Origin of the sequence: Streptomyces bacillaris (genome assembly GCF_003268675.1) — a bacterium.
GTDB classification, from domain to species: domain Bacteria; phylum Actinomycetota; class Actinomycetes; order Streptomycetales; family Streptomycetaceae; genus Streptomyces; species Streptomyces bacillaris.
The window spans coordinates 3278655-3731812 of sequence record NZ_CP029378.1 but is presented as its reverse complement, the minus strand read 5'-3'; the positions used below and the strand labels follow the sequence as shown (position 1 = coordinate 3731812).

The following is a 453158-nucleotide window of genomic DNA, read 5'->3' as shown; positions in this document are numbered from 1 at the left end:
GGAGGACCGCCCGGAGGACGAGGGCTTCGACGACTTCATCATGCATCTGGACGGCTGGCTCTGCGAGATCAAGGACGTCCAGATCCGCGACGGCCTGCACGTCCTCGGCAACCCGCCCGCCGGGAACGACCGGGTCAACCTGGTGCTCGCCGTCCTCCGCGCCCGCCAGATCTGGGGCGGTACGGCATCCCTCCCCGGCCTCCGCGAGGCCCTGGGCCTCGACGAGTCGGCCGCCACCCGCACGGACGCGGACGCGATCGAGGAGCAGGCGCGCGCCCTGGTCCAGGCGATGGACGACGCGGACTGGGACCCGGAGGCAGTGGCTGGGGTCGCCGCAGGCCTGCCGGACGCCGTGGCCGACATCCTGACCTTCGCGGCCACCGAGGTGGTCCCGCGCATGGCGGCGACGACCGACGAACTCACCCACGCCGTGCACGCGTTGAACGGCGGATTCGTCCCGGCGGGCCCGTCCGGCTCCCCGCTCCGCGGCCTGGTCAACGTCCTCCCCACGGGCCGCAACTTCTACTCGGTCGACCCGAAGGCGGTCCCCTCCAAGCTGGCCTGGGAGACGGGCCAGGCCCTGGCCGACTCCCTCCTGACCCGCTACCGCACCGACAACGGCGACTGGCCCACCTCCGTCGGCCTCTCCCTCTGGGGTACGAGCGCGATGCGCACGGCGGGTGACGACATCGCGGAGGCGTTCGCGCTGCTCGGCATCCGCCCCGTCTGGGACGACGCCTCGCGCCGAGTGACGGGCCTGGAGCCCATCCCGTACGCCGAGTTGGGCCGACCGCGCATCGACGTCACGCTCCGCATCTCGGGCTTCTTCCGGGACGCGTTCCCGCACACGATCGGGCTGCTCGACGACGCCGTACGCCTGGCCGCCTCGCTCGACGAACCGGCCGAGCAGAACTACGTACGGGCCCACGCCCAGGCCGACTTGGCCGAGCACGGTGACGAACGCCGGGCCACCACCCGCATCTTCGGCTCGCGCCCCGGCACGTACGGCGCCGGCCTCCTCCAGCTCATCGACTCCCGCGACTGGCGCACCGACGCCGACCTCGCGGAGGTCTACACGGTCTGGGGCGGCTACGCCTACGGCCGCGAGCTCGACGGCCGCCCGGCCCGCGAGGAGATGGAGAGCGCCTACAAGCGCATCGAGGTCGCCGCGAAGAACACCGACACCCGCGAACACGACATCGCGGACTCCGACGACTACTTCCAGTACCACGGCGGCATGGTGGCCACCGTGCGCGCGCTCAAGGGCAAGGCCCCGGAGGCGTACATCGGGGACTCCACCCGCCCCGAGACCGTCCGCACCCGCACGCTCGTCGAGGAGACCTCCCGCGTCTTCCGCGCCCGGGTCGTCAACCCCAAGTGGATCGAGGCGATGCGCCGCCACGGCTACAAGGGCGCGTTCGAGCTGGCCGCCACGGTCGACTACCTCTTCGGCTACGACGCCACGACGGGCGTGGTCGCGGACTGGATGTACGACAAGCTCACCGAGACGTACGTCCTCGACCCGGAGAACCGCCAGTTCCTCCAGGAGGCCAACCCCTGGGCCCTGCACGGCATCGCGGAACGCCTGTTGGAGGCCGAGTCCCGCGGCATGTGGGCCAAGCCGGACCCGGCGGTCCTCGAAGCGCTGCGCCAGGTCTACCTGGAGACGGAGGGCAACCTGGAGGGCGAGGGCTGACACCCTCTCCCCCCCGCTCTTCTTACGTTCCCGCCCCTGCCCCGATCTGCCTCCGACCGTCACAATCACGGATATGGGGACAGCGGGGCAGGGGCAGGAACGGGGCCCGGCGAGCAACGACGAGCCCAACAAGACACCGAACAAAGGCGATTCACCCGGACACGCGCCTGACCATTCGCCCGGGCACACGGCTGGCCATTCGCCAGGACACGCGCCCGGGCACACGGCCGAACGCCCGCCCGGGGGCCTGCCCGGGCACGCGACCGTACACCCTCCTGCCCGCCCACCCTCCCGCCGCCTGGCGGTCCTCCGTCTGACCGCCACGTCCGGCGTGACCGGTGCGGCGCTGGCGGCCGTCGCGGTCGGGGTCATCCTGGAGGACGTGCCGGTCTTCGCCGCCGGGGGCGGGGTCCTGGCCCTCCTGATCCTGTTCGCCGTCCTCGGCGGCAAGCGACGCCCGGCGGGCGGGGAACCACCGGTCGGCCGGCTCGCCCTGGCCCGGATCGAGGACCTGCGGGCGACGGGCGGCGAATCGGCCGACGTACCGGTCAAGTTCAGGCTCACCGTGGCCCCGGACCCGGAGGACGCCCGGCCGGCCTACCGCGTGAAGATCACCCAGCACATCAACCTGGTCGACCTCCCCGCCTACCGCCCGCGCGGCATCGCGGTCGTCGAGTACCGTCCGGACAAGCCCTGGGACGTACGGATCGTCACCCGCCCCACCCCGGAGTGGTCCCGCCGGGCCGAGGAGGCGGAGATCGACTCCGCGCCCGACTCCACGCTGGTGAGCAACCCGGACGTGGGCGAGGGCTCGTGGTGCCTGCTGGTCCTGCTCGCGTTCCTGGCGGGCGCGGTGCTGGTGGTGCTTCTCTTCCGGGGCCCGCTGTTCACGGCGGTGAACGACGAGGACACACCCCCCAACTCCCCCTCCACCTCCTCCTCTTCCTCCACATCCCGAACCTTCACGACCTCCACCACCGTCTCCGGCCCCTCCTCCTCCCTGCTCACCTTCGGGCGGATGCGGGCGACCGCGATGGAGCTGGAGAGCCGGGTGGAGACCGCGTACGTCACCGAGGTCCCCATCGAGGACCGGCGCATGGCGGTGAGCGGCGACTCCACCCGCCCGCCCACCGAGACGTTCCACCTCCAGTCCCTCCCGTACGAACTCCTCCCCGCCCTCGTCCGCGAGGCCCGCACCACCCTCGGCGTGCGCACCCCCGAGATCTGGCGCATCGACATCACCCCGCCCTCCGGCGACGGGGTGGGACCACGCGTCCGCATCACGGTGAGCGGCCCGGAGGGCACCGCCCACCTGGACGCGGACGCGACGGGGCGCGTGGTGGAGCGGCGGGGTGTGGGGGAGAGCGCCGACGTCAGCTGAGGGCGATCGTCACGAGAGAGACCGCGGCGGCCAGAGAGATGATGCCCGTGGCGGTGGCGAGGAACCAGCTCTCTGACAGATCAGTCCGTAGCGGTCGGAGGGGCCGGAAGGATGAGCAACTCTTCTTCTACCAGCGCCTGCGAGGGGAAGACCGGCGCCCGGCCGCCCAGGTGTGAGGCCAGGAGAGGTGCAGCCACTCCCGGCCGGTCGTATGGCCCTCCAGGAGCACGGGTCGTAGGGCCCGATCTCGTTGGCGTAGACGCCCCAGGGCCCCCACCGGATGGACCCCGATCCTTCGGCACCACCCGGCTCCCCCGCCATGTTCACGATCGAAAGCATCCGGACATACCCCGTCCTGACCGTCTCGACCGGGGGAGATCGCAGGGGAAGGTACACCTCGAAGGCCGGGGCCGCGGCAGGGCGGTCGTGGAGTGGTCGACCGACGGCCTTGTGGATGCTTCGAGCCGACGGCTGACCAGCGGCTCGCAAGAATCGGCGCGGCCGGGGTTAGCGACGGAGGGGTGCCAGATGGCTCGTGTGTTTATCAACTACCGCAGGGGAGAGGGAGCCTATGCGGCGGCTCTTCTGGACGAACTGCTGTCGGCGCACTTCGGTGAAGAGAGGGTATTTCGCGCAGCGAAATCCATAAAGGCGGGAGCCGATTTCGCGACATCCATACTGGAGGCTGTGGGGGAGTGTCACGTCATGCTCGTCATAGTGGATCCGGGCTGGTCGAGCAGGTTCACCCCCTCCGATCGTCGCCCCTCGCCCTCACAGGACTGGGTGAGGAGGGAGATCGAAGAGGCAATCAGGCTTGATCGAACCGTCGTTCCTGTGCTGCTGTCCGGAGCGGAGCGTTTACGCCAGGACGATCTGCCGGAGGAGCTCACACGACTGGCTTGCGCGCAGTACCTTCGTTTCGATTACCGCCGGGCCCGCCAGGATGCGATGTACATAGCCGAGCAGTTGGCCCGGGTGTCCCCACGTATTGCGGGGCGGCGAGTGCCTTGGCTTCGGTGCCCCGAATGGGCTCGACTTCTGCGTGTGCCAGGCGCTGACCGATCGGGGCCGGGAACGACAGCGAGGCCGGACTGGCCACCTGCCGCTGACGCTCACGAGGGAGGTCGGTGATCGCCTGTCTCGCGACGGCCTCTTGGAGGTGAGGGCCCGCAGATGCGACCGCCGGTTCGCATCTCCCCGATCTTACGAGCACTCGGGCCCGCTCAGCACAGGGAGCTGTTCCTCAGTCACGGCCAAAGGTCTACGGTCTGCCTGTTGTCCGTTGAGTGTGTAGCGCGCGCTGGGCACACGACGACCCCGATGCTGGAATGGCGACCATGGCCGACACCCCGCCCCGCCGCCCCGGGCCCCACGAAGCGCACGACACCGACCTGATCGTCATCGGTGGCGGTCCGGCCGGTTGTGCCGCCGTCCGGATGGCTGCCGGTGTCGGCATGCGCTCGGTTCTGGTCGAGCCGGACACCCTCTGCCGCAACCTTTACCGCATCCCGGCCCTGAACAACGTCCTCGGCGGCCACACCAGCGGTCCCGCCCTGGCCGACGCCATCGCGGCGGAGGTGCGGGGCACGGAGCTGTGCCGCCCGCTGCTCGGCCGCCGTGTCGTCGAACTGCGCGGCCACGACGACCACATCGCCGTCACCCTGGACACCGGTACGCGCCTGACGGCCCCGTACGCGGTCGTCGCCACCGGCGTCGGCCCCCTCCAGCCCGGCGACGTCCCCTGGGTCACCGCCCCCGACGGCCTCACCCTCCCGCCGCTCCCGCAGGCCGACCCGGACCACGCCGAAGGCCGTACGCTCCTCGTCCTCGGCGGCGACCGCCCGATCGGCACCTTCCTCCGCGCCCACCCGGCCACCGCCACCCGCCTGCTCGTGGCGTACCCGGAGGCGGACACGTACAAGGTCGAGGAGATCCGCGACGATCCGCGCGTCACGCTCCTGCCCGTCGAGCATCTGACGCTGTACGCCTCCGAAGGAGGTGGGGTGGCCGCGGACGTACGGAGCCGGGGAGGCGGACACCGTACGATCACGGTCGACGCCGCCCACGTCAGCATCGGGAGCGCGCCCACCGCCCCCGCGGGCGACCTCGTCCGGGACGCCGACGGCTACTGCCCGCCGGGCGGCCAGCACCCGCGCATCATCGTCGCCGGTGACCTGCGCTCGGCGCGCTTCCAGCGGATCATGACGGCCATGGGCTCCGGCAGCGAGGCCGCCCTGCGTGCCTACTACGCGGCACGGGGACTGCCCCTCGGGGGCTGACCGGCGCGCAGCCTGCGTCGCCGTCCGGTGTCAGGCGGATCCCGGCTCCTGGCCCTTCCCTTGCTCCTGCCCTTTCTCCTGCCCCCGCCCCTTCCCCTGCCCCTTCTCCTGCGCGGAGTCGTCCCCCTCCGGGTCCTCCGTCGCGAACCGCGTGGTGAGGCTCAGCACCGCGCAGAAGGCGGTGGCGGCGCCCAGCACCAGGCGCCCGAGACCGTCGACCCGGTCGGTGAGGAGCAGGCCGCTGCCGGCGAGGGCCAGAGCCGCCGTCACGAAGCAGGCGTACGGGATCGTCAGCGGCCACGACGGGGGAGCGTCCGGGCCGTTCAGCCGCGTGGCGTGGGCCACGGACACGCAGATGACGGTGGCCAGCGCCCACGGGATGCCGAAGAGCACGAGTTGCCGCCCGGAGAGCGCGCGGTCGTCGAGGAGGCGCTGGAGATCGTCCTGGTAGCCCTGGGCACTGCCCAGCCAGGAGCCGGCGCCGGAACGGGAGTCGCCGCCGATGTAGGCGCCCAGGGCGGTGTTCCCGGGGGCGTAGATGACCTTGATGCGGTCGCCCGCGACCCGCACCTGGGCGCTCAGGGTGCGGACGGTGGCGAAGTCGAAGGAGCCGCTGTCGGTGGGCAGCCTGACGGCCAGTTTCTGGGTCACCGCGTACTGGGGACCGCGCCCGCCGCCTTTCTTGGTCGAGTAGTGCCTCTCCACGAGGTGGGCGTTCTCGATGGTCACCTCGGCGACCACGGCCCCCTCCGCGCGGAGCCGGTCGATGAGCGGGCTGGACGTCACATCACCTGCGGGTATCAGGAAGACCAGCCCGGCCAGCCAGCCCCCGACGCCGATCGCCCCGATGAGGTAGCGGCCCTTCCGCAGGCGGCTGCCCGGCACCGACTCCCGTGCGGTGCCCTGCGTGGACTCCTGTGCGGCACCCAGCGTGGCCCGCACCGCCCTGATCTCGTACGGGTGGATCCGGCCGGTGGCGATCCGGTGGACCAGCAGGACGACCAGCACCCCGGCGGAGACGGCCAGTCCGCCCGCCGTCACCGCGAGCCGCTCCTCCCGGTCCGGCCAGACCAGCCAGGCCCCGAGCGAGACGACCGCGGACAGCGGGACGAGCGTGGCCAGGGCGATGAGGACGGGGAGCCGACGGAGTGCGCGGCGCACCCGGTCGGCGCCGGGGGCGGGGCGTTCCGCGGGGAGGGGGGAGCCCCGGTCCGTACGGTCCGGAGGGGAGGCCCGGTCCGTACGGTCCGTGGAGGTGGATGCCTGGTCCGTGCGGTCCGTGGGGGCGGATGCCTGGTCCGTACGGTCCGGGCCGGTGGGGGAGCGGTCGCGGTACCAGGCGGGGGCGAGGGCCCGTTCGTACATCGGGGGGAAGTGCTGCGCCCGTGCCAGCACCAGTGCGATGACGCCGCCGACCGCGAGCAGCCCGCGCGACGCGCCCTCGGTGAACAGGCCCCCGGCGCAGACCCCCGCCAGGGCGTAGAGGCCGTACGCCGGTGCGGCCAGCGTCAGTGGCCAGGTGGACCGGGGGTTCCACACGGCGACCCTGCGGTCCGGGTCCACGGGGGCCTCGGGAGAGCCGGTCGGGGCGCCTTCGGCCCAGGGGGAGCGGCCGGGCGGGAAGAGGGCGCGGGCGCGCACGGCCTGTCCGCCGTCGAAGACGAGGAGGGCGGCGCAGTCCAGGCGGGGCGGGCCGTCCTGGGCGAAGTCCCGCTTGGCCCGACGGCTGTCCCAGCAGAGCCAGAGGTCCAGCCCTTCCAGCCCGTCGGCCGCCTCGTCGGGATCCAGGCCCGGTATACGCAGGTCGACGGAGAGGGGGCCGCGCGGATCGCCCCCGGCCGCCGCGACCACCACATGCCCGCGGCGTACGGTCCCGCGCACGGCACGGGTGCGGCCGGGGAGGACACGGGAGACGGCTCCCTCCACGTTGAGCGCGCAGTACAGGGCGATCACGGCCAAGGCGCCGCCCCAGAGCCACAGTTCACCGGTGGAGTGGAGCCGCCCGTCCTCCCCGGGCTCGCCCACGCCGAGGAACCAGAACGCGACGAGCCCGCCGGCGAACGCCGTACCCCAGGCCCAGGTCAGCAGCGGCCACCCGCCCCGGCCCGGTACGGAACGGGGCAGCGCGGGAGGCAGCCCGGCGCCCGCGGACTCGTCGTACAGGGCCCCCGCCACCACATCGGCCGGCCGCAGCATCCCGCGCAGCAGCACGTACAGGCCCAGCACCAACACCCCGAGAGCGGCAGGTCCCAGACAGACCATCAGCAGCAGGAAGCGCCGCTCGCGGTCCCCGTCGAAGGCCCACACCGCCGTCGCGGCGAACACCGACAACGGCAGGATCCCGAGAAACACCGCCAGCGCGGGTGCCTCGTACACCGCGATACGCCGCCGACGCCTCCACGCCGCCGGGGTGCCCTTGCCCGCGCCTGTCCCCATGATCCCGTCCCCCGTGACGACTGCGTTCCCCGTACTCAGAAGGCTAGGGGAGAGGTACGGCGGGTGGCGGACGTACTCCGGGCCCGCGCCGCGTCACGCGGAGCGGCCGGAGCGCGCCTCCACCGCGTCCAGCAGCAGACCCATCACGAACTCGAACTGGTCGTCCTCGTCGGCCTGCGCCAAATGCGGTGCTACGGAGGCGAGTTGAGGGAAGCGCTGCGGAGAGGCCATGAGGTACTCGCGCTGCCAGGCCATCCGGTCGCCCTCCCGCTCGGGCCCGTCCAGCACGGCCGAAGCGGCCTCGAAGGAGCTCATCGCCAGCGTGACGTCGACCAGCGCCCGGTAGTAGCGGGCGGACTCCCGCGCACCGAAGCCCGCCCCCAGCAGCGCGCCGATGACCAGGTCCGCGCCCCGGAACTCCGCGTCGCGCCGGGACACCCGGGAGGCGACCAGCACGGCGAGCGCGGGGTGTGCCAGGCAGGCCCGGCGGACCCGGCGGGCCAGCTCGGTGAGGGTCGCCCGCCAGGTCGGGCCGGGCTCGAAGCCGTCGACGGCCTCGGCGATCAGCCGCTCGGCGAGGCCGAGGAGGATGTCGTCCTTGCCGGAGAAGTAGCGCAGCACTGCCGTGTGGTTGGACCCCAGGTCCGCGCCGAGCCTGCGCAGCGTCAGTGCCTCCGGGCCTTCCCGCTCCAGCAGCGTCAGCGCCGCGTCCAGGATGCGTTCCCGGCTGAGCGCGTTCGAGGGCGGCCGCCCCCGTCTGGCGCCGACGGATCGGGGGGCCGGGCTGTCGGGATCCGTCATGCTCCCATCCTAGGCGCGCGACTACCGAGCCCCAGGGGGCGACCAGGCCGCGCGGGGCAACCAGGCCGCACGGGGCGACCACCTCCGGGCCCCGGGCGGCGACTGCCTCCGAGCCTCAGGGACTGACTGCATCCCAGCCCCACGGGGCGACTACCCGGCCGCCGACAGATGGGCCACCAGCGCGGTGAGCGCCGTCGCGGTCTCGCCGTCCAGCGCGGGGTCGTCGGCCACCGGCCAGGCGCTGGTCTTCACCACCACCGCGTCGGCCTCCGGGTCGACCCAGAGGAACTGCCCGTGTATCCCGAGGCCGGTGAAGGCGCGGTGCGGTCCGCCGAGGGTCCACCACTGGTTGGAGTACCCGTAATGGGCCGGGTACGCCTCACCGAGCGCGCCGCCCTCCAGATGCGGCAGGCCCGCCCCGCGGCTGCGCTCGACCCACCGCTGCGGGACGACCTGCTCCCCGCCCCACCGGCCGCCGCGGGCCATCAGCAGGCCGAACCGGGCCATGTCCCGGACCGTGGCGTTGAACGAACCGCCGCCGACGGCCGTACGCGGCACCCCCCGCGACAGCGCGTAGTACGCGTCGTACTCCGCCCCGATCGGCCCCCACAGCCGCTCGGCGGCGTACCGCGCCAGCGTCCGTCCGGTCGCCGCCTCCAGGACCCAGCCCAGCACCTGGGTGTCGAGCGTGGAGTAGTTGAACCGGGTGCCCGGCGTGCTGTGCGGCCGGACCGACCGTACGGCTTCCAGTACGGTGCCTCCCTGCCCGGTCACCGCCCGCATCAGCCGGTTGACGGGGGCGTCCGGGTCCTCGTAGTCCTCCTCGCCGCCCGCCCCGCTGCTCATGTGCAGCAGGTCCTCGACCGTCGGGCCGTCGAACGCGGAACCGGCCAGCTCCGGGCAGTACGTGACGGCCTTGTCGTCCGTCGACCCGATCGCGCCCTCCTCCAGCGCGATCCCCACGAGCGCCGAGGTCACCGACTTCGTCAGCGAGAACAACTGGAACCGCCGGTCCGGCCCCGCGAACCGCCCCGGGTACGCCTCGTGCACCAGCCGCCCCCGGTGCACGACCGCGAACCCCGTCGTACGCGTCCGGGTGTGCAGGTCGGACAGCGTCCTCGTCGCCCCCTCCCACTCGTACGTGAACTCCAGCGGCCGGGGAGCCCGCGGCAGGACGCTCGGGCGGCCGGCCCGCGGCACGGTCTCCGTCGGCAGCAGCAGCGACATGTGCGCGAACGTCCACTCGTTCAACGGCGGCCGCATCATCAGCTCGTCCTGATGCCGCCAAGCCCACCGCACCCCCGCGGCCGCCCCCGCAACCACCGCAGCCGTCGCGACCACCCCGGCCCCGGCCGCCCATTTCCTGTCGCCCGCCATGTCGCCGCACCTCGCAGAAGCTCGCACATCAATTTTGAACCAATGGTGACACCGTTGGTTCGGCGTGGCAAGGAGGAGTGCCGTCCTCATTCGATTCGGAGGCTTGTGCCGGAGAACGACGAAGGCCCGGACCGTCGAAACGGTCCGGGCCTTCAATCGAGGCGGAGGATACGAGATTCGAACTCGTGAGGGGTTGCCCCCAACACGCTTTCCAAGCGTGCGCCCTAGGCCACTAGGCGAATCCTCCGCCGCAAACAATACAAGACGTTGGAGGGTGCTCGCGAACACGTTCCCCGAAGATCGTCCGGAGCGGCCGCGCAGGTCGTCCGGTGGGGCGGGCGGGTGGACCGGAGGGGGCGGGGATCGGCTAAGGTGGGCGTCAGCCCCTCACGTGGCGCTATCTGACTGAACTCCCCCAGGGCCGGAAGGCAGCAAGGGTAGGTCGGCTCTGGCGGGTGCGTGGGGGGTCCTTGCGTTCCCGGGGCCTCGCTCGCCGGGGTGCCTGTGCGGGCCGTCCTGGGGATGGTCGGGCGGGCCGACTCGGGGGTGGTCGTACAGCCCGTCCCGGGGGTGGTCGTACAGCCCGTCCCGGGGGTGGTCGTGCAGCCTGTCCGAGGGTGGTCGTACGGGCCGTGTGGAGCCGGGTGTCAGTGCGCCCCGATAACCTCGTGGATGTGTCGTCCCTTGCGCTGTACCGCCGCTACCGCCCCGAGTCGTTCGCCGAGGTCATCGGTCAGGAGCATGTCACTGACCCGCTCCAGCAGGCCCTGCGGAACAACCGGGTCAATCACGCGTACCTGTTCAGCGGGCCGCGCGGCTGTGGAAAGACGACCAGTGCGCGCATCCTCGCCCGCTGTCTGAACTGCGAGCAGGGGCCCACGCCGACCCCGTGCGGGGAGTGCCAGTCGTGCCGGGACCTCGCGCGGAACGGGCCGGGGTCCATCGATGTCATCGAGATCGACGCCGCATCGCACGGTGGTGTGGACGACGCCCGTGATCTGCGCGAGAAGGCGTTCTTCGGGCCCGCCTCCAGTCGTTACAAGATCTACATCATCGACGAGGCCCACATGGTCACCCCGGCGGGGTTCAACGCCCTGCTGAAGGTGGTCGAGGAGCCGCCGGAGCATCTGAAGTTCATCTTCGCCACCACCGAGCCCGAGAAGGTCATCGGGACGATCCGGTCGCGTACGCACCACTATCCGTTCCGGCTCGTCCCTCCCGGGACCCTGCGCAGCTATCTCGCCGATGTCTGCGGGCGGGAGAACAGCCCCGTCGAGGACGGCGTCCTGCCGCTGGTCGTGCGGGCCGGGGCCGGGTCCGTGCGTGACTCCATGTCCGTCATGGACCAGTTGCTCGCCGGTGCGGGCGACGACGGTGTGACGTACGCCATGGCGACCGCCCTCCTCGGGTACACGGACGGCTCGCTGCTCGACTCGATCATCGACGCCTTCGCCGCCGGTGACGGGGCCGCCGCCTTCGAGGTCGTCGACCGGGTCATCGAGGGCGGCAACGATCCCCGTCGCTTCGTCGCGGATCTGCTGGAGCGGCTGCGTGACCTGGTGATCCTCGCCGCTGTGCCCGACGCGGGGGAGAAGGGGCTCATCGACGCCCCCGCCGATGTCGTGGAGCGGATGCAGGCCCAGGCCTCCGTCTTCGGCGCCGCCGAGCTGAGCCGCGCCGCCGACCTGGTCAACGAGGGGCTCACCGAGATGCGCGGCGCCACCTCGCCGCGCCTCCAGGTGGAGCTGATCTGCGCCCGGGTCCTGCTTCCGGCCGCCTTCGACGACGAGCGGTCGATGCAGGCCCGGCTCGACCGGCTGGAGCGCGGTGCGTCCGCCGCTGCTGCCGCCGCGTTCTCCGCGCCGCCCGCCGCCGTGGCGCCGATGGGGTACGTCCCCGGGCCCGAGGCCCACGTCCCGCAGGCCGCACCCGTGGCCCCCGCGGGTCCCGACGCCGCCCGTGCCGCCGTACGGGGCGAGGCCCCGGCCCCCGCGCCCGCCGCCTACGCACCGCCCGCAGCCCCGCAGCCCCAGGCCGCCCCGCAGCCCGGCGAGCCCCAGGCCCCCGCGCAGCGGCCCGGCTCCTGGCCCACCGCGGCCGGCGGCGAGCAGGCGGCCCGGCGCCCCGGCGGCTGGCCCACCGCCTCCGCCCCCGGCAGCGGCCCCGCCACCCCGCCGCCCGCCGCCCCCGCACCGGCCACCCCCGCCCCCTCGGCCCCCTCCGCACCGGCCACCCCCGCATCGGGCCAGGACATGAGCCAAGGGGCCGGCCAGGTCCGCAGCATGTGGCCCGACATCCTGGAGGCCGTGAAGAACAAGCGCCGCTTCACCTGGATCCTGCTCAGCCAGAACGCCCAGGTGACCGGGTTCGACGGCACCACCCTCCGGCTCGGCTTCATCAACGCCGGAGCCCGGGACAACTTCGCGAGCAGCGGCAGCGAGGAGGTCCTCAAGCAGGCGCTCGCCGAGCGGTTCAACGCCCAGTGGCGCGTCGAGGCCGTCGTCGACACCTCCGGTGGCGGGGCGGCTCCCCCGCCCCTCGGCGGTGCACGCCCCCCGGCCCCGCAGTACCAGCCCGCCCCCGCGCCCTCACCCGCCGCCCCGGCCCCGATGGCGTACGAGGGCAATCCGGCGCACGCCCCCCAGCAGCCGTCCTCCCTGCAGCCCCCGGCCTCCTCGCCGCCGCCCCGGCCCCAGGCCCACGACCCGGCGCCGCCCACCGCCCCCGAGCCCTCCCACGGGTACGCCTCCGAGCCGCCGCGCTCCGTGGCCCCCGAGGACGACACCGCCGAGGCCGACGACCCGGATCTCGTCGACTCCGCCCTCTCCGGCCATGAGCTGATCGTCCGCGAGCTGGGCGCCACGGTGGTGGAGGAGTTCACCAACGAGCAGTAGCGGTAGTGGGAGCAGGAGCAGGAGCAGGAGCAGGAGCAGGAGCAGGAGCAGTGGCCGGGGTTGGGGCCGGGGCCGCCTCCCGGTAGTGCCCTGGGGGCACTCCCGGGACAGCCCCCAGAGCGCCCCGGCCGCCCCCTCCTCACCGTCCACGGATCGGCGGCCGTCCGGGCCCCTGGGCCCCGGCCGCTAGGCTGCACCCCGTGAAGGTCCTCGTCATCGGCGGCGGCGCCCGCGAACACGCCCTGTGCCGCTCTCTGTCCCTCGACCCCGAGGTCACCGCTCTGTACTGCGCCCCCGGCAACGCCGGCATCGCAGAGGTGGCCGAACTGCACCCGGTCGACGCCCTCGACGGTGACGCCGTCGCGCGCCTCGCGACCGAGCTGGGCGCCGGGCTGGTGGTCGTCGGCCCGGAGGCGCCGCTCGTCGCCGGGGTCGCCGACGCCGTGCGCGCGGCCGGCATCCCGTGCTTCGGCCCCTCCGGCGAAGCCGCGCGGCTGGAAGGCTCCAAGGCGTTCGCCAAGGACGTCATGGCCGGTGCCGGTGTCCCCACCGCCCGCAGCTACGTCTGCACCACCCCCGCCGAGATCGACGAGGCCCTCGACGCCTTCGGCGCCCCATACGTCGTCAAGGACGACGGCCTCGCGGCGGGCAAGGGCGTCGTCGTCACCGAGGACGTCGAGGCGGCCCGCGCCCACGCGCTCTCCTGCGACCGCGTGGTCATCGAGGAGTTCCTCGACGGCCCCGAGGTCAGCCTCTTCGCCATCACCGACGGCACCACCGTGCTGCCGCTCCAGCCCGCCCAGGACTTCAAGCGCGCCCTGGACGGCAACGAGGGCCCGAACACCGGCGGCATGGGCGCCTACTCCCCGCTCCCGTGGGCCGACCCCAAGCTGGTCGACGAGGTCCTCGACACCGTCCTCCAGCCGACCGTCGACGAGCTGCGCCGCCGGGGCACGCCCTTCTCCGGGCTGCTCTACGCGGGCCTCGCGATCACCTCGCGCGGGGTCCGGGTCATCGAGTTCAACGCCCGCTTCGGCGACCCGGAGACCCAGGTCGTGCTGGCCCGGCTGAAGACCCCGCTGGCCGGTGTCCTGCTCGCCTCCGCCGAGGGCACCCTGGACGAGCTGCCGCCGCTGAAGTGGCGCGACGACGCCGCGGTCACCGTCGTGATCGCCTCGCACAACTACCCGGGCACCCCCCGCACCGGCGACCCGATCGACGGGCTCGCGGAAGTCGCGGCACAGGATGCGCCCGACGCGTACGTCCTGCACGCCGGGACCCGCGCCGAGGGCGACGCGGTCCTCAGCGCGGGCGGCCGGGTCCTCTCGGTGACCGCGACCGGCAAGGACCTCGCCGCGGCCCGTGAGCGCGCCTACACCGCTCTCGGCCGCATCCGCCTCGACGGCTCCCAGCACCGGACGGACATCGCCCTGAAGGCCGCCGGAGGCTGAGCCCTCTCCCGGCGCCCCGCTGCTCCGCAGCCCCCCGCGCCGTCCCGCACGCCACCGGCGTACGCGGACGGCGCGGGGGGCTGTCCGCGTGTGCGCCATCGGTTACGGCCCCGGGCTCGACGCGCCGTCCCGCCCTGTACCGGGCCGCCCCAGTCCCGCTCCACCACCGCCCTGCCCTACGGGCGCGGACACGTCAGCAGCTTTGCCCAAAGCCATTCCATCGGGTGACGACTGGGCCAGACGGATGACGCCCGCCGAGGCCCCAACTAGGGTGCGGCGCAGGCGTTCCGGCACTTGGCCCACCGGCATTGCGATGTCGGTGACGGGTGCCACAGTGGTGGAGTGAGCAACCGTCGCGGGGCAGAGGGGGTGACATCCGGCCGTGTCCGGTATCGACGTGGGTGAGGAGCTGGGTGCGCGGGCTGCACAGGCCCGAGCGCTCGCCCTGCTGCGGATCCGCAGCAGGGCGCTGGCCGTGGTGATCACGCCCGCGGCCGTGGCCGTCGTGCTGTTCGCCGCGGGCGCCCAGGGGCATCTCGGCGGGCCCGCCTGGGACGGTGTGCGCTGGGCGGTGGCCGGTGTCGCCGTCGTGGTGCTGCTGGTGGCCGCCGCCGTCGCGGTCTCCGTCGCGCGGGCCCGGCCCGCCGTGAGCCCGACCGTCCCCGTGGCGGAGGAGGGCGCCCCCGATCTCTACCGGCTGGTCCGGGACCTGGCCGACCGGCTCGGCGTCCCCGCCCCCTCGGCCATAGCGCTGACCCCGGACTGCGACAGCTGGCTGGAGGACCGCACCCACCGCGCCCCCCGAACCCCTCGCGCGCACCGGAAGCGGCCGAAAGCCTCACCCGGAGCCCCATCGGGAGCCGCAGCCCCGTCCGGAACGTCGGGAGCCGGAACCCCATCCGGAACGTCGGTAGCCGCAGCCCCGCCGGAAGCCCACGGCCGTGCGGCCGGGGAGGGGGCACCCGCCCCCGTCCTCGTCATCGGCTCCCCCTTCCTCTGGTGGATGCGCGTCGCCGAGCTGCGCGCCGTCCTCGCCCCCGTCGTGGCGGGCACCGGCTCCTCCGCGCACCCCGACATAGCCGCCGCCCGCCGCTTCGTCCGCGGCCTGGACGCCGCCGTGGCCGATGCCTCCGCGCCCGGCAAGGGGCCCCTCCGCGCCGCCCCGGCCGCCTTCACCGGCTGGGTCGCCCGGCTGCTGCTGCGGGCCTGCCGGGAGCATGCCGCCGAGATGGAGCGGTGCGTGGCGGTCACCGCGTCGATGCGTGCCCAGGACGTCGACTACGCGCTCCGCATCGCCGCCCAGGAGCAGGTCGGCCTGGCCTACGCCGGCTGGGACCGGCTGCTGACCCGGGTCGCGCTGCCCGCCTGGCGGATGGGCCGCTGGCCCTCCCGGCTGGACGCCGGGGTGGTCTCCGCCCTCACCGAGCTGTCCCGCCGGGACCGGCTGGCCGACGGCTTCACCTCGCGCCTCGGTGAGCGCCCCGCCTGCGACCTGCTCGAAGAGCCCGGCGTGGCCGACGAGGCCACCTCCCTGCTCGCCGCCCGGCTCTTCCACGGCGGTCCGGCGGAGAGCGGTCCGGACTGGGCCCCGGTGGACTGGCAGCAGTATCCGGAAGAGGTCGTCGACCGGAAGTGGCGTACGGAGGCGGCCCGGCTCCACCGGGTGCTCGACGCGATGGGCGTGCCCCTGGCCTCCGCCGCCGACCCGGCCGTCCCCACCCTCGCCCGGGTCATGGAGCACCTGGCCGGACCCGGCGAGCCGGGGGAGGAGCTGGCCGCCGGCATCGGGGCGGCGGTCGCCCGCGACGACGCCCGGGCCCCCGCGCCCGGCCCGGCCCCGCAGCCGGCGGCCGGCGCGGGACCGGACGCCCTCGACGTCTGGGGCCCCGACCCGCTGCCCCTCTTCCCGCTCCAGCCCCCGCGTACGGGCACCGAGCTGCTCGCCGACCACGTCGCGGCCATGGTCTGCTGCGCGGCCGTGGACACGGCGGGCGCGGCCCCCGGGCTCGACTGGCTGGACGGCCCCGCGCTGCTCGTCGACGGCGAACGCCGGGCGGACCTCGCGACGCCGGTCCTCAGCCTGGTCGAGGACGGCGACCCGGACCCGCTGCGGTCCTGGCTGGCGGAGGTGGGCGTGCGCTCCGACAAGCCGGTGCGGTTGGTATGAGCTGTCGTACGGGCCGGACGCAGCCCTCGACCGGTATGAGCTGTCGTCGTACGGGGCCGGACGCGGCCCTCAACACCCGGACGCGGCCCTCGACACCGGATGGCAGCACGACCGGTCGTGCGTATCGGCCGGAAGAAAGGGTTCCGTTCACGTCAATTAGCGACGAAGGGTGACGGAGTGCGTGCGTTATGTGATGTGCTGGGGATCGGCGCTGACATCGTGCGCACAGGAGTTGTCCGGGGGACCCGAGGGAGGGGCGCGGCATGGGGGCGGAGCAGATTCGCCGGTGGGAGTCGGGCGCCCTCGCGCATGCGGTGAGCGACCCCTTCGGACAGGGCCCGCTGCCCTGGCTGCGCGGCAGTGAGAACTATTTCGACGACACCGGCCAGGTCGTCCCCTGGTACGCGGACCTCGCCCGCTCCACCGGCGGCGGCACCCGCACCGCCGACGACGTCCACCGCCAGATCAAGGGGTTCGTCTCGCCCGGAGCGGCCGCCCCCGGCGAGGCCATCGACTTCCACATCACCGTGGACCCGCCCCAGCAGTTCTCCGTCGACGTCTACCGGATCGGTCACTACGGCGGCGACGGCGCGGCCAAGATCACCACCAGCCCGCGCCTCTCCGGCATCGTCCAGCCGCCGCCGCTGGCCGCCGACCGGACCGTCTCCTGCCACCACTGGTGGATGTCCTGGCGGCTCCAGATCCCGAGCTACTGGTCGGTCGGCGCGTACGTGGCCGTGCTGACCACCGCCGACGGGTACCGCTCGCACATCCCCTTCACCGTCCGCCACGACCACCCCGCCGATCTGCTGCTCCTGCTCCCCGACATCACCTGGCAGGCGTACAACCTCTACCCGGAGGACGGCCGCACCGGCGCCAGCCTCTACCACGCGTGGGACGAGCGGGGGCGGCTGCTGGGCGAGGAGGACGCGGCCGTCACGATCTCCTTCGACCGCCCGTACGCCGGGGCCGGACTGCCGCTGCACGTGGGGCACGCGTACGACTTCATCCGCTGGGCCGAGAGATACGGCTACGACCTCGCCTACGCCGACGCCCGCGATCTGCACGCCGGCCGGATCGACCCCAGCCGCTACCGGGGCCTGGTCTTCCCCGGCCACGACGAGTACTGGACCACCCCCATGCGCCGGGCCGCCGAGCGCGCCCGCGACGGCGGCACCTCGCTCGTCTTCCTCTCCGCCAACACCATGTACTGGCAGGTGGGCCTCGCCCCCTCCGCCTCCGGCATCCCCGACCGCCTGCTGACCTGCCGCAAGCGCCGGGGCCCCGGGAAGTCGGCCCTCTGGCGCGAGGTGGACCGGCCCGAACAGCAGCTCCTGGGCATCCAGTACGCGGGCCGGGTGCCCGAGCCCAGCCCGCTGGTCGTGCGCAACGCCGAGCACTGGCTCTGGGACGCCACGGGCGCGGCCGACGGCGACGAGATCGACGGCCTGGTCGCCGGTGAGGCCGACCGCTACTTCCCCCGGACGAGCCTGCCGGAGCACGACAACCGCATCCTGCTCGCCCACTCCCCGTACCAGGACTCCGAGGGTGCCACCCGCCACCAGGAGACCTCGCTCTACCAGGCCCCCTCCGGCGCGCTCGTCTTCGCCTCCGGCACCTTCGCCTGGTCCCCGGCGCTGGACCGCCCCGGCCATGTCGACGCCCGTATCCAGCAGGCCACGGCCAACCTCCTCGACCGCATCTGCAAGCGCGACTGACTGAACGGGCCTCGGCGCATCTGCAGGCAGGGCTGAACCGGATCCCGGGCGTATCCGCAGGCGGGACCGAGCATGGCCCCGGGCGCACCCGTAGGCGGAACTGAAGCGGGACCGAAGCGCGGCCGGGCGTGTTCACGGCCCCGCTCCCGCACCCGCCGCCTCCGTACGGGACAATCGGAACCGCTCCTGGATCAATCTACGCGGAGGCACCGTGTCCGGTTTTGTAGAAAAGCCCGAGCCCGTACAGGTTCCGGGCCTCACCCACCTGCACACCGGCAAGGTGCGTGACCTGTACCGGAACGAGGCGGGCGACCTCGTCATGGTCGCCAGCGACCGTATCTCCGCCTACGACTGGGTCCTGCCGACCGAGATCCCCGACAAGGGCCGCGTCCTCACGAAGCTCTCGCTCTGGTGGTTCGACCAGCTGGCCGACCTGGTCCCCAACCACGTCATCTCCACCGAGCTGCCGGCCGGCGCCCCGGCCGACTGGGCGGGCCGCACCCTCGTCTGCAAGAACCTGCGGATGGTTCCGGTCGAGTGCGTGGCGCGCGGTTATCTCACCGGCTCCGGGCTGGTCGAGTACAACGGCTCCCGTACGGTCTGCGGCATCGGCCTCCCCGAGGGCCTGGTCGACGGCTCCGAGCTGCCCGGCCCGATCTTCACCCCGGCCACCAAGGCGGCCGTCGGGGACCACGACGAGAACGTGAGTTACGAGGAGGTCGCCCACCAGGTCGGTGTGGAGACCGCCGCCGAGCTGCGCCGGACCACGCTCGACGTCTACCGCCGTGCCCGGGACATCGCCCACCACCGCGGAATCGTCCTGGCCGACACCAAGTTCGAGTTCGGCTACGAGACCACCGGGGACGGCGGCGAGCGGCTGATCATCGCGGACGAGGTGCTGACGCCCGACTCCTCGCGCTTCTGGCCCGCCGCCACCTGGCAGCCCGGCCGCGCGCAGCCCTCGTACGACAAGCAGTTCGTCCGCGACTGGCTGACCTCCCCGGCCTCCGGCTGGGACCGCGCCAGCGAGACGCCGCCGCCCGCGCTGCCGCAGGAGATCGTGGACGCCACCCGCGCCAAGTACATCGAGGCGTACGAGGTCCTGACCGGCTCCAACTGGTCGTAGGGGCAAGCGGATACGGCGAAGGCCCCGGTCCAGATGGACCGGGGCCTTCGCTTTCCGGAGCGGACGACCAGGTTCGAACTGGCGACCTCAACCTTGGCAAGGTTGCGCTCTACCAACTGAGCTACGTCCGCAGTGCGCCTCAGCGCGATGCCTACTATACCCAACCTCGCTCGCGGGCGAGACGCACCGCCGTGTGCCGGTTCTCCGCACCGATCTTGGAGGCGGCCGAGGAGAGGTAGTTGCGGACCGTCCCCTGCGAGAGCGAGGCCCGCTCCGCGATCTCCGCGACCGGCGCCCCGTCCGCCGCCAGTTCGAGCACCTCGGCCTCCCGGGCGGTCAGCGGGGAGTCCCCGGCGGCGATCGCGTCGGCCGCCAACTCCGGGTCCACATAGCGGTTTCCGGCGTGGACGGTACGGATGATCTCGGCGAGCCGACGGGCGCTGACGGTCTTCGGGACGAAGCCGCGCACACCGGCGGCCAGCGCCCGCTTGAGGTGCCCGGGGCGGCCGTGGCTGGTCACGATCATGGTGCGGCAGCCGGGGAGTTCGGCGCGGAGCGATGTGGCGACCTTCACACCGTCCGCGCCCGGCATCTGGAGATCGAGGACGGCGACATCGGGCCGGTGCGCGAGGGCCATCGCGAGCGCCTCCGGGCCGCTCGCCGCCTCCGCGACGACCACGAGGTCGTCCTCCAGGGCGAGCAGCGCGGCGAGGGCGCCCCGGATCAGATGCTCGTCGTCGGCGAGCAGCACCCGCAGGGGCCGGCCGGAGTCCTCGGTGGTCATGTCCCCTTCTGCGGTCATCCTCTTCCCTCCGGGAGGGCGGTACGGGTGTGGGTCAGCGGTCCCCCGGCGCGGCGGGCCGGGAGGAGAGCGGCAGGGGCGGCGGCCATCGGCTCGCCAAAGACGGCAGCGGTACGGGTCGTGGGCATCGGTCTGCCCGGGGCGGAGGCGGTACGGGCGGTGGGCATCGGCCTGCCCCGGAACGAGGCGGTACGCGTCGTGGTCATCGGTCCTCCGTCGACAGGGTTCCGGGAGAGGGGCGCCCGCCCGGGGCCGTGAGCGGGATCGTCGCCGTGACCCGGAACAGGCCGTCCCCGGCCGGACCGGCCTCCAGCGAACCGCCCAGGGCCGCCAGCCGCTCCCGCAGCCCGGCCAGACCGGAGCCGCCACTTCCGGCCGCCCCGGAACCGCCACCGGCCACCCCGGAACCGTCCCCTTCGCCCGCCCCGGGACCGGCCCCGTCGTTCTCGACCTCCAGCACCACCGCGCCCGCCGTCGTCGTCAGCCGGATCACGCAGACCCGGGGGTCCCCGTGGCGCAGGACGTTGGTGGCCGCCTCACGGACCACCCAGCCCAGGGCCGCCTGGACGGCCGGGGGCGCGCCGATCCCCGCCGGGCCGTCGGCGCCCGCCACGGTGCAGGTGATCCCGGCGGCCTCCAACACCCCTTTGGCGCCCAGAAGTTCGGTGGGCAGGTCGGCCTCGCGGTAGCCCCGTACGACATCGCGTACCTCCTGCTGCGAGGCGCGGGCGATCCGCTGCACCTCGACCATCTGGTCCACGGCCGCCGCGTTCCCCCGCTGGGCCAGCTCCACGGCCAGCTCGCTCTTGAGGGCGATCACCGCCAGGTTCCGGCCCAGCACGTCGTGCATGTCCCGGCCGAACCGCAGCCGCTCCTCCGCCACCGCCAGCCGCGCCTGCATGTCCCGCGCCTCCTCCGCCTGCCACATCACCGTCAGGCTCCAGGCGCTCGGCCGGGTCGAGACGAGCACCAGCAGGACGACGACGAGCAGCGAGACGGCCGCCCCGAACAGCAGTCCGCCGGGCGCCCCGACGGCCGCCAGGAGCCCCAGCACGACCACCCCGAAGGCCGCGCAGTGCAGCAGATACGTGCGGACGGGGACGAGCAGCACGTACGGCACCGTGAACGCCAGCGGCAGGTCCAGCACCAGCAGGGAGAGTCCCGGATCGTCGATGCCGCCCACCGCCGCGAGGGCCACCAGCAGCCCGGTCAGCACCACCAGCAGCGCCGCCGGGAGCCGCAGCCGGCGCGGCGGGAAGGGCTCGGCGCCCCGGTAGTGGGCGAAGGCGGGCGCCACATTGCGGTTGCTCAGCACACACTGGACGGCGTTCACGGCGAAGAAGGCCGCGCCGATGGCCATCGCCACCGGGCCGTGGTCCAGGGTCGCGCCGAGCGGCAGCAGGCCCCAGGAGAGCAGGAAGACCCAGGGGAGCGAGCAGAGCGTGACCCGTGTGTAGAGGTCGATGCGCTGGAGCTTGGTCCGCTCCTGCCACCCGCGCCGCCAGCCCCGTACCCGACCGATCACCTCGTCCAGCCCCTTCGTCCGGCCCCTGTGGGGAGACCCTGTGCCGCTCAGCCGCTCCCCGCGGGGAGTCTCCGTGCCGCTCAGCCGCGCGGGTCCCAGCGGAACCACCGCTGCACAGCAAACACCGCGAACCCGGTCCAGGCCAGCGCCGCCACCCCGGCCGTGAGCAGGTCACCGGTCTCCGCGTTGCCGAGCCAGCCGTGCCGTACGAGGGTCATCACCCCGGTCAGCGGCAGGAGTTCGAGCACCGAGGCCAGCCGGTCCGGGAAGACGTCCAGCGGGACGAAGATCCCGGAGCCGAAGAGCGAGACGAAGAACAGCGGCAACGTGGTGAGCTGCGAGGTCTGGACCGTACGGGTCATCGCGGAGGTCGCGGCGGCCAGCGCGGCCATCATCACGAAGCCCACCAGCAGCCCCAGCAGGAACAGCTCCGGCCGCTTCGGGGCGGTCAGGTCGAAGGCGATCGCCCCGGCCACGACCAGCAGCACGCACTGGAGGAGCGCGAGGGCCACGGAGGGCAGGGCGGTGGCGGTGAGGATCTCGCGGTCGGTGACCTCGCCGGTGCGCAGCCGCTTGAGGACCAGTTCCTCGCGCCGGGTGACGTAACCGGTGACGAGGTTCATGTAGACCACCTGGACCAGCACGATGCCGATCCCGCCGGTGAGCGCGGCGCCCGCGATGGAGAGCCCGGTGCCGGCGAGGTCGATCTGCTGGAGTGAGGCCCGGATCGAGAAGATCATCACGACCGGCAGCACCAGGGCCAGGAAGATCGCGGACCGGTTGCGGACCAGCAGGATCAGCTCGGCGCGGGCGAGGGCGGCCAGCCGCCGCCCGGAGGCGGATCCCTTCGAGGGGGAGCGGCGCGGGGCCGTGCGGTCGTCCGCGAGGACGGTGGGCGTGGTCATGCCGTCACCTTCTTCTTCGTCGTGTCCGTGGTCCCGGCCCCCGCCCCGCGCGGGTCCTCGGACCGGGAGCGGAGCTGGGTGTTCGCGATCTGGAGGAACGCCTCCTCCAGCGATGCGGAGCGGGCGTCGAGCCCGATCAGCCGGACGCCCGACTCCTGTGCCCAGCCGAGCAGTTCGTGCAGCGACTCCTGGAGCGCGGCGGTGCGGATCTCGACCCGCGGCCCGTCCGCGCCCGCCCGCAGCGAGAGCGGAAGGCGCCCTGCCGGTACGTCGTCGGGCAGCGTGAACCGGATCCTGGCGGGCTGCGACGCCGTGACCTCGGCGGTGGTCCCGGCCGTCACGATCTGCCCCTGGTGCATGATCGCCAGCCGGTCCGCGAGGGCTTCGGCCTCCTCCAGGTAGTGCGTGGTCAGCAGGACGGTCGTGCCGTCGGCCCGGAGCGCCCGGATCAGGTCCCAGGTGTCGCGCCGCCCCTCCGCGTCCAGCCCCGTCGTCGGCTCGTCCAGGAAGAGCACCTCGGGCCGCGAGGTCAGGGCCAGCGCCAGGTCGAGGCGCCGCTTCTCCCCGCCGGAGAGCTGCTTGACCCGCACCCGGGCCCGGCTGCTCAGGCCGACCATCTCCAGGGCCTCGGCGGCGGCCCGGGCGCCGGTGGTGCACGCCGACCACATCCGCGCGGTCTCCAGGACGGTGAGGTCGGAGGGGAAGCCGCCCTCCTGGAGCATCACCCCGGTCCGGGGCCGGACGGCGGCGCGCTCGCGGTACGGGTCGTGGCCCAGGACCCTGATCGACCCGGCGGTCGGGCGGGCCAGGCCCTCCAGGAGTTCGACGGTGGAGGTCTTGCCCGCGCCGTTCGTCCCGAGGAGGGCGAAGAGTTCGCCGCGGGCCACGGAGAAGGAGACCCCGGAGACGGCCTCGAAGCCGTCCTGGTAGCTGCGGCGGACCCCGTCCGCCTCGATCACGGGACCGTCCACCACGGGACGGGCCGCCCGGTCGCTGAGAAAGTCGTCGCTGGTCATGCTTCAAGCGTTCCGCCGGAGCGGGCCCGCGAGCAGTGCGCGCTGTCACCAGTGCCCATGACAAACGTCATGGCGGGGGGAAGGAGGAGCGGATACGACAGAGGCCCTGATCGAAATCGATCAGGGCCTCTGTCTTTCTGGAGCGGACGACCAGGTTCGAACTGGCGACCTCAACCTTGGCAAGGTTGCGCTCTACCAACTGAGCTACGTCCGCAGTGCAGCCACTCGGCTTTCACCGGTGGAGCGATCACTACTCTACCTGATCCACCGGAGTGGTCCGAAGAGTCGTGCGGAGCGGGTGACAGGAATTGCACACTGCGCCTTCCCCCTGGAAGGGGGATGTTCTGCTACTGAACTACACCCGCACGCTGCTGGGGGTTCGGCCTTTCGGCCTTGCCCCTCGGCGTGCTCCAGACTCTAGCCGACCTGCGGGGGTGTAGCGCAAGTCGGCTCCCCGCGACCGGCCTGACGGGGTGTGAGGCCGGACGCGGGGAGCCCTGGGCCCGGCCCCGGACCGCCGCGAAGCCGCGCCTCACACCGACGCGTTGAACGCCTCGTAGACCTTCTTCGGGATGCGGCCGCGGGCCGGCACCTCCATGCGGTGCGAGCGGGCCCAGGCGCGGACGGCCGCGGGGTCCGGGGCCAGGGAGGTGTGGCGGTACGAGGCGGGGGTCCTGCCGTGCTTACCGGCATTTGTCTGCTTTCGACCGGCCGCCATGTAAGGCGCCAGCGTCTTCCGCAGTTTCTTGGCGTTGGCGGGATTGAGGTCGATCTCGTACGTCTTCCCGTCCAGGGCGAAGGTGACCGTTTCCGCCGCTGTTCCCCCGTCGATGTCGTCGGAGAGCGTAACCACTACGCGCTGAGCCACGGATATCGGTCCTTTCCTACGGCTTCGGCGCGTCGGGCGTGTGCCGATGGGCCGGCCTTCCGGCTGTTAGGCGGATACGGATCGACGGATGTCGACTGTTCCGGTGTTCCCCGGGGGGCAATGCTGTTTTCCCCGGTAATCATTTGTACAGCGGCGGGCACCGCACTGTGAAGCCCAGCCAATTGCCTCCGCGTGTCCGGGCGCAATCCCCGGCGCGATTCTTTCCCAGGACTTTTCCTGCCTGTTGTCGTGGCTGATATCCCGATGTGATCTACGCCGGACCTGTGTGATCTGCGCCGGACCTGCGGGGGTCCGGCCGCCGTATCCGTTCTGTATCCGTTCCGTCTCATATCTACCCGCGTAGAAATTTCGGGCAGGTACGCTGAGTGGACCCGCGGGGGTCTGGGGAACCCCCCGGAGAGACAGCCGCACCACACCACCACACCGGGAGTGCCAGTGGCACGCGTCGTAGTCGACGTCATGCTCAAGCCGGAGATCCTCGACCCGCAGGGACAGGCGGTGCAGCGTGCGCTGCCCCGTCTCGGCTTCGAGGGAATCGCGGACGTTCGTCAGGGAAAGCGTTTCGAGCTGGAGGTCGAGGGGCCGGTCGACGACGCCGCCCTCGCCCGTATTAACGAGATGGCCGAGACCTTCCTCGCCAACACCGTCATCGAGGACTTCGTCGTGAAGGTGGAGGAGGAGAAGTGACCACCCGTATCGGCGTCGTCACTTTTCCCGGCACCCTCGACGATCAGGACGCCCTGCGCGCCGTCCGCATCGCGGGCGCGGAGCCCGTATCGCTCTGGCACCGCGACAAGGATCTGCACCAGGTCGACGCGGTCGTCCTGGCCGGTGGCTTCTCCTACGGGGACTACCTCCGGGCCGGAGCCATCTCGCGCTTCTCGCCGGTGATGGAGACGATCATCGAGCAGGCGAAGGCCGGTCTGCCGGTCCTCGGCATCTGCAACGGCTTCCAGATCCTGACCGAGGCGCACCTGCTGCCCGGCGCGATGCTGCGCAACAACCACCTGCACTTCATCTGCCGCGACCAGAAGCTGCGGGTGGAGAACGCTGAGACCGCCTGGACCGCCGACTACAGCGCGGGCCAGGAGATCCGGGTCCCGCTCAAGAACATGGACGGCCGGTACACCGCCGACGAGCGCACGCTCGACGAGCTGGAGGCCGAGGGCCGGGTCGCCTTCCGCTACCTGGACGGCAACCCCAACGGCTCGCTCCGCGACATCGCGGGCATCACCAACGCGGCGGGCAACATCGTCGGCCTGATGCCGCACCCGGAGCACGCCGTGGAGCCGCTCATCGGCACCGGCCGCACCGACGGCCTCGGTTTCTTCACCTCGATCATCAAGAAGCTGGTCAACGCATGAGCCTGGATACGGTCAAGCACGCGGCCGAGACCCCGGACGCCGAGCAGCCCTGGAAGGAGCTGGGCCTCAAGGAGGACGAGTACGCCCGGATCCGCGAGATCCTGGGCCGCCGTCCCACCGGCGCCGAGCTCGCCATGTACTCGGTGATGTGGTCGGAGCACTGCTCGTACAAGAGCAGCAAGGTCCACCTCAAGCAGTTCGGCGAGAAGGTCCCCGCCAACGACGCGATGCTCGTCGGCATCGGGGAGAACGCGGGCGTCGTCGACGTCGGCCAGGGGTACGCGGTCACCTTCAAGGTCGAGTCGCACAACCACCCCTCGTACATCGAGCCCTACCAGGGCGCGGCCACCGGCATCGGCGGCATCGTCCGCGACATCCTCGCGATGGGTGCCCGCCCGGTCGCCGTCGTCGACCCGCTGCGCTTCGGCGCGGCCGACCACCCCGACACCAAGCGCGTCCTGCCGGGCGTCGTCGCGGGCATCGGCGGCTACGGCAACTGCCTGGGCCTGCCCAACATCGGCGGCGAGGTCGTCTTCGACTCCTGCTACCAGGGCAACCCGCTGGTCAACGCCGGCTGCATCGGCGTGATGAAGCACGAGGACATCCACCTCGCGCAGGCGTCCGGACCCGGCAACAAGGTCATCCTGTACGGCGCCCGCACCGGCGGCGACGGCATCGGCGGCGTCTCCGTGCTGGCGAGCGAGACCTTCGAGTCGACCGGCCCCGCCAAGCGCCCGGCGGTCCAGGTCGGCGACCCGTTCCAGGAGAAGCTCCTCATCGAGTGCACCCTGGAGATCTTCAAGGAGAAGCTCGTCGCGGGCATCCAGGACCTCGGCGGCGCCGGGCTCTCCTGCGCCACCAGCGAGCTGGCCTCGGCCGGTTCCGGCGGTATGCGCGTCGAGCTGGACACCGTGCCGCTGCGCGACTCCTCCCTCTCGCCCGAGGAGATCCTCATGAGCGAGTCGCAGGAGCGCATGTGCGCGATCGTCGAGCCGCAGCACGTGGACCGCTTCCTGGAGATCTGCGAGAAGTGGGACGTCATCGCCACCGTCATCGGTGAGGTGACCGACGGCTCCCAGCTGGAGATCTTCTGGCACGGCGAGCAGATCGTGGACGTACCGCCGCGCTCGGTCGCCCACGACGGCCCGGTCTACCAGCGCCCGTTCGCCCGCCCGTCCTGGCAGGACGCGCTCCAGGCGGACGACGCCGGAAAGCTGGCCCGCCCGGCGAACGCGGCCGAGCTGCGCGAGCAGGTCCTCAAGCTGGTCGCCTCCCCGAACCAGGCCTCCAAGGCGTGGATCACCGACCAGTACGACCGCTTCGTGCAGGGCAACACCGTGCTGGCGATGCCCGAGGACGCGGGCATGGTCCGCATCGACGCCGAGACGAACCTGGGCGTGGCGCTGGCGACCGACGGCAACGGCCGGTACGCCAAGCTCGACCCGTACACCGGCGCGCAGCTCGCGCTGGCGGAGTCGTACCGCAACGTCGCCGCCTCCGGCGCCAAGCCGCTCGCCATCTCGGACTGCCTGAACTTCGGTTCGCCCGAGGACCCGGACGTCATGTGGCAGTTCGCCGAGGCCACGCGCGGTCTCGCGGACGGCTGCCTGGAGCTGGGCACCCCGGTCACCGGCGGCAACGTCTCGCTCTACAACCAGACCGGCGAGACGGCGATCCACCCGACGCCCGTCGTGGCCGTGCTCGGTGTGATCGACGACGTCACCCGGCGTACGCCGGTCGCCTTCGCGGAAGAGGGCCAGCTCCTCTACCTGCTGGGCGACACGGCTGAGGAGTTCGGCGGCTCGGCCTGGTCCGAGGTCGTCCACAACCACCTGGGCGGTCTGCCGCCGAAGGTGGACCTCGGCCGCGAGAAGCTGCTCGCGGAGATCCTCATCTCGGCCTCGCGCGACGGCATGATCGACGCCGCGCACGACCTGTCCGACGGCGGTCTGATCCAGGCGGTCACCGAGTCCTGCCTGCGCGGCGGGAACGGCGCCCGGCTGGTCGTGCCGGACGGCCTGGACGCGTTCACGTTCCTCTTCTCCGAGTCGGCGGGGCGCGCGGTCGTCGCGGTCCCGCGCAGCGAGGAGCTCCGCTTCACCGACATGTGCGGCGCGCGCGGTCTGCCCGTCACCCGCATCGGTGTCGTGGACGGAGAGGAGATCGAGGTCCAGGGCGAGTTCTCCATCCCGCTGAGCGAGCTGCGGACGGCGCACGAGGCGACGATCCCGGCGCTGCTCGCCTGAGCCGGAGTCACCGCCCGTACCCCGCGCACATCCCAAGCCCCCGCCCGGTCCGTCCGGGCGGGGGCTTCGGCCTTTCCTCCCGTCCGCTTGTCGGAGATTACGTAATTACGTAAGGTTGGTGTCATGGAGCTGGAGCAGCGGGTCGCCGAGCTGGAGCGGCGGCTCACGGCGCTGGAACGGCAGGACCGCGAGAACGGCGGGTCCCCCCGGCTGGGTGACGGTGACTTCTGGGCGCTCAACGGGCTGAAGCAGCAGCTCGCGGCGGCCGGGGAGGCCGGGGCCGACGGGGGAGTGCTCTTCACGGGAGCGGTCCGGCTGCCGACCGGCGAGCAGTACGAGTGGCAGTACGGCGCCTTCACCGGGGCCCTGCTCGACGGGGAGGGCGAGGACGGCGAGGACCCGTCCGACGGCGGATCGGCGGCCGCGGACGCGCTCGCCGCGCTCGGCCATCCCGTACGGCTGCGCCTGCTCCGCGAGATCCTCGGCGGCCGCCGCACGGCCGCCGAGCTGGCCGCGCTCGACGCGGTCGGGACCACCGGCCAGATCTACCACCATCTGCGCCAGCTGACCGGCGCGGGCTGGCTCCACACGACCGGCCGCGGCCGGTACGAGGTGCCCGCCGTCCGGGTGGTGCCGCTGCTGGTGGTGCTGACGGCGGCGGTGCCGTAGAACCGACCGGAAACAGGGGGAAGCGATCATGTTCGTCCGCAAAGCCATGATGGTGCTCTACCGCGTGTGCTGGCTCGTCTTCGTGGCGCTGGTGCTCGTCGGGGTCCTCGCCGAGCCGCTGCTGCCCTTCGGCCTGACCTTCGTGCCCGCGGCGCTGGCCGTGGTCATCGGGTTCACGCTGAGCCGCAGCGGCCCGAAGGAGGCGCTGGGGGACCGTCCCGCCGTGGAGGTCGACCCTCCGGTGACCGGCCGCTGGTCCGCTCTGAACAGCCCGGCGGACAAGGTGCCGAGCCATGGGACGCATGTCTACGGGCAGACGTATGCGATCGACATCGTGGCCGAGCCCGAGACCGGTGACGGCGAGCCTCCCGCCCGCCCCCCGTTCCGCCTCTTCTGGCCGGTCGCCCGCCGCAACCGCGACTTCCCGGCCTTCGGCGCCCCGCTGCTCGCGGTGGCCGACGCCACGGTGGTTCGGGCGAGCGACGGACAGCGGGACCACTTGAGCCGCAACTCGCTGCCCGCGCTCGCCTACCTGATGCTGATCGAGGGCGCCGTACGGGACATGCTCGGCGCGCGGCGGATCATCGGCAATCACGTGATCCTGGACCTCGGGGAGGGGACGTACGCCGTCTACGCCCACATCCGGCGCGGCTCGCTGACGGTGAAGGCCGGGGACACGGTCCGGGCCGGGCAGGAGATCGGGCGCGTGGGGAACTCCGGCAACACCACCGAACCCCACCTCCACTTCCACCTCATGGACGGCCCCGACCCGGACGCGGCCCGGGGCGTCCCGTTCACCTGGCGGGGCGTCGGAGTCCCGGCGAACGGCGAGACGTTCACGGTGGATGCGGTGGATGCGGTGGATGCGGTGGATGCGGTGGAGGCCGGGGACGCCGTGAAGGCCGAGGACGCCGTGAAGGCCCCGGACCGTGCCGGGGACCGGGGCGTACGGGACGGGCGGCCCGGCGTTGTCGGTGGGGCCGGTTAGTCTCGGCCCCATGCCCCCGGCCAAGAAGCGCCCGCGCGCCTACGACCACCTCAGGACCCGGACGGCGGTCCTCGCCCAGTTCGGCCATGTCCGCGACGCCGTACGTGCGTTGACGCCCGATCAGCTCGCCCGGCCGACCCGGCTCGACGGCTGGACGGTGCGTGATCTGGTCGCGCACATCGCGCTGGGGCTCGGCGCGGTCAGCCGGGACCTGGCCCTGCCGGAGCCGCCCGGACCCAAGCCCGCGACCACCCTCCTGGAGTGGGCACCGGCCGTCGCGGCAGCCGTCAGGGACGCCACGGCCCCGCCCCCGTCCGCCGGACACCCCGATCTCCTCGCGCTGTACGGGGAGGTGGAGGCCGGGTTCCTCGCGGACGTCCCGGCCTCCGGCACGGGGGACCGGCTGCTGACCACCCGGGTCGGCTCGATGCGGCTGGCCGACGTCCTGGTGACCCGGACCGTCGAGCTGACCGTCCACACGGACGACCTGAACGAGGCGCTCGGGCTGGAGATCCCGTACGACCGGCAGGCGCTGGCCGCCTGCACCCGGCTGCTGGCGGACACCCTCGCGGACCGGGCCCCGGGGGGCTCGGTCGAGGTGCGCGTCCCGCCGTTCGCGGTGGTCCAGTGCATCGGCGGCCCCAAGCACACCCGGGGCACCCCGCCCAACGTGGTGGAGACGGGCCCGCTGACCTGGGCCCGCCTCGCCACCGGACGTACGGAGTGGGCGCGGGCCCTGGCGGACGCCGAGGTCAGTGCCAGCGGCGAGCGGGCCGACCTGGCCGGGCTGCTCCCCCTGCTGGCCTGAGGGGGCGGACACCCCGGTCGGAGCAGGGGGCGGAACCGGATCGGGCCCCCGTCCCGTCACATCGCCATGCGCACACAACGTACGGAAGTCAGCGCCGGCAGCGGCACCGGCGTCAGCGCCGGTATCGGCACCGGCATCAGCGTCCTGGCCCTCCTCACCCTCGCCGCCTGCGGTACGGAGTCGGGCCCCGGCTCCGGCGGCGGCAGCGACACCGCGCGGAGCGATGTGCCCGTCACCGGGGTCGCGTGGCAGGTCGACTCCCTGACCGTCGGGGGCAAGAAGACCGAGGCCCCTGAGGGCTCCCGCCTGGAGATCGATCCGAAGGGCCGCGCCACGGCCTACTTCGGCTGCAACCACATCGGGGCCAGGGCCGAGGTGGAGGGCGACCGGATCACCCTGAGCGAGCCGAGCCGGACGGAGATGGCGTGCGGGGAGGGCGTCGACGCGTTCGAGGAGGCCGCGGTCTCCGCGCTCGACGGCGAACTCACCGCGAAGCTCTCCGGCGAGGAGCTCACCCTCACCGCCGAGGGCGGCGACACCATGGCGCTCACCGAGGAGCGGCCCGCCGACCTGGCCGGCACCCGGTGGGCGGTGAACACCCTGATCGACGGCGAGACGGCGACCTCCGTCCCCGCCGACCTCCCGAAGGAGCGGGTGCCCCACCTGACCTTCGGCGAGGACGGCACGGTCCAGGGCAACTACGGCTGCAACTCCTACCGGGGCAAGGCCACGGTCAAGGACGCCACCATCACCTTCGGCCCCCCGGCCGGCACCAAGAAGCTCTGCCCGGATGCGGAGATGGAGACGGAGCGCGCGGTCCTCGCGGCCCTGGACGGCCCGGCGACGTACACGATCAAGGGCTCCACGCTCACCATCACGGCGGACGACGGCCGGGGCATCACCGCCAAGGCCGTCCCGGAGGAGACCGAGGGCGCCCAGGAGCAGGGCTGAATCCGGACCGTCGGTGTGAGGCTCACCACGAAACGAGCGTTCGGCCAGTGGCCGCGACGGGTTCCGGACAGGTTCACCGAGCGCCACGGCCGGACGGTCACCACCGTGGGCCGTCCAACGGTGGCTACCGGTCGGTAACCGGCCTCCTTGCCCGGCAGTGAGCCCCGCACCCGCTCCCCGCCCGCCGTCGGCCCGGTTCCGTGATCACGCAACGTAACCGCTCGAAGTCCCGCGAATCACCCGCCCGGTGCGGCGCGGGGAGCCGTTCCCCGTGCTCCGCCATGGCTTTGCCGACCGGTCCCCAATTCGGACCAGTGGTCGATCTCGCCTACACTCGGTGCCGTGCCCCGTGGTGATGGACGACTCAACCACGACCTGCTCCCCGGAGAGAAAGGCCCCCAGGACGCTTGTGGCGTCTTCGGTGTCTGGGCTCCGGGTGAAGAGGTCGCCAAGCTCACCTATTTCGGACTGTATGCCCTGCAGCACCGCGGACAGGAATCCGCGGGCATCGCAGTGAGCAACGGGTCCCAGATCCTGGTCTTCAAGGACATGGGACTGGTCTCGCAGGTCTTCGACGAAACGTCTCTGGGTTCCCTCCAGGGCCATATCGCGGTCGGTCATGCCCGCTACTCCACCACCGGTGCCTCGGTGTGGGAGAACGCGCAGCCGACGTTCCGTGCCACCGCGCACGGCTCGATCGCCCTCGGCCACAACGGGAACCTGGTCAACACGGCCCAGCTCGCGGAGATGGTCGCCGACCTCCCCCGCAAGGACGGCCGCGCCACCCAGGTCGCCGCGACCAACGACACCGACCTGGTGACCGCGCTGCTCGCCGGGCAGCGCGACGAGAACGACAAGCCGCTCACCATCGAGGAAGCCGCCGCCAAGGTGCTCCCCGATGTGAAGGGCGCCTTCTCGCTCGTCTTCATGGACGAGCACACCCTCTACGCCGCCCGTGACCCGCAGGGCATCCGCCCGCTGGTGCTCGGCCGGCTGGAGCGCGGCTGGGTGGTCGCGTCGGAGTCCGCCGCACTCGACATCTGCGGCGCCAGCTACGTACGCGAGATCGAGCCGGGCGAGCTGATCGCCATCGACGAGAACGGGCTCCGCACCTCTCGCTTCGCAGAAGCGAAGCCCAAGGGCTGTGTCTTCGAGTACGTCTACCTGGCCCGCCCGGACACCGACATCGCCGGCCGGAACGTGTACCTCTCCCGGGTGGAGATGGGCCGCAAACTGGCCCAGGAATCGCCCGTCGAGGCGGATCTGGTCATAGCGACCCCGGAATCCGGCACCCCCGCCGCGATCGGATACGCGGAGGCCAGCGGCATTCCGTTCGGCGCCGGACTGGTGAAGAACGCCTACGTCGGCCGGACCTTCATCCAGCCCTCGCAGACCATCCGCCAGCTCGGTATCCGGCTCAAGCTGAACCCGCTGAAGGAAGTCATCAAGGGCAAGCGCCTGGTGGTCGTCGACGACTCGATCGTCCGCGGCAACACCCAGCGCGCGCTGGTCAGGATGCTCCGCGAGGCCGGGGCCGCCGAGATCCACATCCGGATCTCCTCGCCGCCGGTGAAGTGGCCCTGCTTCTTCGGGATCGACTTCGCCACCCGCGCCGAGCTGATCGCCAACGGCATGACCGTGGACGAGATCCGCACCTCGATGGGGGCGGACTCCCTCGCGTACATCTCGATCGACTCCATGATCGAGGCGACCACGATCGACAAGCCCAACCTGTGCCGCGCCTGCTTCGACGGTGAGTACCCGATGGAGCTCCCGGACCCGGAGCTGCTCGGCAAGCAGCTGCTGGAGACCGAGCTGGCGGCAGGGCCCGCGGCCACCGCCGCGGCCGACGCGCTGCGCCGTCCGTGACCCGGACGGGCCGCCGCCCCTCCCACCAGCCCCGTATCTCCACACGAAAGATCCCAGGCCATGTCTGAGACAACAGGTGCTTCCTACGCGGCGGCCGGCGTCGACATCGAAGCCGGTGACCGCGCCGTCGAGCTGATGAAGGAGTGGGTGAAGAAGACCCAGCGCCCCGAGGTCGCCGGCCTCGGCGGGCTCGGCGGCTTCGCCGGTCTCTTCGACGCCTCGGCGCTGAAGCGGTACGAGCGTCCGCTCCTCGCCTCGGCCACCGACGGCGTCGGGACCAAGGTGGACCTGGCGCGTCAGATGGGCGTGTACGACACGATCGGCCACGACCTCGTCGGCATGGTCGTGGACGACCTCGTCGTCTGCGGCGCCGAGCCGCTCTTCATGACCGACTACATCTGCGTCGGCAAGGTGCACCCCGAGCGTGTCGCGGCGATCGTGAAGGGCATCGCGGAGGGCTGCGTCCTCGCGGGCTGCGCCCTGGTCGGCGGCGAGACGGCCGAGCACCCCGGTCTGCTGGGCCCGGACGACTTCGACGTCGCCGGAGCCGGTACGGGTGTGGTCGAGGCCGACCGGCTGCTGGGCCCGGACCGTATCCGCAAGGGTGACGCCGTCATCGCGATGGCGTCCTCCGGTCTTCACTCGAACGGGTACTCGCTCGTCCGCCACGTGGTCTTCGACCGGGCCGGCTGGACGCTGGACCGGCAGGTCGAGGAGTTCGGCCGGACGCTCGGCGAGGAGCTGCTGGAGCCGACCCGGATCTACTCGCTGGACTGCCTGGCGCTCACCCGGACGACCGAGGTGCACGGCTTCAGCCACGTCACCGGCGGCGGCCTGGCGAACAACCTGGCCCGGGTCATCCCGGACGGGCTGCACGCCACGGTGGACCGCTCTACCTGGACGCCGGGCGCGGTCTTCGACCTGGTCGGCAAGGCCGGGAACGTGGAGCAGCTGGAGCTGGAGAAGACGCTGAACATGGGCGTCGGCATGATCGCGATCGTCCCGGCCGACTCGGTGGACGTGGCGCTGACCACCCTGGCCGACCGCGGGGTCGACTCCTGGGTCGCCGGTGAGATCACCGACCGCGGCGACCACGCCACGGGCGCCGAGCTGACCGGCGGCTACGCCCGCTGATCCGTACGACGGGGACCGCGGTGCGCCGGGTGGTGATCGCCCCGGCGCGCGCGGCACCGTTCGGGAGCACACGAAAGCCGCCGGTCTCCGGGAGGCCGGCGGATGCGACGGGCTCGACGGTCCTGGTGGTTTCGGGACGCACAGAACCCGGCCCGGGGCAGGCCCGGACCGGGTTGATGTGTCAGCGCGAGGTCAAGCGCCGCGGCGCTGTGACGACGGACCGGACTGATCGTCCTGATCGTCGTCATCGTCCTTGTTGTAGCGATCCGCGTACTGTGCGTACGGGTCATCTTCCTCGTCGTCGTCCTCGAACGGCTCCGCGTTCGGTGGCTGACTCGAAGGCGATGCGCCCAGCTCATTGGCCAGACGCGACAGGTCCGTCCCGCCAGTGCTGTACTTCAGCTGGCGGGCGACCTTGGTCTGCTTGGCCTTTGCCCGGCCGCGCCCCATGGCTCGACCCCCTCGGTGACGGGGCTCGACGGCCCCAGAGTCTTGACACGCGTTCATGTTTCAGGACGGACTCTCGACGGAGAGACCGCGCCCGTAGGGCTTTAACGGTACCTGCTTCCGTGGCCATACGGTACGCCGCCCGCGTCTTGCGCCCCGGTGCAGGACCAGTGGAGAGCCCCGTCCCCGCTGGTCAACTGCGATTTTAACCTCTTCTGGGCGGACGACCCGCCGACCGGCGTGAGTCTTGTCTCCCGCAGGTCCCCCGCGGGCCGGCGTGCCGTCCGCCCGCACGTCAGCGGTTGCGCGCCTCCGCCATCCGCTGCTCGGCGATCCGGTCGGCCGCCGCGGCCGGCGGAATCCCGTCCGACTTCGCACGTGCGAATATTTCCAGCGTGGTGTCGAAGATCTTCGTGGCCTTCGCCTTGCACCGGTCGAAGTCGAAGCCGTGCAGCTCGTCCGCGACCTGGATCACGCCACCGGCGTTGACCACGTAGTCGGGGGCGTAGAGAACCGACCGGTCGGCCAGGTCCTTCTCGACGCCCGGGTGGGCCAGCTGGTTGTTGGCCGCTCCGCAGACCACCTTGGCGGTGAGCACCGGCACGGTCTCGTCGTTCAGGGCGCCGCCCAGCGCGCAGGGGGCGTAGATGTCGAGGCCCTCGGTGCGGATGAGCGCCTCGGTGTCCGGGGCCACGGTGACCTCGGGGTGCAGCTCGGTGATGCGGCGCACCGACTCCTCGCGGACGTCGGTGATCACGACCTCGGCCCCGTCGGAGAGCAGGTGCTCGACCAGGTGGTGACCCACCTTGCCGACCCCGGCGACGCCGACCTTGCGGCCGTGCAGCGTCGGGTCGCCCCACAGGTGCTGGGCCGAGGCCCGCATGCCCTGGAAGACGCCGAACGCGGTGAGGACGGAGGAGTCGCCGGCGCCGCCGTTCTCGGGGGAGCGGCCGGTGGTCCAGCGGCACTCGCGCGCCACGACGTCCATGTCCGCGACGTAGGTGCCGACATCGCAGGCCGTGACGTACCGGCCGCCCAGCGAGGCGACGAACCGGCCGTAGGCCAGGAGGAGTTCCTCGGTCTTGATCTTCTCCGGGTCGCCGATGATGACGGCCTTGCCGCCACCGTGGTCGAGCCCGGCCAGGGCGTTCTTGTACGACATCCCGCGCGACAGGTTCAGCGCGTCGGCGACGGCCTCGGCCTCGGTCGCGTACGGGTAGAAGCGGGTACCGCCGAGGCCGGGGCCGAGGGCGGTGTTGTGGAGGGCGATGACGGCCTTGAGGCCGGTGGCACGGTCCTGGCAGATCACGACTTGCTCGTGGCCCCCCTGATCCGAGTGGAACAGGGTGTGCAGGACGCCGTTAGTCACATCGGTCACTGTGGTGACTCCCAAGTACGAAGCGGCGGAGAGGCCCTCCTAGGGGTGGGGAGGGCCTTCGGACCGACCGGCACGGCCGGTCCGATGGGCAAGAGCGTAAGTCCTCCGGCGGCGCGGATCTCCCCCCGTGCGGAGGATCACCCCCTGGGGGTGAACCGGCGTGGCACGATGCGCTGCATGTCGGTGGTGTCTTCAGTGTTCGTCCCTTACACGTCCTACCTCCGGGTGTACGAGCCGCTCGCCGCCTTCGCGGAGCCCGAGCGCAGCCACTGGGCCCGCTACGCGCAGCGCCCGGTGCTGCCCGGCGCCCAGGACGAACTGCGCCGCGCGCTGGCCGACTTGGTGCCGACGCCACCGGTCGGGGTGCCGGTGCACGAGAGCGGGGACGCGTTCGTGGCGGAGGTGGACGGGGTGGTCTGCGTCTGTCCGTGGCGGACCCGGCTGCGGGGGTGGCTGGCGCTGGAGGAGCTGGAGGGGTCGGGCGCGCAGGGGGGAATGTTTCCGGCCAACGTGCTGGACGCCTTGCTGCCGGAGGTGGTGCGGGGCCAGGCGCGGGCCGACCACGAGCGCTGGCGGCGGCGGAACCCGGACGCGCGGCCGTGGATCCGGACGACGGTGTGGCAGGTGCCGGTGCGGTGGTTCGTCCTCTTCCGGGACGAGGAGCGGGAGTACGCGGCGGCCGACGGCGAGGGCGGGGAGCCGGTGCTGCGCTACCGGACGCCGATGGTGGAGGCCCGGCGGCGGCTGGCCCGGGGGCTGCGGACGCTGCGGGAGAACGTGGCGGAGGGGCCGCTCACCGAGGGGCTGGTGGAGGTGGGGCGGTGGCTGGAGGAGTTCCATCCGCGCTCGCTGGTGGAGCTGGACTACGGGGGCCTGGTGCACGCGCTCTCCGCCGAGCAGCTCGCCGGGGACCGGTCGGCGGCGGATGTGGCGGAGGGGCTCGCCGCGCTCGGCAACGGTGACGGCGAGGGGGCCGGGGCGGCGTACGCGCGGCTCGCGGAGCGGTGGCGGGCGGTCCGCGACCGTCAGTTCACCAACTGACCGCCCGGTTCTGCCGGCCGGGTCACCCGCTCACCGCCGCGTCCCGCCGCCTCGATCACCAATTGACGTGAAAAGACCCACAGCGGCATCAACGGGACGGAACCGGGGCATCCTTCATCCAGGACGGACCGGAAGATCGAACGGGCGGGAAGGAGGGAAGCGCGAGCCCGGCGGGGGAGCCGGCCGGATCGCCTGGGCGGAGGCCACGAAGGAGAGTTGACGGGCCGTGAACCTGCGTCCCGTGGGACACGTGTGGTGGGTGGGGCAGAAGCGTACGTCTTCTGTCCCAGGACCTACGCCCCGAACCGGGCCTTTGCCTCAAGCGTGATGGATAGCACTAACAGGTCCCTTGCGCCCATCCCTGCTCCTCGTGCCAAAATAGGACAAGGAGTCCGGGGAGGGCTCCTTCCGTCCAAGTAAGGGCGGAATGCTCAGCATTGCACTCTATGGGGGGTCTGACGACTCCTGATCGCTCTGTGACTGATCGTCACGGTGGTGTGACTGTCCGCTATGGCATGGTCCATCGGCTTCCGTCGCTGATGAACACCTGGGAGGGCAATTCCATCGGTTTGGCCGACGCGGCTGGACGGATGGTGTAGTTGTAGTGCCGAGGACAAGCCGTTCGTCCTATAACCGACTCGGCCCGCGTCCGCCATTTCGGGCAACGCGGGTCAAGGTGCAGAATTTAGAGGAAAGAACCGAGAAGGTTCGGTTCTCCCGAGGAGGCCGCTCATGACCGCTCGCACCCCTGATGCCGAGCCGCTGCTGACCCCGGCTGAGGTTGCCACGATGTTCCGCGTGGACCCGAAGACGGTCACCCGTTGGGCCAAGGCTGGCAAGCTCACGTCCATCCGCACGCTCGGTGGACACCGCCGGTACCGCGAGGCAGAGGTCCGCGCACTGCTTGCGGGTATTCCGCAGCAGCGCAGCGAGGCCTGACACACCCCTGTCACGCAGCTCAACAGCAGCACAGCATCACCATCGGGCAGCCGCCGGGTCCCCCAACCTCAGGCCGCCCATACACAGCTCCACTCGACGGACGCCTGCCCCAACGGGCGTCATACCTGTGTAACGGGTGCGTCGTTTCGATCGCGCTGGACTCCGCCGGGTCCAGCGCGATCTTTTTTGTGCCCCGCCGGGGCCGGCCGGGAGCGCCTTGGATTCGCGGGGGCGCCTGGGAATCCAAGGCCCCGCAGAAGGGGGCACCGGGCCCTCCCGAGCCCTCTCATGCCCCCGTGAACGGCCCGTACACCCGCCTCCCGGGTCCGGGGCCGGTGGCCGATAACCGGGTGGTCGGTCGGCTTCCGGGCCGGCCGCGGTGTTCCCGCCGGGCCGTCCGGATGCCCGGTCCCGCCGCCGTTCGTGGCTCTGTGGGCGGGTCTGTGCGGGAGTGTGGGTGAGCGTCCCGGACGCCGTGGGACACCCCCGGACGGAACGGTCCGGCCGAACGGGCACCCCGGTGCAATTGCACATATTAAATTCGCCACTTGTAGGGGAGGCGTAAACTCCCCCGGTCTGAAAACTCGTTCGGTGACACCCGTCACACCGCATGATGCTTGCCAACTCCGAGAGTGCCACTGTCGGGAAGCGGAATCACCCGGCCGATGGTCACCGTCCGGAGGGCCTTTCGGCCCTGTCCCGGCCCTCGTCGCCCTCCGTCGGTACGGCGGTGCCCTCGGCGGCCACGGGGACGGCGGGCCGCCCGGCGCGCTCCCGGGGCCCGTACGAGCCCTCCGGAGGCTCCGGGGGTGCCTGGGCGTCCGGAGGGGACTCCGGAGCCGCCCCGCTCTCCCCCTGCTCCATGGCGAGGCGCAGCAGCCGGTGGCAGATCGGGCAGTGGCGGGTGAGGTGGCCGTAGCCGGACGCGGCGGCCAGATGGGCGCGGAGCAGTGCGCGGGTCTCGTGTCGTGCTGTGGACGCGGACATGCGAGCCACCTCCCGGTGAGCCCGGCCGTCCCCCGCCGTGAAGAGCGCCGAGGGAACAGGGACAGCCTCGTCCCTACGGGGTACCGGCGCCGGCGGAGGGCGTCAAGACGCGAGAAAGCCCGGATCGAAGAGATCCGGGCTTTCTTCTGCTGCGGTCCTGACGGGATTTGAACCCGCGGCCTCCACCTTGACAGGGTGGCGAGCACTCCAAACTGCTCCACAGGACCAGGTTTTCGCCGCTTGCCTTGCGGCTTGCTGCGAAACCAGACTGTACAGGAGGTGGGAGGGTCAGGTCGACTTCACTCCTGGTGGTGACTCCGTCACCGCCTCCCGGGCCCCGCGGGGCCCTCCTCCTCAGGGCGCCAGGGCGTCGATCGCCTTCACGATCCGCTTGTCCGAGACGGGGAACGCGGTGCCCAGCGCATGCGCGAAGTAGCTGACGCGCAGCTCCTCGATCATCCAGCGGACGTCCAGCACCTCCTGCGCCACCGGCCGTCCCTGCGGGAGCTGTTCGAGCAGCCAGGCGTACTCGTCCTGCATCTCGTGGACCTTCTCCATCCGCGTGGTGTCCCGCTGCACGGCCGTCGGCATCTGCTGGAGCCGCCGGTCGGCCGCCACCAGGTAGCGCATCAGGTCGGGCAGCCGGCGCAGACCGGTGGCCGTGACGAAGCCGGGCGGCACGAGCCGGGCCAGCTGGTCGCGGACGTCGGTGACGTTGGCGAGCAGCGTCGGGCTGGTGGTCGCCTTCAGCCGCCGCTCACAGGCCTGCCAGGCGGCCAGCACCTGCTGCACCTGGTCGACCGTGCGGACGGTCAGGTCCACGAGATCGGCGCGGACCTTGTCGTACAGCGTCCGGAACGCCTTCTCGTCCCACGCCGGGCCGCCGTGCGCGGCGATCAGCCGGTCGGCGGCGGCGGTGGCGCAGTCCTCGAAGAGGGCCTGGACCGAGCCGTGCGGATTGCGGGAGAGGGCCAGCTTCTGCTGGTTGGTGAGCCGGTCGGAGGCGAACTTCGCCGGGTTCACCGGGATGTTCAGCAGGATCAGCCGCCGGGTGCCGCGCCACATCGCCTGCTGCTGCTCGGCCACGGTGTCGAAGAGCCGTACGGCGACTGTCTCGCCCTGGTCCACCAGGGCCGGGTACGCCTTCACCGGCTGCCCGGCCCGCCGCGTCTCGAAGACCTTGTCCAGCGTGCCGATCGTCCAGTCCGTGAGGCCCGAGCGCTCGACGGACTCGCCCGAGGGCCCCGCGGTCGCCGCGGCGGCCTTGGAGAGGGCCTGACGGGCCTTGGGGCGCAGCTTCAGCCGGAGCGCCTCCAGGTCCTTGTCCTCGGCCACCTTGCGGCGCCGCTCGTCGACGATCCGGAACGTGATCTTCAGGTGGTCCGGGACCCGGGAGAGGTCGAAGTCGTCCGCCGTGACCGGCACCCCGACCATCCGGTGCAGCTCACGGGCGAGGGTGACCGGCAGCGGCTCCTGGAGCGGGACGGCCCGGTCCAGGAACTTCTCCGCGTAGTTCGGCGCGGGGACGTAGTGGCGGCGGATCGGCTTCGGCAGCGAGCGGATCAGCTCGGTGACGACCTCCTCGCGCAGCCCCGGGATCTGCCAGTCGAAGCCCTCGGCGGTGACCTGGTTGAGCACCTGGAGCGGGATGTGGACGGTCACACCGTCCGCGTCCGCGCCCGGCTCGAACTGGTAGGTCACCTTGAACTTGAGCTTCCCCTGCCGCCAGGAGTCCGGGTAGTCGTCCTTGGTGACGGCCCCGGCCTTCTCGTTGATCAGCATGGAGCGCTCGAAGTCGAGGGCGTCCGGCTCCTCGCGCTTCTTGTGCTTCCACCACGAGTCGAAGTGCGCCCCGGAGACGATGTGCTCCGGAATGCGCTGGTCGTAGAAGTCGAAGAGCGTCTCGTCGTCCACGAGGATGTCGCGGCGTCGGGCGCGGTGCTCCAACTCCTCGACCTCGCCCAGCAGTTTGCGGTTGTCGTGGAAGAACTGGTGGTGGGTGCGCCAGTCGCCCTCGACCAGGGCGTTGCGGATGAACAGATCCCGCGAGGCCTCCTGGTCGATCCGGCCGAAATTGACCTTGCGCTGGGCGATGATCGGCACCCCGTAGAGGGTGACCCGCTCGTACGCCATCACCGCCGCCTGGTCCTTCTCCCAGTGCGGCTCGCTGTAGGTGCGCTTCACCAGGTGCTGGGCCAGCGGCTCGATCCACTCGGGCTCGACCTTGGCGTTGACCCGCGCCCAGAGCCGGGAGGTCTCCACCAGCTCGGCCGACATCACGAACCGGGGCTGCTTCTTGAAGAGCGCCGACCCGGGGAAGATCGCGAACTTGGCGCTGCGCGCGCCCAGGTACTCGTTCTTCTCGGTGTCCTTCAGCCCGATGTGCGACAGCAGCCCGGAGAGCAGCGAGGTGTGGATCGCCTGCTCGGGGATCGACTCGTCGCCCTTGGGCTCCTCGACGGTGATCCCCATCTGCTTGGCGACCGTCCGCAGCTGCGCGTAGATGTCCTGCCATTCGCGGATGCGCAGGAAGTTCAGATACTCCTGCTTGCACATCCGGCGGAACGAGGACGAGCCGCGCTCCTTCTGCTGCTCCCGGACATAGCGCCAGAGATTGAGGAAGGCGAGGAAGTCGGAGGTCTCGTCCTTGAACCGGGCGTGCTGCTGGTCGGCCTGCGTCTGCTTCTCGGCGGGCCGCTCGCGCGGGTCCTGGATGGAGAGCGCGGCGGCGATGACCATGACCTCGCGGGCGCAGCCGTTGCGGTCGGCCTCGATGACCATCCGGGCCAGCCGAGGGTCGACGGGCAGCTGGGAGAGCTTGCGGCCGAGCGGGGTGAGCCGCTTCTTCGGATCCTTCTCCGCCGGGTCGAGGGCCCCCAGCTCCTGGAGGAGCTGGACGCCGTCGCGGATGTTGCGGTGGTCCGGCGGGTCGATGAAGGGGAACTTCTCGATGTCCCCGAGCCCGGCGGCGGTCATCTGGAGGATGACGGAGGCCAGGTTGGTCCGCAGGATCTCCGGATCGGTGAACTCCGGCCGGGTGACGAAGTCGTCCTCCGAGTAGAGCCGGATGCAGATCCCGTCCGACGTACGGCCGCAGCGGCCCTTGCGCTGGTTGGCGCTGGCCTGGGAGATCCGCTCGATCGGCAGCCGCTGGACCTTGGTGCGGTGGCTGTAGCGGGAGATACGGGCGTTGCCCGGGTCGATCACGTACTTGATGCCGGGGACGGTCAGCGAGGTCTCGGCCACGTTCGTCGCGAGGACGATGCGGCGTCCCGTATGGCGCTGGAAGACGCGGTGCTGCTCGGCGTGCGAGAGGCGCGCGTAGAGGGGGAGCACCTCGGTGTGTCTGAGGTTGCGCTTGTTCAGCGCGTCCGCCGTGTCCCGGATCTCCCGCTCCCCGGAGAGGAAGACCAGGATGTCGCCGGGGGCCTCGTGGCTCAGCTCGTCGACGGCGTCGCAGATCGCGGTGATCTGGTCGCGGTCGGAGTCCTCGCTGTCCTCTTCGAGGAGAGGGCGGTAGCGAACTTCGACGGGATACGTCCGCCCGCTGACCTCCACGATCGGTGCGTCCCCGAAGTGGCGCGCGAACCGCTCCGGATCGATGGTCGCGGAGGTGATGACGACCTTCAGGTCCGGGCGGCGCGGCAGCAGCCGGGCCAGATAGCCGAGCAGGAAGTCGATGTTCAGCGACCGCTCGTGGGCCTCGTCGATGATGATCGTGTCGTACGCCAGCAGCTCGCGGTCCGTCTGGATCTCGGCGAGCAGGATGCCGTCCGTCATCAGCTTCAGATACGTCGACTCCGGGTTCACCTGGTCGGTGAAGCGGACCTTCCAGCCGACGGTCTCGCCCAGCGGCGTCTTCAGCTCGTCCGCGACCCGCTCCGCGACCGTGCGCGCCGCGATCCGGCGGGGCTGGGTGTGCCCGATCATGCCCCGGACGCCGCGCCCCAGCTCCATACAGATCTTGGGCAGCTGCGTGGTCTTCCCGGACCCGGTCTCACCGGCGACGATCACGACCTGGTGGTCGCGTATCGCCTCCAGGATCTCGTCCTTCTTCTGGCTGACCGGCAGCTCTTCGGGATACGACAGGGCCGGCAGCCGGGCCGCGCGCGACGCGAGCCGGTCGGCCGCCTTGCCCGCCTCGGCCGCGATCTCGTCCAGCACGGACTGGCGGGCCTCGGGCTTGCGGATGCGGCGCGCTCCTTCGAGGCGCCGGCCGAGCCGGTTCGCGTCACGGAGCGAGAGCTGTCCGAGCTGGGACTGGAGATCGGCGAAGGAAGTAGACATACGGATCCCAGGATCTCACCCGGGCGCGAGGAGTGGCGACCGCATTTCGGGCGGAGTGCGTCACGCGCCACGTACCCTTTCAGGCAGCCGAACGCTCGGCCCCGTCCCGTCAGCCCCTCCCCGTACGAAAGGTGCCGGTCCCGTGTCCCGTACGCAGTGGTGCTGTCTGACGGCGCTGCTCGCGGTCGTGATGGGGCTGCTGTGCGGGCCGGTGGTGGCCTCCTCCGCCGCCGGTTCGCCTTCCCCGGTGGCGGTCTCCGCCCGGGAGACGCCCGAGGCGACTGCCGGGGCGAGCACTGGCGTACGGGTGGCCACGACCGTCGCCCCGGCCCCCGTGGTGGAGGCCGCCGACGCGGACACCCGGGTCCCCGGCTGCGGGAAGCTCCACGACCACGAGGGCGAACCGGCCGTCCCGACCCGGGCCCGTGCCGCGTACGACCAGGCACCCGGCCTCGCCCCGTGGGGGCTGCCGCCCGCCACGACGGGCGCCCTGTCGGCCGAGGAGCCCTCAGGGATACGGGCCCGCGCCCCGGCCCCCGCCACCCCGACCCCCGTCGAACTCTCCGTGCTACGGGTGTAGGCCGCGGCTCCCGCCCCGACCCGCACCACCTTTCTCGTTCTTCCGCACCACAGCACGGAGTGCCGCATGCCCACGCCCAAGAAGCCCACGTCCGCGTCGAAGAAGCCCGCGCCCAGGAGCAGCCGGCCCTCGTCCCGTAAGCCCCTCGTCTACGGCGCGGTGATCGTCGTGGCCGCCGGTCTCCTCGGCTTCGCCTCCTACAAGGCGACCTCCCCCGGCTCCTCCTCGAAGGAGACCTCCGCCACCGGCCCCGCCGCCGAGGTCTCCGCCGACGCCCAGGCGGGCGTCTACCCCGAGCTGGCGAAGCTGGCCCGCCGGGACGCGGGCGACAAGCTGGCGGTGGGCCGCGCGGACGCCCCCGTCGTCCTGATCGAGTACGCCGACTTCAAGTGCGGCTACTGCGGCAAGTTCGCCCGGGACACCGAGCCCGAGCTGATCAAGGAGTACGTGGAGAACGGCACCCTGCGCATCGAGTGGCGCAACTTCCCGATCTTCGGCGAGGAGTCCGAGAACGCGGCGCGCGGGGCCTGGGCCGCCGGGCAGCAGGACCGCTTCTGGGAGTTCCACGCGGCCGCCTACGCCGAGGGGGCGAAGGAGAAGGGGTTCTCCAAGGACCGGGTCAAGGCCCTCGCGCAGGAGGCCGGGGTCAAGGACCTGGCCCGGTTCATGAAGGACCTGGACGGCGAGGCCGCCCGCGCGGCCGTCGCGAAGGACCAGGAGCAGGCGTACGGGATCGGCGCCACGTCCACCCCGTCGTTCCTGATCAACGGCCGCCCGATCGCGGGGGCGCAGCCGAAGGAGACGTTCACGCGCGCGATCGAGGCGGCGGCGGAGCAGGCGAGGACCACCGGCACGGCGGGCAGCGCAGAGGACTCCACGGGCTCAGAGGACTCCGGGAACTCCGAGGACTCCGCCAAGTGACGGCGGACATCGGCTACTTCGCGGCCTTCCTCGGCGGACTGCTCGCCCTGGTCAGCCCGTGCAGCGCGCTGCTGCTCCCGGCCTTCTTCGCGTACTCCATCGACTCCACCTCGCGCCTGCTGGCCCGTACCGGCATCTTCTACGCCGGTCTCGCCACCACGCTCGTCCCGCTCGGCGCCGCCGGTTCGTACGCGGGCCGGCTCTTCTACGGCCACCGGGACGCCCTGGTCACCGGCGCGGGCTGGCTGATCATCGCGCTCGGGGCCGCCCAGATCGTCGGCCTGGGCTTCGCGTCGAAGCGCATGGCGGAGATCAGCGGCCGCATCCGCCCCACCACCGCCTTCTCCGTCTACGCCCTGGGCGCGGTCTACGGCCTGGCGGGCTTCTGCGCGGGCCCGATCCTCGGCAGCGTCCTCACGGTGGCGGCGGTGAGCGGCAGCCCGGTCTACGGCGGCCTGCTGCTGGCGGTCTACGCCCTCGGGATGGCGGTCCCGCTCTTCGTCCTTGCCCTGCTCTGGGAACGCTTCGACCTGGGCCGCCGCACCTGGCTGCGCGGCCGGACCGTCCGGCTCGGCCGGTTCGAGCTGCACACCACGTCGCTGCTCTCGGGCCTCTTCTTCATCGGCCTGGGCGCGCTCTTCCTCGCGTACGACGGAACCACCGCGCTCCCCGGCCTGCTCGGGGTCGACAGCTCGTTCGCCGTCGAGCAGTGGGCGCAGAAGCTGGGCGAGCGGGTGTCGGACGCGGTGCTGCTGGGGGCCGTGGTGCTGGTGGTGCTGGGGGCTCTCGGCGTACGGGCCTGGCGGCGGCGCGAACCGGCGGTGGAGGAAGCCGAGAAGGGGTGAGAACGGCGAAGGCCCCGTCCACCGGACGGGGCCTTCGAGAAGTGGCTGGGGCCGGGATCGAACCGGCGACCTATCGCTTTTCAGGCGATCGCTCGTACCAACTGAGCTACCCAGCCACGCAGCCACAGAGACTGCAGCGGTCCTGACGGGATTTGAACCCGCGGCCTCCACCTTGACAGGGTGGCGAGCACTCCAAACTGCTCCACAGGACCAAGCAATGCGCGAAACAAGTCTCGCACACGGTGAAACGTGCCCCCAACGGGATTCGAACCCGTGCTACCGCCTTGAAAGGGCGGCGTCCTGGGCCACTAGACGATGAGGGCTATTGGCCCGCCGGTTCGCTTTGCAGCGCGTCGGGGACGTGAGAAGCATATGGGATGGGTGGAGCTATCGCCAAAACGGTTTACGGCGAGGGGGTGGGCCGCGCCGGAGAGCCCGTCGGGGACGGGCTGGGCGAGGGCGAGGCGGGGGTCTCCTTCTCCAGGTTCTCCTCCGGCAGATGGCGGCTGACCTCGGCCGTCGTCAGCCCGAGACCGCCGAGCGTGATCTCGTCCCAGGCCTGGAGGCGGCGGGTCGAGCGGTCCAGGTAGAGCACCGAGGCGCGCACCTTCTCCGGCTTCTCGTTCTGCACCGCGCGCAGTCCGCCGCCGCCCGTGGAGCCCTCCACCTTCAGCCGCGTACCGCCCTTGAGCTGTTCGTTGACCCGGTTGTGGAGGTGGCCCGCGAGGACCAGCGGGACCGTGCCGTCGGTCTGGCGGGCGGTGGCCGGGTCGTGGGCGACGGCGATGTCGACCGGGGTGCCCGCCTGTTCCTGGTCGCGGAGGGCGGAGGCCAGGCGCATCCCCTCCAGCTCGGCGGCCGCCTTGCCGCCGACCGGGCGGGTGCGGTCCGGGGTGAACGAGGCGTCGCCGGTGCCGGCGATCCGCAGCCCGGCCACGTTCACGGCTCGCCCGTTGTCCAGGACGCGCACGTTCCGGAACTTCTCCAGATACGCCTGCGTGACCTTGGAGTCGTGGTTGCCGCGCACCCAGACGTACGGGGCGCCGAGGTCGCGGATCGGGTCCAGGAAGCCGTTCTCGGCGGCCGAGCCGTGGTCCATCGTGTCGCCGGAGTCGATGATCACGTCGATCTCGTACTGCTTCACGAGCGAGGCGATGATGTGCCAGGCCGCCGGGTTGAGGTGGATGTCGGAGACGTGCAGGGCGCGGATGGTGCCGGGGTCCGGCTGGTAGACGGGGAGCGTGGAGGTGGCGTCGTACAGCCGGGTGACGTTGGTGACCAGGCGGGCCAGCTCCCGCTGGTAGATGTCGAACTCGGTGACGATCGAGCGGGCGTCGCCGACGAGGGACGGGGCGCTGGAGAGCAGCCCGGAGAACTTGGGCTCCAGGACGGACTTCGGGTTCCAGGTGGCGTACGCGCTGACGCCCGACGCGGCCAGCAGGGTGAGCGCCAGCCCGCCCGCGGCCAGGGCGCGGCGCGGGCGGCGGTAGACGACGAGGCCGAGGGCGGTCGCCCCGGAGATCACGGCGACGCAGGAGCGTACGGCCAGCTCGCGGGTGCCGGCGGCGACGTCCCGGGTGACCTCGTCCTGGAGCCCGGAGAACCGTTCCGGCTGGTCCACCAGGGCCTGGGAGCGCACCGGGTCGAGGCGGTCGACGTCCACGTCGAGGCGGAGCGGGGCGATGTGCGAGTCCAGCTCCAGGGCGCCCAGCGGGGACACGTTGATCTTGCTGCCGCCGGTGAGGGACGGGCGCAGGGTCATGTTGGTGTCCATCGGCCCGACCGGCGTACGGATGGAACCGACGGCGAGCAGCCCGAGCCAGGCCCCGATCACGACGACGCCGAGCAGGCCGAGGGCGCGGACGTACGGGTTGGGGGTCCCGTTCCCCGCGCTCAGGTCGCCGGGAGCACCGGTGGGATTGCGCGCACGGGACTTCGGGCGGACGAGCTGGCTGAGGCGGTGCCGGACGCGGTGGGCTGCGGCACGGAACGGGACGCGGACCATTGGGCGCGTATGCCCCGGTACGGGCCCGCCCATGCGGGGAGCCGGCGGCGAAGTGGATCAGGAATGCCCGTGCGGTGGATCAGGAACGCGCCGCGAAGTGGATCAGGAACGTCCGCGAAGTGGATCAGAGGCCGCGGCCACCTGCCCGTACCGGCCTCCCGTACGTGACAATGGCGGAGTGCTGGAGATGACGCGGGAACAGTTCGAGGAACTGGTCAGCCAGGCTCTTGACCGGATTCCGCCGGAGCTGATGCGGCTGATGGACAACGTGGCGGTCTTCGTCGAGGACGAACCGGAGCCCGGCGACCCCGACCTGCTCGGGCTCTACGAGGGCACCCCGCTCACCGACCGGGGCGAGTGGTACGCCGGGGTGCTGCCGGACCGGATCACCATCTACCGGGGCCCGACGCTGCGCATGTGCGAGACCCACGAGGACGTCGTGGCCGAGACCGAGATCACCGTCGTCCACGAGATCGCCCACCACTTCGGCATCGACGACGAGCGGCTGCACGCCCTCGGCTACGGGTGAGCGAGCAGGCGCCGGAGGAGCTTCCGGAACCGGGACCGCCCGCCGCCCCGCAGGCCCGGGTGCTGGGCGCGGTCGCGGCGGGCGGTGCGCTGGGCGCCCTCGCGCGCTACGGGGCCCTGGTGCTCTGGCCGACCCCCCGTGGCGGCTTCCCGTGGACGGTGTTCGTCGTCAACGTGAGCGGCTGCGCCCTGATCGGCGTCCTGATGGTGCTGACCGTGGAGCGGGGCCGGGTGACCCACCCGCTGGTCCGGCCGTTCCTGGGGGTCGGGGTGCTCGGCGGGTTCACGACCTTCTCGACGTACGCGGCCGATGTCTCGGGCCTGCTGGTCCGTCAGGAACTGGTGGCGGCGGTGGCGTACATGGTGGCGACGGTCCTCGCGGCCCTGGCGGCGGTCTGGGCGGGCGCGGCGGCGACGAGACGGCTGCTGGACGGGGGCGTACGCGGCGTACGGGACGAGGGGCGTGCGGGGTGAACTGGCTGCTGGTGGTGGTCGGCGGGGCGGTCGGCGCGCCCCTGCGCTATCTGACGGACCGGGCGGTCCAGGCGCACCAGGGCCACGGCGTCGCCTACGTCTTCCCCTGGGGCACCTTCACGGCCAATGCGGCGGGCAGCCTGCTGCTCGGGGTGCTGACCGGGGCCGCGGTCTCCTCCCCGGCGCACGCCCTGCTGGCGACGGGGCTGTGCGGGGCGCTGACGACGTACTCCACGTTCTCGTACGAGACCCTCCGCCTGGCCGAGACGGGCCGGGCCTTCCTGGCCGCGGCCAACGTGGTGGCGTCGCTGCTGGTGGGGCTGGGCGCGGTGTTCCTGGGGGCGGAGCTGGCGGGCGGGTTCGGGTAGCGGCGGGGGAGCGGGCGGGGTTTCGGGCGTGTCTCCGGCGGGGTCCGGGGAGTTGGGCACGGCACCACAGCCACCGCGTACGGCGTGCTGCTCGTAGCCGTACGACAACAGGCTCCGTCCCTCCCGTTCTCCGCTCTCCCCAGGAACACCGCTCCCTCGCCCCGGAGGTGCCACCCGTGCGCAAATTGTCCGTCCCCGTCCGTTGGGCAGCCGTCACCGCGCTGACGATCGCCGCGTCCACCGGCTGTATGAGCGTCGGCGACGACGGTGCCAGGCCGGGGCCCTCGGGCTCCGCCGACTCGACGGGCGGGCCCATCGAGCTGAACGGTGAGACGGTGGCCGGTTCCGGCGGCACCGGCCACCGCGGCGGTGACGCCCACCCCCACTCCGACTCCTCCGCCGACGCCGAGGCGGGCGCGGACCGGAAGAACCCGGGGAAGGAGCCGAGCCCGGAGGCGTCGGCCACCGTGCCGCCGTCGGACGCGACGAAGGGCCCGCGCCCCGAGCCCGGCGCCCCGCAGCCCTCGCGCCCGGGCCATCCGCCGGCCCCGACGCCCTCCACGCCGGGCCCGGGGGAGCCGCCGCCGGTCGTCCCGGAGCCGCCCGCTCCGCCGCCCTCTCCCGACCCGGACCCGGACCCCGACCCGGAGCCCACCGAGCCCTCCGAGCCGCCCCCCTCCGCCTCACCCGCCGCACAGCTGCGGACGCAGTCGATGGGCGGGGCGGACGAGGGCAGGCCGCTGCGGACGCCGGAGGCATCACCGCAGGTGGGGCCGGTGTAGCAGGAGACTCGGAGGGCGCGGGTTGCGCAATGTGGGTGAGAGTGCGTATGGTGGTAGATCGTTTGATCCCATTGCCCGGCGCCGACACAGAAGAGCGCCGTGTGGCGCGTACTCTCCCTTGCCGTGGCTGGACCGCATTGAGGCGGTCGAAATTGCGAATCACGGAGTTATGGGCGCGTGCCGAGACTCCGGAAGGTTTCGCATTTCGCATGTCAATTTCCAGTTCTGACCGCACCGTCATGCCCGAGAACATCGACACCGACGCGCTCACCGAGCTCGTCGAGTCCGCGGTGACCGAGGCCCCGGCGGGCACGTCCGCCGCCGCGGAGTCCGAGACGGACACCGGCTCCGACGCCCACGTCGACGCCGACGACACCACCGCCTCCGACTCCGCTCCGGCCGCCGAGGCCGACGCCGAGCCGACCATCACCTTCGGTGACCTGGGCCTGCCCGAGGGCATCGTCCGCAAGCTCGCGCAGAACGGTGTGACCACCCCCTTCCCGATCCAGGCGGCGACCATCCCGGACGCCCTGGCCGGCAAGGACATCCTCGGCCGTGGCCGTACGGGCTCCGGCAAGACCCTCTCCTTCGGTCTGCCGACCCTGGCCGCGCTGGCCGGTGGCCGCACCGAGAAGAAGAAGCCCCGCGCCGTCATCCTCACGCCGACCCGTGAGCTCGCGATGCAGGTCGCGGACGCGCTGCAGCCGTACGGCGACGTGCTCGGCCTCAAGATGAAGGTCGTCTGCGGCGGTACGTCGATGGGCAACCAGATCTACGCCCTGGAGCGCGGCGTCGACGTTCTCGTCGCCACCCCGGGCCGGCTGCGCGACATCATCAACCGCGGTGCCTGCTCCCTGGAGGACGTCCAGGTCGCCGTCCTCGACGAGGCCGACCAGATGTCGGACCTGGGCTTCCTGCCCGAGGTCACCGAGCTGCTGGACCAGGTTCCGGCCGGCGGTCAGCGGATGCTCTTCTCCGCCACCATGGAGAACGAGATCGGCACGCTGGTCAAGCGTTACCTCTCCAACCCGGTCACCCACGAGGTCGACAGCGCCCAGGGCAACGTCACGACCATGTCGCACCACGTCCTCGTCGTGAAGCCGAAGGACAAGGCGCCGGTCACGGCCGCCATCGCCGCCCGCAAGGGCCGCACCATCATCTTCGTCCGCACCCAGCTGGGCGCCGACCGCATCGCCGAGCAGCTCATCGAGTCCGGCGTGAAGGCCGACGCGCTGCACGGCGGCATGACCCAGGGCGCCCGTACGCGCGTCCTGGAGGACTTCAAGAAGGGTTACGTCAACGCGCTCGTCGCGACCGACGTGGCCGCCCGCGGTATCCACGTGGACGGCATCGACCTGGTCCTGAACGTGGACCCGGCCGGTGACCACAAGGACTACCTGCACCGCTCGGGCCGTACCGCCCGCGCCGGCAAGTCCGGTGTCGTCGTCTCGCTGGCGCTCCCGCACCAGCGCCGCCAGATCTTCCGCCTGATGGAGGACGCGGGCGTCGACGCCTCGCGCCACATCGTCCAGGGCGCGGGCGTCTTCGAGCCGGAGGTCGCCGAGATCACCGGCGCCCGTTCGCTCACCGAGGTCCAGGCCGACTCCGCGAACAACGCCGCCAAGCAGGCCGAGCGCGAGGCCGCCGACCTGACGAAGCAGCTGGAGCGCGTCCAGCGCCGCGCCGTCGAGCTGCGCGAGGAGGCCGACCGCCTGGTCGCCCGTGCCGCCCGCGAGCGGGGCGAGGACCCCGAGGCCGCGGTGGCCGAGGTCACCGCCGAGGCGGAGGCCGCCCTGGTGGCCGCCATCTCCGTCCCCGAGCAGCCGGCCGCCCGTGAGGAGCAGCGCCGCGACGAGCGGGGCAACTACGAGCGCCGTGACAACCGCGGTGGCGACCGTGGCGGCTACCGAGGCAACGACCGCCGTGACGACCGCCCGTCGTTCAACCGCGACCGTGACCGCCGCGATGACCGTGGTGGCCGTTCGTTCGAGCGCCGTGACGACCGCCCCTCCTTCAACCGCGACCGCCGTGACGACCGTCCGTCGGGCGGCTTCCGCTCCGGTGGCGGCGACCGCCGTGACGACCGTGGTGGCCGTTCGTTCGAGCGCCGTGACGACCGCCCCTCCTTCAACCGCGACCGTCGCGACGACCGCCCCTCGGGTGGCTTCCGCTCCGGTGGCGGCGACCGCCGCGATGACCGTGGTGGCCGTTCCTTCGAGCGCCGCGACGACCGTCCGTCGTTCCGCGACCGCCGTGACGACCGTCCCTCCGGCGGCTTCCGCTCCGGTGGCGGCGACCGCCCGTTCAACCGCGACCGTCGCGACGACCGCCCCTCCGGCGGCTTCCGCTCCGGCGGCCACGACCGCCCGACCGGCCGTCGTGACGACCACCGAGGCGCCAACACCGGCACCAACACCGGCTCCTTCGGCCGCCGCGACGACAAGCCGCGCTGGAAGCGCAACGGCTGACCACTGAACAGGTCCGCCTGACAGACCGGCAGGGCCCGTACGCCACCGAACCGACTCGGTGACGTACGGGCCCTGTTGCCGTCCCCGTCCCCAACAGCACACCCCACCCCATCAACAGCACAACCCATCCCGAAAGGGACACGACGGCGCCCCGACAGGGCCCGACACCGATACCGGATCGGCTGCCGGGACCGGGCGGGCTATGCTCGTGGGTGATGCGACCGGGGCCGTTAGCTCAATTGGTCAGAGCAGCGGACTTTTAATCCGTTGGTTGTGGGTTCGAGTCCCACACGGCCTACCCCTGGACCCCAGGTCAGAGTGTTTCTCTGGTCTGGGGTCGTTTCATATTCTGGGGCATTCAGGGCGCGCGCTCCATCGAAGCTCCATCGAAGTGCAAACGATCACGAGGCGAGACGCTCATCGCCCCGCCTCGCCAGCGGGTCGACGAGCTCCAGCGCGTCCAGCCACTCCATGACGGCGGCATGGGGGTAGAGCGTGGCTCTGCCGACCTTGCGCCCTCGCTTCGGGCCGGTGCCGCGATGCCGTATCTGGCGCACGGCGCCCGGCGTCTTGCGGATGAGCGCCGCGACTTCCCGCGTCGTCGTGAAGTGGGGCGGCGGCGTCGCTGGCGTCTCCATGGGCAGAAGCCTTCCTCGCCGAGGGCTCCCCTGCTCCACCCGAAGGTGGGGATTCCAGAGGCGATGGCCCTTCGGGGCAGGCATCGTGAGAGCACGAAGCAGCCCCCGCCTCGTGTGAGAGGCAGGGGCTGCGGTCGTCCTGGGCGGGCTACGCCTCCGGGTTGGTGGGGATCAGGAACCCCCGTACCGGGCGGGGCTCCTCCGGGTCACGGGAGTCCGGCTGCTGCCCGGCCTTCCACGCGGCCACCATGTCCGCGTACCGCGGGTCGATCCATTCCTTCGCCATGAGGCACCTCCTGCCCAGAAGGCTACGGCCACTCCGGCTTCGGCATCGGCCGGATCGTGCACTCCGGGGCGTGCTGGCACCGAGCCGCCACCGCGGCGAGGGTCTCGTCGGACGGGTCGCCCCACAGCTCCGCATCCGGCACGTACCCCAGGCCGGCGATGGCCTGCCGGGTCCGGTCCAGGATGGCCGGGTCGTAGTTCGTCGGGTCGTACCCGGGGAAGTGACGGACGAAGTTCCCGCCCAGCTCCTCGCACAGCTCGGCGTACATCGCGGTGTGCAGCAGCAGTGCGTGCCACCCCTCGTCGACGATCCGCGAGGGGGCCAGGCCGACGCCGGGGTTGCGGGAGCAGGCAGCCACGAACTTCAGCGCCTCCTCGACGATCCGGCCGGCCATGTCCTGGGGCATGTCGGGGTTGGCGTCCATGACGGTGGTGCGGCAGCTGGTGAACCGCTCGTCGGCGATGAGCCCTCGGGCGATGACGGGTAACTGGCCTACGCTCATGGTGATCTCCTTCTTCCGGTTGGGGGTCGCCCGCCCGGTCGCGGTCCTGCCAGGGAGTGCGCGGCCGGGCGGGAGTCAGTGGTGCCGGGCCTGGCGGACGGCTGCGCGGAGACGGGCAGCGGTCGGGCACGGGTTGTCGGCGCGGCAGGTCGGGCAGCTGATCGTGTGGCCGAGGAGCGCCCGGTACTCGGTGTCCTCCGCGGCCGTCTTCACGACGCACCGCCGCGGCACTCGGGGCACTCGCAGGCGGGGAACCGGTCGGTGGTCTCCGGTCGTTCGAGCGGCACGACCTCGGCTTCCGGCCGGATCACACGGGTGACCCGTCGCGGTTCACCTCGTACACCTTGATCGTCATCACGGGTAAGCCCCCCGTTGCAGTCGGTGAGGAATACGCCGACCGTAGGGCTGCCCGGCCGCCCTGGGGCGAGAGTTTCTATCGGTTTCTACGCGAGCCCCGAGACCGCCCGAGCAATCAGCCGCAATGCCGCAGGCCCGTGCGCCGCACCGGCGCTGAGCTCGTCGTGCGCCGCGAGATACTGCGCGACCTCCGAGGGCGTCGTGATGGTGATCGCCGCCGTCAGCAGCTCCACCCCGACCTGCTCCTCGTCGAAGATCGTGAACGTCTCCAACGGCCACATAGTCGAGGCCCTGGAAGGCACTATCCCGAGAGTCACCGTCGGCAGCGCAGCCACCTGGAGCAGATACCCGAGCTGCTCGGCCATCGTCTCCGTGCTGCCGACCTGACGCCGGAGGACAGACTCCTCGATCAGGATCGGGAAGCGCCGGCCCGCGCGCCGGATCACCCGGGACCGCTCCACCCGGGCGTCCGCTGCCGCGCCTGAGTCATCCGGCGTTCGGTTGAAGCGGGCGATCTCAGACAGCAGCGCAGCCGCATACGCGCGCGTCTGGAGCATCCCCGGGACCACGCTGGAGCTGTACACCCGCATGACCTTGGTCCGCTCGTACAGCGGCGTCCGGGCCTGCTGCACACCCTTGAGACCGCGCCCCTGGACGCGCCTCCACTCCGTGTACATCTGCTGCGCCTGGCGAGCAGACGCGATGAGGTCTGCGGCCTCGTCTTCCGCGCCGCACGCCCGGCACCAGGCCCGGATGTCCTCGTCGCTGGGCTGGGACCGGCCGCTCTGCAACCGGCTGACCTTCGAGCCCTGCCAGCCGGTGCGCTCTGCCAGCTGCTGCCCCGTCAGGCCCGCGTCGGCGCGGAGGCCGCGCAGCCGGAACGCGATCCGGTCGCGCGCCTCCTGGACGCGGGCTGACGAGGAGGCTGCCATCAGTCGAGCACGAACTCCGCGTGCGGCACGGCCCGTTCCCAGACCGCCGCGAAGGCCTGCCCGGCGCGGTCCGCCGACACCGGGCTCTCGTCCAGCTCGTCACGGAGGTGCGTACCGTCCCCGGCGAAGTGATGCCAGCGGATCAGTTGTCCGTCGAAGAGCCAGTAGTCGTGGGCCGGGAGGAGCAGCCCGAGCGCCTGGTCGCGCGGGAGCCAGCGGACGTCCTCTCCCGCTGCGAGGTTCCGTGGCGTGCACGAGTGCTCGAACCGGATGTACTCCGTGGCCGGCGTTGAGATGACCCGCGCACGCTGGACAGCGACACCGCGACTCACGGCGTCAGCGACCGAGTCGTGGAACGCGCCCCACCACGCTGCCCGGTCGGCGGTGCCCGCCTGTTCGCCCGCTCGCCAGGCCTTCAGGTCCTGGTCCTCCTCGTCGACCGCGTAGACGTCGCGCGTCTCCAGGTGCACGGCCGAGGTAGTGCACTGCGCCAGGAGCTCAGCGAACGGCGGCAGCGCGCGCTGCGGCATCGAGTACCTCCTTCAGGGCCTCGGCCATGCGGACGGGCAGGCGTACAACCGACTCGTTCTCGGGGATCGGCCCGGCGTCCAGGCACTTCGCTTGAAGCGCTGCGTCCGCCTTCCATCCTTGGATCACGAACTCCCCTGCCTCGTCGTCGAACCAGATGGTCGGGCAGTGATCGCCGTTCGTCTCCGGGTCCTTTGCGATGAAATGTAAGGTCGTGGCCGCCTCTGCCGGTTGGGAATTGCGCGAGTTTCTACGGCTGTACCGCACCATCGTGCAACTGCTGAGGGCGCCAGCGGGCCGGAACGCCGGAAGATGAAACCGAGCCAGCCGCCCCCGGGGCATGACGAAAGCCCCCACCGCCGCGAGGCAGTGGGGGCCGGGGTTCGGTCAGCGGAGGAGGGCGAGGAGCCCGGTCGCAGCACCGCCGACGCCCGCGAGGACGCCGATCGTGGGCAGCGGCCACCGGGCCCGCTCCAGAGTGCGGAGGCGTACCTCGTGGTCGGCCACATCGCTGCGGATGTCCTTCGTCTCGTCGAGCACCCCGTCGAGCTTGGCCTCGACGCGGGACGTCGCCTGGGCCAACCCGCGCACCTCCTGGTACATCTGCCCCAGGGGGATGTTCACCCCCGGGTCCTGCGGCGTCACCACCTACACCCCCGTGGCAGGGATGCCGGGTCGGCTGTCGCTGGCAGCGTCGACCCGTGCCCTTCCGCCCCAGCCGCCCCGCCACCCACGACTTCGCGGAGGCGAGGACCAGGGCGACCGGGGCCGCCCACCACACCGGGACGTCGGCCAGCTCGACGACGGCCAAGCCGAGCGCGGCCTGCGCACCCGTCCACGCGGAGCGCTCCGCCAGGTCCAGCAGAAGCTTCTGCATGATCGTTTCTCCTCAGGTGTTGATGTCGACGTCGACCTTGACGACCGCGTCCCGGATCGCCTGCTGCACCACGGCCACCACGGTGGCCGTGTCCGCGCCCTTCCCGACCTGACCGGCCAGCGCCGTGATCGCCGCGGTCTGCGCCGTCACCGTCCGCTGGAGGGTGGCGACCTGCCCGTAGATCGCCCGCAGGTAGCTCGCCGCCCACCGCGTGGGCCGCGTCTTCCGGTCGGGCGCGGTGTCCGGCGCCTCCCACACCGCCTCCTGAACCGCCTTCTTCGTCAACTCCGCCACGGGGGCCTCTGTCGCCGTCGCGGTGGAGACGTCCACATCCCTGCGGCGACTGGTGGGAGTACATGGCCGTGGTGCTGGCAGGACTGGTGGCCCCGCCTCCGGCGGCGATTCGCGGTGGGGCCGTCAGGGTGTGGGGGCCCCGACGGAGAAGTGGTCGGAGCACCCTCTCCGATGGCGTAGAGTTGTGTTCATCGACGCGGGGTGGAGCAGCTCGGTAGCTCGCTGGGCTCATAACCCAGAGGTCGCAGGTTCAAATCCTGTCCCCGCTACTGAAGGCTCAGGCCCGGTACGCAGATCACCGATCGCGTACCGGGCCTGAGTCGTTTCCGAGGGTCCGGCCTCTCCGGGTTGACCTTGACGTTACGTAAAGATCTAGCGTTTCCGGCATGGAGTGGTCCATCCAGGAAATCGCCAGAAGAGCCGGCACCACGAGCCGCACGCTCCGGCACTACGGGGACCTCGGTCTCCTCGCGCCGAGCCGGGTCGGGAGCAACGGTTACCGCTACTACGACCAGGACGCCCTCGTCCGGCTGCAGCGCATCCTGCTGCTGCGGGAGCTGGGGCTGTCACTGCCCGCCATCAAGGACGTACTCGAAGGGCAGCGGGACACGGGGGCGGCGCTGCGGGCGCATCTGCGGTTGCTCGAGCAGGAGCAGGCGCGCATCGGGCGGCAGATCGCCTCGGTGCGGACCACTCTCCACAAGACGGAGGAGGGGCAGGAACTCATGGCCGAGGAAGTGTTCGACGGCTTCGACCACACCGCGCACGAGCGGGAGGTGACCGAGCGCTGGGGGCGTGCGGCGTACGAGGAGGGCGACCGGTGGTGGCGCTCGCTGGGGGAGGAGGGGAAGCGGGCCTTCCTGGACGAGCACGAGGCCATCGCCCGTGACTGGGGGCGGGTCCGGGAGACCGGTGCCGGGCCCGGCAGCGAGCAGGCCCAGGAGGTCGCCCGGCGGCACTGTGCGTGGCTGGCCTCCTCCGGGGGGACGGGCTCCGGGCTCACTCGTTCGTACGTCATCGGGCTCGGTGAGATGTACGTCGCCGATCCCCGCTTCGGGAAGAACTACGATCGCTACGGGGACGGCACCGCCGCCTTCGTACGGGATGCGCTGACGATCCACGCGGAACACCGGCTCTCCGACTGACCGACGGGGGCCGTCCGCACAAGGGCCCGCTTCCCCCTATTTGGCCGATGACGAGTCGCCGCACGGCGCGGCTCCGGGAAGCCTGGACGGGGCGCGGTACCGTCCGCAGCCGTGGCCGGACCGGGCAGGAGTGCACAGGTGGTGGGGATGGCGGAGAAGGGGCGCGGACGCTTGATGGGGAGCCTCGGTATCCCCGGGCGTGCCACGCCCGGCTCCACGGGGCGGGGGAAGCCGGTGGTGGCCCAGAGCCCCGGGACCCGGCGGTTCGTCCGGCTGCTGCCGGTGCTGCTGATCGGCGGCGGGCTCCTCTTCGACTCGCTGGCCCCGCCCAACTTCACCGCCGTGCCCCTGTTCGTGGCCGCGCCGCTGATCGCCGCGCCCTTCTTCTCGCTCGCCAGCACCATCCGTACGGGAGTGGCCTCGATCCTCTCCGTCATCGCGATGCGGCTCTCCGACGGGACCTCCACCCAGGTCGTCCCGGTCATCGAGATGATCACGGTGCTCACCGCCGCCGTCCTGGCCCTCGTCATCAACGGGGTCGTCCGCCGCAGCAACGAGCAGCTGGCCTCGGCACGGGTCATCGCGGAGACCGCCATGCGGGCCGTGCTGCCGACCCCGGCGGAGCGGATCGGCGGGCTCCAGGTGGCGGCGCGGTACGAGGCGGCGCAGGCGGACGAGTTCGTCGGCGGGGACCTGTTCGCGGTGGCGGACACCCCGTACGGCTTGCGCCTGGTCGTCGGGGACGTACGCGGCAAGGGGCTGGACGCGGTGGAGGCGGTGGCGGTGATCATCGGCGCGTTCCGGGAGGCCGCCGAGCAGGAGCGGTCCCTGGAGGGCGTGGCGCAGCGGCTGGAGCGGGCGCTCGCGCGGGAGGGGACGCGGCGGTACGGGCTGGACGCCATGGAGGGGTTCATCACCGCCGTCCTGGCCGAGATCCCGCCCGGTTCGGCCTCGCTGCGGCTCGTCAACCGCGGCCACCCCGAGCCGATCCTGCTGCACGCCGACGGGTCCCTGGAGGTCCTCGCGCCGAGCGTGCCCGCGATGCCGCTGGGGATGGACCTCGGGGTGTGGCCCGACCGGTCCGACGAGTGGGAGATGCCTCCCGGTTCGACGCTGCTCGCCTTCACGGACGGCCTCTCCGAGGCGCGGGACGCGAACGGCGTCTTCTACGACCCGGCGGCCCGGCTCCGCGGCCGGATCTTCCCCGGCCCCGAGGAGCTGCTCTCGGCGCTCACCGACGACGTACGGCTGCACACCGGCGGCCGCTCGACGGACGACATGGCGTTGCTCGCGGTGAGCCGGCCTGCGGAGGGGCAGCCGCCGCGGCGGACGACGGTGAAGATCGTGGGCCGGGGCGATGACACGGTGCGTAACTGAAGGGCGCCGCTCCGCATAACGTTTGACACACCGTCAGAAAAAGAGGTGTGGGTGAGGCGATGTCATGTTGTCCGGTTGAGGATGGTTGTTGCGGGTAAATCCCTGCCGCTGCCGTTAATGATCAACAGGAACAGCTTGGAATCGGGCCCACCTGTCTATTAACGTTCGATAACGCAGCGCGGTCGTCCCAGCCGTCGTCAGGACGGCGCCGTGCGCGAGCGCCGAATCCCGCAAGGGAACCGGGGAACCACCTACATGGGGTGAATCGGACGCCTGTGTCTCCACCGTGAGGCAGAGGGGCCCGTAGGAGACCTTCCTGCTCCGAACCCGTCAGCTAACCCGGTAGGCGAGAAGGAAGGAAAGGAGTGCGCCCACGTGGCGTCCAACCAGCCTGCCCCTGAGGCCCCGTCATCCCTGAGCGCCGACGCCTTCGGCGGCCCGGAGCGGACGTGGGAGGAGTGGAACCCCACCGCGGAGTCCATCCGTCCCGTGCGCGGCAAGCACCGCGTGGCCAAGCAGCGAGGGCTCGCCCGTAGCTCCACCGTCCTCGGGGTCGGCGTCATAGCGGCAGTCGGTGCGGGTGGCATGGCCACCGCCCAGTCCAAGCCGCCCGTCTCCATCTCCCTTCCCGATTCCATCGCGGACAACCTCCCCGACGCCAAGTCCCTTCCCGGCGTCGGGGCCTTCATGTCCGACGAGGCCGAGGCCGCCCCGGTCACCGCCGCCGCCCCTCTCACCTCCGCGGGCATCACGACCGCCGAGGCCGAGCAGGGCACCACCGACGCGGGCGAGGCCCTGCGCGCCCGGATCCTCCAGCAGGCCGAGCAGCAGCAGGCCGCCGCCGACGCCGAGGCCAAGGCCGCCGAGGAGAAGGCCGCGGCCGAGAAGGCCGCCGCGGAGGCGAAGAAGCAGCAGGACGAGGCGGAAGCCAAGGCGAAGGCCAAGGCCGCCGCCGAGAAGAAGGCGGCGGAGGAAGCGGCGGCGAAGAAGGCCGAGGAGGAGCGCCTCGCCAAGCTCCGCGCCAGCTACACCCTGCCCGCCTCCGGGTACACGATCACCTCGACCTACGGCCAGTCCGGCGCCATGTGGTCCTCCGGCCAGCACACCGGCACCGACTTCGCCGGAGCGGCCGGTTCGCCGCTCAAGGCCGTGCACAGCGGCACGATCACATCGGCCGGCTGGTCCGGTTCGTACGGCTACCGCACCGTCCTCCAGCTGGAGGACGGCACCGAGATCTGGTACGCCCACCAGTCCTCGATCGACGTCTCGGTCGGCCAGAAGGTCAGCACCGGCGACACCATCGGCCGCATGGGCGCCACCGGCAACGTGACCGGCGTCCACCTCCACCTGGAGGTCCGCACCGCCGGCGGCTCGGCCATGGACCCGATCGCCTGGCTGAACAGCAAGGGCCTCAACGTCTGAGACCCCGGTACGCCGTTCGCGTACCACCGCCCCTCGAAACCCCGGCAGCCCTGACGCTCACCCCCCGACGTCAGGGCTGCCGGTCTGTCCGGGGGCTTGGCCGTAGCCGTAGCCGTAGGTGTGGGGTCCGGGGCTGGGGGCGTGGCCGTGGCGGGTTCCGTGGCCGTGGCCCTGGTGCTGCGCGTAGCCGTACCCGTACCCGTACCCGTGGCCCTGTCCGTTCCCGTACGGCTGCGGCTGTCCGGTGCCGTAGCCCTGCCCTTGTCCGTACGGCATCGGCTGCCGGTACGGGCGCGGGGCGCTGCCGGTCATGCGGGCCGCGTGAGTGAGGGCCGGGGCCGCGATGTCCCGGCGCTGCCAGAGGTGGTGCAGCAACTCCCGCTCCCGGGCGGCGAAGTCCGGGCCCACCGCGTCATGGCGGGCGCGGCGGCGCAGCCCGGCGAGGGTCGTCGCGAAGGACTCGTACTCCGCGACCGCGCGGGCCGCCGCCCGGCCCCGGGACCGGTCCTGCCTGCCGTGCCAGTGGCGGGCCAGATCGCGGGCCATGCCCCGGGTCCGCATCGAGGAGAGCGCCAGCGGCTCGGCCGGGGTGAGCCAGCCGGCCGTGGCGTACGCGGGCAGTTCGGCGGCGAGCGTCCGCAGTTCGCGGCGGCGCCACCAGATCGCCAGCCAGGTCAGCAGCCCGAAGACCGGGACCATCACGACCGCGTACACCGCGTAGAAGCCGAGCCCGCCGAAGACCGCCGAACCGTTCCACAGGGCGTGCAGGCCCATCGCGGCCAGCAGGCCGAGCAGCGGCAGGGCGATCCGGCGGACCCGGTGGTGGCGGGCGCTGATGACCGCGAAGCCGAAGCCGAGGCCGGTGAGGACCGTGAACAGCGGGTGCGCGAACGGCGACAGCACGATCCGTACGAAGAACGTCCCCGCCGTCATCGACGCCAGGCCCGAACTGCCCACCTGCTGGTCCTCACCGAAGGCGTTGCCCAGATAGAGGATGTTCTCGGTGAAGGCGAAGCCCGTACCGGTGAAGCCCGCGATCACGATCCCGTCGACCACGCCCCGGAACTCCCGCCTCCGGAAGATGAAGATCAGCAGTACGGAGACGGCCTTCGCGCTCTCCTCCACCACCGGGGCGATCACCGTCGCCCCCCACGCGTCGGCGCTCGACGGGTCGGCGGTGGCGGTGGCTATCCAGCGCACCGCGAACGAGTTGGCGATGAGCGAGATGAGCGCGGCCGCGCACGCGCCCCAGGCGAAGGAGAAGAGCAGGTTGTGCCAGGGGGCCGGCTCGACCCGGTCCAGCCAGCGGAAGGCGGCCATCAGCAGCGGCACCGGGAGCACCGCCAGGCCGAGGCCGACGAGGAACCCCTCCGGGCCGGTCTCCTCGCGGACGAGGGCCAGGATCACCAGCCAGCAGAGCGCCAGCGCCACGATCACGGCCCCGGCCCGGAACACCTTGCTGCGCCACACCATGCCGACGCGGCGCGGCCGGTACTTCCACCGGCCGCGCTCCGGCACGGCGCCCAGCACCTCGTCGAGCCGCTGCTCGTCGTGGAGGACCGGGACCGCCGGCTGCCGCTGCTGGTACTGCACGGAACCGTCGGACACCCCTTGACCCTAACGAGGACCACTGACACCCGGCGACCGTGCATCCGGCCAGGACGGTTCGCTGTTCGGCCACCGTCGTCCGCCGTCCGGCCAGGAGGCGGTCCGCCTGGTGACGGCCTGTCCGGTGGCGGTCTGTCCGGCGGTGCGCCGGAGCGTGCGCGGTGGGCGGGGGGTCAGACGCGGGCGAAGAGCAGGTCGTGGACGACGTGGCCCTTGTCCAGGCCCTGGCCCTCGAAGCGGGTGAGCGGGCGGAACGCCGGGCGGGGCGCGTACCCGCCGTCGGCCGCCGTGTTCTCGAAGCGGGGGTGCGCGGTCAGCACCTCCAGCATCTGCTCCGCGTACGGCTCCCAGTCGGTCGCGCAGTGCACGATCGCGCCGGGCTTGAGCACCGGGGCCACCAGGTCCAGGAACTCGGGCTGGATCAGCCGCCGCTTGTGGTGGCGGGCCTTGGGCCACGGGTCGGGGAAGTAGACCCGCAGGCCGTCGAGCGACTCGGGGGCCAGCATCTCGCGGAGCAGGATCACCGCGTCGCCGTTGGCCACCCGGACGTTGGTCGAGCCCGCCTTGTCCGCGAGGCCCAGCAGGTTGCCCTGGCCGGGGGTGTGGACGTCGACGGCGAGGATGCCGGTGCCCGGGTCGTCGGCGGCCATCTGCGCGGTGGCCTCACCCATCCCGAACCCGATCTCCAGGACGACCGGCAGGCCGCCGAAGAGCTGGTCCAGATCGAGGACACGCTTGCCGTCGATGTCCAGGCCCCACGTGGGCCAGAGCCGCTCCAGAGCCTCCTGCTGGCCGGTGGTGACCCGGCTGCGGCGCGGCTGGAAGCTGCGGATCCGGCGCTCGTGGTGCGAGCCTGCCGGGTCGGCGGCGGGGCCGCCGGGGAAGCGGGGCTCCTGGCGCAGCCGACGGGCGCGCTCGAAGGAGGCGGCCCGCAGCGCGGCGGCCTCGTCGGCCGGGAGGTCGGCGGCGGTCGAGCCGGTCGCGGAGGCGTGGACCGTGGTGGCGTCGGCCGCGGGTGCGTCAGCCGCGTGCGTGTCGGTCACGGGCGTATAGCCCGCCGGCGCTTCGGCCACGGGGTCGGGCGCGTGCGTGTCGGTCACGGGCGTATCGTCGGCGGGCGCGTCGGTCACGGAGCCGGTCGCGGGTGGATCGGCCGTCGTGGCCTCGTCGGCCGTCCCGGAGACGGGGGCCGGTGCGGTGGTGGGGTTCAGGGGCTGCTCAGACACAATGCCCCGATTCTACGGCGGGCGGCTTCCACCCCGTCTCCTGAGCCCGGCGCAGCGCCCGCCGCGCCACCTCGCGCCCGATCGGCAGGGAGGCCGTCGCGGCGGGCGACGGCGCGTTGAGCACATGCACGGTGTGCGGGGCCTCGCGGATCAGGAAGTCGTCGACCAGCGTGCCGTCCTTCAGCACCGCCTGGGCCCGGACCCCCGAGGGCGACGGGCGCAGGTCCTCCTCCCGCACCTCCGGCAGCAGCTGCTGGACGGCCCGGGTGAAGGCGGACTTCGAGAGCGAGCGGTGCACCTCGCCCGCCCCGTACCGCCAGTGCCTGCGGGCGATCTGCCAGGTGCCCGGCCAGCTCAGCGTGGAGAGCAGGTCGCCGGGGCGCACCACCGGCCAGCCGTACCCCTCGCGGGCCAGGGCGGGGACCGCGTTCGGCCCGACGTGGACGGAGCCGTCGAAGCCCCGGGTCAGGTGGACGCCGAGGAAGGGGAAGGCCGGGTCCGGCACCGGGTAGACCAGGCCGCGCACCAGCTCCGGGCGGGCCAGCTCGTAGTACTCGCCCCGGAACGGCACGATCCGCACCCCCGGGTCGTCGCCCGCGAGCCGGGCCACCCGGTCGCAGTGCAGCCCCGCGCAGTTGACCAGGGTCCGGGCGCGGACCACCAGGCCCTCCGCCGTCCGCACCGCCACGCCCCAGGGGCGCCGGTCCACCGCGACGACCTCCGCCCCGAACCGCACGACGCCGCCCGCCGCCGTCACCTCGGCCGCGAGCCGGGCGGCGACGGCCGTGAAGTCGCAGACGCCCGTCGTGGCGACCCGGATCGCCGCGATGCCCCGGACCTCGGGCTCGTACTCCGCGATCTGCGCCGGGCCCAGCTCCCGCACGGGCAGTCCGTGCTCCCGGCCGCGCTGGACCAGGCCGTGCAGCCGGGGCAGCTCGGAGCGCTCGGTGGCGACGATCAGCTTGCCGGTGGTGGCGTGGGCGATGGAGTGCGCGGCGCAGAAGTCGGCCAGCTCGGCGGAGCCGCGCAGCGCGTACCGTGCCTTGAGGGAACCGGGGCGGTAGTAGATCCCGCTGTGGATCACTCCGCTGTTGCGCCCGGTCTGATGGCGGGCGGGGCCGTGCTCCTTCTCCAGGACCGTGACCCGGGTGCCCGGAGCGGCCCTCTGGAGGGCGTACGCGGTCGACAGACCGACGATCCCGCCGCCGATCACCAGCACATCGCAGTCGTACGCCGCGTGCGTCATCATCACGCCACCTCCCACCCCGATAGTGCACTGACCCACTGACAACGGGCTCAAACCCGATCCGGGCAGGGCGTGGCGCACACGGCGACCGGAGGCCGTGGCCGACGGCGTATCCGGCGGGGGCGACCGAAGGCGTGACCGGCGGGCGCCGCGAAGCCACCCGTCGGTCACCTCACCCCGGCCCCGGAATCCCCTCCGCTCCGGGCCCGGGCGTCCCCGCCCCCTCAGACCTGCGTCACCAGCAGCGGCCGTGCCCGTTCGCGCAGCTCGGCCACCCGGGGCTCGTCCCCGTACGGTTCCAGGCGGTGCAGCAGGTCGCGTACGTACTCGGTCGTGCGCGCCGAGGAGATCCGGCCGGCCACCTCCACCGCCCGGGTGCCCGCCGCGCACGCCGCGTCCAGGTTCCCCGACTCCAGCTCGGCGACGGCGGAGACCACGAGCCGGAGCCCGTGGCTGCGGACGAACTCCTCGGTGGGCCGGGAGAGGGCCTGTTCGGTGAAGCGGCGGACCTGGCGCGGGGCCTTCAGGTCGCGGTAGCACTCGGCGGCGTCGGCGGCGAACCGGTCGTAGCTGTAGAAGCCGAGCCAGGGCGGATCCGCGTCGCCCGCCCGGGACCGCTCCAGCCAGCTCTCGGCGCCCTTGAGCGCGGCCCCCGCCGCCGGCGCGTCGCCCGCCTTGGCGTGGGCGCGCGCCTCCACCAGCCGGAAGAAGCTCATGGTGCGGGCGGTCGCCAGCCCCCGGTTGCGCTCCACGGCGGCCTGGGCGAGGTCGACGCCCTCGTCGGCGAAGCCCCGGTAGGTCGCCTGGAGGGACATGGAGGCCAGCACATAGCCGCCGAGGGGGACGTCGGCGGCGGCGCGGGCCAGCCGCAGGGCCTGGATGTAGTAGCGCTGGGCGGCCTCCTGCTGGCCGGTGTCGAACGCCATCCACCCCGCCAGCCGGGTCAGCTCCGCCGCCGCGCCGAACAGCGCCCGGCCCACCTCGTCGGTGTAGGACCCCAGCAGCAGGGGTGCCGCGTCGACCCGTAAACACTCCGGGACCATGGAGGAACGCCAGTCGCCGCCCCCGTACTTGGAGTCCCAGCGGCGGGCGTCCTGGGCCGCCTCGCGCAGCTTCATCACATCGCTGTGGCCCACCCGCAGCGGCGAGGCGTCCGCGACGGACTCCGGGCCGGGCTGCACGGGCACCGAGCCGGAGCTGCTCTGCGCGCCCCCGGGTGTGTGCGGGATGTGTGCGCCACGGCCGTCCGGCGCGGACTGCGGCCCGCGCGGGCCGGGTGCGCCGCCGCTCTCCCGGCCACCGCCCCGGCCGCCGAGGATCGCCGCCTGTGCCGCCGTCGGGTCGCGGGCGACCGACGGATCGGCGGGGGTTATCAGCCAGCGGGACGCGGGGGTCGCATAGGCGCTCACCGCGAACGAACCGGCCAGCGACTGCCAGATCCCGCCGCCGCCCCTGCGCCCGGCCAGATCCAGCCGGTAGAGCTCGGTCGCCGACCTGACCGCCTCGCCCACGTCCCGGGGGAAGGCGAGGCCGACCTCCGGCGCGGGGTCCGCGTCGGCGAGCCCGATCTCGTGCAGCGGGACGGGCCGGCCGAGCTTGGCCCCGATCGCCGCCGCGATCAGATGGGGTGCCGCGCCCTGCGGCACCATCCCCTTGGCGACCCACCGGGCCACCGAGGTCTTGTCGTAGCGAAGTGTCAGACCGCGCTGTGCTCCGAGGTCGTTGACCCGCCGGGCGAGCCCGGCGTTACTGATTCCCGCGAGGGCGAGAACCGTGCCGAGCTTCTCGTTCGGCCCGCGTTGCTCCCTGGACATGCGCCACCCCTCGACACACAGACAGCCGCCGCGTCACCGAGGACGGCGCGCGGCATTCGTACCGATGCCTCCCCAGGTTCGAACCCTCGTACTCCGCCTGCACACGCATATGGCCGAGCCCCGAGGAATATGCCCCCCTGTCGAGAACACCAGTAAACACAGCGTAGTTCTCCCCATCCCGACCGTTAAGGGGCAGACGTCCGTATGGCGGGATTGTTGTCCGTGCGGTCCGCCGGGACCGCGCTCCGGGGGTGCGCGGGCCGGGCGGCGGCGTGCTCCTGGTGTGTGGCCGTGCGCCCGGCCGTGCGCTCTGGCCCGGCCCGTGGGGGAGGGGCTTGGCTGGGTACCGCGTGGGTCGGCCCACTGCACTGGACTCAGTGGGCTGGGGGATACCGCCGCTCCATTCCCCGCGGGCGGCGGACCGGTCCGGGAGGTGAGGCCCACCTCCCGGACTGTGCGTGGAGGCCCGCCGCGGGGGCGCGGACGGGTGTGCGCGGGCGGCGGAGCCTCATGAGAATGGCTGAATTACGACTGTCCGGTGACGGTCTGGCCAGCGGTCCGACTATGGCCGGATTTCGACCGCTCTCCTCGGGGTGATGACACGCGCTCCGGTCTCCCGGACGGTACGGTGTCGCGCGCGGCCGCCGGGTGTCCGGACGTCCCGAACTCCCGGAATCGGTACTTCCGTTGCCGGTGATGCGGTGAAGGCGGCGCGGCGCGCGGTCCCCGGCCTTTGCCAGGGGCGCATGCTCATCCGGCGTGCGCTGTCCGTACCCCCTCTCCTGTGGCCCTGTCGTGGCAGCATGTCCCGCAGCGGCGATGCGACCAGCACAGCGCGCCGCTTGTCCACAGCCTGTGGAGGCGGCGATGCGTTGGTTGGTGGGATGGAGCAGTATCGCCGCGAGCTTCGGCACCGTCGGGGCGGTCGGCAACAGCGGCGAGGGGCGCACGGTCCACCCGGTGGGCTCCCAACTCCTGTGGGGCGACCCCGATCCGCTCTGGGCGGTCGGTGACTGGCGCCCCGACGAGATCCGGATCATCGGCGTCGCCACCCCCGAGGGCGCCCCCACCACCCGCCTCGCCGTCCTCGGCTGCTGCGGCGCCACCGACGAGCAGTTGCGCGTCGGACTGCTCGCCGCGCGCGGCGGGGCGATGCGCCACCTCACCGCCTGGCCCGGCAGCTACACCGCCGTCGTCCAGATCGGCCGCCGCCTCACCATCGTGGGCGACCTGGCCGGCGCCCGGCCCGTCTTCCACACCCCGTGGGCGGGTGGCACCGCCTACGCCACCGCCGCGCTCCCGCTGGCCGACCTCATCGAGGCCCAGCTCGACATCGGCCACCTCGCCGCCCTGCTCGCCTGCCCGGAGACGCCGGAGGCGCTCGGCGACGGCACCCCGTACGCCGGGGTGAAGCGGGTCCCGCCGGGCCACGCGCTGATCCTGCGGGAGGGCTCGCGGGAGATCACCGGGTACGAGGCCGTCGCCTCCCTCGCCGTCGCCGCGCCCCAGGTCGACCCGGTGCACGCCGTGGAGGGCGTACGGGACGCGCTCGTCGAAGCCGTACGCGCCCGGCTCACCGCACCCCGCCACGCCCCCGAAACCCTGCCGCAGGACCCGGGACCGGTCCCCGGCATGGGCCCCGCCGACCGGCGCGCGGCCCGGGGCGCCCCGGTGGCGGGCATCGGCGCCGACCTCTCCGGAGGCAGCGCCTCCGCCACCCTCGCCCTGCTCGCCGCCGGGCTCCCCGGACTGCCCGGCACCCTCCTCGGCCACGGCACCGGGGCGGGGGAGCGGCTCCTCGCGGTCACCTTCAACGACCTCACCACCCGCGGCCACGAGGACGAGCTGGAGCGCGCTCGCGCCATCGCCGCCAACCCGCGCCTCCACCACGTCGTCGTCGCGGCGGGTGAAGAGGCCCTGCCGTACGCCTCGTTGGGCACCGGCCCGCTCACCGACGAACCGGGCCCCTCGCTCGTCGTCGCCGAGCGCCACCGCCGCCGCCTCGCCGCGGGCAGCGCCGACCATCTGGTGGGGCACGGCGCCCGGCAGGTGCTGGACGCCCACCCGGCCCGCCTCGCGGACCTCCTGATGGACCGGCGCCGACGCCACCTCCTGCGCCCGGTCGCCGCCCTCACCAAGGCCGAAGGCCCCTCGGCGCACTCGCTGTTCGTCCCGCTGACGGTCTACCGGGCCGCGCGCCGACTGGCCCGTACGTCGTACCGCACCGGCCTGGAGACCGCCGCCGGACTCCTCCCCGACGCCAACCGGTACGCCCCCGACCTCGCCACCCCCGCCGACGCCTCGCTCGCCGCCCTCGCCTGGTCGCGACCGGGTCCTGCGGCCCGCTGGCTGACGGGCGAGGCGCTGGCGGAAGTATCGGTTCGCCTCCAGGAGGCGGCGATCCGGCCCACCTCCGTCCAGCGCCCCGGCGAGGCCCGCGCCCGCGCCACCCTCGCCCGCGCCGCCGCCGACCACCGCATCCTGGAGCAGGCGGCCGAGATCCGCAGCCAGCGCCTGCACGCCCCGTTCCTGGACAACCAGGTCGTACGGGCCGCCCGCGCGCTCCCCGAATCGCTCCGGGTCCAGCCGGGCGCCCGGGCCGCGATCCTGCGCCGGGTGCTGGGCGGGGCGGGCATCCACGACCTGCCGCCCGGCTGGGGCGCCCCCTCCCAGGCCACCTCCACCGCCGTCACCCGCACCGGCCTGCGCACCGCGCTGCCCGACCTGATGGCCCTCTTCGACGCCCCGCTCCTGGCCGACGCGGGCCTGGTCGAGGCCCGTGTCGTACGCAAGGCCCTGCGGGCAGCCTCGGAGGGCGAGCCGCTCCCGCTGGACGGGCTGGCGGAGCTGGCCTCCACCGAGCTGTGGCTGCGGCGGCTGCTGGCCCGCCGGGGTACCTGCTGGACGGGCACGGCGGCACCGCGCCAGCGCGCGGTGGCGGGCGGAGTGGTCCCGTCCCGGCGCACGCTCCAGCCGTGACGTGAAACAGCCCCACCAGCTCCACCGGCCCGACCGGTCCTACCGCCCCCATCAGTCCCACGAGTCCTACGCAGCCGGGCGCAGGCCCTGCAGGTCCGGGCGCGGGTTCTGAAGGTCCGGGCGCAGGCCCTCCAGGTCCGGGCTCAGGCGCAGCTGATCCGGGACTCCGCCCAGTCGGCCAGGGCCACCGCTCCGAGCGGTCCCTCGGGCTCCACCACGAGCCGGATCGACGACTGGCCGCCGATCCCGACACTGACCGGCACGGCGGGGTCCCCGCCCTCCATCACGGGGGAGCGCCACAGCCGCGCCCCGTCCCCGTTGTGGACGGAGAAGCGGACCGCGCCGAGCCCCATCGACAGGTCGTCCACGCCGACCATCGCCTCGTAGCGGGTGCAGGGGCGGTTGAGCTGGATGGTGACGGAGGACCGGCCGTGCACGGTCACCCCGTGCGCGTACCGCCTGCCGTCGATCGCCACGTTCGAACGCTGCCAGATCCAGCTGCTCTGCCCCATCACCACTTCCGGCTCGGTGTGGTCGCCGAACAGGGAGTACGGCAGCTCGCTGACCTGGTAGACGGTCGGGGCGGGCGGCGGCGGGGGCGGCGGCTTCGGGCTCGGAGTGGGCTGCGGGGACGGCGGCGGGCTCGGCGCGGGGGGCGCGGGCTCCGGCGGTTCGGGGGAGGGGGTGGGCGTGGGCTCGGCGCGCGGCGGCGGGGTCGGGGCCGGCTCCTCGGGGGCCGGTGGCTCCGGTTCCGCGGGGTCCGGCTGCGGTTCCGCGGGGTCCGGCTGCGGTTCCGGGTCGGATGACGCGGGCGGTACGGGATCGGGGGCGGCCGGTGGCTCGGGTTCGGGTGCGGGCGGCTCCGGCGACGGGTCGGCGGGCGCCACCGCCGGGGGCTTGGCGACCGGCTCGGGCTCCGGCTTCGGCGCGTCGTCACCGACGAGCGCCCACACCAGACCGGCAGCGGCGGCCACGGCGACGGCGGCCGCGATCCCGGCCTTCGCGGGCGCGCCGAGCCCCTCGGAGGCGGCGGCGCCCCCGGCCGAACCTGCGGACGACCCTCCTGCGGCGCCCCCGGCAGCGCTTCCCGCGGTGCTTCCGGCTGCCGCTGATCCGGCGGCCGCACCCGAGGACGCGCCCCCGCCGGTCGCGGCGGCGGCGGCTCCGGCCCCGGCGGCGCCCATGGCCCCGCCCGCCACGACACCGGCCGCCTTGAGCGAGTACCCGGCGGCGAACCAGCCGATGACCGCGATCGGCAGCAGCGCCGGGATCCCGGCGTTCACATGCTGCAGCTCGCCCGCGGCCACCCGGCACTTCGCGCACTTGTCGAGATGCTTGCGCAGCCCGCGCTCGGCCCGCATCCGCAGCCCGCCCCGGGCGTAGGCGCCGAGCCGGTCCGCGTACTGCGCGCAGTCGCCCCCGGTGGTGAGCGCCTGGCTCACATGGGCCTGGAGATACGCCTGCTTGAGCCCTTCGCGGGCCCGGCTGGCCAGGACGGCGGTGGCGTTGGCGGTCAGGCCGAACAGCGGGGCGATCTCGCTGGGCGACTCCTCCTCCACCGTGGTGTGCCAGAGCACCGCCTGCCACCGCTCCGGCAGGCTCCGGAACGCCGCCATGGCCATCGACTGCTCGGCCTCGTGCATCGCCAGCACATCGGCGCCGAGGTCGAGGGTGTCGTCGTCGGACAGCTCCGAGGTGCGCGAGGCCTGCGCGGCGAACACCGCGAAGTCGTCGACCAGTTGCTCCCGCTTGGCGCTCCTGGTCCAGGCGGCGGCGACATGGCGGACGGCGGTCATCAGATAGGCCCGCACGGCCTCCTGCGGCCCCTTGCCGCCCCGTACGGCCTGGAGGGTGCGCGCGAACACCTCGGCGGTCAGGTCGTCGGCGGTGTGCCCGTCCCGGCAGCACGTACGGGCGTACCGGCGGACCGCGCCCGAGTGGCGCCGGAACAGCTCCTCGTAGGCGAGGTTGTCCCCGTCCCGCATGCCCTCGATCAACTGGGCGTCGGAGAGTCCGACATCGGGGGCCCCGCTGCGGCCCTCGCGCTGCGACGGCACCGCGTACGCGCCGATGTCCTCGCCGCCGCCACCGGCACCCGCGCCGGAGGGCTCGTCCCCGGCGACGGCCGGCCACGGCCCGGGCAGCACGGTCCCGCCCTCGGACTCACCGTCCGACGGACCGCGTCCCGCCTGGGCCGGCACCTGCCCGGAGGGCATCCCGTCGGCCTTCGTGCCCCTGCGCGCCGCTGCGATCTCGTCGAGCGGCTCTTCCTGCTGCTCGTTACCGCTCATCGCGCAAGCCCCCGTATACACCCTCGGACCCGAATATCGGCCAAGACTGCCACATGGCTCAATCGCGTTGGCTCCTCACTCCCGCCAACCACTCATCCGGGGCGTTTTCTCGAATGCGAGTGCAAAACGACCCTCTTTCGGGGAATGAATCCCCGCTGCTTCGCGCCGCCCACCCCTGCCGGGGGCCCCGACGGGGTGGGTACATGCGAACGTGCGGCCGAACGGGTGCCGGACGGTACGACGGTTGATTCCGCGCCCTCGCCGCCCGCTGAACGTTGTCTGCCGCCCCCGTGCACCGACCGCCCGCCCCCGAGAACCCATCGCCCGCCGCCGGAAGGCGACAGGGCGGGCGACAGGCGACGGCAGGGCGGCAGACGGCAAGCGGCGCTGACGTACGGACGCCGTCAGACCGCGGGCCGGGACCGCAGCCCCTCCAGCAGGATGTCCAGCAGCCGGGCCGAGGCCGCCGCCTGCTGGGCGGCGTCCGGCAGAGAGGGGGCGGCGGTGGCGATGACCAGCAGCACATCCGCCACCGTCACGTCACGGCGCAACTCGCCCGACTCCCTCGCCCGCTCCACCAGCCGGCCCACGACCTCCAGCAGCTCGGCCGCGCCCGAATCCTCACCGAGCCCGTCGAGCCCGTCGAGCCCGTCGAGCCCGTCCTCGGCACCCGTGCGCTGGCCGATGACCCGGAACTCCGCCTGGGCCACGCCCTGCCGCTGCTGCGGAACACGGGCCTCGTCGCCCGCGTCCCCCACCACCGACGGGGCCGCACCCGGCGAGACCTCCGCACCCGGCTCCTCCGCGTCGACCCCGACGCGCAGCACCTGCGGCGGCAGCAGCCTGCCGGCGCCCGACGCCACCGAGGTCCGCAGGAAGCGGGAGAGCGCCGACCAGGGCTCCTCCTCCTGCCCCAGAGCCGTACGCGCCTGCTCGGTCAGCCGGGAGGTTTCCTCCTCGGCTATCCGCCGCACCAGCACGTCCTTGCTGGGGAACCGCCGGTAGACGGTGCCCACCCCGACCCGGGCGCGGCGTGCCACGTCTTCCATCGGAGCGCCGTACCCCAGCTCGCCGAAGACCTCACGCGCGGCCCGCAGCACATGCTCCAGATTGCGCTGCGCGTCCACGCGCAGCGGAGCCGAACGCGGAAGACCTGCGGCTGAGGACGACGCCGCCCCGCCCGCCGGGGCACCACCGGCCCCGGAACCGTTCGTCGTCGGCCCGTTCACCGCCGTACCGGCCGCCGGAGCGCTACCGGTGGCGGCCGGGGCCGTCCCTGTCGCGGCGGCTCCGATCGCCGCCGCGCTCACCGCCGCCGCGGAACGCACCGCGTCGGCCGAACTCATGACACCGAGCGCACCCACGGAACCCAGACGTCCGTGGTCCGTGGACGTGTGCGTGCGCGCGGACTGCCCATGCGAATCCTGAATCTGCATAACTTCCCCCGGTTATGACGTCTCCCCCCGGAGACTTCCCCGCCGTGTCAGCCGGTGAGTGAGCACAACGAAATCCGCACCCGACTCCCGACGGGTTACGAACATAGTTGAGCCCGCGTCAATTCAGAAGGGGGTAGTTCCGTATGGTGCGCCCCCCGATCGGCGCAGAAGCGTACCGATCGCCCGCCCGCGCCCGTCCGTTCCTCCCCCGCAGCGCACCTGACCTGCACAGCTTCCCCACCGCCCGTCCGACAGGACCGGACCGTCCCGCGGGACCCTGCGGTCACACAATTTGCCGGGCCTGTGGACAAACCTCTGACTCCGTTGCGTCATGGGGTGGTGATGGCTCCAGATTCCCGGGGGACGACCCCCGGCACCAGGCCAGGTGTGCGCATTCTCGTCGTCGGCGGCGGCTACGTCGGGATGTACACGGCGCTGCGTCTCCAACGGAAGCTGAAGCAGAGACTCAGGAGCGGGGACGCCGAGATCGTGGTCGTCACGCCGGAGCCGTACATGACGTACCAGCCGTTCCTCCCCGAGGCGGCCGCCGGCTCGATCTCGCCGCGCCACGTCGTCGTACCGCTGCGCCGCGTCCTGGACCACTGCACGATCGTCATCGGTGAGGCCGAGCGCATCGACCACGCCAAGCGCACCGCGACCGTCACCACCCTGGCCACCGCGGAGGACGGCACCGGCGCCCTGGAGATCGGGTACGACGAGATCGTCATCGCCCCCGGATCCGTCTCGCGCACCCTGCCGATCCCCGGCCTCGCGGACTTCGGCATCGGTTTCAAGACGGTCGAGGAGGCCATCGGGCTGCGGAACCACGTCATCGAACAGATGGACATCGCGTCCGCCACCCGCGACCCCGCGATCCGCGACGCCGCGCTCACCTTCGTCTTCGTCGGCGGCGGTTACGCGGGCGTGGAGGCCCTGGCGGAGCTGGAGGACATGGCCCGCTACACCGCGCGGTACTACCACAACATCAAGCCCACGGACCTGCGTTGGATCCTGGTCGAGGCCTCCGACCGCATCCTCCCCGAGGTCGGTGAGGCCATGGGCCGGTACGCCGTCGGGGAACTGCGCGGCCGCAGCGTCGACGTACGCCTCGAAACGCGCCTGGAGACCTGCGAGGACCGGGTGGCCGTCCTGAGCGACGGCTCCCGCTTCCCCACCCGCACGCTCGTGTGGACCGCCGGCGTGAAACCGTCGCCGCTCCTGGCCGCCACCGACCTGCCCCTCACCGAACGCGGCCGGCTCCGCTGCACCGCCACCCTCGCCGTCGAGGGCATGCCGCACGCCTGGGCCGCGGGCGACGCCGCCGCCGTCCCCGACCTCACCGCCGCCGAGCCGGGCAGGGAGACCGCCCCCAACGCCCAGCACGCCGTCCGCCAGGCCAAGGTCCTCGCCGACAACGTCCTCGCGACGCTCGACGGCCGCCCGCTCACCGAGTACCGCCACACGTACGCGGGATCCGTCGCCTCCCTGGGCCTCCACAAGGGCGTCGCCCACGTCTACGGTCGCAAGCTCAAGGGCTACCCCGCCTGGCTGATGCACCGCACGTACCACCTCAGCCGGGTGCCCACGTTCAACCGGAAGGCGCGCGTCCTTGCCGAATGGACCCTGGCCGGACTCTTCAAACGGGAGATCGTCTCCCTCGGCTCGCTCGAACACCCCCGGGCCGAGTTCGAACTGGCGGCCGGAGGCGGCCCGGTGGCCCCCCAGCGCCCCGGCACCCTGCCCCGCCCCGCCACTTCCCCGGACCCTTCGACTCCATCGAGCCCTTCCACTCCACGGGGCGCCGGAACTCCACCAGCCGCCGGAACCTCACCGGGCGACGGAATCCGGCCGGGCGACAGCACCCCACCGGGCGACGGCATTTCACCGCCCCCCGGTACCGACGGACGGCCGGAGGACCCGCCGGGCGGACGGCCGCCCCGGACCCCCCGCTGACCAGCGGCCCGACCACGGCCTCACCGTCGGCGCGGGCCGTACGGTAGCCGGCAGGCCACCGTACGGACGCCACCAGGACGCCGTTCGGACCCCGCCCGGACGGCGATCGGACGGCAACTGTCAGTACGGTCGGTCACACTGGACGTGTGACCATAGGTGGGCTCACACCTGCACAGAGTGACCCGGCCGGCAGTGACCAACAGTGACCAGCAGCGACGCACCGAACCGACACACGAGGCCAGAAATTCCGTGAACTTCACGCGTTGGAGCGCCCGCCTTCCCGGAACGCAGCGTCGAGCCGCCGCGCGGGACGACCGCAGCCCCGTCCCCGCCGCCCGGGCCGAGTACGCCCAGGCGCAGGCCGCGGCCACCCTGCCGGACGGCACGCTTCCGGCAACCCCCGACACCGCCTCCGCGCCGACCGCCACGGGCCCCGCCCTGGACGACCTCTCGGCCCGCGAGATCCTCGGCCGACTCCCCGTGGCCGTGGCTCTGCTGCACGGCCCGGACCACCGCGTCGCCTACGTCAACGAGGCGTACGAGACGGCTTTCGGCCCCCGCCCCTGCGGCGCCCCCGCCGCCGAGACCCTGCCCGAGCTGGCCGAGCTGAGCGTGCTGCCCCTGCTCGACCAGGTCCTGCGCAGCGGCACCGCCCGTACGGTCAAGTCCCGCCGGACCGCCGGGGGCAGCTCGTACACGGTGACCTGCACCCCGGTGGCCCCCTGGGACAGCGGGGAAGCCACCGGCACCGAAAACCCCAAGACGGACGGCAGGACGGGCAGCAGGGGAGACGGAAGGAGCGAGGGCAAGGGCGAGGGCGGTGTCCTCGTCTACGCGGCCGACGTCACCGACCACGCCGAGGCGGCCGAGCGGCTGCGCACCAGCGAGCGCCGCCACCGCGAGACGGCCGTCACCCTCCAGCGCTCCCTGCTCCCGCAGGAGCTGGAGCAGCCCGACGACCTCCGTATCGCCGCCACCTACCAGCCCGGCGGCACCGACGCGGCCGTCGGCGGCGACTGGTACGACGTGATCACCCTCGGCGCCGGCCGCACCGCCCTGGTGATCGGCGACGTCATGGGCCGGGGTGTGCGGGCCGCCGCCGTGATGGGCCAGCTCCGCACCGCCGTCCGCGCCTACGCCCGGCTCGACCTCCCGCCGCAAGAGGTGATCCAACTGCTGGACGTCCTCGCCTCCGAGATCGACGCGACCCAGATCGCCACCTGCGTCTACGCCGTCCACGACCCGAACGAGGGACAGCTCGTCTACGCCTCCGCCGGCCACCTCCCGATCCTCGTCCGCGACGAGGACGGCACGGTCGAGCGGGCCGCCGACCCCACGGGACCCCCACTGGGCACCGGTGGCTGGATCCACACCTCGGGCACGATCGCGCTGCCGCCCGGCTCCACCGCGGTCCTCTACACCGACGGGCTGGTCGAGCGCCGCAGCGAGGACATCGACGAGGGCGTCGCGTCCCTCGCCCGCGCCCTCTCCGGCGCCAAGGGGTCGCCCCAGGTGGTCTGCGACCGGCTGATCCGCTCCCTCGGGGTGACCGCCGAGCACGACGACGACGTGGCGGTCCTGGTAGTCCAGCACCCCGCCCGTACGGGGGCCGACGCGGAGCTGTTCCACAACGCCGCGCTCGACCTCCTCGGCGGCATCGAGGCCGCCCCGCGCGCCCGCGCCTTCGCCACCGGGGTCCTGACCTCCTGGCGGTTCCCGGCCGAGCTGCGCGACCTCGGCGTCCTCGCCACCAGCGAGCTGGTGGCCAACTCGCTCCAGCACGGCACCCCGCCGATGTGCCTGGGACTGCGCCGCACGGACCGGCGGCTGATCATCGAGGTGACCGACGGCGACGACCACCTCCCGCGCCGCCGCCAGGCCGAACCGGCGGACGAGGCGGGACGCGGCATCGAGATCATCGCGTCGATCGCCACCTCATGGGGAAGCCGCCGCACCCCGGGCGGCGGCAAGGCGGTCTGGTGCGAGTTCGCCCTGCCCCGCTGAAGCGGGACAGGGCTTTTCGTGACTTCTCCTCCGGGAGCCGGGCTCAGCGCCCGGCAGCGGCGGACGTGGCGGCCGGCGCGGTGACCGACACGGCCCGGTCGGCCGCCCCCGCACCATCCGCCCCACCACCGTCGGGCAGCGACACGGCCACCACCCGCGAGGGCATGTCGGCGAGCGAAGGCTGATCCTGTACGGGGGTGAGCCGGCGCCCCAGCCGCAGCGCGAGCACCGTGATACCCAGCGAGAACAGCACGAACGTCACGATGTACGGGCCGTGCAGCGAGGCCCCCATCGGCCCGCCGACCGCCGGGCCGACCGCCAGCGCGAGCTGCTTGCAGAGGGCGAACGCCGAGTTGTACTGCCCGACCATCGACTCCGGCGCCAGATCCGCGACCAGCGGCGCCACGGTCGGCGAGAGCATCGCCTCGCCCAGCCCGAACAGCGCGTACGTCGAGATGAACGCGGCCGTCGCCATGGCCTGGCTGCCGTGCCCGAGCCCCGCGTACCCCGCCACGATCCAGGCGAAGGCCCAGATGAGACCGACCGCTGCGATGACCCGGCTGCGCCGCCGCCGCTCCACGAGCCGCAGGACGACGAACTGGGCGACGACGATGACCGCGGTGTTGGCGGCCAGCGCGAAGCCGAGCGTCGAGGGCTGGATCCCGGCGGCCTCGGTGCCGTACGCGGCGAGGCCCGACTCGAACTGCCCGTAGCAGGCGAAGAAGAGCACGAACCCGAGCACGCACAGCTGGACCATGGCCCGGTGCGAGAGCAGCGCCCGCATCCCGCCCTTGGCGGAGCCGTCACCCGGACGGGCCACGCCCAGAGAAGCCGTACGGGGCATCCGCACGGTCAGCGCCACGGCACCGAGGACCACGAACATCCCGGCCTCGATCAGGAACAGCATGGTGAAGCTGGCCGGACGGCTCACGTCCACCAGTTGACCGCCCACCAGCCCACCGAGCCCGAGGCCCAGGTTCTGCAGGAAGAACTGCATGGCGAAGGCGCGCGTACGGGTGGCGGTGCTGGAGCACCACACGAGCATCGTGGCCAGCGCCGGCTGCATCACGGCGGTACCCGCACCGAGGACCGCGGCCGACAGCACGGCGGCCGGCACGCTGCTCGCGTACCCCAGGGCCGCCGCGCCCACGGCGGCGAGACCGGAGGCCGCCACCAGCACGGGCAGGGGCCCCCGCCGGTCGATGGCCCGCCCGGTGAACGGCAGGACGGCCAGCGCTGCCATGGCGAAGACCGCCAGCACGACTCCCGCCGTACCGGCACCCAGATCCCGCACCTGCGCCACGTAGACGTACAGATACGGAACGGTGAACCCGAGCCCGAACGCGCTCAGCGCGCTGCCCAGCTGGATCCGCCGCAGCGCTGCGCCCATCTCCCTGGTCACACTCACCTACCTCAATGACTCGAACGAAACTCAGACTCGAAGACTTTAGCATTAAACTTAGAAGGTGAAAACTACAGTCTGAAGGACTTCAAGGGTGGTGGGGGCGTGCCATACTGCCCGCCATGTCCGAGAGCACCGAGGAGCCCGGTCCCGCCGAGCCGAGCCTCGACGAACAGATCGCCGCCTATCAGCGCGAGTTCCGCGATCTCGACCCCCAGGTCGAGCAGGTCGTCTCCGCACTGGGCCGCCTGAACCGCCGGATGAACGTCGCGTACGGGAGGCAGCTCGCCGCCCTCGGCATCAGCAACGCCGAGTGGGAGGTCCTCAAGACCCTCGTCCTGTCGGGCGCCCCCTACCGCCTCGGTCCGGGCGAACTGGCGAAGCGCCTCGGCCTCACCCCGGCCGCCATGACCCACCGCATCGACCGGATGGCCGGCGAGGGCCTGGTCACCCGGGACCGCGACGAGAACAACCGGGTCCGTGTCATCGTCGAGCTGACGGACGAGGGCCGCGCGAAGTGGCTCGAGGCGATGCGCATGGCGACCGACTTCGAGGAGGACCTCCTCCAGGACCTCTCCGGCGAGGAGCGCGGTCTCCTCGGCGAACTCCTGGTCCGCCTCCTGCGCCGGGTGGAACACGCCCAGCCGGACGCGGGCGGCCGCCTCACCGACCTGGACTGAGGCCGCCCCGGAGCGCAGGCCGGAAAACAGGCCCGCAGGCGGTTCCCGGGCAGGGTTGACACGGCCCCGCCCGATCCGTAAGGTTCTTCGGGTTGCCACGGAGCCGGAACGGTTCTGTGATGACACATCCCGCCGCACACGCGGCAACCAAACTTCAGCACGACCTCCCACTCGGGATGATTTCGGCATGCCGGAATTCATTTCGAAGGCCCGATTATGAGCCGCCGGGAGAATCCGCTAGAGTTTGAACGTCGGAACGGCCCAACAGCCGGGAGGACAAGCCCCACTGACTGGGAGTCAGGCCCGAAAGGATCTGATAGAGTCGGACTCGCCGGAAAGGGAAAAGCGCGAAAGCGAAGAACCCCGGAAAGCAAGTAGCAGGACCCGCTTCGACCGGGATCGGAAACTGGAAAGTCTCTGATAGAGTCGGAAACGCAAGACAGCAAGACACAAAAGAAGTAAACGAAGGGAAGCGCCCGGAGGGGCCCGGTGATACGGGACCGAAGGAAGCGTCCGTTCCTTGAGAACTCAACAGCGTGCCAAAAGTCAACGCCAGATATGTTGATACCCCGGCCTGCTTCGGCAGGTTGGTGGTTCCTTTGAAAAGTCCTACGGTCGCCATGTGCGGCGGTAGGCAATACACAGCGAGGACGCTGTGAACGACGGGTCTTATTCCGACCTTGTTGTTCCGCTCTCGTGATGTGTGCACCCGATTACGGGTAAACATTCACGGAGAGTTTGATCCTGGCTCAGGACGAACGCTGGCGGCGTGCTTAACACATGCAAGTCGAACGATGAAGCCGCTTCGGTGGTGGATTAGTGGCGAACGGGTGAGTAACACGTGGGCAATCTGCCCTTCACTCTGGGACAAGCCCTGGAAACGGGGTCTAATACCGGATAATACTCTGTTCCGCATGGAACGGGGTTGAAAGCTCCGGCGGTGAAGGATGAGCCCGCGGCCTATCAGCTTGTTGGTGGGGTAATGGCCTACCAAGGCGACGACGGGTAGCCGGCCTGAGAGGGCGACCGGCCACACTGGGACTGAGACACGGCCCAGACTCCTACGGGAGGCAGCAGTGGGGAATATTGCACAATGGGCGAAAGCCTGATGCAGCGACGCCGCGTGAGGGATGACGGCCTTCGGGTTGTAAACCTCTTTCAGCAGGGAAGAAGCGCAAGTGACGGTACCTGCAGAAGAAGCGCCGGCTAACTACGTGCCAGCAGCCGCGGTAATACGTAGGGCGCAAGCGTTGTCCGGAATTATTGGGCGTAAAGAGCTCGTAGGCGGCTTGTCACGTCGGATGTGAAAGCCCGGGGCTTAACCCCGGGTCTGCATTCGATACGGGCTAGCTAGAGTGTGGTAGGGGAGATCGGAATTCCTGGTGTAGCGGTGAAATGCGCAGATATCAGGAGGAACACCGGTGGCGAAGGCGGATCTCTGGGCCATTACTGACGCTGAGGAGCGAAAGCGTGGGGAGCGAACAGGATTAGATACCCTGGTAGTCCACGCCGTAAACGTTGGGAACTAGGTGTTGGCGACATTCCACGTCGTCGGTGCCGCAGCTAACGCATTAAGTTCCCCGCCTGGGGAGTACGGCCGCAAGGCTAAAACTCAAAGGAATTGACGGGGGCCCGCACAAGCAGCGGAGCATGTGGCTTAATTCGACGCAACGCGAAGAACCTTACCAAGGCTTGACATATACCGGAAAGCATCAGAGATGGTGCCCCCCTTGTGGTCGGTATACAGGTGGTGCATGGCTGTCGTCAGCTCGTGTCGTGAGATGTTGGGTTAAGTCCCGCAACGAGCGCAACCCTTGTTCTGTGTTGCCAGCATGCCTTTCGGGGTGATGGGGACTCACAGGAGACTGCCGGGGTCAACTCGGAGGAAGGTGGGGACGACGTCAAGTCATCATGCCCCTTATGTCTTGGGCTGCACACGTGCTACAATGGCCGGTACAATGAGCTGCGATGCCGTGAGGCGGAGCGAATCTCAAAAAGCCGGTCTCAGTTCGGATTGGGGTCTGCAACTCGACCCCATGAAGTCGGAGTTGCTAGTAATCGCAGATCAGCATTGCTGCGGTGAATACGTTCCCGGGCCTTGTACACACCGCCCGTCACGTCACGAAAGTCGGTAACACCCGAAGCCGGTGGCCCAACCCCTTGTGGGAGGGAGCTGTCGAAGGTGGGACTGGCGATTGGGACGAAGTCGTAACAAGGTAGCCGTACCGGAAGGTGCGGCTGGATCACCTCCTTTCTAAGGAGCACTTCTTACCAGGCTTCGGTTTGGTCAGAGGCCAGTACACCGGCGAGTGTTCGGTGCTGGTTGCTCATGGGTGGAACGTTGACTATTCGGCACGGTGGGCACGGTTTCGTTAGTACTGCTTCGGCGTGGAAAACGGGATCGGGTTGATCGTGTCGGGCACGTTGTTGGGTGTCTGAGGGTGCGGCCGTAAGGTTGTTCCTTCTGATCCGGCCCCAGTGAACTCGTCCTCAGGGACGGGGTGGTGGGTGGCTGGTCGTTGTTTGAGAACTGCACAGTGGACGCGAGCATCTGTGGCCAAGTTTTTAAGGGCGCACGGTGGATGCCTTGGCACCAGGAACCGATGAAGGACGTGGGAGGCCACGATAGTCCCCGGGGAGCTGTCAACCAAGCTTTGATCCGGGGGTTTCCGAATGGGGAAACCCGGCAGTCGTCATGGGCTGTCACCCGCTGCTGAACACATAGGCAGTGTGGAGGGAACGAGGGGAAGTGAAACATCTCAGTACCCTCAGGAAGAGAAAACAACCGTGATTCCGGGAGTAGTGGCGAGCGAAACTGGATGAGGCCAAACCGTATGCGTGTGATACCCGGCAGGGGTTGCGTATGCGGGGTTGTGGGAGTTCTCTTTTGCGGTCTGCCGGCCGTGAGACGAGTCAGAAACCGTTGATGTAGGCGAAGGACATGCGAAAGGTCCGGCGTAGAGGGTAAGACCCCCGTAGCTGAAACATTGACGGCTCGTTTGAGAATCACCCAAGTAGCACGGGGCCCGAGAAATCCCGTGTGAATCTGGCGGGACCACCCGCTAAGCCTAAATATTCCCTGGTGACCGATAGCGGATAGTACCGTGAGGGAATGGTGAAAAGTACCGCGGGAGCGGAGTGAAATAGTACCTGAAACCGTGTGCCTACAAGCCGTGGGAGCGTCGCTGGCAGCACTTGTGCTGTCAGTCGTGACTGCGTGCCTTTTGAAGAATGAGCCTGCGAGTTAGCGGTGTGTAGCGAGGTTAACCCGTGTGGGGAAGCCGTAGCGAAAGCGAGTCCGAACAGGGCGTTTGAGTTGCACGCTCTAGACCCGAAGCGGAGTGATCTAGCCATGGGCAGGTTGAAGCGGAGGTAAGACTTCGTGGAGGACCGAACCCACCAGGGTTGAAAACCTGGGGGATGACCTGTGGTTAGGGGTGAAAGGCCAATCAAACTCCGTGATAGCTGGTTCTCCCCGAAATGCATTTAGGTGCAGCGTCGTGTGTTTCTTGCCGGAGGTAGAGCACTGGATAGGCGATGGGCCCTACCGGGTTACTGACCTTAGCCAAACTCCGAATGCCGGTAAGTGAGAGCGCGGCAGTGAGACTGTGGGGGATAAGCTCCATGGTCGAGAGGGAAACAGCCCAGAGCATCGACTAAGGCCCCTAAGCGTACGCTAAGTGGGAAAGGATGTGGAGTCGCAGAGACAACCAGGAGGTTGGCTTAGAAGCAGCCACCCTTGAAAGAGTGCGTAATAGCTCACTGGTCAAGTGATTCCGCGCCGACAATGTAGCGGGGCTCAAGCGTACCGCCGAAGTCGTGTCATTCATACACATATCCTCAACGGGAGTATGGATGGGTAGGGGAGCGTCGTGTGCCGGGTGAAGCAGCCGCGGAAGCGAGTTGTGGACGGTTCACGAGTGAGAATGCAGGCATGAGTAGCGATACACACGTGAGAAACGTGTGCGCCGATTGACTAAGGGTTCCTGGGTCAAGCTGATCTGCCCAGGGTAAGTCGGGACCTAAGGCGAGGCCGACAGGCGTAGTCGATGGACAACCGGTTGATATTCCGGTACCCGCTTTGAAACGCCCAGTACTGAATCAGGCGATGCTAAGTCCGTGAAGCCGGCCCGATCTCTTCGGAGTTGAGGGTAGTGGTGGAGCCGATGAACCAGACTTGTAGTAGGTAAGCGATGGGGTGACGCAGGAAGGTAGTCCAGCCCGGGCGGTGGTTGTCCCGGGGTAAGGGTGTAGGACGCACGGTAGGTAAATCCGTCGTGCATATAAGTCTGAGACCTGATGCCGAGCCGATTGTGGTGAAGTGGATGATCCTATGCTGTCGAGAAAAGCCTCTAGCGAGTTTCATGGCGGCCCGTACCCTAAACCGACTCAGGTGGTCAGGTAGAGAATACCGAGGCGTTCGGGTGAACTATGGTTAAGGAACTCGGCAAAATGCCCCCGTAACTTCGGGAGAAGGGGGGCCACGCCTGGTGATCGGACTTGCTCCGTGAGCTGGGGGTGGCCGCAGAGACCAGCGAGAAGCGACTGTTTACTAAAAACACAGGTCCGTGCGAAGCCGTAAGGCGATGTATACGGACTGACGCCTGCCCGGTGCTGGAACGTTAAGGGGACCGGTTAGCTGCTCTTCGGGGTGGCGAAGCTGAGAACTTAAGCGCCAGTAAACGGCGGTGGTAACTATAACCATCCTAAGGTAGCGAAATTCCTTGTCGGGTAAGTTCCGACCTGCACGAATGGCGTAACGACTTCTCGACTGTCTCAACCATAGGCCCGGTGAAATTGCACTACGAGTAAAGATGCTCGTTTCGCGCAGCAGGACGGAAAGACCCCGGGACCTTTACTATAGTTTGATATTGGTGTTCGGTTCGGCTTGTGTAGGATAGGTGGGAGACTGTGAAGCGGCCACGCCAGTGGTTGTGGAGTCGTCGTTGAAATACCACTCTGGTCGTGCTGGATGTCTAACCTGGGTCCGTGATCCGGATCAGGGACAGTGTCTGATGGGTAGTTTAACTGGGGCGGTTGCCTCCTAAAGAGTAACGGAGGCGCCCAAAGGTTCCCTCAGCCTGGTTGGTAATCAGGTGTTGAGTGTAAGTGCACAAGGGAGCTTGACTGTGAGACCGACGGGTCGAGCAGGGACGAAAGTCGGGACTAGTGATCCGGCAGTGGCTTGTGGAAGCGCTGTCGCTCAACGGATAAAAGGTACCCCGGGGATAACAGGCTGATCTTCCCCAAGAGTCCATATCGACGGGATGGTTTGGCACCTCGATGTCGGCTCGTCGCATCCTGGGGCTGGAGTCGGTCCCAAGGGTTGGGCTGTTCGCCCATTAAAGCGGTACGCGAGCTGGGTTTAGAACGTCGTGAGACAGTTCGGTCCCTATCCGCTGTGCGCGTAGGAATATTGAGAAGGGCTGTCCCTAGTACGAGAGGACCGGGACGGACGAACCTCTGGTGTGCCAGTTGTTCTGCCAAGGGCATGGCTGGTTGGCTACGTTCGGAAAGGATAACCGCTGAAAGCATCTAAGCGGGAAGCCTGCTTCGAGATGAGTATTCCCACCTCCTTTGAGGGGTTAAGGCTCCCAGTAGACGACTGGGTTGATAGGCCAGATGTGGAAGCCCTGTGAGGGGTGGAGCTGACTGGTACTAATAGGCCGAGGGCTTGTCCTCAGTTGCTCGCGTCCACTGTGTTAGTTCTGAAATAACGAACAGCCGTGATTACACCCGGTGTTCAAATTTTCATAGTGTTTCGGTGGTCATTGCGTTAGGGAAACGCCCGGTTACATTCCGAACCCGGAAGCTAAGCCTTTCAGCGCCGATGGTACTGCAGGGGGGACCCTGTGGGAGAGTAGGACGCCGCCGAACAATTTTTGTGGGAAAGCCCCGCACCGTATGGTGCGGGGCTTTCCTGCGTTTCAGGGGAGAAATGCTATGACCGGTCACCTGCCCGCAGCCATGGTGATGCTCGGACCGGCCAGAGGCATGGAGCGGGCCGGAGCGCGGCCTGTGAGGCTCACTTACTCGGTTGAGGCGGGTGCGGGTCGGGGCGAGGATCGGGCCATGAGATACGTGATGCGTTCCGTGCGGGCCGATGAGTGGCCGCTCGCCAGGCAGCTGCGGCTGGAGGCCCTTCAGGACCCGGTGGCTCCCGTGGCGTTCCTGGATTCGTACGAGGCGGCGGTCGCGCGGCCGGATGCCTTCTGGCAGGACCGTACGGCGGCGGCTGCCGAGGGCGGGGACGTACGGCAGTTCGTCGCGGAGTCGCCCGAAGGGGAGTGGGTGGGCACGGTCACCGCGCTGGTCGAGCGCCCGGAGGACGATGTCCGTTTCGGGGAGGCTCCCGAGGTGGCCCAGGGGCATCTGGTGGGCGTCTTCGTCCGGCCCAGGGTGCGGGGGAGCGGGGTGGCCGACGCGTTGTTCCGGGTGGCCGTGGACTGGTGCTGGTCGCTGTCCGCGCCCCGGCTGGAGCGGGTGCGGCTGTATGTGCACGGGGACAACCCGCGGGCGGCGGCGTTCTACCGGCGGTTCGGATTCGTACCGTCCGGGCAGCGGATGGCGGTCCCGGGCGACGTGGGCGCCTGGGAACTGGAGTATGTGATGGAGCGTGGGCGGGGGTAGGGCTTCTCTCCTACGGGCCGCGGGCTGATCAGGCCGGGTGGCCTGATCCGGGGCGGGGGTGGGGGCGTGCAGGTGTTGTTGCCAGCGGGCCCGGCCTTGTTCGCGGGAGCGGAGGAGCGCGATCGTGGGCAGGCCCAAGTCCTGCCCCTTCGCCAGTAGTTCGGGGAGCTGGGGGAGCGGGGCCACGGCGGCGACGTCGTCCAGGACCAGCGTCATTGGTGGGTCGAGCCGACCGTCGGATGACCGTGCGGCCATGCGGCGGCCGTGCTCGACCACGTGCGAGGCCAGCGCGGTGAGGAGGGGCATCGCGCCGGGGCGGGTGCGGGGATCCTCGATGGGTTCACCGACCACATAGAGCGTTCCCCCCTCGCGGGCAAAAGATGCCAGCGCGGCCGAATCCGATCGATTTGCCGTGCAGGCCTCCCGGATGTGGACCGAGGAGAGGGCTGAGAAGGCCCGTACGTTCAACTCCTGGGCGATCTCACGCCGTTCCGGGTAGGCCGTGAGCGCGGACTCCAGCAGGCCGGCGAGTCCGGAGGCGGCCTTGGGGTGCGTACGGAGGAGGCGTACGGGTTCGTGGGCGGAGGCCCCCGAGGCCCAGCGGGCGACCTGGCGGAACGGGCGGCCGTCCACCGCTGCGGCGTGCAGCCAGCACTGGAGGAGCGTCTGGGCGGTGTCGGCCACCGCCGCGTCGATCCTGGCCTGCGGGCGGACCGGGGCGAGGAGGGCGGCGGCGCGTACGGCGGCGGTGTCGGGGTGCTCGCAGTCGGCGGTGGGCGGCCAGTGGAGGCGGGCCGGGGTGTCGCAGAGGTGGCCGGGGTCGTAGACGAGCACCGGGCCGAGCTTGGCGCGGGCGTCCTTCGTCTCGGCCCAGACCGTGGGGTCCGAGGTGACCACGAGGGCGGGGCCCTCGGCTTCCCGGACGGCCTGGACGACGGTGGGGCGCCGGTCGGGGGCGGGGGCGTAGACGAGGAGAGGCGTGCGGGGAGAGGGGAGTAGGAGGGCAGTTGGTGGGGGTGGCTGGGGTGGAGCCTCGGGGGTTGTCCGGCGTGTGTCCTGCTCGGCCGGGTGCGATGGTGGTTGTGGTCGGGGTGGCGTTTCGGGGGACTTGGTGAGTGGGGGCGGTGGGGTGAGCGGGTGCGGGGCCGGGGCCTCGTGCACGTTGTGGGGCACGTCGTTGGGCTGGTGGGACGCGTGGGGACTCTCGGGCGTGTGAGGGTTCTCGGGCTGGTGGGGTGTCCCGTACGAGCCGTACAGGCGCTCCTCGCGGCGTCGTTCCCGTACCACCCGCCAACGGGCCACGGACCCCAGCACGAACACCGTCAGCACGACCAGCACCATCAGCTCGCCGATGAAGAGGCCCCAGAACAGGCCGTAGCCGGAGAGCTGGGACGGGGGTGTGTGGGGCCAGGCGGCCGCGAGGTCCTGTGGGGCCGTGGCCAGTTCGCGCAGAGCCAGGGGGGTTCGGGTGAAGGTGACGTTGTCCGGCCAGGAGCCGTGGGTGAAGAGGCCGGCCAGGCCGGTGGCCGTCCAGGCGAGCAGGGTCGCCGCGAAGAGGAAGCCGATCAGCCCGAGCAGCAGACCGTCGGGGATGCCCCCGCCGCCGGATTCCTCCTGGCGGGGGCTGTGCCGGCGGGCCTGGTGGTGGCGGCCCCGCTCCGGGGTCGGGCCCTGTGCTGCTGGTCTGCGTGCCATGTCAGGCCACCGTGGACCGGGACGACTCGTTCAGCCGCTGCTGGTTCTCGATCCGGGCCGCCCGCTGCTCCGTCTCCAGCTCCGCGGCGCGGAGGTCGTCGGGGAGCAGGTCGTCCGGGTCCGCGGCCGAGCCCTCGGTCATGGCGCGGTCGGTGAAGACGAGGGGGCGTTCAGCTTCGGTGATCAGATGTTTGACGACCTGTACGTTGCCGTTGACGTCCCAGACCGCGATGCCGGGGGTGAGCGTCGGGATGATCTCGACGGCCCAGCGGGGCAGGCCGATAACCCGCCCGGTGGCTCTGGCCTCGTCCGTCTTCTGGGCGTAGATCGTGCGGGTGGAGGCCATCTTGAGGATGGCCGCCGCCTCCTTCGCCGCTGCTCCGTCCACGACGTCGCTGAGGTGGTGGACGACGGCGACGAACGAGAGGCCGAGCCGGCGTCCGAACTTCAGCAGGCGCTGGAAGAGCTGGGCGACGAAGGGCGAGTTGATGATGTGCCACGCCTCCTCGACCAGGAAGATGCGCTTCTTGCGGTCGGGCCGGATCCAGGTGTGCTCCAGCCAGACGCCGACGATTGCCATGAGGATCGGCATCGCGATCGAGTTGCGGTCGATGTGCGAGAGGTCGAAGACGATGAGGGGCGCGTCCAGGTCGATGCCGGCGGTGGTGGGGCCGTCGAACATGCCGCGCAGGTCACCGTCGACGAGCCGGTCCAGGACGAGGGCGACGTCCAGGCCCCAGGCCCGTACATCGTCTATGTCGACGTTCATCGCCTCGGCCGACTCGGGCTTGGGGTGGCGCAGTTGCTCCACGATGTCCATCAGGACCGGCTGGCGTTCGGTGATGGTCGCGGTGACGTAGGCGTGGGCGACCTTCAGCGCGAAGCCGGACCGCTCATCGAGCCCGTGGCCCATCGCGACTTCGATGATCGTACGGAGCAGGGCGAGCTGGCCGGTGGTGGTGATGGAGGGGTCGAGGGGGTTGAGGCGGATGCCGCCGTTGAGGGCGGCGGTCGGGTCCAGGCGGATGGGGGTTATCCCCAGCTCCTGGGCGATGAGATTCCATTCGCCGACGCCGTCCTCGCCCTGGGCGTCCAGGACGACGACCTGGCGGTCGCGGAAGCGGAGCTGGCGCAGGACGTAGGTCTTCTCCAGCGCCGACTTGCCGTTGCCGGACTCGCCGAGGACGAGCCAGTGGGGGGCGGGGAGCTGCTGCCCGTACAGCTGGAAGGGGTCGTAGATGTAGCCCTTGCCGCTGTAGACCTCGCGGCCGATGATCACGCCGGAGTCGCCGAGGCCGGGGGCGGCGGTGGGGAGGTAGACGGCCTGGGCCTGGCCCGTCGACGTACGGACGGGGAGCCGGGTCGTCTCCACCTTGCCGAAGAGGAAGGAGGTGAAGGCATCCGACAATGCGGACAGGGGGTCTCGCATGGCGTGGGCGCCCTCTCTTGTTGGGGTTCTTCCTGCGGGTGGGTGGCGGGGGTGACGGGACGGGACGTGGTGCCCGGGTCAGCGACGGATGCCGGTGGCGAACGGGAGGGTGTTCACGAAGGCGCGGTGGTGCTCGCGGTCGCACCACTCCAGCTTGAGATACGACTTGCCGGCCGAGGCGCGGATCGTCCGCTTGTCGCGGGCGAGGGCCTCGGGGGAACGGGACGACACCGTGATGTACCCCACCAGGTTGACCCCGGCCGCACCGCTGGCGAGATCTTCACCCCGCTGGTCGAGCCGGCCGTGGGCGGCGATGTCGCGGGGGTCGACGGTGCGGTTCATCTTGGCCTGGCGGCTGGCCTCGGCGTCGTCGTTGGTCTTCTCGGTGAGCATGCGCTCGATGGCGACCTCGGTGGGTTCGAGGTCCATGCAGACGGCGACGGTACGGATGACGTCGGGGGTGTGGACGAGGAGCGGGGCGAGGAAGTTGACGCCGACGGGGGTCATCGGCCACTCCTTCACCCAGGCCGTGGCGTGGCACCAGGGGGCGCGGGTGGTGGACTCGCGGGTCTTGGCCTGGAGGAACGTGGGCTCGACCGCGTCCAGTTCGGCGGGCCAGGCGTTGCGCTTGGTCATCGCCTGGATGTGGTCGATGGGGTGGTCGGGGTCGTACATGGAGTGCACGAGGGAGGCCAGGCGGCTCTGGCCGAGCGGCTGGCGGACCCGGATGTCGGCCTCGGCGAGGCGGGCGCAGATGTCGGTCAGCTCGCGGGCCATGACGATGGCGAGTCCGGCGTCGCGGTCGAGCCGGCGGCCGCTGTGGGGGCGGGCGGCGCGGGCGATGGCGTTGGCCTCGGCGGCGAGTTCGCGGCTGTAGTGCATGCAGGCGACGAGGTAGGCGCGGTGCTGCTCGCTGGAGGTGGAGACCATGGACTGGAGCTGGTCGTAGGAGTCCTGGAGCCAGCCGGGGGCGTGCTTGTCGCCGCGCTGGGCGACGTCCTTGGCGTGGGCGTCGGGGTCGGCGGGGAGGGTGCGGGCGAGCATCTGGAGGCGGGTGACGAAGCCGTCGCCGTTGGCCACGTGCTTGAGGAGGGTGCCGAACCGGTCGACCAGGGCCTCCTGGTCCTCGCTGTCGCGGAGGCCGACGCCGGGGCCCTCGATCTCGATGGCGGCGGTGACGGTGCGCCGGTCGGCGTGGAGGAGTACGGCGATCTCGTCGGGGCCGAAGGGGGCGGCGAGCCAGCTGATGCGGCCGATGCCGGGGGGCGGGCCGATCTCGACCTCGCGGCCGTCGGCGCGGACGCCCGCCTCCATGGCGCCGGAGCGGTAGGCGGTGCCGCGGCGCAGGGAGCGCTTGAAGCTGCGGTTGATCTCGAACCACTTGTAGAAGGTGCGGCCCTTGTACGGGACGTACACGACGGCGAGGGCCAGCATCGGGAAGCCGACGAGGCAGACGATGCGGAGGGAGAGGACGGGGACGAGGAGTCCGCTCATCATGCCGAGGAACGCGCCGGCGATGATCAGGGCGATCTCGCCGGACTCGCGGTTCTTGCCGACGATCGCGTTCGGCCGGGCGCGGCCGATGAGATACGTACGGCGGGGCGTCATCGTGTGGGACTGAGTCGTCAACGCCCTCCACCTCCTGTGCTCGAGTTACCTGTGCTGCCGGAGCCGCCTCCCCGGAAGGGGCGGCTGCTGTGGGGGGTCCCGGACGTGGGTGCGGACCCGCTGCGGGGCGAGGGTGCGGCGGAGGGGACAGATCCGCCGCCGACCCCGCCCCCGCCTCTTCCGGAGGTACGGGAGCTGTGTGCGGCGACGCCGCCGCTGGCCGGGTTGGCGGGGCGGGCGCCGCCTCCGCCGCCCTGCTCGGTGCGGCCGCTGTGGGTCTTGATGCCCTGGGAGACGAGGGCGGCGGGGGAGCTGATGAGGGCGGCGGCCTGGGCGCCGTCGGTGGCCTGCTTGCGGTTGGTGCGGGCGCCCTGGATCTCGTCGCCGAAGCCGGGGACGAAGCGGTAGATCATGGCGGAGGCGAAGATGGCGAGCAGGATGATGGCGAGGCCGGAGACGACGGCGGAGAAGGCGTCGGGGCCGTCGCCGGCGGAGAGCGCTCCGGCGAGACCGAGGACGATGACGATGACCGGCTTGACCATGATCACCGCGATCATGATGCCGGCCCAGCGGCGGACGTGGCCCCACATGTTCTTGTCGACGAGACCGGCGTAGACGACGATGCCGAGCAGGGCGCCGACGTAGAGCAGGGCGGCGCGGATGACCAGCTCCAGCCAGAGGATGCCGGCGGCGACGATCGAGACGAGCGAGACGACGATCAGCATGATCGGTCCGCCGCCGATGTCGGTGCCCTTCTTGAGGGCCTCGGCGAACGAGCCGAAGAACACGTCGGTCTGGCCTCCGGTGGAGGAGGCGATGACGTCGGTGACCCCGTCGGTGGCGGAGACGATCGTGTAGAGGATCAGCGGGGTGAAGGCGGAGGCGAGGACGGTGAGCCAGAGGAAGCCGACGGCCTCGGAGATCGCGGTGGTGAGGGGGACGCCGCGGATGGCCCGCTTGGCCACGGCGAGGAGCCAGAGGACGAGGGTGAGGACGGTGGAGGCCGCGAAGATGACGGCGTACTGCTGGAGGAACTTGGGGTTCGTGAAGTCGACGTTGGCCGTGGACTCGACGGCCTCGCTCAGCTTCCCCACGATCCAGGCGGCGGCGTCGGCGCAGCCTTGGGCGAGGGAGGTGAGGGGGTCGGCGGGGTTGTCGATGTCGGTGGGGGCGCGGGTGCTGGCGCCTTCGCCGTTCTCGCAGTAGTCGCGGGCGGGGCCGTGGATCAGGTCGCAGGGGTCGTTGCTGGCGCTCGGGCTCGGAGTGGGGGTCGGCGTCGGGGTCGGATCAGCCGCTGCCGGAGTGGCGAGAGCGGCTACGGACACGGGCACCGCTGCCGCCAGCGTGGCGGCGAAGGAAGCGACGCGCAGGCGTGGGCTACCGGGCATAGGTGAATCCTCCGAACCCATTGACCGCGTCAGCGATCTCGTCGGCGCTGGAGGCCCGGGTGTCGCCGCCCACCGGTGCGGGGCCGTCCTTCTGGGAGTGGGTGACGGCCTTCCAGTCGCCGTCGATCCATGCCAGCTCCATGGTGATGGTGAACCAGCCGTCGGTCACCGGCTTGGTCGAACCCTCACCGGCGAGTCCGATGAGCCCGGTGCACCAGACCTCGACGGTGGCCTCGTCCGCGGTGGCCTTGGTCACTTTGGTGCCGAGCGGCGCGGTGCGGGAGATGAAGGTGAAGCCCTCGGGGGTGGAGCCGTCTTCGTTGAGGCCGACGTTCTTGTAGAAGCGGGCGGAGTACGCCTTGTCGAGGGTGTCGCGGAACCGGCTGACCGAGGTGGGCGCGATGACGGCGTCGAGGATCTCGTCGCGCTTGGCCTTGTCGAACATCTCCGCGGAGCCCAGTGCCACCGCGTAGTTCGCCGCCGCGCTCTGGGCGCCCTGTTCGTCGTGGGCGAAGCCGGAGGCGATGGTGCCGTTCTTGCCCTGGACCGGCTTGGTGCCGGTGGGGGCGGTCGGGGCTGAACCCGCGGAGCCGGAGCTCTTCGACCCCGGGGAGGCGTTGTCGTCGTTGCTCGTGCCGCCCCGGTTGGCGAAGGCGATCGCGGCGATGAGGAGGACCACCACGCCGGTGATCGTGACGAGGGAGCGCGAGTTGCGGACGGGCCGGCGGGTGTGCGGGTGGCCCGCGTCGCCGTCCGGGAGGCGCGTACGGGTCTGGCGGGTGCCGCCGAGGGTGCTGTACGGATCGTCCGCGCGCCCGCCCTGGTCCATGCCGCGATAGTCGTGCTCGTCGCCGGGACTCATGCCGCGTTCGCTCCCTCGGTCGTGTGCGGTTCCGCGCATGACGACGGTAGCTGTGCTGGTTGCCGCGTGAGCGCGGTGGAGTGACTCGACATCAGGGAGACGCAACCTCAGCCGGTGGGCACGACGGACGGATGGTGGGGAGCGGGCGGGGACGGCCCGGTGCGGTCTGGCCGGCGGTGGGTCAGACAGCCATTCCGTACACGATGGTGAAGAGTGTGCCGAGCGAACCGATGATGAAGACGCCGGTCAGCCCTGCCACGATCAGGCCCTTGCCCTGCTCCGCGCTGAACGTGTCGCGCAGCGCGGTCGCCCCGATGCGCTGCTTCGCCGCGCCCCAGATCGCGATGCCGAGGCAGAGCAGGATGGCGATCGCCATCACCACCTCGATCATGATGCGCGCTTCGTTGCCCAGCGAGCCGAACGGACCCCAGTTGGGGGCGATTCCGCCGATGATGGTGGTGATGTCGCCCTTCTCTGCTGCCAGGATCATGTAAGTCACCGCCCCTGTTGGGTAGTTAGCTTCTCCGCGCCCGTGTGGCACGGGTCGCCTTCTATCTTCGCTGATGAAACCGCGCTCGCACGACGCCTTCCCGGTCTCTTTACCCGGATCTCGCACGTTCGACCGACATGGCCGCCCTGACCTGCGGCGCGTCCCGGTATTCACATGCATATGCCTGGTCACTCTGTGTATCACGCGGTGTGACCGCGAGCAACGACGGTGGCCATGGGTTCCCGGTGCGGTTGCAGCGTTCGTGGGGCACGGGGTGTTCGGATGCGCCGTTCGAGGGCGGCCGGTGCGCCGGTGAGCCGGGGCGATGCGCCGTCAGGGAGGGCGGGTGCAGGGGGTGCTGGGGCTGTCGCGTCCATCGTCCGGGTGAATCCCGTGTCCAAGCGGGGCGGCGAGAAGCCCCGTGATCGCGGCCTGTCCGTGCCAGTGTCCGTCTCTTCGCCCTGTGGGTGGGCGGCATGTCGACGATGCCGTGTTTGGGACAGTGCCGCTCCGTGATCGAGGAAGGGGCGAGTGGCGTGGGCGGGCTGGGGCCGGTGGGGCGGGCGGGGCAGTTGGGCGGTGAGCGGCCGTGGTGGTGGGGCGAGCCGCGTGGTGGGGAGGAGGGGGCTGGGGGAGGTCGCGGTGGTGGCGACCTTGAGCACAGTGATGGGCCGTGGTTGCGGGCTGCCGGGAGTACGGAGGGGCTGGTGGCGCACCTCGGTCCGGTGCGGGCCGAGTTGGGGCGGGCGCACGCCGGCCTGATGGCCGGGGCCGGAGAGTTGTCGGCGCTCGCCGAGCTGGGTGCCGTACGGGCGTCGTGGGAGCGGCGGATCGAGACCGCCCGCGATGAGTGCCGGAGCCTGGCCGGGAAGCTGCGGGCGGTGGCCGCCACTCAGTCCGCGGTGAACGAGACGGTCAAGGGGGCGTTCGACGGGGTGAGGGTCGCGGGTGGAGGCGCAGGGGCGGGGCCCGGTGCCGAGGCCGGGGCGGGTGCCGGCTCTGGTTCTGGTCGGGGTGAGGAACGGTGAGCGGGGTGGGTGGGGTGAGTGGAGCCGGTGGTGCGGGCGGGCTGGGGGTGGCGTTGACGTGGGCGCAGTTACGTGAGGTGAAGTGCGGAGAGTTGGAGGAGGCGGCCGAGGGGTGGGGCCGGGTCAGTAACCGTGCCGATGCCGCCCGGGACCGTATCGACACCCGGATCGTCAACGGCCTGGGTCGGACGCAGAAGGGTGAAGCGGCACGGGCGGCGGTCGGGCGGCTGCGGCGGCTGTCGGAGAACTTTCAGTACGTCTATACGGAGTGCGGGCTGCTCCGGACCACGCTGAACAGCCTGGCCCATGAGCTGAAGGCCCAGCAGCGGGTGCTCCAGGGGGCGCTCGACGACGCGGCGGCCCTGAAGTTCACAGTGCACCCGGACGGTTCGGTGACGTACCCGTCGGCGGGCGAGGGTCTGGTCGACGGGAAGCCGTTGGCGGGCGGCCGGGCGTCCGGGGTGCCCAACCCGGGCCTGGCCGGCCCCTCCGGGCTCGTCGCGCCCAACCCGAACGCCGCCCCGGCCCAGGACATCGCGGACCGGGTGGCCCGGGCCGTGCGGACGGCGGCCGACGTGGACTGGCGGTACGCGAGGATCCTCCGTGCGCTGAAGGCGGAGGGCGGCCTGGGCGTGGGGACGGCGACCTGGACGGATGCGGCGGGCGACGCGGCCGCGGTGCGGGAGGCGGCGAACGGGTACCTGGAACGGGGCATCCCGACGGACGCGTCCCCGGCCGAGCGCAAGGCGTGGTGGGCGGGGCTGACGGACGGACAGCGCGAGGAGTACCTCGCGGTGTACCCGGACCTCATCGGCAACCTGGACGGGATTCCGGCTCTGGTCCGGGACGCGGCGAACCGGGACAACCTCCAGCTGCTGATGGGGGAGCTGGCGGGGCGGGACGACGCGGACGCGGTGACGAAGCTGGCCGCGCTGCGGGAGATCGACCGGCAACTGCGGGCGGTGCCGAAGCCGGGGGAGCCGCCGATGTATCTGCTCGGCATCGGGGACGAGGGGAATGGGCGGGCGATCGTTTCGTACGGGAATCCGGATACGTCGAGGAATGTGGCTGCTTATGTTCCTGGGCTGAATACGTCGTTGGACGAGGAGTTCGCCAAGGGGGACCTCGGCCGGGCGCGTGACCTCGCCATTGCGTCGAATCGCTACGGCGATACCACTGCCGCCATCACCTGGCTCGGATACGACGCGCCGCAGTCACCGGACGGCCTGGGAAGTCTTGCTGTTGCGGGCGGCGGCAGGGCAGAGGAAGGCGGCCGTTCTTTCAGCGGTTTCATGGGCGGCCTCGCAGCGACCAACGAGCACGCGGACCCTCACATGACAGCCATCGGACACTCCTACGGTTCGCGGACTGTCGGCGCGGCAACGCAGAGGGAGGGCGGTATCCCTGGTGTGGACGACATCGTGTTCGTCGGGAGCCCTGGGGTCGGCGTCGACAGCGCTGATGACCTTGGAGTGGGCAGGGACCACGTCTTTGTGGGGGCGGCCTCCAATGACATCGTGACCAAGCTTCCTGCCAAGGAGCAGTTCGCTGTGGGAGCCGCTGAAATGCTGGTGGGTGGCCCCGCGGCCGCGTACTTCTTCGGCGACCTGGCCGACCCTGGGGACGATGACGTCTGGTTCGGTCGGGATCCCGCCAGCGAGTCGTTCGGGGCGAGGAGATTTGAGGTGGGGGATGGGCCACCTCTGGTCGGGAGGGGTGGGGTTTCGGTAGACGCACACTCTCAATATTTCGATCCTGTGGCCGATAAGGCTTCGGTGGACAACATGGCGCTGATCGCCGCAGGGCGGTCTCATATGGTCAGGACGGAAGAGCCGCGTTGAAAATCCGAGTGGGCCGGGCATTTGTGGCACTTTTCGTGGGGTCCTTACTTACGGGGTGCACTGGGATTCGGAGTGAAGGCATGGACATGCAGGTTGCTGCAGAACGAGCAGATCAGATTCTGGATGACGTTCTGCAGGAAATTAAACCGAGCGTTCGTTGGGTTCACGGGCCGACAACTACGGGAAGTTGCACCGTAACCAGGAGAAGGACGGTCATGACCGTCGTCTCTCCGGGGCGTAGAGGGAGCCTTTTGGGTGTTGTTGACCGGCATTGGAAGAGGGAAGGCTTCCGTTTGCGGCTGATCAATAGTCATGCAGACGCTCCCGCGATGTATGCGGAGACCAAGGACGGATTCGCGGTGAGCCTGATCGTTGCCGACAAGGGGCAGGTCCACTTCGACGTGCTCAGCCCCTGCGTCCGCCCTTCCGCTGTGGCCGATTCCGCCAGTCGGGCCACCGCGCCCCTCGACCCCGAGGCGGAGTTCATCCCCCGGCCCAACATCCACTCCGACTTCTGGTCGGCAGACAGGGGCTGATCGTTCGTCACGGGATGGGCCTCGGCGGGGCGGGAGGGGCTGGTGAGCCGGTGACGCCCCTGTGTGCTCCGGGTGCGCCGGTGGTGTGCCGCGGATGACTCGTACACACCGTCGAAAACACCCCTGAACGGTTCCCCGATGGGGGATGGTTGAGGGGTGCGGAAATTCTGGGTCTTCGGTGGCATCGGCGTGGGCGCGGTGGCGTGCTTCATGGCGCTGCTCCTCGTCGGTACGTACTCGGCCGCCGCCGGACTCGCCGGGGCGGGGGGCGGTGGGGCCGTCGCGCTCGCCAAGGGGGCCGTGCCGGCGCGGTACCAGTCGCTCGTGCAGAAGTGGGGCAACCTCTGCCCCGCCATCAACCCCGCCCTGCTGGCCGCGCAGCTGTACCAGGAGAGCGGCTGGAACCCGAGGGCGCAGAGTCATGCCGCCGCGCAGGGGATCGCCCAGTTCATCCCCGGCACCTGGGCCACGCACGGGATCGACGGCAACGGGGACGGCAAGCGGGACGTGTGGGACCCGGCCGACGCGATCCCCTCGGCCGCTTCGTACGACTGTGAGCTGGCCGGGTACGTCAAGAAGGTGCCGGGCGATCCGACCAACAACATGCTGGCCGCCTACAACGCCGGCGCCTACGCGGTCATCAAGTACGGTGGCGTGCCGCCCTACAAGGAGACGCAGAACTACGTCAAGATCATCCGGTCGCTGGAGAAGAGCTTCGCCCGGCCCGTCGGCCGCGTCGCCCCCTCCCGGCAGGCGGCCGGGGCCATCTACTTCGCGCAGAAGAAGCTCGGCACCCCGTATCTCTGGGGCGGCAACGGGACGCCCGAGCAGCAGGGGCGGTTCGACTGCTCGGGGCTGACCCAGGCCGCGTACCGGACCGTGGGCATCGAGCTGCCGCGCGTCGCCAACGACCAGTACAACGCCGGGCCCCACCCCTCGCGGGACGAGCTGCTCCCGGGGGATCTGGTGTTCTTCTCGGACGACCTCACCAACTCGCGCGCCATCCGGCATGTCGGGATCTACGTCGGGGGCGGCTATATGATCAATGCCCCCTTCACGGGAGCGGTCATCCGGTTCGACAAGATCGATACGCCTGACTACTTCGGTGCGACGCGGGTCACCAAGGACGGTGCCGCCGCTCTGCCGACCGATCTTCCCGGGGATGCTCCGTAAATTCCCCGCAGGGAAAGCTGACGGGTAGTCGGCCCTGGCCGGAACTCTCCGTGAAGCCTGGGCCCTGAGCTGCGACGACCAGTCACTCTTCGATAACGTCATGGTGATCATTCGGTGGAGAGTGGAACGCGGGCGGGGGCCGGGCCGTTCCCTGGACAGGGACAGCGGACAGCATGCGCACCGGCCATGCGTGCGCGAGAACGGGACCACACCGAATCACGGGGGTTCGACCACGGTGGCGCGCACGGACGCGCGTCGCCACAGAAGAAGCAGACAAGGCAAGGGGCCGCAGCAGATGGCTGGACTCGAACTCGAAGGGTCGAACCCGGACGTCAGTCTGCTCTACGACATCAACGGGCTGGCGAAGGCCGCTCCCCCCTGGTTCGACCGGGTCATGGAGTTCGTCGGTGAGTACGGGACCATGTTCGGCCTCGTCCTGGTGGGCCTCTGGTGCTGGTGGAGCATGCGCAAGCGCGGGAGCGTCGACGACTCGGTGACGACCGTCGCCGCGCTCGTCTGGGCGCCGCTCGCCGCCGCGCTGTCCGTCGTGATCAACATCCCGATCCGCGGCTTCGTCGAACGACCACGTCCGTTCAACGACCACGAGGGACTGGAAGTCCTGATCCACGGCAAGACGGACTACTCCTTCGTCAGCGACCACTCCACCCTCGCCATGGGCCTCGCCGTCGGCATCTTCGTCGCCAACCGGAAGTTCGGCTTCGTCGCTCTCGGCCTCGCGCTCTTCGCGGGCGTCAGCCGCATCTACATGGGTGTCCACTACCCGACCGACGTCATCGGCGGCTTCGCCCTCGGCACGGCAGTCGCCCTGCTGCTGGCCCCCCTCGCCATGGCCCTGCTCACCCCGCTCATGGCGGCCATCTCCCGCTCCGACCGGGTCGGCTGGATCGTCCGGTCGAAGAAGGCGGACGCCGCGTACGCCGAGGAGTGCGGCGACGCCCTGGGCATCCCCGAGCCGCGGCCCGGCACCGGGCGGGGCAATCCGGGGGAGAAGGATCTCGCCGCCTGATCCCGCCGCCTGAACCCCGGGCTTCCGTTCGTCCGATTCCTCGTGTCTCTCCGGGGGCCTTGCCCGGTCCCGGAATTCCGGAGCCCGGTCCCGGAATTCCGGAATTCCGCATCCCTGAACGTGATCCCCCAGGTGCTCAGCGCCTGGGGGATCACGTTGTTTCGGCCATGTCCTGGGTGTCGGAGAGCGAAGGCCGGGCTCAGGGCTGCCGCGGTGCCGTGACGTGTTCGGTGGCGTCCGTGCGGGCCCGGTCCCGGGATCTGCGTGCCGGGCCCGACCAGCCGCAGGTGCAGCGCGCCAGGCAGAACGAGCCGCGTTCGATCGTCGTGGTGACGTGCTCCGCCGCGGGCGGCGGCGAGGGGCACGAAGGGAGGTGCGGGGCCGTGGTGCGGGCTGGGGCGGGGGGTTCCTCGTGCACGCGTCCACGGTACTGGGGGCCGCCTCCGAACGGGGGCCGGAGGCCCGGGCGTACGGCGTACGCGCCGGGGCGGCGTGACGGGGGGCGCCGGTGGTCGTTATGCGGAGCGGGCGAGGGCTCGGCCGAGCGGCAGTCGTTGGGGGTTGGCAGGCGATGGTGGTGCAGCAGTACAGGGACGGAGGCGGGGCCCGTGCTGCCCGCGCCCTCGCCGTGGCCGGAGTGATCGCGGTCACCGCCGGTTGCGTCGGCGCGGGCGGTGGGAGCGGCGGGGGTGACGGGGGCGGTGGAAGCCACGGGTCCGGGCAGCGTGCCGTGGCCGCCGAGCGCCCGCTCGACACGCTCGACCGGGCCGCCGACGTCCTCGCGGAGGCGGGCGGCGCGGAAGCCCGTACGTCGATGGAGACGGCGGCCGGCGGGACCCGGGTGACGATCCGGGGGCAGGGCACCTACGACTTCCGTACGCAGACGGGGCGGCTCAAGGTCGTGCTGCCCACCGACGCGGCGGGCGCCGACGACCACCGGCCGATCACCGAGCTGCTGGCGCCGGGCGCGCTCTACATGAAGAACCGTGGCGCCGGGGTCCCCGACGACAAGTGGGTCCGGATCGACACGACCACCCTCAAGGACGGCAACCTCCTCACCGGCGGCGTCACCGATCCCATGGCCGCCGCCGAGCTGCTGAGGGACGCCGGTGACGTGACGTACGTGGGGAAGTCCGACCTGGCGGGCGTGACGGTGCATCACTACCGGGGCGTCGCCGACCTCAACCGCGCCGCGCGGGCCGCGTCACCGCAGTCGCGCGGTGCCCTGAGTGCGGCGGCGAAAGGGTTCAGCAGGGACGCCGTCCCGTTCGACGCGTACCTCGACGACGAGGGGCGGCTGCGGAAGGTCCGCCACCGCTTCACCTTCGCCACCGAGGGCCGTGAGGCGTCGGAGGTCACGGTCGTCTCGACGCTGCTGCTGTACGGGTTCGGGGCGCCGGTCGCCGTGACGCTGCCGGACGAGGACGACATCTACACGGGGGAGATCCGGCAGGGGTGAACGGCCGTCCGCCCCTGCCGTCCCGGAGGGGAGGGCGGGACGGGAGGGGCCGGTTGGGAGGGGGCTAAATGGTCCGTCCGTGCCATGCGCGGCACGTACCGGGCTCCCTAGGCTAGGAAGCCGGTGCGCCAGAAAGGGTCGGCGATCGGCGAAGGGTCGGCGACGGCAGAGAGAGGTGACGCAGGTGGTGACGCTCAGCGCTCCGAACGCTCAGGACTACGTGGCCCTCGCCGAGATCGAGCTGTGCGGCGAGCTGATGATCGCGGCCTCGACGGCGCGCGAGGAGCGCCTCAGTCCTGACCGGATCGATGAGGTGCTCAACGTCAGGGATGAGCTGCACGGCGGAGATGAGCTGCACGCCGGGGACAAGTTGCCCGTGCGGGGCGAGCTGGTCGACGGCAGGGCCGGTGGTGGCGCGGAGGCGCGTACGACCGTCCCCCGGCAGGCCGCCCGTCGGCGCTGACGCCACCCGGACACCTTCGCGACCGGCCGGGCGCCGCGATCCTCCCGAATCGAATGTTCCGATTGCGCCCGGCGTCCCGGCGTCGACACGACCGGCCCGGCGGCGGACCGGCGCCCGCGCCCATGCCCGTGCCGACGCCCGTACCGGCCCCGCCCTTCCCTCCCCGTAACCAAGCGTCACGTACGCAGCAGGCGGGCGATGGCCTTCGTGGCTTCCTCGACCTTCGCGTCGATCTCCGCGCCGCCCTTGACCGCCGCGTCCGCGACGCAGTGGCGCAGGTGCTCCTCCAGCAGCTGGAGGGCGAAGGACTGCAGGGCCTTGGTGGAGGCCGAGACCTGGGTGAGTATGTCGATGCAGTAGACGTCCTCGTCGACCATGCGCTGGAGGCCGCGGATCTGGCCCTCGATCCGGCGCAGCCGTTTGAGGTGCTCGTCCTTCTGGTGGTGGTAGCCGTGGATGCCGAGGTCGTGGTCGGTCACGATCTCCCCGGTCCCCGCCGGTCCCGGCCCCGGTCGCGCTTCCGGTCCCGTTTCCTGCCCCGGTACCGCGTCCGGTGCCGGTCCCGCGCCCGTGGTCTCGGTGGTGGTCATCTGCGTCCTCCTGATGTGGCCTGATGTGGCCGGTGGTGCTGGTCCGCCGGCCGTTCACGCTGCGGTTCTGCGCACCTGACTCCCGATATACCCCTGCCGGGTATATCGTAACGAATCCGACAGAAACGTGACCGGGGGCCCGTGCTGATCCCCGTTCCCGATGGGCGACACTGAAGAACGCCGGTTAGCCGTGGCCGGATGATGCGCCTAGCATCAGCCTGACCGAATCCAAAGCATCCCGAGGACCCCACGTGCGCTTTCGTCTGACCCCCAGGGAGACGAGCTTCTACGACATGTTCTCCGCGTCCGCGGACAACATTGTCACGGGCTCGAAACTCCTGATGGAACTGCTCGGGGCGGATTCTGCCTCCCGAGTCGAGATCGCGGAGCGCATGCGGGCAGCGGAGCACGCGGGGGACGATGCCACCCACGCGATCTTCCACCAGCTGAACTCCTCCTTCATCACGCCGTTCGACCGTGAGGACATCTACAAGCTGGCGTCCTCCCTCGACGACATCATGGACTTCATGGAGGAGGCCGTCGACCTGGTCGTCCTCTACCAGGTCCAGGAACTCCCCAAGGGTGTCGAGCAGCAGATCGAGGTGCTGGCCCGGGCGGCGGAGCTGACCGCCGAGGCCATGCCGGGGCTGCGGACCATGGACAACCTCACCGAGTACTGGATCGAGGTCAACCGCTTGGAGAACCAGGCCGACCAGATCCACCGCAAGCTGCTGGCCCACCTCTTCAACGGTAAGTACGACGCCATCGAGGTGCTGAAGCTCAAGCAGATCGTGGATGTGCTGGAAGAGGCGGCCGACGCGTTCGAGCACGTCGCCAACACCGTGGAGACCATCGCGGTCAAGGAGTCCTGAACCTCGTGGACACCTTTGCGCTGGTCGTGACCATCGGGGTCGCGCTCGGCTTCACGTATACGAACGGCTTCCACGACTCCGCGAACGCCATCGCCACCTCGGTCTCCACCCGGGCGCTGACCCCGCGTGCGGCTCTGGCGATGGCCGCGGTGATGAACCTCGCCGGTGCCTTCCTGGGCCAGGGGGTCGCCAAGACCGTCAGCGAAGGCCTGATCGCGACGCCCGTGGGGCAGAAGGGGATGGGCATCCTCTTCGCGGCGCTGGTCGGCGCGATCATCTGGAACCTCATCACCTGGTACTACGGCCTCCCCTCCTCGTCCTCGCACGCGCTCTTCGGCGGCATGGTCGGGGCGGCGCTGGCCGGCGGTACGGACGTCATCTGGTCCGGGGTGCTGGAGAAGATCGTCATCCCGATGTTCCTCTCCCCGATCATCGGTCTGGTCGTCGGCTATCTGGTGATGGTCGGCATCATGTGGATGTTCCGGAAGGCCAACCCGCACAAGGCCAAGCGCGGCTTCCGGATCGCGCAGACGGTCTCGGCGGCGGGCATGGCGCTCGGCCACGGCCTCCAGGACGCGCAGAAGACCATGGGCATCGTGGTGATGGCCCTGGTCATCGCCGACATCGAGGGCCCCAACGACGAGATCCCGATCTGGGTCAAGATCGCCTGTGCGGTGATGCTCTCGCTGGGTACGTACGCGGGTGGCTGGCGCATCATGCGTACGCTCGGCCGGAAGATCATCGAGCTGGACCCGCCGCAGGGCTTCGCGGCCGAGACGACCGGCGCGTCGATCATGTTCGGTTCGGCGTTCCTCTTCCACGCCCCGATCTCCACGACGCACGTCATCACCTCCGCGATCATGGGCGTCGGCGCCACCAAGCGCGTGAACGCCGTGCGCTGGGGCGTCGCGAAGAACATCATCCTCGGCTGGTTCATCACCATGCCGGCCGCCGCCCTCGTCGCGGCGCTGAGCTACGGCGCGGTGCTGCTGCTCTTCGGCTGAGGTCCCGGCGGAGGACAAGGACATGGGTCCGCCCCCGCTCTCCGTACCAGGGAGAGCGGGGGCGGACCCTTTCGCCTTGTGGTGGCACCGCCATGCAGCACCGCAAGGCCGTATGGGGAGGCCGTGCTTCAGGCCTCAGGGCTTCAGGCCCCAGGTGTACGGATCAGCCGAAGCGGCCCGAGATGTAGTCCTCCGTGGCCTGCACCGACGGGTTGGAGAAGATCCGCTCCGTCTCGTCGATCTCGATGAGCCGGCCGGGCTTGCCGACCGCCGCGAGGTTGAAGAACGCGGTGCGGTCCGAGACCCGGGCCGCCTGCTGCATGTTGTGCGTCACGATGACGATCGTGAAGCGCTCCTTCAGCTCACCGATCAGGTCCTCGATGGCGAGGGTCGAGATCGGGTCGAGCGCCGAGCACGGCTCGTCCATCAGCAGGACCTGCGGCTCGACCGCGATGGCGCGGGCGATGCACAGGCGCTGCTGCTGGCCGCCGGAGAGGCCGGAGCCGGGCTTGTTCAGCCGGTCCTTGACCTCGTTCCAGAGGTTCGCGCCGCGCAGGGACTTCTCGACGACGTCGTTCAGCTCGCTCTTGCGGTAGCTGCCGTTGAGCCGCAGGCCCGCCGCCACGTTGTCGAAGATCGACATGGTGGGGAAGGGGTTGGGGCGCTGGAAGACCATGCCGACCGTACGGCGTACGGAGACCGGGTCGACGTTGGAGGCGTACAGGTTCTCGTCGTCCAGCAGCACCTTGCCCTCGACGCGGCCACCGGGGGTGACCTCGTGCATCCGGTTCAGGGTGCGCAGGAAGGTGGACTTGCCGCAGCCGGAGGGGCCGATGAAGGCGGTCACGGAGCGGGGCTCCACGGTCATCGAGATGTCCTCGATGGCCTTGTGGCTGCCGTAGTAGGCGGTGAGGCCGCTGATGTCGATGCGCTTGGCCATGGAAATCACTGCTTCTTTCGGGAGGTCGCTGATGGCCGCGTCAGCGACCGGTCTTCGGGGCCTTCCAGCGGGCGATTCCGCGGGCCACGAGGTTGAGGATCATGACGAAGGCGATCAGTACCAGGGCTGCCGCCCAGGCGCGGTCGTACGAGGCGGCCTCGCCGATCTTGTACTGCTCGTAGATGTAGAACGGCAGCGAGGACTGGGCTCCGTCGAAGGGGTTCGCGTTGATCAGCTGGCTGCCGAAGACCAGCAGGATGATCGGGGCGGTCTCACCGGCGATACGGGCGATGGCCAGCATGACACCGGTGGTGATGCCGCCGATCGCGGTCGGCAGGACCACCTTCAGGATAGTGCGCCACTTCGGGATGCCGAGGGCGAGCGAGGCCTCGCGCAGCTCGTTGGGGACGAGCTTGAGCATCTCCTCGGTGGAGCGCACCACGACCGGGATCATCAGGATCGTCAGGGCGAGCGCGCCCATCAGGCCGGACGGCTCCAGGTCGGCGATCAGCATGATCGACAGGATGAAGAGACCGGCGACGATGGACGGGATGCCCGTCATCACGTCGACGAAGAAGGTGACGGCCTTGGCGAGCGTTCCCTTGCCGTACTCCACCAGGTAGACGGCGGTCAGCAGGCCGAGCGGGGCGGAGAGCACGGTGGCGATGCCGACCTGCTCCAGGGTGCCGATCAGCGCGTGGTAGACACCGCCGCTGGCCTCCGAGCCGAGCACACCGGCCATGGAGTGGGTCAGGAAGTAGCCGTCCAGGCGCTCGGCGCCCCGCACGATCGTCGTCCACAGCAGGGAGGCGAGCGGGATGACGGCCAGCAGGAAGCAGACCCAGACGATGCTGGTGGCCAGGCGGTCCTTGGCCTGGCGCTTGTTCTCGACGACGGTGGTGGCGACGTACGAGATGGCCAGGAAGAACAGCGCGGCGAGCATGCCCCACTGCACCTTGCTGTGCCAGCCGGCGGCGAGGCCGAGGCCGACGGCGAGCGCGATCGACACGGCGGCGAAGCCGACGGGTGCCAGGCGCGGCAGCGAGCGGCTGCTGAGACCGGACTTCGGCGCGGGCCCGGTGGGCGGCGTCGGACGGTCCTGTACGGCGGTTGCGTGGCTCATGCGTTGGCCCCCGAGTACTCCTTGCGGCGGGCGATGATGAGCCGGGCCGCGCCGTTGACCAGCAGGGTGAGGACGAAGAGGACGAGGCCCGAGGCGATCAGGGCGTCCCGCCCGAACTCGTCGGCCTCACCGAACTTGGCCGCGATGTTCTGCGCGAAGGTTCCGCCGCCCGGGTTGAGCACGTGCAGCGAGATGATGAAGCTCGGGGAGAGGACCGTGGCGACGGCCATCGTCTCACCGAGCGCGCGGCCGAGGCCGAGCATCGAGGCGGAGATGATGCCGGAGCGGCCGAACGGCAGCACCGAGAGGCGGATGACCTCCCAGCGGGTGGCGCCCAGCGCGAGGGCGGCCTCCTCGTTCATCTTCGGGACCTGGAGGAAGACCTCGCGGCTGACGCTGGTCACGATCGGCAGGATCATGATCGCCAGCAGCACGCCGACGGTGAAGAGCGAGCGGGCGACGCCGACCTCGGTCTTGTCGAAGATGTACGTCCAGCCGAAGAACTGGTCGAGCCAGAGGTTCAGGCCCTCCAGGTACGGCACCAGGACCAGGGCGCCCCAGATGCCGTAGACGATGCTGGGGACGGCGGCGAGCAGGTCGATGACGTACGCGATGGGGGCGGCCAGCTTGCGCGGCGCGTAGTGCGAGATGAACAGGGCGATGCCGACAGCGATCGGAACCGCGATGACCATCGCGATGATCGAGCTGACGACCGTGCCGAAGAGCAGGACGGCGATGCCGAAGACCGGCGGGTCACCGGCCGGGTTCCAGTCGAAGGTGGTGAGGAAGTTGCCCTCGTTCTTCGAGATGGCGATGACGGCGCGGTAGCTGAGGAACACGGCGATCGACGCCATGATCACGAGCAGCAGGATGCCCGAGCCGCGCGAGAGGCCCACGAAGATCTTGTCGCCCATGCGGCCCGCGGACGTGGGGCGCTCGGCCCGTTCCGGTGGGGCCGGCGGGGCCGGTGGTGTGTCTATCGGTGTGGTGGAAGCCATGGTCTTTCCGGTCTGTGTGGGGGAGCCGGTGGGGCTCCCCTGGCGGCGGTGCACCGGATGGTTGGGGCTGGTACCGGGGTGGAGCCGGTACCCGGGTGGAGTCGGCGGGCCGGTCCGGAGGGGTGCGCCGGGCCGGCCTGCCGGGTGCCGCGCGGAGTCGCCTCCGCGCGGCGGGCGGTCACTTGTGGTGACCGGTGGTGGCCGGTGGTTACGAGAGGCCGTTGATGGTCTCGCGGACCTTGGTGTTGATCTCGGCCGGGATCGGTGCGTAGCCCGCGTCCGTCAGGATCTTCTGGCCGTCGTCGGAGGCGGCGTAGGAGAGGAAGGACTTGACGGTGTCGAGCGTCTCGGGCTTGTTGCCGGTGTCGCAGACCACCTCGTACGTGACCAGGACCAGCGGGTAGGCACCGTCGGCCTTGGTGGTGTAGTCCAGCTCCAGGGCCAGGTCCTTGCCGGTGCCCTTGACCTTGGCGGCGGCGATGGCCTTGGAGGCGTTCTCCGAGGTGGCCTCGGCCGGGGCCGAGCCACCGTTGTCGATGGCGACCGTGGAGATGTTCTGGGACTTGGCGAACGAGAGCTCGAAGTAGCCGATCGCGCCGTCGACCTGCTTCACCTGGGCGGCGACGCCGGAGGAGCCGGACGCGGCCTGGCCACCGGGGGCCGGCCACTTCTTCTCGGCCTCGTACTTCCACTCGTTCGGAGCGGCGGCGCCGAGGTACTTGCCGAGGTTCTGCGTGGTGCCGGAGTCCTCGGAGCGGTGGAAGGCCTGGATGGCCTTGTCCGGCAGGTCGACGCCCTCGTTGAGCTTGGCGATCGCCGGGTCGTTCCACTTCTTGATCTTCGTGTCGAAGATCTTGGCGAGGGTCGGGGCGTCCAGCGTGAGCTTGTCGACACCCTCCAGGTTGTAGCCGATCGCGACCGGGCCGCCGACCATCGGGAGGTTGATGCCCTGGCCGGTCTTGCAGGCCTTCTTCGATTCGGTGACCTCTTCCGGCTTCAGCGCGGAGTCGGAGCCGGCGAAGCCGACAGTGCCCTGGTTGAAGGCGACGATGCCCTCACCGGAGGAGGAGGAGTTGTAGTTGATCTCCACACCGGAGCAGGCGGCCATGTAGTTCTTGACCCAGAGGTCCATGGCGTTCTTCTGAGCGCTGGAGCCGGAGGCGCGGAGCTGGCCCTTGGCCTTGCCGCAGTCGATGTTCGACGCGGCGGTGGTCTTGTCGCCGCTGCCGGGCGTGGAGGACCCGCCGGTGTTGTCGTCCGAACCGCACGCCGTGAGGACCAGGGCGCCGGAGACGGCGAGGGCACCGAGCGCGGTGGCACGAAGCCGGTTCTTGCGCTGAAGCTTCACTTTCGGGTGTTCCTTCCAGGAGCCGCCGTGGTCGTCTCGTTCTACGACGGCGTGCGATGAGGAGGGTTGCTACGGCCTAGCGCCGCGCACCGTGTACGTCCGAAATTAGGCAGAACAGGTGAAGCGGCCTACGGGGGAGAGTGAACGGCAGGTGAACCGTGTCGGGCAGGCGGGTGCGGACGGTTCCCGGTTCAGCTGTCGGGGGTTCCCGGCTCAGCTCTCGGGGAGGGCGTCGGGAAGCGTGCCGGGGAGCGTGTCGAGCAGGGCCGTGAGCTGCTCGCGGTCGCGCGGCTGGGTGAGGCGTACGAGGGCGGCCTCGGGGGCCAGCCACAGCACGCGGTCCACCTCGTCGTTGGGCTCGAAAGCGCCGCCCGTCGCCTCGGCGGCCCAGTAGGAGACCTCCTTGGGGCGGCCCTCCACGAGATACCGGGCGGTGGGGAGGCGGCGGCCCGGGGCGCAGTGGTGGCCGGTTTCCTCCAGGACCTCCCGTACGGCGGCGGCGAGCGGGTCCTCGCCGCGCTTCAGCTTCCCTTTGGGGAAGGAGAGATCGTCGTACTTCGGCCGGTGTACCAGGCACACCTCCACGCCGCCTCCCGGAGAGCGCCGCCACAGGACACAGCCCGCCGCCAGGACGGTGTCGTCCTGGGTGCGGTGGCGCTGTCCGGGGGCGCTCATGGGGCCGTCATGGCCGTCGCGTACGGCCAGGTCTCCCGGAACACCGCCCGCGCGGCCTCCACCTCGTGCCGCTGGTCCGCGTGGAGCACCCCGAGGGCGTACGCGGTGGCCGGGGCGATCCGTGGGGTGCGGGCCGCCGCTGCCGCCGCCGCGGCCGCCTCCGCCGCGTCCCGGTGCAGGTCCAGGGCGTGCCCGGCGCCGGTGAGGACCGGGTCGGCGGCACCGAGGACGACCTCGTGGGCGTACCGGTGCAGCCGCAGCAGCAGCCGGGCCTGGTGCCAGGCCGCGTCCTGCGCCTCGTTGTACGGCTCCGCCGACTCGTCGGCCGGGAGGGCGACCACCGCCGCGAGCAGCCGCTGCTCGGCGCGTTCGGCGGGCTCCAGCAGCGCTTCGGTGCCCCGGCCGGTGGTGCCGGGGGCCAGCGGGACCTCGGAGGCGAGGAGCGCCACCGCGTCGGCGACCGCGTGGAAGCGGGAGGAGCCGAGGGCCTGGAGCGCGGCGGAGTGGGCCCGGGTCCGGGCCAGGGTGAGCTGGCGTTCCAGCAGGGCCCCGGCGCGGGCCGCCCCGACGCCGAGGACGGCCCGGCCCTGGGCCTCCGGGGCTCCGGCGGTCCGGGCGGCGGCCGTCGTGGCCGGTTGTGTGCCTGGCTTGGTGGCGGGCTTCGCGGCGGGCTTCGTCCCGCGTGCCGCCGGGAGGGTGGCCCCCGAGAGCTGGTGCAGGGCGTCGAGGAGGCGGGTGAGCCGGCCGGCGTACGCGTGTTCGCGGGCGAGGGTGCCGGAGAGCCAGGCCAGTTCGGTACGGAGGTGGTCGGCCCAGGCCGGGTCGAGGACGGTGCGGAAGGTGTGGAGCGAGCCGCTGATGCGCCGGGCCGAGCGCCGCAGGGCCCGGGCCGCCGCCTCGGCCCCCTGGCCGCCCGCGTCCGAGGGGGCGCTGTGCTCGCGGTGGAGCCGCAGGCTGCGCAGGAAGTCCGCCGCCTGCCCCTGGAGGTAGGGCGCGAGCACGGCCTCGGCGGTCACGCCGTCGGCGGGGAGGGGAGGGGCGGCGGTGGGGCCTGGAACCACATGGTCCGGGCCGCCTGCCTCCGGAGCCCCGGCCTCCGGAACCGTACGCTTCGAAGCCCCGGCCTCCGGGACCGTACGGTCCGGGAACGCGCGCTTCGAGGCCGTACGGTCCGGGACCGCGCGCTCCGGCACCCCGGCCTCCGGGGCTCCGGCTCCCGGAACCGTACGCTCCGGAACTCCGGCGCCCGGGCCGCCGCCCCCCGGACCGTCAGCCTCCAGGGCCTCACGGGCCTCGGGGGATTCCGGGGACTCCGGGCCCGGCAGGGCCCCGTTCACGGCGGTGGGGCGGGTCGTCGTCGGGTGGTCAGGGCGTCGCACGCCTGCGCCTCCGGGCATCGATGAGCATCTCCTGGACGTGCCGCAGCGGCTGCCCCTCCGCGTCCGTGGCGTGCCGGGTCCAGTTGCCGTCGGGGCCCAGGTGCCAGGAAGAGGTGGTGTCGGCCATACCGGTCTCCAGGAGTCGGCTGAGTGCGGCGCGGTGGGCGGGGTCGGTGACCCGGACGAGGGCTTCGATCCGGCGGTCGAGGTTGCGGTGCATCATGTCGGCGCTGCCGAACCACACCTCGGGCTCGCCGCCGTTGCCGAACGAGAAGACCCGGGAGTGTTCGAGGAAGCGCCCGAGTATGGAGCGGACCCGGATGTTCTCCGAGAGCCCGGCGACCCCGGGGCGGATGGCGCAGATCCCGCGCACCCAGATGTCGACGGGCACGCCCGCCTGGGCCGCCCGGTAGCAGGCGTCGATGATCGCTTCGTCGACCATCGAGTTGACCTTGATGCGTACGTAGGCGGGGCGCCCGGCGCGGTGGTGGGCGATCTCCTTGTTGATCCGGGCGATCAGCCCGTCGCGCAGGGACTTCGGGGCGACCAGGAGGCGCCGGTAGGTCTCGCGGCGGGAGTAGCCGGAGAGCCGGTTGAACAGGTCGGAGAGGTCCGCCCCGACCTGCGGGTCCGCCGTGAGCAGGCCGAGGTCCTCGTACAACCGGGCGGTCTTGGGGTGGTAGTTGCCCGTGCCGACGTGCGAGTAGCGGCGCAGCGTGTCGCCTTCCTGGCGGACGACGAGCGAGAGCTTGCAGTGGGTCTTCAGCCCGACGAGGCCGTAGACGACATGGCAGCCCGCCTCCTCCAGCTTGCGGGCCCACTTGATGTTGGCCTGCTCGTCGAAGCGGGCCTTGATCTCGACGAGGACGAGGACCTGCTTGCCGGACTCGGCCGCGTCGATGAGGGCGTCCACTATCGGGGAGTCGCCGGAGGTGCGGTACAGCGTCTGCTTGATGGCCAGCACGTCCGGGTCGCCCGCCGCCTGCTCCAGGAAGGCCTGGACGGAGGTGGAGAACGAGTCGTACGGGTGGTGGAGCAGCACGTCCCGCTCGCGCAGGGCGGCGAAGATGTCGGGCGCGGAGGCGGACTCCACCTCGGCCAGGTCCCGGTGGGTGCCCGCGATGAACTTCGGGTACTTCAGCTCCGGCCGGTCCAGCGAGGCGATGGCGAAGAGGCCGGTCAGGTCCAGGGGGCCGGGCAGCGGGTAGACCTCCGCGTCGGACACCTTCAGCTCGCGGACCAGCAGATCCAGGACGTACGGGTCGATGGACTCCTCGACCTCCAGCCGCACCGGGGGACCGAACCGGCGCCGCATGAGCTCCTTCTCCAGCGCCTGGAGCAGGTTCTCCGCGTCGTCCTCCTCGACCTCCAGGTCCTCGTTCCTGGTGACCCGGAACATGTGGTGCGCCAGCACCTCCATCCCCGGGAACAGCTCCTCCAGGTGGGCGGCGATGACGTCCTCGATGGGGACGTACCGCTGCGGGGACGCCTCCAGGAAGCGGGTCAGCAGCGGCGGCACCTTGACCCGGGCGAAGTGGCGGTGGCCGCTGACCGGGTTGCGGACGACGACGGCGAGATTGAGCGAGAGCCCGGAGATGTACGGGAAGGGGTGCGCGGGGTCGACGGCCAGCGGGGTCAGCACGGGGAAGACGCGCTGCCGGAAGAAGGTGAAGAGGCGGGCCTGCTCCTTCTCGGTCAGATCCGGCCACCGGATGAGCTGGATCGACTCGTCGGAGAGGGCCGGGGCGATGTCCTGCTGGAAGCAGGCGGCGTGCCGGGCCATGAGTTCGCGCGAGCGGGTCCAGATGAGGTCGAGGACCTCGCGGGGCTGGAGGCCGGAGGCGGAGCGGGTGGCGACGCCGGTGGCGATGCGGCGCTTGAGCCCGGCCACCCGGACCATGAAGAACTCGTCCAGGTTCGAGGCGAAGATCGCCAGGAAGTTGGCCCGCTCCAGGATCGGCGTCGCCGGGTCCTCGGCCAGCTCCAGCACGCGTTCGTTGAAGGCGAGCCAGGAGCGCTCGCGGTCCAGGAAACGGCCCTGGGGCAGCTCGTCGCCGTCCCGGTCGGGCTCGTACGCGTCCGCGTCGGCGTCGAGATCGGGGTCCAGATCGGCGGCGGTGGAGAAGCCGCCGTTGCCGGAGGAGGGATGCGCGACGGCGCGCGGCCGGTGCGTGGCGAGAGCGCCGACGGACGGCTGGGCCGGAGCGGCGGACGGCCGGCCGGGGCCGCCGGACGGCTGAGTGGGCTGGACCGGGACCTCGGAGCTGGGCTGCTGGCTCATGAACCCATTGTTCCGCGTGGAGGGCGAAGCAGGCGCGTCGGAGCCGGGAAAGATCGCGGAAGGCCCGGGAAACCCGGGGACGCGGTCCGGGGCGTCCCCGGATGCGCCGCCCCGGGCTCTCCCGTTGCGGCGGGGGGCGGGCACAGCTGGCTGCATTCCGTGAGGGTCGCAAGGGCGTCTGAATAGCCGGTAACGGAGACATGACGTCCAGGAAGCGGTGCGCCTGCGGGTAGGTCGCTCGGTGACTTTACGTGACGACTGCCGGATACGTATTCGCCGCCCGGGCCCACCCCTGTAGGGCCCGGACGGCGAAGTGCGCGGGGGAGCGGCCGGCCGTGGGGGGCGCCCCCCAGGAGGCGCCCCCCAGGACTGGAGTCGGCGCCCTCAGCCGTGGAGGCGGCGCAGGACCCGGAAGGCGGCGAACAGGGCGAGCGCGGCGAGGGCGAGCAGGATGCCGGTCTCGACGAGCTGGAGGGGCCAGTAGTGGGAGGCCGGGTGCACCTCGGCGAAGGGGGTGACCCCGCCCCGGGCGCGCATGCAGGCCTGGGTGTCGTCCCAGGTACTGAAGAGGCAGTCCTGCCAGTACAGCCGATCTCCCGAGGTGGTGAGCATGCCGTTCTCCAGCGGCCAGTCGCCGTTGGCGTACGTCTGGGCGGCGGCGCCCTCGCGGAGTTCGCCGGGCCAGAGCCGGTACCGCCGCTTGCCGAGCCCGACAGCGATCGCCCCGAGGACGAGGGCGGTGAGGGACATGGCGAGCAGGGCACGGCGGACGAGGACCGCGAACAGGGCGCCGACCGCCACGGCGAGCAGGGCGTAGCCGAGCAGGGCGGGGCCGGTTCCGGGGAAGGCCCCGGAGTCGTACCAGTGAGGGGCGGAGGAGTACGGGAACCCGCGCAGCGCCCACAGCCCCCAGCGGTAGACGGCGATCAGGACGGCCAGCCCGCTGACCACGAGGACGGCGGGCACGGCCAGCCGGGCGGCGAGCCAGTGGGCCGGGGAGACCGACTGGGTCCAGGCGTGCCGGAAGGTGCCGTTCTCCAGTTCGCGGGCGATCAGCGGGCCCGCTACGAAGAGGCCGACCAGTGCGGCCAGTACCAGCAGCACCGTGCCGCCCTCGGAGAGGAAGACCTCGGTGGCCGTACGGGCGTAGCTGGGCTGGTACACGGGGCCGCCGCACGGCGTGATGTCACCGTCGGGGCAGAGTTCCTTCGCGGACGCCATCCAGACGCGGAGCGCCACGACGATGCCGATGCCGAGGACCAGGAGCCCGCCCGCCACCCACAGGGCTTTGCGGTGCAGGCGCAGCAGTACGCGGACGGGGCCGCGCCGGGCGGCCGGTGACGCGGTGCCGGGGGCGCCGGACTTCCGGCGGGTCAGGGTGCTCGTGCTCATGCGGGCACCGCCGTCTCAAGGGACCCCGTGGTCGTACCCGGCGCCGCGCTCGGCGTGAGCAGCGGCGGGGCCTCCGGGGAGCGGAGGTGGGCGAGGAGCAACTCCTCCAGGGAGGGTTCCGTGACGGCCCAGAGGGTCTCGTCGACGGGGCCCTCCTTCCGTACGAGAGCGGTGAGCTGACGTCCCGTCGTACGGGACTCGACGACGGCGTGCGGGGCCAGTTCGCGGTCGGTCCGGCCGGTGACCAGGGCGTGGGCGGAGACGATGTCCTCGGCCTCGCCGCCGAGCCGGACGCGCCCGCCGTCCACGAAGAGCAGGAAGTCGCAGGCGCCCTCCAGCTCGGTGAGGATGTGCGAGGACATCACGATGGTGGTGCCGTGCTCGGCGGTATCCGCCATCAGCACGCCCATCAGCTCATGGCGGGCGAGCGGGTCGAGGTCGGCCATCGGCTCGTCCAGCAGCATCAGTTCGGGCCGCTTGCCCAGCGCGAGGGCCAGCGCGAGCCGGGTCCGCTGCCCGCCGGAGAGCGTCCGGACCCGCGCCTTCGGCGGGAGCGGGGCGGCGATCCGCCGGGCGATGCCGGCGTCCCACCGCGCCGGGTTCAGCTCGCCGCCCGCCCACAGCGTGTCGGCCACGGTGAGCTGCGGGTACAGGGGCTTGTCCTGGGGTACGTACGCTATTCGCCCGCGTACGGCGGCGGGTTCGGCGGAGCCGAGGACGGTGAGGGACCCGGCGCTCGGCCGGGCGAGTCCGGCGGCCAGCCTCAACAGGGTCGACTTACCCGCCCCGTTGGGACCGACGAGCGCGCAGACCCGCCCGGCGGGGAGCCGGAAGGAGCACCCGTCCAGCGCGGTGCGCGCGCCCCCTCCCCGCCCGTAGGCCATGGTGAGGCCGCATGCCTCGATCGCAGCGTCTGTCATCGGTCCTGGTCCCCCTGGTGTGTGGTGCTGGTCGGCGTGGTGGTGTCGTGCGTGCCCTCGGACGTTCCTTCGCCGTGAGCGCCCCCGCACGGGCCTCCGTGAGTGCCCTCGTGGATGCCCTCGTACGTGCTCTCCAGTACGGCCGTGAAGAGCGCGCCGACGTCGTCCTTCTCCAGCCCGGCCGACCGTGCCCGGCGGGCCCAGTCGGCGAGTTCGGTGCGCAGCGGCGAGTCGGCGGCGGAGGCCCCGGCCGCGCCGCCGAGCGTCCGGCGGACGAAGGTGCCGAGCCCGCGCCGCGCCTCGACGAGCCCCTCGCGCTCCAGCTCCCGGTAGGCCTTGAGGACGGTGTTCGGGTTGATGGCGGTGGCCTCGACGACCTCGCGGGCGGTGGGGAGTCGGTCCCCCGGCTCCAGAACGCCCAGGCGCAGGGCCTGTTTCGTCTGCTGGACGATCTGGAGGTAGGTGGCGACGCCGCTGCGCCGGTCGATGCGGAACTCGACCGCTGCGGACTCTGCCATGCTCACCACCCTTTCACTAATTGATTAGTGAAAGGGTGACCTAAAGGTGGGGCGGCGTCAAATGACGCCGCCCCTGCACGGGTTCGTGGGGACCTACCGGTCGGGGGTCACCGCGCCCGTGCGGCGCGCAGTTCCTCGTTGATGCGCTGGGCCTCTTCGAGCTGGTCCTCGAGGATGACGATGCGGCAGGCGTCCTCGATCTTGGTGCCCTGGTCGACGAGTTCCCGGGCGCGGGCGGCGATGCGCAACTGGTAGCGGGAGTAGCGGCGGTGGCCGCCTTCGGAGCGCAGCGGGGTGATCAGGCGGTTCTCGCCGAGCGCGCGGAGGAAGGCGGGCGAGGTGGAGAGCATCTCGGCGGCCCGGCCCATGGTGTAGGCGGGGTAGTCGTCGTCGTCCAGGTTGTCGGTGGGGCGGGTACTGCGAGGGGGCATAGACCTCTTCTTTCGGGGACACGTCCGGTCTCGGGGGCGTGCACACGTCGGGGGGCCCGAGCGCCGTGCGGCGCTCGGGCCCCGAGCTTTCAACACCATCTGCCGGCCGTTGCGGCCGGCCCTCTTTTTCCGCCGGTCCGCCGATGAGGGCGGGGGAGCGGGGATCGCGGATGCGTGACCGGGGACCACCTTCCGTTCTGGGGCCTGCGGTACCCGGGCGGTGTGCGCCTCGCCCGGGCGATCCTGATGGTGTCTGCTCCTTACCTCGGTCGGTTCGGTTCATCGGCCGGACAGGGCGAGTACGGTGTGCGCCCTTCGGGGTGCGTGACCCCTGAGGCGCCAGGCTCCTGGGTCGCGTGGCCCCGGGAACCTCCCGGCCCGGCGGTCAGCGGAGGGACCCACCGTTTCCGGCCCCACCACTCCACTGCCGTGCCCTCTTCGCTGTCCGGCTGCAGAAGAAACACTAGACCCGTCAAAAGGGGGATGTCTACTCCCGCCACGACAGATTTTCTTTCGAGCAGAGGTGCGGGGTTCAGGACTCCGTGCGGTACATCAGGTCCACCTCATGGGTGGTGAAGCCGATCCGCTCGTAGACCGTCACGGCCGCCGTGTTGTCCGCGTCGACGTAGAGCATCGCGGTGGGCAGCCCCTGGGCGGCCAGGTGGCGCAGACCGATCGCGGTGAGCGCCTTGCCGAGGCCGCCGCCCTGGGCGTCGGGGAGCACGCCGACGACGTACACCTCGCCCAGCTGCTCCTCCGCGTGCACCTTCGTCCAGTGGAAGCCCACGATCTCCCCGTCCCGCTCGGCCAGGAAGAACCCCTTCGGGTCGAACCACGGCTCGGCCTTGCGGTCGTCCAGGTCCTGCTGGGTCAGGGAGCCCTGCTCGGGGTGGTGGGCGAAGGCGGCGCGGTTCACGGCGAGCCAGGCGGCGTCGTCCCGGCCCGGCTCGAAGGTCCGTACGGTGACGCCTTCGGGCAGTACGGGCTCCGCCAGGTCGAGGGGGACCAGGCCGCGGCGGAGCTGGCGCAGCTCGCGGAAGAGGGAGAGGCCGAGCACCTGGGCCAGGTGCCGGGCCGCCGAACTGCCGCCGTGTGCCCAGACCCGCAGCCGCTTGCCGGTCGCGGCGAGGAGCGCGGCGCCCAGGGCCCGCCCGTGGCCGGTGCCGCGGCGCTCGGGGTGGACGACCAGCTCGGCGGCCGGGGCCTCGACCGGGTCGGTGTCCTCCAACTGCGCGTAACCGGCGAGGCTCCCCTCGCTGATGAGCAGGAAGTGGCGGACACCGACGCGGTGTCCGCCGCGGATCCGGAGCCTTCCCTGCTCGGAGACCGCCTGCCTGCCGTCGAACCGGGCCGCCTCACCGAGGAGTTCGAGGACGGCGTCGGCCTGTGCGGGGTCGAGTGCGTCGAGCGCCTGGATCTCGCGCCCGGGGGAGGGGAGGGGTGCGTCAGTCGTCATGGGACGAGCGTACGGGGAGTGGGTGCGCGGTTGGGGTGCGTACGGGAACGGGCGGGGCGGCGGTCGCACGGCCGCCGGGACCACCGACCCACGCCCGGACACCTGCCCGCGCCCACTCACGTACTCGCTCACGTACTCACCGCATCACCGCGAACAGATGGGGGATCGCGATCACGACGAGCGGCCCGGGCAGCCAGACGGCGTAGGGCGGACCCCAGGCGCGGGCCCGGCCGTCCCGGTGGGGCGGAGTCCGGGGTGACGCGCCATCACCATGAGGTGGTCGGCCGCCGCCTCCACGGTCACCGGCCGGCGCAGCAGCCGGGCCAGGAACGGCGGGAGGAAGGGCCCGGGCATCCGGTCCCCCACGCGGAGGCACCCGTCCCGCCGGGGCACGACGGTGCCGAGCCCGGCCCAGGGGATGTGGTCGACCGTGAAGAGGCCGGGGATCGCCACCCCGTCGCGGTCCGCGGTGATCTTCCACGCGGAGAGGCGGCAGTGGATCCAGATCCCCGCGGCCAGCCCCCACCCCCGGAAGAGCCAGTCCGCCCAGTCGAACGCGGCGAGATCCCGGTCGTACGCGAAGGGCCCGAACACCACCAGCAGCGCGAGCCACACGACCGCGAGCAGCCGGCTGCCCACCCCGGCGCCCCACGCCAGGGGCGCGGACCCCGGGGCGAGTTCGCCCGCGAGCACGTCCTGACGCTCCCGCCGCTCCCGGGCCCGAGCCCGGCGCCGGTCGCGTCCTGTGTCGCGTTGTTGTTCCTCGTAGTCCACTCCGTGCCACCCCGTTCGACGTCCGGCCATCAGTCAGGAGAGAAGGATGCGGCTGAACAGGACTTCGTTCACCGGATCTCCCGCAGGAGACGCAGGTCACCCGGGTACCGACTGACCGGCAGGGAAGTGGACGGTTCCCGTCCGGAAAACTGACAGCATGGACATCGCCTGGTACATCGCCCGCTGGGCGCTCCCTCTCAACGTCCTGACCGGCCACCGGCCCCCGCCCGACGAGCGGGCGGACGAGCGGGAGATGTGTCTTCTGATCGCGCGGGGCGAGGAGGTCGACGCCGACGATCTCGACGTGGCGTACTCGGCGGCGGGCGGGGCGTGGATCGGCGGCGTCATGGTGGGCATCCTGCTCACCTCGGTCTCCATGGCCCTCGGCGATCATGTCCACCCGGGCTTCGAGATCCTCAGCTTCGTCTCTCTGCTCGTCATGGGCCTCTGCCTCGGCCTCTTCCTCATCTGTCACTGCCGGACCTGGATGCTCGACCGCGCCTACTACGCGGAGCCCGGCACCTGGACGGAACGCATCGCCACCCGCCTCTCCCGCCCCCGTGCCTACGACATCGTGCTCGCGGCGGCGGCTTCGGTCTGGCCCGCGATGTGGGCGGCGGGGTACGTCTGAGGGATGCGCGAAGGCAGGTCCGGGGGAGGGCCCGAGGGCAGGTCCGGGGCAGGTCCGGGGGAGGGCCCGAAGGTAGGTCCGTGAGCCAATTGGCCGGATGGCAACCAGGTCGTAACCCCGAACACCTGTTGCGCTACGCGCGTTGACTCTAGGCTGCGGCACGCAGGATCCAGAAGTGACACCACAGACGTATCTGACACACAAGGGGACCGATGCCAGCGACTCCGCAGAAGAAACGTGCCTCCCGGCGGGTGCTCGCCGCCGCGGCCGGGCTGGCCACCGTGGGCGCTCTCGTCGCCGCGATGCCGGCCGGCGCCCACGACCGGGGCCAGGGGCAGGGGCACGGTCATGGCCACGGACACGGCCACAAGCCCCGTACCGTCGATGTGCAGTTGCTGTCCTTCAACGACCTGCACGGCAACCTGGAGCCCCCGGCCGGTTCGGCGGGCAACGTCACCAAGACGCACCCGGACGGCACGGTGGAGGCGATCCCCGCCGGCGGTGTCGAGTACCTGGCCACCTCGCTGCGCACCGCGCGCAAGGGCAACCCGTACTCCGTCACGGCCGCCGCCGGTGACATGGTCGGCGCGAGCCCGCTGCTGTCGGGCCTCTTCCACGACGAGCCGACGATCGAGGCGCTGAACAAGCTGAAGCTCGACGTCTCGGCGGTCGGCAACCACGAGTTCGACGAGGGTGCGAAGGAGCTGGCCCGCCTCCAGAACGGCGGCTGCCACCCGGTCGAGGGCTGTTACGAGAAGGGCAAGAAGTTCAAGGGCGCGGACTTCCCCTACCTGGCGGCTAACGTCACCAAGGAGAAGACCGGCAAGCCGCTGCTGAAGCCGTACACGATCTGGAAGAAGAACGGCGTCAAGATCGGCTTCATCGGGGTGACCCTGGAGGGCACGCCGGACATCGTCACCGCCGAGGGCGTCAAGGGCCTCAAGTTCCACGACGAGATCAAGACGATCAACAAGTACGCCAAGGAGCTGGACCGCAAGGGCGTCAAGTCCATCGTGGCCCTGATCCACGAGGGCGGGGCCCCGGCCTCCACCTCGTACAACTACGACTGCGACAGCCCCGGCGCGGGCGACGGCATCTCCGGCCCGATCGTCGACATCGCCAAGGGCATCACGCCCAAGGTGGACGCCCTGGTCACGGGCCACACACACCAGGCGTACGTCTGCACGGTCCCGGACCCGGCGGGCAAGCCGCGCATGGTCACCTCGGCCTCGTCGTTCGGCAAGCTCTACACGGACACCACGCTCACCTACGACCTCCGTACGAAGGACATCGTCCGTACGTCGGTGAAGTCCGCGAACCACGTCGTGAGCCGGGACCAGCCCAAGGCCACCGACATGACCCGCCTCATCGAGCGCTGGAACCGCCTCGCGGCCCCGATCGCCAACGCGCCGCAGGGCTACATCAGCGCCGACATCAACGGCCGCGGCTCCACGGCCCCCGAGAAGCCGCTCGGCAACGTCATCGCCGACGCCCAGCTCGAAGGGCTCGCCCCGGCCGACAAGGGCGGTGCGCAGGTCGCGTTCATGAACCCGGGCGGCATCCGCGCGGACCTGGTGTACAAGGCGTCCGGCAGTGAGGGCGACGGGGTCGTCACGTACGGCGAGGCGTTCACCGTGCAGCCGTTCACCAACATGATGAACGTCGTCGACCTGACCGGCGCCCAGCTGGTCACCGCGCTCCAGCAGCAGGTCAGCGGGCCCAACGAGGCCGCCCCGAAGATCCTCCAGGTCTCCAAGGGCCTCACCTACACCCTGGACCTGACGAAGAGCGGCGCGGCCCGCGTGGTCACCGACACCATCAAGCTGAACGGTGAGGCGATCGACCCGGCGCGCACCTACCGCGTCGCGATGAACGAGTTCCTCGCGGGCGGCGGCGACGGCTTCCCGGCCTTCGCCCAGGGCACGAACAAGCTGGTCGGCGCCTCCGACCTGGACCTGTTCAACGCCTACCTGGCGGCCCACTCCTCGGCCACGTCCCCGCTGGCCCCGCCGGCGACGGACCGGATCACGGTCATCCAGTAGTAAGCAGCGGTACGGGGAAGGGGCGGCGGGCCGACGAGGGCCGCCGCCCCTTCCCCGTACGGCACTGCGCCCCCTCGGGGCGTCGGCCGTCCTGACATGCTGGCCGCATGGCGACACTCGACGGAGGGCCCGCAACGGCCGACGACCTGCTGCCCCTGGCCCTCACCAACCTGGGCCACTTCACCACCTTCCGCGTCGACGCCGACGGCACGGTCCGCGGCCTCTCCCGCCACCTGGACCGCCTCGTCAGGGACTGCGCGGCCGTCTTCGGCGTACCCCTGGACACCAACCGCGTACGGGACTTCGTCCGCCGGGCCCTGGCGGAACGGGAGCTGCCCTGCGTCGTCCGCGTCACGGTCCACGACCCGGCGGTGGACCTGACCCGACCGGCGGACGCCGACACGCCCCGCGTCCTGGTCTCCGTACGCCGGGCCGGTCCCCTGCTCGCCGTACCAGCTCCGCCGCTGCGGGCCAGGAGCGTCACGTACGAGCGCGACCTCCCCCAGGTCAAGCACACCGGGCTGTTCGGCGCCCTGCACGCCCGGCGCGCGGCGCAGCTCGCCGGGTACGACGACGCCCTGTTCGTCGGCCGCGACGGGCACGTGACCGAGGGCGCCACCTGGAACGTCGGCTTCATCGACCGGGACGGCACCGTGCTGTGGCCTCGATCCGGCGTACTGCCCGGCGTGACGACGGCCCTGCTGCGCGAGCACCCGACACCGCCCGCTGAACACCGCGACGCGGACCTGACGTTGGAGGACGCCCGCGTGATGGCGGCCGCCTTCGCGACGAACGCGGGCATCGGCGTCCGCCCCCTGGCGGCCATCGACGGCACCGGGTTCGCCGCCGAACACCCGCTGCTGGACCGCCTCCGCGAGGCCTATCTGTCGATTCCCGGCGAGGCGCCGTAGCCCGGACTCAGCGGACCTCGCGGACTGCCCGGACAAGCAGGGTTCCTGTGCGCCGACTGCCCGGTGGGGGATCGACCACGGAGGCGGATACGTCCCCGCGTGCGCGGGGACCACGGCCTCACCGTGTGGGAGAGGGATGCGGCCATGGGAACATCCCCGCGTGCGCGGGGACCACGCGTACGAGGTCTTCAGCACAAGAACCGGACGGGGAACACCCCCGCGTGCGCGGGGACCACACCGCCCTCGGATTCGCCGCCATCACAGGCACGGGAACACCCCCGCGTGCGCGGGGACCACCTCCCGTCGATCGCGGCCAGGGCCCGGATCGCGGGAACACCCCCGCGTGCGCGGGGACCACAGTTCGTGACCTGCGGTTTTATGCGGCGTGAGGCTCGTTTTTGCTTACTTCTTGAGAAACGGACATATCTCCCTCGCTGTGCAGGCGGCCGTTTCCGGACTCGGGGCCTGCCCGGGGAGATTCTGCCCCTGTTGGCCGAGGTTGGCGGCTCGTTTCCCGGATAAGAGGCTGCCCAATCGATGCTGACCCGCCGTCGCCTGCCTCAGACGCTTCTGAGGAGGTTCCGGAGGTTGGCCATGCGGGCCTTGATGTCCGGTGCCTCGGTGGGTGCGGGTGACGGGTCCACGGCCCCGTTGCTGTGGGTTTCGCGGCAGGGGCGGCAGAGGCCGTCGGGGAGGGCTTCGGGGGGTCCCGGGGTGCCGCACTCCGTGCATTCGACGAGGAGGCTGCGGGCGGCGGGGGCGGTGGTGCCCGATCCGGTTTTCTCTGTGGGGAGTTGGGGTGGGGCCTTGGTCGTCAGGCGGTGGCGGAGGAAGCCCACCGGGGAGTCGATGGCCGCCGGGAGGCCTGCGGTGAGGGCGCTGGTCAGGTAATCCACGCTCACGCCTCGGGCCAGCCATTCCGTTGCCTGGGGTTCCAGGGCCGTGCAGTCGTCTGCGGAGAGGGCCAGGCGGTGGTCCGCGCGGCCCAGGTGGGCCAGGGCCAGGTAGGCGGGGGACGGACCCGTTTCGGCGGTGGAGGGGGCGAGCGGGGCCTCGGGCCTTGGGGGCGGGGTCCGTTGCTGCGGTACGGCTGTGGGTGCTGGTGCCGCCGGTGCGGGGGTGGTCGGTGTGGGGCTGGGGGCCTCGGTGGTGGCCGTTTCGGTGGCCGTGTCTGCTGCCAGGAAGGTGGTCCACCATTCGTTATCCCTCGCCGTGCGGGACCAGAAGGTGCGAAAGACCCAGCGGGTTTCCTCGCCCGCGCCGACCGGGCACCGGACGCGTCGTAAGTGGCCTGCCACGGACAGGGCCGTGAGCGCTGACGAGATGGCCTGCTGGCCGTAGAGGGGGAGTTGCTTGGCCAGTTGCTTCACGCTCATCGATGCGCCCTCGGGCAGGTGGTCGATGAACCCGGCCACGTACCGCTCGCGGATGGGAAGCAGGGCGAAGTCTGATGCTGTGCGCGGGATTTGGGCGGGTGCCACGCGCTTGCCGTAGCCCGGGTTCGCCATCGGGTACGTGGGGGAAAGCGCGGGAGGTTGCAGGGCAGAGCTAGTGTGCTGGGTAGCCACGGGATCGGCTTTCTGTTGGGTGACGATCTTGTGGTTAGACCCCGGCGTGGTGCTCTAACACCGGTCGGGGTCGTTCAGTTCTCGAACCGTAAGCAGTCGTGACCTCGCGCCGCAAGCTGCCGCGATTAGTCATACTTCCCCAGCTGTGACCTGGGTGGGGAGGTAGGGAGGTTTTCCCAAACCCCTGCTCCTACCTCCCGGTTAAGGAAGGCGCTCGGGTCTCGGGGCTCGCATCCCGACGCCCGCGGCCCGAGGCCCGAGCCTCGGGCCGGAACCCCGTACCGACGGACATGCGCTCGGTGGCTGCGGTAGCCAGCGGGACTCCGTGCGTCATCGTCGATCTGAATCGGGTGATCGTCGGGTACTTGTGCGGGTTCGCCGAGGGCACCGTGCGTCCGGGTGCCGTCCTGCCGTTGGCACTGCGGAACACCGGGTCGTGTGAGGGTTCGGGTCGCGAGCGCGGCGCCTGTTGGAGGTCCTGCGTGGCGGGAAAGCGCGGCGGGGCCGACCGTGCCCGGGGCAGGGGCGGCCCTTGCGCCGTGACGATGTGGGCGGGTGGTCAGTTGCCGGAGGCCTGGCGGCGCATCCGGGCGGCGAGCAGCAAGCCCGCGCCACCCATGAGCGCGGCGCCCGCCCCTACCGCGATCACGGGGGTGTCGCCCGCGCCGGTGGAGGCCAGCTGAGTGCCGCTGACGCTCTGCGGGGCCACGGCCGTGTTGCCAGCGCCTGTTCCCGTGTTCTCCTTGCCGTCGCTCCCGGGCCCGGAGCCGTCCTGGTCCTTCTGGCCGTCGTTCTTGTTGTCGTTCTTGTCCTGGTCCTTCTCCTGCTGGGTCTTCTCGTCCTTCTTCCTGGCCTCGTGCTGACCGGTGAGCAAGAACGCGGCACGGTCGGCGGGGGTGCCCGCCAGAGCGGCACGGCCGGCCTTGACGAGCTCGGGGCCGCCCTCGTCGATGATTTGGGCGATCTCTACGCGGTTGTCCTGGTCCCGCAGCTCGTGCTGCGTCACCTCCAGGAAATGGCGCAGTTCGGCCGGTGTCGGGGAGCCGTTCAGAAGCTTGCTGATCGCTTCGCTGAGAATGGGACCGTCCCAGCCCTCGTCGATCCGCGCGAGCTCGACCCGGTCGTCCTCGGCCTGCGCGATGTGGCGACCCTGTTCCAGGAAGGCGATGCGGTCCGCAGGGGTGCCCAAGAGCGCCTTCTTGGCGGCTTCCTTCAGCGCGGCACCGGCGGTGTTGGCCAGGCGGGCGATCTCGACCCTGTTGTCGATGTCGCGGAGCTCGTGCTGGGTGACTTCGTAGAAGTGGCGGAGGTCTGCCAAGGTCCGCCCGTCGGTCTTGAGGAAGTCCTTTACTCCCTCCTTCAGGCTGGGGCCCGCGGAGTGCAGGAGCCTCATGATGGCGATCCGGTAGTCGTCGAGACGGATGCTGTGCTGATCGGTCTCGATGAACGTGCGCATGGCCGCGGGGCCGTCGGCGATGGCCTTGTGGCCGGCTTCCTTCATGTACTCGCTGGCCATCGGGTCGGCGATGATCGCGAGGATGGTCTTGCGGTCCTGTTCCGCCTGGTCCTCGGCGGAGTCTTCCGCGGCCTCGCGGTCGGGCGCGGTCGGAGCCGGCGGGTTGGCGGTGGACGCGGCGACCTGGTTCGTGTCGGCGAACGCCGGCGACGCGAGGAGGACGGCCGGAGCCAGGGCGGTAGTCACAGCTATGGCAATTCGGGACAACTTCACAGAAAATACCCTCTGAAGGAATGGTCTTTGCATCGCAAAGACCATTCGCTGCCGCAAAAGGTTGTAAAGGGCAGACGCTTTTCTTGCATTCTGCTGCCGCAGGTGCTCACGTCGTCGGCCTGAATGTTCGGAGGTCCTCACCGATCGACGATCGGTGAGGACCTTTGGCCTTGCAGTGGAGTGCCTTCCTCGGTGCCGGCACCCGGCGGCCCCTCTGTGTCTCACCTGAGCTCCAAAGCGTGAGCCGACCGGTCCGAGGCTCGGAACCCGAGGTCCGGAGCCCGAAGCTCGTGTCCCGGGTTTCGGTGGGCGTGGTGCCGTTGCTTGCGGTGGCGTTCTATGGCTCCGGGCGGTGTTCTCTACGGTCGCGTGCATGGACCTGACCTATGCGCCCGCCGAGAGTCTGCTCAGCGCCCTGCGCGCCGGTGACGTGACCTCGGTGGAACTGACCGATGCCGCCATCTCCCGTATCGAGCGGGACGACCGGGCGATCAACGCGATATGCGTGCCGGACTTCGACCGCGCCCGCGACGCCGCCCGCGCCGCCGACCGGGCGCGCGCCCGGGGCGAGGAGCGGCCGCTGCTGGGCATCCCCGTGACGGTCAAGGAGTCGTACGACATCGCCGGGCTCGCCACGACCTGGGGGATGCCCGAGCACCGCGACCACGTACCCCCCGAGGACGCGGTGCAGGTGGCGCGGCTCAGGGCGGCGGGTGCGGTGGTGCTGGGCAAGACCAACGTGCCGCTGGGGCTGCAGGACGTGCAGAGCTTCAACGAGGTGTACGGCACCACCAACAACCCCTGGGACCACGGCCGTACGCCCGGCGGTTCCTCCGGAGGGTCGGCGGCGGCGCTGGCGTGCGGGTTCGGGGCGCTGTCCATCGGGTCCGACATCGCCGGTTCGCTGCGCACCCCCGCCCACTTCTGCGGGGTCTACGCGCACAAGCCGACGCTCGGGCTGGCGGCGAGCCGGGGCATGGTGCCGCCGACCGTGCCCGCGCTGCCGGTCGACGGGGACCTGGCGGTTGTCGGCCCGATGGCGCGCTCGGCCCGCGACCTCGGGCTGCTGCTCGACGCCATGGCCGGGCCGGACCCGCTCACGCTCGGCGTGGCGTACGGGGTGACGCTGCCGCCCGCCCGCCACGAGCGGCTCCGCGACTTCCGGGTCCTGGTCCTCGACGAGCATCCGCTCCTGCCGACCGGGGCCGCCGTGCGGGCGGGCGTCGAGCGGGTGGCGGAGGCGCTGGCCGACGGCGGCGCCCGTGTCGAGCGGCAGAGCGCGCTCCTGCCCGACCTGGCCGAAGCCGCCCTGCTGTACATGCAGTTGCTCGCCTCGGGCTCCACCGTCCACTTCCCCGTCGCGGCGTACGAGGAGGTGCGCGCCCACGCCGCCGGGCTCGGCGCGGACGACCTCAGCCTGGACGCGGCGCGGCTGCGGGGCATGGTGCTCAGCCACCGCGACTGGCTCGCGGCGAACCATCTCCGCGAGGTTCACCGCCAGGGCTGGCGACGCCTCTTCGCGGAGTTCGACGCCGTCGTCTGCCCCGTCTCGCCCACGCCCGCGTTCCCGCACGACCACTACCCCGATCCGCTGCGGCGTCGGCTGGACATCGACGGCGTCGCGTACCCGTACTTCGACCAGCTCGTCTGGGCCGGGCTGGCCACCATGCCGGGGCTGCCCGCCACCGCCGTACCGGCGGGCCGCTCCCCCGAAGGGCTACCGGTCGGGGTGCAGCTCATCGGCCCCATGTACGAGGACCGCACCCCGCTGAAGCTGGCCGAACTGCTGGAGCAGCGCATCGGCGGCTTCCGGGCACCGGTGCGGTAGGGCAGTGGGCGCTGGACGGTTGGCCTAAGGTCGCGTGCATGTCGAGGACCACTCCGCCGCGCCCGCTCGATGTCGAGGCGCTCTTCCCCGAACTGGCGGCCCACCGGGGCACCACCACCCGGCTCCACCCTCGCCCGGGCCGACCGGATGCGACGGACAGTTCCGTGGGCGGCCCGCTGCTGTGGCCGGCCGACGAACCCTGGCCCGTCTGCACCGAGCCCCACAGCCATGGGCGCGGCAGCCATACGCGCGGCCTGCGCCCGGCGGACATCCATCAGCGGCGGCAGATCCTGGCCTCCGCCTGGGCCCGTGAACCGAACCCCGGCCCTACGGACGAGGAGCGGCGGCTCCTGGAACAGCTGGGCCGGGAACACCGCCTCGACGCGGCTGCCGAGAGCGGTCCGCTACCGCTGATCGGTTTGGCCCAGCTGTACCGCAGGGACATCCCCGACCTGCCGGCCGGGCCGGGCGACTGCGATCTGCTCCAGGTGTTCTGGTGCCCCTTCGACGCGCACGGTCCGACCGGGTACGGCATGCTGCTCGACCTGTGCTGGCGCCGGTCGTGGGAGGTGGCCGACGTGATGACCGTGCCGCCTCAGCCGCAGGTCGTCGGCTACGAGGGGTACGTGCCCGAGCCGTGCGTGCTGCATCCGGAGCAGGTGGCCACCTACTCGTTCGCCGGCCTCCTCCCGGAGGACCTGCGCGCCCGGATCGACGCCTGGGAAGAGGCGCTGGAAGAGGTGCTGGAGGAGCGGGCCGGGCAGTCGTCGGACGGGGGCGACGCGACGGGGGTGGCCTATCAGTACGACCTGTCCATCCCGCCGGACTGGCGCGTGGGCGGCTTCGCCTCCTGGCACGCCACCGACCCGTACCCCATGAACTGCCGGACCTGCTCTGCCCCCATGCGCCTGCTGCTGACCGTCGACAGCTCGGAATGGGACGGCGGCAGCGGCAGTTGGAAGCCGCAGGAGGAAGGGGACGTGCCGCCGTTCCCGGCCGCCAGGCCGACCGAGGTCACCGTGGGCCGCTCGGGCGAACTCAACGTTTTCGCCTGCCCCGAGGAGCCCGGTCACCCGCACCGCTGGTGCGTTCAGTAGGCGGCTCGGCGTTGCGGTGGGTGCCCGTGCGGCGTCCATCAAAAGCCGCGCGGTCGGGCCGCCTTGCGGTCTTGCGGGTTCGCGACCTCGTGGCTTCACGGCTGAGCCGCCCGAGTGCCGCAGCCGATTCCGGGCCGCTCGTCGGGGCCCGGCGCGGAGTGACGCACATCACCATGCGCCGCGTCGTCGATGTGGCGAAACTGTGTGCACGGCCCGTGTCGTGGCCTGTGCTGTGGCCTGTGTGGAGGGTGGCGAACGCCGGATGGGACGAGGGGGCGTACCGCCCATGCCTGCGCTGCGGGCCACCGAGCTGCGTGAACACGCGGTGAGGCAGCGTGAACGCACCATCGTGGTCACAGCGTTGACCGTCTCGTCGGTCGTTGTCGTGCTGTTGGCCTTCGGGTTCTGGGCGCTCTTCCTTCACGTCTTCTCCCATCCCGTCAGCCCCGGCATCGTGGGGATGCGAATCGACGGGGATAGGGTCACTGTCAAGGCAGGCCAGTGTCCGCAGGACCGGGTGAGGCGGGTCGAGGTCTGGGACAGCGACACGGAGCGGCTCATCTGGCGCGGCGACAGGCCGTTGACCGAGGAGGGGCGGCGCGGTCTGCTCCCCCTCTGGGACGGGAAGGCCTACGGCACGACCAGCGCGGCGGCCCGGCCGTCCGAGCTGCCCAAGACGCTTGATGTGAGCATCGACCACGGCCCCGAGTACGGCGTGTCGGAGGTGTTCGACATCGCGAAGGTACGGGCCGCTGCCCTGCCCCCGGGGTCGTACTGGACCCGTGACGGCGTCAGGACGGCCGAGCAACTGGACGGGATCCCCGACTGCGGCGGCAGCAGCGGACCGTAGACAAAAAGCGTCCACCCATGGGTTGTCGGGCGGCTAGGGGTGTGGGTCAGTAGCGAAGACCGGCTGTGTTGCCATGAAGCGTGGGTACCCGTAGCGTCCGGCCCTGGGGTTGGGGCTGGGGCTGGTGTTCACCTGGTCGGAGTCTGCCCCTCGTCGGCCAGGCCGAGGTGGTCCTTGAGCGCGCGCTTGCCGGCGTCGGTGAGAGCGACGGCGCGGCTTGTGCCGATCCGAGTGATCCAGCCGGCGTCGAAGGTGTGACGACATAGGGCGGCACCGACGGCGCCGGCCAGGTGGGGGCGGCGCTCGGTCCAGTCCAGGCACGAGCGAACCGGCGGGCGCCGTGTGGCGGGCGGTAGCGCTATGCCGAGTTCAGCGAGCCAGGCGGTCCCGTCACCGGTGAGAGTCGGTCCCTGCTCCCAGTCCAGCAGCCCCCGATCGGTCATCGCCTCGGTGATCGCGACCCCGAGAGCGCCGGCGAGATGGTCGTAGCACGTGCGGGCGCGGGCCAGCGCCCGGCTGCGGTTGGCGGCGGGCAGTGAGCGGGGCGGATCGGCGCGCCGAGGTGCCATCGAGGCAAGCTTTTCGATCAGCTCGGCCGTGTCGGGGTCCGCCAGGCGGACGTAGCGATGGCGGCCCTGACGCTCCTGTGTGAGCAGTCCTCCGCCGACCAGGAGGTTCAGGTGCCCGGTCGCCGTCGAGGCGGCCACTCCGGCATGGCGCGCCAACTCGATCGCGGTCCATGCCCGGCCGTCCAGAAGGGCCAGGCAGAAGCCGGCCCGGGTGCCGTCGGCCAGCAGGGTGGCCAGGGCGGCCAGGTCAGGGCCCTCGATGCGAGCGTCTTGGCTGTTCATCGCTGTCCATTGTCCACCTGCAATCCTTCGGTGTCCGCCGAAGCGTCCGCGCTCTACGGTCGGCCCCATGAACACCGCGACGCCCAGCAGCGTGCCCACCGATCTGTCCTGCGAACACGTGACCGTCACGCCGAGCATCCTGTACTTCGGAACGCCGGTCGTGCTGCTCTCCACGGAGAACGAGGACGGCTCCTTCAACCTTGCGCCGATGTCCTCGGCCTGGGCGCTGGGCCACGTGATCGTCCTCGGCCTGGGCGTCGGGGGACAGACCGCGCACAATCTCCGCAGCCGCCGTGATCTGGTGATCAACCTCCCCGCGCCCGCGCAGTGGCCGGCGGTGGAACGATTGGCCCCGCTGACCGGGCGCACCCCGGTACCCGTGGACAAGCGTGCCTCCTTCCGTTTCGAGCCGGACAAGTTCGCCGCCGCCGGTTTGCGCCCTCAGCCCTCCGAACTGGTTCGGCCGCCCCGCGTCGCCGAATGCCCGATGCAGTTGGAAGCCCGCGTTGCCCAGGTTCGGCCCGATGCCTCCGGAGAGTTCCTCATCGTCGAAGCCCAGGTGCTCAAGGTGCACGCCGATCCGCGGATCGTCGTCACCGGTTCCCAGCACATCGACCCGGCCGCATGGAGTCCGCTGATCTACAACTTTCGCCACTACTACGGACTCGGCCCCGAACTCGGCCACAGTTTCCGCTCCCGGACAGCCTGACGAATCCAGTGGTCCACCGCGAAGAGCCATGGGATAGACGAGGAGATTGAGCACCGGCCATCATCGGTGTCCCACTCTCGGGTCGCGGCCATTCATGCGGAATAGTGCCGGTATGCGTGGTGGGGATGGGCTGTTCGAGGTCGAGCCAGTCGAGGTGGAGCCGACCGAGAAGAAGCGACCGCAGGGTCGTCCGGCGGCGGACAAGCGATTCCGGGCGTTCGACCCGAGCAACCCACCGAAGAAGAAGTGACCGGGCCGTGAGTTCGCCATCGGGCCTGCTGGAGACCCTCCGGGTGGCAGTGGCAGTGGCAGTGGTCCGTAGGCTGGGGCCGTTGGACAGTCGTCGGCTTCGGCGGCGCGTACGGAAAGCGATCTCATGGCTCTGAGAGCAGAGGCGGCGGACGAGGCCGAGCCCGTGCTTCCCCCTTCGCTGGTCATCGACCTGAACGGGGTCCGGACTCCGGAGGAGCTGCAGAGGCTCCTGCAGCGCGAGTTGTGGTTCCCCGATTTCTACGGCCGCAACTGGGACGCCTTCTGGGACGCGATCACCGGGCTGGTCGAGCTTCCGGAGGAGCTGGTTCTCACCGGATGGCCGACGTTCTCGGCCGTCCTCCCGGGCGAGGCCCGGATGCTCCGCGAGCAGCTGGACGCGTATCTCGCGGAGTACGGCAGCCGCCGCCCGGTTCCCCGCCGCATCCACTACAGGTAGCGGTAGCGGCCGACGGCCGTTCGTACGGGCCTCGATGCCGCCGCCCCCGCGTCCACTACCGCTTGCCCGTGCGCCGGGGCGACGACGCCTCGGCGCACTTCGGCGTTCCGGCCGTCGGAGGCGTGGCGGCCGAACCGTTCGGCCCCGGCGTGAGCGTGACGTACACGGCGAGCACCCCGAGGGCCACGGCGGCGACCGGGAACGCCCACGGGAGGCAGGTCACGCCGCCGCCTCCGGCCGCCCGAGCGTGAACCAGACCACCGTGCGGTCGGGGTACTGCCCGCCGCCCCTTCCCGTGCCCCACGCCAGGGCCAGGCTCTCCACGAGGGCGAGCCCGCGCCCGTTCTCCTGCTCCGGCCCCGCCCCCAGGGCCGTACCGGGCGTGCCGAACGCCTTGTCAACGTCGAGCGGTCCGCCGTCATCCGTTACGGCGACGGTGACGCGCTTCCTGTTGACGGCCACGTGGACCCGGATCTGGGGCGTACGCGTGTGGCAGTGCGCGTTGGTGACCAGCTCGGTGACGCAGAGACGGGCGTCGTGGATCAGCTTGGAGTGCCGGCTGACGCCCAGCAGCGAGGTCAGGAAGTCCCGCGCGATTCTGGGTGCGGTGGCCGTGTTGGGGAGAGTGAGGCGGTAGGCCTCGCCCCCAAGGGGGTTGGTGGGGGCGGGTGTTGGGGCTGCTGCGGTCATGTCGTCTCCCCATGCGGTCCGGTGCTGCGGACGGGTGTGTGCTTCAACGCACGGCGATGCAGCCGCACTTCGGAGATGCCGGGTGCGGTGCGGCGTCGAGCATGACCATAGCGCCAGGTCATACATGTAGTACTCAAATGGAAGACTAAGTAGCCGAATGGATTACCGTGGTGGCACCGGTCACACTGTGAGGCGACACGAGGAGGGGCCCGATGCCACCAAGGAAGGCGCCCACTGCGCGGCAGCGCCGTGTGGGTGCTGAGCTACGAAAGATGCGGCAGAGTGTGGGACTTGCTCTTGCTGAGGCCGCAGCCTTGCTCGGCGCGGAGCGCACCACCATCAGCAACACGGAGTCGGGGCGCTTCGGTGTGAGCGGCGAGCGGGTCCGTAACTGGGCGGCCGGCTATGCGTGCCCCGATGAGGCGTACGTGGAAGCGCTCGCCGCGATGGCGGAGGAGCGGGGCCGGGGCTGGTGGGAGGACTACCGCAACGACCTCACCAGCGAGACGCTGGATCTGGCCGAGCTGGAGCATCATGCGGCAGGCATCAGGGCGGTGCTGATTATGTACATGCCGGGGCTGCTCCAGACCGAGGATTACGCGCGGGCGGTGTTCGCGGAGGCGGTGCCGCGTCTGCCCGAGGCTAGGCAGCGGCGCCTGCTGTCCCATCGGCTCAAGCGCCGGGATGTTCTCGACCGGGAGAACCCACCGGAGTGCACGTTCCTCGTTCATGAAGCGGCGCTGCGGATGGTCTACGGTGACTCCAAAATTGCGCGCCGTCAGCTGGAGTATCTGCTGCGTGAGTCGGAGCGCGACAACGTCACGGTTCGGGTGGTCCCCTTCGCCGCGGGCGGATTCCCAGAGACGGGAAGCTCGACGCAGTATGTCTACGGGCCTGTTCCGCAGCTGGATACTCTGCTGACGGACACGGCCACCGGGCCTGCGTTCCTGGACGCCGAGACGCGTCTGGTGAACTATCGAGCGACGATGGATCGGGTCGAGGGGCTCTCTCTTGACCCGCGAAAGTCAAGAGACTTCATTCGTGAGGTCGCACAACAAGTGTGAGGCGTGAAGTACGTGGATATCCAGTGGCGCAAGTCGTCGAAGTCGTCGGGTGCCGAGGGCAACGCCTGCCTGGAACTTGCTGAGCACGGCGGCGAGATCCTGCTGCGCGAGAGCGACAACCCCGACGTGATCGTCCGCACGACGCGGGCCAAGCTCCGGGCGTTCCTGGGCGGCGCGAAGGAAGGCGAGTTCGACGACTTCGCCTGAGCCCTTGCGGCCTGGCAATGAGCGGTCCCCATCGGCGCAGGTGGGGGCCGCTTCTTCGTGCTGGGGTGGTGGGAGGCGGGGTTGTCGCCCGACGTCGAGTGCCTGACTCTGTCAGCGCATGTACGTGAACCTGGAGGTGTGGGCGTGGATGTTCAGTGGCGCAAGTCGTCCAAGTCGCCGGGGGTTGAAGGCAACAACTGCCTGGAACTGGCCGAGCACAACGGCGAGATCCTGCTGCGTGAGAGCGACGACCGGGCGTCGTCATCCGTACGACTCCGGCCAGGCTCCGGGCGCTTCTGGACGGCGTCAAGGCGGGCGAGTTCGACGATCTGACCTGATTCGCTGCACTTTGGTGGCGCGGCCCTCTCGCCATTCGTATCACTTGTTAAGCGGCCAAGAATCACTCGTTAGGGGTCAAACACTTGATACGTGCGCGCACGACACGCTAGCTTCCCTCATGTGCCGCCCCGTCACGTGGTGGCCAACTCCCCTGCCGACTGCGCCCGTTGGGGGAGCCGCGAACCAGGGCGCCCCCTCCCCGCAGCTCGTCACGCCGGCTGCAGGGAGGGGGCGTTCCTGGTGTCCCGTCAGGAGGCTGCGTCATGCTCGATCACGTCCCCGACCCCGCGAACTCCTCCCCGTACGCGTTCTGGTGCGAGCGGGCCACCTACGCCTCGGTAGACCTCGACGAGCCCGACTGCTTCGTGCGGTACTCCGTGGGCACACCCGAGTTGGCGATCCAGCGCATCCGGGACGAGGCGCGGGCCCTGCTCGACGGGCTGCCGGAGGGGACGCCGCGGCCGTCGCTCGGGTGGGCCGAGGGGGTGGGGCGGGTTCGGGCGCTCGGGGCGCTGTACGGGGGGCGTACCTGCGGGTTCTCCCTGCGGCACGGGGAGGGGTGGAGCGAGTGGGTCGTTCAGCCGCACCTCGCGGCGGCCGCCGACGCGGAGGCCTCGGCGGCCGTGCCGGCGGCGGAGGACGCGCCGTGCGGGGTGTGCGTGCTCTGCCGTCGCGAGGGCCGTTGAGCGCGGGGCGCCCCGGGGACTCGCCGCGTGTTCGGCTCGCCCGCGCGGACGTTCCGCGACAGGGTGGGGCCATGAGCAACGAGACACCGACCGGCACGGACAACACCCTCAAGACCGTCATCCACGTCGAGGACGTGGAACCGCACGAGGTGGCCCCCGGCATTCTGCGCCGCAAGCTGCCCGCCACCAGCTACGCCCGGGGCTGGCTGATCGACTTCGCCGCCGGTACGGAGTGGCCGGAGATCGACGAACACGACACCGAGGAGCGGTACTTCGTCCTCAGCGGCGAGGTGATCGACGGCGGTGAGCGCCATGGGCCCGGTACGTACGTGATCTTCGCGCCCGGGAGCAAGCACCGGCCGCGCACGGAGACCGGGGCCCGGATGCTCGGCATCTCGCTGATGGACGCCTGAAAAGCGCCTGGCCCCGAGGTTGCGGCTGCCGTTGCGGCAGCTTCTACCGCCCTGAACAGGGCCGGAGAGACCGGACCCGTCGAGCGCGTTCGTGAGGGAGCGGGGAGAGCGGCCATGGCCGACTGGCCGATCGCGGAGGTCGCCCGGATGTCCGGGGTGACCGCCCGGACCCTGCGGCACTACGACGAGATCGGCCTGCAGCCGCCCGCCCGGATCGGGAGCAACGGCCACCGCCGCTACGGGGAGCACCAGCTCCTGCAGCTGCAACAGATCCTCGTCCTGCGCGAGTTGGGCGTCGGGCTGCCCGAGATCGGCCGCACCCTGGCCGACCAGGTCGACCAGGTGGAGGCCCTGCGCGGGCACCACCGCAGGCTGACCGCCGAGCGGGACCGGCTCGATGTCCTGGCCGCGACCGTCTTCCGCACGATCGCCGAACTGGAGCAGTCCGGGAAGGACGGCAGAGGTATGACCACCATCAACCGACCGGAGAACCTGTTCGAGGGCATCCAGCCCTCCCAGTACGAGGACGGCCTGCGGGCCTTCCCGACGATCGCCGAGGAGGGGGCCCGGCAGGCTGCCGGGATGAGCCCGCCGAGGCGGAGGCCGGGCGGCGGGAGCGTACGGCTCAGCTCATCCGGCTGGCCGAGCTGATGGGCGCCGGGCCGGACGCGGGCTCCGACGCCGTACTCGACGAGATCGACGGCCAGTACCGGTCGCTCACCGCGCTGAGCCCCGTCTCGGCCGACGAGTTCCGCGCGATCGGGCGCTCGTGTGTGGACGACGAACAGTGGCGGGGTGCGTTCGAGGCCATCGCGCCGGGGCTGGCCGCGTACCAGTGCGCGGCCATCGAGGCGTACGTCGCGGGCAGGCTGCCGGTGGCGTAGGCGCCCGGGCCCGAGCCGATCGGCCCCCTGTCAGGCCGGTCGGCCTGGGCCGACCGCAACGGGATCATCGGCCCGGGCCGACCGCAACGGGATCATCGGCCCGGGCCGACCGCAACGGGATCGTCGGCTCAGGCGGACCGGGGCCGGGCGGGCTGACGGAGGGTCCTGCGGTGCGCCCGGTTCGTGGCCATCAGGCCGTCCAGGGCGTCCCGGGTGCGGGTCAGGTCGTCGATGTGGGCGGTGAGGCGTTCCCGTTCGCGCTCCATGCGTTCCATGGCGGCGTCGGAGGTCGCCTCGCTGGGGGCGTCCACGCAGGGCAGCAGGTCCTTGATGGTCCGGCTGGAGAGGCCCGCCGCGTAGAGCCGCTGGATGAAGACGACCCGGTCGACGTCGGTGTCCTTGAAGTGCCGCTGCCCGCTGGGGCTGCGCACGCTGGTGAGCAGGCCCTGCTCCTCGTAGTAGCGCAGGGACCGGACGCTGACGCCGCCCGCCGCCGCGAGTTCTCCGATGCGCATGCCGTCCGTCCTCTTCGCCCCGGCCCTCTTTGGGCTTGCCCCTGACATTGATGTCAGGTTTTAGCGTAACCGCAGTGCCCGGTTCGCGGGCGCCGTGGAACGAGGAGGACGGCCGGCATGACCCTGATCGAGACCCATCCCCAGGACACTTCCCGCACTCGCCCGGGCGGGCTTTTCACCGGCTACCGGCTCGGCGGGCTCACGCTCCCCAACCGGGTGGTGATGGCCCCCATGACCCGCGCCCGGGCCGCTGCCGGGGGGCTGGCGACGCCGTCGATGGCGACGTACTACGCCCAGCGGGCGACCGCCGGGCTCATCGTGAGCGAAGGGGTGCAGCCGAGCCTGGTCGGGCAGTCGAACCCGGGCACACCGGGGCTGTACACCGACGAGCAGGTCGCCTCCTGGCGGCCGGTGACCGACGCCGTGCACGCCAACGGCGGGCGGATCTTCGCGCAGATCATGCACGGCGGGCGGGTCTCGCACCCCGACACGACCGGGTTGGTGCCGGTCGGGCCGTCCGCCGTACCGGCCGCGGGGGAGGTGTTCACCCCGACCGGGCCGCAGGCCGCTCCCGTGCCCCGAGCCCTGGAGGCCGGCGAGGTGCCCGAGCATGCCCAGTCGTACGCGTCCGCCGCCCGCCGGGCCGTCGACGCCGGGTTCGACGGGGTCGAACTGCACGGCGCCAACGGCTACTTGATCTCCCAGTTCCTCTCGTCCAACGCCAACCTGCGGACGGACCGCTACGGGGGTTCCGTCGCCCACCGGGTGCGGTTCGCGGTCGAGGCGGTGGAGGCGACCATCGACGCGGTCGGTGCGGCGCGGACCGGGATCCGGCTCTCGCCGGGCGGGACGTTCTGGGGCGTCGAGGAGAAGGACGTACCGGAGCTGTACACCGTACTGCTGGGGGAGCTGGCACGGCTGGAACCGGCGTACGTGCACCTGGAGGCGACCACCGACGACGAGGTGCTGCTCGCCCTGCGCCGCGCGTGGCCCGGAACCCTGATCATGAACCCGGTACTGCCGCTGGGCCCGGCGCGGACCGGGCGGGCGGACGCGGACCGCTGGCTCGGGCTGGGGGCGGAGCTGATCAGCTTCGGGCGGTCCTTCATCGCCAACCCGGACCTGGTGGAGCGGCTGCGCGGCGGGCTGCCGCTGGAGACGGAGGACGCGGCGACGTACTACCAGGGCGGCGACGCGGGGTACGTCACCTACTCCTCGTACCGGCACGCGGGGTGAGCGACCCCGGCCCCGGCGTGTGGGGTGAGGGCGGGGGCGGGGGTGATGACGGGGTGAGGAGGGCTCTTGCGTGAGGGGGCCTTCGGGTGCGTGGGGCCTTCGCGTGAGGGGACCCTCGGTTGAGTGGGACCTTCGGTTGAGGGAGCCCTCGGGTGAGTCCGGGGGCTCCTCCCTCTTCCTGATCTGACGCGTGCGCGTCAGAATTCGAGGGCCTGCCCCCCACGGCCCCTGGAGGCGCCCCCATGTCCTCGATCTCCCCCAACTCCCCTGCTGAAACGCGGCTCTTGAGCACACGCAGGGGGTTCCTGGCCGGAGCCCTCGCCGTCTCCGCCACCGCGATCGTCGGGGCCGCGCCCGCCGTCGCCTCGACACGGAAGGCCGTCCGCGGCACTCAGGACTGGATGGGCGGCCTGCCCGACTCCATCGAACTGCGGCGGCTCACGATCCCGGGCACGCACGACTCGGGCGCCCGGTTCGGCGGGCCGTGGACGGAGTGCCAGAACACCACGATCGCCCAGCAGTTGCAGAGCGGCATCCGGTTCCTGGACGTACGGTGCCGGATCACCAGCGGGTCGTTCGCGATCCACCACGGGGCCGCGTTCCAGAACATGATGTTCGGCGATGTCCTCATCGCCTGCCGGGACTTCCTGGCCGCGCGGCCGAGCGAGACCGTCCTGATGCGGGTCAAGCAGGAGTACTCCTCCGAGAGCGACGCGGCGTTCCGGGCGGTCTTCGACGACTACCTGGACGTACGGGGATGGCGCTCCCTGTTCCGGCTGGACTCCACGCTCCCCTCGCTCGGCGGCGTTCGGGGCAAGGTCGTGCTGCTGGCCGACAACGGGGGTCTGCCCGGAGTGCGTTACGGCGATCAGGCCCTCTTCGACATCCAGGACGACTACATGGCGGAGCCGTTCGCCAAGTACCCGAAGATCGAGGCCCAGTTCCGCAAGGCGGCCCAGCAGCCAGGCAAGTTCTTCATGAACTACGTCTCCACCGCCGCCCTGATGCCGCCCCGCTGGAACGCCGACCGGCTCAACCCCCAGGTGCACGCGTTCCTCGAACGCTCCGAGACGGCCGGCTGGACGGGGCTCGGCATCGTTCCGATGGACTACCCGAACCAGCGGGGCGGGCTGGTGGAGTCCTTGATACGGCACAACCCGGCGGGGTGAGGGGGGCCGGAACGTAGGCTCATCCCTCACGTGATCGACTCGTCAGGGGTGGGGATGCCATGAAGCTGTTCGGAACCTTGAGAAGACCGGCCGGGGCGCTGGGCGTTCTGGCGCTGCTGCTCGGCGCCGTGATCGCCGCGCCGCCGGCCGGGGCGGTTGCGGCACCGGGGCCGGTGTCGGCAGTACCGGCGGCACAGGAGTCAGCGGCCGTCGCGGCGGAGCCGAAGAACCTCCAGGTCATGTCGTGGAACATGTGCGACATCCCGCGCTGGAACTGTGCCGACACCGGCACGAGCGCCCAGAAGGCGGGCGTCGTCAAACACCACATCGACAACACCTGGGTGCACGCCGTCCTCCTCCAGGAGGTCTGCGAGAACACCCTCGCCACGCTGATGACCGAGCTGGGCCCGGGGTGGGGCAAGGCGTTCCACCCGTACCGCTGGTCGCAGAACGGCGTGAAGCACGACAGCCCCTGCGTGGAGGGGAAGCCCGAGCGGGCGGGCACGGCGATCATCGTCAAGGGCGGGATCCAGGACGCCCGGACCTACCCGACCACCCAGCCGTGGACGGGGCTCCAGGCGCCCTTCCACTGCGCGACGGCCCCCTACTGGGACAACATCCGGCTCTGCAACGTCCACGCCTCCTGGCTGGGCATCAACCCGGACCACCCCACCTGGGACTACCGCGACGACCAGTTCGCGGAGATCAAGGCGGTCGTGGACCAGTTCCCCCGTACGGTCTTCGGCGGTGACTTCAACGCCAAGTCGCCGGACGCGCCGAACAACCCCCACGCCTGGGTCTGGCCGCAGGGCCTCTACTCCCAGGGGCCGGGCACCGAGGGCTACCAGGAGTGCGACCAGACGGGGACGTCCCGCACGGGGCGCCCGACGCACGACTCCGGGGTGAAGATCGACTACATCTTCAGCAGCGAGACCCGGCGCTGGTGCGCGGTGGCCGACACGGCGTACTCGGACCACCACGTGATGATCGAGAGCGTGGCCGTCGGCTGACGGCCACGAGGACCGGGGCGCTCACATCCCCGGCGGCGGTGTGGGCGCCCCCGGCAGCCTGATCGTGGCGGTCGTGCCCGGGCCGCCGTCCGGGGCCGGGCGGAGGGTGATCTCGCCGCCCGCCTGCTGGACCGTGCGGGCCACGATGGAGAGGCCGAGGCCCGAGCCGGGGAGCTGGCGGGCGGAGGGGGAGCGCCAGAAGCGTTCGAAGACGTGGGGGAGTTCCTCGGCGGGGATGCCGGGGCCCCGGTCGCGTACCGTCAGCTCGCCCCGGTGCAGGCGCACGTCGATCGTGGCGCGGGGCGGGCTGAACTTCACCGCGTTGTCCAGGACGTTGACGATCGCCCGCTCCAGGGCCGCCGGTTCGGCCCGTACGTACCAGGGGGCCAGGTCGTCGGTGATCGTCAGCTCCGGGCCGCGGAGGCGGGCGCGTTGCAGGGCGGTACGGGTGATGTCGTGCAGGGCCACCACCTGGAGCGGGCCCGGCTGGGCGGCGTCGGGGCGGGCCAGCTCCTGGAGGTCGCCGATCAACGCGGCCAGCTCCGTCATCTGGGCCTTCACCGAGGCCATCAGCGCCTTCCGGTCCTCCGGCGGGATCACCCGGCCCGTCTCGTCGCTCCGCGCCAGCAGCTCCACATTGGTCCGCAGCGAGGTGAGCGGGGTGCGCAGCTCATGGCCCGCGTCCGCGATCAGCTGCGCCTGCCGGTCGCGCGAGGACGCCAGCTGGGCCGTCATGGAGTTGAAGGAGTTCGACAGGCGGGCGATCTCGTCCTCCCCGTCGACCGGGATCCGTACGGTCAGGTCTTCCGTACGTGCCACATGTTCGACCGCTTCCGTCAGCTCGTCGACCGGACGCAGCCCCGCCCGCGCCACCCACAGCCCGGCCGCCCCCGCGCCGATCACCCCGATCCCGGAGACGGCCAGCAGCACCCAGGCGAGCTGGCCGAGCGGGTCGGTGACCTGGGCCATCGGGACGGCGACGGAGACCGCCAGGTTCGGGCGGTCCGGCACGGGCGCGGTGTGCACGCGCATCGCGGTGCCGTTCTCGGCCTTCGTCGTGTGCGTCACGTCCTCGCGCAGCCCGGCCGCGACGGCCCGGTCCTCGTCCTGGACCGGGATGGCGGGCTTGCCGGGCAGCGTGCAGGGCCGGTTGCCGGTCGGGGAGACCAACTGGATCGTGTACGGGCCCGTCACGATCTGGAGGTCGCCGGGCAGCCCGCTCGTGCAGGACGCCGTCAGCACCACGATCGCCTTCTCGGCCGGCTTGACCTGGGAGAGTGTGGTGTCGAGCTGCTCGGTCAGCCGGTCGCGCGTCGTCACCCAGCACGCCACCGCCACCGCCGCGACCGCCACCGCCACCGCCGTGGCGACCAGCAGCGCGAGCCGCGAGCGCAGCGGGAGGGTACGGAAGCGGCGGACCAGGCCGGTTCTCCTGGGGGAGGTGGGAGAGCCGTCTGCTCTGGTGGACCCGGTTGCCATGGTTGCCCCGGTGGATCCGGCAGGACCGGCAGGCCCGGCGGACCCCGTCGCCTTGCTTCCGCGGCCTGCGGGAGGAGGTTCCGCCGTGCTCACGCCTCGCCGCTCCCGTCCGCACGGAGCGCGTACCCCACCCCGCGTACGGTGTGGACCAGGCGCGGTTCGCCGCCCGCCTCGGTCTTGCGGCGCAGGTACATCACGTACACGTCCAGGGAGTTGGAGCTCGGCTCGAAGTCGAAGCCCCAGACCGCCTTGAGGATCTGCTCCCGGGTCAGCACCTGGCGCGGGTGGGACAGGAACATCTCCAGCAGCGTGAACTCCGTACGCGTCAGCTCCACCCGCCGCCCGCCCCGGGTGACCTCGCGGGTGGCCAGGTCCATCCGCAGGTCCGCGAAGGAGAGCACGTCGTCATCGGGGGCCTGGGCGCCCGCCGCCGCTGCCGACGCGTACGAGCTGCGGCGCAGCAGGGCCCGGATGCGGGCGAACAGCTCGTCCAGCTCGAACGGCTTGACCAGGTAGTCGTCCGCGCCCGCGTCCAGGCCGGTGACCCGGTCCCCGACGGTGTCGCGGGCGGTGAGCATGAGGATGGGCGTGGTGGAGCCGGTGGCGCGGATGCGGCGGGCGGCGGTGAGGCCGTCCATCCGGGGCATCTGGATGTCCAGGACGATCAGGTCGGGGCCGTACGCCTCGGCCATCGCCAGGGCGTCGTACCCGTCGACCGCCACCTGGGTGCCGTACCCCTCGAAGGCCAGGCTGCGCTGCAGCGCCTCGCGTACGGCAGGTTCGTCGTCGACGATCAGGATGCGCTGGGGATCGTCTTCGGCGGGGCTCATCGCTGTCTCGTCCTCTTCTCGTTCCGGCCTGGTCCGTCCGCTCCGCGTCTGCGGGGGCGCTCTCAGCCTCGCACGGTCAGGAGTTGTTCCCCGCGCGCAGGGTGTCCAGGTCGGCCTTGAGCGTGTTCACCGGGATCGCGAAGCCGAGGCCCACGCTCCCCGCCGCCGAACCGCTGCCCGCAGCCGACGAACTGGGCGAGTACATCGCGGAGTTGATCCCGATGATCTCCCCGTCCATGTTGATCAGCGCCCCGCCGGAGTTGCCGGGGTTCAGGGAGGCGTCGGTCTGGAGCGCCTTGTACGTGGTCGTCTTCTCGCCCGTGTCACCGTTGAACTGCTGCCCGCCGAACTCGAACGGCCACTCCCGGCCGCCGCCCTGCCCGCCCCGGCCCTGGCCCGAGCTGCCGGAGTCGTCCTTGGCGATGGTCACGTCCCGGTCCAGCGCCGAGATGATCCCGCTGGTGACCGTGCCCGTCAGCCCCTCCGGCGAGCCGATCGCCACGACCTGGTCGCCCACCTTGACCTGCGAGGAGTCCCCGAGCGTCGCCGTCTTCAGCCCACTCGCGCCGCGCAGCTTGATCAGCGCCAGGTCCTTGTCGGGGTCGGTGCCCATGACGTCGGCCGTGTAGGTCCTGCCGGTGGAGAGCGTGACCTCGATCTGCTGGGCGCCCGAGATCACGTGGTTGTTGGTGACGATCTCGCCGTCCTCGGTGATCACGACTCCGGAGCCGGTGGACTTGCCAGCCGAGGAGGTCGCCCCGATCTCGACGATGGCGGGCGAGACCGCCTCCGCGACGCCCGCGACCGTCCCCTTGCTGCTCTGCGAGACCGTGGTGCCCTGGACCGTGCCCGTGGAGCCGGTCGCCTGGGCGGAGCCGCTGTTCAGCTGGCCGATCAGGGTCGCCGTACCGCCGCCGATCGCCCCGGCGGCGATCGCGACCGCCGCCAGCAGCGCCACCGGCCGCTTGGCCCTGCGCCGCCCGGCGGGGGAGGGACCGGTGGCGGAGCCGGGGGCGTACGGGGGCGGCGGCGGGAAGCCACCTGCGCCCGCGCCACCGTCGTACGCCGCGCTGCCGTGAACCGCGCCGTCGTACGCCGCGCTGCCGTGCGCCGCCGTGCTGTACGCCGGGGTGTTCGCGGTCCCGCCGTGCGCACCGCTGCCGTGTGCCGTGTCGCCATGTGCCGTGTCGCCGTACGTCGTGCTGCCGTACGTCGTCCCGTCGTACGTCGTGCTGTCGTACGGGTACGAGGTCATGTCCTGGTCCGTCGTCTGCGCGCCGCTCGGGCGGGGGCTCTCCGTCATGTGCATCAGCCTCGCGAGCGAAGATGAGAGCACCCTGAGTACGTCCTGAGAAGCCCGGAAGAAGCGCGTATGCCCGCTGTAAAGACGCGTAGGTCCGCTGGAAGGACCAGGGCCGCCACCTCGTCGGCGGGGTCCTACGGCGTCGGCTCCCCGCAGCCGCACGAGCGCCGGATCACCAGCGCCGAGGGGAACTGCTTCAGCCGCTCCCGGCGCGAGCCCACGACCCGGAGCGAGTCGTCCAGCACCAGGTCCACCGCCGCCCGCGCCATCGCCGGGCGGTCCGAGAAGACCGTGGTCAGCGGCGGATCGGTGAGCCCGGCCTCCTTCACGTCGTCGAAGCCCGCCACCGCCAGCTCGCCGGGCACGTCGATGCGCAGCTCGCGCGCCGCCCGCAGCACCCCGATGGCCTGGTCGTCCGTGGCGCAGAAGATCGCCGGGGGGCGGTCGGGGCCGGAGAGCAGCCCGAGAGCCACCTGATAGGCGTCGTACCGGTTGTACGGGGCCTGGAAGAGCCGGCCCTCCGTCGAGCGGCCGGACTCCCGCATCGCCCGGCGCCACCCCTCGACGTGGTCCGCGACCGGGTCGCCGACCGCCGGGGTCTCCTCCGTGCCGCCGAGGCACGCCACGTACGCGTGGCCGTGCTCCAGCAGATGGCGGGTGGCCAGCTGGGCGCCGCCGACGTCGTCCGTCACGACCGCCACGTCGTCGATCGCCTCGGGGCGCTCGTGAAGCAGCACGACCCGGGCGTCCCAGGCCTCTATCTCCGCCGCCGCGCGCTCGCTGGGGCCCTGGCTGACGAGGATCAGGCCGGAGACGCGCATCCCGAGGAAGGCCCGCAGATAGTGGACCTCGCGCTCGTCGCGGTAGTCGGAGTTGCCGACGAGGACCATCTTCCCGCGCTCGGCGGCGGCCTGTTCGACCGCGTGGGCCATCTCCGCGAAGAAGGGCTGCCGGGCGTCCGGGACGATCATTCCTATGAGATCGGTCCGCCGCGAGGCCATGGCCTGGGCGACCCGGTCGGGCCGGTACCCCAGCTGCTTGATCGCGGCGAGCACCCGCTCGCGCGTGGCCGGGGCGACCGGCCGGGGTCCGTTGTTGATGACGTAGCTGACGACCGCGGTCGACGTCCCCGCCAGTCTCGCCACATCGTCCCGCGTCACCTTGGCCACGCGCGGCAGTCTACGCGGATGGACCTATCCCTTGGCAGCCCGGACCGGGGCTTCTTCCTCCGCCGTGGCCGACGAGGACTGCTCCGAACGGGCGACGGGGTCGTCGGCCTTCTGCCGTCCGGCGGCCCGCTCCTTCGCCTCCTCGGCGGCGCGCTCGACCTTCTCCGGCACGACGAAGCGGTAGCCGACGTTGCGGACGGTCCCGATCAGCGACTCGTGCTCGGGGCCCAGCTTCGCGCGCAGCCGCCGGACGTGGACGTCGACCGTCCGCGTACCGCCGAAGTAGTCGTAGCCCCAGACCTCCTGGAGGAGCTGGGCGCGGGTGAATACCCGGCCCGGGTGCTGGGCCAGATATTTCAGCAGTTCGAATTCCTTGAAGGTCAGGTCCAGGACCCGGCCCTTGAGTTTCGCGCTGTAGGTGGCCTCGTCGACGGAGAGATCACCGTTGCGGATCTCCATCGGGGAGTCGTCGGAGGTGATCTGCTGGCGGCCGGTGGCCAGCCGCAGCCGGGCCTCGACCTCGGCGGGCCCCGCGGTGTCCAGCAGGACGTCGTCGATGCCCCAGTCGGCGGTGACGGCCGCGAGACCGCCCTCGGTGACGACGAGGATCAGCGGACAGCCGGGCCCGGTGGAGCGCAGCAACTGGCAGAGCGAGCGGACCTGGGGGAGGTCGCGGCGCCCGTCGATGAGGATCACGTCGGCGCCCGGGGTGTCCACCAGGGCCGGGCCCTCGGCCGGGGCCACCCGCACGCTGTGGAGCAGGAGCCCGAGGGCGGGGAGCACCTCCGTCGACGGCTGGAGTGCGTTCGTCAGAAGCAGCAGTGAACTCATCGCCGCCCACCTGCCTGGCTCGGTCGATCGTGTTGCACGGTTCGCTCGCCCATTACGTCGGTCCTCCTCGTTCCCTGCGAGAGGGGCACTCCCGGGTCGGACCCGGGGGAGTATGCGGCACTGCTTCGTACGTCAGCCGGTATTACGTGCGATCCCGCGCCCCGGGGACCGCTGAGCTTCTCGAAACGTCTGCGTAACAACGCCCGGTAAAGCACAAAAGGACCCGGGGGCTGCATTGCCCAGGTCCTCTTCGCAGCAGAATAGCCCACATGTGTTCCGCGTCCGAGGGTCCGATCCGGGGTTCTTCTGTTCCCTTGCTCACGCAGGTACCGCGTTTCGCCACATTGCTGACGGATGACGGCGTACCGGTCGAGGCGGTGTACGAGCCGTGTACGGCGGGTTCCGGGACGGGCCCCGGGGCGGCTCCCGGAGCCCGTACGGAGACGGTGGCCGGCACCCCCGCGATCGTCGTCGCGCACGGCTTCACCGGCTCGGTCGACCGCCCTGCCTTACGCCGTGCCGCGCGGGTGTTCTCCCAGCGTGCGGCCGTGATCACGTTCTCGTTCCGGGGGCACGGACGGTCCGGCGGGCGCTCCACGGTGGGCGACCGCGAGGTGCTGGATCTGGCCGCCGCGGTGGCCTGGGCGCGGGCCCTCGGACACTCCCGGGTCGTGACCGTCGGCTTCTCCATGGGCGGATCCGTGGCGCTCCGGCACGGCGCTCTGTATACGGATCCCTCCTCGAAACGGAGTCCAGGGTGCGGCCCGGATGGTTTCGGGGCATCGGATGCATCCGTTCGTGTACCGGAGCGCGAGAGGCGCACGGCGGAGCACTCGGGGGCGCACTTCGGCGCGCATGCGGCGGACACCTCCGCGGCCGCGTATGACGCGTATGCGGACGCCGTGGTTTCGGTCAGCGCACCGGCCCGCTGGTACTACCGGGGTACGGCCCCGATGCGCCGGCTGCACTGGGTGGTCACCCGGCCCTCGGGGCGGCTGGTCGGGCGGTACGGGCTCCGTACCCGGATCGCCACGGAGGAGTGGGACCCCGTCCCGCTCTCCCCGGCCGCCGCGGTCCCGCTCATCGCCCCGGCCCCGCTGCTCCTCGTCCACGGCGACCGGGACCCCTACTTCCCGCTCGACCACCCGCGGATGCTGGCCGACGCGGCGGGGGAGGGCGCGGAGCTGTGGCTGGAGCGGGGGATGGGGCACGCGGAGAACGCGGCGGACGACGCCCTGCTGGCCCGGATCGCCGCCTGGGCGACGGGCGCGCCGCGCGCGTGACCCATCATGGAGAGCCGACGCACGACGCGTCCGACGAACCGACCGAAGGAGTTGCGCCATGGCAGCGGGGACGATCCGCTACTGGGCCGCGGCCAAGGCCGCCGCGGGCACCGCGGAGGAGCCGTACGCGGCGGCGACCCTCGCCGAGGCGCTCGACGCCGTACGCGAACGGCATCCGGGCGAGCTGAGCCGGGTGCTCCAGCGGTGCTCGTTCCTCATCGACGGCAATCCCGTCGGTACCCGTGGGCATGAGACCGTACGCCTTGCCGAGGGCGGCACGGTCGAGGTGCTCCCGCCGTTCGCAGGAGGATGAACCGCAGGCCATGAGCAGCAGCGATCAGCAGTACCCGTATCCGTACGAGCCCCAGCAGCAGCCGCCCGTGCCGCCGCAGTCGTCCGTGCCGGCGTCGCCCGTGACGCCGCAGCCGCCCACGCAGCAGCACTGGCCCGACGGAACGGCCGGGCAGTCGGCCCTGCCCCAGGAGCCGGGCGCCTTCGACCAGGGCGCGACCCAGACCTGGCAGGCGCCGACCTGGGACACGCAGTACCAGCCGACGATCCGGCGGGACGCGGCGCCGCAGGGATACGGACAGCCGGAGCCGGACGCGTACGGTGCGCCTCGGCCGGCGGCGTACGGGACGGGGGCGGACGCGTACGGAGGCGGGCAGGGTTCCGATCCGTACGGGAACGGGCAGGATCCCGGTTCGTACGGGGGCGGGCAGGGTTCCGGTTCGTATGGGACGTCTCAGCCGTCGCAGCCGTACCAGGAGCCGCAGCCGTACCAGGAGCCTCAGCAGCGGGCGCAGTACCGGGAGCCGCAGTACCAGGAAGGGCAGTACCACCAGCCTCAGCAGCCCCAGCCGTACCAGCAGCCTCAGCACCAGGCCCAGCACCAGCACCAGGCCGCCCAGCCTGAGCACCAGGCCCACCAGCCTCAGCAGCCCCACCAGCCGGTGCCCTCCGCCGCCGACACCGCGTATCTGCTCCCGCAGGGCGCCTCCGGCTCCCTCCCGCTGCCGCCCGAGGTCCCGGTCCCGGCCCCGGCCGCTCCCGAACCCGCGTCCCAGGCCCCGCAGCCGTCGTCGGCACAGCCGCAGGCCGCCCGGCTCGACGACTCCGGCTACAGCGCGCCCACCACCCTCGGCAACGCCCGGATCACCGACGCCCAGCGGGCGAGGGCCGAGGGGCGGTCCCCGATCATCGCGCCCGGTATGCAGCCCGCCGCGCTCACCGCCGGGCTCGGCCTGCTCCTCGCGGGCGGCGCGGCCATCGGCCCGTACGCCCTGCTCGTCCCGCTCGTCCTGCTCCAGGCGCTGACGGCCGCCGGCTGGTTCCGGCTCAACGGCATGTGGCCCGCCCGCCAGGGCATCGCGCTCGCCTTCGCCGGCGGTCTCGTCGCCGATCTCGCGCTCCTCACGGCGGGCCGGGAGCACGGACCCGCCGCGCTCCTGGGCACCCTGGGCGTCTGGGTGCTGCTCACCGTGGTCCTCCAGCTCCGCAGCCACGCGGCCGCCGACGAGCGGCTGTACGGCCTGATGGCCACGGTCGTCTCGGCGGCCCTCGCGGTCCTGGCCGCCGGGCACCTCGCGGCGGCCGAGGACGCGGTGGTGGTCGGCGGGGTGGCGGTCGCGGCGGCCGTACTCGCCCGGGCCCTGCCGCTCCCGGGCATCGCGTCGGTCGTGGTGGCGCTGCTCGCGGGCGCGGGAGCCGGCATCGCGACGGGCGGTCTCACGGAGTACGGCGGCCAGGGCGCGCTGCTCGGCCTCGCGGCGGGCGTCTGTGCGCTGATCGGGCTGCGGGTGGCGAGCTACGACTACCCGTCGCGCTTCGTCCATATGACGGCCGGGGTGGCGCTGCCGCTCACCGCGGCGGCCCCGGCGGTCTACCTGATCGGCCGCGCGCTGGTCTGACGTGTACTCAACGGGGGTAACCGCCCCGGGAACCGATCGGGGGGTGCCGCTCGTCGATCACCCGGGGGATCGACCGTACGGCTGAGGTGGGGGAACGACACACATGCGCGCACTGCGAATACTGCTGGTCCTGCTGGTGGTGGTCGGCGGGATCTTCGTCGCCGTCGACCGGGTGGCCGTCCATCTCGCGGAGTCGGAGGCCGAGGACCGGGTCAGCCTCAGCGGGGGCAGCGCCGGGAGGACCGAGGTGTCGATCAAGGGCTTCCCCTTCCTGACCCAGGTCGCCGCCTCCCGGCTCGACCGGGTGGACGTCTCCCTCAGCGGGATGCGGACCGAGGCCGGCGGCCGCGCGGTCCGGGTCGACGAGGTCCGGGCCGAGCTGTACGACGTGAAGCTCGGCGCCGGCTACTCCACCGCCACGGCGGCCCGCGCCACCGGCACCGCCCTCGTCTCGTACGAGGACCTGACGGCGGCGGCGGACGACGGCGTCACCGTCGCGTACGGCGGCGACGGCAAGGTGAAGGTCACCGGCACGGTCGAGGTCCTCGGCCGCCCGATCTCCCGCAGCGTGCTCTCCACGGTGACCCAGGTCGACGGCCACACGGTCAGGGTGCGCGCGGACGAGGTGCCGGGTGAGGGCATCCCGGGCGTGGAGCAACTGGTGCGCCAGAAGACGGACTTCGAGCGCGACATCGACGGTCTGCCGAAGGGGCTGGAGCTGCGGAAGACCCAGGTCACGGAGAAGGGCCTGGAGATCGGGCTGGAGGGCTCGAACGTCTCGCTGACCGGCTGAACCCTCCGGACGACCGGCCGGACGACCGGCCGGACGGGCCGGGCTGACGGGCCGGGGTGACGGGCCGGGGTGACGGCAGCGACGGGCCGGTGCCATGCGCTCCCGCCCGGTGATCCGGATAGTGAGACGGCAACGTCCGGTCCGTAGATGCGCGGCCGACGGGGAGCAGCGGGGAACCGGCTCCGGGGTGCGCCCACCCGCCCCGCGTCTCGCATCACGGATGATCGCGTCTCACCATGCGACACGGCGGTGACATCTCCGCCCGTACCTCCCTACGATCGGACGCATGAAGCGACAGGCGGATCTCACGAAGCGGCGGGCAGTAGACCTGTGCCGCGTCGCCGCCATGCTCTGTCGCACCTCCTGAGCGGGACGTTCGTCCGTCCCGCTGCTCCCCGGCCCTTCGACCGCACTGTCAGGGCCGGCCCCCGTGCCCCGTACGCGCCACGCTCCGTCCGTCCGCGTGTATACCCGCACACCCGCACCGCACACACTCCGCATCTCGCACCACCCCGCCGCAGACTGCCCCGGAGGAGAAGAACATGAGCCGCAGCGACGTCCTGGTAGACGCCGACTGGGTCGAGGCCCACCTCGACGACCCGCAGGTTGCCATCGTCGAGGTCGACGAGGACACCTCGGCGTACGAGAAGAACCACATCAAGAACGCGATCCGGATCGACTGGACGAAGGACCTCCAGGACCCGGTCCGCCGTGACTTCGTGGACCAGGCCGGCTTCGAGAAGCTGCTCAGCGAGAAGGGCATCGCCAACGACACGCTGGTCGTCCTCTACGGCGGCAACAACAACTGGTTCGCGTCCTACGCCTACTGGTACTTCAAGCTGTACGGCCACGAGAACGTCAAGCTCCTCGACGGCGGCCGCAAGAAGTGGGAGCTGGACTCCCGCGACCTGACCGACGCCGTCCCGACGCGCCCGGCCACCCAGTACAAGGCCAAGCCGCAGGACGAGTCGATCCGCGCCTACCGCGACGACGTCGTGAAGGCCATCGGCAGCCAGAACCTGGTCGACGTGCGCTCGCCCGACGAGTTCAGCGGCAAGCTGCTCGCCCCGGCCCACCTCCCGCAGGAGCAGTCGCAGCGCCCCGGCCACGTGCCGAGCGCCCGCAACATCCCGTGGTCGAAGAACGCCAACGACGACGGCACCTTCAAGTCGGACGACGAGCTGAAGGCCCTCTACGAGGCCGAGCAGGTCGACCTGTCGAAGGACACCATCGCCTACTGCCGCATCGGTGAGCGTTCCGCGCTCACCTGGTTCGTCCTGCACGAGCTGCTCGGCCAGGAGAACGTCAAGAACTACGACGGTTCCTGGACCGAGTACGGCTCCCTCGTCGGCGTGCCGATCGAGCTGGGCCCCGCGAAGTAACCGACCGACCCGACCGACCCGCACGACCCGACCAGAAGGACAGAACCATGTGTGGAGCAAAGGCCGGCGGCCCCGACGCTTCGACGATCAAGCCCGGTGAGACCACCATCCAGGGCAGCGTGACCCGCGACGGCGAGCCCGTCACCGGTTACGTCCGCCTGCTGGACTCGACCGGCGAGTTCACCGCCGAGGTCCCGACCTCGGCGACCGGACAGTTCCGCTTCTACGCGGCCGAGGGCACCTGGACGCTCCGCGCCCTGGTCCCGGGCGGCAGCGCCGACCGCACGGTCGTCGCGCAGACCGGCGGGCTCTCCGAGGTCGCGATCGCCGTCTGATCCACGGCATGGCCGCCTGACCGACGGCACCGATACGGCCGAAGGGCCGCACCCCAGGGGGTTGGACGCCACCTGACGCGGGGTGCGGCCCTTCGCGCCGTTCCGGGCCGTCCTGTTACGGAGGCCCGGCGACCGCCCTACGCTGGAGGTATGTACGCCCGGCGCCGGCGGAACTACTTCCTCCTGATGGGCGGATGCGTCGTCCTCTTCGTCTCCGCCTGGGCCGTCGTCCGCCTCTGGTCGATGCCCGCTGCCATCGCGATGTGCCTGGTCGCGATGGTGATCCCGCCCGTCGCCGCGATGCTCGCCAACCGGCGGGGGCCGGAGGACCGGTGGTGGGACGACCCCTCCGGCGACCCGAAGTCCGACGAGTGGTGGGACGAGCTGGACGGCAAGAAGCGGTACTGACCTGCGGGGAAGGCCGGTACTCGAGGGAGGCTCGAAGTACCGGTACCCGGGCGGGAGAGTCAGTATCGGGGCCAAGGCCAGTACCTGGGCGAGGTCAGTAGACGAGCGCCTGCGTGCCGTCCGCCATGGCCTCCTGCACGAAGACCTGCGCCCCCGCGATCCGTACGCCCTTCAGCACGTCCTGCTCCGTGATCTCCCGGCGCGCCGCACACTGCGTGCAGAGGGTGACCCGGCCGCCCGCCAGGATCGAGTCGAGCAGATCGGGCAGCGGGGCGGCGTGCGGCAGCTCGAACTCGGCGGCCCGGCCCGGCAGTGCGAACCACGACGACTCACCGGTCAGCCAGAGCGAGACCTCCACACCACTGGCCACGGCCACCGCCGCCACGGTGAACGCCTGCGAGCAGCGCTCGGCGGCCTCGGGCCCGGCGGTCACCTTGATCACAAGCTTCTTCGACATACACCGAACTGTAATCCTCCAGCGGACAACCTCCCCCCTGACCTGCGGGTCATCTGTGTGCGCGGATGCGCCGCCCGCGCTTCGAACTCGCTACGGGGGGACCCCTTTTGGAACCGAACGACACCGTTTCGCCCACCAGCAGACCCCGGGGCCGCACGGCACTGATCATCGCCGCCGCGGCCCTGCTCGGGATCTCCGGCGGCACCGCCGTCGGCTACGGCATCCAGTCCCAGCGGCCACCGACGCCCCTGCCCGCCCTCTCCCAGCCCGGCCTGGCCTACCCGGCGAAGCCGCTCGCGGCCGACAAGGCCCCGGCCCCGCTGCCCGCCTCCGAGGACCGGCGGGTCCGGACGGACGGGGACCTGCGCAAGCTGCTCCTGGAGCGGCCCAAGGGGGCGGAGGCTTCTCCGGACTACCCCCGCGAGGGCGGCGAGTGGATGCCGTATGCGGAGTACGCCCGGTACTTCAAGGACGGGGAGGGCATGTTCCGGTACTTCACCGAGAGCGGTCTGCGCCGGGTCGCGGCGACCGAGTGGGTACAGAAGGACCGGTACACCCATCTCGCCCTGGTCCAGTTCAGGCCGGGCCTGGACAGCTACGCCCCCGATCACCTCGCCAACCAGCTCTCCTACATGCCGGAAGCGAAGGAGGGGGCCGGTAACGCTGGGGATCCGATCGAAGGCACCGGCCAGGGGCGCTACTTCCTCTACCCCGTCGAGCGGGAGGCCGGCTATCTGCCCCTCTATCGCGCCAGGGCGCTGGCCGTACGCGGAGACATCATGATCGACATCGGCATCAGCGATGTGAAGCCCATCAGCAAGAAGGACATCCGCGTCCTCGCCGAACGACAGCTGGAGCGCCTGTGAGCGACGACGCCGAGATCACTTCCGCCGCGCCGGAGGCCTCCACCACTCCGGAAGCCCCCGCCGCACCGGAGCCCTCCGCCCCGAAGCGCCGACGGGCCGTGGCCACCGTGCTGCCGCTCGTGCTGGTCCTCGCCGCGGTGGGCGGCGGCGCCGCCTACACGGCCCAGGCCGTGAGCGGCGCCGACCGGACCGTCGAGACGGCCGTCTGGGACGACAGCGCCCCCGAGCCGGGCCCCGACCCCGCGGCGAGGGCCGACCGCGGCAGGGCGGACACCGAGCTGAGCAGGCTGCTGCTGCCCGTGCCCGAGGGCTACCGGCTCGGCCCGGACCTCGCCGGCCTCAGCAACGACGGGGAGGCCGGCGGGGAGGCCGCCGTCGCCGCGCTGAAGGAGGAGGGCGGGCGCGGGCTGAGCGCCAAGCAGTACCGCCAGCTCGACGCGCTTATCGGCAAGCTCAAGGTCCGGGGCGTCGCCCACCGCTCGTACGCCGCCGACTCCGGCGACCTGGTGCTCTCCGTGCGGGTCACCCAGGCCGAGAACGCGCGGACGGTCCGCACCCTCCACGAGCAGAAGACCGCCCTCGTGGAGGCATTCGGCGTGCTGGACAAGGGGCCGAAGATCGACGGCCACAAGAACGCCACCTGCTACCGCCTGCCCGACGACCGCGAGAACCCGGTCGACAGCATCGCCTGCTACGCGTACGAGGGCGGGACATCGGTGACCTTCCAGGTGGACGGCCCCAAGCCGCTCCGCGCGGCCACGGTCGCCGGCCTGGTGAAGCAGCAACTGGACCACATCACGTCCCCGGGGATGTCCGTATGAGCGATCAGATGAGCGACCAGCAGACCGTGGCGGCCGCCTCCGTCCCGCCGACGGAGACCGCCGCGCCCACCACGTCCCCGGCCGCGCCGGAGGCCCCCGCACCCGCCGCTCCCCGCCCGCCGCGCCGCGCCCTGCGGGCCGTCGCCCGGTGGACGGCGGCGGTGCTGGTGTTCGGCGGGCTCGGTACGGGGACGGCGCTGGTGATCACCTCGGCCGAGCGGGGCGACGTCCCCGGGCTCGCCACCGAGGACGACGGGCGCTGGGCGTACCCGAAGCTCTCCCTCCCCGCGCTCCCGGCCGGCTCGCCCCGCCCGTTCACCGAGGCCAACGCGGCGCAGATCCACCACGCGGACCTGCGCGAGCTGCTGCTGCCCGCACCCGCCGGGTCCACCCCGGACAAGGCGCTGAACGGCGGCTGGGTCAAGCAGGAACGGTTCCTCAGCGAGTACCGCGCCGAGGACCGCGACGAGCTGGACCAGCTCCTGACCGACACCCCGCCCCGCCACATCGCCGCCCGGGGCTGGACCATGCCCGACGGCACCCGGGCCCGGATCTATCTGCTCCGGTTCGACTCGGCCGGTGCCGTCACCGACGTACAGCGGGAACTGAACATCGGGGTGACGATGCGCTGGCCGCTGGCCGGGGCGGAGGAGGTCGCGTTCGACACGACCTGGAAGTCCCCGCGGGCGGTGGAGGGGGTGGCGTCGTACGTGTTCACCGTGAAGGCCCCCCACGGCGACGCGCACACGCGCCAGGCGTACTCCGTCGCCGGTGACACGCTCGCCCTGATCGTCCACGAGCGCCCCGGCGAGGCGGAGGCTGCCCGCATTCCGTTCCAGCAGACGGTGATCCTCCAGAACCAGCTGCTGGGCTGAGGCGCACAGCCGGGGGAGGAGGGGGGCCGGGCGGTGGTGACGCCGTTCGGCCCATCCCTGGACGAGAGGGCCTCGGCCCCACCCATTAGGCTGGGGCCCGGCCCTGTACTGCCGCCATACCGCTCATTCCGAGGAGCCCCCGTGCTTGAGGCATTCTTCTCCGCCCTGCTGATCCTGGTCTGCGTCGGCGTGCTCGCCTTCACGGTCGTCGCCGTGAAGAAGCTGTACCAGGGCCAGCGCTGACCCACCGCCGTACCCGATCGTTCCGCCCCCTCACAGATCGTCTGAGCCGCTCATGATCGAGATCCCGTCCGACCTCCACCCGGACCTCGTCCCGCTGGCCTTCCTCATCGGCAAGTGGGCGGGTGCGGGCGTCTCCGACTTCCCCGGCGCCGAGAAGTGCAACTTCGGCCAGGAGGTCACGTTCAGCCACGACGGCCGTGACTTCCTGGAGTACGTCTCCCACACCTGGGTCCTGGACGGCGAGGGCAACCAGGTCCGCCCGCTGGAGTCCGAGTCCGGCTACTGGCGCATCGACAAGGACCGCAAGGTCGAGGTCGTCATGGTCCGGGACCAGGGCGTCGTCGAGATCTGGTACGGCGAGCTGGCGCACCAGAAGCCGCAGATCGACCTGGTCACCGACGCGGTCGCCCGCACCGCGGCCTCCGGCCCGTACAGCGGGGGCAAGCGGCTCTACGGGTACGTGAACAGCGACCTCATGTGGGTCGGGGAGAAGTCGACCCCCGACGTCGAGCTGCGGCCGTACATGTCGGCGCACCTGAAGAAGGTCGTCACCCCGGAAGAGGTCGCGGAGATGGCGCGGAACCTCCCGGACATGCCGGACGACGGCATCGCGTTCTTCAAGTAGGCCCCGTACGGCCCCGTACGGCACGACCCTCCTGGCCGGTGCTCGCCCGTCCTACACTGGGCCTGTGGTGAGCACCGACTGGAAGACCGATCTTCGGCAGCGTGGCTACCGGCTGACGCCGCAGCGTCAGCTCGTCCTGGAGGCGGTCGACGCCCTGGAGCACGCGACTCCGGACGACATCCTGTGCGAAGTGCGCAAGACCGCGTCCGGGGTGAACATCTCCACGGTCTACCGGACCCTGGAGCTCCTGGAGGAGCTGGGGCTCGTCAGCCACGCCCACCTCGGCCACGGCGCCCCGACGTACCACCTGGCCGACCGCCACCACCACATCCACCTGGTCTGCCGGGACTGCAAGGACGTCATCGAGGCGGACCTGTCCGTCGTCACCGAGTTCACCGAGAAGCTCCGCGCCGACTTCGGCTTCGACACCGACATGAAGCACTTCGCGATCTTCGGCCGGTGCCAGGCCTGTACGGCCGCGAGGGACGAGAAGTCCGAGTCGTAGGCTGGGCGGTATGAAGAGCCCCCTGCTGTCCCTGCCCGGTGCCGTCGCGGCCGAGGGCCGCGACGAAGGTGTCGCCGCACACTACGGCGATCTGTTCCGCGAGCAACGCGCCCTCGCGGACGGCACCGGCCTGGTCGACCTCTCCCACCGCGGTGTCGTCACCGTCAGCGGCGACGACCGGCTGAGCTGGCTGCACCTGCTGCTCACCCAGCACGTCAGCGACCTCGCCCCGCACCGGGCGACCGAGGCCCTGATCCTCTCCGCCAACGGGCACATCGAGCACGCCATGTATCTCGTCGACGACGGGACGACGGTGTGGATGCACGTCGAACCCGGCACCCAGGGCGAGTTGATCGCCTACCTGGAGTCGATGAAGTTCTTCTACCGGGTCGAGGTCGCCGACCGCACCGAGGACATCGCCGTCGTGCACCTCCCGGCCGGCTCCATCGCGGAGGTCCCGGACGGGGTGACCGTACGGGAGACCCCGCAGGGCCGGGACGTCTTCCTGCCGCGCGCCGACCTGGAGGCGTACGCCGCCGCCAACGGCCCGGTCGCCGGGATCCTGGCGTACGAGGCGCTGCGCGTCGAGGCGCACCGGCCGCGCGTCGGCTTCGAGACCGACCACCGCACCATCCCGCACGAGCTGGGGTGGATCGGCACCGCCGTCCACCTCCAGAAGGGGTGCTACCGGGGCCAGGAGACCGTCGCCCGCGTCCACAACCTGGGGAAGCCGCCGCGCCGGCTGGTCTTCCTGCACCTGGACGGCAGCGAGGTGCACCTGCCCGGCCACGGGACGCCGGTCCGGCTGGCCGCCGACGGCGAGGAGGGCCGCCAGCTCGGCTTCATCACCACCTCGGCCCGCCACCACGAGCTGGGCCCGATCGCCCTGGCGCTGGTCAAGCGGAACGTGGCCGTGGACGCGGAGCTGCTCGCGGGGGACACGGCGGCGGCGCAGGAGACGGTGGTCGAGCCGTAGGGCGTACGCCTTCGCGCTCCGGGCCGTAGGCCGTACGACACGTCGTCGAGCGCCAGGGCGTACGGCGTCGAGCGGCGGGCCGTAAGGCGTACGGCGCTGGGCCGTACGCCGCCGGGCCGGGGGCCGTCCGCCGCCCGGTGCCGCCGTCGTACCGTCACACCTCGATGATCACCGTGAACGGGCCGTGGTTCGTGAGCGAGACGCGCATGTCCGCTCCGAACCGGCCCGTCGCCACCTGCGCGCCCAGCGCCCGCAGCTGGGCCACCACCTCGTCGACCAGCGGCTCGGCCACCTCGCCGGGAGCGGCGGCGTTCCAGGTGGGGCGGCGGCCCTTGCGGGCGTCCCCGTAGAGGGTGAACTGCGAAATCACCAGGAGGGGGGCATTCACATCCGAACAGGACTTCTCGCCCTCCAGGATGCGGACGGACCAGAGCTTGCGGGCCAGCTGGGCCGCCTTCTCCGGGGTGTCGTCATGGGTGACTCCGACCAGCACACACAGGCCCTCGCCGATGATCTCGCCGACGACGCCGTCCGCCCCGGGGTTCTCGCCCGTCCCGGCCACCGAGACGCTGGCGCCGTCCACTCGCTGTACCACTGCACGCATACAGACCAACCTATCTTGGGCTGAACGGGTACAGAGTGTCTGCGGGGCACCTTGCAGGGTGGCACCATGCACGATGTCGGTGTGCCGACGCACCGGTCGAGGGGACGGAACAGCATGAGTACCTATGGAGCCGGACAATCTCCCGGGCCCGCACCGGGCGCACCGACCGGCGGCGTTCCCGCCGGTACCGGTACGAGTACCAGTACGGGCACCGCCACCGGCACCCTGCGCTCACCCGTACGGCCCATTCTGCCCGGCGGTCTCGCGTCCGTGCCGGAACAGGGCGGCGGGGAGGCCGGGTTCGGCGGGCTGCGGCTGCCGGAGCTGCGGACCCTGCGCCGGGAAGCGCAGCGGGACGAGGCCGATCTCAGCTACGTACGCCGACTGGTCCAGGGCCGGATCGACATCCTCCGCGCCGAGCTGACCCGCAGGCGGGACCCGCAGGCGCCGGTGCCCGAGGCCCCGGTGGTGGACCGGCTCTCGGAGATCCTGGCCGACGCCCCGTCCCGGCACCGCACCTCCGCCCGGCACGTCACGCTGACGACCCCGCGCGGCGACGAGTTCCGGCAGCTGGCCGCCGAGAACCTCGCGGAGGTGGAGCTGTCGGACCTGGCCGCCCGGACGGACGAGGAGCTGCACGACGCGATGGGCCGGCTGGTCCGCTACGAGCAGCAGGTCTCCCGGCGCCGCCATGAGCTGCAGCGCACGACGGACGATTGCAGCGCGGAGATCGCCCGCAGGTACCGTGACGGGGAAGCCCAAGTGGACGACCTGCTCGCCTGAAGCGACCTTCCGGAACTCCGAAGCGACCCTTCGGAACCCTGGAACGGCCCTGCGGAACGCGGCGGGTCCCGCACACCCGCCCGTCCGGCCGAACCTCCGGGCGGCGGGTCCCGTAACGACCCGGCCGCCGCCCCGACCTCCGGTGGCGCCGGGCTTCGTACCGCCCGTACCGACCGTCTCCCGGAAGGCCACCATGACGTCCACCGACGCCGCCCCTGCCGCGATAGCCCCCGCCCCGCCCGTGCTGGCGGAGGTCGTACGGTCCGGGTTCACCGAGGGGCACCACCGCGGTTCGCTGGTCCTGCTCGCCGCCGACGGGAGCGTGGAGCGGACGCTCGGTGACCCCGGCGCCCCGGTCTTCCCCCGCTCCTCCAACAAGCCGATGCAGGCCGCCGCGATCCTGCGGGCGGGCCTGGAGCTGTCCGGGGAGCGGCTGGCGCTGGCCGCCGCGAGCCACTCCGGTGAACCGTTCCACCTCGACCTCGTACGGAAGATGCTCGCCGAGCACGGGCTGACCCCGGACGACCTGCAGACCCCGCCCGATCTGCCGCTGGACCCGGTCGCCGCCGAGACCTACCTCGCCGCCGGGAACGTACGCGAGCGGATCACCATGAACTGCTCCGGCAAGCACGCCGCCATGCTCGCCGTCTGTGTCCGCAACGGCTGGGACACCGCGAGCTACCTCGACCCCGCCCACCCCCTCCAGCAGCTGGTCGGCCAGGTCGTGGCCGATGCGGCGGGCGAGCCGGTCGCGGCGGTCGGCACCGACGGCTGCGGGGCCCCGCTGATGGCGATCGGACTGACCGGCCTCGCCCGCGCCTTCCGGTCCTTCGTGTTGGCCGAGCCGGGCAGCGCGGAGCGCCGGGTCGCGGACGCGATGCGCGCCCACCCGGAGTACGTGGCGGGCACCCGGCGCTCCGACACCTGGCTGATGAGCGAGGTCCCGGGGACGCTCTCCAAGATGGGCGCCGAGGCCGTGCAGGCGGTGGCGCTGGCCGACGGGCGGGCCCTCGCCTTCAAGATCGACGACGGGGCGACCCGGGCGCTCGGCCCGGTGCTGGCCCGCGCGCTGGAGCTGCTCGGCGTGGACGCCCCGGTGGTGGCCCGGATCGGGCGGTCGCCGCTGCTCGGCGGGGCGGCGGAGGTCGGGGAGATCCGGGCGGTGTTCTGAACGGGGAGCGGTGCTCCGGGTTCCGGGCGGTGTTCCGGGCCCGGAGCGGTGTCCACCGGGCGTTCCGTGCGGCGTTCTCGCGAGGGGCGCGTCCGGCGCTCCGGGGGGAAATTCGCGCGACATTCCGGGACGGGTCTGCCTAGCGTGACGGCATGAGCCTCGACGTCCGTACGGTCACCGCGTCCGACTACCCCGACTGGCTGCGGGCGGTGCAGAACGGATTCCTGACGGCCGGTTCACCGACCGAGGAGGACGTCGCCGACCGGCTGGTCGCTACCGACCTCACCCGGCTTCAGGGCGCGTTCGACGCCGGCCGGTGCGTGGCCACGTTCCGCTCCTTCGCCCAGCGGCTCACCGTGGTGGGCGGTGCCACCGTCCCGGCCGACGCGGTCAGCGGGGTGACGGTGAGCCCCACCCACCGCCGGCGCGGGCTGCTCAGCCGGATGATGGCGGGCGACCTCGCGGCGGCCCGGGAGCGGGGCGAGGTGGTCGCCACGCTGATCGCCGCCGAGTACCCGATCTACGGCCGGTTCGGCTTCGGACCCGCCACCTGGACCACCGAGTGGGAGGTGGCCGTCCACCGCGCCGGGCTCGACCCGCGCCGCTCGGGGCAGCCGGAGGACGGCGGCCGGATCGAGCTGGTGGACGGCGCCGACGTCCGTAAGTACGGCCCCGAGCTGCACACCCGGCTGGCGGCCCTGCGCCCCGGTGTCGTCAGCCGCAGCGAGCGCTGGTGGAAGCGGCACACGGGCGCCTCCGTCATCCCGGCCCACGAGAAGTGGACCGAGCCGTTCTACGCCATCCACCGCACTGCGGACGGCGAGGTCGACGGCCTGATGGTCTACGGCACCGACGACAAGTGGGGCGACGGCAAGCAGCCCCTGAACACCGCGACCGTACGGGACCTGATCGCGCTCACCCCGGCCGCCGAGCGGGCGCTGTGGCACTTCCTCTGCTCCGTCGACTGGGTCACCACCGTCCGCTCCGGCTACCGCGCCCCCGACGACCTGCTTCCTGACGTCCTGCCCGACCCCCGTGCCGCCCGGACCGTCACCCACGCGGACTGGCTCTGGCTGCGGCTGCTGGACGTGGAGCGCGCGCTGGAGGCCCGGAGTTACGAGAACGAGGCGTCGCTCGTGCTCGACGTCCGGGACGACGGGGGCATGGCGCAGGGGCGCTTCCTCCTGGACGCCTCGCCCGAGGGCGCACGCTGCACCCCGACCTCCCGGAGCGCCGATCTGGCCCTGGGATCTGGGGAGTTGGCGTCCCTGTATCTGGGCGACGGGTCGGTGCGGCGGCTGGTGGACCTGGGGCGCGCCGATGAGCTGAAGGCCGGTGCGGTGGAGAGGGCGGACGCCGTCTTCCGTACGGGGCGGCGCCCTTGGTGCCCGGACATCTTCTGAGCCGACGGCCCCCGGCGGCCCCTCTTGGCGGGCCCGTGCCCTTCAGCGGGCCCGTACGGCCCGGCGCGTCCGTACGCCCGCCCTACCGCGTCCGTACCCTTCAGCGCGTCCGTACCCGGAACAGCACCCCCGAGGCGCCGAGCGCCACCGCCAGCATCCCTCCGGCCCAAGCCAGCGCGATCCACGGGGTGTTGCCCACCTCCTGGCCCAGCAGGAGCCCGCGCAGGGACTCGATGGCCGGGGTGATCGGCTGGTGCTCGGCGAAGCCGTGGAGCCAGCTCGGCATCGACTCGACCTGGACGAACGCGCTGCTGGGGTAGGGCAGGAACGACATGAAGAAGGTGAACCCGCTCGCCGCCTCCGGGGAGCGGGCCAGCAGCCCGATCGCCGCCGAGATCCAGGACAGCGCCACGATGTAGGCGACCAGGACGGTGGCGGCGAGCAGCCAGCCGTCCCAGGAGGCCGCCGGGCGGAAGCCGATCAGCAGGGCGACGCCGAAGACGACGGCGGTGGCGCAGAGGTTGCGGACGGTGCTCGCCGCCACGTGCCCGGCGAGGATCGGCGTACCGCCCACGTCCACGGAGCGGAAGCGGTCGATGATGCCGCCCTTCATGTCCTCGCTGACGGCGGTGGCGGTGGTCGCGGCCCCGAACCCGGCGCAGAGGAGGATGACGCCCGGGACGACGTACATGACGTACGAGTCGTAGAGCGCCGAGGTCTCGATCGCCCCGCCGAAGAAGTAGACGAAGATCAGCATCAGCATGATCGGCAGGGCCAGCGACATGATCAGCGCGTCGGTGTTGCGGCGGCTGATGCGTACGCTGCGGGCGGCCAGGACGGCCGCGTGGGTGAGGGGCCCGGGCGCCCGGCCCGGGGGGACGGGGGTCCCGGGGGCGCGCGGCGGGCGGATGACGGCCGTGTCAGACATGGGCGGGTACCTCCGAGGTGAGGGCCAGGAAGACGTCGTCGAGGGTCGCGCTGTGCACGGTGAAGCGGGCGACCTCGGTGCCCGCCGGGTCGATCTCGTCGAGCAGGGCGCGGACGTGGCCGGCGCTGCCGTCCGTGGGGAGCCCGAGGGTGAGCGTCTCGGGGGAGTGGTGGACCGCGCGCCCGGCGAGGCGGAGGTAGGCCTCGCGGCTGGTCAGGACCAGGTCGAGGCGGTGTCCCGCGATGGTGCCCTTGAGGTCGGCCGCGGTGCCCTCGGCGGCGATGCGGCCCTTGTGGAGCAGGGCGATCCGGTCCGCGAGGCGGTCGGCCTCCTCCAGATACTGCGTGGTGAGCAGGACGCTCGCCCCGCGCCCCGCCAGCTCCCGGACCACTTCCCACAGATCCTGGCGGCTGCGCGGGTCGAGCCCGGTCGTCGGCTCGTCCAGGAAGAAGACCCCGGGCTCCGGTGAACCGGTGAGCCCGGCGGCCAGGTCCAGGCGGCGGCGCATGCCTCCGGAGTACGTGGCGACGGGGCGCCGGGCCGCACCGGTGAGGTGGAAGCGCTCCAGGAGGTCGGCGGCCCGGCGGCGGGCGGCGGTGCGGGAGAGGCCGGTGAGCCGGGCCATCATCCGCAGGTTCTCCTCGCCGGTCTGGGTCTCGTCGACGGCGGCGAACTGGCCGGTGAGGCTGATCGCCCGGCGCACCGCGCTCCGCTCGGCGGCGACGTCGTACCCGGCGACGCGGGCGGTGCCGGAGTCGGCGGTGGTGAGCGTGGCGAGGATCCGTACGGCGGTGGTCTTGCCCGCCCCGTTCGGGCCGAGCAGGGCGAAGACGCTGCCGTGCCCGACGCGGAGGTCGAGGCCGTCGAGGACGCGTACGGCGGGCTTTCCGTAGGACTTGGTGAGGCCGTGCGCCTCGATGGCGTACCCGCTCTCCGCGGCCGGATTCTGTGCGGCCGTCTTCCGGGCGGTCGGGTTCTCCGTGGCCGGCTTCTCCATGCCCGGCTTCTTCGTGGCCGGGTTTTCCGTGGATGCGTTCTCTGCGGGCGAGTTCGCCGCGGTCGGGCTGGTCATGGCCTGGCCCCCTTCTGCGTATGACATACGCGTTATTGCGTAAGCATTACGCATCTCTAGGATGGGGTCAAGGAGCACGGGGGCGCGCGGAACGTGGCAAGGGGATGCGGTGGCGGAGAAGAGCAGCACCGGCGGCGGTGACCTCCCGGCCTCCATCGAGGCCGCCTGGGGGCTGCGGGAGCGCCCGGCGAAGGGGCCGAAGCCCGGTCTGAGCCTGGAGCGGATCGTGGCTGCGGCGGTGGCCGTGGCGGCGGCCGAGGGGCTCGCCGCCGTGTCGATGGGGCGGGTCGCGCAGGAGGTCGGGGCCTCCACGATGTCGCTCTACCGGTACGTCTCCGCCAAGGACGAGCTGTACGTCCTGATGCAGGAGGCCGCCGTCGGCCCGCCGGCCCCGCTGCCCGCCCTGGAGTCCGGGGCGGGGTGGCGCGCGGCGCTCACGGAGTGGGCGGCCGGACAGCGCGAACGGTTTCTGGCCAACCTCTGGGCCCTCCGCATCCCGATCGGCGGCCCGCCCGCCACCCCGAACTCGCTCGCCTGGTGGGAGCAGGGGCTCCAGGCGCTGGAGGGCAGCGGGCTGGGCGAGGGCGACAAGATCTCCGTGATCCTGCTGGTCTCCAACTTCGTACGCAGCGAGGCGTTGCTGATGAGCGACCTCTCCGCCGCCGTCACCGCGCGGGGCGTCTCCCCGGAGGAGGTGGTCGCGGGCCACGAGCGCACCCTGCGCCGCCTGGTCGACCCGGCCCGCCACCCCGCGATCCACCGGCTGCTGGCCTCCGGTGTGATGAGCGAACCGGACGACCCCGACTACGAGTTCGCCTTCGGCCTGACGACCCTGCTGGACGGGGTCGAGGCGCTGATCCGGAGGACGGCCGGGGAGCGCTGACCGGACTGCGCTGTCGTGCTCGCGACATCAAGTCCGGCCGAGGTCAAGGGCGTACGCTTCATGGTCATGAGCGGAGAGACGGCCGGCGGCGGAAACGGAAACGGAAGCGCCGCCGGGGCGGTGGGAGAAGGGGCGCGGGCCCAGGGCCGGGAGCAGGATCGGGCGCAGGGCCGGGAGCGTGGGGAGCCGGTTGCCCCGCCCCGGATCAGTCTGCGGGAGCGGAAGAAGCAGCTCACCTACCGGGCGATCTCCGATGCCGCGATCGCGATGTTCCTGGAGCGCGGCTTCGACAAGGTCTCCGTGGCGGAGGTGGCGGCCGCGGCGGACATCTCCAAGCCGACGCTGTTCCGGTACTTCCCCGCCAAGGAGGACCTGGCGCTGCACCGGTTCGCCGACCACGAGGACGAGGCGGCCCGGGTGGTCGACGGCCGGGGCCCCGACGAGAGCCCGCTGGCCGCGCTGCACCGCCACTTCCTGGCGGGCCTGGACCGCCGCGACCCGGTGACCGGACTCTGTGACGTCCCCCAAGTGCTGGCGTTCCACCGCCTGTTGTACGGGACCCCGGCCCTGGTGGCCCGCCTCTACGCCTACCAGGGCCGCTCCGAGGCCGCCCTCGCCCGCGCCCTCGGTGACGGGGTGGCCGCGCGGCTGGCGGCCGGGCAGATCGTCGCGGTCCTCCGCATCCTGGCCGAGGAGAACTGGCGCCGGATCGACGCGGGGGAGAGCGCGGACGCGGTGTACGCGGGCGCGGTGCGGGCGGCCGAGGGGGCGTTCGTCCAGCTCCGGAGGGGGCTGGAACCGGAGGGATGACCCGCCCGGACGGCGACTGCCCTTGCGCCGATGTGGCGTGAAGTCCCTGTTCAGCTCCCGGCGTTGGGGCGGCGGACTCCCGTCCCGTACGTGTACGCGCCCAGCGCCCGCCGCAGGTCGGCCGGTTCGCGGTACAGCACGCCGGTCATGCCGAGGGCGGTGGCCGCGTCGATGTTCTCCTGCCGGTCGTCCACGAAGAGGCACCGCCCCTCCGGTACGCCGGCCCGCTGGGCGGCGATGCGGTAGATGGCCGGGTCCGGCTTGGCCACCCCCTCCACCGCGCTGCTCACCACGGCGTCGGCCAGCTCCGCCAGCCCCAACAGGGCCAGGTCGTCGTCGAGTTGGAGAGTGGCGTTGGTGACGAGCGCCAGCGGGACATGGGTGCGCGCCCGCCGGAGCAGCGCGACCACCTCCGCGTCGGCCCGGAAGGGCGCGGAGGCGAGCGCCCGCCCCAGGGTGCGGGCCAGCCCGGTGTCCCCGCCCACCTGCCCGGCGAGCCCCTCGGCGATGGCCTCCACCCAGGCGTCCGGGGTGATCCGGCCGAGGAGGAGCGGCAGATCGATCGCGGGGGCGTAGGCGACCTCCATGGTCGCGCCGACCGGCAGCCCGGCCTCCCGCTCCAGCGCGGCGAGGGGGCCGGTGTCGTAGAAGCGGATCACGTTGTCGAGGTCGCAGAGAACGGCACCCGGCTCCGCCGCCTGCCCGGGTTCCGGGCGGCGGGTCTCGTGGTGGTCGATCATGCGGACGACGACTTCCTCTGGGTTCCCTGGGGCGGGCGTACGGATGGGGGCCGAGGGCCGGACCACGGAGCGTACAGGGGGCCAGGGGTCCGCGCCCTTGCCCCGGGCCCCCGGCTCGTGCCCTCCTGGCCCCCGCTCACGGCGAAGCCGTGACCCGTACCTGCGCGCTCTCACCGTCCGAGAGGAAGGCGGCCAACTCCTCTCCCTCCTGCGCGACTTCGGCACGCTCGCTCCGGGAGAACGCCCGCAACGGCGTGACGACCACGGTGTCCTCGGCGCCCTTCCCGCTCTCCGTCCCCGGCTCCACGTCCCAGGTCGCGGCGACCCGGCCGTCGACCAGGACGACCCGGGACCCGGCGACGGACAGACCCCGGTCGGCGTCGTCGATGATCCGGGTGCGGTCGTCGTAGCCGAGGATCGCGTTGTCGAAGGCGGGCAGGAACCGTACGGGCGCGGGGGTTTCGGGGTCCGGGCGCGGCGCGTCGGGCAGGTCGAGCAGCTCTCGGCCGCGCTCGTCGCGGAAGGTGACCAGCTCCCCGCGCAGGGCGGCGACGGCCCCCGGCAGCCCGGCGAGACCGGACCAGGCGCGGACGTCGGCGGTGGCGGCGGGCCCGTACGCGGCGAGATAGCGCCGTACCAGCTCCTGCCCCACCGGATCCGAACCGTCCTCCGTGGGCAGCGGGTCGATCTCGCGCCCCAGCCAGGAGGAGACCAGCGCGTTGCGCACCCCCGCCTTCTGCCGCCACACCCCGCGCGGCGGCAGCTGCACCATCGGCAGGACGCCCGCGACCAGCATCTCCCCGAGCGGCCGGGTGCCCGGCTCGGGCCACCGGTCGGCGACCGCGCGGGCGAGCTGGGCCATCGAGCGGGGTTCGCCGTCGGCCAGCACGTCCCGCCCGGCGGCCGCGAGTTCGTCGAGATCGACCCCGGCGAGTTCGCGGCGGTAGGCCCCGAGCACGCGCTGCCGCAGCATGGCGTTGTGACGGGCCCGCCAGGCGAGGACGTCGGCAGCGGTGACGAGGTGGACGGTCCGGCGCATGAGGTGGGTGCGGACGACCTGCCGCCCGGTCAACAGGTCCGAGAGCACGCCGGGTTGGAAGCCGCGCAGCCGGGACCAGAGCCCGGTGAACGGCTCCTGCGGCTCCTGCGCCTGCAATCCGCAGAGGTGCGATACGGCTTCGAGGGGCGGGAGTTCGGACCGCTCCAGCAACAACTGGCGGGCGAGGGTGGCACGGTTGAGCGCCCGCGCGCCGAGTACGGGGGCCTGTGCGCGGCCACGGCCCCCTCCTCCGCTTCCGTCACCCCTGCGGCTCCCGCTCCCGCTACGGCTCCCGCTCCCGCTACGGCTGCGGCTCCCGCTCTCGCTCCGGCTCACGTCGAGGTCTGCCCGTCGATGGCCTCACGGAGGATGTCCGCGTGCCCGGCGTGCTGGGTCGTCTCGGCGATGACGTGGATGAGGACGCGACGGGCGCTGCGTACGGCTCCGGGCTCGTTCCAGGGCACGTCGGGCAGGGGGTGCGTCACGGAGAGGTCGGGGAGGGCGGCGACGATCTTCTCGGTGCGGGCGGCGACCTCCTCGTACCGCGCGAGAATCCCGGCCAGGGTCTCGCCGGGCAGCACCTGGAAGTCGTTCTGGCGGTCGATGGCCCACTGCGGGTAGGTGTGGGCGGTCCCGGCAGCGAAGTCCTCCCAGGTCACGCCCTCGGGTAGATCGAAGGTCATGGCGGAGGGGCCCTCGGTCACGAAGCGGAGCCAGCTCTCCTCGGTGGAGGCGACGTGCTTGACCAGCCCGCCGAGGCAGAGCGAGCTGACGGTCGGCCGCTCGGCGATCTGCTGGTCGCCGAGTCCGTTCACGGTACGGATCAGGGCGCCCCGGGCCTCGGCCAGCTCGGCGAGGAGGTCGGCGCGCTCGCCGTCGTGGGCGGGGGAGGGGTTGGGGTTGGACTCGGGGGAGGAGGTCATGGTCATCGGCCTTTCGCTGGGTCCACGGTGTGTACGCGCGCCTCGGCCGCGTCTTCCGACGCGTTCTTCGGCACGGATCCACCATCCCAAGAGAAGAGGACAGGTTATGTCCGCTACTCCGGGCACCATGGATGCCATGCCGAAAACTTCCGCACGGCTGCTGTCGCTGCTCTCCCTCCTCCAAGCGCGCCGGGACTGGCCGGGGGCGCTGCTGGCCGAACGTCTGGACGTCAGCCCGCGCACCGTGCGCCGCGATGTGGACCGGCTGCGGGAACTGGGCTATCCGGTCGTGGCGACGAAGGGCCCGGACGGTGGATACCGCCTGGACGCGGGTACGGAGCTGCCCCCGCTCCTCTTCGACGACGAGCAGGCCGTGGCCCTGGCGGTGGCCCTCCAGATCGCGACCACGTCGGGCGCGGGCATCGAGGAGGCGGCGGCCCGCGCCCTGAACACGGTCCGCCAGGTCCTGCCCGCCCGGCTGCGCCACCGCGTCGACACCCTCCGGTTCACGGCGGTCGACCGCCCGGCGACCCGCCCGGACCCGCAGGTGGACAGCGGGGTCCTGATGGCGATCGGCGCCGCCGTCCACGCCCGCGAGGTGCTGCGCTTCGACTACAGCCCGGTGTCGGGGACCGTTCTCGACCCGACCTCAGCGGACCCGACCCTCACGCCCCTGACCCTCACACCCTCGACCTCTACGCCCCCGATCCCCACTGACTCGCCCCCCGCCCCCGCGAGCACGACCCCCGCGAACCTGCGCCCTACGACCCCGGCCCTGCCTCTCGCCCCCGCGAACACGGCCTCTGCGGGCCAGGCCCCCGCGCTCGCGAGCACGGCCCCTGCGAGCACAACCCCCGAGCCCCCGCCTCCACCCCGCCGGGTGGAGCCCCACCACCTCGTCACCTGGGGCCGACGCTGGTACCTGGTCGCCTGGGACCTGGACCGTGCCGACTGGCGTACCTTCCGGGCCGACCGGATCACTCCGCGCACCCCCACCGGCCCCCGCTTCACCCCGCGTGAGGTGCCCGGCGGGAGCGTGGCGGCCTTCATCACCGCCCGGTTCCGGGGCATCGACGCCACCGGTGCCGCCGGGGGAGCCCCCGGTGGCTGGCCCTGCCGGGGGGAGGTGATCCTCGGCCTCCCCGCCGCCGAGGTGCTCCGCCACACCCGCGAGGGCGTCGTCGAGGAGTTGGGCCCGGACCGCTGCCGTCTGGTGCTGGGCTCCTGGTCGTGGCTCGGACTGGCCGCCGCCATCGGGAGGTTCGACACCGACATCGAGGTGGTCGGCCCTACCGAACTTGCCTCAGCCTTCCGGCAGTTGGCGACCCGCTACGCGGCAGCGACGGAATCGGCCACCCCCGGGAGCCCGGCCCCCGGTGATCAGACGCCCCCCGGTGATCAGCCGCCTCCCGGGTGATCAGCCGCCTCCCGGGTGATCAGCCGCCTCCCGGGTGATCAGCCGCCCTCTCCGGGGTGATCAGCCGGCCAACTCCCCGAGCAGCGCCCATGTACGGCGGCGGGCAGCCTCTCCGGCCACCTCCGTCCCGGCGAAGACCACCTCGGTGGCGCCCGCGTCCCGGTAGCGCCGGACCTCGGCGGCGACCGCCTTCTCGTCGCCGATGACCGCCACGTCGATAGCCTGGCGGCCGCCGGAGAGCTGGATGGCACGGACGTACGACGGGATCTTCTCGTAGAACGCCAGCTGCGCGGCGACCCGTTGGCGTACGGCGTCGACGTCGTCGGTGACCACGCCGTTCACCAGCGCGACGATCCGGGGCGCGGGCCGCCCGGCCTCCTCGGCCGCCCGGGTGGCGGCCGGGACGATCTGCTCGGACAGGGCGCGGGGCCCGGCGAGATAGGGCAGGATCCCGTCCGCCAGCTCACCGCTGACCCGGAGCGCCTGGGCCCCATCGCGGCGACGAGCAGCGGAACCCCGCCCTCGGCGCCCGGGACGCGCGCGGGGATCGGGGTGGTCGCGGTGAGCAGCTCACCGTGGAAGTCGGCGCTGCCGGTCTCCGTCAACTGCCGCAGGGCGGTGAGAAATTCACGGAGCCGGGCGATGGTCCGCTCGAAGGGGATCCCGAAGCCGCCCTCGACGAGGTGCCTGGCGCCGAGGGGCAGCCCGAGGCGGTAGCGGCCGTGGGTGGCGGCCTGGGCGGTCTGGGCCTGGCTGGACACCCAGGAGGGGGTGGCGGCCGAAGACGGGAACGGCGGAGGTCCCCACCTGGAGGCCGGGCACCTCCCGTCCGACGATCCCGGCGAGCGCGGGCGAGTCCGCGCCGAACCGCTGCCCGAACCACGCCGACCGCAGCCCGGCACCGGCCGCCTCCCGGGCGAGCGCCACGGTGGCGTCGATCTCGTTGTCGGCGTCGCGCGCGTTGAGTGCTACTCCCATGGTCATACGGGTGCCAACGGCCGCCGCCGGGACCCGAATTCCGTACAGGTGTGAACGCTGCTGGTCAGTCGCATGAACGGCTGATCCGCAACCCCACCCGCCAACTCACTCACTTAACAGGGAATTTGAAGGTCAGACCCGCTGCCGCCCCAACAGCTCGACGACCCGGTGGAACCCCTCCGCGCCATGACCGAGCCCGATGGCCTGGCGGGCGAGGCCCTCGGCGGCGCGCATGACGCCCGCGTCGATGCCGTGGGCCTCGGAGGTCTCGATGACATGGGCCATGGTCGACGCCGTGGAGGTGACCGGGCTGCCCTCGTCCGAGAACGTCCCCGCGTCCACCTCCGCCGCGACCTCCGTGAAGATCGCCGGAAGGATGGCCCCGATCCCCGCGGCGAAGGGGGCCAGCTCCCCGGCGGAGATCCCTTCGGCCCGCGCCACGGCCAGGGCGTGGTTGAACCCGGCCATGGCGGTCCAGAAGATGTCGAGCAGCGCGATGTCGTAGGCCGCCGCGCGGCAGATGCGCTCACCGAGATGGGTGTGGGTGCCGCCCAGCGCGTCGAGCACGGACCGGTGTTCGCGGTACAGCTCCTCAGGCCCGCTGAAGAGGAGGACGGCGTCCGGGGTCCCGATGGTCCCCGTCGGCGTCATGATCGCCCCGTCCAGATACCGCACACCGTGCTCGGCCGCCCACGCGGCGGTCTCCCGGGCCCGGTCCGGGGTGTCGGCGGTCAGATTGACCACCGTACGGCCCTTGAGCGCACCGGCAACGGCGTCGGGCCGCAGGATCGCCTCCACCGCGCCGTAGTTCACCACGCAGACGACGGTCAGCCCGCTCGCGGCCACGGCCTCCTCGGCCGACGACGCACGGATCGCGCCCCGCTCGACCAGCTCCCGATCCCGCCCCGGAGTCCGGTTCCAGACGGTGGTCCGCACCCCGGCATCGAGAAACGCACCCGCGAGGGCCCGCCCCATCGGCCCCAGCCCGATGACGGTGACTGCGGCGGCGGACTGTTCGTCGTGGTCGCGGTGTTCGTGGTGTTCCGTCGACGGAGACATGGCTCAACTCCCGAATGAGATATCGGCGTTTTCTTGATAAATGGAGTGATGGCGACGCGTGGCCGTACCCAGCATCGGTCCGCCGTCGGCCGTTGCCCAGTACGCACAAAAAAGTGGGTGGGGCCAGCGGCTCATGGTGCGGCGCGACACTATTGCAAGCATGCGCTTGCAATAGTTAGCACTTGTGTTGCAGTATCGAGTCATGGCATCACTCAACGTCGGCAATCTCGGTGAGTACCTCCGGGAGCAGCGCAGGGCCGCGCAGCTCTCGCTGCGGCAGCTCGCCGATGCCGCCGGGGTGTCGAACCCGTATCTCAGCCAGATCGAGCGCGGCCTGCGGAAGCCCAGTGCGGACGTGCTGCAGCAGGTCGCCAAGGCGCTGCGGATCTCGGCCGAGACCCTCTACGTACGGGCGGGAATCCTCGACGAGCGGGAGCGGGAGGAGCTGGAGACGCGGGCGGTCATCCTGGCCGATCCGTCGATCAACGAGCGGCAGAAGAACGTCCTGCTGCAGATCTACGACTCCTTCCGCCGCGAGAACGGATTCGTGCCCGAGACGGACGGGACGCGCGGGACGGACGAGGCGGACGGGAGACCCCCGGCGGACGGGAGATCCGGCGCCGACGGGAGACCCGGCACGGACGGGAGACCCGGCACGGACGACGCGGTCGGTGCCGATCCGACGCTCAAGGCAGACGCCAGAAGAGACGACAACCCTCACAGCTAGCCGCTGGTTCTGATGATCCGGGAGGACCACAGTCATGGCCATCACCGATGACCTGCGCAAGACCCTCACCGACCGCACGCCCCTCTACTTCGCCGCCGGTACGGCCGACCTCGCCGTGCAGCAGGCGCTCAAGGTGCCCGCGCTGATCGAGCAGCTGCGGGCCGAGGCGCCCGCGCGGATCGAGGCCGTACGGAACACCGACCCCAAGGCCGTGCAGGAGAAGGTGACCACGCAGGCCAAGGAGGCGCAGGCCACCGTGCAGGCGAAGGTCTCCGAGGTGTTCGGGGCGCTGGACGCCGCCGACCTGAAGAAGCTGGGCGAGAGCGCTCAGGACCTGGCGCTGCGCAGTGTGGGCATCGCCGCCGAGTACGCGGTCCGGGCCCGGGAGACGTACGAGAAGGTCGCCGTCCACGGCGAGCAGGCCGTACGGACCTGGCGCGGCGAGACGGCCGACGAGATCGTCGAGATCGCCGCCGTCGTGGAGGCCGAGCCGAAGCCCGCGTCCAAGAGCGAGCCGAAGGCAGCGCCGAAGACCGAAGCGAAGGCCACGCCCGTCGCTCCTGAGCCCGAGGCCAAGACCGCCGCGGTTTCGAGCGAGCCCAAGGCGGCGCCCGCCAAGCCCGTGGCCGCGAAGCCTGTGGCTGCCAAGCCCGCCACCGCGAAGCCTGTCGCCAAGAAGGCTCCCGCCCCGCGCAAGCCCGCCGCCAAGAAGGCCACCCCGCCCGCCGGGGAGTGACCCCGGCGGTCCGGACCCGTGCCCCGTACGTACGGAGCGTGATGTCCCGTACCGATGTCCCGCACCCACGAAGCGTGACCCGGGTGCGGGACGGGCACCTTTACCGGTGGCCGGTTCGTTGTCCCGGTACCTTGGCCCTCTCGGCCGCAGGGCGCTCATCCACTCACTAGGCGGTACACACCATGTTGCTCTCAGGATTCGGCACACTCCTCCAGCTGCTCTATCTGGCGATGCTCGTGCTGGCCGTGGTCGCCTTCGTCTTCGCGGCGACCGCCCGGGAGGACGCCTACCGTGCCGCCGACAAGAAGAAGAAGTCCTTCTGGCTGATCATTCTCGGCGTCGCCGTCGCCGTGAACCTGTTCGTCCCCTTCCTCTTCCTCCAGCTCGCGGGTGTCGTCGCGTCGATCGTGTTCATGGTCGACGTGCGGCCCGCGCTCAAGGAGGTCTCGGGCGGTGGCGGCCGGCGGGGCGGCTCCAGCAGTGACGGGCCCTACGGTCCCTACAACGGCGGGCGCTGAGCGCTCGCGGAGGCGGGAGCGGCGGAAGCGGTCGAGGCGGGGCCGGGGCGCGGGGCGCTCCGGCCCCGTCGGCGTATCCGCTCCGGGTCGCGCCCCAGCAGCAGCACCGCCACGTCGTCCGTCAGCTCGCCGCCGTTCAGCTCCCGCACCTCGGTGACCGCTGCCTCCAGCAGCTCCTCGCCCGCGAGCCCCTGCTCCAGCCGGCTGTTGACCATCGCGACCATGCCGTCCTGGCCGAGCCGCTGACTGCTGCCCGCCCCGACGCGGCCCTCGATCAGCCCGTCCGTGTACATCATCAGGCTCCACTCCCCGCCCAGCTCCACCTGGCGGCGCGGCCACCGTGCGTGCGGCAGCAGACCGAGCGCCGGGCCGCCGTCCTCGTACGGGAGCAGCCTCGCCGGTCGGCCGTGGCGGGCCAGCAGGGGTGCGGGGTGACCGGCCAGGCAGAGTCCGGCGCGGCGGCCGTCGGGGGCGATGTCGACCGTGCAGAGCGTCGCGAAGACCTCCTCGCTCTGCCGCTCGTGCTCCAGCACCTGCTGGAGCGTGGAGAGCAGCCGGTCCCCGCAGAGCCCGGCCAGCGTCAGCGCCCGCCAGGCGATCCGCAGCTCGACGCCGAGCGCCGCCTCGTCCGGGCCGTGCCCGCAGACGTCACCGATCATCGCGTGGACCGTGCCGTCCGGGGTGCGCACGGTGTCGTAGAAGTCGCCGCCGAGCAGGGCGCGGCTGCGGCCGGGCCGGTAGCGGGCGGCGAAGCTCAGGTCGGAGCCCTCCAGGAGCGGGGTCGGCAGGAGGCCGCGCTCCAGCCGGGCGTTCTCCTGGGCGCGCAGCCCGGACTCCGTCAGCTGGTGCTGGGCGATGTCGGCCCGCTTCCGCTCGACGGCGTACCGGATCGCCCGGCTCAGCACGCGCGCGTCCAGCTCCCCCCGGAAGAGGTAGTCCTGCGCCCCGACCCGTACCGCCTCGGCCGCCAGCTCCGTGTCGTCCTGCGCGGTGAGCACGAGGACGGCGTGGAGCGGGGCGATCCGCAGGACGTGGGTCAGCACCGCCAGCTCCTCGGCCCGGTGCGGGGCGGGCTCCGGGCGGTGGTCCCCGCCGCGGCCGGACGGGGAGGGGGCGCCGGTGCCGGTGGCCGTGCCTGCGGTCGGTACGGGGAGGGCGAGGTCCAGCAGGATGCAGTCGACGTCGTCCGTGAGCAGCCGTCCGGCCTCGGTGAGGTTGCGGGCGGTACGGATACGGACCCGGGTGCCGGCCGCCGCCGAGAGCTCGGGGCCCGTGATGCCGCTCGCCGGGTCGTCCTCGATCACCAGCACGGTGAGGTCGGCCGTGTGACCGGCGGCAGGGCCGGTCTCCGCGGCGGGAACGTCACGTTGCGGCGGTACGGGTGCGGGCACGGGCATCGGTTCGGGTCCTCCCCTCCCCCGAGGGCACGGCGGTACGCCGATCGGCGAACGCCAGTCGGGGACGATAGCGGTCTGCGGCGGGGGAACGGAATGGCGCACGGGGATCGGCCCCTGTCATATGCGCCGTCATAAGCCGCTTCACGGCACGGATCCGGAGAGATGGGGCGCGCCGGGGGCGGGGTGGAGGCCATGACAAACATCACCCGCGCCCGCCCGCGTCGGGACGGTGAGGGTGGCGCCGCTCACGTACGCCGGGAGCGTGCGCGTACGCCGGGCGCCTACGTACACCCGGGGCGCTCACGGAAGCCCGGGCCGGGACACCCGCGCCCGCCCGGGAGGGGCGGAAGCCCCACTTGGGGGAGAGCGGACCTATTTGTCCGGCCGGACCACGCCGAGGATCTTCATCGAGCCCGCGCCCGCCAGCGTGACGTGACGGCCGGGGCGCGGGGAGTGGACGATCGCGCCGTCGCCGACGTACATCCCGACATGGCTGGCGTCGGCGTGGTAGATGATCAGGTCGCCGGGGCGCATGTCCCTGATGTCGATGCGGGGGAGCAGCCGCCACTGCTCCTGCGAGGTGCGCGGGATCGGCCGGCCCGCCGCCGCCCAGGCCTGCGAGGTCAGCCCCGAGCAGTCGTACGAGCCCGGGCCCGTGGCCCCCCAGACGTACGGCTTGCCTATCTGGGCGCTCGCGAAGGCGACCGCCGCCCGCCCGGCCGCGGTCGCCTCGCCGCTGACACCGACGCTCGGCGCCGGGCGGGTGGCGAGCCAGGCGGACTGGGCCCGGTTCGCGGCTTCCCGCTCCAGCTGGCGGAGCCGGTCGCGCTCCTTCTTCTCCAGCTGCGATTCGAGCTTCTCGGCCGCGGCTATCTGGGCGTTGATCTTCTTCTTGGCCTCGGCCTGCCTGACCCGGTTCGACTCCAGCTTCTGCCAGTTGCTGCTGGCGTCCTGGGTGTACGTCTCCAGGTCCTCCTGGGTGCGGGTCAGCTGGGCCAGGACCGTCTTGTTCGCCTGCTGGCTGGTGCGGACCTTGTTGATCCCGTCCAGGAAGAGCTGCGGGTCGTCGCTGAGGACCAGCTGGGCGCCGGGCGGCAGGCCGCCGTTGCGGTACTGCTCGCGCGCCTGGGCGCCGGCGCGGTCCTTCAGCTCGGCTATCTTGGCCTGCCCGTCGACGATCGCCTTGGCCAGCTTCACGATCTCGCCAGACTGCTTCTTCGCCTGCTCCTCCGCGAGGTTGTACGCGTCCGTCGCGGCCCCGGCCTTCCGGTAGAGCGTCTCGATCTCCTGGCGGATCTTCTCCAGGTCCCTCTCGGAGGACGCCGGGCCGGAAGGAGCGGCGGGGGCCGAAGCGGCCGGGGACGGCGACGAGTCCGGTGTCGGCGCGGCCACCGCCTGGGCCGGAAGGGTCAGCAGACCCAGCGCACAGACCAGCGTGATGGCTGCGGCGGCGCAGTGGCGTCGATTCACGAACTCCCCCTCCGTGCTGAATCCATGAGCTGGTCCGGATCGGTGGATTCAGGCAAGGCAAAACCAGACAAAAGCAACAGAAGTCGGATAACGAGCATCTGACTTACCGTCAGTAACGTTCAGGTGACATCGCGATGGTGCCATGCGGCCCCGTAAAGCAACAGAGGCAGTACCTCCGCCCCCTCACCCCTGACCCCCACTCCCAGGACGAACGACACGCCGACGCCGTTCCCCGAAAGAGCATACTTTCACCCACTCGGGTGATCGTCCGGCCGCAGCGCGTCCCAGCCGACGGTCACCTCTCCCTGGCGCCACCGCCGTACGCCGTCCACCACCGGCCAGTCGGCCGCCAGCGTCCGCACCGCCGCGATCCAGCGCTGCCGGGCGCCGAGCGAGGCGTACGGGGAGGCCGCCGCCCAGGCCCGGTCGAAGTCGCGCAGGAACGCGTGGACCGGCTCGCCCGACACATTGCGGTGGATCAGCGCCTTCGGCAGCCGCTCCGCGAGGTCGGAGGGGCGCTCCAGCGAACCGAGCCGGGTCGCGAAGGTGACCGTGCGCGGCCCCTCCGGCCCCAGCGCCACCCACACATGCCGCCGCCCGATCTCGTCGCAGGTCCCCTCCACCAGGAGCCCGCCGGGGGCCAGCCGGGAGCACAGCCGCGCCCAGACCTCCGCCACCTGGTCCTCGTCGTACTGGCGCAGCACGTTCGCCGCCCGGATGAGCGTGGGCCGCACCGGCAGCGGGATCTCGAAGCCGCCGTGGACGAAGGTGAGCCCCTCGCGCTCGTACGGCTGCGCCGCGGCGACCCGCTCCGGGTCGATCTCGATGCCCGCCACGGCGGTGCGGGGCTCGGCGGTACGGAGCCGGGCCAGCAGCTCGACGGCGGTCCAGGGCGCGGCCCCGTACCCGAGGTCGACGGCCACGGGGGCGTCGGCGCGGCGCAGGGCGGGGCCGTGCACGGCGGCGATCCAGCGGTCCATGCGGCGCAGCCGGTTCGGGTTGGTGGTCCCGCGGGTGGCGGTGCCGATGGGGCGCTGGCGCATGCGGTGAGCGTATGCGACGGGGAGGGGCGGGTACCCGGACGGCCGTCGGGCGGACGCTTCCCGGGAGCTGCCCGGCTGTGGCCCGGGCGGCTGCGCCAAGGTGGTGCCGGGCTGCGCGCGGCCGGGTGCAGCCGGGGGTGCCGCCGTCTCCCGCCTCCGTAATGATTTGGCAAAGCGGAAATGAAAGGGCGGATTCCACTGTTCTCGCCCTTCGGAAGGGCCCCGCGCCCCTTCGTGGCATGCCCTGAGTGAGGAGGACCGACGACGTGAGCCAGTACGTCTCCCGGCTCGGTTCCACCCGGACCGGCCCCCGTCTGCGGTTCCCCGGCGGCTTCCCCGGGTCCTCCCGCAAGCCGCGCCGGATCGCCATGCTCTCCGTCCACACCTCCCCGCTCCACCAGCCCGGCACGGGCGACGCGGGCGGGATGAACGTCTACATCGTCGAGCTGGCCAAGCGCCTGGCCGCGATCAACATCGAGGTCGAGGTCTTCACCCGGGCCACCACCGGCTCGCTGCCCCCCGCCGTCGAGCTGGCCCCCGGGGTCCTGGTCCGGCACGTCGACGCCGGGCCGTACGAGGGGCTCGCCAAGGAGGACCTGCCCGCTCAGCTCTGCGCCTTCACGCACGGCGTGATGCAGGCGTGGGCCGGCCAGCGCCCCGGCTACTACGACCTCGTCCACTCCCATTACTGGCTCTCCGGCCAGGTCGGCTGGCTCGCCGCCCAGCGCTGGGGCGTCCCGCTCGTGCACGCCATGCACACCATGGCCAAGGTCAAGAACGCCGCGCTCGCCGCGGGCGACACCCCCGAGCCGGCCGCCCGCGTCATCGGTGAGACCCAGATCGTGAACGCCTCCGACCGGCTGATCGCCAACACCGCCGAGGAGGCCGACGAACTCGTCCGCTTCTACGACGCCGACCCCTCCTCCGTCGCCGTCGTGCACCCGGGCGTCAACCTGGACCGCTTCCGCCCCGCCGACGGCCGCGCCGCCGCGCGGGCCCGCCTGGGCCTGCCGCAGGACGCGCTAATCCCGCTCTTCGCGGGCCGCATCCAGCCGCTGAAGGCCCCGGACGTGCTGCTGCGCGCGGTGGCGGTGCTGCTGGAGCGGGACCCGTCCCTGCGCTCCCGGATCGTGGTGCCGGTGGTCGGCGGCCCGAGCGGCAGCGGGCTGGCCAAGCCCGAGGGGCTCCAGAAGCTGGCGGCCCGGCTCGGTATCGCGGATGTCGTACGGTTCCACCCGCCGGTGGGCCAGGACCGGCTGGCGGACTGGTTCCGCGCCGCGTCGGTGCTGGTCATGCCGTCGTACAGCGAGTCCTTCGGCCTGGTGGCCATCGAGGCGCAGGCGGCCGGTACGCCGGTGGTCGCGGCGGCGGTGGGCGGGCTGCCGGTGGCGGTACGGGACGGGGTCAGCGGCTTCCTCATACCCGGGCACGAGCCGGAGGCGTACGCCCGCGCGCTGGAGCGGTTCGCGGACGCGCCGGAGCTGGTCGAGCGGATGGGGGCCGCCGCCGCGGCGCACGCCCAGTCCTTCGGCTGGGACACGGCGGCCTCCGCGACGGCGGACGTCTACACGGCGGCCCTGGCCGACCACCGCCGCCGGGCGCGTACCCATCACGGCTGAGGCCTTCCCGCACGCCCCGGCCCTCCCGTACGCCCGTCGGCCCCGGCCCTGACGTACGCTCGCCGCATGGCTGACGTACCCGAGGAAACCGCAGCGGCCCAGGTCATCGAGGCGACGCTGAACGACGCCGGGCTCACCTGGGAGAGCCCCGCACCCGGCAACTACGTGGTGACGCTGCCCGGTACCCGCAAGCTGTCGACGACCTGCTCGCTCGTCGTCGGCAAGCACTCCCTCTCCCTCAACGCCTTCGTGGTCCGCCACCCGGACGAGAACGACGCCGAGGTGCACCGCTGGCTCCTGGAGCGCAACCTCCGCCTCTTCGGGGTGAGTTACGCGATCGACTCGCTCGGTGACATCTATCTGGCGGGCAAGCTGCCGCTCTCCGTGGTCACACCCGAGGAGCTGGACCGGCTGCTCGGTACGGTGCTGGAGGCGGCCGACGACTCGTTCAACACGCTCCTGGAGCTGGGCTTCGCGAGTTCGATCCGCAAGGAGTACGCCTGGCGGGTCTCGCGCGGGGAGTCGACACGGAACCTCGACGCGTTCAGCCACCTGATCGAGCGCTCGTCCGGCTGAGCCGGGGCGCGGGCGGCGGGGGTTGTACGGCGGCTCCGCACAGTGCGTTCACAGGATGATCACAGCCGAATCACGATCGGCGGAGGGGGTCGCTCGGCGGATCCTCGCTCAGAGGTTCGACCGTAAGGTGTGGATCACTGCGACGGCCCGTCCCAGACGGCCTCGAAGTGCCGCGCGGGGGAGGGGCGGTCGCTCCCCGAACCGGAGAGAAGATCCATGCGCGCCACTGCCGTACGCCGTACCGCCCTCGCCGCCTGCGCGGTGTCCCTGACCCTGCTCGTCACGGCCTGCGGCGGCTCGTCCGACGCCGACGCGGGGAACGGGAAGAGCGACAAGGCCGGTGCCGCCGACACGAGCAGCCAGGCCCCGAAGGCCGGGGCCGACGCCAAGGCGCTCAGCGCCGCAGAGCTGGAGACCGCGTCGCTCGAGCAGGGTGACGTCGAGGGCCACAAGGTCACCAAGGCGGGCCCGGACGACGAGGTTCCGGCGGACGGCCTGAAGACCGACAAGGAAGCCTGCCTGCCGGTCGTCCACGCCATGTTCGGTGTGGCGGCGGACGGTTCGAAGGCCTCCGCCAAGCGCAAGGTGGTCGCCGAGCCGACGAAGGGCGCCAAGAAGTCGGTCGAGGACATGTCGGAGGGCGAGGTCGAGGAAGCCATGAAGGCGGCCTTCGACCTGACGTCCACCCTCGTCGCGCTGAACACGTACGACGGGGCGGCGGGCCCGGACGCGTTCGCCGCCGTGAAGAAGGCCGCGGCGGAGTGCGCGGGCGGCTTCAACGTCACGATCGCGGGCGACCAGCAGAAGATCGTCTCGGTCACCGAGGAGAAGATCACCGGCGGCGACGAGGCGGCGGCCTGGACGGTCGTCCAGGAGCAGGACGGGGCGAAGTCCGCGTACAAGCTGGTGGCGCTCCGCAAGGCGGGCACCGTGGCGACGTTCTTCTCCTTCAACCTCACGGCGGGTGCGGACGGCGGCGCGAAGTTCACCCTGCCGACGGAGGTCGTGGCGGCGCAGGCGAAGAAGCTCGGCTGACCCGCCCGACGCTCCGGCGTACGCCCCCTGCCCCGGCACTTCGGTGTCAGGGCAGGGGGACGAGCCGTACGACGGTGACGGTCAGCACGGACCGCGAGACGTAGTAGAGGACGATGGCCCCGGAGACGGTGGCCTCGCGCCGGTCCCGCTCGCTCTTGACGGCGGACGAGGCGTGCCCGTACGGCTCCCTGCCCAGGGTGCGGGCCATCTCGTCACGGAAGGAGTGGCCGTCGCGCATCTTGGCCAGGGTGTCGTCGGCGGGCGGTGCGTAGGAGATGCGGAAGCTCAAGCGACGCTCCGCCTCTCGGCCTCGTCCTGCGCCAGCCGGTCCAGGATCCGCTCGGCCTCGGGGTCGGGCACGGCCTCCAGCATCCAGTGCCGCATGACCGCCTGGATCTCGTGGACCCCGGCCTCGTTGATGGCGAGGTCGAACTCCTCGCGTCTCTCCTCGGGCAGCGCGGCCCGGATGTCCGGGATGCTGTTGGGCACCTCGACCTCGGTGCCGCCCACGAAGGTCTTCAGAGACTCGCCCATGACCGCTCTCCCCGATCCCCTCGCCCTTGCCCCGGCCCGCAGCCCTTCGGGGTCACCGTAGTGCGTACGGGCGGGAGTTCGGCATCCGGGAGGCCGACCGATGTACGAACGAGACGTCGGCGGTACGGGCGTTCAGACGCCGCGCCCGACGGCCGCGTCGGTACGGGCACGCGCACGCTCACGCCGCTGCCGGAAGCAGTGGACGACCCTGTTCACCGTGAAGTGGGCGGCGGTCAAGCCCGCCAGCACCCGGACCCAGAGCGGAGATGCGGAACTGGCGGCCGTCCAGAAGCCGGCGGCGATGAGGAGCACGTCGTAGTTCCGGGGCTTCTCGTCGAAAATCCGCCACCTGGCCACGGCCCATCCCCCAAGTCCTCTGATCTGCGCCCCATCGTTTCACGGAGAGCCGGAGAAGCGGCCCGGAGCGGACAGCCCTGGCGACCACCCGTACCGAGGCACGATGCTCACGGCCCGGTGGTCGAAGACCGAGTCAGGAGAAGACCGAGAAATGTCCCGATCAGCAGGCCCGCACACCGCCGACCCGTGTCCACGCTGCTTCGTCGAAGCCGTACGCCTCGGTACGCCGCTGCCCGCGACGGGACCGTCAACCGTCGGCGCGGTCACCGCCGTTGCCTACGCCTGCGACCGGTGTACGCACACGTGGACCCGGCCGGTCGAGGGCGACCTGGTGGTCCACGACATCGTGCGGGTCGACCTCCCCGAGGCCACGCTCTACGGGGAGGCCTGGCAGGTGGAGGAGGACCGCGTCCTGGTCCGTGGCCCGGGCGGCGCGCTGCGGTGGGTCGAGCGCTGGAGGGTCATCATCTACTGACCCGCCACGGGCCCTTGCCCCGGCACCCCGCCCACCGGGCACGAACGGCTCTCCCGCGCCCCTACGGACAGGCCCCCCGCGCCGCGCGCGGACACGTCCCACCGCGCACGGACAAGCCCCCGGCCCGCTGCCGTCGCCGTACAGGCTGTCCATGTACCAGTCCTCGTCATCGACGGGCTTCACCAGGCACAGACCGTGCAACCCAAGAACGATCTCTGGGCGCAGGACCTCGTGGGCCCCGGGGCCAGCCACCCATTTCACCGTCCTTTCGGTGTCCAGGACGACAGCCCTATGATGTCCGGACACGTCACGGATCCGCCGAAGGGGCCACTGCGCGAGCAGTTGAGCGTCTGTCACTCCCCGAGGGTCTCGTCAGCCATCGTGCACCACCGCTTTAGGAGAGCGACTGGGTGATCTGCGGGCTGAGCTGCGACTTCGCTGGCCGAGACAGTGGACAGTGAGCCTCTTTCATCCTGTGCTGGCAGGTGAAACTGGCTGGTCAGGGTGCGTGGTGACGAGACAGGGCCTCTCGTCGTTGGCGTGGTGATCTCACTCAACACACCGGCGACCGAAGAGGCCCTGTTGGTTCCGTATCCTGCCATGGTCGACGTCCCTCATGAGCTCGTCGAGCATGTTTCCTGGTTGCTGTACGAGCACCGCCTGACGCGCAACACCCGCTGGCGCAAGCTCGGTTGCTCCAAGCAGGCACTGCTTACTCTCGTTCATCTGCGGAAGAACGAGACGTTCTCTCAGCTCGGAGCCGGTTTCGGGATATCCCAGGCCACCGCCTGACGGTACGTCGATGAGACCTTGGACGTCCTGGCCTCCTGGGAACCCGGACTCCACGAAGCCCTCACCGGCCTCGGCGAGGGCGACCACGTCATCGTCGACCGCACCCTGATCCCCACCGACCGAATCCGCGCGGACGAGCCGTACTACTCGCAAAAACACCGCAAGCACGGCATGAACGTGCAGGTCATCGCCCGACACCACGGCACACCGCTCTGGTTCTCCCGAGCCACGCCCGGACGCACCCACGACCTGACCGCGGCCCGCGCCCACGGCATCGTCCAAGCCCGCCTCACCCGCCAGATCCTCGTCCTCGCCGACCGCGCCTACCAGGGCGCCGGCGCCACCTTCCGCACCCCGTACTACCACCACCGCGAACAGCCGCAGCACTACCAGCAGTTCAACCGCGACCACGCCCGGCTGAGAGCCCCGGGAGAACGCGCCTTCGCGCAACTGAAGTCCTGGCGACTGCTCCGGCGAGCAAGATGCTCCACCCGCCGCATCGGCACCATCGTCCAGGCCATCCACACCCTACTGACCTGCGACTACAGAGGATGAAAGAGGCTCAGTCACGAGGTGCGCCTTTTCTGGTGACAAGCGGCTGATCTCTGTGCGCGGCCTGGCTGGGGCCGAGCCTGCGCGCGGGGAGCGGAGCGAGCCGCCTTGATGAGGTAGAGAAACCTGCAACTGGTTCTAGCTCACAGGCTGTTGTCAGCCACCGACTCGGTCGACCGCTGGAACAGGGCGCCTGATCTGCGGTGTGGGAGATCCGCGATGCGGAGGAGTGTGAAGCCCACGCCCTTGTAGAACCGGTGCAACCCGTTGTTGTCCTTCCAGGAGCCCAACCGCAACCATCGCTTGCCCTGAGCTGAGGCACGCTCCGACACCCAATCGAGCAGCAGGCTGCCGATGCCCGCGCCGGACGCTGCGCGCATTACGGCCATGCGGTGAACCTAGAGGGCCGCATCTGGCTGATCCTCCGGGGTCCAAAACTCAGGGTCCGCAAAGTTGTCAACCTGGATGGTCGCGATCGGCTTACCGTCCTCGAACGCGAGGAAGCATACTTCCCGCTCAAGGGCTTCCGTGATGCGGTCACGATGCGGCGGGTACTGCCATTGGTCGATGCTCCGCGAGGCAGGCCACGCGGATGCCTCGCGGAGCAAAGCTTCCACCACGTCCAATTTCATCAGGGCAGTCGGCGCGGACAAGTAGGTCTTTCATACGTCCTCGTTCGGCTCTTCGCGCTGCCGCTCGTACGAGAACACATGCCGGCCGCCGGAGGATCCGCCCGGCTGAGGTCCCACAGTGGGCCCAGGTCGTGAAAACGCCCCCGATCCGCTCCGTATGCGCAGGTCGGGGGCATGATCAGTGAACCTACTTCTTCTTGCCCTGGTTCTTCACGGCCTCGATGGCAGCCTTCGCCGCCTCCGGGTCGAGGTACGTGCCGCCCGGGTTCAGCGGCTTGAAGTCGGCGTCCAGTTCGTAGGAGAGCGGGATGCCGGTCGGGATGTTGAGGCCCGCGATGTCCGCGTCCGAGATGCCGTCCAGGTGCTTCACCAGGGCGCGGAGGCTGTTGCCGTGGGCGGCGACCAGGACCGTGCGGCCGGTGAGGAGGTCGGGGACGATGCTGTCGAACCAGTACGGGAGCATCCGGACGACGACGTCCTTCAGGCACTCCGTGTCCGGGCGCACCTCCGGCGGGAGGGCCGCGTAGCGCGGGTCGTCGAACTGGGAGTACTCGTCGTCGCGGGCCAGCGGCGGCGGCGGGGTGTCGTACGAGCGGCGCCAGAGCATGAACTGCTCCTCGCCGAACTCGGCCAGCGTCTGGGCCTTGTCCTTGCCCTGGAGGGCGCCGTAGTGGCGCTCGTTCAGGCGCCAGGAGCGGCGGACCGGGATCCAGAGGCGGTCGGCGGACTCCAGGGCCAGCTGCGCGGTGCGGATCGCGCGGCGCTGGAGGGAGGTGTGCAGGACGTCGGGGAGCAGACCGGCGTCCTTGAGCAGTTCACCGCCGCGGACTGCTTCCTTCTCACCCTTCTCGGTGAGGTTGACGTCCACCCAACCGGTGAACAGGTTCTTCGCGTTCCATTCGCTCTCGCCGTGGCGGAGGAGGATCAGCTTGTACGGTGCGTCGGCCATGGGCCCGAGCGTAATCGAACCCGTGCGCCCTCCGCGCGCCCGCCCGCGTGGCGGACAGGGGGCACCCGGGGCGGGTGACCGGCGCGCTGACGATTGACGGCAGGCGTCAATCCGGTGGCGGGTGAGCCGTCGGGGTTCGTAATGTTCGGACGGTCGTCGGGAGTCTTACCCGCGGCGATCTTCTCGTACGTCCCGTGGGGGGAAGCGCATGTCCGTCGCCGGTCTCAGAACAGCCGCCCGGGAGACCGTGTCCGGGCTGCCCCGCGCGTTCTGGTGGCTCTGGCTCAGCACTCTCGTCAACCGGCTCGGCGGCTTCGTCGCCACCTTCATGGCCCTGTACCTGACCCTGGACCGGGGCTACTCGGCCTCGTACGCGGGTCTCGTCGCCGCCCTCCACGGGCTCGGCGGGGTCATCTCCTCGCTCGGCGCCGGGGTGATGACCGACCGGCTCGGGCGGCGGCCCACCATGCTGATCGCGCAGCTGTCGATGGCGGTCTCCGTGGCCGTGCTCGGGTTCATGGAGCACCCCGTCGCCATCGCCGCCGTCGCGTTCCTCGTCGGCATGGCGAGCAACGCCTCGCGCCCCGCCGTCCAGGCGATGATGGCCGACATCGTGCCCCCCAAGGACCGCATCCGGGCCTTCTCGCTCAACTACTGGGCCATCAACCTCGGGTTCGCCGTCTCCGCCGCCGCGGCCGGGTTCATCGCCGAGTACAGCTATCTCGCCGGCTTCCTCGGCGAGGCCCTGATGGTGCTGGCGTGCGCCGTCGTCGTCTTCCTGAAGGTGCCGGAGTCGCGGCCCGCGCAGGCCGCCCCGGAGAAGACCGCCGACGGCAAGCGGGCCAAGGACGAGGTCCGGATCACCACCGTCCTGCGCGACGGGCGCTTCATGGGGGTCGTGGGGCTGTCGTTCCTCGTGGCGCTGATCTTCCAGCAGGGGTACGTGGGGCTGCCGGTGGCGATGGGGGCCGACGGGCTCTCCAGCTCCGACTTCGGGACCGCCATCGCCGTCAACGGCGTGCTGATCGTGGCCCTCCAGATCCCCGTCACCCGCTTCATCCAGCACCGCGACCCGCGCCGGCTGCTGATCATCTCCTCGCTGCTCGCCGGGTACGGCTTCGGGCTGACCGCCTTCGCCGGGTCCGTCGCCGTCTACGCCCTGACGGTCTGCGTCTGGACCCTCGCCGAGATCGTCAACGCGCCCACCCAGACCGGGCTCGTCGTCCAGCTCTCCCCGGCCCGGGGCCGGGGGCGGTACCAGGGCATGTACACGATGTCCTGGTCGGTCGCGGCCCTCGTCGCGCCCCTGATGTCCGGGTTCGTGATCGACCACTACGGCGCCGTCTGGCTCTGGGGCGCCTGCGCGGTGATCGGTACGGTCGCGGGCTTCGGCTACTGGCTGCTGATGCGCAACCTGCCCCGCGAGGAGGTCCCCGACGGCGAGAAGCCCGTCATCGAGCCCGCCCCCGTGCCCGTCCAGGCCCGGCCGGACCAGGCCGAGCCCGACCCCGACCCCGCCACGGCCGTGGAGCGCGCGGGCTGACCCCTTCCGTACGGAAGCCCCGTGCAGGATGCACGTACGGGAGCCCTGTACGAGTCCCGTCCGTGCATGACCTCCCCGTACAAGAACGATCCCCGTACGGACCGAACCGTCTGTACGGGGATCGGTCTGTACGGGGATCGCTCCACGGGCAGAAGACCGGCTACGGCGTCAGCCGCAGCAGCCGCCGCACTGGCACGGAGCACCGGACTGGCAGCCGCACCCGCAGCCCGAGCCGCAGCCGCAGGCGCCGAGCACGGTCAGGTGCACCACTTCGGTCGGGGTCTCCAGCTGGGGCTCGGTCGTGGGGGAATCGGCCATGGTCCCTCCTCAGGGCGTACGGCTGGGCGGCCGGCGCCGCTGCGCCGCCGCCGGGGACGTCACGACCCGGCGCACACCGCGTACGGCCGAGGCGCGTGCCGTCCCCGACCCATTGCATGCCCATCCCGCCCGGCGCATCAACGGCGCACACGTGCAGGAACACATGTGCGACTCGCGTGCGCCGGGAGCGCGTGAGGGGCGCGTGGGCCCGTGCGAGCCCCGAACAGCGCGCATCGGTCCCGGAGGAGGTGTGCAGGAGGGTGCCGGAGCGGTGTTACGCGCCCTCCACCGGGGTCGTCGCCTGGATCTCGTCCGCGTGCTCACCCGTCACCAGGTAGACCACGCGCTTGGCCACCGATACCGCGTGGTCCGCGAACCGCTCGTAGTAGCGGCCCAGCAGCGTCACGTCGACGGCCGTCTCGATGCCGTGCTTCCAGCGGTCGTCCATCAGGTGCTTGAAGAGCGTGCGGTGCAGCAGGTCCATCTCGTCGTCGTCCTGCTCCAGCTGGAGCGCCAGGTCGACGTCCTTGGTGATGATGACCTCGGCCGCCTTGGCCATCAGCCGCTGGGCGAGCTGGCCCATCTCCAGGATCGTGGCGTGCAGGTCGTGCGGGACCGCCGACTGCGGGAAGCGCAGCCGGGCCAGCTTCGCCACGTGCTGGGCGAGGTCACCGGAGCGCTCCAGGTCGGCGCTCATCCGCAGCGAGGTCACCACGATCCGCAGATCGGTCGCCACGGGCTGCTGGCGGGCGAGGAGGGCGATCGCGCGCGCCTCCAGGTCGTGCTGGAGGTCGTCGACCTTCTGGTCGCCGGCGATCACGCTCTCCGCGAGCTTCAGGTCGGCGTCGAGCATGGACGTGGTCGCCCGGCCGATCGCCGAACCGACCAGCCGTGCCATCTCGACCAGGCCTTCTCCGATCGAGTCGAGTTCCTCGTGGTAAGCGTCGCGCATGGAAGTCCCTCTCCAGTTCCAACTGAGGCCGGGGTCTCGGACCGACCCCCACGGTGACACGGTGGGGGTCGAACGCGTCCGTATCCGGCCCCCTAAGTGAACCGGCTCCTACCCCTCGGTGAACTCTGGGCGACGAGTGTTCGAGATGGCACTCGGACGGCTGGGAGAGTGTCGGCGCACCCGCATAACCTTGAAGCATGGACGTGAACGCGGCGGTCGCCGCAGCTGCAGCGATCGCCGGTCTCTGTACCGGTGTGATCGCCATGCTGGCGTTCCGCTGGAGCGAGCGCGACCTGAAGCGGCCCACCCGTACGTCACTGCGGCCCGACAGCAACGCCGCTCTGCCGCCCGGTGTGGACACCGTCCTCTCCGTGCTCAGCTCCTCCGCCGTCGTGCTCGACGAGAGCGACAGCGTGGTCAAGGCCAGCTCCGCCGCCTATGCGCTGGGCCTGGTCAGAGGCGGTCGCCTCGCCGTCGAGCCGATGCTCAACATGGCCCGCGACACCCGGCGGGACGGCGAGATACGGCAGGTGGAGCTGGACCTCCCCCGGCGCGGCACCGGCCGTGGGGACACCCTCGCCGTCTCCGCCCGGGTCGCCCCGCTGGGCTCCCGGCTGGTGCTGCTCCTGGTCGAGGACCTCACGGAGGCCCGTCGCATAGAGGCGGTCCGGCGTGATTTCGTCGCCAACGTGAGCCATGAGCTGAAGACCCCCACGGGAGCGCTCTCGCTGCTCTCCGAGGCGGTCATGGACGCCTCCGACGACCCGGAGGCGGTCGAGCGGTTCGCCGGGCGGATGCAGATCGAGGCGACCCGGCTCACCAACCTCGTCCAGGAACTCATCGACCTCTCCCGGGTGCAGAACGACGACCCCCTGGAGGACGCCGAGCCGGTCAAGGTGGAGACGCTGGTCGCCGAGGCGATCGACCGCTGCCGCCAGCAGGCCGGCTCCAAGCAGATCACCATGGCCTCCGCGGGAGCCGAGGGCCTCACGGTCTGGGGCAACCGCGGCCAGCTCGTCGGCGCCCTCGGCAACCTCGTCGAGAACGCCGTCAACTACAGCCCCGCCCACACCCGCGTCGGCATCGCCGCACGCCGGATGGCCTCCCCGGGCGGGGACCTGATCGAGATCGCCGTGACCGACCAGGGCATCGGCATCTCCGAGAAGGACCGCGAGCGGGTCTTCGAGCGGTTCTACCGCGTCGACCCCGCCCGCTCACGCGCCACCGGTGGCACCGGTCTCGGCCTCGCCATCGTCAAACACGTGGCCGCCTCGCACGGCGGGGAGGTCACCGTCTGGAGCTCCGAGGGACAGGGCTCCACCTTCACCCTCCGGCTGCCCGAATCGGGCGCCGTGAGGGAGCGCACCACCGGCGGACTCCTTATCGTCAACGATGTCGACGGCGTCAGCGACAAGGACAGGCCCCCGTTCGAGACCGACTCCTATGACCCCTTCCCCGCCCCGGAGGCTCTTCCGTGACCCGAGTGCTTGTCGTCGAGGATGAGGAATCCTTCAGCGACGCCCTGTCCTACATGCTCCGCAAGGAAGGGTTCGAGGTCGCCATCGCCGCGACCGGCCCCGACGGCCTGGACGAGTTCGAGCGCAACGGCGCCGACCTGGTCCTGCTCGACCTGATGCTGCCCGGCCTGCCCGGCACCGAGGTGTGCCGCCAGCTCCGCAGCCGCTCCAACGTCCCGGTGATTATGGTCACCGCCAAGGACAGCGAGATCGACAAGGTCGTCGGTCTCGAAATAGGAGCCGACGACTACGTCACCAAGCCCTTCTCCTCGCGCGAGCTGGTCGCCCGTATCCGCGCGGTCCTGCGCCGCCGCGGGGAGCCGGAGGAGGTAACGCCGGCGGCCCTGGAGGCGGGCCCCGTCCGCATGGACGTGGACCGGCACGTGGTCACTGTCTCCGGCGGCAAGGTCGACCTCCCGCTCAAGGAGTTCGACCTCCTGGAGATGCTCCTGCGCAACGCGGGCCGCGTGCTGACCCGTATGCAGCTCATCGACCGGGTCTGGGGCGCGGACTACGTGGGCGACACCAAGACCCTCGACGTCCACGTCAAGCGCCTGCGCGCCAAGATCGAGCCCGACCCGGGCGCCCCGCGCTACCTCGTCACCGTGCGGGGCCTGGGGTACAAGTTCGAGCCGTAAATCGCGGGCCGGCGTCGGATCGCAGGACGGCGTTGACACGAGAAGGCGATACGAGAGGGGCGCTTCCCGGCCGGGAAGCGCCCCTCTCGTGTGCGTGCCTGTTCGCGTACGTACGCGGGTGGCGTCAGCCGGTCGTCCCGGCCGTCGCGGCCTCCGGGGCGCCCTGCTCCGTACCGGCCGCCGGGGACTCGCCGGTGGCCGGGGTCTCCCCGGCGGGGGTCTCCGGGGTCGCGGAGCCGGTCGCGTCCGGGGTGGCGCTCGGGGCCGGCGACGCGGGCAGCGCGCTCGGGCCGAAGTCCTTGTAGTAGCCCTCCGCGGGGACGACGGTCGCGCCGAGGCCGACGTCGCCGGTGCGGCTCAGCTTGAAGACGACCTGCTGGACGTTGCCGTCCTGGGTGGCCTCGCGGCCCTCCGCGATCACGGCGGAGGCGTTGCCCTTGCCGCCGAGGACGAGCTGCCCGCCGGCCGGGACCTCGACGGGGCCGCTGCCCTTCGCGGCCTGCAGCTTCACCTGGACGTCGGTGCCGGGCAGCGTGATGCTCTCCAGGACCTCGTTCTCGGTGCCGTCGTTGAACAGCGTCGCGGCGACCACGGCGGGGCCCTCGGCCTCGGGGTCGGCCTGCGTGATCACGTTGACGTTCTGGACCTTGACGGTGCCCACCGAGGTGGCGGCGTTGTCCGGCCTGACCTTGAGCGTCTCGGCGTGGTTGCCCGCCGCGCAGGCGGACAGGGAGACGATCGAGAACGCGATGGCAGTGGCGGCGAGGGCGCCGTGTCGAAGGCTGCGGCTCACGGCGGCGGCAACTCCTTGAACGATCGGACTGCGGACTTCGGACGTCGGGCGTCGTACGGGTGCTGAGCGCCCCGAGGACGGTCGGGAAGGGGTGACGTAAAGCCGCCCTAAGGGTGTGTCAGCGGCCTTAGGCTACCGAGCCGCCGCTCCCGCCCCGCACCCGACCCGCCTCTATGGGGGTGTCGCACGCCTCCCGGGGGTTCGCGGGGCGGTCGCGGCAGGTGGGCGGGCGTATCGGTGGCGTACGTGTCACGCGCTGTTCACATAATCCCGGTGATCAATTCCTCCGCCCGCGGCGCATTCCCCGGTTCCCCCGGGAAAGAGGCCGCGAAGACGTCGCGAAGGAGCCGCGAAGGGACGAGGCTTGATCAATTCCATTGACCGCGCGCACTTACCTCCGTACGGGTGATCGATGGTCGAACGGAGTGCGTAAAGTTCGCCATGCCGAACCCGACAAAACGGGACTTTCGCCCTCTTCTGCGGGGCTTCCGGGCCGTGTGACGGGAGTGTTTCCTTCCGGTCGCGCAGCCGCTCCGACCTGCGAATACCGTCTTCCGGAAGCCTTCCGCAGCACGTCCGTGTTGCTGTTGTCAAGCCCTGAGATATGCCCTGACCTGCGAAAACGCCATTCAGGGGAGGCGATTCTCGTGTTACTCTGGATAGCCACGGAAGGGGTACCTGTCACATGACGTTCAAGGTTGGCGACACCGTGGTCTATCCCCATCACGGGGCCGCGCTGATCGAGGCTATCGAAACTCGCCAGATCAAAGGCGTGGACAAGACCTACTTGGTGCTCAAGGTCGCCCAGGGCGACTTGACGGTTCGTGTGCCGGCGGACAATGCGGAGTTCGTAGGCGTGCGCGACGTGGTCGGGCAGGAGGGGCTGGACCGGGTCTTCGAGGTGCTGCGCGCACCGTATGCCGAAGAGCCGACGAACTGGTCCCGGCGTTACAAGGCAAATCTGGAGAAGCTCGCCTCGGGCGATGTCATCAAGGTCGCTGAAGTGGTGCGTGACCTGTGGCGTCGTGAGCGCGAGCGCGGTCTCTCCGCCGGAGAGAAGCGCATGCTCGCCAAGGCCCGCCAGATCCTGGTGAGCGAGCTGGCTCTCGCGGAGAACACGAACGAGGACAAGGCCGAGGCCCTGCTCGACGAGGTTCTCGCGTCCTGAACCGGATCGCGGACCGGATCACGCAGATGGTGAACAACCGGTCGTAAGAATGTGCCGCGGTGCCCGCTGACCAGCCGTTTTCACGGTGTGTCGTCGGGCGCTGCGGCATGTCCGGACCCGTTCGCGCGGCTGAACCTGTTCGCACGTCTGGACCTGTTCGCACGTCCGGATGCCCGACTTCCGGCTCACGCTCAGATGTTCCGGCGATGGCTTCGGCCGACGGCCGTGCCGGGAAACGGGAACGGCCGAACCCGCCCCACCGCCGGTGTGTCCGCACCGGCCACCCCCGTACGCTGATCGCCGCCGCGACTCCGCTCCACGCTCGACCGGGTGTCACGGAAGGGGCCCGGGTCAAGCCGGAGGGCGTAGCGCCCGGCTTGCTGGGCCCCTACCCACGTCGCCCGTGGAAACAAACCTGCCGAACCTTCGGACCTTCGGAGTGCAATCGATGACCTCGACGCCACCCCCGCCCGATCGGCCGCGCCCCCTCCGTACCGCCGCGGTGATCCCCGCGGCCGGGCGGGGCATACGGCTCGGACCCGGCGCCCCCAAGGCCCTCCGGGCGCTCGGCGGCACGCCCATGCTCATCCACGCCGTACGCGCCATGGCCGCCTCCAGGGCCGTCTCCCTCGTCGTGGTCGTCGCCCCGCCGGACGGCGCGCCCGAGGTCAAGCACCTCCTCGACGAGCACTCCCTGCCCGACCACACCGACTACCTGGTCGTGCCCGGCGGCGACACCCGCCAGGAGTCCGTGCGTCTCGGCCTCGACGCGCTGCCCGAGGACGTCTCCGTGGTCTTGGTCCACGACGCCGCCCGCCCGCTGGTGCCCGTGGAGACGGTGGACTCGGTCGTCGGGGCCGTACGGAACGGGGCGCACGCCGTCGTTCCCGCGCTGCCCCTCTCCGACACGGTCAAGGAGGTCGAGCCCGCCGTGGTGCCCGGGGAGCCGGAGCCGGTGCTCGCCACCCCCGTACGGGCCAGGCTGCGCGCGGTGCAGACCCCGCAGGGCTTCGACCGGGACACCCTCGTCCGCGCCCACGCCGCGGTGGCGCTCGACGGCGAGGGCGCCACGGACGACGCCGGCCTGGTCGAACGCCTCGGTGAGCCGGTCGTCGTCGTCCCCGGCCACGAAGAGGCGTTCAAGGTCACCCGCCCGCTCGACCTGGTGCTGGCCGAAGCGGTGCTCGCCCGCAGGAGGGCCCACGATGGCTTCTGAGAACCCGGCCGCACCCCCCGTGGCCCCCGCCGCCCCGATCGTCCCGCTCGTCGGGATCGGCACCGACATCCACGCCTTCGAGGAGGGCCGCGAACTCTGGTGCGCGGGGCTGAAGTGGGAGGGCGAGGGCCCCGGCCTGGCCGGTCACTCCGACGCCGACGTCGTCGCCCACGCCGCCTGCAACGCCCTCTTCTCCGCCGCCGGCCTCGGCGACCTCGGGCAGCACTTCGGCACCGGCCGCCCCGAGTGGTCCGGCGCCGCGGGCGTCACCCTGCTCACCGAGGCCGCCCGGATCGTCCGCGCCGAGGGGTACGAGATCGGGAACGTCGCCGTCCAGGTCGTCGGCGTACGCCCCAAGATCGGCAAGCGGCGGGACGAGGCGCAGAAGGTGCTCTCCGCCGCCGTGGGCGCCCCGGTCTCGCTCTCCGCCGCCACCTCGGACGGGCTCGGCTTCACCGGGCGCGGCGAGGGGCTCGCGGGGATCGCGACGGCGCTGGTCTACCGGGCCCGCTGACCCGTCGCCGTACGACTCCGTCCGGCGCAAGGAGGCGCAAGCCCCGTACGGCTCACGCGGCGCAACCCCGTACCGCCTCCGTACGCACCCGCTCATTCACCCGTTCGGCGGGAAGCGGCGGAAAGTAACGGAGGTCGTACGGGGTTGGGGGTAGGAGCACCGCACCACCCCGGCCATCAGGAGGACGTACGCCATGACCGCCGCACTCTCCACCGAGCTCAAGGACCTGCTCGACTCCCCGGTCTTCGTCAACATCGCCACCATCCAGCCGGACGGCAGCCCGCAGGTCTCCCCGGTCTGGGTGAAGCGCGACGGCGACGACGTCCTGATCTCCACCACGGTCGGCCGCCGCAAGGAGACCAACCTCCGCCGCGACCCGCGCGTCACCGTCGTCGTCCAGCCGGCCGACAACCCGTACGTGTACGCCGAGATCCGCGGCCGCGCCGAGCTGACCACGGAGGGCGGCCAGGAGCTGATCGACGACCTGTCGCTGAAGTACACCGGCAAGCGGTACGCGGAGTTCAACCCGAACGCCGCCGAGGACGCGCCCCGGGTCGTGGTCCGGATCACCCCGCGCAAGGTCGTCGGCCGCATCTGAGCACGACGCCGGCCGCGCCCGGGGGCGTCGTCGGGCGCGGCCCGGAACCGGGAGTGCCGCGCCCGAGAGCCGGGAGCACGCCGGGAGCGCCCCCGGAACACGCCCGGAACGCTCCCTGAATACGCCCGGAACAGCACCCGATCCAACAGAACCGCCCCCCGACCGCCCCTCTGGAGAGGCCCCGGACCAGCCGGTATCAGAAAGTTGTCCCCGCGATCGCCCAAGGGTCGCGGGGCACTGGTGTCGGCCTACTACCCTTGAGGCGTGACTATTCGCCTGCACGACACCAGCGCCCGGCAGATCCGTGACTTCGTCCCGCTCACGCCGGGCTGTGTCTCGATCTACCTCTGTGGCGCTACCGTCCAGGCGGCACCGCACATCGGGCACATCCGTTCCGGGCTGAACTTCGACATCATGCGCCGCTGGTTCACGTACCGCGGCTACGACGTGACGTTCATCCGGAACGTCACGGACATCGACGACAAGATCATCAAGAAGTCCGCCGAGCAGGGCCGCCCCTGGTGGTCGATCGGTTACGAGAACGAGCGCGCGTTCAACGACGGCTACGACGCGCTGGGCTGCCTGCCGCCCACCTACGAGCCCCGCGCCACCGGCCACATCACCGAGATGATCGAGATGATGCGCGGCCTGATCGAGCGCGGCCACGCCTACGAGGCCGACGGCAACGTCTACTTCGACGTCCGGTCCCTCCCCGGCTACCTGGAGCTGTCCAACCAGGAGCTGGACGATCTGCGCCAGCCTTCCGGCGAGGGCGAGACCGGCAAGCGGGACCCGCGCGACTTCGCCATGTGGAAGGCGGCCAGGGAGGGCGAGCCCAGCTGGGAGACCCCCTGGGGCCGCGGCCGTCCCGGCTGGCACCTGGAGTGCTCGGCGATGGCCCACAAGTACCTGGGCTCGGCCTTCGACATCCACGGCGGCGGTATCGACCTGATCTTCCCGCACCACGAGAACGAGATCGCCCAGGCCAAGGCGTACGGCGACGAGTTCGCCAACTACTGGGTGCACAACGGCTGGGTCACCATGGCCGGCGAGAAGATGTCCAAGTCGCTCGGCAACTCGGTCCTCGTCAGCGAGATGGTCAAGCACTGGCGCCCCATCGTCCTGCGCTACTACCTGGGCACCCCGCACTACCGCTCGATGATCGAGTACAGCGAGGAGTCCCTGCGCGACGCCGAGTCCGCGTTCGCGCGGATCGAGGGCTTCGTCCAGCGCGTCACCGAGAAGGCCGGCGAGACCGTCCCGCCCGCCGCCGAGGTGCCGCCCGCCTTCGCGGAGGCGATGGACGAGGACCTGGGCGTGCCGCAGGCCCTCGCGATCGTCCACACCACGGTCCGCCAGGGCAACAGCGCGCTCGCCGCCGACGACAAGGAAGCCGCCGTCGCCCGCCTCGCCGAGGTCCGGGCCATGCTCGGGGTCCTCGGGCTCGACCCGCTCGACGAGCACTGGGCGGGCGAGGGGGACCGGGGCGAGGATCTGCACGGCGTCGTCGACACCCTCGTACGCCTGGTTCTCGACCAGCGGCAGTCGGCCCGCGCCCGCAAGGACTGGGCCGCCGCCGACGCCATCCGCGACCAGCTCAACCAGTCCGGACTGGTCATCGAGGACAGCGCGAGCGGTCCGCGGTGGACGCTCGGCCCGCGCTGAGCGCGCCGGCGGGACCACGCGGGTGTGCCGCCCGGCGCTCCGGGCGGCACACTTTCCCTATACGTACGTACGTCTGAAAGCAACGAAACAGGTAGGTCATGGCCGGGAACAGCCAGCGCAGGAACCGCCGCACGTCCAACAAGAAGGGCGCGCAGGTCGGCAGCGGTGGGCAGCGACGCCGTGGCCTGGAGGGCAAGGGCCCGACCCCGCCCGCCTCCGCCCGCAAGGGGCACAAGAAGAACCGGGTCGCCAACGCCCAGGCCAAACAGGCCGCCGCCCGCCGCCCCGCGCCCCGGCGCGGCGGGGTGAAGGGCACCTCCGAGATGGTCGTCGGCCGCAACCCGGTCTACGAGGCCCTGCGCGACGGCGTGCCCGCCGTGACGCTGTACGTCCAGCAGTTCATCGACAACGACGAGCGCGTCCGGGACGTCCTCAAGCTCGCGGGCGAGCGCGGCAACATCAACCTGATGGAGGCCCCGCGCCCCGAGCTGGACCGGATGACCAACGGCCTGAACCACCAGGGCCTCGTCCTCCAGGTCCCGCCGTACGAGTACGCGCACCCGGACGACCTCATCGTCGCCGCGCAGGACAACCACGAGGACCCGCTGATCGTGGCCCTGGACGGGGTGACCGACCCCCGTAACCTCGGCGCGATCGTCCGCTCGGTCTCCGCCTTCGGTGGTCACGGCGTCGTCGTCCCCGAGCGCCGTGCGGCCGGGATGACCGCCGGTGCGTGGAAGTCCTCGGCCGGTACGGCGGCCCGCACCCCGGTCTCCCGGGTCACCAACCTCACCCGCGCCCTGGAGGGGTACCAGAAGGCGGGCCTCACCGTGGTCGGCCTGGCCGCCGACGGCGAGCACACGGTGGAGGACCTGGAGGCGCTGGACGGCCCGGTCGTCATCGTCATCGGCAGCGAGGGCAAGGGGCTCGGCCGGCTCGTCGGCGAGACCTGCGACTACCGCGTCCGGATCTCCATGCCGGGCGGCGCCGAGTCGCTCAACGCCGGTGTCGCGGCGGGCATCGTGCTCTACGAGGTGGCGCGCCGCCGCGCCTAGGGCGTCGCACGGCAGGCGGCAGTTTGACGACAGGCCCTGGGCTCCGGTGGAGAGCGCATCTCCGTACGGCGTTCGCGTGGTCATCGCCCCGGTAACGGGCCTTCCCGTTCACCGAGTTGACGCGCGAACGCCGAACAAGGTTCCAGGATGCCCGGGTTTGGCCGGATCTTGACGGGTCTCGGACACATCAGGGCTGTCAAGGCAGTGTCCTAACCACCCATCACTCGGTTAGATGAGTGTGGACACCAGAACGCCTCGGTTCGACGAGCAACCCGCCCTGAGCATGACCAAGGTGGACAGCGACCCCGCGCAGGTCATCGTCAACCACGCCAGCTTCCGGGTGCAGCTCGCCCCGGGCCAGCGCGCCCGGCTGCGGGGCCTCGCGGACACGGCCCGCATCCCCGCCATGAGCGGGGCCGGAGCCGCCGCAGGAGTCGGAGCCGGTGCACGCGCCGGAGCCGGCCGCAGGCGGGCGCCGGTCGTCTGGAGCGGCAGGTCGGCCCCGGGGGACCCGGGCGCCACCGGCCTCCTCCAGGCCGTGCGCAACTCCACCGCCGGCCACCTCGACCCCGCCCTCACCGCCGGTGCGGCCGACGGCCACGCGGCGGGCGCCACCCAGGTCATCCCGCTCCTGGAGGAGACCCAGCCCAACCCCGTACTCACGGCACCGCACCAGCCCGGACGGACCGGCCCCCTCCTGCCGCCGATGCGCCAGGCCGTCGGCGCGTACGACTCCGTCGACGAGGCACCGGCCACCACCGGCCCGGACGGTGACGTCGACTACGAGGACACCGCCGAGTCCCGCGCCCGCCGCCACGGCAACGACCCGGTCCGGCACGCGTACTACCCCGGCCACCGGATGAACCTCGGGGTCGTCCTGCTCCCCATGCGGGTGCTGCTCGGCTTCATCTCCATCTACGCGGGCATGGGCAAGCTCTGCGACCCCGTCTACTTCGACGGCGGCGAGCGCGGCTCCATGGTCAAGTGGCTGACCGCCCTGAACCCCTGGGCCGCGGCCGAACCGCTGCGGGACTTCGCCCTCGCCCACCCTGTCGGCGCCGGGCTCACCGTCGCCTTCCTCCAGGTCGTCGTCGGTGTCCTCACCGTCCTCGGCCTCTGGCAGCGCGTGGCCGCCTCGGTCGGCGCCCTGCTCTCCGCCGCCCTGCTGGTGACGGTCAGCTGGCGTACGGTCCCCGTCTACGACGCCCCCGACATCATCCTGCTGGCCGCCTGGAGCCCGCTGATCATCGCGGGCGCCCCGGTCTACTCGGTGGACGGGCGGCTCGCCGGGGAGGCCTGGCGCACCCTCGGCCCGCGCTCTCTGATCTGGGACCTGCGCCGCCGCGTCCTGCGCCGCGGTGCGGTCGTGGCCTCCGTCGTCATCGGCCTCACCCTGCTCATCGGCTCCATCCTCGGCGGCGCCGTACGCTCGGCCGAGGTCGTCACCGTCCCCGGCCGCAACGACTACCCCACCAACCGCCTCCCCGGCATGCCGCTCCCCCAGGAGTCCACCGGCGAGCGCCAGGCCTCCCGCACCCCGCAGGAGCAGGAGCGCAGCCCCGAGCCCACCCCCTCGGGCGCGGCCAGCACGGCCCCCGCCACCGGCCAGGTCACCCCCGGCGCCACCCGCGACTCCGGCGGCGGCCAGACCGCGGGCGCCGAGGCCCAGCCCAGCCAGACCCAGGGCACCGGCCAGGAGCCCCCGCAGCAGACCACCCCCCAGCAGCCCCCGGCCGCCACCAGCGCGGGCCCGACCTCCTCCGGCTCCACCGGCGGCGACGGCTCCACGGGCGGCGGCTCGGAGCCCGAGGCCCCGCCCACCTCCGGAGGCGGCGGCGACACCCCGCCGGGCGGCTCCACCGGCGGCGGCCGCAACCCCATCGGCGGCCTCCTCGGCTGACCGGCGGCGCAGAGCGAGAGGGGCGGCCCCTCCCACCCGGACTCCGGGTGGGAGGGGCCGCCCCTTTTCCGCCTTTTCTGCTGCTTCTTCTGCGCGACGGTCAGGCGCCGCCCTGGGCGCCCAGTTCACGGGCCGCCTCGGTCAGGTCCTTCGCGGTGTCGATCGCCCGCCAGTACGCCCCGTGGGGCAGCGGGTACCCGGCGAGCCGGCGCTCCCGGGCCAGCCGCGGGAACGTCGTCCGCTCATGGTCGCCCTGATCCGGCAGCATCCCCGTGAACGCGGGGGAGAACACGTACACCCCCGCATTGATCAGATACGGCGAGGGCGGCGACTCGATGAAGTCCGTGATGTGCCCGAACGCGTCCGTCTCCACCGCGCCCCACGGGATCCGGGGCCGCGCGAGGGCCAGGGTGGCGGTGGCGTCGCGCTCGGCGTGGAACGCGGCCATCTCCCGCAGCGAGAACCGCGTCCAGATGTCCCCGTTCGTGGCGTACCAGGGCTGCTCCGGATCGGGCAGCCGCTGCGCCGCGTACTTCAGCCCGCCGCCACGGCCCAGCGGCTCCTTCTCCACCACGGTGGTGACCCGCAGCGGCAGCACGGCGGACTCCAGCCACTCCTGGAGCACCTCGGCGAGATGGCCGCAGGAGACCACGGCGTCGGTCACGCCCTCGGCGGCCAGCCAGGACAGCTGATGGCCGATGATCGGGGTCCCGGTACCCGGGATCTCGACCATCGGCTTCGGGCGGTCGTCGGTGTACGGCCGCAGCCGGGACCCCTGACCACCGGCGAGGATGACGGCCTGCGTCGGATACGTATGCATGGCAGGCACGATATGCGGTGCGGGCACGGAGAAGCCGCCGTTGCCCGATGACGGCCGGGCGACGGCGGCTCCGCACGGAGGAAGGCGTACGGACGTGGGGTGCGGGGGCCGTACGTACGCGGCTCGGCTCCGCTCAGCTGAACTGAGCGACCCCCGAGGCGAACGACGTGTCGCAGACCGGGCGGGAGAAGCGCTGGGCGCGCGACGGGCCGTACTGCTCGACCGCGGCCTTGCCGAGCGCCTTGGCGATCGACATGCAGTGCTGTGCGAGCGAGGGCCGTTGCTCGACGGCGCGCTGGAGGCTCGTGAGCGCGGTGCCCGGGTCCTTCTCCTGCAGCTCGACGAGGAGCTTGTCCCGCAGGACGTCCTGCGCGGCGCGGGGCTTGGCGGGCTTGGACACGGTCTCCGAGGAGGCGGCCAGCAGCGTGGAGTCGTTGTCCGTGGCCGCCCACTGGACGCTGGTGACCGCGAGGGTCCCGGAGAGCACCATGACGACGGGCAGGACGAGGGCGAAGGATCGGCCGAGGCGCCGAGCGGTGTGGGTCACGCAGCGAGCGTAGCGGTCGGTGATGGCATGACGACATTTCGTCACCCGCCCGGGGGATGGTTCGACGCGTCCTTTCGAATGCCAGGTTGACGGGGCGGGGGGAAATGCCCTGTGTGCCGGGGTATTTGACGCCGCCCCGCCACGAAACCCGAACCGGCCCCGCGCCACGCAAACGGCCCCGCGTCCCCGGGAGGGGGAGGCGGGGCCGTTTGCGTCAACTTTCGCGGGCGTCAGTTGGTGAGGCGCTCACCGGTCGAGGTCGCGAAGACGTGCAGCTCGTCCGGGCGCGGGACGACGTGCAGCTCGGTGCCCTTGTCCGGCACGGCACGGCCGCCGACGCGGACGACCAGGTCCTTGTGCTCGCCGCCGACCTGGGTGGAGCCGTAGACGAACCCGTCAGCGCCCAGCTCCTCCACCACGTTGACGGAGACCGCGAGACCGGCCGGCTCGTCCGAGGCGTCCTTGGTGAGGGCCTTCGCGGCGGCGCCGCCGTGCTCGACGATGTCGAAGTGCTCGGGGCGGATGCCGACCGTGACGGTGGTGTCACCGCGGTTCGCGGCGGCGGTCAGCGCCTCGCGGGAGACCGGGACGACGCTGTTGCCGAACTTCACGCCGCCGTCGGTGATCGGGACCTCGACGAGGTTCATCGCGGGGGAGCCGATGAAGCCGGCGACGAAGAGGTTGGCCGGGCGGTCGTACATGTTGCGCGGCGAGTCGACCTGCTGGAGCAGCCCGTCCTTGAGCACCGCGACCCGGTCGCCCATGGTGAGGGCCTCGACCTGGTCGTGGGTGACGTAGACGGTGGTGATGCCGAGGCGGCGCTGGAGCGAGGCGATCTGCGTACGGGTGGAGACACGCAGCTTGGCGTCGAGGTTCGACAGCGGCTCGTCCATGAGGAAGACCTGCGGCTCCCGCACGATGGCCCGGCCCATCGCCACACGCTGGCGCTGACCACCGGAGAGCGCCTTCGGCTTGCGGTCCAGGTAGTCGGTGAGGTCCAGCATCTTGGCGGCCTCTTCGACCTTCGCCCGGATGTCGGTCTTGTTCACCCCGGCGATCTTCAGCGCGAAGCCCATGTTGTCCGCGACGGACATGTGCGGGTAGAGCGCGTAGTTCTGGAACACCATGGCGATGTCCCGGTCCTTCGGCGGCAGGTGCGTGACATCGCGGTCACCGATGCGGATCGCGCCGCCGTTGACGTCCTCCAGACCCGCGAGCATGCGCAGGGAGGTCGACTTGCCACAACCGGAAGGACCGACGAGGACGAGGAACTCACCGTCCGCGATGTCGATCTCGAGCTGGTCCACAGCCGGCTTCGTGGAGCCGGGGTAGACGCGGGACGCCTTGTCGAACGTGACACTGGCCATGCTGAATCTTCTCCTCCACCGGCAGGAACGTGCCGGACGATCCGAGTAGGGAGTGGTCTGGTCCAATGAGATGAACCTGCCGTGACGCTACCTGGCGTTTTCCGATCTGTCAGTAGTCCGGGGCACAGAGAAACCGTGGACGGCGCGGGTGCCCGGTTGGTTACACTGCTCCGGCACGCCTCCTTAGCTCAGCTGGCCAGAGCAACGCACTTGTAATGCGTAGGTCGTCGGTTCGAATCCGACAGGGGGCCCGGTGGAAAGCCCAGGTCGGACGGTGTCTGACCTGGGCTTTCGTGCTTCTCCGGATCGCTCTTCGGTGAGAGGCATGTCGGGGGGCCTCCTCTCCGTCCGGGATGCGTGGTGCGTGCGCCTGCCAATGGCCCGCCCACCTTCAAGGCAACGGTGCTGCCATCCGCTCGGCAGAAGGCACGGTCACGCCGTGTCTGGATGCCAGCCCTGTCGCAGGCCCGCGGGAAGCGCAGGGGATGGGCTTCCTGGCCTGATCGTCGGATCTCCCGGGAGTTGCTGGAACCCGGTCCTGCAGCCGGCCGCGTCTCTTTGGCTGAACTCCCCTTTGGGCGCCCCATGGTTCACCGGAAGGGAAGTGTCCGCAGTTGATGGGGTAGAGCCCGTTGTCGCGCAGGCCGGCGTGGGCCGGAAGCGAACGACTTGGACCGGACGTCCGTTCGTGAGCTAGGTTCCTGTCGCTCATAAGGGATACATAAAATATTCATGATGCGGGGGGATTGGGAATGATGGCGCATGCGCGTATGCGCGGCGTTGGGGGAATCACGGCGATCGCTCTGAGCTCTCTTCTCGCGGTCGGGCTGCTGCCCGCAACCGCGGCTGCGGTCTCGTCGAGCACTCCGGGGAAGCAGCCTCGTGAGGCTGCCGAGAAGGCACCGTATTCCGAGGAGGAAGCGCGGGCGGAGGCCGAACGGACCGGCCGGAGTGTGGAGATCGTCTCGATGCGTGGTGCGAGCACCGAGGTGTTCGTGACCCCCGAGGGGGATCTGGAGCAAAGGGAGTACGTGCGTCCCGTCCGTACCAGGGTCGGCGGCGAGTGGAAGCCGGTGGACACGGCCTTGGTGCCGACCGGCAAGGGGGTGGTCGTGCCCAAGGCCGTCACCGTCGGACTGGAGTTCTCCGGTGGCGGGTCCGGCGCACCGTTGGTGCGGATGAACAAGGCAGGCCGGGAGCTGGCACTGTCCTGGCCCGGCAGGTTGCCCGCACCCGAACTGGACGGCGCCACGGCGACGTACCGAAACGTTCTGCCTGACGTCGATCTGCGGATGGGCGCGCAGGAGGACGGATTCACCCAGTTGCTCGTCGTCAACAGCGCCGCAGCCGCGGCCAGTCCTGCCCTCACCGAGCTGCGGATGAAGCTCGCCGCGGGCGGGATGGACGTCAAGGAGACCGAAAGCGGCGGTCTGGTCGCGGTCGACAAGGGGGCCGGCACTTCGGTCTTCGAAGCGCCGATGCCGCAGATGTGGGACTCCAGTGACGGTGCGGACGGGGGAGACGTCCGCACCGAAGGCAGGAGTGGGCTCCGGGCCCGTACGGCTGCCGTCCCGCCGACGACAGGCGTCACCGAAGCCCATCCCGCCGAGAGCGGCAAGCTCGCCCCGGTCGGCGTGGAACTCCCTCCGGGCAATGGCGAACTGGTACTCAAGCCCGATCTCGGCGTGCTGAGGAGCAAGGACACCGAATACCCGGTCTTTATCGACCCCCAGTGGTATTCGCCCCGGGCGTCGGCGTGGACCATGGCGTCGAAACACTGGGCCTCGTCGCCGCAGTGGAAGTTCAACGGCAAGTCCGATGCGGGCATGGGGTACTGCGGCTGGGACTACTGCGCACCGCAGGACACCAAGCGCCTGTTCTACCGTCTGCCCACCTCGACCTACGCCGGGAAGACCGTTCTCTCCGCCGAGTTCGTGGTGCGCAACGTCCACTCGGCGTCGTGTTCGGCGCGCGAGGTGCAGCTGTGGCGTACGAAGGACATCTCCTCGTCGACGACGTGGAACACCCAGAGCCCGGCGTCGTTCTGGCTCAAGAAGCTCGCGGCGAAGTCGTTCGCCCACGGGTACACCGGCTGTGCCGCGAAGGACGCCGAGTTCGACGTGAAGGCGGCGGTGCAGGAGGCCGCCAACGGCAAGTGGTCCACGATGACCTTCGGTCTGCGCGCCTCCAATGAGTCCGACCGCTACGGCTGGAAGCGTTTCTCCGACAAGGCGTTCCTGCGGGTGAAGTACAACCGCCCCCCGACGCAGGTGAAGATGTCCCAGCTGACCGCCGAGTACGGAGGCACCTGCAAGGCGCCGGCCCAGGCGCCCCGGGTGCGGTCCCTGGGCAAGATCTACGCGAACGGTGTCACCGACCCGGACGGTGACGACATCGCGGTGGAGTTCCAGGCGTACTGGGACTCCGGTGACGGCAAGGGCCTGATCGCCCGGTGGAAGCCCGCCCGTACGTCGTACAAGAAGTCCGGTTCCAGCTTCTCCATAGGCTTGCCGACCTCGATCCCGGCCAACAGGACGGTTCACTGGCATGTGCGCTCGTACGACGGGGCGCAGTACTCGCCCTGGTCGTCGGCGGGTGATCCGACAGCCTGCTACTTCGTGTACGACACCAGCGTGCCCGCGGCACCGGCGATCTCCTCGGGCCACTATCCGGCCTCGGACCCGGAGAACCCGGACGATCCGTGGTACGACGGAGTGGGCCAGTACGGTACGTTCTCCATCGACTCGCCCTCGACGGACGTGATCCGTTACCGCTACGGCTTCAACACCGACCCGTCCGCCGCGAACCAGATCACCACCACCGGAGGCGCGGCCAAGTCCGCGCGGCTGCTCCCCGCACGGCCAGGGCTCAACTTCGTGACCGCCCAGGCGTTCGACCAGGCGGGCAACGGCTCGGAGATCCGGACCTATCAGTTCCGCGTGAAGGCCGGGCAGCCCGAGCGGGCCGTCTGGCAACTGGACGAACCGGCGGGTGCCACCAAGGCCGCCGGTACCACCACGTCGCGGACCGTGCGACTGCACGGCGGAGCGGAACTCGGTGCCGAGGGCAGGACAGGCACGGGCCTGCGTTTCGATGGCACGACCGGGTACGCCGCGTCCGACCTGACCGTGGTGGACACCTCCGACAGCTTCTCCGTGGCGGCCTGGGCACGGCTCGACCGGATGCCCAGTGAGGCGGCCATCATTGCGGCGCAGCCGGGCAACCACTCGCCGGGCTTCGAGCTGTACTACTCCCAGTACTACGACCGCTGGGTGTTCAACCAGTACACCTCGGACACCGCCGGTGCCTCCATCGCGCGGGCCATGGCCCCCGCAGCGGGCGGTGCCGAGGCCGGGCGATGGACCCATCTGGTGGGCGTGTACGACGGCAAGGCCAAGCAACTGCGGCTGTACGTCGACGGCAAGCTCGCCGGCTCCACCGCGTACACCACCGCGTGGGAGGCGCGCCGGGGGCTGCAGCTGGGAGCCGGAATCTACAGCGGCACCCACAAGTCGTTCTTCCCCGGCACGATCGACGACGTCCAGATCTTCGACCGAGCCGTCTCGGCGGCCGAGGCCACGCGACTGCACCAGGGGCAGGAGACCACCACGGGCCGGCCGCCGAGCGCCGTCTTCCCGCTGGACGAGCCGACGGGCGCCACGGAGGCCACCGGATCCGCGCCCGAGCAGCCGCTGACCCCGCACGGACCGGTGGCCGGCGGTGTGGACGGGGTCGCGGGCAGGGCCCTGAAGTTCGACGGGGCCACCTCCTACGCGGCCACCGACCGCCCGGTGCTCAACACGGCCCGCTCGTACACGGTCTCGGCGTGGGCGAAGCTGCCCGAGACCACGGTCACCGGCAACCGGACCGTGGTCAGCCAGAGCGGCACCTTCTACAGCCCCTTCTATCTGTCCTACGAGGGCGGGGCGAACACCTGGAGCCTGCGGACCTCGCTGGAGGACGTGCAGGCGGGCAACATCCGCGACCAGCGGGTGGCCGCCACCCAGCCGGCCAGGCCCGGTGAATGGGCCCACCTGGTGGCGGTTCACGACGCCACGGCCCAGCAGATCCGCCTCTACGTCAACGGGCAGCTGCAGGGTGTCGACGCGGCTCCCAGGACATGGGAGGCGCAGGGTGCCGTGCAGATCGGCCGTGCCATCTGGCAGGGCACGTACGTCGACCACTTCCCCGGCACGATCGACGACGTCCGGCTCTTCGACCGGCCGGTGGCCGACGACGAGGTCCGCCAGATCTTCCAGCGGCGGCCCCTGGTGAAGAGCCGCTGGACGTTCGAGCAGACCTCCGGCACCAGCCCGGTCACGACGCCGAACGCCGTGTCCGGCGGCAGCGCGCTCACCCTCAACGGCGGTGCGAAGAAGTCGGACCTGGCCTACATCGACGCGGGCGGCCTGGAGTTGGACGGCGTCGGCGGCTACGCGGCCACTGCGTCCGTCCCGGTAGACACCGGGGCCAGTTACACGGTGACTGCCTGGGCCCAGGCCGCGGCACTTCCCCAGCGAGCGGCGTCAGTGGTCAGCGCTGAAGGCACCGTCCAGAGCGCCTTCAACGTCCGCTTCGTGCCGGACGCCTCCGATCCGGACGGCCTCGGCCACTGGGAGCTGGCCCTGCCGGACAAGGACAGCACGGAGGCCTCGACGGTGCGTGTCGTCAACAGCGAGTTCTACGACGCGCGGGAATGGAACCACCTGGCGGTCGTCTACGACGGGTTCACCAAGGAGGCACGTCTCTACGTCAACGGTGTCCTCCAGGAGATTGCCTGCGGGGACGGGGACGGGGAGGCCGACGAGGCCGCGTGCGGGAACCGGGTCTCCTGGTCGGTGAACACCCTGGCCTTCAAGGCCACCAAGTCCCTCCAGGTGGGCCGGGCCAAGACTGGCGGCACCTGGGGCGACTACTTCCCCGGCCTGATCGATGACGTCTGGGCGTTCCAGGGCACGCTGACCGATGCTCAGGTCGAGAAGCTCGCCGGGACATGGTTCGACATCCCGACCGAGGTTCCCGGGAACGGCTGAGCACCGCTCCGCCGAACGGTACCGGCTGGATGCCGTGCTCTGGGCCAGTGCCCACAGCACGGCATCCCGTGCCGCTCCACTGTCCCGTTTCTTCTCTTCCTTTTTTCTTCCTTGTCCTCATGGCCGTGCGCAGCCGCGCGGCCTCGGATCACAACCAAGGATTCGCTCCTCTATGTCCATAACATCCAAATTGCTCCCGCCTTTGGCGGCCCGACGAAGAGTGGCCTTGTTCCTGTCCACCGTCATGGTGGCCACGGTGATGCAGGGAGCAGTCGCGTCAGCGGCTCCCTCACCGCGGTGGGACCTACCCGGTCTGCCCTCCGCCGAGAAGCCGGTCAAGGGGCGGGACATCTTCGGCGCCGAGCCGCGCTCCGCAGCTGACGCACCCAGGACGCCGGAGGGCGCCCCCCGGGCCGCCTGGCCCGAGCCGGGCGAGCGGGTTGTCAGCGTCTCCGCCGCGCCGGCCCCGGGCGAGCCCGCCGCGAACAGACTCGCCACACAGCTCCGCTCGCTCCCGATCGCGGTCAGCGCCCCACGCGCGGCGGCCGACGGCGCGGGCACCGCCCGGAGTGCCCCGACCGAGGCGCCGTCACAGGGGGCCTCCGTCGGCGCCAAGGGACGCGTCGAAGCCAAGGTGCTCGGGCACCGAGCGGCCGAACGCGTCGGGATCGACGGGGTGCTCTTCACCCTGGAGGCGGGCGACGGCCGGGACGACCGCCCTGGGAAAGTGGACGCCACCGTCGACTACTCCTCCTTCTCCGAGGCGTACGGCGGTGGTTACGGCTCCCGTCTGACGCTCGTCCAGCTGCCCGCCTGTGCCGCGGACGATCCCTCCCGGGAAGAATGCCGCACGATCACCCCGGTACCGACGGTCAACGACACCGAACGGAGGACCCTCACCGCCTCCTCGGTCGCCCTGCGGTCCTCCGGCCTCACGGTCCTCGCCGCCATGGCCGCGGAGACCGCCGGGACGGGGGACTTCACCGCCACCAAGCTCTCTCCGTCCGCGTCCTGGGACACCAACCTCAACACCGGTGACTTCAGCTGGTCCTATGACATCCCGGTGCCCGACGTGCCCGGCGGGCTCACGCCGGACCTCGGCCTGTCGTACAACTCGGGTCAGATCGACGGGCGCACCGGTACCACCAACAACCAGTCGTCCTGGGTGGGCGACGGCTTCGACCTGTGGTCCGGCTATATTGAGCGGCGTTACAAGCCGTGCTACGACGACGGTGTCAAGAACGCGGACGGCAACAAGCCGGCGGACCTGTGCTGGGGTTACGACAACGCGTTCATCACCTTCAACGGAAAGGGTGGTGAGCTGGTCCCGACGGGCGACGACGAGTTCCGCCTCAAGCAGGACGACGGCACCCGGATCACCCGGCTGCGCTCCGCCGACCGCGGCAACGGTGACAACGACGGCGAGTACTGGCGGCTCACCGACCCCGACGGCGTGCACTACTACTTCGGCTACAACCGGCTGCCCGGCTGGAGCAGCGGCAAGGAGACCACCGATTCCACGTGGACGGTTCCGGTCTTCGGCAACAACAGCGGGGAGCCCTGCCACAAGGCGGCCTTCGCGGACTCCTGGTGCCAGCAGGGCTGGCGCTGGAACCTCGACTATGTCGTGGACCCGCATGGCAACGCGGTCGCCTACTACTACGACCAGGAGAAGAACGCCTACGGCCGTAACCTCAAGGCCAAGGACAACACGCCGTACGTGCGCGGCGGTTCGCTGGACCGGATCGAGTACGGCCTGAAGGACGGCTCCGCCTACAGCGCCAAGGCGCTGGGCAAGGTGAACTTCGCGACCTCCGAGCGCTGCCTGCCCGACGCCAACACTGACTGCAAGTCGATCGACAAGGACGCCTTCTACTGGTACGACACGCCCTGGGACCTGCACTGCGCGGAGGGCAAGGACTGCGACAGGGGCCGGCTGTCCCCCGTCTTCTTCACCCGTGACCGCCTGACCGGGATCACCACCCAGGTCCTGAAGGGCAGCGCGTACACGGACGTCGACTCCTGGAAGCTCGGCCACCGCTGGGGCCAGGCCGACATCGACTACCAGCTGCTCCTGGACTCCGTCCAGCGCACCGGTCACACCGCCACCCCGGCGGTCACCCTGCCGAAGACCAGCTTCGCCTACACCCAGCGGGCCAACCGGCTCGACCGGATCGGTGACGGCTACGCGCCCTTCGTCAAGTCCCGGCTGTCCACCGTCACCGACGAGTACGGCGGCCAGGTCGACATCAACTACTCGGACCCCGTCTGCTCCTGGGACAGGCTGCCCACGCCCGAGAAGAACGGCACCCGCTGCTACCCGCAGTTCATCGGCGGCGACGCCGACGCCGCGCCCGAACGGCAGTGGTTCAACAAGTACGTCGTCACCTCCACCACCAAGACCGACCGCACCGGCGGCGCGCCCGACGGCGTGACCCAGTACGAGTACCTCGGTGACGCGGCCTGGCACTACGACGATGACGACGGCCTGACGAAGGAGAAGCACAAGACCTGGTCCCAGTGGCGCGGCTACGGCCAGGTCCGGGTCAAGACCGGCGGTCAGGGCGGCCAGGCAGCCCTGAGGACGCAGCAGGACAGCTACTTCCTGCGCGGCATGGACGGCGACAGGGAATCCACCTCGGGCGGCACCAAGAAGGTCTCCGTCACTCTGGGCAGTGGTGAGGGAGACCCCATCACCGACCACGAGTCGGTGGCGGGCTTCGCCTACAAGACGGTCGTCCACTCAGGCGTCGACGGCAAAATCCTGTCGAAGTCGGTGGACCGGCCCTGGTACCACGAGACCGCGAGGAAGACCCGCACCTGGGGCACCGTCACCTCCAACCTGACCGGCACCGCCCGGTCCACCTCCTGGACCTCCCTGGACAACGGTGCGGGGAAGTCCTGGAGCGTCAGCGAGACCAGGAACACCTACGACACGGTGGCCGGGCGGGTCACCATGACCGAGGACCTGGGGGACCCGACCACCCCGTCCGACGACCGCTGCACCCGGACCACCTACGCCGGCGGCAGCACCGGCATCATCACCCTCCCCTCCAGGGAGGAGACGGTCACCAGGTCCTGTTCCGCCACGCCGGACCGCTCCAAGGACGTGGTCTCCGACGTCCGGACCGCCTACGACGGCGGGGAGTACGGCGCGGCTCCGACCAAGGGTGACGCAACCGCGTCGGCCACGCTCAAGAGCCACGACGGCACCAAGGCCGTCTACCTGGAGTCCAAGGCGACGTTCGACTCCTACGGCCGACGCCTGAGCACCACCGACCTGACGTCGGACGTCACCGTGACCGGCACGGGCCAGCCCGCCCGCACCGCACGCACCGACGGACGTACGACGACCACCGCCTACAGTCCCGCGACCGGCTTCCCGGCCAAGGTCACGGAGACGACACCGCCCGCCACCGCGGGCACCCCGGCGACGGCGCAGAACGTGGTGACCGAGTTCGACCCGGTGCGCGGTCGCCCCGCCGCACAGGTGGACACGAACGGCAAACGATCCGAGTTCTCTTTCGACGCGCTCGGCCGGATCAGCCGGATCTGGCTTGCCGACCGACGGACCGACCAGACTCCGAGCTACGAGTTCACCTACTTCATCGACGCGGACAAGCCCGTCGCGATCCGCACCCGGACCCTCGACAACAAGGGCGGCCAGCGTTCTTCCTACACGCTGTACGACGGGTTCTTGCGGGAGCGCCAGGTACAGGAGCCAGGACCGGATGGGGGCCGGATCCTCACGGATGTCTTCTACGACGAGCGGGGCCTGACAGCCAAGACCTTCGCTCCGTACTACAACGACCAGGAGCCGCCCGGCCGCGGTCTGTTCAAACCCGCCGATGCCCTCACCGTCGAAACCCAGACGAGATACGTCTACGACGGCCTCGGCCGCGAGACCGAGATCAAGGACATCGCCGGAAACGGTGACGGGGGCGCCGTACTCGCGGTCACCCGGAAGACCTACGGCGGCGACCGCACCACGGTGATTCCGCCGGAGGGCGGCACCGCCACGACCGCGATCGCGGACGCCCGTGGTCTGGTGACCGAGCTGCGCCAGCACCACTCGCGCAGCGCCGACGCGCCTTACGACACCACCACCTACGCGTACACGACCCGGGGCGAACTCGCCAAGGTCACCGACCCGGCGGGCAACTCCTGGAAGTACGCCTACAACCAGCGCGGCCATGAGGTCCGGACGGAGGACCCCGACCGGGGTGTCACCACCCGTACGTACGACGACCGGGGCCAGCTCACCACCACCAAGGACGCCCGGGGCACCGTCCTGGCGCACGTGTACGACGGGCTGGGCCGCCAGACCGAGCTGCGCGACGGCTCCGCCACCGGCACCCTGCGTGCCAAGTGGACCTACGACACCATCAGCGGTGCCAAGGGCCAACTCGCCCAGTCCACGCGCTATGTGAACGGCGCCGAGTACACCTCGAAGGTCACCCAGTACGACCGGCTCTACCGCCCGGTCAGGACCGCCGTGGTGATCCCCTCCCAGGAGGGCGCCCTCGCGGGCACGTATCAGACCGGCACCGCCTATCTCCCCTCCGGCCTGCCCAGCACCGTGAGCTACTCGGCAGCCGGTTCGCTGCCGGGCGGCAGCCACACCGTCAGCTATGCCCCCGACACGCTGCGGCCGACCGGGCTCCTCGGTGACGGGTTCACGGCGGAGACCGTGTACTCCTCGACGGGCAAGCCGCTCCAGCAGCGGATGTCCGGCACCGCCCCCGGCGCCAAGCCGGTGCAGGTGACCAACACCTACGAGTGGGGCACCCAGCGGGTCGCGACCTCGCGGGTGGACCGCCAGGACGTGGCAGGCGTCGACCGGTTCAACACCTATCGGTATGACGACCTGGGCAACATCCTGTCGATCTCGGACACCTCCAGGTCCGGCACCGACACCCAGTGCTTCGACTACGACCATCTGCAGCGGCTGACCAAGGCGTGGACGCAGGGTGACAAGACCTGCGCCACGGCGCCCGGTGCCGGGACGGTCGGCGGCCCGGCACCGTACTGGCAGTCCTTCACGTACGACAAGACGGGTAACCGCCTCTCCGAGACCCTGCACGACGTCTCCGGCGACAGCGCCAAGGACACCCTGCGGACCTACAGCTACCCGGCTCCGGGCAGCGCCCGTCCGCACGGCCTGACCTCGGTCTCGACCCGGCTGCCCGACGGCACCACCACCCAGGACGACTACTCCTACGACGAGATCGGCAACACGACGGCCCGCCCCCGGGGCGACGCCTCCCAGCAGCTCACCTGGGACGCCGAGGGCCACCTGGCCAAGGTCACGGAGCCTACGTCGGGCGGCGGCAGCAAGGTGACCGAGTACCTGTACGACACCGGGGGCAACCGCCTCATCGGGCGTACAGGCTCGAAGAGCACGCTGTACCTCGGCCACACCGAGGTGACCCTCGACAAGGGCGCGGCCAAGGCCAAGGCGACCCGCTACACCCCGCTCGGCGGAGGCAACCAGGCGGTCAAGGAGGACGACGGCTCCGTCACCTTCACTCTCGCCGACCACCAGGGCACCGGCCTCCTCTCCGTGAACGCCGCCACCCAGGCGTTGTCGCAGCGGCGCACCCTGCCGTTCGGCGGCGCCCGGGGCGTGGCTCCGGTCCCGTGGGTGGGCAGCAAGGGGTTCGTCGACGGCACCGACGACACGAGCGACACAGGGCTGACCCATCTGGGTGCCCGGGAGTACGACCCGTCGACGGGCCGTTTCCTGAGCGTCGACCCGATCATGGACCTGACGGATCCGCAGCAGCTCAACGGCTACGCGTACGCGGAGAACTCCCCGGTCACCTTCAGCGACAGCACCGGCCAGTGGAAGTGGCTGGACAAGCTCGCTTCCAAGGGCAAGCAGGTTGCCAAGGGCCTCAAGAACGGTGTCGTCGACGGCTACTACGACCTGGCCGAGAGCGTCTACACGTGGACCGACCGGTTGGGCTGGACCGAGGGCAACGCCCAGAAGATCAAGAACGACCGCGCGGGCAAGGGCCCGATCAGTCTCTACAAGACCGTCCGCGGCCCGGACCAGAGCGGAGCCTGGTACAAGGTCTCCTACTGGGTCGGCAAGTTCCTCACGCCGTTCTTCCCCGGTGCTGCCGGAGCGGGCGGCGGCGGCAAGGTGCTGTCCAAGCCCGGCAGCGTCAGCAAGGTCGTCAAGGGAGCCCTCGGCAGGCTGTTCTCCGGCACGACGCAGAAGGCGGCGCCACCGAAGGTCGCGCCGAGGGTCGTTCCGCCACCGCGGGTCAGCGCACGCGGAGTGGGCGGCAAGAGCGCGCCCGTGGTGGAGGTCCAGAAGGCTCCGGCCGGCTGGACACACGCCGGGCAGATGGAGAAGGCATCGTCCCAGGTGGCCGATTTCGCCCTCAAGCACGCCTCCAAGAGGAAGGCGTCCAAGACATACGCGGGCGGCTACAACATCGAGACGGGAGACGTCGCCCTCGCGCAGTCGGGCGGCTGCAAACCCGGGCTCAGCTACTGTGCCGAGGGCAACGTCGTGCACGCGCTCGGCGGCGACCCGACGAAGGTACGGTTCACCATCGCGTACACCGTGAAATTCGACGACGGTGTACGCACGGTCGAGGTGAAGCCCGTGTGCAAGCAGTGCCAGGTGGACTACCAGTCACCGTTCCAGTTCGAGTCAGGTGTCGTTGCTGAGGAAGGCGGCATCTGGGGGCACCAGTTCTTCTAGGGATGAGAACAATGAACACCATGGAGTTGGAGATCGGACTGTACGACTGGTCCGCGCTCCCCTGCCGCAGCTGTCCGTCAGCCGCGCACGTCCCCGCGGAACTGCTGCGGATGGCCCGTGCGCAGAACCGGGAGGAGGCCAGGCCGAAAGCCATTGAGTACCACGTGCTCCAGGAGAGCTGGGCGACACCGACGGTTGTCCCGGTTGCCCGGGTGCTGATGGCCGGCCTGGCCGACCGGAGTGTCTCGGCGGTGGCCCGGAACCAGTTCCTGGACCTCCTCTGGTCGTTCGTCATCGTGGATGACGAGGACCTTGCCGCTGAGTGCCTGGACGCGGTCAAAGGCGGTATCTGGGCCCTGTACGAGGAGATCCTGTCCGGTGACTCCAAGGGAAGCGCCCTTCTCGCCTACTGGCTCCTGAAGGACGCGGAGACCAACCCGGCCCGCGTGGACCGTCTCCTCGCGACAGCGCGACACCTGCTGCCGGATGACCTCTACGAGGAGGACTGACCGGCGGCGGGCGGAGTGACGGGCAGGACCTCATGCCGACGAAGCGAGGTCCTGCCCGTTCTCTGTGTGAGCGGATTGATACGGGAGACGTTGCCCTCGCCCAGTCGGGCGGCTGTAAAACCGGGCTCAGCTACTGTGCCGAGGGCAACGTCGTGCACGCGCTCGGCGGCGACCCCACGAAGGTACGGTTCACCATCGCGTACAACGCGAGCCGTCAGCCGGATGACACTGTTGTCGCGGGGCCGGAGAAAGGCGGCCTGAAGTGTCAGCTTGACTACCCGTCCCCCGGCCAGTTTGAACCCGGCGTAGAAGAGGAGTCGGTTGGCTTGTGGGACGAGTTGGGATACTGGGCAGGTGAAGGCAATCACGACGATGGAGTTGGAGATCGGGCTGTACGACTGGTCCGCGCTCCCCTGCCGCAAGTGCCCATCAGCCGCGCATGTGCCAGGAGATCTGTTGCGGATGGCCCGTGCCAGGACACTGGAGGAGGCTGAACCGCGCGGTATTGACTTCCACGTGATCCAGGACAGCTGGACGACGAAGACTGCGGTTCCCGTTGCACGGGTGCTCATGGCCGGGCTGGCCGACCGTGGTATTTCTCCTTCGGCCCGCCATCGGTTTCTTGAACTTCTCAGTTCTCTCACCGTCGTTGATGACGAAGGAATCGCAGAGGAGTGCAGAAAGGAGGTGCGAGCTGGCACCTGGGCTCTGTACGAGGAGGTGCTATCCGGCTGGGCCAAAGGCACTGCAGCCTACGCGTACTGGCTTCTGCAGGATGTGGAGACGGTTCCGGCGCGGCTGGAGCGGCTGCTGGCGACAGCGCGGCACCTGTTGCCGGAGGACATCTGTGAAGAGGACTGACCGGTGCGAGCGGATTGATACGTGCATCCGCAAGGCTGTCACGTAGGCCCTTCGACACTGGCGACTTCGTTGCCCCTGTCTCCGTGCAGAAGCGTGTGGTCGACAGGACGGCGCGACAGGCCCGTGGGGTCTCGAAGGAATGAGGGCCTAGACCAACCGTGGTGTGGGCCTGATCGGTAGGCGGCTTTACCGTCACACCTCATTGGTCAGGACGATTGAGCACGAGCGCTTGTGCGTCATGCAGCTTCAGGCATTTGGCAAGCCGAAGTCACTTGAAAAGGAAGCCGCTTGGTAGCGAGCGGCGTACGCCTCCGAAGACCAGTTCTTGAGCCACTTCAACGGAAGGGTGGGCTGATGGCCGACCGTTCGAATTGGCTGCGAGTGCTGGCTCAGGCGTCCGGGCAGCAAGGCCGACCGCATCTGGGTGAGTGTCCGGATTGCGGCCTGCCCAGGCTCCAGGTCCGCTTCATCGTCAACCCCGATACCCGAGTCGGGTACGCGCTCCTATGGTGCGCCGCCTGCCTCCGCGGTGTCCTCGTGTCGCGGGTCCGGGCGCCGGAAGGCATGCCTGTGCGGTTGCTGGATGACCCGCTGTCGACCGAAGGCGTTCCCGAATTCCTTCGCCATGAGTGATTCACCGCGACGGAAGACGCCGCATTGCCATCGGCGCCCCCGCTCCCAGCACCCGCCGCCCGGTGCCCCCGATCCGGCCGCCGAGACGCCCGCCGCGTTTGCCGGGATGCCGGCCGACCTGGACCTGGCCGTCGCGGCGGGCGCGGAGGACCGGACCACCGACGCCGTCGAGCGGATCACCGGGCGCCCGCCCCGCGGCTTCCGTACGGTGGTGGCGCGTGAGGCGGGCGCGCTGAGGGTGCTCAAGCCCTGGCGGCGGACGCGTGCGGCACCTCCGGAGCGGGTGCGGCCGGCTGGGGCGGTGCCTTCGCCGTCCGTACGGGGATGAGCGCAGCGACCACCGCGGCCGCCAGGCCCACCCCGCAGCCGATCAGCATGGCGGTGCGGAAGCCGTTCTCCGAGGGCAGCGGGAAGCCGCCGAAGTCGGTCGTCATCCGGGCCAGGACCACGCCGATGACGGCCGCCGCGAACGAGGTGCCGATGGAGCGCATCAGGGCGTTGAAGCTGTTGGCGGAGGCGGTCTCGGAGGCGGGGACCGCGCTCATGATGAGGGCGGGCATGGCCCCGTAGGCGAAGCCGACGCCGGAGTTGCAGACGAGGGTGACCAGCAGCAGGCTCCACGGGGAGCCGGAGCCGATCAGCGGGACGGAGAGGCCGTAGCCCGCCGCGATGAGGAGGCTGCCGACGGCGAGGGTGACCTTGGGGCCCTTGGCGGCGGAGAGCTTGGCGCCGAGAGGGGACATCACCATCATCATCAGCCCGGCCGGGGCCATCCACAGGCCCATCGCCAGCATGGACCGGCCCAGGCCGTAGCCCGTCGTCTCGGGGAGCTGGAGCAGCTGGGGGACGACGAGGGACTGCGCGTACATCGCGAAGCCGACCAGGACCGAGGCCGTGTTCGTCATCAGGACCTGGGGGCGGACGGTCACGCGGAGGTCGACCAGCGGGTCGCGCAGCCGCAGCTCCCACCGGGCCCACGCGGGCAGGAGGACGAGCGCGGCGGCGAAGAGGGTGAGCGTCGTGGCGCTGGACCAGCCCCAGTCGGCGCCCTTGGAGACGGCGAGCAGGAGTGCGATCAGCGCGGCGCCCAGGCCGATGGCGCCGGGCAGGTCGAAGCGGCCCGCCGCGGCGGTGGCCGGGCGGTCGGCGGGGACCAGGGCGGTGATCAGGGTGCCGACCGCGAGGGCGAGTACGGCGACGACCCAGAAGAGCACGCGCCAGCTGGTGTTCTCCGCGACGGCGGCGGCGAAGGGCAGACCGAGCGCGCCGCCCACGCCCATCGACGCGCTCATGATCGCGATGGACGGGCCGAGCTTCTCCGCCGGGACGACGTCCCGCAGCAGGCTGATGCCGAGCGGCACCACGCCCATGCCGAGCCCCTGGAGGCCGCGCCCGGTGATCATCGGGATCACGGACGAGGAGAGGGCGCAGACCGCCGAGCCGAGGACGAGCGGTACGAGGGAGACGAGCAGCATCCGCCGCTTGCCGTACATGTCACCGAGCCGTCCGGCGACCGGCGTGGAGACGGCGGCGGCCAGCAGGGTGGCGGTGATGACCCAGGAGGCGTTGGACGCGGAGGTGTCGAACAGGACCGGCAACTGCGCGATCAGCGGCACCACCAGGGTCTGCGTGAGCGCGGCCACGATGCCGGCGAAGGCCAGGATAGCCACGATGGCGCCGGAGCGGGCCGCGGGTGCCCCCGGGGAGGATGGTGCGGGCGGTGGGGTCTCCACGGGGTGTCTCCGTTTCTCAGCCCTCGGACCTCGGCGGGCTGTTCGGTCAGGCAGGATACAGGGAATGTGCATCATGCACATCGTATGCATCATGCATATCCATTGTGATATACCTGGATGCGTGGACTTGCCCCTCGACCGGATCGAACGCGAGACGATGCTGCTCGGCCGGTACATGCACCTGCTCGCCCCGCGTGCGGAGTGGCGGCTCGACCGCAGCGCCTACATCCTGCTCAGCCGGATCGAGGTGGAGGGCCCCATGTCCATCAGCCAGCTCAGCGAGGCCTTCGGCCTGGACGCCTCCACCCTCAACCGGCAGACCGCCGCGATGCTGCGAGCCGGGGTCGTCGAGCGCATCCCGGACCCCGACGGGGGCATCGCCCGTAAGTTCGCCATCACCGACGAGGGCGCCCGCCGGCTCGACAGCGACCGCAACCGGAACGTGGCGGGGCTGGCCAAGGTCGTGGCCGACTGGACGCCGGAGGAGGCGGAGCAGCTCGCGGACTCGCTCAGCCGGCTGAACCTCTCCATCGAGCGGCTCGACGGGCGGCCCTGGCCCCGCGACTGACGCGCGGCCCGTTCCCCGGCGCGGTCCCGGCCGTGTCCTGGTGTACTGGAGGTACTGCCCCGGACCGGGATGGGGATGGACGCTCATGAACCGCCGCCGCCGTTCTCGTACGCTTCCCACGGCTCTCGCCTGTGCCGGTGCCGCCGTCCTGCTGACGGCCGCCTTCGCACCGGCCGCCCCCGCCGACCGCACCGAACCCCGCACCGAGACCGCCGTCCTGGAGATCCCCGCCATCGGCGTCGAGGACCTGGACGTGGTGCCGTACGAGGGCACCACCGACGACCGTCCCGGCAGCCGCATCCAGGACCGGGGTGTCGCCTCCAGTCCGTACGGGGAGGAGGGCGGGGTCGGGCCGGGCGATGTCGGCAACTACCTCGTCACCGCGCACCGGCTCAGCGCCGGGGGCGTGCTGCGCGAGCTGCCGGATCTCGGCAAGGGCGATCCCGTGTACGTGACGGAGGACGGCACCACGTACACGTACGAGATCACCGAGACCCGGAAGACCTCCTTCCGCAGTGAGCGGTCGCTCGACGAGCAGCGGGCGGAGGTGCCGGGGAAGCCGGGCGAGGAGCCGACCAGGGCCATGATCACGATCTCCACCTGCGCGACCCCCGAGGACGACGCGGCCGGGAACTTCTGGCGCGACGACCTCGGCAACCCCGAGCACCGGATCGACAAGGTGGGGGTGCTGGTGGCCGAGGAGCCCGACTAGATCGTCAGCGGCGGCTCAGGCGGTCAGTGGCGGCCCGAGATGCGGTCCGCCGCCTTCGCGATGGGGTCGGTGCCGGGGCGCGGCGAGACCGTCTCGCGGCGGTCGGCGGCGCGGTAGGCCGCGTACAGGCCGTGGACGCCGAGCCAGCGGAAGGGTTCCGGCTCCCAGCGGCGGACGCGGTGGTTCACCCAGGGCAGCGCCGTCAGGTCGGTAGGGCCCGCCTGGCCGGAGTCCTGCTGGATGAGGTCGCGCAGGGTGCGGGCGCCGAGGTTGGCGGTGGCGACGCCCGAGCCGACGTACCCGCCCGCCCAGCCGAGCCCCGTGGAGCGGTCCAGGGTGACGGTGGCGCACCAGTCGCGGGGGACGCCGAGGACGCCGGACCAGGCGTGGTCGATGCGGGCGCCCGCCGTGGTGGGGAAGAGGTGGACCAGCAGGTCGCGCAGGGCGGCGATGGTGGCGGGCTGGGTGCGGCCGTCGTGGTCGGTGGCGGAGCCGTAGCGGTAGGGGTAGCCGCGGCCGCCGATGGCGATGCGGTCGTCGGCGGTGCGCTGGGCGTAGAGATAGGCGTGGGCCATGTCGCCGAGGGTCTCGCGCCCCTCCCAGCCGATGGTGTCCCAGATGCGGGCGGGGAGCGGTTCGGTGGCGATCATGGAGGAGTTCATCGGGAGCCAGGTCCGCTTGAGCCCCTTGAGGCCCGCCGTGAAGCCCTCGGTGCAGCGCAGGATGTAGGGCGCGCGGACCGTGCCGTACGGGGTGACGGCGTGCTTGGGCTTGATCTCGGTGACCGGTGTCGACTCGTGGATGGTGACCCCGAGCGCCTCCACGGCGTCCGCGAGCCCCTTGACCAGCTTGGCGGGGTGGAGCCGGGCGCCGTGCGGGGTCCAGGTGGAGCCGACGGCCCCGGTGACCCTGATCCGCTCGGCGGTCTCGCGGGCGCCGCGCAGGACCCGGTCGGTCTCCCCGAACGCGATCTCGACGCTGTGGAAGTCCTTGAGCCGGGCGAGCTGCGCCGGGGTATGGGCGACCTCCAGGACGCCGCCCCGGTGGATGTCGGCGTCGATCTTCTCCTCGGCGGCGGCCCGGACGACCTCGCCCACCGTCTCGTTCATCGCCTTCTGGAGCCGTACGGCGGCGTCGTGGCCGTGCAGCTTCGCGTACCGCTCGCGCCCCGCGATGCCGTTGTAGAGCCAGCCGCCGTTACGGCCGGAGGCCCCGTAACCGCAGAACTTGGCCTCCAGCACGGTGATGTTGAGGAAGGGGACGGCCTTCTTCAGGTAGTACGCCGTCCAGAGCCCCGTGTAGCCGCCGCCGACGATGCAGACGTCGGCGCTCGCGTCGCCGGGCAGGGGTTCGCGGGGGGTGGGGGTGCCCTCCTGCGCGTACCAGAACGATATGCCGCCGTTGACGGTACTGGCGTTGCTGACGGTGCTCATGATGCCCCTGGGTCCCTGTCCGGTGCCGCTGGTGCCCGGTCTTCGGTGTGATGCCGAGCGTATGTGTGGCGGGACGTTACTGCGCGGCGGGGCGTTCCGTCTTCTCCGGGGAGGGGGCTCCAGGCTTCCCCTGGGAGGGGGCTCCGCGCTTCCCGGCGGAGGGGGCTTTGCGGGTGAGGCGGTAGCAGGCGAGTCCGGTCAGTACGGCGGTGACGTGGCCCAGGTCCGTGACCGTACGGCCGTCGGCGGCCAGGGGCACCCCGTAGAAGACGAGGACCGCGAAGGCGTAGACGTACCGCCAGGGGTGCGGCACCCGGTAGGTGAGGACGGCGACCACCCCGGCGAGGGCGTAACTCACCCCGACCTCCAGGGTGTTGCCGGCCGACGGCGAGGCGTCCCCGTACCGGACCGCCCAGCCGAGGACGCCCTCGCCGAGCAGCACGGCCAGGACGTGCGCCAGGACCGCGACGGCGAGCCAGCGCAGGGTGCCGAGCCAGTGTTCGGCGGTGGCGTGGAAGACGGTGAACAGGACGGCGTACGGGAGCCAGTGGCCGCCGTCGATCCACAGGACGCCGGAGATCAGGGGGCGGACGGGGTCCCACGAGGGCCCGCCGGAGGACCCGTCGGAGGCCCCGTGCTCGAAGGCGGGGGTGGTCCGGTGGAGCAGGACGGTGGTGACGAAGAGGACCGCCAGCCAGCTGTACGTGCCCGGGGCGGTGACGATCCAGCGGCGTACGGCGGAGAGGGCGCGACGGCTTCTTCTCCGGCCGTTGTCGCTGCTGTTGTCGGTGTCGCTGTCCGCGGTGGGGCCCGGGGATTTACGGGACATGGTCCGATTGACGCACGGCCCTAGGATCGCCGGTGTGATCGACATCCCGGACGAACTGATCGCTACTCAGTACGCATACAACGGGGCCGCCGGACGGGCCTTCATCGCCGCGCTGCCGGAGCTGGCCGGGCGGTTCCTGGAGGGGTGGGGGCTGCGGCCGGACGGGCCGTCCATGTACGGCGTGTGCGCGCTGGTCCTGCCCGTGGTGCGCGAGGCGGACGGGGTGCCGGCGGCGCTGAAGCTCCAGTTGGTGGACGAGGAGACGGCGGGCGAGCCGGTCGCGCTGCGGGCGTGGGGCGCCGCGGGGGCCGGGGCGGTGGAGCTGCTCGACCACGACCCGGGGACCGGCGCGCTGCTGCTGGAACGGCTGGACGAGGGGCGGCCGTTGTCGGCGGTGGCTGACGTGAGGGGTGCCGTAGGGGTGCTCGGTGGGGTGCTGGCCCGGTTGGCGGCGGTGCCCGCGCCGGAGGGGCTGCGCACGCTGGGCGGTGCGGTGGAGCGGATGCTGGCGGCGGCTCCGGGGACGGTGGGGCGGCTGGCCGACGCGGCGGACCGGCGGCTGCTCGCGGACTGCGCGGCGGCGGTGCGGGAGGTGGCGGGGGAGCCGGGGGACCGGTTGCTCCACTGGGACCTGCACTACGACAACGTCCTGGCGGGGCGCGCGGACGCGGGGCGGGCGGGGGAGTGGGTGGCGCTCGACCCCAAGCCGCTGGCGGGCGACCCGGGGTTCGAGCTGTTCCCGGCGCTGGTCAACCTCTTCGACGCGGACGAGGTGGTGTGGCGGTTCGACGCGTTGACGGAGGCGCTGGGCCTGGAGCGGGACCGGGGGCGGGCGCGGGCCTGGACGCTGGGGCGGGTGCTCCAGAACACGGTGTGGGCGGTGGGGGAGGGGGAGGGGGAGAGGGAAGGCCGGATCGCCCCTGACCATGCGGAGATCGCGCGGCGGTTGCTGGGGCGGTGAGGCGGGACGGTGGGACGGAGTGGTGGGGCGGGGCGGTAAGGCGGGGCGGTGAGATGGGGCGCGGGGGCCTCACTCAGGGCTCCAGCACCACCTTTCCCACCGTCCCGCGCGTCTCCAGTTCGCGGTGCGCGGCGGCCGCCTCGGCGAGCGGGTAGCGCTGGACGGCGGGGCGCAGCCGGCCCGCCGCCGCCTCCGCGAGGGCGCGGGTCTCCAGGGCGCGCAGGCCACCGCCGCGCTCGATCATCCGGGGCCCGAGGACGGAGCCGGAGGTGATGCCGCGTTGGGCCAGCTCCTCCGGGGTGAAGGTGAGGGGCCGCCCCTCGTGGAGCCCCTCGCCGGACCAGCCGTAGACGATGTGCTGCCCGCCCCGGCCGAGGAGGCCGACCGCGCTGCGGGCGGTGGCCCCGCCGACGGAGTCGAAGACGACCGTCGCCCACAGGCCGTGCGCGTCGAGGAAGGCCCGGGCCCGGTCGGGCCAGTCGGGGAGCGTGTAGTCGAGGGCCAGGTCGGCGCCGTTCGCCTCCGCGCGGGCGGCCTTGGCGGGGCCGCCGGCCAGGGCGATGACGGTGGCCCCGGCGTTCTTGGCGTACTGGACGAGGAGGGTCCCGATCCCGCCCGCCGCCGCCGTGACGACGGCCACGGAGTCCGGGCCGAGGTCGGTGAAGCCGAGGATGCCGAGGGTGGTGCGGCCGGTGCCGATCATGGCGACGGCTTCGGCGGCGCCGAGGGTTCCGGGAATCTCGTGGATCTTGTCGGCCTCGGTGACGGTGAGTTCGGCGTAGCCGCCGGGGGCCATGCCGATATGGGCGACCACGCGCTTGCCGAGCCAGCCGGGGTCGGTGCCCTCGCCCACGGACTCGACGGTTCCGGCGACCTCGCGGCCGGGGACGGTGGGGAGTTCGGCGGGGGCGGGGTAGGGCCCGGTCTGCCCTTCGCGCAGGGCGGTGTCCAGGAGGTGTACGCCGGCGGCCTCGACCGCGATGCGGACCTGGCCGGGGCCGGGGACGGGGTCCTCGATCCGCTCGTACGTGAGGTTCTCGGCGGGACCGAAGGCGTGGAGGCGGACGGCGTGCATGAGGGCTCCCTCGGGGGCGGGCGGTTGACGACGGGGACGACGGGTGGGGGCGGGCCGTGCTCGGGCTCGGCGAGTGGTGCGGGTGGTGCGGGTGGTGCGACCCGCCCGGGTGGACCAGGTGGTGCGACCCGCCCGGGTGGACCAGGTGGTGCGACCCGCGTGGGCCCGGTGTCGGCTCGTCCCGCCCCCACCCTCGTACCTCAAGTCCGGTTGAGGTCAACCCCCGCCCCGGAGTGCCGCCCGGCGCCCCGTACGGCGAGCAGCCCGGCTTCGAGGCCGCTGGTGAAGGAGACCTCGCTGAGGAGGCCGGGGGCGGCGACCTGGTCACCGGCGAGGAAGACGCCGTCGCCGCGGATGACGGAGGGCCGGTCCCGCCAGGTGGTGCCGGGGCGGTCGACGGCCCCGGTGCGGCCGTCGGCCAGCGCCTCGGTGCGCCAGGTGGTGCGCTCCCGCCAGCCGGGGAAGCCGAGGTCGAGGAGTTCCTCGGCGCGGGCGGTCCCCTCGGCCTTCCGCCCGTCGGGCCCGACCGGGAACTGGCCCTGGAGGAGCTGCTCCCCGGCCGGGGCGAGCCCGGGGTCCTGGCCGGTGAACCGTTCCAGCCAGCCGGGCGCGTCCAGGTCCGAGACCGCGAACGCGTCGCCGCGCCGGGTGCGCAGGGCCAGGTCCACCAGGACGGTCCGGCCGCTCTCCCAGGTGAGGGACGCGTCGTCGAGCAGGACGCGGGCGGCGGGGAGCGAGGTGGCGACGACGACCGGTCCCGTACGGGCCAGTTCACCGAGCGTACGGGGGGCGACGCGGGCACCCGTCTCGACGGCGACCCCCAGACCGCGGGCGCGGCCGGCGAGGCGTTCGACGAGCCGCGCCCAGCCGCCGACGGGGTAGCGGGCCTCGGGCGGGAGCGAGCCGAGCCGGTGCAGCCGCTCCTGGACGAACCGGGCGGAGAGCGCGCCGGGGTCGTGGTGGAAGAGGGCGGTGGCGGCGGAGTTCGCGGCGGCCCGGGCGCCCGCCGCGCCGACCTGCCCGGTGGCCCAGCTCCGGAAGTCGGCGTCCACGGGCGCCGTACGGGCGCTGCGCCGGGCGAGCCGCAGCAGGGCGAGGGGCGGGGTCCTGCGGGCGGCCCCGTCGCGGCGGAACCGGAACCGGAGGCCTTCGCGGGGCGGTACGGGGACGACGGGCCCGAGCAGCCCGCGCCGGGCGAGCCAGGACCAATGGGGGCCGCGCCGGTAGAGGGCGTGCGGACCCTCGTTGGCGCGGTAGGGGCCGTCGGCGGTCCTGGCCCGCCCGCCGAGCGTGCGGTGGCCTTCGTACAGGGTGACGCGGGCGCCGGATTCGGCCGCGGTGATCGCGGCGGTGAGCCCGGCGAGGCCACCCCCGACGACGTGGACGTGAGCGTGCTCCATGGGGAACTCCTTCGGTTCTTCGATGGTGCGACGGACCGGGGGCGGCGGGGCGTGACACGGGGCGCGGGGGCGTTGTCAGTGGTGTGCGTCACGATGGGGTCATGGCAGCGAGTACGGGCAGGACGGCGAGGCCGGGCAGGGCACCCGGGCCGGGCAGGGCCAAGAAGGACACCGTTGCGGCGGCGCGGCGCCCGGAGGTGCGGCTTCCGCCGCTCGTTCCGTACGGGGGCGAGGGCCTGGAGCCGGACGGCGACTACGACGGGGTGCGGTTCGAGGGGGTGGACCTGGCGGACGCGTCGGGCCCGGGCGCGCGGTTCATGGACTGCGCGCTGGAGGAGTGCTCCCTGGACCGTACGGAGCTGGTGCGGACCCGCTTCATCGACTCGGTGCTGACCGGCGTACGGGGCGTGGGCACCGACCTGGCGGAGGCGTCGCTGCGGGATGTGGAGGTGGTGGACGCCCGGCTGGGCGGGGTGCAGCTGCACGGGGCGGTGCTGGAGCGGGTGGTCGTGCGCGGCGGGAAGATCGACTACCTGAATCTGCGCGAGGCCCGGCTGAAGGACGTGGTCTTCGAGGGCTGTGTGCTCTCCGAGCCGGACTTCGGCGGTGCGCACCTGGTGCGGGTGGAGTTCCGGGACTGCGCGCTGAAGCGGGCGGACTTCGGCGCGGCGCGGATGGAGTCGGTGGACCTGCGGGCGGTGGCCGAGCTGGACATCGCCCGGGGCGTGGACCGGCTGGCGGGCGCGGTGATCAGCCCGGCCCAGCTGATGGAGCTGGCCCCGGCGTTCGCGGCGCAGATCGGGGTGCGGGTGGAGGGGTGAGGGGACGCTTCCGGGGTGGCCGGAGGCGGTTTCGGGGCGGCCGGACGGCCGGGGACGGAGGCGGTTGGATCGGAGGCGGCCGAAGGGGCAGATTCGGGGGAGGGGTCAGAGCCGGGGGAAGCGGGCCTGGAGGTCCCAGATCACGGGGTTGTCGGCGAGGCCGTCGTGCATGTCGGCCAGGTCCGCGATCAGGTCGTGCAGGAAGTCGCGGGCCTCGCGGCGCAGGAGGGAGTGGCTGAAGGTGAGCGGGGGCTCGTCGCCGGGCATCCAGTCCGCCTCGACGTCGACCCAGCCGAACCGCCGCTCGAAGATCATGACGTCCGAGGACTCGGTGAAGTCCAGCTCCGCGTACTGCCTGCGGTGTGAGCGGTTGCCCCGGGGGTCCTGGTCGATCTGCTCGACGATGTCGCACAGCGCCCACGCGAAGTCGAGCACCGGCACCCATCCCCAGGCTGTGGACACCTCGCGGTCGGCCTTGGTGTCCGCGAGGTAGACGTCACCGGAGAACAGGTCGTGCCGCAGCGCGCGGACGTCCGCACGGCGGTAGTCGGTCTGCGGGGGGTCGGGGAAGCGGCGGGAGAGGGAGTAGCCGATGTCGAGCACGGGTCGATGGTGTCATGCCGGGAAGCCGAGACCCACACGATCGGGTGAACGAATAGGCATATGCCTCACGCATGTGCTGTAACGGCCTCTAGCCTCCGGCATATGGTCAGTTCGCCTCATGAGGCTCATCATCGGATCTTTCAGGAAAGTCCTGGCTTATTCGCCAGTGCCTTCCGCACCCTGGGCATCCCCTTTCCGGAGCCCGTCGCGGTGTCGCTCATGGACACGGATCTCACGGAGATCAGACCGGTCGAACGGCATGTGGACACGCTCCTGCGCATCGACCTGGCCGGCGGGGACAGCCTCCTGCTGGCGATCGAGGCCCAGGGCAGGAAGGACCCGGACAAGCGGAGCAGTTGGGCCTACTACCTCGCCCACCTCTACGCGAAGTTCCGGTACCCGCCGGTGCTGCTGGTCGTCTGCCGGGACAAAGGGACGGCGGAATGGGCGGCCGAGCCCATCCGCATCGGCCTGGAGAAGCACCCGAGCCTTGCCGTGTACCCGCTGGTGCTCGGCCCGCACAACGTCCCGATGGTCACGGACGCGGCGCGAGCCGCCGAAGACCTCCCGATGGCCGTCTTCTCCGCGATCACCCATAGTAACGATCACGACATCGCTGCCATACTGGACGCACTCGCCGAGGCCCTCCGGGCCACGGATGCCGACGCCGCAGTGGTCTTCGCCGAATTCACCGAAGCGGGCCTGGGCGCCACCCCGGCCCGTGAGCTCTGGAGGAACCTGATGGGCACTGGTCTCAGCCACTTCCGTGGCTTCGTCGCCGAATCCTTCCGCGATGAGGGGCGGTTGGAGGGGCGGCTGGAGAGCCGTGGCGAGGACATTCTGCGGATTCTCGCCGTGCGCGGTGTCGCCCTGCCGGACGAGGCGCGGCAGCGGATCACCGACTGCAAGGATCTCGCCGTGCTCGACGTGTGGTTCGAGCGGGCCGTCACCGCGCCCACCGCCGACGCGGTGTTCGACGAGAGCTGAGCGCCGGGGGGTTGGGTCGGCCTGGCCTGGTCCGGCCCGGTCAGGACAGCAGCCGCTGCTCCTTGGCCACCGAGACCGCGCCCGCGCGGGTGTCGACGCCGAGCTTGTCGTAGATGCGGCCCAGGTGGGTCTTGACCGTGGCCTCGCTGATGAACAGGGCGCGGGCGATGTCCCGGTTGCCCAGGCCCTGGGAGAGCTGGGCCAGGATGTCGCGTTCGCGGTCGGTGAGGGTCGGGCGGGGGCTGCGCATCCGGGCCATGACCCGGCTGGCGACGGGTGCCGAGAGCGTGGTGCGGCCCTGGGCGGCCGAGCGGATGGCGGCGAACAGCTCCTCCGGGCGCTCCGCCTTCAGCAGATAGCCGGTGGCCCCGGCCTCGATGGCGCGGGTGATGTCGGCGTCCGTGTCGTACGTGGTCAGCACCAGGACGTGGACCCTGCCCCCGGCGGCGATGCGGCGGGTGGCCTCCACGCCGTCGATGCCCTCACCGAGCTGGAGGTCCATGAGGACGACGTCGGGGGTGAGGCGGGCGGCGAGCACCACGGCCTCCTCGCCGCTGCCCGCCTCCCCGACGACCTCGATGTCCGGTTCGCTGCCGAGGAGGGCCAGCAGCCCGGCGCGGACGACCACGTGGTCGTCGCAGAGCAGGATGCGTACGGGGGCGGGGGCGGGGGACGCGGTTGTCTCGCCGGTCATGTGGGGTCCTCCGTGGTCATGGGGCCTTCTGCGGGGTCCTGTGGCGTGGTGAGCGGGATTCCGGCCGAGAGCACCGTGCCCTCGCCCGGGGCCGACTCGATCGTCAGCGTCCCGCCGAGCTGGTGCACACGGGCCCGCATCGCCGGGAGACCGTGGCCCCGTACGGCGCCCGTCGTGCGCGGGGCGCCGGGCTCCGGCGTGAACCCGCGGCCGTTGTCCCCGATGTCCAGGACCACCCGGTCGCCCAGGTGGGTCAGGGTCAGCCCGGCGGCGGTGGCGTCGGCGTGCTCCCGTACGTTCGCGAGAGCCCCCTGCGCGATCCGCAGCAGCGCGGACTGCACCCGGTCCGGCAGGGGCGCGTACGGCGTGCCCTCCACATGGCAGCGGACGGTCAGGGCCCCTCCGCCTGGGCCGTCTCACGGGCCGCCAGTGCGTGCAGGGCCGCCTCCAGGCCGCCGCCCTCCGCCAGATCGGCCGGGGCCAGGTCGTGGACGAAGCGGCGGGCCTCCGCGAGGTTGCGTTCCGCGATGCCCGTGGCCGTACGGACATGGCGACGGGCCGCCTCCGGGTCGGCGTCCCACGTGCGATCGGCCGCCTGGAGCAGCATCTGCTGGCTGGACAGGCCCTGCGCCAGCGTGTCGTGGATCTCCATGGAGAGCCGCTGACGCTCCGCGAGGGTGCCCTCGCGCCGCTCGGTGGCGGCCAGTTCGCGCCGCGTGCGCAGCAGGTCGTCGATCAGCTCGCGCTGACGGGCCGCCAGTTCCCGTTGCCGTACGGCCTGCCGTTGCATATGGACGAAGACGGCGGTGGCGACGGCCGCCACGGCGGGCGGGGCGAGCACCAGGTTCGGGTCGAACCCCGTGGCCAGGCGCAGTTGGGCGGCCACCACGAACGCGGTGAGCAGGGCGACCAGCGCGAGCGCCGCGCGCGGCGGCAGAATGCGCAGCCCGGTGTAGAACAGCGGCACCGCGCACCACGCGAAGCTCGGCGCCAGCACGACCAGCACCATCCAGACGGCGACCAGGACCCCGAGCCAGGCCACCCGGCGCGGGGTGGGGCGCGAGCCGAGGACGGGCCCCAGCAGATACAGCACGGCCAGGGTGATCGACAGCGCGATGATCCACGGCGTACGGGCCTCGCCGGGGTGCCGCATCAGGAACCTGGTCAGCGAGGCACCGAGCAGCAGGAAGAACGCGGCGTGCATGAGGAGCGCGAGCCAGCGCGCGTCGGGGTCGGGGCCGACGGCCGTACCGTCCCCCTCCGCCGAACCGCTGCGCTGCTCCATCACGTACTCCACGACCTCACTTTTCCTCGCTGACCTGCGCAGATCCCTCCATGGTGACCCCGTCGGACCACCCGCGCATCAACCGATCGGCCGACAGGGACATCGACCGTCCCGCGCGCCGCTTCCAGCCGGTACGTCGACCGTACGGGGCCGGATCCGCCCGGAGGATCGATGGCAGAGAACGAAACGCCGGGGCCGTCGTCGGGACGGGCCCGGAAACCTCCAGGGAGCCACCATGAAGAAGCTGTCGCTGCGTGCCCGTGTCCTCACCGGTACCGTCGCCGTCGCCGCCCTCGGGGCCGGAACCTTCGGCGCCGTCTCCGCGAACGCCTCCGCCCCGGCCGCCGCCCCCGCCGCCGCGGTCAAGGCCGACACCCACAACCGCAACCTCCAGCAGAGCACCCACCTCACCGTGGCCGCCGCCACCAAGGCCGCGCAGGCCACGCTGGACGCCGCGAAGAAGGAGAACCAGCGCGTCTCGGTCGCCGTCGTCGACCGCAACGGCAACACCATCGTGACGCTGCGCGGCGACGGCGCGGGCCCGCAGTCGCCCGAGTCCGCCGTGAAGAAGGCGTTCACCGCCGTCTCCTGGAACGCCCCCACCTCCGAGCTGGTCAAGCGCCTGGAGCAGACCCCCAACCTGAAGGACATCCCCGGCACCCTGTTCCTCGGGGGCGGCGCTCCGGTCCAGGTCAAGGGCGCCCCGGTCGCGGGCATCGGCGTGGCGGGCGCGCCCAGCGGCGACCTGGACGAGAAGTTCGCCAAGGCGGGCGTCGCCGCCCTCGCCCGATAATCACCACCGCACCGCCGAGAGCCGAGAGCCGAGAACGGAGAGGCCCATGAACGCCCTCGATCACGCCCTGCTCACCGCCGCACGCACCGGCGACACCGACGGTGTGCGCACCGCGATCGAGGGCGGCGCCCGTGTCGACGCCCGCGACGAGGAGCTGCGCACCCCGCTCCTCCTCGCCGCCCTCGGCGACCACGTGGAGGCGGCCCGGCTGCTCGTGGCCGCCGGGGCCGACCCGGACGCCCAGGACCGGCGCGAGGACAGCCCCTGGCTGGTCACCGGGGTCACCGGCAGCGTCGCGATGCTGGAGGTGCTGCTGCCCGCCGGGCCCGATCTCACCCTGCGCAACCGGTTCGGCGGCATCTCGCTGATCCCGGCCGCCGAGCGTGGCCATGTCGCGTACGTACGGGAGGTGCTGCGCCGCACCGACATCGACGTGGACCACGTCAACCGGCTCGGCTGGACCGCCCTGCTGGAGGCGGTGATCCTGGGCGACGGCGGCCGGGCGCACCAGGAGGTCGTGGAGGCGCTGCTGGCCGCCGGCGCCTCTCCCGGGCTGCCGGACGGGGACGGGGTGACGGCCCTGGCCCACGCCGAGCGGCGCGGGTTCGCGGAGATCGCCGCGCTGCTGCGGGCCGCCGCATGACCGGCGTACGCGGGGTCGATGCAGGCGGGGTCGGCGTACGTGCGGTCGATGTACGCGGGTCGGACGTACGTGGGTCCGGTGGACGTACCACCGGAGTACGAGGGTCCCGCGTACGCGCTGCCCCCCTCCGCCGCCTCACCCTCGGCCTCCTCGTGGCCGCCGTGCTCGCCGGGTGCACGACCGGCCCGACGGAGGTCGCCCCGGGCACGACGGGCACGACGGGCACCCCCCACACCCCCAACACCCCCGCCGCGTCCGGGAGTACGACGACCGCCGCCCCGGCCCCCTCCCGTAGCGCGCCCACCCCCACCCCCGAAGGCACCCTCCTCGTGGCCGACTTCGGCAGCGACACCGTCACCTTCGTCGACCCCGGCCGGGACGGCTCCGGCAGGAACGGCGGCCCCATCGCCTCCGTCGAGGTCGGCACCGCCCCCTACGGGCTCGTCGTCGGGGAGGACGGGCGCGCCTGGGTCGCCACCGCCGAGGGCGTCGCCGTCGTGGACACGCAGCGGCGGACCCGGCTCGCGCTGATTCCGTACGAGACGGAGACGGGGCCCGTCACCACCGGCGAGTACCGGGGCGGCGGCATGGGCATCGCCCTCGCCCCCGACGGCCGGCACGTCTACGTCGGGGTCAACGTGCCCGGCGGCAACGGCACGCTGGAGGTCGTCGACACCGCGACCCGCGAGGTCACCGGCGTCGTCGGCGTCGGCCGCCGCCCCTTCGACGTGGACGTGTCGCCGGACGGCCGCGAGGTGTACGCCACCAACCACGACTCCTTCGACGTGACGGCGGTGGACCCGGACACCCTGCGGACCCGGCGCATGGAAGTCGCCCCGTACGGCACCGAGGGCGGGCTCGGCTCCTGGCTGAAGCCGCACTACGCCGTCGTACGCCCCCAGGACGGCAGGCTGCTGCTGCCCTTCGAGGGGGAGCGGCTGGCCGTGCTCGACCCGCGCAGCGGCAAGGTCACCATCGAGCGGATGACGGCCGGCACCCACCAGCACGGCGCGGCCCTCGCCCCCGACGGCACCCTTCTCGTCGTCGGCACCGGCCCGATCGGTTCGGCCGACGGGGGTCCCTCCCTCACGGTCCGCGCCCCGGACGGCGAGGAGCGGATCGTTCCCCTGGAGGGGCCGCACGAGGACGTGGCGGTGTCGGCGGACGGAAGTACCGCGTACGTCACCGGAGGGTTCACCCGCGACGGCTACTGGAACGGCATCACCGTCGTCGAACTCGACAAGCCCGACAAGCTCGACGCCCCCGCCACCCCCAACAACGAGAGAAACAAGCCGATTCGCCTTTCCGCAGGCAACCGTCCGCTCGGAATCGCCATCCTCTGAGCCGGGAGCCGTCCGCCCATCCCCCGGGGCGGGCGGCTCCTTCCCTCCCCCGGGCCGCTTCTCCTGAGGCTCGTGCCCCGACGCCTAGGATCGACCGGTGAACCGCCGCACCCCCGCCGCCACCCCGCTCGCCCTGCTCCTCGCCCTCGCCCTCCTCGGCGCGGGCTGCACCGGAGGCGTCGAGGGCACCCCGGGCGCGGCCGGGCTCCGCGACCCGTACTTCCCGGGGCTCGGCAACGGCGGCTACGACGTCACCCACTACAGCCTCAAGCTCGACATCGGCCCCTCCGCCGACGACAAGCGCCGCCCCGCCGACGAAAAGCGCCCCGCCGACGACAAGCGCGGCCCCGCCGACGGCACGAGCAGCCCGTCCGCCCAGCCGTCCGACCGCCCCGCCGACCGGCTGCGCGGTACCGCCACCATCACCGCCCGCGCCACCCAGGACCTGAGCGCCTTCCACCTCGACCTGGCCGGGCTGGACGTCGAGAGCGCCACCGTGGAGGGGCGGCCGGCGGCCGTGAACCGGGCGGGCAAGGAGCTGATCATCCGTCCGGGCTCCGCCGTGGAGGACCGGTTGCGCAAGGGGCGCACGTTCACCACCGTCGTGCGCTACTCCGGCTCCCCGCAGACCATCACCGACCCGGACGGGTCGAAGGAGGGCTGGCTGCGGACGGCGGACGGGGCGGTCGCCCTCGGGGAGCCGACCGGCTCCATGGCCTGGTTCCCCGGCAACCACCACCCGAGCGACAAGGCCACGTACGACATCGAGGTCACCGTTCCCGACCCGCTGACGGCGGTCTCCAACGGCGAGCTGATCTCCCGGCGCACGGAGGACGGCCGTACCACCTACCACTGGCGGACCGCCGAGCCCATGGCGAGCTATCTGGCGACGCTCGCCGTCGGCCGTTTCTCCACCCACCAGTCCGCCACCCCCGACGGCATCCGGCTCTTCACCGCCGTGGACCCGGAGTCGGAGGCCGCGAGCGAAGAGGTGCTGGACGGGATCCCGGCGGTGCTCGCGTGGTCGGCGGAGAAGTTCGGGCCGTACCCCTTCACCTCCGCCGGGGCGATCGTGGAGCGTACGGGCGACGCGGAGTACGCCCTGGAGACCCAGAACCGGCCCGTCTTCCCCGGCCCGCCCGACACCGCGCTCCTCGTCCATGAGCTGGCCCACCAGTGGTTCGGGAACTCCGTCACCCCGAAGAGCTGGCGGGACATGTGGCTCAACGAGGGCTTCGCCACGTACGCGGAGTGGCTCTGGGCCGCCGACCACGACGACGTACCGGTCGAAGAGAGTTTCGACGAGGCGTACGAGGACGGCGCCAACTGGGCCTTCCCGCCCGCCGGACCACCGTCCGCCGCCGATATCTCCGAGGCGCCGGTGTACGGGCGCGGGGCCATGGTCGTCCACCGGCTCAGGCTCGCGATCGACGACGACGAGGCGTTCTTCGACCTGGTCAGGGGGTGGACGGAGACGCACCGGCACGGAAACGCCTCCACCGACGACTTCACCGCGTACGTGGAGGAGGAGACGGGCGAGGACCTGACCGAGCTGTGGGACGACTGGCTGTACGGCGAAAGCCGGCCGCCCGTGGAGGACTGACCGGCTTCCGCACGCACCGAGCCTGGCGTTACTTGACGTTGACCGCCGCCCAGGTGGCCGAGACCGCCTTCAGCTCCTCGCTGTCCGCGCCGAACAGGTCGGTCGCCGCCTTCTCGGTCGCGACGCGCGCGCCCGCGTAGTCGGTGGTGGAGGTCATGTAGACGGAGAGCGCCTTGTACCAGATCTGGTACGCCTTCTCCCGGCCGATGCCCGTCAGCGTCGAGCCGTCGGCGGTGGGGGAGTCGTAGTCGACGCCGTTGATCGTCTTCTTCCCGCTGCCCTCGGCGAGCAGGTAGAAGAAGTGGTTGGCGACACCGGAGGAGTGGTGGACGTCCAGGTTGCCGAGGTTCTCGTCCCAGTAGTCCGCCGAGCTGCCGTCCTTGCTGGGCTGGTCCATGTAGCGCAGCGGGGTGCCGTCGCCGTTGATGTCGATCTTCTCGCCGATGAGGTAGTCACCGGCGTCCGAGGCGTTGTCGGCGAAGAACTCCACCGAGGTGCCGAGGATGTCGCTGGTCGCCTCGTTGAGGCCGCCGGACTCACCGGAGTAGTTGAGGTCGGCGGTGGCGGAGGTCAGGCCGTGGGTCATCTCGTGGCCCGCGACGTCGAGCGAGGTGAGCGGCTTCTTGTCGCCCTCGCCGTCGCCGTACGTCATGCAGAAGCAGCTGTCGTCCCAGAAGGCGTTGACGTACGCCTTGCCGTAGTGGACACGGGAGTACGCGGCCTGGCCGTCGCCCCGGATACCGTCCCGGCCGAGCGCCGACTTGTAGAAGTCCCAGGTCTTCGCGGCGCCGTAGTGGGCGTCGACGGCGGCGGTCTGCCGGTCCCCGGCCGTGCCGTCGCCCCAGGTGTCGTCGTCGTCCGTGACGAGGGCGCCGGTGCCGGACGAGCCCTGGTCGAGGTCGTACGTCTTGTGGCCGCCGCGCTCGCCGTCGGTCAGCTCGAAGCCGGCGTCGGTCTTGGTCGTGGTGATCTCCACCTCGCCGCTGTACTGGCCGTGGCCCGCGCCGGTCTTGACCGCCTCGTAGCTGTACAGCTTCTCGCCGGTCGTGGCGTCGGTGAGGGTGTGGACCCGGCTGGGCGTGCCGTCCTTCTGCACCCCGGTCCTCACGGTCTCGAAGGCGAGGACGGGCTTTCCGCCGTGGCCCGCCCAGATGACCTTGCGGGCGTCGGCCGCCGCGCTCTTCAGCTTCGGCGTGGTCGACGCCACGGCTATCTTCGCGTCCGTCGCCTTGTCGACGCCCTTGAGCGTGCCGTCGGCGGCGGTGTGGGTGACGAGGTCGCCGCCGAGGACGGGCAGGCCGTCGTAGGTGCGCTCGTAGCGGGTGTGGACCGTGCCCCGGGCGTCCGTGATCACATCACGGACGATCAGCTTCTCCTGGCCGCCCAGCTTCAGGGCCTTCGCGGCCGAAGCGGTCTCCGTCTGCGCCGACTTGATGGCGGTGGCGCGGTCGGCCGAGGAGTTGATGCCGAGTGCGGCGGCCGTGGTGGGCGCCGCCGATGCGCCGCCGATGCGCCGCCGTTGTCGCCGTTGCCGTCGGCCGAGATGGCGACCGCCGAGCCGGTCTGGACACCGGCGACGACCATCGCGGCGACCGCCGCGAGTGCCGCGAGCCGCCGAGTGGTCCGGGTTCCCCGAGTGGTGCGTGCGGCACGGGAGTTGTGGGGGGTGGAATGGAGGTTCATGTGTGTTCTCCGTCGGTCGTCCTGTGGGGGGACTACGAGCGGAGAGCGTGCCACCGAATCGGCGGGGTTGACCGTGCGCCGACAATTGCCTCACAAGTTTTTGACCAGTTCTTGTCCGACTGGGGTGCTGTGCTGTCCGGTATTCGGTGGAGTGGCGTGATTCTGCTGCGCCGCGTACGGGAGTTGGCTACGGTGCACATACGCGGGAGCCCCCGGCCGCGCGCAGGCGGCTGGGGGCTCTCGTGCTGTCCGGGTGGCGCTCGGTGTTGCGCCGGTGCTGAACGGGTCAGCTCGGGGTCAGCTCGTGATCAGCTGGATCAGAGGTTGACGCCGAAGTCGCGGGCGATGCCGCTGAGGCCGGAGGCGTAACCCTGGCCGACCGCGCGGAACTTCCACTCGGCACCGTTGCGGTACAGCTCGCCGAAGACCATGGCGGTCTCGGTGGCGGCGTCCTCGCTCAGGTCGTAGCGGGCGATCTCGGCGCCGCCGGCCTGGTTGAGGATGCGGATGAAGGCGTTGCGCACCTGGCCGAAGTTCTGGCTGCGGCTCTCGGCGTCGTAGATCGAGACCGGGAAGACGATCTTGTCCACGTCGGCAGGCAGGCCCGCCAGGTTGACGTTGATCTGCTCGTCGTCACCCTCGCCCTCACCCGTGACGTTGTCACCGGTGTGCACGATGGTCTGGTCCGGCGTCGACTTGTTGTTGAAGAAGACGAAGTGGGCGTCGGAGACGACCTTGCCGGCCGCGTTGACCGCGATCGCCGAGGCGTCGAGGTCGAAGTCGGTGCCGGTGGTGGTGCGGACGTCCCAGCCGAGGCCGACCGTGACGGCGGTCAGGCCCGGGGCCTCCTTGGTGAGCGAGACGTTGCCGCCCTTGGACAGGCTTACAGCCATGGGAAGTCCCTTTCCTCGTCGTGTGCGGGCATTCGTGCCATCACGAAAGCTACCGTCACCCGTCATAACGCAGTCAGCAGACCATGAGGTTCCTGTTCTCTTTACTTTCTTTGCCGAACTTCCTCCGGAAGAGACCTCCTGAAGGGACCTCAGGGGTATCCGGGACCTCAGGGGCCTGCGGGAGTCCCCGAGGCCAAAAGAAGGTGACGGACCGGGCGGGGAGCGGGGAACATGGGTGTCATGTCCGGGCCCTATGTCATCCGCGGCTCGGTCTCCCTCCCGGAGGCCGAGCTGATGTGGCGTTTCTCGCGCTCCTCCGGTCCCGGTGGCCAGCACGTCAACACCAGTGACTCCCAGGTGGAGCTGCGCTTCGACCTCGCCGCGACCGACGCGCTCCCCGAGGTGTGGAAGGCGCGGGCGCTGGAGCGGCTGGCGGGGAGGCTGGTGGGCGGAGTCGTCTCCGTACGGGCGTCGGAGCACCGCTCCCAGTGGCGCAACCGCGAGACGGCCGCCGTCCGGCTCGCCGCGCTCCTGGCCGAGGCCACCGCGCCGCCGCCCAAGCCGCGCATCAAGCGGAAGATCCCGCGCGGGATCAACGAGCGCAGGCTGCGCGAGAAGAAGCAGCGCGGCGAGACCAAGCGGGGCCGCTCGGGCCGGGACTGGTAGTTCGGGCCGCGACTGGTAGCTCCGGCGCGCCACCGGCGGGGTGCCTCACCCCGAACCGGAGACGTGCCTCACCCCAACTGCCGGTAACGCCCCTTGAAGTACGTCAGCGGCTCGCCCTCCGGGCTAGGCAGCTCCGCCGTCAGCACGCGCCCGATCACCAGGGTGTGGTCACCGGCCACCACGCGCTGCTCCGTACGGCACTCCAGCGTCGCCAGCGCCCCGCCGATCAGGGGCGCGTGGCTCACCCCGCCCCGTACGTACGCCAGGTCCTGGAAGAGCAGCCGGTCGCTGATCCGGCCCTTCATGGCGAACCGCCCCGCGATGTGGCGCTGGCTCGCGGCCAGCACGGAGACGGCCCACAGGGGCTGTTCGTCGAGCAGGTCGTCCATCCGGGAGCCGTTGCGCAGGCTCACCATCACCAGGGGCGGGTCCAGGGAGACGGACATGAAGGCGGTGGCCGTCATGCCGACGTCCTCGCCGCGGCCCTCCTCGTCGAGCGGCGGCTCCTGGGCGGTGACCAGCACCACTCCGGCGGCCAGCCGCGCGAGTGCTGCGCGGAACTCGTCGTTGCTCACCCCCTCAGCATGCGGGACGGCGCCCGCCCCCTCGGCATGCGGGGCGGCACCGGCTCCCTCGGCATGCGGGGCATCACCGGCTCCCCCGGCAGGGGGCACGGTCTCGGGGCGCGGGGTGGCGGGAGTCTTCTGGAGCACACCGGCACGCTAACCGCGCCCGCCCGGCCGCCGCATCGGGCCAGGGGACCAGTCCGGCTCCGGCCGGTCCTAGGACCGGCGCCGTACGGCAGCACGCGCTCAGCAACCGTGTCCGGACCCCGGAGAGTGGCCGAAAGGCCCGGGAGGGGCATGGCCGAATTTGCGCCAGGGAAACGAGAGAAGGGCGGAAGAGTCACTCCCAACCCCTGAACCATCTGTTGTGACTTGAGTCACAGAGTCCATTTTCTGCTGACCCTGTGTACCGGGTGCACAGCTCACTGTGATTCAGTGGCCGTGACACTGCAACAAGTACGTCGATATGAAACCTGGAGTTGCTGTCGAGGTCTCGGGGAGTGCGAGCAATGGAGGCCGAGTCGGAACCCTATGTCCGCCTTGCGACCATGCGGCAGCTGCACCAGGCCGTCGCTGATCTCAACACGGCGCGGAGTCTGGCGGACACGCTGCAGACCGTGGCGGACGGCATCGTCACCGGTCTCGGCTACGAGCTGGGCTGCGTCAACCTGGTCCGGCCCGACGGCGACCTCGTCATCGCCGCCTTCGCGGGCAACGCCGCCGCCGAGGCCCTGATCACCGGCCGCGTCGGCTCCCGCGCCTCCTGGGAGCGCCGCCTCTCCATGGGCGAGGCATGGGACCAGTTGAGGTTCATCCCGCACACCGAGGGCTGGGTCCTGCTCGACGACGACGTACCGCAGTGGCACACCGAGGGGCCCGAGCCCCGGTTCGAGGACGAGTGGCACCCGCTGGACCGCCTCTACGCCCCGATGTACGCCTCCGGGGGCGGCCGGGACCTCCTGGGGGTCATATCCGTCGACCGGCCGCGCAACGGGCGCCGCCCCGGCGCGTGGGGGCGCGAGGCGCTCCAGATGTACGCCTCCCAGGCCGCCATTGCGATCAGCAACGCTCGCCTGCGAGCAAACATGCAGCGCGCGCTGGTCCGGCTGGAGCGGGAGCAGCAGGCGCTGCGGGCGAGCGAGGAGTCCTTCCGACAGGCCTTCGAGTACGCGCCCAGCGGCATGGCCATCGCGGAGATGGGCGGCGACCAGCACGGCCGGCTGCTGCGCACCAACGACGCCCTGTGCCGGCTGTTCGGCCGCCCCGCCTCCGTACTGCGCCGCTACTCCTTCGCCGACCTCGTCCACCCCGAGGACATCGGCACCCTGCTGCGCACCTCCGCCGAGGGCGGCCGGGCGGAGCTGCGGCTGAGCCGCCGGGACGGCACGTACCTCTGGGTCTCGCTGCGGAACTCCGTCGTCGCGGACACCGCCGACGGCCCGCGCTTCCTCCTCACCCACGTCGAGGACATCGAGGAGCGCAAGCGCCACGAGCTGAACCTCGCCCACCGCGCCTCGCACGACGCGCTCACCGGCCTGCCCAACAGCGCCGAGCTGAAGTCCCGCATCGGCGCCCGGCTCTGCGAACGCCCGAACTCCCCGGCGGCGACCGCGATCGAGGCGCTGGACGCGGCGTACGGGGACGTCGAGTCGTCGCTCACCCACAGCTACCAGCCCGACGGGTACGAGGGGGAGGCGGTGCCCGGCGGCGGGCTCTACGACCACCATGTGCACGCCCTCGCCCCCGACGCGGAGCACGACGACGGGACGAAGGGGCTCGCGGTCCTCTTCTGCGACCTCGACGGCTTCAAGTCCATCAACGACCGCTTCGGGCACCACACGGGGGACGCGGTGCTCATCGAGGTCGCGCGGCGGCTCTCCACCTGCGTCCGGGACGGCGATACGGTCGCCCGGCTCGGAGGTGACGAATTCGTCGTTCTCGCGGACGGCCTCGGGGCGGCGGACGCCGCTGACCTGGCCGTACGTCTCAGAAATGCCATCATTCCGCCCATAAGGGTCGATGGGCGCGCCGTCCGGGTCGGGGCGAGCTTCGGCATCGGCTGGGCCGAGTGCGGGATGAGCGTGGAAGAGGTCCTGCGCTCCGCCGACCAGCGGATGTACGTCGAGAAGCGGTCGCGGTCCAAGGTTCACCGCAGGGCCGGCTGACGTTCATCCGTCCGGCCCTGCCCCTACCCCGTACCCGTTCCGCCGGATCTGTCCGGTGGATGATCGTCATTCGGACTGTGCTCCGTTCGAGGTAGGCTCGCCCGGTCGGCGACGGCTGGCGAGATGGTGAGGAGTGACCCAGGGATGACGGCCGGGAACAACGGCGCGAGCAAGCCCGAGGACGACGATCCGTTCGGCTACCTGTACGCGGACGGACAGGCGGCAGGCGCCCAGCCGCCTGGACAGGGCGGCTACGGCTACCCGGGTCCGGCCGCGCAGCCCGGCGTGCCGAGAACGTCGTACAACCAGGTGCGGGCCGTCGGCGAGCGCCAGTACGGGCAGCAGCAGGCGCCCCCGCAGCCCGGGTACGGCTACCCGCCCCAGCAGGCCTACGGCCAGCAGCCCGCCCCCCAGTACCACCAGCCGAACCCGCAGTACGCCGCCCCCGAGACCTACCCGGGCGGCGCGCCCACCGCGCACCGCGGCCCGGCGCAGGACGGCGGCGGTTCCGGCGGCCGGGGCGGCCCCAACACCAAGGCGCTGCTGATCGCGGCGGTCGCCGTGGTCGCGGTCGTCCTCATCGGCATCGGCGCCGCGCTGCTCTCGGGCAACGACGGCGACAAGGACAAGAAGAACGAGGCCGCGTCGTCGGAGGGCCCCGCCGGTGAGGCGAAGGAGTCCGACAAGGCGAAGGAGCCGGAGAAGAAGCCCGAGGAGAGCCCGGCCCTCGAACTGCCGAAGCAGGACGCGGCGACGCTGACGCTGGGCGGCTCGACCACGGTGGAAAGCTCGGTCGAAGGGGCCCAGGGGGTCAACGGCACGTACGTCACCGGGTTCAACAACGTCGGTTCCTCGGTGACCTGGAAGGCGAACATGCCGACCGAGGGCTCGTACCGCCTCACCGTGCGCTACGCCATCCCGGCCGTCGACGCCAACGCCACCCTGACGGTCAACGGGAAGCCGAACTCCCAGCCGATCGGGCTGAAGAACTTCATCAACTCCTCGGACACGAACCTGGAGAAGAACTGGCAGACCACCTGGGCGCCGGTCGACCTCAAGAAGGGCGAGAACGAGATCAAGATCTCGTGCGAGGACGGCAACCAGTGCGACGTGGTCCTCGACTGGCTGGAAGTCACGCAGAAGTAGCGGACCTCCTCATCCCCCGGTGAAGACGCCGAGGCCCCGGCCGGGGCCTCGGCGTACGTGTTCCCGGCGGGATCAGGATGCGGCGGCGTACGGCTCCACCGTCACGCGCGGCAGCAGCTCCGCGTAGGCCGCCGCGTCGAACTCGCCGGCCGCCGGGGCCAGGACCGTCGCCGTCGACAGGGCCACCGCGCGGGCGAGCCGGCCGGGCCAGTCGAGCCCCTCGGCCAGGGCGGAGAGCAGCCCGGCCACCGCGGAGTCGCCCGCTCCGGTCGGGTTGCCGCGGACGGGCGTGGGCGGGGCGGCCCGCCAGCCGCCCTCCGGGGTCTCGGCGAGGAGCCCCTCGGGCCCCAGGGAGGCGATCACCGCGTGGGCCCCGCGGCGGCGGGCGTCCCGGGCGGCGCGGAGCGGTTCGCGGAAGCCGGTCAGCCGGGCCAGCTCGTCCGCGTTCGGCTTGACCAGGTCGGGGCGGGCGGCGATGCCCCGGCGCAGGGGTTCGCCGCTGGTGTCCAGGAGGACGGGTACGCCGGCGGCGCGGGCGGTCCGGATCAGCTCCGCGTACGCCCCGACATGGATGCCGGGCGGCAGCGAACCGCAGAGGGCGACCGCGTCGGCGTCCGCGACGAGTTCCCCGTACGTCCGCAGGAAGGCGGCCCACTCGGCGGCGCCGACCTGCGGTCCGGGCTCGTTGAGCTGGGTGGTGTCGCCGGTCGACCGGTCGGTGATCGCGAGCGTGCGGCGGGTGTTCCCGGCGACCCGGACGAGCGCGTCGCGGGGCGGGAGCGGGGCGAGGAGGTCGCGCAGGACGGCTCCGGTGGCCCCGCCGACGAAGCCGGTGACCACGGTGTCGTGGCCGAGCGCGCCGAGGACCCGGGCGACGTTGAGGCCCTTGCCGCCGGGGCGTTCGACGACCTCGCCGACCCGGTGGCTGCGGTGCGGGACGAGCGCGTCGACGGTGTAGGTCACGTCGAGCGCGGTGTTCAGCGTGACGGTCAGTATCACGTGGTCCGGCCCTCTCCCTCGATCCGTCGCACCGTCGGTCGGCCCGGCCCTCGGCGCGCCGGGCCGTCGGGTCTCCGCCCGCCGGCCCCTCGCCCGGTGGTACGAGCCTGTTGATCATGCCAAAGGGAGGGCGGCCGGGCCCAGACCTCGGCTCCGACCGCCATCTCTTCGTTACGTGCCCTGCAAAGGGACTTCGTCACGTGTCCCGCGAGGACGTGCCCCGCGAGGACGTGCCCCGCAAGGACGTGCCCATCGAGGGCGGGTGCTCACGCCGTCTTCGGCTCGATGATCCACTCGCCCTTGCGCATGACGCCCGCCAGGACGAAGTCCTCGTCGAGCACCACCAGGTCCGCGTCCTTGCCCGGCTCCAGCGAACCGACCCGGTCGTCGACGCCGAGGAGGCGGGCGGGGTTGGCCGAGATGGACCGTACGACGTCCTCCACCGGGATCCGGTCGATGGTGACGGCCCGGCGGAACGCGGTGTCCAGCGTGAGGGTCGAGCCCGCGATGGAGCCGCCCTCCACCAGCCGGGCGACGCCGTCGCGGACCTCGACGGCGAGCGGGCCGAGCTGGTACTCGCCGTCGCCGAACCCGGCCGCGTCCATCGCGTCGGTGATCAGCGCGACCCGGCCGGCGCCCTTGTGGCGGTAGGCCAGCTCCAGGACCGCCGGGTGCAGATGCGTACCGTCGTTGATCAGCTCGACGGTGATCCGGTCGTCCTCCAGGAGCGCGGTGATCGGGCCGGGCTCGCGGTGGGCGATGGGGGGCATCGCGTTGAACAGGTGCGTGGCGACGGTGGCGCCCGCCTCGATCGCCTCGACGGTCTGCGCGTACGTGGCGTCGGTGTGGCCGATCGCGGCGATCACCCCGAGGTCGGCGAGGAGCCGGACGGAGTCGATGCCGCCGGGCAGCTCGGTGGCGAGGGTCACCATCCGGGCGGTGCCGCGTCCGGCGTCGACCAGCTTGCGGACCTCGGCCGGGTCCGGGTAGCGCAGCAGCTGCTCGCTGTGGGCGCCCTTGCGGCAGGGCGAGATGAACGGGCCCTCGAAGTGGAGGCCGGCCAGGTCGCCCTGTTCGACCAGCTCGGAGAGGATCCCGGCCTGCCGGACGAGGAAGTCCATCTCGCCGGTGACCATGGAGCCGACCAGGGTGGTGGTGCCGTGCTCGCGGTGCGTACGGATGCCGTCGAGGACCTGGGCCGCGGTGCCGGAGGTGAAGGAGGCCCCGCCGCCGCCGTGGTTGTGCATGTCGACGAAGCCGGGGACCACCCAGTGGCCGGTGAGGTCGACGACCCGGGCGTCCTCGGGAGCGGTGCCGGAGATCCGGGTGGACTCGACGGTCACCCGGCCGTCCTCCACGGTCCCGGTGGGAAGGACCACCCGGGCGCCCGCGAGGACCGTGCTGTCTGCTGCGCGTCCGGCCATCAGGCGGAAACCTCCGTGGAGAGTAGATCCCAGGCGAGCAGCCCCGCGCCCAGGCATCCGGCGGTGTCCCCGAGGGCCGCCGGGACGATGTGGGGCAGCTTCTGGAACGTGACGCGTTCCTCGACGGCCGCACGCAGTGGTGTGAACAAGGTTTCCCCGGCCTCCGCCAGCCCGCCACCGATGATGAGCGTGCGCGGGTCCAGCAGGGTGAGCGCGGTGACGAGCCCGGCGGCGAGCGCGTCGACCGCGTCCCGCCAGACGGCGATCGCCGCCGGATCGCCGGACTCGACGGCCTTGGCGCAGTCCGCGGCGTCCGCCTCGGGGTCGCCGGAGGCGGCGGCCCAGGCCCGGGTCACCGCGGAGGCGGAGGCCAGGGTCTCCAGACAGCCGCGCTGCCCGCAGTGGCACTCGGGGCCGTCGGGGCGGACCACGATGTGGCCGATCTCGCCCGCGTACCCGTGGGCACCCGCCTCGATGGTGCTCCCGATGCCGATGGCCCCGGCTATCCCGGTGCCCAGCGGCATGAACAGGAAGCGGTCGGCACCCCGTCCGGCGCCGATGCGGCCCTCGGCGAGCCCGCCGGTGCGGACGTCGTGGCCGAGGGCGACCGGGATCCCGCCGAGCCGCTCACCGAGCAGGGCGCGCATCGGTACGTCACGCCAGCCGAGGTTGGCGGAGTAGACCGCGATCCCCTTCTCGGCGTCGACGATGCCGGGCACGGCGACCCCGGCGGCGACGGCGGTCTCGCCGAGGTGCTCCTCGCCGTAGGCGCGCAGCTCCGCGGCGAACGCGAGGATGGTCTCGACGACCGCGTCGGCGCCGCGCTTCCGGCCGGTGGCCCGCCGCGCCTCGTGGAGCAGCGTGCCGTCGGTCCCGACCAGCGCGGCCTTCATTCCGGTGCCGCCCACATCGAGGGCGATGACATGTCTCACGGGAGACAGTTTCGCCCGCCGACCCCTAAAAGGTCTAGTCCACTAGCGTGGTTTGTTGTGCATCCATACAAAATGATGAACGAAGGAAGGCGGGGCGTTTTCCGAGGGAAAGCGACGAAATGGGCACCCGCGTTGCGGCCATGGCAGGGCTCCGCCCGTCCAATGGTCTGGACCAAGATACGGGTTCGGGGCTCCGACTGCCAGACCACGTAAGCCAGTTGTGGCCTCCGGGGCCCGTATACGTTGCCGAAGCGATACTCCGGTGGTGTAGACCTCCCCCTCCGGCGTGGGGGAAAATCGCTGTTCACCCGGACGGTGGCAGGACGGGTGGCGGCACCGCGGCCGGCCCATGGAAGGCCCCGCACGGTGACGGCGCGCCACCGTCCGTGACCAGGTGGAGTATCAACGAGGATGGGCGAGGCTGTGCAGCGGCGCTTTACGGTTCTGACCGCGGTGGTTGCCGCGCTGGGTATGACGGCAACGTTGTCGGGCTGCGGGGAGGACAGCGGCACGGGCGACGTCACCCTGAAGCTGGTCGCCGCCGACTACGGCACGAGCGCGGCCAACAGCTCCGAGAAGTACTGGAGCGGCCTCGTGGCCGGCTTCGAGAAGGCGAACCCCGGCATCAAGGTCGAGGTCAACGTCCTCTCCTGGAAGGACGTCGACCGCAAGGTCGCCGAGATGGTCAAGGAGGGCAAGGCCCCCGACATCGCGCAGATCGGCGCCTACGCCGACTTCGCCAAGGCCGACAAGCTCTACAGCGTCGACCAGATGGTCTCCATCCGCACCCAGGCCAACTTCCTGCCCTCCCTCACGGACGCGGGCAAGGTCGACGGCACGCTGTACGGGCTCCCGTTCGTCGCCAGCACCCGGCTGCTCTTCTACAACGAGAAGCTCTTCGACCAGGCGGGCCTCAAGGCCCCCAAGACCTGGGACGACATCCAGAGCGGGGCCGCCGCGCTCAAGGCCCAGGGGGTGAAGTACCCCTTCGCCCTCCCGCTCGGCCAGGAGGAGGCCCAGGCCGAGACCATGATGTGGCTGCTCAGCAACAGCGGCGGTTACGTCGACGACGTCGGCCTGTACGACATCGACTCGGCCCAGAACATCGCCACGTTCACCTGGCTCCGCGACAACCTCGTCGGCAAGGGCCTCACCGGCCCGGTCGCCCCGGGCAAGCTGGACCGGGCGAAGGCCTTCGAGGCGTTCACCAAGGGCGAGGTCGGCATGCTCAACGGCCACCCCACGCTGATGGAGGAGGCCGAGGCCAAGGGCGTCAAGGTCGGCATGGTGCCGCTGCCCGGCGCCGAGGGCCCGACCAAGGGGTCGATGGGCGTCGCCGACTGGATGATGGGCTTCAAGCAGAACGGCAACCGCCAGGCGATCGGCAAGTTCTTCGACTACGCCTACTCCGACGAGAACGTGCTCGCCTTCGCCGACGAGTACGACCTGCTCCCGGTGACCGGCAGCGCCTCCGCCGAGATGGAGACCGACAACAAGCACGTGAAGCTGCGCGAGTTCCTGGCCGCGCTGCCCAACTCCCAGCTGCCCCCCTTCGGCAAGACGTCCTGGGCGACGGTGAGCGAGTCGGTCAAGAAGAACATCGGCGAGGCGGTCGCCCCCGGCGGCAGCCCGGAGCGGGTGCTCGGCTCGATAGCGGCCGAGGCGACGCGGGCGGAGAGCGCGGAGTAGCGGGGCGCGGGTGCCGGGGGCAGAGCCGGGGGCGGGGCGCGGTGTGGGTGGTCGCGGCTAGGTTGGCCGTATGACCACCTCCGACTCCGAGCCCGGCGCCGACTCCGTCTCCGGTGCCGAGCCCGGCTCCGGCTCCGAGCCCCTGCCGTCCGCTTCCGCCGAGCTGTCCGCCCGGGCGCGGGCGGTGCTCGCGCTGGAGCGGAGGTCGTGGGCGGGGCCCGGGGCGAAGGAGCGGGCGATCCGGGAGGAGCTGGGGATGTCCCCGGTGCGGTACTTCCAGCTCCTCAACGCGCTGATCGAGGACGAGCGGGCGCTACGGGAGGACCCGGTCACGGTGAACCGCCTCCGCCGCCTGAAGGAGGAGCGCCGGGGGAGACGGTGACGGCCCTCGGGGGCGCTGCCCCCGCGCCCCCGCTCCTCAAACGCCGGAGGGGCTGGATTTTGCCCCGTCGGCTTTCGGCTGCGGGGCGCAATTCAAGCCTCTCCGGCGATTGAGGAGCGGGGTGCGGGGCGGAGCCCCGGTAGGTCCAGGGCGCTGCCCCCGAACCTCCGCTCCTCAATCGCCGGAGGGGGCGGATTGCTACGCTCACCCCATGGGCAGCCACTCCGTACATCTGCCGACCCCGACCACCCCGGCCGGCCGGGAGGGCCTGGAGGCCATCCTCCAGCGGCCCGACCGCGCGGTCGTCGCTCTCGACTTCGACGGCACGCTCGCCGACATCGTCCCCGACCCCGAGCAGGCCCGCGCCCACCCCGGCGCCGCCGAGGCGCTCGCCGCGCTCGCCCCGAAGGTCGCCTCGATCGCCGTGATCACCGGCCGCCCCGCGGGCGTGGCCGTACGGTACGGCGGCTTCGCGGGCGTCACCGGTCTGGACCACCTCGTCGTCCTCGGCCACTACGGCGCCGAGCGCTGGGACGCCGCCACCGGCACCGTGAACGCCCCCGCCCCGCACGCCGGCGTGGCCGAGGCGCGGGCCGAACTCCCCGGCGTACTGCACGAGTTCGGCGCCTGGCACGGCACCTGGATCGAGGAGAAGGGCCAGGCCGTCGCCGTCCACACCCGCCGCGCCGACGACCCGCAGGCGGCCTTCGAGACCCTGCGCGGCCCTCTCGGCGAGCTGGCCGCCCGCCACGGGCTGATCCTCGAACCGGGCCGCCAGGTGCTGGAGTTGCGCCCGCCGGGCATGGACAAGGGCGTCGCGCTCGCGGAGTACGTACGGGAGGTGGGCGCCACCTCCGTGCTGTACGCGGGCGACGACCTCGGGGACCTCGCCGCCTTCGCCACCGTGGAGAAGCTGCGCGGCGCGGGCACGGAAGGAATCCCGGGGCTGCTGGTGTGCAGCGGCAGCGCCGAGGTGCCCGAACTGGCCGAGCGCGCCGACCTGTTGGTGCCGGGGCCGGCCGCCGTGGTGGAGTTCCTGGCAGCGCTGGCCGACCGCCTCTGAGTCGTACTTGCACAGACCTGGCCGGCCGCCTCTGAGCCGTAGTCGTACCGGAAGTGCCGGGAGCGCCGTAAGCGGCTCCCCTCACTCCTGCCGCAGCGCCTCCAGCTGATCCAGGAACCACCGCTGCGGCGGGAGCGCCGTCGCCGCCTCCGCCAGCCGCTTCGTGCGGCCCGTCCGCTCCTCGGCGCCCATCGACAGGGCCTCGTGGAGCGCCTCCGCCGTGCCCGTCACGTCGTACGGGTTCACCACGATCGCGTCCTCGCCCAGTTCCTCGTACGCCCCCGCCTCCCGTGACAGCACCAGCGCGCAGCCGTGGTCGGAGACGACGGGGACCTCCTTGGCGACCAGGTTCATGCCGTCGCGGATCGGGTTGACCAGGGCCACGTCCGCCAGCCGGTACGCGGCGAGCGAGCGGGCGAAGTCGTCCTTCACGTGGAGGACGACAGGCGTCCAACTCTCGGTCCCGTAAGCCCCGTTGATCTCCGTGGCCAGCGACTGCACCGCCGCCGTGTAGTCCCGGTAGACCGCGAGGTCCTGGCGGGAGGGGTAGGCGAAGGCCACATGGACCACGTGTTCGCGCCACTCCGGGTGGGCCTCCAGCAGGGCCCGGTAGGCGTGCAGGCCGCGCACGATGTTCTTGGACAGCTCCGTGCGGTCCACCCGCACGATCGTCTTCCGGTTCTCGCCCACCTGCTCCCGCAGCGCCGCCATCCGCTCGTCCACGTCCGCCTCGCGCGAGCGTCGGCGCAGGAAGTCCGCGTCCGCCCCCAGCCCGTGCACCCCGATCCGGGTCCGGCCCGTCCCGCCGAGGATCTCCGTACAGCAGCCGATGAACGCGTCCGCCCACCGCCGGGTCAGGAACGCGGCCCGGTCCGCGCCGAGGATGCCCCGCAGCAACTGCTCACCGATGTCGTCGGGCAGCAGCCGGAAGTAGTCCACCGGCGCCCACGGGGTGTGCGAGAAGTGGCCGATCCGCAGATCCGGGCGCAGCTCGCGGAGCATCCCGGGGACCAGGGCCAGGTGGTAGTCCTGGACGAGGACCGAGGCGCCTTCCCCCGCCTCCTCCGCGAGGGCCTGGGCGAAGGCCCGGTTGTACGTCTCGTAGGAGGCCCACTGCCGCCGGAACTCCGCGTCGAAGACCGGCTCCACGGGGGTCTGGTACAGCAGGTGGTGGACGAACCACAGCACGGAGTTGGCGATGCCGTTGTACGCGTCGGCGTGGACCTCGGCGTCGATGTCCAGCATCCGTACGCCCGGCTCACCGACCCCGCGTCGCACCGCCTCGCGGTCGCCGTCCCCGAGGGCCGCACAGACCCACAGCTTGTCGTCGACGGCGCTCAGCCCGGAGACGAGACCCCCGCCGCCGCGCTTGGCGTCGAGCGTTCCGTCCTCGCCGAGCGTGTACGTGATGGGGCCGCGGTTGGACGCGACGAGGACCTGGGCGGTGGCTTCGGCATGCTCGGTGACCATGTAGCGGAACCTAGCCCGTGAGGGAAGCCGCCAAACGCGCGTCCGGAGGATCGGTCACCGGCACCGCGCCGCCCACCGCGCCCGCGCACGCCTCACGCCGGCCGCCTCGCCCGCGCACGCCTCAGGGCTGCCGAAGCCCCGCGCGCGCCTCACGCCGCCCACCGCTCCGCGTACTCCGCGATCTCCCGCATCGGCGGCCGCTCCTCCGTGTCCACCGCATGGGTGCGCGGTACGAACCCCTCCGCGCCCCGCTCGAACTGCGTCAGCGCGGGCCGCACCAGATGGCCCCGGGAGAGCCGGAGCTGGGCCGTGCGGTAGATCGCCGCAGCCATCCGGCCCAGCGCCTGCCCGTCCTGGTGGCGGTGGCGCCGCACCCCCACGTCGACCTGGCCCAGCGCGTCGAGGCCCACGGTGTGCAGCGCGTCGACCAGGAGCCCCAGCTCCACTCCGTAACCGACCGGGAAGGGCAGCCGCTCCAGCAGCGAGCGCCGCACCGCGTACTCGCCGCCCAGCGGCTGCACGAACCCGGCCAGCTGCGGCCAGTGCAGATTGAGCAGTGGGCGGGCCACCAGCTCGGTGACGCGACCGCCCTGACCTGCGGTGTCGCCGAGCGGACGGTCGTACATCGCCTTGACGAAGTGCACCGCCGGATCGGTCAGCAGCGGCCCGACCGTCCCCGAGACGAAGTCCGCCGAGAAGTCCTTGAGGTCCGCGTCGACGAAGCAGACGATCTCCCCGCTGGTCACCAGGAGCGACCGCCAGAGGACCTCGCCCTTGCCCGGCACGGCCGGTATCCGGGGCAGGATCGCGTCCCGGTGGACCACCCGGGCGCCCGCCTCCCGGGCGACGGCGGCGGTGGCGTCGGTCGAACCGGAGTCGATCACCACCAGCTCGTCCACCAGCCGGACCTTCTCCATCAGCTCCCGCCGGATCGTCGCCACGATCGCACCGACCGTGGCCTCCTCGTTCAGCGCGGGCAGCACCACACTCACCGAGGTGCGGTGCGGTTCGGCGGTCCGGGCGTCGAGGAGCCGGTCCAGCGGGCGGTCGGCGGACGACCAGGACCGCCTGGTCAGCCAGCGTTCCACCTCTTCGAGCACGGTCTGAACTCCCTGTGTGTGATCCATCTCGCCGTTCGGACGACTATCTCAACCGTCCCGTCCTTCGGTTACAGTCTTGAACAACGCGGACGACCGTCGCATGTCGGGGTCCGTCGTCACACAAACGCCTGGATCGAAGATCCGGTGCCACAGAGCTCATCCAGAGGGACTGAGGGAACGGCCCGTTGAAGTCCCGGCAACCCTCCTGCCGACCGCGAGGTCACGGTGGGGAAGGTGCCAATTCCGTCTTGCGGCGAAATGCGCTGCGAGGAAGATGAGGAGAAAGGGCCTCCGCCATCATGGCTGTTCAGACCATCGCAGGTAATGCCACCACCGCTTCCGTGGACCTCGGTCCCGCCGTGGCGCTTTCCTGCCGCGAGTGCGGCGAGCGTTTCGACCTCGGCCCCCTGTTCGCCTGTGCGTCCTGTTTCGGGCCGCTGGAAGTGGCGTACGACCTGCCGGCCGGTGACCCGGAGGCGCTGCGCAAGCGCATCGAGGCCGGTCCCGACAACATCTGGCGCTACGCCCCACTGCTGCCGGTCCCCGCCGACGTGGCCGACAAGCCCAACCTGAACCCCGGCTTCACCAAGCTGGTCAAGGCCGACAACCTCGCCCGCGAGCTGGGCGTCACCGGCGGTCTGTACGTCAAGGACGACTCCGGCAACCCGACGCACTCCTTCAAGGACCGCGTCGTCGCGATCGCCGTCGAGGCCGCCCGAGCCTTCGGTTTCACCACCCTCTCCTGCTCCTCCACGGGCAACCTGGCCGGTGCCGTCGGCGCCGCCGCCGCCCGCGCCGGACTGCGCTCCTGCGTCTTCATCCCGCACGACCTGGAGCAGGGCAAGGTCGTCATGGCCGCGGTGTACGGCGGTGAGCTGGTCGGCATCGAGGGCAACTACGACGACGTGAACCGCTTCTGCTCCGAGCTGATCGGGGACCCGCTCGGCGAGGGCTGGGGCTTCGTCAACGTCAACCTGCGGCCGTACTACGGCGAGGGCTCCAAGACCCTGGCGTTCGAGATCTGCGAGCAGCTCGGCTGGCGGCTGCCCGACCAGATCGTCATCCCGATCGCGTCCGGCTCCCAGCTGACGAAGATCGACAAGGGGTTCCAGGAGCTGATCAGGCTCGGCCTGGTCGAGGACCGGCCGTACAAGATCTTCGGCGCCCAGGCCGAGGGCTGCTCCCCGGTCTCCGCCGCCTTCAAGGCCGGGCACGACGTCGTACGGCCCCAGAAGCCGAACACCATCGCCAAGTCCCTGGCCATCGGCAACCCGGCGGACGGCCCGTACGTCCTGGACATCGCCCGCCGCACGGGCGGCGCGGTGGAGGACGTCAACGACGAGCAGGTCGTCGACGCGATCAAGCTGCTGGCGCGCACCGAGGGCATCTTCGGTGAGACGGCGGGCGGTGTGACGGTCGGCGTGACGAAGAAGCTGATCGAGGCCGGGGTGATCGACCCGGCGCTCACCACCGTCGTCCTGAACACCGGTGACGGGCTCAAGACGCTCGACGCGGTCTCCGCGACCTCGCAGGCGACGGCCACCATCAAGCCGAGCCTGGACGCGTTCCGCGCCGCGGGCCTCGCCGCCGCCTGATCATCCCGATCGCCCCGATCGCCCCGACCGCAGCAGTCAGAAAGGCCTCCGTCATGAGCGTCAAGGTCCGCATCCCCACCATCCTCCGCACCTACACCGGCGGCCAGGCCGAGGTCCCGGCCGAGGGCGCCACGCTCGCCGAGGTCATCGAGTCCCTGGAGAAGGACCACCCGGGCATCGCCGCCCGCGTCCTGGACGACCGGGGCAAGCTGCGCCGCTTCGTGAACGTGTACGTCAACGACGACGACGTGCGCTTCGAGGGCGGCCTGGACGCGGCCACGCCGGACGGCGCCGGTATCTCGATCATCCCCGCCGTGGCCGGCGGCTGCTGAACACCCGTACGAACACCATTGCCCCCTCCACCCCTCGGGGAGGAGGGGGCAATTCTGCATGGTTGAGCACGGTACAGTTGGGGAAACCCCCTCCGCTGCACGCGCCGCCCGCATATGAGAATGCGCCCGGACCCGATAAGAAGCAGCCAAAGTGCGTGAACCCCTTGAGGCATAAGTGGCCTTTGCCTGGCCCGACTTGCCCGTAAATTTCAGCAATCCCGCATATTCGGGCGTTCGGCCGTGCCCAGAATTCTCGTCCGATTGACCTGTTGCAGAGGGCAGTTGGGCGGATACATTCGGCCGCGGTCGACGCGCTGCGGCGCTGCGCACCCTCTCCTGTCGGAGGGTGAGTTCCGACCCGGGGCCGCGAAGTGCGGTCCCGTGCAAGGGCCAGTTATAGGGGAGTTAGGCATGGCTCAGGGCACCGTCAAGTGGTTCAACGCGGAGAAGGGGTACGGCTTCATCGCGGTCGACGGTGGTGCGGATGTTTTCGTCCACTACAGCGCGATCCAGATGGACGGGTACCGCACCCTCGAAGAGGGTCAGCGAGTTGAATTCGAGATCTCGCAGGGCCAGAAGGGGCCCCAGGCAGACATGGTCAAGCTCGCCGTCGGCTGAGCCCGACACGGCCGTCCGCCGTCACTACTCACGCACGTAGGGCCCGACCCCGGCATCCGGGGATCGGGCCCTACGCGCGTGCCGGGGCCGACCTGCGGGCACGCCCGGACCGGCCCGTGGGGACGCCCGAACCGGCCTGCGAGGACGCCCGGATCGGCCCCGGATCGGGCGGGGGCCGGTCCGGGACCGCATGGCGGGCTCTCGTCGAAGGCGCTTGCACTCTCGGGGGTCGAGTGCTAATCATTGGCATTAGCACTCTCCAGGTGAGAGTGACAGAACTTGGACCGGGCCGGTGAGGCCCGCACGCGTGATGGGGCAAGGAACCACCACGCACGCAGGCCGTCCGTCGCGGGCGCCTCTCGGTCCGGAGCAATCCACCCCTGTCCGGGAGGACCACTTCACATGGCCAAGATCATCGCGTTCGACGAGGAGGCACGGCGCGGTCTCGAGCGCGGGATGAACCAGCTCGCCGACGCCGTCAAGGTCACCCTCGGCCCCAAGGGCCGTAACGTCGTCCTCGAGAAGAAGTGGGGCGCGCCCACGATCACCAACGATGGTGTATCCATCGCCAAGGAGATCGAGCTCGAGGACCCGTACGAGAAGATCGGTGCGGAGCTGGTCAAGGAGGTCGCCAAGAAGACGGACGACGTCGCCGGCGACGGTACGACCACCGCCACCGTCCTCGCCCAGGCTCTCGTCCGCGAGGGTCTGCGCAACGTCGCCGCGGGCGCCAACCCGATGGCCCTCAAGCGCGGCATCGAGAAGGCCGTCGAGGCCGTCTCCGCCGCTCTGCTGGAGCAGGCCAAGGACGTGGAGACCAAGGAGCAGATCGCTTCGACCGCCTCCATCTCCGCCGCCGACACTGAGATCGGCGCGAAGATCGCCGAGGCGATGGACAAGGTCGGCAAGGAAGGCGTCATCACCGTCGAGGAGTCCCAGACTTTCGGTCTGGAACTGGAGCTCACCGAGGGTATGCGCTTCGACAAGGGCTACATCTCGGCCTACTTCGCGACCGACATGGAGCGTATGGAGGCGTCGCTCGACGACCCGTACATCCTGATCGTCAACTCGAAGATCGGCAGCGTCAAGGACCTCATCCCGCTGCTGGAGAAGGTCATGCAGTCGGGCAAGCCGCTGCTGATCATCGCCGAGGACGTCGAGGGCGAGGCGCTCTCCACCCTGGTCGTCAACAAGATCAAGGGCACGTTCAAGTCCGTCGCCGTCAAGGCCCCGGGCTTCGGCGACCGCCGCAAGGCCATGCTCGCGGACATCGCCATCCTCACCGGCGGCACCGTGATCTCCGAGGAGGTCGGCCTCAAGCTGGAGAACGCCGGTCTCGACCTGCTCGGCCGCGCCCGCAAGGTCGTCATCACCAAGGACGAGACGACCATCGTCGACGGTGCCGGTGACAGCGACCAGGTCCAGGGCCGCGTCAACCAGATCCGCGCCGAGATCGAGAACTCCGACTCGGACTACGACCGCGAGAAGCTCCAGGAGCGCCTCGCGAAGCTGGCCGGCGGCGTGGCCGTCATCAAGGCCGGCGCCGCCACCGAGGTGGAGCTCAAGGAGCGCAAGCACCGCATCGAGGACGCGGTGCGCAACGCCAAGGCCGCCGTCGAGGAGGGCATTGTCGCCGGTGGTGGCGTGGCCCTGCTCCAGGCCTCGGCCGTCTTCGAGAAGCTCGACCTCACGGGCGACGAGGCGACCGGCGCCAACGCCGTGAAGCTCGCGCTGGAGGCCCCGCTCAAGCAGATCGCCGTCAACGGTGGTCTCGAGGGTGGCGTCGTCGTGGAGAAGGTCCGCAACCTGCCGATCGGTCACGGCCTCAACGCCGCGACGGGTGAGTACGTCGACATGATCGCCGAGGGCATTCTCGACCCGGCGAAGGTCACGCGCTCCGCCCTGCAGAACGCCGCCTCCATCGCCGCGCTCTTCCTCACCACCGAGGCCGTCATCGCCGACAAGCCCGAGAAGGCCGGCGCGGCCGCCCCGGGTGGCATGCCGGGCGGTGACATGGACTTCTGATCGGTTCCGGTCCGCCGGTCGATCGAGGTTCCGCGTACGGCGAGTACGTCGCGTACGCAGGTACGTCCCACAGGGGCGGTATCTCCCACACGGGAGGTGCCGCCCCTGTGGCGTGCCCGGGGCTGCCTCGGAGAATGCGGGAATCGGACCGTACGGGACCGGAACCGGAGCCGGAGCCCGACGATGCGGGAACCGTCGGCACGTGGGGACGGTCCAACGGTTCATACGGGCAACGGTTCGTACGGGGAACGGTTGATGCGCGGGAACGGTTGGTACGCGCGCGGGGGACGCGGGCGGCACGCGAACGGGGGCGGGGCGGCCGTGGCGGCTATGGGGAACACGGGGCCGGGGAGCGCGGGCAACGGCGGGCCGGGGCGCGGGGAGCGCGCGCGGTGGAGCGGGCAGCAGCTCAAGGGCGCCGCGCTGGTCCTCGCGGGGGCGCTCCTGTTCGCGGTGGGCGGGTTCATCGTGGTGACCGGTACGGGCCTCTCGAAGCTGGTCGGCATGCGGGTGGAGACCTTCGGCCGGATCTCGTGCCACGACACGCGCGCCGAGAAGGGGCAGACCGTCTGGCACTGCTTCGGGGAGACCCCGGCCCAGCAGCGCGCCAACGACGCGGAGCGCGAGAGGGCGGCCCGGGATGCCCTGCGCGTCCACGTGGACGGGATGCCCAAGTCGGCGCAGATCGAACGGACCCGGATCACCTTCGCGGACCACGACGGCCGCAACGACCCCGAGACGACCACCGCGACCCAGGTCTTCGAGGGCGGCCGGTGGTTCGCGCACTCGGGCCAGCTCTTCGGCTACGGCATGATCCCTCTCCTGGGGGGTGTCGGGATGGCGGCGTGGGGCGTCTACCGGGTACGCGAGGCGGGTGGCGTGCGGGGCTGCTGAGGGCCGCTGCGGGCGCCCCGGCGAACGCTCCTCCGGCGGACGCCTCGACGGGCGCCCCTGCGGGCTCGCGGCCAGCTCGTGGCGTGCTCGCGGTGGGCCGGGCAGGCCTTCTGGCGGGCTCCGATGGGGCGTCCAGCGTGCCCGGACGGGCTCGGGCGGGCACGGACGGGCTCCGATGGGGCCTCGGCGTGCCCGGGCGGCGCCGGATGGAACCGAACGAGCGGTCGGGTGTGGCCGAATGGCTACTTGCCGTGCCCGACACCGTACGGCAACACACGTTCGAGCGGTTCCGTCGATGTCGGTGGCGCGCCGACCGTACGTGAGGTAGGGCCGGTACGGGCGCTGCCGGGCCCCCGCCCTGCTGGTTCCTCCGTCCCGCCGCGCCCCGCACGATCTCTTGGCTGCTCACTGCCAGGGTCGGGCCCCCGCCCGTAGATATTGGTCCAGTCCATTGCGTCGGACCGGCCCGCCGGTGTGCGACTGCACATGCCGACCGGTCGGTGCCTCGGCGGCGGTGCGGACCGTCGCGACCGCGCTTTCTCCGCTCGCGCTATCCGGCCAACTTCGCGCGGTAAGTCGGAATCACGCGTACCGGTCCGGCAGCGGGACATGATGGCTCTGGTGATCACCTGGTGAACACCAGCCGCACCAATAACTCCAGTTATGCGAACAGCTGTTGGGCATAACGGTCGTCAACCGCACAGAAGGGAAGGTGTCATGAAGCAGCAGGAGAAGGCCAAGAAGGCCTACATGAAGCCGTCGCTGTTCAAGCAGGGCGACTTTTCGAAGAAGACCGCCGGTTACTTCTACGGCTCGTACAAGGAGTACTGGGTCCGGCGCATCATCTGAACCGCCGACCGGTTCCCCGCGCACGGTGTGAGAACTTCCGAAAGGTGAAGATGCCCGGCCTGCTGCGTGACTACTTCGTCGTCCTGCCGGACAGCGTGGCGGGCCACACGGTGGCCGGGCAGCTTCCCGCACCGGAGGCGACCGGGGCCGGGACCGCCCCGACGATGACCGGGGCCGCGTCCGCCCCTACGGTGACCGGGGCCGGTGACGTCGTGACCGTCCCGCACCCCTCCGGCCGCCCCTGGGTCCTCGCGCGCCCCCTGTTCCGCAAGGTCAGCCACCTCCGCCGGGGCGACGACGCCCTCGTGCTCATCGGCCCCGACCGCGTCCCCGAGGCCGTGCTCGCCGGTCTCCTGGAGGGCGCCCGCGACCGGGCCGCGCTGGAACGGCGCCTCGCCCGGCTCCCCGGCCTCCACCACGTCATCGCGCACCTCTCCGGCGAGACCTGGATCCGGGGCACCGCCTCCGGGCTGCGCCGGATCTACCACGCCCGGCACCCGCAGGCCGGGACCATCGCCTCGGACCGCCCGGCCGTCCTGGCCCACCTGACCGGCGCCCCCCTGGACGACGGCGCGCTGGCCCTGCGCATGCTCGACTTCCTGCCGCACCCCCTGAGCCGACGCGCCCTGTGGCGGGGCGTGCACGAGACCGGGGCCGGGTACGGACTGGCCCTGCCCGTCGCAGCACCGGGCACGGCCGCCGCCCCCGGCCCTCGCGAGTACCGCTGGTGGGAGCCCCCGCCGCCGGAACTCTCCCTGGCGGAGGGCGCCCGCAGGGTCGGGGAGGCCGTCGCCGCTTCCGTACGGGCCCATGTCGGCGGCCTGGACCGGATCAGCTGCGAACTCTCCGGCGGCCTGGACTCCACGGCCCTCACGTTCGCCGCCCGCGCGACCGGCCGCGCGGAGCTGTCGCTGCTCACCGTGGCCGCCCGGGACCGCTACAGCGAGGACGAGATGTGGGCGAGAAGGGCGGTGGAGGCGGCACACGGCCCCACGGACGCCCTGGCCCACCACATCATCCCGGCCGACCAAGCCCCGTACTTCTACGCGGACTTGGCCGCCACCTCGGCCGAACTGAACGACGAACCGCTCCCCGTCGCCCCCGGCCGCGCCCGCGCGCACCTGCTCCTGAGCCGCGCCCACGCCACCGGATCGCGCTACCACCTCACCGGCTACGGCGGCGACGAACTCTTCCTCGGCCTGCCCCACGCCTACCAGGACCTCTTCCACGGCAACCCCCTCACCGCCTGGAACCACCTCAGCGGCCTGCGCCACCAGCTCGGCTGGCCCCTGCTCCCCACCCTCAAGGCCCTGCTGAACCGCTCCGCCTTCCCGCAGTGGCTGGCGGGCGCGGTCACCACCGAACCCCAGCCGGTCACCCGCACCCCGCTGCTCTCCTGGGGCGTCCGCCAGTCCCTGCGCCCCTGGTTCACGGACCACGCTCGCACCCTGATCACCGAGGAGTTCCGGACCGCCGCCGAGCGGGCCGAGCCGATCGACCGGTGGCGGGGGCGGCATGTGGACATCGACGCGGTACGGATGGGGGCGCGGCACTTCCAGGCGATGGAGGACATCGGCATGACGATCGGGCTGCCGGTCGCGGCCCCCTTCTACGACGACCGGGTCCTGGAGGCCACCCTCGCCGTACGCCTCCCGGAGCGGATCAGCCCCTGGCGCTACAAGCCGCTGCTGGTCGAGGCGATGCGCGGGGTGGTGCCGGACGCGCTGCTGGCCCGTACGACGAAGGACCACATGTCCTCCGACGAACACCAGGGACTCCGCGAACACGCCCACGAACTGGCCGACTTGTGGACCGGCTCCCGCCTGGCCGAACACGGGCTGGTGGACGCCCGCCACCTGCTCCGCCTGGCGGCCGAACCCTTCTCGCCGGTCCTGGTCGAGCACTCCATCAGCTCCACCGTGGCCGGGGAGACCTGGCTCCGCACAGTGGAAAACGCCTGGCCCACACCCCAGTTGACCCCCACGACCACCACCAGCGAGGCACTCCAGTGAAGCTCAGAAAAGGCATCGCCGTCACGACGACCGAGTACGGCGGAGTCCTGCTCGACGAAAAGGACGGCAGCTACTGGCAGTTGAACGACACCAGCGTGATCGTGGTCGAGGCCCTCGCCGCCGGGCAGACCTCCGAGGCGGCCGTCGACCGGATCGTCGCGGAGTTCGACGTCGAGCGGGCCGAGGCGGAGTCGGACGTGGCCGAGCTGACCCGTCAGCTCGTCGAGGCGAAGATCCTGCGCCCATGACCACCGAGATGACCATGCCCCGCCGGGGTGCGGGCCCGGGAGGCGTACGGCTGCGGGCCGCGATCGCCGCCGCGTTCGTGTTCGCCCGCTTCAAACCGGGCCGCCTGCGCCGGGTGTTGACCCGCTGCAGCAGGGGCGCCCGCCCGGCGACGTACGACGAGACGCTGGAGATGTACGAGGCCGTCACCGCCACCAGCCGCCGCTGCGCGGGCCGTTACGGCTGCCTGCCCCGCTCGGTGGCCATCGCGCTGGCGTGCCGGATGTCGGGAGCGTGGCCCGACTGGTGCGCCGGGGTCCGGACGGCGCCGCCGTTCTCGCCGCATGCTTGGGTGGAGGCGGGGGGCCGCACGGTCGGCGAACAGGCGGAAGCGGCCGATCTGCGTCCTCTGATGGTGGTGACGGTACGCGAGGGGGTTCCGGGTGAGCGCGGTGGCGGGGACGACGACGGGGGCGGGGCGGGGGCGGACAGGAGCCCTGAGGAGCGGACGGGAGGGCCTGGGGCGCCTGGGGGGCCGGAAGGGCCTGGGGCAGCTGAGCGGCCGGGAGGGTCTGGGGCGCCTGAGGCCAGCGCACCACTCTCCGAAGCGAGCGACCCCGGCGCGACCCGTATGGCCGACGCGACCGGCGCCACCGGCACGGATGGCACGTCCGGCCCCTCCCCCCTCCGCCTGCTCCTCGCCCGGGTCCGCCCGCACCGGGGCGTCCTGATCCGGGCGGGCCTGCTCTCGCTCGCCGGGTCGGCGGCCGGGCTGGCGATGCCGCTGATGGCGAAGTACGCGGTCGACGCGTTCGCCGCCGACCGATCGCCCGTGGCCCCGCTCATCGCGCTCACCGCGCTCGTCCTCGCGGGTGCGTGCCTCTCCGCGTACGGGCGTTACCTCATGGCCCGTACGGGAGAGGGCGTCGTCCTCCGTGCGCGCGACCAACTGGTGGGCCGGATCATGCGGTTGAAGGTCCCGGCGGTGGACCGCCTGACCCCTGGCGACCTCCAGTCCCGCGTGACCAGTGACACGACCCTCCTCCGGACGGTCCTCTCCAGCGGCCTGGTCGAGTCGTTCAACAGCGTGCTGATGCTGCTGGGGACGGTCGCGTTCATGGCGTACATGGACCTCACGCTGCTGGGCGTGACGCTGGTGGTGATCGTCGGCATCGGAGCCGTAACCGCCTTGCTCATGCCGCGTATTCAGCGAGCGCAGCTCCGTGCGCAGGAGTCCGTGGGAGCGATGGGCGCGGCCCTGGACCGGGTGCTCCAGGCGTTCCGTACGGTGAAGGCGAGCGGCGCGGAGGAGCGGGAGACGGCGGCGGTCGCGCGGGCGGCCCGGCACGCGCACGACCGGGGTGTGTCGGTGGCGAAGTGGTCGTCGGTCTCCGACGTCACGATGATGATGTCGATCCAGCTCGCCTTCCTGGCCGTGCTGGGTGTGGGCGGGGCGAGGGTGGCGTCGGGCTCCCTGGAGATCTCCTCGCTGATCGCGTTCCTGCTCTACCTCTTCTACCTGATGGGCCCGATCGGCGGCCTGGTGGAGGGGTGGACGGGGTTGCAGAGCGGCCTCGCCGCCGTACGGAGGATCGACGAGGTGGAGTCGCTGCCGGGCGAACCGGCGGGGGCCACGGGCCGCGCGAAGACAGGCGGCACCACCACCCCCCTCCAGGTCACCTTCCAGGAGGTCACCTTCGGGTACGGGGACGAGCGCGCCCCGGCCCACAAGGGCGTCACGTTCGAGGTCCCGGCCGGCGGGATGGTGGCGCTGGTGGGCCCGTCGGGGGCGGGCAAGTCGACGGTGTTCAGCCTGCTGGAACGGTTCTACGACCACGACACCGGGACCATCGCGCTGGACGGCCGGGACATCAGGGACTGGCCCCTCGCGGAGCTGCGCGCCTCGCTCGCGTACGTGGAGCAGGACGCCCCGGTCCTGGCGGGCACCCTCCGCGAGAACCTGCTCTTCGCGGCCCCCGACGCCCCCGAGGAGCGGCTGACGGAGGCGGTCACCCGCACCCGTCTGGACGCCCTGGTCGCCCGCCTGCCCGAGGGCCTGGACACGGCGGTCGGCCACCGGGGCGTCACCCTCTCAGGCGGCGAACGCCAGCGCATCGCCATCGCCCGCGCCCTGCTGCGCCGCCCGCGCCTGCTCCTCCTCGACGAGGTGACCTCGCAGCTCGACGCGGTCAACGAACAGGCACTGCGCGATGTCATCCTCGAACTGGCCGCACGGTCCACGGTGTTGGTCATCGCCCACCGCCTCTCCACCGTCCGCCACGCCGACCGCATCGTGGTCCTGGAGGACGGCCGCGTCCGCACGGCGGGCACGCACGAGGAGCTGATGGCCGGGGACGACCTCTACCGCGAACTGGCGACGACGCAGCTCGCGGCGGTGTCGGAAGGAGTGGAGGCGGGGGCGCGGTGAGGGGTCAGCGGGCGTAGTCCTTGAGCTCCTCGGTGTCCAGGGTGATGGAGACGGGGTGGGGAAGCGTCACCCGGTCCCCGTAGTCGTACGAGTGCTGCTGCCGGTAGCGACCTCGGTCGGGTTCGCTGTGGACGACGAGGGTGCCGGAGTCGCGGTCGATCAGGAGGTAGACCGGGATGCCCGCCGAGGCGTATCCGTGGGGCTTCTCCGTGCGGTCGCGGTGATCGGTGTCGTAGTCGTAGGAGGTCACTTCCACGGTCATCAGAACGCCGTCGGCGGGTGCCCACTCGCCCTGTCCGGCGAAGTGCCGGCGAGGGGCCAGGGCGCCGTCGGGACGGGCCCGCCCCTGCCGGTACGCCTCGACCATCAGCCCTTGCTCCGGATGCAGGTCCAGGTCGGGCCGATGCTGCATGCACTGGCGGAGCAGCCACATGAAGATGGTTCCGTGGTCGCCGTCGGGCACGGGCTTGACCTCTAGCTTTCCGTTGATGAGCTCAAGCGTCACGGTCTCCGGGGCCGAGCGGGCGAGCTGCTCGAACTCCTCGACGGACAGCTGGGCCCGTGGTGCGTGATCGGCGGGGCTGGGGGTCATGGCGTCGCCTCCTCCCCTCCATCGTGCCCTGCCGAATCTGCGGATGAGCTGCACGGTCACCGGTGGGTCCTCTCGAATCGGTAGGTCCGCTCCGACCGGGGGACCAGCCCCGCCCGGACCGCGTTCATCCGCTCCCGTACGCCGGGCGGCTGCACGGCCCCCGGCGGACCCACCGGCGGTTCGGGGGACGGCCCCCGGCAGGCGCGGCACAGCCCGCCGAGGAGGGCCTCCGGGCTGCCGGGGACCCCGCACTCGCCGCACTCCAGGGTGCGCAGGACGGTCCGTGGCTCCGGCCCCGGCGGGACGCGTTCGGGCGGCAGCTTGTCGGTCAGGCGGCGTTCGACGAGGCGGGCGGCGCAGTGGACGGGGGACGGCAGGCCCGCGGTGAGGGCGTGCAGCAGCTCGGCCTCGGTCGCACCCCGGGCGAACCACTCGCTGACCCGCGGTTCCAGCCGTACGCAGTCGGCGGAGGAGAGGGAGAGCGTCGGGGCCGTACGCCCCAGGGCGGCGAGCAGGATGAACGCCCGGGAGCGGGTCGGCCGTTGGGGCTGGTCGCGCGGGGCGTCGCCCCGGGTGAAGGCGTTCCACCAGGAGTCCTCGCGGGCGGTGCGCGAGAAGAACGTACGGGTCACCCAGAGCATCACGTCGTCGGCCACCACGCACTCGCTGCCGCGCCGTAAATGACCGGCGGCCTGGAGCCGGTTGAGGGTGGTGCTGAGGGCGCACTGCCCGTACGGGAGGTGCTTGGCGAGCGTCTTCACGGAGATGTCGGAGCCGTCGGGCAGCCGGTCGATGTAGGCGGCGACGGCGGCGTCGCGGGGGAGGAGGTGGGCGAAGTCGCGGTCGGTGCGCGGTCGTTCGCCGGGGGCGGAGCGCTTGCCGTAGCCGGGTTTGGCCATGGGGTGCGGGGATGTCGGCGGGGCCTCGTGCGGGGTGCCGGAGGCAGCATTAAGGTAGCTGTCAGCCATGGGGATCGTTCAGTCCGATCTTCACTGGTCAGACCCCTGTTCGGTGTTCCATCACCAGCAGGGGTCGTCTCTGTTCTGCTCTCGTTCTCCGCACGCTAGAGCCAGGCGACGGCGCGTCGCAAGTCGGTCACAAACGGTCAACTCCGGTCGCAGGGTGGGTGGGTGGGAACACTGGCCCATCCACCCCATCACTGTTAAGAGCGCTCGGATCTCGCCGCTTGAGCCCCGGGAGGCGCGCGGGGTAGGGCGGGGTGGGGTGACGGCCCTGACGTGGGGCGCCAACAAGTCGTCTATCGCTCCAGCGCTATCGCAAGCGGCTGATGAACGCGGGGGCGAGGGCGCGGACGCGCTGCTCCGGTACGTCGCCGCTCAGAGCCCGGACGGCCATGTCCACACCAGGAGTGGCGGCGGCGCCGAAGAGGGCGTGGAGCTTTTCGAGCCCCTCTGCCGCTGTGCTTCCGACCCGGGCGTCTTTCCGAAGCTCGGCGAACCGGGCGGCAACGCGACGAGGAGAGGCAGTCATCATGATGCGCAGCACGTCACCGGCGTCCTTGTCGGTGAGGCGGTCGGGGCGCTTGTCCGCGTCATCGAGACGATCGGTGATCTTGAAGGCCTTGGCGACCAGGAGTGCTGTGGGGCCTGCGACGTTCACGATGATGCTGCGGGGGTCCTCCGCGTCGAGGCTGGAGACCTGGAGAGGGGAGCGGTCCACGGCGGCGACCTCAAGGCCATCGATCCACCGTGCGGACATGGCGCCGTGCGGAGGGACCTTGGCGCTGCGCCTGCCGTTCTTCGGGGAGAGCTGCCGAGGGACGAGCAGGTCCAGTTCGACTGGGACCACTCGGTCGCCGATGGTTTCGGGGCGCTCCCAGAGTCCGGGCTCGTGGTCGTACTTCAGATCGAAACCGGCCGCTCGGAGGGACGCGTCCAGGTGCGGCTGGTCGCCCAGCAGCATCGGGTCGATGCTGAGGTCCCCGTCCGAGGTGAAGGGGGCGTTGCTGATCGCCGCGTCGGGGGAGCGAAGGTGGACGGCCTGGGCGCCGACGACGGTCAGCGCGGGAAGGTGGTCCTGCAGGGCACTGAGCCCATCGATGAGGACACGCCGGGCCACGACCGTGAGCTGACGGGGGTCGACATCGTCAGGGAATTTGGCCACAGTGCCTCAAGCTCTCCGTGAAAGTGCCAGGGGTGTAATCCTAGAGCTGATCAGGTGTCAGCAGGTTGTCCATGCCGGATACCTGCCAGCGCCTCTGGTGGGCCTTCATGTACTCGATGACAGCCTCCCCCTCGGCGGGCAGGCGGCCCGGACCGGCCAGACAGTCCAGGGCTACCTGGCTCAACGCCACGTGCGGAATGCCGTCCACGATCTTGGTGCGTTCGAAGACGGACCGGTCGCGTGCTTGGAGCAGCAGGACGTCCGCATTCTCATCGACAGGCAGGAGGCCCAGTTCCTCACCGAGGTCGTCTTCGTCCAGGAGCGGGGAGGTGTACACCATGAGCTGCCCGCCCACAGCGAGAGGGGCCACTGTATGGGCGGCATAAGTGCCGGTGACCGCGATGTTGTCGAGCCCCGACTGTGGCAGGTGCCGGATGCGTTCGATCACGGCTGGGACGCCGTTCGGCGCTAGTAGGCCCACATACGAGCCTTTGCGGAGCAAGGTCTCCCGAGCGGCGCGTGCCCGCAGCAGGTTCGGCCAGTCGACCGACGTGATGACTCGCCCGTCCCGGCGGATGAGGAGTTGGTCCTCCAACGTGTCCAGAAGCCGTGAGACATAGCCGAGGCTCAGCCCTGAGGCCTGAGCGAGTTCGCCCGCGCGGTACGGGGGGTGCACGTCGGTGAGGAGTCGTACCAACCTGCCTGCCTTTGGCCCTGCCAGGGTCGTCCTGCCCGGCTCCTTGGCTAGGGCCTGTGGGGCACGGGTGGCCCCTTCGGTGTGGATGACGATGGCGGGTCGCGGGACCCGCAGGGACACGTTGCCCATGAGGTCCAGGTAGCTGATGTCGTGTCTGCGCAGAAGCTTCTGAGTCTGCCGCGACAGCCAGGGCGTCAGGACCAGCAGGGTCGTGTGGTGGTTCAGCTGTCGCAGCAGATCCAGTTTGGCCAGCAGGACCTCTTCCACCGTACGAGGTGACACACCGGTGAGTTTCACGTCGACCAGAAGCTGAGCGTAGGAACCCTCACCCTCGGCTTGCACGGTCACGACGATGTCGCCGCCACTACGGCGCGTTTCCTTGTTGTCCGGGCGACGGTCGATCTGCCAAGGGGGCCCGAGAAGCTCGGCTAGTCGGGCCATGCCCTGTTCGAAGAGGGCGTCTGAGGTCAGCTCTACGGCTGTCATGCCCTTATGGTCGCATGGCGGCATGTGGCAAGGCGGGATAACTTGCCTGTAAAGCCAACTTTCCTGAACTAGGCAAGCTGGTCCATTAGGAAAGTCTTCCCTCTCCTCCGACTTCTTTGGCCTGGGCAAGCTGGCTCTGCAGGCAACCGACCCACCCCAGAGGTGACCTCGTGGGTGTGGCTCCGGGCCGGGATGGGCCATGAGTGTCCTGTGGCGACCGTCACCCGTGAAACCCCGCAGTCCCTGTAGACCGGATGCCCGGCGGCAGGCGTATACCCGGTGAAGCGAAAGATCCGGGAGCAACTTTTGACCGTCGAGGAGTTCGAAGAGTTCTACGCCCGGGCGGTCACGCGTCTCACAGGCCAGTTGTACGTGATGACGGGGGACCTCCAGGAGGCGCAGGACGTCGTGCAGGAGGCCTTCGTCAAGGCGTGGGTCCGGCGCGGCCGACTGGAGCGGGACGGGCAGCCCGAGGCGTGGATCCGTACGGTCGCGTGGCGCCTGGCGGTGAGCCGGTGGCGCTTCCGGCGGCGTTCGGCGGACGCCTGGGGCCGGGGGAGCGGCGCGCCGGAGCACGTGGCGCCGCCGGACCCGGACCACGTGGTGCTCGTCGAGGCGCTCCGCGAGCTGCCCGCCCAGCAGCGGCGGACGCTGACCCTGCACTACCTGTGCGACCTCACGGTCGAGCAGATCGCCGGGGAGACCGGGCTTTCCACCAGCACGATCAAGACGCATCTGGTCCGCGGCCGTGCGGCGCTCGCCCACCGGCTGCGGGACCCCCGCATGGAGGAGGCTCCTGATGTCTGAACCACGGGACCCGTCGGGCCCGGAGGAGCCCCGGGGCGCGCAGGATCCGTTGAGGACCCTGTTCCAGCAGGCCGGGGAGTTCGGCCAGGGCCACGCGGCCGCCGACCCGGCGGCCCGCATCACCGAACGCGGCATGCGCGCGCAGCGGCGCCGGATGGCGGCGCTCGCGGTGGGGGTCTGCCTGGTCGTCGGCGGTGGCGGTGCGGCGGCGATCGGCCTCCACCCGGTCACCCCGACCCCGGCCCCTCCGGCGACGAGCCCGTCCCCCAGCTACCCGTCCCCCTCGCCCCCGCCGCCCGCCGGAACCCTGACGGAGCCGCCGACGCCGAGCACGACGATGCCGGGAACGCCGGGCTCGGACCCGGCGTCGTACCCCCCTGGCTCGTACACGCCTGGTTCGTCCGTGCCGGGGGGCGTGCCGACGACGGAGGCACCGACGGCTTCGTCCTCGGCGACGTCGACGCCTACGGGGACGCCCAGCTCGACGCTCGGGGCGACGTCGATGCCGTGATCGCGGAGGGCGGCGCCGGGACGGCAGGCGACCCGCCCACGTACGCACTCTCCCTACCTCCCTCCCTACCCCTCCCCGTGCCCCGGCGGCTCCACCGGGCGATCCGGGCGATCCCGCGCGCCCTGGGCGCGTCCGAAAGGTGCCCGAGTGTCCATGTCGTCCCCCGGGCTGCGCCCGGCCGAGCCCCGGTCGGGCGCCACCTCCGCGCCCCGGGAGAACCGGCCGGTCGGGCCCGTACCGTACGCATCCGACGCGCCCCGCCGACACCGGTGGGCGTCCTGGCTCACCCCGGCCGACCGCAGGGTGCTCCAGCTCTACCTGCTGACGCGTCTGTCCCTGTGGATCATGGCCCACGGTGCCCGGTGGCTGTTTCCCCGGGGCTCGGACGTACGGGAGGCGGCGCCGCTGCTCGCCCCGTTCCAGCAGTGGGACGCGAACCACTACCTCCACATAGCGCGCGACGGCTACTTCCCGGCGGGCGCGGGCCCGTGGCTGGGCGACTGGGACAACCGGGAGGCATTCTTCCCGGGCTACCCACTACTCCTTCGGGTGGTCCATGTCGTCGTCCCGGACTGGACGGCGGCGGGCCTGCTGATCTCGCTGGTCGCGGGGGCGGTGGCCGTGCTGGCGCTCTCCCGGACGGCCCGCTCGTACGTCCCCGAGGACGCCGCCGGTCACCGTACGGTCCTGTTCTTCCTGCTCTCCCCGTGCGCGGTCTTCCTCGCGGTCGGCTACACGGAGGCGCTGTTCCTGGCCTTCGCGCTCCCGGCCTGGCTGGCGGCCCGGCGCCACCAGTGGTCGTGGGCCTGCGCGTTGACGGCTCTGGCGACGACGGTGCGGGTCAGCGGTCTGTTCCTGGCGGCGGCGATAGCGGTGCTGTTCGTGCTCACAGCGCTCCAGGCGGGTTCGGGGAAGGGGAAGGGGAAGGGGGATGGGAAGGGGGATGGGAAGGGGCGGCGGACGGCCTGGCGTGGGGTGGCCTGGCTGGCGCTGCCCGGGCTGCCGCCACTGGCGTACAGCTGGTACCTGCATGCGCACACGGGCGACTGGATGGCGTGGAAGCACGCGCAGGAGCGCGGCTGGTACCGGGAGTTCCACACCCCGTGGGAGGCGTGGGCGAACACCTGGAACGCAGCCTTCGACGGGGTGCACGCGACGGGCTACGCGGCCATGTTCCAGGCCGAGTTGGCGGCGATGCTGGTGGGAGTGGCCCTGGTCGCCGTGCTCCTGCGTCATCGCCGCCGGCCGGAGGCGGTGTACGTGGCGCTGAGCCTGTGGGCGCTGGGAACGTCGTACTGGTACACGTCCGTACCCCGTGCCACGCTGCTGTGGTGGCCGCTCTGGATCGGCCTGGCGGCGGCGAGCCTGCGCCGCTACTGGTTCCGTACGGCGTACCTGTGCGTCTCGGCCCCGCTGTCCGCGCTGGTGGCCCTGGCGTTCTTCACGGGGCGGTGGGCGGGGTGAGGGGCCCTGACCGAACCAACTCCAGGCCAGGAACAGTACCAACCGGGTCCGTCCGGTGCGTCTGGCGTCTCCTGCAGGCGGTAGGAGGCGCGGGAGCGCGAGGGTGACCGGTCAGCTCCCCGTACGCCTCGGCGATATGGCCCTCTGCAGGCCATGGACGACGCCTCCGGCGACGAGGACGGCGGCTCCTGTGACGACGGTGCCCAGGGGCAGGGCGAAGGCCAGGGCCGCACAACCGGCCAGGCCGGTGAGGGGGACGAGACGGTTCGGCCGGCCCTCCTCGGCGGAGAGGGTCCACGCCGAGGCGTTGGCGATGGCGTAGTAGGCCAGGACACCGAAGGACGAGAAGCCGATCACCTCGCGTACGTCGGCGGTCGCGGCGAGCAGGACGACGACCGCGCCCACGGCCAGTTCGGCGCGGTGGGGGACGCCGAAGCGGGGGTGGACGGCGGCGAGGGCGTGCGGCAGGTGCCGGTCCCGGGCCATGGCCAGGGTGGTACGGGAGACCCCGAGGATCAGCCCGAGCAGCGCCCCGAGCGCCGCGACGGCACCGCCGGCGCGGACGACCGGCACCAGCCAGTCGGCGCCCGCGGCTCGCGCGGCGTCCGACAGCGGCGCGGTGGCGGCGGCCAGCCCGTGCGGGCCCAGGACCGCCAGGACGGCGACGGCGACCAGGGCGTAGACGGCGAGGGTGATGGCGAGTGCGACGGGGATGGCGCGCGGAATCGTCCGCGCCGGATCGCGGACCTCCTCCCCGAGAGTGGCGATACGGGCATACCCGGCGAAGGCGAAGAACAGCAGCCCCGCTGCCTGGAGCACCCCGCCCACGGTGACGTCCGGGCCGATGCCGAGTCGCGCGGCGTCGGCGTCGGCGGAGCCGAGCGCGGCGACCACGACGGCCGCGAGCACGGCCAGGACCGTACAGACCACGATGCGGGTGAGGAGGACGGACTTCTGTACCCCGGCGTAGTTCACGGCGGTCAGCGCCACGACCGCGGCCACGGCCACGGCGTGGGCCTGGCCGGGCCAGAGGTAGGCGCCGACGGTGAGGGCCATGGCCGCGCAGGAGGCGGTCTTGCCGACCACGAACGCCCAGCCGGCCAGGTAGCCCCAGAACTCCCCCAGGCGCTCGCGGCCGTAGACATAGGTGCCGCCGGACTCGGGATACAGGGCGGCCAGTCTGGCCGAGGAGGTCGCATTGCAGTAGGCCACGACCGAGGCCAGCCCCAGCGCGAGCAACAGCCCGGAACCGGCGGCGTCGGCCGCGGGTCCGAGCGCCGCGAAGATCCCGGCCCCCACCATGGACCCGAGACCGATGACGACGGCGTCGGAGAGCCCCAGACGGCGCTCCATCCCCCGTGCGCCGGCCGGGGCGCCACCCACGTCCATCATCGGCTTCCTCTCGTACGACCGCGCGAACTGTGGCGCACAGTAGCGGAGGAGGATGCCGGCGGGGGCCTGCGGGGGGCCACACCGTGCGCCCGCGCCCGCCCCCGCTTCCTTCGCTGCCGCCGGATTCGGGGGCGCCACCCCACCTCTGCTTCGGCCCTCTGCCGGCGGCCTGCCACCTTGCTCCCAGCGGCGCGCCGACTTCGCGAGCCGCGACGGCAAGCTGATGACGCTCTTCGTGTGCTCGAAGATCCTCGGCCCGCACGCCCACCCGCAGGACCCACGGCTGGAGCTGGCTCTGCGGGTGGCCGACCGGATCGTCCGGGAACTGCGGGCGGACTGAGTACGTGTGCCGTCGCCGCGCCCCTGCACACCACACCCCACACTGCCCCTCCGGCCACCCCTCTCTGCCCTCAGGTTCCTGGTGCCGTGGTCGATCGCCGCGTATGCAGGAAGGATTCCCACTTCTACGCAGGGAAGGCCCGCCGTGCACGCCCAGGAGAATGACCGAACCGTACGGGCCGACTCCCCCCGTACGGCCGCCTCCCGCGCCCCCGCGGTGGAGGGCGGGGTGTCGGCGCCGTACGGGCTCATGGGGTTGCAGGCCAGCGTCGGGAACGCGGCCGTCGTGCAGATGTTGCGGCAGGCGGGGCAGGCGGAGTACGCCGACGGGGCGGAAGGGGCGCATCGGCATGGTGCGGGGTGCGGGCACGGGGTTGTGCAGCGGTCCGCCGTGCATGACGTGCTGCGTACCCCGGGGCGGCCCCTCGACGACACCACCAGGGCCGACATGGAGGCCCGGCTCGGTGCCGACTTCTCCGATGTGCGGATCCACAACGACAGCGCGGCCAGGGCCTCCGCGGCCGAGGTCGGCGCCCGGGCGTACACCAGCGGCAGCCATGTCGTCATCGGTGACGGCGGGGCGGACCAGCACACTCTGGCCCATGAGCTGACCCACGTCATCCAGCAGCGTTCGGGGCCCGTCGCCGGGACCGTCAACGGGGCCGGGCTCAAGGTCTCCGACCCCTCCGACCGGTTCGAGCGCGAGGCCGAGGCCAACGCGACCCGGGTGATGCGGGCGGCGGTGCCCGACACTGCGGCGGCCGTTCAGCGGGCCAAGGGGCCGCGCCCCGTGGCGGCCGTCGGGGCTCCCGCCGTGCAGCGGGCCGCAGAACTCGCCCCGCTCGACGGGGGCGGGGTCGTCGGCACCTTCGGGCAGGCCGTCGCCGGTGCCGAGCCCGAGGGCGTGGGGACCGTCGCCATCGTCCCCGCCGTGCTCAGCCCGGACCTGAACCTCATGGAGATCGCCGAGAAGTACGAGACCGGCTTCGAGGGAGGGACGGCGCCGCCCGATCGCTTCGCCCTGGTCATCGGCGTCAACATCCGGGTCCGGAACCAGCAGGACGCGGCCGCCGCGCAGACCCTGCTGAACCAGAAGGTCGGCGCCTTACTCGGTGCCTGGGGCGCCAACCGGTTCCGGGTCGCGGTGATCGGTTTCACCTGGGCCAACCACGCCGTCGACGCCCAGGAGGCCAGCCAGCGGACCATTCCCTACGGTGAGATCAGGGACCGGATCATGCGCGCCCCCGAGACGGCCGACATGATCAACAGCCTGCGGGAAGCCGGCCGGATGCACGTCTATCTGCACACCAGTGACTCCGACACCGCATCGTTCGACACTGCCGCGGGCCCCCTGTTCTCGGCCGCGAGCGGGCGCCTGGAGTCGGGCGAGCTGGACGTGTTCAGCGGCGGCTACACCTCCCCCGCAGGCAGCCGGACCGCCGACAACGACATCCTGATCTGGCACGCCAGTCAGGTGGACCTCGCCGTGCGCAAGGCCATGGCCGAGGTGGAACCCGGCCTGGTCTACTACCCCGAACCCAGCACCTTCGTGAAGGTGCCCGAGGGGTACGAGGGACTGGAACCCGGCGTCTCCTTCGGCAGCGGGGCCGAGGAGGGCCAGCAGCTGATGGACTCGCTCTCCAGGGAGCGCGGCGGGTTCACCGGAGGATTCGACCCGAGCTTCGCGATCTCCACCGACATGAGCCGCATCGGCCAGAACGTCGGGGGACACGCCACAGGTGCCGCCGTCACCGACGACACCATCCGGCAGTTGTTCGCCCTCGCCCAGACCCACGCCCGGCCCCAGGAGTGGACGAAGCGGGTCGAGAAGGCGTACGGCATCACGGACGCCGCCTTCTCCCGGGATCTGGAGCGGCTCGTCTTCGCCGGGCTCACCATGGAGAAGCTCTCCGGCCTGCCCGACCCGCTCCCGACGCCCCCCATCGGGGCCAAGCTCATCGAGAACGAGGCCAAGAAGGGAACGCTCAAGGGAGCGGACCCCGGCGTCGTCGCGACCGCGAAGGCCAGCAGGGACGTCCTGGTCCGCTCTCTCGTCGCGGCCATTCGCGCTCTGCAGGCACGTAACGGGTAGCCGGCGAGGCGAAGGGGCCCGACCCGAGGGCCCCTTCGCCCAGTTCCCGCCCCCAGGCCCCTCAGCCCCCCACCGCCACCCCGCCCCGCGCGATGACCTCCGCGTACCACCGTGCGCTGTCCTTCGGCGTCCGGCGCTGTGACGCGAAGTCCACGTGCACGATGCCGAACCGCTTGCTGTAGCCGTACGCCCACTCGAAGTTGTCCAGCAGCGACCAGAGGAAGTACCCGCGTACGTCGGCCCCGTCCTCGATCGCCCGGTGCACGGCCCCCAGGTGCGCGTCCAGGTACGCCACCCGCTCCGGGTCGTGGACCTGGCCCTCCGGGTCCGCGTAGTCGTCGTACGCCGCCCCGTTCTCGGTCACCAGCAGCGGCAGGCCCGGGAGTTCGTCGCGGAGGCGGGTCAGCAGTTCGTACAGGCCGTCCGCGTCCACCGGCCAGTCCATCGCCGTGCGCGGGCCCTCCGCCGGGGTGAACGCCACGTGCTCCTCGGCCCCCGCCCAGGGGGAGGGCGACTCGGAGCTGCCCGCCGAAACCACGCTCGGGGAGTAGTAGTTGATGCCCAGCGAGTCGATCGGGGTCGACGTGACCTCCAGGTCGCCCGCCTTCACGAACGACCAGTCCGTCACCCCCGCCGTGTCCGCCACCAGGTCCTCCGGCAGCCGCCCGTGGAAGACCGGGTCCAGGAAGATCCGGTTCGCCACGGCGTCGATCCTCCGCACCGCGTCCCGGTCGGCGTCGGTGTCCGTCAGGGGGCGCAGGGCGTGGAGGTTCAGGGTGAGGGAGATCTCCGCCGTGGACGGGAGGAGGTCGCGCAGGACCCGGGTCGCCCCGCCGTGCGCCAGGTTGAAGTGGTGCGCCGCGCGCAGAGCGGCCAGGTCGCTGGTCCGGCCGGGGGCGTGGACCCCGTTCCCGTACCCGAGAAACGCCCCGCACCAGGGCTCGTTGAGCGTCGTCCACGTCGAGACCCGGTCGCCCAGCGCCCCCGCCACCAGGCCCGCGTACTCCGCGAACCGGTGCGCCGTGTCCCGCTCCGGCCAGCCGCCCGCGTCCTCCAGCTCCTGCGGCAGGTCCCAGTGGTAGAGCGTCGCGACCGGTCTGATGCCCGCGCCCAGCAGCTCGTCCACCAGGCGGCGGTAGAAGTCGAGGCCGCGCTCGACCGCCGGGCCCCGGCCGGTCGGCTGGACCCGGGGCCAGGAGACGGAGAACCGGTAGTCCGTGACGCCCAGTTCCTTCATCAGCCGGACGTCCTCCGGCATCCGGTGCAGATGGTCGGCGGCGATGTCCCCGGTGTCGCCGTTGCGGACCTTGCCGGGGGTACGGCTGAACGTGTCCCAGATGGACGGCGTACGGCCGCCCTCCGTGGCCCCGCCCTCGATCTGGTACGCGGCCGTGGCCGTGCCCCACCGGAATCCGGCCGGGAAGCGGAGCACCGTACCGGCCTCCGGGCGCGGGGCCGCGGAGGCGTCCGTGGCGGATTCCGCGCGGGCACCCGCCGTGGATTCCGGGCGTGCGTCGACAGCTGTCATGAGATGGACTCTCCAGATGTGAGGGGAGGAAGTAAGGGGAGGGAGAGGGGGAGAGAAGGAGAGAGAGCCGGTACGGGGCGCCTCAGCCCTTCACCGCGCCCTGCATGATCCCGCCGACGATCTGCCGGCCCAGCAGGCCGAACACCAGCAGCACCGGCAGCGTGCCCAGCAGCGTGCCCGCCATGATCACCGACTGGTCGTTGACATAGCCGCCGCCCAGCTGCCGCAGCGCCACCTGCACGGTCGGCTCCTGCGAGGAGAGCGCGATGATCGGCCAGAAGAAGTCGTTCCAGGCCGTCATGAACGTGAGCATCCCCAGCACCGCCATCCCCGGCCGCGCGATCGGGATCACGATCGACCAGAAGATGCGGGCCGTCGAGGCCCCGTCCACCCGGGCCGCCTCGATCAGTTCGTCCGGCAGCGACTGCACCAGGTACTGGCGCATGAAGAAGACCCCGAAGGCCGAGACCAGACCTGGCAGGATCACCGCCTGGAGCTGGTTCACCCACTGGAGTTCGGCGATCAGCATGAAGAGCGGGATCACCCCGAGCTGCGGCGGGATCATCATCGTCCCGATCGTCAGCGTCAGCAGCGCGTTCCGGCCCTTGAACTTCAGCTTGGCGAAGGCGAAGCCGGCCAGCGTGCAGCAGAGCACCGTGCCGATCGTGATCGACGACGACACGATCAGCGAGTTCAGCAGCGCCTTGCCGATGTCCGCCTCTTCGAGGACCTGCTCGAAGTTCTTGATCAGGTTCGGGCCCGGCAGCAGGCTCGGCGGCACCTTCGCCATGTCCGCGTTGGACCGGCTGGCCGTCACGATCGTCCAGTAGAAGGGGAACGCCGAGAGGAGGAGGGCGAAGCCGAGGATGAGGTACGAGAGCCAGCCGCCCTTCATCGTCCGGCCCGCGCCCCCCTTGCGGAGGCGCTTGCCGGGCGGGGGCTGCGGCGGGCCGTCCTTCTCGGGGGCCGTCGGCGGTGCGGCGAGCGCGGTCATCGTCCGGCCTCCTTGCGAGCGCGGCGGCGCACGAGTAGGGCGTTGACCCCGACGAGCACCACGATCACGACGAACATCACCCAGGCGATGGCCGCGGCCCGGCCCAAGTGGAAGAAACCCCAGCCCTGTTCGTACATGTACAGGCCGAGCGTCTGGTACTGGTGCGAGATCCCGCCCGAGATCGACCCCTCGAAGAGCAGCGGCTCACCGAAGAGCTGGGTCGCCCCGATCGTCGAGATGATGACCGTGAAGATGATCGTGGGGCGCAGGCCGGGCAGGGTGACGTGGATGAACTGGCGCCAGCGCGACGCCCCGTCCATCTCCGCGGCCTCGTACAGCTCGTGCGGGATCGACTGCATCCCCGCCAGGTAGATCAGCGCGTTGTACCCCGTCCACCGCCAGACCACGATCGTCGACACCGCGATCTGCGAGGCGACCGTGCCCGTCTGCCAGTCCACCGGGTCGAAACCGACCAGCCCCAGCACGTAGTTGATCAGCCCGAAGTCCCGGCCGAAGAGCTGCGCGAAGACGAGCGTGGCGGCGGCGACGGAGGTCGCGTACGGGAGCAGGATCGCCGTGCGGATGAACGTACGCCCGCGCAGTTTGTAGTTGAGCAGGTGGGCCAGGCCCAGCGCCATCGCGAGCTGCGGGACCGTGGACAGCACGCCGATCGTGAACGTGTTCCGCAGCGAGGTCCAGAAGTACTCGTCGGTGAAGAGCGCCGTGTAGTTGGCGATGCCCCGCCACTCCATCTCGCCGCTCGTCTGGAGTTCGACCCGGTAGAGGGAGACGAACGCCGTGTAGAGGAGCGGGAAGAGGCCGAAGGCGAGGAAGAGGGTGAAGAAGGGGGCGATGTAGGCGTACGGCGATGCCTTGCGCCAGGTACGCCGGAGCGTTGCAGCCCGGCCGTCGTCGGGCCCGGGTCCGGGTCCGGCGGGGCGGTTGGGCCCCGCCTTCGCGGTGGCGGTGAGGGACACGGTGCGGCCCTTCGGGGTCGGGGGCGATCAGTTGCGGAGAGGAGGAGACGGAGAGGGGAGTGGGGTGTACGGGAGCGGGGCCGGGCCACCGTCGTGCGCACCGGTGGACCGGCCCCAGGAGAGACGGGGAGAGGGGGGGAGGGGAGGAGAGGCAGCGGTTCGGACCGGGGTCAGCCGATCACGTTCGCCACGCCCTTCTTCGCCGTCTCCCACGCCTTCTCCGACGAGACGCCCTTCCGCTCGACCTCGCTCAGCGCGTTCGTCAGCTGCTGCATCACGTTCTGGTCGTGGACGCCCAGCACCTGCACCGGGGACTCCTTGGCCGCGTCACCGAAGATCTGGCCGATCGGGGCGTTGGAGAAGTACTCGTCCTTGGCGTCCGCGATCTGCTCGATGGTGCCCGTGGCGGAGGGGAAGTTGCCCTGCTTCTGGAAGACCTTCGCCTGCTGCTCGGGGCGGTCAGCCACTCGATCAGCTGGTACGCCTCCTTCTTGTGCTTGGCCGCACGCGGGATGGAGAGGTACGAGCCGCCCCAGTTTCCGGCGCCGCCGGGCAGCTTGGCGATGTCCCACTTGCCCTTGCCCGCGTCACCGGCCTGGCCCTTGACGTAGCCGAGCATCCAGGCCGGGCAGGGGATCGTGGCGAACGAACCGGCGGCGAACGCCTGGTTCCACTGCGGGGACCACTGGTCGAGCTTGGCGCTCAGGTCCGCCTCGGCCGCCGCCACGGAGGTGTCCCAGGCCTTCTTGACCGCGGGGTTCTTGTCGTAGATCAGCTCGCCGGAGGCGTCGTAGTAACGCTCCTTCTCCTGGCCGATCATGATCGCGTAGAGCGAGCCGACGCTGTCCAGCCAGGCGCTCTTGGCGGGGGCCTTCTTCTTGTACTCCTTGCCCAGCTCCAGGTAGCCCTCCCACGTGGACCACTTCTTCGCGAGTTCCTCGCGGTCGGTGGGGAGGCCGGCCTGCTGGAAGAGGTCGGTGCGGTAGCACATCGCCTCGGGGCCGACGTCGGTGCCGAGGCCGAGGATCTTGCCGTCCTCGGTGGTCGCCGCCTGCCACTTGGCCTCGGCGAACTCGCCCTTGAGCTTGTCGGCGCCGAACTCCTTCAGGTCCTGGAACTTGTCGGCCTGCTGCTGGGTGACCGAGGCGATCCGGCCGACCTCCACCCCCTGGACGTCCGCGAGCCCGCCGCCGCCCGCCAGGCGGGTCTGGAGCGACTTCCAGTAGTCCACCTCGTCCTGGGTGTCGCTCTGCTTGATCGTCACGTTCGGGTTGAGCTTCTGGTACTCCTCGTAGAGCCCGGCCTCCTTGAAGCCGAAGGACCCGAAGAGGTCGACCGTGAGCGTGATCTTCCCGCCCGCGTTGTCGGAGCTGTCCGACGAGTCGCCGGACCCGGATCCACAGGCGGCGAGGAGGGCCCCGGTGAGGACGACCGCGCCGAGGCGGACGCTGGCTCTCTTGGCGGCTCGGGCGATGGGCATGGGAAGCCTCCCTTGGCTCCGGGATGAACCGAGCGCGTTGAGAGCGCTCTCAAAACCTGCGTCTGGAGCGTCCCCCACCGCCCCCGCCCCGTCAAGACTCGAACACATAACAGCTTGGCGTTACATCCGGTCGCCGCCCAACTGCCGCTCGTGCGCCATCTCTTGACACTCACGTTTCAGGAGTTTTACGTTCCTTGGCACTTGAGAGCGCTCTCGAACGCGCTCTTCGCCCCCCATGATCGAGGTGCTGCTCGTGCGAACCTCCCTCCCCAGACCCGCTCCCCGGGCCGGAGCCAGACCCGGAGCCGGGCCCGCGTTCCGCTCCGGCGTCAGGCCCGCCGCGGCGACCCTGCTCGCCGTCGCCCTGGCCGCCGTCACCCTGGGCCCCGCCGCCTCCCCCGCGGCCGCCGCCACCATCCCCGCGGGTGCCGGCAGCTACACCGACTCCCGCCCCGCCGGCACCCAGGGCCCGACGACCAACACCGGCGCCCCGGTCACCCCCAAGGTCACCGCCGCCGCCCGGAACAACCCGGTCCCCACCAACGACTGGTGGTCCTCGCTCGCCTTCCAGCGCTACGGCGACAACCCGTACTCCACCCCCATGTACGGGCACCCGCTCACCTACCAGGCCAAGGCCTCCGGCCTGGAGGTCGGCTACCCGACCACGCCCGCGATCGTCGGGGACGGCCGGCAGTACGAGTACGCCCACAAGGCCGACCTCACCGTCGGCCTCACCGGCCTGAACTCCCCGGACACCAAGGCCGACGCCTGGTCCGACTGGACGGTCACCCCCTACTGGGCGGACGGCTCCCGCACCTTCCGGGCCACCATCGGCCACGGCATGCCGTTCGTGTACGCCAAGGGGTCCGGCGGCGACGCCCGGATCACCACCGCCTCCACGCCCACCGTCTTCTCCGACCAGGGCAACGTCCTCGGCATCACCGTCGCGGGCCACCACTACGCCCTCTTCGCCCCGACCGGCGCCGACTGGAACATCTCCGGCACCACGATCACCGCCGGGCTCGCGGGCAAGGACTACTTCTCGCTCGCCGTGCTGCCCTCCACGGACGCGCTGGCGACCTACCGGAAGTACGCCTTCAGCTTCGTCACCGGCTCCCAGGTGTCCTGGCAGACCACCGGCGGCAACGTCCGGGCGACCTACACCCTCACCACCGAGGCCCGGGAGGGCACCGAGCGCGGCACGCTCCAGGCGCTCTACCGCCACCAGTGGCTGCACACGACCGACGCGCTGACCCCGTACACGTACGTCTCGCCGCGCGGCACGATGAAGGTGCGCGAGTCCGCCTCCTTCACCACCAGCCAGCGCAACAACGGCGTGGTGCCCGCGCTGCCCGTCTCCGACGGCGTCGACCGGGCCCGGCTGACCGGCTACCTCAACGAGGTCGCCAACGCCTCCGACCCGTTCTCGGGGGCCACGGACACCTACTGGACCGGCAAGGCGCTCGGCCGGCTCGCCCAGCTGGTGCCCGTCGCCGACCAGATCGGCCAGACCGCCACCCGCGACAAGCTCCTCGGCCTGATGAAGGGCCGGCTCCAGGAGTGGTTCACGGCGGGCGGGGCCAGTGAGTTCAGCTACGACAAGGACTGGAAGACCCTCACCGGCTACCCGGCCTCGTACGGCAGCGACACCGAACTCAACGACCACCACTTCCACTACAGCTACTACGTCTACGCGGCGGCGATCATCGCCCAGTACGACCAGGCCTGGGCGGCCGACTCGGCCTGGGGCACGATGGTCAAGCACCTCATCCGCGACACCGCCAACCCCAGCCGTACCGACTCCGCCTACCCGTTCCTGCGCGGCTTCGACGTCTACGCGGGCCACAGCTGGGCCTCCGGCCACCAGGGCTTCGCCGCGGGCAACAACCAGGAGTCCTCGTCGGAGTCCATCAACCTCAGTGCCGGACTGGTGCTCTGGGGTTCGGCCACCGGTGACAACAACCTCCGGGACCTGGGCAGTTACCTGCTGACGACCGAGTCCGAGGCGATCACCCAGTACTGGTTCGACGCGAGCCAGCAGGTCTTCCCCGCCTCCTTCGGCCACGACACCGTCGGCATGGTCTGGGGCAGCGGCGGCGCCTACGCCACCTGGTGGACCGCCAACCCGGAGGAGATCCACGGCATCAACGTCCTTCCCGTGACCGGTGGTTCGCTCCACCTGGCCCGTGAGAAGGCGGCCATCAAGCGCAACATCGCCGAGATGGAGCGCGAGAACGGCGGCCCGGCCCAGGAGTGGCGCGACCTCCTCTGGGAGTTCGAGGCGCTGGCCGACCCGGCCTCCGCGAAGGCCAAGTGGGACGGCGTGAACGGGAATTACGAGCCGGAGCAGGGTGAGTCCAAGGCGCACACCTACCACTGGATCAACACCCTCAACGCGGTCGGCGCACCCGAGATGACGGTCAGCGGGGACATCCCGACCTCGGCCGTCTTCTCCAAGAACGGCACCCGCACCTACACCGCCCACAACCACGGTTCGTCGACCCGTACGGTGACCTTCTCCGACGGCAAGACCCTGTCCGTGCCCGCCCGTTCGACGGCCGTCAGCACGGGCCCCGGCGGCAGCGACCCCGGCAACCCCGACCCGGGCAACCCGTCCACGGGCAACACCTTCCGCCTCAAGACCGGTGGCGTCCTCACCACCGCGACCACCGACCCGGCCGGCGCCGACACCATCGCCTCGGCCGACGGGGTCAACCGGGACGGCACCCCGTACCGCCCGAACGTCTACGAGATCAAGCGGGTCAACGGCAAGGTCTCCGCCGGAGCCGCCACCGCGTTCCGCCTCCGGGTCGACGCGGGCACCAGGGTCGGGCTCGCCCCGCAGGTCCGGGTCAGCTACGACCTGACCGGCGACGGCACCTTCGACCGCACCGAGACCTTCCGCTACTTCGCCACCGACCCGGTCAACGGGTGGGAGGAGTACACCCAGGCGGCGGGCATCCAGGCCACCACCGGCAGCCTGGGCGAGCTGAAGAACGGCACCGTCCGCCTGGAGATCTGGAACGCGCTCGGCAACGGCACGTCCCAGGTCCAGACGGGCACGGACGCGGCGGTGCTCAGGATCCCGTACGTGTAGACGTGACGGCGAGGAACATTCCGTACGTCTGGACGTGACGGCGAGGAACATTCCGTGCGTGCGGACGTGACGGAGAAGAACATCCCGCAGGTGTGAACTGCTCGACTGCGGGCACGATCGGTGCGGCGGGTCTCCGGCTCCTCAGGGCGGCGGCCCGCCGTACTCATGCGCCTGCGGGGCCGCCGTACCCGCCCTTGCGCCCCGGGTGTCACGCCGAGGCGCGGCGTACCAGCGTCGTCGGGGTGACCACCGACTCCGGCGCCGGGCCGTTCCCCGTACGGTCCCGGTCCAGGCCGCGCAGGAGCAGCCGGGCCATCAGCCGGCCCTGGCCCTCGATGTCCTGGCTGACGGTGGTCAGCGGCGGGTCCGTCGTCCCCGCCACCGAGTCCATGTCGTCGAACCCGACCAGCGCCACCTGCTCCGGCACGGCCACCCCGCGCTCCCGCAGGACCCGCAGCGCGCCCGAGGCCATCAGGTCGTTGGCGACGAAGACCGCGTCCAGGTCGGGCCGCCGGTCCAGCAGCTCCGCCATCGCCCGCTCCCCGCTCTCCACGGTGAACGCCCCCTCGGCCACGAGCGTCGGGTCCACGTCGACGAGCACGTCCCGGTAGCCGTCGAGGCGGTCCATCGCGGAGGTCTGGTCGGGCGGCCCGCCGATGTGCGCGATCCGCTGCCGCCCGAGGTCCCGCAGATACTGCACGGCGAGCCGCGCCCCGCCCCGGTTGTCGGCGTCGACATACGGAACGGCCTGGTCACCCGGGTCGGCGGTCCAGCTGGGCCGCCCCCGTACACCGTCGGAATCCCCGCCCGCCGGGTGATCGCGGGCAGCGGGTCGTCGGTGTGGAGGGAGAAGGCGAGCGCACCGTCCACATGGCCGCCGGAGAGATAGCGCGCGATCCGGTCGAAGTCCCCGGGCCCCTCCACCAGCAGCAGGACGAGCTGGGTGTCGTGGGCGGTCAGCTCCTTGCTGATGCCCCGGATCTGCTGCGAGAAGAAGGGGTCCGAGAAGATCCGTATCTCCGGCTCGGCGATCACGACGGCCACCGCGCCCGTCCGCCGGGTCACCAGGGTCCGGGCCGCGTGGTTGGGGATGTAGCCCAGCTCGTCGACCGCCTGGAGCACCTTGTCCACCAGCGGCTTGCGGACGCCGTCGCCCCCGTTGACGACCCGCGAGGCGGTGGCCCGGGAGACCCCCGCGCGCGCCGCGACGGCTTCCAGGGTGGGCCGGGATCCGGGGGACTGCTCGGGCAAGGCGGTCGCTCCTCGTCGACGGGGGCGGCGACACGCGGGCCGTCGCCGGATCGTCCTACAGCCTAGCGCCGGGGCGGGCGGGGGCTGGGAGCGCTTCCTGTCCGTGCGGGGGCGGGACTTCGGTGACGACCGTCCATACTTCACATGATCATCACATCTGGTGCCCGGATGGTTGGGCGTCGGAGTGTCTGGACCTGAGTCGTAAGGGTGGGGCCTTGAGAGCACTGCACAGAGTCCGCGGCGGCGCGGCCGTCCGGCTGGCCGTCGGCATGGCCCTGCTCGTGGGAGCGGTGGGGGTCGCGGGGAGCGGGCAGAAGGTGGCGGCCGACCCGGCGCCACCGCCCCCGGTGCGTACCGTCTCGTACAACGCCTGCGGGGCGCACACCTGCCAGAACACCGTGGACGACGCCGACACCTGGGCCGCGAAGTTCCGGTCGCGGATGGAGGCCGAGGGCGGGCCCGCCGACGTGATCGCGCTCCAGGAGATGTGCACGGGCCAGTACGAGGCCCTGCGGAAGCTGCTGGTCGGCTACACCGCGCACTGGGCCGGTGAGCAGGAGCCCCCGGGGTGCGCGCGGTGGGGCGGCAGCTCGACGAAGTTCGGGCAGGTGCTCTTCGTGAAGGGGGAGACCGCGGACTTCACCGCTTACCGAGCCCTGGCCGACCCCGCGGAGACGTCGGTCCCGCAGCAGCGGTGGATGCTCTGCCTCAAGGGTCCGATCGGCGGCCGGACCACCCTCGCCTGCGGCACCCATCTCTCCCCCTCGCTGCCCCTGAACGGGACGCCGGTCCTGCTCGCCAACATGGAGCGGTGGGCGGCGGGCGCTCCCGCGCTGGTCACCGGCGACTTCAACGCCATCCCCAGCCACGCCGGGCTCGTACCGATGCGCACGGGGCTGTGCGGTACGGGCCCGTTCATCGAGGCGGACGCCGGGCGGAACGCCCCGACGGCCTACGCGACCGCCGCGCCGTTCACGTACCGGCTCAAGTACGACCACGCCTTCTTCGGCAGCCGGGACTTCACCCAGCTGCGGGCCCGGACCGCCGACATCGACCTGACGCCGGGTGAGGACCACAAGCTGGTGTGGGCGGAGGCCCGGCCGCTGGCCCGGACCGCCGTCCGGGTCCCGGGCGATCTGACCGGAGACCTCTGCCCGGACATGCTCGCCGTCCGCAAGGACGACACCCTCCGCCTCTACCCCGGGACGGGCCGGGGCACCTTCGGCTCCCCGCGCGTGATCGGCAGCGGGCCCGAGTGGAACGGCGCGGTGGTCAGTCACCGCGGCGACTGGGACGGCGACGGCCACGAGGACGTGGTGGCCCGCAAGGGCGATCAGCTGCTGCTCCACCGCAACACCGGCACCGGCGACCTCGCGCCGGGCGTCGTGATGAAGGTGTCCGAGACCGGCTGGGCCCACGCCTCCCCGGTCGCGGCGGGCGACATCGACGGCGACGGCGGCCCCGACGTCCTGGCCACCAGCGCCACCGGCCTCTGGCTCCACCGGGGCCGGGTCGCCGCGGACGGCGGCTGGCTCTCCTTCAGCGCCGCGCGCATCGGCGGACCGGAGTGGAAGGAGTACGAGGTCCTCCTCCCGGGCGACACGGACGGCGACGGGAAGGCCGAGGTCTGGGCCCGGGACCCGGAGGGGGACATCAGGCAGTACACGTACGACAGCGGGACGAAGAGCCTGGGCGCCCCCACCGCGCTCGGCTCCCTGCCCAGGGGATCGCGCCCGCTCGCTCTCTCCCTCGGTGACTCGGACGGGGACGGGAAGGCCGACCTCTGGACCACGACCTCGTCCGCCGATCTCCTCTTCCACCCGGGCGGCACGCCGTTCGCGGGGACGGGCGGGGTGACCGTGGGGACCGGCGGCTGGGGGTACTTCTCCCGGCTCGGATGATTCCGGCCCGGATGATTCCCGGGGCGCCTCCTCCGGGCCCGCCGCGCGTTGGACACCGTGGGCAGGCATTTGTCCCTGCCTGGAGTGGAAGGTGTGCAGCATGGAAGCGACAGAGCAGCGGCGCAAGGTGGCGGCCGACCGGGTACGGACGGCGGAGGACGCGGTGGTACGGCTGAAGGAGGGGCTCGCCGGGCTGGGCGTGACCCTTCCCTCGCTGCGGGTCGACCCCGTCTCCTGCGCGGGCAACGAGCCGACGCCCCTCGTCGACCTGGGCCGCTGCAACATCGACACCGCGTTGCGGCTGTGCGAGGTGCTGGCGGAGAGGGCGAGCGGCCGTGGGGAGAGCGGTCGTGGAGAGCGGTCATGACGGCCGCCGGTGAGGGCGCCGGACCGGGACCGTGTCCGCCGGGGCGGGGGCGGGGGGTGCGGGCGCCGGAGGCGGATGTGGGGCCGGGCGCGGAGGTGAGGTCGGGGGCCGACGTGGGGGCCGGGGTGCCCGTAACTGTGCCGGTGTCCGAGGTGGAGGCGGCTGTGCCCGCGGCGGGGGCGTTCGCGGTGGACGGGCGGGACGGGCGCGTCGGCCGGGTGGTGGAGCGGTCCGGGGACCAGGTGCGGTTGCGGCCGCCGGGCGGGGGGCCGGAGTGGGCCTGCCCGGCGGAGGACGTACAGCCCGCGTCCCCGGGCGCGGTGCTGCGGGCCCGGGTGACCGAGATCAACCGGGAGGGGCAGCTGCCGCGCTGAGCGGTGGGCTGCCGTGCGTACGGGACGGCGGGGCTGACCCCTTCTCGGGGCCGGGCCCGCCGCCGTTCGGGGGGCGTACGCGTGCCGCCCGGGTTCCGGGGCGTACGCGGCCGCGGGGGCCGGTCGTTGACGCGCCGGCTCCCATGACGCGCCGGGTCACGTGAGACGCGGGTCCCATGACGCGTCGGTCACATGATGCGGAAGGCCATGTAGTACGCGGAGACCTGGGCGTGGTAGCCCGGGTCCTCGGTCTGCCGGTGGCGGTCGAACTCCGGCGCGTCCTTGACCTGTTCCTTGGTGAGGTCCACGTACACCGTGCGGTTCTCCCCGTCGATCCGGCTGACCGTGCCCGCCGGGAGCAGGACGTCCTTGCCGAAGATCCAGGTCCCGGTGTTGACGAGCAGATAGGCGGAGCCGGTCTCGTCGGAGTGCTTGTCCACCTTGCCGACGCTGCCGTCGGTCGCCTCCACGGAGTACCCGGAGAGATCGGCGCCCACGGTGTGACCGCTGGACGGCTGATAGCCCCACAGGGAGTCGTTCATGGTGGCCCCTTTCTCGAAGGTCGTTCTCAGCTCGGCTTCGGTTCGACTCAGCGCCGGTGAATCGATCGGGTTCCCGGCATCGCTCCCTTTACACGCCGCGGGCGTCGGCTGGGGCACGATGGGTGTCCGGTGTGGCGGTGGACGGAGTGGCGACAGTGACGGACGAGGTACGGGGATGGCTCACCCCGAAGGCGGTGGCGGCCGAGGCCGGCGTGAGCCAGGAGTTCGACCTCTCCCAGTGCGTACGGGAGCCGATCCACCTGCTCGGCGGTGTCCAGTCGTACGGGGCCCTGATCGCCGCCAGGCTGCACGGGGCCGTGGTGGACACGGTGAGCCGGAACACGGGCGAGGTGCTGGGCGTGGCCGCCGAGGAACTGGTGGGGCGGCCGGTCACGGAGCTGATCGGGGACGAGCAGTGGGTGCTGGCGCGGGAGATCACGGAGGCGGCGGGACCGCCGGAGGGAGCTGCCGAGCCAGGGGCACCGGAAGGGGCCCCGTCCGGGCCACCGGAAGGGGGCTCTTCCGGGCCCGTCGCGTCCGGGGTGCTCTCCCTCTCGCTGGAGCGGGACGGGCAGGCGCGGCTCTTCGACGTGACCGTCCACCGGGTGGCCGAGCTGCTGGTGCTGGAGTTCGAACCACGGGCCGCCGAGGGGCCGTTCGTGTTCCAGAACTTCTACCCCCGGGTGCGGAGCGCCCTGCACCGGCTCCAGGGCGCCGCCGACGTCACCGAGTGCTGTGCGGCGGCCGTCCGCGAGGTCCGGGCGCTCACCGGCTACGACCGGGTGGTGGCGTACCGGTTCGACGGCGCCGACGGACCCGGCCAGGTCATCGCCGAGGCGCGGGGGGAGGGGCGGGAGCCGTGGCTCGGGCTCTGGTTCCCGGCCAGCGACATCCCGCCGCAGGCCCGCCGCCTCTACGCCCGCAACTGGATCCGGGTCATCGGGGACGTGGACGACGCGACCGTGGGGCTGCTGCCGGAGGTGCGGGAGGGGACCGGCGAGCCGCTGGACCTGTCGGGCTCGACGCTCCGTACCGTCTCCGGCTACCACCTGGAGTACCTGCGCAACATCGGGGTGGCCTCGTCCATGTCCGTATCGCTGCTGCACGAAGGGGAGGTGTGGGGGCTGATCGCCTGCCACGGCGACGCGCCCCGGCGGCTGACGCCCGAAGTCCGGGCGGCCTGCGAGTTCTTCGGGATCGCGCTGTCCCTGCAACTGGCGGCGGTCGCCGAGCGCGAGCAGGCCGACGAGCTGTCCGGCTACCGGCGGGCGCTCGCCACGCTGCTGGCCCGGCTCTCCTCCCAGGCTCCGGACGCTCTGCTGCGCCCCGGCTCCGGGCTGGCCGAACTCCTGCACGCCGACGGTGCGTTGCTCCTGCGCGGTACGGAGATGGTGGCGACGGGCGGCCCGCTCCCCGCCGCGCTGCCGGGACTGCTGGAGCGGCTGGCGGGCCCGACCCCGGTGGGCGAGGTGTGGAGCAGCGACCGGGTGCCGGAGGTGCTGGGGCTCGACCCGGCGGAGGCGGAGGCGCAGGGGGTGCCGGCCGGTCTGCTCTTCCTGCCCCTCAACCGGGACGGCGACCTGCTGGCATGGTGGCGCCGGGAGCGGCCCGCGCCCCGGGAGTGGGCGGCCGATCCGGCGCGCCCGGTACGGACGGGGTCGGGCGGTGAGCGGCTGACCCCGCGCGGTTCGGCGGCCGTCTACCGGGCGACCGTACGGGGGCGGAGCACGCCGTGGACCCCCGCGCAGCGGGCCGTCGCCGGGGAGCTGTGGCGGGAGATGTCGGGGCTGCTCAGCCGGCACATGGCGGAGCTGGAGGCGCGGAACACCGAACTCGCCCGGACGAACGAGGACTTGGACTCCTTCGCGCATGCGGCGGCCCATGACCTGAAGGAGCCGTTGCGGGGCATCTCGAACGCCGCAGCCTTCATGGTCGAGGACGCCGGCGACGTACTGGACGCCACCTCGCTGCGCCGGCTCACCACCGTACGCCGTCTCGCGGAGCGGATGGACGGGCTGCTCGACTCGCTGCTGCACTTCTCACGGCTGGGCCAAGTTGGCTTGGATCGGGAGCAGTTGGAGCTGGACGAGGTGGTGGACGACGCGCTGCTGGTCGCCGGTGACCGGCTGGCGGAGCAGGGCGTCACGGTGGTGCGCCCGGCGCCCCTGCCCCGGCTGCACGCGGACCGGGAGCGGCTGCGCGAGGTGCTGGAGAACCTGTTCGTCAACGCGGCCAAGTACGCGGTGGACGAGGCGGCGGCGGGGGAGCGGCGGGTCTGGGTGGAGGCGGTGCCGGTGACCGGGCCGGACGGGGACCCGGTGACCGCCGTCGTCGTACGGGACAACGGCATCGGCATCCCCGCCGAGCAGCAGGAGGACGTGCTCCAGCTCTTCCGGCGGCTGCACCGGCGCGACGAGCGGGGCGGCGGCTCGGGCGTGGGCCTCGCGGTGGTGAAGCGGATCGTGGAGCGCCACGGCGGACGGCTCTGGCTGGAGAGCCCGGCGCCCGCGCCCGGCGGCGGGCCGGGAACGGCGGTGTGGTTCACGCTGGGCGGCTGAGACCGGGGGCCGCCCGGAACCCTTGGACCCTCTTCCTGCTAGACCTTCTTCTGGGCCATCCAGAAGTCCACCGCGCCCCGCAGAACGGTCTGGAACAGCTCGAAGTTGACGGGCTTGTAGATGTAGCTGTCGGCCCCCGCCGCGTAGCACGCGTCCTCCTCGGCCGAGGAGGTGGACGAGGTGAAGACGACCACGGTCAGCGTGGCGAGGGCGGCGTGCGCGCGCAGGTTCGACAGGAGCGTCAGGCCGTTGGTGCCCGGCATGTTGAGGTCGAGCAGGACCAGGTCCGGCGCACGCGCGGCGGGGTCGAGGAGGCGCGGCACGACGGTGTCGCTGCGCGGGGTGAACTCCACGTCCAGGGAGGGGTGGGAGCGGGAGAGGGCGCGCTGGATGGCCTCGGTGTCCTCCTCCGAGTCCTCCACGACGAGGATCAGGCCGTCGCTCTTCATCGGGGTTCCGCCTGTCCGCCGCCGACCCGGGTGTCGCCGGTCGGGGCTCCGTCGGCCCGGGAGCCGGTCCGGATGCTGCTGGTCCGGGTGGTCATCGCAGGGCCGCCTGTTCGAGCCGGTGGTCAGGGGGGAGCAGCCCGGAGTCCGGTGGCAGACCGGTCCAGCGGGCCACGAGCAGGGCGATGTCGTCCTGCCCGGAGTCGCGGAACGCCCGGGCCTGCCGGGCCAGGCTCTCCGCGATGTGCGCGGCGTCCGAGCCGCGCAGGGCGGCGAGCCGGGCGGGCAGGACGCTCTCGAAGAACGTGCCGCCCGCCTCCCGCGACTCGGTGAGTCCGTCGGTGAAGAGCACCAGGGTGTCGTCCGCGGTGAGGTGTTCCTCGCGGCTCTCGTACGAGACGTCGTCCAGGACTCCGAGGAGGAGTCCGCCGGAGAGCACCTCGGAGACGGTGCCGTCGCCCCGGAGCACCAGGGGCGGGGGGTGCCCCGCGCTGCACGTGCTGAGCCGCACCGTGCCGTCGGCCCGCGGGGTCAGTGTCGCGACGACGGCGGTGAGGAAGCGGCTGGCTCTCTCCTGGCGCAGGGCCCGGTTGAGGCGGCTGAGGGCGGTGCCCGCGTCGGTGCCCTCCTCCAGGAGGGTGCGCAGGGTGTGGCGGGCCAGGCCGGTGAGGGCCGCCGCCTCCGCGCCGCGGCCGCAGACGTCACCGATGAGCAGGGCGATGGAGCCGTCGGGCCGGAGCACGGCGTCGTAGAAGTCGCCGCCCACGTCGAGCATGGGGTCGCCCACCGCGTAGCTCGCGGACAGGTCCCAGCGGTCGGTGACCGGGAGCTGCGAGGGGAGCAGGTGCTCCTGGAGCGAGAGGACGGCGGTGCGCCGCAGCTCGTACAGCAGGGCGTTGTCGATGGCGAGGGCGGCCCGGGTGGCGAGGCTGCGGAGGAAGGCGCTGTCCGGCAGCCGCGCCTCGGGCCGCTGGTAGACGAAGGTGATGGTGCCGAGGACGCGGCCCCGGGCGCGGAGGGGGCTGACGCTGACGACGGTGGGGTGGTGGCCCTCCCCGGCATCGGCGGCGTCGGCATCGGCGGCGGTGGCGGCGGTCGGGTCGGCGAAGGGGGAGCCGTCGAGTGCGGCGCCGCTCAGGAACACCGTGTCCTCGTCCTCGCCCCGGCGGGCGAGCAGCGCCGCCAGCCACGGGTCGTCGCGGCCGGCCGCCTCCAGCGCGCGCTGCTGCTGGACGGCGACATGGGTGGCGGCGACGAACTCGGGCCCCTCGGTCCGTGCCAGGTGGACGAGCGCCCCGTCCGCGACGGCCGGGACGGCGATCCGGGCCACCCGCCGCAGGGTGTCCTCCACGTCCAGGGACGAGTCCATCTGGAGCGAGGCCTCGGCCAGCAGCGCGTCGTCCGCGCCCCGCCGGGCCTCGCGGCCGCGCTGGAGGATGCCGGTGTGGCAGGCGACGATGACGTCGACGGCCTGCGTGAGCCGGCTCTCGACCGCCGCCAGGTCCGCCGAGGCGTCCACGGCGAGGGCCAGCGCCGCCCAGCCCCGCTGGTCCAGCCGGAAGGTGCAGCTCACCACGGAGCCGCCCGGCGCCTCCCGCAGGAACTCCGCCTCCGGCCACACCGCGTCGTCGAGCCCAGCGACCTCCAGCCGGTCCACCACGGGTTCGCCGCCCGGCTCCCGTACGGCCGCCCCCGGCATCGACCGGGTCGTCGCGACGATCACCGGGGTGTCGCTCCCGGCGCTCAGGGCCCGCATGTACCGCAGGACGTGCCGGCCGTCCCAGCGCGTGCCCACCACACGGTGGACGCCCCGGGTGGCGAGGAGCGGTGCGTAGACGTCGTCCGCCAGCGCCGCGACCTCCTCGGCCCGCGAAGCGGCCTGCCAGAGCCGGTGCAGCGCACTGGACCAAGGGCCATCGACCATGTGCCCCGCCCTCCGGTTCCGTCTCGTCCCCCGTACCACCTGGTTTTCCGTCCTCGGCCAGTATGACCGGCGGGCCCGGATTCATGCCGTGGGAGTGATCACGGAGGGTAGGGGTGGCGGGGGTGCGGGCGGTGTGCGTGCTGTCCTGTGCGGGGCCACTCGTTCGTGGGACGCTGGGAGAAGCGGCGTACAGCCGCGAAGCCTCCGATCCAGCCTCTCGGCAAGGCCACGGAAGAAGGGACCCGCGATGACTGCAGCGTTCGTCGAGAACGGCCACGCACCGGGTGCACGCGCGTGGGACTACCTGCTGCGGACATGGCGTGAACTGGACGTGGCCGAGGGATGGCGCGCCGAGATCGACGAGGGCCGGATCACCCTGGCACCACCGCCGCACGCGCACCACAACGGCATCGCCGCGAACGTGCAGCGCAGGCTCTATGCGACATTGCCCGACGATCTGGAGATCTACCAGACCCTCGGTATCCACGTGGCGCCGCTCGACAAGCTCTATGTCCCCGACCTGGTGGTCATGCCGACCGAGCTGATCGCTGCGGCCGACCCCGGGGTCAGCGATCCGCTGGACGCGTCCGAGGCACTGCTCGTCGTCGAGATCACGTCGAAGGGCAACGCGCGGGAGGACCGGACCAAGAAGTACCGCGCCTATGCGCGGGCGGGCGTGCCGATGTACCTCCTGATCGACCGGTTCGACACCCGGGGCCCGATGTCCACGCTCTTCACGGAGCCGAACGAGGACGGTACGTACAAGCGGACGGAGGCGGTGCCGTTCGGCAAGCCGCTGGCCGTTCCCGCGCCCTTCGACGTGTCGATCCCGACGGACGAGTTTCCGGGGCAGGCAGGCTAGCCCGCCTGGGGGCGGGTCACCACCTTGATGTTGAAGGTGTGCGACCCCACCCCGCCCGCGATCCCCATGAAGAGGAACGCGAAGTGCTCCTGGCCGCGGGCGGTGGTGATGCCGCCGATGTCGAGCTGGGTGGAGGGCGGCCAGCCCAGGTCCGTGAGCAGGCGGCCCACGGTCCGCTTGGCCTCGGCGTCGTCGCCGGAGAGGAAGACGGTGCCCGGCTCGGTCAGGTCGCCCGGGGCGGTCATCGCGGTGGAGTCCATCGTGCAGAGCGTCTTGACGACCGGGGTGAGGGGGAAGGCCTCCTGGATCAGCTCGCCCAGGCTGCTGTTGGGGTGGGTGAGTTGCTGGAAGTCGTCGGAGAGACCGACCCCGACGTCGATCAGTACGGTCCCGGCCAGCGCCGATTCCCCGATCGAGCGCAGCAGTTCCAGCGAGACGCCTCCGGGAGTGGCGTTGACCAGTACCTCCGCGCGCGCCGCCGTCTCATCGAGCCCCGCCACGGGGAGGCCGAGGTCGGTCCGCTCCTTCGGGTGGCGCGAACCGAGAAGGACGTCATGCCCTGCGGCGCGCCAGCCGTGGGCCAGCGCGCGGGCGACATTTCCGGTGCCGAGCAGTCCTATACGCATGCCACGACGCTAGCCAGCGGGGCCGCCCTCACGGATCGGGCGGGAGGCGGGGGCGGGGCGGGACCTGAGGCTTAGTCCCGGCGGGGTCGGGGGGCGCCGGGAGGCCGCCTGGAGAACCGGGGCCGGGCCCGGGCCCGCCCCCTCACACCCCCGCCGGGGCCTTCGCCGGGGAGTCGGGGTCGTTGGGGTTGTGTGGGGTGGTGGCCGGGGTGGTCGGGGTTCGGTGGCCGCCTGTGGCCGCGACCGTGGACGACGGCGGTTCCTGGGAGACGTTGAACTCCGTCAGCAGGTCCTTGCTGAAGCCGAAGAAGTACGTGGCCAGGAAGCCCGCCACGTACCCGGCCAGCAGACCGGCGCCGTAGATCGCGATCGTCGAGCCCAGGCCGTGGTTGCCGTCCAGGAGGGGGAACAGGGCCCAGCCGGACGGGCCGATGGCGGTCGAGCCGACCGTGTCGCCGAGCTGGTGGAAGAGGCCGACGAAGCCGCCGCCGAACGCGCCGCCCACGCACGCCGTGATGAACGGGCGGCCGAGCGGGAGCGAGACGCCGTAGATCAGGGGCTCGCCGACGCCCAGCAGGCCGGCCGGGAGCGCGGACCGGATGGTGCGGCGGATCGACTCGTTGCGGGGGAGGCGGACGTACACCGCCATCGCCGCGCCCACCTGGCCCGCGCCCGCCATCGCCAGGATCGGCAGCAGGACCGTGTAGCCCTGCTGCTCGATCAGGGTCGTGTGGATCGGGATCAGCGCCTGGTGCAGGCCCAGCATGACCAGGGGGAGGAACAGGCCGCCGAGGACGAAGCCCGCGCCCGCGCCCCCGTTGGAGAGCAGCCAGTCCGCGAACGTGCCGATGGCGGAGGACACCTCGCCCGCCACGTACATCAGGCCGAAGATCGTCACCAGGCCGGAGATCAGCACCGTCAGCGTCGGGGTGACCAGGACGTCCAGCGCCTCCGGCACCCACCGGCGGCACCACTTCTCCACGTACACCGCGAGCACCGCCGCCCCCAGCGCGCCGAGCACACCGCCCTGGCCGGGGGAGAGGGTCTGGCCGAACGCGTCGATCTTCGCCACCCCCGGGAACACGATGATCGCCGCCACCGCACCGCCCAGGATCGGCGTACCGCCGAACTCCTTCGCCGTGTTGTAACCCACGAACACCGCGATCAGCGCCATGAACCCGGACGCCATCGCCGCCAGCGCGGGCGTCACGGCGGGCAGCCACCCCAGGTTCACCAGCAGGCCGTTGAGGCCCGCGATGATCCCGCAGCCGATCAGCGCCGGGATCAGCGGGACGAAGATGTTGGCGATCCGGCGCAGGAACAGCTTGAAGGGGGTGGCGTTCCGCGCCTTCTGCTCCGCCTTGATCGCCGCACCCTGGGCCGCCAGGTCGTCGGAGGCCGGGGCGCCCGGTGCCGGTTCCGGCGCTGTCGGTGCCTCCGCCGGTTCCGTTTCGCGGGCCTCCGCCACCAGGCGCTCGAACTCCGGCGTCACCCGCGCCACCGTGCCCGGTCCCAGCACGATCTGGTACGTCTCGTCCTCCACCACGCCCATCACGGCGGGCAGGGCCTTCAGCGCCTCGTCGTCCACCAGGGACCGGTCGTGCAGGCCCAGGCGGAGCCGGGTCATGCAATGGGCGATGGAGCCGACGTTCGCGGCGCCGCCGACGAGCGGGAGGATCGCGGCGGCGGTGGCGCTGTTCTTGTCTTCTGTGGCCATGGTGCTCGGTGCCTTGCTGTGCGGGGGGTGTGGTGCAGGGGGAGAGAGGGGGTGGGTCAGGTGGCGGTGGTGGGCCCGGCGTTCAGCGCCCTGCGCAGGTGGCCGTCCGACTCCGCCAGCCGCTCGGCCGCCGTCGCCGCGTCGACCCGGCCGAGGATCACCAGGATCGCGTGCTTCACCTCGCCGTCGGTGGCGGCGAGCGCGGCCTCGATCTCGGCGTCGGACGCGCCCGTGGCGAGGGAGACGATGTGCCGGGAGCGGGCCCGCAGCTTCTCGTTGGAGGCGCGTACGTCGACCATGAGGTTCCCGTACGTCTTGCCCAGCCGGATCATCGTGATCGTCGAGATCATGTTGAGGACCAGCTTCTGGGCCGTGCCCGCCTTCAGCCGGGTGGAGCCGGTGAGCAGCTCGGGGCCGGTGACGATCTCCAGGCCGTGTTCCGCCGCGGCGGCCAGCGCCGAGCCCGCGTTGCAGGAGAGGCCGACGGTCAGGGCGCCCTGCGCGCGGGCGTGCTCGACCGCGCCGATCGCGTACGGCGTACGGCCCGAGGCGGAGATCCCGACCACCGTGTCGTCCGCCGTCAGCTTCAGCGCGTCCAGGTCGGCGGCGGCCAGCTCCTTGCTGTCCTCGGCCCCCTCGACGGCCTTCACCATGGCGGACGGGCCGCCCGCGATCAGGCCGACGACCTCCGACGGGTCGGTGTTGAAGGTGGGCGGGCACTCGCTGGCGTCCAGCACCCCGAGCCTCCCCGCCGTGCCCGCGCCCGCGTAGATCAGCCTCCCGCCCCGGGCCATCCGCTCGGCCGCGGCGTCGATGGCCGCGGCGATCTCCGGAAGGCGCTCGGCGACGGCGGCCGGGACGGTGGCGTCCTCGCCGTTCATCAGCCGCGCGATCTCCGCCGTGGACAGCCGGTCGATCTCGGCCAGCTCGGGGCGGAACGCCTCCGTGGCGAGCGTGGCCAGCTGGGCGCGGAGTTCGCCGTAGCCCTCGGGGGAGGCAGGAGTACCAGGAGTGTCGGTGGTGGAGGTCATGGTGTGGGCCGCTCTGCTTTCTCGGTGTCGTACGCGTACGGGTGGTGCGTGGCCCGTCCCGGGGGCCAGGAGGTACGGGGACAGGAGGAGGGGGGGCAGGGGTCAGCGGGTGCGCGGGGCGTGGCGGTGGGCCAGCGCCTCGTAGGAGGCGGCCAGGGCGGGCGCGGCCGTCTCGTACGTCCGCTGGGCCACGCCGATGAACAGGCAGTCCACGACCAGCAGCTGGCTCGTCCGGCTGGACATGGCGGCGGGCCGCAGCTCGCTCTCGCGGGCCGTGGAGGTGGTCAGCACATGGTCCGCGTACTGCGATACGGGCCCGTCGGGCCGCCCGGTGATCGCCACCGTCGTCGCTCCCCGGTCGAACGCCACCCGCAGCGGCTCGATGACGTCCCCGGTCGAGCCCGAGTGCGTGATGGCTATCGCCACATCGCCCGCGCGCAGCTGCACGGCGTTGGTCACCGCCAGGTGCGGGTCGGTATGGGCGTGGGCTATCAGGCCGATCCGGAGCAGCTTCTGCGCCAGGTCCTGGCCGACGAGGGAGGAGGCGCCCACCCCGTAGATGTCGATGCGGCGGGCGGTCGACGCGGCGGCCACGGCCGCGCCCAGTTGCACGGTGTCCAGCCCGGCGGCGGTGTCCGCGAGCGTCTGCTGCTCGTCGAAGGCCAGTTTGGCGACGACCTCCGCGATCGGGTCGTCCACCGCGATGTCCGCCGTGACGGCGGGCGACCGGCCCGACTCCTGGTGCGCGGCGAGCCCGGCCAGCGCGAGGCGCAGGTCCCGGTAGCCGGGGTAGCCGAGGAGGCGGGCCGTGCGGACGACGGTCGCCTCGCTGGTGCCGGTGCGCTCGGCGAGACCGGTGACGGTGAGGGCGGCGCAGCCGGCCGGGTCCCCCGCGACGGCTTCGGCGACCAGCTGCATGGAGCGGGTCATGGAGGGCGCGAGCGTCCGCACCTTCGCGGCGAGGGCCGCGGGGGCGGGTGGGGAGTCGCCGCTGAAAATTTCCTTCACGTCTTGGGTCACATCTGAAAGGTATTTTCAACCCGGGGGTGCGTCAACCCCTCGTGAACCCCCTGTGGTCCGTACCTCTGGCGGTACCTCTGGCGGTGTTCCTTCCGCCCCCGGCGCACAATGGGGAGCATGGAGCTGAACCCCCTGGAGCAGGCACTGCACTCCGCCCGCGCGCTGGTCATGGCCGATCTCGTCGCGGGCGATGTCGCCGAGGCCGATGTCGTCTCGTTCGTCGAGGACGCCGTGACGCACCGCCGGTGGTGGGTCGAGCAGTGGCCCGAGGGCGCGGAGTTCGTCGCCGGGCTGATCGCCCAGGACGTGCAGGACGCCCTGCTGGAGAAGTACGGGCGGTGGCCGCTCTGCCCCGCCTGCCCGGAGGACGAGCCGCACGCGCTCGACGTCGAGCCGGAGCTGGGGCCCGACCCGCACTGGGTGTGCACCAAGGCGGCCGTGGCCGTGGCGCCGGTGGGGGAGCTGGGCGGGGTACTGCGGCGGTGACCCTCTACATCGACCCGCCCACCTGGCCCGGCCACGGCCGCCTCTGGTCGCACCTCGTCAGCGATGTGTCCTTCGAGGAACTGCACACCTTCGCCGCCGCGATCGGCTGCCCGCCGCGCGCCTTCGAGCGCGACCACTACGACGTACCGGAGACGTACTACGCCGATGCCGTACGGGCCGGGGCCCGGGAGATCGGCTCGAAGGAACTGGTTCGCCGCCTCACCGCCGCCGGGCTCCGGCGGCCCAAGGGGCGGGCAGCACCCTAGGGCCTGGGTTGCTCGGGGTGCCCAGGGGGCGTGGGGAGCGTGCCGGAGGGGGCTGCCCGGTCTGTCAGGAGGTGCCGCCCGTCGCGCAACCGGCCGCCTCGACCCCCGCCGCCGGGCGGCCCGGACGTGCCGATTCCGTACGGTCCGACCGTTCCTCCCCAGCCCCAGCCCCAGCTCCCGCCCCGCTCTTCGCGATCAGGCGCGAGCGCGACGGGCCGTCCCCGCCCCGCTGGAGCCGCAGCGAGACCGCCACCGCCGCCAGGGCCACGACCAGCATCGCCGCGCCCGCCCACGCCGTCGCCGCGAAGCCGAAGTCCGCGTCGATCACCGTGCCGCCCAGCCACGGGCCGGCCGTGTTGCCCAGGTTGAACGCGGCCGTCGTCGTGGCCCCGGCCAGTGTCGGCGCGGCCCCGGCCACGTTGAACATGCGGGCGTTGAGCGCGGGGGCCGTGTAGAACGCCGACAGGCCCAGCAGGAACGCCAGCGCCACCACCGCGACCTGGCTGGAGGCGAAGAGGGCCAGCGCCGTCAGGAAGACCGTGGAGGCCGTGATGCCGCTCAGCAGCACCCCGAAGAGGTGCGCGTCCGCGACCCGGCCGCCGATCGTCGTACCGATCAGCGCGCCGACCCCGAAGAGGCCCAGGATCCACGGCACCCACCCCGAGTCCAGGCCCGCCACGTCCGTCAGCACCGGCGCGAGATAGCTGAACGCGCAGAAGACCCCGCCCGCCGCGAGCGCGGTGATCACGACCGCCAGCCAGACCTGCCGGTCCCGGTAGATCGCCAGCTCCCGCCGCAGCTCCGGCTTCCGCTCCGGCAGCGGGATGTGCGGGATGCGGGTGACGACCCCGACCAGCGCCACCGCCGACGCCACGCCCACCGCCCAGAACGCCGACCGCCAGCCGAGGTGCTCACCGAGGAAGGCCCCCATCGGCACGCCCAGCACATTGGCGATCGAGAGGCCGCCGATCATCACGGCCATCGCCCGGGCCCGCTGGTTCACCGGGACCATTGCGATGGCGACCGCCGCCCCGACCGCCCAGAAACCCGCGCAGGCGAGCGCGCTCACCACACGGGAGGCGAAGAGCACCTCGTACGTCGGAGCCAGCGCGCCCGCCACCTGCCCCAGGCCGAAGACCGAGATCAGCGCGATCAGAGTCGTCCGGCGCGGCAGCCGCAGCGTGGCCACGGCGAGCAGCGGGGCGCCGACCACCATGCCGATCGCGAAGGCGGATATGAGGAGTCCGGCCTGTGGGATCGAGACGTTCATGTCGTCCGCGATCGGTGGCAGCAGGCCCGACAGCATGAACTCACTGGTGCCGAGGGCGAAGACCGAGAGGCCGAGGATGTATACGGCGAGCGGCATGGATGTGCGCTGGCGTGAGGTGGAGTCGGGCATGACTCGTCCCAACGCCGGAGAACGCCCACGCATTCCCGACCTCCGGACCCTGGACCCCTGGCCCCCGGGCCCTTCCGGCTGCGGGACCGGCTGCCGGGCCGAACGACGGGACCGGCTGCCGGGCCGACCGTTACGCGGCGGGCAGCGCGTGCAGCTTCTTGCCGTGCAGGGCGAAGACGTGCCGGCCGTCGGTGGCCACCAGCCAGGCGTGGTAGTCGCCGGACTTGTCGTTGAACGTCCAGCGCAGCTCGCCGCTCTTCGCGTCGAAGGCGTGGACGCCGCCCTTCTCGTCCAGGTCGGTGGCCCCGTAGAGGGTCGAGCCGACGCGGACGAACTGCCGGGGCACCTGCCCGCCCGACTTCTTGAGGCTCGTCGACTGCCAGACGCTCTTTCCGGTCGCCGGCTCGATCGCCCGGAGCGTCCGGCCGCTGTCCGCGATGTAGAGGACGCCGTCCAGGACGGCCGGCTCGCTGAAGGTGGTGAACTGCCCGGCCTCCACGGACCACTTCTCCGTACCGTCGGCGAGGGCGAAGGCCTGGAGCCGCTGCCCCTGCGGGACGATCACCAGGTCCTCGTGGACGGCGAAGGGGCCGTAACTCGTCTTCGTCGTCTTCTGCGTCCACACCTGCCGGCCGGTGGCGGTGTCGCGGACGGTGAGATTCTGCTTGAAGTCCGTGTAGACCAGGTAGCGGCCCCGGACGGCGGCGTGCACACCGTTCTGCTGGGTGCCGAGGTCGCGCTGCTCCTTCCAGACGACCTTGCCCGTACGGCTGTTGAGCGCGGCGATCACATTCGTACGGGAGGAGTTGTCGGCCTCCAGGATCTCCGCGATGACGTACACCTGCTGCTCGTCCACCGCGACCGGCCTCGGCTGGCGGTACTCCTTGCCCAGGTGGCTGCGCCAGGTCTCCTTGCCGGTGGCCGGGGCGTACCCGACGACGTTGCCGTCGTACTTCCCGCTGGCCAGATACAGGGTGCCGGCGCCCAGCAGCAGCGGTGCGCCGGGGACCGCGCCGCCCGCCAGCGACCAGCGCGTCCCGCCGGTCGTCCCCTCCAGGGCGGCCAGCGGGTCACCGCTCGCGATCACCACGCCGTCGACGGCGACGAGTTCGTCGTTGTCCCCGTAGGTCTGGGCGGAGGTGGACTTCGTCCACAGAGGGGCGGGGGCCTGGCCGTCCTCGGTGCCCGTGCCGGCGCTGGGAGAAGCGGTGCGCGGCGGCGGAATGCTGCCTTCGCCGCCGGTCGAGAGATCGTCCTCGCAGCCGGTCAGCCCGGCCCCGAGCGCCGTCATCGTGAGCCCGGCCCCGGCCAGTCGTAGTATTCGCCGCCGTGAATATCTGCCGGCCGTCGTGCCGTGTGCCGCATTCCCCTTGAACATGGAGTCGTACCCCCGTGGAGTCGTCAGAGTGTGTGCAACTGCGATGCCAGACGTTAGCGTTCGTGACGCGTCACAGGCCGGGGCAGGTCATGACCGGAACAACTCCGTGAAGGAACCGGAACATTTGCCGACCCGGGACCCGGATATCCACCCCCGGGATCACCGCGCACCGGACCGACCGCCGGTCACCGTGCACCGGACGGCTCCAGCAGCTCCAGCTCCGTCGCCAGGTTGTGCCGGGCCCGCTCCTCCCACTCGGCCGCCCCGTACGGGGTACGGAACAGCCTCGGCAGCGCCAGGAGTTGCCGCAGCACCGCCGCCCGCCCCGCCCGGAACGCCTCGTCGGGGACGAACCCGTACTCCTCCCGCACCTGTGCCGCGTAGGCCGCGTACTCCTGCGGGCCGCTCGCCAGCACCGCCAGGTCCGCATCGCACAGCACCTCGCCGTCGCGGTCCCCCTCGGCCGGGTCGTGCGTCACGGTGAGCCGCACCAGCCGCGCCGCCTCCGCCGTCACCGCCTCGGCCACCCCCGCCTCGGGCAGCGCCCGTTCGGCGAGGGCGGCGCTGCGCTCCTCGTTCTCCGTACGGTCGGGCCGGTACACCGCGTCGTGGAACCAGGCGGCCAGCCGTACCGCGTGCACATCGTCGGCGTACGGGGCGAGGGTGTCGATCCGGTCCAGCACCGCCGTCAGATGGGCGGTGGTGTGGTAGCGCCGGTGCGGTTCGGCCCACCGGGCGAGGAGGTTCTCGGCGTACGGGAGGGGGTCGGGGCCCGCCGCCCCCGCGCGGGCGGCGAGCAGCGTCTCCCGCCAGCGGTCGGCCAGGTCGGCCAGGCCCGGCAGGTCGGCCGGTCCGGGCAGGTCGGCGGGGGTGTCATGGGGGCGCGGGCTGTCCGTCATGGGACGACCTTAGAGGCTGAGTCCCGTACGGATTCCGGCATCCCGCAGCGACCGGCGGCCTCCCTGCGGTTGGCTGAGGGCCATGACTTCTGCTCCCGTACGCGATCCCGAACTCCCCGGCCTCCTCCTGCGCACCGAGCGCGACGCCCTCCTTCCCCTCCTCCGCGCCACCCCGGAGTCGGCGTACGACCTCCGCACCGCGTGCCCCGGCTGGACCGTCCGCCATGTCCTCGCGCACTGTGCCGCCGCCCTGACCCGGGTGGTCCAGGACCGCCTGGAGGAGGGGGTGTTCTCGCCCGAGTCCAACGAGCGGGACATCGAGGAGCGGGCCGGGCTGCCCCTGTCGGCCCTCCTCGACGAGCTGGAGCGCGGGATGACCGAGGCCGGTCCGGTGATCGCCGCCGCGGGCGGGAAGCTGGACGGGGTCGCGCTGGGCGAGTGGGTGCACGCCGGTGATGTGCGCGAGGCGTGGGGGCTCGACGGGGCGTACGCCGGGCGCGGACTGCCGTACGCCTTGGGGCTGCTGGAGGGGGTGGCGTACCGGAAGGAGATGCCGCTGACCGTTGCCGAGGTGGTGGGGGTGGAGCTGGAGGGCTGGGACGCGCCCCGCCCGATCGGCGTCCCGTCGTCCGGGGGCCGTCCGCCCGGCCGGTTCCGGGGTGACGCGCCCACCCTGATCCGGCTGTACGCGAACCGGCCGCTGGTCGGCACGCGGTACGAGCTGCACGGCGTACGGGAGGGGGACCTGCGCCTCTTCGACCGGCCGCCGAAGCTGGACGACTGAGGGCAGGGACCGGGGGAGGGTGAGGGGGGACAAAGGGGGGCGGGGCTTCCGCCCCTCGGACCGGGCCTTGTCGGCCACCGGCGCGGTCAATAGCGTGCGCCTGGTGAAGATGGACCTGAACGCGGATCTGGGCGAGGGCTTCGGCCGCTGGACCCTGACCGACGACGAAGCGCTCCTCGCCTGTGTCACCAGCGCCAACGTGGCGTGCGGCTTCCACGCGGGCGACGCCTCCGTCATGCGGCGGGTCTGCGATGCGGCGGCAGCGGGTGGCGTACGGATCGGGGCCCAGGTCTCCTACCGGGACCTGGCCGGGTTCGGGCGCCGGTCGATGGACGTGCCGCCCGACGAGCTGGCCGCTGAGATCGCGTACCAGATAGGCGCCCTGCGGGTGTTCGCGGAGGCGGCCGGTTCCACCGTCTCGTACGTCAAGCCGCACGGCGCCCTCTACAACCGGACCGTCCACGACGAGCAGCAGGCCGCCGCCGTCGTCGCGGGCGTCCGGCTCGCGGGCGGCGGCCTCGCCGTCCTCGGGCTGCCCGGCTCCCACCTCCTCGCCCACGCCTCCGCCGCCGGACTGCCCGCCGTGGAGGAGGCCTTCGCGGACCGGGCGTACACCGCGCGCGGCACCCTGGTCCCGCGCGGCGAACCGGGTGCGGTGGTGCACGACGCCGACGAGGTCGTACGCCGGAGCGTCGGCCTGGCGCTCGACCGGGCGGTCACCGGGGCGGACGGCGGCCGGGTCCCCGTCGAGGCCCGCTCGCTCTGCGTCCACGGCGACACCCCGGGCGCCGCCGCCATCGCCCGCCGGGTCCGGGCCGCGCTGGAGAAGGCGGGCGTACGGGTGGAGGCGTTCACGTGACCGGGGGAGACGCCCCGGAGGCCGACGGGATACGGGTGCTGCCCGCCGGGCCGTACGCGCTCCTCGTCGAACTCACCGACGGGGAACGGACCGAGGCCTTCCACGCCGAGCTGCTCCGCCGCCGCGAGCGGGGCGCACTTCCCGGCGTACGCGAGATCGTGCCGGGCGCGCGGACCGTGCTGCTGGACGGTATCGAGGACAGCGAACGGGGCACCGGTTGCGTTCCCACCGCGCGTGACCGGCTCCCCGGCGACCGGGCCGCCGCCGCCCGCGACCGCCTCGCCCGTGACCTCCTCTCCTGGTCCGTCCCGCCCCTGCGCCGGGAGGAGCGGGACGCCGTCGAGATCCCCGTCGTGTACGACGGGCCCGATCTGGCGGAGGTCGCCGCGCTCTGGGGCGTCGGGGTCGACGAGGTGCCCGGGCTCCACTCCCGTACCGCGTTCCGGGTGGCGTTCTGCGGGTTCGCGCCCGGGTTCGGGTACCTCACCGGGCTGCCCGAGCGCCTGCATGTGCCCCGGCGTGCGACCCCGCGTACGAGGGTTCCGGCCGGGGCGCTGGCCCTCGCCGGGCCGTACACCGGGGTGTACCCGCGCCCTTCGCCCGGCGGCTGGCAGCTGATCGGGCGGCTGGCGGACCCGGCACCCGCCCTGTGGGACCCGGCCAGGGAACCGGCGGCGCTGCTGGGGCCGGGGACCCGGGTGCGGTTCGTGCCCGCGCACGCGCCGGTGGCACCTCAGGCGGCCGTTCCCGCGCACGCCCCGGTAGCCGCACACGCCCCCGTACCCGTTCAGGCGGCGCCACAGCCGACGGGGCCCGTACCCAAGTCCCGTACGGAGACGGGCCGATGACCTCCGTACGGCCGGACGGCCTCCTCCACGTCGTCCGCCCCGGCGCCCTCACCACCGTCCAGGACGCCGGCCGGACCGGCTGGGCGCATCTCGGCGTCGGGCGGGCCGGAGCGCTGGACGCGCCCGCCGCCCGGCTGGCCAACCGGCTCGTCGGCAATGCGCCGGGCGCCGCCCTTCTGGAGACCACGGTCACCGGGTGCGCGGTCCGCCCCGACCGGCCCGTGGTGGCCGTCGTCGGCGGTGCGGGGTGCCGGGTGAGTGTCGACGGGCGGCCGGTGGCGTGGGGCGCCCCCGTCCGGGTCCCGGCGGGCGCGGTGCTGGATGTGGGCCCCGCGGTCGACGGCGTACGCGGCTATCTGGCGTTCGCGGGCGGCCTGGTGCCGGAACCGGTCCTGGGCAGCCGTTCGGCCGACCTCCTCTCGGGGCTCGGCCCGGCCCCCCTGTGCGCGGGCGACACGCTGCCCCTGGGGCAACCGGCCGGGGAGCCACCGGACGGCGAAGGCCCTGTTCCCTGGCCCGGCGCCCCCGCCGAACTGGTGCTGCCCCTCCATCCCGGCCCGCGCCACACGTGGTTCACGCCCGCCGCCCTCCGTACGCTCACCACCGCCGACTACCGGGTCTCCCCGCACAGCAACCGCATCGGCCTCCGCACCGAGGGCCCGGCCCTGGAGCGGGCCCGGGACGGTGAACTGCCCAGCGAGGGCATGGTGCTGGGCGCGGTCCAGGTGCCCCCGGACGGGCGGCCCGTGGTCTTCCTCAACGACCATCCGACGACCGGGGGTTACCCGGTCGTCGGCGTCGTGGCGGAAACCGCCCTCGCCGGGGCGGCGCAGGCGGTTCCGGGAACGCGGGTGCGGTTCGTCGTACGGACGTGAGCCCCGCCGCGTACGTTTCCCCGTATCTGTTCACGCCCCCTTGAAGCCGCGCAGCCGCAGCGAGTTGCCGACCACGAACACGGACGAGAACGCCATCGCGGCCCCGGCGATCATCGGGTTGAGCAGCCCCGCCGCTGCCAGCGGCAGTGCGCCGACGTTGTAGGCGAAGGCCCAGAACAGGTTCGTCCGGATCGTGGAGAGGGTGCGGCGCGCGAGCCGGATGGCGTCGGCGGCGGCCCGCAGGTCTCCCCGTACGAGGGTGAGGTCACCGGCCTCGATCGCGGCGTCCGTCCCCGTGCCCATGGCCAGGCCCAGGTCGGCCTGGGCGAGGGCGGCGGCGTCGTTGACCCCGTCACCGACCATGGCGACGCTCCGGCCCTCCGCCTGGAGGCGCTTGACGACGTCGACCTTGTCCTCGGGCATGACCTCCGCGTACACCTGCTCCGCGTCGATGCCGACCTCGGCGGCGACCGCCTCCGCGACGGCCCGGTTGTCGCCGGTGAGGAGGATCGGGGTGAGCCCGAGGGCGCGCAGCCGCTCGATGGCCTCGGCGCTGGTCTCCTTCACCGCGTCCGCGACCTCCAGGACCGCCCGCGCCTCGCCGTCCCAGGCGACCGTGATCGCGGTCCGCCCGGCGCTCTCGGCCTCGGCCTTGGCGCGGGCCAGGCTCTCCGGCAGCCGGATCACCCACTCGGCCAGCAGCTTCTCCCGGCCGACGAGGAGGGCGTGGCCGTCCACCACGCCCTGGACGCCGAGTCCGGGGACGTTGGCGAAGCTTTCCGGGGTGGGGAGGGCGGCCCCGCCCAGCCTCTCGACGGCTCCTGCTGCGACGGCCTGGGCGATGGGGTGTTCGGAGGAGTGCTCGATGGCTCCGGCCAGTCGCAGGACGTCGTTCTCGTCGCTCCCCTCGGCGGTGTGGATGTCGAGCAGGGTCATCTTGCCGGTGGTGACGGTGCCGGTTTTGTCGAGGACGATGGTGTCGACGCGGCGGGTGGTTTCGAGGACTTCGGGGCCCTTGATGAGGATGCCGAGCTGGGCGCCCCGGCCGGTGCCGACCATGAGGGCGGTCGGGGTCGCCAGCCCCAGGGCGCAGGGGCAGGCGATGATGAGGACGGCGACGGCTGCGGTGAAGGCGGCGGTGAGTCCGGCGCCGCTGCCGAGCCAGAAGCCGAGGGTGCCCAGCGCCAGCGCGATGACGATGGGGACGAAGACGGCGGAGATGCGGTCGGCGAGGCGTTGGGCTGCGGCCTTGCCGTTCTGTGCATCCTCCACCAGGCGGGCCATGCGGGCGAGTTGGGTGTCGGAGCCGATGCGGGTGGCTTCGACGACGAGGCGGCCGCCGGCGTTGATCGTCGCGCCGGTCACGGTGTCTCCGGCGGCGACCTCCACCGGCACGGACTCACCCGTCAGCATCGAGGCGTCCACAGCGGAAGTGCCCTCGATGACCGTGCCGTCGGTGGCGATCTTCTCCCCGGGCCGGACCACGAACCGGTCCCCGACCTGGAGTTCAGCGGTCGGCACGGTCACCTCGCGGCCGTCCCGCAGCAGCGTGACCTCCTTCGCGCCCAGCTCCATCAGGGCCCGGAGCGCGGCCCCGGCCTTCCGCTTGGAGCGGGCCTCGAACCAGCGCCCGGCGAGGATGAAGGCGGTCACCCCGGCGGCGGCTTCGAGGTAGATGTTCCCGGCGCCGTCCGTACGCGCGATGGTCAGCTCGAACGGGTGGGTCATCCCGGTCATGCCCGCCGTACCGAAGAACAGCGCCCACACCGACCAGAGGAAGGCGGCCGACGTGCCGACCGAGATCAGCGTGTCCATCGTCGCCGCGCCGTGCTTGAGGTTGGTCCAGGCGGCACGGTGGAAGGGCCAGCCCGCGTAGACGACGACGGGGGCGGCGAGGGTCAGGGAGAGCCACTGCCAGTTGTCGAACTGGAGGGCCGGGATCATTGCCATCGCGATGACGGGAACGGAGAGGACGAGCGAGGTGATCAGGCGCTGGCGCAGGGCGGTGAGCCCGTCGTCGGGTTCGGACTCCGCCTCGTCCGTGCCCGGGGTGCCCTGCCTCGTCTCCGGGGGCGGCGGTGGCTGTGCGGTGTAGCCGGTGGCCTCGACGGTGGAGATCAGATCCTGTACGGAGACGTCGTCGTCCCGGTACGTCACCTTGGCCTTCTCGGTGGCGTAGTTGACGGTCGCCTCCACGCCGTCCATCCGGTTGAGCTTCTTCTCGATCCGGGCCGCGCAGGAGGCGCAGGTCATGCCGCCGATGGCCAGCTCGACGGAGGCGGAGCCAGGGGCGGAGGCGGAACCGCGGGAGGTGTCGGAGGGGGTGGCGGTGGCGGAACGGGTGGTCATGGGGTCCTCCTCGGTACGGTCCCTGGGGGTGCCCGGGTCTCCGAGGTCTTCCGACCTCCGGTCTCCGGCTCCCTAATACCCCTAGGGGGTATCTCTTCCTCTCCCCATGTATACCCCCCACCCCTATGAAGCGCAAGGCGCGCCGGAGGGCGCCTGCCGGGCCGGGTCGCGCAACTCCGCGATCATGCGTTCAGATGGAGGGCTGCGCGGCCACTCGGCCGCCCCGTAGGCTGGTCATTGGACTAGACCTATAGCCGCGTATATCTGAGGAATGGGGACCCATGAGCAACCGTGCAGTCCTGGAGGTGATCGCTCTCGACGCGGAGGACGCGGTCGCCGCCCAGGCGGGTGGTGCAGACCGCCTCGAACTGGTCACCGACATGGCGGCGGACGGCCTGACGCCGTCACGGGAGACCTTCGCGGCGATCCGGTCCGCCGTGGACATCCCGCTGCGCGTCATGCTCAGGGTGGCCGACGGGTTCGCCGCCGGTGACATCGACGTGCTGATCGGCAAGGCCCGCGAGATGCGGGCGGCGGGCGCCGACGAGTTCGTCCTCGGCTTCCTCGACGAGGACGGCCATGCCGACCTGGTGGCGGTCGAGCGGATCGTGGCCGAGCTGGACGGCTGCCGGTGGACGTTCCACCGCGCGATCGACCGGGCCGCCGACCGCGACGCCGTGCGCAAGCAGCTCGCGGACCTGCCCGGCCTGGACACGTTCCTCACGGCGGGTTCGCCGGACGGCGTGGACGCGGGCATCCCGACGCTCCTGGAGGAGGCCGCCCGTACCCAGGAGCCCGGGTACGAGGCGCAGATCCTGGTGGGCGGCGGCCTCCAGCTCCACCACCTGCCCCAGCTGCGGGCGGCGGGCATCGACGCCTTCCACATCGGCGGGGCGGCCCGCCCCTCCGGCTGGTCGGCACCGGTGGACGCAGCGGCGGTACGGGAGTGGCGCGAGGCGCTCGACGCCTGAGCCCGCAGGCATGGGGCGGGCGCCGCACGGGCCCCGCCCCCGCCGTATCCCGTACCTCCTACTGCTCCAGCGCCTCCGGCAGCGCCGCCGCGTGCACCACGGTCAGCCCCGACACCGCACGGGTCAGCGCGACGTACAGCCGCCGCAGCCCGGTCCGCTCGTCCGGTTCGCCGTCCACCACGGCCGCCGGCTCGTCCAGCACCACGTAGTCGTACTCCAGCCCCTTCGCCAGCGACGCGGGCACCAGCGTCAGCCGGGACTCGGCGGTCGTCTCCTCGCCGGGCGAGAGGTACGCGTGCCCCGCCGCCTCCAGCGCCGCGCCCAGCGCCGGGATCCGGGCGTCGGCGGCGATCAGCCCGATGGACCCCTCGTGGCGCAGCGACTCCTCGCAGGCGCCGACGACGCCCGCGTCCAACTCCTCGGCCGACGGCACCTCCCGTACGACCAGGGACCCCGGGGACTCCCGCACCGACTCCACCGCCGCGAGACCCGGCGAGATCGCGGGCAGCAGCCGGGAGGCGTACGCGATCACCTCGCGCGGCACGCGGAAGCCCGCCGTCAGCTCCTCCACCACCGCGTCCGCCTTGCCCAGGTGGAACAGGGCCTCGTCCCAGCTCTCCGTGGACCACGGCGTCGTTCCCTGCGCGAGGTCCCCGAGTACGGTGGCCGACCCGGTCGAGCAGCGCCGCCCCACCGCCCGGTACTGCATGGGGGAGAGGTCCTGCGCCTCGTCGAGCACGACATGACCGAGCGAGTGCGTACGGGCCACCAGGTCCCGGGCCTCGTCGATGAGCACCGCGTCCGCCGCCGACCACCTGGCCGACCGCACGCTCCGGGCGGGCTTCGCCCAGAGGATCAGCTTCTGCTCGTCCTCGCTGAGCAGTCCCTCCGCGTGGGCGGCCAGGAACTCCGGGTCGGCCAGCAGCCGCAGCACCAGCTTCTCCGGGTCGACGGCGGGCCAGATCGCCTTGACGGCCGCCTTCACCGCCGGGTTGCGGGCCACGGTGTTCTGCACCCGGTCGTCCGGCGCCTCGCCCGCCTCCTCCATCCGTACGAGAACGGCGTGCGCGATCCGCTGCGGCAGCGCCTCGTGGGCGGAGCCGTACCGCATGTCCCGGGCGAGCAGCTCGTCGACCATCTCCTCGATCTCGTACGCGGGCACCCGCCAGCGCCGCGACCCGCGCACGACCACGACGGGCTCGGTCGGCCGGGTCACATGCGAGCGGATCGCCCGGCGCAGCACCTCGGCCATGCGGGCGTCGCCCTTGACGACGGCGGCGGCCGCGTCGTCCGTGCCGCGCACCTCCACCCCCGCCGTCACCAGGTCGTCGACCGTGGCCTGCTTGACCTCCAGCTCACCGAGGGCGGGCAGGACCTGCTCGATGTAGTGGAGGAAGGACCGGTTCGGCCCGATGACGAGCGTGCCGGTACGGGCCAGCCGCTCGCGGTGCGCGTACAGCAGGAAGGCCACCCGGTGCAGGCCGACGGCGGTCTTCCCGGTGCCGGGGCCGCCCTGCACGCAGACGGTCCCGCCGAGGCCGCTGCGGACGATCTCGTCCTGCTCGGGCTGGATGGTGGCGACGATGTCGCGCATCGGGCCGACACGGGGCCGCTCGATCTCCGCCTGGAGGAGCCGGCTGGTGTGCGCGATCTCGGCGGGGTCGGTGAGGTGCTCGTCCTCGTACGCGGTCAGCTCGCCGGCGGTGTACCCGAAGCGGCGGCGGAGCCCGACGTCCTGGGGGTCCTTCGGGGACGCCTGGTAGTACGGCTGGGAGACCGGTGCGCGCCAGTCGATGACCATCGGGTCCCCGGCGGCGTCGTGGACGTGCCGGCGCCCGATGTAGAACCGCTCGCCCTCCGCGCCCTCGGCCAGTTCGCCGCCGACGGCGTGCAGATAGTCGAGGCGGCCGAAGAACAGGGGGGTGTGGGAGAGATCGGCGAGCGCCTTGATGCGGTCGTCGATCTGGGACTGGAGGACGGCGGCGTTGACCCAGTTCGCGGTGACATCGCTGATGTCGAGCGCCTGGACGTCCTCGCGCATCGCCCGCAGGGCGGCCCGGGACGCGGCGAGATGGGCGCGCTCGTGGGCGAGGGGGTCGGTGGGGTCCGTGGGACCGCTCGGATCGGGGGTGGTGCCGGTGGTGCTGGTGATGCTCGTGGAGTCGGGGGTTCCGGTCGGATCGGGGGTGGAATCGCTCTCTGCTACGTGCGCGGGCACGGTGTTGCCTCCGGCTCTTCAACGCAGGACGGCGGACCGTTCGTCGGTGCCGGCGGGAGCCGGAGCAGGACGGTCCGCTCGGAAGGTTCGATCGCGTAGGTGTCGGCCGGTTTCCGTCCGGTCGGCGGCGCTCCCGGGGCCGTGGACACGGCGCGGGAGGCGGGCAGACCGGCGATTGTAGCCACAGGTCCGGGCCGGGGCGAAACGGATTCCGGTGCTCCCGGAGGGGGAGAGGCCAGGGATACCCGTAGGGGATGCGTGCGGCCCGAGCGGTACCGGAGGGCTACGAGCCCGGCGTACGGGTTCCGTCTGCGGGCCGACGCGTCCGAACGGGTGACGGGAGCACCATGGATGCATGAGTACAGCCACCCTGAACCCCCGCAGGACCGGCCCCGCGCACGGCGCGACCGCGGTCTCCGGTCACCACCGACCCCACCGCGTCGGTGACGCGGTCCGCGCGCTCAAGGTCTTCGTGACGGCGGCCTTCGGCGTCGTCGTCCTGGGGGAGTACGCGGAGGAGGCGGGCGTCGTCCGCCGCGGCCGCTGACCCTCCGCCCCGGCCCGAAGCCCTTCGTTACGACCCTGCCACCTGCCACCTGCCACCTGCCACCTGCCACCAGCCCCCGGTTCTCCGGATCTGGCCCCCGCCCCCCGGCCTCCCGTTCCTCAGCCGGGCCCGATGAGTACGGCGCCGCGCACGCGGTCCTCCCCGAGCAGGGACATCGCGTCGAGCGACGCGTCCGGCACGGGCAGCAGATGGGCGTCCACCCAGCTCTCTCCCGCCGCCGCTCGCACGCGGGGAAGTTGGTCGCGTCCCGCCAGAGCGTCAGCTCCGCCGCACGGTCGAGGGATTCCCAGCGCTCCGCGCCCGCTTGGGCCCGGGCGACCAGGGCCGTGACGGCCGCGCAGGTGAAGCTGGTGCTCTGCCGGTAGTACGCGGGCTCGGCCACGTCCTCCGCGACCAGCCACCGCACATACCCGGCCCCGGGCCCGCCCGCTCCCGGCCCCTCCCGCGTGAGGGGAGGCCGCAGCGGAGCGAACCCGGAGGCCACCGCGTCCTCGGCGCTCACCGTCCAGCCCTCCCAGGTGACCTGGACGAGCCCCTGCTCACCCGCGTACGAGACGACCGCTCCGGCCGCCGCCGGTACGTCCCCCACGGCGTCGACGATCTTCACGTACGCGGTGCCGAACGCCGGTGACGTCGACGCCGGCAGCGGCGGTGACGTCGGAGGTGCGAGGGGACATGGGCCGACTGTATCCAGGTCCGGCTCTGTCTAGCTCTCCGCCAGCAGCTCGTCCGCGTCGACGATGCGGTACGCGTACCCCTGCTCGGCCAGGAACCGCTGGCGGTGCGCCGCGAAGTCCTGGTCGATGGTGTCGCGGGCGACGACCGAGTAGAACCGCGCCTCGTGCCCGTCGGCCTTCGGCCGCAGCACCCGCCCCAGCCGCTGGGCCTCCTCCTGGCGCGACCCGAAGGTCCCGGAGACCTGGATGGCGACGGTCGCCTCCGGCAGGTCGATGGAGAAGTTGGCGACCTTGGAGACGACGAGGACGCTGATCTCCCCGTTCCGGAACGCGTCGAAGAGCTTCTCGCGCTGGGCGTTGCTGGTCTCGCCCTTGATGACGGGGGCGTCCAGGTGTTCCCCCAGCTCGTCGAGCTGGTCGATGTACTGCCCGATGACGAGGGTCTGCTCGCCCCGGTGCTTCCGTACGAGCGCCTCGGTCACCTTCCGCTTGGTGGCGGTGGTGGCGCAGAACCGGTACTTCTCCTCCGCCTCGGCGGTGGCGTACGCGAGCCGTTCGGAGTCGGTGAGGTTGACCCGTACCTCCACGCAGTCGGCGGGCGCGATGTAGCCCTGCGCCTCGATCTCCTTCCACGGGGCGTCGAACCGCTTGGGCCCGATGAGCGAGAAGACGTCGGACTCCCGCCCGTCCTCCCGTACGAGGGTGGCGGTGAGCCCGAGCCGCCGCCGGGCCTGGAGGTCGGCGGTGAACTTGAAGACGGGGGCGGGCAGCAGATGGACCTCGTCGTAGACGACGAGCCCCCAGTCGCGGGAGTCGAACAGCTCCAGGTGCGGGTAGATGCCCTTCCTGCGCGTGGTCAGCACCTGGTAGGTGGCGATGGTGACCGGCCGGATCTCCTTCTTCGTCCCGCTGTACTCCCCGATCTCGTCCTCGGTGAGCGAGGTCCGCTTCACCAGCTCGTGCTTCCACTGGCGGGCGGAGACGGTGTTGGTGACGAGGATGAGCGTGGTGGCCTTGGCCTCTGCCATGGCACCGGCTCCGACCAGGGTCTTGCCCGCCCCGCAGGGGAGCACGACCACCCCCGACCCACCGTGCCAGAACCCCTCCACGGCCTGCTTCTGGTAGGGCCGCAGGGCCCAGCCGTCCTCGGCCAGCTCGATGGGGTGGGCCTCGCCGTCCACGTACCCCGCAAGGTCTTCAGCCGGCCATCCGAGCTTGAGCAGGGTCTGCTTGACCTGCCCGCGCTCGGAGGGGTGCACGGCCACGGTGTCCGGGTCGATCCGGGCGCCGACGAGCGGCTGCACCTTCTTCGACCGCAGGATCTCCTCCAGCACGGGCCGGTCGGTGGTGGTGAGGACGAGCCCGTGCACGGGGTGTTTGGAGAGGGTGAGCCGCCCGTAGCGGGCCATGGTCTCCGCGATGTCGACCAGGAGCGCGTGCGGCACGGGGTAGCGGGAGTACTCGACGAGCGCGTCGACGACCTGCTCGGCGTCGTGCCCGGCGGCGCGGGCGTTCCAGAGGCCGAGCGGGGTGACCCGGTAGGTGTGGATGTGCTCGGGCGCACGCTCCAGCTCCGCGAAGGGGGCGATGGCCCGGCGGCAGGCCTCGGCCAGCTCGTGGTCGACCTCCAGAAGGAGCGTCTTGTCGCTCTGGACGATCAGGCAGGACACATGTACCTCCGGAAGTGGGAAGGTCCCGTGGGGAGCCGGGGTGCGCACTGCCGGCTACGTCGGACGTTCGGTCGTCGTCGGACGCTCACGCGAACAGAAGATTCTACCTTGCCGCCCTTTCGCCCGGCTGTGATCTCTCTCCCCCGGGCCTCTCGGCTCACCCCGGCTGCTCCAACTGCTTCAGCTGCTCCGGCTGCGGCGGGTGCCCTTCGACGGCGGCCAGCAGCTTGCGCAGGGTCGCGTCGAAGGCGCGCGCCTCGTCCTCGGTGAGCAGCCCGAGGAGACGGTTCTCGTTGGCGGCGTGCTCGGTGACGGCGGCGTCGACGAGGGCGAACCCCTCGGGCGTGAGGCCGATCCGCAGGCTGCGGCGGTCCTCGGGATCGGCACGCCGACTGACGAGACCGCGCGCCTCCAGGCGGTCCACGCGCTTGGTCATCCCGGCGCGGGTGATGAGGAGGATCTCCGCGAGCTGCGAGGGCGGCATCTCGTGCGGAGCGCCCGTACGGCGGAGGCTGGCCAGGACGTCGAACTCCCCGCGGTCCAGACCGTACGCGGCGAAGACCGCCTCCACCCGGCGGCTCCCGGCGATGTGGAGACGGGCGAAGCGGGCGAGCGTGCCCATGGCGGTGAAGTCGAGATCGGGCCGCTCGCGCTCCCAGTGGGCGACGGCGATGTCGGCGAAGTCGGGGGGAGCCCCGTGTCGATCGGCCATGCGGCGATGGTAGCGCAGTCGCTAACCGGTATATGGTCAACTGGTTAACTACGTCGCGCAGGTGCAAGGTGCTCGGAAAGGCGCTCTCTGATGAAGCCCATAGCTGTGCGTTCCTCGGCCGTCGTGCAGGCCCCCGCCGGGTTCGTATGGGATTTCCTCCACGTCTACGCCAATGACCTGGAGTGGCGCTCCGGCCTCGAGAAGATGGCCCAGACCCCGCCGGGCCCGGTGCGCGACGGGGCCCGGGTGGAGGAGACCCTGCGCGTGCTGGGCCGGGTGGTGGAGAGCGTGGTCGAGGTCGCGGACGTCCGCGAGGGCCACTCCTTCGCCTGGCGGGTGGCGGAGGGTGCGACGGCGGACGGCAGCCGCGCGGTGACCGCGACGGGCGAGGCGTCCTGCCGGGTGGACGTCGTCAAGCGCGTGACCCTGACGGGGAGCGACCGCCTCCTGCGCCCGGTGATCGCGGCGGTGATCACGCGCACGGAGCGAGGGGACCTCCGCCGGGTCAAGCACCTGCTGGAACGTTCCTGGCAGAGCCGCTGAGCCGGTCTCAGCGCCCGCGCCGCTGCGGCCCGAACCGCACGGGGACGCCGGGCGAGTACAGCACGCTCACCGGCTCCCCGACCGGCGCGGGCAGCCCTCCCGCCACCACCAGGTCCTCGTCGCACTCCAGCAGCTCCGCCCGGTGCAGGGGCCACCGGGGGTGGACGTTGGGCAGATAGGCGGTCCGCCCGAGGAGCGAGGTGTGCAGGGCCCAACGGGCAGTCAGGAAGTGCTCCAGGGGAGTCGGTTCCCCGATCACGTCCCCCGCCCGCAGCACGATCCGGCTCCGCGCCCCCCGGGGCCCGGGCCACCGCCGCGTACTCGTGTACGTGAGGGTGTCCCCGGCCCGCTCGACCCCCATCCGCGCCCACACGTACGGCAACCGGACCGCGGCCCGCCCCACGAGCACGGGAATCAGCCGCGAGGCGTCGAGCGACCGGAAGACCACGGCCCGCCGCCCGCGCCCGTCCACCGAGTACAGCCGGACGTTGGTCTCCGGAAAGGACCCCAGATACGGCACCCCCGGCAGCCCGAGCACCCCGACCCGGTGCATCCGGAACGCCACGAGCCCCACGTACGTCGTCGTTCCGTCGAAGGTGTCGGGCACGGTGCCCCGCGGCAACAGCGGCGCCACGGCCTCCGGGTCGACCGCCCAGTGCAGGAACGCCAGATCCAGCCAGGACTGCGTGAGCAGCGGCCGCATGGGCGCGGCGGGCGGCTCGGGCGAGACGGGCTCGGGGTTCGGGTCGGAAGAGGACATGGCCGCAGCATCGCAGACGGGCCCGCCTGCCGACGAGGTGCGGCCGCCCCTACCCCTACCCCTCCCCCTCCTCCGCCAGCTCCGCCACCCCCGTGATCCGGTGCAGCGGGTAGGTGCGGACCTCGTCGGCCGTGTGGTCGTAGGCCGTGACGAAGCCGCCCTCCACGCGGACCGGGGCGATGACGCGCTGGCTGGCGGAGCCCTCGGCGGTGACGTAGCCGATCCAGAGGGAGGAGCCGGTCATCGCGGCGGCCTGGACCGTGGCGAGGGTCTCGGCGGAGGTGGTGCGGGGGAGGGTGCCTGAGGGGCGGGATTCAGGGGTGCCCGGGGGGCCGGCCGTCGGGTCCTTGCGGGGGACCGTGGCGGCCGTGTCGCCCGCGCGGATGGCCCGGACCGCCGCGCCCAGGAGGGTGGCGTCGGGGGTCGGGGGCCTTCGGGGACCGGGGCCGGAGGGGTGCGGGGCGGGGTGCGGCGGGCGCCTGCGCGGGTGATCAGGACGTCGCCCTCGGCGGATTCGGCGGCGGGGGCGTACCCCATCTCGCGGAGCGCTTCGAGGAGGGAGCCGGGATCGGCCTGGGAGGCCAGGACCGTGGGGGCGAGGCGGCGCAGGCGCAGGCCCGTCGAGCGGCGGTCGGCCAGGATCTCGTTGAGGACCGCCTCGTCGTCGCAGCGTACGTACGCGGACGCCGCCCCGATCCGCAGGTGGCCGTGGCGGCGGGCCACGTCGTCGATCAGATAGCTCAGCGGCTGCGGCACCGGCGTACGGCTGTGCGCCGCCAGGAACGCGTGCAGGTCCGACGCCGCCTGCCCGGCGTCCAGCGCGCGGCGGACCGAACCGGGCGTGAAGCGGTAGACGGTCGCGCCGCCCTTCGATTCCACGTCCGCGAGGACCGACAAGGTCTCCGCCAGCGGGCGTTCCAGGGGGCCCGGCGCCACCGCCGTCAGGTCCGCCTGGAGCAGCACGTGGTCCAGGGGTTCGGGGAGGAGCGGGGCCAGGAGGCGAGCCGCCGCCTCCGCGCCCTCGTCCTCGTTCAGCAGGGCGCGGGCATGGGTCGCCAGCGCGCCCCGGCCCGTGATGCCCAGCAGCTCCGCCTCGTTCAGCGTCCAGAGCACCAGGCGCGAGCGGAGGTCCGTGCCCTCCGCCGTGGGCGCCGCACCCCGCAACGGGCGCTCCCAGCGCAGCCGTTGCAGCAGCGCCTCCGGGTCCGGTGCCGTGCCCGGGGCGAGCGCGGCGAGCAGGGCGAGCGTCCTGGCCCGTACGCCCGGCGCGGCCGAGCGGTCCAGCTCTGGGCCCAGCGCGGACAGGGCCCGGCCCTTGGCGTCCTGGCCGCCGACCAGGCCCGGGACCCGGGTGGCCGGGAGCCAGGCGGTGGCCAGGTGCGTCCAGCGGTCCTGGGCGGAGAGGTCCAGCCACTCGTCGTACGCGGGCGTCGGCGCGTACCGCTCGTCCGTCTCTCCGTCGGAGGCCAGCAACCCTGCCCCGTAGGCCAGTTCGAGCCAGAACGCGGTGACCGGCTCCGTGGTGTCCAGCGCGGTGGCCGTACGTTTCAGCTCCCGTACGCTCAGCCCGCCCGCGCGCAGGATCGGCGGGCCGCCGCCGTTCCAGAGCTTCAGCAGCTCCTCGACCGTCGCCAGGGCGGTGAACGCCTGGCCCGCCGCCGCCCTGTCCACAGCCTGTGGATCGCGTTCGGCGGCTGCCGTGACGACCGGGGGCACCGGTTCCGGTACGCGGTGGGCGCGGCCGGCGCGCAGGTGCAGCGCCGCCTCGCGCGGCAGCACCACCGTCCGCGTCGACACCGGCAGCAACAGACCCCGGTCCCGCAGCCACTTCACGGGCGGCGTCGGATTCGGCGTGACCTCTCCGTACGGCGGGCCCCACACCAGCCGGTCCAGCACCGACAGCGCCTCCACCGGGGCCGTGTCCAGCAGCTCCGCCATCCGCGTCCGGTCGGTGAACAGGGCGGACAGCGCCGCCACCGCCGAGACCGGGTCGTGCGTGGCCGACAGGCCCGTCGCCGCCAGGATCTCCTGGAGACGGCCCGGCGACATCCCGGCCGTCGCCTCCGCGACCGTGGGCCCCAGGCCCGTGGGGGAGGGGTGCTGCGGGGACGGGGCCAGCAGCTCGCGGGCCGTCCGCACCAGCCGCAGCCGGTCGTCCTCGCCCCAGACCAGGGCCTGTTCCCGCAGCGTCGCCAGCGCGCCCGGCAGCGCGGCGGTGACCGCCGCCCCCGCGTCGTCGCGCTGCTCGCCGTCGTCGAGCCCGTCGCCGGTGAGGAGCGAGAGCAGCGTGTCGTACGGGGCCGGGTCCGGGGCCACCGCCAGCGCCTCGGCGGTCTGCAGCGCGAACCGGTCCAGATGCTCCAGCGCGCGGACCACGGAGGCCCTGGTTCCGGCCCGGGTGGCGAGCTGCGTGATGTCGTTCGGCACCGGGTTGAGGAGGTCGGGGCGGGCACGCAGCAGCCCGGCCAGCGATTCGTCGCCCCGGGCGCGCAGGGCTTCGGCGAGCGTGCGCGGTGGTGTGGTCGTCCCCATCCGTCCCACGTTAGCCGCTGAAACGCTACCGTCGGGGCAGGGCCGCAAGAGGGGATGCAACCGCGTGGGGATCGAGAGCGACCAGCTCGTCTACGACTACCTGAGCCGCGTCGGCGACCTGGCCCAGCAGCACCAGCTGTCGTCGGGCGCCCGGATGCGGCTCGTCTCGACGCTCCGGAGCGAGATCGACCGGCAGCGCGCCACGGAGGGCGCCGACACCCCGGCGGCCGTACGCCGCATCATCGGCAGGCTCGGCACCCCGGACGAACTGGTCGGCGCGGCGGCGGAGTCGGGCGACGGGGAGGTGTCGTTGCCTTCGGCCCGTACGGGATCGGGTGCGGAGGCGCGTACGGGGTTCGGGGCGGCCGTTCCCCTGCCCCGGATCGGGTTCCTCCGCAAGGGGGCGAAGGCGTCGGAGGCGTCGAACGCGTCGGAGGGGCCGGACACGCCGGCGGGCACAGGATCCCTCCCCGATCCCGCCGCGAAGGCCGGACCGTGGGGCGGTTCGCAGGCCGGTCCGCAGGCCGGTCCACGGGGCGGTACGCCAGCCGGTCCGCGAGCCGGATCCGGCCGGAGCGCCCCGCCGCCGGCCCCGCCCGTCACCCCCGCCCCGCCCGCCGCCGACCATCCCCGTACGGACCTCACCAAGTCCCCCGGCCCCGACAGCGCTCAGGCCCCCGACGAACCCCCTGCCACCCCCTGGCCCCACCCCTCCGCCCCGCACGTCCTCGGCCCCGACCAGCGGAACACCGGTGACGGGGACGCCGACTGGTGGCGCCTGGAGCCCGGGCCCTTCGACGCGGGAACCGCCATCCCCGGCTTCTTCGGCGGCATCGAGGCCCCGGAACTGCTCGGCAGGCGCCCGGCCGAGCCCGCCGACCATGAGGACAAGGAAGCGGGCAAGAAGGACGACGGCGAACCCGGCACCGAAGACGACAGCGACGACGGCGACGACAGCGGCGAAGCGGCCCCCCGCCGCGCCCTCCGCATCCCCATCCCCAGGCCCCGCCGCCGCAAGCCCGCTCCCGCCCCCGTCGCGGAACCCGCGGCCGTCGCCGCCGCTCCCCGCGGCGGGTTCGCCCACCCCCTGCTGCTCCTGGCCGCCCTGCTGCTGATCGCCGGGGTGGTCACCGGGTCCTGGATCCCGCTGGCGGGCGGCTGGCTCATCGCGTACGGCTCGCGGACCCTCTCCCGTACGGAGGCGAAGTGGGCGGCCCTGGGGCTGCCCGGCGTCGTCGTCGCCGGGGCGCTGGTCTGGGTGTGGGGGCGGCTGGACGGGCGCTGGGGCGAGCCCATCGAGGAGGGGGCCCTGCGCGAGGTGCTGACCGGCGCCTGGCCCGTGGTCGTCCGCGTCGCCGCCGTCGCCTCCGCGCTCTACCTGGTGTGGCGGTCGCGGAGGCGGGCCTGAGGGTCCCGGCAACTACCCCGAAGAACCCCGGCGGTTACTTCGTCAGGTTGGTCTGCAGCTCGCTGAGGATCTTGTCGGCCGCCGTGTAGCCGATGCCCTGGATCCACAGCTGGTCGTCGACCGCGAAGACCTTGCCGTTCTTGACCGCGTCCATGTTCTTCCACAGGCCGCTGCCGGTGGTCTGCGTCTCCTTGGACTTCTTCGGGTCGCCGTACGTCGAGTGGAAGATCACGTCCGCGTCCGCCAGGTCGATCTTCTCGGGGCTGACGTCGTAACTGAACCCGTCCGCCGCCTTGTCCGTGACGGCCGGGCGGCCGAGGCCCACGTCGGCGAGGATCGTGGCGACGTAGTTCTTCTTGCCGTAGATGCGGATGTCGGCGCCCTCGACGAACCGGACCATGTTGACCTCGGTCGCCGCCGCCTTCTCCTTGCCGCCGAGCGCCTTCGTCACGTCGGCCACGTGCCGGGCGTAGTCGTCGGTGACCATCTTCGCCTCGGCCGTCTTGTTGAGGGCCTCCGCGTGGGTCTGGAAGTTCTCCTTCCAGGGGTAGCCGGTGTTCTCCGTCATCACGGTCGGCGCGATCTTGGAGAGTTCGGCGTACTTGTCGCCGTGCCGGATCTTGCTGGTGAGGATGAGGTCCGGCTTCAGCCCGGCGATGGCCTCCAGGTTCGGGGTCATCATCTGGCCGACGTCCGTGATCCCCGCGACCTGGTCCTTCGGCAGGTAGTTCAGGAACCCCGACTGCACGTCCGCGTGGGTCGCGCCGACCGGCTTCACACCGAGGGTGAGGACCGAGTCGAGTTCGGCGGAGTCCAGGACGACGACCCGCTGCGGGGCGGCCGGGACCTGCACGTCGCCCATGGCCGTCTTCACCGTACGGACAGCCCCGGCGGCGGCGTCGTCGGAGCCGGAGGAGCCGGACGCGGAGCCCGAGTCGGACGAGAAGCCGCACGCGGACAGGGTCAGCGCGGCGGCCACGGTCAGGGACGCGGCGGCGAGGGTACGGGAGCGGTGCTGGAGGGTCATCGTTCAGAGGGCCTTTCCGGGAGTCGGGTCGGAGGCTGAGGCTGAGGCGGAAGTGGATGCCGAGGAAGCGGGAGAGGAGAAGGCCGAGGCGGAAGCGGAATCAGAAGCGGAGGCGGAATCAGAAGCAGCGGACGGAGAAGCGGGTCCGGGCGGCGGGCTCCACGGCGCGCCCGGGACGACGAGTGGCGAGCCCGTCACCGGGTCCGGGACGACCACCGCCTCCAGGCCGAACACCTCGCGCACGAGGCCGGCCGTGACGATGTCCCCCGGCCGGCCCTCCGCGACGATCCGGCCCTCCTTCATGGCGACCAGGTGGTCGGCGTACCGGGCCGCCTGGTTGAGGTCGTGCAGCACGGTGACGACGGTACGGCCCCGGCTGCCGTCGGCGGCAGGGGACGCCAACTGGCGTACCAGGTCCAGGACTTCCACCTGGTGCGCGATGTCCAGATAGGTCGTCGGCTCGTCGAGCAGCAGCAGGTCCGTCTCCTGGGCGAGCGCCATCGCGATCCACACCCGCTGGCGCTGCCCGCCCGACAGCTCGTCCACCGGCCGGTCGGCCAGCGCCGTCACATCCGTACGGGCCATGGCCCCGGCCACCGCCCGCTCGTCCGCGTCCGACCACTGCTGCCACCAGCTCTGGTGCGGCTGGCGGCCCCGGGCCACGAGGTCGGAGACGGTGATCGCCTCGGGCGCCACCGGCGTCTGCGGGAGCAGCCCGATGGACTGCGCGATGCGCTTGGTCGGTATCCGCGCCAGCTCCGTACCGTCCAGCAGGACCGCCCCGCCGCGCGGCTTGAGCAGCCGGCCGAGCGCCCGCAGGGTGGTGGACTTGCCGCAGGCATTGGGGCCGACGATCACGGTGACCTGCCCGTCGGGCACGGCGAGGTCCAGCTCGTGGACGACGGTGCGGTCCTCGTACGCGAGGGTCAGGGCGCGGGCGGAGAGCCTGCTCCCGTGCTGAGCGGCTCCGGTCGTCGGGCTCGGGCTCATGCGGTGCCTCCACTGCGGCTACGGTGGCCGCGGATGATCAGCCAGATCAGATACGGGGCGCCGACCGCCGCCGTGAGGACGCCCACCGGCAGTTCGGTGGGCGAGAACAGCCTGCGGGCGAGCAGATCGCCCAGGACGACGATCACCGCGCCCAGCAGCGCCGAGGAGACCAGCGGGATCTGTGCCGTACGGGTCATCCGGCGGGCGATCTGCGGGGCGAGCAGCGCCACGAAGTCCACCGGCCCCGCCGTGCCCGTCGCCACGGAGGCCAGGACCACCCCGAGCGCGACGAGTCCGAGCCGTACGCGCCCCAGGCGCACGCCCAGCGCGGTCGCGGTGTCGTCGTCCATCGTCACGGTGCGCTGCGCGCGGGCCGCCCACGCGACGGCGGGCAGCAGGAGGAGCAGCGTCCAGGCGAGCGGGGCGGCCTCCGACCAGCCGCGCCCGTTCAGCGAACCGGTCATCCAGATCTGCGCCTGCTGAGCGACCAGGTAGTCGCCCTTGGTCAGGAACAGCGTGGTCACCGACCGCAGCGCGATGGCGAAGCCGATGCCGATGAGGACGAAGCGGGTGGCGTGCAGGCCGCCGCGCCAGGCGAAGACGTAGACGAGGGCGGCGGCCGCGATGCCGCCGACGACGGAGAGGTAGGGGAGGACGGCGTACGAGGTGATGCCGAAGGTCATCGCGCCGACCGTGAGCGCGCTCGCGCCCTGGCTGATGCCGATGATGTCGGGGCTGGCCAGCGGATTGCGGGCCACCGTCTGGATCAGCGCCCCGGCGATCCCGAAGGCCGCGCCCACCAGCAGCCCGACCGTCATCCGGGGCAGCCGGAGCGTGCCGACGACCAGCTCGGCGGAGGACGGCTGGCCCAGGACCACCTTCACGACCTCGCCGGGCGCGACGAAGCTCTCCCCGACACAGAGGTACGCGACACAGACGGCGGCCAGGAGGACGACGAGGCCCGCCGCCACGACGGACGCCCGCCGGTGGAGCAGGAACCGGCCGCGCGGACCGGCCTTCACGACGGAGTACCCGGCGGGCCGGACCCGTACGGCCGTTGACGACTCGCTCATGCCGGCACCGCCTTCCGGCGTACGAGGGCGACCAGGAACGGCACCCCGATGAGGGCCGTCATCACACCCGCCGGAACCTCGCTCGGCGGGAACACGATCCGGCCGACGACGTCCGAGACGAGCAGCATCACCGGCCCGAGCAGCGCGGCCATGGGCAGCACCCAGCGGTGGTCGTTGCCGACGACCGCGCGGGCGATGTGCGGGACGGCGAGCCCGATGAACGCGATCGGCCCGGCCGCGGCCACCCCGACCCCGGTCAGCACGGTCGCCCCGATCCCGCCGGTGATCCGGACCGCCGCGACGTTCTGCCCGAGCCCCTTCGCCACGTCCTCCCCGAGCGCCAGCGCGTCCAGACCACGGGCGACCGAGAGCACGAGGACGGTACCGATGAGCAGGAACGGCCACACCTGCTGGACGACGTCCGCCTCCCGCCCGGCGACCGAGCCGACCTGCCAGAAGCGGAACTCGTCCAGCGCCGACGCCTTCGTCGTGAGGACCCCCATCGTCACCGAGACCAGCAGCGCGTTGATCGCCGCCCCGCCGAGCGCGAGCTTCACGGGGGTCGCCCCGCCGCGCCCGCTGGAGGCGATGGCGTACACCGCGACCGAGGCGACGGCGGCCCCCGCGAAGGCGAACCAGACGTACCCGCTCAGCGTGTGCACCCCCGCGAACGCGATCGCCAGCACCACCGCCACCGACGCCCCCTGGCTGATACCGAGGATGCCGGGGTCCGCGATGGGGTTACGGGTGATCCCCTGGAGCACCGTGCCCGCGAGGGCCAGCGCCGCGCCGACCATCAGCCCGATGAGCGTGCGGGGCACCCGCATCGTGCGGATCACCTCGGCCGCGTCGGAGGTCCCGCCGTGCAGCAGCGCGTCGACCACCTCGCCCGGCGGGATGGAGCGCGCCCCGACCGCCAGGCTCAGCAGGACGGCCAGCAGCAGCGCCACGACGGCCGCGGCGGTCGCCGCCGCGCGTCGGGAGAGGCGGCGGGGGGCGCGGGGCGTGCCGGCCGGAGCGGTGGCCGGCGCGGAGGCGGGCGCTGACGCGGACATCGGAACCAATCGGGAGGGTGCTCGGTACGAGGAGTTGGTACGGGGAGTCGGTACGAGGGGTTGGCACGGGAGTCGGTACGGGGAGGGCGCGCGGGAAAGTTACTAAGGCTTGGCTAAGTTCGGGCCTCAGTCTAGGTGGCGGGTTCTCGCCGGAGACCGGGGCGGGTGCCCAAAGCAGGACCGGCGGCCCCACGGCCGTCCGGCGGCCCGTACCCACCCGCCCGTACACCGCCCCGCACAATGGTCCGCATGGCTTCCACGGCTTCGAGCCCCCTCCCGGTCCCGTCCACCACCTCGCCCACGGTCCCGCCCGCCGGCCCCCTCACCGTCGGCTTCGACCTCGACATGACGCTCATCGACTCCCGCCCCGGCATCGCCGCCACCTACCGGGCCCTGGCCGCCGAGACGGGCGTGCACATCGACGACGCCCTGGTGGTGAGCCGGATCGGCCCGCCGCTGGAGGACGAGCTGGCGCACTGGTTCCCGGCGGACCGGGTGGCGGCCGTTGCCGACCGCTACCGGGAGCTGTACGTCGACCACGCGATAGCCCCGTCCACGGCCCTCGCCGGGGCGCGGGAGTCCGTGGCGGCGGTGCGGGCGCTCGGCGGCCGGGCGATCGTCGTCACGGCCAAGTACGAGCCGAACGCGAAGCTGCACCTGGCCCACCTCGGGATCGAGCCGGACGCGGTGATCGGCTGGCTCTGGGCGGAGGCCAAGGGCGAGGCGCTGCGCGAGTACGGGGCGCAGGTGTACGTGGGCGACCACGTCGGGGACGTCCGCGGGGCGCGGGCCGCCGGGGCGGTGTCGGTCGCCGTGACGACGGGCCCCTGCGGCGCGGAGGAGCTGCGGGCGGCGGGCGCGGACGCGGTGCTGACGGGGCTGACGGAGTTCCCGGTCTGGCTGCGCGAGTTCGAGGCGACCCGCGCGGCAACCTGAGGCAGCTACAGCACAGCCACGGTCACAGCTACAGCTACAGCACAGCCACGGCCAGAGTCGCCGTTACCGCTCCTGCCGGGTCACCCGCTCGATCACCCAGTCCAGGCCGTGCGGCCCGGTCTCGTACGACGGTGCCTGCCGCCAGACCCTGCTGAACCCGTCGACGAGGGCGGACCGGGCGTCCGCGCCCTCCGGCAGCCGGGACCGCAGCAGCTCCAGCAGGAGCGGGGCGAGCAGGTCGTAGAGCTGCCCGAGCGCGTCCCGGCTGCCGTGCGCGATCTGTACGAGGAGGTCGTCGACGTGCGCCGCCGCCCGGCCCGGGACCTCACAGGTCGCGGAGCGGGGCGGATCGGACGGAAGGGCGTTCCCTGCGTGTTTCACCCGGCCGAGCCTAGGCGGTGACCGGCGTGATCCGGCCGAAAAGATCCGGGAGACGGCGGGCGGGCGACGAGGAACCGACGGGGAGCCGTCAGGTCCGGCCCGCGGCCCGCTTGGGCGAGGAGAGCCAGACCGAGCGGACGACGCCCGCCCCGGCGATCAGGAAGCCGACGCCCATGAACATGCAGACCCCGTACGCGATCGGGGGGAACGGCTCCGTACCGAGGAAGAGCGGCGCGACGGTGACCAGAGTGGCCAGCGCACCGATGAAAAAGACGATCGCGCCGACCTGAACGAGACGGTCGCCGGCGCCTGAAGGAGTAGTGGTCACGCCACCAGGGTAGTTCCCAGCCCGGAGGAACACTCCGGCGACGTCTTGTCACCGGCCGCAGGGCCATTAGCCTTGGTCCGGGCGGGTCTCGGTGACCCGCTGTACTGCTATCCGGAGCCGTTGTCCTCCCGAAGGACCGGCTCTTCCGCTCATTGACGAGTACGAGGACGGGGACAGACGTGCCCACCGGCAAGGTGAAGTGGTTCAACAGCGAGAAGGGCTTCGGCTTTCTCTCCCGCGACGACGGCGGTGACGTCTTCGTGCACTCGTCGGTACTCCCTGCCGGGGTCGACGCCCTCAAGCCCGGCCAGCGTGTGGAGTTCGGCGTGGTCGCGGGCCAGCGCGGTGACCAGGCCCTGTCCGTGGTGGTCCTCGACCCCACCCCGTCCGTCGCGGCCGCCCAGCGCCGCAAGCCGGACGAGCTGGCGTCGATCGTGCAGGACCTGACGACGGTCCTGGAGAACATCACGCCCCAGCTGGAGCGCGGCCGCTACCCGGACAAGGCCGCGGGCGCCAAGATCGCGGGCCTGCTGCGGGCGGTCGCGGACCAGCTGGACGTGTAGCCGCCGGACCTTCAGGGCGTGGGGAACGCCAGCGCGTCCGGGCCGAGGGGCGGGACGAGTCCCTCGGCCGCCGCGCGGGTGAGCAGGCCCCGGACCGCCGCGTAGCCGTCCTCCCCGAGGTCGGCGGTGAACTCGTTCACGTACAGCCCGATGTGCTGCTCCGCGACGGCCGGGTCCATCTCCTGGGCGTGCTCCCGGACGTACGGGCGGGAGGCCTCCGGGTGGTCCCAGGCCAGCCGGACCGAGCTGCGGATGGTGTCCGCGAGGCGGCGCAGGGTCTCCTCGCCCAGGGAGCGCCTGGCGATGATCGCGCCGAGGGGGATGGGCAGGCCGGTGGTGTCCTCCCAGTGGCGCCCCATGTCGGCCAGGTTGTGGAGCCCGTAGTTCCGGTACGTGAAGCGGGCCTCGTGGATGACGAGACCAGCGTCCACCTTGCCGTCCCGCACGGCCGGCATGATCTCGTCGAACGGCATGACGACGACCTCGCCGACCCCGTCCGGCACCATCTCCGCCGCCCAGAGCCGGAAGAGCAGGTACGCCGTCGAGCGCTCGCTCGGCACCGCGACCGTCCGGCCCGCCAGGTCGAGGCCCAGCTCCTTGGTGAGGACCAGCGGCCCGCACCCCCGGCCCAGCGCCCCGCCGCAGGGCAGGAGCGCGTACTCCTCCAGGACCCAGGGCAGGACCGCGTACGACACCTTCAGGACGTCCAGCTCGCCGCGCTCGGCCATGCCGTTGGTGATGTCGATGTCCGCGAAGGTCACATCGAGCGCGGGCGCGCCGGGGATGCGGCCGTGGGCCCAGGCGTCGAAGACGAAGGTGTCGTTGGGGCAGGGCGAGAAGGCGATCTCGATCGGGGCCCCGGCCGGGCGCTCGGCCGGGCCCGGGTGTGCGTCAGTGGTCATGCCGGTGCCAACCTTCCAGTACGGGTGCCGTCTTCCCGAACGCCTCCGTGAGCGCCGCCAGCGCGTCCCCGATGCGCCAGGCGGCCCGGTCGCGGGGGCCGACGGCGTTGGAGACCGCCCGCAGCTCCAGGACGGGCACCCCGGCCCGCTCGGCGGCCTCCGCCACCCCGAACCCCTCCATCGCCTCGGCCAGCGCCCCGGGGTGCGCGGCGCGCAGGGCGGCGGCGCGTTCCGCGGTGCCGGTCACGGTGGAGACGGTGAGGACGGGGCCGGCGGCGGCGCCGGTGGCCGACGCCACCTCCCGTACGAGCGCGGGCGGCGGGGTGAAGCGGTCGCGGCCGAAGCCGAGCGCGGTGACGGGCGCGAAGCCCTCCGGGGTCTCGGCGCCCAGATCGGCCGCCACGACGGCGCTCGCCACGACCAGCGAGCCGAGCGGGGCGGCCGGGGCGAAGCCGCCGCCGATCCCGGCCGAGACGACGAGTCCGTACGGGGACGGGCTGGCCGACTCCGCAGCGGCGGCGGCCAGGGCGAAGGCGGTGGACGCAGCGGCCGCCGCCGGGCCGACCCCGCCCGCCAGGACGTCGAACGCGCCCGTGCGGTGCAGCTCGGCCCCGGGCAGCAGGGTGAGGATCTCCGTACCGGCCCCGGAAACCTCCGTATCGCCCCCGGAAACCTCCGTACCGCTCCCGGAGCCGCCCGTACCGCCCCCGAACGCGCGCGTGACCGCGTCCCGTTCCACCGGGACAGCGGTCACGACCAGCACACGCACAGGGAGAGCCTCGAAGCCTTGGGAGGGCAGGGGCGGGGGAACGGGACGGCGAAGGGTCAGGACTTCTTCTTCAGCTCGAACTGCCAGATGCCGGTGAGCTTGCTGCCGTTGGTCTCCACGATGGAGACGTTGGTCTTGGTGGTGGGCTCGCCCGTCTGGCTGGCGAAGAAGGCGCTGCCGGGGATCGTCCGGTAGGTCTTCTTGAACGGCTCCTGCTCGGCCTGCTGGCCGTTGATGAAGAGCGTCCAGCCGCGCTCGGCGATCTCGGGGTCGACGCCGAAGCGGACCTTGTCGTCCATGGCGACCTCGACGACCTTGTCGGCCTTCTTGTTCAGGCAGCCCTGGATCAGCGACTCCTTGATCGCGTCACCGTCGTTGTAGCAGGCAGCCTCGGAGTTCACCGACGTCGTGCCGACCGTCACGGTGGCGAGCGGCGTCGGCTTGTCGCAGGCGGAGAGGACGAGGAGTCCCGCGGACACGGCACCAAGAGCGACGCCGATTCGACGGCCCTTACCGGAGAAGAACGCAACGGTCATGGGCCGAAGGCTATCGGTCGCCTCCGCTCACGCCACGCGGGGGTGCGGCGAGCCGCGTCGTGCGGCCCCCAGGAGACCCCGTACGGACGCGGCGGCGCCGAGGGCGAGGATGCCCGCCGCGACCGACATGCCGACCACCGCGTTGAGGGGCAGCGCGATACCGATGCCGCCGCCGACCACCCACGCCATCTGGAGCAGCGTCTCGGAGCGGGCGAAGGCCGAGGTGCGGACCTCCTCGGGCACGTCCCGCTGGATCATCGCGTCCAGCGACAGCTTGGAGAGGGCCTGGGTGAACCCGGCGACCGCGCCCAGCGCGGCGACCGCCGCCGTGGAGAAGAAGACCGCCGCGAGGACCGCCGTGCCCAGGGCGAGCCCCAGCACGGTCGCGATGATCACCTCGGGCCCGCGCGCCCGGAGCCACGCGCCCACCGCCGTACCGCAGGCGTTCCCGACCCCCGCCGCCACGCCGACGATGGCGAGCGAGACCGCCGCGCTCTGGCCCGCCATCGGGTGCTCGCGCAGCAGGAACGCCAGGAAGAAGATCAGGAAGCCGGAGAGGGCCCGGTGGGAGGCGTTGGCCTGGAGGCCGTGGAGGACGGACCCGCCGACGGACCGCAGACCGGGCGGACGCTCCCTGGGCGGCTTCTGCCCGTTCGTCCTGCCGTTGACCTTCCCGCGCTGCGGCTTCCGGGGGGCGGTGCTCCGTACGGGCTCCTCGCGGTGCGGGAGGTGGGGGAGGTGCGGGTGGTCCTCCGGGTCGATCAGCCGGGCCCGGCGCTCGCCCTTGGCGGAGTCGACCTTGGGCGGCATCGTGAAGGCGAGGAAGGTGCCCACGATGAAGATCGCGCAGGCGCCGTAGAGCGGCCACGCAGAGCCGATGGTCTGGAGGCCGGCCCCGATCGGGGCCGCCACCCCCGTGGCGAGCAGCCCCGCCAGGGTGACCCGTGAGTTGGCTTTGACCAGGGAGAACTTGGGTGGCAGCAGCCGTGGCACGACCGCGCTGCGCACCACCCCGTACGCCTTCGAGGAGACCAGCACCCCCAGCGCCGCCGGATACAGCTCCAGGCCGCCGGTGGCGACCGCGCCCGACATGGTGATCGCCAGCAGTGCGCGGGCCAGCATCGCGCCCGCCATCGCGGCCCGGCGGCCGTGCGGCAGCCGGTCCAGGAGGGGGCCGATCACCGGGGCGAGCAGGGTGAAGGGGGCCATGGTGATGGCGAGGTAGAGGGCGACGCGCCCGCGCGCCTCGTCCGTCGGCACGGAGAAGAAGACGGTGGAGGCGAGGGCGACGGTGATCATGACGTCACCCGCACCGTTCACCGCGTGCAGCTCGATGAGCCGGCCGAGCCCGGACTCCCCGGCACCGTGGGCGTGTGTCGCCCTGCGGATGCCGCGCGCGGTGCCGGTGAACGGGGCGCGCAGGGCACGCCCGGTCGCCCGTCCCGCCCTGCGGAGCGGGCCGGGACCGTCGTGCGACCTGGCGGCAGTCACCCCGTCATAGTGCCCCAACCCTGGCCGGTATGAACGGTGATCGGCTGCGGACTCGCGCGTGACGCCCTGTCGGACCAGCGGGCCGGTCGGCGGCGCGCGCAAGTCCCCCGGGCCGGGTTCGGCCGGATCCCGCAGGTGGGCCGGGTGTGCCGGGAGGCCGCTCGCGGGGCGCCGGGGACGGGATGTGGGAGAGACGGATACGGCACGTTTGGGGCGGGCAGGTGGGCGCGGAGCGGCGGAGAGGGTAGCGTGCGTAACGCGCCACCGGCGGTTGTTCTTGGCCGCGCGCCTCTCCGCGATCCCGCAGAATGGGTGGCAGAAGGCGCGCCCGAGGCAGGCACAACGGGTGTGGACGTCGACGCGGCCCCCAGGTCCGCTCCGCCCGCAGCTGTCTGGCCGAAAACGGCAATCGTGCAGCAGCTGGCGCGCTCGTGAGACTGGCGTATGGAGAGAAGCGAAGACCTGTGAGTGCTGCGACGACGCGAAGCCGTACGGCCCGTACCGCCCGTACCCCCGTTCCCGACCGCCTGTGCGCCGAGGCGGTCGACCTCGCCCGTGCGGCGGCGGAGGAAGCCGCCGCGCCCGGTGTGGTCGGTGAACATGTCGGTGTGGTCTCCGAGGGGGACCGCGTCGTCACGCACTACTTCGAGTCCAACGAGCCCGGCTACCGGGGCTGGCGCTGGGCGGTGACCGTGGCGCGGGCCTCCCGCGCGAAGAACGTCACCCTGGACGAAACGGTGCTGCTGCCGGGGGCCGACGCGCTCCTGGCGCCGGAGTGGGTGCCGTGGAGCGAGCGGCTGCGCCCCGGCGACATGGGCCCGGGCGACCTGCTGCCCACCGAGGCCGAGGACCTGCGCCTGGAGCCGGGCTGGAGCGGCGAGGACGAGCCGCCGCCGAACTCGGTCGTCTCCGACGAGCTGGCGGAGCTGGCCGACGCGGAGGACGCCGAGCTGACGGACCGGCCGGTGGCGATCAGCCGGGGCTCCATCGCCTCGGTGGCCGAGGAGCTGGGCACGCGGCGGGCGCGGGTGCTCTCGCGGTACGGGCTGCACGAGGCGGCCGACCGCTGGGACGAGGCGTTCGGCCCGAACACCCCGATGGCCCAGGCGGCCCCGGCGAGGTGTGTGAGCTGCGCGTTCCTGATTCCGATGGCGGGGTCCCTGAAGCAGGCCTTCGGCGTCTGCGCGAACGAGTTCGGCCCGGCGGACGGGCATGTGGTGTCGCTGGCGTACGGGTGCGGGGGGCACTCGGAGGCGGCGGTGATGCCGAAGCCTGTGCGGCCGGCGGACCATGCGCTGGACACGATGCGGGTGGACGAGTACGCGTTGCGCCCCGAGCGGGGCGAGGGCTCGGTCCCGTCCGAGGCCGACGGCGCGTCGGAGGACCTGGGCCACTCCTGAGGAGGCGGCCCCTTCTGTCCTCAATCGCCGGACGGGCTGGATATTTCGTGGGGCGGTGACCCCAGCCAGCTCGTGGGGCGGTGATGACCTATTTCGGTTTCGGCTCGTGGGGCGGCGACCCACTTCAGCTCCGGCGGGGCGGTCACCCATTCCAGCCTGTGGGGCGGTCACCCATCCCAGCCCGTCCGGCGTTTGAGGACGGAACCCTTGCCCGGGTGGGCGGGCACAGCGCAGGGCCCTGGGGCCCAGCACCCCGCAGAGGTGGCCCGACACCACATCGACGGTTCCGTCCTCAATCGCCGGACGGGCTGAGACGGGGCCCGGGCCCCGCGCAAGGCACCCGGCACGCGCACGGTACCTTCGGGCGCACACTGGGCGGCAGGGCACCACAGCCACCCGACACCACGGCGGACGGAGTCGACAGCGTGAGCATCAAGGCGACCGAGGGGGCCGATCCGTTCGGGACGGCACGGCTGCGGCGCGGCGTGCTCGACGCCTGGGGCGCAGGCCCCGCCCGCTTCCGGGAGGACGCCAACGCCGAGGAGGACCTCGCCCTCGGCGGCTACCGCGACCGCCTCGTCGTCGAGCTGGCCCAGAACGCCGCCGACGCCGCCGCCCGCGCCCGCGTCCCCGGCAGGCTCCGCCTCACCCTGCACCCGGCCGCCCCCGGCGCCCCGGACGGCCGCTGCGTGCTCGTCGCCGCCAACACCGGCGCCCCCCTGGACGCCACCGGCGTCGAGTCCCTGTCCACCCTGCGGGCCTCCGCCAAGCGCGAGGGCCACGAGGCGTCCGTGGGCCGGTTCGGCGTCGGGTTCGCCGCCGTCCTCGCGGTCACCGACGAACCGGCCGTCCTCGGCCGCCACGGCGGTGTCCGCTGGTCCCTGGCCGAGGCCCGCGAGCTGGCCCGCCAGGCCGCCGTCGGCTCCCCGGGGCTCGGGGACGAGCTGCGCCGCCGCGACGGCCACGTACCGCTGCTGCGCCTCCCGCTGCCCGCCGAGGGCTCCGCACCCGAGGGGTACGACACCGTCGTCGTGCTGCCCCTGCGCGACGCCGCCGCCGAGGACCTGGCCGCCCGGCTGCTGGCCGCCGTGGACGACGCGCTGCTGCTCACGCTGCCCGGCCTGGACGAAGTGGTCGTCGAGACCCCGGAGGGCGTACGGACCCTGACCCGTACGGCCCACGGCCCGTACACGCACATCGACGACTCCGCGCACGGCCTGAACCGCTGGCGCACCGTCTTCCACCACGGGCCCATCGAGCCCGCCCTCCTCGCGGACCGCCCGGTCGAGGAGCGGCTGCGTCCGCACTGGTCGGTCACCTGGGCGGTCCCGGTCGACGAGTCCGGCGCCCCGCGCGCCCCCCGTACGGCCCCGGTCGTCCACGCCCCCACCCCCACCGACGAGCCCCTCGGCATCCCCGCCCTGCTCATCGCCTCCCTGCCCCTGGACACCGCCCGCAGGCACCCCGCCCCCGGGCCGCTCACGGACTTCCTGGTGGAGCGGGCGGCGGACGCGTACGCGGAGCTGCTGGGCGGCTGGCGGCCGGTGTCGACCGGGACCATCGACCTGGTGCCGGGCCCGCTCGGCAAGGGCGGCCTGGACGGGGCCCTGCGCGGGGCGATCCTGGCCCGGCTGCCGAGGGTCGCGTTCCTGGAGCCCGCAGCGCCCCGGGGCCCCGAGGCGGAGCCGGAGGCCGGCTGGGACGACGCCTGGGACCGGGACCGTATGGAGAACGCCACCCCGGCCGCCCTGCGCCCCGTGGAGGCCGAGGTCGTCGAGGGCGTGGGGGCCGAGACCGTACGGGTCCTCGCGGAGGTGCTGCCCTGTCTGCTCCCCGCCGGGCTGGAGCGCCGCCCCGAACTCCGCACCCTCGGGGTCGCCCGGGTGCCGCTCACCGAGGCCATCGACCGCCTCGCCGGACTGGAGCGCGACCCCGCCTGGTGGCACCGGCTCTACGACAGCCTCGCGGGCATCGACCCCGACCGCCTCTCCGGCCTCCCCGTCCCGCTCGCGGGCGACCCGGAGGACGAGCGGGCGGGCCGCCCGCCGCGCACCACCATCGGCCCCCGCCAGATCCTGCTGCCCCTCCCGGACTCCCTCACCGGCCCCGTACTCGCCCGCCTGGCCCGGCTCGGCCTCAAGGTCGCCCACCCGGACGCCGCCCACCCTCTCCTGGAGAAGCTCGGCGCCCTGCCCGCCACTCCCCGCGCCGTGCTGACGACCCCTCAAGTGCGCTCTGCGGTAGCCGGATCGCTCGACGCCGGTGAGGTCTGGGACGAGGACGCCCTCGACGCCGACGAACTGGCGGAGACCGTCCTCACCCTCGTACGCGACGCGGAACTGGCCCCCGGTGACGAGCCCTGGCTCGGTGCGCTCGCCCTCCCCGACGAGGACGGCGAACCGGCCCCGGCCGGTGAACTGGTCTATCCGGGAAGCCCGTTCGCGCAGATCATGCGCGAGGGCGAACTGGCTCTCGCGGACCAGGAGTTGGCCGACCGCTGGGGCGAGGGCCCGCTCACCGCCTGCGGGGTCCTGGCGACCTTCGCCCTCGTCCGGGCCACCGACGTCGTCCTCGACCCGGACGAACTGGAGCCTTGCGACAGCGACTTCGCCGAACCCGACGACGCCGGGCTGCTGGACGCCGTCGACGTCTGGTGCGAGGACCTGCTCGACCAGCTGCCCGAGACCCCCGTACCGCCGGTCGCCACCGAGATCGTCGCCGTACGGGATCTGGACCTGGTCGACGACGACGCCTGGCCGCAGGCGCTCGCCCTGCTGGCGCAGCCGCCCCTGCGCGACGCGCTGACCCAGCCGGTGCGGGTGCTGCTCCCGGACGGCACGACCCAGTCCGTGCGCCCGTACACCGCCTGGTGGCTGCGCGACCACCCGGTCCTGGACGGCCGCCGCCCCGCCGGGCTGCGCGCGGCGGGCGGTGACCCGCGCCTGGCCGGGCTGTACGACGCGGTGGACGCCACCGGCTTCGACGACGCCCAGGTGCTGCGGGCCCTCGGAGTGCGCACCTCGGTCGCCGCCCTCCTGGACGAACCGGGCGGCGCCGCCGAGCTGTTGGCCCGCCTCGCCGACGAGGACCGCCCCGTCACCCCCGTACAGCTGCACGCCCTCTACACGGCTCTCGCCGAACTCGACCCGGACCAGGTCACGTTGCCGGACGAGCTGCGGGCGGTGGTGGACGGCGAGGTGACGGTGGTCGACGCGGCGGACGCGGTCATCGCGGACGCCCCGGACGTGCTGCCGCTGACGGAGGGCCTGCCGCTGCTCCCCGTATCGCCGTCGCGCGCCGCCGAGTTGGCCGACCTCCTCCAGGTGCGGCGGCTCGGCGAGACGATCGAGGCGGACGTCACCAGCGAGGGCGAGGAGCACCGGGTACCGGACTCGGTCCGCGTCCTGCTCGGCCCCGCCACCCCGGACACGTACATCGAGCACACCGAACTCCACGCGGGCGGCGTCGAACTGGACTGGCGCCGCACCCCGGACGGCATCGTCCACGCCGCCACCCTGGAGGGCGTCGCGGCCGGTCTGGCCTGGGCGGCCGGCCAGTGGCCGCGCCGCTTCGAGGTCGCGGCCCTCCTGGAGGACCCGTCCCGCACGGAGGAGCTGGCCCGGGACCGCTGGTTCGACTGAGTGGGCTCATATACGAAAAGCCCCCGGGAGGTCGACGACCTCCCGGGGGCTTTCCCGTGCTCTCCGGCTCTCAGGCCCCGAAGCGCCGGCCCACCCAGCGCCAGCTCAGCTCCAGCAGCGCGGCCGCCGCCACCGCGATGCCGACCGCCGTCCACGGCAGGGTCGTGCCGACCAGCTTCAGGGCGAAGAAGTCCTGGAGCCACGGCACCACGAGCACGATCAGGAAGCCGAGCCCCATCGCCGCCACCAGGCCGATGCGCCACCAGGTGTAGGGGCGGGCGATGATCGCCAGGACCCACATCGCGACCAGGAAGAGCGTCAGCGTCGCCGCGCTCGTCTCGGCCTCCAGCGCGCCGGGGCCCGAGTAGTGGTGGCGGGCGATCAGGTACGTGGTGAAGGTGGCCGCCGCCGCGATGACGCCCGAGGGGATCGCGTACCGCATGACGCGGCGGACGAAGTGGGGCTGGGCGCGTTCCTTGTTCGGCGCGAGGGCCAGGAAGAACGCGGGGACGCCGATGGTCAGCGTGGCCAGCAGCGTGAGGTGGCGCGGCAGGAACGGGTACTCCACCTGCGAGCAGACCACCAGGATCGCCAGCAGCACCGAGTAGACCGTCTTGGTGAGGAAGAGGGTCGCGACGCGGGTGATGTTGCCGATCACCCGGCGGCCCTCGGCCACCACCGACGGCAGCGTGGCGAAGCTGTTGTTCAGCAGCACGATCTGGGCGACCGCGCGCGTGGCCTCGGAGCCGGAGCCCATCGAGACGCCGATGTCGGCGTCCTTGAGCGCCAGGACGTCGTTGACGCCGTCGCCGGTCATCGCGACCGTGTGGCCGCGCGACTGGAGGGCGGCGACCATGTCCCGCTTCTGCTGCGGGGTGACCCGGCCGAAGACCGCGTTCTGCTCCATGGCCGTGGCCATCTCGTCCGGGTCGGTCGGCATCCGGCGGGCGTCGAGGGTGTTCTCGGCGCCCGCGAGGCCCAGCTTCCCGGCGACCGCGCCGACCGAGACGGCATTGTCGCCGGAGATGACCTTGGTGGCCACGTTCTGCTGGGCGAAGTACTTCAGGGTCTCCGCCGCGTCCGGCCGCAGCCGCTGCTCCAGGACGACCAGGGCGGTGGGCACGTCGCCCTCCGCCGCCTCCGGGGCGTCCAGCTCGCCGCTCGGCACCCGGGCCAGGAGCAGCACGCGCAGCCCCTGCTCGTTGAGGTGCTCGATCTCGTCGAGGGTGGGGTCGCCCTCGGGGAGCAGGACGTCGGGGGCGCCGAGCAGCCAGGCGGAGGAGGTGCCGTCGGTCTCGGTGAAGGCCGCGCCGCTGTACTTGCGGGCGGAGGAGAACGGCATCGCCTCGGTGACCGTCCAGGCGGCCTTCCCGTCCCCGCCCGCCGGGTAGGCGTCGATGATGGCCTGGAGGCTGGCGTTGGGGCGCGGGTCCGAGGAGCCGAGGGAGCGCAGCACCTGGTGGACGTAGGCCTCGTCGCTCCCGTTCAGCGGCCGGACCTCCGTGATGTCCATGCCGCCCTCGGTGAGGGTCCCGGTCTTGTCCAGGCAGACCACGTCGACCCGGGCGAGCCCCTCGATGGCGGGCAGCTCCTGCACCAGGCACTGCTTGCGGCCCAGCCGTACGACGCCGATGGCGAAGGCGACGGAGGTGAGGAGCACCAGCCCCTCGGGGATCATCGGGACGATGCCGCCGACGGTCCGGGCGACGGAGTCCTTGAAGTTGTTGTCCTTCACCACGAGCTGGCTGATGATCAGCCCGATCGCCGTCGGGACCATCATCCAGGTGACGTACTTCAGGATCGTGCTGATGCCGCTGCGCAGCTCGGAGTGGACGAGCGTGAAGCGCGACGCCTCCTCCGCGAGCTGGGCCGCGTACGCCTCGCGTCCGACCTTGGTCGCGGTGAACGCCCCGCCGCCCGCGACGACGAAGCTGCCGGACATCACCGGGTCGCCGGGCCGCTTGAGCACCGGGTCGGCCTCACCCGTCAGCAGCGACTCGTCGACCTCCAGGCTGTCGGCCTCCGCGACCGTGCCGTCCACGACCACCTTGTCGCCGGGCCCCAGCTCGATCACGTCCCCGAGGACGATCTCGTGGGTGGAGACCTCGGCGGCCACCCCGTCGCGCCGCACGGTCGGCTTCGCCTCACCGATCACCGCGAGGCTGTCCAGGGTCCGCTTGGCCCGCCACTCCTGGATGATGCCGATGCCGGTGTTGGCGACGATCACGAAGCCGAAGAGGCTGTCCTGGATCGGCGCCACGAAGAGCATGATCACCCAGAGCACGCCGATGATCAGGTTGAACCGGGTGAAGACGTTGGCGCGGACGATCTCGGTGAGGGAGCGCGACGACCGTACGGGTACGTCGTTCACCTCACCCCGCGCCACCCGCTCGGCGACCTCGGCCGTGGTGAGGCCGGTGGCGCGATGGCCGGATGGCGGAAGGTCGACCGGATGGACGGGGTCGAGTTCCGCCCCCGCGTCGATCATGGCCGGCCGGGGGGATCCGGGGGTCTGCTCCCCGGGGGAATCGAGTGCCCGCTGCGTCATGGATTAGACGGTACGGGCGTGCGCGGGGAATCTCCCGCCGGGGGGTCGAAAGATCCGACCAGGGGAGGACCAAGTCGGTCCCGTGGTCGTACGGGGAGGAGGAGCTTCCCGTACGGGAAGGGGAGGCCAGGTCGTCGTGCCGACGGCCGGTCCGGGCGGCCGGCTCAGGCCGTGTGCCGGTCCGCCCCGGAGGTCCGGGCCTCCGCCTCTGCCTGGGCCGCCGCGTGCCGTTTGAGGGCGGCGTCGCGCCCCCGTACGTACCAGATGCCGATCAGCCCGAGCCCGGCACCGGCCAGCGGGGTCCACACCCACCAGGTGTGCCCCCGGTCGGCGAACCAGCCGTAGAAGGGGAGCTGGGCGAGGAAGAGGACGAACCAGAGGACCGTGCCGCCGACGATGGTGGAGACGACGGGGCCCTCCAGGGGCTCGGGCGCCTCGTGCTTCGGTGTCCACTTCTCCATGAGTTCAGTGTATGGGGACCCCGTACGGCAGGCCGGGGGGCTGTTCGTCCTCAAGGCCCCCAAGGGTCTACGCGCGGAGATAGCGATCTTCGCCTTATGTGTTCATACTGAATCTGCTTTGGGCTGGCTCGATTTGTTCGTCTGAACATCCAATGTTGATCGCCTTCCGCCCTTCGTGCCGCTGCTGCCACGCCCTCCACCCCTACGTACGACTGAGGTCACCCATGCCCCCCTCGGCCACCGCTCCGGTCGACGCCCCGCAGCCCTCGGCTCCGCAGCCCGCGGGCAGCCTGGACCGGTTCTTCAAGATCTCCGAGCGGGGGTCGAGCGTCGCGCGCGAGCTGCGCGGCGGGTTCGCCACGTTCTTCGCGATGGCGTACATCATCGTGCTCAACCCGATCATCCTGGGCAGCGCGAAGGACATGTACGGCCACCAGCTCGACAACGGTCAGCTGGTCACCGCCACCGTGCTCTCCGCCGCCTTCTCCACGCTCCTGATGGGCGTCATCGGCAACGTGCCGATCGCGCTCGCCGCCGGGCTCGGCGTCAACACCGTGGTCGCCCTCCAGCTCGCCCCCCGGATGAGCTGGCCGGACGCGATGGGCATGGTGGTCCTCGCGGGCATCGTGGTCATGCTGCTGGTCGCGACCGGGCTGCGCGAGCGCGTGATGAACGCCGTACCGCGCTCGCTCCGCAAGGGCATCGCGATCGGCATCGGCCTCTTCATCCTGCTCATCGGCCTGGTCGACTCCGGCTTCGTCTCGCGCATTCCGAACGAGGCCCACACCACCGTCCCGCTCCAGCTCGGCGCCACCGGCCACCTCAACGGCTGGCCGATCCTGGTCTTCGTCCTCGGCGCGCTGCTCACGCTCGCGCTGATCGTGCGCAAGGTGCCCGGCGCGATCCTCATCTCGATCATCGCCATGACGGTGGTCGCCCTGGTCATCGACGCGGTGGCCGGGCTGCCCGAGGGTGCCTGGGGGCTGACGACGCCGTCGTGGCCGGGGAACCCGGTCTCCGCGCCGGACTTCGGGCTGCTCGGTGAGGTCAGCCTCTTCGGCGGCTTCGCCAAGGTCGGCTATCTGACCGGCATCCTGTTCGTCTTCACCGTGCTGCTGTCCTGCTTCTTCGACGCGATGGGCACCATCCTGGGCGTCGGTGACGAGGCCGAGCTGATGGACCGGGACGGCAACTTCCCCGGCATCAACAAGGTGCTGTTCGTGGACGGCATCGCGGTCGCCTCGGGCGGTGCGACCTCCGCCTCCGCCACCACGTGCTTCGTGGAGTCCACGGCGGGCGTCGGAGAGGGCGCCCGCACCGGACTGGCGAGCGTGGTGACCGGTCTGCTCTTCTCGGTGGCGCTGTTCCTCACACCGCTGGCGACCATGGTCCCGTCGCAGGCGGCCACCCCCGCCCTGCTGGCGGTCGGCTTCCTGATCATCGCGGGGTCGGTACGGGACATCGACTGGAGCGACTACACGCTCGCGGTCCCGGCGTTCCTGGCGATGGTGATGATGCCGTTCACGTACTCGATCACCAACGGCATCGGCATCGGCTTCATCGCCTTCTCCGTGCTGCGGCTGGCGGCGGGCCGGGGCCGTGAGGTCCCGATCGCGATGTACGTGGTGTCGGCGGTCTTCGTCTTCTACTACGCGATGCCGGCGCTCGGTCTCACGTAACCGGCTTCACGTGACCGGTCTCACGTGATCGGTGGCGTCACGCTCCCTCGGGCGTCCCCGTAGAACTTCTCCGTCTCGTCGACGGCCGCCTTGAAGCGTTCGTCGAAGTCGTCGCGAATGAGCGTCCGGACCACATAGTCCTGGACGCTCATTCCGCGTTTTGCCGCATGCTGCCGGAGCCGGTCGAGCAGCTCACCGTCTATCCGCAGGCTGAGTACTGTCGATCCCATGTCCAGCAGGGTCGCCGCCCCGGGGCGCTCCGCGCGTCACTTTCCGCTTCCAACTCACCCGTTCGGGTGATCGGAACTCCGCTGGCGCCTTATCGGGTGGTATTTAGATAGGGTAATGAGTTACGCTAACGAACATGCCTGACCTGATCCACGACGGCGAGAGTGCCGCCGCCGTGAGCTCCCTCCGCTCGGCCGTGATGCTGCTGGGCCGGCGCCTGAAGCACCAGCGCGTCGACGAATCGCTGAGCCCCACCGAGATGTCGGTGCTCGGCACCCTTGCCCGCTGCGGCTCGGCCACCCCTGGCGAGCTGGCCCGCAAGGAGCACGTGCAGCCCCCGTCGATGACCCGCATCGTCGCGCTGCTGGAGGCGAAGGGACTCGTCAGGCTGGAACCGCACCCCGATGACCGTCGGCAGAAGAGGGTCAGCCAGACCGAGCAGGCCGAGGCCATGCTCGCGGAGAGCCGCACCAAGCGGAATGCCTGGCTGGCCCAGCTCGCCGAGGGCCTGGACGAGGACGAGTGGGAGAAGCTGCGGGCCGCCGCGCCCGTGCTGGAGAAGCTCGCCCACCTGTGACCCCGCGGGCGCACCGGCGGTGACCGGTCGGGCCGTACACACGCTGTACGGCCCGACCGGACCCGATCACCGCCGGAGCGCCCGTCGTCACGTCCTCGTCGGACAGCACGCCGCAGACGTACGAGGAGATGAACCCTTTTGAGTACGGGACCCGGAGCAGACTCCGCCCCCGCACCGACTTCCACCCACGAGAGCAAGACCGGCGGGACCTTCTCGTCGCTGAAGATCCGTAACTACCGCCTGTTCGCGACGGGCGCCGTGATCTCCAACACCGGTACCTGGATGTCCCGCATCACGCAGGACTGGCTCGTCCTGAGCCTGACGGGCTCCGCCACGGCCGTGGGCATCACCACGGCCCTCCAGTTCCTTCCGCTGCTGCTCTTCGGCCTGTACGGCGGTGTCATCGCCGACCGCCTCCCGAAGCGGCAGATCCTGCTCGTCAGCCAGGCCATGCTCGGCCTGTGCGGTATCGCGCTGGCCGTCCTGACCCTGACCGGGGTCGTGGAGGTCTGGCACGTCTATCTGATCGCGTTCCTGCTCGGCATGGTGACGGTCGTCGACAACCCGGCCCGCCAGTCGTTCGTCTCCGAGATGGTCGGCCCCGCCCAGCTCCGCAACGCGGTCAGCCTGAACTCGGCGAACTTCCAGTCCGCCCGGCTCATCGGCCCCGCCGTCGCGGGTGTCCTGATCACGACGGTCGGCAGCGGCTGGGCGTTCCTGCTCAACGGCCTCTCCTTCCTGGCCCCGCTCATCGGCCTGCTGATGATGCGGACGAGCGAACTCCACGCCTCGGTGCGGGTGCCCCGCGCCAAGGGCCAGCTGCGCGAGGGACTGCGTTACGTCCGGGGCCGCCCGGAGCTGATCTGGCCGATCGTCCTGGTCGGCTTCGTCGGCACGTTCGGGTTCAACTTCCCGATCTGGCTGACCGCCTTCGCCGACGGGGTCTTCGACGGCGGCGCGGGGATGTACTCCTTCTTCAACATCCTGATGGCCGCCGGTTCGCTGGCCGGAGCCCTGCTCTCGGCCCGGCGCCGCTCCACCCGGCTGCGGATGCTGGTGGCGGCGGGCACGGCGTTCGGCCTGCTGGAGATCGCGGCCTCGCTCTCCCCGTACGTCTGGCTGTTCTCTCTCCTCCTGGTCCCGATCGGAATGCTCGGCCTGACGACGAACATCACGGCGAACACGAGCGTGCAGATGGCGGCCGACCCCGAGATGCGGGGCCGGGTGATGAGCCTCTACATGATGGTCTTCGCCGGGGGTACGCCGGTGGGCGCCCCGATCGTCGGCTGGATCAGCGACACGTACGGCGCCCGCGTCGGCTTCGCGTCCGGCGGCGTGATCTCGGTGATCGCCGCCCTGGCCGTCGGCTTCGCCCTCGCCCGCGTCGGCGGCCTCCGCCTGAAGGTCGACCTCCGCCCGGGCCGCCCGCACGTCCGCTTCGTACCGCGCGAGCGGCTGGCGACGGCGGCGTGACGTACGCACCCCGTGCGTCCATGTGGCTCACGGGGCCCACGCTCATGGAGCTCACGGGGCCCACGCGGAAGGCGCCCGTCCCCTGGGCAGGGGGGGCGCCTTCCGCGTGTCCGGGCGGGGGTCAGTCGCGAGGGAAGGCGTCGGTCGCGAGGGTCAGGCCGACGACAGTCGACGTCAGGTCGACGGGGGTCCCGAAGTCCAGGCTCAGGACGCTGCGGTACTCGTCGCCCTTCGGGATCGTGTGCAGGTGCCAGGTCCCGGTGTACGGGTCGACGATGAGGTAGACAGGGACCTCGGCGGTGGCGTAGACGGCCTTCTTGGCCCCGTAGTCATTGGCACCGGTGCTCCGGGAGATCACCTCGGCGACGAACTCGATGTCCTGGTAGCGCCAGCGCCCGTCGTCACCCTTGACGGCGTCGGAGGCGAGGGCGACGACGTCGGAGGCGAAGCCGTTGAGGAGGCCGGGGAAGTCGATGCGTACGTCGGAGAGCAGCCGGTCTTCCGGGTAGCGGGGCAGCAACTGCCGAATGATGCCCAAGATGATCCGCCAGTGCGTGTCCCGCTGCGGCGACATGTAGACGTTCCCCTCGACGATCTCGACCTTGAATCCCTCGGGGGTGGGCTCAAGCCACTCGAACATCATGTCCAGAGTGCGCTCGTCGCTGGTGTCGGCCATGTCGATCCTGTCGGTGTCTACGACGGTCATCGTGCCGCTCCTCCCCGCTGCCGCACGGGCGTACGGGCAGCCGCGTAGTACAACGATAGGCCTGGCTCTCCGGACACGCCCGGACCCTGGGAGCCTCTGCGAGACTCGCGCCCATGAGCAGCCGTGACGCCGACCGTCAGCCGGACCGTGACCCCGGCCGTCAGCCCGGCCACCCGCCCACCCGGCGCCGCCGCCCCGCCCAGCGCCTCTTCGCCGCCGTCCTGCCACCGCCCTCCGCCGTGGCCGGACTCCGTACGGCGGTGGCGCCCCTCCACGCCCTCCCCGGCGCGCAGGACCTGCGCTGGACGCGGCCCGAGGACTGGCACGTCACGCTGGCGTTCTACGGGGAGGTGCCGGACGAGGACGTACGGCCGGAGCTGGAGGCGCGGCTGGGGCGGGCCGCGCACCGGACCGAGCCCTTCCGCCTCCGCGTCCACGGGGCGGGGCACTTCGGTGGGCGGGCGCTCTGGGCCGGGGCTGCGGGCGGGCTCGACGCGCTGCGGCTGCTGGCCGAGCGCGCGGACGCGGCGGGCCGGCGGTCCGGGGTTCCGCTGGAGGAGCACCGCCGCTTCACCCCGCACCTCACCCTGGCCCGGAGCCGGACGGGGGCGGAGCTGCGGCCGTTCACCGAGGCGCTGGCGGGGTTCGAGGGGCAGGGGTGGGAGGCCGGTGAGCTGAGTCTCGTGCGGAGTGAACTTCCGCACTCGGGGGTGCCGGGGGAGCGGCCGCGCTACGCGGTGGTGCGGGCCTGGGCGCTGGGGCGGTGAGCGGTGCGGTTACGCTCGAAGGGTGGACCCGAAGACCAGAAACCGCATCATGGCGGCCGCGCTCGTGCTCATGTTCCTCGTCGTCGCCGTGTCGGCCGCCTTCGGCGCCTGAGGAGAGCGGGGCGCCCGAGCCTGGTGAGGTGCCTGAGCCGGGCGGGGTGTCCGTACGGGCTGCCGGTGCCGTCGGCGCCGCCCCCGCGCCCCGCTGCACCAGCACCACCGCGCCGACGACCCCCGCCGCGCCCAGCCACTGGAGCGGCCCCAGCGTCTGCCCGAGGAAGAGGTAGCCGAGGACGGTCGCGCACAGGGGCGAGGCGAACGACAGGAACGAGGCGGCGAGGGCCGGCAGCCGCGCGATGCCGTTGAACCACAGCACGTACGCGAGCAGCGCCCCGACGATCGTCAGATAGCCGAAGCCGCCGACATTGGCCCAGGTCAGCTTCGACGGCAGCGATTCACCGAGCAGGGTGACGGGCAGCAGGACCAGCCCGCCGACGGTGAGCTGCCACCCGGTGAAGGCCAGCAGCGAGACCCCCTCGGGCCGCCCCCAGCGCTTCGTCAGCACGATGCCGCCCGCCATGCTCAGGGCCCCCAGGAGCCCCGCCACCACACCGACGGCGTCCAGTCCGGCGTTCGGCTGGAGGACCAGCAGCGCGACCCCCAGGGCGGCGAGGGCGAAGGCGCCCAGGTGCAGGGGACGGATGCGCGCGCCGAGCACGAGCGGCCCGAGGAGCAGCACGATCAGCGGCTGGACGGCCGTGACGAGCGCGGCCACTCCGCCGGGCAGGTGGTAGGCGGCGAGGAAGAGGCAGTAGAAGAAGGCGCCGATGTTCAGGACGCCGAGCACGGTCGCCCGTATCCACCAGATGCCCTTGGGCAGGACGCGGGTGATCAGGAGCAGGATCAGCCCGGCGGGCAGGGCCCGCAGGGTGGAGGCGAGCAGCGGCCGGTCGGGCGGCAGGAACTCGGTGGTGACGAGGTAGGTGGAGCCCCAGACGGCCGGGGCGAGGGCGGTGAGCAGGGAGATCCTGACCAGGCGGGGCTGGTCGGTCATGGCGGGCTCCTGGGCAATCATTCGACGTCGAACTATCTCTCGTGGAACAGAAAAGTAGGCGCGGCGGTAGGCTGACGTCAAACAGTTCGACGTGGAAGTACTTGATGTGAGGTCGGCGGATGCGTGGCGATGAAGAAGACGGGGCGCGGGTGCGCGACTCGGTCGACGACTTCCTGGACCAGTGGGCCGCCCTGAGGTCCGACCTGGATCTGGAGGCCATGGGCGCGGTGGGGAGGCTCATGCGGCTGACCCGGCTCGTGGACAAGGAGGTCGGCCGCTACTTCGCCGAACACGGCATGGAGCGCTGGGAGTTCGACGTCCTCGCCACCCTCCGCCGCAGCGACCGCCCGCTCACCCCCAAGGAGCTGGCCGCCAACGTCATGGTCAGCTCCGCCGCCCTGACGAACCGGATCGACCGCCTCGCCGCCCGCGGCCTGGTCGTCCGGGAGGCCGTCCCCGGCGACCGCCGCAGCCTGTACGTCACCCTCACCGACGCCGGACGGACGCTCGTCGACTCCACGGTCGAGGGCCATGTGCGCAACGAGCGCAGGATGCTCGCGGAGCTGGACGCGGCGGACTGCGAGGAGCTGAACAGACTGCTGCGTACGCTGGTGAACACGCTGGAGAAGGACGGCTGAGGACACCCCCCACCGGGGACTCACCGGGAAGCCGCCAGGGGCCCACCGGGGCACCCACCAGGCACCCACAGGGAACCCGCCGGGGACACAGGGCCGACGCGTCCTTGCCTGGAGTGGACTCGAAGGAGTTGGCTGGGGCGTCATGAAGTACACACAGCTCGGACCGGACTCAAGGTCAGCCGACTCGTGCTCGGCACGATGAACTTCGGCCCGCAGACCAACGAGTCGGACAGCCACGCGATCATGGACTCCGCGCTCGCCGCGGGCCTGAACTTCTTCGACACCGCCAACGTCTACGGCTGGGGCGAGAACAAGGGGCGCACCGAGGAGATCCTCGGCACCTGGTTCGCCCAGGGCGGCGGCCGCCGCGACAAGGTGGTCCTGGCCACCAAGATGTACGGGAACATGGCCCCCGACGGGGACGCCTGGCCCAACCACGACAAGCTCTCCGCCGTGAACATCCGGCGCGCGGTCGACGCCTCGCTCAAGCGGCTCCAGACGGACCACATCGACCTCTACCAGTTCCACCACGTCGACCGGAACACCCCGTTCGAGGAGATCTGGCAGGCGATCGACGTCCTGGTCCAGCAGGGCAAGATCCTGTACGCGGGCTCCTCGAACTTCCCCGGCTACAAGATCGCCCAGGCCAACGAGCAGGCGGCCAGGCGCGGTTCGCTCGGCCTGGTCAGCGAGCAGTGCATCTACAACCTGGCCGAGCGCCGCGCCGAGATGGAGGTCATCCCGGCCGCGCAGGAGTACGGCCTCGGCGTCATCCCCTGGTCCCCGCTCCACGGCGGCCTGCTGGGCGGCGTCATCAAGAAGGAGGCCACGGAGGGCCGCCGCGCCTCGGGCCGCTCGGCCGACGCCCTGGCCAACAGTACGGTCCGCTCCCAGGTCCAGGCGTACGAGGACCTGCTGGAGAAGCACGGCCTGGAACCCGGCGAAGCGGCCCTGGCCTGGCTGCTGACCCGCCCCGGCATCACGGGCCCGATCGTCGGCCCCCGTACGACGGAACAGCTGGACAGCGCCCTGCGCGCCCTGGAACTCGACCTTCCGGAGCCCGTACTCACCGGCCTGGACGAGATCTTCCCGGGCCCGGGCCCGTCCCCGGAGGCCTTCGCCTGGTGAGGTGAGCCCCCTGCGGACCGGGTGGCCGCCGTCCCGCGTGGGGCGGCGGCCACCCGGTCTGTCCGGCGTGGGGGCGGCGGATGACCGGTCCGTCCCGCGTGGGCGGCGGCCGACGGCGCTTCCCTGCGTGGGACGGCGGGCCGGTCCGTCCGGCGGGCGGGCGGCGGCTGATGGCGCTGTCCGGCCCCCGCTACCCCGCGAACCCGTCCAGCGCCGCCAGCACCGCCCGCCGGGTCGCGGGCCCGCCCAGGTGCCCCGCGTCGTCGATGACCGTCAACTCCGCCTCCGGCCAAACCCGGTCGAGCTCCCAGGCGGTGGTCAGGGGGCTGCCCAGGTCGAAGCGGCCGTGGACGAGGGCGGCGGGGATACCGGCCAGCCGGTGGGCCTCGTCGATGAGCTGGTTCTCCCGCAGCCAGGCGCCGTGCGAGAAGTAGTGGGCGCAGATACGGACCATGGCCCGCTGGTCGCGGTCGGGGCGCCCGCTGTACGGAGCCGGTCCCGGCCCGGCCTCCAGGGAGAGCACCGCGTCCTCCCAGGCGCACCAGGCGACGGTGGCCCGCTCCCGTACGGCGGGGTCCGGACTCTCCAGCAGGCGGGCGTAGGCCGCGACCAGACCGGTGGGGTCCGTCCCCTCGGGGGCTCCTTCCCGGAAGGCGTGCCAGGCCTCGGGGAAGAGCTGCCCGGCGCCCCGGTAGAGCCAGTCGATCTCACTGCGCCGGGTCGTGGTGACGGAGGCGATGACGGCCTCCGTGACCCGCTCCGGGTGCGCCTGCGCGTACGCCAGGATCAGCGTGGAGCCCCAGGAACCCCCGTACAGCAGCCAGTCGGTGACGCCGAGGTGTTCCCGGAGGCGCTCCATGTCGGCGATCAGATGGTGGGTCGTGTTGTGCCGCAGGTCGGTCGCCGGGTCGCTCGCGTGCGGGGTCGACCGCCCGCAGCCGCGCTGGTCGAAGAGGACCACCCGGTACCGCTCCGGGTCGAAGTACCGCCGCGCCCGCGGACCGCACCCCGACCCGGGCCCGCCGTGCACCACGAGCGCGGGCTTCCCGTCCGGGTTGCCGCAGGCCTCCCAGTACACGCGGTTGCCGTCCCCGACCTCCAGCATGCCGCTCGCGTACGGCTCGATCGGCGGGTACAGCTCGTCGGGTTCGCTCGGGTCCACCTCGGTACCCCCCCATCGGGCCATCGGGACTTCGTGAGCCGGACAGACTACGGGAGCGGCTGCGCCCTGCCCTCACGAGCCGGGGAACGGCGAGGGGGTACCGCCCGCCGTCGTGGCGGGCGGTACCCCAGGTGTTACGTGTCTGTCCGTCAGCTGAGGGCCCGGAAGTCCAGCCAGCCGCCGGTTCCGACGACGACACCGCTGCCGGAGAGGTTGGAGTGGTAGTGGAGATTGCCGTCGCTGCCGGTGGCGAAGATGTCGGCCTTGCCGTCGGAGCCGGCATCGGGCACTGCGGTGAACAGCGGCCGGTGCGCGCTGGTCCACCCGCTTCCGATCACGGTGTGGTTGTCACCGAGGCCTTCGCCCGACGGCCCGCGGCCCTGGTAGAGCCGGAGTTCTCCGCTGGTCTTGTGGCGCGCGACGAGATCGACGCGGCCGTCGCCGTTGCGGTCGCCCGGTGCGACGAGGTCGTAGTTCGGCCAGCCGCCGCTGCCGAGCAGGACCGGAGCTCTGGTGGTGTCGAGGTAGAGGGAATTGGAACCGAAGTACAGCCAGAGGAAGTTGCCCTCCTTGACCAGGAGGTCGGGGTAGCCGTCGACGTCGATGATGCCGTCGTTGTTGGTGTCCAGCGGTCCGTCCACATCGCCGATGGCCAGGATCTGGTCGGCGTTCTCCCAGTGGTTGTTGGCCGGGTCGGCGACCCTGAGCTCCCGGCGGTCGTACTGGCAGGCACGGGAGTGCCCGTCGGCCTGTTCGTTCCTTGCTGTGCACGCCCAGCCGACCCCGTTGTTCGGATACAGGTGCAGGGACTTGCCACCGTCTCCCGGGATGGCCGCGATGAGGTCCTCGAAACCGTCGCCGGTCCAGTCGCCGCGGTGGGTGATGCCGGCGCCCGTGAAGTCACCGTTACTGGCGGTGGCGCCCGTTCCCACATAGCCGTTGCCCTGGCCGGGGTACAGCCACAGCTCACCGTTGCTGCGGACACCGTAGAGGTCGGCGTTGTTGTCCCCGTTGAGGTCGCCCGCCTTGTCGGGGATCGCGAGTCCGTCAGCGTAGAAGAGGTAGGAAGCCCGGTCGGAACGGTTCAGCGCGGCGTCGAGGCTGCGGACGTAGATACGCTGCGATCCGGCGGAGGGAGGGGTCAGAACGACCTTGGCGTCGATCCTCCCGTCGCCGTCGAGGTCGGTGCTGGGTGTGACGGTGCGGACGGTCGGGTCCCAGTCGGTCCAGTACTCGTAGGACTTCACGTCATTGATGCCCCCGTTGCCGAGGATGAACGTTCCTGCGGCCCGGGCCCGTCCGGTGTTCGCGGGCCAGCCGTCGGAGCCGTCGGGGAACTGCCGGGAGCTGATCGTCGGCGGGTTGCTCGGCCGGTTGGGGTCGAAGTCGAAGCGGCAGGTGGCGGCGGCGGGATTCCACGCCGAACCGGCGCTCGCGTCCAGCGCCTGCACCTTCCAGCCGAAGTTGCCCTTGGCCGCCGCCAGATGGGTCTGCAGAGTGGCCTTGGGAACCTTGACCTTCGCGACACTGCCGGAGGTGACGGAGACGATCTGGTTGAAGATCTCGGCGCCGCCGGCGAGGTTGTTGGTGCCCCAGAGCCGGAACTGCGCGCGGACCGTTCCGCCGTCCGGGTCGGAGACCTTCGCCGTGAGCGTGACGTCAGTGTTCCCGATCGTGGTGTACGGGGCTACCGTGTCGCATCCGCCCGAACTAGGAACGGTGTCCAGGCTGTTCGGCACGTTGGGCACGGTGTTGTACGTCGTCGACATCACGGCCGAGTTCGCGTCGAACTTCTTCCACGCGTAGACGTCGGTCTCGCTGCTCGCCCGCAGACCCAGGGTGAGGATGCTCCACTTGCTCGCGATGGCGTCCTTCGCCCCTGCGGTCACGTTGAAGGCGAGGTTGCCCGCCGGGCAGCCCGACCCCCAGCCGAGGGATTGGTTGACCGAGGACTGTTTCTTCGTCCACGTGGGCTGTTTGTTCCATGTGGTGGACGCGGAGATCGCAGCGGTCTGCCACAACTCGACGGTCCGGTCGGTGCACGACCAGGACCAGGTGTTCTTGATGCGGAACGTGGCGGAGGAGACTACCTTGTTCGTGGACCAGAGGTTGGCGGTGTTCATCCGGAAGAACGACCTCGCCAGCCCGTTGGTCTCGTTCTCGAAGCCCACGCGGGCCGTAGTGGTGCCGCTGCTGCCCCAGTTCGCCCCGTTGAAGAACGAACTGTTCGGGTACTTCTTGTAGGCGATGGTCCACGAATGACGGGAGCCAGAGACTGCCGGGTCGATCAGGACCGGGTACGTGGTGTCCTTGCCCGTCAGGAGAGCCTGGTCCGGGGTGAGGGTGAGCTTGCCGTCCTCGACCGCGAGCCCCATGGCCGCTTGCTGCGCACCATGTCCGGGTTCGAACTCGTCGGCGGGCGGAGGAGGTCCGGTGGGGGTGCTCCGGGCCGAACGGGCCGCAGGAGCGGCGGGCGTGGCCGCAGTGCTGCTGTCCCACATCAGCGGGGTCGGCGCCGTGAAGACCTCTTCGCCCGCCGGATTGACAGCCTTGAGATTGGCGTGATCGTCGGCACTCACCGCCAAGCCGTCTGTTTCCAGGCCGAGTTCGACCTGCTTCAGGGTCGGGTCGGCGGCAGCCTCGGCCGTCTTGACCACCAGGAGGCTGGAGAATCCGGCCGAACTCGTCCTGACCTTCAGGTCGACGTCCGTAAGGACATTCCCGAACGTCAGTGTGTCGCCGTCGACTTCGGGTTTCGGCAGCGGCTCCGGCCAACTCCAGGACATGCTGCGCCCATCACGTACGACGGTCGCCAGCGGCCCCTCGCCGCCGCCGGAGAGTCGCACGTCCACCTCGGTGGCCTTGGGCGAAAGCGACCCGTCGGCATTCGCCTTGAGGGTGGTGTCGATCGGCACCAATTTCTGGTTCTGGCGCACGAACTGGGGCAGTGCGTAGGTGTCTTGAGTGAAGGTGCCGTCAGGGTTGGCGAACACCTGCGAAGCCTCGGTCCGCTGAGCGAGCACCTCGACCGGCTGACCGGTTTCGGCGGCCTCGACCTGCGCCAGAGCCTCGGGACCGGACTCGGGAGCGGCGAGTTTCGGAGCGGGCGTGGGCTCGGAGGCGGTTGCAACTGACAGGAGTTGGGGCGTGCCGAGTGCCATAAGGACGGCGAGGGCCACTGCCCCTGTGGCGCCGCCCTTCGTTCTCCATCTGGTCTTGTGTCGCAAAAGTTCCATCAAAAAGTCCCCTCCCAGGTCTGTTCGAGTCGCACCCTAGAACGTGAGGGAAGTGTGGGGAGGGGGATTTCCTCGGTGTGTCACTGTAATTGGCGTGTTTAGTGTAAATGATTTTGAATATTTAGCTCATATGGCGACTATTCGGGCGCATTTGGGTTTGAATGATGGCCGAAATCTATTGCTGTCTCTTGTTTTCTATGTGCTGTTGCTGTGAAAGTCCTGCTAGCTTCCGTGCCCAGCTATGACCTTGGTCAACGGGTGGGGAGTTCTGCGTATGTTTTCGGGTGGGGGAGTCGGAACCGCACAGGTGGGAAGACGGGCGCGGCTGATAGCCGTGGCGCTGGCCGCGTTCCTCTTCGTGGGTCTGCTGGGCGGCCCGGTCGCGGCAGCAGCCGCCGAGCTGGACCTGCTGAAGCTGGAGAAGCCGGATCCGGTGCCGACCGCCGATGTGGCGAAGCACGTGCCGACGAAGCCCGATCAGACCGCTCGGCATCCGTGGAAGTCGCCCAAGGTGGCCTGGCCGGAGCCCGGCACCGAGACGCCCGCTCTCCGCGAGAACGGCACCCCGGTGCAGGCCGGTTCACTGCCCGTCAGCGTGGGCCGCACCGCACCGCAGACAGCGGCGTCCGCCAAGGCGTCGGCCCTGTCCTCCGCCTCCGGAAGGGCCCGGGCGACCGGCCCGCAGAAGGTCCAGGTCCAGGTGCTGGACCGGGCCACCACCGAGTCGCTCGGCGTCGAAGGTGTCGTGCTCGCCCTGCGGCCAACTGCTTGGACTGGAGGCCGCGTTGACGTCGAGGTCGATTACTCCGGCTTCCGTGACGCCTACGGCGGCGACTGGGCCTCCCGCCTCACCCTGAAGACGCTTCCCGCCTGCGCACTGACCACGCCGGGCAAGGCGGGCTGTGCCACTGGCGAGTCGCTCAGCACCGAGAACGACACGGCCGGGAACACGCTCAAGGCCACGGTCGCCCTGCCCGAGGCCGATCCGGCGACGGCCGGGGACACACCCCCCGTCACGCGGTCGGCAGGAGCCCAGGCGGTCCCCGCGGTCCGGGCGGTCTCCGGCGGCACCGTGCTCCTGGCAGCGACCGCCGCCGCGGCGGGCCCCTCCGGCAACTTCACGGCCACGTCCCTCTCGCCGTCCGCCTCCTGGTCCGCCGGTGGCTCGAACGGCGGCTTCTCCTGGACGTACCCGATCGACACTCCGGACGTCGCCGGCAGCGCCGTCCCGGAGCTGAAGCTGGGCTACTCCTCCCAGTCGGTCGACGGACGTACGGCGTCGACGAACAACCAGGCCAACGGGGTGGGCGACGGCTGGTCGATGGAGCCGGGCTACATCGAGCGCCAGTACGTCTCCTGCACGGACGACACCAAGAACAGCACGACCACGGCGAAGGTCGGGGACCTGTGCTGGAAGAAGGACAACGCCGTCATCAACCTCGGCGGCCTGTCCAACACCCTGATCAAGGACGACACCAGCGGCGAGTGGCGACTGGAGGGTGACGACGGCACCAAGGTCGTCAAGCTCACCAACTCCGCCCTGGCCAACGGCGACAACGACAACGAGTACTGGCGGGTGACGACCCCGGACGGTACGCGCTACTACTTCGGCTACAACCGGCCGCAGGGCTGGGCCGCGGGCAAGGCGGAGACCAACTCCGCCTGGACGGTGCCCGTCTTCGGCAACCAGACCGGCGAGCCGTGCTACGCGGCCGCCTTCAAGGACGCCTGGTGCCAGCAGGCCTGGCGGTGGAACCTGGACGCCGTCGTCGACGTGCACGGCGACGCCATGACGTACTACTGGGAGAAGGAGACCAACCACTACGGCCGCAACGTCAACCCGAGCACCGGTGCCTCCACCGCCACGCCCTACATCCGCGGCGGATACCTCAAGCGGATCGAATACGGCCTGCGCGGAACCGACTTCTACGGTCAGCCGGCCGCCAAGGTCGAGTTCACCAGCAGCGAGCGCTGCCTGAGCGACTGCGGAACGTTCGACAAGGCCAAGGCGAAGAACTGGCCCGACGTCCCGTTCGACCGCTACTGCGCCCCGGGCACGGAGTGCAAGGACCGCTACTCGCCGTCGTTCTGGAGCCGTAAGCGCCTGACGAAGATCGACACGTCGGTCCTCGTCGGCACGGCCTTCAAGCCGGTCGACACCTGGGCCTTCACCCACCAGTTCCCCGCGACGGGCGACGGCAGCGACCCGGCCCTGTGGCTCGCGTCGATCACGCGCACCGGTCATGGCGGCACCGGCTCCGTGACCCTCCCCGCGGTGACCTTCCTGGGGCAGACGCTGCCGAACCGGGTGGAGGGTGCCACCACCGGCGGCGCCCCGGACCCGGTGCCGCCGTTCTGGCGCCACCGCGTCTACGGGATCAACACCGAGACCGGCGGGCGGATCGGCGTCACCTACTCGCCGGCCGACTGCACGGCGAACAGTGTCCCCACCCCATCGTCGAACACCCGGCGCTGTTACCCGGTGAAGTGGTCCCCGCCGGAGGCTCCGGGCGCGAACTACGAGCCGTATCTCGACTGGTTCCACTCCTACGTCGTCACCCAGGTCCTGGAGACCGACCTCACCGGCGGGGCGCCCGTCAAGCAGACGGACTACGCGTACCTGGACGGCATGGCCTGGGCCAAGGCGAAGGACGACGAGTTCACCGACGCCGAGCACCTGACGTACGGGGACCGCAAGGGATACGGCCGCGTCCAGGTCCGCACCGGCGTGGCGCCGGACAAGCGGACGCTGAAGGAGTTCCGCTACTTCCGCGGTATCGACGGGGCCTCGGTCAAGGACACCGAGGGCGTCGCCGTCACCGACCGCGAAGCCTTCGCCGGCATGACCCGTGAGGAAGCCACCTACAACGGCGACGGCGGCAAACTGGAGACCACGACCAGCTACGAGCCGTGGCGCTCGTCCGCGACCGCCACCGAGACCCGGGCCGAAGGGCTGCCCGCCCTCCACGCGTACGCCACGGGCGGGAAGAGCGAGCAGACCCGCACCACCGTCGGAGCGGGCTGGCGCACCACCCGCCTGGAGCGGACCTTCGACCCGGTCGGCCAGGTGCTGACCGAGTCCTCGCTCGGCGACACCGCGAAGTCGGGCGACGAGGAGTGCACCACCAACACCTACGTCCGCAACACCTCGCTCAACATCCTCACCACGATCGCCGAGTCCCGGACCGTGGCCAAGCCCTGCGGCACCACGCCGACCCTTCCGGCGGACCTGGTCTCGACCGCGCGCTACTACTACGACGGCGCGACCGGCCTGACCACCCCGCCCGTGCGGGGCGATGTGACGCGCCTGGACGAGCAGGACGCCCAGGGCACCGGGTACCTCACCACCGCGACCCACACCTACGACCAGCACGGCCGGGAGAAGACCTCGACCGACGCCCTGCAGGTCACCACCGCGCGGACCGACTACACCCCGGCCACCCTTCAGGCACCGACCACGGTCACCGTGACCAACGCGAAGAACCACGTGACCACCACGACGCACGACCCGGTACGGGGCGTGGTCACCGCCGCGGTGGACGCCAACGGCAAGCGCACCGACGCCGACCACGACGGCCTGGGCCGGGTCGTGAAGGTGTGGGAGCCGGGCTGGGCCAAGGCTGCCAACCCGGCCAAGCCCTCCGCCGAGTACAGCTACCGGATCTCCAAGTCCGAGACCAACGCCGTCACCACCAGGACCCTGAAGCAGAACGGCGAGTACCGCACCACCTACGCGCTCTACGACGGCCTGCTGCGCGAGCGCCAGACGCAGGCCCCTGCCGTCGGCACGCAGAACCGGGTCATGACGGAGACGCACTACGACACCCACGGCCGGCCGTGGCAGACGTACGCCCCCTACTACGCGGACGGCGCACCGTCGGCGACGCTGACGTCGGCAGCGGTGAACACGGTCCCGACCGCGACACAGAGCCTCTTCGACGGAGTGGGCCGCGTCACGGATGCCCTGTCCGTGAAGTTCGGTGACGAACAGTGGCGGACGAAGACGGTCTACGAGGGTGACCGCACCACGGTCATCCCGCCGAAGGGCGGCACGGCCACCACGACGGTGACGGACGCCCGCGGACGCACGACCGACCTTCTGCAGTACACGAACGCGGCACGTACGACGTCGGAGAAGACGAGCTACGCGTACGGCAAGTACGACGAGCCGTCCTCGGTCACCGACCCCGACGGAAACACATGGTCCTACACCTTCGACAGCCGGGGCCAGAAGACCACGACGGTCGACCCGGACAAGGGCACTACGCTCACCGAGTACGACGACCTCGGCCGCGCCGTCACCACGACGGACGCCCGCGGTGTCGTGCTCACCACCAGCTACGACGAACTCGGCCGCAAGGACGAGGTCAAGCAGGGCGCCACACTCCTGTCCAAGTGGACCTACGACACCCTCGCCAAGGGGCAGCTGACCAAGAGCACGCGGTACGTCGACGGGGCCGAGTACACCAACGCGACCGGCGGCTTCAACGACCGCTACCAGCCCACGTCGACCACCACCACGGTCCCGTCCGCGGCGGGCGGCCTGGCGGGTACGTACACCTGGACGTACGGCTACGACGCGCGGACCGGGGCCCTGCTCTGGACACGCAACCCGGCTGTCGGTGACATCCAGGCCGAGTTCGTGGTGACCAACTACAACAGCGACGACCTGCCGTTCCGCACCAGCGGACAGTACGACTCCCTGGTCGCCAACACGCTCTACGACGTCTTCTCCCGTCCCACGCGCCTGGAGTTCAGCGCCAGCCTCGGCAAGAAGGTCTACAAGACCCTCCTCTACGACGAGCACACCGGTCAGGTGACCCGGCAGACCACCGACCGGGACGTCGCCCCGAAGCGGGTCGACGACACCACGTACGCCTACGACCCGGCGGGCAACGTCACCGGCGTGACCAACGTCAGCGGCCAGGACGCGCAGAAGTCCACCGACACCCAGTGCTTCACCACCGACCTGCTGGGCCGGCTGAGCGAGGCATGGACGGCGAAGACCGACTGCTCCGCGGCTCCTTCGGCGTCCACGGTCGGCGGTCCGGACGCGTACTGGCACAGCTACGACTACGACAGGACCGGCAACCGTTCGAAGCAGGTCGAGCACGCCACCACGGCCGGTGGCGCCGACGCCACGACCACCTACACGCACCCGTCCCCGGGGGCGAAGCGTCCCCACGCGGTGCAGCAGGTATCGGTCACCGGCGGCCCGGCCGACGGACGTACCAGCACCTTCGAGTACGACGACGCCGGGAACACCACCAAGCGGACCGTCGGCACCACCGTCCAGGACCTGACCTGGACCCCCGAAGGGCAGCTCGCCACCCTCACCGAGGCGGGCAAGCAGACCGGCTACACCTATGACGCCGACGGCAACCGGATCATCGCGAAGAACGGGGACGGCTCCAGCACCCTGACGCTCCCCAACGGTGACCAGGTGCAGCTCGCGGCGAACGGCGCGAAGACGGCGACGCGTTACTACACCCACCTCGGGGACACGGTCGCGGTCCGCAGCGGGAACTCCGTCTCCTACCTGATCAACGACCACCAGGGCACGGCCATGACGGCCATCGCGGCGGGCGGCCTGGCCCTGACCCGAAGGAAGCAACTCCCCTTCGGCCAGCTCCGCTCCGCCCAGTCCCCGGTCTTCGGCCCCCGCGGCTTCGTCGGCGGAACCAACGACCCCACCGGCCTGACCCACCTGGGCGCCCGCGAGTACGACCCCGTCCTGGGCCGCTTCATCTCCGTCGACCCGATCATCGACTTCGACGACCCGGCCCAGATGAACGCCTACAGCTACGCCCACAACAGCCCGCTCACCAAGTCCGACCCGACGGGCCTGCGCCCCGACCACACGGTGGGCAACGCCAAGGGCGACGAACGCTGGGCCTCCGACCGGGGCATGTACGCCGGCTACACCCTCAGGAACGGCAAATGGGTCTGGAAGGAAACTCCGAAACGGGGCACCGAGGCCAAGAAGCGCTACAAGGCGTACAAGGCCAACCCCACCACCTACATGGTCAACGACAGCCACGCCAAGAAGCGCTCGGCCGACATCAAGGCGGGGGCGAAGAAGGCTGCGGACGCTGCTGCGGCCAAGCGGGCGAAGGCAGCTGCCGAGAAGCAGCGCAAAGAAGACGGCATCTTCGGCAATATCATGAAGGGAAGATGGGGCGATGCGGCTGCGAACCTGAAAGAGGCGGGGCCGGTTCGCTGGGTCGCGGAGAATGCAGACACCATAAAGCTGGTCGTAGGGTCTGCTGCCTTTGCTGTGTGTATCGTTGCCTCCGCCGGGGCCTGTCTGATCGCAGGAGGCGTCGTTATCGCCGCTGGAATTGCTGTGGATGCTGCGGCGGGTGCGGAAATGGGTGGCGAATATTGGAAAGCGACAGCGGTGACAGCCGGTATCACGCTTGCTGGCGGAGCCGTCGGAAGGTTTGCTTCAGGTGGCGGGAAGTGGAGTCAGGGCGGTTGGTTCAAGTCGCCTAAGATGACGAGAAGAGGTCCGACCCATGCGGTGGGTAGGTCCAGCCATGCCCGACGGACTGATGTGGGTCCGACTGCCAACGCCTACGTCCAGAATGCCTTTCTCACTGGAATGAGCTGTGGCGCTCCGGCCAAGAGCACGATAAATGCGGGGTACTGTCCGTGAACTCCACGCGAAGTGGAAGACGAGGTCTCTTTGTCAGGCACAGGAAGGATGGGTCGATTCAGCTGAGGCGGAAGGGGACGGTGATGTTCGCTTGGGCGGCGATCATTCTCCTCGGTCCCTTCCTGGCCCTCTTCGGTCTCGCGGAAGTCGAGAAAAGCGGATTCCGGGGAATCGGTATTCATCTGGCAGCCGGAATAATTTTCGCCACCATTGCTCGTGGAGCCATCGGGTGTAAAATTGTCCTCGATCCGAACGGGTCGGTGCGAGATGTAGGGCCTGTCGTGGAGAAGATTTTTCCCGGCGGTGAATCTCTGTCGGTAAAGTGCGAGAACAATGGATTGATGATCGTCCATTCGGGCCGGGAATATGGTGTGTGGTCGTTCTCGCAGAGCGCGATAGGCGGTAGATCGGCCCGAAGTGCGCGAGGTTTCATCGATTCCTGGCTGAAAGAGGGCGGCAGGCAGATTTCGGAACGCGCCAGCAGTGTTGAGCGGAGGGTATATCTGAGGCCGACAGATGTGGTTCTGTTGGTCCCCTTCGCTGTGCCACTGCTCATGCGGCTTTGAAGTGCTGCTCAGGGCGGCCCGTCGCGTTTCCGGTGGGCCGCCACGTTGCGCCCCGGCGCCTCGGTCGCGTCACTCGGAATGGCAGAGCAGTGAAGGTAGGGACCAAGCTGCCGCACAGTACCGTTCGAAGCCCGCGCCGCACCAAGGTAGGGGCTCTCTTTCGCTCTTGCGTATGGAGCGGTCGTTGACGGGAATCGAGAGAAGCGTGGACAGGATTAGGCTTAGGGAATGAGGAATCCATTCACCAAGTCTGTCGTGCTGTTCCTTCCCTTCGTTCCCTTAATAATCCTGGTTTCATTGTGGGCTAGAGGTGTTGGGGGATGGTGCGAAGTTTTCATTCCGCCGACATTTGCCTTGGGGTCAGCAGTTCTGGTCGGCCGATTCGTGAGGCGTAAACGAACGGAGTGGCTGAAAGGCTCTTTCCTCGGTGGTCCGTCGGTCTATCCGACGGACCACCGAGGAGGCAATCGGGAACACCACCAAGCGGACCGTCGGCACCACCGTCCAGGACCTGACCTGGACCCCCGAAGGGCAGCTCGCCACCCTCACCGAGGCGGGCAAGCAGACCGGCTACACCTATGACGCCGACGGCAACCGGATCATCGCGAAGAACGGGGACGGCTCCAGCACCCTGACGCTCCCCAACGGTGACCAGGTGCAGCTCGCGGCGAACGGCGCGAAGACGGCGACGCGTTACTACACCCACCTCGGGGACACGGTCGCGGTCCGCAGCGGGAACTCCGTCTCCTACCTGATCAACGACCACCAGGGCACGGCCATGACGGCCATCGCGGCGGGCGGCCTGGCCCTGACCCGAAGGAAGCAACTCCCCTTCGGCCAGCTCCGCTCCGCCCAGTCCCCGGTCTTCGGCCCCCGCGGCTTCGTCGGCGGAACCAACGACCCCACCGGCCTGACCCACCTGGGCGCCCGCGAGTACGACCCCGTCCTGGGCCGCTTCATCTCCGTCGACCCGATCATCGACTTCGACGACCCGGCCCAGATGAACGCCTACAGCTACGCCCACAACAGCCCGCTCTACACCCTCAAGAACGGCAAATGGGTCTGGAAGGAAACCCCGAAACGGGGCACCGAGGCCAAGAAGCGCTACACGGCATACAAGGCCAACCCCACCACCTACATGGTCAACGACAGCCACGCCAAGAAGCGCTCGGCCGACATCAAGGCAGGGGCGAAGAAGGCCGCAGACCAGGCTGCCGCCAGGAAAGCCGCAGATGAGCGTCGAAAAGCTGATGCGGAACGCCGAAAGAAGAATGATATATGGGGGAGTATCAGCAGCGGCCTGAACAATGTTGGGCAATTCCTTAACGCGCACCGCACAACGATAATATCTGTCGCAGCGATATTCGTTCCCGCGTTGATCCCCGTAGCTATGAGCTCGTAACACGATCTTGATGAACGGTCCTGGTCGGCCGTGACCGGTGTGACGATTCGGCCGTTCGGGATAACGTGAGTACCCGGCCGTGGATCGTGGACGATGACCTGTGGGCGCTGATCGAGCCTCTGCTGCCGCCCTGGCCCAAGAAGGCTCCCGGCCCGCGACCGGTTTCGGACCGGCAGTGCCTGCAGGGCATCCTGTACGTGCTGCACAACGACATCGCCTGGCAACTGCTGCCGATGGAGCTGGGATTCGGCTCGGGCCAGACCTGCTGGCGGCGGCTGGATCGGTGGCAGAAGGCCGGGGCCTTCGACCGGCTGCACCGGATCCTGCTCGCCGAGCTGAACGCGGCCGACGAGCTGGACTGGTCCAGAGCGTGCGTCGACGGCTCCCATGTCCGCGCGAAAAAGGGGGCGCCGACACCGGTCCGTCGCCGGTCGACCGGCGGAAGACGGGCAGCAAACACCATCTGATCTGCGACGGACGCGGCACCCCGCTGAAGGTCATCACGACCGCGGCCAACGTCAACGACGTCACCCAGACCCTCGCCCTGGTCGACGGCATCCCGCCCGTCGCCGGACGCCCGGGCCGGCCCCGCCGACGCCCCGAAGCCCTGCTCGGTGACAAGGGCTACGACTCCGCCCCCCACCGCCGCGAACTCCGCAAGCGCCGGATCCTGCCAGTGATCTCCCGCAGAGGCGCCCCGAACATCGAGGGTCTGGGCAGGCTCCGCTACGTCGTGGAGCAGACCTTCGCCCTGCTCCACCAGTTCAAACGCCTCGCGGTCCGCTGGGAACGCCGCACGGAACTCCACGACGCCTTCGTCTCCCTCGCCTGCAGTCTCATCTGCTGGAGGCGTCTCAAGAAGATCGAATCGTGACTTGTGCTGCAATTCTAGGAGTTACGAATCACGATTGAGTTGGCGTATGACGCGAGATCGTGGACCCAAACCTGCAGACGCCGTCTCCTGAGCATGTCCAAGAGAGGAAGGGTGTGTCGGTAGGTCGCTGACCAGGTGATGTTGGTGCCGCCATGGGGGGCTCGGGCCAGATCCACAGACCCTTGATGAGACGTGAACAGCCCTGCGGACTGTTCGTAGCTGAACCGCTGGTCGGGAACCATCTCGACGACGCGCTCGCGGCAGCACGTACGTCCAGCGGAGGAACGGATGGTGCGCAGGTCGCCCACGCGTGCCGGTCGGTCGACTCCCGCAGGCACATCCCACTCGACGTCGGCATAGGGGGACCACAACGGCCAGGATTCTGCGTCCAGGAGCGCCGCGTAGATGATGGCGGCAGACGCCGATGAGTGCGAAGAAGCAGTAACAGTGAGGGACGTCATCCCAGTAACGGTAGACCGTGCCTCACCATGATCGTGTTACGAGCTCTATGGCAAGTGCGGCAGTGGATGCCTATTCCGACTTTTCCAAGGGTGATTGGGTCGGCGGCTCGCTGAACATTGTGGGAGTCGCCGGGGGTGGTGTGGCACTGAAGGCGGCCAGGGTTGTGTATCGGGGCGCCTCGGCCAGGAGTGCTCTGGGGGCCGTGAATCGCCCATCATCCGGACTGGGAAGAAGTCAGTTCCATAAGTTGCGTTCGGGCCTTGGCAGGACTGTCGAGGCAGGGGCGAGGGCAGGACAGTATGATCAAATCAACACGGGTGCAGGTGTGGCGGCCACCTTTGCCTATGAGGCGCGGGCGTGGAGGGCAAATTGTGGGCTAATGCCTAATGGGTGTTGAGGGAGGGGTTCATGGTGGGTTATATCGGGGTGTCCGTACTGGCCATCGGAGGGGTCGGTCTGATGGTCTCGACAAAGGGGCGGCGTGGCTGGTACAACTGGACGCGAGGTCAGAAAATCGGGGCATCGGTAAGTGCGGGGCTTGTGGTGGTGGGATTGATCCTCATGGATATGGACTCATGACCTCTCGGTGCTAATCAGTCGAACTGAGAGGGCGTCGATCTTTCGGGCTCCGCGTTAATCCGGCGTTCGCTCACTGGAATGAACTGTCGTCAAATTTTGGAGAGGCCCGGCGATAGGTTCGCCGGGCCTCTCCATACGCGTACTGGCTCAGCTGCAGCGTCTTGGGCCGCTTCATCTCCGTCGACCCGATCATCGACTTCGACGACCCGGCCCAGATGAACGCCTACAGCTACGCCCACAACAGCCCGCTCACCAAGTCCGACCCGACGGGCCTGCGCCCCGACCACACGGTGGGCAACGCCAAGGGCGACGAACGCTGGGCCTCCGACCGGGGCATGTACGCCGGCTGCACCCTCAGGAACGGCAAGTGGGTGTGGAAGGAAACCCCGAAGCGGAGCACCGAGGCCAAGAAGCGCTACAAGGCGTACAAGGCCAACCCCACCACCTACATGGTCAACGACAGCCACGCCAAGAAGCGCTCGGCCGACATCAAGGCGGGGGCGAAGAAGGCTACGGACGCTGCTGCGGCCAAGCGGGCGAAGGCAGCTGCCGAGAAGCAGCGCAAAGAAGACGGCATCTTCGGCAAGATTATGAAGGGGCGCTGGGGTGCTGCTTGGGGAAATTCCAAGAGCTGGGTATCGAGCAACTGGGACAACATTCAAACGGGTCTGACAATCGTGGCGTTCGGCGTATGCGTAGTTGCCTCTGCTGGGGCCTGTATAGCGGTGGGGGCCGGTATAGCGGCAGCGAAATTTCGAGTCAACTGGGGCATCACCGGAGAAGCCGACTGGTCTGCTTTCGGGAAGGACCTTGCCTGGACGGCGGTTGGGGGTGGGACCGCAGCTGCGTTTGGCCGGGCAGTTGGAGGAGCGTCTACGTGGCGATCTGCCTACAGCTCCACGGCGATAGCCAGGGTCCCTGCGGCTACCAAGATGAAGGTGCCTGGCGTCAGGGGTGTGGGAGGCGGCAAGAGGTCATGGACGAGTGCGACAACCCCTAGGAGCGGTGTGGACTGGGGAGCCACCTATGGAAATACGGGTGTGAACGCGGCCTTCAACGTGGGATTCTGTGGGGCTGGCAACGCGAGTCTTGGGTCGTACGCTAGCGGCTGCTGACGCGATGGCTGGTGACGGGAGGGGGCAGGCCCCTCCCGTCTTGATCAATTCAAACTGGAAGATTTCGGGGTGAATAATTGAAGAATCGCTGTATTGTTCTGCGTAGGGTGTCCATGGCCGTAAGAGCTCGTAACACGATCATGGTGAGGCACGGTCTACCGTTACTGGGATGACGTCCCTCACTGTTACTGCTTCTTCGCACTCATCGGCGTCTGCCGCCATCATCTACGCGGCGCTCCTGGACGCAGAATCCTGGCCGTTGTGGTCCCCCTATGCCGACGTCGAGTGGGATGTGCCTGCGGGAGTCGACCGACCGGCACGCGTGGGCGACCTGCGCACCATCCGTTCCTCCGCTGGACGTACGTGCTGCCGCGAGCGCGTCGTCGAGATGGTTCCCGACCAGCGGTTCAGCTACGAACAGTCCGCAGGGCTGTTCACGTCTCATCAAGGGTCTGTGGATCTGGCCCGAGCCCCCCATGGCGGCACCAACATCACCTGGTCAGCGACCTACCGACACACCCTTCCTCTCTTGGACATGCTCAGGAGACGGCGTCTGCAGGTTTGGGTCCACGATCTCGCGTCATACGCCAACTCAATCGTGATTCGTAACTCCTAGAATTGCAGCACAAGTCACGATTCGATCTTCTTGAGACGCCTCCAGCAGATGAGACTGCAGGCGAGGGAGACGAAGGCGTCGTGGAGTTCCGTGCGGCGTTCCCAGCGGACCGCGAGGCGTTTGAACTGGTGGAGCAGGGCGAAGGTCTGCTCCACGACGTAGCGGAGCCTGCCCAGACCCTCGATGTTCGGGGCGCCTCTGCGGGAGATCACTGGCAGGATCCGGCGCTTGCGGAGTTCGCGGCGGTGGGGGGCGGAGTCGTAGCCCTTGTCACCGAGCAGGGCTTCGGGGCGTCGGCGGGGCCGGCCCGGGCGTCCGGCGACGGGCGGGATGCCGTCGACCAGGGCGAGGGTCTGGGTGACGTCGTTGACGTTGGCCGCGGTCGTGATGACCTTCAGCGGGGTGCCGCGTCCGTCGCAGATCAGATGGTGTTTGCTGCCCGTCTTCCGCCGGTCGACCGGCGACGGACCGGTGTCGGCGCCCCCTTTTTCGCGCGGACATGGGAGCCGTCGACGCACGCTCTGGACCAGTCCAGCTCGTCGGCCGCGTTCAGCTCGGCGAGCAGGATCCGGTGCAGCCGGTCGAAGGCCCCGGCCTTCTGCCACCGATCCAGCCGCCGCCAGCAGGTCTGGCCCGAGCCGAATCCCAGCTCCATCGGCAGCAGTTGCCAGGCGATGTCGTTGTGCAGCACGTACAGGATGCCCTGCAGGCACTGCCGGTCCGAAACCGGTCGCGGGCCGGGAGCCTTCTTGGGCCAGGGCGGCAGCAGAGGCTCGATCAGCGCCCACAGGTCATCGTCCACGATCCACGGCCGGGTACTCACGTTATCCCGAACGGCCGAATCGTCACACCGGTCACGGCCGACCAGGACCGTTCATCAAGATCGTGTTACGAGCTCTAATCACCTGGTTCTTCTCGTGCCTTCTCAGTTTGATCGCGTTCATCGCCCTCGGTTCCCTCTCGCAGGGTTTCGATATTGATGCCCTTGGTGTCGCTGCTGTTTGTCTCGCAGTTACCGCTCTGATCATCCGAGTTGGGCGTTCGCGGATAATTCTTACCGACCTGAATGTCGTGGTCATTAATCCTGTATTTATTTACATGGTTCCCTGTGCTGTCGTGCGTAATGTAGAAGAAGAGCACGTCTTGACCTTGGTGACTAATAGTAATGAGAGGATCCACTCTTCGGCGTTCGGATCTTCCTTGATTGACTTCCTTTTTCGTTCGACGGAGCGTGCGGCGATGGAGGTCGAGGCCCATGTCCGTAGGGTGAGCCGGAAGGGAACGGGCAACCCCGTAGTGGTGCGGCGCCTGGCCAGGTCATGGCTGGCGGATCTCTATTGTCTGGCTGCTCTTGCGTGTGCTGTAGCAGCCATATGGGGTGGAAATTCGTAAAAGCCGATGGTGAGTTGCTGGGAGGTAGGGTTATTCCTGTCAGTCTTGTTGAATGGCAGGGTGGAATCCTGGATCCCGTAACCTGGGCGCCGTGAATGCGACTCCCCGGGTCCTTGCCCTGCTGGACGACGTCTTGGCCTCCGCCGCCCCCGACCGGCGCGGGGCGTTGTGGCAGCTGGCCGAGGCGGGGCGGGAGTTGGATGCCAATCTGGTGCGGCTGCCTGCCGGTGCGGAGGTGGGGGAGCACCAGGAGGACGTGCTCGATGTGCTGCTCGTCGTGCTGGAGGGCGGGGGGCTCGTCCGGGTGGCGGGCGGGGAGTTGGTGTTGGGGCCGCGCTCTGTTCTCTGGCTGCCCAGGACTTCCCGGCGCGCTCTCGTCGCGGGGGCGGAGGGGCTCGTCTATCTCACCGTGCACCGTCGGCGGCCCGGTCTTGCCATCAAGGCGCCGGGCGGGCAGTCCGCGGACGAAGGGGGCGAAGGGCCCTGCATGCTGGACCGGGTCTGTGCGGAGTGCGGGCGGTTGTCCGAGGATCCCGCGCCCGTCTTCTGCAGCCGGTGCGGGGAGCGGTTTTCGGAGCGGTGAGGGTGGGCCGGCCGCCCGGGGCCGTGGAGGCGGTCCCGTGGCCACTGGTTCCGAAAGTCCGGCCCGGCCTGGCCCCGCAAGGGAGCGGTGAGGGTGGGGCGGCTGCCCGGTAGCGGTGAAGCCGGGCCCGCCCCGTACAACCGCCGCCGCTCAGTGGCCCTCGCACTCCGTCAGGTCCGGGCGGCCCGGTGGGGGCTTGTGGTCCAGGAGGGCGGAGAGGTTCTTCTCGTACATCTCGTCCCAGGTCCGGCCGCCCAGGATCGTGCGCAGCGCCGCGCACACCTCGCCCTTCAGGACCGGGGACTTGGGGCGCATCGCCACGCCGTAGCCCTCCGCGCCCTGGATGTTCTCCAGCCGCCGGACCTTCCCCGGGTTCGCCTTCTCGTAGCCCGCCAGGACGATGTCGTCCGAGGCGACCGCGTAGACGTCCGAGCGCACGTCGAGGAGTTGGTCCAGGCAGTCCTGGTACGTGTTGGGCTGGGACTCCGTCATCGTGAAGCCGCGTTTGGGCAGCTCCTTCTCGTACGTGGAGTCCCGTGCCGTACACACCTCGACGCCCAGGCGGCGCAGGTCGCTGGAGTCCCTGATCGTGTACTTGCTCGACTTCTCGCGGACCAGGAAGCTCCGGCTCGCCTCGTAGTAGGGGCCCGCGAAGTCGACGCTGTAGCCGCCGGGCGAGGCGGACTTGCGGTCGTCGGTGATGCTGTACGAGGCGATGACCAGGTCCACCTGCTTCGCTTTGAGAGCGGTGCTCCGGTAGTCGGTCGCGACCGTGGTGAAGGCGACCTCGTCCCGGCTGTACCCCATGTGCGCGGCGATCGCGTAGGCCAGGTCGATGTCGTAGCCGGTGTACGTTTCCGTCTTCTTGTCGTACTTGCTCAGGCCCGGCTGGTCGTCCTTGACGCCGATCTTCAGCTTGGGGTTCGCCTTCTTCCACGGCTCCGGCGCGGCGCTGCCGCCGGAGCCGGCCGTGGTGCTGCCGCTGCCCGTGCCGGTCTTCTCGTCGTCGCCGATGCCCTGCGCCACCAGCCACCCCGCCGTCCCCAGCAGGGCCACGCACACCACCGCCGTCGCCGCCCTCAGCCAGGGGCGGGGGCGCTTGCGGTGGGCGGCCGCCGGGACGGGCGGCCCCAGGGGCTCCGGTACGGGGGCGGGCGCGGGGGCGCGTACGGGGTCGGGCGCGGGTTCCGAAGGGGCCGTCGGCGGGGGGGTGGCCGCGCCGGGCCCGGGGGTGTGCGGGGCCGGAGGGTCGCCCAGCGCCTCCCGCAGCATCGCCTCCGCCGTCGCCGCGTCCAGGCGGTCGTCCGGGTCGGGGAAGAGGAGGCCCTGGATCACGGGGGCGAGCGGACCCGCGTACCGGATGGCAGGGTCGGGGGAGTGCCGGATGTTCTCCTGGACCTCCCACACCTCGCCCCCGGCGAAGGGGACCCGGCCCTCGACCATCTCGTACAGGGTGATGCCGAGTGCCCACAGGTCGGAGGCGGGGGTGGGGCCGGGGGAGCCGGGGGCGAAGAGTTCGGGCGCCAGATACGGGGGCGTGCCGATCACGCTGCCGGACCGGGTCACCTGCGTGGCGCCCTCGAACGTCGCGATCCCGAAGTCCACCAGGACCGCCCGGCCGTTGTCGTGGACCAGCACGTTGCCCGGCTTCACATCCCGGTGGACGACCGACGCCGCGTGCACCGCCCGCAGGCCCTGCAGGATCTGGAGGCCGATGTCCGCCGCCCTCGGTACGGCGAGCACCCGCTCGGCGCGCAACAGGTCGGCCAGGGAACGGGCTTCGAGGAGCTTCATCACGATCCAGACCTGGTTGTCGGTCTCGACCTGGTCGTGGACCGTCACCACGTTCTGGTGCTCGATCTTGGCGATCGCCTCCGCCTCCCGGCGTGCCCGCCGCATCGCGGCCGCCTGGGTGCCGGGCGTCATCGCGTTCCGGTCGAGCAGCCCCTTCACGGCGACGAAGCGCCGCAGCCGCCGGTCGTGGGCCTTCCACACCTCGCCCATGCCGCCGCTGCCGATCGGCTCCAGCAGCTCGTAGCGGCCGTCGATCACCAGGCGCGGGGTCGGGTGGGCGGCAGCGTGCGGGGAAGCGCCGCGCGGGGGTGTGGGGGGCCACTGCTGGGCGGATACGGAGTCCTCGGGGCCGGGCCCTGAGCCGCGGCCCCCGTGACCGCCGCTGCCCCAGCCGCCTGCGCCACCGCCCTGGACATCGTCGGCCCCGGCCCTGTCTTTGCCTTGCATGCGACCCCCTGTGCACTACATGGACCAGGCAAACAGTAGACGCTCCGTCAGCCCTGCACAGCTCTCCGCAGCGCTCACCAGGAGGGGATTTCGCGCGGGTCTCAGGAAGCCGCGCCGCCGTTGCTCTTCAGCAACTGCCCGTTGACCCACTGGCCTTGGGGCGAACACAGGAAATCCACCAGATGCGCGGTGTCCTGCGGGGTGCCGAGACGGCCGAGAGGGGTGCCTTGGGCCAGGGCCCGGCGCAGCTCGTCGTTCATCCAACCCGTGTCCACAGGGCCGGGGTTGACGACGTTGGCGGTCACCCCGAGGTGGGCCAGCTCGTGCGCGGCGGCCAGGGTGATGCGGTCCAGGGCGCCCTTGCTCGCGCCGTAGGGCAGGTTGCCGACGGTGTGGTCGCTGGTGAGCGCGACGACACGGCCCGCGGCCGCGTCCGGTTCGCCGCGGAAGCGGAGCCCGTACTCGCGGATGAGCAGCCAACTGGCCCGCGCGTTCACGGCGAAGTGCCGGTCGAACGCCTCCACGGTGGTGTCCAGCAGCCCCGAGTCCACCGACTCCGCGTGCGAGAGGACCAGCGCGGTGACCGGGCCGAGGCGCTGCTCCGCCTCGTCGAAGACGCGGGCGGGGGTGTCGGGGTCGGTGAGGTCCGCCTCGATCGCCGCCGTACGGGCTCCGGCACCCGCCAGCTCCTCCGCGATGGACGCGGCGGCCCCGTCCTCGGCGCCCCACTCCATGCGCAGGTCGTACGGCGTCCAGTAGGTGAAGGCGACGTCCCACCCGGAGGCCGCGAGCTGCCGGGCGATGCCCGCGCCGATCCCGATGGAGCGCCCGACGCCGGTGATGAGGGCGACGGGGCGGGGAGACTGCGAGTCCTGGACCTGGACCTGGACCTGGGCCGGGGCTGAGGCCGAGGTCGGGGCCGGGGGCGGTGCGGTCGGAGGCTGTTCTTCGGTCGTCACGCGGTCATCCTTCGGGGCCCGTACGGATGCGTCAATCGCTTTCCCGTCAGGCCGCCACACCCCCGCTGACCTGCGGCGACCCATCTTCCTGGTGGGTCGACCCGATCTTTGTGTTTCCCCGTGGCCCGCAGGCGCTCCTAGCGTGGACGACGGAAACTGCAACGAACGCAGACCAACGCCGCATATCGACCGCATGTCGGCATATCGACTGACTGTCGGCGTATGCGGCCGGAGAGAGGACCGTCACCATGAGCGAGCAGCAGCTGCTGAAGGGCAAGACCGCGGTCGTCGCCGGAGGGGCCAAGAACCTCGGCGGACTCATCAGCCGGAGCCTGGCCGAGGCCGGGGCCAACGTCGTCGTGCACTACCACGGGGAGAACACCGCCGCCGACGCCGAGAAGACGGCGGAGGCGGTACGGGGCGCGGGTGCCCAGGCCCTCGTCGTACGGGAGGACCTGACCCGGGTCGAGGGCGTACGCAGCCTCTTCGACCAGGCGCTGGACGCCTTCGGTGGGGTGGACGTGGCTGTGAACACCACCGGGATGGTCCTCCGCAAGCCGATCGCGGAGACGTCCGAGGAGGAGTACGACCGCATGTTCGCGATCAACTCCAAGGCGGCGTACTTCTTCCTCCAGGAGGCCGGTGCCCGGCTCAACGACGGCGGGCGGATCGTCAGCCTCGTGACCTCCCTGCTCGCCGCCTTCACCGACGGGTACGCCACCTACGCGGGCGCCAAGGCCCCGCTGGAGCACTTCACCCGGGCGGCGGCCAAGGAGTTCGCCCCGCGCGGGATCGCGGTGAACAATGTGGCCCCGGGGCCGATGGACACGCCGTTCTTCTACCCCCAGGAGACGCCGGAGCGCGTGGAGTTCCACAAGTCGCAGGCCATGGGCGGCCGGCTGACGGAGATCGAGGACATCGCGCCGCTGGTGAAGTTCCTGGTCACCGAGGGCGGTTGGATCACCGGGCAGACCATCTTCGCCAACGGCGGCTACACGGTCCGCTGACCCCGGCCGACCAGGCGTACGGGAGGAACGCGTGACCCTGGACCTGCACAAGCTGGAACACCTCGTCGCCGTGGCCGAGGAGGGCGGGTTCACCCGGGCGGCCGAACGGCTGCACCTCAGCCAGCAGGCGCTGAGCACCTCGATCCGCACCCTTGAGCGGTACGTCGGGGTCCAGCTCCTGGTCCGGGGCCACCAGCACGTCGCTCCCACCCCCGCCGGCCAGGCCCTCATCGACGACGCCCGCGCGCTCCAGGCCCAGGCCCACGCCGCCCTGGAGCGCACCCGGCGTATCGGCCGGGGCCAGGCCGGGCACCTGCGGATCGGGCACACTCCGGCGGTCACGGCGGAGGAGGTGGTGGACCTGCTGACCCGGGCCCGTACGGAGGAGCAGGGCATACAGGCCCACGTACGCCAGCTCTTCCCCGACGAGTTGCGCGACCAACTCCTCACCGGCGCCTGCGACCTGGGGCTCAGCCGGTCCATGCCCGCCGACCCGGGCCTCACCCGCGCCCGGATCGCCGAACACCGCCTCCGGGTCGCCGTCCCCGCCGGCCACCGGCTCGCCACCCGCCCGACTGTGGCCCTGGCGGACCTGAACGGGGAGCCGCTGACGGTGTGGGGCGAGTCCGGCTCGTCCGCGTACACGGACCTCCTGATCGGCCTGTGCCGCCAGGCGGGCGTGGAGCCCGACACCCGGCGCAACCCCGTGCAGGGCACCCCGCCCGTCACCGCCGTCAGCGCGACCGGCCGCATCGCCTTCGTGACCACCCCCGCGGGCCCGGCGGCGGGCGGCGCGGCCCACGTCATCGACCTGGACCCGCCGGTCCACGTACCGGTCCACGCCCTGTGGCCCGCGCACACGACCTGCCGGGACCGGGATGTGTTCCTCAGCCGGGCGGGGGAGCTTCTGGGTGGGGGCGGTATGTGACGTGCGGTATGTGACGTGCTGAGCCCAGAAGTTCCCTTTATGGGTCGATAAGAAGAAGGTGGCTATCGGGACCGTCGGAGGGCCGGGAGGCTGGTGATCTCTCGCCCCTCGAAGGAATCGGTAGCTCCATGAAACGTCGACACATCGCGCTGCTGGCCGCCGCATCGGTGGCCGCCTCGGCACTCCTGGCAGGCGCGCCTGCCCTGGCCGTGACAGGAAGCGCGCGGGTCCTCCCCGCCCGCGAGGTGGGCGCGGTACGGGGCGACGGCCCGTCCTCGGTCGAGAACGGTCTGGTGACCAGGCTCAAAGGGGTGCCCGGGACGTTCGTGGCGGGCGGTGCCTGGGAGGAGTTCGACCTGGTGCTGGACAACATCTCGCAGGGAGAGATCTCCGACTTCGCCTCGGACATGCAGGTGATCACCCTCTTTCCCGGTCCGGCCCTTCATCCGTCGCACATGAACGTTCAGGCCCGGTCCGGCGGTTCATGGGTCGATGCGAAGCTGGTGGACATGGGGCCGCAGGACGTGGATGTGGAACTCCCCGTTCGCCCCATGGTGTTGCCGCCGGGGAAGACCACCATTCGGCTGAGAATGAAGTTCTCCGCCGACGCCCCGTCGGTCGAGCTGTACCTCGGCCCCCAGCCCGACGAGCACCATGCCACCGGAGACGAGGACTACTGGGTGGCCGCGCAGCTCGTCCACCGCGATGCCCCGAGCCCGGAGCCGTCCACCGAGCCCGAGCCGTCCGCGGAGCCCGGCCCCGATCCGGATCCGTCCACCGGTCCTGGGCCCGACCCGTCCGCCGATCCGGGGCCGTCCACGGAGCCCGGCCCTGATCCCGACCCGTCCACGGACCCTGATCCCTCCGTCGGCCCCGACCCGTCCACGGACCCCGGCTCCGGCCCCTCCGCCACCCCCGGCCCCGCTCCCTCCGCACACCCCCTGCCCGCCCCGGAGTCCACGGGGAGCGACTCCGCGCTCTCCGGCGGTGCCGGTCAGGCGGCGGTGTCCGGTGCGGAGGGCGGTGCCGAGGGTGGAGGGCTCGCCCATACGGGGAGCAACGCCGCGACGAAGTGGGCGCTCGGCGCAGGCGGGACGCTGATCGTCCTGGGAGCCGGTCTCGCCGTCGCCGGACGCCAGGCCAGGAGGCGGCGCGCCCATAGGTGACCCCTCGCCCGCCGCCCCTTCCCCCCATACCCCGTCCCGGCCCAGCTCGGGCAGCACCGCCTCCGCGCCTGCACCCGCGGAGGGCATGCAGCCCCTGGGCCGGGGCGGCCCCCGGCCGACAGGGTCCGGCGGCTGGCTGGGCCCGGAGGACCGGCCGTCGCCCGACATGCGGTGGCGGGTCGGCCGACAGAGACTCGGAACGGATCCCCGGGGACGCCCGTCCCCGGCCGGGCAGAGGAGGAGCGCAGCACCATGACCACATCGATCAGCGACCCGGTGGTGGAGAAGTTCGTCGCCGCCGTCAACGCGGGCGACGAGACCGCCTTCACCGCCGTCCTCACCGAGGACGCCACGATGTCCGACGACGGCAGCGAACGGGATCTGGCGGCCTGGACGGAGAAGGAGATCTTCTCCCCGAAGGCGAACGGCCGCATGAAGGTCGTCGATGCCTCGGACGACGGCCGCACGCTCGTCGTCGACTACACGAACGACACCTGGGGCACGATGCGGACGCGCTGGGTCTTCACGGTCACCGGCGACCGCATCAGCCGCTTCGAGACGGGCCAGGCACCCGCCTGAGCCCTCCGGGTCCTCTGAGCCCCCTGGGCCCCTGAGCCGGGTGGGCCGCGTCATCCGTCCCGCGGCCACGGCCGTAGCTTCTCCGGGTTGCGGACCACCCAGATGTGGGCCCCGCACCTGCCGCCGGGCGGAGGCGGCAAGCTGCTTGCAGGCCGCAGGGATCCGGCCGAGGACGCCGGCGATCTCGGCGAAGGGGTGGCGGAAGACGTGGTGCAGGACGAACGCCACCCCCGCTCGACGGGCGTCCTCGGCCGGAGTCCGGGGAACTGCTGCACAGTGTCGGGGCGCGGGTGATGTACGGGGCGACGCGGCTGAGGTCCGGCGGGCCCGCCCCCCCCGTACGTCAGGGCCGGTCGATCCGGTAGAGGTGGTGGGCCGGGTCGTCGACGGGGTTGTCCGGTTCCAGGTCGCCCGAGGCGATCCGCAGCAGCCCGGCCTTCTCCAGCGCCCGCCAGGACGCCCGGTTGGCCGCCACCACGGGCACGAGGACGCAGGTGGCCCGGGGGTGGTTGTGCCAGATCGACCTGAGGGCCGACCGGATCATGCGCGGGCCGAGTCCCTGGCCCACCAGCTGCGGATCACCGATCAGATAGTCGATGGTCAGGGCCTCGGCAGGGACCTCGATCAAGGGGGCCAGCTCCGCCACGTACTCCGGGTAGTCGGCCAACCGGCAGTACTGCAACAGGCCGACCGGGGTGCCATCCAGGTGGGCGAGCAGCACCTCCGCAGGCTCCTCGCGCCGGACGGCCGGCCCGAAGTCCCGCTCCACCGCCTCCGGTGACGTTTCGTGGTTCCACCACCGGGCGACGTGCGGCTGCTCCAGCCACGAGATCAGCAAGGGGAAGTCGTCCTCGGCGAGCCTGCGCCAGGTGATCATCGTGACTCCCTTCGTACCTGTCTCCAGGTCACTCCAGCCAAGTCACTCCAGAGCCTAGCCTCCCCGCCAGGTGTCCTCACCGGTCGTGCGCGAAAGCAAGCGTCTCCGCTCGACCAGCACGGTTGTCCAGCCGTTCTCCTGTCCGAAACTCGTTCTCGATCGCGTACCTGTGCGTGCCCTGCGTTAATCTCTCGGGGCGCGGAAGCGGAACGCAGAGGGGCAGGGGGAGTCGTGTCGCATTCGGAGCGCTGGCAGGAAATGTTCGGGCTGACCGGCGAGGGGACCGCGATGAGGGTCGCCTCGGCGGCGGCCTCCGCCCCCGGGCCCGGGGCGGCCGGAACCGGGAACCTCAAGCACAGCAAGGGGCCTTGGACCAGCGCCTCCGGCACCGCCGGTGACCTGCGCACCAGGACGGAGACGAGCCGGTCGACTCTCCGGCGCGGCCATGAAGGCGTCGAGGCGGGAACCGTCGGCCTCAGCTCCGTGACCGCCCTCAAGAGTGTGCTGACGTCCTGGGAGGACCGCCTCCGGTCGGTACGGGACGAGTGCGAGCACCTTGAAGGGGCCCTGCTGACGGTCGCCAAGGAGATGGGGGAGGCGGAGGCGGCGGTCGAGAAGTCCTTCAAGGGTGTCCGCGTCACCGGCAAGGCGGACGAGAAGCGATGAGGCGATGACCGGAACCCTCACCTGGCAGCAGTTGCGTGATCTCAAGACCTCTGAGCTGACGGAGGCGGGCGACAAGTGGCACGAGGTCTCGGGCCGCTCGGCCTCCGACCGCGTACGGGTCGACCGCGCGATGACCGCGAAGATCACGGAGACCCAGGAGAGCGACGCGGCGACGGCGGCTGCCGGCAGGCTCCGGCGCCTGAGTCGCAACTTCCAGTACCTCCAGTCCGAGTGCGGGCTCGTCCGTACGGCGCTCAACGGGCTCGCGGGCGACCTCGTCGGCCCCCAGAACCAGTTGAAGCGGGCCCTGGCGGACGCGGCCGCCCTGAACTTCACCGTCCACGAGGACGGTTCCGTCAGCTACCCGGCAGCCCAGGTCGAGGACCTGGCCGGGGCGGAGCAGGAGGCTCCGGGTGGCAGGTCCCAGGGCAGCTCCCGCCTCCCGCTGGAACCGCCGGCCCTCGGCTCGCCGGGGCAGCCGTCGCTCTACCCCGGCTACTCCGGGTCCGGCTTCCGGCCGGTAAACCCCAACGCGGCGAAGGCGCAGGACGTGGCCGACCGTATCGCCCGCGCCGTACGGTCCGCGCGGGAGATCGACGCCCGTTACGCGAAGACCCTCAACGGCCTCAAAGCGGAGAAGGGACTCGACGTCACGGCGGCCACGCTGAAGGACGTGGCCCGCGACACCGCCGACGTCCGTTCCACCGCCGGAAAGCACCTTGCCGAGGGCATCCCGCAGGACAAGAGCCCCGCCGAGCGCAAGAAGTGGTGGGACGGCCTGGCCGACGAACAGCGGCAGGAGTACCTGAAGGTCGCACCCGACCTGATCGGGGGCCTGGACGGCGTCCCGGCGGCGATCCGCGACGAGGCGAACCGCACCTACCTGCCGGTCCTCATCGAGGAGATGGGGCACCGGGGCGGCGACGACGTGAAGACCAAGCTCGACGCCCTCCGCATGATCCAGGGCAAGCTGGACGAGCCCAGCCACCCGCCCATGTTCCTCCTCGGCATCGGGGACGAGGGCAACGGGCGCGCGATCGTCTCGTACGGCAACCCCGACACCTCCCGGCATGTCGCGGCGTACGTTCCGGGGCTCGGTACCAAGCTCGACAACGAGTTCGTGGACGACACGATGAAGCGGGCTCAGGACACGGCCAAGGGGGCTCAGCGTCTTGACCCGTCCACTGCCTCGATCATCTGGCTGGGCTACGACGCACCGCAGCACGTGGACGTGATGTCGAAGGGCGATGCGCAACGGGGCGCTCCGGCCTACAACGAGTTCATGGCGGGCATCTCGGTGACCAACGGGAACGCGGACCCTCATGTGACAGCGATCGGGCACTCGTACGGGTCCCTCACCGTGGGCACGGCCGCCAAGCAGTCCGGCGGCATTCCGGGCGTCGACGACGTGATCCTGCTGGGCAGCCCCGGCGTGGACGCGCAGAAGGCGACGGAACTCGGTGTGGGCAGGGACCATGTGTTCGTCGGCGCCGCCGACAACGACCCGGTCACCCATCTGCCCACGAAGGGCGAGGTAGCGCTCGGTTGGGGACTCGGAGGTCCGACGGGGGTCAGGGTGGGACGTGACCTCTTCGATGTCGGCAACGACGATCTGTACTTCGGCAAGGACCCGGCGAGCGCGGCCTTCGGAGCCCAGCGCTTCGAAGTCGACGACGGCCCCAGGATGATCCTGGAAGGCGGGCTGTTCGAAGCCCACTCCCAGTACTTCGATCCGGCGAAGGATCAGGAGTCGGCGGCCAACATTGCCAGGATCGTCAGCGGACGCTCCGAGGAGATCGTGAGGGAGGACCATCGATGAGGCACATCACACGGACCACTCGCCTGGCCTGTGCGATGGCTGTGGTCGGCGCGCTACTCGCCGGGTGCGGGCTGCTGGGCGGGGACACGAACGGGAAGGGAGCGTTGGCAGGCATGGACATGCAGGGAGCGGCGGAGCGCGCCGACGGGATGTTCTACGCGACCGTCGGAGCGATCAAGCCGGAGATCGAATGGGCTCACGACACCACGACGACTGGCAGTTGCGACGTGACGCGCTATTGGAAGGTGATGACGGTCGTCTCCGAACAGCGTCGCGGCAACTTCCTCGGCCTGGTCGAACGTTTCTGGAAGGCGAACGACTACCGGATCAAGATGGTGAACCCGAGCAAGGAGATGCCCGAGATCATCGCCACGTCCCCGGACGGCTTCGGCATCTTGGTCCTCTTCGGCTACAAGGGACAGGCCTTCTTCGAGGTCACCAGTCCCTGCGTGGACAAGTCGAAGGTCGCCCCGCCCACGAAGGTCGCCAACGGCCGTGCGTACGAGGGCGAGATCCCCACCCCCAACGTCCACTCCGACTTCTGGTCCGCCGAGACCCCGGTACCGGGGCCCACCCCCTCCTCCTGACCTCGGGGACGTGCTCAGGACGCGGCGAACTCCACGAAGGACGTCCAGGTGGCGGGGGAGACGGCGAGCGCGGGGACGGTGAGGTCCTTGGAGTCGCGGACGTGGACGGTGTGGGGGCAGGTGGCCACCTCGACGCAATCGCCGCCCTCGCTGCCGCTGTAGCTGGACTTGAACCAGTGGAGGTCGGTGCTCATAGTTCCTCTGCCATCTTCTCGACTTTTTCCAGCGTCCTTTCCGGAGTGTATGCCTGGGCCCGGGTGACGCCATACTTGCCGAACAGGTTCCCCAACTGCGGTTGTTCGGTGACGAAGAAGCTGCCGCCCTGTCCCTCGATATAGGCGAGCTGCTGGCGCTTGTCGGTCTCCAGGAGGACGAAGGAGCCGTCCAGTGCCGCATGGTCCTCGCGGTACGGGTCCATCAGCTGGATGCGTACGGGCCGGAGCCGCGCCACGTCGGCGAGGTGGTGAAGCTGGGCCTTCATGACGCGGCGGCCGCCGATCGGACGGGTCAGCACGATCATCTCCAGGACGAAGCTGATGTCGGGCAGCGGCCTGCGGGACAGCAGCTTCTGTCGTTCGAGGCGTGCGGCGACCTTCGCTTCGATCTCGTCGTCGTCGAAGGTTGGGTACTGCCCCGTAAGGACGGCCCGCGCGTATGCCTCCGTCTGGAGCAGGCCGGGCATGACGTGGTTCTCGTACTCGTGCCGGGCCCATGCCTTCCCTTCCTCTTCCGCGAACGGCGTGAACCAACCGGGCAGCGGATTGCGCTGCTTCGTCTGCTTCGGGGGCTTCGGTGCCGCGACGATCAGCGCACCTTGTGCATCCAGCACCTCGTCCGCCCGCTGTACGAAGACGCCCTTCGGCGGTCGCGCGCCCCGTTCCACCATCGCCACTTGGGACTTGGAGTAGCCGATGCGCCTGCCCAACTGCTCCTGCGACAGTCCGGCCCGCTCGCGGAAGTGCCGGAGCAGCAGGCCGAACATCTCGGCGGCCGTCTCGGCCTGATCACTGGAGTGCACGGGTCACCTCGTCTGTACACCACTGTTCACAACCTGCTGGTGACCCTGGTCACGGTACGTGTCCGCCGCAACGCTGAGCGCATGGAACTTCGAGATTCACTGGATCCGGTGCCGTCCTGGATCCCCGCCTCCGGCCACGCCCTGCGCCATGTGGGCATCCACTTCGACGCCGTACGGGCCATCGGCATGCTCGGTGAGGAAATCGCGTACGAGGTCATGCAGTTCACCGATTTCCATGCCGGGCCCATCGTTCGCTCGGGCGTCGGGGAGCGGAGCATGTACTTCCTGGTGGCGCCCGGTGCGGCCGCCGGCCATCGGTGGCCGCCCGGCGTGGAGGCGATGAGCCGGAGTGCGCGCGGGGAGGCGTTCGTGGGGGTGCCCGCGTTGGACGGGGTGACCTGGCCGCTGGACTGGCGGTCGCGGCCCACGGCGGAGGACCCGTTCGTGGATGCGGCGCTGCTGCACGAGATGGCCTGGCTGCGGGTGCGGGAGGGTGCGAGGTGAAGGAGTGAACCGGCGGCGGACCTGAGTCATCAGGTTGCGGTACCGTAGGCGTGACATCACGCTCTGTGCGTGCACGCCTACCGATATATGCGCGCGTGTATAGGGCGGTCCCCGGCGGTGTAACAGCACCGGCTCGGGGACCTACACCACTAGTGGAAGGCACATCCACCCGCGATGATTTCGCATGTTATCCCGCCCTCCCGGGGCTACACGAAGGTCTGCAACAGTCTGGTGCGCCAGCCGCGTCTGGGCAGTGACGCGAAGATCCTCATCATGTACGTGCAAGGGCTGCCCGAAGGGGATCGCGACAAGGCCCTCAGCGAGCATGCCCGCAAGCTCGACATCAACGGGCGGCGGTACCAGAAGGCCAAGGCCGAGCTGGTCGCGTCCGGCTATCTGCACGAGCGTCGGGAAGCCGCATCCGGTGGGCGGTGGCGGACCGTGCAGATCTTCTCCAACTGCCCGCTGACCGACGATCAGGTCGCGCGGCTGCGGGCCGGGGTTCCGGCCGATGGGTACGAGGTGCTGGAAGCCGTCCCTGCTCCGAGTGGGCACTTTCCGACCGTCGGCGCTCCGAGGGCCCGGGTGGTCGGTGGTCTTTTACCCGCGGACGGAGAACCGGGGAAGAACTCATCCCACCCACCCACCGAAGCGCGCGAGGACGTGGACGGCGCGGAGTCGTCGGCGGAGGACTCCGACGGGGGCGGTGGTGCTGCCTCCCGGTCCGCCGAAGTGGTCGCCGCCGAGCGTGTGTTGCTCTCCCTCCGGCATGAGCAGCGCCAACTGCATCTCGGCGTGCGTGAGGCCCGTACGCTCGCCGGGCTCGCCGCCGAGTGGTTGCGGCGGGGTGTCACCGCTGCCGACCTGCGGCGGGCGCTGTGCGGTGGGCTGCCGCCGGACGGGGTCCGGTCGGCGGTGGGGTTCCTGGCGCACCGGCTCCGGGAGAAGCTGCCCGCGGCGCCCGTCGAGGACCCGGCGCCGCCGCCGTTCCTGCCGCCGCCCGAGCTGATCCCCTGCGCCGGGCCGGGGGAGGAGCACCTGTTCCGACCTCCGGTGCCGTGGGCCACCACCTGCGGGCCGTGCCATCGGGAGGAGCAGCGCGCGTTCTGGGCGGGCATGCGGGAGGGGGCCGGGGAAGCCTCCGAGCCGCTGCCGTGGCGGGAGCGGTTCGCCGCCCTCGCGGAGGGGGAGGCGGACAGTCCCTGACCGTCCTGTTCCCGCCTGCGTACTGTGGCCTGGTGGCAGACGGGGGCGGGGGCACGGGCAGGGACGAGTGGTGGGAGCTGCTGCCGGTCGGCATCCGCCGCCAGGTCGACGGGTATGTGCTTCAGGACAACCGTATGCAGGCCCTGCGTGTCGTCCACGAGGTCGGGCGCGCCCGTGGGCTGGGGCTCCATGAGGCCCAGATCCTGGTCCACGACCGCTACCTGCACCATGGGGACCGCGTCGCCCGCACTCCCGACAGCCCTCTGGACGTGGAGTCCCTGGCGGCCCGTGCCGCCGGGTGTCCCGGGCGCGTCGTGGCGATCGAGGCGGTGTGGGACGGGGACACCGTTCACGACTGGTTCGTGTGCCTGATGGCGATCACCGCCGATCCGGTCGGCGAGCGTTGTCTGGCCACCGTCTACCGGGATGCGGCGGTGCGGTACTTCGGGGAGGGGGAGGCTCCGGGGGCCCTCCATCCCTCGGCTGCCGCCGCTGACCGCAGTGGCAGGGCCCTGGCCGCCCGCCTCACCGTCCCCTTCCACTTCGCGAGTCCGGGCACCCCGGATGACCAGGCGCCCCGCTGGCGGGGCTAGGGCCTCTCGTTCGGATCATGCTGGACGGGCGCCGGTCCGGGGAGCCGGGCGGCGCGAGCGGTGAACCGGGGCGGCCCGCCCGGATCAGTGGTGCCACGCGTCACCCTGCACGTTGTGGATCATGCGCTGGAGGACCTTGAGGGTGCGGGCGTACTCTTCGTCCGGAATGCCCTCGTGTACCTGGCGGCGCAGCTCCGACTGCCGTGCCGCCGCACGGGAGTACAGCTCCGCGCCCGACTCGGTCCGCAGCAGGTGCCCGGCCGCGTTCTGGGACACCAGGCCCCGGGCGACGAGGCTGTCGATGTCGCCGGGCAGGTCGTCGTCGGGGCCCGGATAGTAGCTGAGGAATTCGATCAGTTCCGTGCGGTCCCAGCCCTTCGGGCGCTCGCTGAGGTGGTGCAGGACCCACCAGGCGGGCTGGGTCAGACCGAGGACGCCGAGCGCGGTCCGGATGTTCTGGACGACGGCCTGGCCGGCAGCGCTGGCCCAGTATCCGATGGGCTGGGCGACGAGGTCGGCATCGTCGTGGGAGGGGGTGAAGAGGGCTGAGGTGCTGCTCGAAGTGGTCATGGGAAGAACGTAGAAACTCAACCTGACTTGAGGTCAAGCGCCTTGGGGTGGCGAGTCGGGCCGGACGGCCGACGGGCGGACTTGTCCGGTTGCTCGTGTCGGGCCGCCGGGCGCTGGGGCGGCGAACGACCAGGCGTCAGCCCTACGACGCCACGAGTGCGACCCCAGGAGTCAACTAGGCCGGGTCCGGGCGCTCTTGTAGGGCTTTCGCGACGACGTCGTGGATGAGACGGTCGCCGGGAGCACGGTTCTCCATGAGGCGGGAGAGGTCGTCGGGGCCGAACCAGTCGTATGCGGTGTGCTTGGACCATTCCAGGGCGGGGCGGTCCAGGTCACCGTCGACCTCGACGAGGTAGTCGGCCTCGTGCCGTGTTCCGCCCCCGTCGTCGCCGGTCCACGTGGAGATCCCCAGGAGGCGCCGGACGCGGCGCAGACGCCAGCCGGTCTCCTCCTCGACCTCGCGGGCCAAGGCCTCCAGGAGGGTTTCGCCGGGCTCGACGTGGCCGCCGACGATGCCCCAGCAGTCGGGGAAGAGCCGCCGGGCAGGGCTGCGCTTCTGGGCGAAGGCGTGGCCGTTCCCATGGAGGATGACGGCCCCGACGGCCCACACCTCGCCGTCGGCGGGCGCAGGGATCTCGACGTCGTCGTCCACGGTCATGCGGTGCTGATCGTCCGGCATGTCCTCACTGTAGGACCGTGTCCCGCCGCCGGCCCGGGGGTCGACCGACAACGCCGGTCGGCTGTTCCGGCACCGAAGCCCCGACGGCAGGGAGGCCGAGCTGAAGGCGGTCCGTGGCGACCGCCGCCTCCCAGCCCCCCTCTGGGGGTCAGCGGGCCGGGAGGATGCCTTCCGCCTGGGCGACGTGGGTGCAGGCCATGGCTGCGGCTGTCATCCCGAGCCGGTCGAGTACGTCGATGGATTCCAGCAGGATGCGGGCGTCGGCTTCCGCCATGGCGTTGCCGCAGCGGTCGCGTTCCGCCAGGTCCCCGGGGGCCGTGGCGGTGCGTAGCGCCGCCACCCGGGTGGCCAGGGCGTCGCGGGACGCCTCCATGGCGGCGATGGTGCGCACCGCGCGGGCGATGTCCTCATCGGTCAGGTCGTTCATGCCCTTCCAGACGGCGTCCGTCCGCCTTTCGTCACGCTGCCGCCCTCGTCTGTGAGGGAGGACACGGCCGCACGGCGCCGGGTGCTGCCCCGGGCCCGCGCGGATCGGCGGGCAGGTGCGCCCTGGGCGGGGAACGGTCCGGGGGCGGGGTGCGGGCCCGGTGGCTGTGCTGGTGGCCGACGCGGGGCGGTCCTCACGCCGCGCCGGACGGAAGTCCCCGGTATCGCGCGCGATGATTTCCTGCGTAGCGGAGAGTCCTTACAGCGTCGTCGTCAACCTCGTGGTCCACCTGGGAGGAACACATGGCTCAGCTCTTGCGGGTCCAGAACTTCTGCGTCTCGAGCGACGGGATCGCGGCAGGTGAGAACCAGACCCTGGAGCGGCCCTTCGGGGACGTCGAGCCGGGGGAGCTGTTCGCCTGGGCCGGGGCCACGGCGAGCTGGCCGATGCGGACCGATCCCGGGGGGAGCCGAGGGCTGGACGACTACTTCACGCGGGACTACGCCCGCAACATCGGGGCCGAGATCATGGGCCGCAACAAGTTCGGGCCCCAGCGCGGCCCCTGGCCCGAGGACCCGTGGCGCGGGTGGTGGGGCGATGAGCCTCCGTTCCGTACGCCGGTGTTCGTCATGACCCACCACGAGCGCCCCTCGTTCACGCTCTCCGACACCACGTTCCACTTCGTCGGCGGCGAACCGGCCGAGGTGCTCGCGCAGGCCCGGGAGGCGGCCCGGGGCAAGGACGTCCGGCTCGGTGGCGGGGTCACCACCGTCCGGGAGTTCCTCGACGCGGACCTCGTCGACACGCTGCATGTGGTGGTATCGCCGTTGACCTTCGGGTCCGGGCTGCGGCTCTGGGACTCGCCCGACGAACTGCTCGACCGGTTCCACCTGGAGGTCGTGCCCAGCCCGAGCGGGGTGACGCACCACCTGTTCTGGCGGAGGTGAGGACCGGGGGCGTCGTTTCTTGGGCGGGGCCGGTACGGGGGTGGGTGCGAGGGTGGGTGTGGTTGTGCCGCATTGACCTCGGGCATCCGGCGCAAGCAAGATCCCTGGTGTGAAACCTGACATACCTCCTTCGCCCTGGGACCCGCCCGCGTCCTCGCCCGCGTCCTCGTCCTCGCCTACGCCCTCGTCGTCGTGGCCCTCGGCGCCGGCCGCCGGGCCCACGGGGAGTACCGGGCCTGCCTGGCAGCAGCCGCCCGCAGGGCCCACCTGGCAGCAGGGGTGGCCGCAGCCGCCCGGGGGTGGCTGGCCGCAGGGGCAGCAGGGGTGGCAGGGGCACCCCGGGTGGCAGGGGCCGCCCGGTGCCGTTCCGCCGGCCGGGCCCGTACGTGCCGAGGCCGGGTCGCGCTACGACCAGCAGGGGCGTAACGGGCAGGGCGGGCGGTTCGGGTGGCTCGGGGAGCTGTCGCTCGTCGTGCTTCTGCTCTTCGTCGGCATCGTGGTGGTCACCGGTCTCGCCGCCGTCCTCGCGGAGGTGCTGGACGCGGGGCCCGACTCCCCCGACAGCGAGGTGTTCTTCACGGACCCCGTCGCCGACATGGCCTTCCAGCTCGTCGGCATCGCCATCGGGATCCCTGTGGTCCTCTGGGGCGCCCGGTATCTGGGCCGACGGCCCGCCGGGACCGTCTCCTCGGTCCTCGGGCGGTTGCGGTGGAAGTGGCTCGGGCTGTGCGCCGCCGTCGCCGTTCCGATGATCATCGTCCAGTTCGGCATCATGATCGCCTGGACCTGGGGCGAGGAGTCCGCCGAACCGGCCGGGGACGGCTTCCCCGGCTGGACCGCGTTCCTGGTGAGCCTCGCCGTGCTCGGGGCTCTGGTGCCGTTCCAGGCGGCGGCCGAGGAGTACGTCTTCCGGGGCTGGCTCGTCCAGGTGATCGGGCGGGCCGTACGGTCGCCCTGGCCCGCCGTCGTCATCGCCTCGCTGCTGTTCGCCCTGGCCCACGGGTTCGGTGAGCTGTCCGGGTTCATCCTGCTCTTCTACTCGGCCCTCTGGTGGGGGTGGCTGGTCATCCGGACCGGTGGCCTCGAAGCCGTCATCACCATGCACGCCGCCAACAACCTCCTCGCCTTCGGCCTCGCCGCCGGTTTCGGTGAACTCGCCTCCACCGAGACGGCCGCCGACGCGCCCTGGCAGGCCATGGCCGTCGAGTTCGTCTTCGCGCCGCTGTACTGCCTGGTGATGGCCCGCATCGCGGACCGGCGGGGGGTGGCGCGGGTCAGCCCTGGGGAGGGGCCTCGTACTGGAGCTGGGACGGAGCTCGCGGCTGGGCCTGCGGCTGCACCTGGGCTTGCGGCTTCGCACGCGTCCACTCCGGGGCCCGTGCCTGGGCCTGCGGCTGCTCCTGCGTATGGGCCGGAGCCCGTGTCCGCGCCCGAGTCCGGGCCGGAGCGTGCACCTGGGCCGGGGTCAGGGCCCGCGCCCGAGTCCGGTCCGGAGCCTGCGCCCGGTTCTCGCGTCGAGCCCTAGCCCGTATCGGGCCCGTGCCGGTCTCCCCGTCCCCCACCCCTTACGGCCCGTCGAGTGCCGTCGGGCGCAGGCGGGAGGGGCGGGGGCGGGGTGCAGGCCGGTTCGTACGGATCGCGATGCGGTCAGAACCGTACGGTCAACTGCGCCTGCACATGCGCCCGGAGCACTCCCGCCATGTCCGTCGTGCAGTCGCTGATCAGCCACTGGATCTGGAGGCCGTCCATCAGTGCGATGAACTGCTGGGCGGCGGCGGCCGGTTCGACGCCGTCGCGCAGTTCGCCCGTCTCCCGGGCCTGGGCGTAGGCGCGTTCGGTGTTGGCGACCGACGTACGGTAGCGGGCCTCGAAGTACGCGTGGGCCGGGTGGTCGGGGGAGGTGGCCTCCGCCGCGACCACCGAGAACAGCTCGACGATCCCGCGCCGCTTGGCGTTCAGCTCCGCGAGGTCCACCAGCCGGCGCAGATGGTCGACGCCCCGGGTGACGCCGAGCGCCAGCCACTCGTCGTCCACGTCGTCGCGGCGCTGGAGCACCGCGAGCAGCAGGGCCTCCTTCGTCGGGAAGTGGTGCAGGAGGCCCGGGTGGGAGATGCCGCAGCGGGTGGCGATGACGCGGAGCGAGGCGCCCCGGTAACCGGCCTCGCCGAACAGGGCCATCGCCTGGTCGAGGATCTCGGTCCGCTTGGCCCGGCCCTTGGCGTAGCCGCCCCGCGTTCCCGAGGTCACGTGCGTTCACCCGCAGTCATCGGACGCCTCTCCCGCCTCTCCCGCTTCTTCCGCTCGGCCCCGGATCCGCCCCGGACCCGACGCCCCAGATTCTCACAGGGCCGAATACGTACCACTTCAATCCTTACCAAGTGGTCGGTATTGAGCGTACGGTACTGCGGAGTGCCGTCGTGAAAGGAACTCCCGTGGGCCTGCAGCCGCCGTACCTCGACCCCGCGCTCCCCGTCGCGGACCGGGTCACCGATCTCCTGGGCCGTATGACGCTGCCCGAGAAGGTCGGCCAGATGCTCCAGCTCAACGCCAAGGAGGGCGTGCGGCACCTCGTGGAGGACCTGCACGCGGGATCGATCCTGCACGCCTCGCCGGAACGGGTGCTGGAAGCCGCCGCGCTCACCGCCGAGACCCGGCTGCGCATCCCGCTGCTCGTCGCGGAGGACTGCATCCACGGCCACTCCTTCTGGGAGGGCGCCACGATCTACCCGACGCAGCTCGGCATGGCGGCCACCTGGGACGCCGGGCTGGTCGAGCGGATCGCGCGGGCGACGGCGGTGGAGGTCGCGGCGACCGGGGTGCACTGGACGTTCTCGCCAGTCCTCTGCATCACCCGGGACCTGCGCTGGGGCCGGGTGGGCGAGACCTTCGGCGAAGACCCGCACCTGATCGGGGAGTTGGCCTCCGCGATGGTGCGCGGCTACCAGGGCGACGGGCTCGACGACCCGACCGCGATCCTCGCCTGCGCCAAGCACTTCGCCGGGTACTCCGAGACCCAGGGCGGCCGGGACGCCAGCGAGGCCGACATCTCGCGGCGCAAGCTGCGCTCCTGGTTCCTGCCGCCGTTCGAGCGGGTCGCCAAGGAGGGGTGCCGGACCTTCATGCTCGGCTACCAGTCCATGGACGGCGTGCCGATCACCGTCAACGAGTGGCTGCTGGGCGAGGTGCTGCGCGGCGAGTGGGGGTACACCGGCACGCTGGTCACCGACTGGGACAACGTCGGCCGCATGGTCTGGGAGCAGAAGATCTACGCCGACTACGCGCAGGCCTCGGCGGCGGCCGTCCGCGCGGGCAACGACATGGTGATGACGACGCCGAAGTTCTTCGAGGGCGCCCAGGAGGCGGTGGCGGAGGGCATGCTCACGGAGGCGGAGATCGACGCCGCCGTACGCCGCATCCTGACGCTCAAGTTCGAACTCGGCCTCTTCGAGAACCCCCGCCACCCCGATCCCGCCCGGCAGACCGCGTTCATCGGCAGCTCCGCGCACGCCGCACTCAACCTGGAGGCGGCCCGCCGCTCGCTGGTGCTGCTGACCAACGACGGCACGCTGCCTTTCGCGGGTGGCCTGGAGGCGAATGGAGGGGGTCGGGCCATCGGCCCCGGTCCCCGTACGGTCGCTGTCGTCGGCCCCAACGCCGATGACGCGCAGACCCAGTTGGGCGACTGGGCGGGCTCCTCCGGGCAGGCGGACTGGCTCCCGGACGGGCAGCCGCGCGCCATGATCCGTACCGTCCTCGACGGCTTCCGGGAGAAGGTGCCCGCCGACTGGACCGTCTCGTACGCGCCCGGCGCCCGCATCCTCGACGTCGGGCCCGACCCGGAAGGGGCGTTCTTCCCCGACGGGCAGCCGCGTCCCGAGGTCGTCGTCCCGGCCGCCCCCGATCCGGCGATGGTCGCGGAGGCGGTGGCCGCCGCCGAGGCCGCCGACCACGTGGTCGCCGTCGTCGGGGACCGGATCGAGCTGATCGGTGAGGGGAAGTCCACGGCGACCCTCGAACTCGTCGGCGATCAGGTGGCGTTGCTGGACGCGCTGGCGGCGACGGGCAAGCCGCTGGTCGTCGTGGTCATCAGCTCCAAGCCGCTGGTCCTGCCGCCCTCCGCCCTCGGCGCGGCCGCGATCGTCTACGCGGCCAACCCGGGGATGCTCGGCGGCACGGCGGTCGCGGAGCTGCTGCTCGGCCTGATCGAGCCGACCGGCCGGCTCCCGCTCTCCTTCGCCCGGCACGCGGGGCAGCAGCCGACGTACTACAACCAGGTGCGCGGCCAGCACGGCACGCGGTACGCGGACCTCACGCAGAGCCCGGCGTTCGCGTTCGGGGAGGGGCTGAGCTACACGACGGTCACGTACACCGGACTCGAGCTGCTGACGGGTGTCGTCGAGCCGGACGGGACCGTACGCGCCCGGGTGACGCTCACCAACACCGGTTCCCGGCCCGCGCTGGAGACGCTCCAGGTGTACGTGAGCGACACGGTGACGTCGGTGACCTGGGCGGAGAAGGAGCTGAAGGCGTACGAGCAAGTGACCCTGGAGCCCGGGGAGTCCCGTCAGGTCTCGATCGAACTCCCCGTCTCCGTCTGTACGTTGGTGGACGCGCGGGGACACCGTGTCGTGGAGCCGGGGCGGTTCGAGCTGCTGGTGGGGCCGTCGTCGCGGGACGAGGCGCTGCTGCGGGCGGAGTTCACGGTGAAGGGCTGATGCGGGGTGAGGGGTTGTGGCGATTCACCCTGAAAGGCCGAGCCGATTCACGGTGATGGGTTGATGCGGGAGGGGCGCTCGGTCGGGGTGGAGGAGGGGGTGGACGGTTCGGAAGGTTCGGAAGGCTCGGAAGGTTCGGGGGCCTCCGGCGGCGGTGCCGGGGTCCGGGCCGCCCGCTGGCCGAGCACCACCCCGCACAGCGTGAGCACGAGGCCGATGACCTGCCGCCCCGAGAGGGTCTCACCGGCGAGCAGCAGCCCCAGCAGCACCCCCGTCACGGGGTTGAGCAGCCCCAGCAGGCCGACCGTCCCGGCCGGCAGATGCTTCAGCCCCAGGAACCAGGCGGCGAACGCGATCGCCGTCGCCACCACGGCGAGATAGACGAACCCGAGGAGCGCTGGCCCGTCGAGCACGGGCGGTGCCCCCTCCACCAGGGCCGCGCACGGCAGAAGGAGCAGCCCGCCGCCGAGCAACTGCCAGCTGGTGGCGGCGAGTACGTCCACCTCGCCGCTCCACCGCTTGGCCAGGACATAGCCGTACGAGGACATCGCCATGGCCCCGACGGAGGCGAGCACGCCGATCGCGTCCACCGAACCGGCGGCCGTGAAGACCATCAGGCAGACGCCCGCGACCCCGGTCGTGGCCCCGGCGAGGTGCTTCCAGCCGGGGCGCTCACCGACCAGCGGCCAGGCCAGCATCATCATGAAGAGAGGTGCGAGCGCCATGATGATCGACGCCAGGCTGGTAGGGAGGCGCTGCGCCGCCACGTAGACGAGGGCGAAGAAGCCGCTCATGTTCAGGGCGCCGAGCACCAGGGACTTCCACCACCAGCTGCCGTGCGGCAGCTTCCGGCAGAGGGCCAGGAGCAGGAGCCCGGCGGGGACCGCGCGGAAGGCGGCGCCGTACAGGGGATGGGTCTCGGGCAGATACTCGCGTGTGACGAAGTACGTCGTGCCCCAGGCGACGGGGGCCACCGCCGTGACCAGCGACCATTTCAGGTTACCTTCCATGGAAGCTATTATGCCTTCCATGGAAGGTAATTCTCGGGATGCGGTTCCGGAAGGTGCGGGGCTCGACCATGTGGCCCGTATCCAGGCCGAGTGGGCGCGGGAGCGGCCGGACGTGGACGTGTCCCCGCAGGCGGTCATCGGCCGGCTGCACCGCCTGGGCCGCCTCCTGACCGACCGCCTCGACGTCGTCTACGCGGCCCACGGTCTTTCCGAGGGCGAGTTCGACGTGCTGGCCGCGCTGCGCCGGGCGGGGGAGCCCTTCGAGCGGGCGCCGGGCGAGCTGGCCGCGCACACGATGGTCACCACGGGGGCGATGACCAAGCGGATCGACCGCCTCCAGCGCGCCGGCCTGGTGGACCGGCGCCGCTCGGCGGCGGACGGCCGGGGCCGGGTGGTCGCGCTCACCCCGGCGGGCCGGTCCCTGATCGACCGGGCGTTCACCGACCACATGCGCAACGAGCGCGGTCTGCTGGACGCGCTGGACCCGGAGGAGGCGGCGGAGCTGGAGCGGCTGCTGACGGTGTGGCTGGGGAGGGTGGAGCCGTCGACGGGTACGGAGGGGCGGGGCTAGGAGTGTCTGTCCGGATCGGGCCGGGCGCCCTGATCCGATCTGATCCAATCTGATCGGATCTGATCCGGCCTGATCCGGGCGGAGGGCCCCTGGGTGGGCGCGTCGCGGCGACGCTTCTGCCGCGGATGTGAGCACCGCCCCACTCAAACTCCGTTTCGATCCCTCTCGGGGACGCGCCGAGAAGAAGCGTTTCGGCGTGCGGGCATTCCCCCGTACGGGTGTGGCGCGGCACTCCCGTGGCTCCTGGGGCGCGCACAATGGGGCGGCGGTTCGTGCAGAGGTGCCGAGGCCCTCTCCCGCACCTTGCGCTGTAGGAGGACCGGTGGCGGATGGCTGGGCGGTTCAGCGGACGGGGCCCGGTGACCAGGCCCGCACCCAGGCGAGGGAACAACTGCTGGACGCCGCACGGGAGCTGTACGGGGTCGCCGGCTACCGGGAGACCTCCGAGGCGGACCTCTGCGAGGCGGCCGGCGTCACACCCGAGGTGCTCCGGCAGGAGTACGGGACCCGTGAAGGGTTGCTCATCGCCTTGCACAACCGGGTCACCACCATCGGCCTGCGGGCCATGGAGGCCGAACTGCTCGCCGACGGCATGGACGAGTGCTCGATCGCGGATCGGGTCCGGCGCCTCTTCGACGCGTACGTGGGGGCCGTCACCCGCGATCCGCGCGAGGCCCGGGTGACCTTCGTCGAGGTGCTCGGGGTCAGCGCGGTGGTCGACGAGCACTGCAAGCTCTGGCGGGCCCTGTGGACGGAGTTCCTCACGGGCGAGGCGGAGCGGGCGGTGGAGCGGGGCGAGGCGGAGGACCGGGACCACCGGGTCGACGTCATGGTCATGGTCGGTACGGTCCACGAACTGATGGCCCACCACACCCGCCGCAGCCGCAGGGCCCGCCCGGAGGAGGTCTCGCGCGAGCTGACGGAACTGGCGCTGACGATGCTGGGGTCGCAGCGGGTGGGGTGAGGGGGCCCTTGCTCCGTCCGGGCCGCCGGGAGCGTGTGCCGGGCGTGCGGCCTCTTGCTTCGCCCCGGCCGCGGGGAGCGTGTGCCGGGCGTGCGGAAGGCCACCGGGGGAGCCCCTGGTCGGGGGCGGCTGTGGCCGGTGGCCTTCGTGGTGCGGCGTGTTGCTCGCTCCGGTCTGCTGTCTCCGGATGCGGAGTGTCGCTCACTTCGGTCTGCTCACTCCGGGTGAGGTGGGCGCCCGTTCGGCGCCTGCCTGTTCGGCTCCCCGTCCGTGCGAGAGCCCGTCACCCGGAGGGGGGTCAGCACTTGTTGGGCACGTTGCCCGTCTGGTTCCCCTTCAGCAGGCCGCCCCAGACCCAGTTCGTACCCGAGCCGAGCTTGACCCACTTGTTGTGGGAGATGCCGTACGCCGTCACATGCTGGCCGTTGTCCCAACAGATGGCGCTGAAACGGTAGTCGGCCTCGACGGTGTACTTCAGGGCGCACTGGTTGGACGCGCAGCCACGGACGTTCGCCCTGGTCCACGTGTAGACCCACGTATTGGCGGCGATCACGTCGGAGGTCGCCACCGGGGCCTGCCGTTCGGCGGGCGCGGTCGCCGCGGCGGCGGGAGCGACCATGCCCGCGGCGGCCAGCATCCCCGCCGCGACCGTCGTGATGATCTTGGTTCTCGTTCGCATGAGAAGAATCCCCCTGTTGGTCATGATCTGCCGGGATATCCAGCACCAAAGACGCTATTCGACGCCGGTCCGCCCGGTTAGTCATGTACTGGCCAATGAGCGACGGGGAAGGCGGCGCTCCGCTCCATCCCGACCGGAATCGGGGGTGCGGGCGTCTGGGCAGGCGGCCTTTCCGTAAGTGGGGCAGGCGGTCGGCGGGGCGCCGACGGGTGATCGATTGGCCCTGGGCGTGCGGGGGAGTGCGTCCCTCCGCCCGGCTGTCCATCACTTTTGTGGCGTGAGCATGTCGAGAGTGGCGTGGCGGTGCGGGCGTGGCCGAATTCCTCGGCAACCCCCTCCCGGCCCGCCCCCTCCTGGGGTTCGTCCCGCTCAGGCCGTGACCCGCCCCGCTCAGGCCGAGACCGGCTCCGCGTGCTGCTGTGCGTACGGCCCGCCCACGCCCCACGCCCGGTGCAGCGTGTCGGCGAAGGTGGCGGCCAGGAGGTGTTCGCCGGTCGGGCCGGGGTGGGTGCCGTCGTACGTGTCCGTGTGGATGTCGTAGCCCGGCGGGGTGGGGGCCAGCAGGAGCGGGGAGGCGGGGGTGTCCAGGTCGGTGACGGCCCGGGCCAGCAGGTCGTTGAAGCGGGCGCAGGACGCGGCGAAGGGGGCGTCCGACTCGGCCCGGATGTTGGGTATCACCGGGAGCAGGACCATCCGGACGCGCGGGTTCGCCGTGCGGGCGGCCTCGATGAACGCGCGGGCGTTGGCCGCCGTCTGCCCGGCGTCCGTGTAGAACCCGAGGTCTATCAGGCCCAGCGAGACCAGCAGCACGTCCGCCTCCGCCTCGCGCACCGCGTCCGCGATGACCGGGGCCATGTGCAGCCACCCCTCGCCCCACCCCGCCAGGTGCCGGCGCGCGGCGGGCGGGAAGGACGGGTCGGCGTACGCGTGGGAGAGCGGGGCGTCCGCCCCGGGGTCGTACAGCGTCGTCCGCGGCCCGACGATCTCGTACGAGCCCGGGCAGACCGCGTCGAGGTGCTGCCACAGCCGGTAGCGCCAGGTGAAGTCGCCGGTGGCGCCGATGGTCATGGAGTCGCCGACCGGGAGAAAACGCATGGCGTCATCATGGCCGATCACGGCTGTGGCCTGCGACGTGACGATGGACACGGTGGGGTGGACCGGGCCGGACGCCGGGGCGGAGAGGGCCGCGACCGTGGACACTTGGGCCATGCGTCCGTATCCGAGCCGCCCGGTGGCCCCTCCGCATCCCAGCCGTCCGGCGGCCCGTCCGTATCCGAGCGGCCTTCGGGCGGCCCGTCCGCATCCCGGCCGTCCGGCGGCCCGTCCGCATCCGGGCAGTCGTCGGGCCGTCGCAGGGCTCGCCGCTCCCGCCGCGGCCCTCCTGCTGCTCCTGGGGGCCGCCTGCCCCGCCGTCGCCGCCGACGGGGAGCCCGACCGTGACTTCACGATCGAGGACCCCCGCATCACCGAGTCCAGCGGCCTCGCCGCCAGCCGTCTCCACCCGGGCATCTACTGGACGCACAACGACAGCGACGACGGCCCGTACGTCTTCGCCGTCGACTCCCGTACCGGAAAGACCGTCGCCACCGTCACCATGCGGGGCGTCGGGGAGCCGCGCGATGTGGAGGGCATCTCGATCGGGCCCGACGGGGACATCTACGTCGGTGACATCGGGGACAACCTCGACGGCACCTGGAGCCACGTCTGGATCTACCGCTTTCCCGAGCCCAAGACCCTCCGGGACACCACCGTCACCGCCACCCAGTACGACGTCCAGTACGCCGACGGGCCGCGCAACGCCGAATCGCTGATGGTCCATCCGAAGACCGGCCGCGTCTACATCGCCTCCAAGAACGAGGACGGCGGCGGCCTCTACGAAGGCCCCGGCAAGCTCACCACCGGCTCCATGAACGTCTTCCGGCGCGTGGGCGAGGTGCCGTGGGTGACCGACGGGGCCTTCTCGCCCGACGGGCGCTCGCTGGCGCTGCGCTCGTACTTCAGCGCCCGGGTGTACGCCTTCGAGAACGGCCGCCTCGGGGAGAGCCGGGCGGTCGCGGCGCCGTTCCAGCGGCAGGCGGAGTCGGTGACGTACACGGCGGACGGCTCGGCCCTGATGTTCGGCTCGGAGGGGACGCGCAGCGGTGTCGTGCGCGTCGAGGTCGAGGGCGGCGGCAAGCCGGGCGGGAGCGGGGGCACGGGGGGCGGCCAGGAGCAGGGGAAGCCCGCGGGGAACGGGAGCCCGGGGCAGGGCGGGAGCGCCGGTCAGGAGGACGACGGCAAGGGCAGCGTGGGGCTGGGGGCCGCGATCATCATCGGCGTGGGGGCGCTCTGGTTCGCGCTCCGGCGGAAGCGGGGGCGGGGGCAGGGCTGAGGGGCGCGTGGCGACGGTGCCGAGGGGCAGGGCGCGCCGGCAACCGGGCCGAGGGGCGAGGGGTGGGGCAGGGGTGAGGCGCGGGGCAACAGGGCCGAGGGGTGAGGGCAGGGCTGGGGCCCACCGGAGTGGTCAGTGGCCGTTCGTGATCGGCCACACCTCGTAGTGGAGCGTCCGGTCCCGCTTGAGCCGGTGCACCAGCGGCACCAGCACGCCCTGCACGATCGGGTACTTCCGCGACAGCATCCGCGCCGCGTGCGTGTTCTCCTTCGTGCCCGGCCGCAGCAGCCGGGCGTGGGCCCTGATCTCCGGGCCCGTCGGTCTGCCCCGGACCGTGCAGGGGGCCAGCTCCACCTTGGGGTGGTTGCGCATCCGCTCGACCTTCCAGGCCGAGGAGAACGTACGGATGAAGGCGTGATCGCCCTCCACGGCGATGTTCACGGGCGTGCCGACGGACGTGCCGTCCTGCCGGTGGGTGCTCAGCAGGACGGCGTACTGCTTCACGAAGGGAGCGAGTTCCCGGCTGGCTTCCATATATCCATTGGGGCACGGGCCGGGCGCGCTGTCATGTCCGGTCCGCAGTGGCCTCCGCCGCCCCGTCGGTCCGCGCCCCGTCCGTCCGCGCCCCGTCCTCCGCCGCCCGTTCCGTGACCAGGGCCTCGAAGCCGGCGATCAGCCGCCGGAGCCCGAACGTGAAGTGGTCGAAGTCGGCGCTGAACGTGTCCTCCGACATCCCCGCCATCGTCGGGTACGCGCCGCTGAGCATGGCCCGCTCCAGGTAGGGGCGCTGGTTCTCCCAGAACTCCTCGTCGCTCAGCCCCGTCTGCGCCACCGCCTCCGCCGCGTCGGCCCGGGTGCGGGCGAGGCCCTCGACGAAGCTGTTGACCGTGATGATCACGCCGATCAGCTCGGGGTCGCGCAGCCCCATGGAGCGCAGGGCGGTGAGGGAGAGCTCCAGGCCCCGCAGGGCGCTCGGGCCGAGCACCGTACGCGCCTGGTTGATCTTCAGCAGCCAGGGGTGGCGCCCCAGGTTGTCCAGGTAGGTGCGGGCCATGGTGTCGATCGCCCCCCGCCAGTCACCGGGTACGGGACGGTCGGCGGGTACGGGTTGGTCGGCGGCCGGGTGGTCCGGCTCGGCGGAGAGCGGCTCGCCCAGCACCCGGTCGAGCATCAGGTCCAGGAGTTCGGCCTTCCCGGGGACGTACCGGTAGAGCGACATCGTGCCCGTGCCCAGCTCCGTGGAGATCCGGCGCATGGAGACGGCGGACAGGCCCTCCGCGTCCGCGACGGCGATGGCGGCCGTGACGATCCGGTCCAGGGTGAGGCCCGGTTTGGGGCCGCGGCTGGGGCGGTCACCGGTGCCCCACAGGAGTTCCAGGGTGCGCGCGATGTCGCCGCTGCCGGTCGCCGTGCCGTCCGCCGCCCGGCCGGTCACCGCAGAGGCCGTCCCCGTCTCCGTTCCGGTCCGTGCCCCCGTTCCGGTGCCTGTCCTCGTCGCCGGGCCGTCGGTCGGCCCCGTGGTCGCTCCGTCTTTCGCCATGAGGGCAGCGTAATGCGCCGGAGGTGATATGGGTACGCCGTACTCGTATTCAGGTACACCGTACTCAGTTTGGGGTACGGTGTACTCAGTTCGCTCGAACGCCGGTCGGAGAACAGGGGGTTGTGCCATGCCCACGTCTGGGAGCGCCTACGCGGTGCTCGCCGAAGGGGTCGTGAAGCGGTACCGGAGGCGGGGGAGGGGCGGGGCGGAGAAACGGGCGCTCGACGGGTTCGACCTCGCCGTCCGCCCCGGCACCGTCCACGGACTGCTCGGCCCGAACGGGGCCGGGAAGACCACCGCCGTACGGGTCCTCGCGACCCTCCTGCGGTACGACGGGGGCCGGGCCGAGGTCGCCGGGCTCGACGTGGGGCGCGAACCCCGCCGCGTACGGAGCAGGATCGGGCTCGCCGGGCAGTACGCGGCCGTCGACGAGGGGCTCACCGGGCGGCAGAACCTGGAGATGTTCGGGCGCCTCTTCCACCTCGGCAACCGCGGGGCCCGGCTCCGCGCGGGGGAGCTGCTGGAGCGGTTCGACCTGGTGGAGGCGGCCGGGAGGAGCGCCCGGGAGTACAGCGGCGGCATGCGGCGGCGGCTCGACCTCGCCTCCTCCATGATCCTCTCGCCCGATGTGCTCTTCCTGGACGAGCCGACCACCGGGCTCGACCCGCGCAGCCGGGGCGAGGTCTGGGAGACCGTACGGGGCCTGGTGGCGGGCGGTACGACGGTGCTGCTGACCACGCAGTATCTGGAGGAGGCGGACCGGCTCGCCTCGCACATCACCGTCATCGACCGGGGGCGGGCCATCGCGGACGACACCCCGGACGCCCTGAAGGACCGGGTCGGCGGCGACCGGATCGAGGTCGTCGCGGCCGACGGGGGCGATCTCGCGGCGGTGGCGCGGGCCGTGGACCGGGTGGCCGGGGGCGGGCTCGTCGTCACCGACGCCCCCGCCCGCCGCGTGCACGCCCAGGTCACCGACCGGGTGGCCGCCCTCACCGAGGTGGCCCGGAGCCTTCAGGACGACGGGATCGCGGTGGAGGACATCGGGCTGCGCCGGCCGAGCCTGGACGATGTGTTCCTGCGGCTGACGGGCCACGGCACGGGAGCCGACGACGCGCAGGCCGCAGGGGACGCGCCGGGCGCAGGGGACGCGGAGACCGTACGGGAGGTGGCGGCGGCATGACCGTACTCGCACCGGACCCCGCGGCGGCGGCCGAGGCGCCCCGCGAGCGCGGACGCGCCTACTGGGCGGTCTCCGACTGCTGGAACATCACCCGCCGCAGCCTGACCCACTACCAGCGGCAGCCGTCCGCCGTCGTCTGGCAGCTCGGCTTCCCGATCCTCTCCGTGCTGCTGTACGGGTACGTCTTCGGCAGCGCCATGAAGGTGCCGGGCGGCGGCGACTACCGGGAGTTCCTGATGCCCGGCATGTTCGCCATGACCATGGCCATGGGCTTCATGAACACCGCCGTGGCCGTCGTCACCGACGCGGGCAAGGGGGTCGTCGACCGCTTCCGGTCGATGCCGATGGCCCCCTCCGCCTTCGCCTCCGCCTTCGCCTCCGGCCGCGGGGCGGCCGACCTGACGGTGGCCGCCGCCGAACTGGCCATCCTGGCCGCCACCGCGCTGCTGATCGGCTGGCGCGCGGGCGGCGGGGTGGTGCCCGCCCTGGGGGCGTTCGGGCTGCTCCTGCTGCTGCGGTTCAGCCTGATCTGGGTGGGCGTCTGGCTCGGCCTGCTGGTGCCGACCCCGGAGGCGGCGGGCGGGCTGTACGCGGTCGCCTTCCCGCTCACGATGATCTCCAGCACCTTCGTCGCCCCGTCCCTGATGCCGGGCTGGCTGGGCACGGTCGCCGCCTGGAACCCGATCTCCTCCACCGCGACCGCCACCCGCGAGCTGTTCGGCAACCCGGTGGCCGGGGGCGGCACCTGGGTGGAGGAGCACGCCCTGCTGATGGCCGTGGTCTGGCCGGTGGTGATCACGCTGGTCTTCCTGCCGCTGGCGGTACGCCGGTTCCGGCTGCTGAGCCGGTGAGGGGCGGTTCGGGGGGTGCGTACGGGGTGGGGCCGCGGCGGTTGCCGCGGTTCCGGGCGGGGCGGTGGCCACGGGCGCGACGGTGACCGGGGGCGTGGCGGTCGCGGTGGCCGTTCAGTCCGGCTGCTTCTCCATGTGGGCGAGGACGCGGTTGGAGATGCGGGCGAGGGTGTCCAGCTCCTCCTGGGTGAGCGCGTCGACGAAGAGCCGCCGCACATGGTCCACGTGCACGGGCGCGGCCTCCTCGATCGCCGTGCGGCCGGCCGGGGTGGCGACGACGAGCGCCCCCCGGCCGTCGTCGGCGCACTCCTCCTTCGCCACCAGCCCGCGCTTGGTCATCCGTCCGACCTGGTGGGACATGCGGCTCTTCTCCCACTCCAGCAGCTTGGCCAGGTCCGTGAGGCGCATCCGCCCACCGGCCTCGGTGAGTTTGGCCAGGACCAGGTAGTCGGCGGCGGACATGTGGGAGTCGGCCTGGACCCGGCGGGAGAGCCGTCCGATGAGCTTCTCCTGCATGCGGATGAAGCTGTCCCAGGCGGCCTGCTGTTCGGGGGTCAGCCAGCGAGGCGGTGCGTCCATGGAAGGAGCGTAGCGAGACGGCCGGGACGCTCCGTAAATCGGCCGCCACCAGCACTGGTTGACGCATCAACCACCCCCTGCCTAGAGTGGGTGACACGTCAACTAAATGGCGTACGGCTCCAGAAGGGACACCCCCATGAGCACCCCGAACACGGCCGGATCGAACAAGGCCGGACTCGACGCGCTGCTGACGCCCGAGGAGAGCGTCCTGGTGCTGATCGACCACCAGCCGTTCCAGTTCGCCAACCTGAACAGCCATGAACCGGCGACGATCGTCAACAACGTCGTCGGACTCGCCAAGGCGGCCAAGGCGTACGGCGTCCCGGCCATCCTGACCACGGTGCTGGAGGAGCGCGGCGGCTATCTGATCCAGGGGATCCAGGACGTGTTCCCCGAGCAGAAGCCCATCGACCGGACCTTCATCAACACCTGGCAGGACCGGCGCGTCGTCGACGCCGTGAAGGCGACCGGGCGGAAGAAGCTGATCCTGGCCGGGCTCTGGACGGAGATCTGCCTGGCCATGCCCGCCATCCAGGCGGCGGGCGAGGGCTTCGACGTCTACGCCGTCACCGACGCCTCGGGCGGCGTCTCGGCGGAGGCCCACGACATGGCGGTGCGCCGCATGGTCCAGGCGGGCGTCGTCCCGATCACGTGGATGGCCGTGATGGGCGAGTGGCAGCGCGACTGGGCCCGTGAGGAGACCGTTCCGGCGGCCGCCGGGATACAGGCCCAGCACGGCGGCGGCTCCGGGGTGGCCTTCGCCTGGGAGATGCAGCTGCTCGCCGCCGGGCGCGCCGGCGGCGGCGCCTGACCGCCCGGGGGCCGAAGATGACGTATCAACCGCACCGGTTCACGGTGGGGAACAGCGGACGGAGGTCCCATGACGGTCCAGGTCGATGACGTTCCCGAGGCCAGGCGGTACGAGGCGAGAGTGGACGGGGGCTCCGATGTCGCGGGCTTCGCCGACTACATCCGTACGGCGGAACTCGTCGCGTTCGTCCATACCGAGGTCGCGCCGGAGTACGAGGGCCAGGGGGTCGGCTCGGCCCTGGTCCGCACGGCCCTCGACGAGGCGCGCGCCGCACAGCTGAGGGTGCTGGCCACCTGCCCGTTCTTCGCGGCCTGGATCGCCCGGCACCCCGACTACCAGGACCTGCTGTACCAGTCCCGCAGCAAGGTCAGCGACTGAACGGCGGTGAGCGGACACGACCGCGACGGGAGGCGGGCATGAGCGACACGACCGGAGGAACGGGCGGGACGGGCGGGACGGGCCGCAGGGCCTACGAGGGCCGCTCGATCACCGTGACCTTCGAGGCCGGGCGCTGTCGGCACGCCGCCGAGTGCGTCCGGGGCCTGCCGGAGGTGTTCGACACGGCCCGGCGGCCATGGATCCGGCCCGACGCCGCCGACGCCGGGCGGGTGGCGGAGGTGGTGCGGCGCTGCCCCTCGGGGGCGCTCCGGTACGAGGGCGAGGCCGGCGGGGCGGAGCTTCCGCGCCCGTCGCCCCCGCCCACGGGGGCCGCGGACCCGGAGTGATGATCCGGGCGGGAGGTACGGGGCCCGCTGTCGCACGGCGGCCCGGCGTGCGGTCGCCTTTCGGGCAACGGCAGCCGTGTGACGGCAGCGGCAGCCGTGTGATGACAGGCCCTGGGGTCGTGACGGCAGGCCCTAGTAGGGCTTTGTTAGGTGGTGTCGTAGGGCTGCCATGGGGTGGGTTGTCGGCAGGTGGGGCAGGTTCCGGTCCAGGTGGCTAGCAGATGTTGGAGGAGGGCCAGGGCTTGGTAGAGGGTCAGGCCCTGGCAGGGACTTTTGGGCATGACCGCTGCTCGGTCAGGAAGAGGTGGGCGGCGGTGACGAGGGTGACGTGGCGGTGCCAGCCGGTGAACGAGCGGCCCTCGAAGTGGTCCAGGCCCAGAGCTGTCTTCAGCTCGCGGTAGTCGTGCTCGATCCGCCACCGGGCCTTCGCCAGCCGGACCAGATCCTTCGTCGGGATGTCGGCGGGCAGGTTCGAGATCCAGTACTTCACCGGTTCCGCCTCGCCTTCGGGCCATTGCGCGATCAACCAGACCAGAGGGATCGTGCCGTCAGCTGCCGGTTTCGGGCGGCGCCCGGCGAGACGGACCCGCAGGAGTACGAAGTGCGCGTTCATCGCGGCCTTCGAGCCCATGCGCCAGGTCACAGCCCGGCCGCTGCTGCGTCCAGCAGCCAGCACATGCTCGCGCAGGGCTGCCGGGCGGATGCGGTAGCGGGGAAGCGGACGGGGGCCGAGACCGCCGTAGTCGGGCGTATGCGGCACCGCGTCCTGACCGTGCGCGGTCATCTCGCCCTTCACCTGGAGCACCCAGGCATGACCGCGTTCGTCCAGACCGCGGCGGAAGTCGGCGTTCGCGCCGTAGCCGGCGTCCGCGACGAGGACCGCGGGCCGCAGACCGGTGGCGGCGAGGTCGTCGAGCATGGCCAGCGCCAGTTGCCACTTGGGGCGGTGGCGCTCGGTCTCGGGAATCCGGCAGGCCCGCCGACGGGCCTCGGCTTCGGGCTCGTCCCAGGCGGTGGGCAGGAACAGCCGCCAGGACAAGGGACATGAAGCCGTGTCGGAGGCAGCGTGGATGCTGACACCGATCTGGCAGTTGCCGACCTTGCCCAGAGTGCCGGAGTACTGCCGGGCCACGCCCGGCGAGAAGACACCGTCCTTCGGGAAGCCGGTGTCGTCCACCACCCACGCCTGCGGTCGCACCGCTGCCACCGCCCGCCACGCCAGACGGGTCCGGACGTCCTCGACCGGCCAGGTCGAGGACGTCATGAACTGCTGCAACTGTTGGTGATCGACCCCGAGCCGTTCCGCCATCGGCTGCATCGACTTCCTCCGACCCTCCAGCAGCAGGCCCCGCAGATACAGAGCACCCTTCTGCCGCTGGTCCCGCCGCACCAACGGCGCGAACACCTCCGAAGCGAACTCCTCCAACCGACCCCGCACCACGGCAAGCTCCCCAGCCCTCATACAGCCAGCGAACTACCACACACCCAAAGTGACAAGACCACCTAACAAAGCCCTACTAGGGTGGTGCGCCATGACCGCACCCGATCCCGCGCCGGACTTCGTGCGCGCCACCCGCCGTTCGTACGACGCCATCGCCGGTGGATACGCGCGGTGGACCCGCGACGAACTCGCCGCCAAGCCCCTGGAGCGCGGCCTGTTGGCCGTCTTCGCCGAGCACGTGGTGACGGACGGGGGCGGACTCCCGCTGGCCGATGTCGGGTGCGGTACGGGCCGGGTGACCGGTCATCTGCACCGACTCGGCCTGGGCGTCGAGGTGTTCGGGATCGACCTCGCGCCGGGCATGCTGGCCGAGGCGCGGCGGGACCATCCGGGCCTGCGGTTCGAGGAGGGCTCCATGCTCGGCCTCGACCTGCCGGACGGCTCCCTGGGCGGCCTCCTCGCCTGGTACTCCACCATCCACGTCCCGGACAAGGAACTGCCGCGCGCCTTCGCCGAGTTCCACCGCGTGCTGGCCCCGGGCGCCCCCGTACAGCTCGGCTTCCAGGTGGGCGACGAGCCGCTGCGGCTGACGGAGGCGCTGGGCGAGGAGGTCTCGCTCGTCTTCCACCGGCGGCAGCCCGAGCGGGTGGCCGAGCTGCTGCGGGCGGCGGGGCTGGAGGTGCGGGCCGTGGTGCGGAAGGAGCGGGATGCGGAGGGGCCGTTCCCGGAGCGGGCGCCGCAGGGGTTCGTCCTGGCCCGGCGGCCCCGAATGGCAGACGGGTACGGAGGGGCGGAGAGTGGATGAGGGGGTTCCGTACGGGCGCGGCGAGAGCGCCCGTGGCAACCACTCTCTGTGAGGCGGACATGGCCGACATCGAAACGCGGAGCGGAAACGCGGCGAAGAGCGGCGGCGGAGGCGGCGTGCGCGGCACGACCACCATCGCCGACGGCGTCGTGGCCACCATCGCCGGAATAGCCATCCGGGAGACCGACGGCGTCCACTCGGTGGGCAAGGGCGCGTCGAAGGCGCTGGGCGCCGTCACGAGCCGGGTCTCCGGCTCCTCGGGCGCCGGGCGGGCGGTCAAGGTGGAGGTGGGTGAGAAGCAGACGGCGATCGACGTCGACGTCGAGGTGGAGTACGGCGTCGCGATCCACGAGCTGGCCGACCGGATCAGAGGCCAGGTCGTCGAGGCCGTGGAGTCGATGACCGGGCTGGAGGTCGTCGAGATCAACATCAACGTCTTCGACGTGCACATCCCCGACGACGACGATGAGGACGAGGAGGACTCGGGCGGCCGCGTGCAATGAGGTCCGGACCGGGCCCGTGAGAGCCGGGCCGGGCCGGGTCCGGGGCGCTCGGAGGGCTGATTGTCAGTGGTGGCTGTGAGGATGGGGGCACACCGCGACAGAGCGGACCGTGCAGGACCGCGCACAGCGACTGACGAGCACAAGGACTGAGGGGGGACGCCATGGGCGCCTGGGACATCGGCCACTTCGACAACGACACCGCGGCCGACTTCGGCGGGCGGGTCGACGACGCCGAGCCGGACAAGAAGGCGGACGTCCTGCGGGCCGTCCTGACCGCCGCCGCCGACACCGCCCCGGAGGACTATCTGGACGAGGGCGAGGAGGCGGTCGCGGCCGCCGCCCTGGTCGCCGCCCAGTGTCCCGGCGGGGAGCCGATCACCACGGCGTACGGCCCCAAGGACCCCGTCCCCCCGCACCCGGCCGACCTCCGCCCGCTGGCGGTCCGCGCCCTGGACCGTCTCACCGGCGCCAACGCGGAGCCGCTGGACCTGTGGGCCGAGGCCGGGGCGGAGAAGGAGTGGCTGGCCGGGATAGCCGCCCTGCGCGCGGTGCTGGCGGCGGCACCGGCGGAGTGAGTACGTGAGGCGGCTTCCCGGCCACGCAGAGCCCGGGAGCTCCGTCGACGCGGGGCCCGTGCGCCCCGCTCGGCGCGCTCCGAGCCCGGGTGCTCGGGTCGCGCTGAGCTCGCGCGCTCTGGTCGCTCCCGGCCCGGGCGTTCGGGCCACTCCGAGCCCGAGTGCTCCGAACGCTCCCCGGGCCTGTGCGCCCCGGTCACTCCATGCCCGGGAAGCGGCCCACGCCGCCGTCGATCAGTTCGCGCAGGATGTCCATGTGCCCGGCGTGCCGGACGGTGTCCTCCAGCATGTGGATGAGCACCCACCGCATCGACACCACCCGCCCGTCCCACGCGGTGCCCGTCGTCTCCAGGTCCGTCTCCCGGATCGCGGCGTCGGCGGCCGCGCGGGCCCGGGCGTAGAAGACCACGATGCCGGCGGTCGTCTCGTCGGCGGAGGCCGCCATGTCCTCGGTCGCGGGGTCGAACCAGAACGGCTCGGTCTCCCGCCCGAACGTCGAGCAGAACCACCCGTATTCGACGGCCGCCAGATGCTTCACCAGCCCGAGCAGACTCGTCCCGCTCGGCGTCATCACCCGCCGCACCTGCTCGTCGTCCAGCCCTTCCAGCTTCCACAGCACCGCATCCCGGTGCAGGTCCAGACTGGCGTGCAGGCTCTCCTTCTCGCCTCCGGTGTACGGGACATGGAGGGCGGCGGGACGAACGGGTGCGGAGGAGGCAGAAGGTACGGGGCCGGGCTGGGGCTGGGGTGAACTCATGGTGCGCACCCTAGTGTTCTCCCCTCACACCCGTCCTCAGCGTTTCGGGCGGCCCGCGCGCACGATCTCGTCGACGTCCAAGGTGACTTCGGCGCCGAGGGAGTCCGGCAGCGGGGCCTCCTGGCCGGGGGCGTAGACCTCGTGACGGTCGTAGCCGCCGGGGAGCGGTTCGGTGAGGACGTGGACGCGGCCGTGCTTGCGGTCGACGACGACGTAGACCGGGATCTTGGCCTGGGCGTAGGCGGTGACCTTGTGGCGCAGGTCGTTCCGGTGGCTCCCGGAGGTGACCTCGGCCACCAGGCGGAAGCAGGCGGGGTCATAGGTCGCGTTTTCGGCCGGGTGGTCCCGGTAGTCCGCGTCGACGACTGCCAGGTCGGGGATCGCGTAGTCCTCCGGGCTGCCGGGCAGCCGGAGACCGATGCCCTGGAGGACCCTCGTCTCCTTGCCGTGGAGACCTGCGGCGCCGAGTGCCAGCGTGAGCGTGGTCAGTGTGTCGGCGTGCGGGCCGTTCAGGAGCGGGGTGGCCGTGATGACCCCGCCGATGATCTCGAAGCGGCTGTCCGGCAGCCGGGCGGAGAGCGGTTGGCGCTGTCCAGCAGCGAGCCGGGTCCGATGCCGGAGGTCGGGCCGGGCGGTGCTGCGTGCATGGAGTCTCCTGCGGGCGGTGGGGCTCGATGCTCCATGATCGTGCGGCCGGGAGAGGGGAGTTGGGCCCGGGGTTCCGCGTCACCCGGTCCGGTGACGCGGAAACGGCCCGGCACGCCGTGTGGGTGCCGGGCCGTCTCCGTACAGCCGTGGAAGACGCGAGGAGCTACAGCTTCTCGATCACGTAGTCGATGCACGCCGTCAGTGCCTGGACGTCCGCCGGGTCGATCGCCGGGAACATGGCCACGCGCAGCTGGTTGCGGCCGAGCTTGCGGTACGGCTCGGTGTCGACGATGCCGTTGGCGCGCAGGACCTTGGCGACGGCCGCCGCGTCGATCTCGTCCGCGAAGTCGATCGTGCCGATGACCTGCGAGCGCTTCGCCGGGTCCGTGACGAACGGGGTGGCGTACTTGGACTCGTCGGCCCAGGTGTAGAGGTGGCCCGACGAAGCCGCCGTGCGGCCCGTCGTGAAGTCCAGGCCGCCCTGGGAGTTCATCCACTTCAGCTGCTCGTTCAGCAGGAAGAGGGTGGACAGCGCCGGGGTGTTGTACGTCTGGTTCTTCAGCGAGTTGTCGATCGCCGTCGGCAGCGAGAAGAACTCCGGGATGTGCCGGCCCGAGGCGTGGATCCGGGCCGCGCGCTCCAGGGCGGCCGGGGAGAACACGCCGATCCACAGGCCGCCGTCGGAGGCGAAGGACTTCTGCGGGGCGAAGTAGTAGACGTCCGACTCGGTGATGTCGACCGGGAGACCGCCCGCGCCCGAGGTGGCGTCCACCAGGACGAGCGCGCCCTCGTCGGCGCCCGCGACGCGCTTGACCGGGGCCGCGACACCCGTGGAGGTCTCGTTGTGGGTGAAGGCGTAGACGTCCACGCCCGCCTCGGCCTGCGGGTCCGGGTGGGTGCCCGGGTCGGAGGCGATGACGGTCGGGTCGGAGAGCCAGGGCGCGAGCTTGGCGGCCTTGGCGAACTTGGAGGAGAACTCGCCGAAGTTCAGGTGCTGGGACTTCGTCTCGATCAGACCGTGCGTCGCGATGTCCCAGAAGGCGGTGGAGCCACCGTTGCCGAGGATGACCTCGTACCCCTCGGGGAGGGAGAAGAGCGCGCGCACCCCGTCCCGTACCTCGCCGACCAGGTTCTTGACCGGGGCCTGGCGGTGGGACGTGCCGAGGAGAGAGGTGCCGGTGGCGGCCAGCGCGTCGAGCGCCTCCGTCCGCACCTTGGAGGGACCGGCGCCGAAGCGTCCGTCTGCGGGCTTGATGTCAGCGGGAATCTGGATGTCGGCCACGAGTCGGAGCGTAGTCCCTCGGCGGCACGGCGTTGCAACCGTGTCCGTCCGGTGAGACGCACGCTCCGGCTCGTAGACCCCCTACAAAGGGGCGGTCACCCCTCGTGGCCGAACGGGCAGCCCAGCTTCACCGGCAGCTCGTACAGGTCGTTCTGCGTCACGATCGGCTTGTTGCGCAGCTCGGACGCCGGGACCGCCAGCTCCAGTTCCGGGAACTTCTCGTAGAGCGCCGGGAGGGCGATGCCCGCCTCCAGGCGGGACAGGGCCGCGCCGGGGCAGACGTGCGGGCCGTGGCCGAAGGCGATGTGGCGGTTGGGGGTGCGGGTGGCGTCGAACTCGCCCGCCGTCGGGCCGTACTGCTCCTCGTCCCGGCCCAGCGCGCCGAACGAGATGATCAGCCCCTCGCCCTTCGGCAGGATCTTTTCGCCCACCTCGATGTCCTCCGTCGCGAAACGGATCAGGACGTGCGAGGTCGGGGTGTTCCAACGGAGCGTCTCCTCGATCACGCCGTCCCAGCCGATCTCGCCGTTCAACACCTTCTCGCGCTGCTCCGGGTGGGTCTGGAGGGCTTCCACCACGTTGACGATCAGGCTGATGGTGGTCTCATGTCCGGCGGCGATGATCAGTTGCAGCGTGTTGACGATCTCCTCGTCGGTGAGGTGGTCACCGTTCTCGGAGGCCGCGATCAGCGCGCTGGTGAGGTCGTCGCCCGGGTTGGCCCGCTTGTCGTTGACGATCTTGGTGAAGAGGGTGCCGAGGTCCGCCATCATCTGCGGGACCTCCTCCGGCGGGGTCTGCGTCGAGAAGAACTTCTCGAACAGCTCCTTCAGCCGCGGGTGGTCCGCCGCGTCCACGCCCATCAGCTCGCTGATCACGTTCATGGGGAGCGGGTACGCGAACTCCGCCTTCAGGTCGACCGGTTCCCCGGCCGGGTGGGACGCCAGCTTCTCCAGGCTCGCGTTCGTCAGCGCCTCGATGCCCTCCCGCAGCCGCTCCACCCGGCGTACGGTGAGCGCCTGCGCCACCAGCGTACGGAGCCGGCGGTGGTCGGCCCCGTCGACCGTGAGCATCGAGCGGCCCGGGTTGGCCAGGCCGATCAGCGGCCAGTCCATGGGTATCTCGCCGCGCCGCCAGGCGTTCCAGACGTTGATGTCCTTGACCACCCGGCTGTCGGTGAGCAGCGCCCGGGCCGCCGCGTAGCGGGTGACCGCGTACACGTGTACACCGCCCGGAAGCTCCACCTCCGCCAGCGGCCCGGCGGCCCGCAGCGCGGCGCTCTCGCCGTCGAGGTCTCTGACGAAGGGGTCGAGCGCGATGCGGGTCATGCGGGGCCTCCGTGGCTTCCGGGTCTGCCGAGGGCGGGCGTGGGCGTGAAGAGCACGGGCAGGTCGGTGAGGCCGCGCAGCCACGGCGACGGGCGGCGGGTGAGCTGCTCGGCGGGGACGGCGAGGTCCACGTCCGGCAGCCGGTCGAGCAGCACCTCGATGCCGGTACGGGCGATGACCTCGGAGGTCTCCTGGGCCGGGAACGGGCAGCGGTGCTCGCCGTGGCCGAAGGAGAGGAACGCGTTGTTGCCACCGGTCAGCGCCGAGGCGTGGGTCCGGACCTGCGGGTCGCCGTTGGCGGCGGCGATCCCGAGCAGCAGCAGGTCACCGGCGCGGACGTGGCGGCCGCCGAGGTGGGTGTCGCGGGAGGCCCAGCGGCCCGCCACGTTCTGGGTGGGGGTGTCCTCCCAGAGGACCTCGTTCATGGCCTCCGCGACGCTGTGCCGGCCGCCCGAGAGCGAGGCGGCGAACCGCTCGTCGGTGAGCATCAGGCGCAGCGAGTTGCCCATCCAGTCGGCGGTCGGCTGGTGGCCGGCCGCCATCATCACCATGAGGTCCTGGGCGACCTCCTCGTCGGTGAACCCGCCCGTGTCCGCGAGCATCCGGCTGGCGACGTCGTCACCGGGCTCGGCGTGCTTGTCGGCCAGCAGCCGGAACATCGAGGTGGCCAGGTGCTGCTGTCCGGCCAGCGCCCGCTCGCGGCCGTCGATCATGTCGTTGATCGCGCCGACCAGGGGGTACGCCTCCTCGTCGGAGAAGCCGTAGATCCTGGCCAGGACCAGCGCGGGGAGCAGCTTGGCGTACTCCGCGATGATGTCGACCGCGCCCTTGGTGCAGAACCGGTCGATCAGCTCGTCCGCGAACTCCTCCGCGTACCGCTTCAGGGAGAACGGGTCGACGCCCTCCAGCGCGTTGCTGATCATCATGGCCCGGACGCTGTGGCGCTCACCGACCGTGTAGAGGATCGAGTTCTGCCTGCGCCCGATCATCGGCAGCAGCGGCCAGTCGTCGGGGATGCGGTCCCACTGGTTCCACAGCTCGGAGTCGCGGCTGAAGAGGACCGGGTCGCCGGTGACCTGGTGCAGCTCGCGGTAGCCGAGGACGAGCCAGGCGGGCACGTCGCCGTCGAGCACGACCGGGGCGACGGCGCCGTGGTCGCGCCGCATGTCCCGGTAGAGCTGGACGGGGTCGCTCTGGAAGCGGGGGCCGGAGAGCGGGACGGAGCCGTGGGCGACGGGGCAGCCGGAGGCAGTGGCTCCGGAGGCTGCCGTGGCCCCGGAGCCCGTGGTTCCGGAGGCCGTCGCCGGGTCGGAAGCCGTCGGTCCGGTGGCCCCGGTGGTGTCTGAGGTCGTGGTCACGGGGCGGGCTCCGGGGTCGGGCCGGCCAGGGCTCCCGCGGGCACGGCGGCCCCGGGCACGGCGGCTCCCGGCAGGTCGGCCCCGGGGACGCGCAGCCGGGCGGCGGAGAGCGCGGCGAGGTGCTCGACGAGCGTGATGAGCACGTACTTGCTGGAGGACCGGTCGCGCGCGTCGCACTCCACCAGCGGTACGTCGTCCGCGAGGTCCAGGGCCTCCCGGATCTGCTGCTCGCTGTGGAGCGGCCCGCCGAAGTCGTTGCACGCCACGATGAACGGCGTGCCGTGGTGCTCCAGGCGGTCGATGGCGTACCAGGAGTCGGCCAGCCGACGGGTGTCGACGAGGACGACCGCGCCGAGCGTGCCGGAGAAGAGCCGGTCCCACAGGAACCAGAACCGCTCCTGGCCGGGCGCGCCGAAGAGGTACAGCACCGAGCGGGCGTCGAGCGTGATGCGGCCGAAGTCGAACGCCACGGTGGTGGACGTCTTGGCCTGGACGCCGTCGAGGTGGTCGACGGCCTCGCCCGCGCGGGTCATCGTCTCCTCCGTGTTGAGCGGACGGATCTCGCTCACGGATCGGACCATGGTGGTCTTGCCGACGCCGAAGCCGCCGACGACAACGATCTTGAGTCCGTTGTCGGCGGTGTCGCTCAGGGTGGCGCGGTCAGAGGTTGCGGAGTCCAACGAGCACCTGTTCCAGGATGTCGGGGTCGGGGAGCCGGTCCGCGACACGGGCGGTACGGGGGTGGCGGGCGCTGACCCGGCCGGTGTCCAGCAGGTCGCACAGCATGATGCGGACGATGCTGACCGGCAGGTTCAGGGTCGCGGAGATCTCGACGACGGCGGTCGGGCTCTGGCACATCCGCAGGATCGCCACATGCTCCGACTGCATACCGGGGGCCGGGTCGCACTCCGCGACGACGAGGGTCACCAGGTCGAAGGCGGCCGAGTCGGAGCGGCTGCGTCCCCCGGTGAGGGTGTACAGCCGGTCCGGATCGTCGTCGCGGTCCGGGCGCGGGCGGGGCGCCGTCGTCATACGGCCGAACTCTCTGCCACGGGGGTGCGCGGCGGGGCGACGAGGTGCTCACCGAGCTGTTCGACCAGCTCGCTCATGTTGTGGCCGACCAGGCCCACGTCGGAGTCCTCGTCGGCGACGACCGCGAGGTGGGCGCCCGCGCCCGCCTCGACGATGAACAGCACCCCGCCGTAGAACTCGGCCATCGCGGAGCGTACGCCGCCGGTGCCGTCACCGAACTCGATGGACGCGCCGTGCGAGAGGCTCTGGATCCCGGCGGAGATCGCGGCGAGCTGGTCGGCCTGGTCGACCGAGAGTTCGGGGGTGCGGCACAGCTTGAGGCCGTCGCGGGACAGGACGAGGGCGTGGCGGGTGCCGGGGGTGCGGTCGAGCAGCCCCTCCAGCAGCCAGTTGAGCTTCTCGTCGGTGGTCGCGGTCATCGGGTGTTGCCTTCCGGGTGCTGGGAGTTGGCACGTACCGCCCGGCTGAAGGTGCTGAAGCGCGCAGCCTGGACCTTCGCGTCGGTGGTACGGGCCTGGGGGGTGTCGGCTCCGCCGTGGGCGGCGTTGCCGTTACGGGCTTCGGCGGCGGCCAGCGTGCGGCCCCGGCGGCGCTTGGGCAGGCCGCTCTCGCCGAACGCGGGGACGCTGCCGGTGGATTCGGACTCCGATTCCGTGCGCTGCGGCTCCGCCGCCGGGGTCAGGGGCGTGGAGCCGTCGGAGGCCTGGTTCTCGGTGGTGGACCGGGCCGCGGGCACGGTCCCGGAGAGGCCCGCCCCCTCGGCCGACGCGTGGGACGGCTCGGGCTCGGCGGGCGCGGTCGTGGGAGTGGTCACGGGTGCGGCCGAAGGCGTGGCGGCCGGGAGCGCGGCGGCGGGGGGCGCGGCCGGTGCCCGGTCCGGGAGGGCCGGTGCGGCGGTCCGGGAGATCAGGTCCTGGGGCAGCATCATCAGCGCGCCGGTGCCGCCCCGCGCGGAGGGCCGGAAGGAGACGGTCAGGCCGTGCTTACGGGCCAGTCGGCCGACGACGGCCAGTCCGAGCCGGGTGCCGGAGAGATTGGTGAGGTTCTGGTGGTCGGCGGAGACGGCCTGCTCGGCGCGGCGCAGCTGCACCTCGCTCATCACGAGCCCGCTGTCCTCGACGGTGATGACGATGCCCGCCGGGACCTCCTCCACGTACACATGCACCTCGGCGGTGGGCGGCGAGAAGTTGGCCGCGTTGTCGAGGAGTTCGGCCAGCGCGTGCATGACGCCCTCGGCCGCGTGTCCGGCGATGGCGACGTCGCTGGTGGAGTGGAGGCGGACGCGCTGGTAGGAGCCGATGCGGCCCATCGCGCCGCGCAGGATCGACTCCATGACGATCGGCTTGGCCCACCGCCGACCGGAGCGCGCCCCGGTCAGTACGGCGATGGAGTCGGCGAGCCGGCCCGCCTGGGCGGTGCGGTGGTCCAGGTGGAGCAGGTCCCCCAGGACGGACTCGTCGGTGTGCCGGTGCTCCATCTCCCGCAGGTCGGCCAGCATGCTGGTGGCCAGGGCCTGCATCCGCCCGGCCGCGTTGGCGCAGGCCGCGACGGCGGCGGAGCGCTCGGTCTCGGCGCGGGTGGCGCGGGCGGTGAGCCGGTCCACGGTGACGGTGAGCCGGGCCTTCTCGGCGGCGGCCTCGGCGGCGATCCGCTCGTTCTCGGCGCGGGCCTCGGCGGTCACCCGGGCGGTCTCGGCGGAGGCGGCGGCCTTGATCCGGGCCGTCTCCGCGGTGAAACGCTGGGCCTCGGCCGCGGAGGCGGAGACCAGCCGCGAGGTCTCGGCGTTGAACCGCTGGTTGTCGGCGGCCCGCTGGGCGCGCAGGGCGCGGACGGTCCCCAGGGTGTGGACGGTGACGGCCACGCAGATGCTCAGCAGGACGGCGGCCCCGGCCGCGCCCCAGGCCAGCGGGGTCCGTACCGCATCGGGGGCCGCGGCCACGGCCCACAGGGTCAGCGCGCCGGTGACGGCTGCCGAGATCAGCAGGGCGAGTGCGGTGGGCCTGAATGAGGGGCGCAATCGGAGTCCTCGGTGGCGGACGGTGCGGGACGAGGGACGAGGCGAAACCGCACCGGTGAAATCCGGACAGTTCACCACGGGAGTGGACGATCATGCACAACTGGAGCTGATAATTCCTGCTCAAGTCTTGGTCACTATAGGAGACTTGACGGTCTGTTTGGGAAGATCTTGTGGGCTTTTTTGTGAAGCTTGAGCGATTTTGTCAGTCCACATCCCAAGAGTTCATCTGTACCGACGGCATGCTGAGGCCATGGCCGAACTCCATCGCCCGCATACCGGACCGCCGGCACCGCCGGCCGGCTTCGTCGCCGCGCTCCGCGCCGCCGTGCGCGGCGGGACCGACTTCGGCCCGGCCGCCCGGGCCCTGACGACGATGGACGCCTCCAACTACCGCCGCGTCCCCCTCGGCGTCCTCGCCCCGCGCGACGCCGACGACCTCGCGGCGGCGCTGACGGTCTGCCGGGAGTACGGGGTCCCCGTCGTCCCGCGCGGCGGCGCCACCTCCATCGCGGGCCAGGCCACCGGCACCGGTCTGGTGCTCGACCTAACCCGCCACCTGAACGCGATCCTCGACGTGGACCCGGCCGCCCGCACCGCCACCGTCCAGCCCGGCGTGGTCCTGGACGACCTCCGGGCCGCCGCCGCCCCGCACGGCCTGACCTTCGGCCCCGACCCGTCCACCCACAGCCGCTGCACCCTCGGCGGCATGATCGGCAACAACTCCTGCGGCGCGCACTCGGTGGCCTGGGGCACCACGGCGGACAACGTGCGGGCGCTGGAGGTGGTCCGGTACGGGGGCGAGGTGCTGCGGCTGGAACAGGCCCGGGGCATGGGGCCCGACGGCGTGCGCGGCACATCGGCCCACGGCCCCGGCCGCGTAGGCGATGCGTCGGCCCACGGCCCCCACGGCGTACGCGAACTGATCGGCGCCCACCTCGCCCTCCTCCGCACCGGCTACCCCGACCTTCCGCGCCGCATCTCCGGCTACGCGCTCGACGCCCTGCTCCCCGAGCACCCCGGCGGCCCCGACCCGGTCCGGGCGTTCTGCGGCAGCGAGGGCACCCTCGCCGTGGTCACCGAGGCGACCGTGCGCCTGGTGGAGACCCCGCGCGCCCGCGCCCTGGCCGTCCTCGGGTACGCCGACGAGGCGGCCGCCGCCGAAGCCGCCCCGGGCCTTCTCCCGTACGGCCCGCTCACCGTCGAGGGCATGGCCGCCGACCTCGTACGCGAACCGGCCGGGCTGCCGCGCGGGACCGCCTGGCTCTTCGTCGAGACGGGCGGCGCCACCCCGGCCGAGGCGCGGGCGCACGCCGAGCGCATTCTGCGGGCGGCCGACGCGGTGGACGGGGCCGTCGTCACCGACCCGGCCGGGCAGCGGGCCCTGTGGCGCATCCGCGAGGACGCCGCCGGGACCGCGACCCGGATGGCCGACGGCAGTGAGGCCTGGCCCGGCTGGGAGGACTGCGCGGTCCCGCCCGACCGGCTCGGCCCCTACCTCCGCGACTTCCGGGCCCTGCTCGCCGGGCACGGCCTGCGCGGCACGCCGTACGGCCACTTCGGTGAGGGCTGCATCCACGTACGCATCGACTTCGACCTGCTGACCCCGCCCGGGATCGCCCGATTCCGCACCTTCTCCGAGGAGTTGGCCGATCTCGTCGTCGCGCACGGCGGCTCCCTCAGCGGCGAGCACGGCGACGGCCAGGCCCGGGCGGAGCTGCTGCCCCGGATGTACGGGGATGAACTCGTCGCCCTCTTCAGCGCGTTCAAGGACCTGTGGGACCCCGACGGCGGTCTGAACCCCGGCATCCTCACCCGCCCGGCCCCGCTGGACACGAACCTCCGCTTCGAGGTGCTCCCGAAGCGCCCGGTCGACGTGGTCTTCGGCTATCCGCAGGACGGCGGCGACTTCGCGGGCGCGGTACGGCGGTGCGTCGGCGTCGCCAAGTGCCGTACGGCGGAGGCGCCGAGCGGGGGCACGGGCGTGATGTGCCCGTCCTTCCGGGTGACCGGCGAGGAGGAGCACTCCACCCGGGGGAGGGCCCGGCTGCTGCACGAGATGCTCGCGGGCGAGGTGATCACGGACGGCTGGCGGAGCACGGAGGTACGGGACGCGCTCGACCTCTGCCTCTCCTGCAAGGGGTGCCGCAGCGACTGCCCGGTCGGCGTCGACATGGCCACGTACAAGGCGGAGTTCCTGCACCACCACTACAAGGGCCGGATCCGCCCCGCCGCCCACTACGCCCTGGGCCGCCTGCCGCGGTGGCTGCGCCTGGCCGCCCCGTTCGCCCGCCCGCTCAACGCCCTAGCGCGCGTAGGGCCGTTGGCCGCCCTCGCGAAACGGCTGGCGGGGATCGCGCCCGAGCGGACGATCCCGGTCCTGGCGACGGAGACGTACAGCCGCTGGCTGCGCACGCGAAGGGACCGGGGAACCCGCGTCCTCTCCTCCGATCGGGTGGTCCACCTCTGGGCGGACACCTTCACCGAGTATCTGTCCCCGCAGGTGGGCCGGGCGGCGGTCCGGGTGCTGGAGGAGGCGACGGGCCGCACGGTCCTGCCGCCACCGGCCGGGGGCTGCTGCGGCCTCACGTACGTGTCGACCGGCCAGCTGGACGCGGCCCGCCGGGTGATGCGCCGCACCCTGGACCGGTTCGCCCCGCTCCCCGGCCACCCGGTGGTCGTCCTCGAACCGAGCTGCGCCGCCACCCTCCGTACCGACCTGCCCGAACTCCTCCCCGACGACCCGAGAGCCGCCGAACTGGCCGCGCGCGTCCGTACCTTGGCCCAGTACCTGGAGGAGTACGCCCCCGACTGGACCCCGCCCCGCCTGGACCGCCCGGTCGTCGGCCAGACCCACTGCCACCAGCACGCGGTCCTCGGGGACGCGGCGGAGCGGCGGCTGCGGGAGCGGCTGGGGCTGACCGGCGAACTCAGCGGCGGGTGCTGCGGTCTGGCCGGGAACTTCGGCTTCGAGAAGGGCCACTGGGAGGTGTCCGTTGCGTGTGCGGAGGAGCAACTTCTTCCCGCCGTAAGGGAATCGGAGCCGGGCACGGAACTGCTGGCGGACGGCTTCTCCTGCCGTACGCAACTGGACCAGCTGGGCCCACCGGCGGGGCGCCGGGCCCGCCACCTGGCGGAGGTGATCGCGGAGGGGCTGGAGGGCGGTGACGGCGAACGGTCATCACGGCGGTGAGCGTGGGGCGCTTGTACGGTGACACGCGTGAAGACTCAAGTGATCGTGCTCAACGGTGGTTCCAGCTCCGGCAAGTCCGGGATCGCCCGGTGCCTCCAGGCCCTCCTGCCGGACCCGTGGCTCGCGCTCGGCACCGACACGATGGTCGAGGCGATGCCCGCCGCCCTCCAAGCCGCGGAGACGGGGATCGTGTTCGGCCCGGACGGCTCGGTGAGCATCGGGTCGGAGTTCCGGGAGCTGGAGGACGCCTGGACCGAGGGGGTCGCCGCGATGGCCCGCGCGGGCGCCCGGATCATCGTCGACGAGGTGTTCCTCAGCGGGGCGGCGGGCCAGCGGCGGTGGAGCGAACGGCTCGGCGGGCTCGGGGTGTTGTGGGTCGGCGTACGGTGCGCGGGCGAGGTCGCGGCGGGGCGGGAGATCGCCCGGGGCGACCGGACCGTCGGTATGGCGGCGGCACAGGCGGAGAGCGTCCACCGGGGCGTGGTCTACGACCTGGAGGTCGACACCACCCGTACCGAATCCCTGGAGTGCGCCCGGACCATCGCCGCCCACGTCAGGGGGGAAGGGGCCGGGCGCTAGCATCGACGGGTTTGCCGTGGTCGTCGTGGTTCGCAAGGGGGAACGTCATGGAGGACGGTGGAAAGCGGCGGAGGAGGTGGGCGGTCCTCGCCGCGGCCCTGTCCGGAGCGGTGCTCATATCCGGTATCGGGCTCTGGGCGACGGACAGTTGGCCGTTCAAGGACCGCTACTGCTGGGGCGCCTGGGAGCAGGACAGCGGACCGCGTTTCCTCGGTGACTACGTGCTCCGCGACCCCGGCTCCGAGCGGAGGGCCACCGAATCGGGCACGCCCGGCTCCGGCGGAGAGACGGCGACCTGCACGCTCACGGTGACGTCCTCCGGTTCCGGTTCCGGCTCCTCCTCCACCACCTCGCCGACCGGCTTCCAGGACCGGCTGACCCTCAGCTACGGCCCGGTCCCCGAGGCCCCGGACGAGCGCCGCGACTGGATCGACCGCTACTTCGACGGCTCGGCCTCGGCCCTGCCGGACGGGCTCGACGGACTGGTCGCGGACGACCGGGCGATGCTCATCCTCCCTGAGGCCTGCGATGCGGCCGGCCGGCCGTCGGCGGTCACGCTGTGGGGCGAGAGCTGGGGCGACGGCCCCCGGGGCAGGAGCGCGATGCCGCTGACCCTCGCCTCTCTGCCCGACATCTCCACGATGTTGCTGGACGCGGCGGACGTGGGGATGCGGAAGGCGGGCTGCGCGCCGGAGAAGCCGCTGCGCACGTCCGCGCCGATGGTGCGGCTGACGGAGGGCGGCGAGCGGCCGGGCGACCCCGTCTGCCGGATCCCCGGAGTGACGTTCCCCCTGGACGAGGACGAGCGGTACGAGCAGCGGGTGGGGGTGGTCGGGGACCGGATCCAGACCTGTTCGCTGGTCCGCAGGAAGCTCGGCAGCCCCGACGAACCGGCGGCCCAGTTCGTGATGGCCGGTTCTCCCCGTACGGCGGCGGTCTTCGCCGGACTCCCCGAGGGCGCTGCCCACGGTCTCGTACGCACCGCCTGCGACGGCCGGGACACGGTGTTCTACGCCCGCGTCGCGCCGGGACTCGGTGACGGCGGCGGGGAGAAGGACCGGCGGGTGTTCGCGCGGTTCACCGACGCGGTGGGCAAGCGGATCGGATGCGAGACGGCGAAGACGGCCGAAGGGACCGAGGGGACCGAGGGGGAGGCGCGATGACGGACGACACCACTCCGGCCGGGGCGGCAGGGGCTGCGGCCTCCCGGCCCCCGTTGCTGAAGCGGCTGGTACGGAGCCGGGTCGCCCGGGCCGTCACGGTGGCCGGGCTCGTCGGCGTACTGCTCGGTGCCGGTACGGTCGCGTGGCGCACGGACACGTTGCCGCTGCTCTCGCCCGGCCCCTGCTGGGACACGTTCGACGACGCGCTGGTGGAGCGGGTGTTCGGGGACCGCGAGACCGTGGCGGAGGCCCAGCGGCTGCAGACCGACCCGAACAGCAGGGCCGCCTTCTACGGGCAGTGCCGCATCACCAGCTACAAGGACGAGGAGAAGGAGCGGGCGGCGGGACAACTGACCGTGCAGGTCCGCCGCCCGGCCGGATACGACGGCCAGGACATGTGGCCCGCCCAGTTCCTGGGGGCGGACATGGTCCCGCTGGGCCAGGGGCTGCCCGGCATGGTCTCGCCCGTCCGGGCCTGGCTGGCCCTGCCGGAGAGCTGCACCGGGCGGCCGGACATCCTGTCCGCCCCGGCCGTGGTGGACCTCGCCATGGGCGACCTGGCCGACAGCGGGATCGCCCCGGAACGCGACCGCAAGGACCGCGCCGCCCTCGCCGAGGCGGTGGTGACGGTGACCAACGGCGTGCTGCGGAAGCTGGGCTGCTCCGGTGCGTATCCCGCGCCCTCCCCGGACAAGCTGCCCGGCCTCGTCGGCTGGCAGGAGGCGGAGCCGGGCGCCTTCTGCGGGGTCCGGGGGCTCAGTGCGCCCGCCGCCTACGGCGCGTCGCTGGGGCGGGTCCGCGTGGGCCCGGACGGCGGCGCCGCGCGGACCTGCGAGGCCGGCGGCCGCTACCCGCCGGGCGGCCTGCGCCTGACGACGGTCGTCGACCCCGCGCTGGCCCGCGTCTTCTCCGGTGAGGCGAGCTACGGCGGCACCCGGCTGGGCCGCGCGAAGGGCGGACCCGAGGGGTTCGGGTCGATCGACGTGACGCGCGGGGTGTACCTCGCGCAGTGCCAGACCGGTGACGTGGCGTTCGTGGCCGAGCGGGTGCGGCCGGTCGGCAGCGAGGACGGGAAGGGCCCGAACCTGGTCCGGGCCCTGCTGCCGGCGTACGTGGAGGCGGAGGCGGAACGCATCGGCTGCGGCCCGATCCGGCTGACGCTGCCGGAGGTCCTGGAGTAGTACGCGTACGGGACGGGGGTCCGGGGCGGCGGTGGGTGTGCCGTGGGCGTGTCGTACGGCCCGGCCTCCGGGCCCGGGGTCTCCTCGGGCTCACCCCCGCGCGACGATCTCCCGGGCCAGGGCGGCCAGTTTCGGCAGGGCGGGGTGGCCGGGGCCGTCGCGGCGGGCGAGGAGGACGGGGACGCCCGGGGCGTCGTCGAGCGGCACGTAGGCGACGCCCGGGTGCGGGTGTATGGCGGCGGTGGAGGCGGCCGAGACCCCGCTGCCGCGCCCGGCGGCGATGGCGGCCAGCCAGTCGTCGGTGTTGGCGACGGTGAGGGTGGCGGCGGGCCGGGCGTGCGGCGGCCACAGCTCGGGGGTCGTGATGCCGGAGACGGTGTTCAGGACGACGGGGCCGTCCACGAGGTCGGCCAGGCGCAGCGACGTACGGGAGGCGAGCGGGCCGTCCGCCGTCACCGCCGCCACCCGGCCCTCGGTGAACAGCACCTCGGTGACGAGCCCCGGCGCGTGGACCGGTCCGCGCAGCAGCGCCGCGTCGACCTCGCCCCGGGTGAGCCCGGCCGTGCGGTCGTCGATCCGGAGCAGCTCCAGCGGGGTGGCCGGGTGACGCTCCCGCCAGGCGCGCAGGAGCGGTGTGGTGTACGGGCCGAAGGCCGACCAGGCGTGCCCGAGCCGCAGGGGCCAGTGGCGCAGCCGCCCGGTGTCCAGCGCCTCGTCGAAGGCGGCGACCGCCGCGGCGGCCTTGTCCCGGAAGGCGACGCCCTCGGGGGTGAGGGCGAGGTGGTGGGTGGAGCGGTCGACGAGCCGGAGGCCCAGGTGGCGTTCGAGGGCGGCGAGCGTGCGGGAGACGGCGGGCTGGGTGAGGCCGAGGTGCGCGGCGGCCCGGGTGACGTTGCCCTCCTCGGCGACGGCGAGGAAGGCCCGCAGATGACGGAGTTCGACGGCCCGGGAGGCGGGGGCCGGGGGATGGTCGGGGTCTGCCCGGTGGATGGCGGGGGCCGGGTGGTGGCCGGGGTCTGCCTGGTCGGCAGCGGCGGGGGCCGGGTGGTGATCGCGGTCTGCCGGGCCGGTCGCGGGCGTCGGGTGGTGGCCGGGGGACGCGGTGTGTCCCGGGTCTTCGGGACGGCTCATGCGGTGCGCTCCCATCGGCTCATGCGTCCGGAGCATAACGGGAGCGCAGAAGTCATTTCACGGGAGGCGCGCGGGTCTCTACCGTGGGTGGGCGTGGGCGTGCCGCCCGCTACTCCCCGTACCTCCGGAAGGCCGCCCGTGAACGTCCAGCGCAGTGCTTCGGAGCCGGCCGCCGCGGCAGCCGTCGCCGTACCCGAGGCGACACCCGCTCTGGACGCCGCCGGACGGAAGGGCTCCGGGCCGGGGAAGGGCGCGGCGCTGGTGCCGGTCGCGCTGGTGGTCGCGGGTGGCCTGTCGGTCCAGTTCGGCTCGGCCGTCGCGGCGCTGCTGATGCCGAAGGCGGGGGCGCTGGGCGTGGTCACGCTGCGGCTGGCGGCGGCCGCGCTGATCCTGCTGGTGGTGTGCCGGCCCAAGGTGCGCGGCCACTCGCGCGCGGACTGGGGCACGGTGCTCGCCTTCGGCGTGGCGATGGGCGGCATGAACACGCTGTTCTACCAGGCGCTGGACCGCATCCCGCTCGGTATTGCCGTCACCCTGGAGGTGCTCGGCCCGCTCGCGCTCTCCGTCTTCGCCTCGCGCCGCCTGGTCAACGTGGTGTGGGCGGGGCTCGCCCTGGTCGGCGTGGTCCTGCTCGGCGGCGGGGGCTTCGACCGCCTGGACCCGGTCGGCGCGGCGTACGCGCTGGGGGCCGGGGCGATGTGGGCGGCGTACATCGTCTTCAGCGCCCGCACCGGCCGCCGCTTCCCGCAGGCGGACGGGCTGGCGCTGGCGATGGTGGTGGCGGCGGTCCTCTCGCTGCCGCTCGGTATCTGGGAGTCCGGCGCCAAGCTCACCGTGCCCTCCACCCTGGCGCTCGGCGCGGCGGTGGCGGTCCTCAGCTCCGTCCTCCCGTACACCCTGGAACTCATGGCCCTGCGCCGCCTGCCCGCCTCCACGTTCGCCGTCATGATGAGCCTGGAACCGGCCATCGCGGCCGCGGCGGGCTTCCTCATCCTCAACCAGGCCCTCTCCACGACGGACGCCCTCGCCATCGCCCTGGTCATCGGGGCGAGCATGGGCGCGGTACGCAGCCAGACGGGGGCGCGGAAGAAGAAGCGGTGACCGTCGCGGCGGCGGGCCCGGGGATCGGACGCCGCCCCGCTCACCACGTACAGGGCGCCTGGAGGTCGGTGATCGAGTCGGCCAGTTCGGCCGGGGGTGTGGGCCAGCCCGTGCGGTGCCAGTGCTCGATGCGCCAGGAGAGGCGGCGCGGCCAGAGGGGGAGGGCGGGCAGGTCGGGTACGGGGATCCAGACCGGGGTGCCGCCGTAGGTGTCCAGGGTCTCGGCGGGGCCGATGCTGCCCTCGGCCGTCATGAGGAAGTAGTGCTCGTGTCGGCCCTCCTTCCAGACCCGCGCCACCTTCCGCCCGACGCTCCCGTGGAGTCCGGTCTCCTCGCGGAGTTCCCGTACGGCGGCCTCCTCGGGCGTCTCGCCCGCCTCGACCCCGCCGCCGGGGATCTCGTAGTGCGGGCCGCCCTCGTCCGGCTCCCGGAAGTGGATGAGCAGGACGTGCCCGTCCCGGATCACGATCGCCCCGGCCCGGACCCGTACAGGAGGAACAGCCGCCGGATCGGCCACCTTCACCTCCACCGCCTCCACCGCCTCCGCCGCTCCGGCCCCCTGCGCCCAGGCCCGCAGGACGGCCTCCGCCGTACCGGCGGGCCCTATGCGCGCGTGCAGGGCCTCGGCCAGGGTGAGCGCGCGCAGGGCGCCACCGGGCCCCGTCCCCGTACCGGGAAAGAGGTAGCGGACGTGGTCTGCCTCGCGGTGTTCCTCCAGGACGAGCCGGTCGCCGTCGAAGTGCGGGTTCACCAGGTGGGGTTCGGCAGTCATCGGCGGAGAGTAGCAGCGGAGTGGCGGACGGGCGCCGGTGCGTGGCCGTGATCCGGCCGTGACAGGGCAGAGCCGAAGCGGGCAGGTGCCGACCGGGCGTGGCGCGTGTGCCAGGGGGCGGGCGGGTCTCAGCCGGACGATCGCTGCCGGGCAAGAAATCATGCAAGCGTGCTTGATTGTTTCCTGGCGCGCTGCCATGCTCCTGGGCACCACACCCGGTCCCGAGGGGAGCGCACGTGTCCGATGTCGCAGCGGTGGTCGACGATCTGCGCGAGGAGAGCGGCGAACTCGACGCGCTGGTCGGGGCGTTGGGCGAGGAGGCCTGGCGGGGGGCGACGCCCGCCGAGGGGTGGACCGTCGCCCACCAGATCGCCCACCTCGCCTGGACCGACGAGGTCGCGCTGCTGGCCGCCACCGAGCCCGAGCGGTTCGGGGGCGAGGTGGCGAAGGCGCTCGCCGCCCCCGACGCCTTCGTCGACGAGGCCGCCGACGCCCTGGTCGCCGCCCACGCCCCACGCGCCCTGCTCGCCCGGTGGCGGGAGGGGCGGCGGCGGCTCGACACGGTGCTGCGGGAGGCCCCGGCGGGGGCCCGGATCCCCTGGTACGGGCCGCCGATGAGCGTCGCCTCCATGGCGACCGCCCGGCTGATGGAGACCTGGGCCCACGGCCAGGACATCGCCGACGCCCTCGGGGTCACCCGGACCCCCACCGCCCGGCTCCGGCATGTCGCCCGGATCGGGGTGCGGGCCCGGAACTACGCCTACGCGGTACGGGGGATCGAGGCGCCGGGGGAGGAGTTCCGGGTCGAACTCCGCTCTCCCGAGGGTGAATTGATCGCGTACGGCCCCGAAGGCGCCGCCCAGCGTGTCACCGGGCCGCTCCTCGACTTCTGCCTCCTGGTCACCCAGCGCGCCCATCGCTCCGACCTCGCCGTCACCGCCGAGGGGAGCGAGGCCGACCGGTGGCTCTCCATCGCCCAGGCCTTCGCCGGACCGCCCGGACCGGGCCGCCCACCCCGCGCCGAGCGAGCCGGACGAGCTGAGCAAGCGGGACGAGCTGAGCAAGCCGAGCAAGCCGTACGAGACGAGCAAGCCGTACGCGCCGAGCGAGCCGTACGAGGTGACCGGTGACCGCCCCCGGCCCCTCTCCCGCCCCGGCCTCCGGCCCCACCGCCGCCCCGGCCCCGGGCCCCGCCCCCGTCCCGGCCCTCGGATCCACCTCCACCCCCGCCCCCGTCCTCCGCATCGGCAACGCCTCCGGCTTCTACGGGGACCGCTTCGATGCCGTGCGCGAGATGCTCACCGGCGGTCCCCTCGACGTCCTCACCGGCGACTATCTGGCCGAGCTGACCATGCTCATCCTCGGCCGCAGCCGCCTCAAGGACCCGGAGAAGGGGTACGCCACCACCTTCCTGCGGCAGCTCGAAGAAGGTCTCGGCCTCGCCCATGAGCGCGGGGTGAGGATCGTCGCCAATGCGGGCGGGCTGAACCCGGCCGGACTGGCGGACGCCGTACGGAAGTTGGCGGCCAAGGTCGGGGTCCCGGTCGCTGTCGCCCATGTCGAGGGCGACAGCCTGCCCGTGCCCGACGGGTTCCTCACCGCCAACGCCTACCTCGGCGGAGCCGGGATCGCCGCCTGTCTGCGGGCCGGGGCCGACATCGTCGTCACCGGCCGGGTCACCGACGCGGCCCTCGTCACCGGCCCGGCCGCCGCCCACTTCGGCTGGGGACCCGACGACCTGGACGCCCTCGCCGGGGCCGTGGTCGCCGGGCACGTCCTGGAGTGCGGCACGCAGGCGACCGGCGGCAACTACGCCTTCTTCGGCAGGCACGACGTGCGCCGCCCCGGCTTCCCGCTCGCCGAGATCCATGCCGACGGGTCCTCCGTGATCACCAAGCACGCCGGTACGGGAGGCGTCGTCGACATCGGGACGGTCACCGCCCAGCTCCTGTACGAGACCGGGGGAGCCCGGTACGCCGGACCCGACGTCACCGCCCGCCTCGACACCGTACGGCTCACGCCCGACGGCCCGGACCGGGTGCGCGTCGACGGGGTGCGCGGAGAGGCCCCGCCGCCCACCCTCAAGGCCGGGCTCACCCGGCTCGGCGGCTGGCGCAACGAGGTCGTGTTCGTCCTCACGGGGCTGGATCTGGAGGCCAAATCCCTTCTCGTGCAGGACCAGTTCAGCGATGCCCTGGAGCGGGGCGGCGGGCGGCTGCCGGCCGAGGTGCGGTGGGAGCTGGTCCGTACCGACCGGCCCGACGCCGACACCGAGGAGCGGGCCAGCGCGCTGCTCCGGCTCACCGTCCGGGACCAGGACGCGGAGGCGGTGGGCCGGGCGGTCTCCGGGGCCGCCGTCGAACTGGCCCTCGGCAGCTATCCGGGCTTCCATGTCACCGCCCCGCCCGGAAAGGGCGCGCCCTACGGGGTGTTCGAGGCGATCCACGTACCGGTGGAAGAGGTCGAGCACATCGCCGTGCTGCCGGACGGGAGCCGTGTGATCGTCGAACCTCCTCCCTGTACGCAGGAGTTGGGTGACGTCGACGCGCCGCCGCTCCCCGACCCGTACCCGTCCTCCGCCCCCACCCGCCGTGCTCCCCTCGGGCTCGTCGCCGGTGCCCGCAGCGGGGACAAGGGCGGCGACGCCAACGTGGGCGTCTGGGTGTGCAGCGACGACGCCTGGCGGTGGCTGGCGCATGAGCTGACCGTGGAGAGGCTGAAAGAACTCCTGCCGGAGACCCGCGACTTGACCGTCGTACGCCATGTCCTGCCCAACCTGCGCGCCCTCAACTTCACCGTGCACGGCCTCCTGGGGGAGGGCGTCGCGTCCCAGGCGCGGTTCGATCCGCAGGCCAAGGCGGTGGGGGAGTGGCTGCGGTCGCGGTGGCTGCCGATCCCCGTGGCCCTGCTGGACGGCGCCGACCCCGTACCGGAGGTGACCGCATGACCGTCCTGCCCACCGCGCTCGACACCAACAGTCCTGAGTACGAGGCCAATCGGGCCGCCCTGCTGGAGAAGCTCGCCGCCCTGGAGGCCGAGCACGCCAAGGCGCTCGCGGGCGGCGGCGAGAAGTACGTCACCCGCCACCGCAAGCGCGGCAAACTCCCCGCCCGCGAGCGGATCGAACTGCTCGTCGACCCCGACACCCCGTTCCTGGAGCTGTCGCCGCTGGCCGCCTGGGGCAGCGACTACGCGGTCGGCGCCTCGCTCATCACCGGGATCGGGGTGGTGGAGGGCGTCGAGTGCCTGATCACCGCCAACGACCCGACCGTACGCGGCGGGGCGTCGAACCCCTGGACGCTGAAGAAGGCCCTGCGCGCCAACGAGATCGCCTTCGCCAACCGGCTGCCGTGCATCAGCCTGGTGGAGTCGGGCGGCGCCGATCTGCCCTCCCAGAAGGAGATCTTCATCCCGGGCGGGGCGCTCTTCCGGGACATCACCCGGCTCTCGGCGGCCGGAATCCCCACCGTGGCCGTGGTGTTCGGCAACTCGACCGCCGGAGGCGCGTACGTCCCCGGGATGTCCGACCACGCCGTGATGATCCGCGAACGCTCCAAGGTCTTCCTCGGCGGGCCGCCGCTGGTGAAGATGGCCACCGGCGAGGAGAGCGACGACGAGTCCCTCGGCGGGGCCGAGATGCACGCCCGTACCTCGGGGCTGGCCGACCACTTCGCCGTCGACGAGCAGGACGCGATCCGGCAGGCCCGGCGGATCGTCGCCCGCTTCAACTGGCGCAAGGCGCACCCCGGCCCCGGGCCCGCCGAGCCGCCGAAGTACGACGCGGAGGAGCTGCTCGGGATCGTGCCGGGCGATCTGAAGGTGCCCTTCGACCCGCGCGAGGTGATCGCCCGGCTGGTCGACGGCTCGGACTTCGACGCGTTCAAGCCGCTGTACGGGACGAGCCTGGTCACGGGGTGGGCGCGGCTGCACGGCTATCCGGTCGGCATCCTCGCCAACGCGCAGGGCGTTCTCTTCAGCGAGGAGTCGCAGAAGGCCGCCCAGTTCATCCAGTTGGCGAATCAGCGGGACATTCCGCTGCTCTTCCTCCACAACACCACCGGCTACATGGTCGGCAAGGAGTACGAGCAGGGCGGCATCATCAAGCACGGCGCGATGATGATCAACGCCGTCGCCAACTCCCGTGTCCCGCACCTGTCGGTGCTCATGGGCGCCTCGTACGGGGCCGGGCACTACGGCATGTGCGGGCGTGCCTACGACCCGCGCTTCCTCTTCGCCTGGCCGAGCAGCAAGTCCGCCGTCATGGGCCCGCAGCAGCTCGCCGGGGTCCTCTCCATCGTGGCCCGCGCGTCGGCCGCCGCGAAGGGGATGCCGTACGACGACGAGGCGGACGCCAGGCTGCGCGCCATGGTGGAGCAGCAGATCGAGGCCGAGTCGCTGCCGATGTTCCTGTCGGGCCGGCTGTACGACGACGGGGTGATCGACCCGCGCGACACCCGGACCGTCCTCGGGATGTGCCTGTCCGCGATCCACACCGCACCGGTCGAGGGCGCCCGCGGCGGCTTCGGCGTCTTCCGGATGTGACCCGCGCATGATGAACCCTCCGGATGTGAGGCCCAGATGACCATCACCACGTTGCTCGTCGCCAACCGGGGCGAGATCGCCTGCCGGATCTTCCGCACCTGCCGTGACCTGGGCATCACCACGGTCGCCGTGTACTCCGACGCGGACGCCGACGCCCTGCACGTACGCGAGGCCGACCTCGCCGTACGGCTGCCGGGGGCCGCCCCCGCCGACACCTATCTGCGCGGCGACCTCGTCGTGGCCGCCGCCCTGGCCGCCGGGGCGGACGCCGTGCACCCCGGCTACGGCTTCCTCTCCGAGAACGCCGCCTTCGCCGCCGCCATACAGGACGCGGGGCTCGTGTGGGTGGGTCCGCCGGTCAAGGCCATCGAGCTGATGGCCTCCAAGACCCGGGCCAAGGAGCTGATGGCGGGGGCCGGGGTGCCGCTGCTGGCCCCGGTGGACCCGGCCACGGCGGGCCCGGACGATCTGCCGCTGCTGCTGAAGGCCGCCTCCGGCGGAGGGGGGCGGGGGATGCGGATCGTCCGCGAACTGGATTCACTGGGAAGTGAGTTGCTGGCGGCCGCCGCCGAGGCCGCGTCGGCCTTCGGGGACGGCGAGGTGTTCGCGGAGCCGTACGTGGAGCGGGGCCGGCACGTCGAGGTGCAGGTCATGGCGGACGCGTACGACACCGTGTGGGCGCTCGGCACCCGGGACTGCTCGCTCCAGCGCCGCCACCAGAAGGTCATCGAGGAGGCCCCGGCGCCCGGCCTGGACGACGCCCTGCGCGCGCGGCTCCACGACGCGGCGGTGGCGGCCGCGCGGGCGGTCGGCTACCGGGGGGCGGGGACCGTGGAGTTCCTGGTCTCGGCCGAGGGGCGGCCGTACTTCCTGGAGATGAACACCCGCCTCCAGGTCGAACACCCGGTGACGGAGGCCGTGTTCGGCGTCGACCTGGTCGCGCTGCAATTGCGGGTGGCGGAGGGGGAGCCGCTGGACGCCGTGGTTCCTGCGGCCGCGGGGCACGCGGTCGAGGCCCGGCTCTACGCCGAGGACCCCGCGCGCGACTGGCAGCCGCAGACCGGAGCACTGCTCACGCTGGAGGTGCCGGACGCCCCCGGCCTGCGCCTGGACACCGGGTACACCGGCGGCGACACCATCGGCGTCCACTACGACCCGATGCTCGCCAAGGTCATCGCCCACGCCCCGACCAGGACGGCGGCCATCCGGCTGCTCGCCGGAGCTCTGGAGCGCGCCCGTATCCACGGCCCGGTCACCAACAGGGCTCTGCTCGTACGGTCGTTGCGCCACCCGGACTTCGTGGCGGGCCGCCTCGACACCGGCTTCTACGACCGCCACCTCCCCGCCCTCACCGCCCCCGGCGACGGCGACCCGGCGACAGCCGCCCTCGCCGCCGCCCTGGCGGAAGCCGTGGCCGCCACCACGCACGGCACGGGCCCCGCCCCCACCCCAGCCGCTTCGGCGCCTGGCGCAACGTCCCCTCCCAGCCCCAGGTCAAGCGCTACCGCAGCGAACCCGACGGCACCGAGCACGAGATCGCCTACCGCACCCCGCGCACCGGCATCCCGGAGCCGTACGAGGCCGGCAGCGGCACCCGGGTCGTCTCCGTCACCCCCACCCTCGTCACCCTCGAACTCGACGGCGTGACCCGCCACTTCGGCCTCGCGTACGACCGGGACCGCGACCGGGTCCACGTGGACACCGCCGGAGCCTCGTACACCTTCACCGCCCTGCCCCGCTTCACCGACCCCACGACCCGGACCGACCCCGGCTCCCTCCTCGCCCCCATGCCCGGCACCGTCGTCCGCCTCGCCGAGGGCCTGGCGCCGGGGGCCGTGGTCGAGGCCGGGCAGCCGCTGATCTGGCTGGAGGCGATGAAGATGGAGCACCGCATCCTCGCCCCCGCCTCCGGCACCCTCACCGCCCTGCACGCCGCCCCCGGCCACCAGGTCGAGGTCGGCGCCCTGCTCGCCGTAGTCCAGGAACGCGCCGCTGGCGCCCCCGCACCGGAGGAGACCGCATGAGCACCGTCCGCACCGCCGCACTCGAAACCGAAGAGCACCAGGCGCTCCGCGCCGCCGTCGCCGCCCTCGGTAAGCGGTACGGGCGCGACTACATGACCACCGTCATCCGCGAGGGCTCCCACACCCGCGAGCTGTGGGCGGAGGCCGCCAAGCTCGGCTACCTGGGCGTGAACCTGCCCGAGGAGTACGGCGGCGGGGGCGGCGGCATGGCCGAACTCTCCATCGTGCTGGAGGAGTTGGGGGCGGCGGGCTCCCCGCTCCTGATGATGATCGTGTCCCCCGCGATCTGCGGCACGGTCATCGCCCGCTTCGGCACGGACGAGCAGAAGCAGCAGTGGCTGCCGGGCCTGGCCGACGGCACCCTCACCATGGCCTTCGGCATCACCGAGCCGGACGCCGGCTCCAACTCCCACCGGATCACCACCACCGCCCGCCGCGACGGCACGGACTGGATCCTCACCGGCCGCAAGGTCTTCGTGTCGGGCGTCGACATAGCCGACGCCACACTGATCGTGGGCCGTACGGAGGACGCCCGGTCGGGCAAGCTCAAGCCGTGCCTGTTCATCGTCCCGCGTGATGCGGAGGGCTTCGGCCGGAACGCGATCGACATGGAACTCCACGCCCCCGAGAAGCAGTTCGAGCTGGTACTCGACGACGTACGGCTGCCCGCCGACGCCCTGGTCGGGGACGAGGACGCGGGGCTGCTCCAGCTCTTCGCGGGGCTGAACCCCGAGCGGATCATGACGGCCGCGTTCGGGATCGGGATGGGCCGGTTCGCGCTGGGCCGGGCCGTCGAGTACGCCCGGACCCGCCAGGTCTGGAAGGACCCGATCGGCGCCCACCAGGCCATCGCCCACCCGCTCGCCACCGCCCACATCGACCTGGAGCTGTCGCGGCTGATGATGCAGAAGGCGGCCCGGCTCTACGACGAGGGCGACGACATCGGGGCGGGCGAGGCGGCCAACATGGCCAAGTACGCGGCGGGCGAGGCCTGCGTCAAGGCGGTCGACCAGGCGGTCCACACCCTCGGCGGCAACGGCCTGACCCGCGAGTACGGGCTCGCCTCCCTGATCACGGCCTCCCGGGTGGCCCGGATCGCACCGGTCAGCCGGGAGATGATCCTGAACTACGTCTCACACCAGTCGCTGGGCCTGCCGAAGTCGTACTGACACCTCTCGGGTCCACTTCCGTCCGACCTCTCCCCGACCCCCGCCCCCAGGGGTGATTCTGACTCTCCACACAACACCCGCACGGCGTCCCGCACCGCCTTCCCCTCCCGGGCGGCGCGGGCCACCGCGACCACACAGGGGTACTGCCATGGTGTTCCGCAGTGAGTACGCAGACGTACCGGCCCTCGACACACCCATCCACGAAGCGGTCCTCGGCGGGGCCGCGGAGTTCGGTGACACGGTCGCCCTGATCGACGGGGTGAACGGCACCACCCTCACGTACGCCCAGCTCGACGGCTTCCACCGCCGGATCGCCGCCGCACTCGCGGAGGCCGGACTGCGGAAGGGCGATGTCCTCGCCCTGCACAGCCCGAACACCATCGCGTACCCGGCGGTCTTCTACGGCGCCACGCGCGCCGGCGCCTCGGTCACGACGGTCCACCCGCTGGCCACGCCCGAGGAGTTCGCCAAGCAGCTGGCCGACAGCGGTGCGAAGTGGATCGTCACCGTCTCCCCGCTCCTGGACACGGCCCGCCGCGCGGCCGAACTCACCGGCGGCGTACAGGAGATCTACGTCTGCGACCAGGCGGAGGGCCACACCTCCGTCCTGGACATGCTGGCCTCCACCGCCCCCGAACCGACCGTCGCCATCGCCCCTGGCGAGGACGTCGCCGCCCTCCCGTACAGCTCCGGTACGACGGGCACGCCCAAGGGCGTGATGCTGACGCACCGGTCGATCGGGACGAACCTGGAGCAGCTGAGGCCGTTCATCCCGATGGGGGAGGGCGACCGAATTCTCGCGATTCTTCCGTTTTTTCATATTTATGGGCTCACGGCCCTCATGAACGCCCCCCTCCGCTCCGGCTCCACGGTCGTCGTCCTGCCCCGCTTCGACCTGGTGCAGTTCCTGGCGGCCATCCAGACGCACCGCATCACCGGTCTGTACGTGGCTCCGCCGATCGTGCTGGCGCTGGCCAAGCACCCGCTCGTGGGGGAGTACGACCTGTCCTCGCTCCGCTACATCGTCAGCGCCGCCGCCCCGCTCGACGCCGAGCTGGCGGAGGCATGTTCGGCCCGGCTGGGGCTGCCGCCGGTGCGGCAGGCGTACGGGATGACGGAGCTGTCGCCCGGGACGCATGTGGTGCCGCTCTCCGCGGAGCGGCCGCCGCCGGGCACGGTGGGCAGGCTGCTGCCGAACACGGAGATGCGGATCGTGTCGCTGGAGGACCCGGCGCGGGACGCGGAGCCGGGGACGGACGGCGAGATCCTGATCCGCGGCCCGCAGGTGATGAAGGGCTACCTCGGCCGCCCCGACGCCACCGCCGACATGATCGACGCGGACGGGTGGGTGCACACGGGGGACGTCGGCCGGGTGGACGAGGACGGCTGGCTGTACGTCGTCGACCGGGTCAAGGAGCTGATCAAGTACAAGGGGTACCAGGTCGCCCCGGCCGAGCTGGAGGCGCTGCTGCTCACCCATGAGCAGGTGGCGGACGCGGCGGTGATCGGGGTGTACGACGCCGAGGGGAACGAGGTCCCGAAGGCGTTCCTCGTCCGGTCGCCGGGGGCGGAGGGGCTGACCGAGGACGACGTGCTGGCGTACGTCGCCGAGCGGGTCTCCCCGTACAAGAAGGTGCGGCAGGCCGAGTTCGTGGACGTGGTGCCCCGGGCGGCGTCCGGCAAGATCCTCCGGCGCGAGCTGCGCGACCGGGAGAAGACGGACCACTCGGGAATCTCGGAGGAACGGTGACTCTGATCGTACGGACGGAGGAGCGGGGCGTCGTCACGCTGACGCTCGACTCCCCGGCCAACCGCAACGCGCTCTCGGCGGAGCTGGTGGAGGAGGTGCGCGGGTCCCTGGCGGCCTGCGCCGCCGACGCCACCGTACGGGCGGTGGTGCTGGCCCACACCGGGTCGACGTTCTGCGCGGGGGCGGACCTGAAGGCGCCGCCGGACCCGGGGGCGTTCGTGGGGCTGATGCGGGAGGTCGTGGCGCTGCCGAAGCCGGTGGTGGCGCGGGTCGACGGGCACGTCCGGGCGGGCGGCCTGGGCCTGCTGGCCGCGTGCGACATCGCTGTGGCGGGCCCGGCGTCGACGTTCGCGCTCACGGAGTCGCGGCTGGGGCTGGCCCCGGCGGTCATCTCGCTGACGCTGCTGCCGCGCATGGACCGTACGGCGGCGCACCGGTACTTCCTCACGGGGGAGCGGTTCGACGCGGCGGAGGCGGCGCGGATCGGCCTGGTGACGGTCTCCGCCGAGGACGTGGACAAGGCGCTCGTCCCGGTCCTGGACGGGGTGCGCAGGGCGTCACCGCAGGGGCTGGCCGCATCGAAGGAGCTGGTCACGGCTACGGTGCTGAGAAGCTTCGACCAGTACGCCGAAGACCTCATCGCCCGCTCAGCGGAACTGTTCGCCTCCGACGAGGCGAGGGAGGGGATGACGGCCTTCCTCGAACGACGGGACCCGGTATGGGTGCGGTGACCTCTTCCTCCTCTTCCCCCTCCAGTCCCAAAGCGGTGCACGCGCCCAAGCAGGACCGCAGCCGGGCGACCCGGCAGCGGCTCCTGGAGGCGGCGGTGGCCTGTCTGGCCGAACACGGCTGGGCGGGCTCCACCGTCTCGGTGGTCGCCGAGCGGGCCGGGGTCTCGCGGGGCGCGGCCCAGCACCACTTCCCGACCCGCGAGGACCTGTTCACGGGGGCGGTGGAGTACGTGGCGGAGGAGCGCTCCGCCGCCCTGCGCGCGCTCCCCGTGCAGGGGCGCGCGGAGGTGGTCGCGGCGCTGGTGGACCTGTACACGGGGCCGTTGTTCCGGGCGGCGCTGCAGCTGTGGGTGGCGGCGTCGAACGAGGAGCAGTTGCGGCCGCGGGTGACGGAGCTGGAGGCGCGGGTGGGCCGCGAGACCCACCGGATCGCCGTCGAACTCCTGGGCGCCGACGAGTCCCGCCCCGGGGCCCGCGAGACGGTCCAGGGTCTGCTGGACATGGCCCGCGGCCTGGGCCTGGCCAACCTCCTCACCGACGACACCGCCCGGCGCGCGCGGGTGGTGGCGCAGTGGGCGGCGCTGGTGGAGGAGGGGCTGGGGTGAGGCCCGCCCCGTCCGTGACGGACGGGGCGGGTGTACGGCAGTTGACGTACGGATGTGGAGTCGGCGGCGAATGGCCGCAGGGCCCGCCGATCGCGCGCCGGGGGCCGTACCGCTGGCTACGTTGACGCTGTGCGGAGACGGCAGGGGTCGGGGAGCGGCGGCGGAAGCGGCAGCCCGGGGGCGAGCACGGGTGCGCGTGCGCGGGGTGTGTCCGAGGAGGCCGCCGCGCGGACGCCCCGGGAGTCTCCGCTGTCGCGTACGGACGGCGGCGGCCCGGAGGCCCTCGGCAGCGCCCCGGCCGTCCTCGGCGGCGCTCCGGCCCTCCTCGGCGGTGGGCCCGGCATTCTCGGCGGCGGTCCGCGCAGCCTGTCGGGCATGCAGCAGACGCTGGGCAACGCGGCCACCGCACGGGCGGTCCGGCGCGGCAAGCGGCCCGCCCACCGGCCGCCGTCCATCGACGAGCGGGCGGAGCAGGGGCTCGTCCTGCCGCCGTACCTGATGGACCTGGAGGCGGGCGGTCTGTCGACGGCGTACGGGCTGACCGGGCACGAGTTCGTACGGAACGCGGTGGCGGCCGTGGTCGGGCACGGCGACGGCACGGTGGCGGGGATCGCGGCCGAACTGGCGGGCCGGCCCGAGTCGTTCTTCGGGCGGGGGCGCGCGTTCGCGGTGGAGGCCAGTGCTGGGGCCGGTTCCGGGAGTGGTTCCGCGGGCGGTCAGGGCGGGGAGGGCTCCCGGGGCGGCGGGGGCTACGACGTCACGGTCTCCATCGCCCCCGCCCCCGACGACCGCCCGCCGACCTTCCACCCCGCCGCCGACCTCGGCACGGCCGCGCCGGACCCGGGTGGGGCGCCGCTCGCCGCCGTTGACGACCCGGAGGGCAAGGAGACCAAGGTCGACGTCCAGCACAACACCGGTGCCACGGCGGCCCGTTCGGTGGGGAACTCGTCGAGCAAGGGCGTGGGCGGTACGGCGTTCGGGCTCGCCCCGGTCGCGCCGGGGCTGTGGCTGGGCGGCGCGGTGACGGGGAACGTCCAGCCCTGGCAGTCCTCGCGGGACTCCCGCTCCCAGCGCGGGGTGGCCGAACCCCGGGTGCTGCGCAGCGACAAGGGGTCGGTGGAGGTCGCGCGCCGGGTGGTGTACGTCGTACGGGTCCGGCGCCAGGCGGGCGGGGGCGAGCAGGTGTTCCGGGGCTCGGGAGGGCTGACCCAGCGGGTGCCCACCGAGCACCTGATCCCGGCGGGGACCGGGGCACCGGCCCGCCCGGAGCCGGTGGACGCGGGCCTCGCGCGGCGGGTGGCGCTGGCCGACTCCCTCGCCCCGGTGGGCGTCTCCGACCCGGCCGGGCCGCACCAGGGCGGCGGCGGGCTGTTCGACGCGGTCGCCTCGGTCCTGCACCCCTCGCTGACCGCGCCGGGCGCCCCCGGCCGCGCCCGGCTCTACGAGGCGACGGCGACCCCGACCGTGCTGGAGGACCTGCCCCGGCTGCTGGGCGGCGACGGGGTGACCGGGGACGACCTGTACTCCAAGGACGGGAGCAGCGCGGGCAGTTACCGCATGCGCGCCGCCGTCACCGGTCTGGCCCCGGCCTGGTCGACCGGGAAGACCCAGCTCCGTACCCACCAGCAGGCCCAGCACACCGCGACCGAGTCGGCGGGCAAGGGCCGCGCGGTCGCGGGCGGGATCGGCCCGGCGGCCGGGGTCGGGGCGGCGGCGAACGCGGCGGTGGTCCGGGCCACGGCGATGCCGGTCGCGGCGGCCCGCGAGGCCCGGTTCAGCGTGAACGAGCAGACCGTCTCCAGCCGCCAGGGGGCGGAGGTGCGGGGCGAGAAGGTGCTGTACACGGGGACGGTCCGGTTCACGGTGGAGGGCACGGGCCCCCGGTCGATGCGGATGATCCTCCACCCCGAGGCGCGGGTGGCCACCCACGCGATGCGGGTCTGGATCAGCCTGCGGGCGGACGAGGCACGGGAGTTGGGCCTGCCGCTGCCGCCGGGGGTGACGGCGGGAGACTTCATCAAGCCGCCGAAACCGGGGGCGGCGCCTTCGGTTCCGGGCGAGGGCGAGGGATCGGCATCGGGTGCGGCTGGGGCCGGGGGCGGGTCCGAACGCCAGCTCCCCTTCGGCGCGATGGGATCGAGCGTGACGCTGGGCCGCCTCGACACGGCGCCCATGATGAAGGCGGTACGGGAGCTGTTCGCCACGGACCCCCGGCTGACCGGCTACCTCCCCGCCTTCGGCACGACGCCACCTGCGGCCGACCTCAGTAGGGAGGAGGCGGAGGCGCAGCGCGCGAACTACCGCGAACTGACGACAGCGCTCTCGGAGGCCAACCTCCGGGTGAACAAGGACCAGTTGCTGTCGACGGGGATCAGGGTCCGGCTGCGCCGCAAGACGGCGATGCACTCCCATGACGTACAGCTGCGGGTCCACGGAACCGTGGGTGAGGCGAACCACCTGGGCGACATCGACGACTGGCTGGTCCGTGCCCATGCCGGTGTGGCGTCCAACGCGCAGAGCGGGCGCAGCAGTTCGCGCTCGATCGGCGGCATGGTGCTGGCCCAGGCGCGCCTGATCCCGGGCGCGCTCACGGGCTCGGCCCGCTACGAGCGGACGACGTCGGGCACGCGCCGTAACCAGGCCGGCCCCACGACCCGTACGGACGTCCTCACCAACGGCTCCGAGAGAGCGGCCGCGTTCGGGGCGGCGCTGCGGCTGAACGTGGACGTCACGATGACCTCACGGCCACGCAAGATGACCCGCGCACTGACCCCGGGCGCCCCGGGCAGGGACGTACCGGAGGCGAAGCTGCTCTCCGGCCTGCACCTGGAGGAACAGGACGTACGTCTCCTCACTCCGACGGAGTTCACGGTAGGAGCGGAGGAGAAACGCCGCCTGGACGCGGGCACGGGCCGGGCACCCGGCGCGGAGAGCGCGACGACGGCAACGGGCATAGGCGACCTGTCGACGACGCCTCCGGCTGCACCCACGGGCCAACACCTCGTACGCGACTGGCAGTTGGTGGAGACGGTGGGCGACGGTCAGCCGATCCGCGACCTGGCCCTGAGCCTGCTGTCCCGGGCCGCCGCCCGGGGCGAGGCGGGCCGCCAGGACTCGGCGCTGGCCACGGAGGGCCTGGCGCCCCGGCTGGCGGTGGAGGAGCGGTTCAGCCCGAGGGCGATCACGGCGTCCCTGCGGCAGGCGGCCTCGTCGGGCTGGGTGGTGAAGAACCTGCGCTACCCCCGCCGCCTGGCGGCGCTGAACGGTGCGGTGGGCACCCGACTGGCCCTGTCCGCACCCCAGGTGGTGCACGAGGCGGCGGGCCCCGGCACGGAGACCTTCGTCCTGGGCGGCCACCAGGCGGGCGGACAGCAGGGCGGGGGCACCTCCACCACGGTGCAGGCCGGGGCCACCCTCGTACAGAACGGCGCGGACTGGCGGGTGGGCGAGGGCCTGTCGGCGTACGGATCGAAGGGCACGGGCGACAGCGAGGCGGCCACGGTCGCGGGCACGGTCGAGCGCAACGCCCACACCCCGAAGAAGGCCCCGCTCTACCTCGTACGGTGCGATCTCCTGGTCGCGATGGTGGCGGAGGTCAAGGTCACGGGCGGCGGCCCGTACGTGGCGAGCGCGGCACGGACCCTGCCGGGCGCGGCGGCGGTGTGGCTGACGGCGGCGCAGCTACGGGCGGCGGGGGTGGACCTGCCGAGGTCGGCCCGCAAGGAGCTGAAGGCGGACGAGACACCGGCGGCGACCACGAGCACGGCCACGGCCACGAGCACGGCCACGGCCACGAGCGCGGTCGGGGCCGGATCCGGGGCCGGTTCCGGAGCCGGGGGGAGTTCGGGCAGCGGCTCCCGCCCCCGGACGACCCTGTCCCGCGGGCTCCCCCTGGGCTTCGGCATGATCGAGGACGTACCGGACTTCGTCCCCCTCCTGTCCGGCCTGCGCAACACCCTGGCGCTCACGGGCCACCAGGACCTGGCGGACGAACTCCTGCCCAGGCAGCAGCTGCGGGACCGCAACGACAACGTGCAGCGCCTGCTCCGGGTCCTGGACCGCGACGGCTCCACCGGCCTGCTGGCGAGCGCGATGGACGGCGGGGTCACGGTGGAGCTGCTGGACGGCCGCAAGACCCCGTACTGGGCGGTGTTCAAGGTGGACCGGGTGGGCGACGGGGTCTGGGACGGCGAGGCGGACGACGGCCGGGACATGGAGTACATCACCTCGGCGATCGCCCAGCAGTCCACCGCCCACGACGAGGGGGAGTCGGTGGGCGTGGAGGGCATCCTCGCGGCCTCCGGCAAACCGGACGGCGGCAAGGGCCAGGTGAAGAGCACGGGCGGAGCGGGAGGCGTGGGACTGGCCAAGGGCTCCGGCCGCCGCCGAGGAGGCGCGACCAGGGGCCAACTCGGCATGAAGACGGTGGCGGAGGCGAAGACGGCCAAGTCGGCGCGGATGCGGGTCCCGGTCGTGCCGTCCCTCGAACTCCACCGGGGCGACCGCAGACTGGCCGTCGCAGGCCTGGGCCGTACGACGCTGGTCCACCGCATCCTGGAGGCCGACCTCAAGGCCCTCTCCCGCGTGACCACCCCCCGCCGCCCCGCCGCCCACCCCCGCCCGGACGCCCCACAGGGAAGCGACGCCGCCCTGGGCGCCTGGCGCGCGAGCGGCGTGCCCCTCCCGATGGAGGCCCAGGTGAACGGCTTCCAGGGCGCGCCGCGCGTACGGGACCTGGTCTCGCGCACCGTCCAGGCGGCCGGCGGCAACCCCCGCTTCCGAGAGAAGGGCCAGGCCGCCGCGTACACCCTGGGCGAGGCCGTCTCCACGGAGTGGCTGATCGCGGCCCTCCCCCTCCTCACCCACACCGGCGCGCCCCTCCCCCCGGTCCATGCGACCGGCGCGAAGGGCCAGGACCTCCAGGCCTCCGTCCACGCCCGGTTGAGAGCGGGCCGGATCCTCGGGGCGGGAGACAAGATGACGTTCGAAACAGTGGCCCAGAGCGACCTGACCGCCCCCCGCCCCACCCAGACCGACGCCCAGTCCGCAGCCGAAAAGAGCCGCCAGGCCCGCGGCCTCCTGGGCGCCGGAGTCCTCAACGCCGACGAGTTCCGCCTCAACCAACTGATGGCCAACGGGGGCGGCTCGGCCTCCGCCACGGGCGCATCGGCGAGCGGAGCGGGCTCGATGCCCCTGCACAAACCGAAGTTCGCGTCCGTACTGGTCCAATTCACCCTGGACGTACGGATAGTGGCACGGGTGACGGACCGGGTGCGCTCCTCCCGCACGTCAGTGGCGGAACGCGAACTGACGCTGCCGCAGCCGGTGGTGGTGCGGATGCCTTTGCCGGTGGCCCGTCGGTTGCTGGCCGCGTATCCGGAGGCGGTTGCGGATCCGCGGGGGGAATTGGGGGTGTGAGGGGGGGGGCTGGGCCCAGAGCCCCGCGTGCGCGGGGACCACTGCTGTGGCCGGGCTGGTTCACCGCGGTCGGTAGACGGCGCACGGGACGAGCGCGGTCCGCGAGGCGACTGGTACTACTGGTGCATGCAGGAAGAGCAGGAAGAGACCGCCCGGTCCGCGATCGACACGTTCATCTCCGCGTTCAACGCCTCGGACGACAGCTATGTGACTGCGCTGCTCTCCCAGGCCCTCACCTCGGACGTGGTCTTCTGGGGGCCGTTGGGCCGCAGCGAGGGGATCGAGGCGGTCGAGCGGTTCGTGCTGGACATCCGGCGCCACCCCGCGGGGACCGGCACGATGGTGCGCTGTTCGGCGGTGGACATGCCCGACGAGTGGGCCCGGTACCAGTGGGTCTTCACGACGCCGGATGGAGGCCCCCGCCTGGCGGGAACGGACGTTGTCCATCTGCGGCGGAGCCTCATCGACCAGGTCATCGTCTTCGCGGGGGAGATCGAGCCAGCCGCCTCCTGAGCCGTTGGGCTCTGGCGCCGTCCTTCTCCTGAACCGGCTCCGTTCGCGGCTGGTCAGGCTGCTGAGGCGGCGTCCGCCCCAACGGGTGCCCTTCTCGCTTCGGATGCGGGCCCGTCCCCTGCCGTCCCCTGCGCTCGGCGGCCAGGGCGTCGCGGTGGCGGGCGTTGGCGTTGCGCCGGCGTGGATAGACGTGCAGGGCTCGTGTCTGCACGGTGTGAGGCTTCTCCGCTATCCCCGCTCCTCTCCCAGAGCCGATCGCAGCAAGTCGATGCTGCCCTGCGCCAGCAGCTCGTCCGCCAGCCGGTTCGCGGTTTCGGTGGTGAGACGCCCCCGGCTGTTGTCGATCCAGCGTTGGGCGTTCTCGTAACCCTGGGCCTTGTACTCGATGCCCTGAAGCATGCACTCCAGCTTGTCCGCGTCGGCGCCCTCCAGCTTCGCGATGATCGTGGCGATCAGCGCCGTACGCCACGAGTGCTCGGCCACGCTCTCGGGGTCCCGGACCCCGGCCATCCACCACCCGATGCGGCGGGCGTGCCTGAGTGTGCCCGCCTCGTACAGGAAGCGGCCCACTGCGGACAGGTCGTCACCGGCCAGGAGTTGCTCCTCTCACGCCTCGGTGGGAGAGGCGGATCGGCTACCTGATTTCTCCTGATCCCTGGCCATCCAACATCACCGGAGCGTTGCTCACGCTCCCCTCTCTGTTGGTCGGACGGGCCGGGAGTGTGGGTTCGCCGCGGGGACGCGGGGCCGCCTTCGCGTGGCCACTCGGTCGGCCCTTACGATCTCGGCATGATTCGTGCAGTGGTGTTCGACGTCGGTGAGTGCCTGGTGGACGAGACCCGCGAGTACGGCACCTGGGCGGACTGGCTCGGGGTCCCCCGCCACACCTTTGCCGCGCAGTTCGGCGCAGTGATCGCCCAGGGGAGGGACTACCGCGAGACGTTCCAGGTCTTCCGCCCCGGCTTCGACCTCTACGCCGAGCGAGAGGCACGGGCAGTCGCCGGGCAACCGGAGCACTTCGACGAGTCGGACCTGTACCCCGACGTACGCGACTCCCTGGCAGCGTTGCGTGCGGACGGCCTCTGGCTCGGTATCGCGGGTAACCAGACGGTCCGGGCGGGCGGCATCCTGAGAAGTCTGTTCGCCCAGGATGTCGACCTGATCGGCACCTCGGACGACTGGGGCGCGTCGAAACCCGACCCCGAGTTCTTCGTGCGCGTCGCCGAGGTAGTTCCGGCCGAGCCCAGCGAGATTCTCTACGTCGGTGACCGCGTCGACAACGACCTCCGGCCCGCCGTCGCGGCAGGCATGCGTACGGCGCTCGTGCACCGCGGGCCTTGGGCGACGATCCAGTGGGAGACGGAGGAGGCGAGGAGGCTCCCCACCTTCCGGGTGGAGAGCCTCCTCGAACTGTCACCTCTGATCCAGCAGTTCAACGTCCGAGAGCCCTGAAATTCGGCGACCAGTTGCGGGGGCGGACGCCCTGAGATGTCGCTCTCGGCGGGGCGGATCACGTACTGAGCGCCCTCCAGCTCCCCCATCGACCGTCCGATATCGCCGGGCTCCGGTTTGCTCTCCGTCCTCGTCGGGCTGGATGAGCCGGTGGCCGACGCCGCGTGCCGCGATCCGGAACCGTACGTAGGCTCGTCGCGTGAAGACGTTCGTGTTCGACATCGGTGAGACCCTCGTCCGCGACGACCGATACTGGGGTTCCTGGGCCGACTGGCTCGGCACCCCCAGGCACACTCTGTCGGCTCTGGTCGGTGCCGTCACTGCTCAAGGGCTCGACAACTCCGAAGCCCTGAAGCTCGTGAGACCAGGTATCGATATTCCTGCCGAATACGCTGCCCGAGAGGCCGCCGGGCGGGGCGAGCACCTCGACGAGTCCGATCTGTACGAGGACGTCCGCCCCGCGCTCACCCGGCTTCAAGCACGCGGCATGCGTGTCGTCGTCGCTGGCAACCAGACAGCGCGCGCAGGCGAGTTGCTCCGGACGCTGGACCTGCCCGCCGATATTGTCGCGACTTCCGAGGAGTGGGGCTGCGCCAAGCCTTCGGCGGAGTTCTTCGCGCGGGTGCTCGATGCGTCCGGTGCTCCCGCGAAGGACACCGTGTACGTCGGGGATCACCCCGCGAACGACACGTTCCCCGCCGCCGAGGCCGGGCTGCGCACCGCGCACCTTCGACGCGGTCCGTGGGGGCACCTGTGGGCGAACGACCGGCGTGTCCGTGAAGAGGCCGACTGGGTGGTCGAATCCCTCGTCGAGCTGGCGGCGATCGTGGAGGAATAGGCGAACGGACACCGGTGTCGCCACCGCATGGGTACGTTGAGTGAGTGTTCGACGACAGCCCTCGTGCGATCGGTGAGCGCATTGCCGCCCGCCGCCGTGCACGCCGCCTCACGCAGACCGCCCTCGCCGCAGCCGCTCACGTCTCATACGCGACGGTTCGGTCCGTCGAGCGAGGTGCCCGCCGCCTCACGCAGACCGCCCTCGCCGCAGCCGCTCACGTCTCATACGCGACGGTTCGGTCCGTCGAGCGAGGTGCCCGCCGCCCCGGCGACGACGTACTGGAGGCGATCGCCGACGCCCTCGGTGTGGAAGCCGCGCACCTGCGAACGGGATACGTCGGCACGGAGCGGCGCGTCCACCGGGCGCTTCCCGCCCTGTCGGAGGTGATCGCTGGATACGACCTACCACTGGGCCGGCCCACTCGTCCCCCGGGGCAACTGGCCGACGAAATCGCGACCGCCGTGGGATGGAGGCTCAGTGCCCAGTACGGCCGCATCGCCACGGCTCTCCCAGGCCTGTTGGCCGATGCCCTTCGCTACGTTCACACCGCCCCCGGAGCCGAACACCGTGATGCCGCGCGGTTACTGGCCTCTGCCGCTCGCACTGCTGATGCCGTCGCCTACAAACACGGGGCACATGATCTCTCCGCGCGGCTCATCGAGCTGATGCGCTGGGCAGCTGACTGGGCTGCTGACCCTCTTGTCCAGGCGAGCGCCTCCTACGTACGGGCCGAGACGTTCTTCGCGGCTTGCGCACATGAGGCCGGCCTCGTTTCGCTGGAGCGGGCCATCGAGGCCGCGCCGCCGCCGACCGGACGTACGGAGAGCGCTGTGCTCGGCGCCCTGCACATGAGAGCCGCCGTGATGGCGAGTCGCGCCGGGAGCGTGGACGCGGCCGAGACCCACATGGCGTACGCCCGACGTCTCGGCGAACAAGTCGCCCTCGAAGGAACGTACTTCGGCACGGCATTCGGCCCCGGGAGTGTCCGTGTCCACGAGGTCTCCGTGGCCGTCGGCCTGGGGCCTGGATACGCCGACCGCGCCCTGAGCGCAGCCCACGCGTGGAAACCCGGCGACGACCTGCCGGCCGAGCGCCGAAGCGGGTTCTACATCGACCTGGCAAGGGCGCAGGAGTGGGCAGGTCGACCTGCCGATGCCTTCGCCAGCCTGAAAGCGGCGCGTGCTGTAGCCCCGCAACATACGCGCGAACACCCCTGGGCCCGCGAAGTCGCCGGGAACCTACGCCGGTTCCATCGCTCCGATGCCGAGAGCCTGTCGCATTTCGCCCGTTGGGTCGGTGCCGTCTAGGACGATCGCCTGCTGCTACACGCTGTAGCAGTTGCGTTGCTCCTGAAGGCCGATGCTTTGGCTGTCCGCGACACAGCTGGAGGAGACCGGATGACCATCCCCTTACGTAAGGAAGCTGCCGGGCGGGACATCGCCGCGAGGGGAGCGGACGATATGGCGTACCGCACGCTCCTGAGGCATTCGGTGACGTGCTCCGCCTGTCGCGCAGGAGCCCCCTGTCCGGCAGTTGCCGCACTCCGCCAAGCTTGGCGGGAGAGGCGTCGATGAGGTGTTACGCGGTAGCCGATGCGCACGACTTCCCCGTCGAGGACGACACGGGGGCTCACTGCCCGGAGCACGGGGTGACGCTGCTTCGACACGCTGCTCTGACCGCTTCGGCTGACGGGGCCGACGCGCACGTGGGCGGGCTGTCGGCTGGGGCGAACGGCCCGTACAGCATCATCTGCCGCAGCGCCCTGGTGTCCGGCCTGGATCACGTGCACGCCGTTTGCCGGCAGCCGGGGTGCGCGTGCTCGTGCCATGCCGTGGACGTCGATCCGAGGGCCGTTGGATGAGCATCCGCCTGTCGCCCACCGATGTCCGTACGTGCGAGGCGTGTTGGCGGGACCCGGTCACCGCCGTACGGCACACCGTTCGCGGTCGGGATCTTCTGTGCCGCGGGTGTGCCGAGGGCGGCTGCCCGCGTCGCGTCGACGTCTTTCCGCCGTACGGGATCTACCGGCTCCACCACCTCGGAACCTCAACACAGCGAATGAACAGAGGAGATGAACGATGATCACTACCCCTGGCCTGCCGACGGCGGCAAGCACGCCGGGCCGCCGTCGGACAAGCCGTGGACACCGCCCTCGGAGCCGAAGCCGTCTCCGGACGGCAGCCGCCCCACGTACGCCCCGCAGCCGTGAGCGCCGCTCGTCAGGCACGCACGTACCCGGCCCTGGTACAGGACTTGGCCGACCGGGGGTTACTCACCGCTCGGTGGCGGCGGGTGTTCGAGGCCGTACCCCGCAGCCGGTTCGTACCGGAGCGGGTCTGGCGTCAGTTGCCGGACCGGTGCGTACCGGTCGTGGAGGCGGACGAGTGGCTGGCGCTGGTGAACAGCGACGAGCCGGTGGTCACGCAGCTCGACGACGGGGCCGAAGGCGGACCCGGTATCGCCACGTCGTCGAACTCCATGCCCTCGATGACGGCCCGGATGCTCGGACTGCTCCAGGTGGAGCACGGGTCGCGGGTGCTGGAGGTGGGGACCGGCACGGGTTACGTCGCCGCCCTGCTCTGCGAGCGGCTCGGGGACGACCTGGTCCACAGCGTCGAGCTGGACCCCGTGGTCGCCGAGCAGGCGGCGGAGGCCTTGGCCCAGGCTGGGTACCGTCCCCACCTGCGGGTCGGGGACGGTGAGCAGCCGTGGCCGGGGCTGGGCCCGGTGGACCGGCTGATCGCCACCTGCGCGTTGAGGTACGTCCCGTACGCGCTGCTGCGGCAGGTTCGGCCGGGCGGGATCGTCGTCGCCCCGCTCGCCCGTGCGTTCTGGTCGGGTGCTCTGGTCCGGTTGGAGGTCCGGGAGGACGGTACGGCGGTGGGGCCGTTCTGCGGCGGCGCGACGTACATGCCGATGCGGTCCCATCGGGTGCCCGATCTCCACGAGGTACGGGGCAAGGGGCGGGCCCGTGCGGCGGCCTGGACCCCGTCCGGCTGCTCGACCTCGGGTTCGCGCTGTACGCGGGGGCACGGCTGCCCGGCGTACGCCTCATCCACCAGGACACCGCCGACGGCGCCCAGGTCTGGGTCACCCGCGAGGACGGAGCCGCCGCCACGGCCGCCACGGGGGCGGAGGTGTGGCAGTACGGACCTGGCCTCCTCTGGGAGGAGATCGAACAGGTCTGGTGGGAGTACGAGTCGGCGGGGCGCCCCGGCGCCGACCAGTTCGGGCTGACCGTGACCAGCCGGGGGCAGCAGGTGTGGCTGCGGGAGCCGTCGGAGGTCGTCCGGCCCGCTCGGGGTTGGGTGGGAACGTGAGGTACGTGGGCCCTGGCTGTGCGTGCGGCCAGGGGCCTTGGGCCGTGCGTGGGTCGGGGCCCGTGAGCATGTGGCCGGCCGGGGTGCATCAGCAGGAGGCCGAGCCGGTCGGGCGCCCCCTGCGACCACCGGGCCCGCCCGACCGGTCGATGTCAGACGGTGGCCAGCTCGGCGGCCCCGAAGGAGACGCTGAAGCGCGCGCACCAGATGCTCACGCTGGTGAACCGGTTCAGGTCGATCTCGTCCGGCAGCGCGTAGTTCTGGTCGCCCTTGTTGCCCTTGAGCTTGCCGAGGCTTTCGTACGCGCCGTCGTCGAACACGTGCCACCCCGCTCTCCCCTCCTTGACCGGGGCGTCGGTGATCCACACCCGCAGGTCGGGACCGTTGCTGGTGTCCAGGTTCTCCAGGCGCAGCGTGCGTGAGCCGTCAGGCAGGAGCACCACCTTCACCGTGCCGGTCGTGGGGTGCTCGTGGCTGATCAGCTCGCCGGTGGCCAGGGTCTTCGGCCCGGGGGGCGCCGTGGGTGAGGGGTCGCCGGGGCGGGGGGAGCCGTCGGTGGCGGCACGCTGGGTACGGCGAGTTCCTCCCGTACCGTCTCGTCCTGCCACAGCTTCCAGGGCTGGAACCAGTACAGTCCCGCGGTCGCCACCAGAGCGAAGGCGATCACCGCGCCGGTGATCACCGGCGCACTCGGGCGCCGTCGCTTCCGCGTGTCTCGGGGCGTCGGGTCGGGCATGGTCATGGTTCCTCATCTTCGTCGGCCGGCCGGACGGGCCCCCGCCGCGGCGGGGGACTGCCTCGGAGAGCGCGGGAGGCGCGGAAACCACCCTAGGGAAGACGACGGGACACAACGGACTTCAGATTCTTACGAAACAGGAACGCCGATGGTCGCACCGGGGCCTGGCGGCCCGGTCGGCCCCGGGCGGTGCGAGGCTGGACCCATGCAGACACCACCGCCGGACGCAGGGCTCCGTGTGCTCGTCGTGGACGACGACCTGACCGTGGCCGAGGTCGTCGCGGGCTACCTGGGGCGCGCCGGCTACGAGGTCACCCGCGCCGACGACGGCGCGGCGGCCCTGGAGTGCGCCGCGCGGCACCGGCCCGACCTGGTGGTCCTGGACCTGATGCTGCCGGGCATGGACGGCCTGGAGGTCTGCCGTCGGCTCCGCGCAGAGGGCCCGGTGCCGGTCATCATGCTCACGGCGCGCGGAGACGAGGACGACCGGATCCTCGGCCTGGAGGTGGGGGCGGACGACTACGTCACCAAGCCCTTCAGCCCTCGCGAACTCGTCCTGCGCGTCGAGTCGGTACTCCGCCGCAGCCGTACCGGCCCGGCAGCCGTCTCCGGGGCACCGATGCTGGTGGGCGGCCTCCGGGTGGACCCGGCGGCACGCCACGTCTCCAAGGGAGGGGACGACCTGGCCCTGACCATGAGGGAGTTCGACCTGCTGGTCTTCCTCCTGCGCAACCCGGGGCGGGTGGTGGGCCGAGAGGAACTGATGCGTGAGGTGTGGGGCTGGCAGTTCGGCGACCTGTCTACCGTCACCGTCCATATCCGCAGGTTGCGCGGGAAGGTCGAGGACGACCCTGCCCGGCCGCGGCTGATCCGGACGGTGTGGGGGATGGGCTACCGCCTCGACGCCGGGTGCGACGAGGGCGCCGGGGGCGGCGAGGGAGGCGAGGGCGGCGAGGGAGGCGAGGGCGCCGGACTCACCGGGTATGCCGGGGATGTCAGCGACGTGAGCGGGTCCGGAGTGCTCGGCCGCCGGCCCATGCCGCCCGGCCCGCCGGACGGCCCTGTCCCTCCCGCGCGAACCGACCGACTCGATCGACCCGGGTGCTCCGCGACGGCCGAAGGCTGAACTGCCATGCTGGACATCCTCGTCATCGCCCTCCTGGCCTTTCTGGGGGCCGCGGTGGCCGGTCTGCTCGGAGCCCTGGCCCTGCGGTTGCTGAGGCGCCGATCCCTGGTGGTCGTTCTCACGGTCGTGGCGGCTGTCGCGGTCCTCGCGATGCTGTTGGGAACACTGGCCGTGGCCTGGGAGATGTTCCTGTCGAGGCACGACCTGAACGTCGTCGTCATCGTCGTGGCGATGGCCGCCGCCGTCTCGCTCCCGACCGCGCTGCTGCTCGGCCGCTGGGTGGTCGCCCGCAGCGTGGCGCTGACCGAGGCAGCCCGCTCGTTCGGCGAGGGCGGCACCTTTCCCGTGCCCGCGCAGGCGGCCACCGCGGAACTGACGGCCCTGAGCGCAGAACTGGAGGCCAGTAGTGCCCGGCTGGCGGAGTCCCGGAACCGCGAACGCGCCCTGGAGCACTCCCGGCGCGAACTGGTGGCCTGGATCTCACACGACCTCCGGACTCCGCTCGCCGGCCTGCGTGCCATGTCCGAGGCGCTGGAGGACGGCGTGGCGGCCGACCCCGAGCGCTATCTGCGCCAGATCCGCGCCGAGGTCGAGCACCTCGACACCCTGGTCGGTGACCTCTTCGAGTTGTCCCGCATCCACGCGGGGGCCCTGGCCCTGAGCCTCGCCCGCGTCTCCGTCTACGACCTCGTCGCCGACGCCCTGGCCGGGGCCGACGCCCTTGCCGAGGAGCGCTGCGTACGCCTGGTCGGTGCGAAGGTCGACCACGCGCCGGTGGAGGTCGACGGCAAGGAGATGAGCCGCGTGCTCGGCAACCTCCTGGTGAACGCGATCCGCCGTACCCCGGCCGACGGCACCGTCGCGGTGGCGGCCCGGCGCACCGGTGGGGACGTCGTCCTCTCGGTGACCGACGGTTGCGGCGGCATCCCTGAGGAGGACCTGCCGCGCGTCTTCGACACGGGCTGGCGCGGCAACCACGCCCGGACGCCGCCGACCGGGGCGGGGCTCGGGCTGGCCATCGTGGCGGGGATCGTCGAGGCACACCAGGGGAGGGCCGCCGTCCGCAACGTGGAGGGCGGCTGCTGCTTCGAGGTCACCCTGCCCGTAGCGCCCGCCCGGTAGTGCGTCGGCAGGCTTCCGGTCCGGCACCTGACGGCGGCGGGGCGTTCCCTCTCGTCCGCCGCGGCTTCGATCTGCACGCCGGACGGTACAAGAGGCACGGGCCTGATCCGCTGGGAGACGGACGAGGCGGGGATGTTCCCCGCCTTCCGAGCGGAGAACGTCCTCGACAGGGCCGGGTCAGGCTCCGGCGGCGCCGTTCGCGGTGCTGCGGGCCCGTCGCTCGGTGACGTACCGGTACATGGCGCCGAGGGCGACGGCCTGAACGAAGGCACCGATCGGGATCCCTATCAGGGCTACGGGGCCCTCGAAGGGAACCAGCAGCGACGTCGGGGCGGTGGCCAGCAAGGCCCACACTCCGGCGAAGCTGGCATCTCCGGAGGACGAGGCGGAGAAGGCGTCCACGGCGACCCACAGGCACACCCCGAGCACGATGCCCAGGTAGCCCAGGGCCAGGGGGTTCCCCAGGAAGTGGCGGAGGGTCTGCGCCGGCGAACGAGAAATCTTGGCCATGTGTCGGCTCTCCTTGGGAACGTCGGAATGTCCGGTGCGGTGTCTGTTCTGCCACCGCCCGGAACTCTGCCGCGTGCTGGTGCTTGCCACATGAGTTGCCGTACTCACGTTCGCATCCGTAGGCCAACCTGCGGGGTCTGTACCGAGGTTGTCCACGTGGAGCGGTCGCCCTGGGGGCCGCCCCGCCGCAAGCGAGGGGGGCAGCGAGTGAACTGCGGTCTTCTGGGGCCGGGGCCCCGATGTTCGGGCTGTGCGTCGGTGGGGGGCTTCGGTCTTCGAGCGGTTCGCTCAGGGCCGCCGGACGGAGTGGGTCTGCTCGCCGGGCATCGGTCCGGGCACGGGCGGGTTCGGCTCACGAGGTGCGGCGACCATGGTCAGGCCCTTGGGCATGGGGGTGAGTTCCAGGCTGACACGGACGGTCCTGCCGGGCGGTGCCGTACGGAGCGTCCGTGAGCGGACCAGGCTCGCCAGCGCGACCGGCACCATGATCTCGGAGGCCGCGGCGCCGGGGCAGTAACGGGGGCCGAGGCCGTAGGGGAACAGGGCGGCGGGGGAGAGCGGGGGCCGGGCCTCGGGCGCCCAGCGCAGCGGGTCGAACTCCTCCGGCCGTGCGTACCGCGCGGGGTCGCGGCGCAGTGCGCCCAGGGGCAGGGTCACCAGGGCCCCGGCGGGTACCGGCTGGTCGCCCACGTACGTCGCCTGGCGGGGGCGGCGCACCAGGAACGGAATGCCGTGGAGCCGTGTGACCTCCGAGACGAATCCCGCGGTACGGGGCAGCAGACGGGGTTGTGCGGCGTCGGCCGGCGCGTCCGTGCCCAGGACGGCGTCGGCCTCGGCCCGGATGGCGGTCTGGTGGTCGGGGTGGCGGCCCAACTCGTAGCAGGCCCAGGCGAATGTCGAGGCCGTGGCCTCGATGCCGGCGAACAGCAGCGCACGCACGTCGTGCAGCGCCGCGTCCGGCCGGTCGTCGGTGGAGCGCTTGAGCAGGGAGACGACGTCGTTTCCGTCCGCGTCCGGCCGGTGGCGTACGTACGCCTCTTGGGCGGCCTCGTCCAGCGTCGCCAACGCACGGCGGAAGGCGCTCCGCCGAGGCGTGGGCACCCAGGGCCACGGCGACAGCGCGTACTTCCAGAACACCCCCGCGGACAGCACGGAACGCGCCCGCGCGAGCTCGGTCAGCGTGTCCGGGGAGATGGCGCTGTTCAGGACGGTCTCGATGACGAGTCCCGCCGCGAGGCGGCTCATCTCGAAGGGGATGTCGACGGGGCGGTCGGTGGGGAGGTCCGCGATCAGGCGTTCGGTGCTGTCCCGTACGGACGGTCCCAGCGCCGTCAGGCGGGGCGCCGCGAGCGCCGGTTTCATCAGCGCGCGCCGGTCGCGGTGGGCCTGCCCCTCGGACCCGGCGAAACCGTTCCCGGTGAAGTCCCGCAGGCACGGGTCCGCGCTCCAGGCCTGGAAGGTGTCCTCCCCGCAGCCGACTCTTCTGAGCAGCGACGGGTCGTTGACCTGGAAGGCGACCGCCGGCCCGGCCTTCGTCCGGGCGACGGGGCCTGCCTGACCGAGGCGCACCGCGATATTCGCCGGATCGAGCCAGAACCGCAGCGTACGGGAGTGCGCGACGCGCGGCTCCTCCCGCGATGCCGGGCATCCCCCGGGGCCGCCCTCTTCGATCATGATTCCCAAGCCTCCTGGGCTCCGCGGGCGTCGACCACCCATGTCTCTCGCCTCTCGCGACAACGAGTCGGACGAGGGCGGCGTTACGTGTGCTCGGTGCTCGGTGCTCGGTGCTCGGTGCTCGGTGCTCGGTGCCCTGGCCGTGGGCGGCGCGGTGGCATGGCAGGCCGTTAGCCGACGCCCGGTGGGTTCATTCGGGTACGGCGGCTTCTGTGGGCCTTTTGAGCTTCTGGGCTATCCCCGCACGCGCGGGGACCACCCCTCCGTGACCTGGGGATTTATGCGGCTGAGGGGCTGTTTTTGCTTACTTCTTGAGGAGCGCCCTTCCTCGGTGCTGCGCGTGGCACAGGAGCGCCAGCCGCGTCCAGGTCGGTGCGGTTCCATCCGCCGGTCCGCCGGTCAGCCCGTCCGGAGGCAGGGGGCGTTGTCATAGGTACCTGCGAGCATGAGCCGCATGGATGAGACAACCCAGCCTGAAGACAGTGAAGTTACTGACGTCCTGACCACGCCCGAGGAGTGGCGTCGCTTTCTGGAGCAGTACGACGAGCGGTACATGAAGGAGGAGGCCTCCGACCGGGAACTGGCCGACCTGCTGGACGAGGACCAGTGGGATCTGCTGGAGGAGGAAGGGCGGCTGGAGCAGTGGCTCGGTGAAGCACCTGCTGGGGAGCAGGAGTTGGTAGCGGTCGAGGAGCGGCTCGGGGTGAGGTTTCCTTCGAGTCTCCGGGGGTTCTTCCTGGCCAGCAACGGGTGGAAGCGGGTGAAGGGGTGGGTGGACCTTGTTCATCCGTGCGGCGAAGTGGTGTGGATGCGGGACAGCGATGCCGGGTCTGACCTGATACGGATCTATGGCGAGGATCCCGACAACGACGACTACGTGCAGCTGTTCCGCCGATGCGTCGAAGTCGCCGCAGGGGAGGACTTCTGGCTGCTCGATCCGACCGATGCCGGGCCGGACGGCGAATGGGCCGCCTATCTGTTCACGCCCAAGTACGGCGATCTGGAGGAGTTTCCGAGCTTCTCCGCGCTGTTCCACGACGGGTACGAGGACATGGGCTGATCAGGGGGTGGCCGCCTGACGGCATTGAGTCGGTGGGGGGTTACGTGGTCGGCGGCCCCAGCACGCCGGGCTCGGTGCCTCGTGGTCATGTCACCGGGCTGTGACAGCGGTGTCCGGGAATGAAGACGCAGGCAGGCATCCCCTCGGTTCGCCGCGCGCTCCTAGTGGGTGATCCGGAGCGCAACGGGAAACCGGGAAGCGTGTCCGGGGCGGACCGTCGACCACGTACTCACACGTACTCAGGGGATTTCCTGTTCGGCAACCGCAACCGCCGCAAGGCCCTCCTCGTCTCCGCCGCACTCGTGGGCGGCGCCCTGCTGATGATGGCCTGTCAGGACACGGACGGGAGCAGGGGCGGGGACGCCGGGGCCGCGCAGAGCAGCTCTCCGTCCGCCGGTACGGGCAGCCCCTCGGCCGGGCCTTCCGAATCGGCCGAGCCCGCCGCCTCCGGGGACGCTCCCGACGCCTCCCCGTCCGGCTCACCCGAGGAGACCCCGTCCACCGAAGGAACCGAGAGCGGTGAGCCGGGGCGGGTCGGGCAGGTCTGCGGGGCCAACGATCTCTCCTGGAGCACCCGGACCATGAGCCAGGGCGGTGGGTACATCCTCGTCATGGCGAAGGCCAAGTCCGGGATCACCTGTGTCCTGCCGGCCGCGCTGCCCACCGTCGCCTTCGGGTCCGACGGGACCGAGGCCGGGCCCGCCGAGCAGTCCGTCGGGAAGCAGATCACGCTGAGCGGGGGGACCGTCGCCTACGCCGGGGTCAACCCCAAGACCACCAAGGCCGACGGCGGCAAGGAGCTGGACAGCATCGTCCTCGCCATCGGTGACGAGGACGCCAACCCCGTCTCCCTGACGGTCGGCACCATCACCGTCGACAAGCCCGTCGTCACCAACTGGCACACCGTCTCCAAGGACGCCGTTCCCTTCAACTGAGGGGAAGGAAGGGGAGGAGAGGTGTTGGGGGCGGAGTTCGTCAGACCGGGACCCCGTCCCCCGGGCCCCGCTCCGGCTCCTCCGTCGTCTCCCGCCGGTCCGGGGTCACCGCCTCCGCCACCAGTGGGTCCTGCGTTCTGATGTCCCGGGCCTGCTCCGCCACCCACTCCGGGCTGATCGCCGGAGTCCCGCCCGGGACCCGGTCGCGTACGAACAGGCAGAACGGGTGGCCCGCCGGGTCGAAGAGGACCCGTACGTCGTGCTGAGGCTGGAACTCCGCCGGTGTCGCGCCCTCCGCCACCGCGTGGGCCACCCCTGCCTCCAGGTCCGTCACCTCGAAGTCCAGGTGCAGCATCGTGAGCTGGTCGCCGTCCGCCTTCAGGGAGGCGGGCCAGGTCGGAGGCGTGTACGCCTTCTCCGTCTGGAAGCTCAGGCCCGGGCCGCCGCCCGGCGGGAGCAGCTTCACCCAGTCGGGCTCCTGCTGCGCCGGCTCCCACCCCAGGAGGCGGCGGTAGAAGTCCGCCAGCTCCGCCGCGTCCGGGGCGTCGAGCACCGTGCTGGAGAGGGTCAGGGACGGTCGCGGCGGGCGCGGGGCGGTGGTCACGGTGGCCTCCTCGGGTCGGAGATGTGCCGGTACGCGTACCCCGTACCGGCACGATCACCGCCCCGTCCGGCTACCGAGCGGACCTCACGTGCCCCGCCTCTCCGACGGCCGACCCCTCACCCCGCCCCACCGGAGACCGTGCAGCCCCGTACGGCTGAGCGGACGCTGCGGACCGCACCCCGCCCCGCCGGAAACCGCACTGCCCCACGCCCACGGGCACTCACGCCCACGGGGACTCACCCCACGATGTCCGCGTACCCCTCGATCTCGCGCGGGTTCCGCGAGCCCGGGCCCACGTACGTCGCCGACGGGCGGACCAGGCGGCCCGTGCGCTTCTGCTCCAGGATGTGGGCCGACCAACCTGCCGTGCGGGCGCACGTGAACATCGAGGTGAACATGTGGGCCGGGACCTCCGCGAAGTCCAGGACGATGGCCGCCCAGAATTCGACGTTCGTCGCCAGGACCCGGTCCGGGCGGCGGTTGTGCAGCTCCTCCAGGGCCGCCTTCTCCAGCGCCTCCGCCACCTCGTAGCGCGGGGCGGCCAGCTCGCGGGCCGTGCGGCGCAGGACGCGGGCGCGGGGGTCCTCGGCGCGGTAGACGCGGTGGCCGAAGCCCATCAGGCGCTCGCCCCGGTCCAAGGCGCCCTTCACGTACGCCGTGGCGTCGCCCGTACGCTCGATCTCCTCGATCATGCCGAGGACCCGGGACGGGGCGCCGCCGTGCAGCGGGCCCGACATCGCGCCGACCGCGCCGGAGAGGGCGGCGGCCACGTCCGCGCCCGTGGAGGCGATGACCCGGGCGGTGAACGTGGAGGCGTTCATTCCGTGCTCGGCCGCCGACGTCCAGTACGCGTCGACCGCCTTCACGTGCTTCGGGTCCGGCTCGCCGCGCCAGCGGATCATGAACCGCTCCACGACGGACTGCGCCTTGTCGATCTCGCTCTGGGGCACCATCGGCACGCCCTGGCCGCGCGCCGACTGGGCGACGTACGACAGGGCCATCACCGCGGCCCGTGCCAGGTCGTCCCGGGCCGTCGCCTCGTCGATGTCCAGCAGCGGCTTCAGCCCCCAGACGGGGGCGAGCATCGCCAGCGCGGACTGCACGTCGACCCGGATGTCACCCGAGTGCACCGGGATCGGGAACGGCTCGGCCGGCGGCAGCCCGGGGTTGAACGCCCCGTCCACCAGCAGGCCCCAGACATTGCCGAACGAGACATGGCCGACCAGGTCCTCGATGTCGACCCCTCGGTAGCGGAGCGAACCGCCTTCCTTGTCCGGTTCGGCGATCTCCGTTTCGAACGCGACGACTCCCTCAAGACCGGGTACGAAGTCGGACATCAGGCGGCTCCCTCGGTTCGGCGGTGGATGGGCGACGGTCCCCTGCGCCCCGGAGGGTTCCCATGACGCCCTGCCCCAAGATATTGGCGGGTTCCCAGGGAGCGGGGAAGCGTGACATCCGGCACAGGACCCCATTCCTCCGGTACGCGGTTACGGGGACGCCCCGCCGGGCAGACTCGGCCGCTGCGGCAGGATGGGCCCGTGCCCACACCAGACCGTTCTCCTGGATCGGAATCCCTTCCCGTCGATTCCACCATCGATCCCGCCGCCATGCGCGAGCACTACCGCTCCGAGGACTTCACCGAGCGCGATCTCAGCCCCGACCCGATGGACCAGTTCGCCCGCTGGTTCTGCCAGGTCGCCGCGGGCGGTGTGCTCCACGAGCCCAACGCGATGGTCGTCTCCACCGCCACCCCGGACGGCCGCCCCTCCTCGCGTACGGTCCTGCTGAAGCAGTACGACGACCGGGGCTTCGTCTTCTTCACGAACTACGGCTCCCGCAAGGGCCGCGAGCTGGCCGCCAACCCGTACGTCTCGCTCCTCTTCCCCTGGCACCCCATGGCCCGCCAGGTGATCGTCACCGGCACCGCCTCCCGGGTCTCCCGCGAGGAGACCGTCGGCTACTTCCGTACCCGGCCGCACGGCTCCCAGCTCGGCGCCTGGGCCAGTGAGCAGTCCACCGTCATCGGCTCCCGCGAGGAGCTGATCGAGCGGTACGAGGAGCTGGCCGCGCGCTACCCGGAGGGCGAGAAGGTGCCCGCCCCGCCGAACTGGGGCGGCATCCGCGTGGTGCCCGAAACCATCGAGTTCTGGCAGGGGCACGGGAACCGGCTGCACGACCGGCTGCGGTACGTCAGGGAGGGCGGTTCCTGGCGGGTGGAGCGGCTCTGTCCGTAAGCCGGTGGAGCCGAAGGAGCCAGCGGATGGGCTCTCATCTGGGAAAACGCAGAAACCCGCAGGCTCTGGGTCCTCCGTGCACGAAGGAGCCGGCCGGACTTACCGGCGAGCCTGCGGGTCGGTGACTGCTGGGTATTGGCCGGCGTCCGGCCATGCACTGCGAAAGTGCGTGACAACGGGCGTCAGCCCGCAGCCACCTCACGAGTCCGAAGAGAAATCACTTCCGGAACACCTCCTTTCCTGTGTGCTGTGAAGCCTAGGAGCGGGCCCGGCGGCCGTTCAACCGATTTATTTGGCGAAGTGGGATGTGCGCTGGGTCACGTTCGAGTTCAATGGTCTGACGTGCAGCAATACGCGTGGTGACGCGCGGGGAAACGGCCGACACGTTCTGCGGGGGGTACGGAGTGGGTGCTTCCAGGAGCAGCGGGACCACCGACGCGCTGGGACCGGACGAAGAGCCCGACGAGCCCGACCGGGCCGACGGGCAGGGCGGGCCGGGTGGTCCGGACGGGCAGGGTGCTTGTTCCGTGCCGCTCGACTCCGGTTCCGGGGGCGGTGCCGGGTCCGGTGCCGACTCCGGGGCCGAGCTGCTCGCCGCCCTGCTCGACGGCATGGACGCCGCCCTCTGCGCCTTCGACGCGGGCGGCACCGTCACCCACTGGAACCGCGAGGCCGAGCGCATCCTCGGCTGGTCCGCCCAGGAGGCCGTGGGGCGTACCGGGTTCGCGGGGTGGGCGGTGCGCCGGGCCGACGCGCACGAGGTGCAGGGGCGGCTGATGGCCGCCATGGACGCGCCGGGGCGCCAGGTCCACGAGTTCGCGCTGCTGCGCAAGGACGGCAGCCGGGTGCTGGTGCGGACCCAGTCCGCCCGGGTCCTGGGCGCCGGAGGCAAGCCGGCGGGGGTCTACTGCGCGTTCAGCGAGGTGCACGCGCAGATCGACCTGGAACGCGCCATCGCGCTCAGCGAAGCGCTGCTGGAGGACGTCTCCTGGGGGGTGGTGCTCGTCGACGTCGACCTCCGCCCGACCGTCGTCAACGCGTACGCCGCCCGTGCCCTCGGCGGCAGCCGTACGGGCCTGCTGGGCCGGCCGCTGGGCGAGCTGGTGGTCCAGGGCGTGGAGGAGTTGGAGGCCGCCCTCGCCCATGTGCTCGCCGAAGGGGCGCCGGGGGCTCCGGCGGAGTTCTGGGTGACGCTGCGGACGGCGGAGGGCGAGCGGCGGCGGTGCTGGCGCAGCGGGTTCCTGCGGCTGGCCTCGCCGCTGACGGAGGAGCCGGTTCCGCTCGGGGTCGGGTGGATGTTCCGGGACGTGACGGCCAAGAAGCTCGCCCAGCAGGAGGCGGACCGGCTGCGGTTCCGGACCGGGCAGCTGCACCGGGCGGCCCGTACGGTCTCCGAGTGCGAGGACCCGATGGAGGCCGCGACCTCCCTGCTCGACTTCGCCCTGGCCGGGTTCGCCGACCACGTCCTGCTCGACCTCATGGAGGGCGAGCGCCTGGTCCGTACGGCCGCCACCCCCGCCGACGCGCCCGGCCCGTGCCTGCTGGTCGCGGGCGGCTCCATCCCCGTCCGTTACGGTCCCGGGCACCCCGCCCTCCAAGCCGTCGAGCGCACCGGCTCCGTCCGTACGAGCGCGGGTGCCGGGGGCACGGAAGGCGCGGCGGCCTGGGCGGCGGAGCGGCGCTGGCCCCGGGACGCGGCCCACGCCCTGTCCACGGTGCTCCGGAGCCGGGGGCGGACGCTGGGCGTCCTGACGTTCCTCCGCGCGGCGAACCGGGCCGCCTTCGAACGCCCGGACACGGCGTACGCGGAGACGGTCGCCGCCCGGGTCGCGGGCGCCGTCGACCTGGCCCGGGCGGTGAGGGCGGGGGAGTAGGGGGTGGAGGGGTGGGGGCGGGGTCGGGAGACCAGCGCCGAGTCCCCGCCGCCCGCCCGGCCCGGGTGGCGGGGCCGGCGAGTGGGGAGGTAGCCCTGCCCCCGCCCCCTCACGCCGCGTGCAGCGCCAGCGTCGGGGAGAGGCGGGACGCCCGTACCGCCGGGTAGAGGCCCGCCACCGTGCCGATCACCAGCGTCGCGCCGAAGCCCCCGCCGACCGCCCAGAGCGGGACCACCCACGGCAGCCCGCCCGTGTGCGCGTACACCCCCGTCGCCGCCGCACCCAGCGCCACCCCCGCCAGGCCGCCCAGGCCCGACAGCATCAGGGACTCCGTGACGAACTGGATCCGGATCTGGCCCCGCGTCGCGCCCAGCGAGCGGCGCAGGCCGATCTCGTACCGGCGCTCGAGCACCGAGATGATCATGGTGTTGGCCACCCCGACCCCGCCGACCAGCAGCGCGATGCCGCCCAGGCCCAGCAGCAGGCTGCTGAACGCCCCCTCGGTCGCCGCCTTCGCCCGCAGCGCCGATGACGGGTCGGTGACCTTCACGTTCTGCGGGTTCCGCGGGTCGACCGTCGCCGCCATCACCTTCCGTACGTCCTGCACCACCGCGTCGTCCGACCGCTCGTACACCGACGTCGGGTGGCCCTCGAAGCCCAGCAGCCGCTTCGCGCCCTCCCAGCCGACCAGTGCGGAGCGTTCGATCTCCGGGGCGAGGGGGAGCGGGGCGAGGATGCCGGTGACGGTGAAGTAGCGGCCGCCCAGCCACACCTGCTGTCCCGGCTTCGTGATGCCGAGGCGTTCGGCGGAGACATGGCCGAGCACGACCGAGGGGTAGCGGCCCGTCGCCGCGTTGAGCCAGTTGCCGCTGCGCACCTCGCCGCGCAGGACGCGCAGCAGGTCGGCCGTCGTCGCCTTGACCGCGATCCCGCCCGTATCGCCCTCGTCGATCCGTTCGTTGCGGCGTACGGTCGCGTTCAGATCGGCGGTGGCCCCCACCTCCTGGACGCCCTTGATCCGGCCCACCATCCCGGCCGCGTCCTCGGGCAGCCGCACGTCCTGCCCGGAGAACATCGATTCCCCGGGCGAAGCCACGAGCAGGTTGGTGCCCAACTTGTCGAGTTCGCGCAGGAGTTGGGCCTGGCTGGAGGCGGAGATGCCCACCACCGAGATCATCGTCGCGATACCGATGGCGATGCCCAGGGCCGAGAGGACCACCCGCATCGGGCGGCTGCGCAGGCCGGACGAGCCGACGTGCAGGACGTCCCGGGGGCCCAGGCGGGCCGCCCTCAGGCGCTTGCGGGCCGTGTCCCGGTCGCGGTTCCGGGCCGTGCCCCGGTCCCGGCTCACAGCCCTGCCCCTGTCTCCACGGGTGGCACCGGAGCCGGAACGTTCCGTACGTCCGCCACCACCTCGCCGTCCCTGATCCGCACCTCGCGCGGCAGCCCCGCCGCGATCTCCGTATCGTGCGTGATCACCGCGATCGTCGCCCCCTCCCGGTTCAGGTCCCGCAGCAGCTCCATCACCGCCGCCCCCGACGCCGAGTCCAGCGCCCCCGTCGGCTCGTCGGCCAGCAGCAGGGCGGGTTCGCCCACCACCGCCCGCGCGATGGCCACCCGCTGCTTCTGGCCGCCCGAGAGCTGGTGCGGTCGGTGGTCCAGGCGGTCCGCCAGCCCGACCCGCTCCAGCGCCTCGGCGGCCCTGCGGCGGCGTACGGAGCGGGGGAGGCCGGAGTAGAGCAGGCCCTCGGCCACGTTGTCGCGGGCGCTCACGCCGGGGACCAGGTGGAACGCCTGGAAGACGAAGCCCACGTGCTGGGCGCGCAGGGCGGAGAGGCGGCGGTCGGAGAGGGCGGCCACGTCGTGGCCCGCGATGTGGACGGAGCCGGTGGTGGGGCGGTACAGGGTGCCGACGATGTGCAGCAGCGTGGACTTGCCGGAGCCGGACGGGCCGACGATGGCGAGGAGTTCGCCCTCCGCCACGGTCAGATCCACCCCGCGCAGGGCCGTGACCCCGCCCGCGTACTCCTTCGTGACGCCCCGCAGGCCGACGACCGTACGCGAGTCCTCGACGCGGTCCGTGCCGGTGCCGGTGCCGGTGCCGGCGATGGGGCTGGAGTGGGTGCCAGTGCCTGCGTCGGCGCCAGGGCCGGTACCCGTGCCGGTGCTCGTCATATCTTCGGCACCCCGACCTTCATCCCCTCGCGCAGCCCGCCGCCCGACACCTCGACCCGGCCCTCAGCGAACATCCCCAGCTCCACCTTCACCTCGCGCACCGAGCCGCCGGTGACGACCTCCACGCCGAACCCGCCGCCCGGCAGCGCCAGCAGCGCGTTGACCGGGACCGTCAGCACGTCCTCGCGGGTCTCACCGGTCAGGTTCACCGTCACCGGCGACTGGTCGAACCCGCCGACCTTCTCCGGCCGGTCGAAGGAGACGGTCAGGGTCACCTTGGGGCCGTCGTCCTGCGGGTCCTTGCCCGGCTTCGCCGTCCGGCCGACCGAGGAGACCGTGCCGGGGGCGCTCGTGCCGTCCGGCAGCTCGACGGTCACCTTCGTGCCCGCCTTGGCCAACGCGCTCTCCGCCACGTCGAGTTCGAAGGTCACGATGCGTTCGTCGCCGGTCGTGGTCAGGACCGGCGCACCGGGCTGGGCCAGGTCGCCCACGGGCGTCTCCACGGACTTGATCCGGACCTTGCCGGGTGCGAACGCGATGTCCTGCGGGCCCACCTTCCCCGTCTGCTTCTCGCCGTGCGCCTTCTGCCAGCGCCTGACCGCCGACGCCGTCAGCTCGGTGTACTCGGTGTCGGGGGTGAAGCCGGTGTAGCCGAGGGCGGCGAGGTTCCGTTCCAGCTGCTCGACGTCCCGGCCCTTGTCGCCCGGCTTCAGGGTCCGGTACATGGGCCCGGAGCCGTACAGCAGCCGCACCGGGTGGCCGTCGACCTCGTACAGCCGCTCGTTCCGCTCCACGGTCGAGCCGGTGCGCGGGGTCCAGGTCAGGGTGCCCGCCGCGCCCGCGTTGACCTTGCGCTGCCGGTCGTAGCCGAGGGTCCCGTCGGCCTGGGCGCTGTCCTGGAGGTCGCCGCGCTCGACCGGGGCGGTGGCCGGGGGCAGCCCGGTGCTCTTCGCGCCGCCCGGGGCCGTACCCCCGTCGTCGCCCAGCTGCGTGACCGCGATGGTCCCGGCCGTCACGGCGAGCACCGCCGCGACCGCCGCCACCGCCCGTCCGCGCCTCATCGGCCCACGCTCTCGCACGCCTTGTTCGCCTGCTCGAACTTCTTCATGTCCTTGCCCTGCGGTGCGGGCATGGCCGCCACCGCCCCGCCGTCGAAGGTCGGGTCGGGCATGTCGAAGCCGTTCTTCCGCATGCACCGGGCGAAGGCGACCATCTTGTCCTTCTCCGCCTGGGACAGCTCCTTGCGTCCGCCGCCGACCGCCTTGTCCTCGCAGGCCTTGAACGCCTTCTCCATCTCCTTCCGGCTCTTCGACCCGCCGTCGATGGTCACGCCCACGCCGTTCTCGCCCGGCTTCGGCTCGGGGATGTCCAGACCCTGCTCACGGAGGCACTTGCGGTGCTCCAGCGCCTGGTCCTCGTCCGTCTTCTCGGTGGTGGAGGCCGAGCCCTCGTTCCTCGTCCCGCTGCCGGCGTCGTCACTGTCGCCGCCCGCACAGGCCGTGGCGGAGAGGGCGACGGTCGTGGCGAACAGGAAGACGGCGAGGCCGCGCCCCCACCGGGGGGCCAGGGGGATCCGGGTGCTCGGGAGGGTGTTCATCAGGGGCTCCTCGTACGGTGCTGACAGGCCGGGTACGGACGGGGCCGAGCGTGCGCGAGGAGGCGGTTTCGTTTCTCTCAGCCCCGATGCTTACACCGGCGAAACATCGCTTTCGGGTACACAGGGGCCCATGCGTGTGCTGGTGGTGGAGGACGAGGAATTCCTGGCGGGGATGATCGCCGAGGGGCTGCGCCGTGACGCCGTCGCGGTGGACATCGCCCCGGACGGGCCGACCGCGCTGGAGAAGCTCCGGTTCGGCGCGTACGACGTGATGATCCTCGACCGCGACCTGCCCGGGCTGCACGGCGACGAGGTCTGCCGGCAGGTCGTCGGCGCCCGGCTGCTGACCCGGATCCTGATGCTCACCGCCGCGGGGACCGTACGGGACCGGGTGGCCGGTCTCGGGCTCGGCGCCGACGACTACCTGACCAAGCCGTTCGCGTACGACGAACTCCTCGCCCGGGTCCTCGCCCTCGGCCGCCGCTCGCGCCCCGCCCTCCCCCCGGTCCTGGAACGGGCCGGGCTCACGCTCGACACCGCCCGCCGCCAGGTCTGCCGCGACGGCCGCTTCCTCGCCCTCTCCCGCAAGGAGTTCGCCGTCCTGGAGACCCTCCTGCGGGCCGAGGGCGCCGTCGTCAGCGGCGACGACCTGATCGAGGAGGTGTGGGAGGAGGACACCAGCTACCGCACCAACGCGGTCCGGGTCACCCTGTCCAAACTCCGTACGAAACTGGGGGCACCGCCCGTGATCGAGACCGTCCCGGGCGCCGGGTACCGCATCGGGGACGGCCCGGTGGGGAGGACGGGGAGCGGCACCGCCCCGCTGCCCGGGACCGGGAGTACCGCCCCGCTGCCCGGGATCGGGAGCGGCACCTCGCTGCCCGGGACCGGGAGTGCCACGCCGTGAACGGGAAGCAGCCTGCGAACGGGAAGCGGCTCGTCCACGGGCGGCGGCGGGCCGTGAGCAGCGAACGCGCCCGTCTCACCGCGCTCTACGGCGGCCTCCTGACGCTGGCCGGGGCCCTGCTCATGGGGCTCGTCTACGTGCTGGTCAGCGAGGGCCTCTACAGCAGCGTGCTCACCGCCGTCGCCCCCGCCGTCCCCGCCTCCCGGCTGGACGCCGCCTCCGGCCCCGCGCTGCCCACCTCCGACTGGGCGCAGACCACCGTCGTCCAGCCGGGGCAGTACGCCGTCGCGCAGAAGGTCTCCACCGCCGCCGGGGACGCCGCGCTCAGCCGGCTGCTCACGGTCTCCGCGCTCTCCCTCGCCGTCTACGCGGCGCTCTCCGTCGGCCTCGCCTGGTGGATGGCGGGCCGGGTACTGCGGCCCGTCGGGGTCATCACCGCCCGCGCCCGTCGGCTCTCCGGCTCCAATCTCCACGAGCGGATCGCGCTGAAGGCCCCGCCCGGTGAGCTGAAGGAGCTGGCCGACACCTTCGACGGGATGCTCGACCGGATCGAGCAGCTGGTCGCCGCCCGGCAGCGGTTCGCCGCCAACGCCGCCCATGAGCTGCGCACCCCGCTCGCCGTGCAGCGGGCCGCCGCCGAGATCGGGCTCGCGGACGACCCGCCGCCCGAGAAGGTCGCCTGGATCCGGGAGAAGCTCATCGACACCGCCGCCGGAAGCGAGCAGCTCATCGAGGGGCTGCTCCTCCTCGCGGTCTCCGACGAGGGGCTGCGCCGGCGCGAACCGGTCGACCTGGGCGCGACCACCACCACGGTCACCGAGGCGCTGGCGGCGGAGGCGGCGGAACGGGACGTCACCGTCGACGTGGCGGCCCGGCCGGCCGGCGTCCAGGGCGACCCGGTCCTCCTGGACCACCTCGTGCACAACCTGGTCGCCAACGCGCTGCGCCACAACCACCCGGGCGGGACGGTCCGGGTCCGGGTCGGGCCGGGCGGGCTGGAGGTCGCCAACACGGGGCCCGTGGTGGCGCCGGAGACCGTACCGCTGCTGTTCGAACCGTTCCACCGGGCGCGGGCGCGCCGCCACGCGCCGGGGGAGGGGGCGGGGCTCGGGCTCTCCATCGTGGCGTCGGTGGCCCGGGCGCACGGCGGGGAGGCCACGGCGACCGCGAACCCGGGCGGCGGACTCACGGCCCGGGTCACGCTGCCCACCTGTGGGTGAGGGCCGGGGCCCGGTGGTGGCAGCTGGGGCCCGGGTTCGCGGTCGCCGGGTGGCCGGGGCCCGGCGGTGGTAGCCGGGCAGCCGGGGCTCAGTGCTGGTAGCGGGGCCCGGTGGCGGTAGCCGCGGCTCAGTGGCGGTAGAAGATCCGCTCCCGGTACTCCGTCATCACCCGGCCGTTCCAGTCGTGGCCGCCGTCGACGTTCCCCGAGCGCAGCAGCGGCGGCTCGATGCCCCGCGCCACCAGCCGCTCGGCCGCCGCAGCCATCATCGACTGCATGATCGCGCTGGTCACGACGGTGGAGGCGGGGGCGAAGGGGGCCTCGACGCCGGGGGCGGTCAGCTCCGCGTCCCCGATCGCGATCTTGCTGTCCAGCACGATGTCGCAGTGGTCGCGCAGGAAGCCGCCCGAGGTGTGCCGGGAGCGGGTGTTCTCCGCGTACGCCACCGAGGTCACGCCGATCACCTTCAGCCCGAGGGCCCGGGCGTTCTGGGCCATCTCGACCGGGAGCGCGTTGCGGCCGGAGAGCGAGATGATCACGAGGACGTCCCCGGCGGTGGCGGGGCTGGAGTCCAGGACCGCCGAGGCCAGGCCGTCCACCCGCTCCAGGGCGGAGCCGAGGGTGGCGGGCATGACGTCCACGCCGACGGTGCCGGGCACGGTGAGCAGGT

General features: G+C 71.7%; 390 protein-coding genes, 11 tRNA genes, 3 rRNA genes, 1 other RNA gene, 17 pseudogenes, 1 CRISPR repeat array and 2 riboswitches (2 of these 425 cut by a window edge). Of the genes and pseudogenes, 226 read left to right on the top strand and 196 right to left on the bottom strand.

Annotated features, from left to right (window positions below):
* The 4 genes from cobN to DJ476_RS15935 all read left to right on the top strand — a co-directional run.
* Window positions 1-1696, top strand: the 3' portion of a protein-coding gene (gene cobN, locus DJ476_RS15950; RefSeq protein WP_112490828.1) for a cobaltochelatase subunit CobN. The gene continues 1910 nt to the left of window position 1, outside the view; the window shows 1696 of its 3606 coding nt (coding positions 1911-3606); its start codon lies beyond the left edge, outside the window; its stop codon occupies window positions 1694-1696.
* A 331-nt stretch (window positions 1697-2027) separates the two neighbouring features.
* Window positions 2028-3077 (top strand): hypothetical protein, encoded by a 1050-nt coding sequence (locus DJ476_RS15945; RefSeq protein ID WP_112490827.1) that lies wholly within the window; start codon window positions 2028-2030, stop codon window positions 3075-3077.
* A 111-nt stretch (window positions 3078-3188) separates the two neighbouring features.
* On the top strand, window positions 3189-4208 hold the full coding sequence (locus DJ476_RS36070) for a toll/interleukin-1 receptor domain-containing protein (RefSeq protein ID WP_112490826.1): 1020 nt from the start codon (window positions 3189-3191) through the stop codon (window positions 4206-4208).
* A 206-nt stretch (window positions 4209-4414) separates the two neighbouring features.
* A complete protein-coding gene (locus tag DJ476_RS15935; RefSeq protein WP_112490825.1) occupies window positions 4415-5356 on the top strand; it encodes an FAD-dependent oxidoreductase in 942 nt (313 codons plus the stop codon).
* 30 nt (window positions 5357-5386) lie between these two features.
* Here the strand turns inward: DJ476_RS15935 and DJ476_RS15930 are convergent, their stop codons facing one another.
* The 4 genes from DJ476_RS15930 to DJ476_RS15915 all read right to left on the bottom strand — a co-directional run bounded on the left by DJ476_RS15930 (window position 5387) and on the right by DJ476_RS15915 (window position 10217).
* Complete coding sequence (locus DJ476_RS15930) at window positions 5387-7792, bottom strand: hypothetical protein (protein ID WP_162638551.1); 2406 nt, start codon at window positions 7790-7792, stop codon at window positions 5387-5389.
* 93 nt (window positions 7793-7885) lie between these two features.
* The gene (locus DJ476_RS15925; RefSeq protein WP_103420591.1) at window positions 7886-8593 is read right to left on the bottom strand and encodes a TetR/AcrR family transcriptional regulator; all 708 of its coding nucleotides are present in this window, start codon (window positions 8591-8593) and stop codon (window positions 7886-7888) included.
* A gap of 150 nt (window positions 8594-8743) precedes the next feature.
* Window positions 8744-9970: a serine hydrolase domain-containing protein gene (locus tag DJ476_RS15920; RefSeq protein WP_112490823.1), complete on the bottom strand. Its 1227-nt coding sequence runs from the start codon at window positions 9968-9970 to the stop codon at window positions 8744-8746.
* Window positions 9971-10132: 162 nt separating this feature from the next.
* Window positions 10133-10217, bottom strand: a tRNA-Ser gene (locus DJ476_RS15915).
* 131 nt (window positions 10218-10348) lie between these two features.
* Between DJ476_RS15915 and ffs the strand changes: the two genes are divergently transcribed.
* The 6 genes from ffs (at window position 10349) to DJ476_RS15880 (ending at window position 19326) form a co-directional block, all read left to right on the top strand.
* Window positions 10349-10445, top strand: an RNA gene (ffs, locus tag DJ476_RS15910) — signal recognition particle sRNA small type.
* Window positions 10446-10644: 199 nt separating this feature from the next.
* The gene (locus tag DJ476_RS15905; RefSeq protein ID WP_112490822.1) at window positions 10645-12864 is read left to right on the top strand and encodes a DNA polymerase III subunit gamma and tau; all 2220 of its coding nucleotides are present in this window, start codon (window positions 10645-10647) and stop codon (window positions 12862-12864) included.
* Between the two features lie 200 nt (window positions 12865-13064).
* Window positions 13065-14315 (top strand): phosphoribosylamine--glycine ligase, encoded by a 1251-nt coding sequence (gene purD / locus DJ476_RS15900; RefSeq protein WP_112490821.1) that lies wholly within the window; start codon window positions 13065-13067, stop codon window positions 14313-14315.
* A gap of 382 nt (window positions 14316-14697) precedes the next feature.
* Complete coding sequence (locus tag DJ476_RS15890) at window positions 14698-16482, top strand: hypothetical protein (protein ID WP_112490820.1); 1785 nt, start codon at window positions 14698-14700, stop codon at window positions 16480-16482.
* 263 nt (window positions 16483-16745) lie between these two features.
* Complete coding sequence (locus DJ476_RS15885) at window positions 16746-18200, top strand: N,N-dimethylformamidase beta subunit family domain-containing protein (protein ID WP_070200632.1); 1455 nt, start codon at window positions 16746-16748, stop codon at window positions 18198-18200.
* A 211-nt stretch (window positions 18201-18411) separates the two neighbouring features.
* The gene (locus tag DJ476_RS15880) at window positions 18412-19326 is read left to right on the top strand and encodes a phosphoribosylaminoimidazolesuccinocarboxamide synthase (RefSeq protein ID WP_112490819.1); all 915 of its coding nucleotides are present in this window, start codon (window positions 18412-18414) and stop codon (window positions 19324-19326) included.
* Between the two features lie 58 nt (window positions 19327-19384).
* Here the strand turns inward: DJ476_RS15880 and DJ476_RS15875 are convergent.
* The 9 genes from DJ476_RS15875 to DJ476_RS15840 form a co-directional block, all read right to left on the bottom strand.
* Window positions 19385-19457: transfer RNA gene (locus DJ476_RS15875), tRNA-Gly, on the bottom strand.
* Window positions 19458-19480: 23 nt separating this feature from the next.
* Window positions 19481-20128 carry a response regulator transcription factor gene (locus tag DJ476_RS15870; protein WP_241565765.1) on the bottom strand — a complete coding sequence of 216 codons (648 nt, stop codon included), beginning with the start codon at window positions 20126-20128 and terminating at the stop codon, window positions 19481-19483.
* Window positions 20125-20334 (bottom strand): hypothetical protein, encoded by a 210-nt coding sequence (locus DJ476_RS34500; protein WP_162638708.1) that lies wholly within the window; start codon window positions 20332-20334, stop codon window positions 20125-20127. The genes DJ476_RS15870 and DJ476_RS34500 overlap by 4 nt, the downstream gene beginning before the upstream one ends.
* A complete protein-coding gene (locus DJ476_RS15865) occupies window positions 20331-21653 on the bottom strand; it encodes a sensor histidine kinase (protein WP_103421173.1) in 1323 nt (440 codons plus the stop codon). Before DJ476_RS15865 ends, DJ476_RS34500 begins: the two co-directional genes overlap by 4 nt.
* Window positions 21654-21733: 80 nt before the next feature.
* Window positions 21734-22558, bottom strand: coding sequence for an ABC transporter permease (locus DJ476_RS15860; protein ID WP_019763473.1), 825 nt, complete (start codon window positions 22556-22558; stop codon window positions 21734-21736).
* On the bottom strand, window positions 22555-23574 hold the full coding sequence (locus tag DJ476_RS15855) for an ABC transporter ATP-binding protein (RefSeq protein ID WP_112490818.1): 1020 nt from the start codon (window positions 23572-23574) through the stop codon (window positions 22555-22557). Before DJ476_RS15855 ends, DJ476_RS15860 begins: the two co-directional genes overlap by 4 nt.
* A gap of 138 nt (window positions 23575-23712) precedes the next feature.
* A tRNA-Gly gene (locus tag DJ476_RS15850) sits at window positions 23713-23788 on the bottom strand.
* Window positions 23789-23867: 79 nt separating this feature from the next.
* Window positions 23868-23939: transfer RNA gene (locus tag DJ476_RS15845), tRNA-Gly, on the bottom strand.
* A 167-nt stretch (window positions 23940-24106) separates the two neighbouring features.
* Window positions 24107-24442: a histone-like nucleoid-structuring protein Lsr2 gene (locus DJ476_RS15840; protein WP_112490817.1), complete on the bottom strand. Its 336-nt coding sequence runs from the start codon at window positions 24440-24442 to the stop codon at window positions 24107-24109.
* A 456-nt stretch (window positions 24443-24898) separates the two neighbouring features.
* Here DJ476_RS15840 and purS point away from each other — a divergent pair, with 456 nt between their 5' ends.
* The 9 genes from purS (at window position 24899) to purM (ending at window position 34492) form a co-directional block, all read left to right on the top strand.
* Window positions 24899-25150: a phosphoribosylformylglycinamidine synthase subunit PurS gene (gene purS / locus DJ476_RS15835; RefSeq protein WP_010056446.1), complete on the top strand. Its 252-nt coding sequence runs from the start codon at window positions 24899-24901 to the stop codon at window positions 25148-25150.
* Entirely contained in the window at window positions 25147-25827 is a 681-nt protein-coding gene (purQ, locus tag DJ476_RS15830) for a phosphoribosylformylglycinamidine synthase subunit PurQ (protein ID WP_070200626.1), read from the top strand. The genes purS and purQ overlap by 4 nt, the downstream gene beginning before the upstream one ends.
* Window positions 25824-28073 carry a phosphoribosylformylglycinamidine synthase subunit PurL gene (purL, locus tag DJ476_RS15825; RefSeq protein WP_103421176.1) on the top strand — a complete coding sequence of 750 codons (2250 nt, stop codon included), beginning with the start codon at window positions 25824-25826 and terminating at the stop codon, window positions 28071-28073. Before purQ ends, purL begins: the two co-directional genes overlap by 4 nt.
* Window positions 28074-28196: 123 nt before the next feature.
* Entirely contained in the window at window positions 28197-28742 is a 546-nt protein-coding gene (locus DJ476_RS15820) for an ArsR/SmtB family transcription factor (protein ID WP_103421177.1), read from the top strand.
* A 28-nt stretch (window positions 28743-28770) separates the two neighbouring features.
* Window positions 28771-29730 (top strand): M23 family metallopeptidase, encoded by a 960-nt coding sequence (locus DJ476_RS15815; RefSeq protein WP_112490816.1) that lies wholly within the window; start codon window positions 28771-28773, stop codon window positions 29728-29730.
* Window positions 29731-29740: 10 nt separating this feature from the next.
* Window positions 29741-30538: a maleylpyruvate isomerase family mycothiol-dependent enzyme gene (locus tag DJ476_RS15810; RefSeq protein ID WP_112490815.1), complete on the top strand. Its 798-nt coding sequence runs from the start codon at window positions 29741-29743 to the stop codon at window positions 30536-30538.
* Between the two features lie 66 nt (window positions 30539-30604).
* Window positions 30605-31489, top strand: coding sequence for an META domain-containing protein (locus DJ476_RS15805; protein ID WP_241565766.1), 885 nt, complete (start codon window positions 30605-30607; stop codon window positions 31487-31489).
* 342 nt (window positions 31490-31831) lie between these two features.
* Entirely contained in the window at window positions 31832-33358 is a 1527-nt protein-coding gene (gene purF / locus DJ476_RS15800) for an amidophosphoribosyltransferase (RefSeq protein WP_028420165.1), read from the top strand.
* A gap of 60 nt (window positions 33359-33418) precedes the next feature.
* The gene (gene purM, locus DJ476_RS15795) at window positions 33419-34492 is read left to right on the top strand and encodes a phosphoribosylformylglycinamidine cyclo-ligase (protein WP_103421180.1); all 1074 of its coding nucleotides are present in this window, start codon (window positions 33419-33421) and stop codon (window positions 34490-34492) included.
* Window positions 34493-34684: 192 nt separating this feature from the next.
* On the opposite strand, the gene DJ476_RS15790 is transcribed toward purM, so the two are convergent.
* Together DJ476_RS15790 and DJ476_RS15785 are read right to left on the bottom strand one after the other, a co-directional pair.
* Window positions 34685-34942 (bottom strand): DUF3073 domain-containing protein, encoded by a 258-nt coding sequence (locus tag DJ476_RS15790; RefSeq protein WP_018488416.1) that lies wholly within the window; start codon window positions 34940-34942, stop codon window positions 34685-34687.
* A 292-nt stretch (window positions 34943-35234) separates the two neighbouring features.
* On the bottom strand, window positions 35235-36317 hold the full coding sequence (locus DJ476_RS15785) for a Leu/Phe/Val dehydrogenase (RefSeq protein ID WP_112490814.1): 1083 nt from the start codon (window positions 36315-36317) through the stop codon (window positions 35235-35237).
* Window positions 36318-36494: 177 nt separating this feature from the next.
* On the opposite strand from DJ476_RS15785, the gene DJ476_RS15780 reads away from it, so the two are divergent.
* Both DJ476_RS15780 and bldC read left to right on the top strand, forming a co-directional pair.
* Window positions 36495-37358 carry a hypothetical protein gene (locus tag DJ476_RS15780; RefSeq protein WP_112490813.1) on the top strand — a complete coding sequence of 288 codons (864 nt, stop codon included), beginning with the start codon at window positions 36495-36497 and terminating at the stop codon, window positions 37356-37358.
* A 732-nt stretch (window positions 37359-38090) separates the two neighbouring features.
* Entirely contained in the window at window positions 38091-38297 is a 207-nt protein-coding gene (gene bldC / locus DJ476_RS15775; protein WP_003949541.1) for a developmental transcriptional regulator BldC, read from the top strand.
* A gap of 669 nt (window positions 38298-38966) precedes the next feature.
* Here the strand turns inward: bldC and DJ476_RS15770 are convergent.
* The 3 genes from DJ476_RS15770 to hrpA form a co-directional block, all read right to left on the bottom strand.
* Complete coding sequence (locus DJ476_RS15770; RefSeq protein WP_103421183.1) at window positions 38967-39284, bottom strand: DUF6274 family protein; 318 nt, start codon at window positions 39282-39284, stop codon at window positions 38967-38969.
* Window positions 39285-39436: 152 nt separating this feature from the next.
* A tRNA-Asp gene (locus tag DJ476_RS15765) sits at window positions 39437-39511 on the bottom strand.
* Window positions 39512-39638: 127 nt separating this feature from the next.
* Window positions 39639-43571 (bottom strand): ATP-dependent RNA helicase HrpA, encoded by a 3933-nt coding sequence (gene hrpA, locus DJ476_RS15760; protein WP_112490812.1) that lies wholly within the window; start codon window positions 43569-43571, stop codon window positions 39639-39641.
* Window positions 43572-43713: 142 nt separating this feature from the next.
* Here hrpA and DJ476_RS15755 point away from each other — a divergent pair, with 142 nt between their 5' ends.
* The 3 genes from DJ476_RS15755 (at window position 43714) to DJ476_RS15745 (ending at window position 45917) form a co-directional block, all read left to right on the top strand.
* Window positions 43714-44151 (top strand): hypothetical protein, encoded by a 438-nt coding sequence (locus DJ476_RS15755; protein WP_112490811.1) that lies wholly within the window; start codon window positions 43714-43716, stop codon window positions 44149-44151.
* A 66-nt stretch (window positions 44152-44217) separates the two neighbouring features.
* Window positions 44218-45072, top strand: coding sequence for a DsbA family protein (locus DJ476_RS15750; protein ID WP_103421186.1), 855 nt, complete (start codon window positions 44218-44220; stop codon window positions 45070-45072).
* A complete protein-coding gene (locus tag DJ476_RS15745; RefSeq protein WP_112490810.1) occupies window positions 45069-45917 on the top strand; it encodes a cytochrome c biogenesis CcdA family protein in 849 nt (282 codons plus the stop codon). Before DJ476_RS15750 ends, DJ476_RS15745 begins: the two co-directional genes overlap by 4 nt.
* A 42-nt stretch (window positions 45918-45959) precedes the next feature.
* On the opposite strand, the gene DJ476_RS15740 is transcribed toward DJ476_RS15745, so the two are convergent.
* The 4 genes from DJ476_RS15740 to DJ476_RS15725 form a co-directional block, all read right to left on the bottom strand.
* Window positions 45960-46033, bottom strand: a tRNA-Phe gene (locus DJ476_RS15740).
* A 21-nt stretch (window positions 46034-46054) separates the two neighbouring features.
* Window positions 46055-46129: transfer RNA gene (locus DJ476_RS15735), tRNA-Asp, on the bottom strand.
* Window positions 46130-46167: 38 nt separating this feature from the next.
* A tRNA-Glu gene (locus DJ476_RS15730) sits at window positions 46168-46240 on the bottom strand.
* A gap of 80 nt (window positions 46241-46320) precedes the next feature.
* Window positions 46321-47922: a metallophosphoesterase family protein gene (locus tag DJ476_RS15725; RefSeq protein ID WP_112490809.1), complete on the bottom strand. Its 1602-nt coding sequence runs from the start codon at window positions 47920-47922 to the stop codon at window positions 46321-46323.
* A 178-nt stretch (window positions 47923-48100) separates the two neighbouring features.
* On the opposite strand from DJ476_RS15725, the gene DJ476_RS15720 reads away from it, so the two are divergent.
* The 6 genes from DJ476_RS15720 to DJ476_RS15695 all read left to right on the top strand — a co-directional run bounded on the left by DJ476_RS15720 (window position 48101) and on the right by DJ476_RS15695 (window position 52840).
* Complete coding sequence (locus tag DJ476_RS15720) at window positions 48101-48451, top strand: metallopeptidase family protein (protein WP_015610126.1); 351 nt, start codon at window positions 48101-48103, stop codon at window positions 48449-48451.
* Complete coding sequence (locus DJ476_RS15715) at window positions 48448-48924, top strand: FluC/FEX family fluoride channel (protein ID WP_103421189.1); 477 nt, start codon at window positions 48448-48450, stop codon at window positions 48922-48924. The genes DJ476_RS15720 and DJ476_RS15715 overlap by 4 nt, the downstream gene beginning before the upstream one ends.
* Window positions 48921-49292: a fluoride efflux transporter FluC gene (locus DJ476_RS15710; RefSeq protein ID WP_070200611.1), complete on the top strand. Its 372-nt coding sequence runs from the start codon at window positions 48921-48923 to the stop codon at window positions 49290-49292. The genes DJ476_RS15715 and DJ476_RS15710 overlap by 4 nt, the downstream gene beginning before the upstream one ends.
* Before the next feature lie 176 nt (window positions 49293-49468).
* Window positions 49469-50074 (top strand): hypothetical protein, encoded by a 606-nt coding sequence (locus DJ476_RS15705; RefSeq protein WP_112490808.1) that lies wholly within the window; start codon window positions 49469-49471, stop codon window positions 50072-50074.
* Window positions 50075-50313: 239 nt separating this feature from the next.
* Window positions 50314-52542, top strand: a complete 2229-nt coding sequence (locus tag DJ476_RS15700) for a DEAD/DEAH box helicase (RefSeq protein WP_103421191.1) — start codon at window positions 50314-50316, stop codon at window positions 52540-52542.
* Between the two features lie 224 nt (window positions 52543-52766).
* A tRNA-Lys gene (locus DJ476_RS15695) sits at window positions 52767-52840 on the top strand.
* A 103-nt stretch (window positions 52841-52943) separates the two neighbouring features.
* On the opposite strand, the gene DJ476_RS35150 is transcribed toward DJ476_RS15695, so the two are convergent.
* From DJ476_RS35150 to DJ476_RS15655, 9 genes are all read right to left on the bottom strand, one after another.
* Window positions 52944-53180, bottom strand: a complete 237-nt coding sequence (locus DJ476_RS35150) for a helix-turn-helix domain-containing protein (RefSeq protein WP_208853504.1) — start codon at window positions 53178-53180, stop codon at window positions 52944-52946.
* Window positions 53181-53328: 148 nt separating this feature from the next.
* On the bottom strand, window positions 53329-53466 hold the full coding sequence (locus DJ476_RS34915; protein ID WP_164837750.1) for a hypothetical protein: 138 nt from the start codon (window positions 53464-53466) through the stop codon (window positions 53329-53331).
* Between the two features lie 22 nt (window positions 53467-53488).
* Window positions 53489-53968 (bottom strand): glycine-rich domain-containing protein, encoded by a 480-nt coding sequence (locus DJ476_RS15685; RefSeq protein WP_112490807.1) that lies wholly within the window; start codon window positions 53966-53968, stop codon window positions 53489-53491.
* 75 nt (window positions 53969-54043) lie between these two features.
* Complete coding sequence (locus DJ476_RS34495) at window positions 54044-54181, bottom strand: hypothetical protein (protein WP_162638706.1); 138 nt, start codon at window positions 54179-54181, stop codon at window positions 54044-54046.
* Between the two features lie 230 nt (window positions 54182-54411).
* The gene (locus DJ476_RS15680) at window positions 54412-55257 is read right to left on the bottom strand and encodes a helix-turn-helix domain-containing protein (protein WP_112490806.1); all 846 of its coding nucleotides are present in this window, start codon (window positions 55255-55257) and stop codon (window positions 54412-54414) included.
* Entirely contained in the window at window positions 55257-55787 is a 531-nt protein-coding gene (locus DJ476_RS15675) for a DUF6879 family protein (RefSeq protein ID WP_112490805.1), read from the bottom strand. The genes DJ476_RS15680 and DJ476_RS15675 overlap by 1 nt, the downstream gene beginning before the upstream one ends.
* A complete protein-coding gene (locus tag DJ476_RS15670; protein ID WP_112492530.1) occupies window positions 55756-56055 on the bottom strand; it encodes a hypothetical protein in 300 nt (99 codons plus the stop codon). The genes DJ476_RS15675 and DJ476_RS15670 overlap by 32 nt, the downstream gene beginning before the upstream one ends.
* 117 nt (window positions 56056-56172) lie before the next feature.
* Complete coding sequence (locus tag DJ476_RS15665) at window positions 56173-56409, bottom strand: hypothetical protein (RefSeq protein ID WP_318294706.1); 237 nt, start codon at window positions 56407-56409, stop codon at window positions 56173-56175.
* A 265-nt stretch (window positions 56410-56674) separates the two neighbouring features.
* Window positions 56675-56992, bottom strand: a complete 318-nt coding sequence (locus DJ476_RS15655) for a hypothetical protein (protein ID WP_112490803.1) — start codon at window positions 56990-56992, stop codon at window positions 56675-56677.
* Window positions 56993-57151: 159 nt separating this feature from the next.
* On the opposite strand from DJ476_RS15655, the gene DJ476_RS15650 reads away from it, so the two are divergent.
* The 4 genes from DJ476_RS15650 to DJ476_RS15635 all read left to right on the top strand — a co-directional run bounded on the left by DJ476_RS15650 (window position 57152) and on the right by DJ476_RS15635 (window position 60900).
* Window positions 57152-57225 (top strand) — tRNA-Met (locus DJ476_RS15650).
* Window positions 57226-57342: 117 nt separating this feature from the next.
* Entirely contained in the window at window positions 57343-58101 is a 759-nt protein-coding gene (locus DJ476_RS15645) for a MerR family transcriptional regulator (protein ID WP_103421200.1), read from the top strand.
* Window positions 58102-58248: 147 nt separating this feature from the next.
* Window positions 58249-59478: a PP2C family protein-serine/threonine phosphatase gene (locus DJ476_RS15640; RefSeq protein ID WP_181006668.1), complete on the top strand. Its 1230-nt coding sequence runs from the start codon at window positions 58249-58251 to the stop codon at window positions 59476-59478.
* Between the two features lie 209 nt (window positions 59479-59687).
* Window positions 59688-59842: riboswitch (cyclic di-AMP (ydaO/yuaA leader) on the top strand.
* An 11-nt stretch (window positions 59843-59853) separates the two neighbouring features.
* Window positions 59854-60900, top strand: a complete 1047-nt coding sequence (locus DJ476_RS15635) for a M23 family metallopeptidase (protein ID WP_070200603.1) — start codon at window positions 59854-59856, stop codon at window positions 60898-60900.
* 57 nt (window positions 60901-60957) lie between these two features.
* Here DJ476_RS15635 and DJ476_RS15630 read toward each other — a convergent pair whose 3' ends face one another.
* From DJ476_RS15630 to DJ476_RS15615, 4 genes are all read right to left on the bottom strand, one after another.
* Window positions 60958-62508, bottom strand: a complete 1551-nt coding sequence (locus DJ476_RS15630; RefSeq protein WP_112490802.1) for a PrsW family intramembrane metalloprotease — start codon at window positions 62506-62508, stop codon at window positions 60958-60960.
* Between the two features lie 173 nt (window positions 62509-62681).
* A complete protein-coding gene (gene trmB / locus DJ476_RS15625; RefSeq protein WP_112490801.1) occupies window positions 62682-63734 on the bottom strand; it encodes a tRNA (guanosine(46)-N7)-methyltransferase TrmB in 1053 nt (350 codons plus the stop codon).
* A complete protein-coding gene (lhgO, locus tag DJ476_RS15620) occupies window positions 63727-64983 on the bottom strand; it encodes an L-2-hydroxyglutarate oxidase (protein WP_112490800.1) in 1257 nt (418 codons plus the stop codon). The genes trmB and lhgO overlap by 8 nt, the downstream gene beginning before the upstream one ends.
* Before the next feature lie 221 nt (window positions 64984-65204).
* Entirely contained in the window at window positions 65205-66794 is a 1590-nt protein-coding gene (locus DJ476_RS15615; protein WP_103421204.1) for a sporulation protein, read from the bottom strand.
* A gap of 867 nt (window positions 66795-67661) precedes the next feature.
* On the opposite strand from DJ476_RS15615, the gene DJ476_RS15610 reads away from it, so the two are divergent.
* Window positions 67662-69773: an asparagine synthase-related protein gene (locus tag DJ476_RS15610; protein ID WP_107499812.1), complete on the top strand. Its 2112-nt coding sequence runs from the start codon at window positions 67662-67664 to the stop codon at window positions 69771-69773.
* 143 nt (window positions 69774-69916) lie between these two features.
* Here the strand turns inward: DJ476_RS15610 and DJ476_RS15605 are convergent, their stop codons facing one another.
* Window positions 69917-72064, bottom strand: coding sequence for a sigma-70 family RNA polymerase sigma factor (locus DJ476_RS15605; RefSeq protein WP_112490799.1), 2148 nt, complete (start codon window positions 72062-72064; stop codon window positions 69917-69919).
* A gap of 404 nt (window positions 72065-72468) precedes the next feature.
* Window positions 72469-73428 (bottom strand): TetR/AcrR family transcriptional regulator, encoded by a 960-nt coding sequence (locus DJ476_RS15600; RefSeq protein WP_181006669.1) that lies wholly within the window; start codon window positions 73426-73428, stop codon window positions 72469-72471.
* Window positions 73429-73842: 414 nt separating this feature from the next.
* Between DJ476_RS15600 and DJ476_RS15595 the strand changes: the two genes are divergently transcribed.
* Both DJ476_RS15595 and DJ476_RS15590 read left to right on the top strand, forming a co-directional pair.
* Window positions 73843-75453: an NAD(P)/FAD-dependent oxidoreductase gene (locus DJ476_RS15595; protein WP_241565767.1), complete on the top strand. Its 1611-nt coding sequence runs from the start codon at window positions 73843-73845 to the stop codon at window positions 75451-75453.
* A 249-nt stretch (window positions 75454-75702) separates the two neighbouring features.
* On the top strand, window positions 75703-77457 hold the full coding sequence (locus DJ476_RS15590) for an ATP-binding SpoIIE family protein phosphatase (protein ID WP_112490798.1): 1755 nt from the start codon (window positions 75703-75705) through the stop codon (window positions 77455-77457).
* A 43-nt stretch (window positions 77458-77500) separates the two neighbouring features.
* Here DJ476_RS15590 and DJ476_RS15585 read toward each other — a convergent pair whose 3' ends face one another.
* Complete coding sequence (locus tag DJ476_RS15585) at window positions 77501-78847, bottom strand: MFS transporter (RefSeq protein ID WP_112490797.1); 1347 nt, start codon at window positions 78845-78847, stop codon at window positions 77501-77503.
* A gap of 134 nt (window positions 78848-78981) precedes the next feature.
* Between DJ476_RS15585 and DJ476_RS15580 the strand changes: the two genes are divergently transcribed.
* The 5 genes from DJ476_RS15580 (at window position 78982) to DJ476_RS15555 (ending at window position 86169) form a co-directional block, all read left to right on the top strand.
* Window positions 78982-79539, top strand: a complete 558-nt coding sequence (locus DJ476_RS15580; RefSeq protein ID WP_070200594.1) for a MarR family winged helix-turn-helix transcriptional regulator — start codon at window positions 78982-78984, stop codon at window positions 79537-79539.
* 726 nt (window positions 79540-80265) lie between these two features.
* Window positions 80266-81793 (top strand): 16S ribosomal RNA (locus DJ476_RS15570).
* A 301-nt stretch (window positions 81794-82094) separates the two neighbouring features.
* Window positions 82095-85221 (top strand): 23S ribosomal RNA (locus tag DJ476_RS15565).
* 78 nt (window positions 85222-85299) lie between these two features.
* Window positions 85300-85416 (top strand): 5S ribosomal RNA (gene rrf / locus DJ476_RS15560).
* Together the 16S, 23S and 5S rRNA genes form the textbook arrangement of a ribosomal RNA operon.
* A 195-nt stretch (window positions 85417-85611) precedes the next feature.
* On the top strand, window positions 85612-86169 hold the full coding sequence (locus DJ476_RS15555; protein ID WP_112492529.1) for a GNAT family N-acetyltransferase: 558 nt from the start codon (window positions 85612-85614) through the stop codon (window positions 86167-86169).
* Window positions 86170-86223: 54 nt separating this feature from the next.
* On the opposite strand, the pseudogene DJ476_RS35595 reads toward DJ476_RS15555, so the two are convergent.
* From DJ476_RS35595 to DJ476_RS15525, 6 genes and pseudogenes are all read right to left on the bottom strand, one after another.
* Window positions 86224-87864 (bottom strand): annotated as a pseudogene (locus DJ476_RS35595) (type IV secretory system conjugative DNA transfer family protein); the annotation flags it as partial.
* Between the two features lies 1 nt (window position 87865).
* Entirely contained in the window at window positions 87866-89293 is a 1428-nt protein-coding gene (locus tag DJ476_RS15545; protein WP_103420613.1) for an ATP-binding protein, read from the bottom strand.
* 78 nt (window positions 89294-89371) lie between these two features.
* Window positions 89372-90922 carry an SCO6880 family protein gene (locus tag DJ476_RS15540; protein WP_026237962.1) on the bottom strand — a complete coding sequence of 517 codons (1551 nt, stop codon included), beginning with the start codon at window positions 90920-90922 and terminating at the stop codon, window positions 89372-89374.
* Window positions 90919-92289 carry a hypothetical protein gene (locus tag DJ476_RS15535; RefSeq protein ID WP_181006637.1) on the bottom strand — a complete coding sequence of 457 codons (1371 nt, stop codon included), beginning with the start codon at window positions 92287-92289 and terminating at the stop codon, window positions 90919-90921. The genes DJ476_RS15540 and DJ476_RS15535 overlap by 4 nt, the downstream gene beginning before the upstream one ends.
* Window positions 92279-93151 (bottom strand): hypothetical protein, encoded by an 873-nt coding sequence (locus DJ476_RS15530; RefSeq protein WP_112490796.1) that lies wholly within the window; start codon window positions 93149-93151, stop codon window positions 92279-92281. Before DJ476_RS15530 ends, DJ476_RS15535 begins: the two co-directional genes overlap by 11 nt.
* A 181-nt stretch (window positions 93152-93332) precedes the next feature.
* Entirely contained in the window at window positions 93333-93641 is a 309-nt protein-coding gene (locus DJ476_RS15525; protein ID WP_018490423.1) for a hypothetical protein, read from the bottom strand.
* A gap of 707 nt (window positions 93642-94348) precedes the next feature.
* Here DJ476_RS15525 and DJ476_RS35590 point away from each other — a divergent pair.
* From DJ476_RS35590 to DJ476_RS15500, 5 genes are all read left to right on the top strand, one after another.
* A complete protein-coding gene (locus DJ476_RS35590; protein ID WP_318294705.1) occupies window positions 94349-94669 on the top strand; it encodes a hypothetical protein in 321 nt (106 codons plus the stop codon).
* Window positions 94670-94716: 47 nt separating this feature from the next.
* Window positions 94717-96510 carry an alpha/beta hydrolase gene (locus tag DJ476_RS15515; RefSeq protein ID WP_318294704.1) on the top strand — a complete coding sequence of 598 codons (1794 nt, stop codon included), beginning with the start codon at window positions 94717-94719 and terminating at the stop codon, window positions 96508-96510.
* Between the two features lie 329 nt (window positions 96511-96839).
* Window positions 96840-97046: a hypothetical protein gene (locus DJ476_RS35585; protein ID WP_318294703.1), complete on the top strand. Its 207-nt coding sequence runs from the start codon at window positions 96840-96842 to the stop codon at window positions 97044-97046.
* Between the two features lie 156 nt (window positions 97047-97202).
* Window positions 97203-98219, top strand: a complete 1017-nt coding sequence (locus DJ476_RS15505) for a C40 family peptidase (protein ID WP_028419705.1) — start codon at window positions 97203-97205, stop codon at window positions 98217-98219.
* A gap of 295 nt (window positions 98220-98514) precedes the next feature.
* Entirely contained in the window at window positions 98515-99246 is a 732-nt protein-coding gene (locus DJ476_RS15500; RefSeq protein ID WP_070199321.1) for a phosphatase PAP2 family protein, read from the top strand.
* A gap of 199 nt (window positions 99247-99445) precedes the next feature.
* Here the strand turns inward: DJ476_RS15500 and DJ476_RS15495 are convergent, their stop codons facing one another.
* On the bottom strand, window positions 99446-99664 hold the full coding sequence (locus DJ476_RS15495) for a hypothetical protein (RefSeq protein ID WP_079167033.1): 219 nt from the start codon (window positions 99662-99664) through the stop codon (window positions 99446-99448).
* A gap of 153 nt (window positions 99665-99817) precedes the next feature.
* Between DJ476_RS15495 and DJ476_RS15490 the strand changes: the two genes are divergently transcribed.
* On the top strand, window positions 99818-100705 hold the full coding sequence (locus DJ476_RS15490; RefSeq protein WP_103420621.1) for a hypothetical protein: 888 nt from the start codon (window positions 99818-99820) through the stop codon (window positions 100703-100705).
* A 175-nt stretch (window positions 100706-100880) separates the two neighbouring features.
* The gene (locus tag DJ476_RS34490; RefSeq protein WP_404827514.1) at window positions 100881-101168 is read left to right on the top strand and encodes a hypothetical protein; all 288 of its coding nucleotides are present in this window, start codon (window positions 100881-100883) and stop codon (window positions 101166-101168) included.
* A gap of 176 nt (window positions 101169-101344) precedes the next feature.
* On the opposite strand, the gene DJ476_RS15485 is transcribed toward DJ476_RS34490, so the two are convergent.
* Window positions 101345-101758, bottom strand: coding sequence for a metal-sensitive transcriptional regulator (locus DJ476_RS15485; RefSeq protein ID WP_112490794.1), 414 nt, complete (start codon window positions 101756-101758; stop codon window positions 101345-101347).
* A gap of 251 nt (window positions 101759-102009) precedes the next feature.
* On the opposite strand from DJ476_RS15485, the gene DJ476_RS15480 reads away from it, so the two are divergent.
* Both DJ476_RS15480 and DJ476_RS15475 read left to right on the top strand, forming a co-directional pair.
* Window positions 102010-102630: a DUF47 domain-containing protein gene (locus DJ476_RS15480; protein WP_029395747.1), complete on the top strand. Its 621-nt coding sequence runs from the start codon at window positions 102010-102012 to the stop codon at window positions 102628-102630.
* Window positions 102631-102635: 5 nt separating this feature from the next.
* Entirely contained in the window at window positions 102636-103634 is a 999-nt protein-coding gene (locus tag DJ476_RS15475) for an inorganic phosphate transporter (protein ID WP_019766724.1), read from the top strand.
* 163 nt (window positions 103635-103797) lie between these two features.
* On the opposite strand, the gene pstB is transcribed toward DJ476_RS15475, so the two are convergent.
* The 13 genes from pstB to DJ476_RS15410 all read right to left on the bottom strand — a co-directional run bounded on the left by pstB (window position 103798) and on the right by DJ476_RS15410 (window position 117869).
* On the bottom strand, window positions 103798-104574 hold the full coding sequence (gene pstB / locus DJ476_RS15470) for a phosphate ABC transporter ATP-binding protein PstB (RefSeq protein ID WP_070199325.1): 777 nt from the start codon (window positions 104572-104574) through the stop codon (window positions 103798-103800).
* A gap of 40 nt (window positions 104575-104614) precedes the next feature.
* Window positions 104615-105697, bottom strand: coding sequence for a phosphate ABC transporter permease PstA (gene pstA, locus DJ476_RS15465; RefSeq protein WP_103420625.1), 1083 nt, complete (start codon window positions 105695-105697; stop codon window positions 104615-104617).
* Window positions 105694-106695 (bottom strand): phosphate ABC transporter permease subunit PstC, encoded by a 1002-nt coding sequence (gene pstC, locus DJ476_RS15460; RefSeq protein WP_112490793.1) that lies wholly within the window; start codon window positions 106693-106695, stop codon window positions 105694-105696. The genes pstA and pstC overlap by 4 nt, the downstream gene beginning before the upstream one ends.
* Window positions 106696-106903: 208 nt before the next feature.
* On the bottom strand, window positions 106904-108043 hold the full coding sequence (gene pstS / locus DJ476_RS15455; RefSeq protein WP_112490792.1) for a phosphate ABC transporter substrate-binding protein PstS: 1140 nt from the start codon (window positions 108041-108043) through the stop codon (window positions 106904-106906).
* A 213-nt stretch (window positions 108044-108256) separates the two neighbouring features.
* Window positions 108257-108718 carry an NUDIX hydrolase gene (locus DJ476_RS15450; RefSeq protein ID WP_112490791.1) on the bottom strand — a complete coding sequence of 154 codons (462 nt, stop codon included), beginning with the start codon at window positions 108716-108718 and terminating at the stop codon, window positions 108257-108259.
* Window positions 108715-110097: a CHAD domain-containing protein gene (locus tag DJ476_RS15445; protein ID WP_318294702.1), complete on the bottom strand. Its 1383-nt coding sequence runs from the start codon at window positions 110095-110097 to the stop codon at window positions 108715-108717. The genes DJ476_RS15450 and DJ476_RS15445 overlap by 4 nt, the downstream gene beginning before the upstream one ends.
* On the bottom strand, window positions 110084-112378 hold the full coding sequence (locus DJ476_RS15440; protein ID WP_112490790.1) for an RNA degradosome polyphosphate kinase: 2295 nt from the start codon (window positions 112376-112378) through the stop codon (window positions 110084-110086). Before DJ476_RS15440 ends, DJ476_RS15445 begins: the two co-directional genes overlap by 14 nt.
* Before the next feature lie 384 nt (window positions 112379-112762).
* The gene (locus tag DJ476_RS15435; protein ID WP_112490789.1) at window positions 112763-113770 is read right to left on the bottom strand and encodes an ABC transporter permease; all 1008 of its coding nucleotides are present in this window, start codon (window positions 113768-113770) and stop codon (window positions 112763-112765) included.
* On the bottom strand, window positions 113767-114690 hold the full coding sequence (locus DJ476_RS15430; protein ID WP_112490788.1) for an ABC transporter ATP-binding protein: 924 nt from the start codon (window positions 114688-114690) through the stop codon (window positions 113767-113769). Before DJ476_RS15430 ends, DJ476_RS15435 begins: the two co-directional genes overlap by 4 nt.
* Window positions 114687-115208 carry a GntR family transcriptional regulator gene (locus DJ476_RS15425; protein ID WP_112492526.1) on the bottom strand — a complete coding sequence of 174 codons (522 nt, stop codon included), beginning with the start codon at window positions 115206-115208 and terminating at the stop codon, window positions 114687-114689. Before DJ476_RS15425 ends, DJ476_RS15430 begins: the two co-directional genes overlap by 4 nt.
* 107 nt (window positions 115209-115315) lie before the next feature.
* A complete protein-coding gene (locus tag DJ476_RS15420) occupies window positions 115316-115639 on the bottom strand; it encodes a MerR family transcriptional regulator (protein WP_103420641.1) in 324 nt (107 codons plus the stop codon).
* 532 nt (window positions 115640-116171) lie between these two features.
* Window positions 116172-117095: a mycothiol synthase gene (gene mshD / locus DJ476_RS15415; RefSeq protein WP_112490787.1), complete on the bottom strand. Its 924-nt coding sequence runs from the start codon at window positions 117093-117095 to the stop codon at window positions 116172-116174.
* Between the two features lie 171 nt (window positions 117096-117266).
* A complete protein-coding gene (locus tag DJ476_RS15410) occupies window positions 117267-117869 on the bottom strand; it encodes a hypothetical protein (RefSeq protein ID WP_162638704.1) in 603 nt (200 codons plus the stop codon).
* Between the two features lie 157 nt (window positions 117870-118026).
* On the opposite strand from DJ476_RS15410, the gene DJ476_RS15405 reads away from it, so the two are divergent.
* From DJ476_RS15405 to DJ476_RS15395, 3 genes are all read left to right on the top strand, one after another.
* On the top strand, window positions 118027-118500 hold the full coding sequence (locus DJ476_RS15405; protein ID WP_112490785.1) for a hypothetical protein: 474 nt from the start codon (window positions 118027-118029) through the stop codon (window positions 118498-118500).
* 212 nt (window positions 118501-118712) lie between these two features.
* Window positions 118713-120542, top strand: coding sequence for a bifunctional metallophosphatase/5'-nucleotidase (locus tag DJ476_RS15400; protein WP_112490784.1), 1830 nt, complete (start codon window positions 118713-118715; stop codon window positions 120540-120542).
* 107 nt (window positions 120543-120649) lie between these two features.
* On the top strand, window positions 120650-121453 hold the full coding sequence (locus DJ476_RS15395) for an aminotransferase class IV (RefSeq protein ID WP_112490783.1): 804 nt from the start codon (window positions 120650-120652) through the stop codon (window positions 121451-121453).
* A gap of 85 nt (window positions 121454-121538) precedes the next feature.
* Window positions 121539-121811: a CRISPR direct-repeat array (repeat unit 29 nt; unit sequence GGGAACACCCCCGCGTGCGCGGGGACCAC).
* Between the two features lie 202 nt (window positions 121812-122013).
* On the opposite strand, the gene DJ476_RS15390 is transcribed toward DJ476_RS15395, so the two are convergent.
* Together DJ476_RS15390 and DJ476_RS15385 are read right to left on the bottom strand one after the other, a co-directional pair.
* Window positions 122014-123021, bottom strand: a complete 1008-nt coding sequence (locus tag DJ476_RS15390) for a MarR family transcriptional regulator (protein WP_112490782.1) — start codon at window positions 123019-123021, stop codon at window positions 122014-122016.
* A 559-nt stretch (window positions 123022-123580) separates the two neighbouring features.
* On the bottom strand, window positions 123581-124750 hold the full coding sequence (locus DJ476_RS15385; RefSeq protein ID WP_208853503.1) for an ALF repeat-containing protein: 1170 nt from the start codon (window positions 124748-124750) through the stop codon (window positions 123581-123583).
* Window positions 124751-125123: 373 nt separating this feature from the next.
* Here DJ476_RS15385 and DJ476_RS15380 point away from each other — a divergent pair, with 373 nt between their 5' ends.
* The 3 genes from DJ476_RS15380 to DJ476_RS15370 all read left to right on the top strand — a co-directional run bounded on the left by DJ476_RS15380 (window position 125124) and on the right by DJ476_RS15370 (window position 128525).
* A complete protein-coding gene (locus tag DJ476_RS15380; RefSeq protein ID WP_112490780.1) occupies window positions 125124-126578 on the top strand; it encodes an amidase in 1455 nt (484 codons plus the stop codon).
* A 38-nt stretch (window positions 126579-126616) separates the two neighbouring features.
* Entirely contained in the window at window positions 126617-127675 is a 1059-nt protein-coding gene (locus DJ476_RS15375) for a hypothetical protein (RefSeq protein ID WP_112490779.1), read from the top strand.
* Between the two features lie 286 nt (window positions 127676-127961).
* On the top strand, window positions 127962-128525 hold the full coding sequence (locus DJ476_RS15370; RefSeq protein WP_112490778.1) for a hypothetical protein: 564 nt from the start codon (window positions 127962-127964) through the stop codon (window positions 128523-128525).
* 128 nt (window positions 128526-128653) lie between these two features.
* On the opposite strand, the gene DJ476_RS15365 is transcribed toward DJ476_RS15370, so the two are convergent.
* Window positions 128654-129376 carry a helix-turn-helix domain-containing protein gene (locus tag DJ476_RS15365; RefSeq protein WP_103420661.1) on the bottom strand — a complete coding sequence of 241 codons (723 nt, stop codon included), beginning with the start codon at window positions 129374-129376 and terminating at the stop codon, window positions 128654-128656.
* A 67-nt stretch (window positions 129377-129443) separates the two neighbouring features.
* Here DJ476_RS15365 and DJ476_RS15360 point away from each other — a divergent pair, with 67 nt between their 5' ends.
* The 3 genes from DJ476_RS15360 (at window position 129444) to DJ476_RS15355 (ending at window position 130794) form a co-directional block, all read left to right on the top strand.
* Entirely contained in the window at window positions 129444-130085 is a 642-nt protein-coding gene (locus DJ476_RS15360; RefSeq protein ID WP_112490777.1) for a flavin reductase, read from the top strand.
* 112 nt (window positions 130086-130197) lie between these two features.
* Window positions 130198-130335, top strand: a complete 138-nt coding sequence (locus DJ476_RS34485) for a hypothetical protein (RefSeq protein WP_162638702.1) — start codon at window positions 130198-130200, stop codon at window positions 130333-130335.
* A gap of 126 nt (window positions 130336-130461) precedes the next feature.
* Window positions 130462-130794 carry a barstar family protein gene (locus DJ476_RS15355; RefSeq protein ID WP_112490776.1) on the top strand — a complete coding sequence of 111 codons (333 nt, stop codon included), beginning with the start codon at window positions 130462-130464 and terminating at the stop codon, window positions 130792-130794.
* A 55-nt stretch (window positions 130795-130849) separates the two neighbouring features.
* Here DJ476_RS15355 and DJ476_RS34480 read toward each other — a convergent pair whose 3' ends face one another.
* Window positions 130850-131017: a hypothetical protein gene (locus tag DJ476_RS34480; RefSeq protein WP_162638700.1), complete on the bottom strand. Its 168-nt coding sequence runs from the start codon at window positions 131015-131017 to the stop codon at window positions 130850-130852.
* Window positions 131014-131484 (bottom strand): ATP-binding protein, encoded by a 471-nt coding sequence (locus DJ476_RS15350; protein ID WP_112490775.1) that lies wholly within the window; start codon window positions 131482-131484, stop codon window positions 131014-131016. Before DJ476_RS15350 ends, DJ476_RS34480 begins: the two co-directional genes overlap by 4 nt.
* Window positions 131485-131696: 212 nt before the next feature.
* Here DJ476_RS15350 and DJ476_RS15345 point away from each other — a divergent pair, with 212 nt between their 5' ends.
* The 6 genes and pseudogenes from DJ476_RS15345 to DJ476_RS15320 all read left to right on the top strand — a co-directional run bounded on the left by DJ476_RS15345 (window position 131697) and on the right by DJ476_RS15320 (window position 135077).
* Window positions 131697-132548: a DUF5753 domain-containing protein gene (locus DJ476_RS15345; protein WP_112490774.1), complete on the top strand. Its 852-nt coding sequence runs from the start codon at window positions 131697-131699 to the stop codon at window positions 132546-132548.
* 12 nt (window positions 132549-132560) lie between these two features.
* Window positions 132561-132755, top strand: a complete 195-nt coding sequence (locus tag DJ476_RS15340) for a DUF397 domain-containing protein (RefSeq protein ID WP_112492525.1) — start codon at window positions 132561-132563, stop codon at window positions 132753-132755.
* 144 nt (window positions 132756-132899) lie between these two features.
* A pseudogene (locus tag DJ476_RS15335) lies at window positions 132900-133093 on the top strand (DUF397 domain-containing protein).
* Window positions 133094-133357: 264 nt separating this feature from the next.
* Window positions 133358-133780: a hypothetical protein gene (locus DJ476_RS15330; protein WP_167480380.1), complete on the top strand. Its 423-nt coding sequence runs from the start codon at window positions 133358-133360 to the stop codon at window positions 133778-133780.
* Between the two features lie 71 nt (window positions 133781-133851).
* Complete coding sequence (locus DJ476_RS15325) at window positions 133852-134193, top strand: cupin domain-containing protein (protein WP_019764153.1); 342 nt, start codon at window positions 133852-133854, stop codon at window positions 134191-134193.
* Between the two features lie 114 nt (window positions 134194-134307).
* Window positions 134308-135077, top strand: a pseudogene (locus tag DJ476_RS15320) (MerR family transcriptional regulator).
* Window positions 135078-135205: 128 nt separating this feature from the next.
* Here the strand turns inward: DJ476_RS15320 and DJ476_RS15315 are convergent.
* Window positions 135206-135592: a MerR family transcriptional regulator gene (locus DJ476_RS15315; RefSeq protein ID WP_103420675.1), complete on the bottom strand. Its 387-nt coding sequence runs from the start codon at window positions 135590-135592 to the stop codon at window positions 135206-135208.
* Between the two features lie 117 nt (window positions 135593-135709).
* On the opposite strand from DJ476_RS15315, the gene DJ476_RS15310 reads away from it, so the two are divergent.
* From DJ476_RS15310 to DJ476_RS15300, 3 genes are all read left to right on the top strand, one after another.
* Window positions 135710-136828, top strand: a complete 1119-nt coding sequence (locus DJ476_RS15310) for an alkene reductase (protein ID WP_112490773.1) — start codon at window positions 135710-135712, stop codon at window positions 136826-136828.
* A gap of 242 nt (window positions 136829-137070) precedes the next feature.
* Window positions 137071-137997, top strand: coding sequence for a phosphatidylinositol-specific phospholipase C (locus DJ476_RS15305; RefSeq protein ID WP_112490772.1), 927 nt, complete (start codon window positions 137071-137073; stop codon window positions 137995-137997).
* A 59-nt stretch (window positions 137998-138056) separates the two neighbouring features.
* Window positions 138057-139007 (top strand): endonuclease/exonuclease/phosphatase family protein, encoded by a 951-nt coding sequence (locus tag DJ476_RS15300; protein WP_241565729.1) that lies wholly within the window; start codon window positions 138057-138059, stop codon window positions 139005-139007.
* Between the two features lie 21 nt (window positions 139008-139028).
* On the opposite strand, the gene DJ476_RS15295 is transcribed toward DJ476_RS15300, so the two are convergent.
* From DJ476_RS15295 to DJ476_RS15275, 5 genes are all read right to left on the bottom strand, one after another.
* Window positions 139029-140486, bottom strand: a complete 1458-nt coding sequence (locus tag DJ476_RS15295) for a HAMP domain-containing sensor histidine kinase (protein ID WP_112490771.1) — start codon at window positions 140484-140486, stop codon at window positions 139029-139031.
* 89 nt (window positions 140487-140575) lie between these two features.
* Window positions 140576-141316, bottom strand: coding sequence for a response regulator transcription factor (locus tag DJ476_RS15290; protein WP_018490339.1), 741 nt, complete (start codon window positions 141314-141316; stop codon window positions 140576-140578).
* Between the two features lie 76 nt (window positions 141317-141392).
* The gene (locus DJ476_RS15285) at window positions 141393-142619 is read right to left on the bottom strand and encodes a S1C family serine protease (RefSeq protein ID WP_112490770.1); all 1227 of its coding nucleotides are present in this window, start codon (window positions 142617-142619) and stop codon (window positions 141393-141395) included.
* Window positions 142620-142753: 134 nt separating this feature from the next.
* Entirely contained in the window at window positions 142754-143788 is a 1035-nt protein-coding gene (locus tag DJ476_RS15280) for a LacI family DNA-binding transcriptional regulator (RefSeq protein ID WP_070199356.1), read from the bottom strand.
* A gap of 24 nt (window positions 143789-143812) precedes the next feature.
* Window positions 143813-144619: a response regulator transcription factor gene (locus DJ476_RS15275; RefSeq protein ID WP_018490342.1), complete on the bottom strand. Its 807-nt coding sequence runs from the start codon at window positions 144617-144619 to the stop codon at window positions 143813-143815.
* 344 nt (window positions 144620-144963) lie between these two features.
* Between DJ476_RS15275 and DJ476_RS15270 the strand changes: the two genes are divergently transcribed.
* The 8 genes from DJ476_RS15270 (at window position 144964) to DJ476_RS15240 (ending at window position 150730) form a co-directional block, all read left to right on the top strand.
* Entirely contained in the window at window positions 144964-145902 is a 939-nt protein-coding gene (locus DJ476_RS15270; RefSeq protein ID WP_112490769.1) for an alpha/beta fold hydrolase, read from the top strand.
* 58 nt (window positions 145903-145960) lie between these two features.
* On the top strand, window positions 145961-146215 hold the full coding sequence (locus DJ476_RS15265) for a MoaD/ThiS family protein (RefSeq protein ID WP_018490344.1): 255 nt from the start codon (window positions 145961-145963) through the stop codon (window positions 146213-146215).
* Window positions 146216-146225: 10 nt separating this feature from the next.
* Window positions 146226-147812 (top strand): hypothetical protein, encoded by a 1587-nt coding sequence (locus DJ476_RS15260; RefSeq protein ID WP_112490768.1) that lies wholly within the window; start codon window positions 146226-146228, stop codon window positions 147810-147812.
* A 103-nt stretch (window positions 147813-147915) separates the two neighbouring features.
* On the top strand, window positions 147916-148605 hold the full coding sequence (locus tag DJ476_RS15255) for an LmeA family phospholipid-binding protein (RefSeq protein ID WP_103420687.1): 690 nt from the start codon (window positions 147916-147918) through the stop codon (window positions 148603-148605).
* A gap of 286 nt (window positions 148606-148891) precedes the next feature.
* Window positions 148892-148972 carry a putative leader peptide gene (locus tag DJ476_RS36065; protein WP_350240574.1) on the top strand — a complete coding sequence of 27 codons (81 nt, stop codon included), beginning with the start codon at window positions 148892-148894 and terminating at the stop codon, window positions 148970-148972.
* 175 nt (window positions 148973-149147) lie between these two features.
* The gene (locus tag DJ476_RS15250; protein ID WP_053560120.1) at window positions 149148-149987 is read left to right on the top strand and encodes a sulfurtransferase; all 840 of its coding nucleotides are present in this window, start codon (window positions 149148-149150) and stop codon (window positions 149985-149987) included.
* A gap of 47 nt (window positions 149988-150034) precedes the next feature.
* Window positions 150035-150322 (top strand): DUF1416 domain-containing protein, encoded by a 288-nt coding sequence (locus DJ476_RS15245; RefSeq protein ID WP_018490348.1) that lies wholly within the window; start codon window positions 150035-150037, stop codon window positions 150320-150322.
* 150 nt (window positions 150323-150472) lie between these two features.
* Complete coding sequence (locus DJ476_RS15240; protein ID WP_070199362.1) at window positions 150473-150730, top strand: DUF3099 domain-containing protein; 258 nt, start codon at window positions 150473-150475, stop codon at window positions 150728-150730.
* A 94-nt stretch (window positions 150731-150824) separates the two neighbouring features.
* On the opposite strand, the gene DJ476_RS15235 is transcribed toward DJ476_RS15240, so the two are convergent.
* Window positions 150825-151187 carry a DsrE family protein gene (locus DJ476_RS15235; RefSeq protein ID WP_019761201.1) on the bottom strand — a complete coding sequence of 121 codons (363 nt, stop codon included), beginning with the start codon at window positions 151185-151187 and terminating at the stop codon, window positions 150825-150827.
* A 107-nt stretch (window positions 151188-151294) separates the two neighbouring features.
* Between DJ476_RS15235 and DJ476_RS15230 the strand changes: the two genes are divergently transcribed.
* From DJ476_RS15230 to ygfZ, 6 genes are all read left to right on the top strand, one after another.
* On the top strand, window positions 151295-152053 hold the full coding sequence (locus DJ476_RS15230) for a hypothetical protein (RefSeq protein ID WP_112490766.1): 759 nt from the start codon (window positions 151295-151297) through the stop codon (window positions 152051-152053).
* Window positions 152050-152874 (top strand): hypothetical protein, encoded by an 825-nt coding sequence (locus tag DJ476_RS15225; RefSeq protein WP_112490765.1) that lies wholly within the window; start codon window positions 152050-152052, stop codon window positions 152872-152874. The genes DJ476_RS15230 and DJ476_RS15225 overlap by 4 nt, the downstream gene beginning before the upstream one ends.
* The gene (locus DJ476_RS15220) at window positions 152871-153749 is read left to right on the top strand and encodes a hypothetical protein (protein WP_112490764.1); all 879 of its coding nucleotides are present in this window, start codon (window positions 152871-152873) and stop codon (window positions 153747-153749) included. Before DJ476_RS15225 ends, DJ476_RS15220 begins: the two co-directional genes overlap by 4 nt.
* 295 nt (window positions 153750-154044) lie before the next feature.
* The gene (locus DJ476_RS15210; protein WP_019761366.1) at window positions 154045-154617 is read left to right on the top strand and encodes an FABP family protein; all 573 of its coding nucleotides are present in this window, start codon (window positions 154045-154047) and stop codon (window positions 154615-154617) included.
* Between the two features lie 64 nt (window positions 154618-154681).
* Entirely contained in the window at window positions 154682-155122 is a 441-nt protein-coding gene (locus tag DJ476_RS15205; RefSeq protein WP_019761365.1) for a Fur family transcriptional regulator, read from the top strand.
* Between the two features lie 10 nt (window positions 155123-155132).
* The gene (ygfZ, locus tag DJ476_RS15200; RefSeq protein WP_028419668.1) at window positions 155133-156098 is read left to right on the top strand and encodes a CAF17-like 4Fe-4S cluster assembly/insertion protein YgfZ; all 966 of its coding nucleotides are present in this window, start codon (window positions 155133-155135) and stop codon (window positions 156096-156098) included.
* A 154-nt stretch (window positions 156099-156252) separates the two neighbouring features.
* On the opposite strand, the gene dtd is transcribed toward ygfZ, so the two are convergent.
* Window positions 156253-156702 carry a D-aminoacyl-tRNA deacylase gene (gene dtd, locus DJ476_RS15195; protein WP_103420694.1) on the bottom strand — a complete coding sequence of 150 codons (450 nt, stop codon included), beginning with the start codon at window positions 156700-156702 and terminating at the stop codon, window positions 156253-156255.
* A gap of 114 nt (window positions 156703-156816) precedes the next feature.
* On the opposite strand from dtd, the gene DJ476_RS15190 reads away from it, so the two are divergent.
* The 3 genes from DJ476_RS15190 to DJ476_RS15180 all read left to right on the top strand — a co-directional run bounded on the left by DJ476_RS15190 (window position 156817) and on the right by DJ476_RS15180 (window position 160059).
* Window positions 156817-157485 (top strand): RsiG family protein, encoded by a 669-nt coding sequence (locus tag DJ476_RS15190; RefSeq protein ID WP_241565730.1) that lies wholly within the window; start codon window positions 156817-156819, stop codon window positions 157483-157485.
* A gap of 193 nt (window positions 157486-157678) precedes the next feature.
* Window positions 157679-158656: an asparaginase gene (locus tag DJ476_RS15185; RefSeq protein ID WP_112492523.1), complete on the top strand. Its 978-nt coding sequence runs from the start codon at window positions 157679-157681 to the stop codon at window positions 158654-158656.
* 152 nt (window positions 158657-158808) lie between these two features.
* Window positions 158809-160059: a GNAT family N-acetyltransferase gene (locus tag DJ476_RS15180; RefSeq protein ID WP_112490763.1), complete on the top strand. Its 1251-nt coding sequence runs from the start codon at window positions 158809-158811 to the stop codon at window positions 160057-160059.
* A gap of 100 nt (window positions 160060-160159) precedes the next feature.
* On the opposite strand, the gene DJ476_RS15175 is transcribed toward DJ476_RS15180, so the two are convergent.
* On the bottom strand, window positions 160160-160987 hold the full coding sequence (locus DJ476_RS15175) for an ABC transporter permease (RefSeq protein ID WP_112490762.1): 828 nt from the start codon (window positions 160985-160987) through the stop codon (window positions 160160-160162).
* Entirely contained in the window at window positions 160980-162059 is a 1080-nt protein-coding gene (locus DJ476_RS15170; RefSeq protein WP_318294701.1) for an ATP-binding cassette domain-containing protein, read from the bottom strand. The genes DJ476_RS15175 and DJ476_RS15170 overlap by 8 nt, the downstream gene beginning before the upstream one ends.
* Before the next feature lie 109 nt (window positions 162060-162168).
* On the opposite strand from DJ476_RS15170, the gene DJ476_RS15165 reads away from it, so the two are divergent.
* Both DJ476_RS15165 and DJ476_RS15160 read left to right on the top strand, forming a co-directional pair.
* Window positions 162169-162942, top strand: coding sequence for a TetR/AcrR family transcriptional regulator C-terminal domain-containing protein (locus DJ476_RS15165; protein WP_112490761.1), 774 nt, complete (start codon window positions 162169-162171; stop codon window positions 162940-162942).
* Between the two features lie 60 nt (window positions 162943-163002).
* Entirely contained in the window at window positions 163003-163752 is a 750-nt protein-coding gene (locus DJ476_RS15160) for a TetR family transcriptional regulator (RefSeq protein WP_241565733.1), read from the top strand.
* 50 nt (window positions 163753-163802) lie between these two features.
* Here DJ476_RS15160 and DJ476_RS15155 read toward each other — a convergent pair whose 3' ends face one another.
* The 3 genes from DJ476_RS15155 to DJ476_RS15140 form a co-directional block, all read right to left on the bottom strand.
* Window positions 163803-164492, bottom strand: a complete 690-nt coding sequence (locus tag DJ476_RS15155) for an HAD-IA family hydrolase (protein WP_103420701.1) — start codon at window positions 164490-164492, stop codon at window positions 163803-163805.
* A gap of 136 nt (window positions 164493-164628) precedes the next feature.
* Complete coding sequence (locus DJ476_RS15150; RefSeq protein WP_112490760.1) at window positions 164629-165705, bottom strand: winged helix DNA-binding domain-containing protein; 1077 nt, start codon at window positions 165703-165705, stop codon at window positions 164629-164631.
* A 158-nt stretch (window positions 165706-165863) separates the two neighbouring features.
* Window positions 165864-166460 (bottom strand): DinB family protein, encoded by a 597-nt coding sequence (locus DJ476_RS15140; protein WP_112490758.1) that lies wholly within the window; start codon window positions 166458-166460, stop codon window positions 165864-165866.
* A gap of 130 nt (window positions 166461-166590) precedes the next feature.
* On the opposite strand from DJ476_RS15140, the gene DJ476_RS15135 reads away from it, so the two are divergent.
* A complete protein-coding gene (locus DJ476_RS15135) occupies window positions 166591-167871 on the top strand; it encodes a helix-turn-helix transcriptional regulator (protein WP_112492521.1) in 1281 nt (426 codons plus the stop codon).
* Between the two features lie 60 nt (window positions 167872-167931).
* Here DJ476_RS15135 and DJ476_RS15130 read toward each other — a convergent pair.
* Window positions 167932-168855: pseudogene (locus tag DJ476_RS15130) on the bottom strand (LLM class F420-dependent oxidoreductase).
* Window positions 168856-168981: 126 nt separating this feature from the next.
* Window positions 168982-169908 (bottom strand): NAD(P)-dependent oxidoreductase, encoded by a 927-nt coding sequence (locus DJ476_RS15125; protein ID WP_112490757.1) that lies wholly within the window; start codon window positions 169906-169908, stop codon window positions 168982-168984.
* Between the two features lie 202 nt (window positions 169909-170110).
* Between DJ476_RS15125 and DJ476_RS15120 the strand changes: the two genes are divergently transcribed.
* From DJ476_RS15120 to DJ476_RS15110, 3 genes are all read left to right on the top strand, one after another.
* Entirely contained in the window at window positions 170111-170635 is a 525-nt protein-coding gene (locus DJ476_RS15120) for a helix-turn-helix domain-containing protein (RefSeq protein WP_112490756.1), read from the top strand.
* A gap of 34 nt (window positions 170636-170669) precedes the next feature.
* Complete coding sequence (locus tag DJ476_RS15115; protein ID WP_112490755.1) at window positions 170670-171371, top strand: hypothetical protein; 702 nt, start codon at window positions 170670-170672, stop codon at window positions 171369-171371.
* Between the two features lie 182 nt (window positions 171372-171553).
* Entirely contained in the window at window positions 171554-171889 is a 336-nt protein-coding gene (locus tag DJ476_RS15110) for a DUF2516 family protein (RefSeq protein WP_018488957.1), read from the top strand.
* On the opposite strand, the gene DJ476_RS15105 is transcribed toward DJ476_RS15110, so the two are convergent.
* The 3 genes from DJ476_RS15105 to DJ476_RS15095 form a co-directional block, all read right to left on the bottom strand.
* A complete protein-coding gene (locus tag DJ476_RS15105) occupies window positions 171871-173280 on the bottom strand; it encodes a PP2C family protein-serine/threonine phosphatase (RefSeq protein ID WP_103420745.1) in 1410 nt (469 codons plus the stop codon). The two genes, DJ476_RS15110 and DJ476_RS15105, sit on opposite strands and share 19 nt — an antisense overlap.
* A gap of 378 nt (window positions 173281-173658) precedes the next feature.
* Entirely contained in the window at window positions 173659-174756 is a 1098-nt protein-coding gene (locus tag DJ476_RS15100) for a C40 family peptidase (RefSeq protein ID WP_112490754.1), read from the bottom strand.
* 248 nt (window positions 174757-175004) lie between these two features.
* Window positions 175005-175799, bottom strand: coding sequence for a class I SAM-dependent methyltransferase (locus DJ476_RS15095; protein ID WP_112490753.1), 795 nt, complete (start codon window positions 175797-175799; stop codon window positions 175005-175007).
* A gap of 266 nt (window positions 175800-176065) precedes the next feature.
* On the opposite strand from DJ476_RS15095, the gene mshA reads away from it, so the two are divergent.
* From mshA to DJ476_RS15080, 3 genes are all read left to right on the top strand, one after another.
* Window positions 176066-177418 (top strand): D-inositol-3-phosphate glycosyltransferase, encoded by a 1353-nt coding sequence (gene mshA / locus DJ476_RS15090; RefSeq protein ID WP_112490752.1) that lies wholly within the window; start codon window positions 176066-176068, stop codon window positions 177416-177418.
* Between the two features lie 66 nt (window positions 177419-177484).
* On the top strand, window positions 177485-177994 hold the full coding sequence (locus tag DJ476_RS15085; RefSeq protein ID WP_070199389.1) for a type III secretion system chaperone family protein: 510 nt from the start codon (window positions 177485-177487) through the stop codon (window positions 177992-177994).
* 216 nt (window positions 177995-178210) lie between these two features.
* The gene (locus DJ476_RS15080) at window positions 178211-179029 is read left to right on the top strand and encodes a hypothetical protein (RefSeq protein WP_103420717.1); all 819 of its coding nucleotides are present in this window, start codon (window positions 178211-178213) and stop codon (window positions 179027-179029) included.
* A gap of 46 nt (window positions 179030-179075) precedes the next feature.
* On the opposite strand, the gene DJ476_RS15075 is transcribed toward DJ476_RS15080, so the two are convergent.
* From DJ476_RS15075 to DJ476_RS15065, 3 genes are all read right to left on the bottom strand, one after another.
* Window positions 179076-179318 (bottom strand): hypothetical protein, encoded by a 243-nt coding sequence (locus DJ476_RS15075; protein WP_018488964.1) that lies wholly within the window; start codon window positions 179316-179318, stop codon window positions 179076-179078.
* Window positions 179315-179563, bottom strand: coding sequence for a hypothetical protein (locus tag DJ476_RS15070; protein ID WP_019762208.1), 249 nt, complete (start codon window positions 179561-179563; stop codon window positions 179315-179317). Before DJ476_RS15070 ends, DJ476_RS15075 begins: the two co-directional genes overlap by 4 nt.
* Before the next feature lie 132 nt (window positions 179564-179695).
* Window positions 179696-179920: a hypothetical protein gene (locus DJ476_RS15065; protein ID WP_103420719.1), complete on the bottom strand. Its 225-nt coding sequence runs from the start codon at window positions 179918-179920 to the stop codon at window positions 179696-179698.
* A 151-nt stretch (window positions 179921-180071) separates the two neighbouring features.
* Between DJ476_RS15065 and DJ476_RS15060 the strand changes: the two genes are divergently transcribed.
* Window positions 180072-180395: a hypothetical protein gene (locus tag DJ476_RS15060; RefSeq protein ID WP_167480379.1), complete on the top strand. Its 324-nt coding sequence runs from the start codon at window positions 180072-180074 to the stop codon at window positions 180393-180395.
* A 540-nt stretch (window positions 180396-180935) separates the two neighbouring features.
* A pseudogene (locus DJ476_RS15055) lies at window positions 180936-181742 on the top strand (transposase family protein).
* 140 nt (window positions 181743-181882) lie between these two features.
* Here DJ476_RS15055 and DJ476_RS35580 read toward each other — a convergent pair.
* Window positions 181883-182128, bottom strand: a complete 246-nt coding sequence (locus DJ476_RS35580; RefSeq protein ID WP_241565708.1) for a GNAT family N-acetyltransferase — start codon at window positions 182126-182128, stop codon at window positions 181883-181885.
* Between the two features lie 430 nt (window positions 182129-182558).
* A complete protein-coding gene (locus DJ476_RS15045; protein ID WP_019762205.1) occupies window positions 182559-183320 on the bottom strand; it encodes a phosphoglyceromutase in 762 nt (253 codons plus the stop codon).
* Window positions 183321-183528: 208 nt separating this feature from the next.
* Between DJ476_RS15045 and DJ476_RS15040 the strand changes: the two genes are divergently transcribed.
* Window positions 183529-184863 carry an MDR family MFS transporter gene (locus DJ476_RS15040; RefSeq protein ID WP_112490751.1) on the top strand — a complete coding sequence of 445 codons (1335 nt, stop codon included), beginning with the start codon at window positions 183529-183531 and terminating at the stop codon, window positions 184861-184863.
* Between the two features lie 168 nt (window positions 184864-185031).
* Here the strand turns inward: DJ476_RS15040 and DJ476_RS34900 are convergent, their stop codons facing one another.
* Both DJ476_RS34900 and phoU read right to left on the bottom strand, forming a co-directional pair.
* A complete protein-coding gene (locus DJ476_RS34900; RefSeq protein ID WP_162888404.1) occupies window positions 185032-185181 on the bottom strand; it encodes a hypothetical protein in 150 nt (49 codons plus the stop codon).
* A gap of 274 nt (window positions 185182-185455) precedes the next feature.
* Window positions 185456-186133 carry a phosphate signaling complex protein PhoU gene (gene phoU / locus DJ476_RS15035; RefSeq protein ID WP_070199395.1) on the bottom strand — a complete coding sequence of 226 codons (678 nt, stop codon included), beginning with the start codon at window positions 186131-186133 and terminating at the stop codon, window positions 185456-185458.
* A gap of 197 nt (window positions 186134-186330) precedes the next feature.
* Here phoU and DJ476_RS15030 point away from each other — a divergent pair, with 197 nt between their 5' ends.
* Window positions 186331-187611 (top strand): sensor histidine kinase, encoded by a 1281-nt coding sequence (locus DJ476_RS15030; protein ID WP_103420063.1) that lies wholly within the window; start codon window positions 186331-186333, stop codon window positions 187609-187611.
* Window positions 187608-188288 (top strand): response regulator transcription factor, encoded by a 681-nt coding sequence (locus DJ476_RS15025; protein WP_003968183.1) that lies wholly within the window; start codon window positions 187608-187610, stop codon window positions 188286-188288. Before DJ476_RS15030 ends, DJ476_RS15025 begins: the two co-directional genes overlap by 4 nt.
* A gap of 124 nt (window positions 188289-188412) precedes the next feature.
* On the opposite strand, the gene DJ476_RS15020 is transcribed toward DJ476_RS15025, so the two are convergent.
* A complete protein-coding gene (locus DJ476_RS15020; protein ID WP_103420061.1) occupies window positions 188413-189081 on the bottom strand; it encodes an RAD23 family protein in 669 nt (222 codons plus the stop codon).
* Between the two features lie 685 nt (window positions 189082-189766).
* Between DJ476_RS15020 and DJ476_RS15010 the strand changes: the two genes are divergently transcribed.
* From DJ476_RS15010 to DJ476_RS14980, 7 genes are all read left to right on the top strand, one after another.
* Entirely contained in the window at window positions 189767-190249 is a 483-nt protein-coding gene (locus DJ476_RS15010; protein ID WP_006380568.1) for a CarD family transcriptional regulator, read from the top strand.
* A 448-nt stretch (window positions 190250-190697) separates the two neighbouring features.
* Entirely contained in the window at window positions 190698-191465 is a 768-nt protein-coding gene (gene ispD, locus DJ476_RS15005) for a 2-C-methyl-D-erythritol 4-phosphate cytidylyltransferase (RefSeq protein ID WP_103420059.1), read from the top strand.
* On the top strand, window positions 191455-191979 hold the full coding sequence (gene ispF / locus DJ476_RS15000) for a 2-C-methyl-D-erythritol 2,4-cyclodiphosphate synthase (protein WP_103420057.1): 525 nt from the start codon (window positions 191455-191457) through the stop codon (window positions 191977-191979). The genes ispD and ispF overlap by 11 nt, the downstream gene beginning before the upstream one ends.
* Before the next feature lie 193 nt (window positions 191980-192172).
* Window positions 192173-192577 (top strand): PPOX class F420-dependent oxidoreductase, encoded by a 405-nt coding sequence (locus DJ476_RS14995; protein ID WP_070199400.1) that lies wholly within the window; start codon window positions 192173-192175, stop codon window positions 192575-192577.
* 264 nt (window positions 192578-192841) lie between these two features.
* Entirely contained in the window at window positions 192842-194242 is a 1401-nt protein-coding gene (gene cysS / locus DJ476_RS14990; RefSeq protein WP_112490750.1) for a cysteine--tRNA ligase, read from the top strand.
* Between the two features lie 98 nt (window positions 194243-194340).
* Window positions 194341-195297 carry a 23S rRNA (guanosine(2251)-2'-O)-methyltransferase RlmB gene (gene rlmB / locus DJ476_RS14985; protein WP_103420054.1) on the top strand — a complete coding sequence of 319 codons (957 nt, stop codon included), beginning with the start codon at window positions 194341-194343 and terminating at the stop codon, window positions 195295-195297.
* Window positions 195298-195529: 232 nt separating this feature from the next.
* Window positions 195530-197197, top strand: a complete 1668-nt coding sequence (locus DJ476_RS14980; protein ID WP_241565707.1) for a DoxX family membrane protein — start codon at window positions 195530-195532, stop codon at window positions 197195-197197.
* A gap of 100 nt (window positions 197198-197297) precedes the next feature.
* Here the strand turns inward: DJ476_RS14980 and DJ476_RS14975 are convergent, their stop codons facing one another.
* From DJ476_RS14975 to DJ476_RS14965, 3 genes are all read right to left on the bottom strand, one after another.
* Complete coding sequence (locus DJ476_RS14975) at window positions 197298-198017, bottom strand: nucleotidyltransferase family protein (RefSeq protein WP_103420050.1); 720 nt, start codon at window positions 198015-198017, stop codon at window positions 197298-197300.
* Window positions 198018-198150: 133 nt separating this feature from the next.
* On the bottom strand, window positions 198151-198564 hold the full coding sequence (locus DJ476_RS14970) for a hypothetical protein (RefSeq protein ID WP_070199405.1): 414 nt from the start codon (window positions 198562-198564) through the stop codon (window positions 198151-198153).
* 230 nt (window positions 198565-198794) lie between these two features.
* Window positions 198795-199931, bottom strand: a complete 1137-nt coding sequence (locus DJ476_RS14965) for an ABC transporter ATP-binding protein (protein ID WP_112490749.1) — start codon at window positions 199929-199931, stop codon at window positions 198795-198797.
* Window positions 199932-200108: 177 nt separating this feature from the next.
* On the opposite strand from DJ476_RS14965, the gene DJ476_RS14960 reads away from it, so the two are divergent.
* The 5 genes from DJ476_RS14960 (at window position 200109) to DJ476_RS14940 (ending at window position 213052) form a co-directional block, all read left to right on the top strand.
* A tRNA-Thr gene (locus DJ476_RS14960) sits at window positions 200109-200182 on the top strand.
* 717 nt (window positions 200183-200899) lie between these two features.
* Complete coding sequence (locus DJ476_RS14955) at window positions 200900-204964, top strand: LamG-like jellyroll fold domain-containing protein (protein WP_208623656.1); 4065 nt, start codon at window positions 200900-200902, stop codon at window positions 204962-204964.
* A 244-nt stretch (window positions 204965-205208) separates the two neighbouring features.
* Window positions 205209-211682, top strand: coding sequence for an RHS repeat-associated core domain-containing protein (locus DJ476_RS14950; protein WP_318294884.1), 6474 nt, complete (start codon window positions 205209-205211; stop codon window positions 211680-211682).
* 20 nt (window positions 211683-211702) lie between these two features.
* A complete protein-coding gene (locus DJ476_RS14945) occupies window positions 211703-212191 on the top strand; it encodes a hypothetical protein (protein WP_162638699.1) in 489 nt (162 codons plus the stop codon).
* Between the two features lie 354 nt (window positions 212192-212545).
* Entirely contained in the window at window positions 212546-213052 is a 507-nt protein-coding gene (locus tag DJ476_RS14940) for a hypothetical protein (RefSeq protein ID WP_112490746.1), read from the top strand.
* Between the two features lie 875 nt (window positions 213053-213927).
* On the opposite strand, the gene DJ476_RS14930 is transcribed toward DJ476_RS14940, so the two are convergent.
* Window positions 213928-215418: an MFS transporter gene (locus tag DJ476_RS14930; protein WP_112490745.1), complete on the bottom strand. Its 1491-nt coding sequence runs from the start codon at window positions 215416-215418 to the stop codon at window positions 213928-213930.
* 121 nt (window positions 215419-215539) lie between these two features.
* Here DJ476_RS14930 and DJ476_RS14925 point away from each other — a divergent pair, with 121 nt between their 5' ends.
* Window positions 215540-215986: a MarR family winged helix-turn-helix transcriptional regulator gene (locus tag DJ476_RS14925; RefSeq protein ID WP_112490744.1), complete on the top strand. Its 447-nt coding sequence runs from the start codon at window positions 215540-215542 to the stop codon at window positions 215984-215986.
* Between the two features lie 85 nt (window positions 215987-216071).
* Window positions 216072-216698 (top strand): sortase domain-containing protein, encoded by a 627-nt coding sequence (locus DJ476_RS14920; protein WP_103420043.1) that lies wholly within the window; start codon window positions 216072-216074, stop codon window positions 216696-216698.
* 23 nt (window positions 216699-216721) lie between these two features.
* Here the strand turns inward: DJ476_RS14920 and DJ476_RS14915 are convergent, their stop codons facing one another.
* Both DJ476_RS14915 and DJ476_RS14910 read right to left on the bottom strand, forming a co-directional pair.
* Window positions 216722-218131: an NAD(P)/FAD-dependent oxidoreductase gene (locus DJ476_RS14915; RefSeq protein WP_112490743.1), complete on the bottom strand. Its 1410-nt coding sequence runs from the start codon at window positions 218129-218131 to the stop codon at window positions 216722-216724.
* A 76-nt stretch (window positions 218132-218207) separates the two neighbouring features.
* Complete coding sequence (locus DJ476_RS14910; RefSeq protein ID WP_318294700.1) at window positions 218208-218960, bottom strand: rhomboid-like protein; 753 nt, start codon at window positions 218958-218960, stop codon at window positions 218208-218210.
* Here DJ476_RS14910 and DJ476_RS14905 point away from each other — a divergent pair.
* A complete protein-coding gene (locus DJ476_RS14905; RefSeq protein ID WP_404827513.1) occupies window positions 218959-219921 on the top strand; it encodes an aminoglycoside phosphotransferase family protein in 963 nt (320 codons plus the stop codon). The genes DJ476_RS14910 and DJ476_RS14905 overlap by 2 nt on opposite strands.
* 73 nt (window positions 219922-219994) lie before the next feature.
* Here DJ476_RS14905 and DJ476_RS14900 read toward each other — a convergent pair whose 3' ends face one another.
* Both DJ476_RS14900 and DJ476_RS14895 read right to left on the bottom strand, forming a co-directional pair.
* Entirely contained in the window at window positions 219995-220996 is a 1002-nt protein-coding gene (locus DJ476_RS14900) for a zinc-binding dehydrogenase (RefSeq protein ID WP_112490742.1), read from the bottom strand.
* A 200-nt stretch (window positions 220997-221196) separates the two neighbouring features.
* Entirely contained in the window at window positions 221197-222396 is a 1200-nt protein-coding gene (locus DJ476_RS14895; protein WP_112490741.1) for an NAD(P)-binding protein, read from the bottom strand.
* 101 nt (window positions 222397-222497) lie between these two features.
* Here DJ476_RS14895 and DJ476_RS14890 point away from each other — a divergent pair, with 101 nt between their 5' ends.
* Window positions 222498-223217, top strand: coding sequence for a pentapeptide repeat-containing protein (locus DJ476_RS14890; RefSeq protein ID WP_318294699.1), 720 nt, complete (start codon window positions 222498-222500; stop codon window positions 223215-223217).
* A 105-nt stretch (window positions 223218-223322) separates the two neighbouring features.
* Here DJ476_RS14890 and DJ476_RS14885 read toward each other — a convergent pair whose 3' ends face one another.
* Window positions 223323-223820: a hypothetical protein gene (locus tag DJ476_RS14885; protein ID WP_028419539.1), complete on the bottom strand. Its 498-nt coding sequence runs from the start codon at window positions 223818-223820 to the stop codon at window positions 223323-223325.
* Between the two features lie 102 nt (window positions 223821-223922).
* On the opposite strand from DJ476_RS14885, the gene DJ476_RS14880 reads away from it, so the two are divergent.
* Window positions 223923-224807: an RpnC/YadD family protein gene (locus DJ476_RS14880; RefSeq protein ID WP_112490739.1), complete on the top strand. Its 885-nt coding sequence runs from the start codon at window positions 223923-223925 to the stop codon at window positions 224805-224807.
* Between the two features lie 40 nt (window positions 224808-224847).
* Here DJ476_RS14880 and DJ476_RS14875 read toward each other — a convergent pair whose 3' ends face one another.
* Both DJ476_RS14875 and DJ476_RS14870 read right to left on the bottom strand, forming a co-directional pair.
* Entirely contained in the window at window positions 224848-225501 is a 654-nt protein-coding gene (locus DJ476_RS14875) for a response regulator (RefSeq protein ID WP_112490738.1), read from the bottom strand.
* Window positions 225498-226786 (bottom strand): annotated as a pseudogene (locus tag DJ476_RS14870) (sensor histidine kinase). Before DJ476_RS14870 ends, DJ476_RS14875 begins: the two are co-directional and overlap by 4 nt.
* 235 nt (window positions 226787-227021) lie before the next feature.
* Between DJ476_RS14870 and DJ476_RS14865 the strand changes: the two are divergent.
* The 4 genes from DJ476_RS14865 to DJ476_RS14850 all read left to right on the top strand — a co-directional run bounded on the left by DJ476_RS14865 (window position 227022) and on the right by DJ476_RS14850 (window position 231168).
* Window positions 227022-227579 (top strand): GlcG/HbpS family heme-binding protein, encoded by a 558-nt coding sequence (locus DJ476_RS14865; RefSeq protein WP_018489010.1) that lies wholly within the window; start codon window positions 227022-227024, stop codon window positions 227577-227579.
* 46 nt (window positions 227580-227625) lie between these two features.
* A complete protein-coding gene (locus DJ476_RS14860) occupies window positions 227626-228222 on the top strand; it encodes an ankyrin repeat domain-containing protein (RefSeq protein ID WP_070199423.1) in 597 nt (198 codons plus the stop codon).
* On the top strand, window positions 228219-229565 hold the full coding sequence (locus DJ476_RS14855) for a YncE family protein (protein WP_318294698.1): 1347 nt from the start codon (window positions 228219-228221) through the stop codon (window positions 229563-229565). Before DJ476_RS14860 ends, DJ476_RS14855 begins: the two co-directional genes overlap by 4 nt.
* Before the next feature lie 97 nt (window positions 229566-229662).
* Window positions 229663-231168 carry a M1 family metallopeptidase gene (locus DJ476_RS14850; protein ID WP_112490737.1) on the top strand — a complete coding sequence of 502 codons (1506 nt, stop codon included), beginning with the start codon at window positions 229663-229665 and terminating at the stop codon, window positions 231166-231168.
* Between the two features lie 28 nt (window positions 231169-231196).
* On the opposite strand, the pseudogene DJ476_RS14845 reads toward DJ476_RS14850, so the two are convergent.
* Window positions 231197-232851: pseudogene (locus DJ476_RS14845) on the bottom strand (M4 family metallopeptidase).
* A gap of 317 nt (window positions 232852-233168) precedes the next feature.
* Window positions 233169-233744, bottom strand: a complete 576-nt coding sequence (locus tag DJ476_RS14840; RefSeq protein WP_018489015.1) for a TerD family protein — start codon at window positions 233742-233744, stop codon at window positions 233169-233171.
* Window positions 233745-233975: 231 nt separating this feature from the next.
* Here DJ476_RS14840 and arfB point away from each other — a divergent pair, with 231 nt between their 5' ends.
* A complete protein-coding gene (gene arfB / locus DJ476_RS14835) occupies window positions 233976-234410 on the top strand; it encodes an alternative ribosome rescue aminoacyl-tRNA hydrolase ArfB (protein ID WP_019762784.1) in 435 nt (144 codons plus the stop codon).
* A 68-nt stretch (window positions 234411-234478) separates the two neighbouring features.
* On the opposite strand, the gene DJ476_RS14830 is transcribed toward arfB, so the two are convergent.
* Window positions 234479-235123, bottom strand: a complete 645-nt coding sequence (locus tag DJ476_RS14830) for a flavin reductase family protein (RefSeq protein ID WP_381246813.1) — start codon at window positions 235121-235123, stop codon at window positions 234479-234481.
* Between the two features lie 362 nt (window positions 235124-235485).
* On the opposite strand from DJ476_RS14830, the gene cdgB reads away from it, so the two are divergent.
* Window positions 235486-237141 (top strand): diguanylate cyclase CdgB, encoded by a 1656-nt coding sequence (gene cdgB, locus DJ476_RS14825; protein WP_103420028.1) that lies wholly within the window; start codon window positions 235486-235488, stop codon window positions 237139-237141.
* A gap of 144 nt (window positions 237142-237285) precedes the next feature.
* Window positions 237286-238287 carry a CBM35 domain-containing protein gene (locus DJ476_RS14820; protein ID WP_103420026.1) on the top strand — a complete coding sequence of 334 codons (1002 nt, stop codon included), beginning with the start codon at window positions 237286-237288 and terminating at the stop codon, window positions 238285-238287.
* A gap of 72 nt (window positions 238288-238359) precedes the next feature.
* Here the strand turns inward: DJ476_RS14820 and DJ476_RS14815 are convergent, their stop codons facing one another.
* From DJ476_RS14815 to DJ476_RS14805, 3 genes are all read right to left on the bottom strand, one after another.
* On the bottom strand, window positions 238360-239286 hold the full coding sequence (locus DJ476_RS14815; RefSeq protein ID WP_103420024.1) for a 1-phosphofructokinase family hexose kinase: 927 nt from the start codon (window positions 239284-239286) through the stop codon (window positions 238360-238362).
* 266 nt (window positions 239287-239552) lie between these two features.
* Window positions 239553-240710, bottom strand: coding sequence for an N-acetylglucosamine-6-phosphate deacetylase (gene nagA / locus DJ476_RS14810; protein WP_103420022.1), 1158 nt, complete (start codon window positions 240708-240710; stop codon window positions 239553-239555).
* Window positions 240710-241603, bottom strand: coding sequence for an ROK family protein (locus DJ476_RS14805; protein ID WP_404827591.1), 894 nt, complete (start codon window positions 241601-241603; stop codon window positions 240710-240712). Before DJ476_RS14805 ends, nagA begins: the two co-directional genes overlap by 1 nt.
* 450 nt (window positions 241604-242053) lie before the next feature.
* Between DJ476_RS14805 and DJ476_RS14800 the strand changes: the two genes are divergently transcribed.
* The 3 genes from DJ476_RS14800 (at window position 242054) to otsB (ending at window position 244776) form a co-directional block, all read left to right on the top strand.
* The gene (locus DJ476_RS14800; protein WP_103420018.1) at window positions 242054-243331 is read left to right on the top strand and encodes an ABC transporter substrate-binding protein; all 1278 of its coding nucleotides are present in this window, start codon (window positions 242054-242056) and stop codon (window positions 243329-243331) included.
* Between the two features lie 70 nt (window positions 243332-243401).
* Entirely contained in the window at window positions 243402-243713 is a 312-nt protein-coding gene (locus DJ476_RS14795; protein WP_240676667.1) for a DUF3263 domain-containing protein, read from the top strand.
* A gap of 211 nt (window positions 243714-243924) precedes the next feature.
* Window positions 243925-244776 carry a trehalose-phosphatase gene (gene otsB / locus DJ476_RS14790; RefSeq protein WP_112490735.1) on the top strand — a complete coding sequence of 284 codons (852 nt, stop codon included), beginning with the start codon at window positions 243925-243927 and terminating at the stop codon, window positions 244774-244776.
* Window positions 244777-244857: 81 nt separating this feature from the next.
* Here otsB and DJ476_RS14785 read toward each other — a convergent pair whose 3' ends face one another.
* Complete coding sequence (locus tag DJ476_RS14785; protein WP_112490734.1) at window positions 244858-246246, bottom strand: alpha,alpha-trehalose-phosphate synthase (UDP-forming); 1389 nt, start codon at window positions 246244-246246, stop codon at window positions 244858-244860.
* A gap of 149 nt (window positions 246247-246395) precedes the next feature.
* Window positions 246396-247346 carry a glucosyl-3-phosphoglycerate synthase gene (locus tag DJ476_RS14780; protein ID WP_103420012.1) on the bottom strand — a complete coding sequence of 317 codons (951 nt, stop codon included), beginning with the start codon at window positions 247344-247346 and terminating at the stop codon, window positions 246396-246398.
* A gap of 153 nt (window positions 247347-247499) precedes the next feature.
* A riboswitch (SAM riboswitch) is annotated at window positions 247500-247627 on the top strand.
* A gap of 18 nt (window positions 247628-247645) precedes the next feature.
* On the opposite strand from DJ476_RS14780, the gene thrC reads away from it, so the two are divergent.
* The 10 genes and pseudogenes from thrC to DJ476_RS14735 all read left to right on the top strand — a co-directional run bounded on the left by thrC (window position 247646) and on the right by DJ476_RS14735 (window position 258324).
* Entirely contained in the window at window positions 247646-248941 is a 1296-nt protein-coding gene (thrC, locus tag DJ476_RS14775; RefSeq protein ID WP_112490733.1) for a threonine synthase, read from the top strand.
* Between the two features lie 53 nt (window positions 248942-248994).
* Window positions 248995-249273, top strand: coding sequence for a MoaD/ThiS family protein (locus tag DJ476_RS14770; RefSeq protein ID WP_112490732.1), 279 nt, complete (start codon window positions 248995-248997; stop codon window positions 249271-249273).
* Between the two features lie 411 nt (window positions 249274-249684).
* Complete coding sequence (locus DJ476_RS14765) at window positions 249685-249891, top strand: cold-shock protein (protein WP_003967346.1); 207 nt, start codon at window positions 249685-249687, stop codon at window positions 249889-249891.
* 402 nt (window positions 249892-250293) lie between these two features.
* Window positions 250294-251916 (top strand): chaperonin GroEL, encoded by a 1623-nt coding sequence (gene groL / locus DJ476_RS14760; RefSeq protein WP_003967345.1) that lies wholly within the window; start codon window positions 250294-250296, stop codon window positions 251914-251916.
* A gap of 330 nt (window positions 251917-252246) precedes the next feature.
* Complete coding sequence (locus tag DJ476_RS14755) at window positions 252247-252810, top strand: hypothetical protein (protein ID WP_112490731.1); 564 nt, start codon at window positions 252247-252249, stop codon at window positions 252808-252810.
* A 717-nt stretch (window positions 252811-253527) separates the two neighbouring features.
* Window positions 253528-253659, top strand: a complete 132-nt coding sequence (locus tag DJ476_RS14750) for a keywimysin-related RiPP (protein ID WP_019762774.1) — start codon at window positions 253528-253530, stop codon at window positions 253657-253659.
* Between the two features lie 50 nt (window positions 253660-253709).
* Window positions 253710-255671 (top strand): asparagine synthase-related protein, encoded by a 1962-nt coding sequence (locus DJ476_RS14745; protein ID WP_112490730.1) that lies wholly within the window; start codon window positions 253710-253712, stop codon window positions 255669-255671.
* Complete coding sequence (locus DJ476_RS14740; RefSeq protein ID WP_103420005.1) at window positions 255668-255919, top strand: lasso peptide biosynthesis PqqD family chaperone; 252 nt, start codon at window positions 255668-255670, stop codon at window positions 255917-255919. Before DJ476_RS14745 ends, DJ476_RS14740 begins: the two co-directional genes overlap by 4 nt.
* Window positions 255916-256257, top strand: a pseudogene (locus DJ476_RS36060) (lasso peptide biosynthesis B2 protein); the annotation flags it as partial. The gene DJ476_RS14740 and the pseudogene DJ476_RS36060, both read left to right, overlap by 4 nt.
* Before the next feature lie 270 nt (window positions 256258-256527).
* Complete coding sequence (locus DJ476_RS14735) at window positions 256528-258324, top strand: ABC transporter ATP-binding protein (protein WP_167480435.1); 1797 nt, start codon at window positions 256528-256530, stop codon at window positions 258322-258324.
* A gap of 4 nt (window positions 258325-258328) precedes the next feature.
* On the opposite strand, the gene DJ476_RS14730 is transcribed toward DJ476_RS14735, so the two are convergent.
* The 4 genes from DJ476_RS14730 to DJ476_RS14715 all read right to left on the bottom strand — a co-directional run bounded on the left by DJ476_RS14730 (window position 258329) and on the right by DJ476_RS14715 (window position 262223).
* A complete protein-coding gene (locus DJ476_RS14730; RefSeq protein WP_103419999.1) occupies window positions 258329-258916 on the bottom strand; it encodes a Uma2 family endonuclease in 588 nt (195 codons plus the stop codon).
* Between the two features lie 56 nt (window positions 258917-258972).
* Window positions 258973-259815, bottom strand: coding sequence for a hypothetical protein (locus DJ476_RS14725; RefSeq protein ID WP_208853579.1), 843 nt, complete (start codon window positions 259813-259815; stop codon window positions 258973-258975).
* A gap of 373 nt (window positions 259816-260188) precedes the next feature.
* Window positions 260189-261040: a hypothetical protein gene (locus DJ476_RS14720; RefSeq protein WP_112490727.1), complete on the bottom strand. Its 852-nt coding sequence runs from the start codon at window positions 261038-261040 to the stop codon at window positions 260189-260191.
* A gap of 40 nt (window positions 261041-261080) precedes the next feature.
* The gene (locus DJ476_RS14715) at window positions 261081-262223 is read right to left on the bottom strand and encodes a helix-turn-helix domain-containing protein (protein ID WP_244209622.1); all 1143 of its coding nucleotides are present in this window, start codon (window positions 262221-262223) and stop codon (window positions 261081-261083) included.
* Window positions 262224-262529: 306 nt separating this feature from the next.
* Here DJ476_RS14715 and DJ476_RS14710 point away from each other — a divergent pair, with 306 nt between their 5' ends.
* The 3 genes from DJ476_RS14710 (at window position 262530) to DJ476_RS14695 (ending at window position 265005) form a co-directional block, all read left to right on the top strand.
* Window positions 262530-263030, top strand: a complete 501-nt coding sequence (locus DJ476_RS14710) for a SigE family RNA polymerase sigma factor (RefSeq protein WP_112490726.1) — start codon at window positions 262530-262532, stop codon at window positions 263028-263030.
* Complete coding sequence (locus DJ476_RS14705) at window positions 263023-263541, top strand: hypothetical protein (RefSeq protein ID WP_208853502.1); 519 nt, start codon at window positions 263023-263025, stop codon at window positions 263539-263541. Before DJ476_RS14710 ends, DJ476_RS14705 begins: the two co-directional genes overlap by 8 nt.
* 147 nt (window positions 263542-263688) lie before the next feature.
* On the top strand, window positions 263689-265005 hold the full coding sequence (locus tag DJ476_RS14695; protein WP_318294697.1) for a mannosyltransferase family protein: 1317 nt from the start codon (window positions 263689-263691) through the stop codon (window positions 265003-265005).
* A 111-nt stretch (window positions 265006-265116) separates the two neighbouring features.
* On the opposite strand, the gene DJ476_RS14690 is transcribed toward DJ476_RS14695, so the two are convergent.
* Complete coding sequence (locus DJ476_RS14690; RefSeq protein WP_103419991.1) at window positions 265117-266397, bottom strand: APC family permease; 1281 nt, start codon at window positions 266395-266397, stop codon at window positions 265117-265119.
* A 484-nt stretch (window positions 266398-266881) separates the two neighbouring features.
* Between DJ476_RS14690 and DJ476_RS35570 the strand changes: the two genes are divergently transcribed.
* The gene (locus tag DJ476_RS35570) at window positions 266882-268828 is read left to right on the top strand and encodes an eCIS core domain-containing protein (protein ID WP_318294696.1); all 1947 of its coding nucleotides are present in this window, start codon (window positions 266882-266884) and stop codon (window positions 268826-268828) included.
* Window positions 268829-268889: 61 nt separating this feature from the next.
* Here DJ476_RS35570 and DJ476_RS14675 read toward each other — a convergent pair whose 3' ends face one another.
* From DJ476_RS14675 to DJ476_RS14660, 4 genes and pseudogenes are all read right to left on the bottom strand, one after another.
* A complete protein-coding gene (locus DJ476_RS14675; protein WP_112490724.1) occupies window positions 268890-270356 on the bottom strand; it encodes a GH1 family beta-glucosidase in 1467 nt (488 codons plus the stop codon).
* Between the two features lie 82 nt (window positions 270357-270438).
* Complete coding sequence (locus DJ476_RS14670) at window positions 270439-271350, bottom strand: carbohydrate ABC transporter permease (protein WP_053560036.1); 912 nt, start codon at window positions 271348-271350, stop codon at window positions 270439-270441.
* A complete protein-coding gene (locus DJ476_RS14665) occupies window positions 271347-272327 on the bottom strand; it encodes a carbohydrate ABC transporter permease (RefSeq protein ID WP_103419985.1) in 981 nt (326 codons plus the stop codon). The genes DJ476_RS14670 and DJ476_RS14665 overlap by 4 nt, the downstream gene beginning before the upstream one ends.
* Before the next feature lie 170 nt (window positions 272328-272497).
* Window positions 272498-273807: pseudogene (locus DJ476_RS14660) on the bottom strand (ABC transporter substrate-binding protein).
* 235 nt (window positions 273808-274042) lie between these two features.
* Between DJ476_RS14660 and DJ476_RS14655 the strand changes: the two are divergent.
* The gene (locus tag DJ476_RS14655) at window positions 274043-276904 is read left to right on the top strand and encodes a glycosyl hydrolase (RefSeq protein ID WP_112490723.1); all 2862 of its coding nucleotides are present in this window, start codon (window positions 274043-274045) and stop codon (window positions 276902-276904) included.
* A gap of 208 nt (window positions 276905-277112) precedes the next feature.
* Here DJ476_RS14655 and DJ476_RS14650 read toward each other — a convergent pair.
* Window positions 277113-278155, bottom strand: a pseudogene (locus tag DJ476_RS14650) (LacI family DNA-binding transcriptional regulator).
* 215 nt (window positions 278156-278370) lie between these two features.
* Between DJ476_RS14650 and DJ476_RS14645 the strand changes: the two are divergent.
* The 3 genes from DJ476_RS14645 to DJ476_RS14635 all read left to right on the top strand — a co-directional run bounded on the left by DJ476_RS14645 (window position 278371) and on the right by DJ476_RS14635 (window position 280797).
* On the top strand, window positions 278371-280056 hold the full coding sequence (locus DJ476_RS14645; protein WP_112490722.1) for an FG-GAP-like repeat-containing protein: 1686 nt from the start codon (window positions 278371-278373) through the stop codon (window positions 280054-280056).
* A gap of 100 nt (window positions 280057-280156) precedes the next feature.
* Window positions 280157-280423, top strand: a complete 267-nt coding sequence (locus DJ476_RS14640; protein ID WP_103419977.1) for a hypothetical protein — start codon at window positions 280157-280159, stop codon at window positions 280421-280423.
* Between the two features lie 143 nt (window positions 280424-280566).
* Entirely contained in the window at window positions 280567-280797 is a 231-nt protein-coding gene (locus DJ476_RS14635; protein ID WP_318294694.1) for a hypothetical protein, read from the top strand.
* A gap of 188 nt (window positions 280798-280985) precedes the next feature.
* Here the strand turns inward: DJ476_RS14635 and DJ476_RS14630 are convergent, their stop codons facing one another.
* Window positions 280986-281339, bottom strand: coding sequence for a PRC-barrel domain-containing protein (locus tag DJ476_RS14630; protein ID WP_112490721.1), 354 nt, complete (start codon window positions 281337-281339; stop codon window positions 280986-280988).
* Between the two features lie 155 nt (window positions 281340-281494).
* On the opposite strand from DJ476_RS14630, the gene DJ476_RS14625 reads away from it, so the two are divergent.
* Complete coding sequence (locus tag DJ476_RS14625) at window positions 281495-283897, top strand: ATP-binding protein (protein WP_112490720.1); 2403 nt, start codon at window positions 281495-281497, stop codon at window positions 283895-283897.
* A gap of 38 nt (window positions 283898-283935) precedes the next feature.
* On the opposite strand, the gene DJ476_RS14620 is transcribed toward DJ476_RS14625, so the two are convergent.
* Window positions 283936-284346 carry a response regulator gene (locus tag DJ476_RS14620; RefSeq protein WP_112490719.1) on the bottom strand — a complete coding sequence of 137 codons (411 nt, stop codon included), beginning with the start codon at window positions 284344-284346 and terminating at the stop codon, window positions 283936-283938.
* A gap of 91 nt (window positions 284347-284437) precedes the next feature.
* Window positions 284438-286267, bottom strand: coding sequence for a PP2C family protein-serine/threonine phosphatase (locus DJ476_RS14615; protein WP_112490718.1), 1830 nt, complete (start codon window positions 286265-286267; stop codon window positions 284438-284440).
* Window positions 286268-286514: 247 nt separating this feature from the next.
* Between DJ476_RS14615 and DJ476_RS14610 the strand changes: the two genes are divergently transcribed.
* The gene (locus DJ476_RS14610; protein WP_112490717.1) at window positions 286515-287129 is read left to right on the top strand and encodes a Uma2 family endonuclease; all 615 of its coding nucleotides are present in this window, start codon (window positions 286515-286517) and stop codon (window positions 287127-287129) included.
* On the opposite strand, the gene DJ476_RS14605 is transcribed toward DJ476_RS14610, so the two are convergent.
* The 4 genes from DJ476_RS14605 to DJ476_RS14590 all read right to left on the bottom strand — a co-directional run bounded on the left by DJ476_RS14605 (window position 287126) and on the right by DJ476_RS14590 (window position 291523).
* Window positions 287126-287755 (bottom strand): NADPH-dependent F420 reductase, encoded by a 630-nt coding sequence (locus DJ476_RS14605; RefSeq protein WP_112490716.1) that lies wholly within the window; start codon window positions 287753-287755, stop codon window positions 287126-287128. The two genes, DJ476_RS14610 and DJ476_RS14605, sit on opposite strands and share 4 nt — an antisense overlap.
* 142 nt (window positions 287756-287897) lie before the next feature.
* A complete protein-coding gene (locus DJ476_RS14600; RefSeq protein ID WP_112490715.1) occupies window positions 287898-289472 on the bottom strand; it encodes a PTS transporter subunit EIIC in 1575 nt (524 codons plus the stop codon).
* 56 nt (window positions 289473-289528) lie between these two features.
* Window positions 289529-290503: an N-acetylmuramic acid 6-phosphate etherase gene (gene murQ / locus DJ476_RS14595; RefSeq protein WP_112490714.1), complete on the bottom strand. Its 975-nt coding sequence runs from the start codon at window positions 290501-290503 to the stop codon at window positions 289529-289531.
* A gap of 102 nt (window positions 290504-290605) precedes the next feature.
* Window positions 290606-291523 carry a MurR/RpiR family transcriptional regulator gene (locus DJ476_RS14590; protein WP_070199462.1) on the bottom strand — a complete coding sequence of 306 codons (918 nt, stop codon included), beginning with the start codon at window positions 291521-291523 and terminating at the stop codon, window positions 290606-290608.
* Between the two features lie 117 nt (window positions 291524-291640).
* On the opposite strand from DJ476_RS14590, the gene DJ476_RS14585 reads away from it, so the two are divergent.
* Together DJ476_RS14585 and DJ476_RS14580 are read left to right on the top strand one after the other, a co-directional pair.
* Window positions 291641-292009: a hypothetical protein gene (locus DJ476_RS14585; protein WP_019762385.1), complete on the top strand. Its 369-nt coding sequence runs from the start codon at window positions 291641-291643 to the stop codon at window positions 292007-292009.
* Window positions 292006-292275, top strand: coding sequence for a DUF4031 domain-containing protein (locus DJ476_RS14580; protein ID WP_018489061.1), 270 nt, complete (start codon window positions 292006-292008; stop codon window positions 292273-292275). The genes DJ476_RS14585 and DJ476_RS14580 overlap by 4 nt, the downstream gene beginning before the upstream one ends.
* Window positions 292276-292339: 64 nt before the next feature.
* Here DJ476_RS14580 and DJ476_RS14575 read toward each other — a convergent pair whose 3' ends face one another.
* The 3 genes from DJ476_RS14575 to DJ476_RS14565 all read right to left on the bottom strand — a co-directional run bounded on the left by DJ476_RS14575 (window position 292340) and on the right by DJ476_RS14565 (window position 295951).
* Entirely contained in the window at window positions 292340-293641 is a 1302-nt protein-coding gene (locus tag DJ476_RS14575) for a Cmx/CmrA family chloramphenicol efflux MFS transporter (protein ID WP_103420069.1), read from the bottom strand.
* A gap of 163 nt (window positions 293642-293804) precedes the next feature.
* Window positions 293805-295052, bottom strand: a complete 1248-nt coding sequence (locus tag DJ476_RS14570; protein ID WP_112490713.1) for a PQQ-binding-like beta-propeller repeat protein — start codon at window positions 295050-295052, stop codon at window positions 293805-293807.
* Between the two features lie 185 nt (window positions 295053-295237).
* The gene (locus tag DJ476_RS14565) at window positions 295238-295951 is read right to left on the bottom strand and encodes an HD domain-containing protein (RefSeq protein ID WP_112490712.1); all 714 of its coding nucleotides are present in this window, start codon (window positions 295949-295951) and stop codon (window positions 295238-295240) included.
* A gap of 82 nt (window positions 295952-296033) precedes the next feature.
* On the opposite strand from DJ476_RS14565, the gene DJ476_RS14560 reads away from it, so the two are divergent.
* From DJ476_RS14560 to DJ476_RS14545, 4 genes are all read left to right on the top strand, one after another.
* Entirely contained in the window at window positions 296034-296735 is a 702-nt protein-coding gene (locus DJ476_RS14560; protein WP_112490711.1) for a maleylpyruvate isomerase family mycothiol-dependent enzyme, read from the top strand.
* A 109-nt stretch (window positions 296736-296844) separates the two neighbouring features.
* On the top strand, window positions 296845-297594 hold the full coding sequence (locus DJ476_RS14555; protein WP_103420067.1) for a LamB/YcsF family protein: 750 nt from the start codon (window positions 296845-296847) through the stop codon (window positions 297592-297594).
* Complete coding sequence (locus tag DJ476_RS14550) at window positions 297591-298442, top strand: 5-oxoprolinase subunit B family protein (RefSeq protein WP_112490710.1); 852 nt, start codon at window positions 297591-297593, stop codon at window positions 298440-298442. Before DJ476_RS14555 ends, DJ476_RS14550 begins: the two co-directional genes overlap by 4 nt.
* Complete coding sequence (locus DJ476_RS14545; protein ID WP_112490709.1) at window positions 298439-299317, top strand: 5-oxoprolinase subunit C family protein; 879 nt, start codon at window positions 298439-298441, stop codon at window positions 299315-299317. The genes DJ476_RS14550 and DJ476_RS14545 overlap by 4 nt, the downstream gene beginning before the upstream one ends.
* Before the next feature lie 30 nt (window positions 299318-299347).
* Here the strand turns inward: DJ476_RS14545 and DJ476_RS14540 are convergent, their stop codons facing one another.
* Window positions 299348-301666, bottom strand: coding sequence for a heavy metal translocating P-type ATPase (locus DJ476_RS14540; protein WP_112490708.1), 2319 nt, complete (start codon window positions 301664-301666; stop codon window positions 299348-299350).
* A gap of 281 nt (window positions 301667-301947) precedes the next feature.
* Between DJ476_RS14540 and DJ476_RS14535 the strand changes: the two genes are divergently transcribed.
* On the top strand, window positions 301948-302637 hold the full coding sequence (locus DJ476_RS14535; RefSeq protein ID WP_070199468.1) for a copper homeostasis protein CutC: 690 nt from the start codon (window positions 301948-301950) through the stop codon (window positions 302635-302637).
* 58 nt (window positions 302638-302695) lie between these two features.
* Here the strand turns inward: DJ476_RS14535 and DJ476_RS14530 are convergent, their stop codons facing one another.
* Window positions 302696-304855, bottom strand: a complete 2160-nt coding sequence (locus DJ476_RS14530) for a HelD family protein (RefSeq protein WP_112490707.1) — start codon at window positions 304853-304855, stop codon at window positions 302696-302698.
* 355 nt (window positions 304856-305210) lie between these two features.
* Between DJ476_RS14530 and DJ476_RS14525 the strand changes: the two genes are divergently transcribed.
* Window positions 305211-305402, top strand: coding sequence for a hypothetical protein (locus tag DJ476_RS14525; RefSeq protein WP_019765833.1), 192 nt, complete (start codon window positions 305211-305213; stop codon window positions 305400-305402).
* 119 nt (window positions 305403-305521) lie between these two features.
* On the opposite strand, the gene DJ476_RS36055 is transcribed toward DJ476_RS14525, so the two are convergent.
* The 4 genes and pseudogenes from DJ476_RS36055 to DJ476_RS14510 all read right to left on the bottom strand — a co-directional run bounded on the left by DJ476_RS36055 (window position 305522) and on the right by DJ476_RS14510 (window position 308482).
* Window positions 305522-305650, bottom strand: coding sequence for a peptidase C39 family protein (locus tag DJ476_RS36055; protein WP_404827604.1), 129 nt, complete (start codon window positions 305648-305650; stop codon window positions 305522-305524).
* A pseudogene (locus DJ476_RS36245) lies at window positions 305644-306039 on the bottom strand (peptidase C39 family protein); the annotation flags it as partial. The pseudogene DJ476_RS36245 and the gene DJ476_RS36055, both read right to left, overlap by 7 nt.
* A 90-nt stretch (window positions 306040-306129) precedes the next feature.
* Window positions 306130-307770 carry a DNA repair helicase XPB gene (locus tag DJ476_RS14515; RefSeq protein WP_112490706.1) on the bottom strand — a complete coding sequence of 547 codons (1641 nt, stop codon included), beginning with the start codon at window positions 307768-307770 and terminating at the stop codon, window positions 306130-306132.
* Between the two features lie 157 nt (window positions 307771-307927).
* Complete coding sequence (locus tag DJ476_RS14510; protein ID WP_103419000.1) at window positions 307928-308482, bottom strand: MarR family winged helix-turn-helix transcriptional regulator; 555 nt, start codon at window positions 308480-308482, stop codon at window positions 307928-307930.
* Between the two features lie 90 nt (window positions 308483-308572).
* On the opposite strand from DJ476_RS14510, the gene DJ476_RS14505 reads away from it, so the two are divergent.
* The gene (locus tag DJ476_RS14505; protein WP_241565600.1) at window positions 308573-309025 is read left to right on the top strand and encodes an SRPBCC family protein; all 453 of its coding nucleotides are present in this window, start codon (window positions 308573-308575) and stop codon (window positions 309023-309025) included.
* Between the two features lie 7 nt (window positions 309026-309032).
* Here DJ476_RS14505 and DJ476_RS14500 read toward each other — a convergent pair whose 3' ends face one another.
* The gene (locus tag DJ476_RS14500) at window positions 309033-309785 is read right to left on the bottom strand and encodes a YqjF family protein (protein ID WP_112490705.1); all 753 of its coding nucleotides are present in this window, start codon (window positions 309783-309785) and stop codon (window positions 309033-309035) included.
* 55 nt (window positions 309786-309840) lie between these two features.
* A pseudogene (locus DJ476_RS14495) lies at window positions 309841-312317 on the bottom strand (helicase C-terminal domain-containing protein).
* Between the two features lie 64 nt (window positions 312318-312381).
* Between DJ476_RS14495 and DJ476_RS14490 the strand changes: the two are divergent.
* Window positions 312382-313725, top strand: coding sequence for a hypothetical protein (locus DJ476_RS14490; RefSeq protein WP_112490704.1), 1344 nt, complete (start codon window positions 312382-312384; stop codon window positions 313723-313725).
* Window positions 313726-313759: 34 nt separating this feature from the next.
* On the opposite strand, the gene DJ476_RS14485 is transcribed toward DJ476_RS14490, so the two are convergent.
* Genes DJ476_RS14485 through DJ476_RS14470 form a run of 4 tightly spaced genes read right to left on the bottom strand, consistent with a single transcriptional unit; the run spans window position 313760 to window position 317870 of the window.
* Entirely contained in the window at window positions 313760-314752 is a 993-nt protein-coding gene (locus tag DJ476_RS14485) for an ABC transporter substrate-binding protein (RefSeq protein ID WP_112490703.1), read from the bottom strand.
* Window positions 314753-314755: 3 nt separating this feature from the next.
* Entirely contained in the window at window positions 314756-315742 is a 987-nt protein-coding gene (locus tag DJ476_RS14480; protein WP_103419007.1) for an ABC transporter ATP-binding protein, read from the bottom strand.
* Window positions 315739-316815, bottom strand: coding sequence for a FecCD family ABC transporter permease (locus tag DJ476_RS14475; RefSeq protein WP_103419008.1), 1077 nt, complete (start codon window positions 316813-316815; stop codon window positions 315739-315741). The genes DJ476_RS14480 and DJ476_RS14475 overlap by 4 nt, the downstream gene beginning before the upstream one ends.
* Window positions 316812-317870 carry a FecCD family ABC transporter permease gene (locus DJ476_RS14470; protein WP_103419009.1) on the bottom strand — a complete coding sequence of 353 codons (1059 nt, stop codon included), beginning with the start codon at window positions 317868-317870 and terminating at the stop codon, window positions 316812-316814. Before DJ476_RS14470 ends, DJ476_RS14475 begins: the two co-directional genes overlap by 4 nt.
* 249 nt (window positions 317871-318119) lie before the next feature.
* Here DJ476_RS14470 and DJ476_RS14465 point away from each other — a divergent pair, with 249 nt between their 5' ends.
* On the top strand, window positions 318120-318806 hold the full coding sequence (locus DJ476_RS14465; RefSeq protein ID WP_208853501.1) for an HAD family hydrolase: 687 nt from the start codon (window positions 318120-318122) through the stop codon (window positions 318804-318806).
* A gap of 63 nt (window positions 318807-318869) precedes the next feature.
* On the opposite strand, the gene DJ476_RS14460 is transcribed toward DJ476_RS14465, so the two are convergent.
* Both DJ476_RS14460 and DJ476_RS14455 read right to left on the bottom strand, forming a co-directional pair.
* Window positions 318870-319187 carry a hypothetical protein gene (locus DJ476_RS14460; RefSeq protein WP_103419010.1) on the bottom strand — a complete coding sequence of 106 codons (318 nt, stop codon included), beginning with the start codon at window positions 319185-319187 and terminating at the stop codon, window positions 318870-318872.
* Between the two features lie 88 nt (window positions 319188-319275).
* Window positions 319276-319515, bottom strand: coding sequence for a hypothetical protein (locus DJ476_RS14455; protein ID WP_103419011.1), 240 nt, complete (start codon window positions 319513-319515; stop codon window positions 319276-319278).
* A gap of 179 nt (window positions 319516-319694) precedes the next feature.
* Here DJ476_RS14455 and DJ476_RS14450 point away from each other — a divergent pair, with 179 nt between their 5' ends.
* Window positions 319695-320078 (top strand): cold-shock protein, encoded by a 384-nt coding sequence (locus tag DJ476_RS14450; RefSeq protein WP_006126557.1) that lies wholly within the window; start codon window positions 319695-319697, stop codon window positions 320076-320078.
* An 11-nt stretch (window positions 320079-320089) separates the two neighbouring features.
* On the opposite strand, the gene DJ476_RS14445 is transcribed toward DJ476_RS14450, so the two are convergent.
* From DJ476_RS14445 to DJ476_RS14430, 4 genes are read right to left on the bottom strand one after another with little or no spacing between them, the layout of a single operon-like run.
* Window positions 320090-320980, bottom strand: coding sequence for a 1,4-dihydroxy-6-naphthoate synthase (locus DJ476_RS14445; RefSeq protein WP_103419012.1), 891 nt, complete (start codon window positions 320978-320980; stop codon window positions 320090-320092).
* Window positions 320970-321749: a futalosine hydrolase gene (locus tag DJ476_RS14440; RefSeq protein ID WP_112490702.1), complete on the bottom strand. Its 780-nt coding sequence runs from the start codon at window positions 321747-321749 to the stop codon at window positions 320970-320972. The genes DJ476_RS14445 and DJ476_RS14440 overlap by 11 nt, the downstream gene beginning before the upstream one ends.
* Before the next feature lie 56 nt (window positions 321750-321805).
* Complete coding sequence (locus DJ476_RS14435) at window positions 321806-322285, bottom strand: hypothetical protein (protein WP_029395806.1); 480 nt, start codon at window positions 322283-322285, stop codon at window positions 321806-321808.
* Window positions 322286-322312: 27 nt separating this feature from the next.
* On the bottom strand, window positions 322313-323776 hold the full coding sequence (locus DJ476_RS14430; protein WP_103419014.1) for an MFS transporter: 1464 nt from the start codon (window positions 323774-323776) through the stop codon (window positions 322313-322315).
* Between the two features lie 464 nt (window positions 323777-324240).
* Between DJ476_RS14430 and DJ476_RS14420 the strand changes: the two genes are divergently transcribed.
* A complete protein-coding gene (locus tag DJ476_RS14420; protein ID WP_181006564.1) occupies window positions 324241-325176 on the top strand; it encodes a DUF3027 domain-containing protein in 936 nt (311 codons plus the stop codon).
* Window positions 325177-325601: 425 nt separating this feature from the next.
* A complete protein-coding gene (locus tag DJ476_RS14415; RefSeq protein WP_112490701.1) occupies window positions 325602-328817 on the top strand; it encodes a sacsin N-terminal ATP-binding-like domain-containing protein in 3216 nt (1071 codons plus the stop codon).
* Between the two features lie 70 nt (window positions 328818-328887).
* Here DJ476_RS14415 and DJ476_RS14410 read toward each other — a convergent pair whose 3' ends face one another.
* Both DJ476_RS14410 and DJ476_RS14405 read right to left on the bottom strand, forming a co-directional pair.
* Complete coding sequence (locus DJ476_RS14410) at window positions 328888-331365, bottom strand: HAD-IC family P-type ATPase (protein WP_112490700.1); 2478 nt, start codon at window positions 331363-331365, stop codon at window positions 328888-328890.
* Window positions 331366-331529: 164 nt separating this feature from the next.
* Window positions 331530-331826 carry a DUF2530 domain-containing protein gene (locus tag DJ476_RS14405; protein WP_103419018.1) on the bottom strand — a complete coding sequence of 99 codons (297 nt, stop codon included), beginning with the start codon at window positions 331824-331826 and terminating at the stop codon, window positions 331530-331532.
* 224 nt (window positions 331827-332050) lie between these two features.
* Here DJ476_RS14405 and DJ476_RS14400 point away from each other — a divergent pair, with 224 nt between their 5' ends.
* Complete coding sequence (locus tag DJ476_RS14400; protein ID WP_103419019.1) at window positions 332051-333505, top strand: NCS2 family permease; 1455 nt, start codon at window positions 332051-332053, stop codon at window positions 333503-333505.
* A 20-nt stretch (window positions 333506-333525) separates the two neighbouring features.
* On the opposite strand, the gene DJ476_RS14395 is transcribed toward DJ476_RS14400, so the two are convergent.
* Window positions 333526-333735, bottom strand: coding sequence for a hypothetical protein (locus tag DJ476_RS14395; RefSeq protein ID WP_103419020.1), 210 nt, complete (start codon window positions 333733-333735; stop codon window positions 333526-333528).
* A 134-nt stretch (window positions 333736-333869) separates the two neighbouring features.
* On the opposite strand from DJ476_RS14395, the gene DJ476_RS14390 reads away from it, so the two are divergent.
* A complete protein-coding gene (locus DJ476_RS14390) occupies window positions 333870-334310 on the top strand; it encodes a MarR family winged helix-turn-helix transcriptional regulator (protein ID WP_019765779.1) in 441 nt (146 codons plus the stop codon).
* 138 nt (window positions 334311-334448) lie between these two features.
* Entirely contained in the window at window positions 334449-335783 is a 1335-nt protein-coding gene (locus DJ476_RS14385; protein ID WP_112490699.1) for an MFS transporter, read from the top strand.
* A gap of 121 nt (window positions 335784-335904) precedes the next feature.
* On the opposite strand, the gene DJ476_RS14380 is transcribed toward DJ476_RS14385, so the two are convergent.
* Entirely contained in the window at window positions 335905-336489 is a 585-nt protein-coding gene (locus tag DJ476_RS14380) for a Uma2 family endonuclease (protein ID WP_112490698.1), read from the bottom strand.
* Window positions 336490-336602: 113 nt separating this feature from the next.
* Here DJ476_RS14380 and thpR point away from each other — a divergent pair, with 113 nt between their 5' ends.
* Entirely contained in the window at window positions 336603-337256 is a 654-nt protein-coding gene (gene thpR, locus DJ476_RS14375; RefSeq protein ID WP_112490697.1) for an RNA 2',3'-cyclic phosphodiesterase, read from the top strand.
* 220 nt (window positions 337257-337476) lie between these two features.
* Here the strand turns inward: thpR and DJ476_RS14370 are convergent.
* Window positions 337477-338310: pseudogene (locus tag DJ476_RS14370) on the bottom strand (EamA family transporter); the annotation flags it as partial.
* A 149-nt stretch (window positions 338311-338459) separates the two neighbouring features.
* Here DJ476_RS14370 and DJ476_RS14365 point away from each other — a divergent pair.
* Window positions 338460-338948, top strand: a complete 489-nt coding sequence (locus tag DJ476_RS14365; RefSeq protein ID WP_018490535.1) for a MarR family winged helix-turn-helix transcriptional regulator — start codon at window positions 338460-338462, stop codon at window positions 338946-338948.
* Window positions 338949-339146: 198 nt separating this feature from the next.
* Window positions 339147-340076 carry an aldo/keto reductase gene (locus tag DJ476_RS14360; protein WP_162638867.1) on the top strand — a complete coding sequence of 310 codons (930 nt, stop codon included), beginning with the start codon at window positions 339147-339149 and terminating at the stop codon, window positions 340074-340076.
* Window positions 340077-340266: 190 nt separating this feature from the next.
* On the opposite strand, the gene pip is transcribed toward DJ476_RS14360, so the two are convergent.
* Together pip and DJ476_RS14350 are read right to left on the bottom strand one after the other, a co-directional pair.
* Window positions 340267-341262 (bottom strand): prolyl aminopeptidase, encoded by a 996-nt coding sequence (gene pip, locus DJ476_RS14355; RefSeq protein WP_112490696.1) that lies wholly within the window; start codon window positions 341260-341262, stop codon window positions 340267-340269.
* A gap of 125 nt (window positions 341263-341387) precedes the next feature.
* Window positions 341388-344399: a VCBS repeat-containing protein gene (locus DJ476_RS14350; protein ID WP_318294687.1), complete on the bottom strand. Its 3012-nt coding sequence runs from the start codon at window positions 344397-344399 to the stop codon at window positions 341388-341390.
* Window positions 344400-344781: 382 nt separating this feature from the next.
* On the opposite strand from DJ476_RS14350, the gene DJ476_RS14345 reads away from it, so the two are divergent.
* From DJ476_RS14345 to DJ476_RS14335, 4 genes are all read left to right on the top strand, one after another.
* Window positions 344782-351132 carry an RHS repeat domain-containing protein gene (locus DJ476_RS14345; protein ID WP_318294686.1) on the top strand — a complete coding sequence of 2117 codons (6351 nt, stop codon included), beginning with the start codon at window positions 344782-344784 and terminating at the stop codon, window positions 351130-351132.
* 83 nt (window positions 351133-351215) lie between these two features.
* A complete protein-coding gene (locus DJ476_RS34475; protein ID WP_162638697.1) occupies window positions 351216-351698 on the top strand; it encodes a hypothetical protein in 483 nt (160 codons plus the stop codon).
* Window positions 351699-352125: 427 nt separating this feature from the next.
* Entirely contained in the window at window positions 352126-353100 is a 975-nt protein-coding gene (locus DJ476_RS14340) for an RHS repeat-associated core domain-containing protein (RefSeq protein ID WP_112490693.1), read from the top strand.
* Between the two features lie 83 nt (window positions 353101-353183).
* Window positions 353184-353974, top strand: a protein-coding gene (locus DJ476_RS14335) for an IS5 family transposase (protein ID WP_404827590.1) whose coding sequence is annotated in 2 segments (ribosomal slippage) — window positions 353184-353498 and window positions 353501-353974 — 789 coding nt in all. Because the reading frame shifts where the segments join, the coding sequence is not laid out codon by codon here.
* Between the two features lie 14 nt (window positions 353975-353988).
* Here DJ476_RS14335 and DJ476_RS14330 read toward each other — a convergent pair.
* On the bottom strand, window positions 353989-354435 hold the full coding sequence (locus DJ476_RS14330; RefSeq protein WP_112490690.1) for an SRPBCC family protein: 447 nt from the start codon (window positions 354433-354435) through the stop codon (window positions 353989-353991).
* Window positions 354436-355176: 741 nt separating this feature from the next.
* On the opposite strand from DJ476_RS14330, the gene DJ476_RS34470 reads away from it, so the two are divergent.
* Together DJ476_RS34470 and DJ476_RS14315 are read left to right on the top strand one after the other, a co-directional pair.
* Window positions 355177-356130, top strand: coding sequence for an RHS repeat-associated core domain-containing protein (locus DJ476_RS34470; RefSeq protein ID WP_162638695.1), 954 nt, complete (start codon window positions 355177-355179; stop codon window positions 356128-356130).
* Window positions 356131-356299: 169 nt separating this feature from the next.
* The gene (locus DJ476_RS14315; protein ID WP_112490690.1) at window positions 356300-356746 is read left to right on the top strand and encodes an SRPBCC family protein; all 447 of its coding nucleotides are present in this window, start codon (window positions 356300-356302) and stop codon (window positions 356744-356746) included.
* A gap of 14 nt (window positions 356747-356760) precedes the next feature.
* On the opposite strand, the gene DJ476_RS14310 is transcribed toward DJ476_RS14315, so the two are convergent.
* Window positions 356761-357551, bottom strand: a protein-coding gene (locus DJ476_RS14310) for an IS5 family transposase (protein WP_404827590.1) whose coding sequence is annotated in 2 segments (ribosomal slippage) — window positions 356761-357234 and window positions 357237-357551 — 789 coding nt in all. Because the reading frame shifts where the segments join, the coding sequence is not laid out codon by codon here.
* 92 nt (window positions 357552-357643) lie between these two features.
* Window positions 357644-358003 (bottom strand): hypothetical protein, encoded by a 360-nt coding sequence (locus DJ476_RS34465; RefSeq protein ID WP_162638693.1) that lies wholly within the window; start codon window positions 358001-358003, stop codon window positions 357644-357646.
* Between the two features lie 226 nt (window positions 358004-358229).
* On the opposite strand from DJ476_RS34465, the gene DJ476_RS14305 reads away from it, so the two are divergent.
* Complete coding sequence (locus tag DJ476_RS14305) at window positions 358230-358721, top strand: hypothetical protein (protein WP_112490689.1); 492 nt, start codon at window positions 358230-358232, stop codon at window positions 358719-358721.
* Between the two features lie 150 nt (window positions 358722-358871).
* Here the strand turns inward: DJ476_RS14305 and DJ476_RS14300 are convergent, their stop codons facing one another.
* The gene (locus DJ476_RS14300; protein WP_404827510.1) at window positions 358872-360962 is read right to left on the bottom strand and encodes a serine/threonine-protein kinase; all 2091 of its coding nucleotides are present in this window, start codon (window positions 360960-360962) and stop codon (window positions 358872-358874) included.
* A 101-nt stretch (window positions 360963-361063) separates the two neighbouring features.
* Window positions 361064-361921 carry an SDR family oxidoreductase gene (locus tag DJ476_RS14295; protein ID WP_112490687.1) on the bottom strand — a complete coding sequence of 286 codons (858 nt, stop codon included), beginning with the start codon at window positions 361919-361921 and terminating at the stop codon, window positions 361064-361066.
* A gap of 248 nt (window positions 361922-362169) precedes the next feature.
* Between DJ476_RS14295 and DJ476_RS14290 the strand changes: the two genes are divergently transcribed.
* The 4 genes from DJ476_RS14290 to DJ476_RS14275 all read left to right on the top strand — a co-directional run bounded on the left by DJ476_RS14290 (window position 362170) and on the right by DJ476_RS14275 (window position 365601).
* Complete coding sequence (locus DJ476_RS14290; RefSeq protein WP_112490686.1) at window positions 362170-362928, top strand: SDR family oxidoreductase; 759 nt, start codon at window positions 362170-362172, stop codon at window positions 362926-362928.
* Window positions 362929-362959: 31 nt separating this feature from the next.
* Window positions 362960-363856, top strand: a complete 897-nt coding sequence (locus tag DJ476_RS14285) for a LysR family transcriptional regulator (protein WP_112490685.1) — start codon at window positions 362960-362962, stop codon at window positions 363854-363856.
* A gap of 128 nt (window positions 363857-363984) precedes the next feature.
* Window positions 363985-365022, top strand: coding sequence for a hypothetical protein (locus DJ476_RS14280; RefSeq protein ID WP_112490684.1), 1038 nt, complete (start codon window positions 363985-363987; stop codon window positions 365020-365022).
* A gap of 252 nt (window positions 365023-365274) precedes the next feature.
* A complete protein-coding gene (locus DJ476_RS14275) occupies window positions 365275-365601 on the top strand; it encodes a nuclear transport factor 2 family protein (RefSeq protein ID WP_028416904.1) in 327 nt (108 codons plus the stop codon).
* Window positions 365602-365944: 343 nt separating this feature from the next.
* Here DJ476_RS14275 and DJ476_RS14265 read toward each other — a convergent pair whose 3' ends face one another.
* Window positions 365945-366478 carry a GNAT family N-acetyltransferase gene (locus DJ476_RS14265; protein ID WP_112490683.1) on the bottom strand — a complete coding sequence of 178 codons (534 nt, stop codon included), beginning with the start codon at window positions 366476-366478 and terminating at the stop codon, window positions 365945-365947.
* Between the two features lie 231 nt (window positions 366479-366709).
* Between DJ476_RS14265 and DJ476_RS14260 the strand changes: the two genes are divergently transcribed.
* The 3 genes from DJ476_RS14260 to DJ476_RS14250 are packed head-to-tail and all read left to right on the top strand — an operon-like array spanning window position 366710 to window position 369550.
* Window positions 366710-367144 (top strand): hypothetical protein, encoded by a 435-nt coding sequence (locus DJ476_RS14260; protein WP_103419032.1) that lies wholly within the window; start codon window positions 366710-366712, stop codon window positions 367142-367144.
* 4 nt (window positions 367145-367148) lie between these two features.
* Window positions 367149-368963, top strand: a complete 1815-nt coding sequence (locus tag DJ476_RS14255; RefSeq protein WP_112490682.1) for an alpha/beta hydrolase — start codon at window positions 367149-367151, stop codon at window positions 368961-368963.
* Entirely contained in the window at window positions 368960-369550 is a 591-nt protein-coding gene (locus DJ476_RS14250) for a hypothetical protein (protein WP_112490681.1), read from the top strand. The genes DJ476_RS14255 and DJ476_RS14250 overlap by 4 nt, the downstream gene beginning before the upstream one ends.
* Before the next feature lie 14 nt (window positions 369551-369564).
* Here the strand turns inward: DJ476_RS14250 and DJ476_RS14245 are convergent, their stop codons facing one another.
* Window positions 369565-369744 (bottom strand): DUF397 domain-containing protein, encoded by a 180-nt coding sequence (locus DJ476_RS14245; RefSeq protein ID WP_112490680.1) that lies wholly within the window; start codon window positions 369742-369744, stop codon window positions 369565-369567.
* Entirely contained in the window at window positions 369741-370532 is a 792-nt protein-coding gene (locus tag DJ476_RS14240; RefSeq protein ID WP_167480378.1) for a helix-turn-helix domain-containing protein, read from the bottom strand. Before DJ476_RS14240 ends, DJ476_RS14245 begins: the two co-directional genes overlap by 4 nt.
* A 117-nt stretch (window positions 370533-370649) precedes the next feature.
* On the opposite strand from DJ476_RS14240, the gene DJ476_RS14235 reads away from it, so the two are divergent.
* The 3 genes from DJ476_RS14235 (at window position 370650) to DJ476_RS14225 (ending at window position 372871) form a co-directional block, all read left to right on the top strand.
* Window positions 370650-371072 (top strand): hypothetical protein, encoded by a 423-nt coding sequence (locus DJ476_RS14235; RefSeq protein ID WP_112490678.1) that lies wholly within the window; start codon window positions 370650-370652, stop codon window positions 371070-371072.
* 174 nt (window positions 371073-371246) lie between these two features.
* Window positions 371247-372278, top strand: coding sequence for a hypothetical protein (locus DJ476_RS14230; protein WP_103419037.1), 1032 nt, complete (start codon window positions 371247-371249; stop codon window positions 372276-372278).
* 32 nt (window positions 372279-372310) lie between these two features.
* Window positions 372311-372871, top strand: a complete 561-nt coding sequence (locus DJ476_RS14225; protein WP_318294679.1) for a hypothetical protein — start codon at window positions 372311-372313, stop codon at window positions 372869-372871.
* 84 nt (window positions 372872-372955) lie between these two features.
* Here the strand turns inward: DJ476_RS14225 and DJ476_RS14220 are convergent, their stop codons facing one another.
* The 3 genes from DJ476_RS14220 to DJ476_RS14210 all read right to left on the bottom strand — a co-directional run bounded on the left by DJ476_RS14220 (window position 372956) and on the right by DJ476_RS14210 (window position 374547).
* Window positions 372956-373441: a MarR family winged helix-turn-helix transcriptional regulator gene (locus DJ476_RS14220; RefSeq protein WP_112490677.1), complete on the bottom strand. Its 486-nt coding sequence runs from the start codon at window positions 373439-373441 to the stop codon at window positions 372956-372958.
* A 175-nt stretch (window positions 373442-373616) separates the two neighbouring features.
* Window positions 373617-374120 (bottom strand): NUDIX hydrolase, encoded by a 504-nt coding sequence (locus tag DJ476_RS14215; RefSeq protein ID WP_103419097.1) that lies wholly within the window; start codon window positions 374118-374120, stop codon window positions 373617-373619.
* Between the two features lie 148 nt (window positions 374121-374268).
* The gene (locus DJ476_RS14210) at window positions 374269-374547 is read right to left on the bottom strand and encodes a hypothetical protein (protein WP_103419039.1); all 279 of its coding nucleotides are present in this window, start codon (window positions 374545-374547) and stop codon (window positions 374269-374271) included.
* A 302-nt stretch (window positions 374548-374849) separates the two neighbouring features.
* Between DJ476_RS14210 and DJ476_RS14205 the strand changes: the two genes are divergently transcribed.
* Window positions 374850-375494 (top strand): dihydrofolate reductase family protein, encoded by a 645-nt coding sequence (locus DJ476_RS14205; protein WP_112490676.1) that lies wholly within the window; start codon window positions 374850-374852, stop codon window positions 375492-375494.
* A gap of 472 nt (window positions 375495-375966) precedes the next feature.
* Window positions 375967-377019, top strand: coding sequence for a CPBP family intramembrane glutamic endopeptidase (locus DJ476_RS14200; RefSeq protein ID WP_318294677.1), 1053 nt, complete (start codon window positions 375967-375969; stop codon window positions 377017-377019).
* A gap of 122 nt (window positions 377020-377141) precedes the next feature.
* Here DJ476_RS14200 and DJ476_RS14195 read toward each other — a convergent pair whose 3' ends face one another.
* Window positions 377142-377741, bottom strand: a complete 600-nt coding sequence (locus tag DJ476_RS14195; RefSeq protein WP_112490675.1) for a TetR/AcrR family transcriptional regulator — start codon at window positions 377739-377741, stop codon at window positions 377142-377144.
* 185 nt (window positions 377742-377926) lie between these two features.
* On the opposite strand from DJ476_RS14195, the gene DJ476_RS14190 reads away from it, so the two are divergent.
* Window positions 377927-380209 (top strand): exo-beta-d-1,3/1,6-glucosidase, encoded by a 2283-nt coding sequence (locus tag DJ476_RS14190; protein WP_112490674.1) that lies wholly within the window; start codon window positions 377927-377929, stop codon window positions 380207-380209.
* 47 nt (window positions 380210-380256) lie between these two features.
* Here DJ476_RS14190 and DJ476_RS14185 read toward each other — a convergent pair whose 3' ends face one another.
* Window positions 380257-381219, bottom strand: coding sequence for a DMT family transporter (locus tag DJ476_RS14185; protein WP_103419043.1), 963 nt, complete (start codon window positions 381217-381219; stop codon window positions 380257-380259).
* Window positions 381220-381238: 19 nt separating this feature from the next.
* Between DJ476_RS14185 and DJ476_RS14180 the strand changes: the two genes are divergently transcribed.
* Complete coding sequence (locus DJ476_RS14180) at window positions 381239-381790, top strand: MarR family winged helix-turn-helix transcriptional regulator (protein WP_070199523.1); 552 nt, start codon at window positions 381239-381241, stop codon at window positions 381788-381790.
* Window positions 381791-382112: 322 nt separating this feature from the next.
* The gene (locus tag DJ476_RS14175; protein WP_103419044.1) at window positions 382113-382754 is read left to right on the top strand and encodes a TetR/AcrR family transcriptional regulator; all 642 of its coding nucleotides are present in this window, start codon (window positions 382113-382115) and stop codon (window positions 382752-382754) included.
* Between the two features lie 298 nt (window positions 382755-383052).
* Here DJ476_RS14175 and DJ476_RS14170 read toward each other — a convergent pair whose 3' ends face one another.
* A complete protein-coding gene (locus DJ476_RS14170; RefSeq protein WP_112490673.1) occupies window positions 383053-383433 on the bottom strand; it encodes a hypothetical protein in 381 nt (126 codons plus the stop codon).
* Between the two features lie 390 nt (window positions 383434-383823).
* A complete protein-coding gene (locus DJ476_RS14165) occupies window positions 383824-384528 on the bottom strand; it encodes a GDSL-type esterase/lipase family protein (protein ID WP_103419046.1) in 705 nt (234 codons plus the stop codon).
* Window positions 384529-384640: 112 nt separating this feature from the next.
* Between DJ476_RS14165 and DJ476_RS14155 the strand changes: the two genes are divergently transcribed.
* A complete protein-coding gene (locus DJ476_RS14155; protein ID WP_318294676.1) occupies window positions 384641-385804 on the top strand; it encodes a WD40 repeat domain-containing protein in 1164 nt (387 codons plus the stop codon).
* Between the two features lie 132 nt (window positions 385805-385936).
* Here the strand turns inward: DJ476_RS14155 and DJ476_RS14150 are convergent, their stop codons facing one another.
* Window positions 385937-386338: a PPOX class F420-dependent oxidoreductase gene (locus DJ476_RS14150; RefSeq protein ID WP_019767000.1), complete on the bottom strand. Its 402-nt coding sequence runs from the start codon at window positions 386336-386338 to the stop codon at window positions 385937-385939.
* A gap of 31 nt (window positions 386339-386369) precedes the next feature.
* Window positions 386370-387344: a TetR/AcrR family transcriptional regulator gene (locus DJ476_RS14145; protein ID WP_318294675.1), complete on the bottom strand. Its 975-nt coding sequence runs from the start codon at window positions 387342-387344 to the stop codon at window positions 386370-386372.
* A 127-nt stretch (window positions 387345-387471) separates the two neighbouring features.
* Between DJ476_RS14145 and DJ476_RS14140 the strand changes: the two genes are divergently transcribed.
* Window positions 387472-388527, top strand: coding sequence for an ATP-binding cassette domain-containing protein (locus DJ476_RS14140; RefSeq protein ID WP_103419048.1), 1056 nt, complete (start codon window positions 387472-387474; stop codon window positions 388525-388527).
* Window positions 388524-389378 carry an ABC transporter permease gene (locus DJ476_RS14135; protein WP_112490671.1) on the top strand — a complete coding sequence of 285 codons (855 nt, stop codon included), beginning with the start codon at window positions 388524-388526 and terminating at the stop codon, window positions 389376-389378. The genes DJ476_RS14140 and DJ476_RS14135 overlap by 4 nt, the downstream gene beginning before the upstream one ends.
* 114 nt (window positions 389379-389492) lie before the next feature.
* Here DJ476_RS14135 and DJ476_RS14130 read toward each other — a convergent pair whose 3' ends face one another.
* On the bottom strand, window positions 389493-389957 hold the full coding sequence (locus DJ476_RS14130; RefSeq protein WP_053559956.1) for a MarR family winged helix-turn-helix transcriptional regulator: 465 nt from the start codon (window positions 389955-389957) through the stop codon (window positions 389493-389495).
* A 136-nt stretch (window positions 389958-390093) separates the two neighbouring features.
* On the opposite strand from DJ476_RS14130, the gene DJ476_RS14125 reads away from it, so the two are divergent.
* The 3 genes from DJ476_RS14125 to DJ476_RS14115 all read left to right on the top strand — a co-directional run bounded on the left by DJ476_RS14125 (window position 390094) and on the right by DJ476_RS14115 (window position 391493).
* Window positions 390094-390768: a hydrolase gene (locus DJ476_RS14125; RefSeq protein ID WP_103419050.1), complete on the top strand. Its 675-nt coding sequence runs from the start codon at window positions 390094-390096 to the stop codon at window positions 390766-390768.
* A gap of 69 nt (window positions 390769-390837) precedes the next feature.
* Window positions 390838-391146 (top strand): GNAT family N-acetyltransferase, encoded by a 309-nt coding sequence (locus DJ476_RS14120; RefSeq protein WP_103419051.1) that lies wholly within the window; start codon window positions 390838-390840, stop codon window positions 391144-391146.
* Between the two features lie 38 nt (window positions 391147-391184).
* Window positions 391185-391493: a (4Fe-4S)-binding protein gene (locus DJ476_RS14115; protein WP_103419052.1), complete on the top strand. Its 309-nt coding sequence runs from the start codon at window positions 391185-391187 to the stop codon at window positions 391491-391493.
* A gap of 253 nt (window positions 391494-391746) precedes the next feature.
* On the opposite strand, the gene DJ476_RS14110 is transcribed toward DJ476_RS14115, so the two are convergent.
* Window positions 391747-392955 carry an IS701 family transposase gene (locus DJ476_RS14110; protein WP_079167082.1) on the bottom strand — a complete coding sequence of 403 codons (1209 nt, stop codon included), beginning with the start codon at window positions 392953-392955 and terminating at the stop codon, window positions 391747-391749.
* A gap of 70 nt (window positions 392956-393025) precedes the next feature.
* Here DJ476_RS14110 and DJ476_RS14105 point away from each other — a divergent pair, with 70 nt between their 5' ends.
* The 3 genes from DJ476_RS14105 (at window position 393026) to DJ476_RS14095 (ending at window position 394817) form a co-directional block, all read left to right on the top strand.
* Window positions 393026-393739, top strand: a complete 714-nt coding sequence (locus DJ476_RS14105) for a class I SAM-dependent methyltransferase (RefSeq protein WP_112490670.1) — start codon at window positions 393026-393028, stop codon at window positions 393737-393739.
* 59 nt (window positions 393740-393798) lie between these two features.
* Window positions 393799-394242, top strand: a complete 444-nt coding sequence (locus DJ476_RS14100; protein ID WP_103419054.1) for an Asp23/Gls24 family envelope stress response protein — start codon at window positions 393799-393801, stop codon at window positions 394240-394242.
* A 161-nt stretch (window positions 394243-394403) separates the two neighbouring features.
* Complete coding sequence (locus tag DJ476_RS14095) at window positions 394404-394817, top strand: DUF4259 domain-containing protein (protein ID WP_112490669.1); 414 nt, start codon at window positions 394404-394406, stop codon at window positions 394815-394817.
* A gap of 196 nt (window positions 394818-395013) precedes the next feature.
* Here DJ476_RS14095 and DJ476_RS14090 read toward each other — a convergent pair whose 3' ends face one another.
* The 9 genes from DJ476_RS14090 to DJ476_RS14050 form a co-directional block, all read right to left on the bottom strand.
* Entirely contained in the window at window positions 395014-395574 is a 561-nt protein-coding gene (locus DJ476_RS14090) for a DinB family protein (protein ID WP_208853499.1), read from the bottom strand.
* 36 nt (window positions 395575-395610) lie between these two features.
* A complete protein-coding gene (locus DJ476_RS14085; protein WP_318294882.1) occupies window positions 395611-396141 on the bottom strand; it encodes a Uma2 family endonuclease in 531 nt (176 codons plus the stop codon).
* Window positions 396142-396385: 244 nt separating this feature from the next.
* Window positions 396386-397504: a phosphoserine transaminase gene (serC, locus tag DJ476_RS14080; protein WP_103419056.1), complete on the bottom strand. Its 1119-nt coding sequence runs from the start codon at window positions 397502-397504 to the stop codon at window positions 396386-396388.
* 95 nt (window positions 397505-397599) lie between these two features.
* Complete coding sequence (locus DJ476_RS14075; RefSeq protein ID WP_112490668.1) at window positions 397600-398829, bottom strand: cytochrome P450 family protein; 1230 nt, start codon at window positions 398827-398829, stop codon at window positions 397600-397602.
* Window positions 398826-400187 (bottom strand): cytochrome P450, encoded by a 1362-nt coding sequence (locus tag DJ476_RS14070; RefSeq protein ID WP_112490667.1) that lies wholly within the window; start codon window positions 400185-400187, stop codon window positions 398826-398828. The genes DJ476_RS14075 and DJ476_RS14070 overlap by 4 nt, the downstream gene beginning before the upstream one ends.
* Window positions 400184-400867, bottom strand: coding sequence for a GTP-binding protein (locus DJ476_RS14065; RefSeq protein ID WP_103419059.1), 684 nt, complete (start codon window positions 400865-400867; stop codon window positions 400184-400186). The genes DJ476_RS14070 and DJ476_RS14065 overlap by 4 nt, the downstream gene beginning before the upstream one ends.
* The gene (locus DJ476_RS14060; protein ID WP_112490666.1) at window positions 400848-401219 is read right to left on the bottom strand and encodes a DUF742 domain-containing protein; all 372 of its coding nucleotides are present in this window, start codon (window positions 401217-401219) and stop codon (window positions 400848-400850) included. Before DJ476_RS14060 ends, DJ476_RS14065 begins: the two co-directional genes overlap by 20 nt.
* Complete coding sequence (locus DJ476_RS14055; RefSeq protein WP_053559945.1) at window positions 401216-401638, bottom strand: roadblock/LC7 domain-containing protein; 423 nt, start codon at window positions 401636-401638, stop codon at window positions 401216-401218. The genes DJ476_RS14060 and DJ476_RS14055 overlap by 4 nt, the downstream gene beginning before the upstream one ends.
* Window positions 401635-403236 carry a sensor histidine kinase gene (locus DJ476_RS14050; protein WP_112490665.1) on the bottom strand — a complete coding sequence of 534 codons (1602 nt, stop codon included), beginning with the start codon at window positions 403234-403236 and terminating at the stop codon, window positions 401635-401637. The genes DJ476_RS14055 and DJ476_RS14050 overlap by 4 nt, the downstream gene beginning before the upstream one ends.
* A gap of 250 nt (window positions 403237-403486) precedes the next feature.
* Here DJ476_RS14050 and DJ476_RS14045 point away from each other — a divergent pair, with 250 nt between their 5' ends.
* The 4 genes from DJ476_RS14045 to DJ476_RS14030 are packed head-to-tail and all read left to right on the top strand — an operon-like array spanning window position 403487 to window position 409349.
* Complete coding sequence (locus DJ476_RS14045) at window positions 403487-406426, top strand: FAD-binding and (Fe-S)-binding domain-containing protein (protein WP_208853498.1); 2940 nt, start codon at window positions 403487-403489, stop codon at window positions 406424-406426.
* A gap of 39 nt (window positions 406427-406465) precedes the next feature.
* Window positions 406466-407005 (top strand): chloramphenicol phosphotransferase CPT, encoded by a 540-nt coding sequence (gene cpt / locus DJ476_RS14040; protein WP_112490664.1) that lies wholly within the window; start codon window positions 406466-406468, stop codon window positions 407003-407005.
* A 47-nt stretch (window positions 407006-407052) separates the two neighbouring features.
* Window positions 407053-408168 carry a hypothetical protein gene (locus DJ476_RS14035; RefSeq protein ID WP_167480377.1) on the top strand — a complete coding sequence of 372 codons (1116 nt, stop codon included), beginning with the start codon at window positions 407053-407055 and terminating at the stop codon, window positions 408166-408168.
* A complete protein-coding gene (locus DJ476_RS14030) occupies window positions 408165-409349 on the top strand; it encodes a hypothetical protein (protein WP_103419062.1) in 1185 nt (394 codons plus the stop codon). The genes DJ476_RS14035 and DJ476_RS14030 overlap by 4 nt, the downstream gene beginning before the upstream one ends.
* Before the next feature lie 90 nt (window positions 409350-409439).
* Here DJ476_RS14030 and DJ476_RS14025 read toward each other — a convergent pair whose 3' ends face one another.
* Window positions 409440-410480: a LysR family transcriptional regulator gene (locus tag DJ476_RS14025; RefSeq protein ID WP_318294672.1), complete on the bottom strand. Its 1041-nt coding sequence runs from the start codon at window positions 410478-410480 to the stop codon at window positions 409440-409442.
* Window positions 410481-410618: 138 nt separating this feature from the next.
* Between DJ476_RS14025 and DJ476_RS14015 the strand changes: the two genes are divergently transcribed.
* The gene (locus tag DJ476_RS14015) at window positions 410619-411581 is read left to right on the top strand and encodes an EamA family transporter (RefSeq protein ID WP_103419063.1); all 963 of its coding nucleotides are present in this window, start codon (window positions 410619-410621) and stop codon (window positions 411579-411581) included.
* Between the two features lie 40 nt (window positions 411582-411621).
* Here DJ476_RS14015 and DJ476_RS14010 read toward each other — a convergent pair whose 3' ends face one another.
* On the bottom strand, window positions 411622-412353 hold the full coding sequence (locus tag DJ476_RS14010) for an NUDIX domain-containing protein (protein WP_112490663.1): 732 nt from the start codon (window positions 412351-412353) through the stop codon (window positions 411622-411624).
* Window positions 412354-412589: 236 nt separating this feature from the next.
* Here DJ476_RS14010 and DJ476_RS14005 point away from each other — a divergent pair, with 236 nt between their 5' ends.
* The 10 genes and pseudogenes from DJ476_RS14005 (at window position 412590) to DJ476_RS13955 (ending at window position 429105) form a co-directional block, all read left to right on the top strand.
* Complete coding sequence (locus tag DJ476_RS14005) at window positions 412590-413483, top strand: TIGR03084 family metal-binding protein (protein WP_112490662.1); 894 nt, start codon at window positions 412590-412592, stop codon at window positions 413481-413483.
* 113 nt (window positions 413484-413596) lie between these two features.
* Window positions 413597-415300, top strand: coding sequence for an acyclic terpene utilization AtuA family protein (locus DJ476_RS13995; RefSeq protein ID WP_112492511.1), 1704 nt, complete (start codon window positions 413597-413599; stop codon window positions 415298-415300).
* Entirely contained in the window at window positions 415297-416895 is a 1599-nt protein-coding gene (locus DJ476_RS13990) for an acyl-CoA carboxylase subunit beta (protein WP_112490661.1), read from the top strand. The genes DJ476_RS13995 and DJ476_RS13990 overlap by 4 nt, the downstream gene beginning before the upstream one ends.
* A gap of 36 nt (window positions 416896-416931) precedes the next feature.
* Window positions 416932-418919: pseudogene (locus tag DJ476_RS13985) on the top strand (ATP-binding protein).
* On the top strand, window positions 418916-420088 hold the full coding sequence (locus DJ476_RS13980) for an acyl-CoA dehydrogenase family protein (RefSeq protein ID WP_103419068.1): 1173 nt from the start codon (window positions 418916-418918) through the stop codon (window positions 420086-420088). The pseudogene DJ476_RS13985 and the gene DJ476_RS13980 overlap by 4 nt, the downstream one beginning before the upstream one ends.
* Before the next feature lie 148 nt (window positions 420089-420236).
* Window positions 420237-421838, top strand: coding sequence for a 4-coumarate--CoA ligase family protein (locus DJ476_RS13975; RefSeq protein ID WP_112490660.1), 1602 nt, complete (start codon window positions 420237-420239; stop codon window positions 421836-421838).
* Window positions 421835-422569 carry an enoyl-CoA hydratase family protein gene (locus DJ476_RS13970; protein ID WP_112490659.1) on the top strand — a complete coding sequence of 245 codons (735 nt, stop codon included), beginning with the start codon at window positions 421835-421837 and terminating at the stop codon, window positions 422567-422569. Before DJ476_RS13975 ends, DJ476_RS13970 begins: the two co-directional genes overlap by 4 nt.
* The gene (locus DJ476_RS13965) at window positions 422557-423174 is read left to right on the top strand and encodes a TetR/AcrR family transcriptional regulator (protein ID WP_103419071.1); all 618 of its coding nucleotides are present in this window, start codon (window positions 422557-422559) and stop codon (window positions 423172-423174) included. The genes DJ476_RS13970 and DJ476_RS13965 overlap by 13 nt, the downstream gene beginning before the upstream one ends.
* 207 nt (window positions 423175-423381) lie before the next feature.
* Window positions 423382-428592, top strand: a complete 5211-nt coding sequence (locus DJ476_RS13960) for a hypothetical protein (protein WP_318294669.1) — start codon at window positions 423382-423384, stop codon at window positions 428590-428592.
* Window positions 428593-428718: 126 nt separating this feature from the next.
* Window positions 428719-429105, top strand: coding sequence for a nuclear transport factor 2 family protein (locus tag DJ476_RS13955; RefSeq protein ID WP_112490658.1), 387 nt, complete (start codon window positions 428719-428721; stop codon window positions 429103-429105).
* A gap of 60 nt (window positions 429106-429165) precedes the next feature.
* Here the strand turns inward: DJ476_RS13955 and DJ476_RS35560 are convergent.
* Window positions 429166-429322 (bottom strand): annotated as a pseudogene (locus DJ476_RS35560) (IS630 family transposase); the annotation flags it as partial.
* An 11-nt stretch (window positions 429323-429333) separates the two neighbouring features.
* A complete protein-coding gene (locus tag DJ476_RS13945) occupies window positions 429334-429699 on the bottom strand; it encodes an HD domain-containing protein (RefSeq protein ID WP_112490657.1) in 366 nt (121 codons plus the stop codon).
* 195 nt (window positions 429700-429894) lie between these two features.
* Here DJ476_RS13945 and DJ476_RS13940 point away from each other — a divergent pair, with 195 nt between their 5' ends.
* The 5 genes and pseudogenes from DJ476_RS13940 to DJ476_RS13915 all read left to right on the top strand — a co-directional run bounded on the left by DJ476_RS13940 (window position 429895) and on the right by DJ476_RS13915 (window position 434715).
* Window positions 429895-430557 (top strand): HAD family hydrolase, encoded by a 663-nt coding sequence (locus DJ476_RS13940; RefSeq protein ID WP_112490656.1) that lies wholly within the window; start codon window positions 429895-429897, stop codon window positions 430555-430557.
* 199 nt (window positions 430558-430756) lie between these two features.
* Window positions 430757-431395: an HAD family hydrolase gene (locus DJ476_RS13935; protein WP_112490655.1), complete on the top strand. Its 639-nt coding sequence runs from the start codon at window positions 430757-430759 to the stop codon at window positions 431393-431395.
* A gap of 44 nt (window positions 431396-431439) precedes the next feature.
* Window positions 431440-432702 carry a helix-turn-helix domain-containing protein gene (locus tag DJ476_RS13930; RefSeq protein ID WP_112490654.1) on the top strand — a complete coding sequence of 421 codons (1263 nt, stop codon included), beginning with the start codon at window positions 431440-431442 and terminating at the stop codon, window positions 432700-432702.
* 764 nt (window positions 432703-433466) lie between these two features.
* Window positions 433467-433604 (top strand): hypothetical protein, encoded by a 138-nt coding sequence (locus DJ476_RS35145; RefSeq protein WP_208853497.1) that lies wholly within the window; start codon window positions 433467-433469, stop codon window positions 433602-433604.
* Window positions 433601-434715 (top strand): annotated as a pseudogene (locus DJ476_RS13915) (methyltransferase domain-containing protein). Before DJ476_RS35145 ends, DJ476_RS13915 begins: the two are co-directional and overlap by 4 nt.
* Before the next feature lie 152 nt (window positions 434716-434867).
* Here DJ476_RS13915 and DJ476_RS13910 read toward each other — a convergent pair.
* A pseudogene (locus DJ476_RS13910) lies at window positions 434868-435457 on the bottom strand (DM13 domain-containing protein).
* Between the two features lie 199 nt (window positions 435458-435656).
* Here DJ476_RS13910 and DJ476_RS13905 point away from each other — a divergent pair.
* Both DJ476_RS13905 and DJ476_RS13900 read left to right on the top strand, forming a co-directional pair.
* Complete coding sequence (locus DJ476_RS13905; RefSeq protein ID WP_208853496.1) at window positions 435657-436577, top strand: response regulator transcription factor; 921 nt, start codon at window positions 435657-435659, stop codon at window positions 436575-436577.
* 6 nt (window positions 436578-436583) lie between these two features.
* Window positions 436584-437699, top strand: a complete 1116-nt coding sequence (locus DJ476_RS13900; protein WP_103419081.1) for a sensor histidine kinase — start codon at window positions 436584-436586, stop codon at window positions 437697-437699.
* Between the two features lie 177 nt (window positions 437700-437876).
* On the opposite strand, the gene DJ476_RS13895 is transcribed toward DJ476_RS13900, so the two are convergent.
* Complete coding sequence (locus tag DJ476_RS13895) at window positions 437877-438209, bottom strand: SCO4225 family membrane protein (protein ID WP_112490651.1); 333 nt, start codon at window positions 438207-438209, stop codon at window positions 437877-437879.
* A gap of 288 nt (window positions 438210-438497) precedes the next feature.
* Window positions 438498-439883, bottom strand: coding sequence for a cytochrome P450 (locus DJ476_RS13890; RefSeq protein ID WP_112490650.1), 1386 nt, complete (start codon window positions 439881-439883; stop codon window positions 438498-438500).
* Between the two features lie 445 nt (window positions 439884-440328).
* On the opposite strand from DJ476_RS13890, the gene DJ476_RS13885 reads away from it, so the two are divergent.
* On the top strand, window positions 440329-440943 hold the full coding sequence (locus DJ476_RS13885) for an SMI1/KNR4 family protein (RefSeq protein ID WP_112490649.1): 615 nt from the start codon (window positions 440329-440331) through the stop codon (window positions 440941-440943).
* Window positions 440944-441194: 251 nt separating this feature from the next.
* On the top strand, window positions 441195-441878 hold the full coding sequence (locus tag DJ476_RS13880; protein ID WP_112492509.1) for a DUF4232 domain-containing protein: 684 nt from the start codon (window positions 441195-441197) through the stop codon (window positions 441876-441878).
* Between the two features lie 40 nt (window positions 441879-441918).
* On the opposite strand, the gene DJ476_RS13875 is transcribed toward DJ476_RS13880, so the two are convergent.
* Both DJ476_RS13875 and DJ476_RS13870 read right to left on the bottom strand, forming a co-directional pair.
* Window positions 441919-442482, bottom strand: a complete 564-nt coding sequence (locus DJ476_RS13875) for a VOC family protein (protein WP_112490648.1) — start codon at window positions 442480-442482, stop codon at window positions 441919-441921.
* Window positions 442483-442718: 236 nt separating this feature from the next.
* Window positions 442719-443819 (bottom strand): citrate synthase 2, encoded by a 1101-nt coding sequence (locus DJ476_RS13870; RefSeq protein WP_103419086.1) that lies wholly within the window; start codon window positions 443817-443819, stop codon window positions 442719-442721.
* 270 nt (window positions 443820-444089) lie between these two features.
* On the opposite strand from DJ476_RS13870, the gene pdxH reads away from it, so the two are divergent.
* Together pdxH and DJ476_RS13860 are read left to right on the top strand one after the other, a co-directional pair.
* A complete protein-coding gene (pdxH, locus tag DJ476_RS13865; protein ID WP_103419087.1) occupies window positions 444090-444716 on the top strand; it encodes a pyridoxamine 5'-phosphate oxidase in 627 nt (208 codons plus the stop codon).
* Between the two features lie 404 nt (window positions 444717-445120).
* A complete protein-coding gene (locus DJ476_RS13860) occupies window positions 445121-446590 on the top strand; it encodes a PAS domain-containing protein (protein ID WP_103419088.1) in 1470 nt (489 codons plus the stop codon).
* Between the two features lie 109 nt (window positions 446591-446699).
* Here the strand turns inward: DJ476_RS13860 and DJ476_RS13855 are convergent, their stop codons facing one another.
* From DJ476_RS13855 to DJ476_RS13835, 4 genes are read right to left on the bottom strand one after another with little or no spacing between them, the layout of a single operon-like run.
* Window positions 446700-447941 carry an ABC transporter permease gene (locus DJ476_RS13855; RefSeq protein ID WP_103419089.1) on the bottom strand — a complete coding sequence of 414 codons (1242 nt, stop codon included), beginning with the start codon at window positions 447939-447941 and terminating at the stop codon, window positions 446700-446702.
* On the bottom strand, window positions 447938-448765 hold the full coding sequence (locus DJ476_RS13850) for an ABC transporter ATP-binding protein (RefSeq protein ID WP_318294667.1): 828 nt from the start codon (window positions 448763-448765) through the stop codon (window positions 447938-447940). The genes DJ476_RS13855 and DJ476_RS13850 overlap by 4 nt, the downstream gene beginning before the upstream one ends.
* Window positions 448762-449826 (bottom strand): efflux RND transporter periplasmic adaptor subunit, encoded by a 1065-nt coding sequence (locus DJ476_RS13840; RefSeq protein ID WP_208853495.1) that lies wholly within the window; start codon window positions 449824-449826, stop codon window positions 448762-448764. Before DJ476_RS13840 ends, DJ476_RS13850 begins: the two co-directional genes overlap by 4 nt.
* Complete coding sequence (locus tag DJ476_RS13835) at window positions 449823-450362, bottom strand: hypothetical protein (protein WP_112490646.1); 540 nt, start codon at window positions 450360-450362, stop codon at window positions 449823-449825. Before DJ476_RS13835 ends, DJ476_RS13840 begins: the two co-directional genes overlap by 4 nt.
* 130 nt (window positions 450363-450492) lie before the next feature.
* On the opposite strand from DJ476_RS13835, the gene DJ476_RS13830 reads away from it, so the two are divergent.
* Together DJ476_RS13830 and DJ476_RS13825 are read left to right on the top strand one after the other, a co-directional pair.
* Window positions 450493-451269 carry a response regulator transcription factor gene (locus DJ476_RS13830; RefSeq protein ID WP_112490645.1) on the top strand — a complete coding sequence of 259 codons (777 nt, stop codon included), beginning with the start codon at window positions 450493-450495 and terminating at the stop codon, window positions 451267-451269.
* Between the two features lie 53 nt (window positions 451270-451322).
* Window positions 451323-452489 (top strand): sensor histidine kinase, encoded by a 1167-nt coding sequence (locus tag DJ476_RS13825; RefSeq protein WP_103419107.1) that lies wholly within the window; start codon window positions 451323-451325, stop codon window positions 452487-452489.
* 127 nt (window positions 452490-452616) lie between these two features.
* Here DJ476_RS13825 and DJ476_RS13820 read toward each other — a convergent pair whose 3' ends face one another.
* Window positions 452617-453158: the 3' portion of an SIS domain-containing protein gene (locus tag DJ476_RS13820; protein ID WP_112490644.1), read on the bottom strand. Its footprint extends 214 nt past the window's final position; only the last 542 of its 756 coding nucleotides appear in the window; the start codon falls outside the window, past its right edge — the gene reads right to left on this strand; it ends in the stop codon at window positions 452617-452619.

Bases quoted from the DNA above. Each gene is read 5' to 3' on its own strand.
- DJ476_RS36070 (WP_112490826.1), top strand. From the start codon at position 3,189: ATGAGCAACTCTTCTTCTACCAGCGCCTGCGAGGGGAAGACCGGCGCC.
- DJ476_RS15935 (WP_112490825.1), top strand. From the start codon at position 4,415: ATGGCCGACACCCCGCCCCGCCGCCCCGGGCCCCACGAAGCGCACGAC.
- DJ476_RS15930 (WP_162638551.1), bottom strand. From the start codon at position 7,792: ATGGGGACAGGCGCGGGCAAGGGCACCCCGGCGGCGTGGAGGCGTCGG.
- DJ476_RS15925 (WP_103420591.1), bottom strand. From the start codon at position 8,593: ATGACGGATCCCGACAGCCCGGCCCCCCGATCCGTCGGCGCCAGACGG.
- DJ476_RS15920 (WP_112490823.1), bottom strand. From the start codon at position 9,970: ATGGCGGGCGACAGGAAATGGGCGGCCGGGGCCGGGGTGGTCGCGACG.
- DJ476_RS15885 (WP_070200632.1), top strand. From the start codon at position 16,746: ATGGGGGCGGAGCAGATTCGCCGGTGGGAGTCGGGCGCCCTCGCGCAT.
- DJ476_RS15870 (WP_241565765.1), bottom strand. From the start codon at position 20,128: ATGACCGCAGAAGGGGACATGACCACCGAGGACTCCGGCCGGCCCCTG.
- DJ476_RS34500 (WP_162638708.1), bottom strand. From the start codon at position 20,334: ATGACCACGACGCGTACCGCCTCGTTCCGGGGCAGGCCGATGCCCACC.
- DJ476_RS15860 (WP_019763473.1), bottom strand. From the start codon at position 22,558: ATGACCACGCCCACCGTCCTCGCGGACGACCGCACGGCCCCGCGCCGC.
- DJ476_RS15855 (WP_112490818.1), bottom strand. From the start codon at position 23,574: ATGACCAGCGACGACTTTCTCAGCGACCGGGCGGCCCGTCCCGTGGTG.
- purL (WP_103421176.1), top strand. From the start codon at position 25,824: ATGAGCCTGGATACGGTCAAGCACGCGGCCGAGACCCCGGACGCCGAG.
- DJ476_RS15820 (WP_103421177.1), top strand. From the start codon at position 28,197: ATGGAGCTGGAGCAGCGGGTCGCCGAGCTGGAGCGGCGGCTCACGGCG.
- DJ476_RS15815 (WP_112490816.1), top strand. From the start codon at position 28,771: ATGTTCGTCCGCAAAGCCATGATGGTGCTCTACCGCGTGTGCTGGCTC.
- DJ476_RS15810 (WP_112490815.1), top strand. From the start codon at position 29,741: ATGCCCCCGGCCAAGAAGCGCCCGCGCGCCTACGACCACCTCAGGACC.
- DJ476_RS15805 (WP_241565766.1), top strand. From the start codon at position 30,605: ATGCGCACACAACGTACGGAAGTCAGCGCCGGCAGCGGCACCGGCGTC.
- purM (WP_103421180.1), top strand. From the start codon at position 33,419: ATGTCTGAGACAACAGGTGCTTCCTACGCGGCGGCCGGCGTCGACATC.
- DJ476_RS15790 (WP_018488416.1), bottom strand. From the start codon at position 34,942: ATGGGGCGCGGCCGGGCAAAGGCCAAGCAGACCAAGGTCGCCCGCCAG.
- DJ476_RS15780 (WP_112490813.1), top strand. From the start codon at position 36,495: ATGTCGGTGGTGTCTTCAGTGTTCGTCCCTTACACGTCCTACCTCCGG.
- bldC (WP_003949541.1), top strand. From the start codon at position 38,091: ATGACCGCTCGCACCCCTGATGCCGAGCCGCTGCTGACCCCGGCTGAG.
- DJ476_RS15770 (WP_103421183.1), bottom strand. From the start codon at position 39,284: ATGTCCGCGTCCACAGCACGACACGAGACCCGCGCACTGCTCCGCGCC.
- hrpA (WP_112490812.1), bottom strand. From the start codon at position 43,571: ATGTCTACTTCCTTCGCCGATCTCCAGTCCCAGCTCGGACAGCTCTCG.
- DJ476_RS15750 (WP_103421186.1), top strand. From the start codon at position 44,218: ATGCCCACGCCCAAGAAGCCCACGTCCGCGTCGAAGAAGCCCGCGCCC.
- DJ476_RS15725 (WP_112490809.1), bottom strand. From the start codon at position 47,922: ATGGTCCGCGTCCCGTTCCGTGCCGCAGCCCACCGCGTCCGGCACCGC.
- DJ476_RS15700 (WP_103421191.1), top strand. From the start codon at position 50,314: ATGCCCGAGAACATCGACACCGACGCGCTCACCGAGCTCGTCGAGTCC.
- DJ476_RS35150 (WP_208853504.1), bottom strand. From the start codon at position 53,180: ATGGAGACGCCAGCGACGCCGCCGCCCCACTTCACGACGACGCGGGAA.
- DJ476_RS34915 (WP_164837750.1), bottom strand. From the start codon at position 53,466: ATGGCGAAGGAATGGATCGACCCGCGGTACGCGGACATGGTGGCCGCG.
- DJ476_RS15685 (WP_112490807.1), bottom strand. From the start codon at position 53,968: ATGAGCGTAGGCCAGTTACCCGTCATCGCCCGAGGGCTCATCGCCGAC.
- DJ476_RS15680 (WP_112490806.1), bottom strand. From the start codon at position 55,257: ATGGCAGCCTCCTCGTCAGCCCGCGTCCAGGAGGCGCGCGACCGGATC.
- DJ476_RS15675 (WP_112490805.1), bottom strand. From the start codon at position 55,787: ATGCCGCAGCGCGCGCTGCCGCCGTTCGCTGAGCTCCTGGCGCAGTGC.
- DJ476_RS15670 (WP_112492530.1), bottom strand. From the start codon at position 56,055: ATGGTGCGGTACAGCCGTAGAAACTCGCGCAATTCCCAACCGGCAGAG.
- DJ476_RS15645 (WP_103421200.1), top strand. From the start codon at position 57,343: ATGGAGTGGTCCATCCAGGAAATCGCCAGAAGAGCCGGCACCACGAGC.
- DJ476_RS15640 (WP_181006668.1), top strand. From the start codon at position 58,249: ATGGCGGAGAAGGGGCGCGGACGCTTGATGGGGAGCCTCGGTATCCCC.
- lhgO (WP_112490800.1), bottom strand. From the start codon at position 64,983: ATGATGACGCACGCGGCGTACGACTGCGATGTGCTGGTGATCGGCGGC.
- DJ476_RS15615 (WP_103421204.1), bottom strand. From the start codon at position 66,794: ATGTCCAGGGAGCAACGCGGGCCGAACGAGAAGCTCGGCACGGTTCTC.
- DJ476_RS15610 (WP_107499812.1), top strand. From the start codon at position 67,662: ATGCGTTGGTTGGTGGGATGGAGCAGTATCGCCGCGAGCTTCGGCACC.
- DJ476_RS15605 (WP_112490799.1), bottom strand. From the start codon at position 72,064: ATGAGCGGTAACGAGCAGCAGGAAGAGCCGCTCGACGAGATCGCAGCG.
- DJ476_RS15595 (WP_241565767.1), top strand. From the start codon at position 73,843: ATGGCTCCAGATTCCCGGGGGACGACCCCCGGCACCAGGCCAGGTGTG.
- DJ476_RS15585 (WP_112490797.1), bottom strand. From the start codon at position 78,847: ATGGGCGCAGCGCTGCGGCGGATCCAGCTGGGCAGCGCGCTGAGCGCG.
- DJ476_RS15580 (WP_070200594.1), top strand. From the start codon at position 78,982: ATGTCCGAGAGCACCGAGGAGCCCGGTCCCGCCGAGCCGAGCCTCGAC.
- DJ476_RS15555 (WP_112492529.1), top strand. From the start codon at position 85,612: ATGAGATACGTGATGCGTTCCGTGCGGGCCGATGAGTGGCCGCTCGCC.
- DJ476_RS15545 (WP_103420613.1), bottom strand. From the start codon at position 89,293: ATGCGAGACCCCCTGTCCGCATTGTCGGATGCCTTCACCTCCTTCCTC.
- DJ476_RS15535 (WP_181006637.1), bottom strand. From the start codon at position 92,289: ATGCCCGGTAGCCCACGCCTGCGCGTCGCTTCCTTCGCCGCCACGCTG.
- DJ476_RS15530 (WP_112490796.1), bottom strand. From the start codon at position 93,151: ATGAGTCCCGGCGACGAGCACGACTATCGCGGCATGGACCAGGGCGGG.
- DJ476_RS15525 (WP_018490423.1), bottom strand. From the start codon at position 93,641: ATGATCCTGGCAGCAGAGAAGGGCGACATCACCACCATCATCGGCGGA.
- DJ476_RS35585 (WP_318294703.1), top strand. From the start codon at position 96,840: ATGTATGCGGAGACCAAGGACGGATTCGCGGTGAGCCTGATCGTTGCC.
- DJ476_RS15500 (WP_070199321.1), top strand. From the start codon at position 98,515: ATGGCTGGACTCGAACTCGAAGGGTCGAACCCGGACGTCAGTCTGCTC.
- DJ476_RS15490 (WP_103420621.1), top strand. From the start codon at position 99,818: ATGGTGGTGCAGCAGTACAGGGACGGAGGCGGGGCCCGTGCTGCCCGC.
- DJ476_RS15485 (WP_112490794.1), bottom strand. From the start codon at position 101,758: ATGACCACCACCGAGACCACGGGCGCGGGACCGGCACCGGACGCGGTA.
- pstB (WP_070199325.1), bottom strand. From the start codon at position 104,574: ATGGCCAAGCGCATCGACATCAGCGGCCTCACCGCCTACTACGGCAGC.
- pstA (WP_103420625.1), bottom strand. From the start codon at position 105,697: ATGAGCCACGCAACCGCCGTACAGGACCGTCCGACGCCGCCCACCGGG.
- pstC (WP_112490793.1), bottom strand. From the start codon at position 106,695: ATGGCTTCCACCACACCGATAGACACACCACCGGCCCCGCCGGCCCCA.
- DJ476_RS15450 (WP_112490791.1), bottom strand. From the start codon at position 108,718: ATGAGCGCCCCCGGACAGCGCCACCGCACCCAGGACGACACCGTCCTG.
- DJ476_RS15440 (WP_112490790.1), bottom strand. From the start codon at position 112,378: ATGAGCCAGCAGCCCAGCTCCGAGGTCCCGGTCCAGCCCACTCAGCCG.
- DJ476_RS15435 (WP_112490789.1), bottom strand. From the start codon at position 113,770: ATGAGCACGAGCACCCTGACCCGCCGGAAGTCCGGCGCCCCCGGCACC.
- DJ476_RS15430 (WP_112490788.1), bottom strand. From the start codon at position 114,690: ATGACAGACGCTGCGATCGAGGCATGCGGCCTCACCATGGCCTACGGG.
- DJ476_RS15425 (WP_112492526.1), bottom strand. From the start codon at position 115,208: ATGGCAGAGTCCGCAGCGGTCGAGTTCCGCATCGACCGGCGCAGCGGC.
- DJ476_RS15420 (WP_103420641.1), bottom strand. From the start codon at position 115,639: ATGCCCCCTCGCAGTACCCGCCCCACCGACAACCTGGACGACGACGAC.
- mshD (WP_112490787.1), bottom strand. From the start codon at position 117,095: ATGACGACTGACGCACCCCTCCCCTCCCCCGGGCGCGAGATCCAGGCG.
- DJ476_RS15405 (WP_112490785.1), top strand. From the start codon at position 118,027: ATGGACATCGCCTGGTACATCGCCCGCTGGGCGCTCCCTCTCAACGTC.
- DJ476_RS15400 (WP_112490784.1), top strand. From the start codon at position 118,713: ATGCCAGCGACTCCGCAGAAGAAACGTGCCTCCCGGCGGGTGCTCGCC.
- DJ476_RS15395 (WP_112490783.1), top strand. From the start codon at position 120,650: ATGGCGACACTCGACGGAGGGCCCGCAACGGCCGACGACCTGCTGCCC.
- DJ476_RS15380 (WP_112490780.1), top strand. From the start codon at position 125,124: ATGGACCTGACCTATGCGCCCGCCGAGAGTCTGCTCAGCGCCCTGCGC.
- DJ476_RS15375 (WP_112490779.1), top strand. From the start codon at position 126,617: ATGTCGAGGACCACTCCGCCGCGCCCGCTCGATGTCGAGGCGCTCTTC.
- DJ476_RS15370 (WP_112490778.1), top strand. From the start codon at position 127,962: ATGCCTGCGCTGCGGGCCACCGAGCTGCGTGAACACGCGGTGAGGCAG.
- DJ476_RS15365 (WP_103420661.1), bottom strand. From the start codon at position 129,376: ATGAACAGCCAAGACGCTCGCATCGAGGGCCCTGACCTGGCCGCCCTG.
- DJ476_RS15360 (WP_112490777.1), top strand. From the start codon at position 129,444: ATGAACACCGCGACGCCCAGCAGCGTGCCCACCGATCTGTCCTGCGAA.
- DJ476_RS34485 (WP_162638702.1), top strand. From the start codon at position 130,198: ATGCGTGGTGGGGATGGGCTGTTCGAGGTCGAGCCAGTCGAGGTGGAG.
- DJ476_RS15355 (WP_112490776.1), top strand. From the start codon at position 130,462: ATGGCTCTGAGAGCAGAGGCGGCGGACGAGGCCGAGCCCGTGCTTCCC.
- DJ476_RS15350 (WP_112490775.1), bottom strand. From the start codon at position 131,484: ATGACCGCAGCAGCCCCAACACCCGCCCCCACCAACCCCCTTGGGGGC.
- DJ476_RS15345 (WP_112490774.1), top strand. From the start codon at position 131,697: ATGCCACCAAGGAAGGCGCCCACTGCGCGGCAGCGCCGTGTGGGTGCT.
- DJ476_RS15330 (WP_167480380.1), top strand. From the start codon at position 133,358: ATGCTCGATCACGTCCCCGACCCCGCGAACTCCTCCCCGTACGCGTTC.
- DJ476_RS15325 (WP_019764153.1), top strand. From the start codon at position 133,852: ATGAGCAACGAGACACCGACCGGCACGGACAACACCCTCAAGACCGTC.
- DJ476_RS15315 (WP_103420675.1), bottom strand. From the start codon at position 135,592: ATGCGCATCGGAGAACTCGCGGCGGCGGGCGGCGTCAGCGTCCGGTCC.
- DJ476_RS15310 (WP_112490773.1), top strand. From the start codon at position 135,710: ATGACCCTGATCGAGACCCATCCCCAGGACACTTCCCGCACTCGCCCG.
- DJ476_RS15305 (WP_112490772.1), top strand. From the start codon at position 137,071: ATGTCCTCGATCTCCCCCAACTCCCCTGCTGAAACGCGGCTCTTGAGC.
- DJ476_RS15300 (WP_241565729.1), top strand. From the start codon at position 138,057: ATGAAGCTGTTCGGAACCTTGAGAAGACCGGCCGGGGCGCTGGGCGTT.
- DJ476_RS15295 (WP_112490771.1), bottom strand. From the start codon at position 140,486: ATGGCAACCGGGTCCACCAGAGCAGACGGCTCTCCCACCTCCCCCAGG.
- DJ476_RS15290 (WP_018490339.1), bottom strand. From the start codon at position 141,316: ATGAGCCCCGCCGAAGACGATCCCCAGCGCATCCTGATCGTCGACGAC.
- DJ476_RS15285 (WP_112490770.1), bottom strand. From the start codon at position 142,619: ATGACGGAGAGCCCCCGCCCGAGCGGCGCGCAGACGACGGACCAGGAC.
- DJ476_RS15275 (WP_018490342.1), bottom strand. From the start codon at position 144,619: ATGAGTTCACTGCTGCTTCTGACGAACGCACTCCAGCCGTCGACGGAG.
- DJ476_RS15265 (WP_018490344.1), top strand. From the start codon at position 145,961: ATGGCAGCGGGGACGATCCGCTACTGGGCCGCGGCCAAGGCCGCCGCG.
- DJ476_RS15260 (WP_112490768.1), top strand. From the start codon at position 146,226: ATGAGCAGCAGCGATCAGCAGTACCCGTATCCGTACGAGCCCCAGCAG.
- DJ476_RS15255 (WP_103420687.1), top strand. From the start codon at position 147,916: ATGCGCGCACTGCGAATACTGCTGGTCCTGCTGGTGGTGGTCGGCGGG.
- DJ476_RS36065 (WP_350240574.1), top strand. From the start codon at position 148,892: ATGAAGCGACAGGCGGATCTCACGAAGCGGCGGGCAGTAGACCTGTGC.
- DJ476_RS15250 (WP_053560120.1), top strand. From the start codon at position 149,148: ATGAGCCGCAGCGACGTCCTGGTAGACGCCGACTGGGTCGAGGCCCAC.
- DJ476_RS15245 (WP_018490348.1), top strand. From the start codon at position 150,035: ATGTGTGGAGCAAAGGCCGGCGGCCCCGACGCTTCGACGATCAAGCCC.
- DJ476_RS15240 (WP_070199362.1), top strand. From the start codon at position 150,473: ATGTACGCCCGGCGCCGGCGGAACTACTTCCTCCTGATGGGCGGATGC.
- DJ476_RS15235 (WP_019761201.1), bottom strand. From the start codon at position 151,187: ATGTCGAAGAAGCTTGTGATCAAGGTGACCGCCGGGCCCGAGGCCGCC.
- DJ476_RS15220 (WP_112490764.1), top strand. From the start codon at position 152,871: ATGAGCGATCAGATGAGCGACCAGCAGACCGTGGCGGCCGCCTCCGTC.
- DJ476_RS15210 (WP_019761366.1), top strand. From the start codon at position 154,045: ATGATCGAGATCCCGTCCGACCTCCACCCGGACCTCGTCCCGCTGGCC.
- ygfZ (WP_028419668.1), top strand. From the start codon at position 155,133: ATGAAGAGCCCCCTGCTGTCCCTGCCCGGTGCCGTCGCGGCCGAGGGC.
- dtd (WP_103420694.1), bottom strand. From the start codon at position 156,702: ATGCGTGCAGTGGTACAGCGAGTGGACGGCGCCAGCGTCTCGGTGGCC.
- DJ476_RS15190 (WP_241565730.1), top strand. From the start codon at position 156,817: ATGAGTACCTATGGAGCCGGACAATCTCCCGGGCCCGCACCGGGCGCA.
- DJ476_RS15185 (WP_112492523.1), top strand. From the start codon at position 157,679: ATGACGTCCACCGACGCCGCCCCTGCCGCGATAGCCCCCGCCCCGCCC.
- DJ476_RS15180 (WP_112490763.1), top strand. From the start codon at position 158,809: ATGAGCCTCGACGTCCGTACGGTCACCGCGTCCGACTACCCCGACTGG.
- DJ476_RS15175 (WP_112490762.1), bottom strand. From the start codon at position 160,987: ATGTCTGACACGGCCGTCATCCGCCCGCCGCGCGCCCCCGGGACCCCC.
- DJ476_RS15170 (WP_318294701.1), bottom strand. From the start codon at position 162,059: ATGACCAGCCCGACCGCGGCGAACTCGCCCGCAGAGAACGCATCCACG.
- DJ476_RS15160 (WP_241565733.1), top strand. From the start codon at position 163,003: ATGGTCATGAGCGGAGAGACGGCCGGCGGCGGAAACGGAAACGGAAGC.
- DJ476_RS15155 (WP_103420701.1), bottom strand. From the start codon at position 164,492: ATGATCGACCACCACGAGACCCGCCGCCCGGAACCCGGGCAGGCGGCG.
- DJ476_RS15140 (WP_112490758.1), bottom strand. From the start codon at position 166,460: ATGACCATGACCTCCTCCCCCGAGTCCAACCCCAACCCCTCCCCCGCC.
- DJ476_RS15135 (WP_112492521.1), top strand. From the start codon at position 166,591: ATGCCGAAAACTTCCGCACGGCTGCTGTCGCTGCTCTCCCTCCTCCAA.
- DJ476_RS15125 (WP_112490757.1), bottom strand. From the start codon at position 169,908: ATGTCTCCGTCGACGGAACACCACGAACACCGCGACCACGACGAACAG.
- DJ476_RS15120 (WP_112490756.1), top strand. From the start codon at position 170,111: ATGGCATCACTCAACGTCGGCAATCTCGGTGAGTACCTCCGGGAGCAG.
- DJ476_RS15115 (WP_112490755.1), top strand. From the start codon at position 170,670: ATGGCCATCACCGATGACCTGCGCAAGACCCTCACCGACCGCACGCCC.
- DJ476_RS15110 (WP_018488957.1), top strand. From the start codon at position 171,554: ATGTTGCTCTCAGGATTCGGCACACTCCTCCAGCTGCTCTATCTGGCG.
- DJ476_RS15095 (WP_112490753.1), bottom strand. From the start codon at position 175,799: ATGCGCCAGCGCCCCATCGGCACCGCCACCCGCGGGACCACCAACCCG.
- DJ476_RS15085 (WP_070199389.1), top strand. From the start codon at position 177,485: ATGGCTGACGTACCCGAGGAAACCGCAGCGGCCCAGGTCATCGAGGCG.
- DJ476_RS15080 (WP_103420717.1), top strand. From the start codon at position 178,211: ATGCGCGCCACTGCCGTACGCCGTACCGCCCTCGCCGCCTGCGCGGTG.
- DJ476_RS15070 (WP_019762208.1), bottom strand. From the start codon at position 179,563: ATGGGCGAGTCTCTGAAGACCTTCGTGGGCGGCACCGAGGTCGAGGTG.
- DJ476_RS15060 (WP_167480379.1), top strand. From the start codon at position 180,072: ATGTCCCGATCAGCAGGCCCGCACACCGCCGACCCGTGTCCACGCTGC.
- DJ476_RS35580 (WP_241565708.1), bottom strand. From the start codon at position 182,128: ATGGCCGTAATGCGCGCAGCGTCCGGCGCGGGCATCGGCAGCCTGCTG.
- DJ476_RS15045 (WP_019762205.1), bottom strand. From the start codon at position 183,320: ATGGCCGACGCACCGTACAAGCTGATCCTCCTCCGCCACGGCGAGAGC.
- DJ476_RS15040 (WP_112490751.1), top strand. From the start codon at position 183,529: ATGTCCGTCGCCGGTCTCAGAACAGCCGCCCGGGAGACCGTGTCCGGG.
- DJ476_RS34900 (WP_162888404.1), bottom strand. From the start codon at position 185,181: ATGGCCGATTCCCCCACGACCGAGCCCCAGCTGGAGACCCCGACCGAA.
- phoU (WP_070199395.1), bottom strand. From the start codon at position 186,133: ATGCGCGACGCTTACCACGAGGAACTCGACTCGATCGGAGAAGGCCTG.
- DJ476_RS15030 (WP_103420063.1), top strand. From the start codon at position 186,331: ATGGACGTGAACGCGGCGGTCGCCGCAGCTGCAGCGATCGCCGGTCTC.
- DJ476_RS15010 (WP_006380568.1), top strand. From the start codon at position 189,767: ATGACGTTCAAGGTTGGCGACACCGTGGTCTATCCCCATCACGGGGCC.
- ispD (WP_103420059.1), top strand. From the start codon at position 190,698: ATGACCTCGACGCCACCCCCGCCCGATCGGCCGCGCCCCCTCCGTACC.
- ispF (WP_103420057.1), top strand. From the start codon at position 191,455: ATGGCTTCTGAGAACCCGGCCGCACCCCCCGTGGCCCCCGCCGCCCCG.
- DJ476_RS14995 (WP_070199400.1), top strand. From the start codon at position 192,173: ATGACCGCCGCACTCTCCACCGAGCTCAAGGACCTGCTCGACTCCCCG.
- rlmB (WP_103420054.1), top strand. From the start codon at position 194,341: ATGGCCGGGAACAGCCAGCGCAGGAACCGCCGCACGTCCAACAAGAAG.
- DJ476_RS14980 (WP_241565707.1), top strand. From the start codon at position 195,530: ATGAGTGTGGACACCAGAACGCCTCGGTTCGACGAGCAACCCGCCCTG.
- DJ476_RS14975 (WP_103420050.1), bottom strand. From the start codon at position 198,017: ATGCATACGTATCCGACGCAGGCCGTCATCCTCGCCGGTGGTCAGGGG.
- DJ476_RS14965 (WP_112490749.1), bottom strand. From the start codon at position 199,931: ATGGCCAGTGTCACGTTCGACAAGGCGTCCCGCGTCTACCCCGGCTCC.
- DJ476_RS14955 (WP_208623656.1), top strand. From the start codon at position 200,900: ATGCGTGGTGCGAGCACCGAGGTGTTCGTGACCCCCGAGGGGGATCTG.
- DJ476_RS14950 (WP_318294884.1), top strand. From the start codon at position 205,209: ATGGTGGCCACGGTGATGCAGGGAGCAGTCGCGTCAGCGGCTCCCTCA.
- DJ476_RS14945 (WP_162638699.1), top strand. From the start codon at position 211,703: ATGGAGTTGGAGATCGGACTGTACGACTGGTCCGCGCTCCCCTGCCGC.
- DJ476_RS14920 (WP_103420043.1), top strand. From the start codon at position 216,072: ATGAACCGCCGCCGCCGTTCTCGTACGCTTCCCACGGCTCTCGCCTGT.
- DJ476_RS14915 (WP_112490743.1), bottom strand. From the start codon at position 218,131: ATGAGCACCGTCAGCAACGCCAGTACCGTCAACGGCGGCATATCGTTC.
- DJ476_RS14905 (WP_404827513.1), top strand. From the start codon at position 218,959: ATGGTCCGATTGACGCACGGCCCTAGGATCGCCGGTGTGATCGACATC.
- DJ476_RS14910 (WP_318294700.1), bottom strand. From the start codon at position 218,960: ATGTCCCGTAAATCCCCGGGCCCCACCGCGGACAGCGACACCGACAAC.
- DJ476_RS14900 (WP_112490742.1), bottom strand. From the start codon at position 220,996: ATGCACGCCGTCCGCCTCCACGCCTTCGGTCCCGCCGAGAACCTCACG.
- DJ476_RS14895 (WP_112490741.1), bottom strand. From the start codon at position 222,396: ATGGAGCACGCTCACGTCCACGTCGTCGGGGGTGGCCTCGCCGGGCTC.
- DJ476_RS14890 (WP_318294699.1), top strand. From the start codon at position 222,498: ATGGCAGCGAGTACGGGCAGGACGGCGAGGCCGGGCAGGGCACCCGGG.
- DJ476_RS14880 (WP_112490739.1), top strand. From the start codon at position 223,923: ATGGTCAGTTCGCCTCATGAGGCTCATCATCGGATCTTTCAGGAAAGT.
- DJ476_RS14875 (WP_112490738.1), bottom strand. From the start codon at position 225,501: ATGACCGGCGAGACAACCGCGTCCCCCGCCCCCGCCCCCGTACGCATC.
- DJ476_RS14865 (WP_018489010.1), top strand. From the start codon at position 227,022: ATGAAGAAGCTGTCGCTGCGTGCCCGTGTCCTCACCGGTACCGTCGCC.
- DJ476_RS14860 (WP_070199423.1), top strand. From the start codon at position 227,626: ATGAACGCCCTCGATCACGCCCTGCTCACCGCCGCACGCACCGGCGAC.
- DJ476_RS14855 (WP_318294698.1), top strand. From the start codon at position 228,219: ATGACCGGCGTACGCGGGGTCGATGCAGGCGGGGTCGGCGTACGTGCG.
- DJ476_RS14840 (WP_018489015.1), bottom strand. From the start codon at position 233,744: ATGGCTGTAAGCCTGTCCAAGGGCGGCAACGTCTCGCTCACCAAGGAG.
- arfB (WP_019762784.1), top strand. From the start codon at position 233,976: ATGGGTGTCATGTCCGGGCCCTATGTCATCCGCGGCTCGGTCTCCCTC.
- cdgB (WP_103420028.1), top strand. From the start codon at position 235,486: ATGGAGGCCGAGTCGGAACCCTATGTCCGCCTTGCGACCATGCGGCAG.
- DJ476_RS14820 (WP_103420026.1), top strand. From the start codon at position 237,286: ATGACGGCCGGGAACAACGGCGCGAGCAAGCCCGAGGACGACGATCCG.
- nagA (WP_103420022.1), bottom strand. From the start codon at position 240,710: ATGGCCGGACGCGCAGCAGACAGCACGGTCCTCGCGGGCGCCCGGGTG.
- DJ476_RS14805 (WP_404827591.1), bottom strand. From the start codon at position 241,603: ATGAAGGCCGCGCTGGTCGGGACCGACGGCACGCTGCTCCACGAGGCG.
- DJ476_RS14800 (WP_103420018.1), top strand. From the start codon at position 242,054: ATGGGCGAGGCTGTGCAGCGGCGCTTTACGGTTCTGACCGCGGTGGTT.
- DJ476_RS14795 (WP_240676667.1), top strand. From the start codon at position 243,402: ATGACCACCTCCGACTCCGAGCCCGGCGCCGACTCCGTCTCCGGTGCC.
- otsB (WP_112490735.1), top strand. From the start codon at position 243,925: ATGGGCAGCCACTCCGTACATCTGCCGACCCCGACCACCCCGGCCGGC.
- DJ476_RS14785 (WP_112490734.1), bottom strand. From the start codon at position 246,246: ATGGTCACCGAGCATGCCGAAGCCACCGCCCAGGTCCTCGTCGCGTCC.
- thrC (WP_112490733.1), top strand. From the start codon at position 247,646: ATGGCTGTTCAGACCATCGCAGGTAATGCCACCACCGCTTCCGTGGAC.
- DJ476_RS14770 (WP_112490732.1), top strand. From the start codon at position 248,995: ATGAGCGTCAAGGTCCGCATCCCCACCATCCTCCGCACCTACACCGGC.
- DJ476_RS14765 (WP_003967346.1), top strand. From the start codon at position 249,685: ATGGCTCAGGGCACCGTCAAGTGGTTCAACGCGGAGAAGGGGTACGGC.
- groL (WP_003967345.1), top strand. From the start codon at position 250,294: ATGGCCAAGATCATCGCGTTCGACGAGGAGGCACGGCGCGGTCTCGAG.
- DJ476_RS14755 (WP_112490731.1), top strand. From the start codon at position 252,247: ATGGGGAACACGGGGCCGGGGAGCGCGGGCAACGGCGGGCCGGGGCGC.
- DJ476_RS14750 (WP_019762774.1), top strand. From the start codon at position 253,528: ATGAAGCAGCAGGAGAAGGCCAAGAAGGCCTACATGAAGCCGTCGCTG.
- DJ476_RS14745 (WP_112490730.1), top strand. From the start codon at position 253,710: ATGCCCGGCCTGCTGCGTGACTACTTCGTCGTCCTGCCGGACAGCGTG.
- DJ476_RS14735 (WP_167480435.1), top strand. From the start codon at position 256,528: ATGGCCGACGCGACCGGCGCCACCGGCACGGATGGCACGTCCGGCCCC.
- DJ476_RS14730 (WP_103419999.1), bottom strand. From the start codon at position 258,916: ATGACCCCCAGCCCCGCCGATCACGCACCACGGGCCCAGCTGTCCGTC.
- DJ476_RS14725 (WP_208853579.1), bottom strand. From the start codon at position 259,815: ATGGCCAAACCCGGCTACGGCAAGCGCTCCGCCCCCGGCGAACGACCG.
- DJ476_RS14715 (WP_244209622.1), bottom strand. From the start codon at position 262,223: ATGACAGCCGTAGAGCTGACCTCAGACGCCCTCTTCGAACAGGGCATG.
- DJ476_RS14705 (WP_208853502.1), top strand. From the start codon at position 263,023: ATGTCTGAACCACGGGACCCGTCGGGCCCGGAGGAGCCCCGGGGCGCG.
- DJ476_RS14690 (WP_103419991.1), bottom strand. From the start codon at position 266,397: ATGATGGACGTGGGTGGCGCCCCGGCCGGCGCACGGGGGATGGAGCGC.
- DJ476_RS14675 (WP_112490724.1), bottom strand. From the start codon at position 270,356: ATGACAGCTGTCGACGCACGCCCGGAATCCACGGCGGGTGCCCGCGCG.
- DJ476_RS14670 (WP_053560036.1), bottom strand. From the start codon at position 271,350: ATGACCGCGCTCGCCGCACCGCCGACGGCCCCCGAGAAGGACGGCCCG.
- DJ476_RS14655 (WP_112490723.1), top strand. From the start codon at position 274,043: ATGATCGAGGTGCTGCTCGTGCGAACCTCCCTCCCCAGACCCGCTCCC.
- DJ476_RS14640 (WP_103419977.1), top strand. From the start codon at position 280,157: ATGGAAGCGACAGAGCAGCGGCGCAAGGTGGCGGCCGACCGGGTACGG.
- DJ476_RS14630 (WP_112490721.1), bottom strand. From the start codon at position 281,339: ATGAACGACTCCCTGTGGGGCTATCAGCCGTCCAGCGGTCACACCGTG.
- DJ476_RS14620 (WP_112490719.1), bottom strand. From the start codon at position 284,346: ATGAAGAGCGACGGCCTGATCCTCGTCGTGGAGGACTCGGAGGAGGAC.
- DJ476_RS14615 (WP_112490718.1), bottom strand. From the start codon at position 286,267: ATGGTCGATGGCCCTTGGTCCAGTGCGCTGCACCGGCTCTGGCAGGCC.
- DJ476_RS14610 (WP_112490717.1), top strand. From the start codon at position 286,515: ATGACTGCAGCGTTCGTCGAGAACGGCCACGCACCGGGTGCACGCGCG.
- DJ476_RS14605 (WP_112490716.1), bottom strand. From the start codon at position 287,755: ATGCGTATAGGACTGCTCGGCACCGGAAATGTCGCCCGCGCGCTGGCC.
- DJ476_RS14600 (WP_112490715.1), bottom strand. From the start codon at position 289,472: ATGGCCACAGAAGACAAGAACAGCGCCACCGCCGCCGCGATCCTCCCG.
- murQ (WP_112490714.1), bottom strand. From the start codon at position 290,503: ATGACCTCCACCACCGACACTCCTGGTACTCCTGCCTCCCCCGAGGGC.
- DJ476_RS14585 (WP_019762385.1), top strand. From the start codon at position 291,641: ATGGAGCTGAACCCCCTGGAGCAGGCACTGCACTCCGCCCGCGCGCTG.
- DJ476_RS14575 (WP_103420069.1), bottom strand. From the start codon at position 293,641: ATGCCGCTCGCCGTATACATCCTCGGCCTCTCGGTCTTCGCCCTCGGC.
- DJ476_RS14570 (WP_112490713.1), bottom strand. From the start codon at position 295,052: ATGTTCAAGGGGAATGCGGCACACGGCACGACGGCCGGCAGATATTCA.
- DJ476_RS14565 (WP_112490712.1), bottom strand. From the start codon at position 295,951: ATGACGGACAGCCCGCGCCCCCATGACACCCCCGCCGACCTGCCCGGA.
- DJ476_RS14560 (WP_112490711.1), top strand. From the start codon at position 296,034: ATGACTTCTGCTCCCGTACGCGATCCCGAACTCCCCGGCCTCCTCCTG.
- DJ476_RS14555 (WP_103420067.1), top strand. From the start codon at position 296,845: ATGGACCTGAACGCGGATCTGGGCGAGGGCTTCGGCCGCTGGACCCTG.
- DJ476_RS14545 (WP_112490709.1), top strand. From the start codon at position 298,439: ATGACCTCCGTACGGCCGGACGGCCTCCTCCACGTCGTCCGCCCCGGC.
- DJ476_RS14540 (WP_112490708.1), bottom strand. From the start codon at position 301,666: ATGACCACCCGTTCCGCCACCGCCACCCCCTCCGACACCTCCCGCGGT.
- DJ476_RS14535 (WP_070199468.1), top strand. From the start codon at position 301,948: ATGAGCAACCGTGCAGTCCTGGAGGTGATCGCTCTCGACGCGGAGGAC.
- DJ476_RS14525 (WP_019765833.1), top strand. From the start codon at position 305,211: ATGAGTACAGCCACCCTGAACCCCCGCAGGACCGGCCCCGCGCACGGC.
- DJ476_RS14510 (WP_103419000.1), bottom strand. From the start codon at position 308,482: ATGGCCGATCGACACGGGGCTCCCCCCGACTTCGCCGACATCGCCGTC.
- DJ476_RS14505 (WP_241565600.1), top strand. From the start codon at position 308,573: ATGAAGCCCATAGCTGTGCGTTCCTCGGCCGTCGTGCAGGCCCCCGCC.
- DJ476_RS14500 (WP_112490705.1), bottom strand. From the start codon at position 309,785: ATGTCCTCTTCCGACCCGAACCCCGAGCCCGTCTCGCCCGAGCCGCCC.
- DJ476_RS14485 (WP_112490703.1), bottom strand. From the start codon at position 314,752: ATGACCCTCCAGCACCGCTCCCGTACCCTCGCCGCCGCGTCCCTGACC.
- DJ476_RS14480 (WP_103419007.1), bottom strand. From the start codon at position 315,742: ATGAGCCCGAGCCCGACGACCGGAGCCGCTCAGCACGGGAGCAGGCTC.
- DJ476_RS14475 (WP_103419008.1), bottom strand. From the start codon at position 316,815: ATGAGCGAGTCGTCAACGGCCGTACGGGTCCGGCCCGCCGGGTACTCC.
- DJ476_RS14470 (WP_103419009.1), bottom strand. From the start codon at position 317,870: ATGTCCGCGTCAGCGCCCGCCTCCGCGCCGGCCACCGCTCCGGCCGGC.
- DJ476_RS14465 (WP_208853501.1), top strand. From the start codon at position 318,120: ATGGCTTCCACGGCTTCGAGCCCCCTCCCGGTCCCGTCCACCACCTCG.
- DJ476_RS14445 (WP_103419012.1), bottom strand. From the start codon at position 320,980: ATGACCACTGACGCACACCCGGGCCCGGCCGAGCGCCCGGCCGGGGCC.
- DJ476_RS14435 (WP_029395806.1), bottom strand. From the start codon at position 322,285: ATGACCGTTGCGTTCTTCTCCGGTAAGGGCCGTCGAATCGGCGTCGCT.
- DJ476_RS14410 (WP_112490700.1), bottom strand. From the start codon at position 331,365: ATGACGCAGCGGGCACTCGATTCCCCCGGGGAGCAGACCCCCGGATCC.
- DJ476_RS14405 (WP_103419018.1), bottom strand. From the start codon at position 331,826: ATGGAGAAGTGGACACCGAAGCACGAGGCGCCCGAGCCCCTGGAGGGC.
- DJ476_RS14400 (WP_103419019.1), top strand. From the start codon at position 332,051: ATGCCCCCCTCGGCCACCGCTCCGGTCGACGCCCCGCAGCCCTCGGCT.
- DJ476_RS14395 (WP_103419020.1), bottom strand. From the start codon at position 333,735: ATGGGATCGACAGTACTCAGCCTGCGGATAGACGGTGAGCTGCTCGAC.
- DJ476_RS14390 (WP_019765779.1), top strand. From the start codon at position 333,870: ATGCCTGACCTGATCCACGACGGCGAGAGTGCCGCCGCCGTGAGCTCC.
- DJ476_RS14380 (WP_112490698.1), bottom strand. From the start codon at position 336,489: ATGACCGTCGTAGACACCGACAGGATCGACATGGCCGACACCAGCGAC.
- thpR (WP_112490697.1), top strand. From the start codon at position 336,603: ATGAGCAGCCGTGACGCCGACCGTCAGCCGGACCGTGACCCCGGCCGT.
- DJ476_RS14360 (WP_162638867.1), top strand. From the start codon at position 339,147: ATGAACTTCGGCCCGCAGACCAACGAGTCGGACAGCCACGCGATCATG.
- pip (WP_112490696.1), bottom strand. From the start codon at position 341,262: ATGGCCCGATGGGGGGGTACCGAGGTGGACCCGAGCGAACCCGACGAG.
- DJ476_RS14350 (WP_318294687.1), bottom strand. From the start codon at position 344,399: ATGGCACTCGGCACGCCCCAACTCCTGTCAGTTGCAACCGCCTCCGAG.
- DJ476_RS34475 (WP_162638697.1), top strand. From the start codon at position 351,216: ATGTTCGCTTGGGCGGCGATCATTCTCCTCGGTCCCTTCCTGGCCCTC.
- DJ476_RS14330 (WP_112490690.1), bottom strand. From the start codon at position 354,435: ATGACGTCCCTCACTGTTACTGCTTCTTCGCACTCATCGGCGTCTGCC.
- DJ476_RS14315 (WP_112490690.1), top strand. From the start codon at position 356,300: ATGACGTCCCTCACTGTTACTGCTTCTTCGCACTCATCGGCGTCTGCC.
- DJ476_RS34465 (WP_162638693.1), bottom strand. From the start codon at position 358,003: ATGGGCCTCGACCTCCATCGCCGCACGCTCCGTCGAACGAAAAAGGAA.
- DJ476_RS14300 (WP_404827510.1), bottom strand. From the start codon at position 360,962: ATGCAAGGCAAAGACAGGGCCGGGGCCGACGATGTCCAGGGCGGTGGC.
- DJ476_RS14290 (WP_112490686.1), top strand. From the start codon at position 362,170: ATGAGCGAGCAGCAGCTGCTGAAGGGCAAGACCGCGGTCGTCGCCGGA.
- DJ476_RS14280 (WP_112490684.1), top strand. From the start codon at position 363,985: ATGAAACGTCGACACATCGCGCTGCTGGCCGCCGCATCGGTGGCCGCC.
- DJ476_RS14275 (WP_028416904.1), top strand. From the start codon at position 365,275: ATGACCACATCGATCAGCGACCCGGTGGTGGAGAAGTTCGTCGCCGCC.
- DJ476_RS14265 (WP_112490683.1), bottom strand. From the start codon at position 366,478: ATGATCACCTGGCGCAGGCTCGCCGAGGACGACTTCCCCTTGCTGATC.
- DJ476_RS14255 (WP_112490682.1), top strand. From the start codon at position 367,149: ATGACCGGAACCCTCACCTGGCAGCAGTTGCGTGATCTCAAGACCTCT.
- DJ476_RS14250 (WP_112490681.1), top strand. From the start codon at position 368,960: ATGAGGCACATCACACGGACCACTCGCCTGGCCTGTGCGATGGCTGTG.
- DJ476_RS14245 (WP_112490680.1), bottom strand. From the start codon at position 369,744: ATGAGCACCGACCTCCACTGGTTCAAGTCCAGCTACAGCGGCAGCGAG.
- DJ476_RS14240 (WP_167480378.1), bottom strand. From the start codon at position 370,532: ATGTTCGGCCTGCTGCTCCGGCACTTCCGCGAGCGGGCCGGACTGTCG.
- DJ476_RS14235 (WP_112490678.1), top strand. From the start codon at position 370,650: ATGGAACTTCGAGATTCACTGGATCCGGTGCCGTCCTGGATCCCCGCC.
- DJ476_RS14230 (WP_103419037.1), top strand. From the start codon at position 371,247: ATGATTTCGCATGTTATCCCGCCCTCCCGGGGCTACACGAAGGTCTGC.
- DJ476_RS14220 (WP_112490677.1), bottom strand. From the start codon at position 373,441: ATGACCACTTCGAGCAGCACCTCAGCCCTCTTCACCCCCTCCCACGAC.
- DJ476_RS14215 (WP_103419097.1), bottom strand. From the start codon at position 374,120: ATGCCGGACGATCAGCACCGCATGACCGTGGACGACGACGTCGAGATC.
- DJ476_RS14210 (WP_103419039.1), bottom strand. From the start codon at position 374,547: ATGAACGACCTGACCGATGAGGACATCGCCCGCGCGGTGCGCACCATC.
- DJ476_RS14205 (WP_112490676.1), top strand. From the start codon at position 374,850: ATGGCTCAGCTCTTGCGGGTCCAGAACTTCTGCGTCTCGAGCGACGGG.
- DJ476_RS14185 (WP_103419043.1), bottom strand. From the start codon at position 381,219: ATGGAAGGTAACCTGAAATGGTCGCTGGTCACGGCGGTGGCCCCCGTC.
- DJ476_RS14180 (WP_070199523.1), top strand. From the start codon at position 381,239: ATGGAAGGTAATTCTCGGGATGCGGTTCCGGAAGGTGCGGGGCTCGAC.
- DJ476_RS14170 (WP_112490673.1), bottom strand. From the start codon at position 383,433: ATGCGAACGAGAACCAAGATCATCACGACGGTCGCGGCGGGGATGCTG.
- DJ476_RS14165 (WP_103419046.1), bottom strand. From the start codon at position 384,528: ATGCGTTTTCTCCCGGTCGGCGACTCCATGACCATCGGCGCCACCGGC.
- DJ476_RS14155 (WP_318294676.1), top strand. From the start codon at position 384,641: ATGCGTCCGTATCCGAGCCGCCCGGTGGCCCCTCCGCATCCCAGCCGT.
- DJ476_RS14150 (WP_019767000.1), bottom strand. From the start codon at position 386,338: ATGGAAGCCAGCCGGGAACTCGCTCCCTTCGTGAAGCAGTACGCCGTC.
- DJ476_RS14145 (WP_318294675.1), bottom strand. From the start codon at position 387,344: ATGGCGAAAGACGGAGCGACCACGGGGCCGACCGACGGCCCGGCGACG.
- DJ476_RS14140 (WP_103419048.1), top strand. From the start codon at position 387,472: ATGCCCACGTCTGGGAGCGCCTACGCGGTGCTCGCCGAAGGGGTCGTG.
- DJ476_RS14135 (WP_112490671.1), top strand. From the start codon at position 388,524: ATGACCGTACTCGCACCGGACCCCGCGGCGGCGGCCGAGGCGCCCCGC.
- DJ476_RS14130 (WP_053559956.1), bottom strand. From the start codon at position 389,957: ATGGACGCACCGCCTCGCTGGCTGACCCCCGAACAGCAGGCCGCCTGG.
- DJ476_RS14125 (WP_103419050.1), top strand. From the start codon at position 390,094: ATGAGCACCCCGAACACGGCCGGATCGAACAAGGCCGGACTCGACGCG.
- DJ476_RS14120 (WP_103419051.1), top strand. From the start codon at position 390,838: ATGACGGTCCAGGTCGATGACGTTCCCGAGGCCAGGCGGTACGAGGCG.
- DJ476_RS14115 (WP_103419052.1), top strand. From the start codon at position 391,185: ATGAGCGACACGACCGGAGGAACGGGCGGGACGGGCGGGACGGGCCGC.
- DJ476_RS14110 (WP_079167082.1), bottom strand. From the start codon at position 392,955: ATGAGGGCTGGGGAGCTTGCCGTGGTGCGGGGTCGGTTGGAGGAGTTC.
- DJ476_RS14105 (WP_112490670.1), top strand. From the start codon at position 393,026: ATGACCGCACCCGATCCCGCGCCGGACTTCGTGCGCGCCACCCGCCGT.
- DJ476_RS14100 (WP_103419054.1), top strand. From the start codon at position 393,799: ATGGCCGACATCGAAACGCGGAGCGGAAACGCGGCGAAGAGCGGCGGC.
- DJ476_RS14095 (WP_112490669.1), top strand. From the start codon at position 394,404: ATGGGCGCCTGGGACATCGGCCACTTCGACAACGACACCGCGGCCGAC.
- DJ476_RS14090 (WP_208853499.1), bottom strand. From the start codon at position 395,574: ATGAGTTCACCCCAGCCCCAGCCCGGCCCCGTACCTTCTGCCTCCTCC.
- DJ476_RS14075 (WP_112490668.1), bottom strand. From the start codon at position 398,829: ATGACCCGCATCGCGCTCGACCCCTTCGTCAGAGACCTCGACGGCGAG.
- DJ476_RS14060 (WP_112490666.1), bottom strand. From the start codon at position 401,219: ATGACGACGGCGCCCCGCCCGCGCCCGGACCGCGACGACGATCCGGAC.
- DJ476_RS14055 (WP_053559945.1), bottom strand. From the start codon at position 401,638: ATGACCGCGACCACCGACGAGAAGCTCAACTGGCTGCTGGAGGGGCTG.
- DJ476_RS14045 (WP_208853498.1), top strand. From the start codon at position 403,487: ATGGCCGAACTCCATCGCCCGCATACCGGACCGCCGGCACCGCCGGCC.
- DJ476_RS14035 (WP_167480377.1), top strand. From the start codon at position 407,053: ATGGAGGACGGTGGAAAGCGGCGGAGGAGGTGGGCGGTCCTCGCCGCG.
- DJ476_RS14030 (WP_103419062.1), top strand. From the start codon at position 408,165: ATGACGGACGACACCACTCCGGCCGGGGCGGCAGGGGCTGCGGCCTCC.
- DJ476_RS14025 (WP_318294672.1), bottom strand. From the start codon at position 410,480: ATGAGCCGTCCCGAAGACCCGGGACACACCGCGTCCCCCGGCCACCAC.
- DJ476_RS14010 (WP_112490663.1), bottom strand. From the start codon at position 412,353: ATGACTGCCGAACCCCACCTGGTGAACCCGCACTTCGACGGCGACCGG.
- DJ476_RS13990 (WP_112490661.1), top strand. From the start codon at position 415,297: ATGACCGTCCTGCCCACCGCGCTCGACACCAACAGTCCTGAGTACGAG.
- DJ476_RS13980 (WP_103419068.1), top strand. From the start codon at position 418,916: ATGAGCACCGTCCGCACCGCCGCACTCGAAACCGAAGAGCACCAGGCG.
- DJ476_RS13975 (WP_112490660.1), top strand. From the start codon at position 420,237: ATGGTGTTCCGCAGTGAGTACGCAGACGTACCGGCCCTCGACACACCC.
- DJ476_RS13965 (WP_103419071.1), top strand. From the start codon at position 422,557: ATGGGTGCGGTGACCTCTTCCTCCTCTTCCCCCTCCAGTCCCAAAGCG.
- DJ476_RS13955 (WP_112490658.1), top strand. From the start codon at position 428,719: ATGCAGGAAGAGCAGGAAGAGACCGCCCGGTCCGCGATCGACACGTTC.
- DJ476_RS13940 (WP_112490656.1), top strand. From the start codon at position 429,895: ATGATTCGTGCAGTGGTGTTCGACGTCGGTGAGTGCCTGGTGGACGAG.
- DJ476_RS35145 (WP_208853497.1), top strand. From the start codon at position 433,467: ATGAACGATGATCACTACCCCTGGCCTGCCGACGGCGGCAAGCACGCC.
- DJ476_RS13905 (WP_208853496.1), top strand. From the start codon at position 435,657: ATGCAGACACCACCGCCGGACGCAGGGCTCCGTGTGCTCGTCGTGGAC.
- DJ476_RS13900 (WP_103419081.1), top strand. From the start codon at position 436,584: ATGCTGGACATCCTCGTCATCGCCCTCCTGGCCTTTCTGGGGGCCGCG.
- DJ476_RS13895 (WP_112490651.1), bottom strand. From the start codon at position 438,209: ATGGCCAAGATTTCTCGTTCGCCGGCGCAGACCCTCCGCCACTTCCTG.
- DJ476_RS13890 (WP_112490650.1), bottom strand. From the start codon at position 439,883: ATGATCGAAGAGGGCGGCCCCGGGGGATGCCCGGCATCGCGGGAGGAG.
- DJ476_RS13885 (WP_112490649.1), top strand. From the start codon at position 440,329: ATGAGCCGCATGGATGAGACAACCCAGCCTGAAGACAGTGAAGTTACT.
- DJ476_RS13870 (WP_103419086.1), bottom strand. From the start codon at position 443,819: ATGTCCGACTTCGTACCCGGTCTTGAGGGAGTCGTCGCGTTCGAAACG.
- pdxH (WP_103419087.1), top strand. From the start codon at position 444,090: ATGCGCGAGCACTACCGCTCCGAGGACTTCACCGAGCGCGATCTCAGC.
- DJ476_RS13850 (WP_318294667.1), bottom strand. From the start codon at position 448,765: ATGACGAGCACCGGCACGGGTACCGGCCCTGGCGCCGACGCAGGCACT.
- DJ476_RS13840 (WP_208853495.1), bottom strand. From the start codon at position 449,826: ATGAGGCGCGGACGGGCGGTGGCGGCGGTCGCGGCGGTGCTCGCCGTG.
- DJ476_RS13835 (WP_112490646.1), bottom strand. From the start codon at position 450,362: ATGAACACCCTCCCGAGCACCCGGATCCCCCTGGCCCCCCGGTGGGGG.
- DJ476_RS13830 (WP_112490645.1), top strand. From the start codon at position 450,493: ATGCGTGTGCTGGTGGTGGAGGACGAGGAATTCCTGGCGGGGATGATC.